The sequence below is a fragment of the Bacillus sp. MC1252 genome (assembly GCF_056838025.1).
Map to the genome: position 1 here is coordinate 2583008 of NZ_CM166369.1, position 461373 is coordinate 3044380.

Sequence of the window (461373 nt, forward strand, 5' to 3'; positions counted from 1 at the left end):
TCTTTTTTCAACAGCGACATACGGATCAAGAACGGTGTAAATATCTTGTTCAAAAAGACCGCTCGCTTCTGTGAATGTTTCAAACGGAAGATCACTTAAGTAGATGCCTTTTTGAATGCATGTATACACGAGCTTGCCAACGATTTCGTGTGCTTCACGGAATGGCATGCCTTTTTTCGCAAGGTAGTCTGCCACTTCGGTCGCATTTGAGAAATCTTCTTTTGTTGCTTTTTTCATGACATCTTCGTTCACTGTCATCGTTTGAATCATGCCTGTGAAGATTTGCAGGCTGCCAGCGATGGTTTTCACTGTATCAAACATGCCTTCCTTATCTTCTTGCAGGTCTTTGTTATACGTAAGCGGCAAGCCTTTCATAATGGTGAGAAGCCCCATCAGGTTGCCATATACACGGCCCGTTTTTCCACGGATCAATTCAGCCATATCCGGGTTTTTCTTTTGCGGCATCATGCTGCTGCCTGTTGCGTAAGTGTCATCAAGCTCAATGAATTTGAATTCTTGAGAGCACCATAAAATGATTTCCTCACAAAGACGTGAGAGGTGCATCATCACAAGGCTGCTGTTAGACAAGAACTCTAAAATGAAGTCACGATCACTCACGCCATCAAGGCTGTTTTCGTAAATATGGTCAAAGCCAAGCAGCTCTGCTGTATATTCACGATCAATTGGGAATGTCGTTCCAGCTAACGCCCCGCATCCAAGTGGAGAGACGTTAATCCGCTTCAAAGAATCTTGAAAGCGCGCTTTGTCACGCTCAAGCATCCAAAAGTAGGCGAGCATATGATGGGCAAAGGAAATAGGCTGTGCACGCTGTAAGTGCGTATATCCTGGAAAGATCGTTTCAACGTGCTGTTCTGCTTTCTCTACAAGCACCTTTTGAAAAGAAGAGATCAGCTCAATGATATGCTCTACTTGGTTATTCAAATATAAATGCATATCTGTTGCGACCTGATCATTCCGGCTTCTCGCTGTGTGCAATTTGCCGCCCAGCGGTCCAATCTCATCAATGAGCATTTTTTCAAGGTTTAAATGAATGTCCTCATAATCTACTGAGAAATCCAGTTCATCCGCCTCTGCCTTTTTCATGAGCGTATTCAGTCCGTCTTTGATGGCAGCGGCCTCCTCATCTTGGAGGATACCGCATTTATTCAGCATACTTGCATGAGCAAGGGAGCCGGTCAGATCTTCTTTGACTAATTGTTTGTCGAAATGAATGGACGCGCCAAACTCATCGACCCATTTTTCTGGTGTTTTTTGAAATCGGCCTCCCCAAAGCTTTTTCATGCCTTAACCTGCTCCTTTTTGTTCACGATGCTGTTTACTTTTGTTGGTAAACCCCAAAGGTTAATAAATCCTACAGCTGCATCATGATCGAATTCATCTGCTTTTGTGTAAGTCGCTAGATTTTCATCATAAAGTGAATATGGTGATTTACGTCCTTCTACAATCGCATGGCCTTTAAATAGTTTCACACGTACAACACCTGTTACGTTCTTTTGTGTTTCTTGTAAGAATGCGTCTAGTGCTTCTTTAAGTGGTGAGAACCATAAGCCGTTGTATATTAATTCAGCCATTTTTTGTTCAACGATTGGCTTAAAGTGAGCGACTTCTTTGACAAGCGTTAAGTCTTCAAGCTCTTTATGCGCTTTTAAAAGTGTGATAGCACCTGGGCACTCGTACACTTCACGAGATTTGATCCCAACAAGACGGTTTTCAACGTGATCGATTCTGCCAACACCATGCTGACCAGCGACCTCATTTAAATGAAGGATCAGATCAGATAATGAATACTGGATACCGTCAATCGCCGTTGGTTTACCTTTTTCAAACGTGATTTCAATGATCTCAGGTGTGTCAGGTGTTTTTTCAAGTGGATTTGTCAGATCGTACGCACCTTCTGGCGGCGCAGCCCAAGGATCTTCTAAAATGCCGCATTCGTTACTTCTGCCCCAAAGGTTTTGGTCGATTGAATACGGGCTGTCTAAGTTAATCGGAATTGGAATGCCATGCTTTTGTGCATAGTCGATCTCTTCATCACGAGACCATTTCCATTCACGCACTGGTGCAAGAACTTCTAGATCTGGATTTAATGCTTTAATGGATACTTCAAAACGAACTTGGTCGTTCCCTTTTCCTGTACATCCGTGTGCAACTGCGACTGCATTTTCTTTCTCTGCTACTTCCACTAATTTTTTGGCAATGAGCGGACGAGATAGTGCAGACACAAGCGGGTATTTTCCTTCATACATGGTGTGTGCTTGCAGTGCAGCAAGTGCGAATTCTTCAGCAAATTCTTCTTTTGCGTCAATCATGTAAGACTGAACTGCTCCGACTTGAAGTGCTTTTTGCTGAACAAATGCTAAATCTTTTCCTTCACCTACGTCCAGGCAGCAAGCAACAACCTCGTATCCTTGCTCTTGTAACCATTTAACTGCAACAGAGGTATCAAGACCTCCGGAATATGCTAATACGACTTTTTTATTTTGTGACATGATTGAAAAGCTCCTCTCACTTGTTTTGATTCTGTGAATGTTTTTTGCATAAAAATAAGTTTTAATTTATAAACATGCATTTAGTATGTATACACTGTAACAAGGAAAAATTGTTTTTTCAACCCCTTTATGAAAAAAACTCTGCCAATTTTTCTTGGCAGAGTCATTTTGGGCTATTTTTGATCCTTTTCAAGCTCTCGCACGACGTGAGGAAGCTCAGGAATAATGAGTTTTGTCATGGCTAAACGAACTGCTCCGGTAGAGCCTGGTGTGGCAAAGACCACTTTTTGGTTAACGACCCCAGCAGTTGCTCTAGACAAGATAGCAGCAGAACCGATGTCTTCTGTATAGCTGAGCATGCGAAAGATTTCACCAAAGCCAGGCAGCTCTTTTGAGAAAAGAGGGGTGATGGATTCAATGGTGACATCCCTTGCCGCTATACCTGTCCCCCCATTTAACAAGACGGCATCAATCTTCGGTTCACTTGTTCCTTCAAGCAGAGCGTCTTGGATCGCTCCAATGTCATCTTTTACAATATCGTATGCAAGAATGAGATGTCCCTGTTCTTTGAGCAAATCAATCATGAGACGGCCGCTTTTATCCGTTTCCTTTGTCCTTGTATCACTGACTGTCATGACTTTTACATGAAGCCTCGCTTTCGCTTCTCGTTTATGTTCCGTAACGCTCATCTAACGCACGCTCCCTTTCGCTTCGTATTGGACAAATTATAGCATGCTGCTTTGAACAAAAAAGCTCTTTTCCCATTAGGAAAAGAGCTGTACCATTTTATTACGCTAAGCGCATAACGTCTCTTGCAATCATCACTTCTTCGTTTGTAGGAATCACGATGACTTTCACAGGAGAGTGAGGGTAGCTGATGAATGCTTCTTCGCCTCTCATGTTGTTAAGAGATGGATCCCAGTAAACGCCCATGAATTCTAGACCACGAAGTACACGTGCTCGCACTTCTGAACTGTTTTCACCAATTCCAGCTGTGAAGATGATCGCATCTACGCCATTCATTCTCGCTGCATAAGAACCGATGTATTTATGAATACGGCTGGCAAAAATATCAAGAGCTACTTCTGCACGGTCGTTTCCTTCTTCTGTTGCTTCTTCGATATCACGAAGGTCACTTGAAAGACCAGACACACCTAAAAGACCACTCTTCTTATTCAAAGTAGAAAGAACTTCTTCAGCAGTATGTCCTGTTTTCTCCATAATAAATGGAATGAGGGCAGGGTCAATGTTACCTGAACGTGTACCCATCGCCACACCAGCAAGCGGCGTGAAGCCCATTGATGTATCGATTGATTTTCCGCCTTCTACTGCTGCGATACTCGCACCATTTCCAAGGTGGCAAGAAATCAAACGAAGCTCTTCTAACGGACGGCCTAATAGTTCTGATGCACGCTCTGTGACGAACTTATGGCTTGTCCCGTGGAATCCGTATTTACGAATACCAAAGTTTTTGTAGTAGTCGTACGGAAGGCTGTATAGGTAAGACTGCTCTGGCATTGTTTGGTGGAACGCTGTATCGAACACAGCAACCGCTGGTACGTCAGGCAGAATTTGTTTGAATGCTTTGATTCCTACAACGTTTGCAGGGTTGTGCAGTGGTGCAAGCTCTGAAAGCTGATCAATCTCATCGATCGCTTCATCTGTTAATAGAACAGAATCGCTGAACTTTTCTCCACCGTGAACGACGCGGTGTCCTACGCCATCAATTTCATTAAAGTCCTTGATGATGTTGAATTCAGTTAGTTTTTCAAGCAGCATTTTTACAGCTACTGCGTGATCTGGAATATCAGTGATTTCTGTTTTCTTTTCTCCATCTACAGAAATCGTAAAGATACTGTTGTCCATTCCGATTCTTTCAACAAGACCTTTCGTTAAAACGGTTTCTTCTGGCATGTCGAACAATTGGAATTTAAGAGATGAGCTTCCTGCGTTGATTGCAATAATTTTGGACATTCTTGTCGCTCCTTTTACTCAGTTGTTATATAAGGTTTCACGTTTTTTCCGGTGCTATATTCAACCTGTTTGAACGGGTCTTTTATAGTTTAACGATAAGTCCGAAAAATATCTGACTTTTTCATTTAAACATTGAAAACTTTGCATTTCAAGTACACCTTCGAACTGTTATCGCTTACATCGATAAGTCGTTATTTTCTGAATAGTAAAATAGCCAGAAATCACTCTGGCTATTCTTTCGTTTCTTTTTCTTCTATAAACCACTGGTCTAACTTTCTCATCACACCAACCATCGCTTCCTTCTGTGAGAAAGATGGCAGATTGGCAAACAGCATCCGTTTGGGTGCTTGCAGCCCCTCTTTTTTCTTTTGCATGACAAATAAGCTTTTGGCGTGCTTTTTGTCTTTGAACATGGAGACTGGCAGCTGAATTAACGCATTCATATAAGCATGATCTTTGATGAAATCCTTTAGTTGCACACTTTCTTTTCCTTCAAACAAATCGTTTGGAATGATGAAGAATAAGAAGCCGCCTTCTTTCGTGTAACGAAGGCTTTGTTCAATGAATAAATGATGCGCAAAGGCATGTCCTTCTTTTGCCTTTAAGTCATAGTCTGCTGCACGCTCATCATTTGGGTAATAGCCGACTGGAAGGCTGCATACGGTGACATCTGCCGGTGAAATGAGAAGCGGCTCAAGGCTGTCCTGATGGAAAAGCTCTACTTCTTTCTCTTCTAAATTCGCCTGTGCCCAAGCAATTTTAATGAGCACATCATCAATTTCAGATGCAAAGCCGCGCTTTGTTTCTGCAGTGAGATTGTTTAACACAGCAAGCAATAAGTTCCCTGTTCCCGCTGCTGGATCAAAGACAACAAGCTCTTTTTGGCCTTCTAAAAATTTATTCACCAAATAGCTGACAAACAGGCCAATCGTATCTGGCGTCATTTGACGGTTTGGATGGGAAATGTCCTTTTGTCCTTTCAGTACGGCGAGCTGAAACGCTTTACGAGTCTGCTCATGATCATAGGAGGCAAAATCTGCTTTCTCTATTAAGTCCTTCAGTAAACCGTTTCGATCATTTGCCTGGAAAAAGGCTTCTCCTGCTTCTGCCAATGCTTCAATATAGGAAATGCTCTGTTCCTTTTTCAATCGAATCGAGGCTGTATCGAGCAGCTCAAAAATAGTACTCACTTGATCTTTCTGCAATGCTTTTCTCTCCTCGCTTTGTTAAAAGCTATATGTTCTCATTGAAAAGAGCCCCAGTATGAAGCCGGAGCTCTTGTCGATGCTGCTTTTATAACAGTGATTTCGCAGCTTCAATGGCTTTTTCATAATTTGGATGATTCGTTGCTTCGCTTACGTATTCAGTGTAAACCACTTTCCCGTTCGGGTCTAATACGAAAACAGCACGCGCCAATAAACGCAATTCTTTCATATATACACCAAACGCTTCACCAAAAGACATATCTCTGTGATCAGATAATGTTTCTACATTTTCAATTCCGTTTGCTCCGCACCAGCGTGCTTGTGCAAATGGAAGATCTGCACTAATCGTATAAATATTGACCGGACCTAAACCGGCTGCCTCTTCATTGAAACGTCTTGTTTGTGCGTCACACACACCTGTATCAATAGAAGGAATCACTGAGATGATCGTCACTTTTCCTGCTAAATCAGAAAGTGAAACTTCCCCTAGTGAGTTCGTTAATACCGTAAAATCAGGAGCCTGCTCGCCTACTTTCACTTCATTTCCTACAAGCGTTACAGAACTCCCTTTAAATGTGATCGATGCCAAAACAATTCCTCCCTTATCAAATGTATGGTTCTATCATAGTAGAGAACGCAAAAAACTGCAAAGCCTAATCGTCCATTTTGAAAAAAAAGTTAACTGCAGCGCAGCTAACTTTTTAAAGGTCTATGTCATCTAGTTTTCGTTCTTTGTGGCGGTGCTCCCGTTCATCCTTCTTAAACATATGCTGAAGACGTTCAATTGCTTGAGGAGCAGAATCCAATATTTTATCAAGCAGATGTGTGTGTTCATCCAAATGAAGCATTCGAACTCCGTTTGTTCCCACAATTAAGAAGGCAATTGGTGTAATGGACACCCCGCCGCCGCTGCCGCCGCCAAATGGGAGTCTCGGTTCTTTTCGTTCTTGTTCATCAGAACGTTTTTCTTTCTTTTGGTTACCGTTAAATTCACTGCCGCCGGCTGCAAATCCAAAACCGACCTTTGACACAGTGAGAATGACGCTGCCGTCAGGGGTTTCGACTGGATCGCCGATGATCGTATTCACATCGATCATTTCTTTTAAATTTTCCATCGCTGTCTTCATCAGACCTTGGATTGGATGATCTGCCATTTTCGGGTTCCTCCTTAAACAGATGATTCATTCTTCGTTGCTTGAAGAGAGGCACTTTTTCTTGCCTTTCTCCCTTTTAACCAATGGACAAGTAATCGAATGGCTGCAAGCATAGCATGTCCAATACGAAAATAAGCTATACATGTAAAATGGGTCTGTGACACATTGTGCTGAAAGGCGGGAATGACTTCATATACCGGTTTATGCTTAAAGGTGAGATGCTCCTGCATAAAGGCAAGCAGTGCTCCTTTGACTGACCACACGCCGCCGGCTGCCACACCTGTTAAAGCGGCGTCATGAAAGCCGATCCATGTCGACCAGTGAAACGATACAATTTTGATGTGAATGAAGAACTTCCGCATGATCCGGTTTAGATCTACTATCTCTTTTGTGATGCGCTCCATTTGATGAAGGATTTGCTTCATATCACGTTTTCCCACTTTTTTATGCATGGATTCTTTTTCTTGACTAGGCGTTTTGGAGCTCGCCATTTTCTTTTCACGAATATCAATCGTTTGATCTTCCGGATTGACCTTCACCATCGGAATCTCTTTTTTGAGTCTGACCATTCCATATAAGGTGATGACCTTCAGCCCAATGTGGTCATTGTCATTTGCATGCGAATAATCCAGTGAAATGGTCACTTTCATGAAAATCAATAAGATCACAAGGAACAAAAAAGCTGCGATCCAAACGTAAAGCACTGTGCTCACTTCCTCCATAACAAATGATGCTTCCCCTACGATTATGGCTCTCATTATGGATTTTATACCCAATCATCAAAAAAGAGTTTGACCGGCTTCGGTCAAACTCCCTTTGGTTACACGTTCGATTCTGTTTTTTCATATAGATGTTCATGGACGACCACTGTATCAGCAAAGTAGTCATGAACCCCTTGTTTTCTCGGTGAGAACCCAACGACAGCATAGAGAACAAAAAGTGAATTAATATATCGTCCAACAATTTCTCTAAAGAAAATGACATCCCATGCCAGCTGCTTCTCAGGCTGAAGTGAGACCACTTTGATCCCAAACACCATCTTGCCGAGGGTTTGATGAAAAATTTTCGTCATGATGGCGAAATAAAGCAGGAAAACAATCGTCGTTGTGACGGAAAATGGAGAAAACCACCCTCCTCCTTTTGACCAGCCAAACAGACTAAAGATTGGAGAAACCGTCAAATGGTTAACACCCCAAACGACGAGCCAATCAAGGATAAACGCCCAAAATCTAATCCAAAAACCTGCAAAGGCCTGCGCTTCAATTGAAGCGCGCTTCGCAAGGGCGGGCTTCAATTCTTCCTGCTGGCTGCGGCTTTCGCTTACTTCATCGAATGTAGAATCCATCTATGATCCCTCCTTTATTTTGAATAGAGATACATCGGTTTAGACCCGTTTGAGCCAGCCAGTGTTTCTTTTAAATTCAGAAAATCAATTTCGCTTTTAAAGAGCTTGCTTGCACTCATATTCAGAAGAGAGTTCCAGCCAAAGCTTTGAGAATAGCTGATGACTTTTGCCCCTTTTAAGCCTTTTTCATTTTTCTTCATCGCTTTTAGTGCATCTTCATAGTATCCAAGCTCATCCACTAATCCGTTGGACTTCGCCTGTGTTCCGTCATATACTCGGCCATCGGCAATTTTCTTGACGTCCTGTTTAGACATGCCGCGTCCTTCAGAAATGACTTTGACAAACCCTTCATAGGAGTTGTCGACCATGCTTTGCATGATGTCGCGCTCATCCTTTGTCATATCACGATTTGGAGACATGATATCTTTGAATTTCCCGCTCTTAATGGTTTCATATTTAATGCCTAAATTATCCGCCAGCTTTGAATAATTCAAGCTTTGCATGATCACGCCTAGAGAACCTGTTAATGTTTCAGGTGAAGCAAAGATTTTCTTCGCTGGTGTCGACACATAATAACCGCCAGAAGCTGCCATTGAGCCCATGGAGACGTAAACTGGCTTCTTCGCTTTCTTCACTTCTTCTAATTTTTTATGTATTTCAGCACTTTCATAGACACCGCCGCCAGGAGAATTCACTCGCAGCAGGACACCTTTTACAGATGCATCCTCTTTTGCTTTATCTAGTTCTTTTAAGAACGCACGATGATCATACGCTTCTCCGCCTAAAAGGCTTGATGCACCGCCATTATCTTGAATCGTTCCATTAATCTCAAGAACAGCAATTTTACCTGCACCGCTGCCATCCTCTAGTACCTTCTCTTCTATTTCATCCCCGAATTGATAGCTCATTTTATTGTCATTGAAACTTTCGAACAAGGCCATCGTGACACTAATGACAATTGAAGATCCGAAAACACCAAGTGCAATGATTAAGGCTACCCATCTTTTCGCATTCATCTCTTTCTCCTCCTTTTTTGTCTCACTTCATTCATACGAATATCCACATGAAATGTTTCACAGGAATTGTGGTTTTTTTACATTTCATTTCAACATATGATAGCACCTATCTTAAATGACGATCAACTTTGCATCGTCTACTATGAGAAGCTCATGACGAAAAATTGGCTTTTTTATCCTCTCCCTACACCTAATAGTCTAGATGTTCACCACAACAAAACACCCAGACCATTCTTTCATTAGAAAACAGCTATTCAATTATGCTCAAAGTCAGTCATTTCGAATCACTTACATCGACTCATTTCTAAAAAGCAAACACTATCATGATAGGCGTCTTTCTAATGTTTTTACTTTCATATGAAAAAAGTGTAAAATGTGAGCAAGGGTTTACATGTAAGCCCTTTAATATTGGAAATCTATTTTTGACAACGAAGGGGAGAACGTCAATGACAGACAATCGTCGCAATGTATTTTTCTTTTACAAAAAAGATCATGAATTGGATGGACACATTTCTTCTCTGGAGAAGCTCGCTACTGATCAAGGCTTTCAAGTCGTAAAGCGTGCAGAGGATGCCCATATTATTGCTTCAATTGGCGGGGATGGCACATTTCTTCAAGCAGTCCGCAAAACGAATTTCCGTGATGACTGCTTGTATGTAGGGGTATCAAAAACTGAGAATTCGCATCTATACTGCGATTTTTCATTAGAACATTTTGATAAAATGATTGATGCCATGAACACCGAACAGATTGAAGTGAGGAAATATCCAGTCATTGATGTAAGCGTTGACAGTACAAATCAGTTCCATTGCTTAAACGAACTGTCGATCCGCTCTAGCATCATTAAAACATTTGTCATCGATGTATATATAGATGATTTTCACTTTGAAACGTTTAGAGGCGACGGAATGATTATTTCGACTCCGACCGGCTCAACGGCCTACAATAAATCCGTAAACGGCGCCGTGGTTGATCCGATGCTCCCTTGTATGCAAGTGACAGAGCTTGCATCTCTTAATAACAACTCGTACCGTACGCTTGGCGCTCCTTTCATCTTAAGCAGTGACCGCAAGCTGACGCTGAAGGTCGTGCAGGACGGAAACGACCATCCGATTATCGGGCTTGATAATGAAGCCCTCGGCACAAAACACGTCAAACAAATTGACATTGGCCTTTCAGGAAAAGTGATTAAAACGGTGAAATTAAAAGACAACTCATACTGGGAAAAAGTCAAACGCAGATTCCTTTAATAAAAAGCTCCTATATGGGGCTTTTTTTCATGTCTTTTCATTCAAGGTCATGGTGTCTTTGAAAAGATATGGTATGATGTCACAAGTATGAATGTACGAAAAGGAGAACACGATGCCATTACAACATTTTGATCAATATCCATTAAGTGATGAATTGAAACAAGCGTTAGAAGCGCTTCACTTCCATACACCTACACCCGTTCAGCACGAGACGTTATCGGTTGCTTTTTCAAAGCAGGATCTAATCGTCAAATCTCAGACAGGCAGCGGCAAGACAGCAGCCTATGGTCTGCCTATATGTGAAATGGTGGATTGGGCTGAAAATAAACCCCAAGCCCTCATCCTCGTTCCAACACGCGAACTTGCAATGCAGGTCAAGCAAGACCTCACCAGCCTTGGACGATTTAAACGAATCAAAGCGGCAGCCATTTATGGAAAAGCCCCTTTTCAAGCCCAAAAAGTAGAGCTTGCACAAAAAAACCATGTTGTGTGCGGAACACCAGGGCGAATATTGGATCACCTAGAAAAGGGTACTCTTTCTTTAGAAAACCTCAAATTTTTCGTGTTAGATGAAGCAGATGAAATGCTGAACATGGGATTTATTGATCAAGTCTCTTCCATTATTCAGCATCTGCCGCCAAAGCGCATGTCGATGCTGTTTTCAGCGACGATGTCTGCTGAAATGAAAGAATTGAGCGAGCAATTTTTACAATCGCCAAAAGTGATTGAGATTGCACGTGAGGCAAAATCTGTGCAGCAAATCACCCACACCGTGATTGAAACAGAGGAAGAAGCCAAATTCTCACTTCTCCAGCGAACGATCGTCATCGAAAATCCTGATAGCTGTATCATTTTCTGCAATACACAGGAACGCGTGAATGAACTGACGATCAAGCTGGACGATTGGGATGTCCCTTGCGACAAAATCCATGGGGGCATGAGACAGGAAGACCGCTTTGACGTCATGGATGAATTCAAAAACGGTGAGTTCCGCTATCTGATCGCAACAGATATAGCAGCCCGGGGAATCGATGTAAGCGATATGACACATGTCATTCATTACGACCTGCCTTATGAAAAAGAACGCTATATTCATCGAACTGGAAGAACCGGTAGAGCGGGTAAAAGCGGGAAAACGATTGCGTTTATGACAAGGCACGCGCAGCCGCTCATTGATGAATTAAAGCAGGATGCTGGCATTGATTTCCACACTCAGCCTTATCCGACGAAGGAAGAAGCAGAGCAGCATGTAGCCAGCTTCGAAGAGAAGATTGAAACACCTATTCAAAAGGAAAATAAGCAAGCCGGCGTAGAAAAAGATATTATGAAGCTTTATTTTAACGGCGGGAAGAAAAAGAAACTGCGGGCCGTTGATTTCGTTGGGACTATTGCGAAAATAGAAGGCGTTGCATTCGATGACATTGGAATTATTACGATTCAGGACACGAAAACGTATGTAGATATTTTAAACGGGAAAGGTCCTCTTGTACTGAATGCTATGCGTCACACAACCATTAAAGGCAAGCAGTTAAAAGTACATGAAGCACGCTCATAAAAAGTGAAGGCCAAGCGCCTTTACTTTTTTATTTGTGATGAAATGAATCCACAAACCCTGATGCTGTCAGGCTTTTTGATGTTCCAACATGACAAATGTCATATCAAATACATGATGGGTGCTACTATGAGCATGACGACTTTCCTTCTATACTTTGAAGTAGAAAGAAACGGAAAGGACTTGAACTTTCATGACGACTTCAACAAACACACAGCAGCAAGCCACTTTAAGAAAACAAGTAGGCCAATTTTCTGGTGCTGATTCAAAAAAAAGTATCATGCAGCTCTTTAATACATTTATTCCATTTTTGGGGCTTTGGTTTCTTGCCTATTATAGCCTGAACATCTCCTACCTTTTAACCCTCTTCTTTGCGGTTATTGCAGCTGGTTTTTTAGTACGTGTCTTTATTATTTTTCACGACTGCTGCCATCAATCCTTTTTTAAACAGAAGCCGCTGAATCACCTGTTTGGTTTCATAACGGGTGTACTCACCCTTTTCCCTTATCTTCAATGGCAAAGAGATCATTCGATTCACCATGCCACAAGCAGTAATTTAGACAAACGAGGTACTGGTGACATTTGGCTCCTGACAGTCAAAGAATATCAAGAAGCATCTGTATGGACGAAATTTCGCTACAGATTTTATCGTAATCCTTTTGTCATGTTTATTTTAGGACCGATCTTTGTTTTCCTGTTTCAAAACCGCTTCAACGTCAAAAATGCTCGTAAAAAAGAGCGCTGGAATACCTATTTTACAAACATATCGATTGTTTTGCTCGCAGGGGCTACCTATCTCCTTTTTGGCTGGCAAGGTTTGTTACTTGTCCAAGGTCCAATCTTTCTGATTTCTGGATCAATTGGTGTATGGCTGTTTTATGTGCAGCATACGTTTGAGGATTCTTACTTTGAAGCTGATGAGCATTGGAATTATGTGCAGGCAGCTGTAGAAGGCAGTTCTTTTTACAAATTGCCAAAGCTCCTTCAATGGTTAACAGGCAATATCGGTTATCACCATGTCCATCATTTAAGTCCGAGGGTACCGAATTATCATTTAGAGCATGCTCATGAGCATAGTGAGCCGCTTCAAAATGTTCCAACCATTACGCTGAAAACAAGTATTGATTCAATGAAATTCAGACTTTGGGATGAGGAAACGAAAGCATTTGTTACCTTTAGAGAGGCGCGCCAGACGAAAAGCACACCTGTCATCAAAGGAGACATTCTCAAGAAGAATGCTTAAACGACGCAAGCTCTTTCTTACAATAGAAGGGGCTTGTTGGTATTTACAGGATGCGGCAACGTGTTCAATTTGATAAAGTAGTGAAAAAGAATGAAAATGGAAAAGGTGATTCACGGATGAAAAAACAACTTAAAATTCAAAAATTGCATGGGATTTCCCCATATATATGGGCCATTTTTTTCATCCTGCCCTTTTATTTTATCCTTAAGACGCCTTCGACTTTAGGTATTGTGATCGGCATCATATTAAACGTCGTCTTTTTTGCCGTGTATCGTTTTGCCTTTGTCGCAAAAGGCTGGGCTTTATATGTATTCGGCCTTCTATTGATTGCAATTTCTACTGGCTACGTGATGCTCTACAGCTACATTTATTTCGCTTTTTGCATCGCCTATTTCAATGGACATATTAAAAGAAAAGTACCTTTTTATATCTTATACTATATTCATGTCGGGAGCGCCGCTGTTGCGGTGAACTTTAGCTTGATTTTAAAAAAGGGATGGTTTCTCACACAAATTCCTTTTGTTGTGATCACACTCATTAGTGCCATTCTCCTCCCTCTCAGCATTCGAAGCAGGAAAGAACGTGAACGGCTTGAAGAGAAATTAGAAGATGCCAATGAACGGATCGCCGATCTTGTGAAGCTTGAAGAAAGGCAGCGCATTGCCCGTGATCTGCATGACACCCTTGGCCAAAAGCTTTCTCTTATCGGTTTAAAGAGTGACCTTGCTCGAAAACTCATCTATAAAGATCCTGAACAAGCTCGTGCCGAACTAAAAAGCGTCCAGCAGACCGCTAGAACGTCTCTTAATGAAGTGCGGAAGATCGTTTCCTCCATGAAAGGCATTCGAATCAAGGATGAAATGTCGAACATAAAGCAAATTCTCGAAGCGGCCGGGATTGAATTGATCTATGATGAAAAGGGAGCACCGAAACACATCTCTCTTCTCAACGAAAACATTGTGAGCATGTGCATAAAAGAGGCCGTTACGAATGTCGTTAAACATAGTGAAGCCACTGTCTGTAAAATCACCATTCACCAAAAGGCAAAAGAAGCCGTCATCACGGTTGAAGATGATGGAACATTTAAAGGAGATCACCCCTCCTCTCAAACGAAGGGACATGGCCTTTTAGGGATTAGAGAAAGATTGGAATTTGCAAATGGACGCCTTCATATTGAGACAAAACATGGGACGAAGCTGATCATGAGCATTCCAAATGATTCAGCAGCCAAAGAATAGGAGGAAATGAAATGATCAACATCTTTATCGCAGAAGATCAGCAAATGCTGCTTGGTGCACTCGGTTCACTACTTGATTTAGAAGACGATATGACGGTTGTTGGAAAAGGCACAAACGGCCAGGACGCCATTGATTTTGCTAAAAAACACCCCGTTGATATATGTTTAATGGATATTGAAATGCCAGGGAAATCTGGACTTGATGCAGCCGAAGAACTCAAGGAATCAGATGTGAGAATCATCATTTTAACGACCTTTGCCCGTTCTGGATATTTCCAAAGGGCGCTGAAAGCTGGCGTTAGCGGCTATATGCTGAAAGACAGCCCAAGTGAAGATCTGGCAAGTGCCATTCGCAGCGTGATGAAAGGAAAAAAGGTGTACGCCCCGGAATTGATGGAGGATTTATATAGTGACGAAAATCCTTTAACCGAACGAGAAAAATCCGTTCTTGAACTCGTCGCAGACGGCAAAAACACAAAAGAAATTGCAAAGGAACTCAGTATTAAAAGCGGCACTGTCCGGAACTACATTTCCATTATTTTAGATAAACTTGAAGTCAAAAACCGCATTGAGGCCATCACACGCTCTAAAGAAAAAGGCTGGTTTAAATAGAAAAAAGATCAGGTCATACGCTGCCTTGATCTTTTTTTCTTTCTAAAAGATTCCCTCTATTTTTTATCAGCAACTGACAAAATGTAATTGACAACAGACCGCAGTCTTATGATATGATATCCAAGTGATAATAATTATCATTATCACTAATACAACCAAATATCCGGCATATATGCCGCTTTCAAAGGAGTCTACATTCATGAAGAAAATATTGTTCCCTCTGATGCTCATCTTTGTACTTGCGTTGAGCGCATGTGGCAATAGCAGCAACTCTTCCTCAAATAAAGGAAAACAATCAACGTCAGACAAGATTACATATCAATCTGAAAATGGCCCTGTTAAGCTGCCAGCGCATCCAAAACGTGTCGTTGTTCTCGGCTCTTACACGGGCAATGTCATGTCACTTGGTGTGAACCTTGTTGGCGTTGACTCTTGGTCAAAAAAGAATCCACGCTTCCAAAAGGAATTAAAAAATGTGGAAGAAGTATCGGATGAAAATGTAGAAAAAATCATGAAGCTAAAGCCTGATGTCATCATTGGCTTAAGCAATACAAAAAATGTAGAGAAACTGAAAAAAATCGCACCAACGGTCTTGTTCACGTATAACAAAGTCGATTACCTTCAGCAGCACATTGAAATTGGAAAAGTATTAAACAAAGAAAAAGAAGCCAAAGCATGGGTGAAAGATTTCAAAGAACGCGCAGCTGAAGCTGGAAAAGAAATCAAAGCAAAGATCGGTGAAGATGCGACGGTTTCTGTATTTGAAAGCGGCACAAAAGATCTTTATGTGTTTGGAGATGCATGGGGTCGCGGTACAGAAATCCTCTATCAAGAAATGAAACTGAAAATGCCTGAGAAGGTTAAGGAAAAAGCGTTAAAAGCCGGGTACTATGCAGTTTCGCAAGAGGTCATCCCTGAATTTGCTGGAGACTATATGATCATTAGCAAAAACAGTGAAATGGACAATTCCTATCAAAACAGTGAAATCTACAAGTCCATTCCTGCCGTGAAAAAACATCGTGTGTTCGAAGCAAATGCGGAAGAATTTTACTTTAACGATCCACTCACACTTGAATATCAACTATCATTCTTTAAAAAGCATTTTTTAGGTAAATAAGCTGAAGCAAGGGACCTCTTCCCTTGCTTTTTTCTTGTCTGCTTCTAGCGGCAGCGCCTTTTTTCCGCTACAATTACATACAAGCTAATTCAAAAAGTGTGGTGCTGGTTTTGTTTAAAATTTTGCTGATTGAGGACGATACAACCCTCTTCCAAGAAATCAAAGAACGCTTAGTTAACTGGTCCTATAATGTCTATGGGATTCACGATTTTCATCAGGTCATGCAGGAGTTTACTTCCATCCAGCCTGATCTAGTCATTATTGATATTCAGCTGCCAAAATACGATGGCTTTCATTGGTGCCGGATGATTCGGCATCATTCAAATGTTCCGATCATCTTTCTCTCATCTCGAGACCACCCTGCTGATATGGTCATGTCGATGCAGCTCGGTGCCGATGATTTTGTGCAGAAGCCCTTTCACTTTGACGTCCTCATCGCCAAAGTAAGTGCTGTTCTTCGCCGCGTGCATGATTATAATGCAGAACCGGCCAACTTAAAGGTTTGGTGCGGCGCTACCATTGACCTAGAAAAAAACACCGTGACAAATGAACACGGTGAGGTTGAATTAACGAAAAATGAATTATTTATTCTCAAGGAATTGGTTCAGCATAAACATCATATCGTCAGCCGGGAATCACTCATACAAGCGTTATGGGAGGATGAACGATTTGTGAGTGACAATACGCTGACTGTCAACGTCAATCGCCTCAGAAAAAAACTTGACGAGATCTCCCTTGGCACCTTCATTGAAACAAAAGTAGGGCAGGGTTATCTTGCAAAGGAAAAGGATGATCAATGATGCTGCAAGCATTTTTAAAAGAACGAAGAAGCTGGATTCTGTTCTTTCTTAGTTTGCAGCTTCTCATTCTTTTTGTTGCTTATTTGGATACGACCATTCCAATGGCTTCTCTTTTTTATATTGTGTTACTGTCTACGTTACTCATGATCGTCTTTCTCTTTTTCCGTTATCGAAAAGAAACGGCTTATTATGAAAGGCTGAAAGAATGGGACGAAAACATTGATCATCAAATGTTGCTCGCTCCCTCTTCCCCATTTGAACAGCTCGTACATGATGCGACGTCAGAGCAAATCGACCGCTACCGGCAGATGGCGGCAGAGCAGAAAATCGCCCTTGAAGAAGAAAAAGATGAACTGCTTTCATGGATACATGAGGTCAAAACACCGCTCACGGCGATGCACTTAATGATCGACCGATTAACAGAACAGCCGCTGAAATCAAATATGACGTACGAGTGGCTTAGAATTCATTTATTACTCGATGCCCAGCTGCACCAAAGCAGAATACGTCATATCGAAAATGATTTATTTATTGAAAAGCTGGATCTGCAAAGCATCATAGCGAAAGAAATCAAAGCCCTCCAATCATGGTGCATGCAAAAAGGAATTGGCTTTGAACTGGCGCTTGAAGAACGCGGCGTATTAAGTGATACAAAATGGTTATCCTTTATGATCAGACAAGTGCTGACAAACGCAGTCAAGTACAGCCATTCGTCTGATATTGTCATCGAAAGCAGACAAATAAATGAACAAGTTGTACTGTCAATCACAGATCAAGGCAGAGGAATTGACCCAAGAGACGTGTCTCGCATTTTTGAAAAGGGCTTCACCTCCACAAGACATCACAATGACACCGCCTCAACGGGAATGGGGCTCTATTTAACCAAAAAAGGAGCAGACGCTCTTCATATCACGATCGAGGTCAACTCCACTATAGATCAAGGTACAACCTTCACCTTGATCTTTCCGAAAAAGAATGATTTTGTTCATATTGCGAGCATGTAAGCACATGACGGATCACATCCAATCTCTTCATAAAAGTCTGAAAGCTGTCGTGAAGAGATTGGGTAATCTACTTATGAAATATTTCCCGCTTCTTGATGAAAAACATCTCCCATCTGCCTCCTTCTATAAATACCCAAGAGCAGGCCAACAGCCATCATTTCTAGAAGAATATGAGAACCCCCATAGCTCATGAAAGGTATGGACACCCCAGGTAAAGCCAATAAGCCAAAGTTTGTGAAGATACTTAAGATAAATTTTGTTGCAAACGTAGCTCCCAAGCCTGTCATGATCATTTTCCCATAAGCCAATTGGACTCGTTTTGCTGTATGAAATACTCTGTAAATAAAAAAGACAAACAACATGAATGCAGTCACCCCTGCGAACCAGCCGAATGAATAAATGATATACGTAAACATCCAATCAGTGTGAACCTCAGACATTGCAGACGGAGTGATATGAAGCCCGTTTGAACTAAATTCATGAACTGTGTAAGAGTAAGGGTACATATCTGCTTGAAAAAGAGAAAATAATTCAACAATAAGATATAAAACACCTGCTGCTGTCAGCGGAATCATTTGCCTCATGCTTGCACTTGATACATACATAATCGTTATGCACATGACGATACAGATGATGGTCGCAGGAAGCGAGCCAATCGTACTTATTAAAAGAATGGGTAAAGCCATAATCCCTACTCCGAGCCAAGATTTGAAACCATTCCCCCAATTCCAAGAGTGAAAAATACCTGCTAAAGAAACGGCCGCAAGAAACGGCACCATCTCAGTCAGATTGATCGATACATCACTTATTCTTAAAAAGAGAATACCGTCCACTCTTACACCAAAAAACATCGTAAGAAGCAGCGTTCCGAGCGTCCCTATGTATAAATGCCAAGAGTATTTCAATAAGCGTCGATAATCGAACGCAAACAAACCAAACATAACCACAAGACCAAATAAATAAAAAACGAGACTTTTATAAAAAATATTCATGTCTTGAAGATTTGTAAAACTAGAATGAAACTGCAAAAAGTACATCACAAGCAGTCCAAATGAACAAGTGGCTAACACAAGAAGTATCGTTTTAAAATCCATTTGGGTTCTATGTGTTTCATGGAGCTGCGTTCCGATAATGGCTGCATCTCCAATTTGATCCAGCGCTTGATCTACCGCTTCTTCTTCAGGCATCCCAGCATTCATCGCTTCCTCTTTTAGCGTATATAGATGATCGCTAAGCTCAAGCTTTATACTCGAATGTACATCTTTATTTTTGATTCGTTTACATACATCCTTTATATACTTTTCGAACTTTTTTTCTAATCCCATACGATTTTCTCTCCGTTCAGAACGCCATCGACTGCATCTTTGAAAACGTTCCATTCTTCTTTCTTTTCCTTTATAAATGCTTTGCCCTGTTCATTTATTTTGTAATACTTTCTTTTCCGATTGCCATTTCCTTCGCCCCAGTAAGAGACAATCAATTCTTTCCCCTCCAAATTGTGCAAAATGGGATAAATCGTTCCCTCTTTAAAGCTAAAAATACCTTCGGACTTCGCCTCCAATTCTTTAATCATTTCATATCCATACATCGGTTTTTCATTTAATAAGCTTAAAATAAGTGTAGCTGTACTTCCCTTTAGAAGCTCTTTACTCACTTTCATCAACACAATCACCTCTAATACATAGATTTACTATGCATATATTTAATGTGTATAGCATACATGAAAAAATATACCATGTAAAGATTCAAAAACATGGACTTTTATTCTACATCCGAAATCATGATGACAAGAAAAATCAAAGAAGATTGATACATAAGAGCGAAAAACAGATAAAATGATTGATAAAGAGCACCGCTTTCTGCAAAAGATAAGTAAAGTTTCTAATAGTAGGCACGGATTCTACATAAAAACATGTGAATTGTTTTATAAAACAAGCATGTGACAATAATGTCACATGCTCGTCTGTTTTGTTCGCCAAATCGAAGGAAGTCGATCCGGCTTCTTTTTATACTAGAGTTATCAATTTAAAAAAAGAAAAAGGGGTTCGACATATGAACATTTTAGAAGCGCGCAAGCTATATAAAAGCTACGGAAATAAATTCAACAAACAAGAGGTGCTTAAAGGCATTGATCTGACCATAGAAGCTGGAGAATTTGTCAGCATTATGGGACCATCAGGCTCGGGGAAAACAACCCTTCTGAACGTATTGTCATCTATCGACCATGTGTCCAGCGGATCGATTCGTATCGCAGATGCTGATATGACTCAAATGAAAGATCAACAGCTCGCTGAATTCAGAAAGAAACAGCTTGGCTTTGTCTTTCAGGATTATAACTTACTTGATACGCTCACGGTCAAAGAGAACATCCTTTTGCCATTATCGATCTCCAAAACACCTAAAAAAGAAGCTTTTGAACGTTTTCAACAGCTCGCTGAGGATATGGGGATTTATGAACTAAAAGACAAATATCCGAATGAACTATCTGGGGGACAAAAGCAGCGGACGTCGGCGGTTCGTGCCTTCATTCATGAGCCTAGTCTCATTTTCGCTGATGAACCAACTGGGGCACTCGATTCCAAATCTGCATCTGATTTACTCAACAAGCTGCAAGATTTTAATCAAAAACGAAAAGCGACCATTGTGATGGTCACACATGATCCTGTCGCCGCCAGCTATTCAAGACGAGTCATTTTTATCAAGGATGGACAGATCTATACACAGTTGAATAAAGGCGCTTTAGAGAGAAAGATGTTTTTCGAAGATATTATGAAAACGCAAGGTGTCTTAGGCGGTGTAAAGCATGAACATTAATCAGCTCGTCTTCCGAAACCTGAAGAAAAATTTGAAGAATTACTACTTATACGTGTTCGCTCTTATATTTAGTGTGGCGCTCTATTTTTCTTTTGTCACCTTGCAGTATTCACCAGCACTTGATGATGTGAAAGGGTCCATTAAAGGCGGTGCTTCGATTAAAGCCGCTTCGATCCTGCTCATTGCCATCGTCGGCATCTTCCTCTTATATGCGAATAGCATTTTCATTAAGCGCAGAGGGAAAGAAATCGGCCTCTTGCAGCTCATTGGGATGACCAAACAAAAAATTGCCAGACTGCTCAACGCAGAAAACTTTATCCTATACATGATCGCCATGGCTCTTGGCATAATCGCTGGATTTATCGGTTCAAAACTCATGCTGATGGTGTTATTTAAAGTGACCGGCGTGAACGCCATCGCCAATCTTCATTTTTCAGGCATGGCTCTTCTGCAAACGCTCATTGTCTTTCTATTGATTTATGTATTGATTCTGCTGAGAAATAGACGTTTTATTAACAAGCAGACGATTTTATCTTTGTTTAGAACAACGTCTTCTACAGAGCAGCGCGTAAAAAAAATCTCTGTGTTTGAAATCATCATTGGGGTTTTCGGTATTGTCTTGATCAGCTCAGGCTATTACATTTCTTCTCAGCTTTTTACTGGCACATACACGTCAATGCTTTCGTTATTTTTAGCCATGATTTATATTCTAGGCTCTGTCATAATCGGTACCTTTCTTTTTTATAAAGGCTCTGTTTCGTTCATTGCCAATATCGTACGTAAAAGAAAGAATGGCTACCTAGCCATTCATGAAGTCTTGTCTCTGTCATCCATTATGTTCCGGCTAAAATCAAATGCACTGCTTTTAACGATTATTACAACCGTATCTGCACTTGCGATCGGTTTGTTATCCCTTAGCTACATTTCCTATTACTCAGCAGAAAAAACCGCTGAACAACAAATTCCAGCTCATTTCGTCATGGGCTCAGAGAAGGAAGCAGCCACCTTCACTCGTGCACTTTCTGACAAACATATTGCTTATGACAAGCAACAGTTCAAGGTCATTCAAGCTGATTTTGATGCAAAAAAGATCATTGATACAGAGTTAAGCAGTTTGAATAAGAACCCAGAAGTATTGACACTACCTGTGATCAGTGAGAAGAACGTACCAAGCATTCATGTGGAGAACAACGAAGTCATCTTAAGCGGCTACAATGATTTATTGAGAAAATTCATGCCGATTAAAAGTTCAGGTGATGTGAAACTTCTAATAAAGAAACCAATTAATTTAAAAGTGATTGATATGAAGAAAGATCACTTAATCTCTTACCGGTTCACTGCTGGCGGCCTGCCTGTTGCCGTTGTTAGTCAAAGCGTCTTTGAACAGCTGGATCAAAACAAGGATCCTAAGCTTCAGCTTGAGAATAACCAATATATTGCGATCAATGTAAATGATGAGAAACATATTGAACAAGCCAATGACGTCTTTACTTCTTTAAAACTGGGCGATGACAGCATGTCTCGATTAGCTTCAACTCAGCAGCAAAAACAAACAATAGGATTGATGATGTTTGTGGTCGGATTCTTAGGTCTAAGCTTCCTTGTCACATCAGGCTGTATTTTATACTTCAAACAAATGAATGAAAGTGAAGAAGAACAAAGCTCGTACACGATCTTACGTAAGCTTGGCTTTACTGAAAAAGATCTATTAAAAGGCATTCGGCTCAAACAGCTATTTAACTTTGGGATTCCGCTCATCATCGGATTGCTGCACAGCTACTTTGCTGTACAGTCAGGCTGGTTTTTATTCGGCGGTGAACTGTGGACACCAATGCTCATCGTCATGTCGATTTATACCGTTTTGTATTCAGTCTTCGGATTCCTGTCAGTTCAGTATTATAAAAAAGTCATTAAAGAATCCTTGTAATCTATTCCCCATAGGCCTCGCCTATGGGGATATTATGCTTGATTTAGGATGGTGTTGATTCAAACTTATGCGATAAAATATGGTCTCTTGCCGCATAAGCTTTTCGTTTCACCTCTTCTAGGTTCACACCGACAAGTTTCCCGTTTTGCTTCACTGCTTTTCCAGCAACATAGACAGAATCAACATTTGAAGGATGTGCCGTTTGGACAACTGCTCCAGCTGGATCTGTCATTGGCAGAAGATTCATGCTTGTCCGATCAATCAGGATGAAATCAGCTTCTTTCCCAGGTGAGAGTGACCCAATTTTATGATCAAGCTGCAAGGCACGTGCTCCGTTTATCGTCGCAGCTTCAAGCATTTGATGAGCAGAGAGCCCAAGTTCAGGTCCTGGCATCGTCCCCTCCATCAATAAAGATTGATTTTGGATCGCCCGCTCTGCCTGAAGCCCGAATTTCATTTGTGCAAACAAATCTCCGCCAGTCGCTGTTACCACATCTACACCAAGCGTTGGAAGAACGCCTTGTTCAATCGCAAGTCCTGTCACGGGATAACCGTGCCCCATCATCATTTCAATTTCAGGTGTAATAGAGATTGAGCTTCCACTGTCTGCCAGCATTTTCATTTGATCCGCATCAATTGCATTGATATGCACCATGTTCAGATCCGGTCCTAGTAACCCTGCTTTATGAAGCCGCTCAATCGAACGATCCCCCGCTCCCCAATTACCAAAACCGATGTGCATACTGCATAGTGCATCTAGAGACCTTGCTGTTTCGATTTCAAATACCGAGGTTTCCCATGAGGAAAACTCAGGTCCACGAATCGCAAGTCCCATCGTCAGCAGCTGATCTGTTGATTGGAAATGTGCTTTTTTCACGCGGGCTGCGTCTTCCATATTGGTGAGTGTGCTCTCCCTATCCCAATATTCAGCATCTCCAGAGGTACCAAAAGCAAAAACAGCCCGAATGCCCGCATCTTTTAATCCTCCAATGAGCTCATCTGTATGATCCATTGAATTAATCATCGTCCAGTCTAAAAATGTGGTCACCCCTGCATCTAAAGCCTCTAATGCCCCTAAATAATTGGCGATTCGATCGTCTGATGGACGTCTCATCGCCCCATAGTTGCCATAATATATTTTGCTCAAATACGTCTGCAAAGACCAATCTGTCCCTATGCCCCGGATGACAGACTGCCACACATGACGATGGGTATCCACAAGCCCTGGCATGATGACCATATCGGATGCATCGACAATGTCTGCATCACTTGCGTCAATCGAAGGTGCGACTTCTAAAATATGCGCCCCTTCAATTAGTAGATCTCCCTTTTCTAGAAAATCTAAAGATGGATCAAGTGTTATGAGAGCTGCATCTTTAAACAATGTTTTCTTCATCTATATCCCCCTTTTCATATGACGAAGATGAGTCACCCCACCCTCTCTGTCATTTTAAAACAGAACAGGATCAAATTAGAAGAAAAGTGACTCAAGCAAATGTTTTACGAGCTCATTTTTCGAAAATAGTTGTATATCCGTTTTATCTTGATGTCATGTTTGCCTTTTGGACTTTCCATCATGCCAAATTCAAAGAACTTCACAGGTTTGATTCCGACATATTGTAACAGGGCTCGTTTCATTAACATCTTGTGAGCATTTTGCAAAAAGAAGAATGGATAATTTGCCGGCCCTTGCATAGTTGATACACAAACAGCGCTTTTTCCTTTTAACAACCCTTCTGGAAGCAGCCCTCCTGTTTGACGATAGGCGAAATTCGCCGCAAACATGCGATCGATAAAGCCAAGCAGCATGGCTGGCGGCCGCCCCCACCAAATCGGATAAACGAACACGATTTTGTCCGCCCATTTGATCTTTTCCTGATACACCTGAATGTCAGGATCCTTATGCATATCACGCCTTTTTTTCTCTTCATTAAAAATAAGAACAGGATCAAATTCTTCTTGATATAAATCAATGATCCTCACTTCATGAACCTTTGAATTTTCTTCACTGCCTTTGACGATTTCTTTCAAAAAAGCACCATTCAAACTATTGTGATGAGGGTGAGTATAAATAATGAGAACATTCATATTTCGTCTCCTTTAGTTATCATTTGATAACAAATAATACATCCAATCTATTTAGTTGTCAAATGATAATTGTTTTTTGATAATAAATTTGGTATGTTACGTAAGAGGTGAAAATCATGAAAAATCCACATTTCTTCAAGGAATTCGTAGCATTTGCTTCTACTTTTTCTGAGCGAAAACATGACCTGATGAGCAAGGTGAAACCATCTGACTTAACAACCTTACAATATTTGATTCTAGAGCAGCTAGCTGTCAGTGAGCCGCTTACACCTAGTCAAATCGCTGATTGCCAGCACATGTCTCTACCAAATGTCAGCAGAGAACTGAAGAAACTTCACGAAAAACAATTCATCGATAGACAAGAAGATCAAGATGACAAACGAAAGCATGTGATTATGCTTTCTGAAAAAGGCCGAGCCTGTATGAACGAAGCATTTCAGCATATTGAATCAATGCTAATTGGCAGCCTATCTTCCTCAGACATAGAACAAATGGATGACATCGTACAAGCTCTCCGCCTATTAAATCAAACGATTTTTAAAAAATGAACATGAAAAAAGCATGCGCGTACCGCTCATGCAAAGGATCTTTTGAATTCTTTCATGAAGAGACGCTAAAAGATTCGTCATCATTGTCACTGAAACTTCCCTTCCAAGATGCACAAAAAAAGCGCTGGATGCTTTTCATCCAAACGCTTCTTTGCTTTACATTTTTGAACATCGTCTTCATGCAATCTTTTTCCTCTATATATCTTTACACAACCAGCTGATACGCGATGTATAACGCGACCAGCCAGATCATGATCGCTGAAGCTTTATTGATACGGTTCATCCACTTGCCGTTTGTATCTAGCTTCCCTAACATTTTCCCTAAAAGAGCAAGCCCGATAAACCATAACCACGAGACAATGATACAGGCCAGTGTAAACGCCACTTTTTCAGCACCGTTATATTGAAGAGAATTCGTTCCAATTACACCAATTGTATCTAGAATCGCATGAGGATTTAAAAGTGAAACTGAACAGGCAAATACGATTTGTTTTTTAGCAGGCATCATTTCCGTCTTTTCTTTATCATCTGATGATGAGCTTGTGTTCCACACCGACCATCCCATATAAAGTAAAAAACAAAATCCAATGATATAAAGACCGATTTGCAGCATAGGAATGGTTAACACCACTACCGAAACACCGATGACCGCTAGAGTAATCAAAAGTGTATCACAAAGAGCCGCTGTGATGACAACAGGCAGCACGCGATACAATCGAGGCTGAAGCGCTCCTTGTTGAAATACAAATACATTTTGAGCTCCCAAAGGTAATATAAGACCAAAAGCAAGCACAATTCCATGAATGATAGCAATGGACATCTTCAAACATTCTCCTTTTTCCAGTAATTCCTACACATTTTAACATAGAACAATATGAAAGCTTTCTACGAATTTGATTTACCCTACAAAAAAAGCGCTGGATGCTTTTCATCCAAACGCTTCTAGTTTCATCAATCATTATGCTTTTCGTGCTAGCTCTCTTTCTCTCAGCTCTACACGACGAATTTTCGCTGACGGTGTTTTTGGCAGTTCATCAATGAATTCGATTTCTCTTGGGTATTTGTAAGGTGCTGTTGTATTTTTCACATGTGTTTGCAGCTCTTTGATGAGCTCATCACTTTGTGCAGATGCATCACGCAGGACGACATATGCCTTCACAATGGATCCTCTGATTTCATCTGGACTAGCCACAACCGCACATTCTTTGACTGCTGGGTGTTTGATCAGTGCATCTTCTACTTCAAACGGCCCAATGGTATAGCCTGAGCTGACGATGATATCATCTCTGCGGCTTTCAAACCAGAAGTACCCATCTTCATCTTTTTTCGCACGGTCACCGGTAATAAAGTAATTTCCGCGGCGCTGCGCTTTTGTACGCTCTTCATCTTTGTAGTATTCCTTAAATAGCGCCGGCGTTTCGAGATGGACCGCAATGTCACCAACTTCTCCAGGAGCGCATACGCTACCGTCCTCATCAATGATCTCGACTTCGTTGCCAGGTGTTGGTTTTCCCATACTGCCTGGCTTGATGTCCATTCCTTTTAGCACCCCTACGAGCAGTGTGCTTTCTGTTTGGCCATAGCCATCTCGTACTTCTATATCGAAATGGTTTTTGAATGTATCAATGACTTCACGGTTCAGCGGCTCTCCCGCAGAAACGGCACTATGAAGCTTTGGCAGCTCGTACTGACTCAAGTCATCTACTTTCGCCATAAAACGATATTCTGTTGGCGTACAGCATAGGACATTGATTTCATTTTTTTGAAGCAGCTCTAAGTACGTATTTGGATTGAATTTCCCTCCGTATACAAAGCCTTCTGCTCCACTTCCTAACACTGATAAGAGCGGGCTCCACACCCATTTTTGCCAGCCTGGTCCTGCTGTCGCCCATACTTTATCTCCCTCATTAATAGAGAGCCATGCGTTGGCAGCTGTGCGTAAATGTGCATACGCCCAGCCGTGTGTATGAACAACCCCTTTTGGATGACCTGTCGTACCAGATGTATAGGATAAGAACGCCATGTCTATACGTGTTGTTGGAGCCATTTGCAGCTCACTTGATTGTTGATCCTTTTGCGCTAGAATATTTGTCCAGCCATGACCGTTTTCACCGATTGAGAATGTTTTAAAATCGTTTGGCTGATTGGTTCCGTCGAACGATTGAATGAATGAAGAGTAAACAATCGCTCCCTTTGCTTCTGCATGTTCAATTCGGTAATCTAAATCCTTCGCACGAAGCATTTCTGAACAAGGAATGACGACCATTCCTGTTTTCAAGATTGCTAAATAAATGCTGTATGCCTCTAGCATGCGCGGCACCATCACAATGATTTTATCGCCTTTTTTAAAGCCTGCATTTAATAATACATGACCAATTTTATTTGCTTCTTCCACTAAAGCTGCATACGTCACATGCGCTTCGTGGCCATTTCCATCCTGCCAGTGCAGGGCCATTTTCTCCTTGTCATGACTGAACGCTTCAATCTCACTGACTAAGTTATATTGTTCTGGTGCAATTAAGTCTTCTCTTTTCATGGTACAGCTCCTTTTAGCCTCTTTCTATGAAACGAAACATGTTTCAATTTACCTATTCTAACACTCATAACTGAAAAATGCTTGAATTAGGACCTACTCCTAGTATTATGCCATAATTTTTTCATTTCGTCTTCTTTTTTAAAAATATTCTAACAATTTATATGTACAAAAAAAAGAGCGGGAATGATCCCGCTCATAAGCCATAGCTTTTCAATTGTGTGTCTTAGAAAGATCCGCCACCCATATGTTGTTGAGCGTAAGATACAAGACGCTTAGTGATTTCTCCACCAACTGATCCGTTAGCGCGAGCTGTTGTTTCTGGTCCAAGGTTTACACCAAATTCTGAAGCGATTTCATACTTCATTTGGTCGATCGCTTGTGCAGCGCCTGGAACGACTAATTGATTAGAACTGCTTTGTCTGTTTTGTTGAGCCATGTGTTCTCACCTCCTTGTGAATATAGAATGTGTAGAAACACATGACTTCATGCGATTGATTTTATGGTAATTATTATGAAATTTTTGTTTTAGAATAAATCAGCGAATTCGTCTGCCGCTTTCTTTTCATTTGTGACAATGATGGTTTCGATTTGCTCAACTGCCTCGTCAAGCATTGGCTCGAAATCAGCAAAGCTTTCGTAGCGTTCTACTTTTTCAAGCTTTGGTTTTGTTTTAGGCGACGGCGGCGTAAAGATTGTACAGCAATCCTCAAAAGGCTGAATGCTTGTATCATATGTGCCAATTCGTCTCGCTTCATCAATAATGTCATTTTTATCAACAGCAATCAGTGGGCGAATGATTGGCGTATTTGTGACATGATTAATGGCATACATGCTTTCAAGTGTCTGGCTTGCGACTTGGCCAAGGCTTTCACCGGTTATAATCGCAAGTGCATCACGCTTCTCTCTTATTTTATCTGCTATTTTCAGCATCATTCTTCTCGTTGATGTCATTGTATAGTTTTCAGGTACTTGTTTGTGAATCAACTCTTGGATTTTGGTGAAAGGAACAATGTGAAGCTTCACTTCGCCTCCATATGCCGCTAAACATTCTGCAAGATCAATGACCTTTTGCTTGGCACGTTCACTTGTATACGGGGGACTAAAAAAATGAACGGCTTCAATTTGAATCCCGCGTTTCATAGCCTGATAGCCGGCAACTGGGCTGTCAAAGCCGCCTGAAAGCATAAGCATCGCTCTTCCGCTTGAACCGACTGGCAAGCCGCCTGCACCCTTTACATCTTTAAATGTAATGTACGTCGCATGTTCTCTGATTTCAATTCGCAAATGAACATCTGGCTGTTTCACATTAACCGTTAAGCTTTCTGTATTCTTAAGAACATGTCCGCCAATTTCGCGGTTCATCTCATTTGAATCAAGCTCAAATTGTTTGTATGAGCGCTTCGTTGAGACTTTAAATGTATTCCCATTTTCGTACACTTCCTGCACTGCCGTTAGCGCTGCTTCTTTGATTGCGTCCAGATTCGTCTCACATTTTACCGCCAGACTAAAGCTCTGAATCCCAAATACACTTTTGAGGTGTTCTGAAATCGGTTCAGGGTCTTCTCCGTTCAGCATGATGGTGATGCGGTCTCTGTCAGATGCGTACTTTAATGCTTCAAAATCTTTCAATACGAACCGAATATGCTGTCTCAGTTTTTCAATAAATTTCTTTCTATTTTTCCCTTTTGTTGAGATCTCACCAAAACGGACTAAAATGTGATCATATTTCATGCTGTTATCTCATTCCTTTTAGTTTTTTTACACTTTGTGCGATAGATGTGATGATACGCTGCGTAAGCTCTGGTCCTTGTCCATACGTCAAACTGATTCTCATACTGCTTTTGGCCACTTCTTCTGCTTTCCCCATAGCTAGCAGCACACGGCTTGGCTCTTTTTTCTTGGCTGAACAGGCAGATGTTGTGGATACGTAAATGCCTTCTTTTTCCAGCATATGGAGCAGGACTTCGATTTGAATACCTGGCACTGAAAAATTCACAATGTGCGGCGCACTTTGCGTCAGCGGTGTGTTGATGACAACACCTTCTATTTCTCTAAGCTGCTTTTGCAGCTGAATTTTCAGCGCCAGCATCTCATCATGATGCTTTTCAACATGTTCAAATGATTGTTTCATGGCTTTTGCTAAGCTGACAGCTCCAGCAGGGTTTTCAGTACCTGAACGGAGACCAAATTCCTGCTCTCCTCCTGTGATGAAAGGGGCAAGCACTGTACCTTTCTTTAAAAAGAGTGCCCCTGTCCCTTTCAAGCCATGAATCTTGTGACCTGACATCGTCAAAAGATCAACATCCACCTGTTTATTGAGGGCTACCTTGCCGATCCCCTGCACCCCGTCGACATGAAAGAGTGCGTCTTTTGCATGCTCACGAATCATACCAGATGCTGCTTCTATCGGCTGAATGGCACCTGTTTCATTGTTCACATGCATCATACTGACAAGCACTGTATCAGGGCGAAGCACTTCTTTTAAATGAGTTAAATCTACATGGCCATGCTCATTTACTTGAATATAGGAGATGTCAAAGCCAAATAAAGCTTTCAGCTGTTCAAACGATTCGATGACAGAGGGATGCTCAATTGTTGTTGTCACAATGTGTTTGCCTCGGTTCATCTTGGCGAGAGCAGCCCCTTTAATGGCGATATTATTCGCTTCTGTTGCGCTAGAAGTAAAAATAATCTCATATTGTTTAAAGCCTGTATAGTGAAGCATTTGTTTTCGCGTTTCACTTAGCAGCCTGCTTGCATCAATCCCAAGCTGATGAAGCGAAGACGGATTGCCAAAGAAACGCTCACTTACTTGCTGATATACTTGTAAAACCTCAGGGTACGGTTTTGTCGTTGCACTATTATCAAGATAAATCATACCTGGACTCCTTACAAAAAACTTTAAAAATAAATGCATTTATATGTTACCATATTGATGTCAGACAGAGAATTTTCTGAAAATGGCAGTTGACATCTTTTCTTTTTCACTATATCATCCATAGTGCAAATGTCACATAACGATCTAAATTGTCAGAATATTTAAATTCGACACAATACACTGATTAAGGAGGGACTATTTTGAAAAATAGTTTAAGTATAAAAGAGACATTAGCCATTGGTTTAATGCTTTTTGCATTATTCTTTGGCGCAGGAAATATGATTTTCCCGCCTGTCCTTGGACAATATGCGGGTGAGAATGTTTGGCTGGCAATCGGTGGATTTTTACTAACAGGGGTCGGTCTCCCGCTTCTAGGAGTCATCGCCGTAGCCCTTACAGGTACAGGCGCAAAAGGGCTTGCAGATAAAGCGCATCCCAAATTTGGCACGATTTTCACCGTCATCTTGTATTTATCCATCGGACCATTTTTCGCCATCCCGCGAACAGGTACGGTTTCTTATGAGATTGGGTTAGCTCCATTTCTGTCAGGTGCACAATCCTCTTCCTGGGTACCGCTATTTTTATTTACAATTGTATTTTTCACCATTACGTATCTGCTCGCTTTAAACCCTTCAAAGCTGGTTGATCGAGTTGGTAAAGTGTTAACACCTATTTTATTAACGGTTATTGCCATTATTGTATTTAAAGCAATTGCTACACCGATGGGCATCATCGGCACGCCTGATGCAACATATGAAGCAAACCCGCTCTTCACTGGATTTTTAGAAGGCTACAAAACAATGGATGCACTCGCTTCTATCGTATTTGGAATTGTTGTTGTGACAGCTGTTAAAGAAAGAGGTATCACAGAGCGTAAATCTCTTGCTGCTGCATGTATAAAAGCTGGTCTTGTTGCGGCAGCTGGACTAGCATTGGTGTATGTCTCACTAGCTTATGTTGGAGCATCAAGTCCAGATGCAACCGGAATGGTTGGAGCAAATGAAGGTGGCAAACTGCTTTCACTATCTGCTAACTTTTTATTCGGTTCTGCTGGTAAGATTGTACTTGGCGCAGCGATTTTATTCGCTTGTCTAACAACAAGTGTTGGTCTTGTGTCATCTTGTGGTGAATATTTTTCAAAGCTCTTCCCAAAACTTTCTTATCGTACAGTCGTTCTTATTGTTTCTTTATTTAGTACATTGGTTGCAAACCTTGGACTGGCACAAATTATTTCTCTATCCGTCCCGGTACTTGTGACGATTTATCCACTAGCAATTGTGATTATTTTATTGTCGTTCCTTGATCGCTGGATTAATGGTAGACGAATGGTTTATATCGTATCCCTGATCTTCACTGGATTTTTTGCCATTATTGACGGTTTATTGGCTGCCAAAATTAATCTCGGAGGTTTACCTGACATCTTGGGCTCATTCATCCCCTTTTACAATCTAGGCATCGGCTGGGTCGTACCAGCCATCATCGGCGCATGTGTTGGTGTGCTCATTTCCATATTTACCAGTCCACCTAAACAGCTCGCTTCATAAACTGCCTAAACATCCCCTTCATCTTTGAAGGGGATGTTTTTTGGTTGTCCTTCATATACTAAAATAGAAAAATTCATGACTTTTGTACGAAAACACATGTTGACATCAGACGTACATCCTTTATAATTAGTGATTGTTAATGATGAACGGTTACTTAGCAACTAATTAACAGAATATTTCAACATAATATTGGAGGCTTTATATTAAATGAAGGCAACTTTGTCGACGAAAGATACGGTTATTATAGGATTTATGCTATTTGCTCTATTCTTCGGCGCCGGTAATATGATTTATCCACCTGAGCTTGGGCAATATGCTGGGCAAAATGTGTGGAAAGCAATGGGCGGATTTTTATTAACAGGTGTCGGTTTACCCCTTCTCGGGATTATTGCGATCGCTTTAACAGGTCGAGATGCGAAAGGACTAGCTGATAAAGCTCACCCAGTTTTTGGAACAGCGTTTACGGTCATTTTATATTTATCCATTGGGCCGCTTTTCGCTATTCCTCGTACAGGAACAGTCTCATATGAGATTGGCGCATTACCCTTTTTATCAGGTGTACCAGCTTGGCTGTCACTTCTATTATTCACACTTGTCTTTTTTGGTATTACGTATTACCTTGCTCTAAATCCAACGAAGATTGTGGATCGTGTAGGGAAAGTGTTAACACCGATTAAATTTACGATTATCTTTATTATTATTGTCAAAGCGATTTTGACGCCGATGGGCGTCATTGGTACGCCTGATGTATCCTATAGCAACGGATCGTTCTTTAAAGGATTTCTAGAGGGCTATAAAACAATGGACGCTCTTGCTTCTATTGTGTTTGGGGTTGTTGTCATCAACGCCATTAAAGGACGCGGGGTGACAAGTAAAAAGGCACTGGCTTCTGCTTGTATCAAAGCTGGTTTGATTGCAGCGTGCGGATTAACTTTTGTTTATCTATCGCTTGCTTATTTAGGCGCTTCAAGTACACACGCAATTGGTTTTGTTGGAGATGGCAGTAAAATCTTGGCTCAGTCTTCTCAATTCCTTTTCGGCAGTCTAGGAAATATTGTATTAGGCGCTGCGATTACAGTGGCGTGTTTAACAACAAGTATTGGTCTTGTCACATCCTGCGGGGAGTATTTCTCAAATTTATTACCTAAACTTTCTTATAAAACAGTTGTGACACTCGTGACATTATTCAGTTTTATTATTTCAAATTTTGGACTTGCTCATATTATCGCTTTCTCTGTACCAGTTTTAACTGCGATTTACCCGCTAGCGATTGTCATCATTGTTTTGTCGCTTGCAGATAAATGGCTTGCTTATAGAAGACCTGTTTATGTCCTCACTTTGATTTTAACTGGCTGCGTCAGTTTGTTTGACGGTTTAGTAGCGGCGAAACTCCCGATTGGTCCAGTGAAGGATATCTTTCACACAATTTTACCTTTATATGACCTTGGCATTGGCTGGGTTATGCCTGCTATACTCGGAGTCGTGATTGGATTTGTTATCTCTCTTTTCACTTCTTCTGCTTCAGAAGAACGTCAGAAACAAGTATCATAGTATGAAAAAAGCTGAAGTCCTGTGAATGGACTTCAGCTTAGATTGTTGACAAAGGGCTAAAATGAACTTTATTTTAGCCCTTTGTCTTCTTTTCAGCGTGATAGAAAACCTTTGCAGTCTAGGAAGGACGAGTACCGGAGCGGAGCGAATTTGACATTCGTGAGCACCGGCACGCAGGACTGACAAAGAATGCGAGGGTTTGTCTACACGCTGAGCTGAAGTCCTGTGAATGGACTTCAGCTTTTTTTATTATTGGTGCTGATATTCTTTTTCTTGCTGCGCTAAAAGCTTCTGCACGGCTCCAGGTGATGCTTTTTCAACAGCCGATGCTGCCACATCAAATGAACCGTTATAATCGTAGGCATAAAATCTTCGTTCTGCCTCTTTTAATTGTTCTGATAAGATATGATTTTGGCTTCTGAAACGATTGCCATATTGAATGATTCGTTCAATTTGGTCCACTTTACTGAGCATCTCTTGTGTCTCATGAGCGACACTACTGACTGTTTCAGAGGCTTCTTTTAATTGTTGATTCACTGCCGGCATGTTTAGAGGCAGATTCTCCAGCTGCTCGTGAACTTGCTGAATCATCTCCTGCGCTTTTTCAGCACGGTCTTTGATGTCAGCAGGTACGCCTGGAATGTTGCTTTTATGCAGCTGGCGCACTGTATCTGTCAGCATTGTTTTGAGTTCAGCCAGTGTTTCTCTCGCTTGTAATTCTTCTTTTCTTAATGATTGAAGATGATCCTTAAACGTTTCATGCAGCGCTTTTGCATCCTCGATAAAGGTCTCCAGCTGATTGATTTCATCCATTAATAATGAATACGCCACATGATCACGATCAAGCTTCTCGCGTATTTGCTTCATGAGCTTTTCGATTTCTTCTAAGCGTTTTTCGAATGCTTTCTGTTGATCAAGCTCTCCTGCTGTCAGCTTGTAGCTTTCTTTCACAAGGGCCGTTTCTTCCTTTGTTTGCGTGTGATCCTGTTCGAGCTTTTCAAATGCTCCCGTGAGCTCAGGCATCTTGCTTTTGATTTCCTGACCTGCTTCTACTTCTGCTTCCAGCTGATCATACAGCGTCTGAATTGCGTCATCGATCATTTGCAGGATGCTTGATGCCTCATCTAAGTTGAGTTCATCAATGAGCAGCTTTTCCGCACGAGTCAGCTGTTTATTTAAGTTCTCCAGCTCTTTTGTCATCTGGATGTGCTCTAGCTTGTAGCCTTTGTCTGTCATTTCTTTATAACCGTCTTTCAGCTTAGTCAGCTGACCTGGTACGGTTTGTTTGCAGTCCGCAATAAGCTTGGGTACATCATTGATATACAATTGAAGCTGATCGAGTCTGCGGTCTTGCTCAAGCAAAATTTTTCTTGCTTTCATGTAGTTTCCGTTTTCTGTCTCTTCTTCATACTGCTTGATCCCTTCCCAGGCCTCATCTAAGTCCTGCTCCATTTTGTCATAAAGGGTGCCGTATAAATGGCTGTACGCAAGCAGATTTTTTCGCACCGTTTGGTATTGCTCTTTGACCTTTTCAATGTCTTTGCGGTTTTGCTCCTCGCTTGTGACAAGGTCTGCAATCTCTTTTAAAATGTCTTCAATATTTGAATCAGCAGCACTTAACAAGTCCTCAATATGCGCAAGAACTTGCTTGGCTTTGGAGAATCGATATTTATCAGAATACTCTTCTGCATCATATAATAGCTCCTCTACCTTTGGAAGATGGGCTGTGACGATATCGTCCCACTCTGCACGCCATCTTTCAAAAAATTGCTCTGTTTCTCCTGTCATTTTTAAATGTTTGATTTTTGAAATTTCTTCTACAATTGATCTGTTTAAAATTTCAATTTTCCATGCTTCCAATCGGTCAATCTCTTTATATATATTTTTTCGCAAAAAATAACCGACTGAAAACAAAGCAAGCAAAATGACAATTAAACCGATGATTAACTCCATAATGAGCCCCCTTGTTGTGATCTAAGTGATGTCAGGGTAAATGTGTCCCGAGTAGACCTGAGAACCCTTTCGTGTCCGCTTTGCATTTGTTTTTTATAGCAGGATTGTATATTTTCCAATACCATCCATTCACGGTTTTATGTATGTTTTTTCAAGAAAGTGTTTGAGCGCTTTCTACATTTGATCACACGTATCAATGTGACCTGCTTTTATGTATGCGGAAGCTGTCGTTTTCATTGTTATTATGATACCATGTAACCAGCATTTTTGGTCATGATTTTTCATTATTTTCGCTGATAAACATCACGTTTTTCAAAATATCGACAAGAGGTGACGACATGCTGAAACAAGATGCACATTTACATACACCGTTTTGCCCGCACGGCTCGCTTGATCCTTTTCATTCTTATATTGAAAAAGCCATCAAAAAGGGATTTGATTCCATCACCTTTACCGAGCATGCCCCGCTGCCTCCTTCGTTTCGAGATCCAACGCCTGAGCAGGATAGTGCCATGAAGCTCCAAGACCTTGAAGCGTATTTGACGAAGCTGGATCAGCTGAAACAAGAGTACAAAGGACAATTAATAGTAAAAACTGGGCTTGAGGTTGACTATATCAAAGAGTATGAAGAGGAAACAAGTGCCTTTTTAGACTGCTACGGCCCAGAACTAGATGACGGCATTTTATCTGTTCACTTTCTTCCTGCTGGCGATGAGTATATTTGTCTTGATTATGATGAACACGCCTTCCAGCAGCTGATGAACATCTATGGCAGCATCGAACAGGTCTATCGCAGCTACTACGACCAAGTCTATTCTTCTATTCTATCATTTTTAGGCGACTATAAGCCAAAGAGAATCGGTCATATCACCCTTGTCCAGAAATTCAAACAGCTTTTCCCATATGAGATGTCGCCTGAACTCTGTCAAAAGGTCACCCTTTGTCTTGAAGAAACGGCAAAAAAAGGCATGTCCTTAGATTTTAATACATCGGGTCTTCGTAAAACATATGCCAGAAGTATCTATTTAGATCAATGGATGATTGATCTTGCAAAACAGAAAAAAATTCCGCTCATATTCGGGTCTGATGCCCATCAAGCGGAAGATCTCGGGTATGCTTATGATCAATTTGAAGACATTATGAGTTTCAGATGAGGATCTAATGTCGGCTCTTTTGGTTCTAGTAAATGATGAAGCGAGCGGCTCAGTTCCTTAAAGTACATCTGATAGAAGTACGGCTCACTTGGATTCAAATAAAGCACCTCTGTTAAATATTGCGGCTGCAAATATGGCATCATCAGAAGTGATTTCAGCTGAATCATAAAGGATGAGAGTGAGAGCTGCTCACAAATGACATGGGTGCTTTTTCCTTTTTCAATGATGAGCTGAAACAAATATTTTTCCTTTGTTAAATATGTTGACATGATTTCTCTGATGAGCGTCGAATCAATCGTCACCTCTCGATAAACGAAACGGGTTAATTGACGGTGCTTGTGCTGATAAGATAAAATATCAAAAACCACATGAAGTAAACACTCTTTTGCGTGACGGGTTTCCATGTGATGGATGTGCGATTCAATCATATGAATGTAGCCTTCATAAAAGTCGGATACGAGCTGCTCTAGCAGCCCTCCTTTTCCTTGAAAGTAATAAGATATGTGGGCAACGTTGACGTTTGCTTCCTTCGCAATCTCACGGACAGAGGTTCCAGAAAATCCTTTTTGGTTAAAAAGTCTGATGGCAGCTTCAATAATACGGTCTTTTGTTTGCACGGTTGTTGATGTTTTCATCCGCTCACCCCTCTTCATGTGTACATACTTCAAGATGAAGGCGGAAGTTCCTTTTACAATTGCTCGACAAATCCCACATGCGAGACGCAAGTTATGTATTTTTGAGATAGAAAGTAGGAGATTTTCATGTTTCATGTCGAAAAACAGTCTGGCGACTCATCGAAAGACTATCAATTGCTTGTCAAACAAGTAGAAGCCATTACAGATGGTGAACCTGATCTTATTGCCAATCTGGCGAATGCTGCGGCGTTGTTGTATCACTCACTCCCTGAAGTGAACTGGGCAGGGTTTTATTTGGCAAAAGACGGCGAGCTTGTGCTTGGGCCGTTTAACGGACTGCCTGCATGCGTACGCATCCCTTCTGGAAAAGGCGTTTGCGGCACAGCATTTGCAACAGGTGACGTGCAGCGTATCGCTGATGTGCATGCATTCCCTGGACATATTGCATGTGATGCAGCATCGCAATCTGAGATTGTCATCCCGCTCAAAGTGAATGGGCAAATCATTGGGGTTCTCGATATCGACAGCCCAGTGAAAGACCGCTTCAGTAAAGTAGATGAGACGTACTTAGTTCAATTTACAGAGGTTCTCCAACAGGCGTTATCCGTCTCTACGGATGCGTAATCATGCAGGAAAAGCAGGCAGATTGTCTGCTTTTTCTCTTTTTCGTCGCCTGAATAGGATTGTCTCCCTCTAAATAGGTTGACTTCTCCTTTTCAGCGTCATATAATAGACTTTGTGTGAAATATGGCAGCCTTTTTGTTCGGCTTTTTTGTATCATTTTGTTCCTTCTATATGGAGGTGCATCTTGTAACTCCCTGCTGCTGGAGCGAGGATGCATGAAAACATAATGACGAAAAAGAGGAAGAACAGACGGTTTTTATTTTTCACAAATAAAAACAATAAGGAGGAGTCACATTATGGCTCGCTATACAGGTCCAAGTTGGAAGATTTCCCGCCGTTTAGGCATTTCATTAAGCGGAACAGGTAAGGAACTTGAAAAACGCCCTTACGCTCCAGGCCCACATGGTCCAGGACAACGCAAAAAACTATCTGAATATGGTTTACAATTACAAGAGAAGCAAAAGCTTCGTCACATGTACGGTGTCAACGAACGTCAATTCCGTACACTATTTGACAGAGCTGCTAAACTTCCTGGTAAACAAGGTGAAAACTTCATGATCCTTCTTGAAACTCGCCTTGACAACCTAGTATACCGTCTTGGCCTTGCTCGTACTCGCCGCCAAGCTCGTCAGCTAGTGAACCATGGTCACATCCTTGTTGATGGAAGCCGTGTAGATATCCCATCTTTCTCTGTAAAACCAGGTCAAACGATTGCTCTTCGTGAGAAATCTCAAAACCTAACAGTTGTGAAAGAATCAGTTGAAGTAAACAACTTCGTTCCTGAATACCTTTCTTTCGATGCTGAAAAGCTTGAAGGAACTTTCACTCGTCTTCCAGAGCGTTCTGAATTAGCGCCTGAAATCAGCGAACAACTAATCGTTGAGTTCTACTCTCGTTAATTTCATTGCTCTCTAAGAGAGAGCAAAAAAACCCTAGATCCCTTGATTGTTCAAGGTGGTCTAGGTTTTTTTGTTTGGGTTACTTCTTTAAGAGCGAACACCTTATCCCGCCAAAAGAAAAAGAGAACTGCGATTATCCTTTACCCTTTTTCATTTTTTCCTTATAATTACATGTGTTAAAAATTTTTAAAACAATGACGAAAGGAAAAGGTAGGGAAAAACAATTTGTCGATCATCTCATTTATATTAGTACTTCTGCTCATTTCAATTGTTATCTACGCGATAATGAGAAAAACAAAGGTTGTCGATGAACCGCCTGGAGCTATCATAGGGGTTCTCCTCATTTTACTCATCTTTTTTTCGCTTAGTTTTGTAATGATCATTCCAAGTACCGTACTTTATATCGTTTCATTAGGAGTGAACTTTCTTTTTGGGGAATATATCACCTATGATTCATTTTTTTCATTGTTGATCTTCTCTTTATTGGTCAGTGGGATTATTCTTTTTTGGTCGATCTTTTTAGCATTCATTGGTAAAGGAATTTCCTCCTTGCTAAGATTCCCCAAATGGGTCGAGTTTATAATAGAATTTCTACTCTCATGGATCGTTGTGCATTTCTCAGTTAAGTTTGTGCTCAATATGAAAATAGTGAACGTCTCCATTTGGGAGTATGGTACATTGATTTTATCCTTCTTTGTCAGTTTTTTATTTATTGGAATTGATTTCGTATACTCAGGTATTGAGCAACGAAAACAATCGCTGGATACACATGCTTAGTATGACGAAAAAGCTCCTAGACATCTTTCTAGGAGCTTTCAATCGTTCATTTATGTTCTGCCCAATTTGTGATGAGCTGCTCGGTTGTCATGACAGTCGCAAATTCGTCATGCAGTGTTGCAAGTGAGAGGCGATGGATCGTTTCTGGGTCATAATATATACCGGTTTGATCTGTTAATCCAAAGGCGGCTGTTGCATCTGAAATGAGGTATGTATCAAAGCCTAGGTTTCCACTCATTCTTGTTGTGGTAGATACGCAGTGCGGTGTTGTTAATCCTGCGATCACAACAGTGTCGATCTCGTTTGATCTTAGTTGTTCCTCTAAGTTTGTACCTATAAAGCTGCTGTTAACTTTCTTTTGTAACACCATTTCTTCATCAAGCGGTTTGGCGATATCCTTGAAGGAGTGCCCTTCATTTGCTGGATGAAATAAGGAGTGCGGCTGATCCGATGTATGCTGAATATGAATGACTGTCCAGCCTTTTTTTCTCCAAAACGTCAATAAACGACTGATATTCTTCTCTGCATCTAGGTTATTTCGTTCTCCCCATTTTTCATGCTCAAATGCCTTTTGTACATCTACCATAATCAAAGCCTTTTGATTCGTTTGCACAAACGCCCACCTCCAAAGATTCTCGTTCACTACATGTAGTGTAAGGAATAGTGGTCGATTTGTACATGCTTTTACTGATGTTTTGTCTGATTTTGCACCAAAAAGACAAACCACCCACTGGCTATGATGTTAGAGATTACCTATAGATGATGAGAAATGAACAGGGAAAATAGAGAAAGTATCCTAAGAAATATTGTTTAAGTTGTTGCGTCAATTTAAACTCCTTATCGAGATTATCTTAATTCATCATCCAAAGGAACAATCACTTCATCTAACAATGTTCTCCACGCTCGTTTCATTTCAGGTCCGTATTTTAATGGTTTAGCATCTGGATGAATTGCTTTATATTGATCAAATTGTTTACTATCAATGATGTTCCCAATATTCGGAATAGGATCAGTTCCTATCATATATTGAATAGATGATAAATGGAGTTCGTTCTCATCCACGAACCACGTTTCAGCAAATTCTTTAATATGGGAATTTTTCTTTTTTGTAAAGAATGTTCGTTTGACCACTAATATATCTTCATCTGGATTCACCTGTTTATTGTCCATTTCATTGAGGATCGCTCGATACACATCTTTTACCACTTCAGCTTTTTTCAATTTTTGAAGTGCCTTTTCGATTTCTTGACGGATATCATGATTATTGGCAGAGTAATTTCCTAACAGTTGATCAATAAAGGCAGAGTCAATGTCGTATAGCTTAACAGAATTCTCACCATAAAATTCAATATCCGAGAAGTTGGGTGTTTCCTCTTCTTTCTCTTTCGTCCCTTCTTCTACTAGTGAGCCTTTGATTGTATTGTATATACCGATATTTTCTTCGATCGTCATCACTTGTTCTCGCAAGGCTTTCGATGCTTCCATATCATCGTTGTAATTGTCATACGTCACGAGAGCTTCATAAGCATTACTCAGCTCTTGGAATGCTTTAACAAATTCAACACGTTCCTCTACTGGCGAATGCTCGTCCAATTCAGAAAGATTGATATCAAGTGACTTTAAGGTTTTATGTGCCTTTTTAAATCGTTTCAATGATTCTTCATAAGTTGGGTACACAAGATTCGTTTCTTCCTGTTCGTTAGAGTATGTCTTGGTCGCTTCCTCTACATTCCACTCCATCGTCCACGGCTTTCTAAACGTCATGATGAGCCCTTTTGTTTTACCAGGATATGTACGATTTGTTCGCGAGAAAGCTTGAATTAAACCCGCATACTCTAAGAGTCGATCCACAAAAAGAGTTTGTATGGTCGGCGCATCAAAGCCAGTTAAAAGGCGATCAACCACAATCACTAAATCTATATGCTTGCCAAATTGTTTAAACTCCGCTTTTTTTCGGGCTAATCTGTTGTTAATGTCCCCATTATACCGCTCAATATCTTGAATCGACCAAGCGGTATCATAGGATTGATTATAGTCTTTGATGATGTTTATCATATCTTCTTGATCTAGTTTTGAAGTTTCTTCATTATCATTTAATGAGTAGGTGATCGCGATTCTAGGAAAATCCTTATCCTCTATCGTTCGCCCTTTACGAATAGGATGACCTTCAAACTCTTTTGCCATCCAATCAGGATCTTTCGTCATCCTTTTTATCGCATCATAATATCGTTTGGCCATCGCAATAGAGTTTGTTGTCAGAATAGCAGACTTTTGCGGTCGTCCGTTTTTGAAATCAAACTTTGTATAAGCATTATCCGGTCGAAATATCTTATGGATGACCTTTTGAATATGCTCATCACTTTCATAGATAGTGGATGGCAAATGGGATTCCTTCTCCATCCCATCCATTTGATCAATATACGTATTTAATTCATCATCATTAAGATGAGCGTATTTGTCATTTTGACGAAGCCGAGAAAAGATATGATTGCTAAGAGAGTTTGGTTCAATCGTATCTTCATGTTCTACTTGGAATCCTAGAACTGCACCATCATCTAAGGCGTTTTTAATCGTATATGTATGAAGCTCTTCACCGTATTGATCACGAGTCGTACGTGCTAACTGCCCTTTTGGTTGTTTTTTATTAACATCGAAAATAGGTGTTCCAGTAAAGCCAAACCAAGTAGAATTAGGGAACGTTTTCTTCACAGACTCCATGCCCTCCGCACTTAATGCTCGATGGCATTCATCAACGACAAAGACAATATGTTGTCCGATCAGTTTTTGAAATCGGTTCTTTCCATCTTGCTCTTCTTGTTTTTTTGCATATTTGATGGCATTCTCTAGCTTTTGACGAGTCGTAATAATAATGGTATTTGAATTGGCATCCGCTAATAGTGTTTCACTAAGTTTTCGTGCGCTTTTTGTTCCAATAATTAAACTATTAGACTTTACCTTATCTGAAGAGATACCTGTATTAAATTCAGACGCAAACCTTGTAAATTCTGTGGTGGTTTGATTATCTAAATCTTTTCGGTCAATGAGCATAATTGTCCGGTCAACGCCAGGTTTCCTTGCTAATAATTTGGTCGCAACGAAACTCGTTAATGTCTTTCCTGACCCTGTTGCATGCCATACATATCCAGATTCATGCTTCATCGCTGCGGTAAACAATGCTTCAATTGCATGTATTTGATATGGATGTAAAACCATTAACGCTTTTTGATCATTTTCTTCGCTCACAACGGTATATTGAGCGATCAATCGATGGGCATCTGGAATGTTCAATACTTGTTTCACAAATTCATAGAGGTTGTTCACTTTTCGGTTATTTTTCGTCCGCCAACTAAAAACAAACTTCTTATGCATATCTTTTGGCAGAGCATTGGCAAAATAACGAGTCGTTTGTTCATTTGAAATGACAAATAACTGAAGAGTGGAAAAAATATTATTACGAAATAGCCCTTCCTCTGCATACTTCTTCACTTGATTGTATGCTTGAAACACACCATCTTTTGCCGTAACTTTTTTCAATTCAATTTGCACAATGGGTAACCCATTGATTAATAACGTCACATCAAAACGCCTGTCACGTTCGTCAATGTTCTCTCTTTTTTTCGCAATTTGATGAACAACTTCATATGTAGAAATGCCCCCACCGATATCATGATTTGAATAAAGAACGAGTGACATCGAACCTAACGACACATCATCTCGTTCAATCGTAATGCGAGCAATTCCATTTTCACCTTTTAGCCATCTTGCGGCGTCGAAAGGTGTTTGTGTTTTATTTAAAATTTCCGTTTTAATCTTATCAAATTCCTTATCAGAAATCGGATGTTCCCCAATTTCTGATAAGTTGTTTTGTGTGATGATCTTTCGTAAATTCTGCCATAAGTCGGCTTCTGATTTTAGATCTGGACGATAGTTCCATTGGTTATGTCCTTCACCCATTACCTCAATTAACTGACGTTCTATTTCTGTTTCATCTCTATGTTCATTCTTGCCCATTTGAATTCCCTCCTCTTGCTTATAAAAACATTTTTTGCAAAAAGGCCTTTTTGGTTTGTTTTAAAATATCTATTTCTTGATCGCATAGAGCGATTGTTTTGTCTAGTTGTTTGAAGAAGCTCGCGATTTGGGTTTGTTCTTCTCTTTTTGGATAATATAGATTCACTTCTTTTAAATCAGAGTTATGTAGATGAACAACTGATTTACCTTGTGCTTTTCTACTTAGTTCTTTTTGTTGTTTACCATTTGAGATAGTGAGTGCTAAAAAAATAGAATTAATGTCGTCACAGGGGTAAATAACATTCAAGTCTCCACCCAAAATAATACCGGGTCTTTTTACTACAGATGCTCTAGCAATATCCTCAGATGTTTCACCAGATGAAGGGACAATTACCTCATAACCCTTACTAATTAAAGATTTTTCTTTTATTTTAGTAAATGTATCGACTTCTTCTATCACAGTTTGATATTTAGTATATAAACTGCCATATAAAATTATAGGATCTCCTTCTTCTACTATATCACTTTTAGAATATCCAATTCCTTTAGCAAAAGTAGCTAAATCTTTTAATCTTTTCTTTTCCCATTCCCCATTAAACCCAGGAAAACGAATTTCCGGTACAGATTCTCCTTCTTTCGGAAACATTTTTTGTAAGAATCCTTGTTTCGTTTGTTTTAAGGTGTCTAGTTCTTGTTGTTGAAATGCAATTGTTTCGTCTAGTTGTTTGAAGAAGTTGCCGATTTTATCCTGTTCCACTTTATCAGGTAACATCATAGTAAAGCTAGCGAACTCTACTGCATTAATACCTGGCTGTCCAGAACGTTGGGATGTTATTTTAACAAAATTATTATATTTCGTTGTTAATGTAGTTTGAAATACAAAGTCAACATTATATTCTTGCTTCAATCTCGCTCTAATTAAAAAGCCTGCATAATAAACTTTTCCATCCCTTTTATCATAGCAGTAGGTTTTCCCAACACTTGCACCTGTCCTTGCAAATAAAATATCACCTTTTTTTAATAGATATTTTTCTGCTTGGCTTAGATCTGTATTAGGTGAAGTTAAATCATTTTGTTTAAACTTGTTACTACTTTCATCTATATCTGTAATTCTGATATACTTGTTTCTACCATCATAGGAGGTAGCACTTGCATTTAGACCGTACTCAAAACTTTCTGATATCTCCCCAAACTTGCAACCTTCCCATTCCCCACTAAACCCATTAAACCTCACTTCCGGCACTTTCTTACTTCCCACGTTTAAACACCTCTAAAGCACCTTTCATCCATTCTGCATTTTTCTCATCAAATTGCATGGAAGAAATCATGTCATATAAATTAGACTCTAGCTCTGCTTTTTCTTTTCGAATTTCTTGAATTTTTGCTCCTATGGCGGCCATGTCGACAGGCTCTTCTTCTTCAAATGTATCGACATATCTTGGGATATTTAAGTTGAAGTCATTTTCTTTGATTTCCTCAAAGCTTGCCACATGTGCATACTTTTCTACATCTTCTCGTTTTTGATATGTCTCTACTACTTTATCAATGTTGTCAGTTGATAATTTGTTTTGATTTTTTCCTTTGGTAAATTCTTTACTCGCATCAATAAATAGTACATCACGCGTTGTACGGTTCTTCTTTAAAATGATGACAGTGGTTGGAATGCTTGTACCAAAAAATAAGTTTGCTGGTAAACCGATCACCGCATCAATGTGTCCATCTTCTAGTAATTTCTTACGGATGACACCTTCTGCTGCGCCTCTAAAAAGAACACCATGTGGCAGGACAATCGCCATGGTTCCAGAATCTTTTAAGTGATATAGGCCATGCAAAAGAAAAGCAAAGTCTGCTTTTGATTTCGGTGCTAGTTTCCCATAGCGATTAAAACGTGAATCATCTAAAAATGTATCATCTGCTGACCATTTGGCTGAATATGGCGGATTCATTAGAACTGAATCAAATGTATACGGCTCATCGGTCGGCCAGTCTTTATTTAGTGTATCCCCGTTACGCAGACGCATGTCCTCATAATCAACACCGTGCAAGATCAAGTTCATTTTTGCTAAATTAAAAGTCGTGGTATTTAGTTCTTGCCCGTGATATTTTACACTTTCTGGATAGTTAATGTAATTGCGCACATTTAACATTAAAGAACCGGAACCCATTGTAGGGTCATAAACACTAAATAATTTTTTCTCCTCTTGTCCAATTGCCACAATACGAGCCATCATGATAGACACCTCATGTGGTGTATAGAATTCACCGGCTTTTTTCCCTGCTTCTGAGGCAAATTGACTAATTAAATATTCATAGGCATCTCCAATGACATCTCCATTATGGCCAATGACATCTACATCATTTAATTTTTTTAGTACCTCTGTAATGGTGATATTTCTCTGTTGATCATCTGACCCCAGTTTTTTCGATTTCAAATCCACATCATCAAACAAGCCACTAAATTGAAGATATTTCGTCGATAAATCAATGAATGCTTTATTTAAATCATTTAATTGAAAGATATTCTGTTTTGCCTGACTCGCTAACTCACTAAATAAATACGCTGGTTCGATATCATATCCTATCGTATCAACTAATGTTTCAAGTAAATCTTTTTGAATATCCTCATCTGATAATAACTCTTTGTATAATTGCGCTTGTTTATCCTGCGTGTCGTATTCTTCCAGCGATTCATCTGCAACTTCGACCACTTTTTCTAATAATCGATCAGATAAATATTTATAGAAGATCAATCCTAATAAATAGTTTTTATACTCTGAAGCATCCATTTTGCTTCTAAGATCATCTGCGGCACTAAATAATGTTGTATGTAAGTCAGCCATCGTTATTTCCTCACTTTTCTTTATTGATCATGTTGTTTTAATATTTCTAAAAATAGTTGTTCTTCTAATTTTGCTTGTTTCTTCATGAGCGCTTGACGCTTCCTAAAATGAAAATAGGCTTTTCCAATCATTTGTTGCTTTTCAATAGAAGGAAGTTGCACCTCTAACCCACGAAAAATCCCCGGTGTTAGTTTTGGAACCGTACTTCCTTGCATAGAGATCGTCATTTGTTTTTTCATAAATTGAGATTCATTTAGGACATAACATAAATACTGTTTATCAAGTTCTTCAGTTTCTATGATAAGCTTAGCAAAGTTTTGGTTCATGACTTTGCCTTGAGTCTCATTACTAACAATTCCTGCAATCGAACTAACAAAGCTGAAGACAACATCACAAACATTTGTTAAGTACGGATCAACTGTTAATAATGTGCTATCTTTTTCATCTCCAATGGAGTCTAAATAAGCGCCATCTAGATCTTTCATTAAATCTTCATAAGAATATGTAGATAAGTTATTGTCCGTTTTTTCATTTCTTCTTGATTGATTTTTCCCCATTTTGATCGTTATGATTTGTTCAAGCTTCATATCCCGCCCTCATTTAGTAATTCGTACGAATTACTTTATAACATATACATTCATCGTACCATAGTCTGATTTCATCGACAATCATTTCAAGTATTCACACGAATAGAACTTCATCAATAGGTACTCCATGTTTCTTCATGATTAAATCTACTTGTAAAATACAGAAAGCCAGCTTCCATGAATGGTAGCTGGCTATTTTAAATTAATTCGTATTCTGTCCCCCGCCGTTCAGCCCTTCTTTAATATAGCCATTGACTTGGCTTGAGGCTAATAGACCGATATGTCCAACTCCGTGGATAAGGACGTTTCTTGCGCCAATTAAGCGGGAGAGGCTGTTGACGACAATGAGGTCGGCTGAGCTATAGACGGATGTGTAAAGAATTTTTTGATTTGGATCGGTGCCTGGTAATGCTCTGAGTGAAACGAGTCCGTTCGCTCCACCTAGTGTGACGACATTTTCAATTTTATCTCCGCCGTCTAGGTTCTTAATATAATATAACGTGTTGGCTCCGCCCATGCTATGCGCCACAATATCTACTTTTTTGGCGCCCGTTTTGGCTAGCACATCTTTGACGTATCTAGATAGACGTGGTCCATTATTGAGGTTATTGCCTGTTTTGTCTATGAAATCAATTGCATATAATTGGTTTCGGTCCCAGCCCTGTGACACCAAGTATCTTTTGATCGCCGCAAAGTTATAAGAGGCACCGCCCATGCCATGTACCATCACAACCGGATTATGCTCAGCCGCTTTGACCTCTTTCGGCTGGATGAAAACCATTGAACCAACCACCAATGCAAATGCAACGAGAATCTGCAAACTCCTTTTCATCAAAAATGACACTTTCATTCCCCCTTATTTATCTTGTTCGACTCTATTTTAAACAACAAAAATATGACAGAAAAGTGAACAAGGCACTGTTTGTCCGATATTTTCACAAGAAATAAATAATGAAAAAGCACCTTTGACTTTCTCATGAGCCAATGCCAAAAGACTAGACATTCGTTTCTCTTACAGTCTGTTGGTCTATGTGACATCCTCCATGACTCAATTAGCATAAAAAAAAGCAGCCGGTTCTCTCAGCCGGCTGCACATCATTCTTACTTGTAATTCACAAGGAAGTATTTCTTTTTCCCTCTTCTTAAAACAGTGAATTGGTTTTCAATTCGGTCTTCAGCTGAAAGAACATAGTCTTTATCGGTTTGTCTCTCTCCGTTGATGTAGACCGCACCATTTGTGATATCTTCACGTGCTTGACGCTTTGATGGAGACAGCTTTGATTCCACAAGGATATCGACTAGTGTTAATTCTTCTGTGCTGCTTTTCTCCATTGATGGAACATCCTTAAAGCCTACTTTGACTTCTTCAGCTGAAAGAGATTTGATCTCGCCTTTAAATAGTGCATTTGAGATGTTCACAGCCTGTTCTAGTGATTCACGGCCATGTACAAGCGCTGTCACTTCTTCTGCTAAACGGCGCTGCGCTTCACGTTTTTCAGGTGCTGTTTGCACTTTTTCTTCGTAAGATGCGATCTCTTCTTTTGATAAGAACGTAAAGTATTTTAAGTATTTCACGACGTCACGGTCATCTGTGTTGATCCAGAATTGGTAGAATTCATAAGGTGACGTTTTTTCTTTATCTAACCAGATTGCGCCGCCTTCTGTTTTACCAAACTTCGTGCCGTCTGCTTTTGTGACAAGCGGCATCGTGAGACCAAATGCTTTTGCGCCTTCTGCCTCAGACTTGCGGATCAACTCAAGTCCAGATGTAATATTTCCCCACTGGTCACTACCACCGATTTGCAGCTTACAGTTTTCATTTTTGTAAAGGTTTAAGAAGTCTAACGATTGCAAAATCACGTAGCTGAACTCTGTGTACGAAATACCTGTCTCGATACGTGAGCTGACGATATCTTTTGCCAGCATGAAGTTCACACCGAAGTTCTTTCCAATATCACGAAGGAACGTGATGACATTCATTTGGCTGATCCAGTCATAGTTATTGACGATGACGGCTGGGTTCTCGCCTGCTTCAAAATCAAGAAATTGAGACAGCTGGCCTTTGATTTTCTCTGACCACTGTTCCACGATTTCTGCCGGGTTTAGTGAACGCTCTGCTTTTTTGAAGCTAGGATCTCCGATCAGTCCAGTTGCGCCGCCAACAAGGGCAATCGGGTGATGCCCTGCTTCTTGGAATCTGCGCAATGTTAAAATGGGCAATAGATGACCAATGTGCAAGCTGTCAGCTGTCGGATCGAAGCCGGAGTACAGCTTGATTTTTTCTTCTGCTAATAATTTTGTTAAACCTTCTTCATCTGTTTGCTGCTGAATTAATCCTCTGAACGATAAATCTTCCATCAATTGACTCATATCCAAATCTCCTTTTTTTACAATTCAACATAAAAAACGCCCCTTCGAATGAACGAAGGGACGATATATATCGCGGTACCACCCTGCTTAAAAGACAAAATATCACGTCTTTTCACTTACACTGATAACGGACAGATCCGTTCTTTCACTAATGAGGCAGCATTCATGCTCCTTTTCGTAAAAGCGGTTCGTGAGGGTAATTCGAATATCTCTTTGTACTGACTCGCACCAGCCGTCAGCTCTCTTGGACAGGGAAAGATGATTCTACTGAATCTCAGTCAAAACCTTTTCGTATTCAACTAAAGTCATTTTTAACATACTTTTGATATCAAGTCAACTGACGAAGGAGATTAATCTTCCATTGTCGAAAGGTCGCCAGCAGGTAAGTTCAGCTCCCACGCCTTTAGCACACGTCTCATAATTTTTCCGCTTCGCGTTTTTGGCAGTTTGTCTTTAAACTCGATTTCTCTTGGTGCCGCATGTGCAGCAAGCCCCTTTTTCACAAACGTACGAATCTCTTCTTTCAGCTCATCTGTCGGCTCGTATCCGCTCCTGAGAGCAATGAATGCTTTGATAATTTCACCACGTACCGGATCTGGCTTTCCAATGACACCAGCCTCTGCAATGGCCGGATGTTCAACCAGTTTACTTTCCACCTCAAATGGACCGACCCGCTCTCCTGACGTCATGATGACATCGTCGACACGTCCCTGGAACCAAAAGTATCCGTCTTCGTCCATATATGCTGAATCTCCTGAAACATACCAATCTCCCGGCATAAAGTAAGATTCATATTTTTCAGGATTGTTCCAGATCGTATGCATCATGGACGGCCAGCCCTTTTTGATCGCAAGGTTGCCCATCCGGTATGGCGGAAGTTCATTTCCGGCATTATCCACAATCGCGGCTTCTACGCCTGGAATTGGTTTCCCCATCGAGCCTGGTTTGATGTCCATGCATGGATAATTACAAATCAGCTGTGCACCAGTTTCCGTCATCCACCAAGTATCGTGAATTCGTTTGCCAAATACAGCGTCTCCCCAGCGGATCACTTCCGGATTGAGAGGCTCTCCTACACTTAAGACATGACGGAGCGAGCTGAGGTCATATTTTTGAATGAGGTCGTCCCCTGCCCCCATCAGCATTCTGAAGGCTGTCGGTGCACTGTACCAAACGGTCACACCAAGTGATTCAATCGTTTCATACCACGTATCAGGATTAAACCGGCCACCTAAGATGACATTCGTTGCCCCATTTAACCATGGTGAAAAAATACCGTACACTGTCCCTGTTACCCAGCCTGGATCAGCTGTACACCAGTAGACGTCATCTTCTTTCAGGTCAAGCACCCATTTACCGGTCTGGTCTTGCTGCACCATCGCGCCATGGACATGCAGCACACCTTTTGGCGTACCAGTTGACCCTGACGTGTAATGAAGCAGGAAACCGTCTTTTTCATCCATCCATTCTACTTCAAGTTCCTTTACTGCCTCCTGAAATGCCTCTTCGTAGTGAATTGTCCGCACACCACCGATGTCTTCCTTTTCACCGCCGACAATGATGACAGATTCAAGCTTCGGAAGCTCTGCAAACGGAATACGCTCAAGCAGATCCGGCGTTGTCACAATGACCTTCGCCTCGCTATTTTCTAAACGGTCTTTGACGGCGCCTTCCATAAATGCCTCAAATAACGGGCCAACGATCGCACCAATTTTGACAGCACCAAGCAGAAGAAAATAGAGCTCAGGTGATCTTGGCATAAAGATAAACACGCGATCCCCTTTTTGCACATGCGCCTTTTCTCTGAATAGATTTCCCGCTTTGTTTGTGTTGATTTTCATATCCCTGAACGTATACTTTTCATCCCGCTGTGAATCTTTGTAATGAAGCGCCACCTTGTTCTTACGAAACGAGTCCGCATGTCTGTCAATTGCTTCATAGGCTGCATTTATTTTTCCTGTTTCATACCAGGAGAAGTTTTTTCTCGCTTCCTCCCATGAAAATTCTTTGTATGCCTGCTCATAATCATTTAAATGATAGTCTCCTTTTACTGATGGTAGCGTTTCCACTTTCATCAAACAGTCCCCCTTTGCATACGTTTACAATGACCATTATAGTATAGATGACTTTTTTTCTCAATTTTTAAAAAACTTATGGTGAAACCGTTTTAATTTCTTCAAGATTTAAGCTAAAATAGAGACGACTCACTAGAATTTGAGGCGGTGGATACGTGGAGCATCCTAAAACTTATTATTCAAAAACAATTGAGCGAGAAACAGGTTCTATCCTGATTGAAGGACCGGTACCTGCATCAGAGCTTGCGAACTATACGTTTCATGAAGGACTAACGGCATTTCGCACGCCTGAGGAGCAGAAACAAGCACTTGTTGAAATAGCAGATCTTCCAGAAGGACGTATTATCATTGCAAGAGTGGATGAGCTTGTCGCAGGCTATGTCACGTATTTGTATCCTGATCCGCTTGAGCGCTGGTCAGAGGGCAAGATGGACAATTTAATCGAGCTTGGCGCGATTGAAGTCGCTCCTCCATTTAGAGGATGCTCGCTCGGCAAGCATTTACTTGATGTGAGCATGATGGATGAGCAAATGGAGAACTACATCATTATTACAACTGAATATTACTGGCATTGGGATTTAAAGGGGACAAAGAAAAACGTTTGGGAGTACCGTAAAATGATGGAGAAAATGATGAACGCAGGTGGTCTTGTCTGGTTTGCAACAGACGAGCCAGAGATCAGCTCACATCCAGCCAATTGTTTAATGGCGAGAATCGGAAAAAACGTGAGTCCTGATTCGATCGAGCGTTTTGATCGTCTTCGCTTCCATCAGCGCTTTATGTATTAACGTTCAATTCGTTTTTTTGGCAAAGGGGATTGGTAAACAATGATGATTGAACAAATTATGGAGCGTGATGTGATCACGCTGCGAAAAACCGATACGATCGAAGAAGCCATTCAAAAAATGAGTGCACATCACATTCGGCATATTCCCATCGTATCTGATCAAGATTCTGTCATTGGGATGGTGACAGATCGGGATATTAAAAATGCCAGTCCAAGTATTTTCGAAACAGAAAAAAGGCAGCTTTTTATTCAGCGGCCGGTAGAAGAGATCATGGTGCTAGAGACAATCACCGCCCATCCGCTTGATTTCGTTGAGGAGATTTCGAGTGTCTTTTTTGAGCATGGAATTGGCTGCCTTCCAGTGGTGAGACGCGGTAAGCTTGTAGGCATTATCACAAAGACAGATTTACTTCGTACGTTTGTCAGACTGACAGGTGCAGATCAGCCTGGGTCACACTTAGAGGTTGAAGTGAAGCAGATGACAGAAGGGCTCGCAGACATTACGGCTATTTTAAAGGAGCAGCATATTCAAATGCTGAGTGTGCTTGTGTACCCGCATGCAAATGAAGCCTCTAAAGTGCTCGTATTCCGCCTTCAAACCATTCATGCAGATCATGTGACGAAGCTGATTCGGGCAAAAGGCTACAAGGTGCTCTGGCCTATGGAGCAGACGGTCAAATGAAGGAAGCGACCTTTGTTTTTTCACCATCTTTTCAAACGTACCAGTTTCATCAAGATCACCCCTTCAATCAGCTTCGTGTCTACTTAACATACGATCTTCTTCAAAAAATGAAGGCGTTAACGGATGATGAGATCATCGCACCGCGTATGGCTACGCTGGAGGAATTAAAGCTCGTCCATACGACAGATTATATTCAAGCTGTGCAGCGGGCAAGTGAAGGAAAGCTGTCTACAGCAGAGGGTGAACGCTACGGCCTTGGCACGGAGGATACACCGATGTTTGCAGGTATGCATGAGGCGGCTTCTCTTCTTGTTGGCGGGACATTAACAGCGGTTGATCAAGTGATGCTGGGTCATTCGCAGCATGCGCTCAACCTTGGCGGCGGGCTTCACCACGGATTTAAAGGACGTGCATCTGGCTTTTGTATTTATAATGACAGCTCTGTGGCCATTCAATATATTCAAAAGACATATGGCGCAAGGATTTTATATATTGATACGGATGCTCATCACGGAGATGGTGTACAGTTTAGCTTCTATGACGATCCAGAGGTATGTACTGTCTCCATTCATGAAACGGGTCGCTACTTGTTCCCTGGAACTGGACAAGTACAGGAAAGAGGCCATGATAAAGGCTATGGCTATGCGTATAATATTCCGCTCGATGCATTTACAGAAGACGAATCGTTCCTCGAAGCATACCGAACAGCAGTGACTGAGATAGCTGCTTTTTTTAAACCAGACGTGATTTTGACGCAAAACGGAGCGGATGCTCACTATTACGATCCTTTAACCCATTTATCTGCCACCATGAAAATATATGAGGAAATTCCCAGACTTGCCCATGAGCTTGCTCATCAATATTGTGAAGGCAAATGGATCGCTGTTGGCGGAGGCGGATATGATATTTGGCGCGTGGTCCCAAGAGCGTGGAGCCGCATTTGGCTTGAGATGAAAGGCGTCACACCGCCAGCTGACCTTCCTAAGGAGTGGATTCGGGCATGGAATAAGCAATCGCCTGTCACCCTTCCATCAACATGGTTCGACCCTGACGATTTATATCCACCGATACCAAGAAAAGCAGAAATCACAGAAAAAAATGCGCAAACAGTAGAAAAAGCACTCATGCCTGTTAGAAGAGAAAGGAAAAATGCATAAGAAAAGCAGGCATTCACTGATAAGGTGAGCCTGCTTTTTGTTTTTATTTTGTTGATTGTCTTTCTTCAATTCTGTGTGGCAGCTCAACAATTTGATCGTCCACTTGTTCTTTGTTCATCAGCTTTGTCAGCAGTCTCATTGCGACAGCGCCAATATCATATGTCGGCTGAACAACCGTTGTCAGCTGAGGACGTACCATGAGGGAAAGTCTTGTGTTATCAAAGCCAATGACCTCTAAGTCTTCAGGAATCGAGACGCCTCTGTCCTGTGCGCCGTGAATGACACCAAGAGCCATTTCGTCTGTTGCTGCAATGACAGCCGTCGGCTTGTCTGATTGCTCAAGCAGATTTGCAAGGGCTTCAATTCCTGAGTCATAGGAGTAATCGCCTTCAGCAACGAGAACATCATCAAAAGCAATGCCCGCTTCTTCTAGCGCACGCTTATACCCAGCAAGCTTTCTCACAGAGTTAATTGGTTCTGACATCGGACCAGATACGAACGCAATTCGTTTATGGCCTTTTTCAATTAATAATTGGACTGAATCATAAATGGCCTGCTCATAGTTAATGTTCACAGATGGTGTTTGTGCCTGCTCTTCAACTGATGCTGCAAGAACAATTGGTACAGGAGAGCGCTTAAATTCTTCGACAAGCACATCTGTGATGTTGCCGCCCATAAAGACAATCCCATCTACTTGTTTGCCTAGCATCGTATTTAACAAATGCAGCTCTTTATCTGTATTTTGATCTGAGTTGCTCAAAATGATGTTGTACTTGTACATCGTGGCGATATCTTCAATCCCGCGTGCAAGCTCAGAATAGAAGATACTAGAAATATCAGGGATGATGACCCCAACCGTCGTTGTTTTTTTACTTGCAAGGCCTCGTGCCACTGCGTTCGGACGGTAGCCAAGACGATCAATCGCTTCAAGCACCTTTTTTCTTGTTGTTGGTTTCACGTTCGGATTTCCATTCACAACACGTGATACCGTTGCCATACTTACATTTGCTTCTCTTGCTACATCATATATTGTAACATTATTCACATAAATCACTCCTTCAAATACACTTCATATCTATAGCATTCACCAATTAGGTAGAGACATATCAGATACGAAAAAAATAATATCCTATTTGTCATTAAAACGATGAAAAGAGACACATAATTTTTCAATCTACATCAAAATGACATTCTTTTATGAAATTATACACGTTTTTTCGTCATATGAAAACGTTCCCTTTCTTTTTATAACTAAATTAAACAAACTTTAATGAGCTTGTTACCTGTAAATTGAATCATATTTCAGCAAAAGTCATCGTGAACATCAGCTATGACAATGATCTTAGCAGATTCTGTCGAATTTTAAAAATGAAAACATTGTGAACAAGCACTTTAAGCTTGCAATGCGATTTATTCCTTTCATTTCCAATTCTATTGTGTTTTCTCCATGAAAAAACCGCCGGGCTGTTATCCGGCGGTAATTCTATCTATGATTACGCGTGAATGTTGACAAGTGGTCTTAACGCATCTAACCATTTTTCGAATTGAGGAATGTCCATTTGCTGCGCTGAATCAGATAGGGCAACAGATGGGTCTGGATGCACTTCTGCCATGACACCGTCCGCTCCAATCGCAAGAGCTGCTTTGGCTGTTGGCAGAAGAAGATCTCTACGTCCAGTTGAGTGCGTCACATCAACGAAGACTGGTAAATGTGTCTCCTGTTTCAAGATTGGCACAGCAGAGATATCTAATGTGTTTCTTGTCGCTGTTTCGTATGTGCGGATACCGCGCTCGCAAAGGATGATTTGGTCATTTCCTTGTGCGATGATGTATTCAGCTGCATTGATGAATTCTGAAATGGTCGCTGCTAGACCGCGTTTTAAAAGAACTGGTTTCTTCACAGATCCGGCTTCTTTTAATAGTTCGAAGTTTTGCATGTTACGTGCACCAATTTGAATCACATCAATATGCTCAATCGCTTCTTCAATATGCGCAGGGTTTACGATTTCACTAATGACAGCAAGACCGTATTCATCAGCTACACGCTTTAGAATCTTTAGACCGTCTACACCAAGCCCTTGGAAGTCGTATGGACTTGTGCGAGGTTTAAATGCGCCACCGCGAAGCAGTTTTAGTCCCTGCTGTTTAGCTGCTGCCGCTACTTCTGCGACTTGTTCGTAGCTTTCAACAGCACATGGTCCAACGATGAAGCGTTGTTTTCCATCACCGATAGCTTCCCCATTGATGTTCACAATTGTATTTTCTGGTTTTTTCTTACGAGAAACAAGAAGTGCTTTGCTGTGGTCATCTTCTTGAAGCTCTAGACCTGCTTTGAAAATTTCCTTGAAAATATGCTGGATCGTTGAATTTTCAAATGGGCCGTCATTTTCTTCAAGAATTTGGTTCAGCATTGTGCGCTCTCTGACAGGATCATAACGGTTGACACCTTGCGCTTCTTTTGCCTTTCCAATTTCTTTTACAATGCTTCCTCTTTCATTGATCAGTTTTAAGATTTGAAGATTTAGTTCATCTGCTTGCTGTCTCAATTGTTCTAGTTCGTTGTTGCTCATTTTTGTCATCCTTTCCTCTGCCTGCTCTCGCTTTTTATTTTTAAATTCTCTCAGGATAGGGTTTATTATAAACAAAGATTTCGGAATTGTCACGAAAAAATTCTTTATTACCCAAACGCTTTTAAGCGATAAAGTATTATGTGTAAGATTATAGCATACTTTTGGTTCAAGTAAACCTTTTTTATAAAAAAAACGTCAGCAGTTGCTGACGTTCTTCTACATATGATGTTCAAGCGCTTCTTTTGTAATGCTTGAGTGAGATGCATGCCATTTTACTTTTCCACCGCTAAAGACGAGTGCCTGGGGACTTTCGTGCTTTACCCCTGACTTTTCAGCCACATAGGCTGAAAGCTCTCTTGTGTTTTGAATTTGCAAGAAATAAGCAGGCACGTCTTCATGTGCAGACGCAAATGCTTCAAACTCATGAAAAGCAGCTTGGCTGATTGGACATGTCAAACTGTGCTTAAAAAAGACAAAGGTTCCGTCTTGATTCGTTAGTTGATCAAACTGTTCTTCTGTTTCGATGAGTTGCTTTGACATGATGTGCTCCTTCCTAACTTAAGCAGCGAGTTAGCCTTTAGTAGATTGTTCTACTTTTTCTTTGACATCTTTGATGCCGTCTTCAATTTCTGATTTTGCTTCTTGTGCTCTTACTTTTGCTTCGTCTGCTACATCTGACGCTTCGCTCGCAAGATCATTTGCAGCATCTTCTGCTTCACTTTTCACTTGATTAGCTTTTCCAGCTGCACGCTCTTTTATGTCTTTCACTTTGTCTAAAATCTGGTTTGACTGCTCTGCCACCAGCTGAGACAATTCAGACGTTTTATCTTTCGCAATCGTCACATATTCAGTGCCTTTTTCCTTCGCATCTGTTGTGAGTCGATCTGTTTTATCTTTTAAAGCATTCGCTTGGGTGTTCAAATCATCGCGAAGCTCTTTCCCTGACTTTGGTGCTAAGAATAATGCTGTTGTTGCACCGACAATGCCACCAATAAGTGTTCCGATCAAAAAGTCTTTGCTATTGATTCCGTCTTTGCTCATGATTATTCCTCCTATGCGAAAATGGTTTATTTTTGGTGTTTACGTTGTTTCCATTTTTTATAAATTTCAAGTGCTGCGTTACTCCAGCTTACAACATCCGTCACTTTTTCTTGGTTCTTTTCAACGGAAGAAGAAACTGCTCCAGCTGCCTGCTTTATGCTTGTATTAAATTGGTTGATCGAGCCGCCAATTCCCTGCACTGCATCCACAACTGTGTTGAGTTTTGCCGATTTGTCTTGAATATCTTCAGCAAGCTGATTCGTCTTATGTAGCAACTGCGCTGTCTCTGTGGTGATGCCTTGCATCTGTCCTTCAAGACCTTCTAAAGTTGATGCGACATTCTTTAATGTCAGCTGTAAGGATTTTAATGTTTTAGACAAATAGATGACAAGAATGAGGAAAGCAATTGCGATCAGTGCAACGCTTAGATAGAGAATAATAATCATCTGATACCTCCTTTGTTGCGGGCATATTCAATTCAATACCCTCTCGTTGTATCATTCAAACATCGCCTAGAATGACCGATTGATTAATAATTCTACACTTATTCGCTAATTCCTGTCCACAGCGAATGAAAAAAAGCAGCACATCTTGACACATTTAGCCCCTTTGTCACATTTTATTCAACATAAAAAAGTGCCGATTGAAACGGCACTTTTACGATCATTTACATTTATACAGCAACTTTCTCATAAGCACGTAAATATTTTTGAATGTCTCCGGCTCCCATAAAGATCAAAATCGCATCCTCGTGCGCTTTCAACACAGATGTCTCGTCTTCATCAATCAACTGAGCTTGCGGAATTTTTCCACGTAAATCTTCGATGCTTAGTTTCCCAATGTTTTCACGAGCTGAACCAAAGATATCGCAAAGATACACATAATCAGCTTTCTTTAGGCTATCAGCGAATTCAGTTAAGAATTGCTGTGTCCGTGTGAAGGTATGCGGCTGGAAAACAGCGACAATATCACGTTCTGGATATTTTTGACGGGCCGCTTCAATGGTAACCTCAATTTCAGTTGGGTGATGTGCATAGTCGTCAATTAAGACTTGCTCACCTACTGTTTTTTCATTAAAGCGTCGTTTCACACCGCCAAATGTTGTTAATGCACCTTTGATCAAATCTACATCAATGGCTTCATAATGACATAAAGCAATCACTGCTAACGAGTTGAGGACATTATGATTTCCATATGCAGGAATATAGAAGGTATCATAAAACGTATTGCGAACAAATACATCAAATGTGGTGCCTTCCGTATTTTTCACAACATTACGTGCTTGGAAATCATTTTCTTCATTGAATCCGTAGTACACAACAGGTACTTTCGCTTGAATCTTGAGCAGATGTTCATCGTCTCCGCAAGCGATAATGGCTTTTTTCACTTGAAGCGCCATGTTTTGAAACGCATCAAACACGTCATCAATGTCCGAGAAATAATCAGGGTGATCAAAATCGATATTGGTCATGATCGCATAGTCTGGATGATAGCTGAGGAAGTGTCTGCGGTATTCGCATGCTTCAAATACAAAATACTCGCTGTTTTCTTTCCCCATTCCAGATCCATCACCGATTAAGTACGAAGTTGGCTTTGCTGATTGCATCACATGGGCAAGCAGTCCTGTTGTGGATGTTTTGCCATGAGCACCAGTAATCGCAATGTTTGTGAATGAATCCATGTATTCTCCAAGGAATTTATGGTAACGAATCACAGGAATCCCTTCAGAAAGGGCACGTTCAATCTCAGGGTGTGTATCAGGAAATGCATTTCCTGCAATGACCGTCATCCCCGGCTGAATATTATCTGGGTCAAATGGAAGAATTTTAATGTTTCTTTCTTCTAATGCTTTTTGTGTAAAGATGTGCTTTTCGATATCCGATCCTTGGACAGTATACCCAGTATCATGAAGAATTTGGGCCAGTGGACTCATACCTGTCCCTTTTATTCCAACAAAATGATAAACAGTCATAATTGTACCTCCAACAAACGTCTATCTGACTTACAGTATATGACGCTCATTTCAATTTGCAACTTGTGATTTTCATCTCTAGCGGATCACAGATCGCAGCTCCAAATAAAGATTTTTTCCGATCTTCCTATTCTAATCAATATTAACTATGATTAGTATCCGACAACTTTCCCATTTCTAACACCTGTTTCAGCTCATTTTACATAAAAAGAGTTCAGACAGGCACGCAAAAAGTGTCCAATTACAAAATTGCACCTATGTGCTATCATACCATGTTTATCAAAAAAATGAAGTGGTTTTTGTTTAGATCAATTGTTCTAGATCACTGAGTGTCATGAGGACTTCTCTTGGTTTACTGCCTTTCGCACCAGAGATCATGCCTTCACGTTCCATCATGTCAATCAATCTGGCTGCACGATTGTAGCCAATTCTAAATCTTCTTTGCAAACTGGATGTACTTGCACTATTTTGCTCGATTGCAAATCGGCAGGCATCCATAAACAATTCGTCTTCGTCTGTAATCGCAGAGCCTTGGAGCATCAATTCCTCCTGTTCGAAAAGAAACACAGGCTTGCGTTGTTTCCTCACATGTGCCACCACTTGATCGATCTCGCGGTCTGATACAAAGTTCCCTTGCAGCCTTGTCGGCTTGCCAGAGCCATTTTCTAAAAAGAGCATGTCTCCTTTTCCGAGAAGCTTTTCTGCACCTGCCATGTCAATAATGGTTCTAGAATCTACCTGGCTTGAGACAGAGAAAGCAATTCTTGTTGGGATATTGGCTTTAATGAGACCTGTGATGACATCAACGGATGGTCTTTGAGTCGCAATCAGTAAGTGAATACCACACGCTCTAGCTTTTTGTGCAATCCGGCAAATGCTTTCTTCGACTTCATTTGGTGCGACCATCATTAAATCAGCCAGCTCATCGATGACAACGACGAGATACGGAAGTTTTTCACCCATTTGCTTTTCTTTCACAAGCTCATTGAATCGTTTAATTTCTCTCACACCAGAGTGAGCAAACAGTTCATAGCGTCTTTCCATTTCATCGACTACCCATTTCAGGGCAGCCGTCGCTGTCTTGGCATCGGTAATGACAGGACTCACGAGATGTGGAATGTGATTATACGGCGCTAATTCAACCATTTTAGGGTCGATTAGGAGCATTTTCACTTCATCTGGTGAGGCTTTAAACATCAAGCTTACTAAAATGGTATTAATGCAGACACTTTTTCCTGAACCTGTTGCTCCAGCAATTAAGCCGTGCGGCATTTTTTGCAGATCAACCACGACGGGCTGACCTGATATATCTAATCCGAGTGCTGCCGTTAAAGGAGATGGATTGTCTCTAAATGCACTGCTTCTGATCATTTCTCTTAAGAACACCATTTTACTGTGCAGGTTCGGCACTTCAATTCCGATCGTGTTCTTTCCTGGGATTGGTGCTTCGATTCGAATATCCTTTGCGGACAAACTGAGTTTAATATCATCTGACAGGTTCGTGATTTTGTTCACTTTCACACCTGGTTCAGGATGTACTTCAAATCTTGTGACAGAAGGTCCCTGCGTGACATGGACCACACTTGCTCTTACATTGAAATTTTTAAGCGTTGCATTGAGCAGCTCTGCCCGCTCTTTCACCCATGTCCCGTCCTCTTCTTTTTGAGCTGGAGGTACGTCTAGAAGGGCTAAGCTCGGAAAAACATATCCTTGTGCATCCGACGTTTTCTTCTGTCCTTGCACGCGCTGGTCACTTTTTAACATCATGACGTTAAAAGGAACCGTTGAGGTTTGACCGTTTGAACCCTTCGGCTGCGGAGATGTCTGTTTTGTTTCTTCTCGCTTCACTTCAAGCGTTTGTTCTTGCTGCTCTGTCTGATCCATGAAGGTTTCTGCTGGCCCAGAGGCAGTCCGTTCATCCGTTACTGTTTCTCGTTCGAATGGCATGACTTGATCATCTATGATTTCAGGTTCTTCCATAGATTGATCATCTTGCAGTTCATGTTTGATCACTTGCTCAGCTTCTTCAAAGCCTGCTGCTGGCACTTCTTCTTGTCTTTCTTCTATCGAAGCGACCTCTATTTTCTCCATATCTTCCGCTGTGATGTCTTCTGTCACCGTCACTTCTTCTGCTGGGCTATCTATTTCCATTTCAATTGCTGGTTGTGAGTCTTCAGCTTTTTCAAATGTCCATCTGTCTATTTCTTCAGCATGATCTTCAACCTGATTCATCGGCTCGTCTTTTCTTTCTTCTTGTTCGCCGGAGACGACCTGTTCCGGCTCAGGCTCTACCGGATCGTCTTGGTATGCTGGGGCTTGCTGCTTATGTAAAACAGCTTCGTTATGATCTTCAGGCTGTGAAAAGGCTTGATCCTTTTCCTCTGCTTGGATAAAAGATTCGTCATTTAAGCGCTCCATCGTCGACTGAACGTGATCCTGATAGGCGAGTTCCTCTTGCAAAGTAAGAGGCGTCGCGGCTGTTTGCATATCCGCTTTCTCTTCTGCAGGAGCTGAAGAAGCTTCTTCCATACGATTTTCTTTCCGTATAGACGGGATGTTCATTTGCTGTCTCACATTCCGTTCACGCTCTGCCTCTTCTGATAACAGTGTAACACGCTGTGCAGTTTCTTCTGTGGCCTTCATTTGAACAGAGGGTGCTTCTTCTTTGCCTTCTTTTCGTTTTGGACGCATATCCTGATGATAGCCATAGATCGGCGAAGGGATTTGCTCTGTTTTGAATGGCTTTTTATTTATATCAGGCTGCAACGTTTGTTTAGGCTGATAGGTCGGCTGCTTTACCTTTGGCTGGCTGGGTCTCGCGCGCCTTCTCTCCTGCTGCTTCACTCCGTCACGAGCGGGTTCATCTGGAACGAGAGGAAAGCGGAAGTTGCCTTTCGGATATTCATAATAGACTTTCGTATCTTCAACTTTTTTATATTCTTTATGCTGTTCAAAAGCTGACTGCTTTGGCGCATCCGGACCTTCTACGGGTCTCTCAGCTTTTTCTTCTTTCTTTTCTTCTCCTAAAAACACACTGAAAAATTTATCTATCCAACTCATCGTTTATCACTCACTTTAACTCCCCTTACGTTTTCTTGGGCGATTTTTAGTATACCACTGCTTTTTCATGCAGAAAAGCGAGAAAAGTGCCGCTTTTGCTGTTCATGCTGTATGTAGATGAAAAAAAGTCACTAAGTACGTACTTAGTGACTTTTCGTATAACACATTCTTCGCTCATATGTGCCCGTTTATGGGAGGTTAGGCTTCAAAGGGTTCGCCAGCTTGGTGGGTTCCTTCTAGAACAAGGATCCCTTTTTCAGCAGGCGCATCTGGAAGATCTAATTCTTTTGCAGAACAAATCATTCCGCTTGATGGTACACCTCTTAGTTCAGCATCTTTGATGATCAAGCCGCTTGGCATCACTGCGCCGACCTTGGCAACAACGACATATTGACCTTGATCGACGTTTGGTGCACCGCACACGATTTGTAATGTTTCTTCGCCAACATCTACTTGGCAAATGTTTAATTTATCTGCATTCGGATGCTTTTCCTTTTCCTTCACATAGCCGACAACAAATTTTGGTGATAGATCGACAGTCAACGTTTCACTGACACCGTTGCGGTTTAAAATTTCATTGATATCTTGAACAAGCGTTTCAGAAAGCGGTACAGATCCGTTTTCTTCAATTTTCATGTAAGTGGATGCGTTGAAGATATTAAAGCCTGTTGTTTCTTTTGTGTCTTGATTGAAGATTCTCACGACATCTCCAAACGTTTCATGACCTACTTCTTCTCTTGTCACATCTTTTAATGAAATAAGAAGTGTGTCGCCTACACCTTCTGCATTATAAAAAGCATTCATTCTTCAAAATTCCCTTCTACTACTGTTTTGGTCTGCTTTTCGCAAGAATAAAGATCGGTTCGAGCTTGCCCTCATCATATAAAAATGACAATGCGGTAATTGGAACCGTGCCGCTGGCGAAGAAGCTCATCGACATTTGCCCTAAAATATCATAGCCTGAATCATTGCGAACATCTGCAATGATGAATACATCTTGATGGGGAACAGAAATGGCCATCTGTCCCTCTATTTTTTGCGCGTATTCTTGTAAAATCGATTCATTTAAAAGTCTGCTGGCATCATATCCGTCATTGGCACGGAAGAAATAAAACCGATTGCCTGCGACTTCATCCATTTTCACCACGGTTTCAAGTGAGCGGACGTTAAAGCTTGCGGTTTCCCTGATTCGCTCTTTTGTCCAGTTTTCCTTTTGAAGCATCTTCTCATCAATTAATCTGTAGGTGCTTCCAAGGTCAAGCGCATAGTAGATTCTTGTTTCAGCTGTATGCTCATCAAAAACGAGCGGAATCTCGTCACTTGATGTCTCTGGAAAGGAAGTCGAACGAATAACCGGATAGATTTGCTTTTCTTTACCTGATATGTGCTGCGCTTCGCCTTTCATTGCGCTTAGTGCCTCTTTCACATAGTAAACAATCTCATCCAGTGTTTCATCAGGCTTTACTTCCCACTTCGCAATAATTGGCGGAAGCTCAAGCGTGATGCCTTTACCTGTTTGTTTATCTTCAATACGAAGCGTATCTTTTTCCCGGTCAAACTGGTGTGACCAGCTGTCACTCGTCAGACGGCTTTTCAATTGATTGGCAAGCTGTCTTGATGTCATTTTTGCCATAGTTAAGACTCTCCTTTCGTTATTTAGAAAGAGAATCTGTTAAAAATGCTTCAATCTCTTCCTTTGTCTTACGATCTTTGCTGACAAAGCGGTTGATCTCTTGTCCGTTTTTAAAGACTAAAAAGCTTGGAATGCCGTAAATTTCCCACTCTGCACAAGTGTCAATGAACTGATCTCTATCGACATAGAAGTATTCAAATTCTGGGTAGTTTGCTTCAAGCTCTGGTAAGAATGGTTCAATAAATGTACAGTCCGGGCACCAGTCAGCTGAGAATAGTAATACCGTTAAGTCTTGTTGAATTACTTTTTGTAATTCTTCGTTTGATTCAATTTTTTTCATGTTTCATTCCTCCAGTTTGTATGGTTAAATCTCCGAATTGTATATAGCCTTTCTTTCTCATCCATTCTGATACTACCAAACTAATCACTGCCGGGCCAACGATATGCAAGAGAGCAATCGCGAGTAGTACGGATGGATGAAACCCCATGACTGTGAGCGTCATCAGTTGTCCAACAAGACCGCTCGTTCCCATTCCTGCTCCTGCCGCATTATTGACCATCCCAAAGCCAATAATACCAATTGGTGCAAGAATAAGGCCCGCAATCGTCGGCGGAATGAGGATGAGGGGGTTTTTCACAATATTCGGTAGCTGCAGTTTTGACGTCCCAATGCCGACAGCGGCAAGACCGCCAAAGCGGTTTTCTCTAAAGCCTGCAGCGGCAAAGCCGACCATTTGAGCGCAGCAGCCGATCGTTGCAGCACCAGCCGCTGTCCCGCTTAAATCAAGCATCAGCGCAAGCGCAGCACTTGAGATCGGTGAGCTGAGCGCAAGTCCAACAATGGTTGCCACAAGCATACCCATGATCAGCGGACTTTGATCTGTTCCCCACATGATGAGCCTGCCTAGCCCTGTCATCATACCTTCAATCCCAGGCCCGATCAAAGCGGCGGTGAAAAAGCCCGTCATAATGGTGACAAGCGGTGTTAAGATAATATCAATTCTTGTCTCTCCACTGACAAGTTTGCCGATTTCCACACCAATTAATGCTGCGACAAAGCTTCCGGCAGGTCCTCCAAGCTCTGCTCCTGCGGCACCTGAGACCACACTCGCAAAAATGATCAGAGGAGATGCATTTAAGCGATACGCAACCGCTACGCCGATCGCCGGTCCCATGAGCCCCATGGCGAGCGTTCCCATTTTGATGATGAGTGGAAGTGATAACAGGCCGCCTGCTGTTTTTAAGATCAGCCCTACCACTAATGTTGCAAATAGACCTAAAGCCATATAAGAGAGTGCATCAATGAAATACACCTTTGGCGAAAGGGAAATGCCCTTTCTTTTCAAATAAGTCATCAACGTCGTCTTCCTGCTTTCTCATAGGAAAGACGAAGAGGCCTGTCCTTCCCATTATATGTAGTCTTCTTACGATGAAAAATAGTCTCTACCATGAATATCATAATCATATTTTTTTTGCTTTATCAAGCACTTCTTGTGTAACATGAAAAGAAACAGGACAAACCTTTACTAAGTTTGTGCACAAGGAGGAGATTGTTATGCAATTAACCGTCTATTTAGCTGGAGAAATTCATAGCCAGTGGCGTGATGAAATCAAGGAGAAAAGCCAATCTTTGAAGTTACCTGTAACATTTGTTGGCCCAATGGAGAATCATGACCGATCAGATCACATTGGTGAAGACATTTTAGGCGAACAGCCGAATGCCATTTTAAAAGACGATGCTGCTTCTGATTTGAACAATTTCCGTACCGAGATTTTATTGACCAAAGCAGATGTTGTCATTGCCCGCTTTGGTGAGAAATATAAACAATGGAACACTGCAATGGATGCATCTTCTGCCATCGCCAAAGGAAAACCTCTTATTTTGATCCGTCCAAAAGAGCTGCACCATCCATTAAAGGAACTATCAAACAAAGCAAATATCACTGTGGAAACAGTGAATCAAGCGATCAAGGCGTTATCTTACGTGTTTGAACAGCAATAAGAAAGAAGGCTGCCCTCATTGAAGAGGCAGCCTCAGCGTGAAGACAAACCCTCGCATTCGGTGTCAGTTCTGCGTGCTGGTGCTCACGAATATCAAATTCGCTCCGCGCCAGTACTCGGCCTTCCTAGACTTCAAGGGTTTTCATATCACGCTGAAAAGAAGCCAAAAGGATAAAATGTTTTTTAGTCTTTTGTCCTCTTTTCTATCATTTACACCTGTTGATAAATAGAATCCACCGTGCTTTGATCACAGCTTTTAACAAGACGAACAATTAACTCTTTTGCCGCAGCGTAATCATCCACATGCAAGACAGAATGACTTGTATGAATATAGCGCGCGCAAACACCAATCACAGCAGACGGCACACCTTGGTTTGAAATATGAACACGTCCAGCATCAGTACCACCCGGTGATACGAAATATTGATATGGAATGTTATTTGTTTCAGCAGTATCGAGTACAAAGTCTCTCATGCCACGGTGCGTAATCATCGTTCGATCAAAAATACGAAGAAGTGCACCTTTTCCAAGCTGGCCGAATTGTGTTTTGTCACCCGTCACATCATTTGCAGGACTCGCATCTAAAGCAAAGAATAGATCCGGCTGAATCATATTAGCTGCTACCTCTGCACCTCTAAGCCCTACTTCTTCCTGAACTGTTGCACCCGAATACAGCTGACATGAAAGGGTTTCGTCTTTTAATTCTTTTAATAATTCAATGGCAAGTCCGCAGCCATAGCGGTTATCCCAAGCCTTTGCTAAGATCTTTTTTGGATTCGCCATTGGGGTAAAGACCGTTGCAGGGACGATTTGCTGTCCTGGGCGAATGCCAAGCTCTTTTGCCTCTTCCTCGCTATCTGCACCAATATCAATGAGCATATCTGACGGCTTCACAGGTTTGCTTTTTTGTTCTGGTGTCAGAAGGTGAGGTGGTGTACTAGACACGACACCAGGAATTGGCCCGTGATCGGTATGAACGTCCACACGCTGCGCGAGCATCACTTGACTCCACCAGCCGCCAAGTGTTTGAAAACGAATCATCCCGTTTTTCGTAATCGATGAGACCATGAAGCCCACTTCATCCATATGGCCAGCCACCATGATGTTTGGTGCCTTTTCCGGCCCCTTGCGTACGCCAAACACTCCGCCAAGACGATCCTGAATCAGTTCATCGGAATATTTCTCAAGTTCCTTTTTCATAAAAGCACGCACATGGTGCTCATTACCCGGAGTCCCCTGTAATTCTGTTAAATTTCGGAAAAGCGACAATGTTTCTTCGTTCATTCTACAGTTTACCTCGTTTCTATGTAATAACCATATATATTCCTATAAAAATAACACTCACTTTATACTATAAGAATTCTTTCGGTTTTCCAAGTATCTCTCCAGAAATTTTGAATATGCTTTTAAGTATTCGGATTTCTTAACATCAATGGACAAGTTTTGTATAATGGAAAAAACAGCAATACGGAGGTGCAGCACGTTGAAGTTAAAACATGTTTTGATTGGTGCGAGTATTGGCGTAGCCGCTGCAATGATTGCAAAGAAAGTATTTTTCCCTACGTATATCTCGTCTGAAAAAGCGTTAAAAATTGTGAAATCTGCTTTTAAACAGCGCGGTCCGATTGATGGCTCTTGGATCTATACTGTACCAGAGCCGTATACCGTAAATGGTGAAACGATTGATGTGTACAAATCTGGCATTACACGCTCTGCCTTTGGTGAGCTTGAACAGTACGAAGTCATGATTGATGCAAAAACAGGCATGATCGTTGATGTCATTGATTCTGTTGCTTGATAAAGAAAGCTTCGCAAAGACGTGTCCTTGCGAAGCTTCTTTTTTTATATGGCTTTGATTTTTTTGTACACAGGGTGCCACATGGCGTCTTGCACAGTCTGTATGAGATCATCCGGCGTTTCTTCGGCAATCCCTTCGTCAATCGCCGCTTGCGCCACACGGACAGCCACTGTGGCTGAAACCGTTCGAAGCTGCTCGACACTTGGCAGCATCGCCGCACCTGGTTTTCCGACATTGACCATGCTGGCAATGGCTTCAGCACTCGCCACAAACATGCTATTTGTCATCAGACGGGCTTTAGACACAATGGTTCCAAGACCAAGTCCTGGAAAAACAAGGGCATTATTTGCCTGCCCAATTTCATATGTGACCCCATTGTATTCCACAGGATCAAATGGGCTTCCCGTTGTCACAAGGGCACGTCCTTCTGTCCACTCAATCAGATCCTCCGGCTTTGCTTCTGAAAGAGGTGTCGGATTAGACATCGGTAAAATCGCTGGGCGCTCGACATGCGACGCCATTTCTTTCACAATTTCCTCTGTAAATGCCCCTCCTACTGTCGAGGTGCCAATCAAAATGGTAGGTTTAGCCTGCTTGACGACCTCTAACAAATCAATGGAATGCTTTGGACCATTACGCGCATAATCCTTTACTTCCTCAGAATGTCTTGCATATGGCTTTTGGAAAGGCTGAATTTCAGGTGAATCATCTGTGAGCAATCCATTTTTATCTATACACCAGAAATGGTCATATGATTCCTCTTCTTTGACCCCATCTCTTACGATAGCATCACGAATTTGCTCTGCTATGCCAATACCTGCTGTACCCGCTCCAAAGATGACGATTCGATGGTCCTTCAGCGGAACCTTCGATGCTTTTACACATGCCAGAACCGCAGCAAGTGAAACCGCTCCAGTTCCTTGAATATCATCATTGAATGTACAAATACGTTCCTTATATTTCTCCAAAATGGCGCGGGCATTCTTTGTACCAAAGTCTTCCCAGTGAAGAAGTGCATTCGGAAAGGTGGCGCGGGCAAGCTCAACATATTGATCAATGAACTCATCATAGCGCTCTCCTCGAACGCGAGAGTGCTGATTTCCGACATAAAGCGGATCATTCAAGAGACTTTCTTGATTCGTCCCGGCATCAAGCACCACTGCCAGCACGCGGCTAGGATCAATACCTGCCGCCGCTGTATAAACAGCCAACTTCCCCACTGAAATGGCTATGCCGCCAACGCCCCAGTCTCCGATGCCTAAAATGCCTTCTGCATCAGTCGCAACGATTAAGTCAATCGATTCATCGACACCGTAAGAGGCAAAAATCTCTTCCATGCCTTCTAGGTCATCAATGGATAAATAAAGTCCTCTAGGTTTTCTATACTCATGGCTATAACGCTGAATCGCCGTTCCTACGGTCGGGGTGTATACGATCGGAAGCATTTCCGCCAAATGATCATTTAATAATTTGTAAAAAAGCACTTCGTTTCTGTCATGAAGCGCTGTTAAATAAACATTTTTCCCAAGCGCATCTGGCTGTGCTTGGAACTGCTCATATGCACGCTTCGCCTGGTCTTCTAACGTTAAAACTTTAGGCGGGATAAATCCCTTTAAACCAAGCTCTTCCCGCTCTTCCTTTGTAAATGCAACCCCTTTGTTTAAATAAGGGACAGACATGACTTCCATCCCTCTTAATGGTGTCTCGATAACATCACCCTGTACACGATAAAATTGATTCACCTGCACTCTTCCTTTCACAAGTTCATTTTGTCGTTATTTTGTGTGAAAGGCCAAAAAAACATACAGATGATCTTTTATCTTCCTGCTTCTCTTTTGACTTCATGTATGATTTGTTCGTCTTCATCCCACTTCACAGCGCGGTAAATGGCATCATGATAAAACAAGTACCATGCATTTTGTTCTTCTGCGAATGCTTGCCACTTTTGTTTGGCGGGAATCGAAGTCATCGGAAAATCGTCATATGCCAGCACCCAAAGTGGATTTTTATGAGCGTGTGTTGGCATGATATCAGCTAAATGAATCGCTGTTTCGCCCTGACTTGTGAGCGTTAAGATGCTGTGCCCATTGCTGTGACCACCTGTATGATGCAGATGAATTCCTTCTGTCACTTCGATGCTTTCTTCAAATGTGACCACTTGATCTGCTACAGGCTCCCAGTTTTCTTTCCAATATGTATTTCTTGAGCGAATATTCGGCGCTCTCATCTCATCCCATTCGATTTTGGATGTGATGATTTTTGCCTGCTGAAAAACAGACACGAGCTGATCACCCTCACGTTTTGTTAACCCGCTGGCATGATCGAAGTGCAGGTGGGTCATTAATACGTAATCAATGTCTGATGGACGTAGACCGAGAGCCGCAAGCGATTCCTCCATTTTGGTCTCTTCTGTTACGCCGTAATTTCGTTTTTGTTTATCCGTCAGCTTCCCTGATCCGATGCCGGAATCCACTAATAGATGAAGACCATTCCACCGAATGAGAATCGGATCACACCGTAATTCAATTTGATTGCGATCATTCACAGGGTATTTTTTTGACCATAACGGCTTTGGCACCACACCGAACATCGCACCGCCGTCCATGTGAGTATCTCCCCCGTTTAACCAGAACAGTTCCATTTCACCTATTTTCATTGTCTCCATTGCTGTCATCCCTCCTTTTTCTATCGTAGCAAATACAGCGGAAATTCGCATGCACCAATCCTCTAAAACATTTCATCAAAAAAAGCTGACGCAATCATTCATTGCAGCCAGCTTTTTTCTTTTATTATTCTGGATATTTCACTTCTGATCGATAGATGGGTTGTCCTATAGAAGAGAATTTCTCTTCATATTCTGTCATCACATTTCCTTCTAGACCATCCTCATGTAAATCAAGACTTACATACGTTAAAAGGAGTCCGTAAGCAGAAAAGCTCTTTAAGGAATATTCAAATAATCCGCGGTTATCTGTTTTGAAATGTAATTCACCGCCTGGATGGAGAATATGTTCATATCGCTCTAAAAAGGCTTTAAAGGTCAATCTGCGCTTTTCGTGTCTTGCTTTTGGCCACGGATCAGAGAAATTCAAATACACCCGGTCAATCTCATTTTCTGCAAACACATCTGTCAGTGTCTCTGCATTAATGTTTAAAAGCTTCACGTTTTCTACATCTGTTTCTTTGATTTTATCTACTGCTGTCACTATGACACTTTTAAATAATTCAATCCCAATATAGTTGATATCAGGATGAAGCTTGCCCATTCCAGCAATAAAGCTCCCTTTCCCTGTCCCAACTTCGATATGGATTGGATGATCATTTCCAAACAGCTCATGCCATTTCCCTTTATACTGTTCAGGGTTTGCTAGAGCAATATGAGCATTTTCAGCTAAGTAATCATCAGCCCATGGTTTATGTCGCATTCTCAATTTGATACACCTCTATTTTCTTTACATTTTATCAAGATACCATGAAACATAAAGACCCGCAAGACAGCATCTCATATGTACATATGAAAAAGACCAGCCCTTATTTGAGCTGGTCTGCCGCATGTATAAATTGGGCGCTAAATGCACAGTTTAACCACATAAACGACACGCAAGAAAGGAGCATACGTATGGGATTAAACCGCCAACATCAGCTTCAATTAATCAAAGATATCTTAACCGATCACCAGCTGGATTGCTGTGGGACTGTTGCAGAATATGAACAGGTGGGACGCGTCATTCAATTAATGCTGGCGAAAGAGACCCTTGATGCCGATGTTCGTCAGCTGTTAACAGATATTTATGATTACAGCCAAAAGGGCACCTCTGTCAGTTCAATTGATGCACATATCGAGGAGCATCAATCTCATCTGGCTGAATGGGTCGAAAACATTCCACTGTCTTAATGGATGTTTAACCGTTTTAGCAGTGCGTTTAGCTCCGCTTGCACTTCTTTTTGCGCCTTTTCATTTCCTTTTCTTTTATGCCAAACGACAAACGATACGGTTTCAGCGAGCACGTACCACGCCATGCGTTTCCGCAAATTGTCTGTCAGCGGGGCGCCGTACATAGAGAGCCAGCTTTCCCAGTTCTTTTCATCAACATAGTGGTATAAAAGCGGTCCAAGATCAATCGCAGGGTCTGCAATCATTGCCCCATCCCAATCGATCAAATAGAGCTGGTTTTCATCTGTCAGCAGCCAATTATTATGATTGAGATCACAATGACATACGACCTTATCCTCGAAATGGACTGCCTCCACATGCTTCTCTAAATACTGGATGGCACGCGTGATATCAGGTGAATCAATCTGCTCTTTTAAAATGGACTGCTTCAGATGCATCAGAATAGATTCTGGGTCTAGAGAGTGCTTCTCTAATCGTTTCAGCATATCGAGCAATTCTTTAGAAGTATGAATTTTTCTTAGCTGCTCCGCCACAGGACGGTCATTCATGTCCTTTGGCTTCAGCTCTCTGCCGCTCAGCCAATGCTGCGCAGTAATGACATCCCCATTTTCCATCCGTTTTGTCCAGACAAGCTTCGGCACAATGCCTTCAGCTGACAAAACCGCAAGAAACGGTGACGTATTGCGTTTTAAAAATAGCTTTTGGTCATTGTGTGTTGCGAAGTACGCATCTCCCGTAGCGCCTCCAGCAGGAGAGATGTGCCATTCGCTACCTAATATTTGTCCCAACCAGTTCATATCAATTTTCAACCCATCATTTCTTAAAATATTTTAAATCGTGCTTTTTTAGTCGACAAAATTCAGCCGATTGAAGGTCAATTGGCTGTTTCTTTTTTTATTTATATGATCATAAAAACAAAAAGGACAGCTATTGAGAATGAGATGCTAAACAATAGCCGTCCTATAGATTTTATCGCTACCTTCTTATACTCGTCAAGCAAAACTAAAAAATCAGGACAAGAACCTTTTGAAAAGGAAGGCTTTTTTCATGGTTCTGTTGCTGGCACATACGCCGGCAGTCATTTAAGCACGTAATTTTAAGGATCGTTCACTAGCCTTCACAAAGACAGGAGTTGCGCCGATCACTTCACCATCTGCGTGAAATAATATTTTTTCATCTGCCTCCAAGTACACTTCCTCATGCTGAAACAAGGAGACTCCCTTCATCGACAGGTGCTTTCGAAACACCATCGCACTTAGAAACAAGAGGACTTTGAATGGATTCAAATCCGTGACGACGATCGTTTGAAAGCCTGGCTGCCTTGCACTTGCTTCTGGCGCTGCTTCCAGCCCTCCGCCATAATACGGATGATTGCATACGATCACAAACCACACTTGGCGAAAGACTTTTCTCTCATCTTCAATAAAAAGAGCAAGATCAAACGGCTTGAATGACCATAAAGAATGAAGAAATGACAGCGGGTAAATGATAAACCCGAGCTTGAGTCGCTTCAACCACTTTTTCCCTCTAAAATGCACCGTTTTCCTCAAGACATGCGCGTCAAACCCAGCACCAATATGATTGAGAAAGAGAACAGATTGCGGGCTTTCTGCATGATCGTGAAAAGAACCGAGAGAAAATGTTTTAGTGAGCATTCTCTTTTGCTTTCTCACTTCTTTTAACACATCGTGACGATGGATACCGAGCCCCTTCGCTGCGTCATTCCAATGGCCAGCGGGGACAAAACTCAGCTGCACATGATCGATTTCTTTTAAGCCATTCAGCACTTCATGAATGGTGCCGTCACCGCCAATGATGATCAGGCGCTTCAGCCTGTCATCTTGCATGGCGCTAATCTGTCTCGCCAATACTTCCGCATGGCCTTCATGCTGGGTGAGAAACGACCGGTATGAGATCTCCACCTTTTGTAACTCTTTCTCTATGCTCCTCCAAATGCGGAGTCCTTTTCCATGTCCTGCTGCTGGATTGACGATAAAGTACCATTCATTCATATATTAGCTCCACTCAGGTCTCATGTTACGCGACCTTCCATCATGCCTTTAATCGAGCCATTCCTGCCTTCTTTTGCTGTCTGATTCACCATAAGCAAGCAATGCCTTTGTCGCCTTAAATTGCTGGTGCTTTGTCGGCGCCGTATTTTTCCGCTGCTTTTCAAACCATTCTTCAGCCTTCTTCTTATCGACAACCTCCATCCCGTATGGCACTTCAGGTAGGTCAATATAAGAGGTTCGGCTGATCAGGATTTTTTTCACAGGAAGGTCTACACCACTTTGCTGTAAAATCTTTGACACTACGGTTCCAGAGCGCAGAAGGCTTGCACAAGGGTTCAAGATGGACTGAACAGCTTTCCCCGTCGCCCGCTTTTCCCAAAAACGTTCCTTGGATCCGATATATACGCTGTCTGGCTCTGCCTCTAAGAAGGATAAACAGATCACTTCCAGCGGCGTAATGATCACGGAGCATAATTCCATCTCAGCTTTTTGAATGAGCAGCACCGGCTTGTACATCACAAAATAAGAATCTGGAAGCTGCCTTGCAAGCATACGCAGCTTTTCATCATACCGAATGTGATGGGATACGGTTGAAATGTGAGATAGCGTCGAGCTGGCCCATTTTAATTGAACATCATATAGATGATCCTTAAAAAAGTGAATGAGCTTCGTTTCATCGGTAGGGACGTTTCTGAAGACACCTTGCTCTATATCTGTTGGCTCGTTAAAAAGACTCAGGTCTCGTTCCTTTTTCATATCGGCTTCTTTTTGCTTTCTCTTTAAGGAGAATTTCTTTCTCTTTTCTTCCTCTTGTTCAGGCGCTTGTTCAAGGGTTTGGTCGACCTGCTGCTGCGCCTCCTCTTTCGAAGCTCTTTTTAACTCGTCCCATCTTTGTTTTTTCAATCGAATAAACTGATTGATGTAATGATGCGGGTCTTGTTCATATCGTGATATATAATCTTGGATTTTGATAATTTGCGCCATCTGCTGCTCACTCCAACTTCTAGAATCATTTATGTAGGGTAAATTGTTTGATTGTGTGATAACGTGGGGTTTCTTTCGGACGTATTTCAAATAAAGCAATACTAGAAACCTCCATCACATATGGCTCTTTACGTAAAGGCGATTGTTCTGCATAAGGCTGATCCGCATTCCATTTGCGCGCAATCGTCATATGCGGATGAAAAGGTCTCTTTTCGACAGGATGACCTGCTGACAATACGGATTCTTTCACCTTTTCTCTTAAATGCATGAGCGGCCTGCTTTCACTCGGCTTTGCAAAAAAGACTCTTGGGCGCTCCTTTGTACCAAACTGTCCTAACTCATTCAGCTCTAGCGGAAATGCAGATGCTTCATTTGAAAGGTTTTCAAGCAGCTGAATGATCTTTTCCAAACGCTCTTTTGGAATGGCTCCTAAAAATACAAGGGTTACATGATAATCACTTGGAGCTGTCCATTTTTGAAATGACAGTCCGCTCCTTTGATCGATGTCTGTTTTGATTTGATGCGCAAGTTGTTCAGGGATGTGAATCCCAATAAAATAATGACGGCTTTCTGACATCATATCACCTGTCCTTTTTCAACAAACTTTACGAATCCCCATTGATGATAGTATAACTAAAGAAATGCGGAATGAGAAGAAAGGGTGTCACATGATGAAGGTTGCACAAAATATTGCTGAACTGATTGGCGATACACCGCTTGTCAAATTACAGCGTCTTCAGCCAGACAATGCGGCGGCTGTTTATTTAAAGCTGGAATTATTTAATCCTAGTGGAAGTGTGAAAGATCGTGCTGCTTACAATATGATCGTTGAGGCAGAAAGACAAGGGAAGCTCACAAAAGGGGCGACCATTATTGAGCCAACTAGCGGAAATACGGGGATTGGTTTGGCGATGAACGCCGCAGCAAGAGGCTACAAAGCGATACTTGTCATGCCTGATACGATGACAAAGGAAAGAATCAATATTTTAAAGGCATACGGTGCACAGGTCGTCTTAACCCCAGGAGAAGAAAAAATGCCAGGCTGCATTCGCAAGGCAGAAGAACTGGCTGCTCAAATTCCTCATAGCTTTATTCCAATGCAATTTGACAATGGAGCGAACCCCGATGCTCACAGAGGGACAACAGCTGTAGAAATCATGGAAGCTGTGAAGCAACTTGGGCAGCCTCTTGCTGCCTTTGTCGCAACAGCTGGAACTGGCGGAACCATTACAGGCACTGGTGAAGAATTAAAAAAGGCATTCCCCGGCCTGACCATACGTGTGGCAGAACCGAAGGAATCTCCAGTCTTATCTGGCGGGAAACCTGGCAAACATAGGCTCGTTGGCACAAGTCCAGGATTTATCCCAACTATTTTAAATGAGCATGTCTATGATGAGATTGTGCAAGTGAGCGATGAAGATGCGTACCACCTCACACGGCAGCTTGCCCGTCTTGAAGGAATTTTAGTTGGCCCATCATCTGGCGCAGCTTGCTATGCTGCCATTGAAACAGCCAAACAAATGCCTAAGGATCATATCGTCATCTGTATGACAGCAGATACGGGAGAACGATATTTATCAAGTGATGTTTTTCAAGATTAAAATAGGAACAGGGGGATGAATCCCTGTTCCTTTCAGATTGTTGACAAAGGGCTAAAATGATCTTAATTTTAGCCCTTTGTCTTCTTTTCAGCGTGATAGAAAGCCCTTGAAGTCTAGGAAGGACGAGTACCGGAGCGGAGCGAATTTGACATTCGTGAGCACCGGAACGCAGGACTGACACCGAATGCGAGGGTTTGTCTACACGCTGAAACAGGGGGATGAATCCCTGTTCCTTTTTCTTCGTTGTTTCACGGTCACGTCTATTTGACCGACTTCACCTCAGCCTGCTCACCTGTAACGAGTAAAACCTGTTCATCAGTGAGTGGGCATATAGCAAGCGTATGCTGATGCTGCTCGATAATTTGCTGCGCGGCTTCACCTAAATAGGCATGTTGCATATGCGGTACCGGATAGCTGCTGATTTCATTGATCCCTTGAAACGATGACAGCTCCGGCGCCTTCTCCGGATCATCCATCAATGAAATATATTCAATGCTTGGCGCCATGATGATACTCCCTGCTGATTCTCCAATGTACAGCTTGCCTTTGCTCATTTCTTCTTTCAAGACGTGATCGAGGCGATGCTTTCGTAATTCCTGTAACAAATAAAAGGTACTGCCTCCTGATACGTAGATGACATCATTTCGTTCGATCATATGTGTGATCTCTTGGGCAGTATGCTCAGCCATTTGAACAGTCTCTAATGGCATATCTAATTGATGAAAGGCCTCTTTTGCTGCCTCCACATAGTGCGTTACTTCTTCCACAGCACTAGCTGTTGGAATAAACGTCACGCTTTTTCCTTTTAATGATTCACCCGCAAAGTCAGACAAGAGAGAATAGCTGTCTTTGAATGAAGAGCATAAGAACATTTTTTTCACTGTGAATCCCCTCTTCTCTTTACCTTTTTCTATTTTGCCAATTCATACATAGCTTGTGCATATAGAGCTGTTGCTCTTAGTAAGTCATCGATTTCGATATATTCATCCTTTTGATGGGCGCAATCTGGTCTGCCAGGGAATAGAGGGCCAAAGGCAACTCCTGCTTCTAAAGATCTCGCATACGTTCCTCCTCCAATGGCAATCAGAGTTGCTGGATCTCCAGTTTGTTCCTCATATACCCGCTGCAATGTTTTCACAAGTGGATGATCTTTTGAGACGTGATGCGGAGGGCTGTCATCGAATTTCTCAATGGATGCCCCTTTGATGCTTTCAATCCCTTTTCTGACGTCCTTGCCGTCTGCTGTCACTGGATAGCGGACATTTAACCCTAGCTTTGCTTCCTCGTTTTGCGTATAGCGGATCGTTCCAACATTTAGGGTTAAGTCGCCGCTAATGTCATCATTACAAGCAATTCCTAGCTTTTGTCCTCGTGTGTCCTGATCAAATAAAGACTTTATTTGTGATGTAAAGGCAAGCCCTTGTTCATCTACATCATGCCCACATAAGAAATTCGCCATATGAATGCCCGCATTCGTGCCATGCGCCGGCTCCATTGCATGGACTGATACACCTTTTAATGTGAAATGCAGCCCATCCGCTGTGTTCTTTGCCTCACCGGATAATTGATTTTCAGCGAGATAGGCTTCAAAAGCTGCTTTTAACGCTTCTGCATCATGTTCCTGTGCAGCTGTCACAGTGGCAGCTGCCTCATCTGGTACCATATTGAGCCTCATCCCTGATGTGAATTGCTTGAGTGTATAGCATTTATTGTCCTCTGTTTGTTGATATGTAAATGACACAATGGCATCAATGATCCCTTTTTCAGCATGAATAATCGGAAAATCAGCATCTGGCGCAAAGCCAATTTGCGGCATCGCTTCATGCTTGAAATAATGGTCCACACAGCGCCAATCGCTTTCTTCATCTGTTCCGATGATCATTCGAATCTTTTTCGACAGCTGCATACCCGCATCTTTTAACATCTTAAGAGCGTAGAAAGCGGCCATGGTTGGCCCTTTATCATCAATGGCCCCTCTTGCAAAGATTCTATTTTCTCTGATATCCGCTGAAAATGGCGGGGTTGTCCAGCCGTCACCTGCGGGCACCACGTCCACATGGCATAGCACACCTACAATGTCTTCGCCTTGTCCATATTCAATATGACCTGCATAGCCATCGACATTCTTTACTGTGAAGCCTTCGTCTTTTCCTTTTTTCAGCATGTACTGAAGGGCCTCATCCACTTTTTCACCGAACGGCTTCCCTTCTGTTCCACCTTCTTCATCAAGGACACTTTCAATTTGCAAAAAAGATTGTGTATCCTTAATCAGATCTTCTTTTTTTCGTATCACTTCAGCTTCCCAATTCATTATTCCATTCCTCCTTGAAAAAAGGTTGCAATCCATCCTTAAAACGAATATTATATTAATTGTTTTGTAATAATGTTCGTAAATGGAGGATTTTATGTTTCAATTAAAAGAAAACCAAACCAACATAAAGAAAGAATTACTCGCTGGTATGACGACATTCTTTACTATGGTATATATTGTAGCCGTCAACCCAGGAATTCTTTCAAAAGCAGGCATTCCTTTTGACCAAGTCTTTACTGCAACTATCATCGCTGCTGTCGTCGGTACGCTCTGGATGGCACTATTTGCAAACTATCCGATTGCCATTGCACCAGGCATGGGACTGAATGTCTATTTCACCTTTACAGTTGTCGGCGGTGGCGGCATCAGCTATCAAACGGCGTTCAGTGCGGTATTTGTTGCTGGTATACTCTTTATTATTTTATCGTTAACATCCCTTAGAAAACAACTGATTCAAGCGATTCCAGATAATTTAAAGTACGGGATCACAGCAGGAATCGGGCTTTTCATTGCGTTCATCGGTCTCCGGCAGTCTGGCATCATTGCAGCTGACCCGGAGAATCTTGTGAAGCTTGGCAACTTAAACTCACCAGTTGTCATTTTAACGCTCGTTGGTTTAATGATTTCAGTTATTTTAATGGTTCTTCAAGTAAATGGAGCCCTGTTTATCGGCATGTTAGCGACCACATTGATTGCGCTCGCGACAGGCCAGCTTCATTTCCCTAAAATGCTGATGGACGTCCCAGCTCTGCCTGAAGGGATGCTGATTACAAATCCATTCGCTGCCTTTGGTGATGTGTTCTCTCATCATTTATATGCCGTTGTCTTCTCATTCTTACTTGTCACGATTTTTGATACAACTGGAACAATGATCGGGGTGGCGGAACAAGCAGGATTAATGAAAAATGGCCAGCTGCCAAAGGTGCGCAGAGCCTTGCTCGCTGACTCTGCTGCGACGACGGTTGGCTCTATGTTTGGAACAAGCCCAACCACCGCTTATATTGAATCATCCTCAGGGGTTGCTGCTGGAGGAAGAACTGGACTGACTTCTTTAACGGCCGCTGCACTGTTTATTGTGGCCTTGTTTTTTGGCCCATTAGTTCAAGCCATTTCTTCCTTACCTTCCATCACATCACCTGTTTTAATCATTGTCGGCTGTTTGATGATGAACTCAGTGTCACGCATTCGCTGGAACGAGCTTGACGAAGCATTTCCTGCTTTTCTTGTTATTCTCTCCATGCCGCTGACATCTAGTATCTCTACAGGGATTTCACTCGGATTTATTTCATATCCACTTGTGAAATTAGCGAAAGGGAAATGGAAAGAAGTCCATATTCTTGTGCTCATTTTTGCCGTCTTATTTTTCATTCAGCTCTTTTTCTTAGAAGGATAACAGAAACAAAAAAGGCACATTTCAAATGAGGAATGTGTCTTTTTGTAAATATCAATTTTTTATTTTGTAAATTTTCTGTGTTTATTTTTGTTTTTCTAAAGAGACATTCTTCGTCTTATTCCTTATGTTTATTGGGTTATAACCGTATTCAATTCATGTTATGTAACATATTTTATTTCATGAAGACAAATTAAAAATCACGTAAAGTTGACTTTTTGGTGGAACTAGATGCATAATAACGTGTATAATAGAATAAAACAATAAGAAACACGAACATTTACCATTGTTGCATGTCCTTATTTCGCAGTTTTAGTGTAGTAAGTTGTGGTTAGTCAAGTCCATCCGATCTTATTGATAGGGAGTGGTTTTTTGAAACCTTCAACAAACCGTATGATGACTCGAATTAAATCAGTCTATATGTTCATTCAAGAGAAAGGTCTTGTGACGACACAAGAGCTGGTTGATGAATTCGGGATCACACCTAGAACCATTCAAAGAGACTTAAACGTGCTTGCCTATAACGATCTTGTTCATAGTCCAAGCAGGGGCAAATGGGAAACAACGAGAAAAAAAGTAAAAATATCATCTTAAGCGTCTAATGACTGTCCATATAACAAAAGAACCGGCGATATGCCGGTTCTTTTTCTATTCTCGATTGATTAAGCTGTCTAATTCTTCTTCCTTCAATTCTCGGTACTCCCCGGGGGCTAGATCTTCATCTAATGAGACAGGTCCCATCGACAACCGTTTTAAAAAGATCACTTCATTGCCCACCGCTTGTGCCATCAGTTTCACTTGATGGTATTTCCCTTCGGTAATCGTTAAACGGATGCGTGTATCTTCGTCTTCATTCGCATCTACCTCAACCTTTGCCGGCTTCGTGTGATAATCGTCTAAAATGACAACCCCCTGCTCGAGACGCTCAATGTCTTGATCTCCTAAAGGGTATTTCAGATGAACTTCATACGTTTTCGGGACATGCTTTTTCGGAGAAAGTAATTGATGAGCGAGCTGCCCATCATTTGTGAGGAGGAGAAGACCGACTGTATCCTTATCAAGTCTCCCCACAGGGAATGGCTCCCTTGCGATATCCTCCGGCTCGAGTAAATCGACAACCGTTTCATCTCGCAGATCCTCCGTTGCCGAAATGACGCCATCTGGCTTGTTCATCATTAAATAAATGAATTCTTTATACTCAACACGCTCTCCGTGTACGAGCACTTCATCATTTGATGGATCGACATGATCTTTCACCTGCTTCGCCACTTCCCCATTCACTGTGACAGCCCGGGCTTTGACCAGCTTCTTCACATCTTTTCTTGAACCAAAGCCGCTATTGGCAAGCAATTTATCAAGCCTCATGAATATCCACCTCTTCTTAACTCTTTTTTCTTAAAAATGACGGCATCCGGCTGCCAAGTACACGCTCTAGTAATCCAACCTTGTAAGATAAGAACATATACACACCGCCGCCAGTCATCATTGAAATCAAAATAACGATACCAGCTTGTACAATTCCGCCTTCATAGGAGATCAATTGACTCACAAGCTGACATGTCACATAAGCCACAACAGCCATGATTGCTGTTAAAATGCTTATGAGTATAAAACGTTTGAAAATCCTGCGGAATGAATAGCCTGCATGGCGCTTAATCATGATGAACATATACAAGATCGACGCACTGTAGCCTAGTGCAGTTGCAAGCACAGAACCATTTCCTTGCAGCCAGCTAATGAGCGGGATATTCAGAACCGTTTTAATGATGATCCCTAACAAAAGACTGACAATGGCAAATTTTTGTTTGTTAATCCCCTGCAAAATCGCTGCGTTAATGGTGAATAAAGAAAACAATAACGCAACAGGCGCATACCAGAACAAAATAGATATCCCAATCTCAGGATGAACAGACGGATAGAAAAACCAATAAACCGGTCCTGCCAAAGCAGAGATTCCAAATGAAGCAGGCAGTACGAAGAATAGAATGACCTGCATCGTTTGATCAATTTGCCGATTGAGTAGCTTGTAATTACGTGCTGTAAATGATTCTGTAATCGTCGGAATCAATGTTAAGCCAAACGCTGTTGCAAGTGACACAGGGATCATGACTAGCTTCGGTAAATATAACGTCACAATGGACAGTACCGCTGTACTAATATCCTGATGTCCTGATGCAATCATGGCTCTGTTAATTGTATTTGTATCGATATAAGAATAAATTGGAATCGCAAGTCCAACAAACACATAAGGTGCTGCATAACTAAACAGCTCTGTAAACATTTGCTTATAAGTCAAACCAGAGTAAGCACCTGTATTCGGCTGCATAGATAGGAGACGGTCTTTCCGCTTCAGCCAATATAAATAAAGCGTAAATAATCCGCCAAATGCGCCGATAAGCGCGGCAAATGTTGCATATCCGACAGCAATAACAAGCCCACCATCAAGCACCTTTAAAATAATAAACGTCGCTGTTAATAGGAAGATGATTCTGACAAGTTGCTCGATGACTTGGGAAACAGCTGTCGGTCCCATCATAGAGTGTCCTTGGAAGAACCCTCGCACAAGACTCATGATTGGTACAACCAAAAGACCTAAACTCACCATCCGAATCACATACACCACTTGATCGACGGTCAAACCGCCTGTTTCATTCGATCCGCCAAGCTGAATCTTGGCAAAAATCGGTGCGGTCAAATATAAAAGAGAAAAGGCGATAATACCGGTGACAAGCATGACCGACATACCCGCCCTGAACATTTTTCTAGTTGTTTCATAATCGCCGATTGCATTATATTTGGAGACAAATTTTGATACCGCTGTTGGAAAACCAAGCGTAGCAATACTTAAAAAGATCGTATACTGATTGTATCCATATTGGAATAGCGCACCACCAGTAGCTCCAACCATTGCGCTAAATGGAATTAAGTAAATCATACCAAGAATACGAGAGAGATACGTCCCAATCGTTAAAACCAACGTACCACGAAGCAGTTTATTAGACATGCGCTTAACCACCATTTTTCTAATGAATATTCAACTTAACTATTTTACCACATCATTTCATCGCACAGGTAACAATTCCAATACAGAAGTCACAAAACCAATCAATTCATATTTCAGCCTTGTCCAATCTTCGTTATAATAGAGAAATGACTGAAAGTAGAAAGAGGAATGTAACATGAAACATTATGATGTCATTGTCATTGGCGGTGGACCTTCTGGACTGATGGCCGCGATTGCATCGGCAGAGCACGGCGCAACTGTTCTGTTAATTGACAAAGGAAACAAACTTGGCAGAAAGCTGGCCATTTCTGGCGGTGGACGCTGCAACGTCACCAATCGCCTTCCAGTAGAAGAAATCATCAAGCATATTCCCGGAAACGGCCGTTTTCTATATAGTGCATTTTCTGAGTTCAATAACGAGGATATTATTTCGTTTTTTGAAAACCTCGGCATTGAACTAAAAGAAGAAGACCATGGACGTATGTTCCCTGTCTCAAACAAAGCACAATCTGTTGTGGATGCCCTTCTAGACAGGCTCCGCGCCCTCAATGTCACCATTCGAACGAACGAAAAGATTAAAACGGTTCTGTATCAAGACGGACAAGCAGCTGGAATTGTTACAAATAATGATGAAAAAATTTCAAGTAAGGCTGTCGTCATTGCTGTCGGCGGAAAAAGTGTGCCGCATACCGGCTCTACTGGTGACGGCTATGCATGGGCAGAAGCAGCCGGACATACCATTACAGAGCTTTACCCAACAGAGGTACCAGTCACATCAGATGAACGATTTATTAAAGAAAAAGTGCTTCAAGGTCTTTCTTTAAGAAGTGTGGCTGTCAGTGTTTTAAATAAAAAAGGGAAACCCGTCGTCACACATGTCATGGATATGATCTTCACTCACTTTGGTTTATCAGGCCCAGCTGTTCTTAGATGCAGCGGGTTTGTTGTGAAGGAACTGAAAAAGCAGCCGACAGTCCGCCTGCAAATTGACCTATATCCGAAGCTTCATGATGAGGAATTGTTTCAAAAGCTTCATCATGCCCTAAAGGACGAACCAAAAAAAGCGATTAAAAATGTATTGAAGTCTTGGATGCAAGAACGCTATTTATTGTTCCTTTTAGAACGGAACGGTATTGATCCGCAGGACACATTTTCTGGCCTTGCCAAGGATAAACTGCGTGCGTTTGCCCATGATTGCAAACATTTCATCGTTCATGCAAATGGTACATTATCCTTGGACAAAGCGTTTGTCACAGGAGGCGGCGTTTCTGTCAAAGAGATTGAACCGAAAAAAATGGCATCTAAAAAAATGGCCGGTCTTTATTTCTGCGGAGAAATTTTAGACATCCATGGTTACACAGGCGGCTACAATATCACGTCAGCACTTGTGACAGGCAGGCTTGCTGGCATGAATGCTGCACTAGAAGTAAAGGAGAGAGATCAATGATCAGACGCGCACTTCCAATTGTACTTGCGGTCGTTATTAGTTTGACAGCCGCTGTTTTCATGAAGCTGTCGATTACCCCGTTAAAAGTCGCCATTGTTTTGGCGTTTACCATTTTCGCAGTTTGTTTAAAAGAATATGTCTACCGTCTTCGCAAACGAATTGAGGAAAAATCATCTTCACATATCGATGGTTGATAAATGGAAGGGAAACATGTTACGGTAAAATGGAGGACGAGTGAGAAACTCGCCTCTTTTTGTTTGAAAATAGTTGAGATAGGGGATATTAAACAAAATCCTCTGCTTAAACGTGTAGAACAACAGGAGAGTGAGATGGTGTGAAAAACGTATCAAGTGTATTTTGGATTGTGATTGCGATCACATTTGTTGCCGTTCTATGGGGGGCTTTTTCTCCAGAAACATTGCAAAATGTGACGGATCAAATTCAAACATACATTACAAATGACTTTGGCTGGTATTACTTATTAGTGGTATCACTGCTAGTCGGCTTTTGTCTATTCTTTATCTTTAGCCCAATCGGCAAAATTACGCTAGGAAAGCCGGGCGAAGAGCCTGAATTTGGTCTGTTTTCTTGGTTTGCTATGCTATTTAGTGCTGGTATGGGAATTGGTCTTGTTTTTTACGGAGCAGCTGAACCGATCAGCCACTATGCCATTCAGTCACCAACAGGTGAGACTGAAACCGCACAGGCATTCCGCGATTCCCTTCGTTATACTTTTTTCCACTGGGGACTTCATGCATGGACCATTTATGCGATTGTCGCACTTTGCATTGCATACTTCAAATTTAGAAAAGATGCGCCTGGATTAATTAGTTCAACCCTATATCCAGTATTCGGAAACAGAATTCACGGATGGATTGGAAAAACCATTGATTGTATCGCGGTATTTGCAACAGTGGTTGGTGTAGCGACTAGTTTAGGACTAGGTGCCGCACAAATTAATGGAGGATTAAGTTATTTATTCGGCCTACCAAATAACTTCATGACTCAGCTCATCATTATTGCAATCGTTACGGTTCTGTTCCTTATCTCTTCTTGGAGCGGAATTGGTAAAGGTATTAAATATTTAAGTAACACAAATATGATTCTTGCTGCTTTACTCATGATCTTTTTACTCATTGTTGGGCCAACTGTTTATATTTTAAATTCATTTACAGATTCAATCGGACAATACTTATCAAATATTGTTCAAATGAGCTTTAGATTATCACCAAATGATTTTGAAAAAAGAGAATGGATTAATGGATGGACAATCTTCTATTGGGCATGGTGGATCTCTTGGTCTCCATTTGTCGGAATTTTTATTGCAAGGGTTTCACGCGGAAGAACCATTCGAGAATTTTTAATAGGTGTCTTAGTGGCTCCTTCAATACTCGTTTTCCTATGGTTCTCTATCTTCGGGGTATCAGCTATGGACTTACAACAAAACAATATCGTCGATGTTGCTAACATGTCCACTGAAACCATGCTGTTTGGAGTATTAAATGAATACCCACTCTCCATGATTACGTCCATTTTGGCACTTATCTTAATTGCTGTATTCTTTATCACATCAGCAGATTCAGCTACATTCGTACTAGGGATGCAGACAACCTATGGATCATTAAATCCAGCTAATAGTGTGAAGATCACCTGGGGCATCATCCAATCAGCTGTTGCTGCAGTGCTTTTATTTTCAGGCGGGCTTGAAGCCTTGCAAAATACAGCAAAACTAGCAGCTTTGCCGTTCTCAGTTGTCATCATTTTGATGATCGTATCGCTGTATAGATCATTAAATGATGAACGAAAGGCAATCAAACAAGCAAACAAAGTCAATAAACCAAGAAGTCCAAGAGTAAAAAAAGCATAATCGCAAGAAGAAAAAGCCGTTATCCGAACGGCTTTTTTTATGACGTTACCTACGTTCAAGTACAACCCAGACCCAATTTCATTAAACGTGATCAAAAAAGAGCATACGACATGTCCTGTTTGTGAGAAAGAAAGAGATTTATGTGTATCATGGTCCATTTTATTCCGTTGAAGATGTAGAAGAACTCATCTTCAGAACGCCAGGTTATTGCGGAGATTTTTGCGCGATTGTCCAATAAGTCGAGTGGAAAGAGATTGAACATTTAGAGGAAGGGCTCTCAGAGGATATCGAAGACATTTGTAGTGGTGGAGGATTAACGAAAGAGAACCTTAAGCAATGGCTCGTCAACGGAGGAGACTTACAAGGCTATCTCTTTCAATGTGTTCACTGCAACAAGCATCGTTTATATATTGACGCAAGTTAATCAAAGAGAAAAAGGACCCTTCACACAGGTCCTTTTTTGATGCCGTCTATTTTTTATATAAAATGAGCGCAGAAAAACAATAGAGCTGTTCTCCTCCTTGCTCACAGATCACTGCTACATTGTACTTGATGTCAATGATTTGGTCGTCATCCATTCCTTTTAAAAATAAATTGATTTCGCTCTGTAAATCCTTTTCGTGTTCTTCATCAAATACAGCTACCTTTAGCACATATGCCACTCTCCCTTCTCTCGCTACTCTATCTTTATGCACATAGAGACGGGCATATGAACAAAAAAGCCTTCCATCTCATCGATGAAAGGACTCCTTTTTACAGCTTCGGTTTTGTTTCTCCTGTCCATGCAAGCATCCCGCCAACCACATTGGTCGCTTGGTAGCCTTGGTCTTCTAGGAAATAGCAGACATTTTCACTACGTTTACCAGAACGACAAATAATATAATATTCCTGCGTTTTATCGAACGCATCCAGCTTTTCAGGGATATCTCCCATTCGAATATGGACTGCTTCTGGGATCATGCCTTCTGCTACCTCTTCATCCTCACGTACGTCAACTAGCTGAATGGCTTCTTCTTGCTCTAGTTTTTGTTTTAATTCTTCTATTGAGATTTCTTTTACGGACACGACTCTCACCTCTCCTTTTGTTCACGGTGACACCATTATAGCAAATCATTCACATCACTGCGTATTCACCCGCTTCGATTGAAGGAAAGATGGCAATCGTTTCTGCACATCTACTGCCTGCTGCTCACTTTCAAACTCTATCTTTTTAAATACTTGATAGGCTAGCCACATGTGGCCATACGCAAGAATGCTCACACTAAAAAACGGCACGATCCCCGGCAAATAAGCAAATAGGACAAATAGGATAGCCGAGAAAACAAGCATAGAGAGCGTATATTGCAAATAGGAGAGACCAAGCAGAAGGGAGAATTTCAGATAGAGACGCTTTTTCCAATCATAATGAGCAAGCAGCGGAAAAATATAAAACAAGCTGACAATAAACAGAAAACCAAAGATATAAATGGCAAAGCGAAGCACATGTAAAAACCAGCTCGTTGGATAAATATAAGCAAGGTCTACATAAATAATCGTTCCAATCATGAGCAGCACCACGCCAATCAGATTAGAGCGTACAAACTCCTCGCGGTATACCTTCCAAAAGGTGCGGAAGACTTTGACTTGCTCGTGCCCTTGTATCCACTTTCTCATTACGGAAAATAACGCAGTTGTCGCAGGCATGAAGCCAAAGACCCCAAGCCCCAGTAATGTGAACAAAAGCCATAGCAAATTGGTATAGGCAAGCCGCATCACCCACTCACACATCAGCAGCATCCTGCTCATTGATCCATCATGATCCATCTCTTTTCCCTCCTCTCTTTCTCTTTACACCGTCTCTTTTTGAAACAATTCTTCTATTTCGATTGGACGTTTTTCTGCGACAGAGCGCCACATGCCTTCTCCAAGTGCAATCGAATAAGCACCAGCCTCTGCCCCTGCCGAAATGTCATAGTGAATCAACGGATCTTTTCCTAAAAATAAATCTGCTAGCAGCAGCGGATCTCCGCCGCCATGTCCGCCTGGCTGTTTCACGACTTCTATCGTTTCTTTTCCGCCAAACATCGGGTAGTAAGAAATCGTTTGTTCCGGGAATTGAAAAGGAATTCTTGCTGGTACATGAAACTCATTTGTTTCAATGCGTCCCTTCGTCCCATTTATCGCAAGCCGGTACCCTTCATATGGAGCTGAAAATTGAATCGAATAGCTGAGCAGAGCACCTTGGTCATAAGCCACTGACGCCACATACGTATCCTCAATATCAATTTCCTTATCAAAAATACAGGCATCTGGGCGGTAATTTGAGTACTGCTGTGACTGTTCCTGACCTGATTCAATATGATCATCCTCCACCTTTGAGCGCTGTACCCGCGGATTCCACCTTGCTTCATAATGACATGTATCTTTCACATGACATGTTCCGCAATATCTGTTTTCCTCATCCTGTAAGGGATTCCAAGGACTTTCGTTTCCATAATAATTCAGCGCCCCATAGGCAAATACTTGTTTCGGCTTTTGATCTATCCACCAGTTGACCAAATCAAAATGATGGGTCGACTTATGAATAGACAGGCCTCCAGAGAATTGACGTGTGCGATTCCACCTTTTGAAATAACTGGCTCCATGATACGTATCAATGAGCCAGCTCAGTTCAACAGAGGTGACCCTTCCTATCTTCCCGTCTAAAATGAGCTCTTTCACCTTCCGATGAAATGGATTGTAGCGATAATTAAAGGTGACCGTCACCTTCCCTTTGCTCTCTGCCTCTTTATCCATCACTTTTTTCGCGTCTTTTGCTGTTGTCACCATTGGCTTTTCAGTGATGACATCAAGATCATGGTCAAGCGCCTGCATGATATACGTGACATGCGTATCATCCCGTCCTGCCACAATGACGATGTCTGGCTTTACTTCCTTCACCATCTGATCAAATGCATCCTCATGAAAAAATGAGACCCCTCTCAGTGATGAAAACCGCTCCTGACAGAGAATATACCGCTGATCATCTATATCTAGGAGCCCTGTGATTCTGTAATGCTCATTGAAATCCTCTATAAGCGGTTTAATAAACATATTGAACGCGCGATGACTGAGCCCGCAAATCACGACCCGTTTCACATTCCCCACCCCTTTTTCTATCAATTTTCACGAAGTTGTTTCATGAGAGACAGCGCCTCTTTGGACTTCTCAGCATACACAGGAATGAAAGCGACCATATCTCGGTGTAATCGAAATGTATAGCCATTTAGCTTTTTCGTTCCTTTATTGATTTGAACTGCATAATCGACCGTTTTCCCTGTCTTTGGGTCCTCTATCGTGTATGGTCCCGCCGCTTCATCATTTACTCCCATCTCTTCAAGCAGCTGAAAGCTTTCAGGATCATCATACGTTCTAAACATTTCTTCAGGGACGAACATCACGTCCCCCTCTTTTGCAGTGATTTCAACGAGAAGCTTCTCAGGAATCGCAGGGAAGATGTGGACGTTGTATGTCTCTTGATCCGGCTGAAAAGCCTTCTCCATTAATTGATCTTTCATTCCCTTTGACATGTCAGAAAAAATAAGGACATCGATACCGTTTGTTTCCCCCTGGCAGGCTGACAAACAAAAGGCAGCGATGAAACTGATAAGCCAGACCGCAGCCCTTTGACACCTCTTCATGCCTTTTGAAAAACAGGCAGCTTCTCTAGCTCAGTTAACGCCATAATAAAAGCGCCTGCCCCGTGCAAATCATTTGTACTCCGCTCTCTACCAACGTAATAATCATAAAATCCCGCAGATGTTCCGATACAAATATCGCTCACTGTAAAATCACCGTTTTCTTTCTCTGCCGTCTTATACTGAATCAAGCCTTGATACGCTTTGACCACATGATCGACATAACGGAGGCTCACATACCCTTCATTCATGGCTTTTGCCATAGCATACATGAATAAACACGATCCGGAGCTTTCAAGCCAATTGTCGCTATGATTTCCTTTATCAATGATTTGATGCCAGAGACCTGTCTCATCATCCTGATACTTTGCCACACTTTCCAGCATGTCTGTCAGTGTTTCCTTCCACACCTTTCGCCCTTCATGCTCCTCTGGCAGATCCTCGATCATATCTGCTAATGCAAGGACATACCAGCCAAACGACCTTGCCCAAAACTCCGGGGAACAGCCAGTCTTTGGGTCTGCCCATGGCATCACTTTTCGTTCGTCCCACGCATGATAGTAAAGACCTGTTCTTTCATCTTTTGTATGCTTTCTCATGAGATGCTCTTGATGAATGACCATCTCCACAAGCGTCTCTTCTCCTTTAAGCTGGGCATACTTTAATGCGAAAGGACCACCCATGTAGAGACCATCCAGCCACATTTGATAAGCATAATTGTCCTTATGCCAAAATCCGCCCTCAGACGTGCGATTGAGCGTACGATAAAGTCCGCGCAGCTTCTCCGCTGCAAGCATATACCGCTTCTCTCCCGTTCTTTCGTAAAGGGGGAATAAAATGAGTCCTGCCTGGATCGCATCAAGCTCATCCCTGCGAAATAACAGATTTCCGTACTCATCAATGAGTGAGTCCGCATAATTTTTCACATAATCGAAATACGCCTCATTCCCCGTTGCCGCGTGCAGCTTCATCACGCCGCAAAGGAAAACCCCTTGATGATAGTGCCATCTTCCAGCTGGCGGCAGCTCAACTGGTGTATGCGCTTTCATTATACTTTGTGCTAATTTCTCTGCATGCTCAAGTGGTGATACCTTCTCAGTAGATAATGTCATTCTTCTCATCTCCCTTTTTAATAAATACCTTCTTCCCCAAATTTCTTCGCTAAACGGTTCGCCAGCATGACCAAAATGAGTCCAACGGCTGCTTTAAATAAACCAACAGCGGTACTATAGCTGAATTGTCCTTGCTTGAGTCCAGCTGTATAGACATACGTATCAAAAATCTCCGCTACTTCCCGGTTCGTTGCGTTGAGTAATAGATAGACGTGCTCAAAGCCAAGCTCTAACGTATCACCAATTTTTAAAATAAGCAGAACAACAATGACACTTTTAATGGCAGGCAGGGTGATATGCCACATCTGTCTCAGTCTGCCGGCTCCGTCCATTTTCGCTGCTTCATATAGCTGCGGGTCCACGGCCGTAATCGCTGCAAGGTAAATGATCGTCGACCACCCTGCTTCTCTCCAGATCACCTGTAAAATGTACATCGGTCTAAACCAATCCTGACTAAGGAGGAAGTTAATTTTTTCTCCACCAAAGAAAGCAATCAATTCATTAATTAACCCACCATCTACTGTTAACAAAACAAAAGATAAGGACACGACAATCACCCATGACATGAAGTGAGGGATATAAATCATCGTCTGAACAAATTTCTTAAACAATGCCAATCGAACCTCGTTTAAAAGGAGTGCTAATAAGATTGGAATTGGAAAGAAAATCACGACATTCATGGCAAATAAAATGAGCGTATTTTTTAATAAGATGAAAAATGTTGGTTCTGTAAACAATCGAATAAAGTGCTTGAACCCAACCCACTCACTGCCAAGAATGCCAAGAAACGGCTGATAATCTTGAAAGGCAATAATGAGTCCCCACATAGGCACATATTTAAAGACAAGAAAATAAATGAGCCCTGGCAAAATCATTAAATACAAAAACTTTTGACTAAGCAATTGATTGAGTAAGCGCTTTCTCTTTTCTTTTTTTAAAGCTGCCGCAGGCACACCCTTGGCAGTGACATCCTCTGTTTTCATTGATAAAGCCTCCCCTCATGCTGATGCATGTGTTCACTGTATCTTAAGGATGAAAAATCCGTCTACAATCATATCAACAGATCATATTTTCTTAGGTGTAGCTACTCAAAACGTTACATAAAACATGAGAAAATGATCCTAATCTCAGAAAATGATTATTGACAAACCTACCAGATTTTTGGATTAATAAATTAAGGGGAAAAGATTGTTTCGTTTGAAATGGGGGGTTTTATGAAAAGAAGGCAGTATAAATTTTATTACAAGCTTGTGACGTTTTTTTTCATGCTTAGTACGATTCCTGTTATCATTGTCGGTATTTTTTCTTATCAGCATTCGCAAAAAACAGCGCTTGAAAATATCTCAAATGAAAAGCTGGACAGCGTCAAACAAACGCAGTCCAATATTGAGCATATTTTAAAGACAGTTGATCATTCTCTCACTCACTATGTCAGTTCGCCGCCTCTCCTTCAAACACTGACAGAACCTTTAAACCCAGACCAATTCCAGCTTTATAATCAAGTACAGCAGGAACTGAACTACCTGCAAACCTTTGACACCGATCTCTCCAATATTACACTCGTCAGTAAAATAGAGGATTGGTACATGAACAATTCCGGGCTTTATCATGTCACAAGCGGAGACCAAGAAAAAGCGTTAGCCTCTTACCTCAATATTCCGAGTCACTCCAGCTGGGCACTTGAAGAGAATAATCCCCTTGTTGCAACAAAAGAAGGAAAAGCGTCCTTTTGCAAGTACAATGTGAACTTAATCAAACAGCTTCCCATGAACAGTGTCCAAAAAAAGGGGGTCGCCGTCGCCAGCATTCCGAGCTGCGTGATTGCTGACAACATGCCTGATTTCTCTCAATCTGATAGTATGTTTGTCATTGACACAAACGGAAAAGTGCTGCTACATAATCGCAAAGAACAAATCGGTGAATCCTTGAAAAATCAAGATTTCGTCAAGCATGTGCTGTCCCTTGAAAATCGATCAGGACAATTTGACATGCAGATTGATGAACTGAACTATCAAATTACGTTTCAAAAATCAGATTATAACGAATGGACGTACCTATCCTTTGTCTCCATTCCAGAACTCAAGCAGCAAACGAAATCGATTGGGTGGATCACCTTTATTATTTGCTTTATTTTGTTAGCGCTTTCATTGATGTTTTCATGGTTTGGTTCCAGACATTTTTATCAACCAATCCGCTTATTATACGAGTCATTTGCACGCAATGAATCATTTTTGCATAAGCAGCCATTCCAAAATGAATTCGAGTTGATTGAGTCGAGTATTAAACAAATGAAAGATCAAAACAATGATTTAGAGGAACGCATTGAGCAGCAAGTGACACACTTACAGCAATACTTTATGGTGCGGCTGCTCCTTGGAAAGCTGACGGAAGAAGAGATTAACAACCGATTCCAAAGTTTAGACTTCCCTCGTGACTGGTCTCATTTATCCATGCTTGTAACCCAAATCGATACGCTGAAAGGAACACCGTATGAAAAAAAGGATGCTGACTTGCTCTTATTTGCTATCAATGGACTGATCGAGCAGATTATTCCGCAAGATGAGCACCTTCAGCCAACCGTTGTCAATCAGCATCAAACAACGATTATCCTAAATCAATCAAAGTCAGAGGAGGAATTTACTGAATATTTAAATCAATTAGCTGAAATCATTCAGCAGCGTATTGAGGAAGAGCTTGGTTTGTCGATCAGCATCGGTATCAGCCGTCCATTTAAAGAGCTCACCATGGCCAAACATGCTTATATTGAAGGGAAAGAAGCCTTAAAATATAGACTCAAAGCAGAGAAAAAGTCCATTATCTTATATGAGCATATCCAGCAAGGAAAGACATTTAAAACCCATTTCCCAAAGCAGCTGCAGCATGATTTATTTGATGCGGTTAAGGCTGGCGATCAAGGCAAGGCGGATCACTATTTACATGTGCTCCTGCAATCCATTTTCTCTAAAAATGCTGGACCGCACGAATACCATATCGCCCTTGCCCGTTTTTTAAACAACTTGATTGAGCTGATGCATTTGTTGGGCATTGAATTATTTGAAGTCGAAGATAACAAAATGCTCTATGATACGATCTTTGAGTTTAAAACCTTTGAAGATACAGAGGCATGGCTGAAACATGAGATCATTCGGCCGATTATTGACCAGCTTGGTGCACGTGAGGACTCACAATACAAAAATATCTCAGAAAAAATCATTCATATCATTCATCAAGAATTTGACTCAGATCTCACATTGGATGAAATCGCCACACGCCTGCATTACAACCCAAATTATTTAAGCAGTATTTTCAGAAAGGAAATGGATATCTCCTTTAGTGAATATCTCTCGTCGTACAGACATCATGTCGCCAAAAACTGGCTTGTGGAAACCGATATGTCCGTCAAAGAAATTTCCGAAAAGCTAAAATATAAAAACCCGCAAAATTTCATCCGTTCCTTTAAAAAGCTAGAAGGTACAACTCCTGGGAAATACCGTGACCAGAAAAAAGGAACATAATGCAAAAAAGGGCCCACTCTCATAAGAGGGACTGACCCCATAAGATGCTAGCGTCTTTCTGATTTAAATGAGAACAAACGGATTGGCCCTAATCCAGACAACTTCGACTTTTAATGAAAACACCCCCGCTTTTTCTGCTAAGCGGGGGTGTTCTGTTTATGATTTTTTAAAGGAAGCTTCATATTCCTCAATGATTTTATTTCCACCATTTGATTTCCACTTCTCTACATCTTTCTTAAATTGTTCTTCGTTTATATCTCCAAGAATGAACTTGTAGGTCGCATCATCGATGATTTTCTTCAATTCGTTTCCTCGCTCTGATGCCGTCTCTGAATACAGGCTTTCAGCAGGGTTAGCGACGATGATGTTTTTGTTGTCTTCTTCCAGCTCTTCGTATTTTGTACGAACCGCATCCCCTTTATTTTTTAAGTAGCGTTTATCCATCCCTACAAGGCTGACAAGCGGCTGTACATCTGTCTGCCAGCTTTTCACTTGGCTTTCTTCTCGGATAAATGTATTTCCTTCTTCTTTCTTATAATGCTGACCATCTATACCGTAAGTCATTAAACCATACACATCTTCTTCTGCAATGCGATCAAAGAAAGCCAAAATCCGCTTTAACTCCGTCTCAGATTTAACGCTTGTTTTAGGGAATGCGAAGATGCCATTATGACCACCTGATGCCCACACACGTTCTTTGCCGTCTGGGCCTTTGATTCGATTGAGAATATCCACTTCCATGTTTTTATCTGTCGCATCATCCCTCAGGTTCACTGCATCTACCATATTTCCAACATAGATGCCTGCTTTTCCTTGTGAGAATAATTCTTGCTGCTGTGTTTTACTTGTGACTGGGAAATCTTTGTTTATATAGCCATTGTCACGCAGCTTTTTCATGTATTTCATTGTATTCATATACTCATTTGTCATAAAGTCTGGCGTGAATTTGCCGTTTTCTTCTTTCCAGTCTGTTGGCATTCCTTCATATGAACCAAGTGTTTTAAATGCCCCATAAATCAAATCATTTCGATCTGTAAAGCCAATCGTATCGGCTTTTCCATTTTGGTTCGGATCTTTTTCAGTAAATGCTTTGGCTACTTCATAAAGATCATCCAATGTTTTTGGTGTATCCAAATTTAAATTTTCAAGCCAATCCTTTCGAATGACAATCCCTTGTCTTGAAAGTGGTCTCTCTCTATAAATTCCATAAAGCTTACCGTCTATAGAGGCGTTTTTATTAATCAGTTCGTTCATCTTACTTAAATTTGGATAATCCTTTAAATACGGACCGATTTCCCAAAACATGCCTGATCTGAACGCATTAATAGCAGACGAATTCTTAATGTCTTGGATCGTGACAATTTGCGGGAGATTCCCTGCGGCAAGTGCTGAATTTAAACGGTCTTCTTTCACAGCATCAGGCACCCACGTCATATCAAGCTCTGTATTTGTAAGCTTCTCAATCTCTTTTAATACTGAATCCTTCGGCGGCTGCTGATGATACAAAATGGCCATCCAAGTCAGCTTCACCTTTTTGTCTAAATCAACCTTCTCATCTGATGAGCTTGCGCCTTTACTTGAGCACGCTGAAAGAATGCCACTTGCTGCAAACAGCAGGACAAACGCTATCAACCATAATTTCTTTCTCCCCATAAGATCCCTCCGTTGTTCCATCTTTTTAACCCTTTACAGAACCTAGTAATGCCCCTTTGTTGAAATGCTTTTGAATAAATGGATAGACAAGCAGAACCGGAATGGTCGCCACGACAATGACAGCCATTTTAATGGTTTGGTCTGGCGGTGGTGTGGATGAGCCCATATCCGACATATCTCCCTGCATTCCGCTCGATACAATGACAATCTGCCTCAGTAGTACTTGAATCGGCCATTTCACCGAATCATTTAAATACAGAATGGCGGTCATGTACGTATTCCAATACGTCACGGCATAAAAAAGTGAAATCGTCGCAATGGCTGGTAAAGAAAGAGGAAGCACAATTTTAAAGAAGATCCCTAAATCGTTACAGCCATCCATCTTAGCTGATTCTTCAAGGCTTGCAGGAATGTTTTGAAAGAAGTTTTTCAAAATGATCAAATTAAACGCATTGATGGCGACCGGTAGTATGAGTGACCAATAGGTATCAAGGAGCCCAAGTGTTTTCACCACAATAAACGTCGGGATCATCCCTCCGCTAAACAGCATCGTGAAGACAACGAGAAACATAAGTGTTCTCCGGCCTTTTAACTCCTGGCGAGACAGCCCGTATGCCATGAGAGAGGACAAAAACATGCTGACAGCTGTTCCAACGAGCGTGACGAGAATGGACACAATGAGGCTGCGATACACAATATCAGTAGAGAAGATATATCGGTATGCCTCAAGAGAAAACGTTGCCGGGAACAAGATAAACTTCTTCGTGATGACCTCTTCTACCGTAGCAAAAGAGGCGGCAATAACATGGATGAACGGGAGCACACATATTAATGCGAACATGAGTAGAAAAGAGTAATTAAATAAATTGAACAATCGGCCTTTAAGAGAACGGTCTATGTTCATCACGCCCTTTCTTTGTAAGCGTTATCATTTCGTCTGAAAATAAGCTGCTGCCTGTGACGATATCGTGATTAAAATGTAACAAACGGGGGGAGAAAGCGTCTATAATCATCTTGACAGACCAAACAGATCATTATGCCAGTCGTGCTTTTATGCTCTTGAAACAAAAGAATAAGATCATAAGCTAATGACATGATTATGCCCTATGCCTGATCATTTTCTTCAAGGATTTCCGTCGTATTGACATCTGGTCTGTAGCCTAACTCCTGCTTCGTTTTCTCAGTGGACCAAGGCTTTTCTTCGTTTTCTGATACGGCATAATATGTCCCAAAGGGAACTTCCGTTTCAATCGCTGCCTTTGTCATCCCAACAAGATCTTCATGTGAAAGCAGCGTTCTTTTCGTTCTTTTTTTCTTGTGTAATTCCTCCATTTCATCTGTCACAACGGTTCCAATCCGCAAATTGATGACAGACATCCCCGTTTGATCGTGGAATAAACGTCCTAGCTGTTCGGAGGCAAATTTTAAAATGCCATACACATTTTTTGTCGCAGGCACATCGTCAGTCGTAATGTTTCGCCTTAGTAAGGATTGACCTTCCTTTTCATAACGATCGGTCACATGGTTACTGCTTGCAAAAATGACTTTTGGTATGCTTAACCGAGCCGCTGAACGAAACATATGATAGGTGCTCCGCCAAAAAACATCATTCATTTTTGTGAATTCCTCTGCATTCATCACGTCATGCGTCATGTCCATGTTCAGAAGATGAATGAGGACATCTGTATCTCGCGGAATCACCTGATATAATTCCTGTTCATTCGTTGCATCCGCTAAAATGACTTTCTCTACACAGCTTGTTTGATCAATGATGTTGATGTTGTACTCAGAAGAGAGCCCTTTTGTTAAAAGACGTCCGATCACACCGCATCCGCCAATGATGGTGATTTTTTTCATATGTCTCCTCCTTCCTTTTGGCGTAGTATGTCCAAGCCTTTTATTGATTACAGCCACTTTTTCAAAAATCGTGTTGCTTCGTGACGCATAGCCGCTGTTTCAAAATGACCTGCATGAAGACCAACAAGCTGATACCGTTCTTTCAATGAAGCAGTTTGATAGGTTTGACTCAATACCTTTTGAATTCGCCCAACGCCTTCAGCAGGCGTGAGCTGATCGAGTTTTCCAACCAAGCTTAAATGAGGTCTTGGAAAAATCATTTCCTGGATATCCGCTGCTGTAAAATGCTTGGCTAAGCTCGGTACATAGTAGTAAAAGCCGTGCCGGTCTAAATTGTTCGTTTCAATCAATGTGTGATGATCTACCTGTGCGCAAAGATCGATACACACACTGACCCGCTCATCAAGCGCAGCCGTCCACCATGAAAGAAGACCACCCATTGACATCCCAAAAACGGCTAACCGCTCTGGCAGCACATCGGACCGAGATAGCAAATAATCGATTGCACACATGCTTTCATACAACATCATGCCCCACATCACTTTTCCAGTTAAAAGCATTTCTTTGAAAATTTCACTTTCCGTTCTACCCCTTCTTTCACCAAAGCCTGCATGGTCAATTGCCAGCACACTATATCCTTTTGACGTGAACTCTTTTGCGTATGAAGGTGCTTGCAAATAATGAGCACCCTTTAACAACTCGTCCTTCCCATCCATGTAATTCCCGCCATGAGAATGTTGGAACAACACAACCGGTCTTTTTTTCACTGTATCCTTCGGCTTCACAAAATAAGCGGGCACTTCCTCTACGCCATGAATAGAGAGAATGAGTGTTTCGACTAAGTAAGATTCACGTTCTTCAATTTTTAACGTATAAGCCTCCACGCGATGGCGTTCTGGCATCTCTCCTAACAGACTGAGCAGTTGTTCACGTTTGCTTTCCTTTTCCATTGACGTCACTCCTCATTTTCTTAATCAACTTTTAAAATACGAGATCAATAGGGGAATCACCTTGTTTTCGACAAAATTATGTCCCGGGAAATAACAAACACCCACCGGTTTATACCGATGGGTGTAGTCATTAGTTCGCAACAATATTGACAAGCTTACCAGGGACCGCAATCACTTTACGAATGGTTTTTCCTTGAAGCTGTTCTTTTACTCGTGCATCATTTTTTGCAAGTTTTTCTAACTGTTCCCTTGTTGCGTCAGCAGGAACGGTTAATTTTGCTTTCACTTTACCATTTAGCTGTACGACAATTTCCACTTCATCGTCGACAAGCTTTGACTCGTCATATTGCGGCCATGCTTCATAAGAAATCGACCCTTCATGACCAAGTTTATTCCAAAGCTCTTCAGCTAAATGCGGTGCAATTGGAGAAAGAAGTTTCACAAAGCCTTCTGCATATTCTTTCGGCAGTGTATCAGCCTTGTAGGCATCATTGATAAACACCATTAATTGTGAAATTCCTGTATTGAAACGTAAGCCTTCATAATGATCTGTCACCTTCATCACTGTTTCATGATAGCTGCGTTCTAATGCGCCGCCGGATTGCTCCGTCACTTTGTCACTGATTGAGCCATCTTCATTTGTGAATAGACGCCATACACGGTCAAGGAAACGGCGAGCGCCATCAAGTCCTGTTTCAGACCAAGCGATTGACGCATCTAAAGGTCCCATGAACATTTCATAAAGTCTTAATGTATCCGCGCCATGAGATTCTACGATGTCATCTGGGTTGACTACGTTCCCTTTTGATTTACTCATTTTTTCATTATTCTCGCCAAGAATCATTCCTTGGTTGAACAATTTCATGAAAGGCTCTTTTGTTGGGACAACACCGATATCATATAAGAATTTATGCCAGAAGCGCGCATATAAAAGATGCAGTACGGCATGTTCTGCGCCGCCAATATACACATCAACCGGAAGCCATTTCTTTAGCTTTTCAGGAGATGCAAGCTCTTCCGTGTTATGTGGATCAATATAACGTAAGAAGTACCAGCAGCTGCCTGCCCATTGCGGCATTGTATTGGTTTCACGACGTCCTTTTTTACCTGTAACAGGATCTATAACCTCAACCCACTCTTTTATATTGGCTAAAGGTGATTCACCTGTTCCACTTGGCTTAATTTCAGTCGTCTTAGGCAAGATCAGTGGAAGCTCTTCCTCTGAAACAGCTGAAGATGTTCCGTCCTCCCAATGAATGATTGGAATTGGCTCACCCCAGTAACGCTGACGGCTGAATAGCCAGTCTCTTAAACGATACGTGACTTTCTTTTCACCTTTTTGATGTTCTTCAAGCCATGCAATGGCTTTTTCAATCGCTTCTTCTTTCCCTAAGCCATTTAAGAAGTCAGAGTTAATGTGTTTTCCATCACCTGTGTAAGCTTCTTTTTCAATGTCTCCGCCTTCTACAACTTCTTTAATTGGAAGATCAAATGTCTTAGCGAATTCATAATCTCGCTCATCATGGGCAGGTACCGCCATAATAGCTCCCGTTCCATAAGTAGCTAACACGTAATCTGCAATCCAGATCGGCATCTTTTCACCATTTAATGGATTGATGGCATACGCACCTGTAAAAATGCCCGTCTTCGTTTTCGCAAGATCTGTCCGCTCTAAATCACTCTTAGATTGGATTTCTTTGATATATGCTTCAACTGCTTCTTTTTGAGCGGCAGATGTAATTTTCTCAACAAGTGCATGTTCTGGAGCAAGCACCGCATACGTTGCACCAAATAGTGTATCAGGACGCGTTGTAAAAACGGTAAACTGTTCGTTATGTCCTTCTACTTCAAAGTGAACATGCGCACCTTCAGAACGTCCGATCCAATTACGCTGCATATCTTTGATGCTTTCAGGCCAATCAATGTCTTCTAAATCTTCTAACAGCCTGTCCGCATATGCCGTAATTCTCAGCATCCATTGCTTCATTGGACGTCTTTCAACAGGATGCCCTCCGCGTTCACTTTTTCCATCAATGACTTCTTCGTTTGCAAGGACCGTGCCGAGCGCTGGGCACCAGTTCACTGGTACTTCATCGATATACGCCAATCCTTTTTCATACAATTTCAAGAAAATCCATTGTGTCCATTTGTAATAATTAGGATCTGTCGTGTTGATTTCTCGATCCCAGTCATACGAAAATCCTAAAGATTGAATTTGGCGGCGGAAGTTATTGATGTTCTCTTCTGTAAAGACCGCCGGATCATTTCCTGTATCCAGTGCATACTGCTCCGCTGGAAGACCAAAGGCATCCCATCCCATTGGATGAAGAACATCATATCCCTGCATACGTTTCATACGTGATAAAATATCCGTTGCTGTGTAGCCCTCAGGATGCCCAACATGAAGCCCTGCTCCTGATGGATATGGAAACATATCAAGCGCATAAAACTTTGGTTTACCTTCCGAGTCAGATGTGGCGAATGTTTTATGTGTCAGCCAATAATCCTGCCACTTCTTTTCAATTTCCCGATGCTGAAAACTCAATATGAAAACCTCCTTTAAATATGTACGGCTTTATCTGCTCAGATGACCACTGCAAGAATTCAGATTTTTCTAAAATCAACAAAAAACCCTCATCCCTGGAAAGGGACGAGAGATTTTTTGGTTCCCGCGGTACCACCCTTGTTAGCGTAACTTGCTGTTCCTACGCTCGCTTAATATCTTTAACGCAGACATGCGACAGAAGCTTTAACACAACTGCAACTCTGAGGCGAGTTCAGAAGCAGATTTGATTGACTTTCACCAGCCGTCAATTCTCTAAAGACAAATACTGCTTTCCTACTACTCCTCTTCACTGTTCTTATCGTAACCGTCATCTAAGTAGTATTTTATAGAATTATGATCATAAGTGCAAGCAGGTTTGTATACAATGGGAATGTACCCTAGACTAGGGTAAAGTAGAGGATATTATTCGTGTGGAGATCGGTTATGACGGTTGGAGTCTGCATCCTGTGAACGCTGTTCTCTCACAAAATCGAAGCTTCGCAGAACTGCTTCTCCTCCGTAACCTGAAATAATTGATAAGATGACCAAGTGCAGACTAGAATCGGGATTTGAGGATAAGACAAGCAGTGTAGCAGCAATCATCCCAACGAGCCAATCTTCAATAAACCCTAGGTAAATAAACTTTTTTGTCATTCTGGGCTTCTCTAGCCTGCCTTTTTTCTTTACGTGACCGAGAATGCCCATGACCCCTCCAATGGCGCAAGCAATAATGACTTGTTGCAGCATTTTCATCACCTTCCTAAAGCCCTTAGAATAGTAAAGCGACTTCAGGCTGTCCAGCCCCCTGTAATGCCATTCTGCTGTTCCGTCATAATCCATGTAAAAGGTCTATTCTCTCTAACGAAGAAAAAAAGCTTGTTTCTTCCATTATATGTGAATAACCCAAAAACAATCTTGATGCATTGGAATCATTTTTGCCTGATCCATATTAACTATTTTTGTCATTTTATGAATGGTGAGCAATTGATTCCTTTTTTTCTAAAGAAAAGTCTCCTTACTTATTCTATTCTAATGGAGGACAAACTATGATGACAAATTTAACAAAGCGTTTGCAATCATTGAAACAGAACATATGTTATGTTACGTTTATAAAGAATTATTTTGGTTGAAAAGAAACCATTTTAAATGTCTGATAGCAGCAGCAAAGGAGGGTAATATGGTCAGCACGAACATCTTCGGCTTGCAAAAACAGCAGGAACTCATAAAAAAAGCGCTAGATCATGCGCGAATTGGTGTTATCATTACAGACCCTTCTTTAGAGGATAACCCTATCGTTTATGTGAATCATGGCTTTACACAAATGACTGGATACAAACCAGATGAGATTCTTGGGCGTAATTGTCGATTCCTCCAAGGAAAAGACACAGATCAAGAACAGCTTGATTTAATACGTCATGGAATACAGAATAAAACACCTATTACCACACAGCTAAAAAATTATAAAAAAGACGGCACTTTTTTTTGGAATGAACTCAATATAGATCCTTTATACATTGAACAAGATGACAAAACATTTTTCATTGGCTTTCAAAAGGATATTACGAAACAGAAAGAATATGAACAGCTCCTAGAAGATTCCTTACAGGAAGTCACCTCTCTTTCGACGCCAATCGTCCCAATCAAAAATGGTGTATCTGCTCTACCACTCATTGGAAAACTATCTGAAGAACGCTTTGATGCCATTGTTGCGAAGTTAACTTGTATATTAGATGATTCAAAGGATGATTATTTAATTGTCGATCTTTCTGGCTTAATCGATCTCGATGATTCCGTTGCAGGACGCATTTTCAAGCTGCATCATCTTCTCAGTTTAACTGGAACCGAACTGATCATCACAGGGATCAAACCACAGCTTGCGATGAAAATGAAAGACTTGGATACAGATTTCCAACATACCATCACATATTTGACGGTAAAAGAAGCTATTAAAGGATTGCAATTAGCTGAAAACCCTGTGTAAACAGGGTTTTTAACATATAGACAAAGGGCTAAAATGATGCTTATTTTAGCCCTTTGTCTTTTTTTAGCGTGATTTGAAAACCTTTGAAGTCTAGGAAGATCGAGCACTGAAGCGGAGCGAATGTGAGGGTTTGTCTTCACGCTGAAAACCCTGTGTAACAGTTTTTTATTTGAATCACTCTACAAAATGGAAAAATGAGGTATGATAGGTGTAAATAGAGATTTAGGGGGGCTGCTAGATGATCTTTTTACTCATCATAGGTCTTTTATGCTTTTGTTTCGCCATAGGATATGCCGCTAATTTCTTCTTATTCAAACACCAGAACCAAAGGATTTTTTCAAAGGGACTCTTTTATCCTTTTTTGATCATTGGTCTCGTTTTCTCCATCATGTCGTTACCGTTTGTGGCCGTAGATGCTCCTAAGGCACAAACAGATTCAACTTCCGAACAGCTGTTAAAGGATCAAAAACAATTAGCATCTGAAAATTCTCGCCTGAAGGAAGACAAAGAGGCGCTTACATCCTCATTAGAAGACGCGACAAAAGAAAAAGAAAAACTGTCAAAAAAGCTAGAAAACATCACCTCAGAAAAAGAAACAGTCAAACAGCAAGAGGAGACCATTCAAGAGCTTGAAGAGAAAATAGACAAGCTGACCTCTAGCAACGAAACACTCAAAAAAGAAAACAAGAAAAAAAATAATGAAACTCAATCCTCAACCGTCCAGCGCTCCGCTCCTAAGGATGAGGGAACGAATACGGGCGGGCATGAGTCACAAAAGGAAACAAAAAAAGAATCGGCCGCCTGTAACATCAAAGGGAGTGTGAATGGCATTTATCATACACCGGGCAGCAGATACTACTCACGAACAAAAAATGTAACCGAACTGTTCTGCTCCGTAGAAGAGGCAGAGCGAGCAGGGTACAGGGCACCTAAGCAATAGCTATGCTTCACGATCAAAAACCTCCTGTCAGCCCGCTAGGGAACAGGAGGTTCTTTTTAAATTTCTCTTCTTAATGCGGTTAATACATTCGTTTTCGTTGCCTTACGTGCTGGGTTGAGTCCAGATATAATCGCTACCCCTGCGCTAATCACTGTCGCTGTGATCACAAGACTTAGCGGAATATAGGAGAAGGTAATTGAGAATTGATCACTTGACCCTCCCTCAGACATGGAAGACAAAATGGATGGAATAATTAAATTGACGGCAAAACTAATGATATACGAGATGATAATACCGATGATCGATCCAATCACCCCAATATAAGCACTCTCCATGAGAAACATTCGCTTGATAATGGATGGATTCGCGCCAATGGCTTTCATAATACCAATCTCTTGTGTTCGCTCTGTTACCGCCATTGTCATCGTATTGAAAATACCAATTGCAGAAATAATGACCGCAATACATCCGACAAAAATGAGTCCAATTTTGAAGACCGTAAAGAACATATCCATTCCTTCGAGCTGGTTCGTCACAGAGATGACTTGGTAGCCCTCATCTGTCAGCTTATTCGTGAGCGCACCGACATTGTCGAATTTGTCTGCATAGACAGAGGTCATTTTGTCGACATTGCCGGCTTCAGGAGACATATCCAGCATTTGACCAAATTCTTTTTCATAAGCATTCGGAATGAGAATTTTATGATCCTGCTGCCACTCCAAATTCGGCTTTTTCATTACGCCTACTACACGGAAATCAAATGTTTTTTCTTTGACGACTTCATTTTCTTCATTTAGTTTTGGCACCTTGATTTGAATGACTTTATTTACAATATCCTTCGTATAGCCCTTTGGCTCTTTCGGTGATTCTTCACCATTTGACGTCTGATTTACTTCTTTTTCGTAGTCTTTGCGTTCTTTTTCCGTCCACAGTTGTTCTGCCATATGATACCCGACCACAATTTCGTTCGCTGATGTTGGGACTTTTCCTCTGTCTAGCTCAAGCCCTGCTTCTTTTTCTTCCTTCATATCCGTCAGAGCAACCTGCGTTTCACTTGAGCGGTCATCGAGCTCAACATTTAACAATGGATTGAGAGACGTTCTTGAGACAACAGATTTCACATGATCATATTTCTTTAAATCATCAACCTTGACGTCTCCTTTTTCTTTACCTAACACTTTAATTTCTGTGATGATTTGCTGCTTCATGATTTCATCTTGAGCCGATTTTTGCAGACCAAAACCGACAGACGCTAGAACGATTAAGAAAGAGCATGCCATTGTGGTCGCAAGAATGGTCATAAACACACGCAATCTATTTTTCTTCATGTTTCTTCTAATGAATTTGACCTGATCTCTAAATTTCAATGGACTGTTCCCCTTTCTTTAATACACCATCATGAAGCTGGAACGTTGTGTCTGCGATTGAAGCGACTTCATCGTCATGTGTAATGATGACAAATGTAATTCCTTTTTCACGATTGAGCTGCTGGATAAAGGCTAGAATTTCTCCTTCGGTTTCTGAATCCAAACTGCCTGTTGGTTCATCGGCTAAAATAATAGATGGATTTAAAATCAAAGCTCTTGCAATACTCACACGCTGCTGCTGTCCACCTGACAGCTCATTTGGATAATGTCCTGCATGATGCTCAAGGCCTACTCGTTTGAGCATTTCTTTTACTTTCACCTTACGTTCAGAAGGCTTCACACCTTTTAAAGTGAGCGGAAGTTCAACATTCTCAAACGTTGTTAAGCTCCCGATCAATTGAAAGCTTTGAAAGATAAAGCCAAAATGATCTAAACGAAAGTCCGCCCATTCTTTTTCATTAAAGCCAGTCACATTGGTTCCATCGATGACAATTTGTCCGCTCGTTGGCGTAATATATCCTGAAATTAAATTTAATAAGGTAGATTTCCCCGAGCCACTTCGTCCGACGATACAAGCAATGTCGCCTCTTTTGATGGATAGGTCAATGCCTTTGAGCACAGGAATTTCGTTTTCTCTGCCCTTCTTACCAATTTTAAACATATGATCTAACGCTTGAATCTGAATCATCTCTACTCCCCTACTCTCTCTGTTTATCTTTTTCGATATATCAAGAAATAACTTGTCAGTGCGCCTACAGCTCCACCGATTAACATGCCAGCGATATAACCAAACATTGAATTATCTGACGAAAATCCAACCCAGCCAAACCCCAGAACACCAAAGACAATCACCATAATTTGAATCGGTCTATCCATTTTTGAGTAAAGAAAGAAGCGGCCATTTCGTTCAATTGGGTGTTTCATAAAACTAAACAGACCAATGAGATAAAATACAATCATCATAACAATTGGCACGATGAATTCTTCACTAGTGAACCAAATTGGATAATCACTTGGATCTCGATATTGAAAACGGTCAGTTATATAAGTAATTGGAGAGATTGGCATAATAAAGTGGTCAAAGCTTTCATCAACCCAATTTCTATTTGTTTTCAAAATAAAGTCTAAATGATACATCGGAAGCGCAATTAATAAATAGGGTAAAATAGTTGTACTGAACGTGACAATTGCTTGACTAATCGCGCTTCCTGTTAAAGTACCTGCTGCGAAACACAAACTATAAATCATCAAGGACGAAACAAGTGCAATGAAATACCCGCTATTAAACCCGAATGTCTCCTTTGGTTGGATGCCTAATATGAGAAAGTAAGTTAAGACATATGAGAATATATGAATGAACGCGATAATCCCGGCACCCAGAAAAAACTTTGTATGATAGATGGTACTTCTGCTAAACGGCAAGGATAAAGTGAAATCCATTTGTCCTTTATTTCTTTCATATCCCAGCTGAATAACCGCAAAAAACAAACCCATCGTCCAGGAAAGGGTTATAAAAATGTCTGAACCAAAATCATAGTAAAAATAATTATCTACTGTTGTACACGTCGGATCATTTAAACAAGTATGAAAGGATGAGTATCCCATTAAAAAGGATAAGGGCGTCGCAAACACTGCAACAAGCATCACTAAAATAAATGTCAGCTCTGATTGCTTCCATTCCTTAAATAATAATTGCCGCTTTACCATCTGCGTTTCCCTCCAAACTTCGCAATGAATACTTCTTCTAAATTCACAGGCAGTTCATGCCATACTTTTGGCTGTAATGATTTCAAATACTCTTTTGCCTCTACATCTGTTTTGAGCACAAGCGCTGTATAGAAAACACCTGCTTGATCTAAAATGGAGACGCCTTTTTTTCTAATACTTAAATTCATATCTTCTTCAAATGCCATTTGGATTTTGACATAGTCATTCTTTAATTCATCTAAATCCATGACACTTGTGAGTTGATTGCCTTCTAAAAATCCAATTCGATTACACATACGCTCAATATCCTCTAAGCGGTGAGAGGTAATTAAAATCGTCGTTTGTCGTTCTGCCACCTCATCAATCATCAGCTGAAGAACGTCGTTTCTAGTGACCGCATCAATCCCATCTGTCGGCTCATCTAACAAAATGACCGCTGGTTTGATGGCAAAGCTTAAAATTAATGACAGCTGTTTCTTTAAACCTGTCGACAATTCACGATATTTCACTTTTTCCGGAATCTCATAACGGTTCACCAGCTCATTGGCATATGTCACGTCAAACTTCGGATAAATTTGCTTTAACAGCTGTACTAGCTGTCCGTAATTGTACCTGTCAAAGTAAGGGTTCACGACCGGCATATATACAATATTTTGCTTGACTAAGGGATGTTCTTTCACCAGTACGTCTTTAAAATAAATCTCTCCTTCATCCGGAAGAAGAATTTGCTGAATCAATCTGAGAAGTGTTGTTTTTCCTGAGCCATTCCGGCCAAGCAGACCGAAGATCTCTCCTTCGCCTATCTTGAAGGAAACGTCACTGAGTACTTCGCGGCCATTTAATTTCTTCGATACATTTCTGACCTCAATCAACTTGTTTTCCTCCTTTTAGACTTGAGCCGATCTCTTCTAGCCATTCTTTGAGTTGATGAATGTCAATACCGGCATAATGAGCTTCTATGATGAGTTGTTTTAATTGCTCCTTCATCTCGAGCACCTTCCCTTCATTCAGCTTTAATTGGGCACCTTCTGTTACATACGTACCGCGGCCTCTTAGTGTTTCAATAATCCCTTCCCGCTCAAGCTCTTTATACGCTTTGCTGACGGTGTTTGGGTTGGCGATGATGATGGTGGCCAGCTCTCTTACAGAAGGCAGTTTGTCGCCAGGTTTCATCACACCTTTTAGGCACAAAATTTTCAACTGCTCAATGATTTGTTCATATATTGGCGCAGCGCTTCTTGGATCTATTTGAATCATGATGGCTCCCTCTTTTCTCATTCATGCTTTTGCAGTCCTATCGCTTGATCATGTCCTTGCATTAAAGGGACCGAATTGGGTATAAAATCTTTTTGAACTTCAAAACCAATGAAAACGAGAACGAAAAAAAATGTACATGCTAACGCAACAGCCAGCACCATCCACTTCAAATTGATTGGTTTTTTTTCTTTTTTCATGGTTGAACACCTTTCTTCACTTTTATGTGTCTGTAGTGTATTAGTTGATATAGTACAATTAACACAATATAGACACCCGACTGAAAAGTCAATAGCTTTTCAAAAAAATAAAAAACAGACCCTTAAAAAAAGGATCTGTTCATCATTCGTTATCGTATGAAATACCTAAAATCATTTGATTTTGCAAACTTTGAATTTGAACACGCGCCCTGTCTAATCGCTCTCTTTGTTGTTCATTGGCTACATCTTTTAATTTTTCTAATTCATTTACCGCTTCCTCAAGCATAAGCTGCGCTTTTGAAAATTCGTCCTCATTATAATGCTCTTGGCGTGAGCTTAAATCAAATTGTTCACTTGCAAACTCAAGGGTTTCAGTACTTTTTTGCATAAATTCATCGATCGACTTTCTTGTTGCCATCTTGCATTCCCTCCATTTCATCATCGCTCCCGCCTATTTTGCCCAGGTAAAGCTTTTTCACTAAAGAAAATGTTGGACAGATTCAATTGTCCTCCTTCGTGATTTTTGTTAAACTTTTAGGATGCCTATTATTATGCAAGGAGGTTACTGACTTGGATCAGCATAACCCTTTTTTATATTCAAACAGCGAAAAACGTTATCACACGTGGAATTATCATTTGCGCGAGCACTTTGGTCATAAAGTGTTTAAAGTCGCCTTAGATGGTGGCTTTGATTGCCCAAACCGTGATGGTACTGTAGCCCACGGAGGCTGTACATTTTGCAGTGCCGCTGGGTCTGGTGATTTTGCAGGAAACCGGGCTGATGATCTCATCACTCAATTTAATGAAATCAAAGACCGGATGCACACAAAATGGAAAGACGGAAAATACATGGCGTATTTCCAGGCGTATACAAATACACATGCGCCGCTTCCTGTCTTAAAAGAAAAATACGAAACCGTCATGAACCTGGATGGTGTGGTTGGTTTATCTATTGCGACAAGACCTGACTGTCTGCCAGATGACGTTGTGGAGTATTTAGCTGAATTAAACGAGCGCACTTATCTGTGGGTAGAGCTTGGCCTTCAAACCGTACACGAACGGACAGCTATGCTTATCAACCGTGCCCATGACTATGAATGCTACGTAGAAGGTGTAGAAAAACTGCGAAAACACGGAATTCGTGTCTGCTCGCATATCATTAACGGATTGCCTCTTGAAAACCGGGACATGATGATGGAAACAGCCAAGGCTGTCGCTGATCTAGATGTACAAGGAATCAAAATTCATTTGCTTCACCTTTTAAAAGGAACCCCAATGGTCAAGCAATACGAAAAAGGCAAGCTTGAGTTTTTAAGCCAGGAGGAATATGTTCAGCTTGTTTGTGATCAACTTGAGATCCTTCCGCCAGAAATGATTATTCATCGTATTACAGGCGATGGTCCAATTGAATTAATGGTTGGTCCGATGTGGAGTGTAAATAAGTGGGAAGTACTGAATGCCATTAATGCTGAGCTTGAAAGACGAAACAGCTATCAAGGCAAACGTTTCGTCAGATTGGAAGAAGCGGCCAAATGATTTTAAAGCGCATGCTCCCTTTTAGTAAAGAGCTGTTAGAACGTGCTTGTAAAAAAGGCGATATCGTCATTGATGCAACGATGGGAAATGGCCACGATACACTCTATTTAGCTGATCTTGTAGGAAAAGAAGGACAAGTTTTTGCATTCGACGTTCAGGAGGAGGCCTTAAAGCAAACAAGCAAAAGGCTTGGTGAGCAATATCCTTACGTTCACCTGATCCACGATGGACATGAAAAACTGGCTAATCACTTACCAACGGATGTTTACGGGCACATATCTGGTGCAGTCTTTAACCTTGGATACCTGCCCGGAGGCGATAAAACCGTCACCACTCATGCTCATACGACCATTGAAGCGATCAAACAGCTTATTGACTGGCTAAAGCCCGGAGGTCTGATCGTTCTTGTCATTTACCACGGTCATCCCGAAGGAAAAAAAGAAAAAGAAGTGCTTCTTGATTATTGCAGGTCTCTTCATCATGAAGAAGTACAAGTCTTGTCTTATCAATACATGAATATTCATAACGACCCACCCTTTGTGGTAGCGATTGAAAAAAAGCTCAAATCCTAATGGATTTGAGCTTTTTTATGAAGATTTCATCCAAGGCATTTTCTGATAGGTCCGATAGGCTCTTCCATTGATATAGAAAAAGAACGACGTTTTCCCGCTTGATTTGATCAGCCTTTTTGCCAGCTTGTTCATCTCTTTTTGGGCTGTCACTTTTTCATCGGACAAATAGACCGCCAGTAACCCTCTGTTAATCAGCTTGTGAAAATTTTCGTGCGGGATGCCTTTCAGCTGCTCATCCGCTTTTTCGATAAAATGCTGAAGTCTTTCCATCATCTCATGATGAGAGTCATAGTATGAGCAAAAATTCAGATCGCCCCCAAGGCGGTCCTCTTCTTGATCAATTAAGTAATCCAGTAAAATGTGCAGACCTTGGATATAAGGGAAATAGCTTTCGTAAATTTGCTTCGCCTGCTTTTCTGTAAAATCAGGCTGAAGTGCATACGCCACAAGACAAAAAATGCCTAACGTTGATCCTGCACATGCTGAAAACTCGTACCATTCCATCTTCGGCAAATCCTTTTCATATTGGCGAAACCATGACTCTAATCGAGGCACACGTTCATGTGGAACCACGTGCTTATGTACTTGCAAATCACTATAATAATCACACAGCGTGTGTAAATACGGCTGAATGACCGGATAATGCTCTAGGCGTGACAGCACGTCTTGACATGTGCGGACAAGCGCATGTAAATACCCATGATCCTCTTGATCATCACGGAATTGATAATATGGCTTGAGCTCAGCTTGAATATTAAGCGCATCTCTCATCGCTTGATGCAGCATATGAAAATCTTTTGGATCAAGCGACGTACTGCGGTCACATAGGTTATCTAAGTAATCACTGATGGTTTGATACGCCACAATGAATTCAATACACGTTTCTTTCGCTTCACCTGCTAAAAGAGATAAAATTCCTCCGCCTTCACAGTGAAAGGTTTTACTGGATATGCTCGCTAGCGCTTGCGTTCTCAGTTCTTCATTTTCAATCATTTCCGCATGAGCCCGCCACTTTTTCAGCTCCTGATGAACAAGCGGAAAAATATCTTTATATACCTTCGTCATCAGTGCAAAAGGACGCTCTGGTACTGACAAATCAATCCACCCCCAACTTAAGCTCACAATCAAATATACTGATCTGTAAAGGCTCTTGCCGCCCTAAACACATCTTCTCTTTCCGGTTCATTAAAAATTTCGTGATACAGCTCTTCCCATTCACGGTATGATTTATTGTATGATTCAATGCCATTGAACCATTTGATCACTCTCGTTTTATCTACGATCTTGTCATCGCCCGCCTGCATTAAGAGGAGCGGAATCGACCGAAAGACATTCGTTGGCTGCATTGCCGCATCGATATTTTTGATCAGCTCTCGATACCAGCGAACAGACACCTTTGTCACATAAAGTGAATCATTTGAATCTGCCTCAATAACGGCCTGATTTCGTGTGGCAAGTTCAATAGACAGCCCGGACTCTACTTTAAAAGACGGAGCAAGCATATTTAGACCTTTTGACGCAAAATCCATCAGCTTCTTCGGTTTAAATTGCAGACCTAAACAAGGTGATGATAAAATAAGGCCATCAATCTTCGTATGGGTGTACTGCTTGACCCACTCAATTGAAATGAGTCCACCCATGCTGTGCCCAAGTAAAAATGTAGGAAGCCTGAATGACTTCGCATGTTCGATCCATTCATCAACTGTATCAATGTATTCTTGAAAAGAGCGGATGTGGCCGCGCGCACGTGTTGATGTCCCTTGCCCAGGCAGGTCACCCATGATGACGTGATAGCCTGAAGTTCGCCACATTTCGATCAGCCATTTATACCGGCCATGATATTCACTAGCACCATGTACAATCACAATTGTACCAACTGGTCTTTCAGCATGCCAAGTCCACAAAGTAAACACCTCACAAATGTTGTATTAAGAAAGGAAGTCGAAAAAGTGATTTATCCATATCATCAGTTTACACCTGAGATTCATGAATCGGTCTTTGTTGCAGATAACGCCACCATTACTGGCGATGTCACGATTGGAGAATATTCGAGCGTTTGGTTCCAAACCGTCATCAGAGGCGATGTCGCTCCAGTGAGAATTGGAAAAAACGTCAACATTCAAGACTTATCCTGCCTGCATCAAAGTCCTGGAAAAACACTTCTTATTGAAGATGGTGCTACCATTGGACACCAAGTCACGTTACATAGCTCAATCATTCGAAAAAATGCCCTCATTGGCATGGGGTCCATCATTCTCGATGGTGCGGAAATTGGCGAAGGTGCCTTTATCGGTGCAGGAAGTCTTGTCCCTCAAGGAAAGGTCATCCCAAAAGGATCACTCGCTTTTGGCCGTCCAGCCAAAGTGGTTCGACTGTTAACAGATGAAGATATCCAAGACATGGACCGGATCCGCAGAGAATATGTAGAAAAAGGACAATACTATCGTTCCCTTTTATCCCGTTAACATCATACGTGTATCTTCACTTTATCATGTTTTTTTCAGGATATTAAGCAATAACTATGAACCGCTTGTTATTTTACCCTTTTCCACTACTTTCTATCATGACAAAAAAGGTTTTCAGCACAAAGCTGAAAACCTTTTTTCATTAACTAAAGATGACTTCTTTTGGTTGGTGATTCAACTGCTCTGGATCAATACTGCGCTCCACATAAATGCTGTGCCAGATCATAAAGATCAGGACTGTCCAAATCTTACGGCTATGATCTGCTTTACCAGCACAATGTTCATTTAATAAATCAAGAACATATTGCTTGTTAATGTATTCGTCTGTTTGACTGTTTTTAATGATATCTTTCGCCCAAGCGTTCATCTCATTTTTCAGCCAATGACGAATTGGCACAGGGAAACCTAGCTTTTTGCGGTTTAACACATGGTCAGGCACAATGCCTTCTGCTGCTTTACGCAATAAGTATTTCGTTGTGCCATCTTTTGTTTTCAGCTCTTCTGGAATTTTAGAAGCCGCTTCAAATACGACCTTGTCAAGGAATGGAACACGAAGCTCAAGAGAGTTCGCCATTGTCATCTTATCTGCTTTAAGCAAGATGTCTCCGCGCATCCACGTATGAATATCAACATATTGCATTTTATTAATATCACTGTAGCCTGCACTTTCCTCGAAGTATGTTTTCGTCACGTCACGATACGTGATGTTCGGATCATACTGCTTTAAGAGGTTTTTCTTCACTGGCTCTTCAAAGATTTTCGCATTGCCGATATAGCGTTCCTCTAACGGCGTACAGCCGCGAACGATAAAGCTTTTCCCTTTCATTCCTTCTGGCATTAAACGTGCCAGACGAAGAAGAAGCTTTTTCAACATAGATGGAACAGATTCAAATGGCTTTAGAGAAAGAGGCTCGCGGTAAATATTATATCCACCGAACAGCTCGTCCGCTCCCTCACCAGAAAGAACAACTGTGACTTGTTTCTTCGCTTCTTTTGCGACGAAATAAAGTGGAATCGCCGCCGGATCAGCTAAAGGATCATCTAAATGCCAAACAATCTTCGGAAGCTCGTTCATATATTCCTCAGGGGAAATGACGGCACTAAAGTTTTGTAAGCCTAGCTTATCAGCTGTTTCCTTTGCCACATCCACTTCACTAAAACCATCCTGCTCGAAGCCAACAGAGAACGTCTTCAGCTCAGGGTGAAATTCCTTTGCAACAGACACGATGAAAGAAGAATCAATACCGCCAGAAAGGAATGAACCAACAGGCACATCACTTCTCATGTGAACTTTCACAGAATCATAGATTGCATCGCGCACTTCTTCTATTAATTTCTGTTCTTGTGTTTGTTCAGGCTTGAATTGAACCTTCCAGTAAGTCTTAAATTCTATCTCCTTGCCCGGGCGAAGTGTAAACTGATGACCCGGCTCCACCTTGTGCACCTTTTGATCAAGTGTATTTGGCTCAGGAACGAATTGGAAAGACATGTATTGCTGCAGAGAGGTCTCATCAAATAAAATGTTCTCATTTACAGCCATTAAGCTTTTGCGTTCAGAAGCAAAGTACACTTGCTCATCCATTTGTGTAAAATAAAGCGGTTTGATGCCAAAAGGATCTCTTGCGCCATATAATAACTGCGCTTCTTTATCCCAAATTAAAAAGGCAAACATGCCGCGAAGCTTTGAAGCTGCTTCTTCTTTATAGTGACGATATGTGGCAAGAAGTACTTCCGTATCAGAATCTGTGCTGAACGTATAGCCCTTTTTCACAAGCTCTTCCTTCAGCTCCACATAGTTATAAATTTCTCCGTTGAAAATAATCCAATATTTCTCATCTTCATAAGAAAGCGGCTGCTTTCCATGTTCAACATCTATAATACTTAAACGTCTAAATCCAAATCCTACATGCTCATCATGGAAGTACCCCTCATCATCCGGACCACGATGAACGATGAGACGATTCATTTGTTTAATTAACTCTTCCTGCTCAGTAGTTTCGGACAATGGACGGTGATTAAATACACCAACAAACCCACACATATTATTGCCTCCACGTTATGTTATTTCTAAAAGTAGACCTATAATTAGACAGTATTTTGTCCGATTTCGTTTCACATTTTTACGCTTTTTATAGAATTTTTTTTAATCAAAAGGAAAACCGCTTAAAATAAGCGGTTTTATATGTTGTTATTGTCCTAATGCTTCCTTGCGAAGCGTGTCGGCTTTATCCGTTTTTTCCCATGGGAGATCTAAATCGTGACGGCCAAAATGTCCGTATGCAGCTGTTTGTTTATAGATCGGACGACGCAGATCGAGCATTTTAATAATGCCAGCCGGACGTAGATCAAAGTTCGCACGAACCACTTCAATTAATTTTTCTTCAGAAGCTTTTCCTGTTCCGAATGTATCAATTGAAATCGATACAGGCTGTGCAACACCAATTGCATAAGCAAGTTGCACTTCACAAGAATCTGCAAGGCCAGCTGCTACGATGTTTTTCGCTACGTAACGAGCAGCATATGCCGCAGAACGGTCAACCTTTGTTGCGTCCTTACCAGAGAAAGCACCGCCGCCATGACGAGCGTAGCCGCCATACGTATCAACGATGATTTTACGTCCAGTTAAACCAGCATCCCCTTGAGGTCCACCGATGACAAAACGGCCTGTTGGGTTAATAAAGTATTTTGTCTCTTCATCAATCAGTTCACTTGGAACCACAGGGTGGATGACATGCTCTTTTAAATCGCTTTGAATTTGTTCAAGCGTCACTTCTGGTGCATGCTGCGTGGAAATAACCACTGTGTCAATACGAACTGGTTTGTTTTGTTCATCATATTCAACTGTTACTTGTGTTTTTCCATCTGGGCGAAGGTATGCAAGTGTTTGATCCTTGCGTACTTCTGTTAAACGACGAGATAATTTATGCGCTAGTGAAATCGGCAGCGGCATCAGCTCTTCTGTTTCGTTGTTTGCAAAACCAAACATAAGCCCTTGGTCACCTGCACCAATCGCATCAATTTCTTCTTCAGTCATTGTTCCTTCACGTGCTTCAAGCGCTTTGTCTACACCTTGCGCAATATCAGCAGACTGTTCATCAATTGATGTTAGCACAGCACATGTTTCCGCATCAAAACCATATTTCGCACGTGTGTAGCCAATTTCCTTAATCGTGTCACGTACCGTCTTTGGAATATCGACATAAGTAGACGTTGTAATCTCACCGCTTACTAATACGAGACCGGTTGTTACAGAGGTCTCACAGGCAACACGTGCATTTGGATCTTTCTTTAAAATTTCATCCAAAATGCTGTCTGAAATTTGATCACAGATTTTATCCGGATGTCCTTCTGTCACTGATTCTGAAGTAAATAAACGACGATTTTGACTCATAATGGCTATTTCCTCCTGTACAAGGCCACATCATCCCAAGATGAGGCCTCCAATATGATACGGAACTCGTTCCCTCTTATATGAAAACGTTTATATTAGAGATGTTATTGGCAATTTGTTCATATGATATCCCAAAAATAAAAAAACCATTTCCTTCATTTCGAGGAAAGGGTCTGAGATCGCATGCCTTTCACTCTTATCGCTCAAGGTGTTCTTGTACCTTGCATCAGGTTAGCACCTTGGTTTCTCAGCATGTTCATGCCTTTTTCATAAGAAACCGGTTGCTGGGCTTCATCGGGCCTGTCCCTCCACCAACTCGGGATAAGAGTATCCGTTCAATAAGATATCTTATCTTAAACCCTTGCGTCATGTCAATGCTTCATAGGAATTATCTCTCCTCTTTTTTTACCTCACAATTAGCATCACCAAAAAGCATATTTTCATAGCAGAAATGAAAAAACACACACAAAAATATTTAAATAGTATAGACTATTATTATCAATGTGTTATACTAATCGAAACAAACAAATTCAACGGTAAAGGAAGGGTTTTTTTATGAACTCAGTGGATTTAAAAGAAGATTTGCAGTCATTGCTCTCATTAGAAAATACGCACCAAAATTTATCTGTTCCGAAACTTGTTGAAAAGATTTTGGCACGTAATGAAGGCGTTTTAACATCAACAGGAGCTGTCCGCGCCACAACTGGTGCTTACACTGGACGTTCGCCTAAAGATAAATTTATCGTCAAAGAAGAAAGCTCTGAGCATAAAATCGATTGGGGTCATGTAAACCAGCCGATCTCTAAAGACGCATTTGATCGTTTATATACAAAGGTTGTCTCATACTTAAAAGAACGTGATGAACTATTTGTCTTTGAAGGGTTTGCCGGCGCTGACGAAAGATACCGTATGCCGATTACAGTTGTAAACGAATTTGCATGGCACAATCTCTTTGCAAAGCAGCTATTCATCAGACCTGACGGGTCAACGCCATCATCTAACGAAAAACCTTTCACCATCTTATCTGCACCTCACTTTAAAGCAGATCCTGAAACAGATGGAACAAACTCTGAAACATTCATTATCGTTTCTTTTGAAAAACGGACGATTCTCATTGGTGGAACAGAGTATGCAGGAGAGATGAAGAAATCGATTTTCTCTGTCATGAACTACCTGCTGCCTGAGCAAGATATTTTATCGATGCACTGCTCAGCAAACGTTGGTCAAGAAGGCGATGTCGCATTATTCTTCGGCCTTTCAGGGACTGGGAAAACGACGCTTTCTGCAAGCGCAAGCCGCAAGCTGATCGGAGACGATGAACACGGATGGTCTGGCACAGGTGTCTTCAATATCGAGGGCGGATGCTATGCGAAATGTGTGAACTTAAGTGAAGAAAAAGAACCACAAATCTACAAAGCCATCAGCTTCGGATCAGTGCTAGAAAATGTTGTGCTTGATGAAGAAACTCGTGAAGCGGATTATGATGATACATTCTTTACTGAAAATACACGGGCTGCTTACCCAATCGAAATGATTGATAACATCGTGAAACCAAGTATCGCAGGTCATCCATCTGCTATTGTCTTCTTAACAGCTGATGCATTTGGCGTTTTACCTCCAATCAGCCGTTTAACAAAAGAACAGGCGATGTACCATTTCTTGAGCGGTTACACAAGTAAATTAGCAGGAACTGAGCGCGGTGTAACGTCACCAGAAACAACATTCTCTACTTGCTTCGGTTCACCATTCTTGCCACTTCCAGCTCACGTCTATGCTGAAATGCTTGGCAAAAAAATTGATGAGCACGGTGCAAAAGTATTCCTTGTGAATACAGGCTGGACTGGCGGCGGCTATGGTACGGGCAAACGAATGAATCTTGCTCATACAAGAGCAATGGTGCAAGCAGCGATCGAAGGTGACCTTGACAATGCCGAAATGATTACTGACGACATCTTTGGATTACACATTCCACTTCATATTCCAGGTGTACCAGATGAAGTACTTCAACCTGCTAAAACGTGGGAAGACCAAAATGCTTATCAAGAAAAAGCACACTTCCTTGCCAATGAATTTAAAAAGAACTTCAGAAAATTCAGCCATGCGGCAAGTGACATTGAAGCAAAAGGCGGACCACTCGTATAAAAAGACGAAAGCTGAGGGAATATACCCTTCAGCTTTTTTTAGTTCGTTGAATGCAATGACACAAGGCGGTAAGTCACCTTCGTAACATTGTCTGTCAGTTCCAGCTTTTCAACATGTGCTGTCCCTGTTTTTTCTCCGTCTTTCGTTTTGCGCACCTCAAGCGGAATATTTAATGGATAAATGCGGTACCCTTCCTTCATGAGCTCAAACACATTTTCTTCAATTCTTGTCTCATTTCCTTTTGTGACAATCATTGTATTAAATTCAACAGGCATTCCCATAATGAAAATCCCCCTACTTTCTATATTCGTTATCCCGTTTATTTTACCACATTTCCGCTTTTTCGGCTGTGCATCCATGTCGTCAGCCTTCTGACAATCTCTCGATTATGCTGAGGCGGGAAATAATGATTGTAGCCGTGAAAATACCATGTTTCCACAGACTTCCCGTGCTTGCGAAGCGCTTCTTCTAATAAATACGCATGCTCAATGGATACATTCTGATCCTGCTCTCCATGGATGATTAAAACAGGCGCTTCCATTTGATCCACAACATTCAAAGGTGTTCTGTCCTCATATGCCTCAGGTACCTTATGCGGCGGACCGCCAATCACGCGCTTCATCATTCTTCTCATATCGACACGCTCTTCATAGGTGAGCTTCATATCACTTACACCTCCCCATGTTACAAAGGAAGCAGCCTCCTGTTTCATTTCAACAGCAGTCCAAATGCCCATAATACCGCCGCGCGAAAAACCAAAGATATGAATACGATCCCGCTTTACCTTTTTGTGATGCTTCAACAGCTGAAATGCAGCGAATGCATCTTTCCGATCCTCTCCGGCAAAATCCTCGTTTCCTTCTCCTCCTTGATTCCCTCGGTAAAAGGGAGCAAAGACAACAAAGCCTTGTGCTGCAAATTGCACGATTCGGCCAGGTCTCACCATCCCCACATTTTTAATGCCGCCTCGTAAATACAAAAAGCCCTCATAGAGACCTTCTCCGGCCGGTTCAGCGAGCAGCCCCTTTATCCGAAGTCCATCTGCCTCGTAGGTCACTGTATATAAATGAATATGCGGATGGGGCGATGGGAATCTTCTTTTTTCCACAATCACTTGATTTCTCTCCTTTTCATCCGGTATTACGTCAATTGCTTGATGATCGCTTCTGCAACAAGCTGGCCTGATTTTGTCACCATCGGGGTGCCGCCGCCCGGATGACTTGTCCCTCCAACAAACCAAAGCCCTTCAATGTCCTTTGACTGATTATTGATACGGAAGAACGCCTGCTTGAACGAGTTTGAAGACATGCCATAAATGGCTCCATGATATGCCCCCGTTTTCTGCTGCAAATCAAGCGGGGTTTGAACCGCTTCATATTCGACAAGCTGATCAATATCAAAGAGACCCTTTTCCTTTAATTTGGTTTTCATATGCTGACGATACGTCTCCTTTAGCATGTCCCAATTTTGCTCTTTTGTCACATAAGGTGCATTGGCCAAGACAAAAAGGTTGCTTCTGCCCGGCCCTCCGCTTAATTCTGGCTCTGAATGGCCCGAATAACATATGTAAAGTGTTGGATCCTGAGGTAATTGCTTTTTCTGAAAAATATCCTTGAATTCTTGTTCATAATTCTCAGGGAAAAATACATTGTGATGGGACAGCTGTTCATAGGCTTTGGGTACTCCTAATAAAAGAACAAAGCCAGATAACGATGGCTCAATGTTTGACAGCTTTTGATTTAAGAAGCTAGGACGGTCTTTTTCATCAATCAAATGACGGTAGACAGTCAGTGCATCCGCCCCTGCAATCACTTGATCAGCCTCATACATCTGCTGAGCAGTCTCCACTCCTTGGATACGCCGATCTTTCACATGAATCTTGCTTACTTGTTCATTGAGGTGAATTTGGACGCCTAGTTCCTTTGCGAGTGTTTCGAATGCCTCGACTAAACGATAAGTGCCGCCCTTTATTCCATAAATCCCTTTTTCCCCTTCTAAATAAGCCATCATATTAAAAATAGCGGGCGCTTCGTAGGGTGAAGAGCCAATGTATGTTGCATACCGCCCAAACATCGCCAATGTATGAGGATGACAAAAATATTGACGCAGCAGGCGCTGAACGGATGTAAATGGTTTGACCGCAAGAAGTGCTTTCATCAGCTTTAGATCCATCTTATCCTTCCAGGTCAATAACAAACGATTTAAAAACTGCTCCTCAGCCATTTGAAAAAGCTTCTTCGATTCCAGTAAAAATGCACGGTATTGCTTTGCATCCTCAGGACTATATGCTGCAATTTGTGATTCCATTTGCTCGATATCCGGCGTAAACTCGACCGTATGACCATCTGAGAAAACGTTTTTGGTGAGTGGAGAGATCGGATAAAATGTCACATAATCCTCCATCTTTCTATTACAGGAAGTAAACACATCTTCAAAATATGTCTTCATTGTCATGGTACTCGGCCCTAGATCAAAAGAGTAGCCAGCCCCTTGACGGCGCTGTAATTTCCCGCCTAAAGCAGCTTCTTTTTCTAAAATGGTGACCTGAACCCCGCATGACTGTAAGCGAATCGCAGCTGATAATCCGCCAAGTCCTCCGCCAATGATGATCACTTTTTTCATTCGTACCTTCTCCCTTTCCATTCGTACCCTTCTTTTTTCAGTCCGATTTTCATAGAAGCAAAGCCAATGGCGATCAGACTCAAAATGCTGACCGGCAATAAAAAGGCCATAGCAGATGTTCTTCCGTTCTCAATATCAATTGCCGCTTTGATGGACACACCCAGCCCGTAGCAAAGAATGGCTAAACATAGATTTAACACATCAAGCTGAATGAGTGCGATCATGAAACAAATGACGGGAACCAAATAAAGCACCGTGTATAAACAAAAGACACCGCTTAACAAAGCAATGCTTCGATTCACCCCAGGGAATAAATTTTTTCGATAGCCTTCCCAAACTTCCTGTCCATTCTCGTACATTCTCATATAAACAAATGGATGAATACTTGCGAGTGTGAACGGAAAGCCCTTTTCTTTCACCAGTCTAGCTAACGCCATATCATCAACTAGCGAATCCTTGATCGCTTCATGACCGCCAATTTCGTGATAACAATTCTTTTCAATTGCAATAAAGCCGCCATGAGCTGCAGCAAAAGCAGGATTTTGGGATTTCCTTACCCATTTCACTGGCAAATGGCAGCCAATTGTAAACATCATCATGGGAATCACAAGATGCTCGAAAAACGTGCCTGTTTTTTGCTCTGGAAAGCCTGAAAGCATTCCCGTTTTTTGCGTGCTTAACTGCTGGTATACCGCTTCAATTGCCCCTCTTTTCAACCTGACATCAGCATCTAAAAATAGCAGCCAATCAGAAGATGCTGCCTCAGCAAGCTGAGAACAAGCATAGGATTTACCAAGCCAGCCGCGCTTCAATGCTTGACCTGATTGCACACGAATCCACGGATAGGTCTCTGCGAAGCGCTCCACGATCGCTCTTGTCTCATCTGTCGAATGATCATCTAGTACAATCAGCTCTTTTGGGTAAAGACGCTGATCAACAATCGACTGGAGACATGCTTCTATCCGTTTTTCCTCATTTCTTGCTGGAATCAGGATTGATAACGATATGGGTTTATCGGGCGAAACAGATGCTTGCTTTAGTACAGGAAACTGCTTCATATTCCATATGGTAAAAACGAACTGACAGAGCAGCAGTACACTGATCACGGTTAAGAAGATCGCCATGTTTTCACCCACTTTTTAAAGGAATCAAACGCATCACTTGTTGACTGACTTGTCCTTGTCATCTGTCTAAATTCTTCGTTTGTTGAAAAATCAGGATCAGCGATGACCTGCGCTTGATGTGCGTTTAACTGCGTTTCAAGCAGGTCTCCGAGCATGCGTGTCACTTCCTTGCTTCGAAATGAGCCTCCAGATACTAAGGCATCTTCGCCGAACACAACAGAAACTGTCGGCTTTTGAAATTGATTAAATGTATATTGCAAGGTCACAGGCTTGATCACGACCTGCTCAAATTGCCTCACTAAAAAAGAAGCCCCGCCTTCCAGTTCAAGCGGCCGCGTATCCTGATGCATGATTTTCCCCTGCGGAAAAAGCCATACAGCTCCGCCGGCCTTCATGTTCTCTTTTGCCGTCATTAATGCCTGTTTTACGCTTTTCAGCTTCTCTTTATGAACTGGAAACGCACCAAGCTTGCGGAAAAAAGCATATTGCTTCAGCTGCTTCTCTTCCATCATCATGTAGTGATCGAGTTCAGACGCTTTTTCTGTTAAAAGAAAGATGATCATTCCATCCCACCATGAGCTGTGATTGGCGAGATAAAGAACAGGCAGCTTCTCCTTCGGGTCCACCGAGCCTTTCATCATCACACAGCGGAAATGTTTATGGAGTAAATACCGTTCAAAATAAAGTGAAAATATTCGTCTAAACGATCGGCTTTTGTCGCTTTCTTTCAAATCGAACCCTTCCTTCACACAAAATGACAATGATCAGTGCTAAATAAAAAATGACATCGAGTCCGCCCTTTAATGCCAAAAGACCGAAAAAGAACACCATGGCCTGATAAATACGACTCGTCCAGCGCAGTGCCTTTTGATCAATCGAGACAAGCGGGAAAAGAAATGAGAGTGCTGCTCCAATCATACCCCAGCTCACAAAATTCTCAAAAGGAATACCAAAAAATCCACCGCCGTCATACCACACCCAAAACTTCCGCTCAGCCGCTACTGGATCTAATATGAGGTCAAGCAGCACAATCCATATCCCCGTTTCGATAGCCCGTTTCCACTTCGACTGTTGACTTGATAAAAAAAGACTGTTTAAAAACACGCCAACCCATGCAAAAGCAATCGTTAAAGGCACTCCTGCCACAAGAAAACCTAACGTCGGATAATAATCATAGGCCCCGAATGGAAAACCGGTTGTAATTCCTACCCATTCAATCGTAAACGTAAGAACGCCCACAACAGCTGCTCTTTTGATCACAAAGCTCCATGAGCCATAAATATTTCGGCCAATCTCTATGACGCAGCAAGCGTACAGCACGAGGAAAATTCCATTTGCAAACTGAAGCCATGCCGGCACTTCAAAAAAGACCATTAATATGAGTCCTACCATATACCATCCAACAAATACCCAACTCACTCTATACACGAAACCGCTCCTTTATTTCTACCAAATTCAAGAAAGCAATCATGCTTCTAGTATAGAAAAAAAAACACGTTCTATAAATAAACAATGCGCTTCTTATTTTCATCTAGGAACTCACCAAAAATCCCTTTTGACATACTTTAATTAGTGATCTAGAACAAAGGAGGCGAATTACTCTTGAATCGTTCCATCAAAGTCAGACTGGCATTCATATTCGTTGTCCTGCTCTTTATTCCATTTGTCGCCTGTAAAAAAGAACAAGAGCAGACCGTACAAGTAGCCGAGGTCACCCATTCGGTTTTTTATGCTCCGCTTTATGTCGCCTTATCAGAGGAATTCTTCAAAGAAGAAGGCTTAGAGGTTGAAGTAAAAACCACTTGGGGCGGCGATAAAACGATGACAGCTCTTTTATCCGGCGGTGCCGATATCGCGCTGACCGGATCTGAATCCTCTATCTATGTTGAGGCACAAGACACAAAAGACTCTGTCATGAACTTTGCACAGCTGACACAAACAGACGGCACATTTCTTGTTTCAAGAGAGAAAGTAAATCATTTCTCTTGGGATCAATTAAAAGGAAAAGACTTCTTAGGACAGCGGAAAGGCGGCATGCCGCAAATGGTCGGGGAATATGTCCTGAAAAAGGAAGGCATTGATTTAAAAAGGGATCTTCGGATGATTCAAAATATTGATTTTGCCAACATTTCAGGTGCTTTCTCCTCTGGAACTGGCGATTTTGTGCAGTTATTCGAACCAACAGCTTCCTTAATTGAAAAAGAAGGCAGAGGGTACATTACCGCCTCCTTTGGAAAGGCTTCTGGCAAGGTGCCTTATACCACCTTCATGGCAAAGAAGAGTTACTTAGAGGAAAACAAAGAGACGGCCGAAGCCTTTACTCGTGCTATTTATAAAGCGCAGAAATGGGTAGAAGCGAAGCACCCAGAGGAGATTGCAAAAACGATCCAATCTCATTTTCCTGATACGGACCTTGATGTCTTATCAACTGCGATCAAACGCTACAAGCAGCAGCACTCATATGCAACAGATCCCCTTCTGAATGAAGAGGAATGGAACAAGTTACAGGAAATCATGGAGGCGAGCGGTGAATTGCCGGAATTTATCCCGTACAAACAGCTTGTCGATTCATCCATTGCAAAGAAGGTCACAGATCACAAATAGAATAGGAGGTAGCACATGTCTTTCCTTCAAATTGACGATGTGACCCACACGTACTTCTCTTTAAAAGAAAAAACAACGGCCATACAGCATATCAATATGGAGATTGACCAAGGTGAATTCATCTCATTTATTGGTCCCAGCGGCTGCGGGAAAACAACCCTGCTGTCCATCATCGCAGGAATTACGCCGCCCTCTGAAGGTCGAATTTTAATCGAAGGAAAAGAACCGAATCAAAAGGAGCATCAAATCGGCTACATGCTCCAGCAAGATTATTTGTTCCCTTGGAAAACCATCAAGGAAAATGTCATTCTCGGGTTGAAAATTGCCAAACAGGATTCACACGAGGCCACCTCAGCTGCTCTTGGCTTACTGCCAAAGCTTGGGCTTGAAGATGTGGAGGAAAAATATCCGAAGGAGCTGTCAGGCGGAATGAGGCAGCGGGCAGCACTCGCCCGAACGCTTGCAGTTGATCCCAGCCTGCTTTTACTAGATGAACCATTTTCAGCTCTAGACTACCAAACCAAACTGACATTAGAAGATCTCGTTTTTCACACATTAAAAAACTATCAAAAAACAGCAGTCCTTGTGACACATGACATCGGCGAAGCCATTGCGATGAGTGATCGTATTTTCTTATTCTCAAAGCATCCCGGCTCGATCCAGCATATCTTTACCGTTCCTGATGAACTGAGGACTCTCTCTCCTTTTGAAGCAAGACAGACATCAAGTTTCCAAGAGCTCTTTCAAACGATTTGGAAGGAGCTGAAAACAGTTGAAACACAGTGACCTTTTACATGAAGCCTATCGAAAAAAAGTTCGAATGGAAAAACGCATCACACGTGTCTATCAGCTCATCATTTTCGCCAGCTTCTTTTCTCTTTGGGAACTTGCCAGTCAATTTAGACTCATAGATCCGCTGATTTTCAGTTCACCATCTGCGGTCTGCCAATTGTTTGTGCAAAAAATATCAGATGGTTCGTTAATGAATCATATGAGTATTACGTTGTTTGAGACGATGCTCGGATTTCTACTTGGTACCTTTTGCGGCATTTTACTCGCTGCCGCCTTATGGTGGTCCACCCGTCTGGCGAACGTTCTTGATCCATATTTAGTCATTTTAAATGCCATGCCGAAAGTCGCTCTCGCCCCGATTTTAATTGTTGCACTTGGACCTGGCATGATCAGCATTGTCGCCATGGGCGCGATCATTAGTGTGATCATTACAACGATTGTCATTTATACAGCCTTTCAAGAGGTCGATGAGAACTATTTGAAAGTAATGAAAACCTTTGGTGCGAAAAAAAGCGTTGTCTTTCGTGAGGTCATGTTGCCAGCGAGTATTCCAACGATGATCTCTGCCATCAAGGTGAATGTTGGTCTTTCTTGGGTTGGGGTCATTGTAGGGGAATTCCTTGTTTCTTCAAAAGGACTCGGCTACATGATCATTTATGGCTTTCAAGTCTTCAACTTTACACTCGTGTTTCTAAGTCTTTTCATTATCGCCGTGTTTGCTACCATCATGTATCAGCTCGTTGAGTGGCTCGAACGCCGTTTTCTTCAAAAATAAAAAAAGCACAGGGGACTATCTCCCTGCGCTTTTTTAACGAATCAAACCGTTCTTTTCTAAATAAGCAAGACTTTTTCTTAAGACATCATCTTTCATAATAAAACTGAAATTTTTATTTTTTGAGATGGATGTTGGTAAGTCTGCGAAAAGAACGGGTCCTTTCGTTTCAAAATACGTGTCTTGCTTGACAAGCCTTTCAATATCAGCGAAATAAATATTCTTCACAATGACCTTTTCTCTGCCAAGCACCTGATATTGACCAATATACGTTAATTCACGAACAACAGCACCCGTCTCTTCCTGAATCTCCCGTATAGCGGCTTGGTCCGCTTCTTCATTTGGCTCTACTTTCCCTCCTGGAAACTCATAGCCCCGATCCTCATGTTCAGTGAGCAGCCATTTCCCCTGGTAGCGGCAGATGGCCCAAACATGCTTAGGATGACTTGAAAAAGGCTTCTTTTCAAAAGAGAGCTTGACCGTATTATGATAATAGTCTTTAAATACATGCATGTGAAATCCCTCATATCCTGTCCTTGCTTCTTGTAAAACATCATACCACAGATCACATTTCTCTGAAGAATTTTTATCAAAAGTGAAACAAACGAGTGGTTCCATCTCGTCTGTATTTAAAATGAGGTATTCTCGCTAAAACCTTTTTATCATCTCCATTTTCGTCCATTTTTAATCATGAAACCTTCTTACCCCTTATGACGTAAATGAAACAGTGTTTGTCCTATAACGACGAGGAGGAAACCAGCATGAGCATAACAAATGGGTCAAAACAAGAAAAGAATCAGCCGCTTCCGCTCAGCAAAAACGAGAAAGAAGACGCACCTCATGAGGCGATCAAGAAACACCTCATAAAAGGGCAAAAGCTAGACTTGACGAAAGACAATCCACATATCGACCAAATTCATATCGGGCTCGGCTGGGATTTGTCTGGTCAGCCGATTGATTTAGATACGCAAGTTTTTCTCTTAAATGAGGAGGACAAGCTGTTGTCCCCAAAGCATCTGATCTATTATCATCAGCAGCAAAGCTTAGACGGAGCTGTTCGTCATCTTGGTGATCATCAGTTTGGCGGAGGATATCGAGACAATGAAATGATCATTATGCAATTAAGCAGAGTCTCACCTGATATTCATAAAATCGTCGTAACAGCGACGATACATGATACACACGAGCGCACGCATCATTTTGGACAAGTCACCAATGCCTATCTGCGCCTTTTTGATCAAATCTCGCAGCAAGAGATTTGTACCTTTCAGTTAACAGAGAATTATTCGTATTGTACATCCATCATTTGTGCTGAACTAACGAGAGATCAGCATGAATGGAAGATCACTGCCACCGGACAAGGTACCACCCTGGATTTAAACGATTTATGCCGCATTTATGGATTCACATCTTGACGCAGGACAGGAGGCCTCACCAATGGGATTTCATTTCAACACGATAGAAGAACTCACCTTACAAGCAGAAGGCAGTGGGATCTTTTTTGCTAAAAAAGGCGCCATGATTGCAGACCAAGGGACATTTCAATACCGAAAGAGATTACTTGGAACGAATAAAGGAAATATGGTCAGCCAAGTATTTAACCATATCAGCAGGAAATTGACAGGTGAAAACCTTGAGATGATGGAAGTGAGTGGTCAAGGTACTTGCTATTTAGCTGATTCAAGCGAGCACGTGACAGTGATTAATTTAGAGCCAAGCGGTCCTTGGCAGCATGTGAGCGTAGAAAGCGAAGATTTACTTGCCTTTACTGAGGAATGCCACTACGGCGTGACACCAGTAGGCGTTGGTATTTTATCACAGAAAGGGCTGTTTACCTCAAAGCTTTCCTATCAGGGGCACGGGGCCCAAGTTGCCATTAAAACGACTGGAAACCCGCTCATCCTAAAAGCACCTTGCCGTGTAGATCCTGACGCCATTGTCGCTTGGACGGGTAAAGCACCGAAAGTCAAATTAGATGTCAACTGGAAAACCTTCATTGGACAAACTTCTGGCGAATCCTACTTATTTGAATTCCAAGAACCAGACCAAATTGTCATTATCCAGCCATTTGAACGCACATCTGGGATGCGGGTCGGTTTAGATGATAACCGCTACAAGCCTCAGAGCCAAAGCGCCTCTCACGAATTAACAAATTCACATCAATCGCAGCAGGAAAATAGAGGCGGAATCAGTGATCTGATCGGAGGCATCTTAAATCCGCGAAAATAAAAGCATGTAGAAAATTCTACATGCCCAGCGTGTAGACAAACCCTCAAATTCGCCCGCAGGTTTGCGTGCCGGTGCTCACGAATGTCAAATTCGCTCCGCTCTGGCACTCGTCCTTCCTAGTCTTCAAAGGTTTTCTATCACGCTGAAAAGAAGACAAAAGGCTAAAATGAAGATCATTTTAGCCCTTTGTCAACAATCTGAGCAGCATGTAGAAAATCTCTACATGCTTTTTCAATTCATGAACCCATTTGTCTCAATAAAGTTCTTTGTCTCTTCATTCCCTAGCTCATAAATCATCGAGTAAATCTCTTTTCTTTTTCTGTCCATTTCGTCATTTGGACTATCATAATGATATTCAAGGAATGGAACATGTGCCCGAAAGAAGCCTTTCCAATCTGTCATATACTGCTCATCAAAATAGTCTCTCAGCTGCAAAATTTGATCATCGTCTGCTTCTATTTGAAATTGCCAAGCAGCCGCATCTCTGTGCTGTGATATTGACCCGTCTTGCACGGATACATAGTATGTGTGTCTCGCCATCTGATTCATCCTTTTTCCTTTAGTATGACCAGATATGGACAAATTACGGCTTTTTTCGCAATTTATTTTTAATCATGTCTAACACATCAATGAATAACTGTGGGATGGGAATTCCGAGGGCTTTAGCTGTCGAGACGATTTGGTAGGATTCATAAATGATATAAAAGATGAGCGCTAAATCCTTGATCGTCCCATTTGTCTTCAGCATGACATCGAAGAAATGTGCCATGGATATTAAGGAGATCGTCACAACCTTTCGAACTAGCCTAGTAAAAAACCGCTTCATTGTGAGCTGTCCAGTCACAGATTCTCTTAGGCTTGAACAAATTAATTCAATTGCCATCAGTGTCACTAATGTCATCAGTAAATATCCTGCTCCACCAAACAGAAAGCCCATTGCCGACAAACTAACTGTAAACAACGAAAAGATGCCTAAATCTTTGCTCACTTGGCATCAACATCCTTTCAGAGTGGAACTCTTTACGTGAATAGTATATGCCAGATCTGATCAATAGCTTGGACGACAAAAAATAAAGGCGGGGTCATTTTGCTCGAAAACACTGATAAAACCGTAAAAAAGCCGCCTGTGAAAGGCGACTTTCTTCGTTAAACCCTGACATCAATAAATGTAGCATCTGAATCTTTAGGCTGAACAGCTTGGGGCTGCTGCTGTACTTGATCCAGCATCACCATGGCTTGTGCTGTGTTGGTGGCAAGCTGTGAATTCAACAAACTAATATTGAGTGTTTTTTGAATACTTGCCACTTGCTGACTCATCATTCCTGCAATTGAGGACATCTTCTCCCCTCCCTTCTCTTTTCTCTTCGGCTTAAAGCCCTATGATTTGAATGGGCTGTCTGTCACAAATCCATCAAAAAAATGCCGATCTTATGATCGACATTTCTTCCACATTCGTATTATCCTAAAAATGCTTTTAGCATCCAGTTGTGTTTTTCAATGGATTGATGAATGGCTAGTAACATATCACCAGTTGTTTCATCGCCAACCTCTGCAGCCAGTTCCATTCCTTGCTTTAATTCCTCTGCAATATTGGAGAAATCATCAAATAGATTTTTCACCATTTGCTCAGCTGATTCTTTGCCTTCAGCTTCGTGAATGCTAGAGATTTCTAAGCACTCTTTCATTGTCGCAACAGGCTTTCCATTTAACGCAAGCATACGCTCAGCCAAATCATCAATATATGTGGCTGTTTCTGTATACAATTCCTCGAATTTTTCATGGAGTGTAAAGAAGTCTTTTCCCTTTACATACCAGTGATAGTTATGTAATTTCACATAAAGTACAGTCCAATCAGCTACTTGTTTATTGACGACGTTTAATAATTTTTCTGACATGTTGATTCCTCCTTATGTAGTTGCGCTTAGTATGAGAATACCCTTTTTTTATTATACTGAAACCTGCCATCAATTTCTTCTATTTTGACTGCATGAAATATATGTTAATATGGAAATAAGGAGGGAGTTAGATGCTGTTACTTGGGATTATCAGCTTTATCATTATCTCAATCGTTGTCTTTTTATCACTATGGACGACATCAAAGGCTTATGAATACAAGCATAAAGTCGATTCACCAAAGGATGCTGAACCAAACCAACGTCCTAACTCAAAATAAAACCGCTTTCAATGATGTGAGGTTTCTTCTTCAGTAGATGAACTTTCTTTTTTCACATTACCTACGTGGATGTTTGTCTTCGGCATATTATGCTGCTGTTTAGCTGTCACATGGACTTGTATGATATAAAGGCCATCTTTTTTGAAGGCTGTATGCAATTCATATACACCTTTATTTTCTTTCTTTGGCTGAATCATCTTGCTGTTATCCTTATCGCCATCTTTCCACACTTCAAATTGAACATCATCTGCATCATCAACAGGCGTATCACCATATGTGACAGCTGCTTTTACTATAACGCTTTCATTTTTCTCCACTTGCTCCGGTCCTGTAAGCTTAACTTCTAATAACTCAGGCACTTCCCCTTTGTCGTTGCTCGCTGCAGAGTTTCCACATGCACTAAGTAACACGAGCATCAGAATGATTCCCATCATTTTTCGCATCCAAGTTTCCCCCTTCTTTTATTGACATGTCCATTTTAACAAATATCCCCTGTTTTTACATCTGATGATCGATTTCATATAAAAAAACCGGACATCTGATATGCCCGGTTCACTATCCGATTAACCAAATACTTTTAAAAGCTCTTCTTGATCCTGTGAAAGCCAAAAACGCATTAAACGTTTTGCCCCTTCAAGATCATGAAGCTTCGCTTGACCGCATTGCTCTTCATTTGCAGCAGGAATTTCTGTTACCTCAACTGCATCCTTGAATGTTGCATCAAGCATTTCAACGATCTCTTTTGGTGTCGGTGCACCACTGACGACTAAATAGTAGCCTGTCTGGCAGCCCATTGGAGAAATATCGATGATATCAAAATGATCATATTTCTCTGAGTGTGTTCTAATATTAAACGCAAGTAAATGCTCTAATGTATGAATCGTATCAGGTTTCATCGCCTGCTTATTTGGCTGACAAAAACGAATATCAAATTTATTTACTTCTCCATCTGATCCCACTTTATGAACGCCGCAATGACGAACATATGGCGCTTTTACAGCATTATGATCAAGTTCAAAGCTTTCAACTGAAGGCATAATCACCACTCCTATAATTGCAATTTCCTATATTATAACATATTTCTCCGACCAGCTTAGTTTATAAAACTTTCCTTCCTTGTCCTTTTTTCTTATACTGTGAAAGACAGACAAGGAGGAACCTCGATGAAACCAATTTTTATCGGCATGATACGCTTTTACCAAAAATATATTTCCCCTCTTACACCGCCTAGCTGCCGGTTTTATCCAACCTGCTCAAACTATGGACTAGAGGCGATCAAAACGCATGGCGCTTTAAAAGGCGGCTGGCTCACAATCAAACGGATTTTAAAATGTCACCCGCTGCACCCCGGCGGCATCGACCCTGTTCCGCCTAAAAAAGAAAAATAAATTACTTTTCTTCATATCCGTTGACAACTAAGTCAAGCTTACCTGTTCCAGGATCAATCACAAGCCCGTGTACAGGCACATCTGATGGAAGAAGCGGATGATTTCTCACAACGGACACACTGTCCTTCACACTCTCTTCAACTGAGCTAAAGCTTTTGAGCCACTGTTTAAAATCGATTCCTGAGTATTCCAGTACTTCAATTCGTTTTTCTGGAATACCACGCTCAATGGCTTTATTTAAAAGGGTTTGGCTATCTATTTTGCTCATGCCGCAATCGTGATGCCCGATGACGTAAACCTCGTCAGCATTTAATTCATAGACAGCCACTAAAATGCTTCGCATAATACTTCCAAATGGATGAGAAACAAGAGCACCAGCACTTTTGACAATCTTAATATCTCCATTTTTCATGTTCATTGCACGTGGAAGTAGTTCAACAAGTCTTGTATCCATACATGATAGAACGACAGCTTTTTTCTGTGGAAACTTCGTTGTTGTAAATTCTTCGTATTTCTTCTCTTCAATAAATTGTTGATTGTATTCGATGATTTCGTCTAAAAGTTTCATATGTTTGTCCATTCCTTTATCTTTTTTTAAAAATAAATATAGCACAATGTTTGAAATTTCGTCACGTTTTGCGTCATATTTTTTTAGAGGAAACATCTGCTTGATGAAAAATTTTTATTTTCCCCTTTTCAAATCGTAATTATTACGATACAATAACTCAGGACATTAAATCGTAATCATTTCTATCTAATAGATTGAGAGGAGACATTTTTTAGATGAAAAAAATCTTTTTTATTTTAACAGCTGCTTTATTCGCGATCGGTCTTACCGCTTGCTCAAGCAGTGCGGGGACAAATGCTTCAAAAGGAAATGCAGACGGGAAATTAACCATTTATACCACGATCTTCCCAATTCAAGATTTCACTGAAAAAATTGGCGGCTCTCACGTTCATGCTCAAAGTGTGTACCCTGCCAATGCAGATGCACATAGCTTTGAACCAAGTTCAAAAACGATGGTTGAAATGGCTGAAGGTGACGCCTTTATTTACAGCGGTACAGGTGCTGAAGCATTCGCTGACAAAACAGCTGCTACATTAAAAGACCAAGGCGTGAAAACTGTCAAAGCTGCTGAAGGCATCAAACTGTTATCGACAAAAGAAGAACATGCACATGAAGAAGGCGACGACCACGATCATGAAGGTGAAGATCATGACCATGATGGACACGATCACGGGGATAAAGATCCGCATGCATGGTTAGACCCTGTCTATGCGCAGCAAATGGCGAAAAACATTAAAGAAACACTCGTTTCGTTAGATCCAGATCATAAAGATGAATACACAAAAAACTATGAAAAATTAAAAAAAGAATTACTATCTTTAGATCAAGAATTCAAAACAACGTTATCTAAAGCAAAACATAAAGAAATTCTTGTTTCTCACGCAGCTTACGGTTATTGGGAAAAGCGCTATGGTATTGAGCAGATCAGTGTATTAGGACTCTCCGCTTCTGAAGAGCCTTCACAAAAGAAGCTCCAAAATATTGTACAACAGGCAGAAAAGCATCACATTCAATATGTGATTTTTGAAAATAACGTCAGCAGTAAAGTCTCAGATACGATCCGCAGTGAAATTGGGGCAAAAAGCCTCACACTCAAAAATCTAGAATCCATTACTGAAGATGATGCCAAAAATGGCGAAAGCTACGTCAGCTTAATGAAACAAAATTTAAACACCTTAAAAACCGCTTTAAATGTTGAATGAAGAAATGAACCCCGTGCGATCAGCCGGGGTTTTTTTACTACACAAAAAAAACACACCATGATCAGGTGTGTTCCTTTGTTTACATTTGATATTTTTTCTTAAATTGCTCCGCTCTGCCGCCTTTTTCTCCGAATTTCTGGCGTCCTGTATAAAATGGGTGCGTATCAGAGCTTGTCTCTACTTTAATGACAGGATAAGTCTTCCCATCTTCCCACTCTACGGTCTCATGTGATGTCTTTGTTGATCTACTTAAGAAGCGGTAACCGCTGTTTACGTCCATAAATACAACTTCATGTGAGGTTGGATGAATATCTCTTTTCAATGTCAAAACTCCTTTCATATCAAAACGTAATGATTACGCTTTACAATTATATTCTACTCCCTCTTTTACAACTTGTCAAAAAACAAGCTTTCTTAGTCAGGAAGAATAATCTAAAAATGGTGGAGAATAATAAGCATCATGAAAAAGAGAAGCGATAAGAAAGGCGGAGAAAAAATTGACTGATCTCGTTTTAGCTAGAAGCCTGTTCGGCACAACAATGGGCTTTCATATTATTTATGCCTCGCTTGGCGTCGGAATCCCGCTAATGATTTTATTAGCTGAACTCATCTTCCAAAAAACGAAAGACCCGCATTATGCAGTCATGGCCAAGCGGTGGACAAAGGCACAGGCTGTCCTATTAGGCGTCGCCATTCCAACTGGTACCATTGCCGGTACGCAGCTTGCCCTTCTATGGCCGGGTTTTATGGAGGTTATCGGAAAGGTCATGTCACTTCCATTTCAGATTGAAATCTATGCTTTTTTTATTGAAGCATTATTTATGTCTATTTATGTGTACGCAGCGGATCGCCTCTCACCTGCTATGCGCATCATTACCGTTATTTTTGTTGTGATCGGCGCAGCCGCTTCAGCAATTCTGATTACAAACGTACATGCTTTTGAAGGAACACCTGCTGGCTTTCAGATGGTCAATGGAGAAATCACAAATATTGAGCCTTGGAAGGCCTTTTTCAATCCAAGTTTTGTTGTGACCGCTACACATGTCGTGCTGTCTGCTTTTACAACAGGTGCCTTTGTGATTGCTTCAGTGGCTGCTTTTAAAATGCTCAAAACAAGAAAGAATGAGAAGCTCTATTCGTTTCATCGAAAAGCCCTTTTTCTTGGACTCATTGTAGGTGGACTTTTCTCTTTTCTTACAGCTTTAAACGGTCACGAATCCGCTCAGCTCCTGTATGAATATCAGCCTGAAAAGTTAGCGGGTGCAGAAGGTTTATTTGAAACCCAATCACACGCGCCTCTTGCAATAGGTGGTTTTACTGATGTCGATTCGCAGGAAATTAAAGGTGCTATAGAAATCCCTTGGGCCCTTAGTTTTCTCGCAGGAAATAGCTTTGATACAGTGGTCAAAGGCTTAAATGATTTTCCTAGAGACGAGTGGCCGCCTTTATTTATTCACACGTTATTTAACGGAATGGTCATTATTGGATCAGTGCTCATTCTATTTGCTGTGTTAGCACTGCTCTACCGTAAAATTTTAAAACGTGAACATTATCCGAAGTGGCTCCTTTTTCTTTACTTATTCGGCGGACCACTTAGTCTTTTGGCCATTGAATTTGGCTGGATCTTTGCATGTACAGGCCGCCAGCCATGGGTCATTTATCGAATGCTCAAAACCTCAGAGGTCGTCACGTCATCAGGCTCTATTGGGACACTCTTCATCCTTTTTGCCATTGTCTATCTCATTTTAGGCATAGCAACCGTTATTGTACTAACGTACTACTTTAGAAAACATTCAATTGAAGAAGACCTACGGTTAACAGAATCTTAAAAAGGGAGCGATCTTGATGCAAATGGATGTTACAACTGATGCGCTTATTGCAATCACCATCTTATGGGGATTCGTTTTTATCTACGCAGTGATGGCATCAATGGATTTCGGCGCAGGATTTTGGTCGATGATTTATATGAATAGAGAGCAAACAAAGGCCGCTAATATTGCAAATAAGTACCTCTCTCCAACATGGGAAGTGACAAACGTATTCATTGTGGCCATCGTCGTCGCATTGTTTAGCCTGTTTCCAGGCGCAACCTTTGTGCTTGGCACCGTTTTATTAATACCGGGCAGCATCATTTTATTGCTTCTTGCACTGCGAAGCGGGTTTCTCGTATTTTCTCATTCACTGCCTAAAAAATACCGGAAAGCCGTCACATACATTTCAGGGATTAGCGGCTTTATCATTCCGTCCATCCTCATCATGGTTCTCCCGATTACCCATGGTGGATTTATCTTTCAGGAGAACAACGTCTACTCGTTAGATCTAGGACTGGTCTTTACAAGTGCAAATGTCTATTCCTTCGTGGGCTTTGCGATTTTCAGCACCCTTTTTCTCTCATCTTTGCTTTTAGCTGATTTCTCTAATGTGGCAGATGAAAACGAAGCCTACAGCATTTATAGAAGGGGAGCACTCATTACGGGTCCACTTTCTCTCATGATGGCCCTCTTTATCATGCTGACACTACGAAGCGAGGCCAATTGGCTGTTCTCAAAAATGATGGAGAACATCCCAATTCTTCTTGTTTCCCTGCTCATGTTTTTGCTTGCGGGATTGGCCCTATTTATACCAAACAGCCGATTTAAGCATCGGAAAGGGAGACCACGTTTAGCCGTCATTGCGATTACCATTCAATATTTCTTAGCAAGCTATGTGTATGGACGTGCTCATTTGCCCTATATGGCTTATCCAGATATTACAATCATGTCTGGATTTACAGACCCTGTCACATTTAGGGCATTATTTATAACGTATATTGTAGGTTTCATCATCTTATTTCCTGGGTTCTATCTCTTCTGGAAATTGTTTATGAAGGATAAGCGCTATATTCGCCAGGAAGATTAACATGAATGGACGACGTTCATTTCGGTTACATTATAAACGAAAGACATACTCAAAAGGAGGTCATCTGTATGAGTCAAAAAATCCTTTGTGAAGTAAATAACTGTTCCTATTGGAATGATGGAAATCGCTGTGGAGCAGATGCAATCTATGTCGTCAGCCACACAGGAAATACGGCTGCGAAAAGTGAAGAAACTGATTGTAAAACGTTTAAACCACAAGATCTTTAAGTCTCATTAAAGGAGGCGCTTCACTTTGAAACACGATCGGCTGCTTCAAACGTTTTTTGACGAAATTCATGACGCGGACGAAGCCGCATTTTATCAGGCAGCTCACTCCTTTTTAAACCTTTGGGATTATGAATATGGTCATGTAACAAACATGCCTAATGAGATGCATCAGTATATTGGACAGCTTGCTTACGACAGCGAGCTGGCAGAAGAGTAAGAAAGAGCGGATCACCGCTCTTTCTTTTTTTCAGACAGGAAGGAAAAACTTTCCCCCACTATACATATTTTCTATTGGATGTGCAAAAGGTGATGATCTCGTTTTCATTTTACAAAATCATGTTTTGTGAACACGTCAATTTTATCTGAGAAAGAACGGAGCGCTTGATAATCAACTTCCACACCCATTCCTGGTGAACGAGGAACCTCAATAAACCCGTTTTCAACTTTGATTTCAGGAAAAATGATATCCTGCTCCCAGTATTTTGACGAAGCTGAAATATCACCTGGGATTGTAAATTGCGGAAGCGAAGCAAGTGCCACGTTCTGCGCACGGGAAATGCCTGTTTCAATCATCCCCCCGCACCATAACGGAATTTGATGCTCCTTACAAAACGCATGAATTTTAAGTGCTTCTGTCAGCCCACCAACTCGTGAAGGCTTCACATTAATAATCTGACAGCTGCCTAGTTCTACAGCTTTTCGGGCATCGTCTAAAGAACAAATGCTTTCATCCAAACAAATAGGTGTTTTTAAATGCTTTTGCAAATGACGATGATCCACAATATCATCTGCAGCTAAAGGCTGTTCAATCATTAATAATCGAATGTCATCAAGCTGCTTCAGTTTACTAATATCCTTTAATTCATAGGCAGAGTTCGCATCCGCCATTAACGGAAGATCAGGGAAAGACTCTCTTATCTTTTGAAGGAGTCCAATATCTTGTCCCGGCTTAATCTTCACCTTCACACGCTGGTAGCCTTGGTCAACATATTGCTGAATTTGCTGAAGCATTTCATCAATGGGTCCTAAACCCGCCACAACACCAGATGGAATTCTCTCTTTCTTGCCGCCTAATACGTCGCGTAAGGACTTATTCTCACGCTTCGCATAAATATCCCAAACAGCCGCTTCAATTCCCGCTTTGGCCATTCTATTGCCTTTAAAGTGGTACAAGCTGTCTGGAATTTCTGAAGGGTGTGTAAAAGAACGCGTCAGCACGTTTGGAATAAAGAAAGCCCTTAGCATGTGATAACAGGTTTCGATTGTTTCTTCTGTATACCACGGGGAAGAGAAGGCAGACACCTCTCCCCACCCAGTCAATCCTGTTTGATCTTTTACCTCGACAATAATAAACTCACGCTCTGAGATTGTTCCTAAACTTGTTGTAAATGGCTGCTTGAGCTTCATCGTGACATGATATAAAATCACTCGTTCAATTTGAATCATCTAAAAAACCCCTTTGATCTTGAGTCTGTGCCTCTGCAATTTATTCGACGCATTTCTTGGCAGCTCGTCCACAAAGTGAAAAGCAGCTGGCCATTTATACTTGGCTAAATGCGACTGACATAAAGCATAGAGCTCATTCTCAGGTATCTTATGGTCTGTCACAAGAAAGGCAGCAGGTACCTCTCCCCATTTATCATCATATATACCCGTCACTCCGGCTTCTTTTACATACGGATGTGTTAAGAGAACCGCTTCAATTTCCGCAGGATAAATATTCTCTCCACCAGAAATAATTAAATCTGAACGTCGGTCGAGCACAAATAAAAACCCTTCCTCATCCACATAGCCAATATCCCCTGTTTTCAGCCAGTCTTGATCAAAAGCAGCAGCGGTTTCTTCTTCACGGTGAAGGTAACCTTTCATTACATTTGCACCTTTGACCATAATTTCACCATGCTCAAAAGGTCGACAAGTGCGTTCTCCACTTTGAATCTTCAGTTCACATCCAAATAGAGGTTTTCCCGCAGATCCAAGCTTTTCTACACTAAATTCAGGCGCAAGTGTCACAATTTGTGAGCAGGTTTCCGTCATACCGTACGATTGAAACACAGGAAAGCCCTTCTCTTTGCTCTCTTGAAGCATTGCATACGGCGCAGGTCCTCCGCCTAATAAAAGACAGCGTAAAGAAGACGGACATTCTTCTAGCCTGCTTAATAAACGGGATAACATCGTTTGAACAACTGATATCATTGTCACACGATGCTGTTCAATTGAATCCTTTATTTCATCAACGTCAAATTTTTGATGAAGCACGACGGTCATGCCATATATAACAGATTTAAATAGAGCTGATAAGCCGCTTATATGAAAAAGGGGCAGCGCAATGAGCCAGCGGTCGTTCTCTCTGATGCCTACATTCAATGCAGAGGAAACAGCACTATGAAAATGATTGCCAAACGTTTGCTCCACCCCTTTTGGACGCCCTGTCGTTCCAGATGTATACATGATGGTCGCTGTTTCATTCAAATCAAAGTCTTTCTCGATTTTCTTTTCATGATCTTGATCAGCTTCAGGTAAAGTTTCCATTGTATAAACAGGTAAATCACCATCATGATCCTTCGCATAAACAGGTTCTGTTAATAAAACCTTGGCTTTTGAATCTACAAGCTGATAGAGTCTTTCAGTTTTTGTTAACTTATTGTTCAATAGCACGATTTTTAATCCTAATAAAAAACAAGCATGAACAAGCATCACCATTTGAGGATGATTGTTCATCAAAAGCGCAACCGTCTCCCCTTTTTTCAGTGATGTACGTGCAAGTCTATTTGCAAGCTCATCTACTTCAAAGGCTAATTCGCGAAATGTCCACTTTTTATCTTGATAAATGAGCGCGACTCGGTCTGGCGTTAAATAGGCACGGTGCAGCAGCCAATTGGGTTGCTTCATCATGACACCTCCTTTTCGTAAAAGAAAACAGCTTAGTCTGATGCACTAAGCTGTTTTCATTCATATCATTGAATCAAGGGAAACGCGGGAACTGACCGAAGTCCGGCTTGCGTTTTTCCTTAAAGGAATCGCGTCCTTCTTTTGCTTCATCTGTTGTGTAATAAAGAAGTGTCGCATCCCCTGCAAATTGCTGAATCCCAGCTAATCCATCCGTATCTGCATTAAATGCAGCCTTCAAAAATCGTAAAGCAGTCGGGCTCTTTTCTAGCATTTCCCCACACCACTTCACTGTTTCTTCTTCAAGCTGCTCTAATGGTACAACTGTGTTGACAAGTCCCATATCAAGCGCTTCTTGTGCATTGTATTGACGGCATAAGTACCAGATTTCTCTCGCTTTCTTATGACCAACAATACGTGCAAGATAGCCTGAGCCATAACCAGCATCAAAGCTGCCTACTTTTGGTCCTGTTTGTCCAAAAATGGCATTGTCTGCTGCAATTGTCAGATCACAAACGATATGAAGAACATGTCCCCCGCCAATCGCATAACCTGCAACCATCGCAATGACTGGTTTTGGAATGACACGAATTAAACGCTGTAAGTCTAATACGTTTAGACGCGGAATTTGATCGTCTCCTACATAGCCGCCATGGCCGCGTACTTTTTGGTCTCCACCAGAACAGAATGCTTTACCTCCAGCACCTGCAAGTACGATCACACCAACATCAGAATTATCACGAGCGCGTGAAAATGCATCAATTAATTCACTGACGGTCTTTGGTGTAAACGCGTTATGTACATGTGGACGGTTAATGGTGATCTTTGCAATCCCATGATACGTTTCATATAAAATTTCGTCATACTGACGCTCAGTTTGCCATTCAATAGCCATCAATATTTCCTCCTTTAATCTTGCGCTAAAATAAACTCACTTACTATTTTACCAAAAAAATGTGGCTGTTCCACATGAACTGTATGCCCTACATGCTCTGCCAATGTTAATTGACTGCCTTCAAGCTCCTGCTGCATACGTTTGGCGATATGACAGAACTTTTCATCAAGCGTTCCGCATATGAACAAAACAGGCAGTTTGATATGCTTTAGTGCCTGCCACATAGACGGCTGTGAACCTGTTCCTATGCCTTCTAGGCTGCGAGCTAGCCCAAGGGGATTGGATTTTAGCCTTCCCTCTCTCAGTTGAGCCAGCCTGCCCGCTGATAAGGATTTCTGCGAAGCAAACAGCGGAATGTTCTCCCAAAAATCCACAAACTGAGTTAAGCCTTCATGTCTAATCTTTTGAGCCAGCTGATGATCCTGCTTTAGCCTTGTCATCCGCTCCTTGAAAGAGTGAATTCCTGGAGAAGTACTCTCAAGAATCAGTTTGTTTACACGTTCTGGATAACGGGAGGCAAATGATAAAGCAATACGCCCTCCCATAGAATATCCGAGAATATTCACTTTGTGAAGCTTTAATTGATTTAAAATCTCTGCAAGATCCGCCAGCTGCTGCGACATCGCATATCTTCTCACGCTTTCTGGCGAGTCCGTGCGGCCATGACCAAGCAAGCTGACCTGAATCAATCTTGTATTCTCCATATAGGCATTCAAGAACTGCCAAGAGGCTGCACTCCCTGTGAAACCGTGTAAGCATAACGTGGCATTCTCAGCCGATGGGTTTTGATCCACCACCTCATACGCCACACCATCACGCATTCGTATTATGAGAGAAGGCATTCTTTTTTCACTTCTCCTAAAATCTCATCCATCATCTGGCGGTGCTTGGCTACACGGGAATGCCGGTCTGTTTCAATTTCGATTAAATGAAGGCCAGGCTCATGTATATGCGTCATGTACACATCGTGTAATTCTTGCTTCGTTGTTGGCTTCGAATAGGTTCCCCCATACAGCTTCGATGCATACTCAAAATTCAGCCCAGTCGGCGTACCGAAGAGTTTCTCATAATACGGTTCATCAGATGCCTGCGGAAGGAAAGAAAAGATTCCTCCACCATCATTGTTTAACAAAACAACCGTCAGTGGAATTTCCATCAGCTTAGCGGCAAGAAGCCCATTCATATCATGGTAAAAAGACAAGTCTCCAATGACCAGGGTGATCGGTTGTTTCAAAGCCGCATACGTTCCAAGTGCTGTGGACACAACGCCATCAATGCCGTTTGCCCCGCGATTCGCCAGCATATGAAAAGATTTCGACTGGGTTTCAAAAAATGTATCCACATCACGAATCGGCATACTATTTCCGATAAAAAGCACACTCTCCTTTGGCAAGAGGTGTTGAAGCTGACGATACACATTTCCCTCGAATGTCAGGTCCTCATCAGAATATTGGGCTGCATGCGTTCTAAAAGAAGAATTGACACGTTGCCAGCAGTTTAAGTAATTTGTATCCTCTCGTTGATCCGCTCTATTTAAGACTTCACCTACAAAAGTAACCACATGACTTTCAATCACGTATGATGCACTTAATCCAGGATCACGAAAACCTCCGCCAGCATCTACCACAATCTGCTTCACTTCTGCATGCTTTTCCAACCACTTGAATAAAGTCTTAGACACAGGCATCGGTCCAAAACGAATCACCATATCAGGCAATAGATGCTGCTGTAATGCTTCATCTTTCAATAAAGAGTCATACGCATCGATAATCAACCCTTCATTTTCATGCCCATTTCGTAAATGAGAAAGCGGGTCAGCTAAAATGGGAAAATGAAAGGCTTTCGAAAGACGTAACACTGCCTCTTGCTCTTCCTTCGTATGAAGTTCACCAGCAACAATCAGCCCTCTTGTGGATTGGTTCAGAATTGACACTAATTCAGACATGACATGATCGTTTGGGAAAGCCTGACCTGCTGCTAATACTTTTTTCGTTTCTTTTGCTTCTCTATGAAAAGGATCAATGGACAGATCAGGTACCAATGGTTCTCTCAGTGGCACATTGACCTGAACAGGTCCTTTAGGCTCCTGCTTTGAGATGTGACTTGCTCTAGCGGCAGCAGTCTGTACATACCGCAGCATCGTTTGACTTTCTTCAGGCAATGCTAAGTCTGTGAACCATTTAACAAACTTACCGAATAAGAATTGCTGATCAATCGCTTGAGGAGCCCCAACTTCCCTCAATTCGTGCGGCCGATCAGCAGTTAAAACAATGAGTGGTACCCGGGAATAATGAGCCTCTACAATGGCTGGGTAAAAGTTAGCAGCTGCCGTACCTGATGTACAAATGAGCAGCACTGGTTTTTGACTCGCTTTCGCAAGACCCAGCGCATAAAAAGCAGCAGACCGTTCGTCCACTAACACATGGACATGGATGTCTTGATGGGCAAGAGCCAGCATCGCAAGCGGGGTTGAACGGGAACCAGGACAGACAACCGCCTCCTTCACACCACCTTGTACAAATTCATCCATCAATCTGCCAATATATGTTGTCATGATGTGATTATTCAATCGGACGACCTCCAAGAGCAGACAGCATTGGTCTTAATTTCACTTGCGTTTCCTCGTACTCCTGCTTTGCAAGGGAATCCTCGACAATTCCGCAGCCAGCGAACAAACGAACATGTTCTTCCTCAATAAGACCTGACCGAATCGCTACAGCAAATTCTCCGTTGTCCTGAGAATCGATCCAGCCAACCGGTGCGGCATACCAACCACGTTTCAGCGGTTCAATTTCACGGATCACCTCAACCGCCTTTTCCTTCGGATATCCTCCTAATGCTGGCGTTGGATGGAGCTGCTCTATTAATGAAAAGAGGGAACAGCTGCTTTTGATTTCTCCTACAATCGGTGTAAATAAATGCTGAATGTTTTTTGTTTTATAAAGACTTGGTTGATGAGGTTTATGCACGTGGTGGCAGTTTGCCTCAAATGCTTGCTCAATCATATTGACGACAATTCGATGTTCAATCAAATTCTTCTCATCGTGAAGCAGTTCCTCACCTAATGCTTGATCTTCGATTTCATCTTTCCCGCGTACAATGGAACCTGCTAAGCATGATGAAAAGACTTCATCACCGCTTTTTTTGACTAAACGTTCCGGTGTGGCCCCAACAAACGCTTGTCTTCCCTGTTCTATAGCAAATACATAACTCGTCGTTTGGTGCTTTAATAATTCTGCTAATAGTGGAGCAAGTTCAATTTGATTTTTATAGTGAAGCAAGACTTCTCTTGCTAAAACAACCTTTTCATATTCGTTCGCACGAATGTGCTCTGTCGCTTCATGGATCGCCTTCATCCATTCCTTCACATCCAGCTCTTCCATATGAACTAGCTCAGCTTGTCCATCAGTTCGTACCGGCAATGTCTCGAAACGAGAAGCTTTCTGTTCTAACTCTTGAATGAGCTGATGAACATTCCCGTCCACCTGCTTCCATTCATTGATCGTAAGAAACGTGCCTTCTGTTGAGACAGTCAGCATCATAGATGGCACAAAAAGATGAGCCTCGCCAAATGCTTCCCAGTGACGCGCCTTCTCTTCATACGGATCAAATGAAAATCCTCCAAATAAAAGCGGACCAACAGCCGCATGCTTTAACTCCTTCTCATCATGAAAATGGAACATGTGTTGTTTTAGCTGTTCCCATTCATGATGAACTGTCTCGAATCGTTCCGTGCCTTGCTCAGATGATTTAATGACGGCCGCTCTGCCAAGTCCAGAAAATATCATTTGGCTTTCTGGATCAGACCAAAAAAACCGCTCGCCTAAAAAATCCGCTTCGCCGCTTTGGAAAAAGGCAAGAGGATCCAGATCGTCAACTCTTCTGGAGTAGCTTATCAAAACAGCATGGTTGACGTTATTCGCTTCTTCTAATGTCGCAAGCGCTTCCTGCCGGAAAGTACTTTGCACTGTTGTCACCATGATACATTCCTCCAAAATCCATGAAATAACATAAAAAAATAAAACCATCATGTGAAAAATACATGAACATTCGAGTATGTCGAATGACCTGTTTTTCTATTATAAACCTTAACAGATGAACTTAGTAAAGAAAACAGCTTTTAAAACCTCGAATCCTTATTATATCACGCTTTCAAGATTTTTTCGCTCCCGCTTATCGAAACGAGAGCATCTAAAGAAAAATGGCAAGATTTGTCCCAAGATTAAGCTTTCTCTCTATATGGCAACGATTAGCAAACATCTTTTTCAGGTTTCATCGCATCAATATATTGACACCTTTTTGAACTTTGCTAAACTGGAATTTGGACGTGTACGTATTTTTTTATTTAAAGGAGTATATTTTATGCAGCATCAATCGATAACAGATCAGCTTTCACCGATTAAGCCTGATAAGAACTGGCGGATTTGGTGGAATTTATTACGACCGCATACATTAACAGCCGCATTTATTCCCGTTACTTTAGGAACTGTTCTAGCACTTCCGAGTGGTCAAATACATGTTGGCCTATTTTTAGCTATGCTATTTGCATCTATGTTTATCCAAATTGCAACGAACATGTTTAATGAGTATTTTGACTATGTTCGCGGGTTGGACAATGAGAAATCTGTCGGCATCGGCGGCGCCATTGTTAGAAATGGTGTGAAGCCAAAAACAGTTCTCAGCCTCGCTTATGCATTATTCGCACTCTCTCTATTCCTTGGGATTTATATTTGCATGATGTCTAGCTGGTGGATTGCACTTATAGGACTTATTTGTATGGCAGCAGGCTATTTCTATACCGGTGGACCTGTACCAATTGCTTATACACCATTTGGAGAACTTGTGTCAGGTGCTTTTATGGGATTAGGAATCATCCTTATTAGTTTCTATATCCAAACAGGAACACTGACGTCAACAGCTGTTCTCGTGTCATTGCCGATTTCTATTTTAGTTGGAGCCATCTTACTGTCGAACAATATCCGGGATTTAGACGGCGATAAGGAAAATGGACGTAAAACACTTGCTATCCTTGCTGGACGAAAAGCTGCAGTGAACATTCTACTTTCCATGTTTTTGGTATCATACGTACTCATTTTTGTTTATATCCTCACAGATATCATTGGCCTTTGGAGCCTTCTTGTTTTACTCAGTGTGCCGAAAGCATATACAGCCATTAAAGAGTTTAAGCAAAAAGAAAAGCCAATTGAATTAATGAATGCCATGAAGTCTACAGCTCAAACCAATACATTTTTCGGTTTCCTGTTAACGATCGCATTGATATTACAATATTATATTGCGTAGCATACAACGCCTGCAGCCGCAGGCGTTTTTTATGAGGAATTGCTTCAAATTGGAACAAGTCTTACATGCAAAATTGCTCATACTAACAATATGTTTGATATGAAAGGATGATCGCATTGTTGTCTAAAGACGAATTACATCATTTGAAGCAGAGACTTCTCGATGAAAAACAAGAAATTGAAGCCAATAGCCATGACGATGAACAAAAAGTATCATTTCCTTATGATGCAGTCGGAGAACTGTCTGCCTATGACAACCATCCTGGAGACCAAGGAACAGAACTGTTCGAGCGCGGAAAAGATATTGCCTTAAACAGTTTGGCACATGAACATTTGTCAGACATCAATGAAGCACTCCAAGCAATCGCAGACGGCTCTTATGGTGTGTGCAAGGTATGTAAAGCCCCTATTCCTAAAGAACGCTTAGAGGCCTTGCCTACCGCCGTCACATGCACAGAGCATTCAAAAGAGCAGACCGTTTCACAAAATCGTCCCATTGAAGAGGATTTGTTAAATCCACCATCAGGACAATTTGAAAATGAAGAAAGTGCTGCCTACGATGGAGAAGATGCATATCAAGACGTAGAACGCTACGGCAACTCTGATACCCCGTCCGATATGGAATTTCCTCCCGAGACATACGATGATGTGTATACACAATCAGAAGATGAAGATTATGTTGAAGACTATGAAGGATTCGCAGCTGCTGATCTCGAAGGAAAAGCAAGCAAGGTGTATCCGAATAAAGCACACGAAGCCTATGAAGATGCATTAGATGAAGAAGGCGTCATGACGGTGTTTGGTGACTTGAAGCCGTACGAAGAAGAACCTTATACAGAAAAAAATCAATAGGCCCCTCATATTGGGGGCTTTATGTTTATATCATGTAATAATTGGGAAATCACTTTAAGAGTGAATTTGATTGGAGGAGATTCTTGATGGCTAGAAAAAGTATCATTTGGGCGATTATCGTCTTCTTTATTACATACGCACTATTCTCTATTGCAGGGTTCTTGTTCCCTATTGACAGAGAATGGTATGATGCATTAAACAAACCGGAATGGACACCTAGTGGGGGTGTGATTGGAGCTGTGTGGGCTGTCTTATTTGCTCTCATCTCGTTGTCCGCAGCGATTATTTATGGGAAGTATGGATTTCAAAAAATCACTTTACCGTTTTGGATTCTTTTTCTTTTAAATTATGTCTTCAATCAAGCCTTTAGCTTTTTTCAATTTACACAAAAAGATTTGTTTGCCGCTACCATTGACTGCCTGCTTGTTGCACTGACAGCACTCGCACTTGTCATCGTCTCACGTAAGCTCAGTAAAGTCGTTTCTATTTTACTAATCCCTTATGTCTTATGGGGATTCTTTGCGACATACTTGTCTTATACGATCTATTCCATGAATATGTAAAAAAAGACCGCGATGATGGCGGTCTTTCGTTTTGATGAAAATAAAAAAGAGATCTTTCATAGATCTCTTTTAAAAATGACCCGTACGGGATTCGAACCCGTGTTACCGCCGTGAAAGGGCGGTGTCTTAACCGCTTGACCAACGGGCCAGATAAATGGCGGAGAAGGAGGGATTTGAACCCTCGCGCCGCTTGCGCGACCTACACCCTTAGCAGGGGCGCCTCTTCAGCCACTTGAGTACTTCTCCATTTTGGCTCCGCAGGTAGGACTCGAACCTACGACCGATCGGTTAACAGCCGATAGCTCTACCACTGAGCTACTGCGGAAGATCATGGTGGGCCTGAGTGGACTCGAACCACCGACCTCACGCTTATCAGGCGTGCGCTCTAACCAGCTGAGCTACAGGCCCATGAACGATATACAAATGGAGCGGGTGATGGGAATCGAACCCACGACATCAGCTTGGAAGGCTGAGGTTTTACCACTAAACTACACCCGCAAAAATATGTATGGGGCGATTGATGGGAATCGAACCCACGAGTGCCAGAGCCACAATCTGGTGCGTTAACCACTTCGCCACAACCGCCATACTGTCAATATTTATTTGTAAAAGTGGCTCGGGACGGAATCGAACCGCCGACACACGGATTTTCAGTCCGTTGCTCTACCAACTGAGCTACCGAGCCATGTATTTCATTTAAAAATGGCGGTCCGGACGGGACTCGAACCCGCGACCTCCTGCGTGACAGGCAGGCATTCTAACCAACTGAACTACCGGACCAATATAGAGATAAGAAAAAAATTTGGTTGCGGGGGCAGGATTTGAACCTGCGACCTTCGGGTTATGAGCCCGACGAGCTACCGAACTGCTCCACCCCGCGATGATATGGTTTTTAAAAAATATGGCGGAGGAAGAGGGATTCGAACCCCCGCGGGCTTTGACACCCCTGTCGGTTTTCAAGACCGATCCCTTCAGCCGGACTTGGGTATTCCTCCGTATAGATGGTGGACCTTGTAGGACTCGAACCTACGACCGGACGGTTATGAGCCGTCTGCTCTAACCAACTGAGCTAAAGGTCCTTTATAGCGGCGGAGGGGATCGAACCCCCGACCTCACGGGTATGAACCGTACGCTCTAGCCAGCTGAGCTACACCGCCATGATAAAAATAATCCTTTAAGAAGTGGAGCCTAGCGGGATCGAACCGCTGACCTCCTGCGTGCAAGGCAGGCGCTCTCCCAGCTGAGCTAAGGCCCCATAAAAGATGGTCGGGAAGACAGGATTCGAACCTGCGACCCCTTGGTCCCAAACCAAGTGCTCTACCAAGCTGAGCTACTTCCCGATCTTAATGGCGCGCCCGAGAGGAGTCGAACCCCTAACCTTTTGATCCGTAGTCAAACGCTCTATCCAATTGAGCTACGGGCGCTTATTGTATAATGCCGAGGGCCGGACTTGAACCGGCACGGTAGTCACCTACCGCAGGATTTTAAGTCCTGTGTGTCTGCCAATTCCACCACCCCGGCGTGGATGGTATAAGCGGAAGACGGGATTCGAACCCGCGACCCCCACCTTGGCAAGGTGGTGTTCTACCACTGAACTACTTCCGCATTACAGGATTTCTTTATTTTGTTTGGCTATGCGGGTGAAGGGACTTGAACCCCCACGTCATAAAGACACTAGATCCTAAGTCTAGCGCGTCTGCCAATTCCGCCACACCCGCATGAAAATGGTGAGCCATGAAGGACTCGAACCTTCGACCCTCTGATTAAAAGTCAGATGCTCTACCAACTGAGCTAATGGCTCGCTTTAAAAGCGACTTGTCTATCTTACCATATGAAAGTGGTGCCGGCAAGAGGACTTGAACCCCCAACCTACTGATTACAAGTCAGTTGCTCTACCAGTTGAGCTACACCGGCTTTATCTATCCTAACATTATGTAAGAATAAATATGGTGGAGGATGACGGGCTCGAACCGCCGACCCTCTGCTTGTAAGGCAGATGCTCTCCCAGCTGAGCTAATCCTCCACTATGTAGGAATCTCTCGATCCGACAAAGATTATTATATACAGGTTTTACTCATTTGTAAAGGCTATATTAAAAAAATTTTATTTCATTTTTCGTTACGCATTTCTTTTCATAAATAATAGTCATTTCCCCTGTCAAAACTGCTGCAATTCAATGTTTATCAGCTAAACCTCTCCACTCTTTATTCTCTTTAAAAACATTCAATTCCTTCTGAAATATCAGCTCCCCATCATTTTTATACTTTAATGATATAGATATTCCTTATAGTTCATTGATAGGCGTAATATATTAATGAAATAGCAATAGGCTTATACATTTCCATTTAAATGAATTTGTATGCAGTGTCTTAGACAACCTACTACTCTGTCTCTCTATTGTTTTTTCCATAGACAAGGTTTCAACACGCTCAATGTGCTTTCTTCTTGTTTTCAAAGCGTTTCGCTTGTAAATGAGGTGACGCTGCCATCGTTCATTAAACAAATGAAATCAGATAGACTTCCTTTCAAGTACCACAAAAAAGATCAGTTCCGTCTGGAACTGATCCTTAGAAAAGCTTGGCGGCGTCCTACTCTCACAGGGGGAACCCCCCAACTACCATCGGCGCTGAAGAGCTTAACTTCCGTGTTCGGTATGGGAACGGGTGTGACCTCTTCGCTATCGCCACCAAACCTGATGGAGAGAATGTTCTCTCAAAACTAGATAACAACGTTCAAACTTCACATTAGAATATAGGTTAAGTCCTCGATCTATTAGTATCTGTCAGCTCCACGTGTCACCACGCTTCCACCTCAGACCTATCAACCTGATCATCTTTCAGGGATCTTACTTCCTTGCGGAATGGGAAATCTCATCTTGAGGGGGGCTTCATGCTTAGATGCTTTCAGCACTTATCCCGTCCGCACATAGCTACCCAGCGATGCCCTTGGCAGAACAACTGGTACACCAGCGGTGCGTCCATCCCGGTCCTCTCGTACTAAGGACAGCTCCTCTCAAATTTCCTGCGCCCGCGACGGATAGGGACCGAACTGTCTCACGACGTTCTGAACCCAGCTCGCGTACCGCTTTAATGGGCGAACAGCCCAACCCTTGGGACCGACTACAGCCCCAGGATGCGATGAGCCGACATCGAGGTGCCAAACCTCCCCGTCGATGTGGACTCTTGGGGGAGATAAGCCTGTTATCCCCGGGGTAGCTTTTATCCGTTGAGCGATGGCCCTTCCATGCGGAACCACCGGATCACTAAGCCCGACTTTCGTCCCTGCTCGACTTGTAGGTCTCGCAGTCAAGCTCCCTTGTGCCTTTACACTCTGCGAATGATTTCCAACCATTCTGAGGGAACCTTTGGGCGCCTCCGTTACATTTTAGGAGGCGACCGCCCCAGTCAAACTGCCCACCTGACACTGTCTCCCTGCCCGATAAGGGCAGCGGGTTAGAAGGTCAATACAGCCAGGGTAGTATCCCACCGATGCCTCCACCGAAGCTAGCGCTCCGGTTTCCAAGGCTCCTACCTATCCTGTACAAGCTGTACCAACATTCAATATCAGGCTGCAGTAAAGCTCCACGGGGTCTTTCCGTCCTGTCGCGGGTAACCTGCATCTTCACAGGTACTATAATTTCACCGAGTCTCTCGTTGAGACAGTGCCCAGATCGTTGCGCCTTTCGTGCGGGTCGGAACTTACCCGACAAGGAATTTCGCTACCTTAGGACCGTTATAGTTACGGCCGCCGTTTACTGGGGCTTCAATTCGCACCTTCGCTTACGCTAAGCGCTCCTCTTAACCTTCCAGCACCGGGCAGGCGTCAGCCCCTATACTTCGCCTTACGGCTTCGCAGAGACCTGTGTTTTTGCTAAACAGTCGCCTGGGCCTATTCACTGCGGCTTCTCGGGGCTTTAACACCCTAAGAAGCACCCCTTCTCCCGAAGTTACGGGGTCATTTTGCCGAGTTCCTTAACGAGAGTTCTCTCGATCACCTTAGGATTCTCTCCTCGCCTACCTGTGTCGGTTTGCGGTACGGGCACCTCTCACCTCGCTAGAGGCTTTTCTTGGCAGTGTGGAATCAGGAACTTCGCTACTAAATTTCGCTCGCCATCACAGCTCAGCCTTTACGGGAAACGGATTTGCCTATTTCCCAGCCTAACTGCTTGGACGCGGATATCCAATACCGCGCTTACCCTATCCTCCTGCGTCCCCCCATTGCTCAAATGGTGAGGAGGTGGTACAGGAATATCAACCTGTTGTCCATCGCCTACGCCTTTCGGCCTCGGCTTAGGTCCCGACTAACCCTGAGCGGACGAGCCTTCCTCAGGAAACCTTAGGCATTCGGTGGACGGGATTCTCACCCGTCTTTCGCTACTCATACCGGCATTCTCACTTCTAAGCGCTCCACCAGTCCTTCCGGTCTGGCTTCACAGCCCTTAGAACGCTCTCCTACCACTGTTCGTAAGAACAGTCCGCAGCTTCGGTGATACGTTTAGCCCCGGTACATTTTCGGCGCAGAGTCACTCGACCAGTGAGCTATTACGCACTCTTTAAATGGTGGCTGCTTCTAAGCCAACATCCTGGTTGTCTAAGCAACTCCACATCCTTTTCCACTTAACGTATACTTTGGGACCTTAGCTGGCGGTCTGGGCTGTTTCCCTTTCGACTACGGATCTTATCACTCGCAGTCTGACTCCCAAGGATAAGTCATCGGCATTCGGAGTTTGACTGAATTCGGTAACCCGGTAGGGGCCCCTAGTCCAATCAGTGCTCTACCTCCGAGACTCTTACCTTGAGGCTAGCCCTAAAGCTATTTCGGAGAGAACCAGCTATCTCCAGGTTCGATTGGCATTTCACCCCTACCCACACCTCATCCCCGCACTTTTCAACGTGCGTGGGTTCGGGCCTCCATTCAGTGTTACCTGAACTTCACCCTGGACATGGGTAGATCACCTGGTTTCGGGTCTACGACCACGTACTCATGCGCCCTATTCAGACTCGCTTTCGCTGCGGCTCCGCATCTTCTGCTTAACCTTGCACGGGATCGTAACTCGCCGGTTCATTCTACAAAAGGCACGCCATCACCCGTTAACGGGCTCTGACTACTTGTAGGCACACGGTTTCAGGATCTATTTCACTCCCCTTCCGGGGTGCTTTTCACCTTTCCCTCACGGTACTGGTTCACTATCGGTCACTAGGGAGTATTTAGCCTTGGGAGATGGTCCTCCCGGATTCCGACGGAATTTCACGTGTTCCGCCGTACTCAGGATCCACTCTGGAGGGAATGACATTTCAGTTACAGGGCTGTTACCTTCTCTGGCGGGCCTTTCCAGACCTCTTCGCTTATATCATTCCTTTGTAACTCCGTATAGAGTGTCCTACAACCCCAAGAGGCAAGCCTCTTGGTTTGGGCTGTTCCCGTTTCGCTCGCCGCTACTTAGGGAATCGCATTTGCTTTCTCTTCCTCCGGGTACTTAGATGTTTCAGTTCCCCGGGTATGCCTTCTCATACTCTATGTATTCAAGTATGGATACTACTCCATTACGAGCAGTGGGTTTCCCCATTCGGAAATCTCCGGATCAAAGCTTGCTTACAGCTCCCCGAAGCATATCGGTGTTCGTCCCGTCCTTCATCGGCTCCTAGTGCCAAGGCATCCACCGTGCGCCCTTTCTAACTTAACCATTTCTTACTTTAGAAAGAATCACTATGTGTGATGAACTTTGCATTGCATTCAATGTGAATGTATTACTTATTGTTATCTAGTTTTCAAAGAACAATCCTGTCTCGCTAGAGACATGTTTTGAAGGTATGATCCTTCAAAACTAAACAAGACCAAAACGCACGCTGCTCCATATATCCTTAGAAAGGAGGTGATCCAGCCGCACCTTCCGATACGGCTACCTTGTTACGACTTCACCCCAATCATCTGCCCCACCTTCGGCGGCTGGCTCCATAAAGGTTACCTCACCGACTTCGGGTGTTGCAAACTCTCGTGGTGTGACGGGCGGTGTGTACAAGGCCCGGGAACGTATTCACCGCGGCATGCTGATCCGCGATTACTAGCGATTCCAGCTTCACGCAGTCGAGTTGCAGACTGCGATCCGAACTGAGAACAGATTTATGGGATTCGCTAAACCTTGCGGTCTCGCAGCCCTTTGTTCTGTCCATTGTAGCACGTGTGTAGCCCAGGTCATAAGGGGCATGATGATTTGACGTCATCCCCACCTTCCTCCGGTTTGTCACCGGCAGTCACCTTAGAGTGCCCAACTAAATGCTGGCAACTAAGATCAAGGGTTGCGCTCGTTGCGGGACTTAACCCAACATCTCACGACACGAGCTGACGACAACCATGCACCACCTGTCACTCTGTCCCCGAAGGGAAAGCCCTATCTCTAGGGTTGTCAGAGGATGTCAAGACCTGGTAAGGTTCTTCGCGTTGCTTCGAATTAAACCACATGCTCCACCGCTTGTGCGGGCCCCCGTCAATTCCTTTGAGTTTCAGTCTTGCGACCGTACTCCCCAGGCGGAGTGCTTAATGCGTTAGCTGCAGCACTAAGGGGCGGAAACCCCCTAACACTTAGCACTCATCGTTTACGGCGTGGACTACCAGGGTATCTAATCCTGTTCGCTCCCCACGCTTTCGCTCCTCAGCGTCAGTTACAGACCAGAGAGTCGCCTTCGCCACTGGTGTTCCTCCACATCTCTACGCATTTCACCGCTACACGTGGAATTCCACTCTCCTCTTCTGCACTCAAGTTTCCCAGTTTCCAATGACCCTCCCCGGTTGAGCCGGGGGCTTTCACATCAGACTTAAGAAACCGCCTGCGAGCCCTTTACGCCCAATAATTCCGGACAACGCTTGCCACCTACGTATTACCGCGGCTGCTGGCACGTAGTTAGCCGTGGCTTTCTGGTTAGGTACCGTCAAGGTGCGAGCAGTTACTCTCGCACTTGTTCTTCCCTAACAACAGAGCTTTACGATCCGAAAACCTTCATCACTCACGCGGCGTTGCTCCGTCAGACTTTCGTCCATTGCGGAAGATTCCCTACTGCTGCCTCCCGTAGGAGTCTGGGCCGTGTCTCAGTCCCAGTGTGGCCGATCACCCTCTCAGGTCGGCTACGCATCGTTGCCTTGGTGAGCCATTACCCCACCAACTAGCTAATGCGCCGCGGGTCCATCTGTAAGTGACAGCCGAAACCGTCTTTCATCCTTGAACCATGCGGTTCAAGGAACTATCCGGTATTAGCTCCGGTTTCCCGGAGTTATCCCAGTCTTACAGGCAGGTTACCCACGTGTTACTCACCCGTCCGCCGCTAACATCCGGGAGCAAGCTCCCTTCTGTCCGCTCGACTTGCATGTATTAGGCACGCCGCCAGCGTTCGTCCTGAGCCAGGATCAAACTCTCCGAGGTATGCAGGATGCATATCACACATGCGTTGCTACACGATGTAGCGAACTTAGTATGTGATCCTTCCTGCCTCGTCAGCTTGACTGACTACCTATGATGTATCATAGGATTTTTTTATAAAAACTCGAATTAACAGGTACGTTTTGTCTTGTTTAGTTTTCAAAGATCATGTTCGTTATCGCTCAGAAGCGACTTTACTAATATAACATTCTATCAAGGTCAAGTCAACAACTTTTTTCTTCATGTTATTTATCAACCGCGCTGTTTTAGCGGCGAATACAAATATAACACCTTTTGAAAGAAGAAACAAGTATTTTTTCTAAATAATTTATTTTTCCTTATCTCTTCCTATATAATGCTACAAAAAGTGCTTATCGCAGTAATTCTCTATTGTTGATCCTGAAGGTCTCTAGTATATTTATAATAGATTGAAACTAAATAACCGCAGGGGGAGCTTTGTGCTGAGAGTGAACGATTCGTTGTTCTGACCCTTTGAACCTGTCAGTTAATACTGAAGTAGGAATGTGGAATCACTTGAATACATGTGTTGTATTCAAACCAATATGTTTTTCTATGAATAACATACTCATCCTTACACGGTCTCTCCTTGCTCAATTCATGAAAAAGGAGATTTTTTTATGCAGCAATCAAATCAACTAGTACGCCTTATGGAAATCGCGATTATGACTTCGCTTGCTCTTGTATTAGATTACTTATCAGGTCTCTTTTTAAGGATGCCGAATGGCGGGTCTATTGCACTGATCATGATTCCTGTCATTCTCATGTCTATTAGATGGGGAATGTCTACCGGGTTTATCATCGGTGTGTTAATTGCCGGCCTGCAGCTGATGAATAGCCCTATTATCGCTACACCTGTACAAGGATTTCTCGATTATTTCGTGGCATCTGTTGTCATTTGTCTAAGCGGGCTATTTTCAGGATTGATCAAAAAAGCAATTCAGGATAAAAAGCGAAAGAAACAATTCTTCTATATTATTCTATCCGTATTTGTCGCCAGCTTCTTTAGACTGCTGACGTTCTTTATTTCTGGCGTCGTATTCTTTTCGCAATATGCACCAAAAGGAACACCAGGATGGGTCTACTCTTTAATTTATAACAGCACGTATATGGTTCCATCTTTTATTATTTGCAGTATCGTTCTTTGTTTATTAATACCAAGTGCATCTCGTTTGGTTTTTCCTCATCAAAAATAACCTGCTGATTTCAGCTGGTTATTTTTTTATGCATAATTTGCTACTCTATGGAATCTATTAATAGTAGAAGATTTCAAGCTGGAGGTACGTCAATGAATCCTTACTCCATTATGCTGTGCTGCTATATTCTCAGTCTTGCTTACTTTTTGGCAGGTTTCTATGAAGCATTAAAAATAGCAGGCGTGAAAGGGAAAGTAGAAGCTACTCCTTTTATTTCTTATATTTTGCTTGCTACACTCTTCACCTTTTTCTCTCATTATTATTGGAAACTGACGATTTAATTCGTTGTACATGTTCATTTAATACAGGCAGCTCCCATCCATACCCTATTTCATCATGCTTCTCGCCAGCCAGCTCGAACTGGCTGGTGACGACAAAACTAGGCTGAAGCTTTTGATAAAATTGCTTCGCCGAATTCTGTTCAAATACCCATAGCATCATATTCTTATAACCCTTCTCTAATAAATAGTCCACTCCTTTTGCAATCAAAGCGATACCCGCTCCTGACTTTTGCTTCTGCTGTAATAAATAGATGGCGTAAAGCTCACCATCATATGTTGAATAGCGCTCATCACGTTGTTTTCCGAAGGAAGCAAAACCAAATACTCCATCAGCGTCTTCTACGATAAACGTACCTTCAAGCGATCTGCTTCTCCAGCTCTCTCTCCGCTCCTCTACATTTAAAGCATCCAAATACTCTTGTGAAATAATACCATGATAAGTCGTTTGCCAGCTCTTCACATGAATCTCGGCAATTTTAGGAATATCTTTATGTACTGCATGTCTAACCTTCATCTATGCCACCCCTTTATGCAAGTTCTCACTCTATCTTTATTATAATTTTTTAAAATTCAATTCGTAAAGGATAGCGGTCTTTAATCCAGGAACTGTATTTGGACCTCTCCCCATTATAGACATACCCCTTCCCTTTAGCTATGGCGAGGCCTCGATAGTGTTCATATGATATCCGCAGCCATTCTTGTGAATCTTTCTTCATATCAACCTCAATCTCAAGTAAAAAAGACACCTTCTGATAGAAAGTGTCTTTTGATGTTATTCTTCTATTTGACGATCAGCTATTTCCTTTTTTCTTGGCTCTTTGATTTCATTCGTTAGTTCTTGAATGCTTTGCTTCACATTGCCTTTGCCTGAAAAGTTCTCAATAATTTCTTTGACATCAATTCCAGAGGATGCTTTCAGGCTTTCTTGAAGGCTGGACATCAGATTTGTGGCATAGCCTGTGACTTTATTGGCACCGCTGCCTTCCCCGTTACCGCCTGTATCAACAACTGTAATTTTATCAATGTTAGAAAGTGGTGCAGATACTTGCTTCGCATATTCAGGAAGCATTTTCACAATCATATCAAGGATCGCTGCCTGACCATACTGTTCGAATGCTTCAGCAATTTTTTCTTTCGCTTCGGCTTCCGCAAGTCCTTTCAGTCTAATGACTTCTGCTTCTGTTTCCCCTTTCGCACGATCAGCTTCCGCTTTTGCCAGCCCGTCAATTCGGACTTTCTCAGCTTCTGCTTTCGCCATTGCTTCAATGCTGTATTTCTTCGCATCTGCTTCAGCGAGACGCTTCGCTTTTTCCGCCGCAGCCGATTGCTCAACAGCATAACGGTCCGCATCCGCTTTCTTTTTCACTTCAGAATCGTATTGACGTTCACGACGCTGAATCTCTTTTTCTTCTAATTCAATTTGCTTCTGGCGTTCGATGATTTTCACTTGCATTTCTTGTTCAGTCACGTGCTGACGGTTGCGAGCTGTTTCTAGATCATACGCTTGGTCAGCGCTTGCTTTCGCTGTATCCTGTTCCCGTCTGAATTCTGCTCTTTTCAGCTCATTGATTTTTTCTGCTTCAGCGATTTCGGTGGCACGCTCAAGCTCAGATTTCTTCGCATCTTTATCTGCCTCGGCACGTTTGATACGTGTTTCTTTATCCGCTTCAGCTGTTGCAATATCTGCATCACGTTTCACTTGAGCAATTCTTGGCTTACCTAGAGATTCTAAATAGCCATTTTTATCACGGACATCTTTAATGGTGAAGGACACAATGACGAGTCCCATTTTCGCTAAATCTTGAGAAGCGACACGTTGTACTTCTTGAGAAAACTTCTCTCTGTTTTTATAAATCTCTTCAACTGTCATTGATCCTAAGATCGAACGAAGGTGACCTTCTAGTACTTCTCTTGCTTCGTTTTCGCGGTCTTCTTTTGTTTTACCTAAAAACTGTTCTGCCGCAGTGGCGATTTCTTCAATCGATCCGCCAATTTTAATGATTGCGGTTCCATCGGCCATTACAGGTACACCTTGCTCGGTATAAACCTCAGGCGTTGAAACATCTAGCTTGCTCGATAGTAAGCTGAGCGGCTCTGCTTGTTGAAAGACAGGGAGTACGAAGGTACCGCCCCCTCTGACAATCTTAATCTTGTTTCCACCTTCATCCACATGGACATTTTTACTTCCTAGATAACTTCCTGTGACGATTAACGCTTCATCTGGACCTGCTGTCCGGTATTTTGAAACAAATACGCCAATAAGTGCAATAAGAAGCACAAGGACAATTCCGATGATAATCAAAATCGTTGTTCCTGGCATTGCATTCCCTCCTAGATTTCTTCATTTGGTATGACAGATAAAACACCTTTGTTCACTTCGACAACAAGCACGCGGGTTCCATACGGAATCTCCTCTTGATCGAAACTGACGGCTGGCTTTGAGATTTTCCCGCTATTACTAATTAACAGCACTTCTCCAAACCCGTCTTTTGGGACTGATACAATGATCTCCCCAGTTCTTCCTTTTAAATCGGCCTCCGTATATGAGAGAGATTCTTCAGCAGAGGAAAGCGGGACTAAGATAAATACATTTAAACAGGTCACTAGAACCACTGCGAGGATGGCAGATAATACCGCTCCAAGCCCACTTCCTACAATTGCTGTTTTTTCAGAGATAAACCCTCCTGCCGAGAAAAAGGTAAGAAATGCGAGGATCAATGTTGGTTGAAGGAATGGAACAGGAATCGCTTCAAACAATCCATCAAATACATCGCCGAAAAAGACGAAAACAAGTGTCAGGATTCCTGATATCATTAATATGTATAAATACAGCGTTTGAAGAGGCAGCCCAAACACATCCATCTTCCTCACCCTTTCATCATGAAATGAACAGCCTTTGTTTCGTTTAGACCATACTCACCTCCAATGTATTTCTTCTAGCAGGTAATACGAACCACTATTGTAAAGGTTTCATATTTCATCACAATTCTTCAAAGGAATTCTCTGATAGCTAAAGAATGATTGTCATATACCAGTATGATAAAATTTGATCTTGAGGTGATGAAAATGAGTTTATTACATGATGCAAGACAAGAATTGTGGCAGGAGCTGCAAGGGTTGAGCGAGGAACAATTAAACCAAAAGTTATCTGAAGATACTTGGAGTATTCAAGAGGTGGCAGATCATTTAAAGAAGATGGACTTAGTTGCAGCAAAGCATCTAGCTGCGGAGGGAAAAAAAGCACCGATTAAAGAATATGAGCCAAAACCGGTAGAAATGGCAGAGGATCGTTCAAGAAAAGCCACTGCGCCTAGTATTGTTGAGCCTGAGCAAAAGCATGTCACACCTACACATTTAAAGGATGAGCTTGATACAGCACGTGAGCAGCTCAATCAAATTTTATCAACGTTTACTGAAGATGATTTTAAACGTGTGATTGCACACCCTGTGTTTGAAGAATTATCTTTGAAGCAATATCTTGATTTTATCGGCGCACATGAAAAACGCCATATCCATCAAATCAAAGAAATTAAAGAACAGCTATAAGGCATAAAAAAGACTCCCTTTTGGGAGCCTTTTTTTATCGTTACACTGTTTTAGGTGTTAAATCAAAGCAGCGTGCATAAATCCAGTTGTATGCTTTTTCGTTTAGATCTCTTGGATTTCCAACTGTTTGCGGATCTTTCATCGCTTCTTTAGATAAACGGTCAATCATATCTTTTGATACACCTTGTTCTTCTAATGAAGGAACTTCTAGATCCTCCACTAAATCATACATCCAGTTCACAGCTGCTTTCGCTGCTTCCTCTGTTGACATTCTGCTTGTATCGATACCGAATGCTTGCGCAATTCGAGCAAATTTTTCCGGGTATCCTTTCCAGTTATACTCCATCACTGGTCCCATCATCGCTGCTACACACTGTCCATGCGCTACAGGAATAATGCCTCCGAGTGTTTGACTCATCGCATGTGCTGCACCAGCTGATTCACTTCCATAAGAAAGTCCTGCAAGCATCGCAGCTTGTGCCATTCCATATCTTGCTTCTAAATCCTCGCCGTCAGCAAAGGCACGGCGAATATAATGAGCAGCATATTCAATTGCCATGAGCGCCACCGCATCCGTAATTGGCTGAGCAAATTTCATTGTATAGCATTCGATGGCGTGCGCAAGTGCATCAATTCCAGTCATTGCCGTCACATGAGGCGGCATGGATACATGAAGCTCTGGATCAATCACTGTTAGGTGAGCTGCAATAAGCGGTCCCCCTGTATTGAATTTGAATTCTCTTTCTTCGTCAGTAATAACCGCCCACTGCGTCACCTCTGAACCTGTACCAGCCGTTGTCGGAATGGTGGTTAACGGAGGGATTCTATTTTCGAGCGGTTTTTTCCCATCTGCTGCTTCGTAATCAAGAACTGAGCCTTCATGAGTCGCCTCTACACCGATAGCCTTCGCTGTATCCATCGAGCTTCCGCCGCCTACTGCGACTAATCCATTACAGCCTTCTTTTTCATATAACGCTGAGCCTTCATTCACTAAACGTACTGGAGGGTTTGGCTCTACTTTATCAAATAGGACAACATCAATTTGAGCTTCTTTTAATGAAGCAATCACTGGATTCACAACACCCGCTTGATAAATACCAGGGTCTGTTACGAGCAATACCTTTGAGACGCCGTATGCTTTCACTTCTTCTCCAACATGTTTCACCGCACCAATGCCATGCTTGATGACAGTCGGAATTTCAAATGTATGGAATTTTTGCATGCTTTCAATTTTCATATTTAATGTCATATAGAATCTCCTCCAAATAAGTGTTGTTTATTTAAACCAATGAACCGCTTCAGGTTTTGTATTTCTATATAAATGTTTCAGTTCGGTATATTCTTCAAGACCCGTTCGGCCTAACTCACGTCCGAGACCTGATTGCTTATATCCGCCCCACGGTGCTTGAGCAAAATAAGGATGGAAGTCATTGATCCAAACAGTGCCTAACCTTAGCTGACGAGCAACTCTTTCCGCTTTTGCGATATCTGAAGACCATACCGCTCCTGCTAAACCATAAATCGTGTCGTTTGCCAGCTCGATGACTTCTTCCTCTGAACGGAAGGATTCGACAGTGAGTACTGGTCCAAAGACTTCTTCCTGTACAATCCGCATATCTGATGTACAGCCTGAGAAAATTGTTGGCAAGTAGAAGAACCCATTTTGAAGCTCCTCTGCTTCAGGACGTTTTCCGCCTGTTTCTAATTTTGCGCCTTCTTCTAGACCGATGCTGACGTATTTTTCTACTTTTTCTCGATGCTCAGCTGAGATAAGCGGCCCGCTCTGCGTTCCTTCATCAAAGCCGTTGCCTAGCTTGATTTTTTTCGTACGCTTCACCAGTTCTTCTAAAAATTCATCATGAATGGATTCTTCCACTAACAAGCGTGAACCTGCTGAACACACTTGCCCCGCATGGAAAAACACAGCATTCATTGCCTGGTCAACCGCTACGTCTAAATCAGCATCTTGAAACACAATATTCGGATTTTTCCCGCCGAGCTCAAGGGCGATTTTCTTCACATTCCCACTGGCTCCCTGCATGATTTTCTTGCCTGTTTCAATACCGCCTGTAAACGAAATTAAATCCACTTGATCGCTTACAGCAAGCTCATCCCCAACCGTTGTCCCAGGTCCAAGCACTAGGTTTGCAACGCCCGATGGTACGCCGGCTTCTTCCATAAGTTTGAATACTTTAATCGTGGTTAATGGTGTAATTTCACTTGGCTTTAAGACGATGGTATTCCCCGCTGCAAGAGCAGGAGCGATTTTCCAGCTTGCTTGAAGCAATGGATAGTTCCAAGGAGTGATTTGTCCACATACGCCAACAGGCTCTCTAACTAGTTCACTTTTTGAGTTCGGAATTGGCGATGCAATAATTTCCCCGCCATCTTTGTCAGCAAGTCCTGCGTAATATTGGAACACGTTTGCAATATCGTCCATATCCGCCTTGCTTTCTTCTAATGTTTTGCCTGTATCAAGCGATTCTAATTTGGCTAGTTCATCAAGGTCACGTCTAATCAATTCAGCAATCTTAAACACAATATTTCCTCTTTCAAGTCCAGGCAGGTTTGCCCAATCACCTTGATCGAAGGCTTTTCTCGCTGCTTTAATGGCTAGCTGCGTGTCATTTCTTGATCCTTCACTGACTGTCGCGATCACTTCTTGATTGAATGGATTGATGATGTCCCGTGTGTCGCCGCTCTTGGCGCCAACCCATTGTCCATCTATAAATAGTGTTTGACTCATAGAAGGAACCTCCTCTGATTCTCTTTGGTAAGTTTGTTAAATAAAAATTTAACGTTTTGAACATAATTAACTTAACATGTTCAAATTTTTCTGTCAAAGGGAGATATGCTTCATTTTCTTTTGACATTTAGCATTCTTTCGTTAACATATAGTCCATAAAGATTTTTTTGAACGTATTGAATTCTCTTAATAGAAAGCAGGGACAAGATGAAAAAGCATGAACAGCCACAAGCAGAAGAACGCATTTTAGCGGCTAAAGATCTAGTCATTGATTCCATAGCTGAAACGATGGATCTCTATGGTATTACAAGAAGTGCCGGTATCCTATATGGGACAATGTATTTAAATGAGGAAATGACGCTAGATGAAATGCGTGAAGAGCTGCAAATGAGTAAGCCAAGTATGAGTACGGGTGTGAAAAAACTTCAAGACATGAATATTGTCAAAAAAACCTTTCACCGCGGCCGAAGAAAACATAGCTTTGTTGCTGAGAAAGACTTTTTTAAGTTTTTCATGAACTTTTTCCCGCAAAAATGGGAGCGAGAGGTCGAAGTCAATTTAGCGGCGATTGAAGAAGCGCAAGAGCGCCTTCAAGATGTGGCTCGTGATGGGCAGATGGAGGAACATGTGAGAGATGAGGCGCAGCAGATCCTTGAACAACTTGAAAGCTCAAAAGCCTATTATGACTGGCTCAGACGATTAGCCCACTCTGTTCATTCCGGAGAAATCTTTGACTATATACCGATTAATCAGAAAGAAAAATAGACGACGTATTTTCGTTTTACAGCTTGAATTTTACAGGAGGATTGATTATAATAAATTATGTCGTAACACTTCGGGGCATTAGCTCAGCTGGGAGAGCGCTACGCTGGCAGCGTAGAGGTCAGCGGTTCGATCCCGCTATGCTCCATACGAAAAACCATTCTTGAAAGATCAAGGATGGTTTTTTTATGTATATATCTCTTACAGTTCTGTTTGTTCTTTGTTTTTTCTTAATCTTAATATCTTTATGATTCGGTACGTGATCACAGAGACATAAGCCGTGATGAGAATGATTGTGTAAGACAGAGGGAAATCGTTCGTCATTCCGTTATAAATGAAATAAATGAGTAGCCCTGAAAACATGATGACTTGGCACAGTTCTTTTTTCATTTTTCTCTCCCCTTATGAAAGCTTCAATGATTTGGTTGATTATATCATAAACGATGTCACTTCTTATTAGCTATCAGCAAGTAAAAACTCTCCACTTGCTGATAGCATGTTATGGATTATCACTTATTCTGCAATTGTTCAATTCTGTTCTTCGTTTTCGGTCCGTAAATTCCGTCTGCAACTAATCCATTCATGAGCTGGAATCGCTTAACCGCATTCGCTGTTTTCGGTCCATAATAGCCATCTATCCCGTTGTTTTTGGCTCCTTTTTCCGGATAAAAATACAGGGAAGATAATGCTTTTTGCACCGCTGTGACTTGAGGTCCTTTTGTTAAGGGTTTGGTTACTTTTAAAATGCTAGATGGCAGCTTTGACGATTTCTGTTTGGAGACGGGTGCTTTGTGGCTCAAGCTTTCTGCCTGAACTGGTTTTCTTGTGCTTTTGCTGCCAGTATGAGCTATGGCTATTCCAGCTTTAAACTGCTCCCACCGTCCGAGCAGTTTCCTTGGACAATCTTTCCCGCTCCAATGCTTATGAGGCACCACATTTGATAAAGGAATCCCGAAATCTCCCATCAGCTTTCGAATGAGCCATTGGGCGTTTTCAACTGCTTGTTCAAAGTTGCCCTCTGCGTTTTCACAAATCTCAATCCCAATTGATTTCATATTGCCGGTTCCTCTGCCATCCCCAGCGTGCCAGCCGTTTTCGTTTAATGGTAAATGCTGATAAATCACCTGATCGTCGACGGTGTAGTGCCAGCTGACGCCGGTACTTGAACGTGCAACAAATGCTGCGTGACTCGCCGCATCTGCACCTCTTGCAGTGTTAGATGTATTATGCACTGTAATATAGAGCGGCTTCATCACGTTTCCTGGCCTGTTGCGATTGTGCTTTGGGATGTATGCTTGAATGATCTTTACCATGTTGTTTCTCCTTCAAATATTATTTTGTTAGCCCTCTTTGTTTCAGGGCATCTTTTTGCAGCTGTCCTTTGTAGGTCACATAATTGTTTTTAAACCAAGCGATCATTGCTGTGATCATGGTGAAAATCGTGGAACCTGCAATATAAAGTGCCTCTCCTGCGGTTTGCACTTGCTCCTCACTAATCGGCAAAACTGTTTGCCCAAACATTACAAGTGTTTGGTTGATGAGTGCAAGAAAAAGAAGCACTGTGCGAATCACAGTGCCTTTGTCGAATGTTTTCATGATTTTTCCTCCTATTTTAAATTCCGTTCAATTTTATCGAGTTTGTCGATGACGACGTCATATTTCTCACTAAACTTCGCTAACACTTCATTTTGCGCCTCGATTTGTGCATTGAGCTTATTTTCTCTTTCTTTTGTTGTATTGAGAACATAAAACAGAATCCAGCAAAAGAGAACGGCAAATGGGCCTTGTGTCATTAAGTTTTGGACGACATCCACTTCCAATTTGCTCACCCACTTTCTTTTTGAAATGTATTATCTTAGTTGTGACAAGGTGATATAAGCTCTGTTTACCGTAATCGTTCTCCCTGTATTTTTGGGTGTAATATAAAATGTTAACTTATCTCCCGCTTTAAACTTTTGTTGAAGGTACAATACACATATACTTGATGAGATGACAGGATTCCAATTTCCTAAACGTTGAAATTCTGTCCCATTCACATAGCATGACAAAATACTATCTGATCCAACAGTGATGTTGTTGCTATTAAGATAAAGTCTAATTAAATACAGACCATTATTTTCCAATGTGATTTCAGACCGTGAACGATTATATTCTTCTAAATCATCTGACCTTGTTTCGCCAAAATTCAGTTTTGTTGGAACATTTTCAGCAGCTGAAACGGAGGAATTATCTAGATCATACGTATCAATAAAAGAAGTATTATCCATATCCTCCTTTGTTAAAACTCGTTTCCAACCTTGCCATCCCAAATTTAAGTCAAGGTAGTTTGTATACATGTAATTGTTATAATCTATTGCCATGACCCACCCAAATGTTCCTTTCCCATTGCTATCTTGAGAAGTAAAATGATACATACCACGACACGACCTTGTTGTTGGAGTGTTTAATGCTTTTCCTGTAACATAAAATGTTCCATGTCTTGGACCTAAAGAAACAATTTTTTCAAGTAAATCCTCACCATCAAAAACAGATACAACCACCCCTCCATTGTCTGAAGTGATCTTGGAAAGTTGCCCTTCATTCCATTTATTTCTTTCAGCGTTTGACGGAAGCTTTGTCCAATTAATAGCGGTATGAGCAGCATTATAGTAAAAACTATAAGAATTACCCGCAATATCTACAGCAAAACCAGTTCCAATATTATCTTGACCTACTGTCTGTAAACCTCGTAATGAAACATTCGCTGGGGTTGGAGAATCTTCGACTCCAGAAGCTGCATAAAATGTACACGTTCCTTTATCTTTGATCGCATCAAAGATTTTTGCATTGGCTGGAATATTGATTAGCTGGTTCCCATTATCTGCTGTAATCTTATAACTTTGTGATTCATTCCACTTTTTCTTTTCCGCTTCGGATGCATGTAGCTTTGGATCTCCTTTATGCAGATTGATTTGCTCCAACAGTCCAACATCATTGTCAAGAATAACCTTAACCGTGTCATTAAACAGATCTGCATGGGCTTTATCAGTGGTTTTAAATGTACGAGGTGTTTTTATCTCCATGGTGTTTCCCCTTTTTATTTATTTCATTCGTCCCGTTCATTAAGCTAAACTCCCTTTTCATTCATCTTGTACTGAACTTAAAACCAAATGTAATAAACTCAGTTGGATTGACGTTATTTGAAGAAGATTGCACACACACATTTCCATCTTTATCAATTAACGTACGGTGGAATTGAGGCACTCCTGAAGTCCCTATACTTGAAGCGACTCCTATAAAAAAATGCGCCTGTCTTGGACAATATTCTTTAGGCAAAATAAAAACTGGCTTATTTCCTAAATCTCCCCCTTTTACAGCACCTACGATCTCAACTTCCCCTGAAAGATTCTTGCGATATTTCACTGGCATCGTACTAGAGTTATATTCCGTCCAATTATTACGAAACTCTTTAGGTGTTTCCCAAGTACCTTCTAATAGATCTGATAGGGTAATCTGCTTCTCCCAAGGAGTCCATGTTTCTGCATCCTGTTTACGAACTCTAAAGTACGTGTTTTTCCCATAAACAGATTCGTACGCTATTTGTATTAATGTATTGCCGTAACTCATGACCAGTAAAAAGACTAGATTAAAGGATGGTGGACCGTTTACTCCAGGATTATATATGAGATACATTCCTGTCTGAGTAAGGGTATTATAGTCTGTCTCACTAGCAAATCCATGATAAAAGGGCTTTCCATTATCTTGTGTAATTTTTATTAGCTGACCGTTGTCCCACCTTTTCTTATCGCTTTCAGTAGGCAGCTTTGTCCATGTCATAGATGTATGCCCGGCATTATAACTGAAAAAATAAGCATTACCTGAACTATCAATCGCAAAGCCAGATCCAATATTCTCCTCACCTACTGTCTGCAGACCCCTTATCGAGACATTAGTTGGTGTAGGAGAATCTTCGACGCCAGCAGCTGCATAAAATGTACATGTTCCTTTATCTTTAATCGCATCAAAGATCCTTGCATTGGCCTGCACATTGATTAGCTGATTCCCATTATCTGCTGTAATCTTATAGCTCTGCGAATCGTTCCATTTTTTCTTTTCTGCCTCAGATATATGTGGTCTCGTATCATTTGTATGATTTGTGAGCTGCTCTAATAGTCCAGTATCATTTTCAAGTAATACTTTGACCATGTCATTGAACAAATCAGCATGCGCTTTATCATTTACCTCAAAAGGTTTTGGTTCTTTTATTTCCATTTAGCTTTCACTCCTTCGCTTTGAAGCTTGGATCGATCTCTTGTAGTTGCTCTAAAGTGAGCATCCTTTGCTGACAGCCTTCATTTAATTCTTCAATTGAACAGTCACCTAGTTCAATCGCTTGCTTGACCATTTTAGGTGTCACCCATTGAAAATATAATGCCATTACCCAATAATTCATGTTTCATTCTCTCCTTTAAATAAAAGGATCTGATTTTTTAGTGCCTGCAGTTCGTTCGTTAAAAGGTCACATTGGTGTTCAAGCTGTTTTCTCGTCAACTTTTCTTTTGCTACTTCCTGCGCTAGAAAATCAAGTGGAAGAGGTGGTTGATATTGTGGATTCATTTGAGCTTTCTCCCACCATTCTATCAATTCTTCAGTCGTTGGCTTAGGCACATCGAGATGCCATTCGTCTATATACGAGCCAGCACCGTCATTTCTTAGTTCAAAATCCCTTTGCGGTTCCGCATCGGGATATTTATACTTAATGGCTTCATATAAAATCATCAGAATCCTCCTACACTCTTGGGAAATTTCGTCCGCCTAATTCCATAATGTCGAAATAGTTGTACCAACCTGGATTATCAGATACATAGCGACTAACATCTCCGTCATATCCTATATATAAATAAATTTCTAAATAGTCACCTTTATTCGCCGGAACATTGGCAGCACCATATAGACCCACGCCTAAGCTCGATGTATCAGATGGGCTTGCGGGACTCTGTCGGTGATGCGCAATATTTTTATATCTTTTTCCATTCAAATAGATAGATAATTCAAAGTTACAGTATCTTCGAAAGCTATCAATATATACGCCTGCATTCACCAAGTACATTCCATTTTCTGGACAAATAAATCGATTATTCATAGTATCAAAATTGTTATGACTATCTTTTATTTTCCTACTAAAGAGGACTTTTTGGTTCTCCCCTTTGGTTAATAACTGCTTACCAGTTGTCCCAATATTGGTATGGAGAAAACCAGAGATTTTATGCCATTCTGTCCAGCCAGATCCGGTCCACCAATGCCTGCACCACGTACCTGTGCTATCAAAATAACTGCCTGCTTCGTTTCCAGTCCCATAGTAGTATTGAACAAATCGAAAGTTACTATATTTTTCATTTTTCACAAAGCCATATCTCGTAGGATATCCCGTATCATTGGCTTGGCCAATATCCATAAACGTAATGCCTATTGGATATTCCTCGCCGCTGACTGATGCATCTTGAATGGCTTGATCTCCTGTTAATTTGAATAAACTTTCATTTGTGATTCCTGCTATTTGTCTACTGAGTGCATTGTCATTCTCCACAAGTGTGTCGACCACCCGATTAAACAAATTAGCATGGGCTTTGTCTGAGGTTTCAAACGGTAAGGGTGATTTTATGTCCACTTTTTTTTCCCCCAATTAATAAATATCATCAATCTCAAAAACGAATTCGATGTCGCCGTCTTTTTGTTTGTCTGTCATGGTACGGATGGCGGTGAATTTGCCGGCTTCGTCGACAAGTGCCATTTCGTTGATGACTTCTCCTGCTAGTTCTCCTTCGGCGATTGTGCAGGTGTAGCGGATTTTTGCTGGTTCCATAAAGGTAAACGAATCAATGTTTTTTTGAACTAGTTCTTTTTTGAGTGTTTGTTCTGTACCGTCAAGAGAGATCGGTTTTCCATCCTTTGTTCCCCCGTTTCCGAATGCCATTTTGACGACTTTTGTGAGATTTGTTCCTTCTGCTCTTGCCTTTGCCATTTGTTGACGTGCGTACAGTGTTGTTACGGTTAATTGATCAGCCATTGTGATCCTCCTTATAGCTCTATTTTTTTAGAAGTTGCTGCTAGCATTTTTGACCCGTCAAGCGGAATAGATCCATCGAGAATCCAGTAGTGATCCTTGATCAGTACGCTGCCGTTCTGTTCATTTTGAACTTGTACTGGCAGGCGGAACGTCATCCTCTTTTTGGTGTGATGCGGAAGCTGGTTCTTTGCGTGCAAAGTCAGTGCTTGTGCTTGCTTCGTTTCATGCGCTGCCCCAGTCATGACATAATTCATGCGATATGTTGTTTCCGGCTCATGTTCAAGCGGTATTCTCATTTTCAACGAATGCCGAAAACGAGCAGGAACATCCGTTGTGCCTCGAATCCCGCTGAGGTAGAACGTACCATTTAATACAAATTCACCATTGAGTAAAATCGGGATATGATCGAAAAAACCCACTCTGCTTCGCAATGTGAGCCTCTGGTGATGTTCATTTTTTTCATGAACATCGGTATGATGGATGCCGGTAAACGTATACGCCAAGTGCGCTGGCTTTACCGTTTCAAGTATTTCTACAATATATCTTGTGTTTTGCAGATCATCTAGGTTCACACGTAAAGCGAAATGATAGCGATTGGTTGTGAGACGGATGATGGCACTTGGATTCTTGAGAAATCGATTCACTGATTTCTCTAATGAAAGATACGTGATCGGCGGAATATTCGACATCATATTGAGTAAGCGTGCCCTGCGCAGTTCAATTGAATCATCTGATTCCCGCTGCACCTTGAGTATTCTTTCCCACCTATTCAATCCCCACGTCGCTGTTAAAGGAAAGAATTGATCCGTTACGTCAAAAATAGATTCGTCCAATTGCTCAAACTCCGGCGCCTCTGTCTTTAGTAAATGATCCACTTCATAAATCTCTGTAAAATACGGCGGCAAGTAGCTTTTCATTTCATCCTGTTTGCTCAATAACCTTCACCTGCCTAAGACGCGGTATCTCAATGTCCTGTAATACTAGGTTTTTCGACTCACCGTTCAGTAAGACGTTTGCATAATCTGACACGCTTTCTGAATGGTACAGAATATCGTTTAATGCGGACATTCGAATGGTACTCTTTTCAAATGCGATTGATTTTAATAGCGATTTAACCTTTTCTTCTATTTCTTTTTGCGCTCCTTCAAGGGTCCAGTCCATTTGAAGTTCGACTGCCACTTCTATGTCGATATCCAGCCACTTGGCGCTTTCAACAGTTGCTTTTGAACCAATAGGAGCTTGCCCTTCTCCTTCTCCTGGCAATGGATCGATATACTCTTGTACCCTTTTGACAAGGAGATCTGATGCTACATCTAAATTGGCGTCTGTGATGACAATTTTGACCGTTCCTTCTCCATTCCAAAGCGGGAACACTTTCGCTCTGCCAACACCGGTCACTTCCTCGGCCCATTTTTTATAATGCGCTCTGTTAGCACTGACAGCCTCTCGCCTTGCGCGTATTAAGTATCGATCATATAAAGAAGCGTCATCTTCTTCCTCTTGTCCTGGTATCACCAGTTCTTTCATGATCATTGATTCAAGTCCTGGAATCGTATCAAGGGATAGCAGCGGCTGACCTGTTAATTGGCCATTTCCGGCTGTACCAGATGTCTCGCATTCTAGCGTGCCATCCTTCGAAACTTGGAAATAAACATCTTCAATAAAAAAACGTGAGCCAGCTGGGATGTTGATGTTCTCTGGCTGAATGGATGCTGACCAAACTGCTCTAGTGGCTGGCTTTCTTTCAATCCCTACTTCAGCAGCCCGTCGATCTAAAAATTCTCCCTGCGCTGTATCAGCAAAGACAAGCTCGAATACTTGATCAAGCCAAATATAGGACTGTGCCAGTTCAGCAGCAGCAGGTGCCAAGGCATTCCAAATCACGCTGTTTTCTCTTTTATCCACGTCATCTGGCAGTCTGTCTAGCATTCTTTCCATCAATGCTTCATACGTTTGTTCCTCAAACATCGCCCTCCATCACCTCCTCTATTTCTAATGTGCCCTCATCTGTGACGATGGCTAGTTTGACGTGAAACGAGTCATTTTGCTTCGTGACCTCTATCTCTCCAATATGATCAATCCGCTCGTCAACGATCAGTGCTTCTTCTAGCAATCTTGGAATCTCCATTTCTTTGTATTCATCCGTGGCTTCTGTATCTGTCAAAAGCTCCTGAATTTCAGTGCCAATGTCGTGGCTGTAGATAGGATGTGCATAACGCTCTGTCCGCAATGTCATGTAAATGAATTGCCGGATCGCCTCTATGCCTGAAATGGTTTCGTTTGTCAGCCTGCCATGTTCAAAATCTAAGCGATACGTCTTTGAGGTTTCCACCTCTTCGTCTTCTTCTGTTTCCTCGATTTCTTCCTCTGGTGAAAGTGCCACGTTCATCACCTCCCTTACAATTTGTCGATGATGTAGAAGGACTGCCCTCCTGCCATTGCGAGCACCATAATACTGTCTCCCGCTTTTAGTTCATCATCCTCACCCTTATTTAAGCGCTTCGGCCAAATAAGCAATTCTTCTGGAATGATCAGCTTATGATTTTCATTTAATCGGATATTAAGTGGTGAAACCGCCGTGACTTCACCAATGACAAGATCAATTGGAGAGGCAGCGTCTACGGCATTAACTGCTAATCGTTTAATCGCTTCACTGAATCTCACGCTTGATCACCCTTTGGCATGGAATTTTTCTCAACAACATCAATGGTCATGGTGTGTTTTACTCCATTGAATTCATGCTTGTCTTGATCGATCCAGTAGGTTTTTTTTACGTTGATTTCAGGGATTTTCAAATAGATTGGGAGACCGCTTTGCAGTTCGGGAATTCCTAGCGCTTGTATGCTTTTCACTTCTTGTTTAACGCCTTTCTTCTCTGATAACCGTACTTTGGCTCTTTTTTGAAGCTGCGGCTGGTTGATTTGACCTGTTACCGTCTCAACATGCTGTAAAATGCCGTATTTACTCTGACCTGCTTTATCCTGTTCGATCACCACAAGATCTGATTTGCTGCCTTTTTTCTTATTCTTCCCCTGTTCATCTACAGACGTGCGCATCTTTACGCGTGTTGCTGTCTCTTCAATGGAGGTGCTGTACTGATAACCGATGAGATTGACGCCTGATTCAATGACCCATACGTCCTCTGGATCGGGCCAAGCTCTCAGCCCCATCTTGCCTTTAGCAGAATAAATTTGATAGTTTCTGCCGGTTTGCCGCTTCGTTTCTTTCAATGCTTTCAGAATGATGTCATACAAGCTCGTGTCATTTTTAAAGACCAGTGATTTCATGACATGTCCTGTATTTGCGATGGAGGTCATTGGAATTTGAAAGTCAGTTCCAATCCGTCTCAAGATTTGATCTGCTCTTTGATTCGAAAAAATATATACATCTTGGTTTTTCACTAAATATTGGAGCATATCGTATGCGGTAAAGGTCAGCTTGCCTTCAACAGGTGTCCGGGAAAACACAATGCCTCTGAACAGTTCTTTTCCTTTCCATTTAAAAAGAACCGTGTCCCCTTCTGAGACACGGTAATATGTTTGACTGCCTTGCTTTGTGATAATATTTGCCTGAATAGAGCGAGGGGCTTGATACCTTTGCCCCTGAAGTGTCACACTCTCTGTGACAAGCTCATACATGGTGCCGCTTCTGATGGCAAAAAGCTCAATCAATGTCAGCCCCCCTATTGTGGTATTTTCAATTTTTGTCCAGGAAAAATCCAATGTCCCGGCTGTTTAATATTGCGTTTACTTCGTTTAATCATCGCTGCTTTATTCGCATTCCAAATACGCCGCCATTTTGTACTGTCGCCATAAAACCGGCCTGAAATGGCCCACAAGGTATCGCCTTTTTTGACGGTATACAATTTTGGTGGTGATTTTGAGGGTCTTTTCTTTTTGGTTTGTTTCGCTTTTTTCTTTCGTTTGATTTTCCTAGGCGAAGCGGTTTTGTATTCCTTTAGCTGAATCGTAAACTCACGATCACCAATATCATATGACCCTTCCTTGTGGGTGAAGCTTTCAATGCTGCACGTCATATTGATTTTTGTCCCTGTAACAATCAATCGCACGGACTTTTTCGAACGCATCATTCGTTCAATTTTCGCTATCGCATTCTCTGGTGATGGAATGCTTTTATATTCAGCAATCGGCGAATATTTCTTAGGAAATAATGATGTGAATGATACTTGTTTAGCTGCTGGTACATCAATAAAGGTCAGTTCTCCAAAAGAGGCGACCTTCACTGTTTCATTTTGTACATGATTTGTGATTTCGAGTTCGGATGGAAGGACAGGGAATCGCAACTTATCCTTTCCTTGGGAAATCCACAATTGATACACTGACTTACCCATCGATCACGACTCCCTTCGTTCCTGTATGAAGCTCTACTTCCAGTTCGTCTACGAGCATTTGTCTAATTTTTTCGACAAGCGATTGCTGGTCTTGTCCATTATGGAAATGCTGATCTCCATTGAATTGAATGGTGATTTGTTTAGTACCTGACGATGTTGTATTGCCAACTGACTGAGCTGAGGTCACTTGCTGCATCTGTGATTCTGGTAAAGGAGCAGATGCATTTGATGGATCATATACTTGCATCCCAAGCGCCTTGGCTGCCTGCGTCAATAAATATCTCCCGCGAATGCCTCTTTCTTCTGGAATAATCCATTCGCGTTTGTTCCCTTCACCGACTCTAGCTACCTGCTCCTTCGTAATCAGCCCGCCATTTGCGTAGCCTTTATAAGGACCGCCTCTTCTCATACTCCGTAATCCCGGCGTATTGAAGACTGTTCCATATCTACCCTTAATGTAGTTAATGGCTGCTACGGCATTATGAATTGGGTTCCAAATATCATTCATGCCTTTGCCTTTATTGGAGTTAAATGTTGGTCCAATGGTCTGCATTAATCCTTTTGACGGCGTTCCTCTCTTGGCGTTAGAATCCCATAGGTTGATCGCTTTCGGGTTGCCACGTGACTCGTTCTGCGCAATGGTCATCAAACCAGGTAGCCAGCTCATCGATGTACCGGTTGCCGTTAAAGCAGCCATGAGCCATTGCTGAACACTGAGACCTGAAGCACCCATACCGCTGAAGGCACCGATTAATGAACCAGCCTGATTTTCAGCGAACTTTTTCACATCAATTGAATCAAGACCTTTGACTACACCAATCGATGCAAATTTCCCAAGATTCATCATGACACGTGAAGGTGAATGAATGTCTAATTCTTCTCTAAACGCCTGCTCTACTTTCTTCGCCATTTCTTTGGCAGCTTGTGTGACTTCACTTGCTTTCGAACGCATGCCGCTGTTGAAGGCATCGATCATTCCTGAACCCCAGCCTGCTGATTCTTGTTTTGCTTGCAGGAATGGTTGTTTGACGTGTTGATCTACGTATTGGCTTGTGCCAATTGATGTGGCATTTTGACCTGTTGCAAAACCAGTAACAGTTCCAGAACCCCAATTTGTTGAGGCTGTCATCACTTGCTGATAGGGTGCTTTTACACGATTTTGCAAAAAGCTATCTGTTCCTGTTGGTGTCATCTGCTGACCATTCGCAAAAGCAGAAACCGTTTGCTCACCATAGTTTCCTGAGTCTGATGTCAATTGACCAAATGGCTGCTGAATATTCTTTTGCTTCCATTGATCAAGAGAGATCACTTTATGATTTAACCCTTGTTCAAACTCGTTATTAAATTGCTTACCTATGCCGGCAGCTTGAATGTTCCCATTCATTGAGACCGAGCCGCCAATTGAACTGACAGAAGATGGCGAAGTTGTAGTAGCTTGGGAGCTTGACACTTGATTTGCTGCACCTCCGCTTGGCACAACAGACATTCCAAGGTGAGAAGCCGCCTGTGCAAGCAGCATCTTCCCGCGTCCTCTGTTATTTTGAGTCGGAATGACAAATTCATTACCAGCTTCACCGACCCATGATAAGGTTGGCTGGGTGATATAGCCTCCTGTGGCATTAGTATCAGGTTTAAAATCTTTGCGTCCGTTGTTCCTCCCTTTTTCAAAAGCTTTTTGATTTTTTTGCTTTGCCACAACAACTTTCCCAACAATTTTTCCACCTGTACTTTTGATTAAATCCCATGTATCTCCTAAAATATTTTTACCCCAAGCCTGTACATCACTCCACTTCCTTGACCACCAGTCTCTATCAAATAGAGTAGAAGAAATAGTTGATTTTGCAGTTGACCAAATTGTTTTTGACTGTTCCCACTTACTTTTAGACCAACTTTTTACGTTATCCCACTTCTCCCCCCACCAATCTTTATTAAAAACAGTTTCACTAATTTTTCCTTTAATTGAATTCCATATCTCAACGGCACCATCCCATTTTTCTTTGGTCCATTCTTTTACGTTATCCCACTTCTCTCCCCACCATTCTCCGTTGAAGACGGTCTCACTAAGTTTTCCTTTAATAGAATCCCATATTCCAACTGCACTGTCCCACTTTTCTTGAGTCCATTCTTTTACGTTATTCCACTTCTCTCCCCACCATTCTCCGTTAAAGACGGTCTCACTAAGTTTTCCTTTAATAGAATCCCATATTCCAACTGCACTGTCCCATTTTTCTTGAGTCCATTCTTTTACGTTATTCCACTTCTCTCCCCACCATTCTCCGTTAAAGACAGTGGATTCCAAAACTCCAGTAATGTACCCAGCTTGTTCCGCCCACCATTCTGAATTAAATAGCGTATTAGATGCTGTAGTTTTTATATCTTCCCATTTTTCACTTAAGTTCCCTAAAGAATTTTCTGCGGAAGTTTTAACACTTCCCCACTTCTCACTCCACCATTCTCCATTAAATAAAGTGTTTGAAATATTCTCTTTTAATGTTGATGTATCAAATAATTCCCCTAGTTTCGATCCACCAAAAGCTCCGGCTATGCCTCCAGCAACACCACCAACAGCAGCTCCTACAAGTGGTATTGGAATTAGGGCTTGGCCAATTGCAGCTCCGCTAACTCCTCCTGCAAGACCTCCAGAGAAGCCACCTACTTTTTCTCCAACGTTTTCTTTCGTTGTTCCTATTAAATCTGTTGCACTTAATAAGTTCCCCAAGATAGGCACTCTCTTTAATAGCTTGCTACTTCCTCGACCTATATTTTTAAGTGCATCTCCTAACCCACTTAATCCTCCACTACCTTTCATCAAACCAGCAAGCCCCGCAACAGAAGCCGCTATACCTGCGCTTTTCTTCAGTCCACTAGGGATTTTACCAAAAAGCTTACCTGCGTTTGTTTTTAGTTTTCCTAATCTATTTGGAGGTCTTCTATTTCTTTCTACTCTAGTTGTACCAGTTGGATTTGTTGGCTGTCTTTGCGAACGACCATTTCTATTTTTAGTTCTAGTAGATCCTCTCCTGCTTAATCCTCTAGCACAACAAGGGCAACAACTATTACGAAACAAACCTTTTCCACTCCGCGGCTGCGGCTGAGTTTTAGGGGCTGGATTTGTTGGTGTTGGCGCTGTTGTTGGCGCTGCAGGGGTACTGTTATTTTCACTTGATTGGTTATTTGTACCGAAGAGGCGATCTAATCCACTACTCACCAATTGATCTAGCTTTTCTTCAAAATTAATTTTAATCTTCTCACGGATTCGTCCAATCACTTCTTGTTTATACTCATCCATTTTCGTTTCGATCCAAGGAAGTGCCTTATTGTCCCAAAAGTTTCTAGGACTCAATTTTTCCTTCAATTTATCTGAAACGTCACCTGCATACTTTTCGATTTCCTTTATCGCCTTGTTTCCCAAATTCCTCAACCAGCTTTGTTTGTTTTCATTCGTTTTCGTAGCGGCTGTTGCATTAGGTTCCTTTTTTATTTTCTTTTCTTTAACAACCGAGTCGGCCCGATCTCGTTTTTTCAACTTACTCTTTGCATTGTCTTGAACAGACACTTTGATTTCGTGTTTAGACATCGTCAAGCTTTTTAGTGTCTTTTTGATTCGTTGAATCGCAGCGGTGGCTTGATCAACCGTGTTTAATCTCATATAGTATGTTCTGTTCATGAGCTGAAGGATTGATTTTTTGATCGATGATATTTTTCCTGACAATTGATCGTTTAGTTTAAATGTCATCAGAAGTGGACTTGTTCCTGCTTTTTTCAAGCGATCCATACTAGACTTAATGAAATCTAATCCCTTTGCTTGAATGGATATGACAAGATGATTTGGTATGTTGTTCAATTGATTTGTTAATGATTTTAAATCACGATAGATTCCTTGATCTAGACTTATCGATAATACTGAAAATTTACGCATCGATACATTGAAGTTTCTTAACTTCTTTTCATCCATTTCTAGGCTTATTTTGATCGGTTTTCTAAAGGGCTTGAGCTGCTGTTCAAACGTTTGAAACCGTTTCTGAATGCGTAAAAGCTTCTTCGACACTTTGTCTTCTAATTCAAATCGTGCAGTGAGTTTCGCCAGTTTATTTCCCTCCTTTCTTTGCTTCTTTTTCTAGCATTTCTAGTTTGTAGCCGATGAGTCCAAATAAGAAGGCTTTGAATTGTCTTGGTGCTTCGTATAAATCAAGGAGTTCAGATGGGGAGTAGTGAAGCTCGTGCATGGCGTAATATAAAAACACCGCTTCCTTATCCCCATCTTTTATTAGTTTTTTGCTGCTTCTTCTAAATCTTCAATCTCGTCTTCAAACCCATTGATTTCGATGGCTTTGTTTAACCAGTTCGCATATTCCCCGCCAACAGACAGTACACGCTTTGCTACTTCAACAGGATCTTGTGTGCTGTAGGCTTCTCTTAATTCCTTTGAGCGGAAATCTGGATAAATGGTGGATTCAATGGCAATACGTGCATAGAAGCGCTGACTGTCTAAATCTTTCACGCGTCCTCTGCCTTTGACATTTTTGAACGTTGTGTTTTCTTTTTCTAATTCATCAATACGTTCAGTTGTAATTGCTTTGAAGACAAAAGGAATGACATTCCCTTTTTTATCAACAAAACGCTTAGAAATCAGCACTTTGACTTCTTCCGCTTCTACTGTTTGTCCTGGCATAAAAAATGAAAGATCAAATGTTTGTTTTTCGCTCATGTTTAAAAACTCCCTTTGTTATGTTTTTTGAATGCAAAAAAGCACATCCATTTTTGAATGTGCTTTCCAATCTTTTCATGTATAATATTAATCGTACAATGGAACGGCTTGCTCAAGGGTGTCTGGCTCATCCCCGATAGGAAGGGGGTGATGCTCATGTCAACATTTCAAGCGCTTATGTTAATGCTTGCATTCGGGTCATTTATCATTGCCCTGTTGACGTATATAGACAAAAAATAGACTCCCCCTTGAGCTTTGGTAGGTAATAGGGAAAGTCTATCCTGAAAATCCTATTCGATTAGCCAGCCCCTTGAAGGGCCCCATTGTACATTGCCGGGATGCGCCAACATCCTGGCTTCTTTTTATTGTATGCAAATTACTTTGCATGTAAACATAATTTTCTGTTCTTGGAATGCTTTAAGAATGCTTCCAGAATGCTTTGAGCATTCTAATTGCATTATAACACATTCCTTTTTAAATTCGCCAATATTACTTAGCGAATTCACTCGTACCAAATAACGAATTAAAAAGAATTCTTCAGCTTCTCAGGCAGGTCAAAATCCTCGAATGTGAAAGGAACTTCTTCTTCAAGTGCCTCTGAATCTACATCCAGTCCAGCAATTTTAGCTGAATCAAAGTTGACATCAAATAATGTCACACGCTCTGTGCCTCGGCCAGATGACTTATCTTCAAGCACAGCTTGAAGAGTGAAATAAGGATCTTCTCCTTTTTTCACATAGTTGAGCATTAATTGCACGAAACGTGATGTGACTTTATAGAACGTCGCAGTTCCTGTTCCGTTTGCACCGGTTGTTTTATGACCAGTCATTCGGCGGCCCATGACATTGACTTCTGATTTGTTTTTCTCCACATTTGCTTCGAAGGTTTTGATAAATGCAAGCTCCTCACCTTCTAAGAAAAGACGACCTTCTTTACCTGAAATAGTATTTTGCGCTTTAAAAGCCATCTTACTTCACCTCCACATTGAAATAGAATTTTTCTGCTGCATCTACTGGTTGAACCGCTAAATCGATGATAAATCCATCACGATCTTCATTGAGACCAATCACGATATCTGTTTCTGAGTTAAAGCCTGTAATGCCGCTGCCATCTTGAAGCTGTGTGAGATACTGCGTAATGAGTGTTTTCACAAGCTGCACACCATCATCTGATGCTGGAATGTCATTGCCATTGGCTTTACGTAATTTAATCAAATTTTTCAATTCAAACGTTAAATCATTGTTAATCGCATCAAGCACACGAATGATTTTGTTTTTCGCCATTTGCTGGTTCTTTTCAGCCGTGAAGCTTGTTAAGGAGTTAATATCTTTTTCAACGCTCACAGTACGGTCCCGGGCATCAAAGGTGAAAAGAAACTCCCCTTGTGATAATCTGTATTCTACTTGATCATTATCAAGGCGTTCTAATGTATCTACTGCTCCTTCGTATTCAACAAAGGTAAGTGACTGATTGAAGTTCGCTCCTGCACTTGCACCTGCGACCCATGCTGTTGTTTGTGCAGGCGTCAGTTCTGTTCCGTCTTCTAGAACAACACCGCTTGTGACATTGATGATCCCCTCTTGGTCAGCTGCATAATTGGCGACAACCCCTTGCACCTTACGTCCTTGCTTATCGCGTAAACGCTCGATAAATGAGGCAAAGGTTGCTTTTAATTGCTCGCTATTATCGACCGGAAGAGCAATGACATCAAAGTATTCTGTTTCGGCTGCTTCTAGGAAAGCTGTGTAATCTGCAACACTTGCCACACCATTTTTCCCGCCGCTTAGTGCCACACCAGCTGTGATAACTGCTTCACCTTCACCAGAAAATTGAACATATTTGTTTTTCACAAGATCTTTGACATCAGTCACAACCTGCTTATCGACAATATCTGTTCCAAGATAGGTGATAACGTCGCGCTTTGTGCTATCAAGTACATTTTCTGCGACTTGTACTGTGATCTCATTTCCTTTTAGGCCGCCATAATTTGCTGTAACCACAAAATTTTCAGCGATTTCGGCTTTGGCTGGCTCCCCTTCATTTAAGCGGTAAAGCAAGACTGTTTGTGCTTTTTTCTTTGCTTCACGGAAAAGAAGGAGTGACTTATCATCAATGTTGAGTCCGACCTTTTTATTTAAGTCTTCCATATTGGAAATGGAAATAAAGGTTTTTGGTTCTCCCCAGCTCATCACAAGAGGAAGTGCCACCGTACCTCGATCGCCTAAAGTAATTCGCTGCTCTGCTGTTGTTTTAAAATTAAAGTAAATGCCAGGACGCTTTTTCTCTGTTCCTGGTGTAAAAGTGCCTCCGTTCATCCTTTAAACCTCCTTGGACAAAAAAGCATCAATGTGCTTCTTTGCTTCTGTTTTTGTAATTGGTTGATGCTTGATATAAAAAAGAGCACCTTCAAGGATTTCTGGTTTTACCCCAAAAAGATCCTTACTGTGCTCTTTTAAGGCTTCAAATGAAAAGCCAAATTCTTTTTCTTCGCCAGCTGTTTGATCGAGCTGTGCTTTTTTAGTCTTGCTCACGTTTGATCACCCCATCTGAAAAATTGATATTTTCAAGGCTTGTCTGTTTGTCTCGGTTGTACCAATAGCTGCTATCCCACGTCAGGACAATCGCTGCTACGCCTTGATCTATGATTCTTGTTTCCACTCTTTTTATGCGGACATAATCATCAAGCACCTCTCCATCTTCACTCATCATCTGAATGATTTGACGATCAGCAAGCAATGCATCGACGACTGTTTCTGCTGCATCATGCGCTTTTTCTGTATCGATATGAAACACTTTCACTTGCAGCGAATAAGATTTCATAAAGGTAGATATCGTATCTGGACCGCTGATGACTGTCACTGGCGGCACATAAACAGACGGAACTTGAAAGCGCTCTGGCAGAAGACGATCATACATTGTTACAGGAAATTGTGTGTAAATAAAATGCATGATTGCCCCGACTTCTTGATTCATTCAATCACCTCCCAAAATGTCGATCGATCCAGCTTTGAAGCTTCCGATCTAGCGAATGTTCAAACATTTGCTCATAGAGCATGACAGCATGGTCCCAGTAGCCATTTCCATTCATCCATTGAGATGCAAGCATCATTCCTGTACTTGCATTCGGATCATATTCAAAGCGGCCACCAGCCCACCTGCCAGGGACCCATCTTCGCTCTCCATTTGAAGAAGTGGCATGTCCGTCATTGACGTATGAGGCATAATCTAGCTGCGTCCCCACTTCAAGCGTGAGACCGTCTCGTGAGATGAGGAAATGATTCTCCTTGTCACCTTGCCTAAAGGAGCTTAGAAGCCGGCCTGTATCGACAGCATTCTCCTTGATTAATTCATCCTGAATGATGTCTAAAAGCTGCAAGCCCTTCTCCTGTAACCATTCTTGATACTCCGCCTTTAAGCCGCCATCACACGCCGTCTTCAGCTGTGAAAGCAGCCGGTCAAGTCCATCAATTTTCATAGATGTTCCTTCCTGACTGCCAACACTTCAATGTGATGATTTTTCACTATTTTGGGCTGCTGTAATTTGAGTGAAACCCCGTTCCATACTATTTTGTCATGCAAGCGAATATCACTTGCTAAAGGAAAATGGACAAGATAGGACTGATAAATCACTGTATTCGGTTCTTCCTGCACGAGTGACTGGTTTTTTTCTATGACATAGCAAGAGAGATTTCTCAAGCTTGGCGCATCAGGATAAGTGAGTGTTATTTGCAAATCTCCAGGTGGAATCCCGAATTTCCCGCGGACAGCCTCCTCGTGTTCAAGGTGAAAAAGATCACAGCGATCCGTTAATAAAGATTGATAACTCATAATGATCTCACCTTTAATTTGGCACTGCCGCCAGTGAGCGATGGTTCAATGTAATCAACAAGCAGGGCATATACATAGGGCCTGCCTTTGACTTGTTCAGCTGCCTTCGCATATGAATAATCGCCCATTTTTTCTGACGTAAAGCCTTTCATCATAGATTCATCATCATTCAGCATGGCAAAGTATTGGGCCATTTTTAATAATGCGATCCTTGCTTTTTCAGGGAGGGGCTGATATTTTTCGTTTGTGAAATCGTGACCTACGATCTGAAATACTGCAGCTTCTGCTTCGATAATATCTGCTGTCAGTCTCTCTACAGATCGATTTTTCACACGATCAAATACAGAATAGGCTTGTACTTCCTCAGCAGAAATAATCATGGCCTGCCGTCACCTACTCTTTCACTTTCATCACTTTTGCTACAGCATCCTCTTCCTCAAATTTGCTGTCTAGCTTCGCTGTCAGGACAATAATAAACTTACGGCTGCGAATATCTTTTTCTACTTCAATACGAATATTGCGAGAAAAACCTACGATAATGTTTTTAGGGTGTGTCAGTAAAATATCTGATACGTCTGTTCCTGCTTCGTCATATGGCTGCATATTGGCAAGACCTTTGACCGGGACACCAAACGCAGAGGAAAGTCCGCCTTGAATTGCCGCATCTCCTAAGCCGGTCTGACGGTTTGCTACTTGATCCTTCCACTCGACCTCTAGACTTGGAGATGTGTAGAAACGGAAATCCTGAGGAACACGTAAATATTTTGATGGCATCGCTTTATAGGCTTGTTTGAACATTTGACGGCTAATTTCTGCTCCATTTGCATCTACAATATGAGATACTGCTTGTTTTCGTACGCCATCCATTTGAGCTAAAAACGGATCTGATGATGTTGTATCACCATTGACGATCAGCTCTTCAATATCTACCGCCGCTCGTTCTGCCAGCATTTGCATAACGGTCTGCTGAATCCCGTCTTTTTCAATATTGTTTTCAATGCTGTCGTAGGTCATGTGAATTTCTGCAATGACCTCTTTCGCATTTAGCTGGACAGTGCTTGTCGCTGGGACAACACGGTCTTTTGCATCAAGCGCTTTTCCTTCTTCTGCTGGGCGCAAAATACGCTGGCCGAAGCCGATTTTTTCGATTTTTTGTGAATCACTTTCCATCGGAATGATGCGTGCATCATTTAAAACGGTTGGTGTGTTTTGCATCATTCTAATGAATGTGTTGGATTGGGTTGCGTTCATGAGACCGCCGGTTTTTAAGCTGGCAAGTGTCATTTCAGCCTTGCGAATCAACTCTTGATTTCTCACACTGTTTCCTCCTTATTTAGGCTTATAGTAAGCCATCCCATATGGGCTTTGTCCTGTCGTTTTGTGTATCGTGGATTGTTTGTTTTGAAATGCCCCGCGCTTTTTCAAGCATGTGAATCCGCTCTGAAATAGGCAAAAGCTGCTGCTGAAGCACTTGGTGAATGGCTGCTTTTTCTCTGCTGGCTGATTTCTCTAATGAAGAGAGCTGATGACGAATCGGCGCAACCACTTGCTCCAGCACCTTTTGGACCGGTTCTTCTTCTTGACCTGTCTCTGGTTTTTCCGCTTGCTGTAAGACGTTTTCGATTGCCATTTTTGCTTTTTCCAGCTCGTTCACCTGATCCGCCGTCAATCCGGCATCTTGCTTTTGAACGGATGCTGGCCTTTCGCCAATCGTTTGAAGCACATCATCTGTCTTCAAAACATCCTGCACCATTGGTATCAATTGTTCAAGCGCAGCTCTTACGCTAGACTCATCACCATCACTCGACTGTAAGGTTTCCAGCAGATGGTCTAAAACGCTCCAAAATTGTTGTGACATGTTTGCACCTTCCTCTTTCAAAAAGAAATTTTTCAGCAAAGAAAAAAGCCCTCTCTCATTCGTGCCTTGAGATAGGAGCTGATCTTGTTCTTCTATTGCCACGATATCCGCCGTCCCAGCCATTGAGTAGCCTGTAATGTGGCCCTGCTGAATTTGATCCCAAATATCTTGTGAAGCCTTTGTCACAAGCACCCAAGATCCTTTTTGAATCAATTCCCCGCCTACTTCAAAATCCGCCGGGGCAATGTATGATTCAACGACTTCGCCAACACCATCTTGAAAATCATGCTGTTTGTCAATATGACGGGCATCCTTCATAAAACCGTGTGCCGCTCTTTCAATTTCCTTGGCTGACATAAAGTCTTGGTGTGCATCCAGTGTATTCGGTTCATACACGACACCATACACGAGGCGATGAGCATCTTCTGCCTTTGTGAGGACACTGATTTCCTTTTGAAAGTCAGGCTGCCTCTTCTTTGCTTTCATTAAAAAGAATTTCTTTTGGTTTGCTGCCCTGTCCACGTAGGAAACATGTGTAATTTTTGCGTTTTTTAATTCTCTTGGCATATGTTCACCCCCTTTCAAAAAGCTCACGTCCTTCTGTTTATTCCTCCAGCTGGTTCGGCTCTGATTGAGGCTGTTCTTCAGCTGATTTGATGCGGCTTTCTAAGGGCCGGTGATAGAACTCCTCTGGCCATTCCTCTAACGTTTTCCCAAGAATGCGTCCCGCCAGATCTCGCAAATCGTTTGGTGACACTGCCCCAGCTTGAATAAATGGCGTAAGAACCTTGGCGATCTCTAATGGATCTCTAAAATCAGGTCCATTTAATAGAAAGCGGACATGCCATATATCAAGGTCCGGCAGGAAAAGGGTATTAAGTTTCCCTGTAATGAGATGCCGCTCAGGCTGAAATACTTGCTCCTCTGTTGTTTTACGCGCAGTATCTGCTGTGGCTTTGTTATAGTCTTGAGACTCGCCTGTGTAAATAGGCGGCAGGCGAAAAGCGGAACGTATTTTGTTCCTAGTTTTTTCGTCGTATTCTAAAAAGAGCGCATCCTCTTGCAGGATCTCTGCTAAGGATTTAAAGTTCACTTTGACATTTGATACATCTTCTTCACCTGTTAACCCTTTTTCCGTCGGAAGACCTTCTACTTCAAGCAATAAAAATTTATGGGCATGATCAGATCCTTCAATATCGTCCATATAATCCTGAAGCTGCTGATAGGACGATTCTGACAGCATTCCATTTTCGACAATAATGGCACCAGGTACATGCCGTCCTTGCTTAAAATAAAGATAGTTCAGTTCTTCTGCTTTGCGCGCTCCGTACATATTCACAATGTTGCCAATCCAGCGGGGAATCCCATACGTTCCACTGCCGATTTTAAAATGGATCACTTCTGTTGCTTGAAGCGGCTCTGGCGTGGTGTCATCGTATTTGCCTGTTTCACAATTTAAAATGCGCGGATCACCATACTCCTTAAAAAAGACTTTCTTTTCATTGATCACCTGCACATATTTTCGGAATCGTTTCTTTCGATTCATCGTCTTCAACTCGCCGTTTTCTGTGTATCGGAATTCGACGTCGACTGGCTCACTCAGCTTGCAAATGCGGATATGGAGTGCATCTAAATACTCGATTCCTGCCGGCTTTCCTTGTCCATTTCGCAGCACCTCTAAAAAACCATTGCCCGTTTTCTCTCGGTCTTCGAGGACATAGCCAAGAATCACATCGGCAGACTCATCATAGTTCATGTATCTTGTAAACTCTTCAAGTCTTGTCCATTCCTTCTCTGCGGTCTTCTTTTTTGCCGGTTTCACACCTTCTGCATTAAAGTCAAAGGCGTATTCCACACCAAAACCAAAGCCTAAAATGTTTGTTTTATAGGCATCAATACATTGCTGAAGAATGGTCGAGTACTCTGCCATGCTTTTTAATTCATTGATATTGTAGGGCGGGGGTACAATGTCATCTTTTTCATAGGAAAATTCATCTTCATACATTTGCTTTGTGTGATCAGACATGTTTGCCTTCATAATCGTTGCTTTCATTTGTTTCATTGTATGGACCTCCTCTCTCTGTTTGGACGGACACGCTCCGAGGCGGTCTGTTTCAAATCCGTCACTTCATAATCATCCAGCGCATACCAGATGGCTGATAATGTGTGCGGATCGATCTGAAATTCATCTTCCTCGAGGCGTCCGTCCTTATCTGCCTTATAGGTCAGTGATTGAAGTTCATAGATTGTGTACGGACAAGCATCAGAGCAAATGATTTTCTTAAACCGTTTGATCTTTTTTGTATACTGCAAACGTGAGCCCTGGAACTTATGCCCTGCCACCATTTGAAATCCACGCTGCCGAAAATAGTGAATGGTTTTAGGCTCTGCTGCGTCTGCTTTGATGAGTTCCTTTGATTCTACAAACTCTTTCAGATCAACGGCTGTTTCATCATCTGTTTTCCCGCGGTCGTAATATTCCCAATAAATATATAAGTACTTTTTTTCATGATCGACGGCTAACCGAATTAACGCATTGTACGATTCAACAAAACCAAAATCCATCCCTGCTCGTTTCAGCGGTCTTTCAATCTGCTGAATCGCTTCTACTACGTCAGAATGGCTTCTTACCTCAAATTGAGGAAAAACCTTTGTGCCATTGATCCCGAAAAATCCCTTCCTCGCAATTCGATAAAGGTCCGGATCGTATTCTTTCAGCTCATCCAGCTGCTTCACATAGCTTTTAGGCAAAAACAGGTTATCTTCTGCCGTCGAGTGGTGATAGTACGTATCCTTGATAACGACAGTGCGCTTTTTGTATAATGTCTCGTCATCAAGAACAAATCGCTTCAGCTGTTCATCTCGAAAGAAATGTCTGTACGTCCAATTATCCTGACCAACGGGATTGGTCGATAACATCATATAAAGAGGTAAAGCCGGGTGCCTCAGCCTTCCAAGCAGCTCTTTAAAGCCTTCATAAGAAACCTCTGAGCACTCCTCAATCCAAATGATCGAGATATTGTTGATCGACTTCAACTTCTCAGGCTTGTCCAGCCCTTTAAATAAGATGCTGCTGCCGTTTCGAAACGTTAGTGCCAGCGGCGAACTGCGGCACTTCACCACATGATCGATGCCAAGATCGCTGACGATTTCTTGTAATAGAGAAAATGTCGACTCTCGGTGCGTATCATACACCTCTCGAATGACAAGTGCTGTCCGCTTTTCTTCAAGGAGTTTTAAGATCAGTTTCAAAGCAATGTGATAGCTTTTGGATGAGCCATAGCCGCCTACTAAAAATTGAAACTTTTGCTTCCAATCGAAAAGAAAGTGTTCAAAGTGAGGATTGACTTCTTTTTCAATCAACGTCATGAATCGTCCTCTTTTCGCTTGATCATGATGTGAAGATCTTCCTCTTTTTCTTCACGCACTGCTTTTTTTGCTTTTTCGATCGTCAGTTCGATTTGCTTCAGCCTTAATCTTCTTTCATCCTTCGCGTGAGCGAGCTCTTCAAACTGTTTAATGAGACGTCTCAGCTCCCCCATTGCACGAGATTGGGCATTTAAAAAAGTGGCATGCCGATCCCATGAAAATTGAAACGAATATTCTTCTGCTGTGATTTTTGGTTCTGGCTGAATGCCTTCTACTGTTTCTTCCTCTAATGAAGAGGGCATGTATGTTGCCTTTTTCAGCTCTTTGATCATGTCCTTTTGATCTGCGACATACATGATTCGCTGCGCGCGAATAATGGCTGAGTATTGAATTTGAATTTGGTCCCAGATGATATCAAGTGATGTGCGTCCACCCATTTTCTCCATGATTTCAATCGTTTCCTCCGAAAGAAATTGATTGAAGATCGAGTGCGCCTGCTTTGCTGATGTTTGTTGTCTTTGCCAGCCGTATCGTCTTTTCCATGATTTGACGGTATGGATGGAGACGTTGTAATGATCAGATATCTGCTGGTACGTCATCCCTTTCATATAATCTTTCTTTGCTTGCATCCGTTTATCTTTCATCTACATTCACCTGCCGCCTCCTTTTAGTTCGAATGATTCCCTAAAAAGGAATCATTTCAGCGTGTAGACAAACCCTCGCATTCGTTGTCAGGTCTGCGCTCCGGTGCCCACGAATGTCAAATTCGCTCCGCTCCGGTGCTCGTCCTTCCTAGACTTCAAAGGTTTTCTATCACGCTGAAAAGAAGACAAAGGGCTAAAATAAAGATCATTTTAGCCCTTTGTCAACAATCTGGAATGATTCCCTAAAAAGGAATCATTTGTGTAGGTCTAGCAAACATCCGTTTGGTCTTTCTAACTATAGGTGGCAACTGTAAGACAAGCTCTGATTGATTGATTTTCTAAAGAAAAAATGCCTATTCAGCAGCTTTGAATAGGCGTTCTTGCACTTTTTTGGACATTTTGGTCCGAGCTCTTTCCATATGTTTTTGTACAGTTCCTTTCTTGACATCTAGCATGATCGCAATCTCGCTAAACGATAGTCCCTGCGTTGTGTGCATAAAGAATACGTCCTTCTCTCGATCTGTTAAAACAGACAAAGCTTCGTCAATTCGTTTTTTGTCCCGCTCACTTACCTCTCTTTCTTTCTCTTGAATGAGGGTATATTCATGTGATAAGGCCTCTAATACTTCTGAATTTGCAAGAATAGTGCGCTGATAAACAGAACGTCTGTCTAATCCCCTGCGCGCACCTGGCTCTCTGCCGATTTGAAGCCAGTCCACAACGTATTCTAGATCGCTTACCATACTGGCGATCATTTTTTGATCATGCTTGTCTTGATCTGACAGCTGCTGGTCTTCTTTTTCTCTAAATCGTTCATATCGTTTTCTGGCATCCTTTAATGCTCTTTTATATTCGATCAGTAAATCTTGCATATGTGCTCTCTCCCTTTTTTAAGAAAATAAAAAACGGACACCAATCAGCCCCTTTAAGTAGGGTCTTGATCAGTGTCCGCAGGCTTTCCGTCTTGGACTTATGATGTTGTGAATTGTTCATCAGGCTAGCTGATTTTAAAACCAATCTCGTGATCCACTCTTGCAAAATGCCCTTTTGCCGTTTGAATAATGGTTTTTCCATGCTCAGGTACATCCATCATATAGGCCGTTCCTACATTTCCATCTAACACAATGACTTGAATCTTTCCTTTCTCCATTTCACCAACAAATGTCTGATTTTCTTGAATCAATAGTTGTTTTGGCTCATTCATATGCTTGTCTCCTTTTTGGTGATGACCTCATGCCGTCATCTACAGTATTTAAAATGATTTCAACTCTTGGGCGCATACTATAAAACTGAGAAACTCTTAAATCCACAATCTGTAGAGGGACTTCGTCAGCGATGGAGCGAAGTGCTTCTTGAATATGCTGTAGACTTGGCTGAAAGATACTGACGTGCACCGGACGTATCAAGCCTTTTTCAGCATATACACGCTTGTTTTGGCAGTCAGCTATGTCGAGCGGCATGTTGTCAAATAAACGTATCTCCAGTGATAGTGCGCCTTTTATTTTTTGCGGGCATTGCGCTTTTGCCGCTGCTTGAATTCTTTTCATGAACGTCTGTTTTGTTAATAAATGCTCTGTCTCAATGATGAAATGGATGACCATGTTACGATCTCCCGTCATCCTTTGCCCACTGCCTGATGTCTTGTTCGTTTTGACTCGCTTTGAGCAAGCATTTCATGAATGTCATGATTTGCTTCAATCGATTCATGTCGCTCTGATCCCCTCCTTATTTGCATCAGCGGCTTTGGCTGCCATAAGGGTCAAGTATGTCTGCTTCTCTTCTGCCGTGGCGAAAACAAACATCGGTTCCTTATGATGAAAGGCGATCCAGCCGCCAGCTTGTACTAAACAAAGCTGTGCTTCTTTTCGAGCATTAAACGTCAACTGATGTCTGATCATCGTCATGTCCCTCCTGACTTTCCTCTGCCTCTGCTTGATAACCACATCGTTTCATCTCATATGACCAGTAACTTTTTGGGTATCCAAAGTCATTCATCTGCGTCACCATCGGATGTTCAATATTCATTCTGTTCGTCTCCCCTTTCCTAAACACAGTCCCCTTCTAAAAGTTACTCTTTTCGTGTAATTTTTGATCAAAAAAAGCTCCTGTACACCGGTATTTAACAGATCTGCAATATGCTTTGCTCTTTCTATGCTGGTCTTCGTTCTGCCCAATTCTATATTCACATAGCCGCACGTCTACTTATAGCCAAGTTTCATCTTCCCACCTCTTACTCAATATGTGTAAGTTATATTCATTATGATAATATACACGAAACGAGTAAGTCAATCACATTTTTATTCTTTTTGTGTATTTATTTATCTTTTCCGTGTAATTCATGATAAAATTTACACATAATATGAAAAAAGGTGTTTCCAATGGATAATTTGACTGGAAAGATTTTAACTGAATTAAGAGAGAAGCATGGATGGAGTAAGTCAACCGTTGCTAAAAAACTCGGATTGAAGGCGATGTCTACCTATGCAAACTGGGAATATGGATTGAGAAAACCCGACGGTGAAATGATTGTGAAAATCGCCGAGCTATACGGAGTCTCAACAGATTATCTCCTCACAGGTAAAGACAAAAGCGGAACTGATTACGATCTTGCAGACGATCCTGATTTGCAAATTGCGTTTAAAGCTGCCTCCGATTTTTCCGAAGAAGCACGAAGACAAACCATCGACTTTATTAACTACATTAGAGAGAAAGAGAAACAAAAAGGCCGTCAGCCAAAACAGCCAGACGACGATTGATGATCTCTTTTCATAAAGCATTGCATTGCTGGGTATGTGCCCAGCTTTTTTTATGCCTCTTTTTCCATAAAAAAGAGAATGACATATGAATAAAAAATCATGTGTTTTTTGATTATCTCGTCTTCAACGCGGGTCTGTAACTGTTTTTCACTATAATTCACAGGGTGAGCTTGTATCAACTATATTACTGTTCGTTAAGATCAATCTTTACATACCAAAAGGCGATGACTTCATATTCATCGCCTTTTGATATTTTTGATTTGGATTCACTTGCGTCATTCATCCAGTACTTGCCATTGTCTATCCATTATGTTAACTTTTAATAAAAATAAGTTAACATATTGAGAGGGGCTATTTATGGGAAAGCAAATGTCTTTATCTTGGGAAGCGATAGCGGAGAAAGCGATGAAAAATGAACCGATCACGATGCAGGAGGGTCTAGACATTCTTGAAGCGGACGATGGAGAATTGTTACCTATTATGCATGCAGCCTATCAAGTGCGTTTTCATTTTTTTCAAAAAAAGGTGAAGTTGAATATGATTTTTAACGCCAAAAGCGGATATTGTCCTGAGAACTGCGGATATTGTTCACAGTCTATGATTTCAAAAGCACCAGTTGAAAGATATACAATGCTTGATCAAAAGACTATTGTGGACGGTGCACGCGAGGCACTAAAAAGAAAAGCAGGTACATATTGTATTGTGGCAAGCGGGAGAGCACCCTCGCACCGGGAATTAGATGAAGTGACTGCGGCAGTTAAGGAGATTACTGAGACGATGCCTTTGAAGGTGTGTGCCTGTCTTGGGTTATTAAATGAAGACAAAGCGAAGCGGCTGAAGGAAGCTGGTGTCCATCGATATAATCATAATATTAATACACATCATGATCATCATACTCAAATTACGACGACTCATACATATGATGACCGCGTGTCGACCATTGAGCGGGTCAAACAGTCTGGTATGTCACCTTGCTCAGGTGTCATTATTGGGATGGGTGAAACGAATCAGCAAATTGTTGAAATGGCTTTTGCGCTAAGAGCACTTGATGCGGATTCAATCCCTGTCAACTTTCTTCACGCAATCGAAGGAACTCCACTTGAACATCAAGAACGGACACACCCGATAAAAGCGTTGAAGGTTTTGGCGCTGATGAGATTCATCAATCCAACAAAGGAAATTCGAGTATCAGGAGGTAGAGAGTTTAATTTACGGACACTCCAGCCGCTAGCACTTTATGCGGCGAATTCCATCTTTGTAGGCGATTATTTAACAACAAAGGGCCAGCAAGTACAAACGGATCATCACATCATTGAGGATTTAGGTTTTGAGATCGAAGAATGTGCATTATAAAAAAAGTCTGCCGATGGCTCGGCAGACTTTTGACGATGAATTAGAATCTTTTATGGAAATCGACAGTACCGCTGCCTTCTTCACGGTCAAAGCTGCCAACAAAGGTCCAGTTAATATATCCGCCGTCACCATTGTTGACAAACGTACCATCTTCAAATACCCAAATACCAAACGTAATACCGTCATATTCAACACTATCATAATAGACAACATTGTTCAGACCGCTAAAGTCATGGTCTTGGCTTAAGTTTTGGACAACCACATTATAGTTTTGACCTGCTTCATAGAATGCACTATAAGCCGCATTTTTTACAAAACCATCCCGATTTTGAGATGTTTTCACTGCTTCTTCAATTTTATCGGCAATGGCTACTGGATCAATGGATACACTTCCATCAACACCTGTTGTTGTAGCAGCTTCAGCCGTTTGACCAAAAGTCGTAAGAGATAGAGGGACAGCAACCATTGAAGTAGCGATCACAGAACCGACAAAAAATTTGCTTGTTTTTCTCATTATTTCTAACTCCTCCTTTAATTGGTATGTTCATGTACTACCCCTTCACTTGTCTCTTAAACACTAATTTTTGAAAAAAGTTCATTTTCTACCAATTAAGAGGGTGATTTTACTGTTTAAAAGGGGCGAAACAACAAAAAACTACTCTTTTTAAAAGAGTAGTTTACATCATTACATAAACAGGATAAATAAAATCAGACCTAGGATAATTCGGTATATCGCAAAAGGCACCAGTTTGATTTTATTGATCAGTTTTAGGAAGAATCGAACAACAAAGAGAGCTACAATAAACGCACTCACAAAGCCGACAATAAAAAATGGAAGCATATCTGTTGTTAAATATTCGGCATTTTTCACGAGTGTTAAGAAACTTGCTCCCGCCATAATCGGCATCGCCATGATAAACGTAAAGTCAGCTGCAGCTCGGTGGTTCAGACCAAGAATAACGCCGCCTGCGATGGTAGAACCTGAACGCGAGAAGCCAGGCCATAATGCCAAACATTGAAACAGCCCGATATAAAGTGCCTGTTTGTACGTCATGTTGTCCACAGAGCTTGTTTCTGTTTTACGTTTATTGATCCAGTCAGCGATAAGCATCAGCACCGCCCCTAAAATCAAACCGACAGCGACCGTTCTGACGTCAAACAAATATTTATCAATATAATCTTCAAATAAGAATCCTAAAATGACGGCTGGGACGAGTCCAACAGCAATTTGAGCAATGGTCAGCTTATGTCCACTGCGCTTTTGTTCTTCTGTGATATTTTTCTTTAAGCCTAACAAGTTCAAAATACGATCTTTGAACACGATCATTACAGCTAGAATAGAGCCTAACTGGATCACGACTTTAAATGTGTTTGCTGCCTCTGGCGTAATAATTTCCTTCGATTTTAACCAAAGATCATCGACAATGATCATGTGCCCTGTAGATGAGACAGGTGCATACTCTGTTAACCCCTCGACAATTCCTAAAACCAGTGCCACGAATAAATCCCATAAATTCATGATTTTCTTTCCTTTCAATTCTGATCTTTTGAACAGGCAAACCATCTATGTCCACATAAAGATAAGCTTTCTGTTTCGAAAGCTCGTCTTTATGATACTATATTTTTTTCAAAAAAAGATTATGACATCAAACCTTTTCTTCTTTATACAAATTGGATCGCATTTTGAACCAATCAAATAAGTGGGTCGTGATGACTTTCAGAACGGCGTACGTCGGAATAGCGACAATGATGCCGATCACGCTGAACAATTTACCAGCTGTTAAAAGAACAAAAATGATGGTAACCGGATGGATATGAAGGTTTTTCCCCATGACCTGCGGAGAAATGAATTTCCCTTCAATCAGCTGGACAACCGTCCAAACAATGATCAATTTTAACAGCATAATTGGTGACGTGACAAGGGCAATCACAATCGCTGGTGTAATGGCAATCGTTGGGCCCAGATAAGGAACGACACTTGTACATGAGGCAATGAGGGCCAGCAGTAAGGCGTAGTCTAAACCGATAATCATGTATCCAATTAAGAGAAGAACACCGATACAGAAGCTGACAATGATCTGTCCGCGAATATATGAGCTAAGGCGATGATTCATTTCATGCAGCACGATATGTGTATGATCTCTTAGCTTATTCGGAATAAATTTCAAGAAATAGTCCGGCAATTTTTTGCCGTCTTTTAATAGGTAAAATAGAATGAATGGGACTGTGACAATCGAGATAATGATTTCAGTCAGCGCACCCAAAAATGTCCCTACACCGGTGAAGGTGCTTTCCAAAATACTTGTCGCTTGGGTTGACGCTTTACTGGCTAATTCAGACACATTAAAGTTCATCGTATTTTGCACTTGATTAATGAAGTTGCTGCCTGTTAATTGTCTAATTTGATCTTCTACCGTATCGACGTATTTCGGAAGGTTATGAAACAAACTCATGGTTTGCGCTTGTAAGAAAGGAATAATGGACACAATGGTCACTGTCATAACGCCAATAATGACAAGATATAAAAGCAAAATCGAATAGATCCGCTTGATTCTAAATCTCTCTAACAAGTTGACAACCGGATTTAATAAATAATACACAACCCCCGTTAGAATAATCGGTAAGGCAATGGTTTTGACGAGTACAATGAGCGGTATGAAAATAAAAGATGTTTTCATGAAAACAAGGATATTCAATCCGATTAATAGCAGGACGAGTAAAAAGAGAACAAACTTGTTATCAAGAAAGAATTTTCTAAATCGACTGCTCCACATTTGCATAGAATTCATATCGTTCCTCCAAACACGGGCTATTTTTTAGTAAATTGTACACTACTTGATCATGATATGGTGATCATTGTTTTAGCTTTTTTTCCAATCTTGCAATGGACATTGCCCATAAAATCAGAATCGGTTGTCCAATGAGCCTCATCCATAGCATGGCTCGTTCTGTGCTCTCTTGACCTGGAAATGGAATCCCCTCTCGCGCCGCAAATAGGTTTGCTGGGAAAATGAGTACAAGATAGACAGCAATCCCTTTTGCTGCCGCAATCCTGACGTTTGGCAGAAGCAGTAGAACTGCCAGCAGCCATTCCAAGCAAGCAGTAGCATAGACCATCACATAGGGAAATGGCCAGCCATTCATCATGCGGGCAAAGCCGCCTGGCTCTATCACATGAAAAACACCGGCTGCTATGAATAAAAGCGCAAAGACGTATGTACTTCCTATATGCAGGATGCGCTTCATGTTCGTTTCCTCCTCTCCCTTCTTTCTGAGTATTACCCGAATGAAGGAAGAAACTACCCACTTTTCGTACATTTATATCCTTTATGTAAGACGCATCAGCCTAGATAAAGGTTTCATCCGCTTTTCAATAAAAAGAATATTCTTTCATACAAACGCTTTCAAAGCATGTATAATCAGAGAAAAGCAGAAGGAGGGAATGACATGATTCGATTTGCTGTCATCGGAACGAACTGGATTACAGATCGCTTCTTACAGGCTGGTGAAGGAATTACGGATTTTACATGCACAGCCGTCTATTCACGTTCCGCTGAAAAAGGACAGGCATTTGCAGAAAAGTACGGAATTGATACGGTCTTTACCAGCTTACAGAAAATGGCGGAAAGTGATGCGTTTGATGCTGTATATATTGCAAGCCCAAACGCCCTTCACAAAGAGCAAGCCATGTTGATGATGGAGCATCAAAAGCATGTTTTATGCGAAAAGCCGTTAGCCTCCCATCGAAAAGAAGCTGAACAGATGATTGCCGCAGCGAAAAAACATCAAGTTTGTTTAATGGAAGCAATGAAAACAACATTTCTACCAAATTTTCTTCAAATCAAACAGCACCTGGATCAACTAGGTCCTATTCGGCAAGTGGTCGCCCATTACTGTAAATATTCCTCAAGATACGACGCCTACCGAGACGGTGAGATTCCAAACGCCTTTAAGCCGGAATTATCTAATGGCTCTTTAATGGATATCGGTGTGTATCTCGTCTTTCCAGCCATTTATTTATTTGGCCTGCCAAATCAAATCACAGCGAGAGGCTATAAGCTTTCTTCTGGGGTGGATGGGAGCGGCTCATTACTTTTACAGTATGACGGGCATCAAGCACTTCTTTTTCATTCAAAAATCTCAACGTCCCATTTATCTGCTGAAATTCAAGGAGAAGATGCCACAATGGTCATTGATCAATTCCACCGTCCTTCTCGTATCACGATCCATGATCGTCATGGACATCAAACCGACATCTCTCTCAAAGATGATCAGCCAGCCATGTATTATGAAATTGATCATTTTATTGAGTGTATTCAGCAAGGAAAGGGACAGTCTCCGGTCAATGCATTTGCCTTATCTGTTCAAACCATATCCGTCATGGACGAAGCGAGAAGGCAAATGGGCATTACGTATCCTGCCGACAGACACACTTAATGGGGCATGAGATGATGAACAAAGGGCGACAATGATGTTTATTTTCGCCCTTTGTTTTTTCGTTCAGTGTGAAGACAATTATTTTGCCGCTAATACATCCGCAATTGCTTTCACATATGGCGGAAGATCCGGTGGACGTCTGCTTGAAACGAGATGTCCATCTGTGACAACTGCTTCATCAAACCAGTCCGCACCAGCATTCGTCATATCATCTTTAATACCAGGTGTACTTGTCACTTTTTTGCCTTGCAGGATTCCGGCTGAAATCAGCACCCAGCCAGCATGGCAAATTTGTCCGATTGGTTTGCCTTTCGCATCAAACGTACGGACAATATCTAATACTTCTGGATATCGGCGCAGTTTATCAGGCGCCCATCCGCCTGGAACGAGCACAGCATCATAATCGTCAGCTTGAATGGAATAAAAATCTGCATCGGATACGGCAGGCACTCCATACTTGCCGATGTACTCATGATCTGCTTTTTCTCCTACGAGATGGACGGTTGCGCCCTCCTCTCTTAAACGTAGAACTGGATACCATAGCTCTAAATCTTCAAAATCATCACTCACAAACGCAATGACCTTCTTATCTGATAAACGCATAACATCTCTCCTTTTCTTCCGATTTCCTCTATTGTACGAGATCATCTCTTAAAAAGAAAAGCGGTTCCCCTTGAGGAGAACCACTTTCATTATTCATTGATCTTGAATTTTTTAATTAAATCTCGCAGCTCTTCCGCCATTTGGGAAAGAGTCGTAGAGGAAGAACTAATCTCTTCCATAGAAGCGAGCTGCTCTTCAGCAGATGCCGCGATATCCTGGATGCTTGCTGAACTCTCTCTCGATACATCTGCAATGTCATTGACTGCTCGAGAAATTTGCTCAGATCCTTTTGAAAGCTCGCGTACCGTTGTATTCATTTCATTAATTCTTGTTGCGATTTCCGCTGTTTGCTGGTTAATTTGTGAGAAGCTTTCTTTCGTTTGGTCTGTAATAGAAAGACCATTTTTCACTTCTTCATTCACCGATTTGAACATATTTTGAGATGTTTCAATTTCAGATACAATTTCTTTCACGAGCTTTTCAATCTCTTTTGCTGAATCTGATGATTGAACCGCTAGTTTACGTACTTCTTCTGCGACAACCGAGAAGCCTCTGCCTGACTCGCCTGCACGTGCTGCTTCGATGGCTGCATTAAGTGCGAGTAAATTCGTTTGATCTGCAATGCCGTTAATCACACCTAGGATGTTTGTGATATCTTTTGATTTATGCTCTAGTCCGTTGATCACACCTTCAGCTTCTTTCACTGAATGGTCGATTGTTTTCATTTGGCCAACTGTTTGCTCCACAAGCTGTCCGCCTGTTTCCGCTACTGTTTTTGATTGAACAGATGACGCCGTGATCACATCAGAGGTTTGTGCGACTTCGTTCAGTCCTTCATTCATTTGTTTCAAATGGGCCGCACTTTGTTCAACCATTTCGCTTTGATTTTCGTTGCCGTTTGAGAATGTTTCAATAGATGATGTAATATGTTCTGTTGCCTTTGTTGTTTGACCTGCGCTTGCCGTCAGTTCTTCAGATGATGAAGCCACGTTTTCAACAGATGTTTGTACGGCTTGAATGACATCTCTTAGTGACTCACTCATTTCATTAAAGCTTGTGCCAAGCTGTCCAATTTCATCTTGTGACCTGACGTCAATTTTTTCTGTCAAATCTCCCTCACTGATCTTCTTCGAAGATGAGACAAGCATGGAAAGTGGTTTTGTAATCGAACGGATGATAAAGAAGATAAGAATACCGCCAATGATGAGGGCGCCGGCTAAAATAATGGTGGCCATGTTAAAGACTGGCTGCGCAGCTTCTTCTACTTCACTTACAAACATTGTACCGACAATCTTCCAGCCAGTTGCCTTATTTGTGGTGAACTCCATTTGCTTTTCTTTTCCTTCAAACATATAACTCATAGATCCTTTATCTTGTGAATAGAGTTTTTCTAACCACTCACCAGATAATTTGGACCCAGCTTTTTTCGTTGGATGGGCAACAAAGGTACGATCAGGGCTTCCGATAAAGGCATAGCCTTGTTTACCAATGTTAATACTATTTGACTCTTTTACTAGATTCGCAATGTCTAGGTTCATCGCGATGACACCTGATCCGTCCTCTAGTTTTTTAGAGATGGTCACAACAAGAGTACCGGTGGATGCGGTTGGATACGGAGCTGAAACAGACAGCTCACCGTTTTTTGCCCAGCCATCTTTATACCAATCTCGCTCAGTTGCGACATAGTCAGCAGGCATTTTTTTATGAGGATATCTTGAAAATACTTTGCCATCACTTGAAGCGACAAAAATGCCTTCTGTGTCATCATTCATACTCATGAACTGCTCAAAGCGTCCTTGAATATCAGTCGTTCCTTTTTGCTTGAGTTTTTTCTTTGTGATCCATTGACTAAAGAAATCGGCCGCGTCTGTTTTCACTTTCACAACCTTCGTAATATTTTTATCTAGCTGCTCTACATTTTCCTTTGCGCTTTGCATGATTTGATCATTTAAGGAGGTGCTCGCAGTATGATATGACGAGTATGCCAATACAATGATTGGGCATAAGAGAATAAATAAGAAAGAGAATACGAGCTTTTTTGAAATAGATGGCTTTCGGAAATACTGTATGAATTTCATAAAAAAGAAAACTCCTTTTAGTAAGATAGTATATATATCGGAAGTACTACTAGGTTGTTTACTTTTTTAACTTATTAAAATCTAAATAAGTCCAAAATACCCAATTTATATGCAGTGAAAGGAAAAACACCTGACGCCAAAACGTCAGGTGTTTCACTACATCTCTTACATTTTAAATTGTTTAATGAGCTCTCTTAATTCTTCTGCCATCTGTGATAAAGTGGCAGAGGATGAGCTGATTTCTTCCATTGATGCCAGCTGTTCTTCTGCAGAAGCCGCAATATCTTGGAAGCCTGCAGAGCTTTCTCGTGAAAGCTCTTTGATCTGATTGACCGCATGTGAAATATCGTTCGAGCCATGTGAAAGCTCTTTGGCTGATCCGTTCATTTGTTTCATTTGTTCAGTCAATTCAGATGTTTTATGGGTGATTTTCTCAAAACTCACTTTTGTTTCATCTGTCATGTTTAATCCAGACTGAACTTCACCCGCTACTTGTTTAAACATTTTTTGTGATTTTTCAATTTCCTCTACAATCTCGTTCGTCAGGCTTTCAATTTCTTTTGAAGAGCTTCCTGATTGCTCTGCCAGCTTGCGAACTTCTTCTGCGACAACAGAGAAGCCTCTGCCTGCCTCACCTGCTCGTGCGGCTTCTATCGCTGCATTTAAGGCAAGAAGGTTCGTTTGGTCTGCGATGCCGTTGATGACACCTAGAATGTTTGTAATGTCCTTTGATTTCTGCTCTAAGCCTGCAATGACAAGCTCTGCTTCTTTCACTGCCTGCTCAATCGTCTGCATTTGACCTGCTGTTTTTTGAACGAGTTCTCCACCAGCCTGAGCGGTTTTGCTAGATTCGATCGACGATTCCCTCATATGAGAGGTGGTGTCGACCATGTGCGATAAGCTGCGATCCATTTCGTTGAGCTGGACTGAGCTTTTTTCAATCATATCATTTTGATGTTCAGTGCTGTTTGAGAACTGTTCAATAGATGATGTAATATGCTCGGTCGCTTGGGCTGTCTGTCCCGCACTTGCCGTTAATTCTTCAGATGAGGCCGCCACATTTTCAATTGAATTCTGGACGGCTTGGATGACTTGTTTCAGCTTTGCAGACATATCATTAAAGCTCTGCGCAAGCTTGCCGATTTCATCGTGAGTACGTACCTCAATATGCTGGGTAAGGTCTCCCTGACTGATTTTCTCAGCCGATTCAGAGAGCTCTATCAGTGGTTTTCGAATGGATTTAATAATAAAATAAATCGCCATTCCGCCTACGACAATTGCAGCTGCAAGTATGATCATTGTTAAGTCGAGCACTGGCTGTGCGGCTTCCTTTACTTCGTTGACATACATCGTCCCGGCAATCTTCCAGCCTGTCGCTTCATTTGTATCAAAAAACATTTGCTTCGGCTGTCCGTTGTATTCATATTCAAAACTGCCTTCTTTTTTGTCATACATTTTTGCGGTGAAATCACCTGTCAATTTTGTCCCGGCCTTGTCCGTTTTATGGGCAACATAACGCTTATCTGACGTGGCGACAAAGGCATAGCCTTCTTGGCCAATTTTGATGCTGTTTGTATCTTTTACGACAGTGTTCAATCGCATATTGACCCCAATCACACCAGAACCATCTGCTAATTGTTCTGATATTGTAATGAGCAGGTCATCAGATGACTTATCTATAAAAGGATCTGAAATGATGGGTTTCTCATCTCCCATCGATTGTTGAAACCATGGCTCATTTTTGATGCTCTTTGCACTGCCTTTATGGATCTTGGAATATTCTGTTAGTTTACCATTTTGATCTGCAACAAATACTTCCACCACATCTTCATCAGTTTCCGATAGTTGCTCTAATTTCACCTTGAGTAAATCTTTGTTTTTAGAGGCCAATTCATTCTTTTTCACCGATTTGGATAAGTATGACACAATGTCAATTTTAGGCTGTACATCTTTATTAATGAGTTCGTTTAATTGCTTAACACTATTTGCAGCACTAGACATAATCTCATCATTGAGAGACTTGGATGCCACCTCATAAGAAAATGCTGCCAATACGAGAATTGGCACTAGGAGAATCGCTAAGAATGCAGTAATTAATTTCTTCGACATCGTCAAGTGCTTAAAAAAGTTGATTTTTTTCATTACCCTACTCCTTTTGATTTATGATTTGTGATCTTCCTCCTCCATTCTTAGGTAATATGAATCAATTTTCAAGGTCTAATGTTCCGAAAAACATCAAAATAAGTATAATAGCCTATTTCTTTTGGTTTATTCAATTTAAAAAAGCCTCCTAGCTGGAGGCTCTTTTCATCATGTCTATTCGACTTTAAATTTGCTAATCAAATCACGCAATTCTTCTGCCATAGAAGAGAGTGTGGCAGAGGACGAGCTGATTTCTTCCATTGACGCCAGTTGCTCTTCTGCTGAGGCGGCAATGTCTTGAATATTTGCGGAGCTTTCTCGTGATACGTCTGCGATCTCACGGACAGCCTCTGAAACATGTGCAGAGCCCTTTGAAAGCTGGACCACTGTTTGATTCATCGTTTGAAGCTGATCTGAAATTTCTTTTGTCATTTCGAAAATATTGTGGAAGCTTCCTCTCGTTTGTTCAGTGAAGCTTAAGCCTGATTGAACTTCTCGATTCACCGCAGTGAATACTTCCTGTGATACATCGATGTCTTGAACAATTTCTTTGATCAAATTCTCTATTTCTTTCGCTGAATTGGCAGATTGAACAGCAAGTTTCCTTACTTCCTCTGCTACAACGGAGAAGCCTCGACCGGATTCCCCAGCTCTTGCTGCCTCAATCGCTGCATTTAGTGCAAGTAAATTCGTTTGATCGGCGATTCCATTGATGACACCGAGAATTTGTGTAATGTCTTTTGATTTACTTTCCAGTGCACTAATGACATTCTCTGCTTTTTTCACTGACTGATCAATGACATTCATTTGAGAAGCAGTTTTTTCAACAAGCTGTCCGCCTTCCCCTGCGATATCTGTTGATTTGATCGATGAAGCGGTAATCGATTCAGCAGATTCATTCATGTGCTGAAGGCCTCGGTTCATTTCCTCTAACTCGTCTGAGCTCAATTCCACTTTATCATTTTGGCTTTCATTTCCGCTGGAGAATTGTTCAATGGCTAATGTGATATGCTCTGTTGCTTTACTTGTTTGTCCTGCGCTGGCGGTCAGTTCTTCTGATGAAGAAGCGACATTTTCGACTGAGGTTTGAACAGCACCAATGAGTGATCTTAATGAGTCAATCATCGTATTAAAGCCTTTACCAACTTGTCCAATTTCGTCATCTGATTGGATCTTAAGCTTATCACGCAAATCACCATTGCTGACTTTTTTCGAGAAGCGGGCAAGGTTGGATAATCTCTTTGATATAGAGCGGACGATAAAGAAGATGAGGGTTCCTGCTACGATAAGTGTCACACTGAACACGATAATGGCTGTATGGAAAACTGGCTTTGCCGCATCTTCTACCTCTGATACGAGCATCGTTCCACCGATTTTCCAGCCGGTTAATTCATTGGTCACATACGCAACCTTTTTATCTGTTCCTTTGAGCGAGTAGCTGCCGCTTCCTTCTTTGTTTTTAAAAATAATATTCGCTAGATTTTCGTTGACTTGACTTCCTGGCTTTTGGGTTGGATCTGCTAGAACGGTTTTATCCTTTTCCATGATGAAGGCATAGCCTTTTTGTCCAATTTTGATTTCTTTTAATTTTTGAAGCAGGCTGTCAATTTCCATATCAAGCCCGATGACACCTGAACCATCTTTCATTTTTTGAGCAATGGTGATGACCATTTTACCTGTGGATGCTGCTACGTATGGTTTTGTGATGACTTGTTTGCCGCTTTCTGCATTGAGCGCCTCTTGATACCATGGCCGCTCTCTTGGATCGTAGCCATCAGGCATCTTTTGAACTGGGTATTGCATGAACAATCCCTTTTCAGAGCCTGCATAGATAGCAGAAACATCTTTTTCATTAATTTTTCCATATTGCTGCAATTCTTTAATGGTCGCATTTCTATTTTTTTCTTGAAGATTAGAAGCTTTGAGAGAGTCTGTAAACAGTGTCACAGCATCTGCTTTGTTTCCAATATTCTCATTGATTAAAGTATCAAATGCATTGACCTGACTCATAGCACTGCCCATAATCTGTTTGTCTAGCTCTGTCTTTGATGTGAAAAACGCACTAATTGTCAGTGCGACGGTTGGTAGGATAAGGACTACCAAAAAGGCAATGATTAATTTTTTTGAAATGGATGGTTTTTTGAACCATTGGATCATTTTTCCCATTTTATCTTTCCCCCTTTACTTCTCTAAAGTTATTATCGGATAAAAGGTATATTTTTAGAGACTGGAAATGACGTTTAAAAATAAAAAAAATACCCAGACAATTCTGGATATTTTTTTATCGTTTTTTAATTGATTTTAAATTGACTTGTTAACTCTTTTAGTTCCTCTGCCATATTTGCAAGTGTCACAGAAGAGGACGTAATTTCTTCCATAGATGCCAGCTGCTGTTCAGCAGAAGCAGCAATGTCTTGAATGTTCGCTCCGCTTTCCCTTGAGACTTGACGAATCTCCTGCATGGCTTGTGACACAAGCTTTGAACCGCTCGATAGGTCAATCGCCGTATCGTTTAATTGGGTCAGTTTTTTCGACATTCCTTCTGCCGCCTCATAAATGTTCTGGAAGCTTTCTTTTGCCTCTTCTGTCATGCCGAGTCCTGCATTTACTTCTCGATTGACCGTTTTGAACATATCTTGAGATTTAGCAATTTCTAACACAATTTCTTGGATCAGCTTTTCAATTTCTTTCGCTGAATCTGCGGATTGGACAGCTAGTTTTCTCACTTCCTCTGCAACGACGGAGAAGCCGCGCCCCGATTCACCTGCTCTTGCTGCTTCGATTGCTGCATTAAGCGCAAGTAAATTCGTTTGATCCGCAATGCCGTTAATCACATTTAAAATACTCGTAATATCTTTAGATTTGTATTCTAATTCTTTCATGACTTGTTCTGCTTCTTGTACAGATGTATCGATATGTTTCATTTGGTTGGCTGTGCTTTCAACAATGCGGCCGCCTTGACCAGCAGCCTCTGTCGATTGAAGTGAGACAGCAGCCACTTCTGATGAGGTATGTGACATGCCTTGTAATCCTTCATTCATCGCCACAAGCTGATTCGTACTAGATTCGAATTTCTCGTTTTGCGCTTCATTTCCATTTGAAAATTGTTCAATCGACATCGTGATATGCTCTGTTGCTTGACTCGTTTGGCTGGCACTTGCGGTCAGCTCCTCTGAAGCAGAAGCCACATTGTCGACAGAATGTTGTACAGCTCGGATGACTTCGCGAAGGGATTCACTCATCTTGCTAAAGCTTCTTGTCAGATCCCCTATTTCATCCTTCGATTTGGTTTCAAGAGTTTCGGTTAAATCGCCTTCACTCACTTTGTTTGAGAAATCAACCAGCTTTCTAAGCCCAATTGTGATGGAGCGAACGATGAAGAAGATTGCGATGCCGCCAAGGATAAATGAAGAAATTAAAAGAATAATGGCAGAATTCCAAACTGGCAGTGCTGCTTCTTCTGTTTCTGATACAAACATCGTTCCAGCAATTTTCCAACCTGTTAAATCATTCGTGACAAAAACGAGACGCTTTTGCTCTCCTTTATTCTCATAAGTTGCATTTCCTTCTTTGCCGCTGTAAAGGATAGATGAAATATTTCCTGTGACCTTAGAGCCTGATTTTTCTTCTGGATGAGCCACAATTTGTTTGTTTTTATTTGCAATAATTGGATAACCTTCTCGTCCAATTTTAATTTCCTTTATTTTATCAACAATGTCCTGAACATCGATATCGATCCCGATGGCTCCCGACCCGTCCTTCAGGCGCTGAGCGATCGTGACAACCATGCCATTTGTTGTAGCAGAGATGTATGGATTGGTGACAACAGGTTCACCTTTTTCATCCTGCATTGCTTGTTGATACCAATCGCGTGTTGTTGGATCATAGCCTTTTGGCATATCTACTTTAGGAAACTGAACGAAATCACGCTTTTTACTTGCTGCATAAAAACCAACTACGTCTTCTTCATTGATTTTGCTGTATATCTCAAAATGCTCATAAAGTTCATGCTGGTTTTTCTTTTTAAAGTCGTTTGCAGTGGACGTTTCGGTAAAGAGTTTCACCGCGTTTTCTTTGTTCAAAAGCTTTTGCTCGATCAAGTCATTCAGCTCATTGACTCTTGCATTCGCTCCGTACATGATTTCATGATCTAATTCTTGTTTGGCAATCTGATATGAAATCGCACTTAGTGTAATGATTGGTAAGACGAGAACAAGTGTGAATGAAATAATCAGTCTCTTTGAAATCGATGGTTTTTTCAACCATTTTATTGCACTTTTCATGGTTTTCCTCCTTTTAAACGTTATGTTTTATATCGGACAACTTCATATTATTTTCATGTTTTTCAAATAAAAAGGATGCCTTTTTGTTTATTTTCACTAATTGATTCCTTGCCCAAGCATCGCGCATACGCTAATACAAAAGGGGGCGATTTTCATATGATTATCCTTTCAGGACAGCCAGTGACAAATGATCAGCTGGCATCGTTTCAGCTAGAGGGACAAAAGCGAATCATTTTGATGCAGTTACAAGCTTCAAATGATACGTTCCGCTATAGGCAAGCATCAGATTTGTTATTTGAGGTGACCTTAAGATCGAACATTATGAATGCCGCAAGAGATTTGCATAAAAGTGGTGCCTCATTTGCCGTCTTTCAAAGGTCTCGTGCAAATGACGCATTTTGGCGTGTATCAGAGGCAGGAGCACTAGAACTGCGCTATCAAGTTGAACCATCTAGAGGGATCAAAGACATTTTTGAAAATGGCTCAAAATATGCGTTTGAATGTGCAACGGCGATAGTCATTGTATTTTATATGGGGGTCCTGCAAACGGTAGGAGACGAGAAGTTCAATCGAAGGCTTCGAAGTTTAACACTGTATGACTGGCATTATGATACATTGTCGATTTATACAGAACGTGGAAATGACTTTATTTACGGAGATTGTTTATATTTCGAGAATCCGGAGTTTAGCTATCAGCAGTCACAATGGCGCGGGGAAAATGTCATTTACTTAGGAGAAGATCAATATTACGGACATGGGCTTGGCATTTTAACAGCAGCAGAAATGATCGACAAATTAAACAACAGAAGGCGGCCAGGTGCTGTTCAATCCGCTTATTTATTGCCGCAGACCACCCGGATGGATGTCATCTATCTCAGGCAAATGTTCGGCAGCTAAAAAAGGCCTCTTGTCTATTGGTTATGACAAGGGGCCTTTGTATGCCTTGCGTTTGCGATAATCTTGGAGCGTGCCAAGCATCGTGTTCGCAAGGATCTCCATTTCTTCTAGATCGTTTCTTGTGACCGGAGGGTCGTGGCGGCTCCATTTCACGTAACGAGCAAAATAGTAATGACGAATGGGGGTAAGGACGGCAGGAGAGTGCGGAAAATCATCAAATACAAATTCGATTTGTCCTTTTTTCCGGTACGAATGTTTTAAGATGTCTATCCTGTCACACCCCCCTCATGAATTTATGTCTGCGTGAGTTCGTGCATGATGTCTTCAACGGTTAAAATTGAATGAATGCGGCCAACGCCCTGTCCTGCCCAAAGAGCCATTTGCTCAGGGTTTCCCGCAGCGGCTGCCGCTTTTCGCATAGGCGTTGTCCATCCATGCTGTACTGGATAGGGAAGAACCTTATCTTCATGCGGCTTTTCTGCCTCCATCCACTGATTCACAATGCCTCTTGCTCTTTTCCCAGAAAAAAGCCTTGTGACCTTTGTTTCACTGCCTTCTGCCTGTAAAATGGCCTTTTTGTACACTTCCGCTGCAGCGCTTTCCTGACTGGCTAAAAATCGTGTACCGATTTGAACGGCATCCGCTCCAAGCTCCAGGGCTGCTTTCACACCTGCTCGATTCGTGATGCCCCCTGCGGCGATCAGAGGCACATGACATATCTGTTTGACGTCAGAAATCAGACTGATCAATCCCTGCAAGGCATCTCCTTTTGATGGTAAAAAGGTGCCGCGGTGTCCCCCTGCTTCACTTCCTTGCAGGACAATGGCATCCATTCCTTTTTCCTCTAAAAGCAGTGCTTCCTCTTTTGTTGTGGCCGTTCCGATTAAAAAGATCCCCTTTTGTTTTAAGCGATGAATCGTTTGTTCATCTGGACAGGCGAATGTAAATGAAAGGATTGGCACATCTTCTTCTTGAAGAATGTTGATTTTCTGTTCAAAATCACCCCATAATTCCTCTTCGCTAGGCATCATATGCGTTTTTGGTAATACAGGCAGCCGCTTTTTCCAAAATGCCACATCCTCTTGTTTTATATCTGGAATTGGTTCTGGCACAAAGACATTGACCTGAAATGGACGGGATGTGAGCTGTTTGATCTGTCTGATATGCTGTCTCATGTTTTCAGGCTGCACATAACCACTTGCTAAGCTGCCAAGCCCCCCATACTGCGAAACAGCTGCTGCGAGCTGCGGCGTCACGGCGCCTCCTGCCATTGGCGCCTGGATGATCCCATGTTTGATTTGAAGTAACGCTGTGAATTCCCCCATCTATTTCCCCACCTCACTTGTTTGATGACACCTGAACATAAAAATGCCGATGCCTTGGCCCGTCAAACTCACAGAAATATATTCCCTGCCATGTTCCAAGCACAAGATCACCGTAATTGATGAGAACATGCTGAGATGCGCCCATATAACTGGCTTTCATGTGTGCTGCTGTATTTCCTTCCATGTGCCGATCCTTTGGATGTTCCCACTGAAAGACTTCGTCAAGCCGGCGCAGCATATCTCGTTTGACATCTGGGTCCGCATTTTCATTAATAGTGATCCCTGCTGTCGTATGTGGACAATAGACAATGACGGTTCCGTTTTGGATGCCGGTTTCCCGGACATATTGATGGACTTCGTGCGTGACGTCTATCATGTCATCGCGTCTGTCTGTTTGTAAATCGATTTTTTTCATATGAGCTGCTCCTTTTTGTCATTTCTATAAAACCATACCCTTTTTATGTGAAACAAATCTCTGACAATAGGCAGACGATCCCCTCACCTAAAGTTTACCAAGCAAAAAAACCTCGTCAAGAGCTCCGAGGTTTTTAGAAAAAGTGAATCTTTTTTATTTCAATGGTACGAATATGATGGTCTTCTGCCTCTAAGATTTTAAATTCACAGCCTTCTGCTTCAATCGTATCTCCAATCTCAATATCGAATTTATGCGTCATCATCCAGCCAGCAATCGTATCGACATCATCATTTTCAATGGCTAAATCCAATAAATCGTTTACTTCATCAATCAAGGCTTTCCCATCCATCACATAGTGGAAGTCCCCTTTTTTGACAATATGCGGAGTCTCATCCTGGTCATATTCGTCCCGAATCTCTCCCACAATTTCCTCTAATATGTCTTCTACTGTGACGAGTCCCGCTGTTCCGCCGTATTCGTCTACAAGCATCGACATATGGATCCGTTCCTTTTGCATCAAAATAAGCAATTCTTGAACAGGGGTACTTTCAATCACCCGAATCACCGGACGCATTAAGTCTTCAATGGAAACCTCTTGATTCAGGAAGCTTGCTTTAAATACATCTTTGCTGTTGATGACACCAATCACGTGATCTTTGTCTTCTTTGATGACAGGATAGCGTGTGTACCTTTCGTTCAGCATATAATGCGTGATATCCTCAAGCGTCTGCTCAATGTCGATGGCTGAGATTTCTGTGCGAGGAATCATGATCTCTCTCGCCACTCGGTTATCAAATTCAAATATTTTATTCACATATTTATATTCAGATTGGTTGATCTCGCCCTTCTCGTAGCTTTCAGATAAAATGAGACGCAATTCTTCCTCACTAATCGCCACTTCATGTTCTTTGACAGAATGAAAACCAAATAATTTCACAATGCCTCGCGCAGCCCCATTTAATGCTTTAATAAACGGGTACATGACTTTATAGAAAAAAATCAGTGGTTTTGCTGTCACAAGACTGACGGCCTCTGCCTTTTGAATGGCAATCGTTTTAGGCGCCAGTTCTCCAACGACGACATGTAAAAACGTAATGATCACAAATGCGATGATAAACGATAAGATGTCTGTCAATGCGGAATGAAGCTCTAATTTTTCAAAAAGCGGATGCAGGAAATGCTCCACCGTCGGCTCTCCTAACCACCCTAAGCCTAATGCAGTGATGGTAATCCCCAGCTGACAAGCGGATAAATATTCGTCGAGATTTGAAATGAGTTTTTGAACATGGATGGCTCTCTTATCACCGCTTTCGATCAGCTGATTGATTTTGGAGCCTCTAATTTTCACAATCGCAAATTCAGTGACAACAAAAAATGCTGTCGCAGCAATGAGTAATATGACTAAAAATACGTTTAAAATGTACAAAAAAACCCTTACCTAACATTGGTAAGGGCTCACCTCCTCTGGCGTCAATTAATCATTACGGCCATTTAGGAAGATCATTACAAAACGAAGCAATTCAAACAGGGAGACAAGAGCTGCTGCTACGTACGTTAGAGCTGCAGCATTTAATACCTTGTTCACACCTCTTTCTTCACTGCTTCTAATGATTCCTTCTGAAACAATGATATCTTTTGCACGAGAACTTGCATTAAACTCGACAGGCAATGTGACAAGCTGAAAGAACACAGCCGCTGAGAACAAAATGATCCCAAGCCCGATTAAGTTAAGGCTGCCTAGCAATAATCCACCCAGAAATAAAAGCGGGGCAACACCAGATGCAAAGTTCACGACAGGGAATATCTTATGTCTCAAGACAAGCGCACCATAGGATTCCTGATGCTGCAAGGCATGTCCGACCTCGTGTGATGCGACTGAAATGGCCGAAATCGAATGGCCGTAGTACACTGGTTCAGATAAACGAACCACACGCTGCGTCGGGTCGTAATGATCAGTCAAAGTTCCTCTTACCGGTTCAACAGGCACGTCGTATAACCCGTTGCGATCTAAAATATATCGAGCGGTTTCAGCGCCTGTTTTCATACTGGCTGCCTCGACCTTTGAATACTTTTCAAAATTATTCTTCACTTTAAATTGTGCCCAAAATGACAATCCCAATGCGGCAAATGTTAAAAAATAAAAAAACAGCATGCTCATCAGCTTCCTTTTTATTTTATATATTTATTTACAATTTTAATGACTTTTATGTAACGTGTACAGCAAAAAGCACTAGGTCTTTTTAAGGGGGAGGACAGCGCCAATGAAAAAGAAGAACACACCTAAGCATGCTGTATAAAAGGTCACCGTTCCGTATAGGTCTTGAAAAAAACGCAGCCACGAGAAATCATTCATGAAATGATTCACAGCATTTAAGTCAAACACAAGCAAGATCACAGCAGATGACAAAAAGTGGGCGCCGATAAAAAGAAGTACGGTCTTTTGAACGAACGACATTCGAATCCCTCCTTCTCCTCTCTTATTTTAAGATATGGGATCTATTTCAATACATGACGAAGATGAAAAAATGTTCCTCAATCGGGCATACTGACATTAGCAGTCTCCTGAAAGGAAGAGTCCGATGAAATCAAACCGTATCTTTATCGCTTGGCTAAGGTGGCCTCTTTATCTTCGCATTGCCATCATCATTTGTTTCATACTTCTCTTTTTTGGTCAATTAATCGTTTTAGTTGAACCAAAGCAGTACCATACGATCTTTGATGGGATCTGGTGGGCGCTCATTACTATCTCTACTGTTGGATACGGTGATTTTGTGCCGCAAACCATGCCTGGACAAGTGGCTGGTATGGCTCTCATTTTTATCGGTGCAAGCTTTGTCACGGCTTACTTCGCCACGCTTGCTGCCGCTGTGTTTAGCAAGCAGCACCATTATGTAGAGGGGAAAGTTACTTTTAAGGGAAAAGGGCACCTGATTATCGTCGGCTGGAATGAGAAAACGAGCAAACTGCTTCAATCGTTTCAAACGATTGATCCAGCCATGCCGATTGTACTGATTGATGACTCCTTGAAGGAAGGGCCTCTTTTAGAAAATGTTCATTTTATTAAAGGACATGGTACGGAAGATGTCACACTTCGCAAAGCCAATATTACAGGCGCAGATACACTCATGATTACCGCAGATCAGCATGAAAATGAATTGACAGCCGATATGCAGAGTGTCTTAACATTGCTCGCAGCAAAAGGATTAAATCCTTCGTTATACTGCCTAATTGAGATTTTAACAGATCGTTACGTGAAAAATGCCGAGCGTGCTGGAGCCAATCAAGTCATCCATACATCTGATGCTGTGAATCATTTAATGGTCGAACATTTTCTTTTAAAGGAACAGCTCATGACGTTAAAGAAAAAACGAAATATGACACTGCATAAACATGTCACCATCATTCCTGTACCAGCTTCATTAGCGGGAGAAACGTTCTTAACAGTGCTCCATCACTTTCTAGAGCATCATGTGATCATCGTAGGCGTACAAAAAAAAGAAGGACCCATGATGAATCCTCCCTTTGGATATGAGCTTCATCCAGAGGATGAGCTGATCAGCCTTTAAAGCAGTGCATCTTCTAATTCCTTGACGAGTGAAAAGCCAACTTCGGTATAAGCTTTAGACACATCTCCATCTTTCTCTTTTGGTTCTTGGAATTGGTTAAAGGATGCTCCCACATTTCCAACCATCGCATGGTCATCTAATTTGTCTTGATATACATGCTTTAAGAGAAATGGATGTCCCACTTTCACCACAACACCTGGCTGATCCAGCTGTCCTTTCTCGGCTGTAAAAGGAACTCTGAGAAAGGTATAGCCATCACGGTTATCAATTTTATAATCAAAATACCCGTGATCATAATCCCAATTGCCATTAATGACGTAGCCGAGCGGCTTCATGGTTTCTTCCAAATGATATAGTGAAAAGCTTTCACCAGTCAGCCTGGATGGTACATGAATCATACGAAACCCTCCTTTTTGCTTAGGGTTCGTTAAAGAGAGGAATTCATGCATCTTCCTTTCGTCATTTGCACATTGTTTGTAAAAGCGGCATCGAATAAGCTTTGATTGAAAGATGGATTGGTCTCATTCGCACTGCCAGCGCCTTCTGTATCCTTCACAGCACTCATCGGACAAATGCGTCCAACATTGCCAAAGTTGACGATCGCCTGACCAGAAATATCGTGAATATAAATATGATTCGTTCTCATCGATTCTTCACTCTCCTCCACTCATTATTCTATGTACAAAGCATGGGGAAGCTTACACATGAACCATAAGAAAACAAAAAAGGCACACCTTTATCAAAAGGTGTCCCTTGTCGTTCTTATGATTGTTTTAGACGACTTTCAAGCTCTGCCTTTTTCTCTTCGAAGCCCGGTTTTCCTAATAAAGCAAACATATTCACTTTATAAGCTTCTACACCAGGCTGATCGAATGGGTTGACGCCTAGTAAATAACCAGACATCGCACATGCTTTCTCGAAGAAGTACACGAGATATCCGAATGTATAAGCATCCATCTCAGGAATGGTGACAATCAGGTTCGGTACTTTCCCATCAGTATGGGCAAGCATTGTCCCTTCAAATGCTTTTTTATTGACGAAATCGACCGTTTTTCCTGCTAGATAGTTTAAGCCATCAAGGTCTTGTTCTTCTGTTTCAATTACAAGCTCATGTCGAGGCTTGTCTACATTCACGATTGTTTCAAACAAGTCTCTTCTTCCCTCTTGCACATATTGACCAAGTGAATGAAGATCGGTTGAGAAGTTGGCAGAAGAAGGATAGATCCCTTTTTCATCTTTCCCTTCACTTTCGCCGAATAATTGCTTCCACCATTCTGCGAAATATTGTAGGCCTGGCTCATAGTTAATCAGCATTTCAATTGTTCTGCCTTTATTGTAAAGGACATTACGGACTACAGCATATTGATAAGCCGCATTTTCTGACAGCTCAGATGAAGCGAAGTCTTCGCTTGCTTTCGCAGCACCTTCCATCATTTGATCAATGTCTGCTCCACTCACAGCGATTGGCAATAGACCAACTGCCGTTAAAACGGAATAACGCCCACCTACATCATCAGGGATGATAAATGATTCATAGCCTTCTTCGTTTGCTAATGTTTTGAGTGCCCCGCGTGCTTTGTCAGTTGTCGCATAAATACGTTTTTTCGCTTCTTCAGCACCATATTTCTCAATGAGGAGCTTTTTAAAGATGCGGAACGCAATGGCTGGCTCTGTTGTTGTTCCAGATTTTGAGATTACGTTAACGGAGAAGTCTGCATCTTCCAGCAGATCCATCACATCTGTTAAATAAGAAGAACTGATGTTGTTACCAATGAAAATGATTTGCGGTGTCTTGCGTTTGCCTTTTGGTAAAGTGTTATAGAAAGAATGGTTCAAAAATTCAATCGCCGCACGTGCGCCAAGATAAGAGCCGCCGATTCCTACAACGAGTAAAACATCAGAATCAGACTTAATCTTTTCTGCACTTTTTTTAATACGGGCAAATTCTTCGCGATCATATTGCTTAGGCAAGTCAACCCAGCCTAAATAATCACTGCCTGCACCCGTTTGCTCATGAATATTATGATGGGCTACCTTCACAAAATCTTTTAAATATGTAAGCTCATGTTCTTGAAAGAAAGGTAACGCTTTCGAGTAGTCAAATTGAATATGTGTCATCGCTTGTAAGCCCTCCATTACGTTAGTTCTGTCCCTTTCACTTTAGCGGAACTAGCTATTGAAATCAAGTGATCGTCACTGGTGCAGCAAAAAGCCGCTGCTCATGAAGAGAAGCGGCAATCCGAATTATAAAGAGGCTTTCAAAATAGATAGAATGTCATCACGGTTTAATTTCATAAAGTTACCAAAACCACCGTATTCCATTTCTTTCGCTGCAATGTCGGCAATTGTGTCTAGTTGCTCTTCACCAATGTCATAATCAGCTAAACGGCTTGGTGCACCTAGGCTTGTCCAGAAGGCTGACAGCTTATCGATTCCTTCTAATGCGATGTCACGATCTGATTTTCCTTCTGTCTCGATGTCAAACATGCTCAGCATGAGATGTTTAAAACGTTCCACATTATGATCGAGTGTATGGCGCATCCAATTTGGGAAGAGGATCGCAAGTCCACCTGCATGCGGAATGTCATAAACAGCCGATACAGCATGCTCAATCGTATGAGACGCCCAGTCGCCAAAGTAGCCCATTTGCAGCGTACCATTTAAAGCAATGGTTCCTGCATAAAGAATGGTTTCGCGATGCTCATAGTTTTGTAAGTCTTCAAGCAGTTTTGGTGCTGTCTCGATCACCGTTTGAAGAACAGCAAAACACATCCGATCCTGTAAAGGCGTGTTTTTTACATTATGGAAGTATTGCTCGAAGACATGGCTCATCATATCGACCATTCCATAAACAGTCTGGTTTTCTGGGACAGAATACGTATGCTCAGGGTCTAGAATAGAAAAGGCAGGGTGAGTTACTGAACTGCCCCACACATATTTTTGATTCGTTTCCCAGTTTGTGATCACAGAGTCTGGGTTCATTTCTGAACCTGTCGCCGCAAGCGTCAGCACTGTGCCAAACGGCAATGCTTTTTGAGCAGTTGTTTTCTTTGAGATAATATCCCAAACATCACCTTCATACTCTGCTCCAGCTGCAATCGCTTTTGTACAGTCGATGACACTTCCGCCTCCAACTGCTAATAAGAAATCAATTTTTTCCTTTTGGCAAATGTCGATTCCCTTTTTCACTGTTGTGAGGCGAGGGTTCGGTTCAACGCCAGACAGCTCAAATACTTCAGCTTCTGCTTCATTTAACGCGCTGATGACATTGTCATAAAGACCATTTTTCTTAATGCTGCCTCCGCCATATACAAGTAACACTCGTTTCCCATAACGAGCAAGTTCGCTTTTGAGTCCTTCTAGTTGTCCTTTTCCAAACATTAATTTCGTTGGATTATAGTAAATAAAGTTCTCCATCTATTACAACATCTCCTTATGACGAATATATCCAAAAACATGAAAGACTACTGTAACATAAGTACACGTCGAACTCAAAAAAAGATAACTGCTCGAAAGCAGCTATCTTTTGTTGTTCAATTATAAAGAAGCGTTCAAAATGGCTAGGACATCTTCTTTGTTTAGCTTTTTAAATTGACCAAATTCACCGCGTGCCATTGCACGGTCTGCAATTAAATCAATTTTCTCATCGTTGATATCATAATCAGCTAAACGGCTTGGTGCACCTAGGCTCGTCCAGAAAGCAGACAGTTTTTCGATACCTTCTAAGCCTACTTCTTCGTCTGTTTTGCCCGCAGGGTCCACATCAAATACGCGCACCGCTAATTGCTTAAAGCGGGCTGGATTTTCTTGAATGACATGCTTCATCCAGTTCGGGAACAAGATTGCAAGTCCGCCTGCATGAGGAATATCATAGACAGCAGATACTGCATGCTCAATATTGTGAGATGCCCAGTCACCACGTGCGCCCATTGAAAGCATTCCATTTAGTGCAATTGTACCAGTGAATAAGATGGTTTCACGCAGCTCATAGTTCTCTAGATCGTTGATCAACTTCGGCGCCGTTTCAATGACGGTACGTAGAAGTCCTTCACACATACGATCTTGATAAGGTGTATTTTCAGTGTGATGGAAATATTGTTCAAACACGTGTGACATCATATCAACCATGCCATAAATCGTATGGTTTTTTGGCACAGTGAATGTGTTCACTGGATCAAGAATAGAGAATTTAGGGAAAACTGCTGGACTGCCCCAGCCATATTTCTCATTTGTTTCCCAGTTTGTGATGACGGATCCAGAGTTCATTTCAGAACCTGTTGCAGCAAGTGTTAAAACCGTACCGAACGGAATTGCTTCCATTGGGACATGCTTACGCGTCACGATATCCCAAGCATCTCCATCGTACTTCGCTCCGGCTGCGATCGCTTTCGTTGCATCAATGACACTACCGCCGCCGACTGCCAAAATAAAGTCAGCGTTGTTCTCTTTGCAAAGCTCAACCCCTTTTCTTACAGTTGTTAAGCGCGGGTTCGGCTCAACCCCAGCAAGTTCAGTGATTGCAGCTCCTGATTCTTTTAAAATGCTGACAACTTGATCATAAAGGCCGTTTCGTTTAATACTGCCTCCACCATATACGAGCAATACGTTTTTTCCGTAGTGTTTGAGTTCATCTGAAAGGGCTGAAACTTCTCCCTTTCCAAACATTAATTTCGTTGGGTTCCAATAAGTAAATCGATCCATGTGATCTCCTCCTCGCGCTACATTATGCGCCTCATTCATTCCAAAAGTAAAGTAATTTGCTTTTAATCCATTTTCTTACGCATAGTTTGGCTGAAAATCTGCAAAATATAAATGTATTGATGCTGTAGCGAAAGGAGGAATCACGATGAGTGCTATTCAGCGTATTGCCCTCGTGCTCACGATTATCGGTGCTATTAACTGGGGACTAATCGGCTTTTTTCAATTTGACTTAGTAGCAGCGATCTTTGGCGGACAAGGTTCTGCATTATCACGTATTATTTATGGTCTTGTTGGAATTGCAGGTCTTGTTAACCTTGGTCTGTTGTTCAAGCCAAGCGAAGAAGCTGTTCGCCGTGACGAGCCGAATCCAGAGGTTCGCTAAACAAAAAGACATAAAAAAGGCTGCCCATGAGGCAGCCTAAGGCACCGTTTGAAGCGGTGCTTTTTTTATTTCTTGATTAAGTCTTTACGGTTAGATTGCTCAATCCACTCTTCAAGTTTATCTTTAAGTGTATTGAAACCTTGTGGCGTAGCAGCTTCTTCTTTCACTTGCTGTGGTCTTTGTTTCTTTGGTTTACTTTCTTTTCTTTCAGGTGCTTCTTGTGTAGCACGGATAGAAAGGCTGATTTTACCAGCTTTTTCATCAACAGAAAGAACTTTCACTTGAACTTCGTCACCAATTGAAAGATGCTCGTTGATGTCTTTTACGAAGCCATGCGTTACTTCAGAAATATGCACAAGTCCTTGAGTTTCTTCATCTAATGCAACAAACGCACCATACGCTTGTAATCCTGTTACTTTACCAGTGTAAACACTGCCTACTTCAAACTTTGTCGCCATGATAACAACTCCTAAATAAATGTTTTAATATTCGTTTATACGCAATTAAAAACTATATCATAGAACGGCCAGTTACGCAAAATATTTTTTAAAAGGGTTTAGATGATATCAAAAGGGGGAATACCTGAAAACAAGAATGCTTTCTAGTATTCCCCCCTAATTTGAGAGGCATGAATCCATATGGACTCATGCCTTTTTTTATTTTAAAATGACCGGTGCTTCTTTTTTCACTTGTCTATCCTGCAAGAAGCGCTGGATTCTTGATAGTGATTCCTGAAGATGGTCGAGTGACGAAGCATATGAACAGCGAATATGACCTTCACCGCTTGGACCGAATACATTTCCAGGGACAACTGCTACTTTTTCGCTTAGCAGCAATTCCTCAGCAAATTGTTCTGAGGTCATGCCCGTGCTTTTAATGGATGGGAAAGCGTAAAACGCTCCGTTTGGCTGATGACATGTCAGTCCTAGTTCATTGAGGGAACCAACAAACAAATTACGGCGTCTTCTGTAGCTTTTCTTCATTTTCTCTACATCTTCAAGTCCATTTTTCAGTGCTTCTTCTGCCGCATATTGTGCCATAGCCGGAGCACACATCATAGAATATTGATGTATTTTCAGCATGGCATCGCGCAGGACAGGTGGTGCTGCCACATATCCTAAGCGCCAGCCTGTCATAGCAAATCCTTTTGAAAAGCCTGAAATCAAGATCGTTCTTTCCTTCATATCTTGAATCGCCGCAACGCTTGTAAAAGCTTCATCGTACGTCAGTTCAGCATAAATTTCATCAGTGATGATTAAAAGGTCATGCTCTTTTGCAAATTGGGCAATATCTTCGAGCTCTTCCTTTGAGTAAACAGATCCTGTTGGATTTGATGGAGAGCACAGTAAAATGGCTTTTGTTTTCGGTGTCAGCTTCGTGCGAAGATCAGCAGAATCTGCTTTGAAATCTTTTTCAGCCGATGTACTTAAATAGACAGGTACTCCGCCTGCAAGTGTCGTAAGTGCCCCGTATGCTACAAAACAAGGCTCTGGAATGATCACTTCATCGCCGCCGTTTAAAATTGCGCGAAAGGCCAAATCAAGAGCCTGGCTTCCGCCTACCGTAATAATGAGTTCTTCTTCAGGACTGTAATCGATGTGAAACCGCTTATATAAATAGTGGCTCAGTTCTTTTCGCAAAGATAACAGACCTGCATTCGCCGTATAAGAGGTAAGCCCTTGTTCTAATGACATAATGCTTGCTTCTCTGACATTCCAAGCTGTCACGAAATCTGGTTCGCCGACACCAAGGGAAATAACCCCTTCCATTGTGGCTGCGAGATCAAAAAATTTCCGAATACCTGACGGCTGAATGCTTTGTACCGTTTCAGATAAATAAGACTTTTTCATTTAAGGAGACACCACGATTCTTTTGTCATCGTCTCCTGTTTCAAACACTTTCCCATCATGTTTATATCTTTTCAAAATGAAGTGGGTAGTTGTTGAAACAACGGAATCAAGTGTCGATAATTTTTCAGATACGAAGCGGGCAATGTCAGACATGGATCTCCCGCGGATCACAACAGATAGATCATATACACCTGACATTAAATACACAGACTCCACTTCCTGAAACCTGTAAATGCGTTCAGCAATTTCATCAAATCCGACACCTCTTTTCGGTGTCACTTTCACATCAATCATGGCTGTGACGCCTTCGTGACCATCCACTTTACGCCAGTCAATCATGGTCGAATAATCAATAATGACTTTTTGATCTTCAAGTTTTTGAATAATGGCTTCGGCTTCTTCTGCTGTCACACCTGCCATTTTCGCAATTGTATTTAAATCGGCGCGGCTGTTTTCATCTAAAATCTCTAATATTTCAGTTTCTTTTTCTGTTAGTTTCATTTGATTTCACACCTCTGATTGTAAAAGCTAGTTTTAAAAAATCTTCTGAACATTATAGCACGTTTTTCCCATTATGCTAAGCAGGGAAAAGATTCTAATCGTAGCTTGAAATCCACTTTTTAGGGTACAATACAGTCACCTAACAGAGAGTGAGTATCAAGTAACGGAGTGATGAGTGTGGACATTGTACAGCCAGCTTATATGAAAAGTAAATTCGGTTTAGATATCTATTACGAACACTATCCAAATGTGGGAAAGAAGACATTGATCTTAATTCACGGTCTCTTCTCTTCTACTTTCAGCTATCGAAAGCTCATCCCGCTTCTGAAACAAGATTTCAATTTAATTGCGATCGATCTGCCTCCATTTGGGCAGTCCGAGAAGTCGAATACCTTTATCTACAGCTATCGCAACATGGGCAAAATCATTATTGAACTAGCCGGTTACTTGCAGATTCAGCATGCGATTCTAGTCGGTCATTCAATGGGCGGACAAATTGCCTTATACGCTGCCTCTGAACGCCCAGACCTATTTGAAAAGGCGGTACTTTTATGCAGCTCAGGGTATTTGAATAAGTCCAAAAGATCGCTTGTTTACAGCACTTATATTCCTTATTTTTATCTATTTCTAAAAAGACAGCTTTTAAAGCAAGGCATTATGAAAAATTTAACCGCTGTTGTGCATGATCATTCGATTATTGATCAAGAGATGGTGGACGGATATTTAAAGCCTTTTTCTGATGATAAAATTTTTAGAGGTCTTTTACGTTTGGTACGGCACCGAGAAGGTGATTTGACGTCAGATGTCCTAAAGAAAATGGAGACACCCGTGCTGCTCATTTGGGGCAAGGAGGATCGGATCGTTCCCATTCAAGTAGGCGAAAGACTGCACAAAGATTTGCCGCACTCGACCTTACATGCATTAAAAAAAACCGGGCACCTCATTCCTGAGGAAAATCCGGTCTTTGTGTCTGATCAAATCGGCAATTTCAGCCTGTCTTAGCGTGAGCAGAAGCTGCTGTCTCTTATGACAAAAAGCTGATTCGCTATATCTTGACAGCTCTCTATCGGAAGAAGCTGCTCAAATGAGTGGTGGTAAATGGCTTGAATCTCTTTTGCTAAAGATAACGGGTTCTCTGCGTCGTATAATGCACTGATGACGTCAGCAGGCTCCGTTTCATAAAAGTCCTCTCCATAATGAAAAGGGTCCCATGCCTTAATGAATTGAATCATCTCTTCTACAGCTTGACTATCTTTCATGGGTATCACCGCTTATAATAAATTTTGTGATGTTTATTTTAGCACAACCAACAATGGTTGAAAAACGGCTAGAGGTGGTTTTCATGAATTTCGACGAACAGATCATACGTAAAGGTTCAAAATCAGTGAAATGGGATCAAGCAGAGTCTTTGTTCCTCACAACAGATGCACTGCCGATGTGGGTGGCAGATATGGATTTTAAAGCGCCCCAGGTCGTCCTTGATGCATTAAAAGAACGATTAGATCACGGCGTATTTGGCTATGCATTTCAGGATCAGGATACGCAGCAGGCAGTAGCTGACTGGCTCAAAAGAAGACATGGATGGACGATTCAGACAGATGCTGTCACCTTCACACCAGGTATCGTGACGGCACTTAGTTTTGCTGTCCAAGCCTTTACAGCACCGAATGATGAAGTGGTCATTCAGTCTCCAGTGTATACGCCTTTTTATCAAATGATTGAAAGAAATGGACGTACTGTCTCAACCAATCCTTTAAAAATAGAAAACAACCGCTACATGATGGATTTTGATGATTTAGAGAAAAAACTAAGTAGACCACAAGCGAAGCTGATGTTCCTTTGTCATCCGCATAATCCTTCTGGGAGAGCGTGGTCAAAAGACGAATTAAAACGAGTGGGAGACTTATGTGTGCAGCATGGTGTCACAGTCGTTTCAGATGAGATTCATTCTGATCTGATGCTTTCCGGGAAGCCGCATGTGCCTTTCGCTAGTCTTTCTGACAACATAGCAAATATCACAGTGACCTGTATTGCGCCGAGTAAAACATTTAATTTAGCTGGGCTTCAGGCATCTGCCATTATCATTTCTGATGAAGAAAAAAGAACCCTTTTCACCAATGAATTACAAAGAAACGGGCTGGCCAAACTGAATGCATTTGCCATTCCTGCGATGGAAGCGGCATATCGTCTTGGAGATGAATGGCTTGATTCACTTGTTCTTTATCTCGAAAACAATATGAAGATTGCGATGGACTATATTGACGAACATCTTCCGAATATGCGTTATATGAAACCAGATGCTTCTTATTTATTGTGGCTGGACATTCGTGATTATCAATTGACTCAAGCGGAATTGAAACGGAATTTGCTAAAAAAGGGGAAAGTCATACTAGAGCTTGGACACGTGTATGGGCATGAAGGAGACGGCTTTATTCGGATGAATCTCGGCTGTCCTGCTCTAACGGTGAAAGAGGGTTTAAAACGCCTTCATCAAGCGTTCACTCTATCAACCACATAAGACCAGTTATCAAAAGAACATCCTAGCGGGTGTTCTTTTTAAAGAAAAAAACCCTCCTTTTATCATATCTACTTTGTACATGAAATGATATAATGAGAGGAATTACAATTATTTACGAGGAGAGCATTTAAATGGAAATGTTCAAGGATTTTCTGCTCCATGTATCTTTTATTCTATTTCCAATCTTTTTATATCATGCGCTATGGCTAAGCCGGACCCCTGCTCATTTCCCAAAAAGGAATAAACTGCTCATCACAATATTTGCATCCATCTCTTCAGCACTATGTATTATGTATCCAGTTGGTTCGATTTTAGATTTGCAGACTGGGCTTCAATCGATTCCCCTTGTACTTGCCATTTTATACGGAGGGTACACTGCTGGAATCGTCGCTATCTTGTTTAGCTCCATTGTCAAATTCGTGATGTATGGCTCTTTCTTATGGGTTGGACTCATCGTTGTACCGATTTACTTTTTCATCCCTTTCCTGTTCTACCGGAAATGGCGTCAATATTCGAAAATGAAAAAGCTGTTATACGGAGTACTCATTGGTCTGTCCAAAGGAATCTTCATTTACATTGGACTGTTTGTGGTCAGCTTAATGGAATACAGCCCAGCTTTTATTATGCAGCAAAAGTTCCTTGAGTTATTTTTCTCAACTCTTTACTACATATTCTTTCTTGTGTTAAGTATCTATTCCATTGAATTCGTCAAAGAAAATGCGCAAATGAGAACACAGCTCGTCCAGTCAGAAAAGCTGACCATTGTAAGTGAACTCGCTGCAAGTGTCGCCCATGAAGTACGCAATCCGCTTACAGTTGTGAGAGGGTTTATTCAATTGCTTTTTTCTAGCGACAATGCAAAAGAACCGTCGACCAATAAAGATTATAAAAACCTCGTTCTGTCCGAGTTAGATCGCGCGCAGGACATTATCACGAGTTATCTTGATATTGCAAAACAAAACTATTATCAAATTGAATCTCTCAATCTGTCTAAATTACTTGAGGAATGTGCATCACTGATGACATCCTATGCGAATTTTAAATCGGTCACGATTCATCAATCCATTGAACCAGACTTATACATTCAAGGTGATGAAACGAAGATCAAGCAAGTCATGATTAATTTAATCAAAAATGCGATTGAAGCAGCCCCCGATCACGAAGGGAAAATTGAACTTTTTGCTTCAAAAGAAAATCATAAAATATGCCTTTATTTCGTTGATAACGGTGTAGGCATGACAGAAAGCCAAATGAAAAAGCTTGGCGAACCATATTACACCTTGAAAAATAAAGGGACTGGACTTGGGCTGACAGTGACTTTTTCTATCATAGAAAATCACCATGGAACCATTCGTTTCAAAAGCTCGCTGCAGTCTGGTACAACAGTCACCGTGAAGTTTCCTGAAGACACAAGGAGAAAATGATCAATCCATTTTTTTTGTCCTTTTTTCGTCTATCTGCTCCTGCTTCTTAGACGCACGAACGATCAGACGAAAGCAAATAAATGCAGCAATAAAGAAAAGCACCGTAGTGATTGCCGCTGGGATGTACTCCCTTTTATCTTCAGGAAAATACAGTAGAAAGAGTGCGATGAACGACATCATTCGCCATTCCTCCTTTTGCTCGTTTACTTCACTATATTGGCTAAAAGAAATGAAATACCTTCCCGCGAGAAGGAAATGGAGGAATTTCACATGACAGACATTCAAATTGGACAAGTTGTGAAAGGTTTTTACAAAACAGGTGTTTACGTTGGGGAAGTGACCGCAGTTAAACCATCGACCTATCTCGTGCAAGTAAAAGCGGTTCTGACACATCCCACTCAAGGCGACCTGCATCATCCTAAAGAAGCAGACGTGCCTTTTTTTCAGGAGAGGCGAGCTTTGGCCCATAGAGAACAGACGAATATCCCTCATCATATGGTGAAGCCTTACGATGGCGACATACCCGATTATCAATCGTCACTGAAAGAAGCCGTAGACAAATTGAAAAAAGCGCTTAGTGCGGATGATTCCAAATGGGCTGAAAAATCAAGAGCGTGCCTATCTTCTCTTGAAAAAGATTATTTTCCAGAAGACGCCCGCTAATCAGTCGAATCAAAAAAGTGAGAGAAATCGATGAGTTCACCAATTTTGGTTGTTTGCGGATTTTCCACATAGGCTCTGTCTTTTTCAAAAAGGGTTAACAGCTGATAAGTGGTCATGGCATCATCGAGTGCTTTATGATGCTTACCAGCTCCTTCACTGCCGTACTCCTTTGCCGCTTTTCGCAGCCCTGTAAGTGTTCTATCACCAAAAAAGGTTTTATATTCAAAAGCGAGGTCCCGCAGCTTTCCTTTAAAAGGAAAGGCAATGTGATTGAGCATACAGTTTTGCTTCAATACCTTCATGTCCATATTTCCCCACGTGATAATTTCACAGTCTTCGCCCCCATCAAGTGACACGAGCTTCTCGATAAACGCCTCAAATGAAATCCCGCTCTCTACATCCTGCTGCGTAATTCCGAGAAAAGTTTTACAACGCTTTGTCAGCTTCGGGAACTTTTTCGGTTTGACGTAGCTTGAGAAGGTGTCTATGATCGTTTCACTTGTTGCTTTCACTACCCCAGCTTCAATAATTTCAGGGAAAAAATTTTGTGGATGATATTTCCCATCAGGCATCGTAAATTCAAAATCGACCACAAGCAGCGTCTTCTGTTCCACCAGTCTCACCCCACTTTCTCGTCTGTTTTTCATCCTGATATCATTATATTAAGACGGATCTTGAAATCACTTCATTTTCTTGAAAATAATGCAGATTCACTATGCCCAACCTATTCATCAGATGAAAGATCGTTTATTTTCCTTTATAATTATTAAGGAACACGAAATAAATAAAGAAGGTGGTCTCTATCACAAACAGGAAAAAAAACTTGTACATCATGTGGTTTGTGAACTTTTTTGTATCTGCCAGCATTACAATGATCGTCCCTTTTTTATCACTTTACATAGAATCTCTTGATAGCAGCTATTCGAATGAATTTGTCCAAAGATGGAGCGGCTATGTCTTTGGGGTCACGTTTTTAACGGCCTTTCTGATTTCTCCAATTTGGGGACGGATTGGTGACAGGCACGGCTATAAAAAGATTTTGCTGATTAACGGCATTGGGATTGCCACAAGTATTCTATTAATGGGGCTTGTTCAAACCGTTTATCAGCTATTCGCACTGCGGCTCTTCATGGGGCTTGTAACAGGCTTTATCTCTACTTCAATGGCGCTGATTTCTGCTCAGACTGAAAAGGCAACTGCCGGTAAAACATTAGGAACCATGCAGATGAGTAATGTCGCCGGAGGATTGTTCGGTCCATTAATGGGCGGACTCATGGCAGACAGCGTTGGCTTCATTTATACGTTTTTCTTAACAGCCGCTGTCATTTATGTGTCTGCTATTGTCATTATCTTCGGTGTGAAGGAACAGCCGATTCGGTCAAAAGAAGCAAAGCGCGTTTCTTACTCACGAAAAGATGTCATCGTTCATATTTTCAAACAGCCTTTGCTTGTGGTCACGATGCTTTTAACGTTTATTACGCAAGTGGGGAACTTTAGTATCCAGCCACTTTTAGCTTTATACATTCATGATTTGCACGGCCCAGTCAATCTCGCCTTTTATGCGGGACTGGCGTTTTCTGCAACAGGACTTGGAAATTTGCTGTTTACGCGAAAATGGGGAGATCTTGGAGATCGAATCGGACACGATAAGGTGCTGCTTGCCCTTCTCATCCTCTCCTCTATTTTATTCATCCCGCAAGCAATGGCGGACTCCTACGTGATGTTAGTCATTTTCCGTTTTCTATACGGGATGGCACTAGGCGGGATTATTCCGTGTACGACGGCGTATATTCGAATCAAAGCACCTGCCTCCATGCAAGGGGAAGTGCTCGGATACAATGTCAGTTTCCGATTTCTCGGGAATGTTGTCGGTCCAGTCATTGGCGGCATTGTAGCGAGCCATTACGGGATTCCAGCTGTCTTTTATGTGACCGCCGTCATTTTTCTTTTTGGCGCGTTATTTTTATGGGGGGTTCGCTCACACTCAAAGGCAAAAGAAAGGAGTGTCTGATCCATCATCAGATACTCTTTTTTCATGTCTAGATGCCTTCTCTACTAGACTTCACGCCCGTTCTTTTCTAAAAATAACCTTCTCGTATTCGCAAAAGAATGGTACGATATGGCTAGAAATCTGAAGAAAGTGAGTGACCTCATGTTTCGTGCAATCATTGGTTGGTTATTACTTGCTGCCCTCATCCCACTATTTGTTCTGACTTTTTATCTATCAAAGGAAGAAGCTGCAAGTGTAAAGCCTGTTAACAAAGTGCTTGATCAAAAAATCAAGCTGGAAAAGATAGATTTTTCCCAAAACAGTTATATGTATGATCGGGATGGTTCTCTTATCTCCGAGATCGTATCGAACGATGAGAACCGCGTTTTCGTGAAATACGATAAAATCCCTGATCCTGTGAAGGAGCTGTTCCTCCGCTCAGAGGACCGCAACTTTTATGACCATAAAGGCATTGACTTTATGGGAGTTGTTCGCGCCCTTGCCGCAAATGTCAAAAACCAAGGCATTAGCCAAGGAGCCAGCACCATCACACAGCAGTTATCCCGCAACTTATATTTAAGCCATGAACGTTCGTTCAGCCGAAAGTTTACAGAGCTGCTCTATTCCTATGAACTAGAGCGTAAATTCACTAAAGATGAAATTCTCGAAAGCTATTTAAATACGATTTATTTCAGTAACGGTGTTTACGGTGTGGGTTCTGCGGCTAATTACTATTTTGATAAGCCGCTTAGTTCTTTGTCGCTGGCACAGATGGCATTTATCTCTGCTATTCCAAACAACCCAACGCTGTATGACCCATTGAAACAATTCAAACACACAAAGAAACGCCAAGAACGGCTGCTCGGTATTTTGAAGAAAGATGGCGTCATCACCAAGAAGCAATACAAAAAAGCCGTCAAAGAAAAAATCAGCTTGTCCTTAAGTGAAAAGAAAAATCTTTACCCTGACTATGTGACATATGCCAATGAGGAATTTACCGATCTTGTGTCTGATCAGGAAGGCTTTACAAAACGATTGAAGAAGGCCAAAACAGCAGGAGCGAAAAAAGCCATTCAAAAAGAATTATCTGAAAAGGTCAGTGCCCTGCTCCAGGATGGCGTGAAGATTTATACAGCACTTGATCCTTCCTTACAGCAAAGAGCAGTCTATCAGCTCAATACTCAATTGCCTTATCAAGGTGTGGAAGGCGGATCAGCAGTCATTAACCATGAAACCCATCAAATTGTTGCACTTGCTGGCGGGAAAAACTACAAAAAGTTTGATTTCAACTACGCCTATCAAGCGCAAAGACAGCCCGGTTCTGCGATTAAGCCGCTTTTAGACTATGGCCCTTATATTGATCAAACCGGGGCAACGGCTTCAAGCACCATCAGTGCCGGCAAGTTTTGCAGCAGCGGATACTGTCCGCAGAACTATAATCATAAAACGTATGGAACGGTCACACTTGAAACAGCCTTTAAGAATTCTTACAATACCCCTGCAATCCGAATGCTGGATACAGTCGGTGTCAAAAAAGGCTTCAGCTATTTAGAGAAATTCTCATTCGAACATATTGTAGCGGATGATTATCGTCTTCCTTCTGCACTTGGAGGATTTACGAAAGGCTTCTCACCGCTAGAAATAACGGATGCGTATACCGTCTTTGGCAATCAAGGTGCCTACACGCAAAGTCATTCAATCACAAAGGTGACAGACTTAAACGGCAAAACCCTTTACAAGTGGAAGGAATCGCCGAAGCAAGTGTATTCTCAGCGTACAAATGAAACGATGCGCAAACTGCTTACCTCCGTTGTGCAAAGTGGAACAGGAAAAAAAGCGAATTTCAATTCCCCATACATCGGTGGTAAAACGGGGACATCCAATGACTACAAAGACATTTGGTTTGTTGGGCTGACCGATCAATACACAATGGGTGTATGGGTCGGAAGAGATAGAGGAACGGTTGAATCCATTTATAGCTCAAGCCCGCACTTACGTATTTGGAAAAATACGATGCAATACGCCAGATAAACAGGAGGTTTGATTGCGATGCATTCAACACATCCACCCCATTTAATTTTATTTGACGGTGTCTGCAACGTGTGCAGCGGCGCTGTTCAGTTTGTGATTAAGCGTGATCCGAATGAGCGGATGATGTTTGCTTCATTACAATCAGATACAGGGCAGCGAATTTTACAAGAACATGGTTTGCCTTTAGATGAGTTCAATTCATTCATTTATATTGAAGAAGGCACTCTTTATATGAAGTCGACAGGCATTTTAAAAGCTGCACGGCATCTAACAGGAATATACCGGTGGAGCTATTTGCTCCTCGCCATTCCGCGTCCAATCCGCGATTGGTTTTATCAACTGATCGCGAAAAACCGCTACAAATGGTTTGGTCAAAAAACATCCTGTATGATGCCTACACCCGATATTCAAAAACGATTTCTTTCATAAAAAAAGCACCCTCCATCATCAGAGGATGCTCAGATTGTTGACAAAGGGCTAAAATGATCTTTATTTTAGCCCTTTGTCTTCTTTTCAGCGTGATAGAAAACCCTTGAAGTCTAGGAAGGACGAGTACCGGAGCGGAGCGAATTTGACATTCGTGGGCACCGGCACGCAGGACTGACACCGAATGCGAGGGGTTGTCTACACGCTGAGCATCCTCCATCATCGGAGGATGCTTTCTTTCGTCTGTTTAAGCAGGCAGACTCGCCATCACACTGTTATAAAGCTTAATAAATAAGTACAAAATGCCGATCAAAAACGTGGCCCAAAATAGCAAAATAAACATCATAAATCCAATTAAATTCAGCATAGAGAGCGATTGATAAATGCGTACAATAACCCAGATAAAATAAACAAGACTTGCTAAAACAAAAAGTCCCACAAGCAGAATCAGCTGCTGCGTCAACAGAAAGGCAAGTAAGCTGGCAAACAAATAAACAACGGATGCAATCCGAATTTTCTTTAAGTTCTCCCCTTCAGGGTCCTTTGCGAAAAAAAGTAGCGCCAGCTCTAAAACCGTATCTGCAATCAGTTTTAAGGCAGATAAGATCATAAAATAAATAAGTGCACATGCGGCAAAAAGAGCAAGACGGATGCCCTGTTCTGAAAAGAACTCCAGCATTCCTTTTAAAATACCTGCCTGAGTCAAGAAATCAGTGATGATGCCTACTGTAAAAATCGAAAAAGCAGAGCTGAATAGTAAAATAGAAATCAGCGGAAAATATCCAGTCAAATATGTATTTTTCATAAATAGTTCCTTTCTCATAAGCTCACATTTATTATGGCTCACTTAAAACGGATTGACAAGATACTTTCAACGTAAAATGGGAACAGCATCAAATTTGTGATTTTGCACGTACATTCCTTCACAAACTTACATTTTCCCGTTAAAGTATTACTATTACGAAAAAATCGTGAGTTAGGGGTATACTCGTGAAAAAAACTTTAAGACTGCAAACACGGCTGACGATCTTTGTCTGTATCGTTGTCCTGATCTCCCTTTGTATCACATTCTTTACGATATGGTCGGAAACAGCCAAGAACATTCATCAGCAGGAACGTGACATTGCCCTCTCCACTGCCAAAATGGTCGCAGAGGCACCGATCACGGCGGAATCATTAGAAAACCATTCATACTCAGCACTGCGTGAATATACAACAAGTGTTCAGCGAATCACCAAAACTGAATTTGTTGTCGTCATGGATATGAACGGCATCCGCAAAACACATCCGAATCCGCAAAAGATCGGGAAGCCGTTTGCTGGCGGTGATGAAAAACCGGCATTACACGGTAAAGAACATATTAGTACGGCTTCTGGAACACTAGGCAGATCCATGCGTGCTTTTGTTCCTGTTTATGATCAAAACGGAAAGCAGCTCGGGGCTGTAGCAGTAGGGATTACGTTAAAGGAAATTGATTTGATTATTCATCAAAGCTTACTTCCGCTCTACTTCGTCACATCACTTAGCCTTCTGTCTGGCATTATCGGTGCACTCATTGTTGCGCGAAAAGTGAAGAAGATTATGTTTGGGCTGGAGCCGGATGAGATCGCCACATTATTAAAAGAACGAAGCGCCATGCTAGAATCAACAAAAGAAGGCATTCTTGCCGTTGATCAGCACGGTAAGATTAAGCTCGCCAATCTAGAAGCCAAACGCCTCTTTCATAATATGGGCATTCAAGTTGATCCTAGAGAACAAGATGTTCAGACTCTCCTCCCTTCAAGCGGCTTAAAGCAAGTGATTGAAACACGCAAGCCTCTGCTTGATCGTGACGTGAGAATGAATGGACTGGAACTTGTCTTTAACGAGGTGCCGATTACGGTAAAAGGTGAGATTGTTGGGGCGATAGCTACCTTCCGTGACAAAACAGAAGTCAAACACCTCGCTGAGCAGCTAAGCGGCGTCAAGATGTATGCCAATGCCCTTCGTGCCCAGTCACACGAATTTATGAACAAGCTTCATGTGATTTTAGGATTGGTCCAGCTCAAAAATTACGAGGACCTTGGCACCTATATCAAAGATATAGCGATTTATCAGCAAACAGAAACAAATGAAATCATCAACCATGTGAAAAACTCTGTCTTAGCAGGATTTTTACTAGGAAAACAAAGCTACATCAGGGAACAAGGCGCTACCTTAGAAGTCATTTGCAGCACACAAGTCCCAAACACAGAGGACCCAGCAGTGACGCATGATCTCATTACCGTTATCGGCAACTTGTTAAATAACGCACTCGATGCTGTTTCTCATACAGAAATCAGAAATATCTCGATCTCATTCCGATACGTCCAGGAGCAGCTTCATATTGAAATCACGGACACAGGTGTCGGTCTGACAAAAGAAGAACAGAACATCATGTTTGATCAAGGCTTTTCAACAAAAGGAGGAGACAGAGGATTCGGTCTCTACTTCGTTGACCAAAGCATCAAAAAATTGAACGGACATATGATTGTCACGAGTGAAAAAGGAGAAGGAACGACCTTTAGTCTCCGCATTCCGTATAAACAAAAGGAGGATTCACATGATTAATGTGTTAATAGTAGAAGATGATCCAATGGTTGGGGAGCTAAACAAACGCTACTTGAGCCAAATAGATGGCTTTGAGTTAAAGGGAATCGCCACCTCCTTTCAGAAGGCACTAGAATGTTTAAAAACAGAAGTCATTCATCTTGTACTGCTCGATATTTATATGCCTGGACAAAATGGGCTGGCGCTATTATCAGAAATTCGTCAGCAAAATCATTCCGTTGATGTCATCGTCATTTCTGCTGCGAATGAAGTCGACGTTGTGCAGCAAACGATGCGAAACGGAGCCGTTGATTATTTAATCAAGCCCTTTGAATTCGAACGATTCCAATCAGCTTTAGCAGAGTATAAAAGAAAACACGCCTTGTACCAATCGATGAACAGCATCTCGCAAAATGATTTAGATGCGAAGCTCTTTCATAAAAAAGCAGAGGCGGAAAAAGTCCTTCTGCCAAAAGGCCTGACCAAAAGCACCCTCAAACTTATCTGGACAAGCATTCAATCATTTGGTCAGCAGGCTTTCACGACCGAAGACCTAGCCAATCATACAGAAATCTCTCAAGTCTCTATTAGAAAATACTTGAAATTCCTTGAGGACATCGAAGTAGTTGATGTGGAAATGGCATATGGGACAATTGGACGTCCTGTTTTCCAATATAAACTCAATACAAGCAATATGAATTTAATCCAGCAATATCTATAATTTGACGCATCTGACCTTTCACAAAGGCCAGATGTTTTTTATGGCATGCGATGTAACAAACCCCTTGATATCAGTAGTTCCACTGTAATAGAGCACATTGCAAAAGCGGCATTATATCATATTTCAGTCTATAAAAAGACATCGAATGAAGCCTTTTAACATTTTTTTTAAAATAAAACAAATTTCTATTTATTTATTCGATCGGAAATGATAAATTATGATTGATTAGTTCAACGAGATATAAGTCTGATGTCTTACATCTTCTCTCCTGCACTCCATAAGTTTCTTGAGAAAGCAGGATAAAATACCCTTTTCACAAGGAAGAGAAGATAGAGGTCGGTCATTTTTCGAGAGACTTTTCTGAAACTTTTAAATTTTATAGGGGGTTATGTTTTGAAGAAGCGCAAAATTGGACTAGCATTGTCCTTAGTCGTAGCAGCAGGAACCATCCTTGGAGCATGCGGCAACTCTGGCTCAAACAGCGGTGAAAGCAAAAAAGATAAAGATCAATTCACTGTTGCAATGGTAACTGACGTCGGTGGTGTCGATGACAAATCATTTAACCAATCAGCTTGGGAAGGTCTACAAGCATTTGGGAAAGACAACAATTTAACAAAAGGTAAAAACGGTTTTGATTACTTACAATCTAAATCAGATGCTGACTATACAACAAACTTAAACACACTTGCTCGTGAGAAATTCGACCTCATTTATGGAATTGGTTTCTTAATGCAAGATTCTATTAGTGAAATCGCAGATCAACGTAAAAAAAATCACTTTGGTATCGTTGATGCAGTAGTGAAAAAAGACAACGTAGCAAGCATTATGTTTAACGAAAACGAAGGATCATTCCTTGTTGGTGTTGCAGCTGCTCTTTCTACAAAGTCGAACAAAATCGGTTTTGTTGGCGGCGTTGACTCTGAATTAATCAGAAAATTCGAAGTTGGATTCCGCGCAGGCGTTGAAGCAGCTAACCCGAAAGCAAAAGTTGAAGTGAAATATGCTGGGGCATTCGATAAAGCAGACATCGGTAAAGCAACAGCTGAAAGTATGTACAAATCTGGCGTCGACATCATTTATCATGCAGCTGGCGGCACTGGAACTGGTGTCTTCACAGAAGCGAAAAACCTGAAAAAAGCTGATCCTAACCGTAAAGTCTGGGTCATCGGTGTAGATAAAGACCAGTATGACGAAGGAAAAGTACCTGGAACAAAGCAAAGTGTCACTCTTACTTCTATGATTAAGAAAGTAGACACAGCAGTACAAGACTTAACGACGAAAGCAAAAGAAGGTAAATTCCCTGGCGGCGAAGTGATCACATACGGTCTGAAAGAAGGCGGCGTTGACATCTCTCCATCTCAGGACAACCTTGACAAAGATGTATTGAAGAAAGTAGAAGAATGGAAACAAAAGATCATCAAGGGCGAAGTCAAAATCCCTGCAACACGTGATGAATTAAAAGATTTTAAAGCTTAATTTGAGCATCGGGATAAGCGCCTTATCCCCTTGCCTCTCCTTTACCTCCTCTTTATTCGTAAAAGGTGGTAAAAGAAAAGCTGCAGCCTTGTTTTGCAGCTTTTCTTTTGCTAGTTTTTATCTTCATCAGCACCCTAAAAAAGGAGCGGTTAAACCTGTGGATTATGTCATTGAAATGTTGAATATACGCAAAGAATTCCCTGGCATTGTAGCAAACGACAACATTACGCTGCAGCTAAAAAAGGGCGAAATTCATGCGCTGCTTGGTGAAAACGGCGCTGGAAAATCAACGCTCATGAACGTACTTTTCGGACTATATCAGCCTGAAAAAGGTGAAATCAAGGTACACGGAAAACCTGTGACCATCTCTAGTCCAAATGATGCTAGTGATTTAGGCATCGGAATGGTGCATCAGCACTTTATGCTTGTCGATACATTCACTGTTGCTGAAAACATCATTTTAGGGAAAGAGCCAAAGAAGTTTGGAAAGATTGATAAAGAACAAGCCATACAGCAAGTGCAAGAGCTTTCTGACCGCTATGGTTTGAAAATAGACCCTGCCGCAAAAGTATCTGACATCTCTGTTGGAATGCAGCAGCGTGCAGAAATCTTAAAGACACTTTACCGCGGCGCTGACATTTTGATCTTCGACGAACCAACAGCCGTCTTAACACCTCAAGAAATAAAAGAACTCATACAAATTATGAAAAATTTAATCAATGAAGGCAAATCCATTATTTTAATTACCCACAAGCTGAAAGAAATTATGGATGCCTGTCATCGCGTCACCATTATTCGAAAAGGCCAGGGCATTCGTACACTTGATGTGGAAAGCACCAATAAAGACGAGCTTGCAAGCTTAATGGTCGGCAGGGAAGTTTCATTTAAAACAGACAAAAAAGCAGCCTCTCCTGCTGAGGAAGTGCTTCAAATTCAAGATCTGACTGTAAAAGACGCACGAGGAATCGAAGCAGTCAAACACCTGAACCTCTCAGTGAAGGCTGGCGAAATTGTAGGAATTGCTGGGGTAGATGGCAATGGTCAATCTGAATTAATTGAAGCCATTACAGGTCTGAAAAAATCAGAATCCGGCACGATCATGCTAAACGGGAAAGCCATTCAAAACCTCCCGCCTCGTAAGGTCACCGAATCTGGTATTGGACATATTCCTCAAGACCGTCATAAGCACGGACTTGTGCTCGATTTTTCAATAGGAGAAAATATTTCCTTACAAACATATTATCAGCGCCCTTACTCGAAATTTGGCTTGATGAATATGAAAAACATTTATCAAAAAGCAAAACGAATCATAACTGAATATGACGTACGGACACCGAGTGAATATACAGAAGCACGCGCCCTGTCAGGCGGTAACCAGCAAAAAGCCATTATCGGCCGTGAAGTTGACCGAAATCCTGATTTATTAATTGCCGCTCAGCCGACACGTGGACTTGATGTTGGTGCGATTGAATTTGTTCATAAACGTCTCATTGAACAAAGAGACACAGGCAAAGCCGTTTTGCTCATCTCTTTTGAGCTTGATGAAATTATCAATGTCAGTGATAAGATTGCTGTGATTTTCGAAGGCAGCATGATTGCCATTGTTGATCCAAAAGAAACAACAGAGCAGGAGCTTGGTCTATTAATGGCTGGAAGTACGCAACAGGAAGTGGGGAAAGAAGCAAATGTCTAATCGCTTAACAAATCTGCTGATTCCGCTTATAGCCATTGTACTTGGTCTTTTCGTTGGGGCCATTATTATGCTTGCAAGCGGCTATAGTGTCATCGAAGGCTATGGCGCCCTTTGGAATGGCGTCTTCGGTGAAACATATTATATGGGAGAAACCATCAGACAAGTGACACCTTATATTTTATCAGGACTTGCTGTTGCCTTTGCATTTCGGACAGGCCTCTTTAATATCGGGGTAGAAGGGCAAATGCTCATTGGCTGGGTAGCTGCTGTATGGATCGGAACAACCGTCCATGCACCTGCCTATATCCACCTGCCTCTTGCACTCATCACGGCTGCTGCTGCTGGTGCATTATGGGGCTTTATTCCTGGATTTTTAAAGGCACGTTTTTATGTCCATGAAGTCATTGTCACCATCATGATGAACTACATTGCCCTTCATGTGACGAACTATTTGATCTCAAATGTCTTAACAAGCAATAAAGATAAAACAGAAAAAATCGATGCCACTGCCTCGCTTCGCTCTGGATTTTTTGAGCAAATAACCGATTTCTCACGAATGCATAACGGCATTTTTGTTGCCATTATTGCGGCGGTCGTGATGTGGGTCATTATTCAAAAAACCTCTAAAGGATTTGAATTGCGGGCTGTTGGAATGAACCAGCAGGCATCACATTATGCCGGCATGAACGTTCGCCGCAATATCATTTATGCAATGCTCATTTCAGGTGCCTTTGCAGGGCTTGCAGGCGCAATGGAAGGGCTTGGCACGTTTGAATATGCCTCCATTAAAGGCTCGTTTACAGGCGTCGGTTTCGACGGAATCGCTGTTGCCTTATTAGGTGGAAATACAGCCATTGGTGTCGTTCTTGCTGCACTATTACTTGGTGGATTGAAGGTCGGTGCTTTAAATATGCCGCTTGAATCTGGCGTACCGACTGAGGTCGTTGATATTGTCATTGCGATCATTATTCTTTTCGTCGCCTCAAGCTATATTATCCGTCTTGTCATTCAACAAATGAAGAAAAAGGGGGGAAAATAAGTGGGATTTCTGCAAATTCTTGAAATCATCGTCCCAGCTACACTTGTTTATGCTGCACCACTTATTTTAACCGCTCTTGGAGGCGTCTTTTCAGAAAGATCAGGTGTTGTCAATATCGGTCTTGAAGGTTTGATGGTCGTCGGAGCATTTTCCAGTATTATCTTTAACCTATTTTTTGCTGATACGTTTGGGGCCTTGACCCCGTGGCTTGGGCTTCTCATCGGAATGGTCATTGGCGGATTGTTCTCACTTATTCACGCTGTTGCGACCATTACGTTTAGAGCAGATCAAACGGTTAGTGGTGTTGCCATTAACATGCTTGCGCTTGGCGCTACACTGTTTGTCGTGAAACTTATTTACGGGAAAGCACAAACTGATAAAATTACAGAGCCTTTTTATAAAGGAGATATTCCCCTTTTAAGTGATATTCCGATTATTGGTGATATCTTCTTTAAAGATGTCTATTATACATCCATACTTGCATTAGTTCTTGCGGTTGTTGCTTGGTTCGTTTTATTTAAAATGCCGTTTGGTCTTCGTCTCCGTGCAGTCGGTGAGCATCCAATGGCTGCTGATACAATGGGGATCAAAGTGTACCGGATGCGCTATATTGGCGTCTTCATTAGTGGTCTGTTTGGCGGTCTTGGCGGAGCTGTTTATGCTTCAACCATCGCGCTTGATTTCTCACACGCGACCATTACTGGTCAAGGATTCATCGCTTTAGCTGCGCTTGTATTCGGTAAATGGCATCCATTTGGCGCAATGGGCGCTGCTTTATTCTTTGGATTTGCACAAAGTTTAAGCATCATTGGCTCTCTCTTACCGCTGTTTCAAGATATACCGAACGTGTACATGCTCATTGCCCCATATGTGCTTACGATCCTAGCACTTACTGGCTTCATCGGACGTGCAGATGCACCGAAAGCACTTGGCACACCTTATTTAAAAGGAAAACGATAAATACGATGTATGATCAATCCCCTGAAGGACAAACTATCTTCAGGGGATTTTTGTATGATAAAAACGATAAAACCCCCTGTTTATTTTACTTTTATTACACTTAATTTAGTTTAATAAATAGAAGAGTGTCATTGAATCTTCTACAATTGAGTCAAATAGCATTTGGGGGTGTTTATGTGGCTAATGCACAACAATTGAAATCGATTACAAATGATTCTGACAATAATAAAAGCGTTTTCCGAAAGATCATGTCTTGGAAAATTGGTGTTATTGATCTTCCTGTGTATTTAGTACTTGCAGCGATTATTTTAACTGCCGCTTATTTTAATAAAATTCCAGCAAATATGCTTGGTGGTTTCGCTGTTATTATGATTTTAGGGATTTTCCTTGGAGATGTAGGACAACGTATTCCAATCTTAAAAGATATTGGTGGACCAGCGATTCTTTCTTTATTCGTACCATCGTTCCTGGTCTTTTTTAATGTTCTGAATCCGAACTCGTTGGAAGCGGTTACGTCTCTTATGAAAACGTCTAACTTCCTTTACTTCTATATTTCTGCTCTTGTAGTAGGTAGTATTCTTGGGATGCAGCGAACGGTTTTAGTACAAGGCCTTATTCGTATGTTTGTTCCTCTTGTTGCAGGTACAATTGCAGCTGTGAGTGCCGGAATTCTTGTTGGTCTTTTAGTTGGTTACACACCGCATCATTCGTTCTTCTTTATCATTGTACCGATTATTGCCGGTGGTGTTGGAGAAGGGATTTTGCCATTATCTATTGCTTATTCACAAATTCTTGGTGTATCAGCAGAGTCATTAATTTCTCAATTAATTCCCGCTGCTGTTATTGGGAATGTCATTGCCATTATCTGTGCTGGCGCAATGAAGAAGCTTGGTGAAAAACGCCCTGAACTTAACGGGAATGGTCGTCTTGTAAAATCGAAAGAAGCAAACGAAATTTTCGAGCAGCCAGATATGGACGCAAAAGTTGATTTCGGTTTAATGGGTGCAGGTGTACTCGTTGCTTGTACAACCTTCATCTTTGGTGGTTTGTTAGAAAGCTTTGTTCATATTCCAGGTCCAATCTTAATGATTGTTCTTGCAGCATTAATCAAATACTTAAATGTGATGCCTCAGCATCTTCAAAATGGCTCACAGCAGTTCTACAAGTTTGTTTCAAGAAGCTTCACATGGCCTCTTATGGTTGGTCTTGGTATTCTGTACATTCCGCTTGATGATGTAGCAACTGTGATCTCTATTCCATTTGTATGCGTATGTATCGCTGTTGTACTTGCAATGGTTGGTTCTGGTTACTTCGTTGGGAAATTAATGAACATGTATCCAGTAGAATCTGCGATTGTGACTGGCTGCCACAGTGGACTAGGCGGTACTGGTGACGTTGCGATCCTTTCAGCTTCTGGAAGAATGGGGCTTATGCCTTTCGCACAAGTATCTACACGTCTTGGCGGAGCAGCAACTGTTATTTGCGCAACGATCTTACTTAGAATGTTTACTTAATCCATCCAACACTAAAAGCATGAGCCCTCATGAAGGGCACATGCTTTTTTATATTTCTTTTCTCCTATACGACTTTATTCCTCAGCAGAGACCACTCGTATATATTCTCTCGGCTGAAATGGATATTGTCTTGCTTCTTGATAGGTCATATAGAGAAGATGCTCTGAAAACATCGGCCATTCACTTTCTGACTGCCACCTTTTTTGATCATTTCGTTCTATTAAGAATGCTCCTCCTAAAATCGTGCAGAATATGCTTAAGCTGATGCCCGCTTTTAGTTTCATGTAATCAGCCCCTTTAAGAAAAGCATGTACGAAATACAAAACAATATACAACGAGTTTCATTTTTGATAAAATATTTTTTGTGGTCAAAAGAACTCAAAACAAATGCAGTTGGCTGTAAATCAGTTCAAACCAATGCACTATCTCTGTATTTACGCTATAATTTTATTTACCAGTTCTTTAGAACGTGAATTTATATTGATCGAAGGAGGTTTATTTTCTTGCAGCTTATTCACTTCGCCATCCTATCACCTTTTTTGCTTGCGTTTGTTGTGCCCTTTCTTTTTAAATACGTAAGGCGAATACATACGGGGTGGTTTGTTCTTATCCTGCCTATTCTTTTATTTATCTATTTTGTCCAAATGATCACAATCACATCAAATGGGCGAACGTTGTTCTCACAGGCCGAATGGATTCCTTCTCTTGGAATGAATTTCACTGTATATGTAGACGGTCTTAGTTTGTTATTTGCGCTATTGATTACAGGTATTGGCGCACTTGTCGTCTTGTACAGTATTTTCTACTTATCAAAGGAAAAAGAGCAGCTTGGCTCTTTCTATACGTATTTGTTAATGTTTATGACCGCTATGCTTGGGGTCGTTCTATCTGACAACATGGTGGTTCTTTATTTATTTTGGGAGCTAACGAGTATCTCTTCCTTCCTTTTGATTGGGTATTGGTATAAGCGGGAACGCTCTCGTTACGGAGCAACCAAATCACTGATTATTACTGTTTTTGGCGGATTAGCTATGCTTGGCGGCTTTATCCTTATCTACCTGATCACTGATTCATTCAGTATTCGTGAAGCAGTCAATCAGCTTCAGCTCATTATGGCATCGCCTTATTTTATCCCTGCCATGATCCTGATCTTACTAGGTGCCTTTACGAAATCAGCGCAGTTCCCATTTTATATTTGGCTGCCTGATGCAATGGAAGCACCAACCCCTGTGAGCAGTTATCTGCACTCTGCTACTATGGTGAAAGCCGGCATTTATCTTGTTGCCCGCTTCAGTCCAATCTTTGCTATTTCAGAAGTGTGGTTCTGGACCATTTCTATCGTCGGACTTGTCACATTATTCTGGGGATCATTCCATGCCGTCCGGCAAAACGATTTGAAAGCCATTCTGGCCTTTTCTACCGTTAGTCAGCTTGGCATGATTATGCTCATGCTTGGAGTAGGTGCAGCTGCGATTCATGAAAACAATCCTGCCCTTTTTGGCGCAGCCGTTCTTGCTGCTATTTTTCATCTCATTAACCATGCTACTTTTAAAGGCAGTCTCTTTATGGCAGCTGGTATTATCGATCACGAAACGGGTACTCGTGACATTCGGAAGTTAGGCGGATTAATGACCATCATGCCTATTACTTTTACGATTACGTTAATCGGTACATTCTCAATGGCTGGACTTCCGCCATTTAATGGTTTCTTAAGTAAAGAGCTATTTTTCACAAGCATGATACGGATCTCTGACATCAGCTTTACCGATGTTTCCACATGGGGTGCGATCTTCCCAGCCATCGCTTGGCTCGCAAGTGTGTTTACGTTCATTTACAGTATGATGCTCCTCTTTAAAACATTTAGAGGTCGTCTTCATTTAGATCAATTGGAGAAAAAGCCGCATGAGGCACCGATTGGTATGCTCATCCCGCCAATTATTCTTGCTGCACTTGTGGTCACCTTTTTCTTTTTCCCAAATATTCTAGCTTATTCTGTCATTGAACCTGCTATTGCTTCGATTATTCCTGAAGCGATTGAACCAGGAAAACGTTTTGTCGTGAAAATTGGAGCGTGGCATGGATTCCAGCCAGAGCTTTATATGACAATAGGTGTTATTGCTCTAGGGATTATCGGATATTTGACGTTGTCAAAATGGCGTCCAATGTACAACATATTTAAAGAAAAATGGTCATTTAACTCTTTATATGATCGTTCGCTGACAGGCTTAGAAAAAGGCTCATATCGCCTGACAAACAGCTACATGACAGGTTTCCTTCGTGACTACCTTGTCTATGTGTTTGGTTTCATGATAATCGTGCTTGGTAGCGTGATGTTCTATCAGCAAGCCTTCTCATTTCAAACGGAGCAAGCAGCCCCGATCGGTACGTACGAGGCCATCCTTTCACTTGTGATGGTGGCGGCAACCCTCACGACTGTGTTTGCCCGGTCTCGCTTAACGGCCATTATTGGGCTAGGTGTCATGGGATACACGCTGTCATTATTCTTCGTGATTTTCAGAGCACCTGACCTTGCGCTCACACAGCTGATTATTGAAACGATTTCTGTCGCGCTGTTTTTACTTTGCTTCTATCATCTGCCACAGCTGAGCTTGAAGCAAAAAACGAGAAGGTTCAAATTGACCAATTTGATCATTTCTTTAGGCGTTGGAGTTGTTGTCACCTGTCTTGCTTTCGCTTCAACAAGTCAGCAGTCACTTGACACCATTTCATCCTACTTTATTGAAAATAGCTACAAGCTTGCTGGCGGCGACAACATTGTCAATGTCATTCTTGTAGATTTCAGGGGCTTTGATACACTCTTTGAAATTACCGTGCTCGCCATTGCGGCACTCGGTATCTATGGGTTATTAAAAGCTCAAGGAAAACGGAAGAGAGGCGTGCGGCGATGAGAAAGATTGATACGAATGATATGCTCTTACAAGTCACAACAAAAATCACAGCATTCATCATCTTGCTTTTCTCACTTCACCTATTTCTTGCGGGGCATAACAATCCTGGCGGGGGGTTCATTGGCGGCCTGATGAGTGCTGGGGCTGTCGTCCTTCTGCTCTTAGCCTATGACCTGAAAACAGTGAGACGCATTCTGCCGTTTAACTTTATTTATGTTGCAGCGACTGGGCTGCTCGTTGCGATCCTGACAGGAATGGGATCATTTCTATTCGGTGCACCTTTTCTATCCCATACTTTTGGTTATTTCCAATTACCGTTTCTTGGGAAAACAGAACTGGCAACGGCCGTACTGTTTGATATCGGTGTGTATTTAGTTGTTGTTGGTGTCACCATGACCATTATTCAAACGATTGGAGAGAAGGAATAATGGAATTTTTAATGTCTATTATCGTCGGAATTATTTTTATGGCGGCGACCTATTTATTGCTTTCAAAAAGCCTTCTGCGGGTCATCGTCGGTACTGCCGTTTTGAGTCACGGCGTCCATTTGCTTCTATTAACAATGGGCGGCTTGAAAAAAGGAGCACCTCCTATTTTAAAAGAGGGGCTCACATCCTATGTAGATCCATTGCCACAAGCATTAATTTTAACAGCCATTGTCATTGCTTTTGGTGTGACATCCTTTTTGCTCGTCATGGCCTTCCGTGCCTTTCAAGAGCTTCGAACAGATGACATGGATCAAATGAGAGGAAATGATCAGCATGAATAATCTCGTGATCCTGCCTATTTTAATTCCATTACTAGCCGCGACACTATTGATTTTTATGAATAAGAACATCATGCTGTCGAGAGGCTTTAGTGTCTTCGCCTCTCTTTCAGCCATTATCTGTAATCTCTATTTGGTCCAAACGATTTTCACAAGCGGCATCCAAACACTTTATTTGGGCGGCTGGAAAGCCCCATTTGGGATTGCCCTTGTTGCCGACCAGTTTGCTGCACTCCTTGTGCTGACCGCTTCCATTGTTGGACTTGTCACAGTTCTCTTCTCCTTTCGAACAATTGGTAAAGAAAGAGAGCGGCTGTTCTATTACTCTGGCGTGCAGTTCTTGTTAGCTGGCGTCAGCGGTGCCTTTTTAACGGGAGATATTTTCAACCTGTTTGTATTCTTTGAATTACTGCTAATGGCATCTTACATGCTCATTGTGTTAGGCGGATCAAAGCCTCAGCTTCGTGAATCATTGAAATATATTGTATTTAATATCATCTCGTCGGCATTATTTATTGTCGGTGTGGCTTGTTTATATGCAGTCACTGGTACACTAAATATGGCTGATTTAAGTGTAAAAATAGCTGAATCGGGGCAAACAGGGTTAATTACCGTCATTTCCATTCTGTTCCTAATTGTATTTGGCTTAAAAGCTGGGGTCTTCCCGCTTTATTTCTGGCTGCCAGGATCGTATCATGCACCGCCGGCAGCGATTTCGGCTTTGTTTGGCGCACTGCTGACAAAGGTCGGCTTATATGCGATTGCCAGAGTCTTTACGTTAATGTTTATACATGATACAGGGTTTACACATACACTCATGGCTTGGCTTGCCGCACTAACGGTCATATTCGGTGTCATTGGGTCTATCGCCTATTCTGATGTGCAAAAGATCGTGATTTATAACATTGTCACAGCTGTTGGGGTCATTTTGTTTGGAATTGCAGCCAATACACCTGCATCACTCCAAGGCGCCATTTATTATCTCATTCACGATATGGTGATCAAAGGCGCATTATTTATGCTGGCAGGTGCACTGTTTGTGTATGCTGGTACCAATAATCTGAAAAAAATGGGCGGGCTGATTCAATCCCAGCCTCTCCTCGGCTGGATGTTCTTCATATCGGCTTTATCCCTTGCAGGTATTCCGCCGCTTAGTGGATTTGTTGGCAAGCTAAAAATTGTTGAAGGTGGATTTTCTGCTGGACACATGACATTTTCTATCCTTGTCTTACTGTCCAGTCTTCTTGTCCTTTATTCGATTATGAGGATTTTCATGCTCGCATTTTGGGGAGAAGAACAGGATCTGCCAAGAAAAAAACCATCGATTAAAGGAATGGTGTACCCTGGAGTACTGCTTGTCCTCTTATCGCTTGCGATTGGATTAGGGACAGAATTCATTGCCCCTTATATCAATCAAGCTGCGGAAATGCTTTCAACACCAGAAAAATATATTCAAGCTGTGCTGAAGGAGTAGATAAACATGGCCTTTCAAATATTATTAAACGCTCTCCTCGCCTTTACCTGGATGTTTATGAATGATACATACACAGCCTCAGGCTTTGTATCAGGCTTTGTACTAGGGATGGTCACCATTTTTATACTGCGGCGATTCTTCCCGCAGCGTTTTTATGGCTATGCCCTTTATGCGATTTTCAAGCTCTTCATCATATTTATCAGGGAGCTGCTTCTTGCCAATTTGAGTGTACTAAAGACAGTGTTATCTCCAAAGCTTAAGATCAAGCCTGGTATCTTCGCCTTTCGTACAGACTTAAAAACGGATTGGGAAATCACCATACTTGCTAATATGATTACATTGACGCCAGGTACACTGGTCATTGATATTTCGGATGATCGTTCGATTCTATACATTCATGCGATGGATATTGAAGATGCTGAAAAAGCCATTCATGACATCCGTGTATCATTTGAAAAAGCCATTCAGGAGGTGAGCAGTAAATAATGGAGCTTATATTGCAAATTTCACTTGGCATTCTCGCGCTATCTACCCTGCTTTTTGTCATCAGGGTCATCAAAGGTCCTTCAATTCCTGACCGTGTGAGTGCACTTGATGCGGTGGGAATCAATTTAATTGGAATGACAGCCATTGTTTCAATATTACTGAAGACGACCACGTTCTTTGAAATTATTTTACTGCTCGGTATCCTTGCTTTTATTGGCACTGTCGCTTTTTCTAAATTCCTTGAGAAAGGGGAAGTGATTGAAAATGATCGTCATCGCTAAAGCCATTGTGATCTTTTTTATCCTGCTTGGCGCGATCCTGTGTCTCATCTCAGCTATTGGTTTACTTCGCTTACCAGATGTTTACACACGTATGCATGCTGCATCAAAAGCATCGACACTTGGCGTTGTCCTCATTTTAGTTGGTGTGTTCTTTCACGAGTGGTTTCTTGCAGGCATTATCTCTGCGAAAATCCTGCTTGGGATTGTTTTTATCTTCCTGACAGCACCAGTCGGCGCTCATTTGATCGGAAGAGCCGCCTACAATACTGGAGTCAAGATGGACAAACGCAGTGTACAAGATGATTATGGCGGTTTTCGTAACTTTGTGATTAAGCGGAAAGAAGATTCTTATTTATAATTGACGCTGTGATTCCTTTTATGGATGACCGAATAAATGAAGGACCTAACATGTTAGGCCCTTCATTTTTTTCTAATGAGACAGCAATATCATTCATATCTCCTTAAAATGTCTAGTGTAACAGCAGTCCAAGATAGTCGTCGTTTTGCATTGATTGACATTCAAGTGATAAAAAAAGTAGGTTGCATCCAGTTCCACGTTTAAATTTCAATCTTATCGAGATTAAAAAAAGCTTCCGCTGCACCGGGAGCTTTTTATATGCGATCAATGACAGCAAGTGTGCATCTTGACGTACAGATGTGCCGGTCTCGATCATCTTTTATATCGATTTGAAATACCATTGTACGACGCCCTACATGTACAGGAACAGCAGTCGCTGTCACCACTCCATCACGTACAGATTTTAAATGATTGGCATTGATTTCAATACCTGAGCAAACCTGCTGAGTTAAGTCTAAATGAGCAGCAGCCCCCAAGCTCGCCACCGTTTCTGCTAGAGCAGCAGATGCCCCTCCGTGCAGTAAGCCAAATGGCTGTTTTGTTCGGTGATCAACCGGCATTGTCGCAATGCATCGTGACTCATTGCACTCGACAATCTCAATCCCCAGTGCCTCAAGTAGTGTATTTGATCCACTCACATCCATCAAGGCCCTCTCCCTTCATTCGTTTACAGCACACTTTCAGATTTTGCAATTAACACCGCTTCTGTTCGAGATCCAACATTCAGCTTATTAAAGATGGAGGTCAAGCTGTATTCAATCGAGCGTTTGCTCAAATGAAGCACATCGGCAATCTCTTGGTTCGTGTACCCTTTTTCCACTTCTCTGAGGATTAGACACTCTCGCTCTGTTAACAGCTCGTGATCGGTCTGCTGCGCTTGTTCTGGCTTTTCTTGCTGCTGTGAAATTAATTTCTTTAAATAGGATAGCTGAATGACAACTTCTCCTTGCAATGTGCGGTGTATGTATTCAATAATTTTGTCTTTTGTCTCTGTTTTACTAATTGCACCATGCAATCCAGCCCGAATGGCCTCTTCAAAATAATCATCTACTTCATACCCGGTATAAATGATAATTTTCACTTGTTGGTTTGTTTCTAGAATTTGTTTCGCAATGTCCATTCCATTGATATCCCCGAGATTTAAATCCATCAAAATCACATCATAGATGGAAAAGTCATGCGTCTTTAAAAAGGCGGCTTCTGCATCAGGACTTAAACAATCGACTGATAGCTGCTGATCTGATTCTAATATGCTTTTTGTCCCTTCCATGACAGCCGGATGATCATCAATGACCAATATCTTCTTCATGTCTTCCTCCCTTTAAATCACTCACTTCCATTTTATATAAAAGACTTGGCAGATGCCAAGTCTTAATCCTTAATAAATCGTTACAATTCCATTTCAATTTTCACTTTGAGCCCTTTTTCGGGGGCTGTGTGAATTTGAAGCTTTCCATTTAACGCCTTGACACGTTCTCTTATTCCCGATAGGCCCATGCTTTTTGTGTGCTGATCAAGCTGGCTTGCATCAAATCCTACTCCATCGTCCTCGTAGTGAAGAACAACCTGATCTTTAATACAAATGAGCATCACTAACACTTGATTGGCTTTGGAGTGCTTCAACGCATTGGATAACAGCTCCTGAACAATCCGGTAAATATTGAGCTGGGAGTCAATATCAATGTCCAGCTCTTTATCAAAGCGTGTCGTATTCAGCCTAATATGAAACGGTGCTTCCTCCTGGATTTGAGAAATCAGCTTCGATATCGCCTTCACTAAACCTAAATCATAAAGCAACTGCGGCCGAAGCTCATGACATGTCTCTCTCGTGGTTTGAATGACCTTAGACATTTGTTCATTCCATGAAATGAGCGAATGTTCAATAGACGTTGGGCATTGGTCGTTTTGGAAATTCGTTAAAAACATTTCTGACTGCCTTTTCAGCGAAATCAAATCCTGCAGCACGGAATCATGTAGATCCCTCGCTAAATCGGAGCGCTGCTTTTCTTCCATCGCAAACATGATCTTTTTCAGCCACGCGGGATTGGCTTCACGCTGTTTCAAATCTTCAAGATGCTCCATCAATTCTTCGATCTTGACGACATTTTCTAAGCTGACACTTGTGTAAAATGCCAATGTTTTCAGCCAAGAAATCTCATCACGAGTCAGCTTCGGTGTCTGTAAATTTGATAAACAGCAAATCACAAACGAGTGACCGCCCCGCTCGCCAATTTTCATCATAAACCCTTTATCAAGCTCAATAATTTTCCCTACTTCACCTAAAACATCTTGAAATTGATCCACATACTCTTTCCATAGGTTGCTGTCATCTGTCGACTCATCAATTTCATCAATTTGTCCATCAGCCTTGACCTCAAGCACAAAGGCTTTATTCACAACAAGCACTTCTAAAATGGTGTATTTCAAATGATACAGCACTTGATTTAGTGACGAGGCCTCACGAATGAGCTGCGTAAATTTAAATATGCTGTCCTGATAATTATGCTTCTCTGAAAAACGCTTCAGACGAAAGCGGAAATCTAGGATTTCTTTGAAATAGAAGACAGCAAGCATGAGTGTATAGGTGATTAGTGCGAGCTTCAGTGTGTACTTCAGATCTTCTGGTTTCTGCAGAATGTAAAATGTGACTACAACAAAAATGGTCGGTGTGATTGCTAGAAAGCCATAGTACCTAAGTCTGCTAATCAAAAAGTCCATATTATAAAGTTTGTTCGTCATGAATTGATACACGAGTGAAAAAGGAATGAGTAGGACAAAAGAAGTCAAGAAAAATGGATCTATCACATAAATACGAAACAAAACATAAGGGATTGCAAATAACAATATAAATGGAAAGAATGCTATTATATTAATCATGACAAAAAACTTTAAAACAGATCCCTGCTCTGTCTCTTTATATTTCCGCATTCCATTGATAATAACTTTGAATGAAATGATTATAGAAGCGAAAAAGAATACAAGATTTAAACTTGGCATATATCTGGCTATCACCGAATCAATAGGAACAAAAGCCTCTATCACCAGATTCATTACTGGAAGACTATATAAAAAGCGTATCGTTTTTTGAGTCGTTATATGCAGATCAAATTCTTTGAAATATTGATAAATGAAATGAATATAAAAGATAAATACACTGGATAAACAAAATACGATCACATAATGGCTAAATCTATCGCCAATTCCTGAAGTACCTGCACTAAGATACCCGATACAAATAGTTAATAAGAATAAAACTAAAAGAAATGCTGATTTTCGTTGGGCTTCTTTGTTAATTCTAATGATAAAGAAGATACAAAACAAACAAATTGAATAAAGTATAAGAGGAGTTAAGTAAACAAATAAACTTTCTTGACCAATCAATGTCTTATTTTTCAGTGTGATGATTTGATTGCCTCTTTGAATATCAATTCTTTGCACATTTCTAAGCTCACCATTGATCATATGATCTTTGTTGAGGGCAGATTCACCATTGATCTTAAGTATAATATCTCCTTCTTCTAATCCTGATGTGTAGGCTAAAGAAAGATATTCAACTTCGACAACCTCTGCTTGACCGTTCTTGTTCTCCGCTACACGTGCTCCATTAAAAATATCAAATACATAAATATATGAAACATAGATCACAAATAAAAAAGACAGAAAAACCAAAAAAACAGATAGTTTCGTATAAGTTAACTTCATGTATAAAACATCCTTAACTGGAGAACTTTTAAATCACTTTAGAATGAATAGTATCATTTATAGTACCATATATATTCTGCAGACATTTGCCCTTTTTTTAATCCTTGAATGATTGCTTTCATTGTTTGCTCATCTGTATGAATTAAACTTGCATTCCCTAAGTCCAATTCATTCACAACACTAGGATTTTTTATTAAATATGCAATGATATTTTGAATGTTCAATCATTGCCCTCCTCCTTTGTCATAAATTCATATAATTGTTCCTTCTTTTTTTTAGGTAAATCAAGTTGTTCGATTCCTTGCCTCATTTTTAACAGCATAATCTCTCTCATGGATACCATGTACTGAGTCAAACCAGCCTCAAGTAATTTCTGCTTCAGTTGAAAAGGTTCTTGCTCTGACTCATCTAGTCGACCAGAAAAGTATTCAAAAAGCTCATGACTGGCATCGTTAAAACGCCTTTTTAAATAACTGAATGCCAATGTTTGTTTTTTTTGCAAATCTCCATTTTTTTTCGAAAATACCGCAAAAAAATCGTTACTGATCTGTTCAGCAACACCATAATATATCGAATAAGACTCGACAATTGAATTGATTTCTCTTGTCGCTAAATAAACACCTAGCACACTCGAAAGAGCTGTTAATGAGCCTGATTTTTTCCTTAAAACCTCTAAACACTCTTCTTCAGTTCCATGCATATGACGCAAATCCTCATGTTGCCCTTCCATTGACATCTTTATGAGGTGAAACAGTTTCTCTATTAGTTGAGAATTATTTTCACATATTGATGTGATGAATTGAATGCTTAATGTGTACAAATACGTAGAAGCATTGATGGCCACCCCTTGGTTAACGTTCATCCAAGGATACGAATCATTGTCCTGATCTTCAATATCATCTAATATATCGGCTGATAATATGAGAAGTTCAATCCCTGCTGCCAGTTTTGTAATCGCTTGCTTGTCTTTTCCGCCAAATGCCTCATAATGCTGATAAGCCAATTGCCCAAAAGGAAATTCATTCTTTATATCTGTAAATTCATGAAGCAGCTTTTGTAAATCATTCTGCCTGACTGCATGTTGAATAAAATCAGACATATTCTGCTTGATTTTTGTATTCTCTAGATAGTTTAGCATACTCGGTCTTGTACCTCACCCTCTCGCCTCTTATTTTACTAAAAAGACATAAGCAAATGTCCACTGACATCACTATTTAACAATTATATAATAATATATCCTTTTTTTGTATGTATTTGGATAAAAAAAAGACTTGATGATTATCAAGTCTTTAAGAAATTTTCACATATTCATATTTGTCGTATTGATCAATGCTTTTGTTAATGTTATGAAGAGAAGCCGTTGTTTCTCTAATTTCGTTTTCAAGTTTCCACAATAATTGTTTAAGTTCTTCGATTTCATACTTTTCCATCGATTCCACTCTCCTTTTTTGGAAGATCAATGTATTTGTGTATGGTGATTGGGTCATAAGTATTTGATCTGTTACTAACAGTGTAAATGCTATTGAGTATTTTTTCACCGAAAAGTATGCACAAAACGTGTGCGTGATACCGCAAAATTCAATAGGTCTTTTTTCATCATTTTCTGACTTTTCAAATCATACTTTTATCTCAATTTCAAAGGAGTTGCGTCATTTTTGCGACAAGAATAGGCATCATTCGTCACACTTCTCTCACAACCGAACGTACGATCCCTTTCATTTCCTCGGTTTTACGTGTCATAGGTCAGACGACAGACTCTACTGTGGACACCGCAATTTTTTTGTGACATTCACCGAAATTGACCGCAAAAGTACCTATTTTTATGATGAATTTCCAAAGATAGAAAGATCATTTTGATTCTTTATTCTGATTTTCTACATACATTTAGAACAGATATCCGTCCAATTTCACTTCAATGTGAGAAGAGGTGACCATGTGTTTTACTATGTTCCTTATCCTACTTTGCAGGTTCCCGCAATGAGTAGCGCATACCCGCGCACGCCTATGACTTTTCCTCCAGTTGATGCACACTCGTTTCAACGAGCAGCAAAGGAATCAGCCCGTCTTGTTGCTGATGCTTCACTCATTACACAGCAGATTTCCAGCTCGCTTTCATTTGCGCAGCGAATGATGGAGGCTGCTGAACGCTCTGATACGACAAGTGTCATCCGAATGCTGAAGCAAATCGGTGTGAAAAGCAATATTGATATCCGCTTTAGTCCAGAAGGCATTCGCATCTACTTGTCTATGACTTCGAGCAGGCTTTTTCTGCTTTTACAGTGGGGATAACTAAGAAAAGCCGCTCTGACGTGAGCGGCTTCTTTTTAGCGTGATTTGAAAACCCTTGAAGTCTAGGAAGGATGAGCACCGGAGCGCAGATCGCAGGCGAATGCGAGGGTTTATCTATACGCTTAAGATTCAAACATTTTATGACACCATTCAATGGCTTCTATATAACAGCCGTAGGCTTCTTGTTTAGGGAGATTCCCATCCAGCATCTCATCATCCCATTCATTTCGTTCAATACGTTTGGCAACGTCTAACACAAAAGAATAATCATTTTCATAGCCAAGTAGTGCCTCGCCAACTTCATCAGAAAGCGGCAGCTCTTTCACAAGTTCTGTAATGTCTGCCCTGACAAGCGTATCAATGAGTGAAAACATGCCTGTCAGCATATAAGAGGCTGGATGCTCTCGTTCAGTATGATTGGCAATGAGTTCACACGTTTTCGCACGAATGAATGACATTTTGATAATTTCTTTTTGGCTTGAGTTCGCTTGGACATTCAGTTCTTTAAAAGAAAGAATAAAGATCCAGCGCCGAATTTCATTAAAACCAAGCAGGATAATCGCCTGCCGGATACTCTTAATTTGATAAAGACGTCTCATGCCGCCAGAATTCAGCATTTTTAATAATTGGTATGATAGCGAAAGGTCACTCTCAATAAAATGTGTCACTGTCTGGATATTCGGTTGTTCCTTGCTTAGCTCATTTAAAAGCTGGTGGTACGCATGGAAGCTAGTCGATAATGCTCGTCCTGATATCACGTGCGGCTCACTAAAAAAATACCCTTGAAACAGATGAAAGCCAGCTTTTAGCGCTTCTTCATATTCTTTTCGCGTTTCCACCTTTTCTGCAAGGAATCGAAGTCGATACTTTTTATATGTATTCAGAATATCTCTTCGCTCTTCCGATGTTGTCTTCACAAAATCTATTTTTAAAATATCAATGCAATAGAGGAGTTCATTAAGCAACTTATCACTAAAATGTGTTCCATTAAGAAAGAAATCATCGAGTGCAATCGTATATCCCCATTTTTTTAATTGCTTACATCTCATAATAAGTGCTTGGGTAATCGGTACATTTTCTAATATCTCGATCACAAGCTGATGCGGATCAAAATAGGTGAGCAGATCAGACGAAAGCAAGCTTTCGGTGAAATTAATGTAGCATCGTTTTCCTTCTGTAAGTGTTTCGATGCCAATGTTTAAAAAACTGTTAATAATGAGGTCCGTTGTCGCTTGATCACCATCTTCAGCGCTATATGTATTGGTTTCACTATCTCTATAAAGCAGCTCATATGATACGACTTGTTCTTTTCTGTTAAAAATAGGCTGTCTCGCAACAAACACCCTCAACTGCTCCAATCCTCCTTTATGAAATGACAAACAAGATGTGCTTTCAGTATACCAAATGATTGCCCGAATGGTTCATTTTGAACAGGTCAAAATAAAAAAAAGAGACCATCTGGCTTGATGATCTCCTTTTCTTCCACACTTAGCTTTCATAAAGCTCTTTTTTGATTTTGTTTTTTACATCATGGATAAATTGCATCTTATTATCCCAGCATTTTTGACTCAAATCGACTGGATATTCTTCTGGTTTGCTGATTCGTTTGTACTCCTCCCAGAAGAGTCCGAGACTGTCCTGCACATAGGCTTGAATCGTTTGAATATCCGGATTATCATACACAAGTTTTCCTTGTTCGAAGATTGGGACGTGAAGATCCTTTGCCACAAAGTTTGTCACAAATTTGCTGATAAATGTATGCACAGGATGGAACATTTTCAGCTTATCTTCACTTTGAACATCTTCCTCTTCAAGAGCAATGTAGTCGCCCTCCGAGTGATGATTCAATTGATTGATAATGCGATACACACGTTTACGGCCTGGTGTTGTCACTTTCTCTGGGTTGGATGAAATTTTGATGGTGTCATTCATCTTGCCATTCTCTTCAATCGACACAAGCTTATACACAGCACCGAGGGCTGGCTGATCAAATGCTGTGATCAGTTTTGTCCCAACACCCCACACATCAATTTTTGCGCCCTGTGCTTTTAAATTCATGATGGTGTGTTCATCAAGATCGCTTGATGCAATGATTTTTGCGTCATGAAATCCTGCTTCATCCAGCATCGTTCTAGCTTTTTTAGACAAGTATGCAAGGTCTCCGCTATCAAGTCTGACACCGATGAAGTTGATTTTGTCTCCGAATTCTTTCGCAACCTTAATCGCATTCGGAATGCCAGATCTGACGGTATCATACGTATCGACTAAAAAGACACAGTCTGTATGTGTTTCAGCGTATTTTTTAAATGCTGTATACTCGTCGCGATAGGCTTGTACAAGCGCGTGGGCATGTGTTCCTGATACTGGGATATTGAAGCGTTTCCCTGCACGAACATTACTTGTAGCCTGGAATCCGCCGATCAATGCCGCTCTTGCTCCCCACATGGCTGCATCCATTTCATGCGCACGTCTTGTTCCGAATTCTAATGCTGTCTCATCTTCAATGATTCCTTTAATCCGAGCCGCCTTTGTTGCGATCAGCGTCTGGAAATTCACAATATTGAGCAGTGCCGTTTCGATGAGCTGCGCTTCAACTAGCGTTGCTTCGATGCGCATAATTGGTTCATTCGCAAAGACAATTTCGCCTTCTCGCATTGAATGAAGTGTACCTGTAAAGGACAACCCGCTTAAGTATTCAATGAAATCGCTTTTATAACCGAGTTCATCTTTTAAATACGCAAGATCGCTTTCGGTGAAGGAGAAGTCCGATAAATATTCAATCGCTTTCTCTAAACCAGCAAATACAGCGAAGCCATTGTCAAATGGAAGCTTTCTAAAGAAGAGTTCAAAGACTGCCTTCTTTTCATGAATGCCGTCTCTCCAATACGTTTCTGCCATGTTAATTTGATAAAGATCTGTATGTAGTGATAAACTGTCGTCAATAAACCGATGCTCCAACTTCCATTCTCCTTCCCTTACTTAACCACTTTCGCACCAAGCGTCTGCTCAAAGTGAGAAAGTGCCCACTCGTGCCCCGCTTCATTAAAACTCGCCACGGCATTCTGATGAATCACAAGCTCAAAGCCTTTATTGTACGCATCCACAGCTGTATGAAGTACACAAATATCTGTACACACTCCGGCTAAATGAAGTTCAGTGATGCCGCGCTCGCGCAGTTTCATTTCTAATTGAGTGCCTGCAAAAGCAGAGTATCTTGTTTTTTCCATATAGTAGACATGTTTTAAATGTTTTGACGTGTGAAATAGTGAACTTAGTTTGCCATAAAGTTCAATTCCCTCTGTCCCGCGGATATTATGGGGCGGAAATAACTTTGTTTCTGGATGATAAGGGTCCTCTTCTTCATGATGATCGACCGCAAAGACGACAAAGTGTCCTTCATCAATAAACGAAGAAGTGATCTCTGTGATCTTAGGTTCAATCGCCTGTCCAGGCTTTCCGCATGTCAGTTTTCCATCGTCTGAAACAAAATCAACTGTATAATCAATACAAATCAATGCTTTGCCCATCCGCATCTCTCCCATATGCTCTTTTGAATCATTATAGCCTATTCATTTCACTAGGGAAACCTATTCAACAGATTCACGAGAAAAAGCGTTTTGAAACAGCTCATCTTCTATATAGATGTGCTCTTGATTGATCGCACTTGGCACCTCTATGACAAGGCCAAAAGGCGAGTGTGCTTCGTGATGATTCACCACTTTAAAAGAGCATCCAGCGGCATTTGCCATTTTGATATATTGAGAATAAGAAGCATAAGACAATTCACCATTTAAAAGAACAGTGGCTTGTCGATTGGCCTTTAATACTTGTTCTACCTCTTGATACGGTTTATTTCTTAATACCTGTCCCTTTGTCAGGGCGAGAAGCGCTCGTTCCCTTAATGAACCGAGAAACATTCTTCGTTCATCGGGTTTTGTTTCAGCATGTCCAAATATCCCTTGCTGCAAATAAAAGTCTACGGATTCTTCTTTCATCGCTGTTTTCACTCCTGTTTACTGAATTTACATTTCTGTGACCCAGTGCACAATCTTTAGTGCGAGCTCACGGGCTTCGTCTGTTTCTACTCTTTCCATTAAGGATTGTTCAAGTGATTGTTCAAGCTGCGCTTTTTCGTCCTCATACGCAATGGAAATACTCCATTCAATATCAGGTACGGCGACAAGTGTTTTATATTCTTTTTTATTTTCATGTAAATATACATTGTAGGTCTTTAATTGCCCGCTTGTGATGTGCGCTTTTCTTATTTTCATTAGACTTTTTTCACACCTCTTTTTCTCCTTACATCCATATCCATTGTACCATAAAAAAAGACAGCTTCTGAAAAGGAATCCCTTCCAAAGCTGGCTACGCATTAAAGCTTTTTTGCTGACTAATCAGGTCTGAATCCCAGACAAATGTGACGTTTGGACTGTTGTAGAATTGAGCAAAGTCCCCCGCATTATAAGTCCCTGAGCCTCCGGCGGAGTGATCGACACTTTTTGGAGAAATGGCAAAAATATCACCGAAATGTGCTGCTCCGTTTCCACTCACACGATCAATATGAATTGGTCCAACAATTGCTGGCATCTTTTCACCACCTTTACTACCCTCATCATATGCCCAGCGCAAAAATACGTGTATATCCAACATAAAAAAGACAGCTGATACGTCTTATCATCAGCTGTCTTCTATGCATTAAATGATTGAGGCTGGCCAAACAGTGTAAAGTCCCACAGCATGGTGGCATTTGGATCACTTGTGAGGGACATATAATCGCCTGAATTAAAGGCTCCCGCCCCGCCAGTAGAGTGGTCTACGGCCAAAGGTGCAATGGCCAGAACATCACCGAAAGTAGCCGCACCGTTTCCTCCTAACGACTCGATATGAATAGGTCCAACGATTGCAGGCAACAGAATCTCCCCCTATCTGCTTATGTAAATCATCTTATGCAAAAGGGGGAATTTGTGCATCTGTCCTAGACGTTTAAATGCTGTTCTTTTCGAGAACGCTGGCGCAGTTGAACCAATCTCACAATATTCAATGTGATGGCTTTGAGCAGCGCATACACAGGCACCGCAAAGATCATACCTAGTATTCCGCCAAAGCTTCCTGCCCCAATTAATAGCAGGATAATGGTCAATGGATGTGTATTAAGACGTTTCCCAATGATCAACGGAGAAATCACGTTTCCATCGATTTGCTGGACGACAAGAATGACAATTACTGTCACAACCGCTTTTCCAGGCGAATCAAGAAAGGCAATGAGCACAGCTGGTGCCGCGCCAAGATATGGTCCAAGATACGGAATCACGTTTGTAATCGCAATGATAATGCCGAGAATGAGCGCATATTTCACACCAATTAATAAGTATCCGATAAAACAAGCAACTCCGACAAATAAACAGACAACAATTTGCCCCTGTATGTAAGCAGCAAGCGTGTCGTTTAATTCTTTGAAGATTTTCAGCCCTTCCTTGCGGTAAGGCATTGGCAAGAATTGAACGAGCTTGTCCGGAAACTTATGCCCGTCTTTCAGCATGTAAAATAAAATAAACGGAACCGTGATCACGGCAAGGGCAATATTTGCAATGACGCCAAACACTGCAGACATGCTTGAAGCAATATTTTCCGGTAAATCTTTTAATGTCGAAACGATCGTCTGTTCAAACTTTGAGACAGACACATAATCTTGGTTCATCATCCAAGTAAATGTTTTAGAATGCGAGAAGTTGTTGATAAATGTCTGCATATCCGTCACATATCCAGGGAAGCTTTTGACAAGTCCGCCCAACTGCATAACAATGACTGGTCCGACAGCATTGACAATGAATGTGATGAGTCCAATGAACAGGAGATAAATGATCAGGATGGCGAGTGTCCTAGGAATCTTCTTGGACAAGAACCGCACAATTGGATTAAAAATGAAAAAGAGAATGCCTGCCAGCAAGATGGGCACAAACAAGGTGGATGCAAATAAAATAATCGGCTGAAATAAAAACGAAACCTTTGTTGATACATATACAATGAGTAAAACAAGTAGTATTTGGAATGTCCAAAAATGAACTTTAGATTTTAACAAAGATGCTCCTCCTGTTACGTATTGATCTTATTAAAAAACTACTATTCAACCCACCTTCTGTCAACTGCTTCTTGTTTTAGAACCACATTTTTTGAAAAAAAAAGAACAATTGGTATATCATGCGCTGTTTGTAGATATACATTCTGTAAGCATGAAAAAAGCAGACACCTAGGCGTCTGCTTGTTACACTCTTTCACTGTGATCAGGCATCACCGACACGATTTGCTGGATCCGCACATAAAAAACTGACTTTGTCCCCGCCTCAATCACAATATGATCCGGCATGACTTCCTTCAATTTTCCACGCACAGTATCTTTCACTGTTTGAACAATCAATCTCATACCGACCACTTTCTGCAATGTTTGATAAACATATGGATCGACTAATGAAACAAGCTGCGGACTTCCCTGTTGTGCCATCCTACCTGCCCCTTTACTTGTGTATTTACCCACAGCGTATGCAATGACCCATGTGAATGTCACTCGGCAAACCTACAACGTTAATACCATATTTTTACAAATTATATTTTTTTGCATTTTTTAGAAGTATAATAGATTGGTGCTGCCAACAATTTAAATCATTTGAAGAGGTGAATTATCTTGAAAAAATTAATCTGTATCGTTGCTGTCATGCTCTTTCTATCCTCTGCAAGTTATGCGTATGCAGGCACAATTGGAGATGAACCTGGTACACCAGGAAAGTGGTTTAAAGGCGAAGAGCCAGTTCAAAAAGAAGAGTCAAAACCCCCTCTTGTCTTTGTTCATGGCATTAATAGCTCTTCCTCCACTTGGTTCGGTCGTAACGATATGGCAAAACAAGCTGTTCTGAATGGATACGAGAGCGCATTCATAGATTTGCATCCAGATCAGGACATGAAAAGAAATGGCAAACTATTAGCGGAAAAGCTAAAAGAAATCTATGATTTTTTCGGTAGAAAACTCATTGTGATCGGTCATAGTAAAGGCGGGGTGGATGCACAGTCCGCACTCGTGTATTACAATGCCCATCCATATGTAGATAAGGTCATCACACTCGGCTCTCCTCATTACGGAACGCCGCTTGCGGATTTAGCCTATAGCAAGGGCGGGAGCTGGCTCGCGCAAATTCTTGGACAAAAAAGCGACGCACTTTATTCTCTGCAAACGGGTCTTATGGCGGCTTTTCGAAGTGAAACCGACCGATTAGAGACGTTTCCCAATAAATATGTCACCTATTCTGGTTCAGAATGGGGAACATTTGGCGGCGTGCTTTATTTAGGCGGATTGTATTTAAAGAGCTTTGGTGCAAACGATGGCGCTGTCACGGTAAGCAGCACAAGGTTATCGTATGCAAATAATATTTTAACGGGAAAATGGGACCACTATTCGATCAAAAACGGCACAAGCATGTTCCCAGTGTTCCAACATCAGCTGCTAGCAAGTATCTCAAATGCTGAAAAAGAAGATAACCCGAAACAAGAGCCAGTCTCTGCTGAGGTGAATACAGATGTTTACGTAAAAGGCGGTGAAAGTGAAAAGGATAAAACAGAAGCGTTCTATGTAGAGGAAGGAACGAATGGCTTATCGATTCAGTGGTTAAATGAAAGACAAGAAGCACAGCCGGAAATCGTCGCCCCAAATGGAGACGTCTTAACAAACCTTAAGACATCGGAAGCATCTTTCCCATATGAAGGCGCATATTCACACCATGTGCAGATCAATAAACCCGTTCCTGGAAAATGGACAATTCGATCGAATTCAGGAAAAAAAGCTCCTTATTTGCTGCTTGTATCCTTTGATTCACCATTAAATGAAGAAATCAAAATTGTTGCAGCGAAATCAGGGGATGCATCAACACATTCGAGCCGTCTGATCAAACGGTTAAGCAAAACAGTAGAGACCGTTTACTTTAAGGATGCTCAAAAGGATCATCCACTTAAAACGAGCTCTTCATCAGCCGTTCAATTGAAAAAAGAAGGTGCTTATTCCGTCACGGTTCATTACACGGGACTCACGACTTCAGGAACATCTGCGTTTAACCGTACCGTTATTCGCACATTGTATGTCGACCAGCATGGAAATATTCATGGAGACATTCCATACTAAACAGAGCGTTTCATGGGCTGAAGTGCCTGCTGCACCTTCTGATCCAAATCTGTAATTTTTTTCAGTGCAAGTGATTCGTCTATTTGTCTGTAATGATGGTGTCCGCCAGGCTCTTCATCCATTTCATCTGCTTTCTTCACAATTTGCTGGAGTGTGTCCTTGTGCAGGTCGCCCTCTGGCAAATAAGAATCCGTATGAAGCAGAATCGCCAGCGCAATATCTTTGGCTGCTTTTGGTTCCTCACCGAGACGTATGAGCAGTTTGTGGGCCCGCTCTGCTCCTTTAATGGCATGAATATCATTCCGTCTATATGTCTCGTAATCCCATTCTCCACCGGCTGTATACCATTCATAGTGACCGATGTCATGCAAGAGCGCTGCTTTCACAGCAAGATCTGGGTTAATTCCTGCCTGCATCGCCAGCTTGAATGCGTGATAAGCACAAGCAATCGCATGGGCTTTTCCTGAACGATTTAAATATTTTTGAGCGACTGGGTGGGTATAAACATCCATTAATGTAACCTTTCTCATGGAAACCCCTCCTTATCTATATTTTTAGCATCCTAACATATTCTGAAAAGAAACTCAAATGTTCTGTCACAATTCCTGTGAGTCTTAAGATTAGCTTATGCGAAACCAGCCGTTCTTGCTTGTACCATAAGAAAAAGCAGTCGTTATGACTGCTTTTAGCCCTTTGTCTTCTTTTCAGCGTGATATGAAAACCCTTGAAGTCCAGAAAGGACGAGCACCAGCGCGCAGGACTGACACCGAATGTGAGGGTTTGTCTTCACGCTGAACAGTCGTTATGACTGCTTTTTCACATACTCACGTGCATCGTATACGCATCCGCCAGCTGGATTCTCCGATAAAAGGTCGAGCAAGATACCTGCGACTTCATCCGGACTCTTCAGCGTGCCTGTTTCATATAATTGCTGAAAACGTTCAATTTGTTCAAAGTCCTTTTTTGATGACTTCCGAATCTCGCCCTGCATATCTGTATCGATCGTCCCGGGTGAAAAGGAAAACGTAATAATAGGATGCGCCTCGTCTTGCTGTTCCTCATGTAAAGTCCTCATAAACATATCAAGTCCCGCCTTTGAGCTGCAATACGCACTCCATCCTTTGTATGGGTTTTTAGCAGCTCCAGAAGAAAGATGAACGATCGTTTTCTTCCCTTTGAATGATTGAATCTGGTCAGCAAATACATGACTCAGCAAAACAGGAATGACAAGGTTCAACGTATAATGCTGATGAAGCGCTTCCCGTCCGCCTTGCCCAACGCGTTTGATAGGGGTCACCATTCCTGCATTATTGACGAATAAGATGTCATCAGCGTCTGCCAGTGTTTGCGGGGACAGAATATCTTGAAGCCATTTGGCAGCTGCTGCCTCATCTGTCAGGTCGACCTGTGTATGTGTAAGTTTTGGATGGGAATTTGGCGACACACTTCTTGCCGCAGTGTACACATGATCCCCACGTGAAAGCAGCCGGTTCACAAGTGCTAGGCCAAATCCTTTTGATCCTCCTGTAACGATTGAAATTCGAATGACAATCTCCTCCCTTGATAACACTATTTTACGTAGTGAATCGGCATGACATCAAGCAATCTGCATAAAGAAAAGCCTGCCCCTTTTAAAAGAGACAGGCTATTTCTTTTCAGCTTTTACATTCACCTTTGGAATCAGGATGATCATCACGATGATACCAGCGGCAATCAAGAACCCAAAGATGATAGGAAGCAGCGCCGATGTCTGCTTCTCATGATCATCGACAGAAGGTGCTGATACAGCCGAATCGCTAAAAGAGATGTTCATCTCTTTCATCATACGAGCTGGTGTTTTAGGCGGATTCTCTTTCAGGTCACTGAATAGCTGTGGCGAAAGATGCCCACCCGACGTTTTAGGCGGTTCAGCAAAATGAATATCTGTTTTGACTTTTTTCGTTGTTTTGCTTTGTTCGTATTTGGTTTGATCCCGCAATATACTCGAGTTAATATTGAGTTCCTTTTCCTGATATTCATTCGGCTTGACATTTGTATCCGTATCTTCACCAGCAGCGAAAGCAGCAGGGATGAGGAGAAAAAGGGATATGACACTAAGTGCCATCCCTTTCACGAACAGATTAAGCCTCATGTGTCACATCACGTTCCTCTGTCTTATCTTTCCATAGCTTTGTCACAAGTGGTATGGCCATTAAGAGGACAGTTACAATCACTAACCCTGCGATGCCCATTCCAAAATTGTCCCCATTCCCGTATTGGATCGACATATACACGTCTGTCACCGGATTTGTAAAGTGGAAATTCGGCATCACCAAATCAATTAACGGTGCGACAAAGAAGAAAATAAGCGCCGTTGCTGCCATCCATCCGGCAATAGATCCGAAAAGGAAAGCCGTGCGAATAAAGGCTGAACAAGTCACCAACAGCAAAATCGTGAAAATCGACCATTGAATCGCTTGATCATCTGCGAGTTTGTAGATATTAAGTCCAAACAAGCTGATCATGAGTCCAACTAAAAGGTTCAAAATGCCAAACAGTGCACCTTTGACCAGCATCGGAGCCGCCGCATAATACGAGCTGAAAAAGCCAATCAATAAACTGCTGATCATCACAATGACCAAAATGACCACTGGCGGTACAGTCTGCGTTTTTTCTTCCGGCACATCCCCGCTAATTTTCAGCGGGTTGGCTAAGTGGTTATATACATAGTTGCTATTGCCTTGATCGCTTAATGTGTTTCCTAAAATACCATTTAAATCATGCTGAACCAGCTTCGTTGAATCTACATTCTTACTCCAGTTTTCATTCAGCGTATCCGCCTTTTCTTGAACCGTTGTCACACTTTCTTCAATGTTGTTCGTATAATCTGCCACCCCTTTTTGGCGGTCGGTTAACGAACTCATATTTTCAGAAAGACGAAGCACTTCCTGACCGATTGAATCCTGCGCACTGACGACAATTGAACTGCCTGCAAGGTCTGCCGTATACACTGCATCTCCTTGATCAGCCATTTGCTCAGCAACATTGTCCGCACTTTCAGAAATTGTGTTTAATTCCTGTTCCATGCTTGCCTGCTGCGTCGAAATATATTCTGCATAGCCATCTGAAAACTTCTGCATCTCATCAATAAAAGTAGACACATCATCGTTTGACGTCAGCATCTGTTTATTTAATGTGTCCCAGTTCTCTGTTTCTTCTTTTTTGATGGAAATGATGGACTGGATTTCATCTGGTTTGGTGTCGACTAAGGATGAGTTATTTGATGGTTGATAGACATTACCGAGCATCATCTCTAGCTGTGAGAGTTGATTGGAATACTCCATTAACTTTTTGGTGCTTGTTGTTTTTGTATTGAATTCTTTATCGAAAATTTCCTCAATAAAGGTGTTTCCAATCGGCGAGTTTCTACGTTTCAGCTCCTTCACCTTATTTAAGATAGAAGATTCCTGATTTTTGATTTCATTCGAGATTTCATTATATCGATCTTCTAACCATTGAATCTTCTTTTCAAGCTTCTCTACTTTTTTAGAGAGGCTCTCAAGCTCCTTACTCAACTGACTCACCTTGTCCTTCAGTTGGTCATTATGAGTAGTGGCTTTTTCTTGAATCTTCTTTTTTACTTCTTCCAAACGTAAGGAGAGTGCTTTTAATTCATCTTTTGATTGATTCGTACTGTCGTCATCTGGCTGAGTGGGATTATCCCCATCTGTTCCGTTATCTGGCTGAGCAGGATCATCACCATCTGTTGCGTTTTCTGCTTCTGTAGAAGGCGGCGTCTCCTGCTCTGCTAATTGATCAGCCAAATCGTTCATCTCTGTTGAAATTTGGGTAAGTTCAGTTATTTCCTCGTCCAAATTAATGCCAATCTCTTCTGGATTCTCATTATCTTGACCTGATGGCTCATCATCACCAGGATCAGCTGGTGGTGCAGGCGCATCCATTAGCTGATCCCTTTTTACCTCTAACTTAGCCAGCAAGGCTGTCATCTTATTTTTATAGTCTTCCAAGTATTGAGCTTCATACTTTTTAATCAGTTCTTCCTGAGACTCCTGAACAAGTTTAGTTAATCCCGTTGATTGCTTAGGAATTGCGTCTTCTCTCGATTTCTGAACAGATTGAATGGCGCTGTCAGTTGTTTTCAGCTGGCTTTGTACCCCATTCATGTCTGTTTTCAGTCCACCCATTTGATCACTAAAGCTGCGGGCATTTTGGTTTTGAATCTCAGCAAGCTGTTTGAGCCCTTGCTGGATTTGTTTTTTGCTTGTGGATTGCGCTTTGATCAAGAGATCCTTTTGTTTATCCTGATACTGCTGATATTGATCTACTACTTTTACGAAATCCTTTAGCTGGCTCTTCGCTTCTTCTGTTGTACTCAAACCGTCTTTATACTGTTTTTGTGAATCGGCCATCGCATTTTTTAATTCTTCTATTTGTTTCTTCTGCTGCTGAACGGCATCAGACAGTTTGTTCGAATTTGGCTTATAGAAGTTATACATCGTGTTTTGGAATTCGACTTCTTTGCCGACAATATGTTCAAACTCTTCTCTGACATTGCCAATTTCCTGTGACACAAAACTCCAGTATAAGGTCGACATCTGTTCATTCATTTTCTTTTGCGCATTTTCCAGCTCTCTCTGCACTTTTTCTTTATTGACTGCATTGAGCTGATCTTGAATCGAAAATTGAATGGATGCCTTTTCAGGATGGTCTTTATCATAGCTCAGCACATTTTTAGAGAAATCAGACGGAATATAGAGGACAGCGTCGTACTTCCTGTTTTTCAGTCCATTTTCCGCCGCACTCCGATTGACTACGGTCCATGTATAATCAGGACGCTCTGATAATGCTGCAACCACATCCTGTCCGAAACGAGCGGTGTTTTCACTTTCGTTCGCTCCCATATCCTCATTGACCACAGCAATATTACGTGTAGCATTCTTCTTCTGTTTTGCCGGATCATCCCCAATGAGATGGAAAAATAAAACCGGTAAAATAAGAATCAATATCATGGTGGATACGATTTTGATGGAGCTTTTTTGCTGCTCTGTCATTGAACACTCTTCCTTCCTACCGCACATAAAGGAACCTGGATTTTCTTCTCTTTTCCGTTTTCAACCAAATACCCGAAGCCTGGCTGAATGTCTGGTTCTTGTCTTGCATACGGAAGCGGTATGATGTTTTGCTCTGATTTTTTCATGAGTAACATGGCATGACGAACTTGTTTGATTTCGTTTGTCAGTGCATCATAGCCCTTACTGAATTCGGTATGATTTCCTGATGCAATAAGGCTAAAGCCTAGGTGTGCATATGACTTCATGAAATCAGCCAATTGATCTTGCAAGCGCGGATCGATCGTCTGCTGAAAACGTGTGATGCCATCGATCACAAGCACAACTTGAGGAAATGACAACTGATCGGTCTCTCCCCGGCGAACAGCTTCAACATATATCTCTTCCCTCACCTTGAATAAACGGTCCATTTCCTCTGCCCATTCGGTGATATCATCCTTTGTTTCAAGGTAATCGATGTTCTCTTCTTTTGCATAATGGGAAAGACCCCGATCAATTGAATCAAAGACGGCCAGCTTTTCAGGCTTTGCCTCTAAAAGCTGATCAAGCATCAGTTTTGTCACATTTGTTTTCCCGCGCTGCGTTTGACCGATAATGAGGCAGTGTTTATTCTTTTTCAAATCAAAGTAAACAGGTGCCACTGATTCTTCATCTAGTCCTACTGGAATGTCGTAAGGCTGTTTTTGCCCATCTAAATGACTCTCAAGCTCCCAAACTGTCAGCTTATCAGGCAGCATTGGAACAGGCTTTGGTTTTTCAGCCTCTTGAAAGCGCTCATGAAGAAGCTGAATCTCTTGTTTCAGATGCTCAAACAATTCGAGATCGTTCTCTCCTTCAACTGGCAGGAACATTTGTGCAAAGTAAAGCTCTTCCTTGTTGATAATGACTCGTCCCGGAATCGGCTCTAAGCTGAATTTCGGTCTGCCAATAATCGAATACGCCTCCCCTTGATCCATCAAGTAATGAACAATCTTTGTTTTCAGGTTGTTCATTAGTGATTGGCGCACTGCGTTTACACGAGTCGCTGTGATCAAGAAGTAAATGCCCAATGACTGTCCATCACGGCTCAGCTGGATAAATTCAGATTCGAGATCATGCATTTCGTCTTTGACAATGTCAAAATTGTCGATCACGATAAAAATGAACGGAAGCTTTTTCTCATTCAAAGCATTGTACATTTTGATATGACTCATTTCTTGCTGTCTGAATAACCGCTTGCGGTATTCAACCTCTTCACGCAGACGCTTCATCGACTTTTGAATTTTTCTCATTTGATCCATTAAGAAATAATCAGCCGTGTGCGGCAGTTTGGCGAGCGGAAGCAAGGTCCCGTTTCCGAAGTCATAAATATACGCATGCCATTCTTCAGGTGAATATCTCTCCGCAAAGCTCATAAGCAGTGTCGTGGCAGCAAGTGATTTGCCGTAGCCAGAGGAACCGAAGATTCCAATATTCCCGTCTTCCATCATTTGATAAGAGAGCGGATGCTGGCTTTGCTGATCTGGCTCATCAACAAGCGCAAAATGGAAGACATGCTCTTCACTCGACGCATAACGCGTTTTTGGAATGCGCTCTTCAAGCGGTGGAAGCCATGGACTCGGAAGCTTCTCAATCCCAAGCTCTTGCTGCATACGTTCAATTTCATCCACAACAGCAGAAATTTCCGTCACTGTCTCTTTTTTCACTGCCGGCTCTGTGCTTACCCCTGATAATGGGATGAGCCCAGTATCTGTCACAATGGCAATGTCATCTTCTGATCCGTAGCCATCTTCCATATATGGTGCACCGCTCCAAGCCGATTGGAACAACTCATAGATCTCATTGTTCCCAACTTGTAAATATCCCCGGCCTGTGACAGTAATCGACGCGGCATCACTATTTTTCAAAATTTCCTTACTGTCCGACGCATCTTGCACTTTTAGTGCGACCTTAAAGCGGGAGTTACTCCAAATTTGATCATCAATGACCCCGCCTGGCTTTTGTGTGGCCAAAATGAGATGGACACCAAGGCTTCGGCCAATACGTGCGGCACTCACAAGCTCCCTGATAAAATCCGGCTCTTCACTTTTTAATTCAGCAAACTCATCAGAGATTAAGAACAAATGAGGCATCGCCTGTTCAGCCTTTTTCTCCTTATAGAGCTTCGTATAATCATTGATGTGGTTCACATGATACTGATCAAACAACCGCTGTCTTTTCTTCAGTTCACTTTTAATCGACGCAAGCGCTCTTTCACTAAAGTTCTTGCTGCCTTCGATGTTTGTGATGGTGCCAAGTAAATGCGGAATATTTCGGAACGGCTGCGCCATGCCGCCCCCTTTGTAATCAATCAGCAGGAAGGCAACTTCATGCGGGTGAAAGTGTACAGCCAAGGATAATATATACGTCTGTAAAAATTCACTTTTCCCTGACCCCGTTGTTCCAGCCAACAGGCCGTGCGGGCCGTGTGCTTTTTCATGCAGGTTCAGGTCAACAATATCGTTTCTCCCTTTATAACCGATTGGCACAGATAATGACTTTGCTGTTTCAGATGTCAGCCATTTTTCACGAATGCCAATGTCGTCTACCTGTTTGGCATGAAACAAATCAAGGAATGAGACCGTTTCTGGGATCGAGTTGGTCATTCCGACTTGATGGTCTAACGTTCTCAGTGTTCTGGCAAACAGCTCATTGTCCGCACGCTGATGTGCATCAAGTCGAAATGGAATCCGTACTGCCTTTTTGTGCTGAATGAGAATATCTCCTTCTTCTTCGTTAATATAACGGACAAGCGTTGAGATATTTTCAGCTAAGCTTTCCTTTGTTTCTGCGGCAAAGATAATTGAGATGCCGAGGTCTGTCCGGCTGCCTTCTAAGTATTCTAAAATGACATGTTCCGCAATGAGTTCATGGTTTGTCACGATGAACACAAAGTGAGGCGTAAAGATTTTTTTCTCTTTTTCTTCTTCTAAATCACGCTCACGTAAAATTTCATAAATAGAGGACAAAAGCTGATCGCGGGTTTGTTCGTTGTAAATAAACCCTTTACCGTATGTATGAGGCAGCTGGAAATGCGGCAGCCATTTCATCCATTCCCAATTCTCATACTCCTGCTCATTAAAGATAAAGACAAATCTCAAATCGTGATAGCTGTGCGAGAAAGCAAGCTGGCCGACAAGCTGGTGAAGCTCATTTTTCACAATCGCAGGCTTTCCAATTAAGCCTGTTGGGCCGTCAGCAAGACCGAATGTAATCGGTACATCCTTCACCTCACGATAGACTTTTTGCATGTGCTGCGTTTGTTCCATTAAGTCATCAATGTCACGATTGGCCATATCGCCGCCGCTCGTCGATAATTCATAGCTTGACGGAACTGCACCTGTCCCAAGACGCAGCTGCAAAAAGTCATCACTGATAAGCGTCTTTTCCCAAATCCGCCCACTGATTTCTGACGTCAAGTATTTCATTTGTTCAAATGATGGATAATGATACGTCAAGATAAATTGCTGACGGTCATACAGCTCTTGCAGCTCTTTCCGTTTATTTTCTAAGTAAAGTGAGTATACCCGCTGCCGTTTCTCTTCTCGTCTTTTGCGCTGTGACTTCTCTTTAAAGTATTGAACGGACGATGTAATTAACGTCATAATAAACATCGCCATCGACACAACAATAAAAATCCCGCGCGGCTGGATGAGTGCGACTATTCCCATGACAATAAGCATCACAAGCGGAGGGAGGACAACAAGCCAAAGCCCTCTGCTGCTATTTTCACTCTCCTGCGAAGGAAAGCTAAATGAAACCCGATCATCAGGCAGATCATAAATTAAACGTGGTGTTCGTCTGTATAAAGGGTATTTTTGTTTTGTTTCTGTGCTTGGTGGTCTTGTTTTCTCTAAACGTGTTTGAAATGGTTCGTATGCTGTCACTTGCAATAAATCATCATCTTTAAGTGTAACCGTCAGAAAGTTCCAGAACAGCTCATCACCGGCATGAATCTTTTCTGGTCCGTGGATTTGCTTTCCGTTCACATAAATCGTCTCATTCTGAGGTATGACATACCAAGTTCCTTCGATTTTTTCTAAAGTGAACTGCTTGGCATCTTGAAACATAGCATGAGCTTGTTCTTTCCACACATCGATCTCATCTTTCTCCTCATTTGAAAAAGACACCTCGACTCTATTTCCTAGGTAATAAATGTGTTGATCATGATGTGCATCCAGTAAAATGAGTGTGAGTGATCCAATTTCACACGGCTCATGTGGAAGTAATTTGCCTTTCTTCTTCTCTCCCTGGTAAATTGAAAAACCATCATTCGATTCATTAGGTGATAAACGAATCGCTCCTTCATCAAATGAAAGTGAAGAGATTGTCACGGTATGCTCTATTTCAGGTCCAATCACAGCTTCTCGATTGAACTGCTCATCTAAACGGACGGTTTGATAATCCTCCTCATAAAAAACCCAAAGAAGACTCAAACGCTCCACCTCCTCATGGGACAGCACCAACTGTCAGTTGTATCGAAAGAATTATTTTTTCTCATCTTTTTTTGTCTGAGAGGGATTCTTTTTTGAATCAGATTCTTTCTCTTTTTTCTCCTGATCGGCTTTTGACTGCTCTTTTTGATCAGCTGTTTCATCTGTTTGGCTCGCGCCTGAGGAGTCATTGGTGCTTGTCTCCGTTGTTTCTTTTTCTTCATATTTCGCCATTTCCTTAATGATTGGATCTAACTGTTTTTGTTTTTCTTCAGCAGAAAGATTATCATCATTTTGGATTTCATTGCGATAGGCGACGAGTGCAGTGAAAATGTATCGATCGTCCCCAAGTACCCGTGCAATATCTAGCGCTTCCTTGCTATTGCCTTGTCCAATGTGAATCCAGAAAAGGAAGTATTGCGGATCTGTCTGCAATGTGTACGTATCCGTGATTTCTTTTTTGTGCTGATCAAGTAACAGGCTGCCTTGGTTCGTTTGCACATACGAAATGGCCAGTTCATATTGAAGAGAGACTGGCATTTGATTAGCTGGATATTTTTCTAACGTATCCACCACTTGGCTGTACTGTTTGTTGAGATAATATTTGTTTGCCTCGACATACGCTTCTTGTTTCGGCATCGCGAAAAAGAAGGTGTAAATGGTATACACCAATGCCGGAATCAAAAGGACAAGGAGACCCAGTCCAATGTATCGTTCGATCTTCCATTTCTTTTTAGGAATGGTTAATAGCGTTTTTTCTTTCGTTTCGAGCGCTTCGATCTTTTGCTGAATAAGGGCGGACAATTCTTCCAGCGACTGCGTTTCACTGATTTCCTTTGCCAGCTCAGATAATTTCAACGTATCATGATAAGCCAAATATTCCTGAAACTGATACTCATGGTCAACCACTCGAAGAATGACAGCTTTGACCTCTTTTAACAGACGATGCTCATCGATTTCATACGGCGGGATGCTTTCTTTGACCCCGTAATGCAAAAATGCAGGAGCTAAGCCTTGATGAAAAACAATGTTTTCAGGAGAAACAATAGGATGCAGCCGCTTCACGTCGTGTTTGCAAACTGCATCGACAAGCTGGTATGAAAAAATCCATTTGCTTTTTTCATCCTTGGCATGGATGAAACGAAATTCCTGATAGGCAGGAGGCGGTTCAATTGAGATCACGACCTCACCTTCAGTTAATTGAATCTCTTTTTTAAATGAAGGATTGATGTCTTTGATCGGTGCCGCTTCTAAACCGTCTAAGAGTTTAATCGTCTCTCTTTGAAAAATGAAGGTGTAGGTGCCTTCCTCTTTTTTCATGACTGCTTCTAATTGTTCTTCTAAATAGGAACTCTTTTTATCTGCCATTTACAAAAGTCCTTTCATAGTATTTCCAGCCTGTCCCCTGTAGTGATCCCACAGTCTGACAGCTTATATTCGCCTGAAAACACAGCTTTCTTATTGACTACACGCACCCATCCGCCTTCTCGCTTAGGAAGTGAGATTTGTTTTGCCTGCCAGGCGATATGGATGACTTGCTTAATATGTAAATAATTTGATAGTCTCAAATCAAACACACTGCCATCATAATTTTTTAAGTCGATGGTAATATCGATATACACAAATTTCCACCTCACAAAATAGAAAGAGCGCCGGCATCAATTGACAGACTCGGCGCTTTTTCTGCTTTTCACACTTAGAAAGGAAATCACTTTGATTAGCCGCGGATTTGGCTTGCGATGTCTTGGTCAGTGCTTTCAAGTGTATTTGCAGTTTGATCAAGCTGATTGCTGACATCTGTTAATAGATCAGACATTTTGATGAATGAAGGCTTTAGCTGTTCATATTGATCAGCAAATGCTTCACTAGAAGCACCTTCCCACATTCCTTTTAGATCAGAGATCATTCTATTGAGACGATCAACTTGGTTTAGCACTTCTTGACTTTCAACACCATATTGCTTAGCGGTCGCTCTTAGTTCTTCTGGGGTTACGCGAATAATTCCTGACATATTCCTCATTACCTCCCGTGCATAGCCGCCATATAATGGGCTAATCCACTTATTTTTTGACGTTATTATTATAAAAACAGAAATGATACACAGTCAAACAAATCTGTTTTTATTTTACAAAATGAGTCTATAGAATTACTGTTTTTTCGCTCTTTATCTAGTATTTAACATTTTTTTGGTCATATATTCTTAATAAGTGTACACGCACTCGGATGAATCTTTTCACCTATTGATTTTTTACTACGTTATTATTGTACTATTTCTTTTTGGTATCCATTTATGACCAAACCACTCAGATCTATCGCTTTCTGTTTTTTTAAGTTTATGGCATTTTTTTATTGATTTACGTACCTCATTCTCTTCATAATGTAAGTACGTGAAATATTCGAAAAAGCAGGGGTTTTTATGACAAAAAAGACAGATCCATTTAAGTATAGTCTTGATCGTTTAGAGGATGTGGCAGACCAAATTAGTGATGTGCTCAATTGCCCTATTACTATAGAAGATACTCATCATCGATTATTGGCATATAGCACACACAATGATTTCACTGATCCCGCCAGAACTTCAACCATTATCTCCCGCCGTGTACCGGAAAAAGTCATTAATCGGCTTTGGAAGGACGGCATCATTCCTACACTACTTAAAACAGATGAACCGCTTCGTGTACCTCAAATTGCAGAAGTAGGTTTATCTAGCAGGGTCGCCATTTCAATATGGAAGGACAAAGAGGTGCTCGGATTTATCTGGGCCATTGAATCCACGCAGCCTTTTTCAGAAGAAGAAATGGACCTTCTCAAAATGGCAGCCCATGCCGTTAAAAACAAATTACTCAATTTACAAATTCGAAAAACGAAAACAGTAGAACGCAATCAGGAGCTTTTTTGGAAGATGCTCACAGGTCATATTCATGAGAAGGATGAGATGCTTGACCTATTTTTGAGACTTGGCATGAGATGTCCAGACACGTATGCCATTATCATCTTTCGCCTCCGTGATGAACTCACAGAGGCGACGGAAAAAAAGCTGTCCTATCTGCTTGAAACAACGCAGCAAGTGCAGGTACTATTAACGACTGTTGATTTTCACGAATTCATTATTCTTGTCTCACCAAAAACAGAGCACCCGCTTCAAGATATTAAACAATTCACAAGCGGCATGCTGCAGCAGCTGTCTGACCGTTATCATATCCATCACGTTCAGGCGGCCATTGGCGGAATTTACGATCATATCTCTCAAATTCAGCCGTCCTATAAAGAAGCACTGGCTGTATTGAAAACAAAAGAACGCTTTCCTGTTGAAACGGAACGTTTAAACAGTTTTTCTGAACTCGGCATTTATCAATATTTAGATGTGCTGGCTGAAAAGCGAAAGGGCTCGTCTTATTCCAGTTACTCTTTATCGAAGCTGGAGGATTACGACCTAAGGCATCATTCCAACCTAGTCGAAACCCTTGAACGGTTTATTGATTGTGACAGCAATGCCAATATCGCCGCAAAGCAATTAAACATTCATATCAACACATTGAATTACAGACTAAAGCGGATTACAGACATTGCAGAAATTGATTTAAAAAACATGAATGAGAAAATGACCATTTATCTTGATATGAAGCTAAAAAACGTCCGTTTGTGAAATTTCACAAAGAGGCGTTTTTTTATTTTTTATTTCAACCGAAGAATTTTCTAAACTTTCAGGATACACTAGACATACAATATCAATAGATAAGCATAGGAGGAATAAACATGATCATCGGCATTCCGAAAGAAATTAAGAACAATGAAAACCGAGTGGCATTAACACCAGGAGCAGCTTCTCAATTGCTTTCAGCTGGACACCAGATTTTAATTGAAACAAACGCTGGTTCTGGAAGCGGATTCACTGATGACGATTATGTATCTGTTGGTGCAGAGATCCTTGATCAGGCGAAAGATGTATGGGCATCTTCTGATATGATCATGAAGGTAAAAGAACCATTATTTGAGGAATATCTATATTTCAGAGAAGGACTCATCTTATTTACGTACCTGCATCTTGCCGCAGAGCCCTCCTTGGCTGAAGCATTGAAACAAAAAGGCGTCACAGCCATTGCTTATGAAACGGTAACGGACGGAAAATCACTTCCCCTGTTAACCCCTATGTCTGAAGTGGCAGGCAGAATGGCCGCTCAAATCGGTGCACAATTTTTAGAAAAACCAAAAGGCGGGAAAGGCATTTTGCTCGCAGGCGTGCCAGGGGTATCTAGAGGGAAGGTCACCATTATAGGCGGCGGTGTTGTTGGAACAAATGCAGCGAAAATGGCCGTCGGACTTGGCGCAGATGTAACACTCATTGATTTAAACGCGGAGCGATTACGTCAGCTGGACGATCAGTTTGGTCATCAAATGAAAACGTTAATGTCTAACCCTGTCAACATTGCAGATTCAGTCAGTGAGGCAGACCTGCTCATTTGTGCCGTTCTAATACCAGGTGCCAAAGCACCGACCCTTGTGACAGAAGAAATGGTGAAACAAATGAAGCCTGGTTCCGTCATTGTCGATGTAGCCATTGACCAAGGCGGGATTGTGGAAACAGTTGATCATATCACAACACATGATCAGCCTACTTATGAAAAACACGGCATTTTACATTATGCTGTCGCCAATATGCCAGGCGCGGTACCGCGGACATCGACTGTTGCTTTAACCAATGTCACCGTTCCATACGCGCTGCAAATTGCAAATAAAGGCGCTGCAAAAGCCATCAAAGAAAACAATGCCATCGCAGAAGGCGTCAATGTGATGAACGGACATATCACATATGAAGCCGTTGCTCGTGATCTTGGCTATGATTATGTGCCTGTCAGTAAAGCCATTGATACATCTTCTATGACCGAAGCTTAATATCCAGCCCGCCCTTTTCAGGAGCGGGTTTTATTGTTAACCTAAAATAAAAACAGGTTGACAAAAAATCCTCTTCCCCTTAATCTATTTGTACAGATAAGACAGGGGGAAACATCATGCAAAAGAAGACAAGAACGGCTGACTTTGTGCTAGTCGGAATGTTTGCTGCACTGATGGCCATAGGAGCCAACATCACATCGATCGTACCATTTTTACAGGTCGGCGGGATTCCACTCACCATGCAGCCGTTTTTTTGTGTGCTTGCTGGTCTTTTGCTAGGCAGACGACTTGGCGCATTAGCCATGATTGTCTATGCCTTAGTTGGGATTGCTGGCGCACCTGTATTCGCACAGTTCTCCGCGGGCCTTGGTGTCATTTTAGGCAAAAGCGGCGGTTTTGTGTTATCGTACATTCCTGCTGCCTGGCTTGCCGGCTTCATTCTTGAAAAGAGACAACACCCTGGCTTTGGCCGCTTTTTGATTGCAGCCATTGCTGGAACGACCGTGATGTATGTGATCGGGACAACTTATACGTACATCGCGTTAAATGTTTGGCTGAATGCACCAATTTCTTATCAAACCACATGGTTCTTCATGATCTGGTTTATGGTCAAAGACTACGCTTTGACTATTGTCCTTGCGATGCTGGCTCCTAAAATTTATCGCTCTGTTTCAAAAGCTACATCCTTTCGAAAAGAACAAACAGCCTCATAAAGATCAAAAAAGGTTCCTCTCCATGGAGGAACCTTCATATTGTTGACAAAGGGCTAAAATGATCTTCATTTTAGCCCTTTGTCTTCTGTTCAGCGTGATAGAAAACCTTTGCAGTCTAGGAAGGACGAGTACCGGAGCGGAGCGAATTTGACATTCGTGAGCACCGGCACGCAGGACTGACACAGAATGCGAGGGTTTGTCTACACGCTGAAAGGTTCCTCTCCATGGAGGAACCTTTTCATGTTATAGGATAATTGCCGCAAACCATCCGAATAGGACAAGCGGAATATTATAAAAGACGAATGTTGGGACACAAGTACCCCAAATATGGTGATGCTGTCCATCCATATTCAGCCCAGATGTCGGTCCAAGCGTACTGTCACTTGCAGGTGAACCTGCATCCCCAACAGCCGCAGCTGAACCAATGATTGCAATGGTTGCCATTGGACTAAATCCTAAGTGTAAACAAAGTGGAACAAAGATGGTCGTAATAATCGGGATCGTTGCAAATGATGACCCGATGCCCATTGTCACAAGCATTCCAACCAGTAGCATTAAAATCGCCGCTACACTTTGACTGTTTCCGATGAACTGAGAAGAAGCTTTAACTAGTTCTTCAATATCTCCTGTTTTCGTTAATACGTTGGCAAATCCTGCCGCTACAAGCATCACAAAACCGATAAATGCCATCATATTCATTCCAGAAGTAATAAGCGCATCTGCTTCATCACGTTTCATCATTCCTGTGACAAACAGAACAAGAAGTCCTGCCAGTGCACCAAAAATCATTCCTTCGACTCCAAGGCTTTGAGATAAATAGAGCTGGACGATGAGTGAGACAAGGATCGCAAGCCCAGCAAAGAACAAGCTTTTTTTCGTGTAAGCTGATTTTTCTACATCCGTAATATCACGATTCTCATATGCTTTTGGCTTACGATACACAAAAAGTGAAACGATCAACCCAAGAACCATGCCCCCTACAGGAATCAGCATCGCATACGGAATGTCTGCTAAGTTCACTGTCAAACCTGCTTCCTTCATGTTGTCACGAAGCATCCCATGGAAAATCTGTCCAAAACCGACTGGAAGTAAAATATATGGTGCAGTGAGTCCGAAGGTCATAACACATGCTAGCAGTCTGCGGTCAATCTGAAGCTCGTTAAACACCTTTAATAATGGCGGGATTAAGACCGGAATAAAGGCAATGTGAACAGGAACGACGTTTTGTGAAAAACAGGATACGATCAAAATGACAAGAATGATGAGCACTTTTGATAATGTTTTTCTTCTTGAGTCGCCTTCTTTTCCTAGAAGTTTCACTGCTCCTTCGACCATGGCATCTGGAAGACCCGTTTTCGTCAGCGCCGCTGCAAAGGCTCCTAAAAGCGCATAACTAATCGCCACTGTCGCATTTCCACCGAGCCCGTCAGTAAAGGCTTCAACCGTTCCTCCAAGACCTAATCCGCCTACAAGGCCACCCGCTAAAGCGCCAAGTGCCAGCGCAATAACCACATTGACTCGCAGCAAGCTTAATATCAACATTAAAATAACCGCTATAACAACTGCATTCATGGTGAAACCTCCGAAATCCTTTAGTTTACTAATGTAGTAGATAATTAAAGTACCAACGTATGTTACCATAGAAAAAAAACTTCGTCAAATGGCGTATGTCCTACATAAAAAAAGCCCCGCCATCTGGCAGAGCCCTATCCTTTATTTCTTTGCTTCGAATCGTTCCACAAATGTCGCCAATGATCTCACCATCACGCCTGTTGCCCCTGTTGGCCCAAAGCATGAAGGTTTTTCTGTTGTCGCTGTACCTGCAATATCTAAGTGAACCCAAGGGGTTTCCTCAGCGAATTCACCAATGAAAGCACCTGCCATGATCGCATGACCATCTCGACCTGGAGAGTTATTGAGATCAGCCATTTTGCTGTTTCGCACTCGTTTTTTATCTTTTTCAGTGATCGGCAGCTGCCAAATCATTTCACCGCATTCTTCTGATGCTTCTTTAAACTGGGCATACAGTTCATCGTTATTGGTCATGACACCTGTTGTCTCATTTCCAAGCGCCACAACGACCCCGCCTGTTAATGTTGCAATGTCTACAAGAACAGAGGCACCATGCTGCTTCGCATACGTTACCCCATCTGCTAAGACGAGGCGGCCTTCTGCATCGGTGTTGAGTACTTCGATTGTTTTACCGCTCAGTGACACAATCACATCATCCGGCTTCATTGCGTCTGCCGAGATCATATTATCTGTTGAGGCAATGACAGCAATCACATTTTGCTCTGGGCGAAGCTCACCGATGATTTCCATCGCGCCTAAAACAGAGGCTGAGCCGCCCATATCCGTTTTCATGCCCACCATACCTGCTCTTGGCTTTAATGAATATCCACCTGTATCATACGTGATGCCTTTACCGACAAGACCGATGACATCTGTCCATTCTTCCTTGCCTTGGTATTTCAACACAATGAGCTTTGGTGGTTCTGTTGAGCCTCTATTGACGGCTAAAATACCGCCCATCCCAAGCTCTTCCATTTGTTCTTTATCTAAAATTTCAATCTCAAATTCGTATTTATACGCAAGCTCTGCCGCATAGGAAGCAAGATCAGAGGATGTCAGCATGTTCGGCGGCATATTCACAAGAGTGCGGGCCGAATTCACTGACTGTCCGTAGACTTCGCCTACTTTCAGACTTGCCTGAATTTCAGCTGTGTCATGATCCGTCGTTGCATAGACAAACTCGATAAAGCGATCAGGTTCATTCGTTTTATGTTTAAAATCTTGTAATTCATATGTAGCTAAGAGGCAGCTTTCAGAAAGGGCATGGGCTGCATCATGCACAGGCAGATCCTTTCCTACGAACGTATCAAGCAAGACCGAAACCGCTTGCTTTTTATCTTGATGAAGCTTTTTAAATAAATGCGCAAAGACTTCTTTTGCCTCTTCAAACGTGTAATCTGATTCCTTCCCAAGCCCGACAAGATAAATGCGTTTGATGCCTGTTTCAGGGGACGGGAAAAACTTCGAAAGCTGATTTCTTTTGGATGAAATATCGCCTTCTTTTAATAATTCAGTGATTCTTCCTTCAAGTAATTCATCTATTTCTTTTGCTTTTCCTGATAATCGGCTCTTTTGAAAAAGTCCGATGGCCAGTGTATCTTTATGTTTCAATTCACTTGTCGAGAAAAACATATTTATCACACGCTCCTTCAATGAACTCCATTTTTCACATTGGAACTTTTATTATATCAAAATTTGCGTGCCTATACGATCATTGCCAGCCTGCCTTCTCTTGAATGAGCAATTATATTTTGACACGCGGAAGGGCATCATGAAAAAGTGACGGTGCTCGATAGCAGTCTGTCCATGTTCTCCTCGTTCCACATCTACTTTCTTTAATGTTATAATGAACATGGACTTGGCAACATTTATTACTGCTATTATTTTTTTCATCTTACTAGGGGTAAACAGACAATCATTTCGCACGATATTTTTTCTTACAGAGAGGATGTTTCTTGTTCATGAGCGTACTGACGAATTTTCCGCTGCTTGCCAGCCTTGCAGCCATCTTTTTTGCACAATTTGTAAAAGTACCCATTCAATTTATCATTTCTAGACGCCTAGATTGGTCGCTCATTACAAGCACAGGCGGAATGCCAAGTTCACACTCCGCAGCAGTAACAGCACTCTCAACAGCAGTTGCTTTAGAGCACGGGCTAGGAACATCTATTTTTGCCATTTCCGCCATCTTTGCTATTATTACGATGTTTGATGCGACGGGTGTTCGCAGACAGGCAGGAGAACAGGCGACTGTTCTCAACAAACTGGTGACAGATTTCAACCATTTTGTTGCCGAAGCAAAGAATTTCCCAAGTGCGGAAGAAAAAGAGAAGCAAAAGAAATTGAAAGAGCTTCTTGGGCATAAGCCGATTGAAGTCTTCTTCGGCGGCTTAACAGGGATCTTGCTGACACTCATCTTAGATTATTACTTCATGTAGAAGCGAAAAAGCTTTGGACCTCAAATGGCCCAAAGCTTTTTTATTCTTTATTGGCTTGAAACTGCTGCCGGAAAACTTGCATCGATTCCGCTTCATTCAGCTGATTTAAGTCTTTTTCTGTTAAAGTCCCTTCGCCCTTTTTGATAATATAGACATCCAGCACTTTTTTACCCCATTCTCTATACACATCATCAACGGTTTCATAGTATAAATCAAGCTTATGACCTTTAATGGCTTTACCTGTATCTGCTACCACACCGTAGCCATAGTTTGGGATAAACAGCACGGTTCCAATTGGAAAGACAGATGGGTCCGCTGCCACTGTTGAATATAAATCACGTTTCACTTTGACGCCTGAATATGTAATGCCATATGCATGATGTTCCTTCGTTTTACCTGTTGATTCCACACCTGCTGTATAGCCTGTGGCAACGACCTTTTGCTTTGGATAGTCATTCCAATTAAACGCTTCTTCGAGAGAAGCAGCTCGCAAGTCATCGCTTTTGACCGCCATCGTTTGCCTTTTTTGATGTTGAAAAAAAGAAGATACTTGCGTGCCTACATCGGTCTCTTTCACCCATGCAGCTAGATCACTTGGTTCTACACCAGATATGCCCGTGAAGCTCGTCATCAATGCAAGCATAAAAAGGACTGTCATGAACAATCGTTTCATCCATGTTTTCATCTCTATTTGTCACTCCTCTACCCATCTATTTGTTTCCAAACAAAATGGAAACTATGCAAAGGAAAAACAAAAAAACCCACTTGCGTGTAAACAAGTGAGTTAAAACATTTGATACCCTCTTTTTCGAAGTGCATTGATGACAAAACCTGATGTAATGGCACCAATTAAGCCGCTTAATAAAATGATGATATCTGCCGCAGCGAGTGAGACGATGCGGTCTCCTATCCCTGAAAAGGCGATGCCAGGCTCTCTTACATATGTCACCATCTTTTGATTATTGATAATGAAAAGGCATACAATTGGATATAAAATTGCCATAATCCATGACATTCTTAGCAGCATATTCAGCAAAAAGCCAATGCCGAAAAATAACACGAAAAATAAAATAACTGAAATGATAACAACTGGTAAACTGATCACTTCATCTCCACCCCCAAATATCCCATCATTAGTTTAACTTGGAAATAGAGATGAAGTCAATCAATGGAAAAGGCAGATAGATTAATGCTTCTTTCCTGTCCCTTTACATTCCTCACATGTTTCAGAGCCGCCGAGCAGTAGCTGAAAATATCCTTTTCCTGAACAATATTGACAGGCTGACGTCTTTTCTTTTGTTTGTGCCTTCATATGGCTCACCCCTTAGTCTAAATTTTCTGATAATTTATCATAACACATTTTTCTGTCCAGTACCAAGTGAGAAAATATTCCGTATTTCATAAAAAAACGTGTATCACGAGGATACACGTTTTCGTCTATTACGATTTAGAAGAACTTGAACTTTCCTTTTTTCAGAACAAGTCCTGGTCCGCCAACCATGAATAAAGAACGGTTGTCGATGATTTTCTTCATTGCAGAAGCTTTTGTCCCTTGAAGTTTTTTACCAAATGCAACACCTACAGCGTCGTGTTCACCAAGAGAAGCAACTGTTCCTTTGATGTCTGGCTTAAAGCTATCAAGTGTTCCACCTTTTACTAGTGCTGCAAGGTTTTTCGCTACTGTCTCACCTTGCTGCATTGCAATTTGTGCTGTTGGTGGGTATGGGCGGTTGATTTCTTCATTGATGATCAATGAGCAGTCACCAATGATGAATACATCTTCATTCTCTGGTACACGAAGATCTGGAGAAACTTTTACGCGGCCGCGCATGTTTTCAAATCCAGCTTCTTCAACGATAGGGTTACCGCGTACACCTGCAGCCCAAACAACGGTTTCAGCTTTGATTTCTTCCGTATCATCGTCTTTTCCAACAATGATGCCTTCAGGCGTACATTCTTTGATCGCTGTACCGATTTTGAACTCAACACCTTTACCTTGAAGGTAGTTCATCGCATAGTCGATCAATTCAGGATCGAATCCTGGCAGAGCTGTTGGCGCAGCTTCTACACAGATAATACGTACGTCTTTTTGATCAATATCATATTCTTTGCACAGCTCTGGCACACGGTTTCCAAGCTCACCAAGGAACTCAATACCTGTGAAGCCCGCACCGCCGACAACGATTGTCAGACGCTCTGGACGCTTTTCAGCTTCAGTGTTATACGTCGCAAATTGAAGCTCAATGTGCTCACGAAGCTGACGAGCAGAGTTGATGTTAGAGATGGAGAATGCATATTCTTTCAGTCCTGCGATGCCAAATGTTTCAGGAACAGCACCAAGCGCGACAACAAGGTAGTCGTAAGAAAGTTCGCCATCTGATGTCACAACTTTCTTTGCTTCCTTATCAATGCTTTCAACTGTTGCTTGTACAAAGTTGACACGGGAACTGTTAATCACATCTTTGATTTGATAACGACAGCGGTCATGATGAAGTGTACCTGCACTTGCTTCATGTAGCCATGTCGTTTCGTAATGATAATTATGCTTGTTCACAAGAGTAATGTCCGCATCATTTGTGCCAAGCTGTTTTGTTAATCTTGTTACAGTCATTAATCCGCCATAACCTGCACCTAATACAACGATTTTCGGTTTATTCACTGGAATCACATCCACCTTTTTTAAATTTGCTGTAAAACGGATAAAGAATTACATATCGTTATTCTCAACCGCTTTCCGGCATTTTATGAAATTTAAACAAAAAAATATGTATGTGAAAATCTGAACTTTCACCTACAAAAAACGAAAGCATTTGACCGTATCCGACAAAAATTCATAAAAAATTAATATTTAGTTCCCTTAACAATAATAGCGAGTTCTGCTCCTTTTTTCAAGGCTTTAAACTGAAAATCCTTATGATAAACGGTCTTTCTCACTTTTTCCTCTTTTTCAAAGCACCGGCATCAAAAAACGACAAGTTTTTCAAAACAAGTCAGACGACGATATGTGGTATGATATGATATAGTGATAACAATTTTCATTTGGGAGGATTAAAGGAATGCAAGAAGATTCTAAGGTATATGACATTACCGTTATCGGGGGCGGCCCAGTTGGGTTGTTTACTGCATTTTACGGAGGCATGAGACAGGCAAGTGTGAAAATCATTGAAAGCCTTCCTCAGCTCGGCGGTCAACTATCCGCTCTTTACCCTGAAAAATACATTTATGATGTGGCAGGTTTTCCAAAAATCCGCGCACAAGAATTAGTTGATAACTTAAAGGAACAAATGGATAAATTTGAACAAACCATTTGCTTAGAACAAGCTGTTGAAACGGTTGAAAAGCAGGCAGATGGTATTTTTAAACTTGTCACAAATCAAGAGGTTCATTATTCTAAAACGATCATCATTACAGCTGGCAACGGTGCATTCCAACCGAGAAAGCTTGAACTTGATGCAGCAGAATCATTTGAAGGCAGCAACCTGCATTACTTCATTAATGACTTGAACCAATTTGCCGGCAGACGTGTCGCTGTTCTTGGCGGTGGAGACTCTGCGGTGGACTGGGCACTGATGCTTGAGCCAATTGCAAAAGAAGTATCCATTATTCACCGCCGCGATAAATTCCGCGCGCATGAGCACAGTGTAGAAAACCTGCACAACTCGAAAGTCAATGTGCTGACACCATTTGTGCCTACTGAGCTCATTGGTGAAGACCGCATTGAACAAATTGTGCTTGAAGAAGTCAAAGGCGACAAAAAACAAGTACTTGATGTGGACGATGTGATCGTCAACTTCGGTTTTGTTTCCTCCCTTGGACCAATCAAACAATGGGGCCTTGAAATCGAAAAGAACTCCATCGTCGTCAAATCCACAATGGAAACAAACATCGAAGGCTTCTATGCAGCAGGAGACATCTGTACGTATGAAGGAAAAGTCAAATTGATTGCCAGCGGATTTGGTGAAGCACCAACTGCTGTAAACAACGCAAAAGCATACATGGACCCAAAAGCCCGTGTACAGCCTCTTCACTCCACAAGCTTATTTGAAAACAAATAAGGACGGATTAAAAAAAGGAGTTCCACCAGCGGAACTCCTTTTACGTTTATTTAAAAACCCCAATATAGGCATTCGCCATCCCAAGTACCATTGCAGCAAGCAGCACCACAACAATCCCTGCCACAACCAAAATCACCCGATCCTTCACACGTTCCTTTTTCGGAAGCGGCTTGTCTATCCCGCAAGATGGACACGTTTTTGAACGATACGGAATCAGTTCATGACAGTTCCTGCAATTGATTTGTTCACTCAATCCTCAGCAACCTCTTTTCTGACTACAGTTTATGTTTGATTCTCATGATACTCTTTTCAAGTGGAAATAGCCAGTTGTGAGAGCAAGCTGTAACAAAATTGAGCGATTTACGAGACAAACATATCTCTTATGAATTCGCTGCCTCAAACATGTTAAACATCATTCCACATTCAGAGAACAACGATCATCAAGTTAAATCATCAATCAACAACCCATTATTTAAAATGTGTGAATTTTAATTGACCCTAACGTAACGTTATATTTTATAGTGGATACTATAAGGAGATGGCTAGATATGAAAGTAAAAGAAGTCGCTGAATTGTTTGGTATTAGTATTCGTACACTTCATCATTACGATCAGATTGGTTTATTGATACCAAAAGAAGTCACTGATTCTCGTTATAGGCTCTATTCAGAAGAAAACCTTGAAACATTACAGCAGATATTATTTTTCAAAGAACTTGGGTTTCCCTTGAAGGAAATCAAAAAGATGATGCACAATCCTTCATTTAACAAGGAAGAAGCTTTTACCTTACAAAGAAAAATGTTAATAGAAAAACGAAATAAATTCAATAAAATGATTGAAAATATTGATAAGACGCTACAGCATTTGATTGGAGAAACTAAATTCACCTATAAAGAAAGGTTCCAGATTATGAACATGAAATTAAATCAATTTGAAGAAGAAGCTCGTCGGCGTTGGGGAAATCAAACTATTGATGAAGTAAGCTCAAAACTAAAGGATTTGTCTAAAGAGGAACAAATTGACTTATCCGATAGCTGGGATAGGATATTTAATAACCTAGCCTCCCTTCGCAATCATTCCCCTCAATCCAAAGCGGTACAAGTCGCAATCAAAGAATGGTATGACTTTTTAAACGAAAACTTTAGTCACTACTCTTTTGATGCATTTTACGGATTAGGTCAACTCTACATTCAAGATGAACGTTTTACAAAGTATATAGATCGATATGGCGAAGGCTTGGCTTCATTTATGAGCGAAGCGATGAAAGTCTTTACTACTCTTCATAAAAGGGGGCATAGCGATGAAGATTATGATTGAGAATACAATCGATCAATACGAAAAGTTATTTTCAATGCAACACAATAAAGAACATTTTTTCCGATACACCATGATGAAACCTTTTGAAAAGATGTGGAATATGATAAACGTTCCGTTAAAAGCTAAACAGCAAAATGGCTATGATGTAATAATGGCAACCACCATGCTTGGCTATCTTGATATATCAGATACACAAACTGGGCGACAGGCATTAAAAAGATTACAAGAAATTCAATCTCTTCAAACAGCAAATATTACCTTGCATCATTGTATGGATTTTATAAAGAAACACAACCTTCTTATTAATGCTGATGAATTGAGGTTTGGCCTATATATAGCTGATTCGAAGAAGCTTGAACTGCAAAAAGGATATTGTGGTTTTGGAGGAATTCCAGGGTTTATTCAAGTATCATTATATCCAAATTCATATAATATCCCACGAATTCCTGCTATCATTGCACATGAATTCCATCATAATATCCGCTTTTCCTATTTTGAATGGGATTACGGAAACGTGACAGTTGGAGATTACTTAATTATAGAGGGTTTAGCTGAATCATTTGCAAAAGAACTTTATGGTGGACACCTTTTAGGACCTTGGGTCACTTCTTTTGATAAACAGGACTTAGAATATTCAAAAGAAGTGATTAAAGACGCTTTACATACGAAAGGGTTTGCTGAGGTTAGTAGTTATATGTTTGGTGATACCATTGCCAAAGAACAAGGCTATCAACCTGTCGGATTATCACCCTTTGCTGGTTATGCAGTAGGTTATCAAGCTGTACAATCTTTCATGAAAACCAATAACGTAGGAATTGAAGAAGCTACATTACTTGGTACAGATGAAATACTAAGAAATTGCGAATTCTTTTTCAAGTAAATAACTTTACTAAGAAGGACATTACTGTGTGAGTTAAGTAATGTCCTCCCATTATGATGATATCTAAAGCAATGGGAAGAAATTTTCATACGCTCTTCCTTTTTCTGCTCAACTGTCGAGATTTCATCAGTTGTTTTTTCATAAACTTGAATTCTTTTTCTTGTTATATTTTTCTACACGCATCCAATCTAATCTCTTCAAGAGAAATTGTTGGAAAACCTAGTTGAAATTTAGTGACTTTAAAAAACCTCCTCGAATAAATGATTTATTTGAGGAGGTTTTAAATATTAAAGATTGATTTACAAAATTAATCAATGCCAAAACCCTTAACACTCTTCCGGCGAACCGGTATTCGTGGCTGTTCTGAAAGAAGAACCACATCCACATGACGCAATGGCGTTCGGATTGTCGATGGTGAAGCCGCCGCCCATTAGTGATTGTTTGAAATCAATGATGGTTCCGTTCATGATATCAAGGCTTTCAGAGTCGACCAGGACTTGGATCCCGTGCTGTTCAAACTGTGTGTCTTTCTCCGAGACTTCATGGTCAAAGCCCATGCCGTACGAAAGACCGCTGCAGCCGCCGCCTTTTACGCCCACTCTTAGGAACGCATTTTCTTCTTCATGCTCTTTCATCATATCTTTAATCTGCAGTGCAGCAGCTTCTGTAATGGTTACTGGTGTACTCATGATCATCCCTCCTTTTGACTGGATGTTTCTTTTCAATTATAAACGTGATGGTGCCTTTTCTCAAATAAATGGTTTAGAGATAAAATGTGCCGTCACAAATGGTTTCAGCAGGTCCTGTCATGAGCACATGCCCATTGTCTTTCCAGCGAATGATGAGATCTCCACCTGCTAAATGAACCGTCATGTCCGTTTCTTTTTTCGCATGTCCATTTATAATGGTTGATACGGCCGCAGCACAAGCCCCTGTGCCACAGGCTTGTGTAATTCCAGATCCTCTTTCCCACACACGAAAATGCAGCTCCGTTTCACTGACGATTTCAACAAATTCCACATTGACGCCCTCTGGGAACGTCTCGTGCTTTTCAATGATCGGTCCAAGTGTATCGAGCGGAGCTTTCTCAATGTCCTCTAAATTAAAAACGATGTGCGGGTTACCCATTGAAACGGCCGTTCCATTTAAAGTCGCGGTGCCAAAATCAAGCGGCTCATTGATCGTTGTGCTGCCTGGCTCGCCCAGCATTGGCATCGCTTCTTTTTCGAAACGTGGTTTTCCCATATCTACTGTGACTAACTGAACGTGATCATCTTTGATATGGACAGTAGCTTCAACGAGTCCTGACAATGTCTCAATCTGGAACGTCGTGTCTGTCACAATCTGATGCTCATACACATATTTTGCGACGCAGCGCAGCCCGTTACCGCAGTTTTTCCCCTCTGATCCATCATTGTTGAAAATGCGCATTTTCACAGGTGCAACATCTGATGGGCAAATGAGAATCATCCCGTCAGAACCGATTCCTGTATAAACAGAAGAAACACGGATCGCCATCTCTGATAGCTGCTCTTCTGGAAGCTGTTCCTTCATCTGATTGACGTAAATATAATTATTTCCTAGTCCGTGCATTTTCGTGAATTGAAATGATGTCATGAGCTTCCTCCATAAATGTTGTTTCTTATAGTATAAAAGGAGTCGATTCAGGAGACAATCTTATCATCCCCCGTTTTTCATACATAGAAGCTCTTTGCTGCCATGGCAAAGGGCTTTTATTATGCATATGCCTCTTTTTCAATCGTGTGATGCTTCATTTTGATGATATTTTATTAGCATAACATATTGGATGCGCTTTCTATTCATTCTCCTTAAAAATGGAAGCTGAAAAGTGTAAAAAAATGCACCTCATGACCCATGTGGTGCACCTAAAACATCTCATTTTCCTCTATAAAAGCATAAATACGCTCGACTAGCTGCTCTGCATTTTCTCCTGAAACAAATTCTCCATTCACAAGTGCGAATGGGGAGTCCATGCATTTGCCGCAGTAGCTTAAACAGCCGTATTCCATTACGTCTAGGTTTGGGTCTTTTTCAAGCTTCTCTTTTGCTTCTTGCGACCCTTGTGCAAGATTGCTTACACAAAATTCGATCAGTGGGAACACTTTGCTTCACCTCACATTGCTTTACCATCCTACCGAAATTCCTTCTATTAGTCAAAACATGAGCTCCACCTGTATCGTTACGCCTATTCCTCGTAAAATGTTTTACTATTTAGGACTAACTAATGAATATGTAGGTTATTTTGAAACAATTATTGTGGTTTCACAGTAAATTCGATATAATTTTATTTGGTATTTTAACTTAAAGTTTTTTAGTATAAGTGTTTTTCAATGTCTAGGGGGAAAAGGAGAATCGTCATGAAAAATTTAGTCTTGATCGGCGGAGGTTACGGGAATATGCGGGTTCTCCACCGCTTATTGCCAAATCAATTACCTGATGATGTTACTATCACATTAATTGATCGAAATCCTTACCACTGTTTAAAAACAGAATATTATGCACTTGCTGCTGGAACGATCTCTGATCATCACATTCGAGTATCTTTTCCAGAGCATCCGAAGCTGGATATTCAATATGGGGAAGTAGAAAAAGTTGATATTGAAAACAAACAGATCTTATTCAGCGACCGTGAACCCATTCCATATGATGACACGGTGATTGGACTCGGCTGTGAGGACAAGTATCATAATGTCCCTGGTGCAAAAGAACATACATACAGCATTCAAACCATTGATCAATCAAGGCATACGTATAACAAATTAAACAATTTGAGTGCGGGCGCAACGGTTGGCATTGTCGGGGCTGGACTTAGCGGGGTAGAGCTAGCCAGTGAACTGCGAGAAAGCCGCACCGATTTAAACATTATTCTTTTTGATCGTGGAGAACTGATTCTATCAAGCTTCCCAAAAAGATTAAGTTTATATGTGCAAAAGTGGTTTGAAGAAAATGATGTACAGATCATTAACTGCGCCAATATTACGAAGGTTGAAGAAGGCGTTGTTTACAACCATGACGACGCAATTGAAGCAGAAGTCATTGTGTGGACAGCAGGCATTCAGCCAAGCAAAGTGATAAGAGACATGGATGTTGAAAAAGACGCACAAGGCCGCGTCGTATTAACTCCTCATCACAATCTCCCTGAAGATGAGCATGTATATGTCGTGGGTGATTGCGCAAGCTTGCCGCATGCCCCAAGTGCACAGCTTGCCGAGGCGCAGGCAGAACAAATTGTCCAATCTCTACAAAAACGCTGGAAAAACGAGCCGCTTCCTGAGGCTTATCCTCAGTTTAAGCTAAAAGGGGTACTAGGCTCTTTAGGGAAAAAAGCCGGCTTTGGCTTAGTTGCGGATCGTCCACTTGTTGGCCGTGTGCCAAGACTCCTAAAATCTGGACTTCTTTGGATGTACAAGCATCACAATGGCTAAGCTCATGTGATTTTTTTCTCAAAGCTCCTTTCTTGAAGAAGGAGCTTTTTTCTATGAAACGGCATGTGCCGATGGATTGGTCAATTTGATCGGAGCAAGGGCAAGTATGCAGTCTTTACGAAAAGTTCTCATTGTCTTCTTCGATAAACAATACGCTTGTATGAGCTGTTCCGTTTGACGGTGTACAATGATTTTTCGCTTTGTGCACTCTCCGTTTTTCTTCATATAAATCATGTCAATCGGTATTTGCTGATGAAGAGATTGTTTCAGTAAATAATTCATGATGCTCACGCTCCTTTCATTCCATTATATACGAACAAACGTTCTTTTTCAACATAAAAAGAACATTTGTTCTATTTATTTTCTCAAAAAAAGAACAGCTTATTCACTGCTCTCTTTGTACCCGTATTTCTCCATTTCTTGATAAATGTCTTTTAATTTCGGATTGCCCTCTCCAACAATTTGATCCTCCACTAGGACAAGTGGATAAAAGAATTCATCATCAAGAATTCGTTCACACAATTCCTTTTGGCGTTCGTTTTCTGGCGGGTGCTCAATATCAATATATGTGATGCGAAACGGCTGATTCGGATATTTTCGTTTTAACGCTGCATCTAACCACTCAAATGTATCTTTTGAAGAAGGCAGATTCACGCAGCTAGCACACAGGACATCTCTTCCATATACATAAAGATCAACGGTTTGGTTCATTTGACAAGCCCCCTATTCTCCTTTATTTTAGCTGAATTTTCTGTATGAAAAAAGTCAAAATCACTTTTTGTTTCAAGGTGAGATTGTGCTATAATGAGAAGGAAACTTTGAAACCAATCAATAGATTTTTATCGTCCAGATGAATATAATGGTGATATGTTGTGAAAGGAGCGATTATATCTAATGACTGAAGTCGAAATGAAAGACCAAGTACAGGAAGTACTGGACAAACTTCGTCCATTTCTATTACGTGATGGTGGAGACTGTGAGCTTGTAGACATTGAAGATGGCATTGTCAAATTACGTCTTCTTGGTGCTTGCGGCAGCTGCCCAAGTTCAACCATTACACTGAAAGCCGGTATTGAGCGCGCATTATTAGAAGAAGTGCCTGGCGTTGTAGAAGTTGAACAGGTTTTCTAATTCATATATGACATGAAAACGACCCAAATCGGGTCGTTTTTTTCATTAGGATAACTTTTCTTTAAACCATTCTTGAATAAAGGTCAGTCTTTGAATGCGCTGTCCCGGGTGGCCGCTTCTGGATAAATCATGAGATGCCTTCGGGAATTTGACCAATCTTGTGTCTTTCCCAAGCTCCTTCAATGCCACAAAAAGCTGCTCTGCTTGATCGACTGGACAGCGATAATCTTCATCGCTGTGCAAGATGAGAAGCGGCGTGTTCACCTGTTTCACATACTTAAGCGGCGAACGATCCCATAGCTTATCAACCGAATCATAAATATCCCCATCAATCTGCCACCTTGTAAAGAAATAACCGATATCACTGATGCCATAAAAACTAATCCAGTTCGAGATGGATCGCTGTGTGACGGCTGCACGAAAGCGGTCTGTCTGTCCGACAATCCAGTTGGTCATAAAACCCCCATAGCTGCCGCCGGTCACTCCGAGTCTCGTTTCATCAAGAAAATCATAGGCTTTTAGCACATGATCAACAGCCAGCATGACATCCTCATAATCAACATCACCATAGCTGCCTCTCACACGGTCGGTAAACATCTGTCCGTACCCATGACTGCCATGAGGATTGACATACACAACGGCAAAGCCTTCAGAGGCGAGCATTTGAAATTCATGAAAATACGTTTGACCATACATCGCATGCGGTCCGCCATGAATCTCTAGAATAAGCGGATATTTCTTCCCGTCTTCCATCTGGGAAGGCTTCATGAACCACCCATGTACATCGTCGCCCTCTTTCGACTGAAGCGAAAATGGCTCCGGTACTGAGAGGACATGCTCCTTGAGAAAGGTAGCATGCTCGAATGTGATTTGCTTTAGTGATGTTTCCCCTAATGTCAGCTCATACAGCTCACTTGGTGTGACGGGGGACAGCCGGCTCAGCAGCAATTTTGATTCATCTGGATGAAGGCTGAAGTTCGTAATATGTTCTGCCTCTAGTCGAACAGGGTAGGCTAAACCTTCAATGGAAAAATAATAAATTCCTGTACTTCCTTGATCAGAGACAAGCGCATAAAACCCTTGACTATCTTTTGTCCATTGGGGAAGCTGATTGGCTTCACCCATGACACTATCCCCTGCCATACAGTTGCCCACATACATATCGAGCATTTCTGATAGCTGGATGGCCCTTTCTTCCTTCAGGTCATACAGCCATAATGATGGGAAAGTTGCATTTTGAAATTCGCGCTCATGTCCAATGACCAAAAGGCTTTCTCCATTTGGAGAAAAAGATACGCTTGAGTAGGCGCCGGTTGATTGTGTGATTTTGCTTGATGTACCATCCTCTAATGAGAGAAGACACACATCACTTATATAAGGTATCTGAGGATTTGTTTGAATATAGGCGAGCCATTTTCCGCACGGAGAGACCACATGATTTATATGATGATGCTGCTGGCTTGTAACAGGCTGTACCTCGCCTGAACGGACATCCACTTGAACGATCTGCGTCAAACGCCCATCTAAAAATCCTCTTCCATCTGCCTTATAAGTCAACTCATCATATACTGCCGGAGCAAAGTCATCTCGCTCCTCCTTTTTTTCATCATGAACAGATTCTGTTTGTTTTAATGACACACCCGCATAAAGGAAAGTTCCATCTGGTGAAAATACAGGATGAGATACCCCGTAAGGAATATTCGTTAAGGTACGCACGCCGCCTCCTTGACTCTGCATGAGTGCCAGCTGAGGAACTTCCTTTGGCTTTTGCAACATAAAGGCAAGCTGCTTACCGTCTTTTGACCAAACAGGATGATGGTGCTTTCCATCCTCAAATGTCCATTGAGACAGCTCATCTGTCTCTTCATCTCGAACCCATAAATGGATATTGTAATCATCCTTTTTCTCATTCACAGTGACTTTTGTAAAGACCGCCCTTTTTCCATCTGGCGAATAGACCGGATGAGAAACAGAAACAATCTTCGTTATATCTTCAGCAGTTATCAATTTCTTCATGAATGTATCTCCCCCTTTTATGTATAAAAAATAGTTCGATCCTCTAAATAATAATCCCTGCTTCTGCCCTTAAAAACAAGTATAAAAAAGAACGTGCGTATTCACCGCACGTTCCAGATTGTTGACAAAGGGCTAAAATGATCTTTATTTTAGCCCTTTGTCTTCTTTTCAGCGTGATAGAAAGCCCTTGAAGTCTAGGAAGGACGAGTACCGGAGCGGAGCGAATTTGAGATTCGTGAGCACCGGCACGCAGGACTGACACAGAATGCGAGGGTTTGTCTACACGCTGGAACGTGCGTATTCACCGCACGTTCTACACTTGATTGACAGGATGATGTTCGACGACGACACCTTCTACTGGAACCGTCAGCAAATCTACTTCGCAATGAGGGAAATTTTGAGCAAGCTGCTCTTTCAGCGCGTCTCCCTTCCCTTTTTCAACTAAGGTAAGGATCGTCGGCCCGGCACCGCTTAAAGCTGTTCCATACGCTCCTTTTAATGAAGCGACATGCTCCACCTTCGACAGCTCTGGGACAAGCATGGTGCGATAAGGCTGATGAAACAAATCTTTATTCATCATCTCCCCTACAAGCGGCCAGTTCTGCGTCATTAAGGCGGCGACAAGGACGTTACTCACCGCACTCGCACTAACGGCATGCTTATAGGAAAGATCCTCTGGCAGGACATCACGGGCATCCTTTGTTAACACTTCATAAAAAGGAATTACGACCACTACATCTATGTCTACATGCTGCACTTTGACGGCATGTGTCTTTTCTTCTTCATGAAGACCGATGAGTAAACCACCAAATAGCGAAGCACCAGCATTATCTGGATGACCCTCTACCTCACTTGCAAAAAAGAGCTTCTGATCATCTGACAAATTTAATTCAAGCAGCTGATTGGCAAGCTCAATGGCGGCCACGATGGCGGCTGCACTGCTGCCTAGCCCCCGAGCCAATGGAATATCACTCCACACTTTGACATGAACAGGCGGGAGTGTTTTTCCAAAGTCATCTGCGACCTTTTTGGCTGTTTGATAAATCAGATTGTCGGTGCCTGATGGAATACCAGACACGACATCTGTTTCTGCTTCAAACAGCCAGCTATCATGGCCATAGACCGATAGCTTTAAGTAGCGGCTGAGCGCCATTCCGACTGAATCAAAGCCTGGTCCTAAGTTGGCAGTGCTTCCCGGTACTGTGATTGAAAAAAGCATGGAGGCTTCACTCATACGCGTGCGGCCTTTTCTAAATGTTCGAGAATTTGATCTTCATCTGCATCGAGTGTGACCGGTTTGATGTGTGAAATATCAATCGCCGTATTCGGATCTTTCAACCCGTTTCCTGTTAATACAGCGACCACTTTACTGCCTGGCTTGATTTCTCCAGATTTCACCTGCTTTAGTACGCCCGCAATGGACGCACATGATCCTGGCTCTGCAAACACCCCTTCTTCACGTGCAATCAATTGATACGCATGAAGAATTTCCTCGTCTGTCACTTCATCAATTTTTCCGTTTGATTCATCGGCGGCTGCCACAGCTTGCTTCCAGCTTGCTGGATTTCCGATACGAATGGCTGTTGCTACTGTTTCTGGCTGCTCAATTACTTCATTTCGAACGATCGCTGCTGCACCTTCTGCTTCAAAACCGCGCATCACAGGCAGCCCAGTACCTTTTTGCTCATGATATTCTTTGAACCCTTTCCAGTAGGCTGTGATATTCCCTGCATTTCCAACAGGAATCGCCAGTACGTCTGGCGCAGAGCCTAGCTGTTCACAGATTTCAAATGCCGCTGTCTTTTGTCCTTCAATTCGGTAAGGATTAACGGAGTTAACGAGTGCAATCGGCGCTTTTTCACAGATGCTGCGGACAATTTTAAGCGCATCATCAAAGTTGCCGTCAATGGCAATGATCTCTGCTCCGTACATCACAGCCTGCGCGAGCTTACCGAAGGCAATTTTCCCATCTGGAATGATGACAATACATTTCATATCAGCGCGAGCCGCATAAGCCGCAGCGGCTGCAGAGGTATTTCCTGTCGAAGCACACATGATCGTATCATTGCCTTCTTCTTTTGCCTTTGCGACTGCCATGACCATTCCTCGATCTTTAAAAGAGCCCGTTGGATTGACGCCCTCTGTTTTCACATGCAGCTCAATCCCTAGCTTTTCAGAAAGCTTGGCGAGGTGGATCAGCGGTGTATTCCCCTCATTTAATGTTAGTTTTGGTGTATGTTCGTTTACTGGTAAGAATTCTTGGAATTCTTCAATGAGTCCATTCCACTTCATCAGCTTAAACCGTTCCCTTCTACTCGGTACGTGCTCTTCACCTGAACCACCACGTCGAGATCGTTTAATTTTTGCAGGATATTTGAGAAATCTTCTTCTGAAGTCTGATGTGTAATAATCACAATTTCAGCCAGCTCATCATGCCCTTTCACAGGAAGCTGAAGGATCTTTTCAAAGCTGATGCCTCTTTCAGAAAAAATAGATGTAATCCGGGAGAATGCCCCGACTTGATCTCTGACATGGATTCTTAAGAATTGCTGAGCAAATACTTCCGATGATGATTTGATTTTCTTCTCAAATTGCGCTGCGATAAATCCGCTTCCGTTCACGCCAAGACGCATATTTTTCATCACTGCGACTAAGTCAGATACAACAGCTGTTGCCGTTGGCAGACTTCCTGCTCCAGGTCCGTAAAACATCGTTTCTCCCACAGCACTTCCGTAGACATACACAGCATTGAATTCATTGTTGACGGATGATAGTGGATGATGATCAGGGAGTAAAGTTGGCTGTACACTGACCTCCACTTTCTCTCCGTCTCTTTGGGCAATACCGATCAGCTTCATTGTATAGCCAAATCGTTTGCTGAAATTAATGTCCTCATCAGAGATTTCAGAGATGCCTTTGACCTTCACATCTTCTAAATCAACATTCATCGAAAAGCCAAGTCTTGCAAGAATGGCCATTTTCCTTGCCGCATCCAGTCCTTCTACATCAGCTGTTGGATCTGCTTCTGCAAAGCCGAGATCTTGCGCTTCTTTTAATACATCTTCATATGCGCTTTTATTGACATTCATTTTCGTTAAAATAAAATTCGTTGTGCCGTTCACGATACCCATCATCTTTGTGATTCGATCAGAGGCTAATCCTTCCTCCAGTGTACGAAGAATCGGAATTCCTCCGGCGACACTTGCTTCATAATAAAGATCACAGCCATTTTCTTTCGCAACATGCAAAAGCTCCGTTCCGTAAAGTGCCATTAAATCTTTATTGGCTGTAATGACATGTTTCTTCTCGTTTAACGCATCTATTAAATATTGTTTTGTATCTTCAATGCCGCCCATCACTTCAATAATGACGTCGACCTCTGGATCTCTAATCACATCGTATACTTCAGTTGTGAAGACCTCTCTTGCTACATCCACATCTCTTTTTTTGTCGGGATTGCTCACAAGCACTTTTTGTATTAATACGGGACAGCCGATCTGGTGCATTAATTTATCCTGATGATCTTGGATAATCTTAACGACACCGCTCCCCACTGTTCCTAATCCTAATAGTCCAACTCGAATTGCCTTCACCTGAAATTCCACCTTTCTCCGTAAATGTCCTCTCTAAAAAGACATTTGTTAACCTAACACAGACATTCAATGTACACACATTATAAAGGGGTATCCTCATTTTGACAAGGTAATAAAATATGAGAATGTAAGAATGAAACCGCTTAACAGCTATTTATATCAAGATTCTATATTTTCAAAATATTTTTGTGAGAAAAGCTCCCGAAAGTCGGGAAGCCTTAACATTATGGATGAACCGGCGTTTTGGCCTGCTGATCTTGTAAGACAAGCGCGATATTTTCAGCACATAAATGCATCATCGTTTTTCTCGTTTCAACACTTGCGCTTCCGATATGAGGAAGAACCGTCACGTTAGGTAATGTCGTTAACGGATGAGCCGGGCTGACAGGCTCCTGACTAAATACATCGAGGCCTGCTCCTGCAATTTTCCCTGTTGTGACAGCCTTATATAAAGCATCCTCATTCACCGTCTGCCCTCTTGATACGTTGATAAAGTAAGCCGTGTTCTTCATCTGATCAAAAGCTTTCTCATTAAACATTTCTTTCGTTTCCGGGGTTAAAGGGGTCAGACAGACGATGAAATCAGACAGTGTGAGCAGTTCATCAAAGGTGGCATAGGTCACACCTAACTGCGCTTCTGCCTCTGGCTTTCTTGAACGGTTATGGTAAAGCACCTTCATATCAAAGCCCGCTGCCCGCTTGGCAAGTGCTGTTCCAATACTGCCCATTCCGACAATTCCAAGGGTTTTGTGATGAACATCGGCGCCGGCAAGAAGAAGCGGTCCCCAGCCTGTCCATTTTCCTTCCTTAATCCAATCACTCGCCTCAACAATCCGTCTAGCTGATGCCATCAGCAGGGCAAAGGCTAAATCAGCTGTGGATTCTGTTAATACGTCTGGTGTATTACACACTGTGATACCATGTTTTTTAGCTGCTCCAAGATCAATATTGTCATAGCCAACAGCAAGGTTCGCCACCACTTTTACATTCGGGGCATTTGATAAAAGTGCCTCGTCCACTTGATCTGACAGCATTGTGAGAAGCCCATCAGCCTTAGCAGATTGTTTTTCTAACTCTTCTCTTGGACATGGCTCCTCCTCGCTCGGCCACATCTCAATATGAGCGACTTCTTTTAATGGTGTAAGTGCTGCTTCATCCAGCTTTCTTGTGATATAGACATAAGGTTTCGTCAAGAAGAACACTCCTTTGGTTGATTTCTTTAAGCATAACGAAAAACGCCTCAAGAGAAAAGAGACGTTTCGTCTGTTCACTGAAACTTCAAATCAGCGGATGGTTGAATCCATCCAACAGCCGGAATGAGGCTCCCGCCGCTTCGCATGGCACTCATCTCTTGAAAGACCTTCAGAAAGTATTCATAGCGGTTGGCATCATTTAAGACGTAATCTAACCGCTCTTCATAATATGATTTTTCATTCTCTCCAGACATGTAGTAGCCTTCCACAATTTCAAAATAATGAAGCGGGAACAAAAGGCGGCTGTATAACAATCGCTTTGAAAAGGATGAAAGGGGTGTCACCTGCTCATATTGCTGCAGAAAGGAAAATCCTTCTTCAATTAAATCTTCCTTATGCTGTACAAAGGTTTCTCTTAAGTATTCGGCAATGTCCCGGGTTGGATGATCAAAGACCCAATCAACAGGTAAACGAAGCGGCTGCTCATGTGGCCATGTCTTACGTGAAAAGCGCTGATGACAAACAGTGCCTGAGTCACATTCTCTCGGTTCATCATCAAGCTCTGTATCAACTAAATATTGAATGGCATTTTCCGTTAACCCAAGATAATACGGAAAAGATTCAATGAATTTTTTTTCAAACCGTTCAAGCGGTTTTTGATGCATTTGCTGCATCCAAAAGCCTTCAAGCTGATCTAACCGTTTTGCCCATAATTCCTTCCAGGCTCCCACCCGTTTTGTTTCAGACACCTCATAAGGAAACCCTCTTCCCCTTACATGAAAGGCCGCCAGCTCTGACGCATGTTGAAACGAGCGGCTTGTAATCGGCGGTGCTGCCTTGAATAAGGCGTACAGCTCCTTTCCATGAGTAAAGGTCGGTTTCTCTTCATTCGTTAATTCAAACACAGCGACGTATGGGTCACCCTCATTCAGTAAATACTGACTAATATGATAAAGCTCTGTGAGTTCTTCTTCTCGCAAATGAGACACAGGAACAATGAGGAAGAGAGCCTTCGCCGTTTGAAAGCTCTGATAGCTGCCATATGGCAGCAATTGACGAACATCAATACCAAATGTGTGATAAATGGTTTCTTTCATGTTTTCACCTGCGTTCATATGATCAGTCCTTTATCATATCGTAGTCGCAGGTTGAGAGATTTATGAATACAATTTACTATCCGAAGCTTTTTCACACGTTGTGGACAAATTACGAGGATTGGGTGAGGAATACATGCCGCATCATCATGAGATGAACGAAGTAGAAAAAACAGCAAGACGCCGTTTACAAGAGCGAGGCGTAACCATTCAAGATATAGCAGACCTTGTCTACTTTTTACAGGAAAAGTATCATCCTGGCTTAGACATGACAGAGTGCATCCACAATGTGGAGCGTGTCATCGCAAAACGTGAAGTCCAAAATGCCATTTTAACAGGCGTTGAACTAGATGTTCTAGCGGAACAAAAGAAGCTGACCGAGCCTCTGCAATCGATTCTTGAAACAGACGAAAGCCTGTATGGCGTCGATGAAATTTTGTCCTTTGCCATCGTCAATATTTATGGATCGATCGGCTTTACGAATTACGGATATATCGATAAAGAAAAACCAGGAATCCTTGGAAAACTGAACGATAAATCCACAGGCAAGTGCCATACTTTTTTAGATGACATTGTTGGCGCCATTGCTGCGGCAGCATCAAGCAGGCTGGCGCATAGTTCGAGAAATGCGGAATAAACCAAAAAAGAGGACGCGCGCGTAACGCTTGTCCTCTTTTTTATGATCATCGCTCGATCCACTCGGATAAAGAATCAATGACATAGGTTGGCTGTTTGTCATACTGCTGAAGCAGCTCTTTTGTTGTCACGCCTGTATGAACGAGCAATGTATCCATTCCTGCATTCATCCCTGCCATAATATCGGTATCATAGTTATCACCGACCATGAGCGTCTCAGACACATCTGTCCCGAGCACCCGCATGGCTTGTTCCATGATGATCGATTCTGGCTTTCCAATAAACGTTGGCTGGACCGTTGTGGTGACTGTCAGCACAGACGTTAAAGAGCCGTTCCCTGGCAACAGCCCTCTTTCTGTTGGAATGGCAATATCGCCATTTGTTGAGACAAATTGTGCTCCTTGACGAATGGCAATTGCACCTACTGCTAATTTTTCATAAGTAATGCCTCGATCAATTCCAACAACAACGAAATCAGCGTCTTCCTGACCAAACGTCAGCCCTTTTTCTTCAATGGCCTGCCTGATTCCTTCTTCGCCGATGACGTAAACAGACGCATCTTTCTTTTGTTCCGCAATATAGTTTGCCGTCGCCATACTTGTTGTAAAGACTTGTTCTTCCGTTGCTGGAATATCGAAAGAAACAAGTTTCTCCGCTACCTGCTTCGGGGTGCGTGAAGAGTTATTTGTGACAAACAAATAAGGGATGTTCAACTCATTTAACTTTTGAACAAATTGACCCGCCTCTTCAATCTTTTCTGTTCCTTTATACATCGTCCCATCTAAATCAATTAAATAGCCTTTGTATTTCATGATGCTCACAACTCCAATGGTTTATTTAAACGCTGATACTGGTCCAAGCTCCTGCTCCAAATAGGTACGGATTCTGTTTGGAAATACTTGAAGCGCCTGTTCTACCTCACTGATCACCTGCAATAAGTCGTGATGATCCACTTCCTGATATTGCTGAACAAGCGTTTTGCGGCACGAGACAAGCTTTTTCAGCTGGCTACCTTCCACTTCTGGTACGACCTTTTCATCGACAAGAATATCCATGATGTCATCATAGCTTCCTGGATCACGCATAATAAAGCCATCAATCATGTCATTCCCCGTATCAAGAATACATTCGACGAGCAGATGAACGATTCGTTCCAGCGCTTTTTTCTCTAGAGGACTTGTCCATGTTTGATGACTGCGCATCAAATCATATTGCTCCTCGAAAAAACGTAATGTCTCTTCAATCTTCTTTCTGTCTACGAAATACATCATGACGCTCCCCTTTGCGTTATTTTCTCATTCGTTTTAAGACAAAATAGGCACAGCCAAAATTACAGTATTCATAAATGTATTCATCGAGTGTGCTGATTTTTGTATCAAATGTGGCCTTTTGGTTTTGGTCATCAAAGAACCCTTTCAGCCTAAGCTGATTGTAGCCCCAATCTCCCACAATATAATCATACTTATTTAAAATATCTGAGTACCTTGCTTTAAACGCTTCCTCATCAAAGCCGTCTTTGATATCTCTCACAAGATCAAAGGTAGCATTCTGAATAACGATCATCTTCTCACCTCTTTTTAAACGATCCATCTTTAATGATAATTCATTGGAAGAACTCCATCAATTGCTAAAGCATGTTTTTTCGGTTTTAGCCGAAGCTAAAGAAAAAAGGAGGTCACATTTATGATGAAACAACTGACAGCCACTATTCTCCTCTGCATGCTTTTAGGCGGATGCGGCTTTCAATCAGGTATGAACAGGCAGGTGGATGAAGATTCTTCAAGTAAAACTATCCGGCTGTCTGATCGTCATGAAGGAAATAATTCCAACATGCCAGAAGCAGACACAAACAGAGCAGGATATGTTCGTTATCAGCGGCAGCAAGTAACGGATCAGAAAGAAAAGACACCTGCTTTAAATCGTGAGCACCTTGCCCACGTCATTACAAGTTTAGCTGTACAGCTGCCAAACATCAAAGATGCAGCGACTCTTGTCACAGATGAGGATGCACTGATTGTGTATCGAACAGGAAACAAAAACCGAGATGAATCAGCCGATCAAGTGAAGAAAACGGCGGTTTCCGTTCTCCCTCGTTATTATCATGTATACGTCTCTGATAACCCAGAGCACTTTCAATCCATTGCCAATTTTTCACGTCTTCAAACCAATTCACGTGATTTTGATCAAATTTTAACAAAAACGATTCAACAAATGAAATATTCCCCTCAAGGTGGGGATATTTCAAATCAAGAAGATGCAAATGGCATGACAAATTCCGACCGCACCATGAGAAGAAACGCCCCTTACGGCCAAAATTAATACGAGAAAAAACGCCAGAAAGCTCTGGCGTTTTCTTTGTTATGCTTGCGCCTGACGCTTTTTAGACGCTTCGTTTACTTGTTCGTCTGCATGGTAGGAAGAGCGGACAAGCGGCCCAGCTTCACAGTGGCTAAAGCCTTTTGACATGGCAATTTCCTTCAGCTCTGCAAACTCATCTGGATGGTAGTATTTTTGAACTTTCAAATGCTTTTTCGAAGGCTGTAAATACTGGCCAATCGCCATGATGTCGACGTGATTGGCAAGAAGATCATCCATGACTTCAATGATTTCTTCCTTCGTTTCACCGAGTCCAATCATAATGCTTGATTTCGTTGGAATGTCAGGCTGCATTTCTTTTGCACGACGCAAGAATTCTAATGAACGATCATATGTCGCACGTGCACGAACCCTCGGTGTTAACCTGCGTACTGTTTCAATATTGTGATTTAAAATGTCAGGTCGTGTATCCATCAACGTTTTCAAGTTATCATCATTGCCACCCATATCTGAAGGGAGAACTTCAATTGTGGTGAATGGGCTTTTCCTTCTAATGGCACGCACTGTTTCAGCAAATACGCCTGCTCCGCCATCTTTTTGGTCATCCCTTGCAACCGCTGTTATAACAGCGTGCTTTAAATTCATCAAAGCCACTGAATCTGCAACGCGTTCCGGTTCTTGCAGGTCAAGCTCAGTTGGAAGTCCAGTTTTCACCGCACAGAAACGGCATGCGCGCGTACAAACAGATCCAAGGATCATAAATGTAGCGGTTCTTCTAACTGCCCAGCATTCATGAATATTCGGACATTTCGCTTCCTCACAAACGGTATTCAGGTTGTTTTCCCGCATCATTTTTTTCAAACCGGTATAGTTTTCATTTGTATTCAGCTTAATTTTAAGCCAGTCCGGTTTTCTTACGTGCTCTTCCTTCTTTGCCAATTCCATCATCTCCATATGAATTCGTTAAAGGTGCATATACAAAAATCTTCCTGCTATATACGATGGATGCAGCCAGAAGCTGCAAAAAATTGAATCTTCGGCCTAAAGCCTTTTCTTTAGACACTTTAACATAGTACAGATTGAACAACAAGGGAATGAGCTGCAAAAATACCCAAAAGGCTCCTAAATAAACAGAAGAAAATTACTAACATTTTCTTCTTATGAAATATAGCGATCTACCCACACTAAACATTAGAAGATGATGCTCGAAGAAAGGAGATGGACGTTTGTGAAAGTGGTTTTAGCCATCATCATCGCTCTTTCAATAATACCTTTACCTATTCATGCAGAAGGGGCGAGCAAGCAGCCAGATGAGTTGAAGCAGCGAATGGCACTATACGAAAAAGTCGCCATCACGACACAGGTTCCATGGTATGTACTTGCTGCGGTAGATCAGTATGAACACAATATTCGAAAAAGCAGAAAAGATTTACCGAAACAAAAAGGCGTCATTGGCATCTACATTCCCCGGGAAATGTGGATCGGACCAGAAAACCCGAATAAGCAGGATACCTCCCCCTTAAGCATTAAAGTGTTTGACGGCATTGGGCTTGATGGAAATGGGGATGGTAAAGCTGAAATCGATAATGATGAAGATGTACTGTTCACGTTTGCTCAATACTTGCTTTACTACGGCAGCACCATTGACCAATTAAAAATTGCCTTATGGGACTATTATGGACGTGATCAAACCGTTGGAATCATTTCATCTTTTATGAAGCTCTATAAGCACTATGGCCATCTTGACCTCGGAAAGCATGCGTTTCCTCTTCCGGTCGGAGCTGACTACAGCTACAGGAGTACATGGGGTGATGCGAGAGGCTTTGGAGGGAGAAGAATCCATGAGGGCACTGATTTATTTGCCCATTATGGTCTTCCTGTTCGTGCGACATCATATGGCATTATTGAAATGAAAGGCTGGAACCGCTTTGGCGGCTGGCGGATAGGCATTCGAGATATTCACAATCATTATCATTATTTCGCTCACTTAAATGGATTTGCAAAAGGACTCAAGACAGGCCAAATTGTTGAACCTGGACAGGTTATTGGGTCTGTCGGAAGCTCCGGTTATGGCCCTCCCGGCACAGCAGGAAAGTTTCCTCCACACCTTCATTATGGGATGTATAAGGACAACGGACGAACCGAATGGTCATTTGATCCATACCCTCACCTGCGAGCGTGGGAAAGAGCCGAGCGGAAAAGCAAATCATAACAAACAGCCCAATTCTTTCATTGGGCTGTTAATCTTCTTTCTCCTTTTTCTCTGGCAAAACAATCGATGGAGCACCGGAATTTGTCCCGCTGCCATTATAATAATCTGGCACGTCCCCTTGAACGGCTTGTATGGAGACAGGAACAGAATTTTTGACGACGATGGTTTCAGATGCAAACGGAATGATGACTCTCACCTTCACCTCGATCAGAACACTAATATCAATCAAGGCATTGTTAATGCCATAAGGCTTAATGTTTTTTTCAACGTCCGTATGCGGATCACCAATGACACTAAATCGTACAGGCACTTTTGGTCCTAGGTTTGCGATCAGTGCATTTCCAGACGCTTGCCCAAGTGGAATATTGTATATAATGCCGTCATGGCCATCCGTTTGATCTTTTAATGCCTCTTTCGCTTCCTTTTGAAAATTCCCCTTTTCGATGTCCTCTAAATTTTTTTGAAGATGACGTGACAGGTCAGCCATTGCTTTCGATGTTGCTTGCGCATTGAAATCGATGGTCGTTACTTTACCGTTCTCACTTGTATTCATGACCACCATATCCTTCATATTCTCCTGATCGTCTGCAAAATCTTGAACAGAATATTGAATGAGATGATTGGCTATTCGCTCTGTTTCTAGTTCAGCAATGTGAATCAGGGTTGGTTTAATAGAACGGTTAATGAAAAATAGACTAATGACAGTTGAGAGCACAAAAAATAATATGGCAAGCAGCATCACGTAACGAAACGGCAAAGGGCCCTTTTTGTAGGGGCGATAACGGCGGTTCATTCTCAATAAAAAATCCCCCCTTCTCCATTACAAGTGTATGCAGACAGGCGGGGGGATAGGAATCATCTCTTCATTTTATTTCACCATTTTTAATAATGCGTCTCTGCCGATTGTTCCAGCTGGAATGCCTAGCGCTTCAGCGGCGTATGTCACAGATTCTAAAGGCGCATCGAGCAATTGCTCGATGGTTCTCACACCGACCGCTCTTCCTGCGATGATTCCTCTATCTGCAAGCTTTTCATTTAAGAGCCCGACATCAAGTGCACCGCACATAATATAACCATGCTCGTTTGTCACTGCCATAAAATTGGTCTTCGGCAGTTTGACGGTGACGGCTGTAAAGGAATGGCCATCAATTGTAATCGGTGTTAAATTCACCAAATCCCTTCACTCCTCTCACCCACAATCTATGTGAAGAGAGGGCGAGTGTTGTTAGGCTGAAGCGGATTTCATCTTGCTTCCTTCAAGCGCCAGCTCAGCACATCACGTAAAAATTCCGGCATGAAATAGTCAATATGTTCATGGTCACGTATATGAGGAAACAGGGAGCCGAGTGTATACATATCTACTGTGCCAATCGTATATGAATCATCCTCTTTGATTAATTGACCATGGACAAAGACTTCTTTCACCCGTTTGTTTTCGCCTTCTTCTAATGTATAGGTGAGTCCGCTGTATAGCATTTTCCCCATCAATTCACCTCTAAAACCGAAGCCTTTGATGCGCAGCTGTTCCATTTTTTCTTCACATGCCCGCTGAACGGTTTCTAGCAGCTGTTTACCGGTAAGCGTCACTCGAATTGGATTAATTGGATGCGGACATATCCGGTGGATCTCTTCTCTTGTCACGGCCCCAGCCTCTAATGAATCAAGCACCATGCCTGCATTCATCATGCCGATATCTGCCCCGCACCAATCTTTAATGGCATCTGTTAACAGCTGAGGAAGCGGAGATTCATCGAACCATTTTGTTTCAAGCTTCGTCTCGACCGTCGCCACTTTTTCCTGCATCAGTGATTTTGCTCTTCTTTCAGCTTGCTGTAAGGTGGTGATGGCTTCATCCGATTCACTTATGAGCTGGTCCACTGATTGCACTGTCGCCTTTTTCTCTATGAGCTCGTTGCGCGTTGTGTCAATGGTCAGCTCTACACAGCCAATGTAATGCCCATACTTTTCAGCACATGCAAGCAGCACACCATTGTCCATCTCACCATGTTCTAAAAGATGATGCGTGTGCGCGCCTAAGATGATGTCAATTTCGGGAAAATCTTGGGCTACCTCCCGATCATGGATGATACCAAGATGGGAAAGGAGCACAATCACATCAGCCTGTCCCTTCACTTCCTGCAGCATGTCCCGTATGCTGTCAAACGGGTCTATAATGTCCCAGCCCAGCTTTTCATATACAGGTGTATAAGCAATCGTTACCCCTAAGAGGCATATCTTCAGTCCATTTTTCATTGTGATCATATGATAAGGCTTTGCCCACGATGGTCTTTTGCCTTTCTCAAATAAATTAGACAAAATCACTGAAAATTGAGCCTCTTTGTATAATTGATCCAGTTGATCATGAGGCAGCGTAATGCCCTCATTATTACCAATCGTGACCCCATCATAGCCGAGCTGATCGAGGAGCTTGACGTTTACCTTTCCATAATCAGCTTCTGACACTAGGTTCACTCGGTCCATATGGTCGCCAATATCAAACAAAAGCATCTGATCGTGAACTTGACGCTTTTCTTCAATATAAGCGGCGATTTTTGGCCAGTTCTCAAAGTGGCTGTGCAAGTCGTTTGTATGATATAACCATAGCTTCTGCAGCATGTTGATCTCTCCCTCAAGTTGTCACTGAACCGTTTCATTCAGCTTGAAAGCCGCAGCTCTCATTTAACTAAAAAAATCTAACTGCTTCGGGGATAAGCTTGAATAGGTAATATCCAGCAAATCAATCATTTGCTGGCCATTCGCCGCTGCATCTCCGCCGGAGTTATTATTAAACACAACATATACATCTTTCGATTGCTGATGCAGGATGTCGAGATTCTTTTTCCATTCCTTTAATTCAGCTTCATTATATAAATATAAGTAACGCACTTCTCGCCAATTCTCATGGTCTGCTGGGTGAAGCCAGCCCTGTTTATTTCTTCCGTGAAAACGGACCAATGTTTTATCACGGTGTGTGGCTTGTATGACTGGCGGAATGGACCCTTCTCCGACTTGTGGTTCATCACAGACGGAATGAATCCACCCTTCTTTCTCCATAAAGGACAAGGTTTGCTCATAAAAATCGTTTGAAAACCATGTCCGGTTTCGGAATTCGAGGGCACACGGAATGTCACCCATCTTTTCCTTAAACCATCTTAAATATTGGACATGCTCTTTTTTACAATCAAACCATGGTGGAAATTGAAACAGGACCATGGCCAGTTTCCCTTCTCGAATGAGCGGAGTCAATGAGAGGATAAAAGCGTCAAACATTTCTTCCTTCGAAGCAAAAGGAATCTCGCCTCTTTGATGTCCGGTCATTCCTTGGTATGCTTTCACGACAAATTGAAAGGTGTCCGGTGTGTCCTTTATCCACTTTTCATGATTGCGCTCAGGCTGAACAGCATAAAAGCTTGCATCCAGTTCCACAATAGGGAACGTTGACGCGTAGTGAAACAGCTTTTGAGAGCTTCCTATTTTCGGCGGGTAAAGACTGTCATGATCCCCCCAGCCAGTTAATCCGATATAAATCATGTATCTCACCTCTTGCCACTTATGGGTATAGGCGGCTTTCCCACATCAAAGCCTTTGTCTCTTGGGATACCCATATTTCTGAAAGAAATTCTTCTGTCTACAACATATCACATTTGCCCGTAATTCTGAATGAAGATGACTGTTGGCACGCGATTGTGTCCTATCCACCCTGTTTGCTTGTGATATTAGTTGACAACTTTCTATGTAAAATGATTTTAGCTGATAACATAATGCATATCAGAGATGTTAACAGCGCTTGTCCATTTTTTTATTCATCTTCACCAACAGCTTTGGCTCTCAATAAAGGAGATTGAGTGGATATGAACATGGCCAATCATCATTTTGAAGCATTACAAAAAATGACCCAAAGGATTCACAGACCTGTCTATTTACTGAACCGGTATGGACAGATTCTCTACACCTCGCACACAATGATGACAAGCCCAGAATTGATTCAAGTCCTCCATTTTTTTCAGAGCACGACAAGCCATTATTTTTCTATGGTACATGGTAAGCAAACCTTTTCCGTCTTTCCCATTTATATCACCGAACATACATGTGATTATTTAGTGGTCCTTTCCTTCATTCCACCACAGGAAAAAGAACTGCATGTGATGATTGAACACGCTGTAAATGAATTGTCAATTGCACGAATGAGGCAACATGCCATCGAACAAACGGCCAAGCGGGCCCGAAATGAAGGGTTTCGCAGATGGATAGAAGGTGCAGTGTCTTCCGAGCAAGACGTTGTCCGACTTGCACAGACGTTTGGATTAAGCACAGGGAGCACCTATTTATGTATGGTCTGTCAGTTTGATCAGAGTAGTGATTCCACATGTTTGATTGAGCAGCAAATCGTTTTAGATCAAGTGGTTGATTTGCTTGAATACGCACTTCCAAGCTGTCCATTTCCCGCCTTTCTTTTTGTCAAAGCGGATATGGGCATTCTATTGATGGAAGAGACAGGCAGCTGGTCTGAGGTAAGCGACATGCTCATCTCTTTTTTAAAACAATTGCAGCTGCTCGTGAAAAAACATATGAATGGCACCATTTCCTTTGGTGTGAGCCTGACGGGACACCTCATCACCCATCTGATTGAAGGTTACAGCGAAGCATTCGATGCTCTTCAAGCAGGCCGGCTCTCATCGCGCACTGAATACATTCAGTTCTATCAGGCAAAGGATGTGCCAGATTTACTGAAGCTGATTCCAAGAAAGGATTTAGTCACGTTCCACCAACTGCACCTTCACCCATTATATGAACCATCACTAGTCGACCAAAGCCTCCTCCACACCTTATCTGTGTATTTAGAGACACATTGCCACATTTCAGAAACAGCCAAGCGTTTGTATGTTCATCGCAACACTGTCATTTATCGACTGGAGAAGTGCGAGGAATTGCTTCGAATCAGCTTAAAAGACCCTGACGCAACACTGCGGCTCCGCTTAGCTTTACGCATTCAAATGCATTTCTCATCCCATTCTTATTGAATCTTTTTTTCTAGAACTTCGTATAGTTTGGAGGAGAAAAAGTGAGACATGAGGAGTGGTGACAAATGGAAGGTATCTGATCCATACGGCAGTATAGAGGTCGAGATTGATATTACCATTGTGAAAAATGCCAATCAACCATTTTTTACACAAAATGTATAATGCAGTATTTCATTAACAACTTTTTAAAGGTTGAAAAGATCTAAATCTATTGTTTTCCTCTCCTCTAATTTTCACCTAGATAACATGTATACTATTTCTAGTTGGAATTTTTCTAAATAGATTTCATTCATTTAAAAAAGACTGTAGATCAACTACAATCTTCTTGGCATAACGTGAGTATGCTCTACTTTTTTCGCCCATATGATAGACGCTATGAAACTGGCGCAAAGCACAAGTGTCCCAAACATAAAAGGAAGCTCAATATTCACATCAAATAAAATTCCCGCAAGGCTTGGTCCGACGATGTTGGCAAGACTCATAAAGGATGTATTGAGACCGCCTGCTAACCCTTGCTGATTCCCGGCCATTTTGGACAACAATGTATTGAGGGCTGGACGAACAAAAGAGGTAGCCGACAAAAATAAAATCGAACCTGTAAAAATCCACCAAAAAGACGGCGCAAAACGGCAGGCGATCAGCATGACAGCTGCACCTAGCAGCGCATAACGCACGACACGCATCTCACCAAATCGTTTCACACAGGTATTCACTAACGCACCTTGGACAAGTACTCCGGCAAGTCCGGCCACCGTAATGACAAATGCAATATCCTTCGGTGTAAATCCGTGTTTTTGGTCTACATATAAACCGAAAATCGATTCAAAATGAATGATTCCAAAATTGAGGACAAAGGCCAATATAAACAAAAAGCCATAGGATGTCTTTAAAGCTTGAGTCATCTGCACAAAAGGATTGAAATGAATGTCTTTGTTCAACCGCGCTTCTTCCTGCTTTTCCTTTGTTAGTGTTTCAGGTAAAAACAGGATGGATAACAGGGTAGATAGTGCTGCAAAAGAACCTGCGATGAGAAAAGGAAAAGCGATCCCGAACTCAACCAAATATCCGCCTACGCCCGGTCCAATGACAAAACCTAGTGTCATCGCTGCACTAAATAGGCCCATCCCTTTCCCCCGGTCCTTTTCACTTGTAATATCAGCGATGTATGCAAACATGGCCGGCATCAGCAAAGCTCCTGCAGCCCCGCCTAAAAACCGAGACACAAACAGCATCCAAAGCTGATCGGCAAACGCAAAAATAAATTGGGCAATGGTAAAGCCAGCAATCCCGGCAATAATCAATTTTCTCCGTCCAAATCGATCAGTCAATACGCCGGCGATCGGTGATAACGCAAATTGTGTCAGACCCGTTGCAGCAACGAGAAAACCAAGTGTTTTTCCTGTTGCCCCAAAGGCTTCAATGTAACTCGGCATGACAGGAACAATGAGGCCAAAGCCAAGCATGGCAATAAATATATTGAGCATCAAAATATATAATCTGCCCATTTTCTTCATATCAAAAAACCTCTTTCTGCAAATAAATGAAAATGATGACAAAAATGATAAGAACTTCTCCAGTATAGCGATACCGCCGCCTATAAGTCTAGTTTTTCAAAAATTAGTGTTCTTTTCCAAATAAAAAATACCCGCAGATTGCGAGTATGAGAAATCACTTTATTCAGCTTGTTCATAGATAGAAAGAGCCGCCTGTAGTCCAGCTCCGCATGTAATGGCCGCGCCGTATTTGATCAACATCGCTTCAAGTCCTGCTAAAACAAACAGGACATTTTCCTTTCGGCAGCTATAGCCCATTGTGCCGATTCTCCATATACGCCCCGCAAGCGGTCCAAATGAACTCGCAATTTCAATCCCAAAATGATGGAGCAGATCGGCACGTACCGCTTCGCCATCAATACCATTTGGAATCAGAACACATGTCACAACCGGCATTTTACAACCCAGATCGCCAAATAATTCAAGCCCCATCGCTTCAAGACCTTTCATCAAGGCTTTCTCATGATATGCGTGACGCTGAAAACGTTCAGCCAGCCCTTCTTCCAGCACAAGGCGAACCCCTTCTCTGAGTGCATAAAGCATAGTTGTCGCTTCCGTATGATGATTTAATCGTCTTGGACTCCAATAATCCTGGAGCTGGCTCAGATCAAAATAATTGCTTTTGATTGGAGAAATATCTATCTGTTCTTGCAGTTCGTCCTGTGTCGCAATGCCTTTTTCTACTTTCTTTCTCGATTCAACGACAGCCGCCACCCGGTCATTATATGTGATAGGTGACATGCCTGATGGAACAGACAAGCATTTCTGTGTGCCGCCAATTGCCGCATCAATCTTCCATTCGTCCACTTTGACCTCGACACCGCCAATTGTTGCCACAGCGTCTACAATGAACAGAGCATCAAGTGCTCGGCACGCTTCACCAATTTGCTGCAATGGCTGCAATCTCCCTGTGGATGTTTCACCGTGGACCATCGCGACGATTTTAGGCTTGACCTGATTCATTTCAGCGATGATGTCGCCAGGATCAAAAACCTTTCCCCATTCACATTCCATTGTATGTACCTCAGCACCGTAGCGCTGTCCTATTTCAATGAGCAAATGACCGAAGCGGCCAAAGACAGGAACAAGCATAATGTCTCCAGGCTCGATCACACTAGCAAGCACAGCTTCAAGCCCTGAACGGGACGTACCATCAATTGGATAAGCCCATTCATTTTCTGTTTGAAAAAGAGACCGCAATAAGGTCATGGTTTCATTCATAATCTGTGTAAATGCAGGGTCAAATTGACCAAGAATCGGTGTACTCATCACGCGGAGCACTCTCGGGTCTACTTCAACAGGTCCTGGTGTCATAATGGTTCTCGAAGGTGTTTGCAGTTCTTTCACGTTATCCATCCTCTCCCTTGCTGTCCATCCTTATAAGCCCACTTATACAGTAATGCTTCTAAAATAGCAATCTCTTTTCCCACGAATTGATTACATAAAATTTACGATAAATCCATTTATTTCTTCATAACAATATGATAGAAATAAAGAGAATACATTCTCTATCAAGGAGGAAATAGAATGAAAAAAACATTATTTGGAACCGTGGCCGCCGGGATCATGATTTTCGGCACACTAGCCACTCCGCTGCCTCCAGCTGCGAATGCTCAAGGCTTCTCTCTAAATGAACCGAGCCAAACGATCACCTTTTCCCCGTTACAGCTTCAAAACGAAACATCTACACAACAAGCGCAAACAAACGCCACAAGCCAAATCAATTCCTATTATCAATCTGCTAATGGCAAATCAGGACCCGCTCTTAAGAAAGCTTTACACGATATTATCGATGATCATACGCAGCTATCCTACAGTGAGGTATGGAATGCATTAAAGAAAACGGATGAAGATCCAAATCAGCCAAACAATGTTCTTTTGCTTTATAGCGGAGTCTCCCGTTCAAAGCAAGCGAGTGGTGGAAATGTCGGCCAGTGGAATCGAGAGCATGTGTGGGCAAAGTCTCATGGCAATTTTGGGACAAGCCAAGGACCTGGGACAGATCTCCATCACCTTCGTGCAACAGATGTGCAAACGAATAGCACACGCGGAAATTTAGATTTCGACATGGGCGGAAATGAATACAAAGGCGCGCCTGGCAACTTCTACGATAGCGACTCTTTCGAACCTCACAGCCGGGTCAAAGGGGATGTGGCGAGAATGCTCTTTTATATGGCGGTTCGATACGAAGGCGATGACCGCTTTCCAGATTTAGAATTGAACAACAAAGTGAATAATAGAAGCGCCCCTCTTCACGGCAAAATGTCCGTGCTTCTGAAATGGCACAAGCAAGATCCAGTCGATCAAATCGAACGGAATCGCAACGAGACCATTTATCAAATATATCAGCACAACCGCAACCCTTTCATCGATCACCCTGAATGGGCAAGCGCGATTTGGGAATAAAACGAAAAGGCACTGCTACGAGCAAGCAGTGCCTTTCTTTTTTTCAAGCGGACAGACGAGACAATAATCGAGACTCTCCGATTTTTTCTCAAGCTGATAATACATACAGCAAGTCTTCCGGTTGGATGTTTCAAGTAAACTGTCATCTAAGTTTAAGCTGTGCTGAAATGGATTTTGCTGAGCTCCAAATACTTCCCCAGCCGCTTGCTTCAGAAAAAGATAATCCTCCTGAACGCGCTGTTTCACCGCAGTCTCTTCTACTTCCCGCATCATGCTGCGGTAAAGAGAGTTGATACGAACCGCTACATTCTCCCACAAAATAGTATATGGAAGTCTTGATGTGCGGTTCAGCACGTCTAAAAGAGGTGTGACACACTGCGTAAACAGCGTGCGTACAACCTGCTCTCTCCACTCATGACGATCTCCATCCAGCTGAACAAATGAACATAGCGTTTCATCAAGCGCGATTTTCCGATCCTCTCTAAATGCACAGGCCGATGGTGGAAATTGATAGATGCCATCATACAACGTCATCAAGTACAAAGAGGAACTGACAGCTAAGTATGCATAGCGCTTTGAAAACATAGAGGCTGCCACCGCTAGATTTGGTGCGTGCATGGCTGTCTTTTCAGCTTCCAATAAACGCATGACGGATTCTTCTGAAAAAAGTGCACCAAGTGTGCGATCAGACGTGATTGGTCCATTTGTGATGTGTACCCCGAAATCAAGTAATTCTCTCTCAACCCACTCTGGCCTCATATCAAAACCCCCTCTTTCGTTTATCGATTTCGCTGTTGATATAACAAATAGATAAAGAACGGTGCACCTATTGCCGCCGTGAATACACCTGCTGGTACATCTAACGGTAGAAAAGCAGTTCTTGCAACAAGATCTGCCAGCATCACGAGAATACTTCCAACAAGCGCAGAGGCTGGGACAAGCGCAATGAAGGAACGGCCGATGATCATCCTTGCGACATGCGGCGCCATGAGTCCGACAAATTCAATGCCGCCTGCAAATGCCACCGCAATACCAGCTAATGTCACACTCATCAGCAAGAAGAATAACCGCTTGGCCTGTACCTTTACCCCAAGACCTGTTGCAAGATCATCCCCAAGCTCCTTCACATTCATCGTTCTTGCTAACACCATGACGATCGGTAAAATGATCATCACCCAAGGAAGCATCGCGGTGACGTCCTTCATCGTAGAACCATATAAACTGCCCGTCAGCCATATGTATGACTTTGTCGTTGTCATCGTATCGCTGAGAACAAGCGTAAACGTCACACACGCCTTCATAATGGCGGAAATACCGATTCCCATCAGGACAAGCGTGATGGGTTTGACCCCTTTTTTCCATGAAAGCAAATAGATCAAACACGATACCGCAAAAGCACCTGCAATGGCCCATAATGACTGATAAGCAATTGGCACGGTGCCCATCCAAAAGACGATGAACATAATCGCACCAAACGAAGCACCACTCGTAATTCCAATGATGTCAGGTGATGCAAGCGGATTACGAATTAACCCTTGTAAAATGAGCCCCGATACCGCTAGTGCCGCCCCCACTAAGACAGCAAGCAGCGTTCTTGGGATTCTCAGCGTATTTAATACAAAGGTATTTCCCTCTCCCTGCCCGATTAAATGAAGCAGCACATCCATCGGCTGAATGAATCGGCTGCCCATACAGAGACTAAGTATAAATAAGCCAAAGGCAATAGCCGTCAATAAAAGTAAAATGAGAAAAGTCCGCTTTGAAAATTGAAATGAAATACGTCCACCCTTTGAACGCACAGTATATGTTTTAGCCACCTGTCTTCAACCCCTTGCGCACGAGATAAACAAATAGAGGCGCTCCTGCTACCGCCGTCATGACACCAATCGGCACTTCCTGCGGCATGATCAGAAAACGAGCCGCAAGATCTGCGACAAGTAAAAGCGACGCCCCCACGACGGCACAATACGGCAGTACCCAGCGGTGGTCAGGTCCGACAAGCTTTTTCACAATATGCGGCACAAGAAAACCAACAAAACCAATCGAGCCTGCAACAGCAACGGAACCTCCTGCTAAAAACACGACCAGCACCCCCATCGTGATTTTCAGCAGCAGCGTACGCTGACCGAGCCCTTTGGCAATATCATCTCCCGACAAAAGAACATTGATCGAGCGACCAAGAAGCAGTGCCACAACAGTAGCACCTACAATATAGGGCAAAACAGGAAGCAGCATATCAATACTTCTTCCTGACACCGAACCAGCCATCCAAAACAGGATACTTTGAATCGACTGTTCATTCACGATTAAAAGACCTTGAGTAAAGGATGCAAACAATGCGGATATGGCAGCACCTGCGAGCACAATTTTAACCGGCGTCAGTCCATCTCTCCCAATGGAGCCCAATAGAAAAACGAGCATCCCTGCAATCGCAGCGCCTAAAAAGGCTGTCCACATATAGCCTGTTAACGACTCTGTTGAAAAGAAAACAATCGAAATCACGATAAAAAATAGTCCACCCGCATTAATTCCTAATAAATCAGGCGCAGCAAGCGGATTTCTCGTCAATGCCTGCATCAGTGCACCTGAAATGGCTAGACTTGATCCAACGACTGCTGCAATTAAAGCTCTTGATAATCTGGATGTCATGACAATCACACTGTTTGGATCCGATTCATCAAAATGAAGAAAAGCATGGATGGTGGCTTTGAAGGAAATCGAGGTTTGCCCAAGGGAAATACTGAGCATAAAAAAGACCAACATCAATACGATGAATCCAGCAAATAGCAGTGCCTTACTCGAATCCTTTTTTAATAAACTTCTCATCTGATTCCCGCTTTCAATCTGTTATGGAAAAAAGGAGAAAATGGTGTTTTCACATTTTCTCCTCTGGTATGTCTTATTTATCAATTCCTAGACGATCGTAAATATCATCAAGCATCATATTTGCAGCAATGATACCGCCAGCCATGTTCCAAGTGATTTCATCGACTTTATGCACTTGTTTCGCTTTCACTGCGTCAAGCTGCTTCCATAAAGGATGACTTGTCCACTCTTTATATGCTTTTTCAACCGCTTTATCCTGATCATCCATGAAGTAATAGATCACATCTGCATCCATTTGCGGAATGCTCTCTTTGTCTGTAAGTGTAATGATGTCTTGCTTTTTATCTTTGACATTCTTAGGTCCCTCAAAGCCTAGCTCTGTTAAAATCGACCCTGCGAATCCAGTTTGATAGATTCTAGCATGATCTGCACGGAAGTTCACTACAGATACACTCATTGGCCAGTTTTTGATGTCTTTTTTCGCTTTTTCTTTGAAGTCAGCGACACGGTCATCCCACTTCGTTAACAATTCTTTTGATTTGTCTTGCTGATTTAACGCTTCGCCCATCAATTTCACTGTATCTTTAAATGTGAACACTGTTTCTGTTGCAACAGTTGGAGCGATTTCTTTCAACTGATCAAAAATTTGCTCGTGGCGAACTTTTGATGCAATGATCAAATCTGGTTTTAGCTTTTCAATTTCCTCTAAGTTTGGCTGTGTTTCCTGCCCAACAATTTTAACATCCTTTAAATCATCTCTTAAATATTTATAAGTAGGTGTTTCAAGCCATGATTCTACAACACCAACTGGTTTAATGCCCATAGCGACTGCTGCATCAGTTGCTCCTTGGTACAGCGTCACCACACGTTTAGGCGACCCTTTTATTTCAGTTGAACCGATAGCGCTTTCAACGGTTCTCGTTTTCTCTTTACTATCTGACTTGCCTTCACCGCTATTATTCCCGCAAGCCGCAAGCAAAACGATGGAGAGCACAACTAACAACGACCAAAAAGATTTTCTGAACATGTACCTCACCTATCCATTCTATATGTAGTCATATCGTTTGATAACGATTCTCATTATCACAATTTGATTTTATCATAGAAAAAGATGGTGTCAATGTCAAATATGAAAATAACAGATGATGATCTCCTAAAAACATCATTACAAATTATGGGAAAATACAATACTTTTGTCTCTTTTTTATCGCATCCTATTTTCCTATAATGAAGTTGCAAGAAAATACAGATTTTGGAAAGGGAATGATCGTAATGAAATGGAAAAAAACAATGACTGGTGTCGCTCTTTCTTTTGGGTTACTTCTTTCTTCGTATGTTCCAACAGCTAGCGCTACTTCAACAACAGACAGTACAACAGATGGCGTTGCACGTACAAGTGCTTACGTCACATCCTGCCCTGATGAAATTTTAAGGAAATTCCGAAAATCAAACAAGCCTTACTTATGTATGTACTCCGACACAGCTATTTTTGCAAACTCTTTCACAGATGCAAGCGGAGTGAAATGGTATTTTAAAGGCAGCTCTGGACTCTATGCTTATTACGAGGGCTAAAGTATCATCCATAAAGTAAAAACACTGATAAGGGAATGTTGTGATCTTTAGCAACGTTTCTTATATCGGTGTTTCTTTTAGGTAAGAATTAGATAGGTCAATCACAATGAATTAAGTAATATCGCAAAGGAAAGGTCTTGCTTTGAATAATAGCGACAATTTGTTTTAACGCTTTTTTTGCTTCGGGAAAACGGGAAAACGTGATTCATCTTCGGATATTCATAATAATGATGCTCACGAATTCTTTCTCCCAGATGCTCGTAAATTCAACAGCACGTAAATATCCTTGCACAGGGAACCAGTGTGAACGAGAAGAGGCATTGTTCGGTAGGATGAATTTCTGTTTTACATATGAATTGAGAACCAGCAAAAAAGACGAACGGTAACCATTCGTCTTCTTTCCTCACTTCACTTCCTCATGGTCTTGAGCAGAATGTCTTTTATTGGCGATAAAGAGTGCACACGTCATGGCTAGAATGGTCAGCGCCCACCAGAACGTCGATACAGCCTCTTCATGATCGATGATGATCAAACGGATGACGGCTGTGATTCCAATATAAATAAAATAGCGAAGCGGAAAATGAAAGTTTGATTTAAAGTACTTAATAATTAAGGCAATAAACTCAAAGTACATAAAGAAGATCAGCAGCTCACCAAGCATTTCATAATAGCTTTCTCCTTTGTTGGCCACATTCTTGTAGACGAATTGGACAATATACCAAGTTTCACTAATTAAGAGGACGCTTAATGCAATGGCCAGAAAGAATAGACAGATATTCAGAAGACCTTGCAAGAGATCGGGTACCTTTTGGAAGTTGTTGAATCGTTTCATTAGATTGTCTCTCCATTCCATGTTATTCATTTGTCGTCTATATTTTGATGTGCCAAAATCGCAGCACGATATAGTAAACAGCGTTCTTTTCTATCCGTTCAAACTGCCCGTGCATGCGGGACATCATTCGTTTCATGCTTCGTTCACCAAGTCCAGTGCTTTCCTGTGTGCCATTTGTCTCTTTTATCGCATTGCTCACATGAATCTCAAAGACTTCTTGATCGGATAAAAACGTGAGATTGATGTCTTTTTTCGGATCGGCGTATTTCAGTATGTTGGACATCAGATTATCAAACACTCGGCCAAGTTCCTCGACATTCACGTTAATATAGCTGTCAGGCAGCTCTCCTAAAAGATGAACCTTGAATGTCTCTTGCTGCAAGATCGCCACCTGATCTGATAAGAGATCATAAATCACCTCTTTGACTGCAACGGTCTCAAGCTCAGGTTCATGTTCTTTATCAAGCAGAAAATAGGCAAACAGATTGTCAGACAGATTTTTCAATTGCAGTGCTTTTCCATAGGCATTGGCTATATAGTCATCTTTGCGGGTGTCCTGTCCATCCTCCTCTTTTTTCGCAAACTCCAGATTCATCATCAGCGACGTCAGCGGTGTCCGCATGTCATGCGACATTTCGGTGACCAAACTGCGGCTCTCTTCCTGCAGCTCGTCGATGGCTTGAAGCTTGTCTAGAAAAGCTTTTCGCAGATCCTCAATGCTCTTTGCAATCATGGCTAATTCATCATGACCCTTTACAGTTATCTCGTAGTCCAACTCGCCGCCTTCAAGAATATGAATTTCTTGATGGATCGTTTGCAGGTAGCGTAGACTTTTGCGAATGCCAAGTAGAACAATGATGAGAAAAATGAGCGTCGCACCGAGCAGCTCTAGTGTAAAGGCAAGATCGTGATATCGAGATGAGTAGAAGCCGTCCACCATGACACGGCCTTCACCGTCGCTGAACTGAACCGGATACGAATGCTGCTGAGCGTACTGCGTCACTTTTTCTTTTCCATATGCCGATTCATCGGCAGCGGAGTAAATGGAATCATATTGCAGCACTTGATCCTTGAAGATGGTGAGATTAATGTAATTTTCTTTTTTCACCCACTCACCAAACGCTTTTCGGTCTGTTGAAGACAGATCATGCTCTGACACGTAGCCGCTGAATTTTTGAATGTACCTGGCTGACTCCTCCTCGTAATACTCATCCGAACTCAAATATCCATCGATCAGATCATTGGTGATTTTTTGCAGTGTCAAAAAGACAATCCCACTCACGACCGCAGCTGTCAAAATCAGCAGTGCCAGCTTTTTGGCTAGCGTATATTTACGATGTGCCAAACCGATATCCTCTCCCCCATTCCGTTTTGATATACACGGGACGAGCCGGGTCGTCTTCAATTTTGGCACGCAGCTTTCGAATATGCACCATTACCGTATTGTTGGAACAATAAAAATAAGGCTGTCCCCACACACTCTCATAAATATTTTGGGCTGAAAATATTTTGTTTCGCCTGCTCATGAGCAGCTTCAAAATACGATATTCTAGATCAGACAACTTAATCTGCTGACTTTCTTTCCATACTTCGTTAAATTCTTCGCTCACCCTCAGCTTGCCCCCAACGAGAAAGGTCTCTTCCTGTTCCTTCTTTTCCTGGTAGATTGTATATCTGCGTAATTGAGCAATCACTCTAGCGTGAAGCTCCTCTTCTGAGAAGGGCTTTGTCATATAATCATCCCCGCCAGCAAGTAATCCTTCGGTTTTATCGAATGTACTTGATTTGGCTGTCAGAAATAGAATGGGGACGTTAGAGGAGGCTCTCATCTGCTGGCACGTTTCGATGCCTGAGATGCCTGGCATCATCACATCCAACATCACCAAATCGAGCGAATCGTTCACAAGCTTTAATGCTTGCTCGCCATTCATCGCTCTTAGCACCTCATATCCTGCACGTGTAAGGGATTCCTGCAAAAGGTCTCCAATATCCTGATCATCCTCTACGACTAATATTCGATGGGTCATGTCTCGTTCACCTCTAGCTTCATGATGTTCATTCTCCTATGCCTTTACTATATATCATCTAGCTACGTGAAAAGATACCGTATAAATCTTAACAGTTTATGAAAATGTGGTTTTGCCATCAATTCGTCACATTTCTTTTCAAAAAATTGGATCTTCATAAATGGTTAAGAATTGGTCTGTATATTGATTCATTGTAAGGATCAATCATTAGATCCAAATCTCATCTATCATAACAGGAAAAGGAGCATTGATATGAATGCAAACAAAGTAGAACATGGACAACCGATGAGTCTGCGGGAACGGGTTCATTTCTTGGACATCGTACGTGGATTCGCCTTAATGGGGATTATTTTGGTCAATTACTTTTTGATCGTGGATTCTGCGAAGGGATTCGACATGGAGTCAAATGATGTCTTTCACAATGTGGTGAATTGGTTTGCCTCAGGGAAATTCATTACGTTGTTTTCCTTCCTATTCGGGGTTGGTTTTATGATTTTTATGGATCGAGCTGCTCAGAAGGTGGACAGTCCGAACAAGCTGTTTGCCCGCAGGTTAACCATTCTCTTAGGGTTTGGCCTTCTGCATTTAACTTTTGTTTGGATTGGTGATATTTTGGCCTATTATGCAGTCACTGGCTTTTTATTGCTTTTCTTTTACAAACGCACAGCCAAAACCATCCGAAACTGGCTGATCACACTCTTTGTGATTCAATTGCTCACACCCTTTTTCACGATGCTGCTCAATACCATCAGTACAGGATCATCAGGCAAGCCCGATTTTGCTGATTTCGAGCTGAACAGCCACAACAGTCTGAATTATTTAGCATCCATCGGAGACAGGTGGGCTGATATGGTGACGATGGCTTCCAGTTCATTTTTCACTGTCTATTCTATGTTCTTCATGTTTTTACTTGGTGTGTATTTTGTGAAAATGGAGTTTTTCAAAAACATGGAGGCGAAAAAAGCAATTTGGAATCGCATTTGGATCATTTGTACAATCGCTTTTCTCATTACACAAGGCAGTACGATCATGACGGCGGTCAATCCTTTTGAAAATGCACTCTGGATGAACACGATTTCTGCCCTTGAACAAAACGGGGGATTAACTGGTAGTATGTTTTATATGAGTACACTCGCGATGCTATTTCTACACGTTCCTCAGCTGCGAGGTGCTTTGATGGTATTTACCAAAGTCGGGCGGATGTCACTAACCTGCTACTTGCTTCACTCGATCATTGGAACCTTGCTATTTCTAAAATATGGAGCGGGGCTTGTCGATCATCTTCAGCCGGCTGGTACGTTTTTCATTAGCATTGGCGTGTATGTCTTCCTTGTGCTTTTCAGTACGTTTTGGTTAAAGCGGTTTAAGTATGGACCGATGGAATTTATTTGGCGTCAGCTGACGTATGGGAAGGTCAATGACAAATCGAAGACAAATACATTTCAGGCGGCGAAATAATAGAAAAAAGGGCGAATTCCTGCAGTTCGCCTTTTTAATATTATGTTAAGTTTTAGTCATTCAGATACTATCAGTTCAACACTTCAATACTGATCAATCATTTCTTGCAATTGATTCAAATAACTTTCTTTTAATTCATCTGGGTATTCAATTTTCACATGTTTCCCAAATGAGATTAAATAGTGCGTCATATACGATAATTCTTCTTGGTTGTATCCACCCACAATATAAGGAGTATCATCAATGATCTCTAATCTCATATTTGGGTAATGATTCTTCAAAAACTTTTCTTTTCCTTGTTCCGTTAATCGACATTTAAATGAGATATCATGATAAGTTTTTTCGTACTCGAGCTGCAGTTCTTTTAATTCTTCCTTCGTAAAGGTGTCTCTGACTTCTTCTTCAATCATCATGTCCTTCATAAAGTCACATCTATAGATGCCCCACTTTTTATTTTGAACATCATATGCTTGAGTGAACCAAATCCCATTTCGATAAAACAACTCCAGAAATTGCAGCCTGATCCTTTTATTTTCATTTTGAGTGTAAGTCATCTTCACGATTTGATCTTTCATCATCGCCTGTAAAATCAATTCCAAATGATTTTGTTCACTAACTGGTGCGACATTATAATAGTGAATAAAATCCAAAGTCTCCGTGATCCTTTGTTTTCTTTCAACAGACATTGTGGCAAACAGTTTTTGACGAATTTGTGAGTATGATTTTTTAAATGGTGTTGCTGACACTAGGTCTAGCGCTTTAAGCGCGAAAAAAATAGATTGAACTTCATCGATATTGAAATAAATAGGAACCAATGGAGATTGTTTCACAAGTCGATATCCCCCATGTCTTCCATTTTCAACATAAAAAGCTAAACCCATGGACTCTAGCTCTTCCATATCTCTCAAAGCCGTACGTTTAGATATGCCAAATTCGGTTTCTAAATCCTTTAACTGAAATGAGTATTTATCACTTAAAAAAATAAGCTCTTGGTTTAATCGTTCTGATTTTTTCATTTGAATTTCCTTTTAAAAAAGGTGACATGTTTTGTCACCTTTATATTTTATACTCAGTTTATCAAAAGAAAAGGAGCATGTATATGCAAACATTAATCATTAATGCGCACCCTGATTTCACTCATCGAGAAAGTTATTCAAACAAACTGCAAACACTATTTTTAGAACAGTTTAAAGAAAGATTCCCTCATGAAGAACCAACAATTTTACCTTTACATGAAACAGAAATTCCTCGTATCGAAAAAGACCAACTGCTACGTATTTGGGATAAACAAGCATCTGAACAAACATTAACAGCTACCGAAGAAAACATCGCTGCTGCTTCCTCTGCTTTATTGTCTCAATTCAAAGCACATCATCGAATCGTGATTGTGTCACCTGTTCATAATTTCAATGTGACTTCACGAATGAAAGATTATATAGATAATATCTTTATTGCTAGAGAAACGTTCAAATATACAGAAGACGGTTCAGTTGGGCTGATGACTGACGATTATCGTGTACTTTTGCTTCAAGCAAGCGGCTCAATTTTCACAAATAACGATCGATACACACCTCTGGAATTTTCACATCATTATTTAAAAGAAATGTTCCAAGAAATCATGGGCTTCAATCAGTTCCATATTGTTCGGGCACAAGGGACAGCCATTTTAGATCAAGATGCTATCTTACAATCTGCATATGACGATATGTCTAAAGCCTTTAATGAGTTTTACTCACCAAGTGGGATTTAACCTCCGTTCTTTTCAAAAAAAGACCAAAAACTTTGGTCTTACCCCTGTCAAGTAGACAAATATAAAAAGCCTAAGCTGCCAGTGTGTGACGGTATTCTACCGGAGCACACTGGTTTAATTTTTTCTGGAATCGATCGTGATTATAGAATTGAATGTATTTTTCTATGCTTTTATGAAGCTCTACTTCCGTTTGACACGAAGAAAAGTAAGCGTTCTCTGTTTTGAGATGAGAGAAAAATGATTCGATACAGGTATTATCCAGGCAGTTTCCCCTTCGTGAATGACTGCCCTTTAAACCAACGTTTTCTAGTCGCTTTTGATATGCTTTTGTTGTGTATTGGAATCCTTGATCTGAATGAAGTACAGCTCCTTTGACATCCCGTTCGGATGTCAAACTCTCCAAGGTCTTCATGACCAGTTCAAGATCATTTCGTTTTGACAGCTTCCATGCGACGATTTCATTGTTATACAGATCTTGTATAGCTGAAAGATAATAGAAGCGATGCTGGCAAGCAATATAGGTAATATCAGTGACATATAACTGATTGTATTGATTCGTTTTAAATTCTCGGTTTAGTCTGTTTGGTTGAACAACTGAAGCCTTTCTTCCAAAATACCGCCGTTTTTTTCGAATGATTGATTGGATGTTCATTTCTTTCATCAGCCTGTAGACACGCTTATGATTGATGTGAAATCCTTCTTTCTTTAAAGCGATTGTCACCCGAGGATAGCCATAGAAGGGACGTGAATGATGAATGGCCATGAGGTGTTCTTTTAAGAGTTGTTCTTTCTGTTGCCGTTCCATTCGCATTCTTTGATTCTTATGCCATTTATAGTACCCAGATCGTGATACTTTGGCGATACAGACGAGCCATGTTAACGGATAAAGGCCCTTTAATTCATGAACAGCTTCAAACCGTGCAGTCTTCAGAATCCGTCCTCCCCGTGAAGATTTGGATAACGCTTTTTTAAGTATTCTACCTGTGCCTTTAAATAATCTCTTTCTTCTTCCACACTTTTAAACGTTAATTTAGGACGTCCACTAAAAGGATTTTCTGACTTTGTATGTTTTTCCTCTTTGGTCTTCAAAAGATTGTCCTTCACGATATTTTCTGACCCAACTTTTTAGCTGAGTGGAACTTCGGAGACCTAATTCTTCAGATAATGAGCGATAGTTTCTATTTCCTTCTTCGTACATTTTGACAGCTTTCATCTTAAATTCTTTCGTATAGTGTTGAAAGTGTTGTCCTTTTCTCGCCATAAAAAATCCCCTCCAAGTATAGTGTAACAGCCAAGATATGTTCTTGGGCTTTTTACACTGTCTACTTAGAGGGGATAATATCAGTTTTCACTTTCATGAGCGCCTGGTTATTTATTTTGATGACTAATCAACAATACCTCTACCTGTGTCTTAAGGGTTTCATTGGCATATATACCCATTAAATAAAACTAATAATTGGTTTGATAACTAAAAATATCTATGTTATCATAATATTTCAATATATTTCTAACTATAGGAGGTTTTTGTTTATGAAAAAATTATTACTCGTTCCCATTATGTCCCTAGGATTATTTAGTGGAATAACTGATGATGTATCTGCTGCTGAAACAAAAAACCACAATCAAAATCAAACTCTTTCTACTATCATGAATACATCTAGCAGTATTCATGATCAAGCTATTGAACTACAAAATAGAAGTAACGTTAGGTACTCTACCTACAGATCTAACCCTATTAAATATTTTAAATTTTATTTTGATGGTTATTCAGATCTCGGTGTAATACTTAAAAGTGAGCATTCACATAAAATGAGCATATTAAACGGGAAATTTATCCAAGTTGGTTCAGACTTTCACAATTTTGTACTTGCTGAGAATCTAACTTATGGTTGGAATTATATTGAAGTAGTAGATACAAAACCTCGTATTGGCGCATCATACTTTACTTTAGAAATAGATTGGATTTAATTTGTTAGTACATATTTAGAAAAAATACTTTTAAATATATATTTAAATTTGTGCATATAAGACCAAGATGGCAATTAAGCTATCTTGGTCTTACTTTATTTATTACGTCTTTGTTGAATGGTAATATACAACCCTACTAAACGGTCATTTGACATTATTCAAATTGTATATACTTTAAGTTTCAATTAGATATTATAGTCTTTTTAATATCCATTGTAATTAAACCTTCACGTATTTACTTCGTTGTAAAATGATAATTTTAAATCCCTCAAAATCACCACTTGTCATAGTGTTATTATCGAATTTTCTCCAACCAAGATTTATCAATCACCTTTTTATCGACTACTTGTTGAAAATAATCACGTACTGTCCATCTGATAGATTAAAGGTTTTAGTGAAAGATAATGTTGTGCTAAATAAAGATGAAGTAAAAAATTTTAGTTTGGATGAATTAAAACAAATACTCGATTACATAAAAACCTATAAATACCAACGATGCATAGATTATCAATTGTATTATATGCTTATGTACTTTTTGAGCGAAACAGGCTTGCGTATAAGCGAGGCGTTAGCTTTGAAGTGGTGGGATATTGAAGATAATAAAGTGAATGTTGAAAGACAGGTTAGGCCGGATAACAGCAATAAAGTGACTTTAACAACCAAAAAAAGCACATCATCTTATCGCACTATAGGAATAATTGATGCAGTATTAAAAGAACTTAAAAAATTCAAGTTGAAACAGAACGAAATGATATTAAGTAATAAATCATTTAATAAAAATAGTGATAATATCATCTTTCAAAATTATCTTGGCATTTATTTAACGCCTTCTACAGTACGTGAAAGTATTGTAAAAAAGCTGGGGTAGATTATAAAGGAAAGCATTGTTTCAGGACATACTCATGCAGTTTTACCTTTGGAATCAGGAGCCAGTTTAAAATTGTTTCCAACAGATTAGGGCATAAAACAATTAAAACAACTTCTGATACTTACTTAGATATTTCTGAGAAAATAGAAGAAGACGAACTATAAAAGTTCGCCTCCTCTACAAAAGATAAAATATAAATCGGCACGTTTTCGGCTCGACCGATTTTCATTATTCTTTCAAAACCTCTAAAACCCCTATATATCAGGCGTTTCAGGTGTATTACCCGATACTACCTTCCATCTCAAACTTAATCAGACGGTTCATTTCAACGGCGTATTCCATTGGCAGTTCTTTTGTGAATGGCTCGATGAAGCCCATGACGATCATTTCTGTTGCTTCTTCTTCAGAAATTCCGCGGCTCATCAAGTAGAATAGTTGCTCTTCTGATACTTTTGATACCTTCGCTTCGTGCTCTAATGAAATGTTGTCGTTTAAGATTTCATTGTAAGGGATCGTATCAGATGTTGATTTGTTATCCATGATGAGTGTGTCACACTCGATGTTTGAGCGTGCGCCCTCTGCTTTGCGTCCGAAGTGAACGATTCCGCGGTATGTGACTTTACCGCCTTGTTTCGAAATCGATTTCGATACGATCGTTGAAGATGTGTTTGGTGCAAGGTGAATCATTTTCGCACCTGCATCTTGGTGCTGACCTTTACCTGCTAGGGCAATACTTAATGTCATACCACGAGCGCCTTCACCTTTTAGGATGACTGCTGGATATTTCATTGTCAGCTTAGAACCGATGTTTCCATCAATCCATTCCATTGTCGCATTTTCTTCACATACTGTACGTTTCGTCACAAGGTTGAAGACGTTGTTTGCCCAGTTTTGAATCGTTGTATAACGGCAGTAGCCGCCTTTTTTCACGATGATTTCAACAACCGCACTATGAAGTGAATTTGTTGTGTAAACTGGTGCTGTACAGCCTTCTACGTAATGCACATGCGCGCCTTCGTCCACGATGATGAGTGTACGCTCGAACTGACCCATGTTTTCAGAGTTGATACGGAAGTATGCTTGAAGTGGTGTATCTACTTTTACGCCCTTTGGTACGTAGATAAATGAACCACCAGACCATACAGCCGAGTTGAGCGCAGCAAATTTATTGTCCGTCGGCGGAATGACTTTTGCCCAGTGCTCACGGAAGATGTCTTCGTTCTCTTTTAATGCGCTGTCTGTATCTTTAAACACAATCCCTAGGTCTTCAAGGTCTTGCTTCATATTGTGGTACACAACTTCAGATTCATACTGAGCAGATACACCTGCTAAGTACTTTTGCTCTGCTTCTGGGATACCAAGCTTATCAAAGGTTTGTTTGATTTCTTCTGGTACTTCATCCCAAGAACGCTCAGAGCGCTCTGATGGCTTTACGTAGTACGTAATTTCATCAAAGTTTAATGCATTTAAATCTCCGCCCCATTGTGGCATCGGCATGTTGTAAAAGTGCTCAAGAGATTTCAAACGGAAGTCGAGCATCCACTGAGGCTCTTCTTTCATACGAGAAATTTCTTCAACGATTTCTTTTGTCAGTCCGCGCTCTGAACGGAAAATGGAAACGTCTTTATCAGAAAAGCCGTATTTATATTCACCAACATCTGGCATTTTTTTAGCCATCCATTTTCACTCCAATCTTATGATTTGCCGTTATCTTCGGCAGATGCGCCTTTTTCAAGCGCCTTCCAGGATAGTGTTGCACATTTGATGCGCGCTGGGAATTTTGCCACTCCCTGCAGCGCCTCAATGTCACCAAGATCAATGGAATCGTCGTATTCTTTTCCTTGCATCATATCGGAGAAAATCTGAGACATTTTCAAAGCTGTTTCAATATCTTTCCCTTTAATCGCCTGCGTCATCATAGAGGCAGATGCCATAGAAATAGAGCATCCTTCTCCTTCAAATTTCGCATCAGTGACTTTTTGGTCTTCGATTTTCATCGTTAGACGAATGCGGTCACCACACGTTGGGTTGTTCATATCGACGACAATGCTGTCGTTTAACACACCTTTGTTTCTCGGATTTTTATAATGATCCATAATCACTTGTCTGTACAGTGTGTCTAAGTTTACATTAAAAGACATTCGTAAAATACTCCTTTGTCTTACGGAGCGCTGCGATGAGCTCGTCAATCTCTTCTTCTGTATTGTACAGATAGAAGCTTGCTCTTGCAGTCGCTGATACACCAAGCCATTTCATAAGCGGCTGTGCACAGTGATGTCCAGCACGAATGGCGACACCTTCCGTATCCAGAACAGTTGACGCATCATGCGGATGGACGTCGTCTAAGTTAAACGTCACAAGTCCAGCCCGGTGCTGCGGTCCATAAACAGTCGCACCTTCAAGCTCCTTAAAGCGCTCAAGCGCATAAGTGGCAAGCTGATGCTCATAGCGGCTGACTTCCTCCATCCCGATGTCATTTAAGAAATCAATCGCTTTTCCTAGTCCAACTGCTCCTGCAATAATCGGTGTTCCCGCTTCAAATTTCCACGGCAGCTCTTTCCAAGTGGAATCATACAGATCCACAAAGTCGATCATTTCACCGCCAAACTCAGCAGGCTCCATATTATTCAAAAGGTCCTTCTTCCCGTAAAGCACACCGATACCAGTCGGTCCACACATTTTATGCCCAGAGAATGCGAAAAAGTCACAATCTAGATCCTGAACATCAATTTGCATGTGCGGGGTGCTTTGCGCACCATCGACGACAATGATTGCACCATGATCGTGCGCAATTTTGGCGATTTCTTTAATCGGGTTGATGGTTCCTAATACGTTTGAGACGTGTGTGACAGCGACGATTTTCGTTTGATGTGTGATCGTTTGCTTCACATCTTCAAGCGATAGCGTGCCGTCTTCCTGTAACGGAATATATTTCAATGTGGCGCCAGTTGCTTTTGCTGCTTGCTGCCAAGGGATGATATTCGCATGGTGCTCCATGTGCGTAATGACAATCTCATCGCCTTCTTTGAGGTTTGCTCTAGCATAGCTGATCGCCACTGTGTTTAACGCCGTTGTTGTACCTCTAGTAAAAATAATTTCTTGGACAGATGAAGCACGGATGAATGCACGAACTTTCTCTCTCGCACCCTCGTATGCGTCCGTTGCTTTTGTGCCAAGGGTATGAACACCCCGGTGGACGTTCGAGTTGTAAGACCGGTAATACTCATTCATTGCATCAATGACCACTCTTGGTTTTTGAGAAGTTGCTGCACTGTCCAAATACACCAAATCATGTCCGTTCACTTGCTGATGAAGGATTGGAAATTGCTCACGAACGTCTTTGATATTCATTATTTTACTTTCCTTTCAATCACAGAAACGAGCTGCTTTTTAACTCCTTCAATCGGCAGTTCTTTGACAACTGGATTTAAGAAGCCATAAATGACAAGTCTTTCTGCATCTTCTTTGGAAATCCCGCGGCTCATGAGGTAATACAATTGAATTGGATCTACACGCCCAACAGAAGCAGCGTGCCCTGCTGTTACATCATCTTCATCAATTAATAGAATTGGGTTTGCGTCACCGCGTGCTTTCTCACTCAGCATGAGGACACGTGATTCCTGCTCTGCATTTGCCTTCGTTGCGCCATGCTCAATTTTACCGATTCCGTTAAAGATAGAGGATGCTTGATCCTTCATGACACCATGCTTCAAGATATACCCTTCAGAGTTTTTACCGAAGTGGATGATGCTTGTTGTAAAGTTTTCCGTTTGATTGCCCCTGCCGACAACAACTGATTTCGTATCACCGAATGTACCGTCGCCCATGAGCTTTGTGATGTTTTCAGACACTACGTCTCCATCATTCATCAGGCCAAGCGCCCATTCGATTTTACTGTCACGGCCATTTGCCATACCGCGTCTGTTCACATACACTGTGACACCTTCTGCAAGGTTATCTACTGCTCCGTATGTGACGCGAGCGTTTGCTCCTGTGAATACTTCAGAAACGATGTTGAAGATCGCTTCTTCCGGCTTTGCAATACTAATGTAGTTTTCTACATATGTGACAGCACTATGATCGTCCGCTACGACGATGACATGATTGAACAAAGTCGTTTCGTCATTTTCATGAAGGTAGACTGCTTGAATTGGTGCTTCAAGCTCCACATTTTTCGGTACATAGAGGAAAGCTCCGCCATTGACTAAAGCAGCATGTAAAGCTGTTAGTTTATGCTCATCTACTTTCACTGCATCAGTCATGAAGTATTTCTGCACTAGATCTCCATGTTCGCGGATCGCTGTATGAATATCAGTGAAGATCACACCTTTGTCTTTTGCTTCAGCTGAAAGAGACAAGTATGCTGGCGTTTGATCACGCTGAATGTAGACCGTCTTGTCTGTGTCATCTAGATCAATCAGCGATTTCACTTCTTCTGGAAGCTCTTCTAGTGATCCAAATGGCGCACTTTCGACTGTATGCTGTTTGAAATTGGTTAAATTCCATTTTGAAATGTTCGTTTTGTCAGGCTTTGGCATTGGGAGATCTTCTGCTTTTTCAAGAGCCTGTAAGCGAAGGGAACTCATCCATGCCGGTTCCTGATGCTTCTCGGAGAAGCTTTTGACATAATCTTGATCTACTGATAATTTCGTTTCTAATGTCATCAATAATCCTCCTAACGCTTACGCTTCTTGACCAACAGTTTCGTCTTCAATTCCTAACTCTTTTTTAATCCAGTCATAGCCTTCTGCTTCTAAACGCTGCGCTAGCTCTGGTCCGCCAGATTTCACGATACGTCCTTGCATCATCACATGGACATGATCTGGTGTGATGTAGTTCAGCAGACGCTGATAGTGAGTAATCATTAAGCAGCCGAAACTTTCGCCGCGCATTTTATTAATTCCTTTAGAAACCACTTTCAGGGCATCGATATCAAGTCCAGAATCGATTTCGTCAAGGATGGCGATCTTTGGTTCAATCATCATCAATTGAAGAATTTCGTTACGTTTTTTCTCCCCGCCTGAGAAACCTTCGTTAAGGTAGCGCTGCGCCATGTCTGGGTCCATTTCAAGGAACTCCATGTTTTCGTCCATTTTGCGGATGAATTTCATAAGTGAGATTTCTTCGCCTTCTTCTCTGCGTGCGTTAATGGCAGAACGAAGGAAGTCCGCATTTGTGACACCACTGATTTCAGATGGGTATTGCATGGCAAGGAAAAGACCCGCTTGTGCGCGCTCATCTACTTCCATTTCAAGTACATCTTCGCCATCAAACAAAATGCTGCCTTTTGTTACTTCATATTTCGGGTGACCCATAATTGCAGCAGATAACGTAGATTTACCTGTACCGTTTGGTCCCATTACTGCGTGGAATTCTCCACCTTTTATCTCGAGGTTTACACCCTTTAAGATTTCTTTCCCTTCAATCTCAACGTGCAAGTCCTTAATTGTTAATGTCGAAGCAGTCATATATCGATACCTCCAAAATAATCATTATTCTCAATTTATTCTCATTCTAATTTTATAACAAATTAAAACTGAATACAACACATTCACGATATGCGTGAGAGGATGCTCTCAAAATTCTAACAAAAAATGCAGGTGGATAAAAGGATTTATGTCAAAAAGACTGTTTCCATAAAGAAAGGACGGGAAACTGTTCTCCCCGCCCCTTAGCTATCAATAGCCTCGTATATTCATTTTTGCAAGCTGCCTTTTCTCATCTCGATAGGACTGCTCTCGTTTATATTCCACTTTCATCCGTAAGTCATGGTCTCTTTCATACTCTGCATAGCTCATGCCATGAGATTTATGCATGGCCTTTTCCATCTCGGCGGTATAATCCAATCCCAGTGTACTCTGGTCCGAACAAATAATAAACCATTCCCTTCTTTTAGTGTAGCTTTATTATATCAAAGGCATGCTGCTTCACTCAAAAGGGGTATAACGCGTTATGCTGGCATATTTTCTCACACACTCGGATGAGAAGCACTCAACTCTCCGAGATGGAAAGATACCATGTTTTTCTTCTATTAATGAGTATGTCCTCCAAATTCATCAATACATTGCTGTACGACAGTGATTCCTTGGCTAAGGGCTGCCCCGCCTCCGAACGCTGCCGCCACACTGACGACCTCTAGCAAATTCTCTTCTGTCGCCCCTTGATCGAGCGCTCCCTTTGTATGATAAATCATGCAGTATTCATCCTGTGCATGAATACTGATGCCAAGGGCAATCATTTGTTTTTCTTTTTGCGTTAATGAATCGCTCTGGAAGCACTGCTCTGTAAATTCATTGAATTTCTTCCCAAACACCGGCATTTTCTTCTGAAATTCACCCATTGCGGTTTTATAATCAGTTAGTGATTGCTGCATGGATCCGCTCATATGCTGTTCGTTCATCTTGTTTCCATCCCTTCAGGTCATTTGTACGTTTTTATTATGAGCGAGATTTGAAAAAATACACAAAAAACCTCGCTTTGATGTAAGCGAGGTTTCAGATTGTTGACAAAGGGCTAAAATGATCTTTATTTTAGCCCTTTGTCTTCTTTTCAGCGCGATAGAAAACCTTTGAAGTCTAGGAAGCACGAGTACTGGAGCGGAGCGAATTTGACATTCGTGAGCACCGGCACGCAGGACTGACACCGAATGCGAGGGTTTGTCTACATGCTGAAAACCTCGCTTTGATGAAAGCGAGGTTTTGTAGCGTATTATTCAGATACAGGCAGAACTGCACCGTCATATTTTTTGTCGATAAATTCTTTGATTTTATCAGAGTGAAGAACTTCCATTAACGTCTTGATCTTATCTGATTTTTCTTCACCTTTGCGAACAGCCACGATGTTTGCATATGGGTTGTTCTTCGTTTGCTCAAGTTCGATTGAATCATTTTTCGGATTCAATTTATTTTGAATCGCATAGTTGACGTTAATAAACACGGCATCGCCTTCACTGTTTTCATAAGCTTTCGCTGTTAGTTCAGGAGCGATTTTTTTGAACTTTAGGTTCTTCGGGTTTTCTTTAATGTTCTTCACTGTTGCGTTGATTGTATCTACTTTTGGATCAAGCTTGATGACACCAGCATTTTGCAGAAGTGCAAGCATACGGCCTTGTTCAGCTACGTTGTTTGTCATGATGATCGTTCCGCCGTTTGGAATATCTTTCACTGATTTGTATTTCTTAGAGTAGATACCGAAAGGCTCTAGGTGAACCGCACCAGCACTTACCAGGTTATAATCTTTGTTAGATTTATTTTCTTCGTTCAAGTAAGGAATATGTTGGAAAAAGTTCGCATCCACTTCTTTTTCAGCTAACGCTTTGTTGTACATTTTATAATCGCTAAGCACTTTCACTTTTAAATCGTAGCCTTTTTCTTTTAGAAGTGGTTTTGCTTCTTCAAGAATCTCGGCATGTGGTGTTTTTGAAGCCGCAACCGTGATGGTTTTGCTTTCGCTTGCGTTATTAGATGAACCGCATGCAGCTAAAATGCCTGCAAATGCTAGAAATAGTGCACTTAAAATCAATTTCTTCATGAATAAATCCTCCCTTAACGTTTATCAATTTTATTTGTAATCAAATCACCGATTATTTGAATAATAAAGACGATGATGAGAATAAACACAGTGGCTACTAGTGTGACATCTGTATTACCAGATTGGTATCCTTCCACATAGGCAAGGTCACCAAGTCCACCTGCTCCAATTGCACCTGCGATCGCAGTAGAGCCAATTAGAGCAATCGCTGTTACGGTAATGCCTGAAATAAGGGCTGGCAGTGATTCTGGCAGCAATACTTTAAAAATAATCGTAGACGTTTTAGCTCCCATAGATCGTGCTGCTTCAATGACTCCTTTGTCTACTTCTCGCAGTGCAATTTCGACAAGACGTGCATAGAAAGGAGCTGACCCAATGACAAGCGCAGGCAGCGCTGCATTTGGACCTAAAATAGTGCCCATTATTAGTTTTGTAAACCCTAATAAAAGAATGATTAAAATGATAAAAGGAATCGATCTGAAAATGTTGACGACTGCCCCAATAACGGTGTTAATCGGTTTATTTTCCCAAAGACCGCCTTTACTAGTCAGAAAGAGCAATAGTCCAAGGATGATACCAATAATAAAAGCAAATGCTAGTGAAATGAGTGTCATGTACACCGTTTCACCCGTTGCATTCCAAATGACATCTAGATCAACGTTCGGAAACCATTTCTCAAACATGTGTCATCACCTCAATTTCAACCTGTTTGCTTTGGATATAGGCGATGGCTTTTTCAACCTCGGTCTCTTCTCCATTAATATGGATAAAGAGTGTTCCAAACGCGCCTTCCTGCGTTTGAGAAATCTTTCCTTGAAGGATGTTCACATCGACCTCAAAAGATCGAACGATTTCAGTGATCAGCGGCTGCTCGGCAGAATCGCCGATAAAGGACAACCGTACCACCTGACCCTCTTTTACTCGCTCTAAGACGTGTTCGATTGTTTCTTTCGCTTCCTCTGGTTCAGCAAGCTGTTTCACAAATCGCTTCGTCATTTCTTCCTTCGGTTGTCTGAAGACACGTAATACTTCGCCTTCTTCGACAATGCGTCCATTCTCCATCACTGCCACACGATGACAGATTTTGCGAATGACGTGCATTTCGTGTGTGATGAGCACAATTGTCAGCCCTAATCGTTTATTGATATCGGCCAAAAGATCAAGGATGGAATCTGTTGTTTGCGGATCAAGTGCAGATGTAGCTTCGTCACATAGAAGAACCTTTGGATCATTGGCTAATGCTCTCGCAATTCCCACACGCTGCTTTTGTCCACCGCTTAGCTGAGAAGGATAAGCATTTTCTTTCCCTTCTAAACCGACCAATTTAATTAGTTCATTTGCACGGGCTCTCCGTTTTGACGTCGGAACACCTGCAATTTCGAGCGGGAACATAATATTTTGTCTTACTGTTCTTGACCAAAGTAGGTTAAAGTGCTGAAAGATCATGCTGATTTCCTGTCTTGCTTTACGAAGTTTCGCATTCGATACTTCATTGATCCGATTGCCTGCCACTTCAACAATTCCTTCTGTTGGCAGCTCCAGACCGTTTAATAGGCGAATAAGAGAGCTTTTGCCCGCGCCGCTATACCCGATAATTCCGAATATTTCACCTTTATCAATATCCAAGTTGACGTCTTTCACTGCGTCAACATTTCCGCTTTTTGAGTAGTACGTTTTTGATACATTCTGTAAATGGATCACAGTCTGCTCACCTGCTTTCTTGCTGAATCTATAGATTGCCATCACATACGTTCATTTATTCTTCGTGCTGTCATGACTCTAGCCTGCTGCCAAGTCAGTAAAAAAGACCTAACTGCAACGCAAGCAGAAAGGCCTTTTATTTCAAATACGCCTTTCTCTCATCTTTCAAAGCGTTGCGGCTTTGAGTGAATTGGCACCAATTTCAGCTATGCTGACGGTTGCCGGGTTTCATAGGGCACGTCCCTCCACCTCTCTTAATAAGAGAAAATATGTTGTTTTATGTGATGTTCATGTTTTTACTAACGTAGAATATCATGCTACCCGAGATATGTCAACGCTGTAAATCGCTAATTTCCAAGTAAACGACTACGTTATCATTTTCCGAAAAAAACCGTTCGTCAGCCAAAGCACAGCCTCTAGTCTGAGAAGCGCGCGGAATGAGCCTTTGACTTTGACTTGTCCCCTGCTGATAAGCTGCTGCAAGGACATGTCTCCATCTAATAATTGTAGAATTTCTTTCCTCTCACCATAGAAGATGAGATCCGATAACTCAATTGCAGGCAGTTTCTTCACTTCACCACGTTCATCCACAATCAATGTACAAGAGTCAGTTTCCGCCTCAAATGTAATCTTCAAGGATGATGAGGAGAGCAGCGGCTTTAACAATAATCGCTGCCCAGCGTTTCCATGGGTTTTCACTTTTTCCACATGTATAACCTCCCTGTCATTTGGTTATACATAACATTTCTCTACAAACATCGGCTTGTCCTTTATAAATAGCTCGACAAATTTTCAAATGAATTGCTTGAAATATGACAAAAAACCGCTTTATTTAGCGGTTTCAATCATTTCATGAAGATATGGAACTGAGTGAAAGGCGTAGCCTTTTTGCACAATCTCACCTTTTTTAAACAGTAGAAAGCAAGGTACACTTTCGATTTCAAATGCTTTCGCAAAGCCTGGTGAGTAGTTTAAATTGTTCTCGTAAAATGGAACATCCGGCTGCATGGCATCTACGACTGTCAGCATTTTCTTTGCCAACTGGCATGTTCCGCAAAACGGTGTATATAAGTACAAAAGAAATAAATCGTCCTCTATCTCCTTCAATTCATGCTCTTCAATCTCTTTCATATACGTCCACCCTCATAAATATTTGGAATGAACATCAATGTTTGCAGCTAATAGGATAGATGCAATGTGGGCTGACGGTGAAGCGGCCACTTCTCGGTACGTTCTGTCGACAAACAGATGAAGTGCTTCAGGGAATTCTTTTCGAAATTGCTTCCGCAGTTTGTCGCCAGCATCGTCACTGTCTGCTAATATGTAAACGTCTTTTCCGAATAAATCGTCCACGAGCTGATCCAGCTTCGATGTACTGATCGTACCATTGGTGCAAATGATGGTAACAGGTTCACTAATAACTTCTTTTAGCTTTTGTTTGTCTGATTTACCTTCTACAATGATGACCTTTTCTATCTCGACGTTCATCACGATCACCCGGCCCTTTTGACGTTGATTCACTTCTTCCTTAGATTACAATCTTTCATTCAGGTTGTAAAGATTAGGCACTTGATCATCAAAAAGACTGCAGCTTATGCTCACTGCAGCCTTAACTGTGATTAGCACCAGCCATTTTCATCGTCACAGTCTACATATTGTTCTGCCCCGTGGGTCAATGTATCAGACAGACGATAAAAACGATTTTGATCATAGGAATAACCCGATTTTAACTCATATTGATTTTCACTAATCATCGTGCCAATCTCTTCATTTTGATGATAAAGCACCATGCCGCTTTCTTTGAATCGCCCAGTGACATGCTCTGTTATATCCACCTGTTCTTTTTGAAAAGACAAATTGGACACCCCCCATAAAGGTAGAGTGTCCAATTTCACATGAATTAGTCTTCTTTTGTCATTTCTTCGTATTGCTCAGCTGTCATTAAGTTCTCGATTTCAGACGCATCAGCTGGCTCTACAACAATCATCCATGCTTTTTCGTATGGAGAGTCGTTGACGAACTCTGGGCTGTCATCCAGCTCATCGTTTACTTCAACGATTGTGCCGTTGATCGGTGCGTAAAGTTCAGAAACAGTTTTGACTGATTCTACACTTCCGAAAGGCTCGTCCGCTGTGATTTTGTCTCCTACTTCAGGAAGCTCAACGAACACGATATCGCCTAGCTCAGATTGAGCAAAATGCGTAATACCGATACGCACCTTATCTCCTTCTACTTTGACCCATTCATGTTCTTCTGAATAACGTAAATCTTTTGGTGTGCTCATTCAATACCCCTCCAGTCTTTTCTTTCCTTCTATATTGAAGATACCACAATCTGAATGAAAGTTACATCATTTCCAGACGCTTTTAAATGTATCTTCATTAAATCCAACTGTCACTCGTTTGCCGTCTGTTGTAATTGGACGCTTAATCAGCATTCCGTTAGACGCAAGTAATTCGAGCTGCTCGTCCTCTGACATTGCAGGAAGTTGATCTTTCAGCTGCAGCTCTCGGTATTTCTGTCCGCTTGTATTAAAGAATTTCTTCAGCTCTAAACCGCTCTTTTCGTAAAGTGCTTTTAGGGTTTCTTTATCAGGCGTCTCTTCGACGATATGTATGCTGTTGATGTCTTTATTGTGTTCTTCCAGCCACTTTTTTGCTTTTCGGCATGTACCGCAAGATGGGTATTCGTAAAAATCTAAAGCCACCATTTTCACCTCCTGCAAATTGTGACAACATTTTATCACAAAATATTTTAAAAACCTAAATGTATGCTTACAAAAAGGTGCGGAGTACACTCCACACCTTTCGAACCGTTTTTACACGATATATTTCTCTGCTTCAAAGATTCGTTTCGCCACCTCACGCTTTTTAGCAATGACATTGATCGGCGTGAATCTTGTCAGTTTACGAAGGGCTGACAGACTCATACGGAGTGAATCTCCTTCTTCCATCGCGATCAATGATTCTTTTGCGTGGGCTTCAATCTTTAAAAAGGCTTCCTGCGTGAAAATTTGTGTGTAGGCGAGCTTTTGAGCGTTCTTTTCTGGGCCTGATGCAGCGATGGCTTTTTCTGTACGCAGGATCGCCGATTCAGCAGCAAACAGTTCATTGACGATATCTGCTATGTTCACAAGGATTTCTTGCTCTTTGTCTAATGCTTTCCCATATTTCATCGCTGCCATGCCTGCCACCATCAAGGCGATCTTTTTCGCATGGACGAGCAAATATTTTTCTTGATCGAGCGGCTGATCACCTGGTTCTTCCGGCATCATCATCATCAGCTCTTCCTGCAAGGTTTGCGCTTTTTGAAGAAGAGGAAGCTCCCCTTTCATCGCTTTCTTCAAGAATGTGCCTGGTACAAGTAAACGGTTAATTTCGTTCGTTCCTTCAAAAATACGGTTAATTCGTGAGTCACGATAGGCTCTTTCGACTTCGTATTCTTGCATGAAACCATATCCGCCATGAATCTGCACACCTTCATCCACAATGTAATCGAGTGTTTCAGAGCCAAGCACTTTACAAAGAGAGCATTCAATTGCATATTCTGCAATGGATTGCGCAATTTGTTTCCCGTCCTTTTGCTCTTCTTCACTTAATAGACCCATCCGCTGTTCAAATAGCCCCACTGTGCGGTAAACAGCACTTTCCATGGCATAGAGCTTTGCTGACATGTTAGCTGCTTTTTCACCAATTAAGCTAAATTGAGAAATCGGTGTTTTGAACTGCTTACGCTGGTTCGCATATTCTGCTGATAATTGAATGACCCGTTTTGACGCACCGATTGTGCCGACTGCCAGCTTATAGCGTCCGATATTCAAAATGTTAAAGGCAATGACATGGCCTCTGCCTGCTTCACCAAGTAAATTCTCTTTTGGCACTTCGGCATCTTCTAGAATTAACGTTCTCGTCGATGATCCTTTAATGCCCATCTTTTTCTCTTCAGGCCCAGTTTTGACACCTGGAAAATCCTTTTCTACGATAAAAGCAGAGAAGTGTTCACCGTCAATCTTCGCATACACAACAAAGACATCTGCAAATGCGGAGTTCGTGATCCACTGCTTTTCCCCATTGAGGACATAATGTGTTCCAGCTTCATTCAGGACCGCGGTTGTTTTTGCCCCAAGTGCGTCAGAGCCTGAACCTGGCTCCGTTAGTGCGTACGCCGCAATGGTTTCTCCAGAGGCGAGTCCTGGCAGGTACGTTTCCTTTTGCGTTTGATTTCCGAACAGCACGATCGGCAGAGAACCAATGCCAACATGAGCACCATAGGAAAGTGAGAAGCTACCTGCTCTGGCGAATTTTTCAGTAATGATGGCTGAACTGATTTTATCTAACCCGAGTCCGCCAAATTCCTCAGGAACGTCCGCTCCAAGCAGTCCAAGCTCTCCAGCCTTTTTTAGAAGCCTGACAGAATGCTCGAATTCATGATTTTCAATTTGATCTATATGCGGGACAACATCTTGTAAAATGTAATCCTCTGTTGTTTTCCCGATCATTTGATGTTCATCAGAGAAATCCTCTGGCGTAAAGATATGCTCATAATTCGTCTCATCAATTAAAAAACTGCCACCCTTTTTCACATCTTCCATTGCTTTCATCCTGTTCTCCCCCTTTAGATCAATTCAAAAATGCCCGCTGCTCCCATGCCCCCACCGATGCACATCGTCACAATGCCAAATTGCTCGTTTCGTCGTTTCATTTCATGAATGAGTGACAGCGTTAGTTTCGTTCCTGTACAGCCGAGCGGATGTCCTAGCGCAATTGCCCCGCCATTGACATTCACCTTCTCTTCATCGATCCCTAAATGACGAATGACTTGAATGGCCTGAGACGCAAACGCTTCGTTTAATTCAAACAGCCCAATGTCCTTCAGCTCAAGCCCAGCGATTTTTAGCGCACGCGGAATCGCTTCAACCGGACCAATTCCCATCACCTCAGGCGGTACACCGCCAACAGCAAACGCTCTAAACTTAGCAAGTGGCTGAAGTGAAAGAGAGGATGCTTTCGCGCGATCCATCATCATCACACACGCCGCGCCATCACTTGTTTGTGAGGAGTTTCCTGCGGTCACCGTTCCTTTTGTTGAGAAAGCAGGTCGTAAGGTTGAGAGAATCTCCTCTGTAGTGCCCGCTCTCACACCTTCATCCTGTGAGAACGTAAATGGATGTTCTTCTAATTGATACTGCTCTCCTACCCGTCTTTCTGTCACATCAACGGGAACAATTTCATCTGAAAATTTCCCCTCCTGCAATGCCTTTGCTGCCTTTTGATGGCTTCTCACCGCAAAAGCATCTTGATCTTGCCGTGTGACCTGATACTTTTGCGCCACTTGCTCCGCTGTATGCCCCATACTCATATAGTATTCAGGCGCTTGCTCTGCCAAAAGAGCGTTTGGACGAATGGAGTGACCCATCATTGGGACCTGCGACATCGATTCGACGCCTCCGGCTAAAATGGTTTCTGCCTGCCCCAGCATAATCCGTTCACCAGCGTAAGCGATAGACTGAAGACCAGACGAACAGTAGCGGTTAATGGTGATGGCAGGTACGGTATAAGGCAGCCCAGCTAATGCCCCAATATTCCGGGCCACATTTAACCCTTGCTCTGCTTCTGGCGTCGCACATCCGATAATCAAATCATCGATCTGTCCGTCGTAATCACCGGCACGCTTTAGCGTTTCTTTTACACACAATGCGCCCATATCATCAGGTCTGACATGTTTTAATGATCCTTTTTTGGCTTTCCCTACTGGTGTTCTTGCGCCAGCTACAATCACTGCTTCTCTCATTTTGACTCCCCCCTAGTTACGTAAAGGTTTTCCTTTAACGAGCATGTGCTGCATGCGTGCCTGTGATTTCGCTTCTCCTACAAGACTTAAAAAGGCTTCCCTTTCAAGCTCTAATAAGTATTGTTCATCCACCTCTGTACCAAATGACAATTTGCCGCCAGAAATGACATGGGCTAGTTTTTTCGCAATGGTCATGTCATGGTCTGAAATGTATCCAGACAATCTCATATTTTCAGCAGCCAGCACCATCGCTGCGTATCCTGTTTCCCCCATAACGGGCACCTTTTGCTTAAGCGGCGCACGATAACCCGCTTCATCAAGAGAAAGAACGAGTTGTTTCGCATCATGGATTAAATGATCACCATTCATGCTGATCCGGTCATTCACGCGGAGCATCTTCATATCACGCGCTTCCTCTGCTGATGTAGATACCTTTGCCATCGCAATGGCTTCAAAGGTTTGCAGCGTAGCATCTTGTATCGCAGTTGCAGAAGGCTTCGCTCCTTGCAGATGGCGAATATAGAGTTCTTTGTTTCCGCCTCCGCCTGGTATCAGTCCGACCCCCGCTTCCACAAGTCCCATATACGTTTCACTGGACGCTTGGATAGCGGCTGCCGGAAGACAAAGCTCAGTCCCTCCGCCAAGCGTCATGCCAAACGGTGCAGCAACAACTGGTCGGTCACTATACTTCACCTTCATCATCGCCTGCTGGAACCTGCGAATAACAAAATCAATTTCAAAGAAGTTGTCGTCCTGTGCTTCCATTAAAATTAGGGCAAGATTGGCACCAACACAGAAGTTCTTTCCTTGGTTACCGATGACAAGCCCTTTATAATTCTTTTCCGTTTCATCTACAGCACGATTGATCATATCAATGACATCAAGCCCAATTGCATTGCTTTTCGAATGGAATTCAAGTAAGGCAACATCATCACCGATATCGATCAAGCTCGCACCCGTATTTTTGAAAATGACATCGTGTTTCTTTTTCAATCTAGCTAACGAAATATTTTTGTCGTTCCCTTCTTCCTGTTCATAAGCGCCTTTTTGATAAAATGCACGCTCTCCTTCGGCATTTTCTTGATAGAACGTGTCATGTCCTTCTGAAAGCATATCTTGCACCCACGACGGGATGCTATGCCCTTCTGCTTCCATTCGGTTGACGGCTTTGTTCACACCAATCGCATCCCACAGCTCGAATGGACCATGCTGCCAACCAAATCCCCATTTCATGGCGTTATCGATGGACTGAATATCATCCGCAATGTCGCCTTTTAGATGAGCTGAATAAAGAAGCACAGGTGCTGTCATATTCCAGAGCAATTGCCCAGCACGCCCGTCTTGATAAATAAGCGCTTTCAATTTCGCTTTTGTTCCCTTTTGCTGCTTGGCAATGTCAATGCCCGGGTCCTTCAGCTTCGTCCGTTCTCCGTATGTGAGTGTCACAGGATCAAGCTCTAAAATGGTCTTCCCGTTTTTTTGGTAGAACCCTTGCCCTGCTTTACTGCCAATCCACCCTTTTTCGAGCATTCTTTCAATAAACTCAGGCAGCTGGAAAATATCCTTCTCCTTTCCTTCTACCTGTTCATACACATTGCGGGCTACATGAGAAAATGTGTCGAGTCCGACCACATCAAGTGTACGGAAGGTTGCACTTTTCGGTCTGCCTATGAGTGGCCCTGTGACAGAATCCACTTCTCCGATTGTATATTTGTTCTCAAGCATTTCTCGCACTGTGACAAGAAGTCCATAAGTCCCAATGCGGTTGGCAATAAAGTTCGGCGTATCTTTCGCTTCGACAACGCCCTTGCCGAGTACATCCTCACCAAATGTTTTCATATATGAAAGTACTTCTGGATCTGTTTCTTGAATAGGAATGATTTCTAAGAGCTTTAAATAACGGGCTGGGTTAAAAAAATGAGTGCCTAAGAAGTGGCGTTTAAAATCATCTGATCGGCCTTCTGTCATTTTTTCAACAGAAATACCGGATGTATTACTTGATACGATGCTGCCTTCTTTGCGGTGTTCGTCGATGAGAGAGAATACGTGTTGTTTAATGCTGAGCTTTTCAGTGACGACTTCGATGATCCAGTCAGCGTCATGTAATAAGGAAAGGTGATCTGTGAGATTTCCTGGTGTGATGTATGATAGGTTTTTCGCTGAAGTAAGAGGTGCTGGCTTTTGCTTTAACAATTTTTTCATCGCTTCTTGACTTAATCTATTTCGAACACTAGGGTGATCAAGCGTTCGCTTTTTTGCCGTTTCTTCCTTTGTCAGTTCATTTGGCACAATATCTAGCAATGTTACTGGTATCCCGATATTGGCTAGATGTGCAGCAATGCCTGAGCCCATGACACCTGAACCAATGACAGCCGCCTTGCGAATATGTTTGCACATAAATATCCCCCTAAACATTTTGAATGAACAGTCATTCATTTTTTGTCCAAAAAAAAGCAATACCTCTTTCTTTATCTTAAAAGATTTTCCGAAACAGTTCAATAGCAGATTTCAAAAATTTACACATTCTCATGTGCCTGACTTTACAGCGTATGAATTAAAGACGAGAGGGAATTGTAAGAATGGAGGTGATGTCCACATGTCTCGTTTGAAGAAAAACCCATCGAAAGCAGGCGTAAGTGCTGCAAGTGTAAAAGGAAACGCAGGTCCATCACAGGAAGCAGACCTAGGCGGAAAAAAGACCAGTCAAAATCAGCAATATAAAAAGAATCAGTAAAGAAACAAAATCGTAAGGAGGAACACATCTTGAACAATCAGCAAATGAATATGCCCCCACAGGTCATTTCAGTAAAGGATTCTTTGTACTTAGAGGATATGCTGAACTGGAATTTGATTGCCATGAAAAAAGCTCATTTTATGGCCGAGCATTGTCAGGACCAAACATTGAAACAAGAATTAAATCAAGTTGGCCAAATGCACCATCAGCATTACACACAAATTCTTCAGCATTTAGGCAGCTCAGGGCAAGGCCAGTCTACTGGCTTTATGCAATAGGAGGAAAATAACATGGAACAGCAAAACCAACAAAAAATCGGGAATCCACAAACCCCGGTTCCCACGACAACAAACATGAATGATCGTGATTTTGTCACGGATCTCTTGTCGACTGAAAAATATATGACAAGCGGATACAACACAGCACTCAATGAATTCAGTCATGAATCTCTTTACCAAGATATTCAGCGAATTGCGCTCGAAACACAGAAAACACAAAGACATTTATATGATGTCATGTTCAGATATGGCTGGTATTCTGTTGAAGCGGCTGACCAGCAAAAGCTACAGCAGGCACACCAGAAATTCCAGCAAACACTGACAGATCAATCTCCATACGGATCATCACAGATGTCATAAAGAGAAAAACTGTCAGTATGATGCTGGCAGTTTTTTAGCGGTCTTTTTTGGCTCGATGAGCTTCATTCAGTTGTTTGATCCGCTGAATGGTTTCTTTGATCTCTTCTTTTGCCTCTGGATACGTTTCGTTAAAATGCTTGGCTAAAGGCGGCATGTTTTTGGCAATATGCGAGTAGATCACCCACTGTTTCACATCTTTTTTCAGTGCTTCGGTCGTTTCACCAAGCAGCAGTTCTGTATATTTATCAAGCAAGCCTTCAAGCTTTTCGTCTAATTCATTTCCCATTCATTTTCCGCTCCCTTTTTCAGAAAAAAGCCTGACTCTGTGAGTGACAGATGTCAGGCTTTTGACATACGATTATCTTGCAGCAAGAAATGTCTCGGCTTGCGCTTGTTGCACAATACAGCGTCCTCTGCCATGCGGAATACATAATGGTGTTCCGAATAAAGGATCTGTTGTCACTTGGCAATTCATATCAAAGACATTTTTCACGAGATCACAATTAATGACGGTTTCCGGTCTACCTTCTGCATAAATCGTCTTGTCTTTAATCGCTACAAGATGATGAGCATATCTGCATGCGAGATTGAGGTCATGAAGAACCATCACAATCGTGCGCTGCTCTTTTTCATTTAAGTCAAAAAGAAGGTCAAGGATTTCAATTTGATGCGTCATGTCTAAATACGTCGTTGGTTCATCTAACAAGATAATATCCGTCTCCTGCGCTAACGTCATCGCAATCCATGCACGCTGCCTTTGTCCACCTGATAATGAATCAACCGTTCGATCAGCGAGGTCTTCCATCTTTGTTGACTTCAGTGCGCGATTCACCGCTTCTTCGTCTTGCTTCGACCACTGCTTCAGCCAATTTTGATAAGGATATCTCCCTTGCTTCACTAGCTGATGCACGGTTAATCCTTCTGGCGCTTCTGGCCCTTGTGGAAGAATGGCGAGCTGTTTCGCTACTTCCTTTGTTGGTAATTTTGCAATGGAATGACCTTCAAGCAGGACAGAACCGCCCATTGGCTTCATGAGACGGGCCAAAGAGCGAAGTAGCGTGGATTTACCGCATCCATTGCTGCCAATAAATACTGTGATTTCACCCTTAGGGATTGATACATTTAGTTCATCTATGATCATTGTTTCTCCGTAGCCTAAGCTTAAACCTTCAGTAGAAATGGCACTCATTCCGCTCAAACGCTCCTTTTCTCATGCAAATTTTTTATATTGAATATCGTCTATGTATAGACGGAAAAGATCACTTATCTCAATTTAGTGTATCAGATTTAAGTGATCTTGAAAATCATTTTCAATTAAAAAATGAGAAAGTCTCGTTTACTTCTTCTTTTGGAATGTACGTTTTGTCCCATCTTCGAGCTTTATATCGACCTGAATCCGCTGATAATCGTCATCTAAATTAAAAGCAGCTAATAGTTCATTTACATACGCTTCATTCATCTTTGCGCTAGGAATAGACATATCATTTAGCTTCATCTTCATCTCTCGCAAAGCTTCTTCTCCTTCATAGCGGACACCATTCATATGGTCTCGAATGAGCGCTTCTTCTTTGCCGCTCGCCTGACGGTAGGTGGCTTCGTATAATTCACTTTTATGTCCATATTGTACATGCAGGTGCAGATGCTGAAATGGCAGTTCCTTCATTTGAACAGCTGACAAACTCTCTGCTTCTGCTTCATTTGTATGCTGTAACGGTTCGATTGATTGACAGCCGGACAGCATAAAGAGCAGCACTCCTATTAGTCCCACCTTCTTCCAACACACCATGTGTTTCCTCCTATTTCACATCATCGTTTTTTATTCTTCTCCAAGCTTCTTTTCGTTATTCAACTAAACAGTGTGTTATGGTAAATGAAAACAAAAAATATACGTCAAAAGGAGAACCGGATGATGAAAAAAACAGCCATTGTGACTGGTGCCAATAGCGGCTTTGGAAAACTTATCACGATGCGCCTCGCTAAGCAAGGCTATACAGTGATTGCTGGTGTCAGGCAGGACGCCAATGCCAAAAAGCTCGCCGAAGAAATGAAGCAAGCCTCTTTATCCGAATCTATACATATTGAAGCATTAGATGTGGCTGACACGCAGTCGATTCAAGCATTTAAGAAAAAACTGGATGCCTATGCACCCATTACCCTGCTCGTGAACAATGCAGGGACCGCCTATGCTGGCTTTGCTGAAGAGGTACCTATTGACACGTACCGCCAGCAGTTCGAGGTGAATGTCTTTGGTGTGATGGAAATGACACAAGCGGTTCTTCCGTTTATGACAAGCGGTGCAAAGATATTCAATATGAGCAGCATCAGCGGATTAATGGGAATGCCCGCACTTTCTCCATATGTATCCTCCAAGTTTGCTTTGGAGGGCTATACAGAGAGCTTGCGCATTGAACTGGCCTCGTTCGGTATACAGGCGGCCTTGATCGAGCCGGGCTCTTTCCAAACAAATATTTGGAACACCTCCATGAACGAACAGATGATTCAGCCAGCGGAAGATTCTAAATACACAAGCATCTATCAAAAGATGATGGGTTATATCGATGCCCAGAAATCAAACTACGGAGATCCTCGTGAAGTCGCGGAGCTCGTTGTCACACTTGCAGAAAAGAAACAGCTGAAACAGCTAAGATATCTTGTTGGGAAAGGCGTTAGACTTTCATTTACAGCAAAGCAGCTCTTGCCTTGGAACTTGTGGGAAAAAATCATCTTACGTACACTCTCATCAAAAAAATAAGCACAAAAAAACAGGTGGGCCTTTCATCCACCTGTTTTCATTTATTCAGTTTCAGACTGCCCAAGGGTAATATCTAGATTTTTATTCTTCCCTTCACGAATGACGGTCATTGTGGTTTTATCGCCAATCTTTGTTTCTTTGTAAAGAATTTCTTTCAGCTGAGAGCTGTTCGCCACGTCTTTTCCTTTAAACTTGATGATCACATCTCCAGATTTCAAGCCTGCCTTTTGTGCAGGAGATCCTTTTGATATATCTTTTACGTAAATGCCTTTGCCGATTTGTTTATCAAATAATCCGAGCGTATTTTCCTGATATGTTTCAGGCACTTGCTCAAGGTCAATCATTTGTACGCCAAGATAAGGACGTTCGACTTTTCCATTTTTCAACAACTCATCTACAATCGGTTTCACATCGTTACTTGGGATTGCGAAGCCGAGTGATTCCACACCGCTTTCGCTAATTTTCAAGCTGTTGATACCAATGACTTGACCATTGGTATTGATCAGTGGACCTCCACTGTTCCCTGGGTTGATCGCTGCATCTGTTTGCAGCACATTCATCTCAACAGTACCAGATGATGTATTCGCTTCAACGGTACGGTCAACACCACTAATAATCCCTTCTGTCACAGTACCTGAGAACTGCGCACCGAGCGGATTTCCAATGGCGATTACTTTGTCTCCAGCACGAAGCTTAGAAGAATCACCAAAGCTTGCCACTTTATCAATACCGTCAGCGTTAATCTCGACAACGGCTAAATCAGTCATGACGTCACTGCCGACTAGCTTCGCTTCTTTTGTTTTCCCATCATAAAGCGTGACCTTTAATTTATTGGCACCCTCGACTACGTGGTTATTTGTAATAATGTACGCCTTCTTGCCATCCTTTTTAAAGATGACACCGGAACCCGTTCCAGCTTCTGCTTCTGTTGAATCACCGCTAAGACCGAACGAATTTTGTGTAGATTGATAGTTTGAAACCCCTACAATGGTCGGCTCTAAATCTTCTACCATATCAGCTACATTCGTGGCATTGGTGATTTGTTTTGTTGAGAAATTATCAGAGGTTGCCGGTTCACTTGACGCTGTTTGGGTTTGAGTGTTTGCGGCTGTATCCTGTGACTGCGGCAAAAGCGGCGTAATGCCAAGCACAAGACCTCCGCCAATAATCCCCCCAAGAATCGGGCTCAGCCATGCAGCCTTCCGTTTTTTCTCTTTTTTAGAAGCACGGTCATCCATCATTTGAGGAGATCTGTTTGTCACATTCTCCTGAGATGCAGATGTTTCGTTTTCATGTTGGTGAAAAACGAGTTCTTTCTCTTTTTGTGGTTCGTCTATTTGTTTTTCATTCTCTTGATGTGTTTCTTCTTGATGTGCGTCTTCTTGATGATTCATCTTTTTCTCTTCATCTTCTTTTCGGAAATCCATCGCTTGCACTCCTTTGCATCATTTTCATGACATGCTTCATTCATATGTGTAGATAGGACTCATGTCCTCTTAATGGCAAGATCATTGAAAATACTTTATGGCAATATGTCAAATTATATAATACTTATTCATAGAAAAAAAGCAAGGTGCGCACATTGGTGAAAAGCACCTATTCTTCAGCCTTTTGTCTATGCCCTTTTTTCCCTTGAGCTTATCATAATCAAACATTATGGGATAATGATGAGAAGAATATGTGAAATTGTGAAAAAAGCGTGTGATTGTTGACATGCCGCCTTTGTATCCCGTTATAATGACGTTGAGAGGATGTGGAAGACTTTGTCGTACACCATTTATTTAGTGGAAGATGAACAAAACTTAAATGAACTTTTAACCAAATATTTAGAAAGTGAAAATTGGAATGTCTCCTCTTTTTTAACCGGAGAAGCGGCACGTGAGGCAATGAACAAGCCGCCGCATCTATGGATCTTAGATATCATGCTGCCTGATACGGACGGCTACACACTCATTAAAGAAATCAAAGCTGCATCACCTGACGTACCGGTCATTTTCATTTCAGCTCGTGATGCAGATATTGATCGTGTCCTCGGCTTAGAGCTAGGGAGCAGTGATTACATTGCGAAACCATTTCTTCCGCGGGAGCTGATTATCCGGGTGCAAAAGCTGCTGGAGCTTGTGTATAAAAACAGTGGTGCCCCGCAGCAGCAAAGTATCACACCCGTTTCCTCCTATGTCATTCATGAGGATGTAAGAGAGGTGTATGAAGGAGATCAGCTCATTAACTTAACTTCTAAGGAATTTGACTTGCTGCTCTTATTTACACATCATCAAGGACATGCTTTTTCCAGAGAAGATATACTCGTCAAGATTTGGGGACACGATTACTTCGGGACAGATCGTGTTGTCGATGACCTTGTCAGACGGCTGCGCAAAAAAATGCCTGATTTAAAAGTCGAGACCATCTATGGATTTGGCTATAGGATGCTAAAGGGATGAAGAACAAACCACTCGCTTTTCAAATTTGGGTCGTGATCTCCGGCATTTTGCTGACGATTTCGATTGTCCTGATCATTTTATTTTCAAACACATTACGCAACTTCTTCACGAATGAAATTTATAAAAATATCGAAAATGAGCAGCAAGTGCTAACAGAATACCCGTTGAACCGAGACGGCTCGCCAAAGTCGACACCAGAAAATCGCTCGGTTCAGCACATTCTGATCCCGTCTGATGAATTAAACCAAATGGCACAGTTTTTCCCGCATGCGTTTATTGAGAAGGTCCAATCCTTTGTGAAAAAACAAAAAAGCGCAACAAAACGCTATTCTGAAGAGGTCAATGGCCAGCATATCTTTTTTGTGATCAAAAAGGTATCAACAGGCAATACACAATATATTCTCCTGTCCTATGCACCAGACTCTTATCGAGACGACTTGTCCTTTACGCTGTTTAAACAGCTGATATTGATCTTAGGCACCGTTATTTTACTGAGCTGGATTCCATCTATTTGGCTTGCCCGCTACTTATCGCGTCCGATCGTTGCGTTTGAAAAGCACGTGAAGCGGATTGCACAAGAGGACTGGGACGACCCTGTGATCGTTGACCGGCAAGATGAGATCGGCAAGCTCGGTCACACCATTGAAGAAATGAGACAAAAACTCATTCAAAAGGATGAAACGGAACGAACACTTTTGCAAAATATATCACATGACTTAAAGACACCTGTCATGGTCATCCGCGGCTATACGCAGTCCATTAAAGATGGTATTTTTCCTAAGGGAGATCTTGAACAAACGGTGGAAGTCATTGAAGGTGAAGCAGAAAAGCTTGAGAAGAAAATCAAGGATTTGCTGTACTTAACAAAGCTTGATTATTTATCAAATCAACACCCCGCACATTCTTCCTTCCTCGTGAGTAATACGATGCTGGAAGTGGTCGACCGAATACGCTGGTCGAAAAATGAATTGCAGTGGAACGTGGACTTAGATGATGAGGCTACACTTGAAGGCGATCCAGAACAATGGAGCAAATTATTTGAAAATGTACTAGAAAACCAACTTCGCTACGCGAAAAGTAAAATTGATATTCATATGAAGCAGGAAGAGGATCAAATCCGCATTGTTATTCGGAATGACGGTCCTCCAATTGAAGAACATATGCTATCCAACCTATACGAACCTTTTAGTAAGGGAAAAAAGGGCGAATTCGGTATTGGGTTAAGCATTGTCAAACGAATCCTTTCAATGCATCAAGCGTCCATATCTATTGAAAATGATGATCTAGGTGTACGTTATACGATCACTGTTCCAAAGAAGAGACTGTAGGTTTTAGACCGCAGTCTTTTTTAGATGAATGAATACCCATTGAAATCACGGTATGTGGCTTTAATCTTCTTACCAGCTTGATACATCCATTTCTTTTCAATTGTGGTTTCTTTCGGCATTTTGACTTTTTCTACTTGAATCCCTTTTGTTCGCAAGCGTCTAATCATATCATCGATTTCTCTCATGGAACATCATCCTTTCACATATTTTGACCAGTTGGTCACCTTACTTTATAATATAAAGAATTACACTGTAAAAAACAAGTTACAATCTGATTAATTTTTGAAAAGTTTCGTCGTTTATGACCGATAAGTCACATCTCTTTGCGCACGTTTCCTCAGACATTTGTCTCTCGGTAAGAAAGGATGACATTCATATTGAAAAAGAAAGAAAAAATGATCATTGAGGCCGGCATGAAATTATTTGCCAGCAAAGGCTACAATACAACGTCTGTTCAGGAAATTGCGGATGAATGCCATATGTCAAAGGGTGCTTTTTATCTTTATTTTAAATCAAAGGAAGCACTGCTCATTTCGATCTTGCATTACTATTACGATAAGGTATTTACCCGGATTCATGAGGTTCAAACAGAGGGCGGCACACCAAAAGAAGCCTATCGCAAACAGCTCACTGTCTATTACGATAATATTTTGCAGCAAAAAGATTTTATTAAAATGCAGCTGAGCGATCGAGCTCTTCCATTGAATGAAGAAACGCAGCAGCTCGCAAAACAAATTAGGCTTGCAACCATCCAGCTTCACATTGATAACATTAAACAGGTGTATGGTGACGCAGCGATTCCTTATATGGCTGATCTTTGTTTGACGATCGAGGGCATGAGTCACGTTTATTTTGAGCTTGCGATTTTATATGATTTTCAGCTAGAGGCTGAAGAGCTTGCCACAATCATGATTCACCGTATCGATGATTTGATGGGCGGCATGATGAAGCGAAACGATAGTCCGCTCATTTCCGTAGATCAAGCGAGTGATTGGTTTGGTCCTATTTATGAACGGTCATTCGACCCGCTGACAGAATCTCTGTTAAAAGAATTAAGAGAGCTTGCAGAAGAACACTATGAAGTGAAAGACGAGCCTGATTTATTTGAAGCTCTCGGCATTTTAGAAAATGAGTTCAATAAACAAAAACCAAGACAAGTCATCGTAAAAGGCATGCTGTATCAACTGAAATTGTACGTGCCGCTCCAATCCATATCTGAGTCACTTTTGCGCATTTTGAAAGAGGATCATTTATAAAACCTAGGCAGCCCCTAGGTTTTAATTTTGTTCACCATATCTTTAAATTTAAAAAACCAGGGGCAGCCGCCCCTGGTTTCTTATTTTGCTTTCGGTGTCACCATTTCTTCTGGTTTGACAAACTGTTCAAACTGCTCTTCTGTTAAGAGCTCTAATTGAAGTGCCGCTTCTTTTAATGTTAATCCTTCTTTGTGAGCAAGCTTGGCAATTTTCGCTGCATTTTCATACCCGATGTGCGGGTTAAGTGCCGTCACAAGCATCAATGAATTATTCAGGTTTTTCTCGATTGTTTCTAGGTTTGGTTCGATTCCAATTGCACATTTGTCATGGAATGAGTTCATGCCGTCAGCCAGTAACTCAACTGATTGCAGGAAGTTATAGATGATGACCGGCTTAAATACGTTGAGCTCAAAGTTTCCTTGGCTTGCTGCAAAGCCGATTGTTGCATCATTTCCCATGATTTGCGCAGCAATCATTGTTAAAGCTTCACTTTGGGTTGGGTTGACTTTTCCTGGCATAATAGAGCTTCCTGGCTCATTTTCAGGAATGATTAATTCGCCAATTCCGCAGCGAGGACCACTTGCAAGCCATCTCACATCATTGGCAATTTTCATTAAATCAGCCGCAAGTGCTTTTAGGGCACCGTGTGCATACGTAATTTCATCATGGCTTGTCAGCGCATGGAATTTGTTTGGTGAAGAATTGAAGGTTTGACCTGTCAGCTGGCTGATTTCTTCAGCGACATATTGTCCAAACTCAGGATGTGCGTTAATCCCTGTACCAACAGCGGTTCCGCCAATCGCGAGCTCTCTCATTTTCTCAGTTGATTCTAGAATCATTTCTTTCGAACGATCCAGCATGTAAACCCAGCCGCTAATTTCTTGACCAACTGTAAGCGGTGTTGCATCTTGCAGGTGCGTACGACCGATTTTGACGATCTCTTGATACGCCTTTGCTTTCTCATCAAGTGTTGCTCTTAACTGGTCAATAGCAGGTACTAATTTTTTGTATACAGCTAAAACAGCTGCCACGTGCATAGCCGTTGGAAATGTATCGTTTGAGCTTTGGCTGCGGTTCACGTCATCATTCGGATGAATGCTGAACTCACTATTTTTATCTTTCAAATAAGCAGTTGCTCTATTTGCAACGACTTCGTTCATGTTCATGTTACTTTGCGTTCCACTACCTGTCTGCCAAACAACAAGCGGGAAATGCTCGTCATACTTTCCGCGGATGATGTCATCACATACAGCAGCAATCGCTTCTGCTTTTTCACTTTCAAGGTTACCAAGACGTTCGTTGGCAATCGCTGTGCTACGTTTCAAAATTGCAAACGCATTCACAACTTCCTTTGGCATTTTCTCAGAACCGATTTTGAAATTTTCTTTGCTTCGTTGTGTTTGTGCCCCCCAGAACTTGTCCTTTGGCACCTTGATTTCGCCCATTGTATCTTTTTCGATTCTAAATTCCGTCATTATGTATCCCTCCATAGCTTCATCACTCAACTCTATTCTATACAAAAAACGAAAATCCTTTAAGCGTTTTCAATTAAAATTTTATCTTTATTTTAATTTTAGTTCAATATAAACGCGAACATCTTTTGAATATTTGTATTTTGGGTTCGTTTTTCCGTAATCTTTTGACGTATATGTCACCTCATAATGCTTGTCAAACGACTGTAGAATACGGTCGATCTCCTCTTTTGTTCCTGCTAAACGAATTTGTGCCATCTTGTTTCCTCCAAAACCCTCATTCTTTCTTTTACCACAAAATAATGTAACACAGAATATTGTTTTTTCAAGCAGGTAATGCTAAGAAAAAGATGTTGAGGCGGGTGATCCTTTTGAATCAGACTCCATTGAAAGAGCACTTATACGATAATCTCTCTGTCATTCTCCCGCAGTTAAAGGAAATGGACGATTTGATCCATGAGAAAAAAACATTACCTCACGGACAGGTTGTTTACTATTTATACATTAAAGAAATGAACGACACCATGCAGATTCAAACCTTCTTAAAGCTGCTGCTGCAAGATCATGAGTCTCTAACAAAAGAGAAGCTGGAATCCAATTTATCAATGATGACAACTCGTTCGGTGAAGACCTCTGAAGAATTGGTCGGTGCCATTTTTCAAGGGCATTGTGTGGTGTTAATCAATGGATTTCAGCACGCTTATATTTTAGAAACGAACGGAACGAAGAAACGTAGTTTAGGCGATTCTACATCTGAAACAGTGGTGAGAGGGCCAAAAATTGGCTTTATTGAAGATTTAGACACGAACTTAGCTCTCGTAAGACAGCGCTTGAAAAACCCTGATCTCAAAACAGTCGACATGAAGATCGGGCAAAAGAAATACACCCAAGTGACCATCATGTACATTGACGGTACTGTTGACACTTCTGTTTTAAAAGAGGTTAAAAAACGGCTCAAACAAGTCACCATTGATGATATACAAGACTCTGGCGTCCTTGAGGAGCTCATTGAAGACAATGTGTATTCTCCTTTTCCGCAAATTCAAAACACAGAACGGCCGGATAAAGTCGCGTCTGCTTTAAATAATGGTCGTGTCGCCATTTTTGTCGATCATTCACCTTTTGTGTTAATTGTGCCTGCTTCCCTCGCTACGATCATGCAATCACCTGATGATTATTATGAAAGATGGATCGCTGCCTCTCTCATTCGTTTGCTGCGTTTTACTTCCATCTTTCTTACGTTATTTTTATCTGCCATTTATATTGCTCTTGTGTCCTTCCATCAAGGTCTTTTGCCTACACCGTTAGCCATTTCCATCTCAAGCACAAGAGAAAATGTCCCCTTTCCACCTATTGTGGAAGCTCTCATCATGGAGATGACCATTGAGCTGTTACGGGAAGCTGGCTTAAGGCTGCCAAATCCGCTTGGTCAAACGATCGGACTTGTTGGGGGGGTTGTGATTGGACAGGCTGCCGTTCAAGCTCATATTGTCAGCTCGATCATGGTGATTATTGTCAGTGTCATCGCACTTGCATCCTTTACCGTTCCTCAATACGGGATGGGCATGTCATTTCGCGTGCTCCGCTTTGTGTCCATGTTTACTGCAGCTACATTTGGTTTATATGGGATTGTACTGTTTATGCTCGTACTACTTACACATTTGACTAGACAAAAAAGCTTTGGCACCCCATACTTCTCACCAGATTTTGTGTTCAGCTATAAAAACGAAGACAATTCCATCATTCGATTGCCTTTGAAAAACCAAAAGAAAGGAGAACGACATGGTCAATCATAAAGAGTCGATCACAAGCTATCAGGCAAGTGCCATTATTACGAATACCACTTTAGGCGCAAGTATGATGATTCTGCCAAGATCAATGGCTCAGGCTGCGCCTACACCTGACGGCTGGATTGCACTCTTATTGATGAGTGCCATTTACATTGTGTTTATTTTTGCGAATGTGCTCATGATGAAAAAGCTTCCCTTCTCCTCTTATTATGACTATACAAACGAAGGGCTTGGGAAATGGATTGGCGCTCTCGCCAACCTTTTGATCATTATTTATTTTCTTGGCGTCGCCAGCTATGAAGTAAGGGCCATGTCGGAGATGGTCAAATTCTTCCTGCTTCAAAACACGCCGACAGCCGTGACAATGATCAGCTTTATTTTGGTCGGCCTTTATCTCGTGATTGGCGGCATTGGTGATTTTGCCAGACTATGTCCTTTTATTCTCATTGTTACACTCATCATCTTATTTATTGCCTACGGACTCAGTGTACAAGAATTTAAGTTAGATAATCTCCGTCCAGTTTTAGGAGAAGGCTTCTCTCCTGTCTTCAATTCCTTTAATGCTTCGGCCATTTCGTTTGTCGGCATTGAAATGATGCTGTTTATGCCTGCCTATATGAATACTCAAAAACACACCTTCGCTTATGGAACAGTCGGCTTTTTGATTCCTGCGATCATTTATATTTTCACCTATATTCTTGTGGTTGGTGCGCTGACTGTAAAAGAAACGGCTACTTTGACTTGGCCGACCATTGCATTGTTTCAATCATTTGATATTCAGGGGATTTTTATCGAACGAATAGAATCCTTTTTGCTGATCGTATGGCTTGTCCAGCTTTATACAAGCTTTGTAGGGTATACATTTTTTGCTGCAATAGGTGTATCCAAGCTGACCAAACTTCCTAAAAAAGTCGTGCTCGCCTTGATGGGAATTGTCATCTTCTCTGCCGCTTTATTTCCAAAGGATGTTGATACAGTGCGTGATTATTTAACCTATGTGAACAACCTATTTTTCCTTTTATTCGGCATATTACCGTTTCTCTTATTCATCCTTGTGTTTTTCAAAAGGAGGCGGAAAGCAGCATGAAAAAGAAAGCCGCTCTTGCTTTCCTGGCGCTTATTCTATTAAGTGGATGCTGGGATAGTACAAATATTGAGGAGCTCAACATGGCAATTGGGTTTGCTGTAGATAAAGGAGATCACGGACATAAGCTAAAGCTGTCTATGCAAGTTCTGGTTCCACAAAAAATTGATCAAGAAACGAGCGTGAAAGACCCGACGAAGATCATTGAAACAAGCGGAGATTCCATACACCAAATTTTCCGCACAACTGCCCTGAAGAGTCATCGTATTTTCGCACAGCAGCTTCGAATTTATTTATTTTCTCAGGAACTCATCAATGAAAATAACTTCGATCTTGTGATCAATCAATTTATTCGAGACAATGAAACACGGAGAGGGAGTCTTGTCTTCATGACCTCAGAGAAGCCTGGAGACATGCTGAGAATCAGTGATGCCGGGCAGCCAGCTTCATCCACCCTATACGACATTTCAGGGAATACAAAAACGACCATTCGTATGTTCAAGCCGGTCTCGTTAGGAGATATTTCTTCTGCCATGCAAAACAACGTATCCTTTGCGCTTCCGAAAGTCAGTGTCGATCAGGGCAAATTAATATTGGACGGTGCCTCTATTATTAAAAATAGACGATTTCTCACCAACATCTCTCCGTTAGCGGTGCAGTCTTGTAACTTGTTGACTGGGGACGCAAAAGGCGGAGTCATTGAATTTGAATATGATCAAAGCATCTATTCTTTTGAGATTTTTAAACTTAAGCACAACATCGAGACCCATAAAACAGCCAATGGCAGATATCAATTTGATGTGTCAGTGGAGATTGATGGAAGATTGTCTGAGGATTGGAATAAGCGAGAGAACGCATTTAATGAAAAGTATCTTCAAGAGATTGAGGATGTCGTGGCACGCCGGTTAGAAAAAAACGTGAACAATTTCGTTGAGGAATTACAGAACGAGATCAAAGCAGATATTTGTGGATTTTATCAAAAAGCGAGTATTGCATACCCGAAGGACTTTCGAAAAGAAGCGAAGCATTGGGATGAGATTTTTAGTGAATCGGATATTCGTTACAAGGCAAACGTGAAAATCCGTGACTTCGGGACTAAGGGCGCAACACAATCCTTATAGAGTATGTTAAAATGGTAAGAAAAAAAGGGTGTCAATCATGAAACGAGCTTTACTTTCGGCCGGCATTCTATTTTTGATTCTAGGAATACTTCTGTTAATCGTTGTATTCATGCAGTCAAAAGAAGATTTCTTCATTGAAGCCGACAGCTTTTCGAGCACATTTTTGATCGTGATTTATTATGGACAAACCCCTGCGCTCCTTCTGATTGGAGGCGGATTATTCGTCGGACTTTCACAGATCATTGATTTGCAGGAGAAAAAAGCAGCAGTGGCAAAGGAGAGCGTAAAGCTATTATCCGAAATGAAGAAAACACTGGAAGACAAATCGGCCGAGGAGCAAGAGGCTTTTCCAGTTCCTGAGCTCCATCAACTATCCGAACGTCCGATCACAGGACAGAAGGACTAATTTACGCATGTTCTAGCAGCTTTCATTTGAAAGCTGTTTTTTTATTGAATCAGCTTATGGCGATGTGCATACACAGCCGCTTGTGTGCGATCTTCTACATCGAGTTTTGAAAGAATGTTGGTAATATGCGTCTTCACCGTTTTAATTGTAATAAATAATTCCTCGGCAATAACCTTATTCGATTTTCCATCCGCAATCAGCTTCAATATTTCCATTTCCCTTGCTGTTAATGTATCGTGCAGGATTGACCCATTTGATGAATGACGGAGTTTATTCATGACCTTTCCAGCCACTTTTGATTCAAGTCTTGGTTCGCCGATACTCGCAGACCTAATGGCATCAGCAATTTCTCCTGCCTTGGATGTCTTTAGTAAGTAGCTCAAAGCACCAGCCTCAATGACTGGATAGACTTTATCATCATCAATAAAGCTCGTCAAAACGATAATTTTGGCATCTTCGATTTCCTGACAAATTCTTTTCGTTGCTTCGATACCATCCATTCCTTCCATCACAAGATCCATTAAAATCACATCTGGCTTTAGTTCAACCGCTAGCTCTACACCTTTTTGTCCATCTGACGCTTCACCGATGACTTCAATATCAGCCTGTGCCTCTAAAAAGGCGGCAAGCCCCATTCTCACCATTTCGTGATCGTCGATTAAAAGCACTCGAATCATCGAACGTTCTCTCCTTTTCCTTCATCAAAAATGGGAACCTTCACATCAATTTGTGTTCCTTTTCCTTCAAATGACATAATCTCTGCGACACCGCCCACTTCACTTGTTCTTTCTCGAATCGATTCAAGCCCGTAGGAGGCCGTCTTCACATGATCCGTTTGAAAACCGATACCGTTGTCGATGATCTTCAGCTGCACTTGCCGATTTCTAATAAGCAGACGCACGGTTACCTTTGTCGCCTTTGCATGACGAAACACATTTGAAAGGGCTTCTTGCACAATTCGGAATAGGTGGTCTTCCACCCCTTTAGATAACGGGACATCATCTTCGATTTCCCAATCAATATCAATCGGCTGCTTTGCCTGGAATTCATTTAGCAGTTCAATCAAGCCTTTTTTCAAGTCTTTTCCTTCAAGCGTGATCGGCCTTAGATGCAGAAGTAGTGCGCGCATCTCATTTTGTGCATCGCCAGCCATTCGTTCGACAAGACGCATTTGCTTTAAAATCTTTTCATCCTGTTCCTTCATACCTTCAAGAATGGCAGAGGTCATCATGGAAATCGCAAATAACTGCTGGCTGACCGCATCATGCAGCTCACGCGCTAAACGCTGACGCTCTCCTGAGACAACCGATTTCTTCATTTGAACCTGCCATTCAGCCCGTTCATTTGAGAGCTTTTGTAAGGAGGCAACTTGCCCCTCAATCCGTTTCGCCATCTCATTTAATTGATCGGCCGCTAAGCCAATTTCATCGTCACCTAGAGACGGCAGCCTATACGCAAAGTTCCCATTTTCAAACTTCAAAATCGACTCCACAAGCTGATCCAGCCGTTTCTTATGCTGATAGCCAAACACATGCCCGGCAGAAACGCCAATGACAAGACTAATGATGAGTAAAATACAAAAAAACGGGATGCCGAACCACCGCGTAGACAGCAGGATCATGGGGTCAAGCTGATAATAAAAAAACATCGGCAGCGTCGTCATGATGACAACACCGAGCGAGATCCCAACTGCGAGACGAACAGATTGCCACTGGATGCCTAAATGCAGTTTCCTCATAAGTACCTCACATCCACATCCCCAATCAGTAGAGAAATGGAGATTTTCACTTTTCGCTTACTCTCATCGTAATCATTGGTCATCACATACACCTTACTGCCGAACCCGCTTCTTTTTTCATCAATGATTTTCATATCACCAATGGCAGCTGAAGCACTCACACACACTTCAATATCCTGCGGTACGTAAATATCCACATCTCCAATAAGTCCACTGATGACGATGGTGCTTTCTTCTTCCGCGATGATGGCCTTTGATAAGTCGATTTTGACATCACCAATAAAGCCCGAAATCGTCAAATCACTTAATTGAAACGGCTTTTTCATCAGTCTGACTTCACCGATAAAAAAGTCATGCTCTTTGTGCGGCTTTGTCTGGCTTTTTGTTTTCTTTTGGTCGCTCTTTTTTTCAAGATTGACTTTCAGTGAATGCTTTTTCTCGTCTGCTGTTTCCTTTTTATCGACATCAAAAACGGGTTTGTTCTTCAATAAGCGATAACCAGCATAGATCAAAAAGGCAGCAAATAAATATCCTGTTAAACTAAAAGTGATATTTAGCAGAAACTTCAAGAAGAGAAAGCCGGCAAAAATATAGGAAACTGAACCGAGCCAACGTTTGGATCGTGAGTGCAGCCAATATCCAGCTAGAGCAAAGAACACAGGCCAAAACAGATCTGCTCCGATCCCAATAATTTTGAGAAATAGATTAATACCAAAAATCACAACAATGATACCTAAAATTTGATTTCTTGAAAAACGCAGTTGACTCGCCTCCTTCCTTTCTTACGTTCATTACCGTAGTTTTAGGCTGCCACTTGTCATCTCAATATCAACTAAGTGTGTCCCTTTTCCCCGCGTACCTGTAAAGTCTCGACCTTCATTATCGGCTTGATCAAAGTTATACGAATGATCGACGCTTCCACTTGTTTTTTTCACTTGGACTTTGAAGTCTCCATCATCTGGCAAATTGAATTTCGCACTGCCTGATGTCATATGAAAGAAGACAGGTGAATCTATTGTATCAAAACTTGCCGTCAATCTACCGCTTGTCATGCTCAATTGCAGCTCCCCTTTGACATCTTTAATATCGGCACGGCCCGAAGTTGCACCAATGTCACTATCCTCTGCATTGATATGAGACACTGAGAGTCTGCCGGATGTAGCTTTGATTTCCACACGTTTTGCTGAGAAATTCTCGGCTGTGAGGTTACCGCTCGTTGATTTGAGCGTCACATCTTGAAGAGACAGCTTCCCTTCGCCATCTACCTCACTCACACCACTTCCACCCGTAATCTTCACATTTTTATGATAATTTGTTGGAATCTTCACTAAGAGTTCTCCTTTTTCAAATGAAGAGAAAAACAAGAACCCTTTATTTTCAGCACGGATTTTGAATGTACCGCCTGTTTGTTCCGCATACATCTTTCCTTTTCCATTGACAACAGACACGGAAATATCAGAACGATTTTCAGGCTCCACCTTTACGCGAAATTGAGAAAGAGAGATATCTAAATGATCAACCTCATCTTTTTTCGCTGAAGCTGATGTCACCGCTTTTTCACGGGAAAAACTCAAATGAAAGAGATCTCCATTTTTGAAAAGCATCCCAATTATTAAAAACACTCCTACAAGTATACAAATTAGACCGATTAACCGCTTCATTCATATCATCCCTTTATCTTTTGACCTTTTTATTATAAGGAAAAGCGAAACAGAAAGAAATCAAATATCGGAAGAAAAAGCCTGCATTTCTTCCGACTTGACACATCTTCCTTATTTTGCTTTCTGCTGTTCAGGCTTCTTCTCCAGCTTGAGCTTCTGCCATTCTTTTTCAACCTCATCGGCATAATCTAGATGAGCATACGCACCTTGCTCTGCAAATTGTGCATAGCTGCCTGCTTTTGTCTCCATTTCTTCTATACGATTCTCCATTCGAAGAAATTCCTTATATGCACTTTCACTGTCTACTTTATTTATAGATTCGTTCATATGCTGCTTTGCCTGTGCGGCATTTGCTCTTGCAATGAGTGCTTGCTTCTTGTCTTTAATATCACGCAGCTTCGTTTCTAAATGCTGCAATTGTTCTTTCAGCTCTTTCAATTGTTTCACAGATTGCTGGTAGGCATCCTGATACTCCTTATGCTTTTCTTCAAAATACTTCATTTCAGTGAGCGCTTTTCGTGCAAGCTCTTCTTCTCCCGCATGAAATGCCAGCTCAGCCTGCTTCTTTCGCTTATCAGCAAATGTTTCTGTCTCATCTGCTTGACGCAGGAAGCCTTGCTGAATCGTTTGCTGTTTGATGATCGCATGTTTCGCTTTGGCAATATCGTCCTCCATATCACGAACGTATTGATTCAGCATCACACGTGGATTCTCCAGTTTATCTAAGCCTTCATTGACGGTTGCAACAAACATATCTCTTACTCTTCTTAATACCATTTAATATTCCTCCCTTTATTTTTTCTTTAAAAAGTCTTCCCATTCTTGATCAAATGACGTATGGATGGGTTCTTCCATGTTCGGTGCCGCACCCGGCTCCCCATATGATCTGCCTGATGATTCTTTAGCTGATTCACCATTTACCATCGTCCAGCCAAAATAGAGAAGTGCTCCAGCAAATGCGATTCCGAGTAAAAATGGCAGAGATTGCATAACGAGCAGCACACCGATGACAGCTAGAATGACACCTGCGGTTTTACTGCCTTTATCATATTTTTTTACACCTACATAGATGAGCCACGCCCCAATAAGAGTTGGGATCAGCCCTCCTAGTGAACCACCAAAGAAGATGGATAAACCAACAAACATAAGAATCGAACCGATGATTGTTTTACTTGTTATTTTCATCTTCATGCCTCCTTTCTTGCTCCTTGCTTTTACTATAGTCAAAAAAGAAAGCTAGCAAAACGTGTCGCAGATTGATCTTTGATTGCGACCAGAGTCGTAACTATGCTCAGACTAAGCGTTAGAATCCAACAAAAAAGCACTCTTCTGATTCGAAGAGTGCTTCCCTTTATTTAGAACGAAACACGTCTGCACTTCGTTCATATTCAACATCCGTTTCACCGAGCCGATGATTGACGACACGTGCGGCTGCAAACAAATAGTCAGAAAGACGGTTCACATATGTGAGCGTAACTGCTGGAATCTCCTCCTGCTTCGCCAGCGTCACAATATGCCGCTCTGCTCTTCTGACGACTGTCCGCGCTACATGCAAGAAAGCAGCGCCTTCCTGGCCACCCGGTAAAATAAACTTGGTAAGCGGTGAGGCTTCCTCTACATACACATCCATTCTTTGCTCAAGGAATGCCACCGATTTTTCTGTTAATTTGCCTTCTTTACGCGGCTTCAATGCTGCCAAATCGCCGCCGCAGTCAAAAAGCTCATGCTGAATGACGATCAGCTCTGACAAGATATCTTGAAACAATTCGCCATGCTGCCGTAAATTTGCATGCGCAAGTCCAATGAAGCTATTCGCCTCATCTAACGTACCGTACGCTTCTACTCTCATGTCATCTTTATCGGCTCTTCCACCAATCAAGCCTGTTTGGCCTTGATCCCCGGTTTTTGTATAAAGTTTCATCGGTTTTCCCCCTGTCTATCGCTTTGTCCTCTTAGTATACCCTGAAGTGAATAGGATGTATTTGTTTTACTGAAACACTGTGATTTTCATGTTCTGTCGATTTGAATACGAAACGAAAAAAAAGTGAACGAGTCCGTTCACTTTTTAATTGCATCCAATGTATGTAGAAGACGGTGCACTTTTTTTCGTAATCTTACGTGTAAAATAACATCAGGTTCCTTCTCTATGGCATTGGCAGAAGCGATACAAAGATGATGGATGGGGATGCTCGTCTCTTGTTGAATGATCTGCATAAGCTGACCCATCAGCTGAATAGACGCTCCATCTGATAAAGACCCTTTCAGCACAAGCCAAACGGTCAGCTTTTCTTGCTGACGCATCCCGTAAAGAACTATATCCTCTTCATTGTCTTCTGCGGCGTATTGCTTTGGTCCATCAGATTGGCGGAGAAACAAGCTGCCTTCACAACCATCTAGCATTTCATGAAGAGTTTCAGTTCCCGTTCCGAGTGATCTTTTCCAAAAAAAGCCTCCGCTTTTCTCATGTGAAGAAAGTATGCGAAGCGGCTGTTTGATGGAAAACGTCATTCCTTTTGAGCCATGTGTTCTCCAGCCATCCGCTAACTTCACACTTGATGCTTTAGAAGTGGCAGCAGGCTCAATCATCAGCTGTGGGTTTGCTCGCAGTGGATGATTGAGCGGTGTAACATTCGTTTCATACACACGGTTGATCCGCTCTGTCGTCAAGACGTGATGCGGCTGACCTAACATTTCAGCCTTTCCTTCATGAATCAGCAGCAGCCGATCGCAATACAGACTGGCGATGTTTACATCATGAAACACACCGACCACAGTTAATCTAGAGGAAGTGGTCTCTTCTTTAATTAAATCAAGCAATTCTTTTTGATAGGCTAAATCAAGAAAACTTGTTGGTTCATCCAGCAATAAATATTCAGGCTGCTGAGCTAATGCCTGAGCCAAATACACGCGCTGCTGTTCTCCCCCGCTTAACTCATGGATAGATTGATCCTTAAATTGAGCAACATCCGTTTGTTCCATCACTCTGCTTACGACCTGCACATCTTCTTTCGTGACAGATTGCAGCCATCCTTTTTGATAAGGATAACGCCCAAATTGAACAGTTTCTTCGACTGTAAATGAGAAGGCCTGCTCGGTTTTCTGCGGTAAAACAGCTAGTTTTTGTGCAAGCGTCTTTGGCCGGTAGGATTGAACCAGATGACCGCTTAGGCGTACTTGACCGCTCTCTGGTGCTAAAATACCTGCTATCATTTTGAGCAAGGTCGTCTTGCCGCTCCCATTTGGTCCAAGTATACCGAGAAATTCTCCTTGCTTCACCTCAAAACTGATGCCACGAATGACCTCTTTCTCACCATACCCACCTTTGACTTCCTTCACTTGAATCATAGATGCGTTCCTCCTCTATATCTGCGAATGAGGATGATGCCAAATACAGGTGCACCAATTAACGCAGTAATGATGCCAATAGGCAATTCAGTCGGCTCAATGATGGTACGGGATAACACATCTGCTAAAACGAGAAAGGAAGCGCCGTTCAGCATAGACAAAGGCAGCAGATGCCGGTGATCCGTGATGGCTAAAAGACGGATAAAATGCGGGATCACAAGTCCCACAAATCCGATCGTTCCTGATACCGCTACCGCACTTCCAGTCAGAATCGAGCCAGCAAGCAGAACCATATATTTGCTCCTTTTCACGTGTACCCCTAATAGTTTTGCCTTTTCTTCGCCATACGTCATGACATTCAAATCTCGTCCCATCAACATGAGCGCAAAGGTACCAACGAGAAAGAAAGGGAGGAAAAGGGCAATATAACGCCAGCCCCTCATAGACACACTGCCAAGAAGCCAATGAATCATCTCTTTTAGATCATCACCCGTTAACGCAATCATTAATGAAATGAGCGCACCCAAAAAAGAGCTAAAAATCACACCTGTCAAGATTAAAGAGGAGATGCTCATCCCCCGATGAACAAGACGCGCAAAAAAGAGGACGAGACATAGTGTCACAAGCGCTGTTGTCATACTGAAAAAAGGCAGTGTGAAACTGCCAAGCAAAGGGAGCTGCAAGCTAAAAAATAGTGTCGCTACGGCCCCAACTGATGCCCCTTGAGATACCCCTAGCGTATAGGGGTCAGCGAGAGGATTTTTTAATAAACCTTGAAAGGCTGCACCAGATAACGCCAGCGCTGCTCCGACTAATGCCGCTAATATCACTCTCGGCAGCCGGATGTTCATCATAATATTGCGATCGATCGAATCAATGGTTCCGACCTGCACTCCGGATAGTTCATGAACAAATATATGAAGAATAGAAGGAATGGGAATCCTTAAACTGCCAAAGGAGATTCCCATTCCAATGCTCACCACAAGAAGTAAAGCACTTAATGTATATGCGATGATGAATTTATTTGAACGTGTCAGGATAAATGCTTTTCGCAAGAGCCTCGACTCCTTCAACCAATCGCGGTCCCGGTCTTGATGCGAGATCCGTATTCAATTGAAAGACTTGTTTTTCTTTGACTGCTTGAATCGCATTCCAACCATCTCTTTTCTTCAGATCAGCTAAGCTGGAACCATCAATTGTGACAATGACATCAGGATTTCGTTTGATAATCGATTCTTCCGTCATCTGTACCCAGCCTGTTTGGTCGCTCGCGGCATTTTTTGCATGAATGACAGAAAGCATTTCGTCCATAAATGTATGTTTACCTGTTGTATAGATTTCAGGAGCACCTGACACTTCAACAAAGACGTTTTTTTGTTTGTCTTTGGAAATGGCCTCTGCTTGTTTCTTAAGGTCATTCAATTTTGATTCCATCTCGTCTACAAGCTTCTTTGATGCTTCTTTCACGCCGGCTGCTTCGCCGATCATCTGAATCGACTTGTACACATCCTTGAAGGACGTTGCATCATTTACAGTCAGCACTTGAATACCTGCATCTTCAAGCTGTTTAAATCCATCTTTTGATCCCATCTGTGATGCATGTGCTAATACAAGGTCAGGCTTTAAGGAAATGACCTTCTCTACATTGAATTCAAGACCGCCAATCTTCTCTACCTTTTCGACTTCCTTTGGATAATTGTCAAAATCTGATCGTCCGACCATTTTATCGCCAAGGCCAAGTGCATAGGCAACCTCTGTATTACTTGGAATTAAAGAAACAATCCGTTTGGGCTGTTCTTTGATTTCGACTGTTTTGCCAGCTGCATCTTTAATCGATACAGGAAATGCCGCAGCCGCTGTTTCTTTATTTTGTGAACCCGTTGCTTTGTGATCTGTTTCAGCACCTGCACATCCTGCTAAAACACCTATCACAAGCAATAAAGATAGCCAAATGGCTGTTAACTTTTTCATGAATGAACCCCCTGATTTATGTACTGCTTGACGCAATCTCTTTCGTCAATTCTTTTCTAATTTCGGGAATATTATACTACAGTGCAGATAGGTTGTATATGTGATTTCCAAAAGCGTATTTTCTGTTCTTATAACAGAAAAACAGCCGTAAAAAAGGCTGTTTTAGATTGTTGACAAAGGGCTAAAATGATCTTTATTTTAGCCCTTTGTCTTCTTTTCAGCGTGATAGAAAACCTTTGCAGTCTAGGAAGGACGAGTACTGGAGCGGAGCGAATTTGACATTCGTGAGCACCGGCACGCAGGACTGACACCGAATGCGAGGGTTTGTCTACACGCTGAAAACAGCCGTAAAAAGGCTGTTTTCCCTTCTGCTATTGGTTGATTTGTTCCCCATTGATGACGACTTTCTGAAAAGAAGGGGCGACTGCATGCTCCAAAGAAAGTGGATACGTCACATCTTCTATCACACAATCTTTCATTTTGAAGTGTGTGACTGGGGAATGTGAGTACGCAGCTATTTTCACACCATATCGTCCGCCAATGCTTTTTAGCCCTTCTACTTCAATATGACGTACAACAGGACGGTGAGGACCAGCATCTCCTTCCTCATACATCATGTCGATACAGACAACTTCATGCTTTAAGCTTTTGACAGTATTGTTTTTAAAATAAATGTGCTCAATGGTACCGCCTCTAACAGAGTTGGTTTTGATGCGCAGTGCCCGATCGAGGTTTGGACTGTCCATGATATTATCCTCTGCGTATACATACCTGACTCCCCCAGAGATTTCACTCCCGATCGTCACTCCGCCATGTCCATCACGCATTTCATTTCTACGAATGACAATGTTTTCAGATGGGACCCCGATTCTCCGGCCGTCCTCGTTTCTGCCAGATTTAATGGCAATACAATCATCTCCATTATCAAAATAACAATCTTCAATGAGCACATTCCGGCAAGACTCTGGATTCACACCGTCTGTGTTTGGTCCATGCCCGATGATATTGACTCCGCGGACGATGACGTTTTCACTTAACACCGGATGAATTTGCCACATTGGTGAATCCTTTACTGTTACTCCTTCAATGAGAACATGTTGACATTGGTAGGGCTGTATAAAGCTCGATCTTAAATAATGGCCTTCTCCAAAAACTCTTTCCTCCACCGGTATTCTCTTTTCAGCCATTTCAAACAGAAGCTGACGGTCTCTATCCTGAGAGGGCTGACCATTCGTTCCATACTTCCAAGGCCACCAATGATGCTCATCACCTCTGCCATCCAGCGTTCCAGCTCCTGTGATGGCGATGTTTTCTGCGTGGTGAGCATAAATGAGCGGAGAATAATTATAAAGCTCAATCCCTTCATATCTTGTCAGTGCGAGCGGAAGGTAATCGCGTGGGTCTTGGCTGAATGTCACATAGGCGTTCTCATGCAGATGAAGCTCTACATTGCTTTTCAATTCAAGAGCACCTGTCACAAACGTTCCTTCAGGAATCAGCACACGCCCCCCTTTCAAACGATGCGCATCATCGATTGCAGACTGAATAGCATTTGTAGAAAGCTCTATCCCTTTTTCGTCTCCACCATAATGAATCACATTGAATTCACGATCGGGGAACATTGGCGCTTTTATCTGCTTTAACACATGATCCATACCATTTGCTTCTTTGTCTTTCTTCCCTTGCTTTGCTAAACGTGCGAGTCCGATTCCTGTTAGTACCGTACCTGCTGTGATATACATCAAATCCCGTTTTTTAGACACTTTCTCATCCCCCAGTCGCCTTAAAGTGTGACACCTGTTTTAAAAATGGCCAGCTCTCTAAAATTGTTTTTTTCATGATTTAATAGCTTTCCACTCGCCACATCAATAACCGTTGAAATGAATTTTTCTAGCACCACATCTTCTGGTACATCCTCAAGCAATTCCCCAGCATTAAAGTCAATCCAGTGTTTTTTTGTTTCATATAATGAGGTATTGGTCGATACCTTCATCGTTGGAACAAATGTGCCAAACGGTGTCCCTCTGCCTGTTGTAAAGAGCACCAGCTGACAGCCAGACGCTGCAAGGGCGGATGAAGCAACCAGATCATTACCAGGCGCACTTAATAAATTCAGTCCCTTTCGTTTCAGCAGCTCTCCGTATTTCAATACATCTTTGATGTCAGAAGTACCTGCTTTTTGTGTACAGCCGAGAGATTTATCTTCTAATGTCGAAATTCCTCCTGCTTTATTTCCCGGGGAAGGATTTTCATATACTGGCTGTCGATGATCCAGAAAGTATTGTTTAAAACCATTGATCATTTGCACAATATTGTCGAATGTCTCTTCTGATTCCGCTCTCTCCATTAAGATCGTTTCAGCACCAAACATTTCGGGCACTTCTGTTAACACCGTCGTTCCGCCTTGGGCCACAATAAAATCGGACAGCCTGCCCAAAAGCGGATTTGCAGTAATACCGGAGAACCCATCTGATCCTCCGCACTTCAAGCCGATTTTCAGCTCAGATAAAGGAATCTCTTCACGCTGATCATCTTTCGCCGCGTCATAAATGTCCTTGAGTAAAGCAACTCCCGTCTCAATTTCATCCCCTACTTCTTGGCTTCTTAAAAATTTCACCCTCGCACGGTCATACTCACCCAATGTCGATTGAAAATCCTCAATATCATTGTTTTCACAACCAAGACCTAGAACGAGTATCCCTCCAGCATTTGGATGCTTCACGGCATTTTGTAAAATGGTTTTTGTATTTTCATGATCATCTCCAAGCTGTGAGCATCCATAATTGTGCTTTAATACGAGAGCCGTTTCAAAAGGATGAATGTTTCCGCCCATTTCAGCAGTGAATATTTGAATAATTTGATCCGCGATGCCATTGACGCAGCCGACGGTTGGGACGATCCAAAGCTCATTGCGTATACCACTTTCGCCATTTTTTCGTTTATAGCCTTTAAAAGTAAGGTTTGTTTTTTTATAGGGGTTTTCTGTTAAAGAAGGCCGATATTCGTAATCGAGCTTGCCTGATAGATTGGTTTTAATGTTATGCGTATGCACCCATTCTCCGGCAGAAATTACATTCGTTGCATGACCAATCGGATAGCCATATTTGATGATATTCTCTCGTTGTTTGATATCAGCCAAAGCAAATTTATGACCTTTTGCGACGGTTTCTTTTAAGACAACTGTATGCCCTTGCTGCTTCAGCTTCTCACCTTGCTCAAGCACTTTTAAAGCGATACCTACATTATCTGAAGGGTGAATCACAATAAAGTCTTTCATGCCTTTTCCCCCTGAGTTTCATATTGATGATGCAGCATTCGGTGAACAGCTGCTCTCATCCCATGCTCCTGTATGAAGGTAAGCTGATCGGCTACTGCGCGGCTCAATCCTTCTATATCAGTTAAATCCCTTCCCCATAATTGCTCGTTAGAAAGAATGTGGACTGCAATCGTTTCATTGGAATGGTTCTCCCCTTCCCAGGCTTCCTTCATCAATGTCATCACAGTCTCATCATCCTTTACCTTATCTGCGCTTGCTCCGTAAAAATAAATGAGACTGCTAAGTGAAAAGACGAGCTTCATTGGCAGCTGTTTCTTAAGCACGACATAATCAAGCAAGGACGGGAGAATACGTGTTTGAAATTTAGATACACCATTCAAAGCAATATCCAGTAATTGATGCTTCACAAATGGATTGCAAAAGCGGTCCCAAACAGATTGTGTATAAAGAAACAGCTCATCTTCAGGAAGCTCCAGCCCTGGCAGCACTTCCTCCTCCAGCATACGTCGGATGAACGGACCCACATGCTCATCTTCCACAGCCTCTTTTACGGTCTCTAAACCACAAGAATACGCAATCGGCACCATCGCTGTATGTGCTCCATTTAGAATGCGGACCTTGCTCATTCTGTAAGGCGCAATACCCTCTACAAAAAGCACATTTAGTCCTGCTTCTTGAAAGGGAAGCTCTTTTTGAACAAAGGCAGGAGCTTCAATAACAAACAGGTGATAATATTCTGCCGTGACAACCAATTCGTCTATATATCCTTCTTCCTTTTGTACGGCTTCAGCCGCTTCCTTAGAAAATCCAGGGACAATCCGATCCACAAGCGTATTACAGAACGTGTTGGCTTCCTTCAGCCAAGTAACAAAGGCAGGCGGAAGATCCCACTCAGCTGCCATGCCGATCACATATTCTTTTAATCGATCACCGTTGTGCTCGACCAATTCACAAGGCAGGATGATCAGCCCCTTGTGCTCATCTCCAGAAAACGCTTTAAATCGGTGATATAAGAAAGCCGTCAGCTTTCCTGGAAAACTTGCCTGCGGTCGATCCTCCAAGCGATCCTCTTTTCTGAGCACAAGCCCTGCCTCTGTCGTATTTGAGAAAACGAAGCGTAAATCCGGGTTTTCAGCTACATGTAAAAAGCCTTCGTAATCGGTATACGTACTGATTCCTCTGCTAATCGATTGGATGACCATGCGTTCATTCATTTCTTTCTGGTCATGATAGCCCTGAATACATAAGGTGTACAAGCCATCTTGTTCATTTAAAGCTGCAACTGACCCTTTTCGAGGAGGAACAACAACGGCTCTTCCTTTAAAATTTGTGCAGTCGTTCAGCTTCTGGATGTGCCAATTGATAAATCCACGCATAAAATTCCCTTCACCGATTTGCAAAATCGTTTCTGGATACTCAGCCGCCGGGTATATGGCTTTCGATAATCGTTTCAAATGCTTTCCCCTTCCTGTATGTTTATGCACACGTGAACATTTCTCCCTAAAAAGATGCCGATTACTGCACCTTTTTGACTGAATCTCTGATCATCAGCTCTGTGTGTACATACACTTTTTCCATATGATCTTCTTCTTGCTCTTCACCGTTTATGACTGAAAGGATAGCCTCTGCTCCAAGTGCACACATTTTTTCAATCGGCTTTTTCACCGTTGTCAGTGCAGGCGTGGTATAGGATGAAAATGCAATATCATCAAAACCGATAATAGAGATATCTCCTGGACACGTTTTGCCTTTTGCATATAAAGCATTCATTGCACCAATGGCCATGTCATCGTTTGAGCAAAAAAGTGCTGTTGGCGGCTCATCAAGAGTCAGCAAGGCTTCCATTGATTCGTAGCCGCTTTTCATATGATAGTCGCCTGTGATCATGTATTCTTTCTTCATTGGCACATGATGATCAATTAACGCTTGCAGAAAGCCAGCTTTTCTTTCCTGAGTCGATTTAAAGCCTTCTTTCCCTTCAATGATGGCGATTTGTTTATGCCCCTGGTGTATAAAATAGTGCGCTGCTTGGTATGCCCCTTGACTATCATCAGCTAATATATTCATCACTTCATTACTTTCCACACGGCGATTCAGCACAATGATGGGAATGCCCTGTTTCTTTACATGATGGATAAACGCTTCATCGTGCTCGCTTTGACTCATAAGCAAAATGCCATCATAGCGTTGTTTATGAATGGTTGTGTAATCGTGAAAATCGTCAATTCCTCGTACAAACAGATTATAGTGTTCTGTCATGACACTATTAACGCCTTTTAACGCATCCACAAAAAAACTTGAGGATGTGCCTTCTGTTAAACTCGTAAAAAATAGACCGATTGTAAATGATTTTTGTGATACAAGGCCTCTGGCATGGACATTCGGTGAATAATTCAGCTGTTTTGCAATCGACAAAATCTTTTGTTTTGTCTTCTCTTTAATAAAAGGACTGTTATTCAAAGCCCTTGATACAGTGGTATGAGAGACATTTGCCAATTTTGCTATGTCTTTAATTGTGACTGTCATGCTATTCCGCCTTTTATGATTTTTTACCATCTTATCATAAAACCGCTTTCATTTTCCTGCCTTTTTCTTCACGTGATCTTGCTTTGATGCTGGAGCTGCTTTGCTCGGTCAAATTGAAAATACTGCTTGGCATTTTCATAGCTGATTCCTTTCACAATTCCCCCTAACAGCTCGAGATCATATGGGGCTTCTCCTTTTTCTACCCAATCTCCGATGATATCACAAAGCAGTCTTCGGAAATATTCATGTCTTGTATATGACAGAAAGCTTCGTGAATCTGTCAGCATACCAATGAAACGGCTGATCAGTCCAATACTGGAAAGAGCCATCATCTGCTCTGTCATTCCTTGCTTCGTATCATTAAACCACCAGGCTGTGCCGTGCTGCATCTTCCCAGGTGTCTTCCCATCTTGAAAGCTTCCAGCCAATGTTGAAATCACCACATTATCCCTAGGATTCAAGGAATAGAGGATGGTTTTCGGCAGTGCATGTTCTTGTTCTAAACGATCTAATATGCGGCAAAGCGGCTTTGCAATGTCCTCATCATTCATCGCATCATATCCCGTATCAGGTCCAAGCCGCTCAAACATTTTCGTATTGTTGTTTCTAAGCGCATTGATATGAAGCTGCATCGCCCAGTCCCGCTCACAGTATGCCTGACCTAGCTTAATGAATGTCTGTGTTTTAAATTTGATCTTCTCTTCTTCCGTCAATCGATGCCCAGACAGTCTTTTGTGAAAGATGATTTCGACTTCTTCCTCTGTCGTTTCTTCATACGTCATTTCATTGATGGCATGATCTGAGATCAAACAGCCCTGTTCATGGAAGAAATCAATTCTCACACGAAGCGCTTTTAAAAAGTCTTGATAGGATTGTATGGTGATAGCTGAAACCTCTGCCAGCTGATGAACATACTCGACAAACAGATCATTCGTTATATCGAGTGCCTTATCAGGCCGAAACCCTGGCAGCACTTGCACAGAGAATCCTTCTTCCCGCAGTTTTTGATGATAGTGAAGCGAATCGACCGGATCATCTGTTGTCACAACCGTTTCAACATTCGATTTCACAATGAAGTCTCTCGCACCAAAACCCTCTCCCTGCAGCTTTTCATTTACTGTCTGCCAGATGATGCCTGCGTTCTCCTCATTCAAAAGTTCCTCTACATCAAAATATCGCCTCAGTTCTAGGTGAGTCCAGTGATAGAGCGGATTTCCAATGGTCATTGGAACGGTCTTTGCCCACGCTAAAAATTTCTCATGATCAGATGCATCTCCTGTTACGTGTGTTTCAGGAATGCCGTTTGCTCTCATGGCACGCCACTTATAATGATCTCCATAAAGCCATGCTTCGGTTATATTTTGGAATGTTTTATTTTCATAGATTTCTTTTGGACTTAAATGACAATGGTAATCTATAATCGGAAGGTCTTTTGCAAACTCATGGTACAGCTTTACCGCCGTTCGACTGTTCAGTAAAAACTGCTCATCTAAAAAGGCTTTCATGAAACTCCCCCATCTCTCTTATCGAATGAAAAATAATTTGTTCACGTTAACAATTTTATTGTAATCGTTTACAAAGTTGATTTCAATCCTAAAATAGGAAAAAACGATCTCCTTTAAAAAAGAAAATCGTTTTTTGGCTATTTTACAGGTGATGATTTTTTTAGGATAATCGCAATAGTTGTTCCTGCATCTAGTTCACTTTCAACTTGAATATCACCGTCATGCAGCAAGACGAGCTCTTTTGCAATCGCCAGCCCGAGTCCTGTTCCATTCGTTGGATCGTTCGTATTTGTCCCTCTGTAGTAGCGGTTAAATAAATGATCAACCGTTTCTTGTGCCATTCCGCATCCGTTGTCTTTCATTTCGATCCGAACTTCCCCATTTGTTTCAGATAAGGTAGCTGTAATATGAGTTCCTTTTTGGTTATGCTTGACTGCATTCGCTAGCAGGTTCTCAATCACTCGTCTGAACCAGGCTTTGTCGATCTCAAACATGACACCACCAGTTTGATCTTCAAAGGAGGATGGGTAATCTTCTGAAAATGAGCTTCTTGAAAACTCGTCCATAATGGATGCTAAGAATTCACCGAGCTCGACAGGTTTTCGATTAATAGGCAATGCGCCATTTTTCAGTCGATACGTGAGGTTTAAATCCTCAATCAAGGTCGACATATACTCTGATTTCTCACGGATGACCTGTCCCATTTCCATGACTTCTTCCTTGGACCATTGATATTGATTGGATTCAAGCATCAGTCCATAGCCGTAAATCGTACTAAGGGGCGTTTTCAAATCATGAGACAATCCTGCAATCCATTCTTCCCTTGTGGTTTGAATTTTTCTGCGGTTTGCTTCATTCTCTTTTAAGGTATTCGTGAGCTGATCCATTGTTTTGAGGATATCCTCAAACAACCGGTATTCCCGCTTAATACGGCCCTTTTTATTTTTACTAACTGGAATCCCTTTTCTGTTTGTTGGTTCCTGCAATTTATTTCTTGATAAAAAAATCAGCCAGCGAATAATGTGATAGATCGGCAGCCCATAGCGATACGAGTACCATAATGTCATGACAATAATAATAGTGAGTGCAAGACCTGCAATCAGGATGGTTGTATATTGATTTAAAGCATCTGTCTCTTTATCATACAGTTCGTCTGGGCTATATACTTTGTTTGGCACCGAAACGATCAAATATAGATTTTTATTCACTTTGATATAAGACAGGTCACTTCTAAACTCCCAAGGCTTCGATTGGTACTTGAGCAATTCAACATCCGTTACGTTATGTTTCAAATCGTTTTTGGCTCGAATGCCTTTTAAATATTTTCCTTCTTCATTGAACAGGTGCACCGATCCATTCATTCTTTTCAAGAATTCTTTCGTTTCAACCGAATATCGAGAAAGTGCAGCCAGATTTTTCTCATGCTGCTTCAGATAATTGGCTACCTTTATGCTGTTCGTTTTGAACCCATATAACACGATAAAGCTTTCTTGATCAATCTCAATTGGCCAGAAGTACATCTTGTAATCTTTAAATTGTCTTTTTTCAAAGATCTTGATCATTTCATCCTTTTGATAGGATGTTGGAATATTTTTAGGAAGGTGATAGCTATACACGCTATATTTTTTTGAATCAATCACTTGCAGCCAGCCGTCACGTTTTTTCACTGCTTGTTTGAGTTGGTCTTCAGCTTCCATTTTGCCATCCTCGTTAAAATAAAGCCAGCTCATGAGTGTATCCCCATCAGCCTTTGTTAAACCAGTTTCGGCCATATTCTCATAGTGTTTTTTATAATATAGGTTCTCAGAGAACGTATTCCCGATCAGCAGAATCGCAATGACGATAAACATTTGCCCGACAAAGTGAAAGAAAAGTTTTGTTCGTAAATTCATGAATTAATTAAGAACCTTCACAGGATGCGGAATAAATTTATATCCCATACCACGGATGGTCACAATATATTCGGGCTGACTCGGATCTAATTCAATCTTTTCTCTCAGCTTTCGAATATGAACCATGACGGTGTTGTTATCACCATATGATGGAACGCCCCATACTTTCTCATAAATTTGATCTTTTGAAAGAACCACATTCGGATGATCACAAAAGTACTTCAGCAAGGACAGAAGCTGAGCAGAGCATGCCGTCACCTCTCCTCTCACTTTCAGTTCGGCTGCATGAGGATGATAGGAGAAATGGGCATATTCATACTGGCTTTGAGCCTCTTCTTGCTCCTCCTGTAAGGAGATATATGTTCGGTTTAAGTGGGCCTTAATTCTAGCCACTAGCTCTAACGGATTAAATGGCTTTGTGATGTAATCGTCTGCACCTTGCGCAAAGCCTGTCAGCTTATCTACATCAGACGTTCTTGCAGTTAAATAGAAAATGGGCGCTTTCGTATATTTTCTCATTTCAGGAAGAACGTCAAAGCCAGATTTACCGGGCATCATCACATCTAGAAGTAAGAGGTGGATGTCCTCGTTTTTGACAACATCTAATGCTTCATCTGCATGGTAGGCTTTATAGATATGTTGAAATCCTTCTTTTTTTAATACGCGTTCAACCATTTTCACAATTGCTTCTTCGTCATCTGCAATCAATATTTTTGCTGTTTCCACGCATCTCTTTCCTTTCCAGCTATGATCTCTAACCGTATATTACCATTGTCTAAAGTAAAAAAGTACCTCTTTTCTGCATAAAAGCGAAAAAATATCAACTGGAGAAAATGGAAGCATTAGGTATTTTCAGGGGACGCAAAAAAACCCGGTAGCCACACCGAGTTCCTTGTCCATCTATTATCCATTCACAGCTTCTAGCTTTCTTTCATGATTCATTAAGTCATATGTTAAACAGATCGGCTTATTTGTTCTAGGATCAAGAACAATTTCTGCATCAATGTGGAACACCTGACCGAGTACCTCTTTGGTCATGACCTCATGAGGCGTACCGTCTTTTATGACTTTTCCTTGATTGAGGGCAATCATGTAATGTGAAAAGCGCGCTGCATGATTCAAATCATGAATGACCATCAGCACAGTTCGGCCCTGCTCTCTGTTTAAGCGTTCTAATAGCTGAAGAATCTCAAGCTGATGCGCAAGATCTAAATACGTCGTAGGTTCATCTAATAGGAGCAGCTCTGTTTCCTGAGCAAGTGCCATCGCAATCCACACTCGCTGACGCTGTCCACCGGAGAGTGCTTCAATTGGCCGGTCATGAAAAGCGATCATCCCAGTTTCCTCAAGCGCCCATCTGATGATTCGTTTATCTTCATTTGATAAGCGTCCAAATCCATTTTGATGTGGGAAACGTCCATATGACACAAGCTCATAGACTGTCAGCCCGCTTGGAGCTTCTGGAGACTGCGGTAAGATCGCCATTTGTTTTGAAATTTCTTTTGTTGGCGTTTGATGGATGGCCTGGCCATTTAAGTAAACAGCTCCTTGATTGGATTTCATGATACGGGACATTGTTTTTAAAATTGTTGATTTCCCGCACCCATTCGGTCCAATCAATGTGGTCACCTTGCCTTTTGGGATACTGATATTTAAATCGTCTACAATCAAACGGTCATTATAGCCAATACAAAGCTTTTCTGTTTCGAGCGATTTCATATGTTGTACTCTCCTTCCTCATTAGTTCGTTTTCATCAATAAATAAATGAAGTAAGGTGCGCCTAAAGCAGAAACGACAAGACCAACTGGCACCTCTGATGGTGCCAGTATGACGCGGCCAAGTGTGTCTGCCAGTAATAATAGCAGCGCACCAATCATAGCGGAGGCTGGTATCATTCCTTGATGCTTCGGTCCAACAAGCTTTCTCGCCAAGTGCGGGGCAGCTAACCCCAAGAAAGAAATACTTCCTGCAACAGCGACACTAGCACCTGCTAATGCAACGGCAATCAGCATGAGAAAGCTTCTTTCTTTATGAACCGAAATCCCTAAGCCGTAGGAAAGCTGGTCACCCAAATTCATGATATTTAAGTAGCGTGCTCTTACAACTGCTAATACAAGGAAAATCAGCATCCACGGCAGGACAGACAGGACATACGTCCAGCTTGAGCCCCAAATGCTTCCGGATAACCACACAATCGCTTGGTTAAAATCATTTGGGCTCATTTTTAATTGAATCACCACAATTGCTGCTGAAAATGCAGCATTGACGCCAATACCAGTTAAGATCAAACGAACAGGTGTGATGCCCTTTTTCCACGCTAACACATAGATGAGAAATGCAGCAAAGCCTGCACCTACAAAAGCGAAGAGCGGCAGTACAAAAATCGTAAAATCACCTAAGTTCGACATAGAGCCTTGAAATGCAAAAATAAACAAAACAACTGCAAAGCCTGCGCCCGCATTGACACCAAGAATACCGGGATCGGCTAAACCGTTTTGAGAAACACCTTGCCAAATCGCTCCTGATACAGCAATAGAAGCGCCAACAAGTAAAGCGATGACCATTCTTGGAAGTCTGAACTCGAATAATACAAGCTCATCCATTTCACTTCCGAATCCAAAAAATGTTTTCAATGTCTCCATCGGAGAAATACGAATTTCTCCAGTATTTAAACTAATAAGGAACACAGCGACGATCGCCAAAAAGATCATGAGCATCGTTCGTTTGTATTTCTTTTTCTTTGCCTGCTGCACCATTTCCATCTAAATCCCGCTCCTTTCACGTCTAGCTAAATATAAGAAGAAAGGAACGCCTATAATCGCAGTAATGGCTCCGACTGGCGTTTCAAATGGGGCATTGACCAGCCTTGCAGCAATGTCTGCATAAATTAACAGAACAGCCCCTAAAATAGCTGAGCATGGGATAATCCATCGATAGTCAACTCCGACCAAGAAACGAGTGACATGAGGAATGACAAGCCCGATAAAACCAATAGAACCTGCCACCGACACGGCAGCACCTGTTAAAAGAATGACGACCAATATTCCAAGTACCTTGACAGTTTTCGTGTACTGCCCAAGTCCTTTTGCCAATTCATCGCCTAAGCTGAGAACAGTGATCGAGCGGGCAAGAACCATCGCGATCATGAGTCCTGCAATCGCAACCGGAATAATGATGTGAATATTGCTCCAATTCACACCTGCCACGCCGCCAGCATACCAAAAGCTCATGTCTTGAGCGACATCAAACCGGATGGCGATTGCTGAGGAGATGGAGCTTAAAAGTGCCCCAACAGCCGTACCAGCTAATGCGAGCTTTACTGGGGTCAATCCACCTTTTGAAAGAGTACCGACACCAAACACAATAGAGGCACCGAGTGCTGCACCAACAAATGACCAAAGAATTAATGTAAAAGAAGATTGCCCTGGGAAAAAAGCAAACGCAATGGCAATCGCAAATGCAGAGCCATTTGTCACGCCCATAATTTCAGGAGACGCAAGCGCATTTCTTGTCATGCCTTGCATAATGGCCCCCGATACGGCTAAAAAGGAACCGACGAGTGCAGCTCCAACTGTACGAGGCAACCTTAATTCCCGGATGATTTGATGTGAAGTTTGTTGTGGATCAAAATGAAAGACGGCTTCCCATACAGTGTGCAAATGAATGTTCGCCGCTCCTAGTGATACCGATAAAAAAAGACCAAATACTAAAGCGATGATTCCTATGGTGATAACAGCTGCTGTTCCAAAGGGCTTCGTGACAATATCAATCGCATCGTCTTTGGCTGGCAGCTGTTTATTCGATTGTGAGCCCAAAACCAGTCTCTTCCTTTCCGTTCATATCTATTCCTTATTAGTGATAATGATTATCAATCTCGAAGTCTAGTATATCACTTTCTTTTCTTTTTGAAATCATTGTTCTGATCATTTTCTTTATTTCCACCAAAAAAACCAGGAGAATTTCACTATTTTCATTTAGGTTCTAAAATAGCCGATGCATTTTTGTTCCCATCATGTTACGATATAATTGATATTGATAATCATTATCAAAAATGTTCGAATGGGAGAGAACCTTTGTGAAAAAACGAACTGGATTTCTTTTGATTTCCTTAACCATCCTCATGCTTTTTACAGCTGCTTGCGGCAGCACTTCAAATAAAAAATCTGGTGCCAAAAAGAATGACACGATCACCTATCAAGATGCAAAAGGTGAGGTCAAACTCCCTCAAGATCCGAAACGAATTGTGCTCCTTGCAGAAAGCTACTACGGAGACCTCGTTACACTTGGCAAGACCCCGATGGCTGCAACTGCGCCCATCTTCAAAAACCCTTTCTATCAAGGAAAAACGGAAGGGGTTAAAAATCTTGGAACGACTCCCTCTGTCGAAAAAGTAGCAGCTTTGAAGCCAGATATGATTATTGCTTGGGGAGAAGATGAGAAATTTGATCAATACAAAAAAATCGCTCCAACCGTTGCGATTAAATACAATCAATATTCTTTTAAAGATCAGCTAAAAGAATTCGGTAAAATGACAGGCACATCGAAAAAAGCAGCAGATTGGATCACAAAATGGGATGCCAAAATCGCTGAAGTGAAACCAAAAGTAACAAAAGCTGTCGGAAACAAAACGGTTTCTATCGTATCGCCATTTGATAAAGGCATTTATATTTTCGGAAACACATTTGCACGCGGCGGTGAAATCATTTATGACGAGTTGAAATTAAAAGCACCGAAGGCAGTCAAAAAAGAAGCCATCGATAGCGGCGTAGGCTATGCAAATATTTCTCTTGAGAAACTTCCAGAATTCGCAGGCGACTATATTTTCACCAGTCCGTGGAGCGGCTCTAAAAGTAATGGAGAGCAAGTGTATAAAAGCAGCATCTGGACATCACTTCCTGCTGTTCAAAACAAACATGTATTTGAAATAGACCCCGTCGGTTACTTCTTTAATGACCCAGTGTCACTAGAAGGACAGCTCGAGTTTATTGTAGACCGATTAACCTCTGCATCATAAAAAAACGTTTCTCCATTTTTGGAGAAACGTCTTCCTTATTCCGTTCCTTTGGCAAATCCTTTTGACATGAATGGATAAAGCAGAATACCAACTAAGAACAGACCTATTCCGAGACCAAATGTTTTCAAATCAGCTGTTCCTGAAATAATGACCCAAGCGGAATATCCCATAGCAACAAGTGCGATGATTCCGTCTCTTGTTCGATTACCTTTTTGAAGCTCATATGTGTCTCCTTGCATGATGACCTTAAAGCTGTAGATCGAAGACACGATATACGGAATGAGATACGCAAGTGTCGCTGATGTTGTTAAAAAGGTAAAGGCTTCATTAATCGTGCGTGACATGACTGAGAAAATAAACAGCTGTGACATGATATTTGTGACAGTCAAAGCGAAGGCAGGACTGCCCTTTTTGTTTGTTTTTGCAAATACTGCTGGGAAGTCGCCTGCCTTTGCTGCTTGATAAGGTACTTCTGAACCGAGTAAGATCCAGCCAAGCATTGAGCCAAATAAACAAATGATCGCAAGCAGTGCCATGACAATCCCGCCAGCCGGCCCAATAATGAGCTGAAGCACGTCCACGAATGGTTTGTCTGAGCCTTGCAATTGATCATGCGGCAGAACGCCCATTGTAATCAGCGTGATAATCATGTAGATCGAAAGTGCGATTAGAAGACCCGTAATCGTCGCACGTTTCACATCGCGCTGCGAAGACGCTCTCCCTGATAAAATAACCGCAGATTCGATTCCGATAAATGCCCATAGGGTGGAAATGGCCGCATGATGAATTTGGCCTCCAAGTCCGAGCACTCCTTCGCCTCCTGATGCAACCGGGAAGTAATAATGCTCAAATAATGCCGTTTGGAATGCAAATAAGCCCGCTACAATAAAAAGGACGAATCCGAGCACCTTTGAAAAGGTCGTAATAAAGTTTAATTTACTTGCAGCACTTAAGCTTGTGATTAAAATGGTATGTGTTCCCCATAGAAGGATGGTACATACGATAAAGGTCATGAGCTGACCAAGTGTGATCGTTTCTTTTCCAAAGGTAAAGATCACCGTCTTTACGGTTAAAATAGGGAAAAAAGTCGTTAAATAACCGGCAAGGCTCGTAATAATGGCGACATTACTAATCCAGCTCGCCACCCAATATCCCCAAACCATTGTAAAACCGGCTGCTTTTCCCTTTTTCGGATCTTTAAAAAGCGCCCTTGCATAACTTTGTGGTCCTGCCGTCAGCTGCGGCTTATGAATGGATAAATGCCCAAATACAAGTGCAATCATCAGCACACCGCCACCTGTGACAAGCCATGCCATCGTCACACCTAAAGGACTTGCGTGCTGGGCAAGCGTACTTGGCAGCATAAAGATGCCTGAACCTACCATATTTCCGACGACAAATGCCGTCAATAACCAAAAACCCCATTTTTTTGTCTGTTCCATTTCCGTACCTCCGTTATATTCACTTTGGACCAGACCCGGCAGTATCTTCATTGATATATTTGTGAAGCAATGACTTGCATTCTTTATGTTCATAATGGGTCACTTTCTTAACAGCATACCCTTATCTTTGTCACTGAGAACATAAAAAAAAGCCTGAACAAAAGTCCATGCTTTTCAAAACATACACCTTGATCTCCGGATAGCCCTCCACGCTTTTAGACGTGGCAGTCCTGCATTTATTCAATGCAGACCCAGCATAAAGAAAGTTGGAGCTCTCTCTACACTTCGGCGCTGATGCCTTTTTCCCATGATCAACGATTCCATCTCTCCCATGAGTGACTCATCATCCGCGCAACCTCTACCTCACTGAGACATAGCGTGAGGATTTCTATTCATTTTTACTACACGAAGGTTATCAAACATTTTCACATCTGTCAAAGGGAAAAACATAGAAAAAAGACAGAGGAATGATTCTCTGCCTTTTACCTGCTTATTGATGATTGTTTTTCTTCTTTTGTACAGCTTCCTGAAGCGGATCGCCTGCTAGTTCTTTACTTGCTTCTTCTAACAGCTGATCTACCTGCTTGTGGTCTTTCTCACTTTTCGCCTTTTTATCCTTTTGGAAAAATGACATCGCTGTTTCCTCCCTTTTCATAAAATGCGGTTGCCTGTTTAATTTGTGCTACAGTGCGCCGCATTATACAAAATGGAAAGGCTCATTCATCATGAAAGGTCTGTCTCATTTTTTGCAAATAAGTCAAAAAGGTTTTTAAATCTTCCTCTGTGAAGTCTGACATCATATGCTGAATCACCTTACCAAAAATGCGTGTATGCTTTTCGTAAATGGCCAGCCCTTTTTCCGTGGCTTCTAACCTGACAAGTGAATGGTCTTCCTTGTCTCGTTCTCTTTGAATATAGCCCTGTTCGCTTAATTTATTGAGTGCAATAGAGGCTGCACCTGGGTTTAAAGAGAGTCTTTGCTTCAGCTCTTCCGCATCTGATACTTTTCCTTGTATCAAAATAGAGAGAGCATAAATCTGCGGAGGGGTGATGTCTTTTTCTAACTCAAGTAACTTGCGGTTTAATTTACGGCTGACTTCATAATGTACAAGAACAATTTCTTTTAAAATGTCTGCATTACTCATCCGAATCGCATCCTTATCGTTAGTATCAACATGACTTCTCTCTTATTATAGAATGTTTTTCCAATCAGCCAACCATTTTGTCCTTTTTTCTTTAGAAATAAGCCTTGCTGAATGAATTCACCCTTGATATAGTGAGTACTTGAACTAAAGATAGAACAGGAGTACGCATCATGACAGGAAAAACACATATCATGGGCGGAATTGCCGCCTCCACAGCCGCCGCCTACTACTACGGACTCGACCCAGTCACTATGGCTGCTGCTGGATCAGCAGGTGCCCTTATCCCTGATCTTTGTCATACGAAAAGTAAAATCGGCAGGAAATTCCCGCTGCTCTCGACACTGATTAGTAGTGTGTTCGGTCATCGCACCTTTACACACAGTTTATTATTTCTGCTGATCATTTATTTTATTGCGACCACATACATTCCAAATGACAGCCTAAGTATCGGTTTACTAGTTGGGATGGCGAGCCACCTCATCCTTGATGCAGGAACAGTGAACGGCATTAAATTTTTGTTCCCAGCTACCATCAAAGTACGTCTTCCAGTCTATGTCAAAACAGGCAGCACAGGAGAACAAGTCGTACTAGCTGCTCTCACAATCGTCACCTGCTATTACATCGCTGTCATCTGCGGAATATCCATCCCATTGCAGTTCTAAGAGAATGAAAAAAGAGTTTTGCAAAAAAGACAGGATATGAATTGATCATTCCTCATTTTTTTAGTAGTTTTAAGATAAGTGTTTTTGCCGTGCAGCTGAATACAGAATGGTGAGGAGCTACATAAATGAAAGCGTTTTTCAAAGATCACTGGTTTTTAGTGTACTCCATCCTCTTCATGTGGATGAAAACATACATCATTTATCAATTCGGATTTCATATACGAACGGCCAATCTGTTTCACGAATGGCTGCTTTTGATCAATCCACTCAGCTTTTTGCTCCCTTTGTTTGGGATTGCTCTTTTTTTAAATGAAACCAAACAAAAGGTTTTTTTATTGACCGCAAATTTTATTCTGACAGCCATCTTGATATCAAATACGATCTTTTACGGTTTTTATATTGATTTCATTACCATTCCCGTGTTATTTCAAGCCAAGAACATGGGGGATATGGGCAGCAGCATGACTGAGTTGTTCCACCCGCTGTTTGTGCTGATGCTCATTGATTTCGTGGTGCTGGCATGGCTGTTAAAGCGTAAACCATTAGCACCAAAAGCGTCATTCAAAACGATCAAAACGTATTATGCGGTCTGTTGCAGCTTTCTATTGTTTCATGTCAGCTCAGCCATGATGGATCATCCTCGATTTCTGACAAGCTCTTATGATCGAGAAGTCATCGTACGAAACCTTGGGCTGTTCCAATTCCACCTGTATGACGGCGCTGCCCAAACGGCGCGTATTGGACAAAAAGCCTTTGCAGATGAAGATACCCTTTCAACAGTAGCCAACTATACAAAGGCTGATTACAGTGCACCAAACGAAGACTACTTTGGACTTGCTAAAGGCAAGAACGTCGTGTTCATTTCACTTGAATCAACGCAGCAATTTGTCGTTGACCAAAAGGTGAATGGACAATACATCACACCCTTTTTAAATCAACTGGCCAAAAAGAGCTTTTATTTTGATGAATTTTATCAGCAGACAGAGCAAGGGAAGACATCGGATTCAGAGTTTATTGTCGCAAATTCCCTCTATCCATCTAGCAGTGGCGCTGTCTTTTTCACAGCGAGTGACAACGAATATGACACGTTATACAAGGAATTGAAAAAACAGAATTATCAATCCGTCCAATTTCATGCGAATAATAAAACGTTTTGGAATCGTGATGTGATGTATGAATCGCTTGGGATTGATCGCTTTTATGATGTCGATTCGTTTGATGTCAATGAACATAATTCGACTGGCTGGGGCTTAAAGGATATCGACTTTTTTGATCAATCCATTGATTATTTAAAGAAGTTGAAGACTCCTTATTACAGCACGTTCATTACATTGACTAATCACTTTCCATTTGAAATCGATCCAAAGGATCAATTTATTGATGAATATGATTCGTCTAGCACCATTTTAAACCGCTATGTGACGACCGTCCGCTATCAAGATGAAGCCATTAAGACATTTTTTGACCGCATGAAAGAAGAAGGACTGTATGAAAATACGATGTTCGTCCTTATGGGTGATCACTATGGCATCTCAGAGGCACATCATGAGGCGATGGCCGAGCTGCTCGAGCAGGATGAAATCACACCGTTGGATGCTGTCAAACTACAGCGGGTGCCATTTTTAATCTACATTCCTGGTATCACGGATCAAGCACCGCAGACAATATCAGAAACAGCCGGCCAAATGGACGTGAAACCGACACTCCTCCATTTGCTTGGGATTGAATCCAAGGATGCCATTCAATTTGGAAATGACTTATTTTCTAACGAACGTACGCCTTTCGCTGTTTTGCGAAATGGGAACTTTATTACAGATGATTATCTCTATACAAAGAACACCTGCTATGACCAAAAAACAAAAGAGCCTGTTGAACAAGATGAGGTTTGTCAGCCTTATATAGAAAAAGCCAATAAAGAGCTTTCCTTATCAGACAAAGTGATCAATGGGAATTTACTGCGTTTTTATCAGCATTAAAAGCTGCCATTTGGCGGCTTTCAGATTGTTGACAAAGGGCTAAAATGATCTTCATTTTAGCCCTTTGTCTTCTTCTCAGCGTGATAGAAAACCTTTGCAGTCTAGGAAGGACGAGTACCGGAGCGGAGCGAATTTGACATTCGTGAGCACCGGCACGCAGGACTGACAACGAATGCGAGGGTTTGTCTACACGCTGAAAGCCTATGAATGGTCAAATAAGTTTGCTTATAATAAAGGATACATATGATATTGAATGATGAGAGGTGTGAACATGAAGTATACATTCTTAGCCTTCATCACCCTATGTTTGCTCCTAACCGGATGTCAAACAGAGATGAAGTCATCACATACGAGCAAAAAGACGGAGCTTGTGATTTCAGCAGCTGCAAGCCTTCAAGATGCATTAAAGGAAATTGAATCCGCCTTTAACGATCAGCATCCGAACGTCACATTAACAAATAATTTTGGGTCATCAGGCGCACTGAAGCAGCAAATCGCTCAAGGAGCAACAGCTGATCTCTTTTTCTCTGCGGCTGAGGAGCCCTTCGATGAACTTGTCCAATCTGGAGACATCGATCAGGATCATACAAAGGATGCCATACAAAATGAGCTTGTCCTCATAGTGCCAAAAGAAAGCTCTTCCTCTATCAAAAGCTTTCAAGACGTCCAGCACGTAAAAGGAAAGATTGCTCTCGGTACACCTGAATCTGTTCCTGCTGGTACATACGGAAAAGAGATTTTCACAAAGCTGAACATATGGGATCAAGTGAAAAAGAACGCTGTCTACGGTAAAGATGTGCGTCAAGTTCTAAGCTACGTAGAAACAGGGAATGTGGAAGCAGGTGTTGTGTATAAGACAGACGCCCTCGTTTCCAAAAAAGGAAAGATTGTAGCTGAGGCAAATCCGGACATGCATTCCCCCATCATTTATCCAGTAGGAATTGTAAAAGGGACAGAACATTTAGAGGAAGCCAAGGTATTTTTTCAATATCTCCAATCAGATACAGCTGCATCAATTTTTAAAAAGTACGGCTTTCAAGTGAAATAATGCCTATGCTGACTGAAGAATTTTTATCTCCTATTTGGCTGTCGATTCAAGTTGCCGTCGTCAGCGGACTATTGGCTACTGTTTTTGGAACAACGATCGGCTTTTGGATGGCGCGAACATCTTTTAAGGGGAAAATGATCGTTGAAACGCTCCTCATGATGCCGCTTGTCCTCCCACCAACGGTCGTAGGGTTTTTATTGCTTGTCATGTTCGGAAAGCATAGTGTGATTGGACGCGCCATTGAATGGATCTTCCATCAGCCTGTCATCTTCACATGGTGGGCGGCAGTCATTGCATCAACGGTTGTGGCTTTCCCGCTCATGTATCAATCAGCAAAAGCGGGGTTTTCTACGATTGAGTCAGACATTGAAGGTGCTGCAAAAGTAGACGGTGCTCATTCATTCCAAGTCTTTGCCTATATCACCGTACCACTCGCCCTGCCTTCCCTGCTGTCAGGCAGCGTCCTCAGCTTTGCCAGGGCCCTTGGAGAATTTGGGGCGACCTTAATGTTTGCCGGCAACATCCCAGGGAAAACCCAAACACTCCCAACTGCTATTTATGTGGCCATTGATTCTGGACGAATGGAGCTTGCTTGGGCTTGGACGATTTGTATTGTGATATTGTCTTTTATCATGCTGCTGGCTGTGCGCCGAAGCAGCACGTAAAAAATCCCCTTTCTCAAAAGAGAAAGAGGATTTTTTATTTATTCAAACCCAACCGTCATCGTCTCTGGGTTCGAGCCGACGCGTTCGTTATTATTTAATGCATCGATTTTTTCCATGTCTTCTTGAGAAAGCTCGAAGTCAAAAATGTCTGCGTTTTGTTTAATGCGTTCTTCATTGATTGATTTTGGAATTGTCACGACGCCGCTTTGCAGATCCCAGCGCAAGATGACTTGAGCAACAGATTTGTTGCAGCGTGCCGCAATGTCCTTCAATATGTCATGATCTAGCAGCTTTCCTTGCATAAGCGGAGACCACGCTTCAATTTGAATGCCTTTTTCTTTTGCATATTGACGTAATTCGACAAGTGTCAGTTTCGGATGAAACTCAACTTGGTTCACCGCTGGGACAACCTCAGCATCTTTTAACAGCTCTTCTAAATGCTGAACATAGAAGTTGCTGACGCCAATGGCTCTGACTTTTCCATCTTTATAAAGCTTCTCAAGCGCACGCCATGTTTCTTTAAATGTATCTGCGTTTGGTCCAGGCCAATGGATCAAATATAGGTCTAAGTAATCAAGACCTAAACGATTTAAGCTTGCATCAAAAGCAGCTAGCGCCTTGTCATAGCCTTGATCTGTGTTCCATACTTTAGACGTAATGAATAATTCTTCTCGTTTCACACCAGATTCTTTAATGGCTTTCCCTACGCCTGTCTCATTTTTATAAACGGCAGCCGTATCAATGCTGCGATATCCGTTTCGTATGGCTGCTTTTACGGCATCTACCACTTGATTGCCGTCCTCCACTTTGAATACACCTAAACCAAACCAAGGCATTTCCACTCCGTTATTCAGTGTTACGGTATCATTCAAGCTTTTAACCATGTTAACAACCACCTTTTTCATAGATTCCATCTTTTTCATTATCTCATGTTGCGCTTCAAAACTCTATTATCAGGCGTTTCTCTTCGCTTCGATGGCTAAAAGCAAAGCGCCTGTCATGCCAGCCTTGTCCTCAAGTCCAGGAGAGACAATGTATGTATCAAGCGGCGGCAAGTCTACATAATCATTTACATATGCAGCAAGCTTCTCTCGAATGAGCGGAAATAGCTGGCTTTGCTTCATCACGCCTCCGCCCATAATGATCCGTTCTGGGCTTAAAATGAGCGTGTATTGCATCAATGCCTGTGCCAAATAATCCGCTTCAAGTGCCCAAACCGATTCTTCCTGAGTGAGCTCTTTGGCCGGCTTTCCCCACCTTTTCTCAATCGCTGGTCCAGCTGCCAGTCCTTCTAAGCAAGTACCGTGCGCTGGGCAGACACCTGCAAACTGGTCTGATTCATGCTGCCTGACAAGGATATGTCCCATTTCTGGATGTGAATGACCATGAAGAAGCTCATTTTTCACAACAGCTCCGGCACCAATACCCGTGCCAACTGTGATATACATACAGCTGTTCAGCCCTTTGGCTGCCCCTTTTGTCAATTCACCTAATGCTGCCGCATTTACATCTGTTGTAAAGGACACAGGTACTCCTAATTGTTTCTGTAGCTCCGGGATGAACGGGTAATGCTTCCATTCGACCTTCGGCGTGTTCATGATATAACCGTAAGAAGGATCGTCCTTTTGAACACAGATCGGTCCAAAAGAGCCGACCCCTAATGCTTCAATTTCATATTTTCGAAAAAATGGAATGAGCTTTTGCAATGTTTTTTCCGGTTGCTCTGTAGGAATCGTCCATTCCTCTACAATTTCCCCATACTCATTGCCAATTGCACAACAAAACTTTGTACCTCCAGCTTCAATTGCTCCATAATACGCCATCATTGATCTCCCCCTGCTCGTTCTCTTTCTTCATCATAAAACATAGGGGAGGAGATGACAACATCACGTATTGGTTAGCAAGACTGCTTCCATGTCATTGATATACTCCCTTAAATGATGGGCAATATCACGATTGATTTCGCCATCTTCATATAAGGTTTGAATTTCATTTCGAATCGTCTGTACAGCTTGGAAGTTGAGCTCCTTTTTCTTTCTGTCAAAGGCACGATCTTTTTGCTGAAAGAAAGATGGACCGTGTTCACAGCGGAAAATCACTTGATTGTAAAAACCAATGACTTGGTGACATGTTTGTTTATTTTCATCTGTCATATGCTGTTTGATCGAATCTACTGCAGCTTCAGCGGTTTTCTTACGGATTTGTTTGTACGATTCCTCGTTTTCTAAAATGCCGCTTGAAACACGCTCATCCGGCCGCCATAATTGGAGCCATTGAAGCAAGCGCAGAAACTTCACTTTTGAAAAACGAATTTTAAAGGAGTTTGAATACAGCATTTCCAGCTCATGAAATCTCTCTTGCAGTTCATAGGCTTCTTCTTTATCTAATTTCTCTTCATCAATTAATTGCTGAAGCTTCATTTGCTCTGCTTTAATTCCATGCAATCTGATTTTTCGTTCCTGTTTTCTCATCCCAAATTGGTATGGTTCACGCTGAATATTTCTCAGCTTCATTCGGTAATCATTGATGAGTGCAAGTGACACTTCCCTATTGTCCTCATTCATTCCCTCTCTTAAGGTTTTAATGGCACTTCTCAGCAGCTTCCGTTTCGCATGCTGAATCTTTGTATTTAAGTCCACAGCAACTTGCTTATCTTTATTCTCAGATAAAATAGGCAAGAGCACACTAGCTAAAATGAGTGTACATAAGATCACGCCTGCTGCGAGGAAAATAATCAAATGCCGCTCGGGGAATGGTGATCCGTCCGCAAGCGTAAATGGTATTGAGAAGGCACCTGCTAAAGTGACAGCACCACGAACACCAGAGAATGTCATCAGCATCGAAGCGCGCAGCTTCGGTTTTTTCACATTCTGCTTTTTCGTTACACTCCAGTTACCTGCCCAGAACAGCCATACCCATAAGAATCTTAGAACCATGAGACAGAGTGTAATGATTAAAATGTAACTGATGACCTGCATATTATTAAATGCTTCATCTTGGAAAATGACTGTGGATACATCCGGAATCTGCAATCCAAGTAAAACGAAAACAAGGCCGTTTAAAATAAATAAAATAATATTCCATGTGTTTGAAGAAGCAATTTGCAGTTTTGCTAAATTCCCTTCCATTCGATCTTGCTCAATTGCATGCGTCACACCACCAGCAACAACCGCTAAAATGCCGGATACGCCGATTTCTTCAGCTGCTAGATATATCACAAATGGCGTAAGGATTTGCAGGATGATGTGCATTGTGACATCGTCCATTCCTAAACGGCGGAGGAAATAGCGGAAACGAATGATAAAAAAGGATAGAATAAATCCAGTCAATAATCCGCCAGCGGCAATAAGGACAAAGCTAAAGGATGCCTCAGCAATTGAAAAAGCCCCAGTAACAGTTGCAGCAATGGCAAATTTAAAGGCGACAAGTCCTGATGCATCGTTCATCAGCCCTTCCCCTTCAAGCAGCCTCATGATGCCTTTTGGCATATTTACACGGCTGGATAAGGCACTCACTGCGACCACATCTGTTGGTGAAAGAATCGCTGCAAGCGCAAATGCGGCTGGAAGCGGAATGCTTGGAATCATCCAATGAATGGTATATCCCGCTACAATAACTGTTGCAAACACTAAACCAAGTGCTAAGAGAAGAATAGGCGCTCTTAATTTCCATAGCTCATCCCTTGGGGTCCGCTTCCCGTCATTAAATAAAAGCGGCGCAATGAATAACACGAAAAACAGCTCAGGATTTAAAGAAATATGTAAACCTGAAGGAAAAGCTGCGACCAATATCCCTAAGCCCACTTGGATTAACGGAACTGGAATAAAGGGCAGAAAACGATTGATAATATTAGATGATGCAATGAGTGCTAATAGTACGAGCACTGCCAGAAAAATCTCCACTAGTACATGTCCCTCCTATTTTATTATGTTCGTCATGTTTTGCTTACATGCAAAGATGCGTTTCATTCTTTTTGATCCATCCGTCCGATCATAAGTGCTTTTTTAGTATCCCGCAAAAAGTGAAACCAACAACATGACAATCCATCTAGGCAAAAAAAGGCTGAATCCAGATATTCAGCCAAATGACAAAATTTTTATTACATGTAATGTTCCAATAATGAATAAAAAACCTACTTTTATTTTACACGAAAATGGCATGACCTGCTGACATCCAGCTCGAATAAAACAAAAAAAGAGCGAAATTGCCGCCCTCTTTTTTTACCCTTTATTTAAAAAATAAGACCTAGCGGGAAGCCGCCATTTGAATAAGTAGGAACAAACCCGGCATGTGACGAGGATGAGAAACAGCAGATACAGTGCGAGCTCTCCTTGGGCTAAACCAAGTCCTACAAATAAGCCGCCAAGTGCTGCCCATACTGCGTAAATCTCCGCTTTTAAAACAAGCGGCTTGCGCCCTGCCAGGAGATCACGTACAATCCCGCCGCCGCTCCCAGTCAAAATGGCTGCCACAATGACCGCACTGAGCGGGAGCTCTCTTTGCACAGCAAATAATGCGCCTTGAATCGCAAAGGCTGCTAAGCCGATGGCATCCGAAAAATTCCCCCATGTGCTCCAATGCTTGAGCAAGAGCTTTGGAAATAGAAACACAATCGTAATCGACACAAGGGCAATGGTAAACATCTTGCCCTGTGACCATAAAGCCGATACCGGGAGTCCGATTAATAAATTACGAATCGCTCCACCGCCAAATGCTGTCACAATCCCTAAAATGTACACACCAAGAATATCGTACTCTTCCTCCATTGCCACAATCGCGCCACTAATGGCGAATGCGATAATGCCAATGATACTTAAGACTTCCCATGCCATTTTCCGCTTATCTCCTTACCATTGTCTGATCATCTAACACTACACCCTTAATGTATATCTGACACAGGCGAAAAGCAATACAAATTTTCCTTAAATTTTATCTTTTTGCAAAACTAAAAAAACCTGCTTCAAAAGCAGGCTTTTTCACTCAATCTTCTTTTGCATTTAACAGCAGCATACTGATGATGATAAGAATAAATGCAATAAGAGCCAATAGTGGAATGGTGATAAAACCAAACCAATTCAGATAATCAAAGGAACAAGGAATGCCGCTGAGGCAAGGGCGAATCGATGCAAATCCTGGGATCTTTTGTTCCATATAATGATAGATGGAAAAGCCAGCACCAATCACTGCCAAAGGCAGAACGTAGTACTTCACTTTGACATCGCCCCGGAATGTAGCAATTCCAAGTAAAAGCACGAGCGGGTACATGAAAATGCGCTGAAACCAGCACAGATCGCATGGGATAAACTTCTTTACTTCACTTAAATACAGGCTGCTCATCGTCGCAACGATAGAGACGATCCAAGCGCTGTATAAGTAAATCAGCTTATTCTTCATGATTTTTTCCCTTTGAGTTCTTGATCGATTAATTCCTTGATTTCATCATAGTCATAAAAGTTTTGGACTTGTTTATTATTAATATAAATCGTTGGTGTTGAATTGACTTTATATTTGTTCACAAGCTGATCGTCCGTGTTCAGCTCCGGCTGATACGTTTTCTTCGATAAGTTGTCTTTGAGCTTGTCCGTATCAATTTTTGTTGTCTTTTTCGCTAGTTCAGTCAGCTTAGCAGGTGTTACCCACTCTGCTTCACTATCTGGCTGTGCGTCATAGACAGCTTCATGAAATGCCCAGAAGTTTTTTGGGTCTTCCTTCCACACTTCTTCAGAAGCGAGTGCTGCTAACACTGCGCCATCTCCATGAACAGGCAGTGGTAAGTTAATAAACGAGAAAGATACATCGCCTTTATCTATGTAGTCTGCTTTCAGTTTCGGGAAAATGTCTGTTTCAAATGATTTACATGACGGACATTTGTAGTCCCCAAACTCGACGATTTGCACCGCTGCGTTTTTGTCCCCCATGACAGGCTGTCCTTTAATAGAAGGCTTACTGTCAACTGTTTGTGCTTCTTGGCTGTTATTGTTCCCAATCACAACAAATAGACCGATGAGAAGAGCTGCGACGATGGTTAAAATGACAGCAAATTTAATGGATGAAGATTGATTATTTTTTTTACTCACAAAAGCACCTACCTTATCTTTTTCATTCCTTAAAAAAAGAAAAAGGATAATAGCTTAGAAAAATGCCATTATCCAACTTCTTCTATTTTAACAAGAGGGGGGCCATTATGAAAGGTGGTATTCATGAATTTTTCCTTACAGTTTTATTTCATGACCCTCATCGCATTTAAAACAGCCAGTACGGTAACACCCACATCTGAAAAGACTGCTTCCCACATGGTCGCAATACCAAATGCACCAAGTAAGAGGAAAACTGCTTTGACGCCAAGAGCAAATGCGATATTCTGCCATACAATCGCTCTTGTTCTTTTAGCGACTGCAATGGCTTCTGCTACCTTTGATGGCTGATCTGTCATGATCACGATATCAGCCGCCTCTACAGCTGCATCTGAACCAAGCCCGCCCATTGCAATTCCTATGTCTGCTCTTGCTAATACCGGTGTATCATTAATGCCATCCCCTACAAATAATAATTTTTCTTGAGGGGCTTTTTTCTGATCGATTTCTTCTAATTTCGTTACTTTATCCTGTGGCAATAATTCAGTATGCACTTCGTCAATACCAATTTGCTGGGCGACCGCAGTCCCTACTTGTTTGGCATCACCAGTGAGCATGACTGTTTTAATCCCAGACGCTTTTAATGCAGAGACTGCTTCGGTCGCATCATCCTTTAATTCATCTGCAATCAAAATAGATCCGGCAAACTCACCGTTTATTGCCATGTACACAACGGTTCCGCTTCGTTTTTCTTTTTCAAACGCAATGCCTTCTCTTTCCATTAAGCGGTGATTTCCAGCTAATACATGGACACCGCTTATCGTGGCTTTAATTCCATGTCCAGCAATATCCTCATATGCTTCAATCTGGCTCTCATCAAGTGGTGAACCGTAAGCAGCTTTAATTGATTCTGCAATCGGGTGCGAGGAATGGGCTTCTGCCAGAGCCGCAAAAGAAAGCAGTTCCTCTTTTGAGCACTTGTCACTCGTTGTCACGATATTGGTCACCGTAAAGTTCCCTTTTGTGAGTGTGCCAGTTTTATCAAATACAGCATAGCGCACAGAGTTCAGTGCTTCTAAATAGTTACTGCCTTTCACAAGAATGCCTCGTTTAGATGCCGCACCGATTCCACCGAAGAATCCTAATGGGATGGAGACAACCAGTGCACAAGGACAAGAGATCACGAGAAAGACGAGCGCCCGGTAAACCCAGTCAGACAATTGTGCTGATGGAATGAGGAGCGGCGGCATAAAGGCAAGCAATAATGCTAGCACGACGACCGCAGGTGTATAATATTTTGCGAACTTTGTGATAAAGTTTTCTGTCTGTGCTTTTCGGCTGCTCGCATTCTCCACCAAATCTAAAATCTTCGTAACAGCCGATTCGCTTAGCTCTTTTTGTACTTCAATTTCAAGAATCCCGTTTTGATTCACAAATCCTGCAAGAACTTCTTTTCCTGCTTCTACATCTCGAGGAACGGATTCCCCTGTTAATGCAGAGGTATCCACGAGTGAATAACCTTCAATGACAAGTCCGTCCAGCGGAATTTTCTCACCCGGTTTGACGACGATGCGGTCACCCGCTTTTACTTCTTCCGGCTTTACTCTTTTCGTTTCATGTCCCACTTTGAGATTCGCATATTCAGGGCGAATATTCATTAATTCACTAATCGATCGTCTTGAACGATTCACTGCCGCTCCTTGGAAGAGCTCTCCAATTTGGTAAAACAGCATGACAGCTAGTGCCTCTGGATATTGCTGAATGACAAAAGCACCAACGGTTGCAATGGTCATTAAAAAGTTCTCATCAAATACTTGGCCGCGCACGATATTTTTCAGCGCTTTAAAGACGACATCACCGCCGACTAGTAAATACGCTGCGAAAAACATGACGAACTTCAGCAAACCATCTTCAGGTATAAAATAGGCAGCTGTTCCAATCACAGCACCGCCAATTAATTTCAGCACAATCGTTTTTAAGTTCTTTGTCCCATGATCATGATCGTGATGATGTCCTTCTTCTTTTGGTGATACACTCACATGAGGTTCAATGGACTGAACGGTTTTCACAATACGCTTTGACATTGTTTCTTGTTTATCTGCATGTGTGACAGTCAATGTGCCTGTCGCAAAATTAACAGAGCATGCTTCAACTCCATCCATTTTGCTGACACCTGTTTCGATTTTACGTGCACAGTTGCCGCAATCAAGACCGCTTAATACGTATTCATCTTTCATCTTTTTCATGTTCTCACCTTTTTCTATATAAGTAGCCTTCCCTGATTCAATCAAACCTATATCAGATACTATGGATGTTATATATGAGCACATATTCATATATTGAATTACCCTTATTATATGTGGAGATCTGATCAACTGTCAATCATTTATGAGCAAATAATTGTTTTTTTGTGTTCAATGCTGTTTCGTGGATTTTCAATAAACCAAGCTCATGTCCCCCGCTCGTCGCATAACATAGAAACGATCGTTTGACCTCTAACGAAATAAGTACAGCATTTCTCTTTACAAAAGAAGGACATACGCTTAGAATGAAATAAAAGTTTCCTTAAGGAAACAAATTAGCGTTAGTCAATCATTTCATCCTTTAGTCAAAATTATTTAATGTATGCATATATCTTTAGGAAACGCAATGATGATTGAAAGGGGCCGCAAGAGATGTCAAATGCTTTAACAATCGACCGTCTATATGTCTCATATCACGGACAAGATGCATTAGAAAACATCTCTCTTTCCATACAGGAAGGGACGATGACAGGAATCATTGGTCCAAATGGTGCCGGTAAATCGACTTTATTGAAAGCATGTTTGGATTTAATTGAAAAAGATCAAGGGAATATTCACTTTTTTGAACAGCCCTTTAAACAAGTCAGAAAACAGATCGCATATGTACCGCAGAGAAATGATCTAGACTGGACATTTCCTATTCATGTACTGGATACCGTTCTACTTGGAACATATCCGAAGCTTGGACTAATGAAACGACCCAAAAAAGAAGACCGAGCCTATGCATACCATTGCTTAGAAAAAGTCGGGATGCAGGACTTTGCCAAAAGGCAGATCGGTGAATTATCCGGCGGTCAGCAGCAGCGTGTCTTCCTTGCAAGAGCACTTGCTCAAAACGCACAGCTCTTTTGTTTGGATGAACCTTTTGTCGGGATTGATATGACAAGTGAAGAAACGATGATTCGCATTTTGAAGGAATTACGAGATGAAGGGAAAACCATTCTGGTCGTCCACCATGATTTAAGTAAGGCCGATGATTACTTCAGCCACCTCGTTCTTTTAAATAAAAAACTGATCAAGGCAGGACCTGTACACGACATCCTTCTTCCAGAGGTGATGCTAAAGGCGTATGAAACGCAGCTACCATTCTTAAAATCAGCAGGAGGAGACGTGTAATGGAATTCTTAACCGGACTCTTTGAGTATGCGTTTTTACAAAAAGCGTTATTTACATCCGTCATGGTAGGCATTATTTGCGGTGTCATTGGCTGCTTTATCATTTTACGAGGCATGGCACTGATGGGAGATGCCATTTCACACGCCGTGCTGCCAGGTGTCGCCATCTCTTATATGCTAGGGATTAACTTTTTTTTCGGAGCCGTCTTAACTGGTGTGCTAACAGCGATTGGCATCGGATATGTCAGTCAAAACAGCCGCATTAAAAATGATTCTGCGATCGGCATTGTATTCACCGCCTTTTTTTCAATTGGGATCATTCTCATTACATTTTTGAAAAGTTCCAGTGATTTATATCATATCTTGTTTGGAAACGTACTAGCTGTTCGTTCCTCTGATATGTGGATTACGCTCGGAATCGGCATTTTTATTTTACTGGCCGTCATCGTGTTCTACAAAGAACTGCTCATTAGTTCATTTGATCCGGTCATTTCTTCTGTTTACGGTTTACCAAATCGAATGATTCATTATTTTCTCATGACATTATTGACCCTTGTAACCGTCGCGTCGCTGCAAACCGTTGGTATTATTCTTGTCGTTGCGATGCTTATTACGCCGGCCGCCACCGCTTATCTCTTGACAGACCGGCTATGGATCATGATTTATTTATCTGCTTTTTTCGGTGCCGTTTCTGCCATCGTGGGACTTGGGCTGAGTTTTACGTATAACTTGTCGTCTGGTGCTTCCATCGTGCTAGTCGCGACCATTTTATTCGGCAGTGCCTTTATCTTTTCACCAAAGCAAGGTATTTTATGGAGATCATTAAAATCTAAACGAAAACGAACGCAGTTAAAAAAGGAAGCGTCTATGTAAAAGGAGGAACTATATGAAGAAGGTATTTGCAATCCGTTTGACCGCAGTATTCATTGCCCTTATGGTGATCGCAGGTTGTTCTACTCAACAAAATCATTCCGGCAAAGATGATGGCAAAATAAAAGTTGTCACGACCTATTCCATTCTTTATGACATCGTGAAGGAAGTAGGCGGACAGCATGTCTCTATTCACAGCATTGTTCCCATTGGTACAGACCCACATGAATTCGACCCACTGCCAAAGGATGTTCAGCATACGACGGATGCAGACCTTGTTCTATACAATGGCTTAAACCTCGAAACAGGGAATGGCTGGTTTCAAAAGCTGCTTGAATCGAGCGGCAAGAACGGGGATAATGCCCCTGTAGCCGAATTGAGGAAGGGCGTCAAAGTAAAGCATTTATCTTCAAAAGGGCTGGAAAGTCAGCAGGACCCCCATGCCTGGCTGAATGTTGCAAATGGCATTATTTATGCACAAAATGCCCGGGATGCGCTCATTCAAGCGGACCCCGAGCATAAAGAGGATTACGAAAAAAATGCAGACGCCTACATCAAGAAGCTTCAAGCTCTTCATCATGAAGCAAAAGACAAGTTTGATCAGCTGCCAAAAGACAAAAAACTCCTTGTCACAAGTGAGGGAGCATTCAAGTATTTTGCAGATGCGTATGGACTGAAAGCGGGCTACATTTGGGAGATCAATACAGAAAGCGAAGGAACACCTGGACAAATGAAACGCATCATTCATTTTGTCAAAGATCATCAAGTTCCTGCTCTCTTTCTTGAAACAAGTGTAGATAAACGCAGCCTTGAAAGCCTTTCTGAAGAAACTGGGGTTCCGATTAAGGGAAAAGTATTCACTGACTCCATTGGAAAGAAAGGTGAAGATGGAGACAGCTACTATAAGATGATGAAATGGAATATTGACACCATTTACAAAGGGTTGTCATCATGAGAAAAGACAGGTGGAGTGAGTCCGCCTGTCTTTTCTGTTAGCCTGCCATATTTTGTGGATGTTTTTTCGGCCAAATCACATAACTGATGCTAATGAGGAAATCAACGATTAAGACCATTCCCCACACATAGGCAAGCTGCATCAATGATTCGGTTCGTTCTGGTGCTTGAATGAGAAAGGTGAGCCCAAAAAGTAAACCGGCTCCGATGACCCAAGCAGCTAAATGCCTCACCCAGCTGACCATTTCATACATAGACCGCTCCTTGCCGTACTTTGGTTTTCCCTTTGGCTTTGGGCCTCCTGCAAATCGATAAGCGAAGCGAGCATCTGCCCATTTCACCATTTGGTGCCCAAAGGCGAGACTCACACCAATATAAACAGCCGCAAGTCCGCGGATGACACTCGCCACCGCCCCTTGCCTTAAATCCATATAAGTAGCCGCAAGAAGGACCAGATCCAAAATCGGCGTACAGATCAGGAAGAAAGCTCCCCACTTTTTCTGTCTAAACACATAACGCAGCGTTAAACCCATTAGAATAAACAGCCAAAAACCAATCTCACATGCCACAATCAATAACCCGATCAATATTCCCACACCCTTTTTAATACGATTGTATTAAATAAAATCTAACACAGTCGTATTAAAAAAACAATAGCTGTGCTAAAATCAATATATGCCAAAAATCGTCGATCACCAAAAACAAAAACAAAAGGTCGCTCAAGCTGCGATGAGAGTGATTAAACAGGAGGGATTAGAGAACGCTTCTGTGCGAAAAATAGCAGTAGAAGCTGGGATTTCTGCCGGCTCTATGCGGCATTATTTTTCCACACAGCAGGAGTTATTTCTTTTCTCTATGAATCTGATTCAGGAAAGAGTCAAGGAACGAATTGCAGGGCTTCCATTAAACGGTTCAACTAAAGAAAATATCCTCTCTTTATTGGAGCAAGTCCTTCCACTTGATGAAGAACGAAGATTTGAAATGGAGGTGTGGCAGGCTTTTACGATTAAATCCCTGACTGAATCAGATTTACAGGCGCTCAATGCAGAAATGTATGATGATCTTTTCCAAACCGTTCATGCTTGTTTAACGAAATTAAAAGAGGCTGAGCTGCTGCTAGAGCATACCGATCTTTTACTGGAGACAGAACGGCTTTATGCGGTCGTCAATGGGCTTGCTTTGAATGGAATCTTACAGCCTCACCGTCTACCGCCTCAGCTCATGCGCTCCGTGCTGGAGATGCATCTGCAATCCATCACAAAAAAAGACATGCCTCCGCAATAGGAGAACATGTCTTTTTTTAATCTTCCATAAAAATACGCTTTGCTTCGTAGTAGAGCACCTGCACAAATTTCTTCACATTGATGCGGGTATGTTCTTCTCTTCCTCTTGTCTCTTTTGTCAATTCACTCATTTTCTTTCGTACAATGGTGAAATCGAAAAATTTAGATGCATAGTTTTCAAAGCTTGGATGGGAATAATCCGTTAACCCGAGCGATGCAATGTGTTTCAATGATTGGTTGATCGCTCGCCTTACCCTCTGTTCCGCTGCCTTCGCTTCTCTTGCGATGTCTGCTGATGTGTAAGGCTCATTTAATTTATCCTCCGTGATCCCGGTGAAAATGACCTTCAAAGAAGGAAAGGAATCGTGATGATCGGCATGCAGCGCTAGGTACTGATCAGTAAAGAGAATCATATCTAATAAATCTTTCGACCCCTTCTCGCCGACAATCCCTAGCTCCGCCAATAAGAACTGACCTGCCTCTGCTAAGCTTTTCCCCCGCTGCTTCGTTTTCGTCTGGCCTCGCTGCTGGAACTGCATCGCCGATTTGAGCGAGTTCTGAATATTTTCAATCGAGTGCTCTAAATGAAGGCGTTCAATCATGAGATGGAGCACACTTAAGACTTCTACCCGATTGATCGGCTTCGTCACATAATACTCGACGCCAAGCGCATAGGCCTGTCCGATTAATTCCTTTGTTTCTACCTGTGACAGCATTAAGTATTTCCCATGAAACTCATCCTTGATTGCTCGAATCGTTTCAAGCCCGTCCCTTTCCGGCATCAGAAGATCAATACATAAGATATCAATGTGCAGATCATTTAAGTAGCTGGCAGTTAATTCTGCGCCATCCTCTGCTTCTCCAGCCACAATGCCAAGCTCTTCATCTTCAATGAGCTGAGCCAGTGAAGAACGAACGGCTTCATCATCATCGACAATAAAAAATCTCATCTCCCAATCCCCTCTTTTCTACTGACTTGATCCACTGGTAGCTTTAAAGTGAAAATCGTTTGTTTATTTGGGATACTCTTCATCTCAACACTTCCGCCAAGCTTCTCTGCTGTATCCTTCACATAGGAAAGACCTATGCCGCTTGATGGATTCCCAGCCTGGTCGTATTTTAAAGTGAAGCCTGGTTTAAAAATAACATGATGATTACGCTCTTTAATGCCAGGCCCGTTGTCGCTGATTTGAAAGAGGACATCTTTCTCTTCCCGCGAAATGGATAGTGACACCTCTCCATCGACTGGAATAGCTTCAACGGCATTAGATACTATGTTATTTAACAAAGATAGAATGGTATACACATGATAGACGGGATGCTGCCCTTCTTCATCATAATGAAAGACAATGTTTTTTTTAAGTGATTCTGCGTAATTTTCATGGATACGAATCACAAGCCCAGCAATATGGGCAGGGCTTTCATACTCCTGAAATTTCTCCTCATGAATCAGCTTTGATAAAGCAGAAAAAATCCGCTGATTATCCTTTTTAATTTCATGCACCTCTCCTGCAATTTGCAGGGCTGTTTTTCCAAGCTTTTTCAAATCCAATGATTCAGCATCCTTTGCGTGATGAAGAGATTGATACAATTGATAGGATGTAGCTGTAATGTGCTCAGCATGTGCAAGTGTCTTATGAAAGTATGTAGATTCCGTGTAAAGGTTCGAAAGCAGCATGAGCAGGTGTTCCTTTTCCTTTTTCATCTGACGCTCTCTCGCCTGCTCTTCATATAATCGAATCATCGTATAACAAGCCAATACGAAAAAGCTTCTGAAAATCGCCAAAACAAATAGTTGAAATAGCGTTCGCACCGTTAAAATTTCATCAATGGTGCCTCGAAGCGCAACCATCTCAACAACACTCGCGCACAGTTCCATGATGATGCCTGTCGCCCCAATCAGCCAAGGCTTATCACGGAAACGTCTGACCTGCAATAAATAAAAAAGCGTGCCATAGACGACATAATAAAGCAGGGAAGGTAATCTTAATGAAACCGCCTCTTCCAGCGGCAGGTGGCCTGTCACGGCTGTATCAAGCAGCACCCGAAACGCAAAAACAGATACCCCTGCAATGATTCCGCTTGCCCATGCCGGGAATCTTTTCATTTGAAGCAGAATAAAGAAAAAGACAACGGTCCCAAAGCTGACCCGAAAGCTGTCCTCAAACGGATAAAATTTTAGCTCTCCGCCAATCGGTGTCAGTACAATGAGCATCACAATTAAATAAGGCTCTGTATTCAGCCATTTTTTCAGTAGATTCAAACGCAGTCACATCCCTAATAATTGACGATAGTATACTATGTGATCTTGAGAAAAACAAACAGTCCATGAAAAAGCGCACACCGGAACTTTGTCGGTGTGCGCTTATCATGATGCAGCTTAATCTTCTAAACGATCCTTTTCTAAAAGTGATGCGCCAGCAATACCTGGTTTTGTCATTTCAAAAGGATTTAAGATGACATCAAGCTCTTCCTCTGATAAAACATCATTTTGCAGACAAAGCTCACGTACAGATACGCCTGTAAGAATCGCTTCTCTGGCAATTCGTGCAGCAGCTTCATAACCAATATGCGGATTGACCGCCGTCATGACACCAGCACTCTTTTCTACATATTCTTTTAATCTAGATTCATCTGCTTTTAGGTCACGCAAGCAGTTATCTACGAAGGACTCAAATACATTTTTCATGATGCTGAGAGATTGAAGCAAGTTGAACACAAGGACTGGTTCCATCACGTTCAGTTCAAGCTGACCAGCCTCTGATGCAAGACAGATCGTATGATCATTCCCGATGACTTGGAACGCCACTTGGTTCATGACCTCTGGCATCACCGGGTTGACTTTCCCTGGCATGATCGATGAACCTGGCTGTCTAGGCGGCAAATGAAGCTCACCAAAGCCTGCTCTTGGACCTGATGCCATCAAACGAATATCGTTCGCCATTTTGGACATATTCATCATACATACTTTTAACGCAGCAGATACTTCTGTATAAGCATCCGTATTTTGCGTTGCATCGACTAAGTCTTCAGCTCCAACTAATGGTAATCCACTGATATCAGATAGATAGCCGACTACTTGACGAATGTATTTAGGATCAGCATTCAGTCCAGTTCCAACTGCTGTTGCACCCATATTGACTTCATATAAATGCTGTCTAGACTGCTTGATGCGTTTAATATCACGAGCGAGAACCTTTGCATAGGCACTAAACTCTTGACCAAGTCGGATTGGAACAGCGTCCTGAAGATGCGTACGTCCCATTTTGATCACATGATCAAATTCCTGCGCTTTTTCAGTCATGACTTGATGCATGTTTTCCATCGTATAAAGTAGTTTTTCAATCATATTCAATGTCGAAATATGAATCGCTGTTGGGAAAACGTCGTTTGTTGACTGCGACATGTTCACATGCGTATTTGGACTGAGCTCATGATAAGCGCCTTTTTCCTTTCCTAGTAGTTCAAGCGCTCTGTTTGCAATGACTTCATTGGCATTCATATTCATTGAAGTGCCAGCCCCGCCTTGAATTGGATCGACAATAAATTGGTTGTTCCATTTTCCTTCGATGACCTCATCTGCGGCTTGAACAATTTTTTCTCCAAGACCAGCATAAAGTCGCTGTGTATCCATATTTGCAAGTGCGGCTGCCTTTTTGACAATCCCTAATGCTTTGATGAGTTCCTCATGAACATGGTAGCCAGTAATTGGAAAGTTCTCCACTGCACGTAATGTTTGAATTCCATAATACGCTTGAGTGTCTACTTCCTTTTCACCTAGAAAGTCTCGTTCGATTCGAACTTGCTTATCCTGTAGCTTCGTCATTTGAAAGGTCTCCTTTTTTACGCTGCTTTTGTTTGTTGCTTTAATTCCTCAATATACTTTTTCGATTTCTCTTGATCAAATACTTTTTCCCACTTAGACATGACAATCGCTGCAAGTGAGTTACCAAATACGTTCACTGTTGTACGAACCATGTCAAGAATACGGTCGATCCCAACGATGAAGGCAAGTCCTTCAAGCGGAAGTCCCATTGCACCAAGTGTTGTGATGACAACAACGATAGATGCACCTGGTACACCAGCCATACCTTTTGATGTCAGCATTAAGATTAATAGTAACGTAATTTGCTCATAAATGGAAAGCGGCATGCCGTACATTTGGGCAACAAATATGGCAGCAATGGATTGATAGATCGCACTTCCATCCAGGTTAAAGGTGTACCCTGTTGGGATAACGAACGACGTGATCGCTTTCGGGCAGCCGAACTTCTCCATTTTGTCCATTAATCTAGGCAGTACAGCTTCAGAACTTGCTGTTGAGAATGCAAGAATAATTTCTTCTTTTAACACTCTAAATAGTGTAAAGACGCTTGTTCCAGCTAATTTTGCGATAATGCCAAGTACGACAATCACGAAGAATGCCATCGTGCCGTAAACGACAAGTACCAGCTTACCTAGCGGGAGAAGCGCTCCGACCCCGAATTTGATCACCGTCACACTGATGAGCGCGAATACACCAAATGGTGCAAACTTCATCACTTTATTGGTCACCCAGAACATGGCTTCGAGTATACCCTCAAAGAATCCTAATACTGGTTTCCCTTTGTCTCCTACTGCGGCAATTCCTAATCCGAATAAGACTGTAAAGAAGATGGTTGGTAATAGATCACCTTCTGCAATTGATTGGAAAACGTTTGTTGGCACAAGATGCACAATTGTTTCAGAGAAACTAGCTTTTTCGGAAGAAGCCTTAGACGTCTCTTCATATTTCGAGATATCTCCCTTTTCCATGTTGCTCATATCAATTCCTGTACCAGGATGGAAGAAGTTCGCTGCAAGCAGTCCAACTGCTAATGCAATCGTTGTGACAATCTCGAAGTAAAGGATCGTTTTTCCGCCGAGTCTTCCTATGGTTTTCATATCCCCTACACCAGCTACTGCTACAATCAATGCAGCAATAACAATTGGAAGAACGATCATTTTAATTAAATGAATGAATATATCGCCAATTGGCGTTAACACATTAATAACGGTTTCATTTTGATAAAACAGCGCTCCTACGATAACACCCAGAACAAGTGCAATGAGTATTTGAGAAGCTAACCCTAACTTTTTCATACGTGAACCCCCTTTTTTTGATAACGCTTTCTTTGTTGCTTAATCGCATCTTAACGATGAACCTACAAAAAACGACAAAAAGGAACAAAAACAAATGAATTTTTTATGAAAAATCTTTAAAAAGGTGGGTTTTTCCACAAAATTGTTAAAAAAAGACTTCGCTTTTGGCGAAGTCTTAATGATTTTGCATCTGTTCACTTGGCGTATCTTGATTTGCATAAAATTCATCATATATGGCATATCCAATGAATACGAAAGCAACATAGATCAATGCACTCAATGTCCAAATCCATTTGACATTCAGCTTCATTCTGCCACTCCCTCTCTTACAGGTTTCAACCGCTGCAATCTGAGCGCATTCAGAACAACCGACACGGAACTAAAGGCCATTGCCGCTCCTGCAAGCCATGGGGCAAGGAATCCGAATGCAGCTACCGGTATCCCAATACAGTTATAGGCAAGCGCCCAAAATAGATTTTGCTTAATATTTCTCATCGTTTTTTTGCTAAACTCAAGCGCATCTGCAATGGCATGGAGGTCTCCTGTCATGAGCGTAATATCTGCCGCTTCCATAGCAACGTCTGTACCTGTTCCAACCGCCATCCCAATATTCGCTGTCGCAAGGGCTGGTGCATCATTGATGCCGTCTCCGACCATGGCGACTTTCTTTCCTTGTTCCTGAAGCGCTGCAATGTGAGCAGCCTTCTCCTCAGGCAGAACTTCAGCGATGACATGCTCAATACCCGCCTGTCTTGCGATCGCCTCTGCTGTGCGCTTGTTATCCCCTGTCATCATGACAACGTGAATCCCTTGCTCTTTCAACCGGGCGATGGCTTGAGGAGAGGATGATTTGATCGTATCTGCCACCGCGACAATACCGGCGACTTCGCCGTCAATCGCGACGAGCATTGCCGTTTTCCCTTGCTGCTCCAGTAGCGTGACGGATCCTTCGACTTGATCATATGGGATATGATGTTTCTGTAATAGCTTCCGCGTTCCAATCAAAAGCTTGCGCCCGGCGGCCTTTGCTTCAATGCCATGACCAGGGTCTGCTTGAAAGTCTTCTACCTCGGCCGCTTCAAGACCTCGTTTCTTCATTCCGTCAGTGATCGCTCGAGCAAGTGGATGTTCCGACTGCTGTTCTGCCGATCCCACTAGCTGAAGCAGCGCATCTTCTGTCCAATTTGCATATGCCATCACATCTGTAAGACTCGGCTCACCTTTTGTCACAGTCCCTGTTTTATCTAAAACCACCGTGTCCAGTGATTGGGTCACTTCTAAATGTTCTCCGCCTTTAAACAGAATGCCTGATTCAGCCGCACGGCCGCTGCCAGCCATAATAGAGGTTGGTGTAGCAAGACCGAGCGCACACGGACATGCAATGACTATGACCGCTATAAAGGTTTCAAGTGCTGCAGTCACATTCCCTGGATCAACAAAGAAAAACCATATAAGGAAGGTGAGCACAGCAATTCCGACAACAATAGGGACAAATACACCTGATATTTGATCAGCCATTCTTTGAATCGGTGCTTTTGAGCCTTGTGCTTGTTCTACCACTCGGATAATTTGTGAAAGGGCCGTCTCTTTCCCCACTTTTGTCGCTTTCACTTTGATAAACCCATTTTTATTGATGGTTGCCCCAATGACCGCATCTCCTGCGGTTTTATCAACAGGCAGACTTTCTCCTGTAATCATGGATTCGTCTATCGCGGTTGTTCCCTCCATGATCTCTCCATCTACCGGTACTTTTTCACCTGGTTTTACAAACACAAGATCATCCACTTTCACATCAGAAATAGGAACGGTCATCTCTTCCCCATCTCGCTCAATAACAGCTTCTTTTGCTTGTAAGCCCATTAGCTTTTGAATCGCTTCTGATGATCTCCCTTTTGCTCTTGCTTCCATTAATTTTCCGAGCACGATCAACGTAATGAGCACAGCACTTGTTTCATAATAGAGTGCTGCCTCATGTGTGCCTTGAACCGCTTGCTGAATGCTTTCATATAAGCTATAGAAAAACGCCGCAGATGTCCCAAGTGCCACAAGGACATCCATATTGGCACTTTTATTTCTTAAAGCTTTATACGCGCCTACATAAAAGGGCCAGCCGACAATAAACTGAACAGGTGCTGCTAATGCAAGCTGAACCCATGGATTCATGAACGCTTCTGGCAGCCAAATAAAAGACGTGAAGGAAAAATGGCTGACCATTGCCCAAAGGAGGGGCAGTGACAAGATCATCGAGAATAAAAAGCGTGCCGTTTGCTTCTCTATCGCTGCTTGTCGATGATCCTTTTTCCCTTCCTCTGCTAATTCTTCAGCTGGTTCAATTAATGAATACCCAATGGACTGAACGGCATCTTTTATGTCACTTGTAGACGTTTGGCCCGGATGATATGTGACCTGAAGTGTCTCAAGCGCAAAGTTTACAGATCCTTGAGCAACACCGTCCAACCGGTTGATTTTTTTCTCAATTCGGTTGGCACAAGCCGCACAGGTCATTCCCTCTATATCAAACTCTGCTTGCTCCATCGCCACATCGTAGCCAAGAGATTGGATTTTTTTCTTCAGATCATCTGGTGATAGCTGTTCCGTTTCATATACGATATGAGATGTTTCAAGTGCCAAATTCACATTGGCTTCATCCACACCTTCCAGCTTGTTCAAACCCTTTTCAATGCGTCCTGCACAGGCAGCACAGGTCATTCCCGTAATATGAAAATCAATTTCCTTTTTCATTCATCTCACCTCTTCACATACTCCATGGGGGTATCTTTTTTTGAAAAAAATACGCGCTGTCACATGCAGCACGTATATCATTTAGACGACATCATATCCCTGTTCTTCAATCACATCAGAGATTCGGTGTAACGTGACTTGATCAGGATGAAAAGAAACCTCCACCTGTCCCTTGTCTAAATGGACTTTCACAGATTCAACACCTGCTAATTCTCCTACATTTCCTTCGACTGCTTTCACGCAATGTCCGCAAGACATGCCCTGTACTTGAAGTGTTGCTTGTTCCACTTCTCATCGCCTCCATCAATCATTTTCTACACCTTACTATACCCTAGTAGGGTATCATTGTAAACATAAAGGCTACGATTTTGTCAGTTTCGTAAAGACGTTCATTAACTCTTCAATGGCTTCATCTCCGTTGCCGCTCTTAATGGCATCCGCTACGCAGTGATGTGTATGCTTTTCCATCAATTGAAGACTGACCTTTTTTAAAGCGGCATTGACAGCAGAAATTTGATTGACGACATCTATACAGTAACGATCATTTTCAATCATTTGCTGAATCCCTCGAACTTGTCCTTCCACTCGTTTCAAGCGATTGATTAATTGGTCTTTTTCCTTCTCGGCTCTAGGCGAAGCAATATGTCTTTCTTCATGTTTTGTCATGTGATCACCTTTTTTCTATTATGACTTATCTTTAACTAAATTAAAGCATATCTCCACCGGAAAAGGCAAAGATATGCTGAATGCCCGTCTAAGAGCTGAGTTTGTCCTAGTTTGTTAATTGTTCAATATCCTGTAAAAGACTGACGGACTGCTGAAGCTGCTTGATCAGCCCTTGCTGGTCCACTAAAATGGCTGCAGCATCGCTATTGTCAGCTTTCAATTGCTGTAAATAGGTTTGAATTTCCTCCGACAGCACCTTATTTTTTTCCATGATTTGCGCATGCAGATCTTCCGCTATTTTTGGTGCTGTCAGTTCATTAAATTCTTGAATGTCTGCCTTCAATGATTCAAGCTGCTGCGTCAATTCTGCTTTTTTGGCGGCATTTTGTACAGCTTCTTCAGCGAGCTTTGGAAAGTTCTCCGTAAATTGCTGAATGTCAGTCACATACTTATTTGCCTCTGTGACATATGTCGTCGTATCGTTGACCTGGTCAAGCAAGCCGGAACATCCACTTAATACAAGCGTGCCGGAAAATAGGAAAGCCATCACATATTTTTTCAAGATCGATCATCCTTCCATCTGTTGTGTTGAAAGCATTCATTTGTTCTGCTCCCCTATCACACTGATGCAAAAGGACTTCAAAAAAAGCCAGACCTTTGCCTCATGTGTGATAGGCAAAGGTCTGGCTAACATGTTCATGCCGGAATGGCCGAGAAGCAATCGCTGCTTCTGTAGTGACGACCAAAGCGTAAAAGCTACTCCCCTTTAGGAAACCGTTCAAATGTTATGTTTATCATATCGAATGTCAGGACAACAGTCAATGAGAAGCCGGCGGCTGATCATGCTCTTCATACAGCATGTAGTCCGCTCCAGTGGACGCATAAATCCGGTTGCGTCCTTGGCGTTTTGACATATACAAGGCTTGGTCCGCTTCAAATAGAAGAGTTTCTAATACATTTGGATCATAAGCTGTATGAGCGATTCCAAAGCTCGCTGTCACTCGCACTTTTTCCTCATCAGTCTCAAAGAAACTCGTCTCAAACGAATGTCTCATTCGTTCCGCGATATGACATGCCTCTTCAAATGAATGATGCGGCAGACAAATGGCAAACTCTTCTCCCCCATATCGGCCAAATAAATCATCCATTTTTAAATGCTGCTGACAAATGGAGACGACATGACGCAGTGCCTCGTCCCCGATATGATGTCCGTGCGTATCATTAATTTGTTTAAAGAAATCAATATCAAACAGCAAAATGGCGGTATCCTGCGCATCCTCTTCCAATATCATCTGCGTTCGTTCGATGAAAGAAGAACGGTTGAAGATATTCGTCAAACCATCCATATATGCACGGCGCTCCAGCTCTTCCTGCAGCAGGCGCTGCTCTGTTACATCACTGATCACAATCTGCCTGCCCTCAATCTCGCCTCTTCTATTAAATAACGAAGAAGCCGTCAGTTGATAATAGAAGGGCTCTTCTTTTTCCCACATCAAATCATACTGCGAATGATCCTGCGGAGAACGCAGCCACTGAATGAACGCGGTATCTTTGATGATTCCTGAGAAAATATCGTCAATTTTATAGCCAATCCCCTTTTTATTAGAGAGTGCTGGAATGATCGATGCAGCAGCGGGGTTGTAATCTATAAGTGTCCGGTATCGATCTATAATGAGAACCCCCTCAGACATATGCTCAAACACACGCTCCATTGCAATGGGAGAGAGCTGAAAGAGCTGGAACGACATAATCGCCCATAAGTAGAGCGCATTGGTTAAAAACATCACCACAGGGACTGGGTCAATATGAAGGGGTGTAACGCCTAATAAATAAATAAAAGAAGTCATAATTGGTAATGACATTCCCACTAACAGTATCAGAATCTGCTTTAAATATTCTTTTTTTGTAACACGTAAAAACCAAAGCAGCATAAAAATAGCAAGCATCGAACAACCAAACGTATAAACGCCATGAATGATATACCAATAGCCAATCGTAAAATCAGCCAATAAAAATCCGTCTACTGAATTCATCGTGATGCTTCGATAAAAGAGTGAATGAAAAGAGTTGGTGAACACCATAATGGTGGTGAGAGTTGGAATCAGTAAGATGAGAAGCACGCGGCGCTTTGTGAAATATTGATGGAATCCCGTAAATTGCAGCACAATCATGAGGCTGAACGGTGCGATAAACGGTAGACCTATGTATTGAAAACAAACCCAGAACATGATTTCTTCAGGAGTACGCGCCAATAATTCAAACGTATGCCCAAAAATATAAATCGCGGTTGCCCCAGACATGTACATAAACAATTGACAGCCAATATACCGATGGCGATTTGCATGAGCAATGATTGATAATATCACGGACAGAATGCCAGAAACACTCATGATCACAATAAAATGTAAAACAATCGAATCCATGTAAACGCCCCAATTTCAGTTATTTAGAACTAGTCTAATATTACTATATATGAGGACGTCTCAAATGGGAAGGTGTGATTTTGAATTGGTTGGAGTTTTTGTAAAGTAACGGGCGTTTTCCTTATGATGACGCCTCTTATTTTCACTACTTTTTGCTTTCTCGAGGAAACGTTCATGAGAATTAAAAAAAGATGTATGAAGATGGTGGGAGTCTAGCAGAAGGTCAAGTTTACACAAAAGAATTATTAATGCAACTTGATGACTCTGGCGGCACTTTTAACCTGCAAGCATGGCATGATTTAGATAAAAACTTCTTTCGCCTGAACATACTTACAACCGGATCAGAAAATTTATCATCTGAACAGGGAATGAGGAATACATTAGCTGTGCTCCACATACTGGGGATTGACTTTAAACACTTAAATGATTTTTCAAATAATGATAAAGAGTCACTTAGTATAATTGACGGTGATTACTCTGTTCAATTAACTAAAATTCCTAGCACGTCATTAATATTAAATATTGAACCTAAATAAATTCTTAGGTGTAGCAATATGCTTAAAATTATTAAATCCCCTCCAAATCAACTTGAAGGGGATTTAATGTGCATTTATAACCGAACATATATTCTCTATTTACAGGAGGATAACCTCGTGACTGACCTTGAAAGGAAATTAGATCTGTAGAAAAAATATCATATGACATAAATTCCTAAAAATATTAATACTTTACATAACAGAGGTGATCAACTAAAGTTAAATCAAAGATAATGTTATGGATTTTTTATTCATAACTTCTTTTCTAAAAAAGAAATGGAGATGAATAACGAATGAAAACAAAAAAAATATTTAAATGTGCATTCTTCTCAGTATTTTTTTTACTTCTAATGTCTTCTTTTAAACCACAAGATGTATACGCCGATAGTGATGCATACACTCAGTTAAAACACCGATGGTCTGATATGTCGTATGATTTGCGCAATGGAAATAATCTAACCATTGAATATCCGAATTTCTCAAAGCCTCGTTATTTTAATAGCTCAGATGAATACTACAAAGAGTATGTACAAGGTTATTTTGCTTCTCAACCAATAGATTGGCATGTAGCAGCATGGATGGATAATCAATTTGTAAAAAGCATCGGAGATCCAATACAGACTAGTACTAAAAATGTTATAGCTACAGAGGAGGTTCTCACTAATAACACAAATAAACCACGAGAATTATTAACTCCAGAACGATCTTTTACAAGAACATATTCTACAGTTTTAACTCATACGAACAATGCCGATTTCGGATTGAAGTCTACCTCAGAGTTTAAAATCCCTTTAGTTGGTGGTACAAAAACAGAAATATCTGCAGTATATAAGTACGGAGAATCTAAATCACAAACAACAACTGAAAGTAATACTATTAAAATACCATCTCAAAAAATAACCGTTGATTCTGGACAGAGTATTAAAGTTACTTATCTAATTACTGAAGGTGAGGCAGTAGGTAAATTAGGGTTTTACGGCACACTTAAAGGCTGGACTCCTAATGGTATGGCCTATTTCTCACCAAATAAAGGTGAGGTTCCATTTAATTTTATGAAAATCGGTGACTGGTTCCTAACAAAAGGAAAGAGTGAATATAATGGATGGTCTTATAATGCACCTGATGAAATGAACTATAAGATTGATGATGGTACTTATAATGCGAGTTATTATTCTTCAAGTCAGTTAGATATTACTGATATAGATACTAATCAAACAACTAGAATTAATGTGCCAGCGATCATAAAAACTAATTAGTAGCGGCCACCGCACATGCGCAAGGATAAATTGCATGTGAAAAAGAAGTCTATAAAATTATAGACTTCTTTTTCTGTGTGTTTATTTATTTTCACTAATTAGTCTTAGCGTGGGTTTTATGTCATTCGGTTGGCTAGACCCTTATATATATGGAGGTGAAGCAGTAGCTGAATTCTCGTATGAACGTTCAGGAGAACAAATGAAAGCCGATAAAGTATCTTCTTTAAAGTGACCCTTCAAGTTGTAGGGTTTTTTATTAACATTTATAATCGAACATACATTTTTTTTATAGGAGGGTAGCCCCGTGACCGATCTTGAAAGGAAGCTTTACCGAATCATCTATAATATGAGCCGGTTCCGCAAGAACCCAACAATGGATCACCTTAAAACGAAAACAGGTAAAAATGAACCAGCAATCCGTAAGGCTGTTAAAAACCTGATGTCTAGAAATGAATTAGAATGGGATAAAGAGAAGAAGGAATGGCGGTTTAAATAAAAAAGACCTCCATCGCATAGTTGCGGAGAGGTTATGTTAACTATTTAGTCTTAATACTTCTCAGAAAAACACTTCTGTTCTCTGTTGCATTTGTCAGCATAGTCGCATTTTCATTGAGCCTTTGTACCAATGCATCCTTAGCTTTTCCTTCAAATGAAGAGAGTAAAGCAACATACACTTCAGCTACAACCTGTTGTGCTGAAGAAAAATCTGATGCGTTTTTTGTGTCTTCTTTTAGATTCTGACAATGAGTTTTTAAACTTGAACCCACAATGTTTTTTAATTCCTCATTCTGTTGTAATCGTCTGTAAAACTCATCTGCATCCATATTAACTCCATATGGCAATTTAAATCCTCCTTACAACCGTAACCATCTTGCTAATTCATTATCCTTATCTTTTAAATCCTCCGCCATTTTCACAATAAACTCACTAATATCCTCTAAATCTCTAATCAAATAATGAAGAGAAGCCTCAGTTTGATACTGTTCTTCTGAGTCATAAAATGCTGCTCCATCTTTCACAAAAGGGGCGTGAAACAATATAGCTTTATCAACGTCACTTGGATCTAGATCCTTGAATTCTCCTAACCTCTTTCCGCAAATAGATTTTACGTCATAAACCATTTTGCTGTGATCATGAGGGAATTGTTCAATTGCTTGTTTTTTTGTTTTTAAGTCTTCGATAGCTGCCTGTAATCGATGAGCTAATTCTTTTGCATATTTGGCATCCACTTTGATGGTTTGTCCATTCATACCAGAATAAGATGAGAACGATTCGATATTCTGGTTATAAACACCTTTGCTTCCTTCCACACTTTTGATATTACCATTCTTATCAAATGTAAAGTTCGAATCGTTTAAACTATGAGTATCCGGATCTTTGGCGAATGCTTGGCCATAGAAGGAAGTAATCAAATTTCCTAAAACCCCAGGAACACCAAGCGGTGACACAAACCGATCTATACGCTCTCTTCGTGATTGACTGGGATCTTTCGTATAAATTGTCGTTCCGTTGTGTCGATCATATTCTAATAACCAACCTGAACCCACCATATCATCGGGATTAATGATGGCTTTATGATACAAATCAAATTCGCCGTTTCTGATTTTCTTCTGTGTTTCTTCATCATGCAGCTTAACAATGGAAGGGTTGTTAAAGGCTACACTGTAAACATTATTGTTTACACCAGCGTATTCCGCATCTGCCCCTCCAAGTGAGTGACCCGTTGTCGAAATAACTGTATTAGTGCCAGCATACTTTTTTACTTCATTGGCGACGAGCTTATCACCTTGGTCAAATTGAGATGTCTTAGTGACAATTTTGTAATCTCCACTTTTCATCAACATGGCCTGTTCCATACTACCGTTATACTTGGTAATCGCTTTAGAGTTTTCAGGTGCCTCTTTTTTCATTATGTATTTGACTTTCTTTTTCGGGTCTTTACCCATTACCACGTTGCCGCCATCTCCACTTATCACATCAGCTTTGATTTGTTCCTGATTTGTTCCTTGAAAACCTACGACAACATTCTCAGGCTCTTTGGGTTTAACCCATTTACCTTCTTTTTTCTTGGCTTGGACAAATACGTAAACATCTAGCCCTGTGTCCGGGTCTTTTTTGATTTTATCTATGATGTATCGTTTTCCTGAATTAATCTTCACGGGTATGTTTTTCGAGAAATGTTTTTTCAAATACTCATCTCGATATGTTAGTTGACTAATACTATAATAATCCTGGTCAGATATATTAGGGGTCTTGGTCTTCTTGCTCATGTACATTGACACACTCCTCATGTAAAATAAGCACTGAAAGGATGGTCTTATGAAAAAATACATTATTATCCTGTTGTCAGCAATCATCATTATAACACTTGGAGGAATATACATGAAACACCAATATGATGAAAAGCAAGAAAAAGTTAAGACTGCAGAACTAGAATTATTTGATAAAGCTAAAATACGAATGACTAATTTCATAAATGCTAACTATGAAGGAATAGATAAAATTGAGTTCTCCGAAAAATATGAAATAGACCCAATGGGTGGTATTAATGCAGAGGGGTATTTGAATGGTAACAAAGAAAAAGAGTTTTGGGGGATTTATGACAAATCAAATGATACTATAACATCGTCTTATGTTGATGCTAAAGAAAAGCCTGAATGCGAAGATAAAGTATGCGAATATTAAAAAGAGGATAAATCATAAAATAAATCAAGCCCCTATCCGTTAAGGACAGGGGTTTAATTGTTATCATTTCTATAGTCGTATGTCTATAGATTTTTATTTTAATAGCTTTTCGAGGGCTGCTTGAGTCTTTGGACCATAGATGCCATCAGCCACAAGACCATGCATCAATTGGAATCGTTTGACCGCATTTGCTGTTTTTGGACCATAGTATCCGTCAATCCCGTTGTTTTTTGCACCTTTGTCTGGATGCCGCTAGAGCTTGCTGTACGGCTTTTACTCCTGCTCCCTTTGTCAAAGGCTTTGTTAATAACCTTCACGCGCTTTACGCCATCGGCTATTATATCCGCGACGTGCTGATGATTCACGGTGCAGATCGTATGAAGGCTTCGATGACTTATGCTGCTGGCAATATCCTTCGCGTGTTAGTTGAGGAAATCCAGGTTCATTGCATGGTTTTAATGGTTTTTTCATGATTTCACCCCAAAATAAAAAGCACCCCGAAGGATGCTAGGGTGTATTTTTGTATTCTCTATAGCGTTGTTCAATTCTTTTCTCTTCTTCAATCAACTTTTCAAATATGTATCTGCACTCTTTCAACTCTTTGTATATGTCCATTTCAAAGTTATAATTTTCAAGTTGTTGTGGGTCAGGAAATAATCTCTGGAAATTTCTAATTAATAATACTAAATTGTAATCTAGATATTTGTATACAATGTCTTCTTGTTCCCTAAGAACTCTTATAAATCCAAAAACATGACTTTCAATAACCTTCTCCTTATCAGCTTGATTAGTTTGAGGGTTTTTTAAATAATTCAATGTACTGTCTATAGGTTTTAAGAGATTTATTAAATTATTAATTTTGACCAAGGTTTCTGTCACAGTGCTCATAAAAACTTCTTTTTCTCATTGCTGAATTTGACGTCTAACACCTAAATATGTAATTCCCCCACCTATGATCGCTCCCACGAAAGCAATTAATCCAGCCCAGATAGTCTCTTTATCTTTAAAAAATAAATTTAAAATTCCGCAGTAGATAAGTACATCTGCGATGAATATAGATAAAATGATGAATATTAGTATGGTGTCTTTAGAATTTAGTTTCATCTCTTCCCTCCTGCCGTTTATATCGGCAAGAAATAAGTATATTTTGCTAAATAAAAAGCGACCTTCACAATGGAAGCCGCTCTCATTTATCACCTAATACCATCATAACCGCTTTGAAACAAAATGCTTTGCCAAGATCGTGCCAAAAGTGTGCCATTTTTATATAAGTATTATTTTTCACACTCAATTTATTCCTAAACTTTCAAGTGTAAATTTTAGAGCCAATTTTTTAATAACTTCTAGCGATACTGAATTGAATTTTTCACCAAAGTGATTCTTAACTCTTTTGAAAACAGTATCATCTCTCATACTATCTAATAATTCATGGCCTTGATATTAAGACTTCTAGCTTTCCAACAGAAATATTGATCAATTCCTAAATCTTTACCTTCAAGCATTCCAGCTTCTGATAGTAATTTAACATGATAACTAACTTCTACTGGATCTTTATTTTCAATTTCTATGGATATCCAATCATTAGGATTTTCATCCTCTTCTAATTTTATTAATATCTCTCGAATTAAATCCATATCTCTTTTCATCGTAACCTCCCCGTTACAATTAAATATCGGTATAGATTGACTAATTCAAAGTGTTTGCAAACTTTGTCGAACGAAAAAGCGCCCTCCAAAAGGGAAGCCGCTCTCAATTTATCACCTAATACCATCATAACCGCTCTCAGACATAATGCTTTGCCAAGATCATGCCAAAAGTGTGCCATTTTTATTTTTCTATCACGATAAATTTGCCATTAATATTGAAGTAATCAGCATTATTGGGTATATAATTATAATTGTCACCTATATAAATCTCAGGTCTTAAAGAAAACTTTTGAGTGATGCTCTCACCTTTTCTATTAGGATCATCAAATTTCAACTTAATAATTAAACTGAATAGGCTTATATCTTCGTAAATTGCTTTCATATTAATCATATATATATAAAATAACGGAAGATGTATATTAAGAGAACTATCTGAATAATCAAAAGGCATCACACACCCATAAAATTCTTTTTGTGAAGAAAACTCAAAACTATCACCCCTATTGATGTCTGGATAAAATTCCATGTGAGTTTTTCCATCCTGTTTATAAGTATGGAACAATTTACATCCATTATTTACATATGCATTCTCAGGTGAGTATGATTTTACAAAGTCTTCTATCCCCTCATACTCAAAACTCAGTTCAACATTTTCCGCTGGTAAATTCCCTATATTTCTTGCTTTTAAATAGAATTTCGATTTTTCCTTTTTAATAGGGATCGAATCTTCATCTACTATAAAATCTTTTCCACAATCCATAGAGAATGTACTTTTAAAATCTTTGTGGGAGATATTCAATTTGACCCTTCTGTTTTGTTTAATTTCATTAATAGCTATTTGATTACTTTTCTTAGCTTGAATTGCAGCACGAGCTGTATATATTGCAGCTATTAATCCACCAGCAGTAGAAACTATCTGAATAACCGACTCTAAACTCATTTATTTTCCTCCGTTAATATTTTTAATTAAAGTCCGAATTGATCCATCTCCTCGTTCATTTTCTTTAATTTTTCCAAACTTCTTCTCTTAGCTTCTTCGCTTTGAAAAGCTTCATTGAACCTCGAAGTTTGATAAGTATATGTCTTTTCAATGTTGAATTTAGGTTTCAATATATTGATTATGTAAGTTTCATAGATGTCTCTTTCTGTTTCGTCATCGCAGAAGAAACCACTCACTTCGTAGAAGTTATGAGTCACATCTTTTAGCGATGTTGTCCCTGCGAAATGGCCCTTCACTCTGCCTCTCAATTCCTTTGCCTTACCAACATACAAAACGTCATCGTTACATCCAAAGATGATATATATCCCGCTCTGATTCGGGATGTTGTGCAGTTCATCCTTTTTGAAACTGAATATCATTTGAGGAATTTCGATCTTGATAGACATCAATATTTCTCTCCTTCTCACTACACCATAACATATAGTGTGTTGTACTCGTAGAATCGCTGAATTCCTTGTCTCTAAATCCCTTTAATGACTGCACTCTTTGATATTTTTTGGTGCAGATATATCTAAAAAATTATATCTTAAACTTCATCATTGCGGAATCCATGTTGTCTTGGTTGTTGATTCCAATGTATCTCAATGTAATATCTGGGCTGGCATGATTGAATATTTCTTGCAGCATAGCCACATCCTTTGTCTGTTTATAAAAGTGGTAGCCGAAGGTCTTCCTTAATGTGTGCGTGCCTATTTCAGTAATGTTCACTTGTTCAGCCGCTTCTCTAAGAATGCGATATGCCACCGATCTATCTATAGCTTTGTTTTCCCCTTGCCTGCTTTTGATCACGTATGATGCGCCTTTTAGATCCTTAGCATAGGCAATCAATTCATTTCTAACTGATGGCGGTATACGAATTCTCTTTTGCTTCTTTGTTTTTGTTTCTCTGAGGATCAAATGTGTTTTCAGCAAATCTTCTTTTTTGATCTTGAGGATATCAGATATCTTCAAGCCGGTACTGATCCCCAATATGAACAATATATAATTTCTTCTATTTTTCCTTTTTAGATAAGCCTTCATTTGCTCCACTTTGTCAAAGTCTCTTATCGGCTGAACAAAATTCATGACTTGCCCCCCTTGTACACTTCTTCTCTAAGTGCGAAGGCTAAACGGTAAAAGGCTTTATTCTTGAATCGGTAATAGTTCCGCTGGCTTAGACCCATTTCTGCATAAATTTCATAATCAAACATTTTTTCATCCTGCATATAGAGCATTACCAAGATGCGGCGCTCTTTTTGCGTAAGGCGATTAATTGCACGCTGAATCCGTTTCATGAATTGATCACGCTTGATTTCCCAATCCATTTTTTTAAGGGCTGCTTCTTCGGTGGATGAGTGGAATTGGTTCGAAAAATTCGATGGTGTAATTGTATAAGTTGTTGTGATCTTTGGAAGAAAATCTTCTGGCGTTTGAAGCATTAATATTTTGTATTTTTCAAGCAACGTTTCAATTTTTTCTTTCGTTCTTTCTTCATCAATCTGCGGGATTTCCAAACTTATCTGATTCATGTTTGCTCCTTTCCGACAAATAAAAACGGACACCAACCAGCACCCGTAAAAGGTGTTGATCAGTGTCCGCAGGCTCTCCGTCTCGGACTTATTTAGTTTTTGTGATTCTTTTCTTTGAAATTCCAGTAAGTAATACCTGTCACTTTATCTGCATCTTCGTAAGAATAAGATTGTTTAATAACTTTCGATAAAACTATACGTTCATCTCCCTCAAATACATAGAAAGTTTCGTCGACGTACTTTTTTAACGAATTCTTTTTGTGTTCGTAAACCTTTAAAGCTTCTTCTATTTCATCAAATAAGCCAACAAGTCCTTCTTCATGATCATAAACCATCCATAGATCATCATTTTTGTTTATCACTTCATTTAACCTCCGTCCTCGACTAATTAGAGTCATCTTTAGTAGGAGAAGATTTATTGGCTGAAAAATTTGAAATATTTAATGTACCAGCATCAATACCCATTAATTGAAAAGCTAATTGGGCTTGCACTAATGAACGTAATTTTTCATCTTGAATATTATCTGCTAATGCTATTGCTCCTTTTCTTTTATAATCCTCTGTAACACTATCATGGTATTCTTTTACACGAATTCGAAGTTTTTGTGATTCTTTTAAAAACATAAGTGAAATCCCTTCAAAAATTAAACTTCCAACAATGCTAATAGTACTACAAACTGTTTTCTCTGAGCCAGAAGCAAAAATAATTAGACCTATTAAAAGAATAAATCCAACAATAGACATGATTAAACCAACATAGAACTGCATATTCGAATGAACATGAGCTTGTTGTTGGAATTTTATCATTCTTTCTTCTAATTCCTCATGTGGTTTTTTATTCGTTACTACTTTGTGTCAGATTCACAAAATCTTGCTGATTTTGCTGCTCTTGTTGCTCTTGTTGCTCTTGTTGCTCTTGTTGCTCTTGTTGCTCTTTACCATATTTTGTTTTCTGCTCTTTTAGAAGTTCATATTCCATCATTGTCCGGATGTATCTTGATTCATGTTTATGCCTTGCATTAGTAGTACTTATGAAAAAAATAATGATCCCGAGAAGAGTTATAGACATTACTAGCGCCGATAAAATGGAAATTTGTTAGAGGTGAAATGATGCCTGTATACAAGGATAAGAAAACCAATACATATTACTTTGCAAAAAGAATCACTTTAAGTGATGGAACAAAAAAACAAGTAAAGCGCAGAGGCTTTAAAAAAAAGAAAGATGCTCAAGAGGCAGAAGCAGAGTTACTACTCGGTTACAATGATGAAAAAGTAGCCCAGATTACTTTTCAAGAAGCTGCTCAATCTTATTTTGACTGGTATCAAGCTCGACGAAAAAAGTCATCAATTCAGGTGATTAAAAACATCATCTTCAACCACCTAGTACATGAATTTGGACAAATGGAAATAAAGAAAATTTCTCCAAGGCATGTAATGCTTTATCAAAATAAAATCATTAATAAATATGCTCCTGATTTTCTTAAAAAAATCCATTCTACCTTATCAGCTGTATTCAACTTTTCAGCGAAGTATCATGGTACTGAGAATAATCCAGCGAAAGTCGTTGGTAATTTTGAAGTGACTGTTAATAAAAGGTTGAATTACTGGGAGTTTGAAGAGTTTAAAACATTTATAAGTGTGGTGGAGGATCCATTGTATAAGCATTATTTTCCACGCTTTATTTTAGTGGAGCGAGAAAAGGAGAGTTACTCGCCTTAACATGGGCTGATGTCAATTTTGAAGAAAATTATATAGACATTAATAAGACGGAGTATAATAGAGAAATTACCCCTCCAAAAACAGCTGCATCTATTAGAATTATTTTGATGCCAAATCAAGTAATGGATCTATTAAAAGGCATAAAAAAAGACGCTGAAAAAATAGCGCCAGTTAAAAATAATTATAGAGTTTTTGGAACGTTTTACGATAGTATAGCTACCAGCACTATCGACAGACGTTATGCAAAATATTTAAAAGAATCGAATGTCAGAAAGATTATTATTCACGAATTCAGACATTCCCATGCCTCATATTTAATAAATAAGACCTGCGTGCTGGCAAATCGTTTAGGTCACTCAGATGTTGCAGAAACACTAAACACTTATAGCCACCTATACCCTTCCAAACAAAAGGAAGTTGTAGCTTTCATGGAAGAAGAAATTTTCTAAAATGATGCCAAAATGATGCCAGACCAGTATCAAGGGCTTTCAAACCCTTGATACGACTGCATTCTAAAAGTTTTGATGGAGACGGTGGGAGTCGAACCCACGTCCAGAGACATCGATTACTTAAGCGTCTACGAGCGTAGTCAACATATTTACGTGTTCACTCATCCGCATGCCTGCTGACGGGCGCTTGGAGAGCTAGTCTGATGAATCTCTTCTTACGTCCTCAGACGGAAACGTAAGCGTAGCCTACTTCATTGGGCTCCTCACAGACACATAGGCAATGTCAGGAAGAGCTCGCTGCGCTTATTAGGCAGCTAGTGCTAAGTTTTGGTTAAAACTTTTAGTTTTGCCAGTTACATTTAGTGCGTGTTAACGAGATCGCCTCTCGGCTCGCAGCTCAAGCTCGAACCGCCCCTGTCGAATCCGTAACGTCCCCTTGTAAAAGGGATATACGGGATGGAAACGTTCAGCTTAACTGCTTCCGTATATAACTATTATAACAATCTCATCGCCTGAAACAACTGGTGGTTTCTGTAAGAACTGCGATGATTGTTTATTGTATATCATATTGTAGCATAGTGTTCATGCGATCAGCAAGCCATCTGCACAAACACTAAAATTGCTTTTGTCGATCACGGAAGGCACGGTCGATTTCACGTTTTGCATCTTTTTTCTTCAGATCTTCACGTTTATCGTATTTCTTTTTCCCTTTACCGATTCCGATCAGCACTTTGGCAAAGCCATTCTTCAAATATAATTTAATAGGAACTAGTGAGTAGCCCTCTTCCTTTGTGGCACCAATCAATTTGCTAATTTGCTTGCGATGAAGCAGCAGCTTTCTCGTTCTTAGCGGATCATGGTTATAGCGGTTCCCCTGCTCGTATGGGCTGACATGCATGTTGTGAAGAAACACTTCTCCTCGTTCGATTTTGGCAAAGGAATCTTTTAAATTCACTTTTCCTGCACGAATCGACTTGATTTCAGTTCCTTGTAACACAAGGCCTGCTTCGTATGTTTCTTCTATAAAATAGTCATGATTTGCTTTTTTGTTTTGGGAAACAACCTTTCCCTCTCCCTTTGGCATTGGCGTACACCCTCCTTTTGACACAAACACAGTCCAAATCGTACGGATTATTTTATCAAACAATCCAGCTTTCGACAATGCTGACGCCATGTGGTCAAAAAGCAAATAGAGCGTGATGCCCTATTTGCTTTTTTGGCACGTTACTTTTTCTTTTTTCGCTTTTGTTTCGGTGCGTTATCAAATACGCGTTTTTTCTTTTTCTTCTTTTTTCGACCTGTGAACCAGTCGCCGCCTTTATCGTCTTTTGCCTTATCCCCAGACGCCTTCTGACCAACGCTCCCTTTTTTTGCTGGTGAATCTGTCCGTTTTTTGAACTTGAAATCTTTAGGTGATTTACGACGAGTGCCTTTCATCCCGACGATTTCAAAATCAATGGAGTGCTCATCTTTATTGACATTCACCACTTTGACAGTGATTTCGTCACCGATGCGATATACATTTCCTGTACGCTCACCGATCATAGCAAAATGCTGTTCATCAAAGCGATAGTAGTCGTCTGTCATGTAGCTGACATGGACGAGACCTTCTATCGTATTCGGCAGTTCAACGAATAGTCCGAAATTCGTCACGGAACTAATCATCCCATCAAATTCTTCACCGATTTTATCAAGCATGAACTCTGCCTTTTTCAGGTCATCTGTTTCACGCTCTGCATCGACGGACCGGCGTTCCATTGTAGACGCATGGTCTGCTATTTCTGGCAGCAGCTGTCCCCACTTTTCAAGGGTCGCTTCGTCTGTCTTTTTCTGAATCAAATAGGTTCTGATCAGTCTATGAACAATTAAATCAGGATATCGGCGGATCGGTGATGTGAAGTGCGTATAGAATTCCGTTGATAACCCAAAGTGCCCGATGCTTTCTGGATCATACTTCGCCTGTTTCATAGAGCGAAGCATGACGGTTTGAATGACTACTTCTTCTGGCTGATCTCGGACGGCATCCAGTACACTTTGAAGTGCACGCGGGTGAATGTTCGTCGACGTTCCTTTAACAATGTACCCAAATGTTGTCACGAATTCTAAAAAGCGCTGAAGCTTCTCAGGATTTGGTTCTTCGTGAATTCGGTAAATGAACGGTACATTCATCCAGTGGAAGTGCTCTGCAACCGTCTCGTTTGCGACAAGCATGAATTCTTCAATTAATTTCTCCGCGACTGAACGCTCTCGAATGATGACATCCTTTGCCGCTCCTTCATCATCAACAAGCACTTTCGCTTCCTTGAAGTCAAAGTCTACAGCTCCACGCTCCATCCGCTTGTCACGAAGGATTTCTGCAAGCTTCTCCATCTCTTGGAACATAGGAACAAGCGGCTCGTATTTCTCTAGAAGCTCTTCGTCTTGGTCCACTAAAATCTTATTCACATCTGAATACGTCATTCTCTCAGTTGTTTTGATCACACTTTGGAAAATCTCGTGTTTGACGACTTTCCCATTGCGATCAATGACCATTTCACAGGAAAGTGTGAGACGATCGACCTTCGGATTTAATGAACAAATGCCGTTTGATAGACGATGCGGAATCATCGGAATGACGCGGTCTACAAGATACACACTCGTCCCGCGCTCATAGGCTTCCTGATCAATCGGAGAATTTTCAGTGACATAATGAGAGACGTCTGCAATATGCACCCCTAGCTTATATTTACCATCATCCAGCTTTTGCACAGTGACCGCGTCATCTAAATCCTTCGCATCTGCACCGTCGATTGTCACAATCGTTTCGTTGCGCAGATCACGTCTGCCTTCCAGATCTTTTTCATCGATTGTTTCAGGTGTGTCTACCGCCTGCTGCAGCGCCTCTTCTGGGAACTCACCTGGCAGGCCGTGTTTATGAATGATCGACAAAATATCAATGCCTGGGTCATTTTTATGACCTAAAATTTCAGTCACTTCGCCCTCTGCACTCATTCTTCCTTCCGGATAGCTTGTCAGCGTCACAACGACTTTATGACCTTCTACCGCTCCGTTTTTGGCGGATTTCGGGATAAAGATATCGTGTGTGATCTTTTTATCATCAGGAATGACAAAACCAAAGCTTTTTGTTTCTGTATAGGTACCGACAACCGACTGAATATTCCGCTCCAGAATTCGGATGACTGTCCCTTCTTTTTTGGTGCCATTGGATTTATGGCTGACACGAACCATGACCGTATCGCCATTCATCGCTGTTCCAAGTTCTGTTGGCGGAATGAAAATATCATCCTGTCCAAACTCTTCAGGTGTCACAAAGGCAAATCCTTTCGCATGAGCGGACAGCTTTCCTTTCACCAAATTCATTTTTTCCGGTACACCGTAGCGATCACTGCGGGTACGGACGATAAGTCCCTGATCCTCTAATATCACAAGTGCTTTGATGAGCTCTTTATAATCATCAGCATTTGTAATTTCCATCATGACTTCTAATTCTTGTACTGTTAACGGTTTGTACGCCTCTTCTTGCATAAAAGCGAGTAATTCATTCATAAATTCTTCTTTTTGCACACTCTAACCCCCTATATATTTAAATTGACCAATCAAGTGATTCTAAGAATGCATACACATCCTGATGAACCTTCTCCCGCTCTTTATCAAGCGTGATGACATGGCCCGATTCTTCATACCATTTCAAATGTTTTTGATCTGTCTCTACTTCGTTATAAATGATATTTGCACTGTCTGTATTAATCATATGATCATGACGTGCCTGAACAACAAAAGTAGGTGAATAAATCATGTCAACATTGTTTCTTACATCTGCAATCAGCTCTTGCAGGCCCTTGAGTGTACCCATTGGTGTTTTCTTGAACTCTTCCATTTCCTGTTCAATTTGGTCCTCTGACTTACCCTCGAATTTTTTATAATTACGGGCATAATCTAGTACACCCTGGTACATGACGTCTTCACTTTTTATGTACATAGGTGCACACATAGGTACAATTCCCTTTACAGGTACAGTGTAACCTAATTTCAATGAAAAAACTCCTCCGAGGGACAGTCCGCAAACAGCAACCTCCTCATAGCCCTCATCTTTTAAAAATTGATACCCTTCTTCTACATCTTTCCACCAATCTATCGGGCCTGTATGAACAAGCTCTTCTGGCGGCACGCCGTGTCCTTTGTATTGAGGTGCATGACATGTATAACCTCTTTCATTCAGGTAACGGCCAAGCATTCGAACATCTGCTGTATTCCCAGTAAAACCGTGAAGAAGAAGCACCGCCTTTTCTCCACCTTTAAACGTAAATGGTTTTGGTGTAACAACTTTCATGATGTGACTTCCTTTCCTTCTGTTATGGTTTATATTTTCCACTTGTATGTATGAAACAAACACAAAAGAGTGCTGATACTAAAAAAAGGTCTGAAAAAAGATCAGACCTTCTGTTACTCGCTCTTTACACGCCTAAATATGCCAATGCAAGTGTTAATATGAAGAAAAGCACTGACAAAATGACCGTTAATCGGTGAAGAATCAAGTCAAGGCCTCTCGCTTTTTGCTTACCGAAAAGCTGCTCGGCTCCACCTGAAATAGCGCCTGACAGTCCAGCACTTTTACTTGATTGTAATAATACAACGATGATAAGTGCGATACTGACAATTACGAGTAATGTGATAACAAATGCGTGCATGAAAACACCTCCAGACAAACTGGTACACATAACTTTATTTTACATGAAAACAAGGTGCATGTCACGAAACATCAAAATAAAGATTTCCTATATATTGTCGACTTTATTTGTTATTTTGATTCAATTTCGTTCAAAAGGGTTGCGTGCAGCATTTTTTATATTCGATTTTGAGTTAAAAAAACATTTTAACGAGTTGCTTCTTCTTTTAATAGCTGTTTTAATTCTACTAACAAACGTTCAGCTCCTTCAGGGCTTAGCATCACTTTGCCATTTCCATAGCTTTTGTTGTATTTCGTTACTTGTCCAGTTAACAGGCAGCTCTTATCTGCATCATATTTTTTCAGCATGATGGTTTGATCTTCTATGAAAATTTCTAAAAGCTGCTCTTCTTTGATATTGAGTACCTTTCGCATTTCTGAAGGCAGCACAATTCTGCCAAGAGAATCAATGTGTCTGACCATCCCAGTTCTTTTCAATGACATTGCCTCCTTAAAGATGATATGATGATTCCAATCATTGACTTTTGTCAACGTTTTCATAGTAAAATAGATCTTCAAATTTTTTATCAAAGTAATGAATCATTTTGCCAATGACAAGCTGTCCTGGTTTCCGGTGACCATTTAATACCCTGCTGAGTGTGGCAGGAGAGATGCCAATTTCATCTGCGAGCTGATTTAAAGACATATCGTTTTCGATCATATACTGCATCACAAAAGCTCGCCTGATCTGAATCTTTTCGACCATCATTACAACCTCCTATAGGATCAATATGTACAGAATGTAGGACTCTCACAACACACAAATCCATTAACTTATGTCAACACTTTTGCACCTCTGCTATTTCCTTTGGTCAATGATCATACTAAAATAAGTCATATACTGAAATGTGAGGTTCGATGTCATGAATCACTTTGGTGAACAATTACGCATTTTAAGAGAAAATAGAAAAATGTCTGTCAATCAACTCGCCATGTATTCGGGTGTAAGCGCTGCTGGTATTTCTCGTATTGAAAATGGAAAGCGTGGTGTGCCCAAGCCTTTAACCATAAAAAAATTAGCACACGCCTTGAAGGTGCCTTATGAGGATTTAATGCTGCTTGCCGGTCATATAGAACAGGAAAAGGTTCATGAAATGAAACCTAAATATGAGTCCATGTTGAAAATCTATCAAACGGCGCTTCAAAAGGATGTAGAACATCTCCCCATTTTTGATGGAGACCAATGGGAAACGCTCTCTGCACAAGACATCAGCCAGCTGAATGAATACTTTCTCACGCTCATCAACCAAAAAAAGGCGAACAAATAGCGGGGTATAAACTTAAGATACATCTACCATTAACTAATGTCAATATTTTCATGGTATACTTATTGCCAATAGTCAACAAATCAAGTAAAATAGAATTACCTAATCTTTGACCATGTGAGGTTTTGAGTTGATGAACTTTGGTGCATATTTAAGAGCATTGCGTGAGGAAAAGAAGCTATCAGTGAACCAATTAGCCATGTATTCAGAGGTCAGCGCTGCCGGTATTTCTCGAATTGAAAACGGGAAACGCGGCATTCCGAAACCTCCTACGATTAAGAAACTAGCAGGTGCATTAAAGGTACCTTATGAGGAAATGATGCAGGCAGCTGGTTATATTGAAGAAGCATCTCCTGTCCCTCTGATAAAGGAAGAGGAAATGGCTTTATCCAAAATAAAAGAAGCCGCAGAGCAATATGAACTTGGTGATCTCGAAATATTTGATGGAAGCATATGGTCTACCCTTTCTAAAAAAGAAATAGAGGATCTAAACCGCTATCTGCTGTTTATGTTAAACAGCCGCTCGTCATCATAAAATGTTTTGATCATTGACAAGCTTTTTGCACTGATTGATGACAGAATTACGGTATAATGGGTTCAGATTGGAGTGAAGAAAGATGAATCAATCTGACATGTGCCCGCGGTTTGAAAAAGCAGTTGAGTTATTAAGTAAACGCTGGGTTGCACTGATTGTTTTTCAGCTTCTCTCAGGTCAGCAGCGCTTTAGTGAAATTGAGGCGGCTCTGACAAATTTAAGCGGAAGAGTATTATCTGAGAGATTAAAAGAGCTGGAAGCAGCAGGCATTGTAAAACGGGAGGTTTTTGCTGAAACACCCGTACGCATTGAGTATTCTTTAACTGATATGGGGCGTTCACTTGCACCCGTTTTTGAGGAAATTTCGAAGTGGTCCACTGAATGGATCACACTTGAATCATAAAATTTCTCCATGTGAGCCGCCTGATGATCATAAAACAACCTCCCTTACAGATGTAAGGGAGGTTTTGTCTATTCAGCCGCTTAAGCAGATGTGATGTTTTTTTCAGCTAACGCTTTTCTCTCTTTTTTCTTGTTTGTTGGGCTTAAATAGCGTTCAAGCCAGCCCATGACAAGGTCGGCAATGATGGCCATGAGCGCAGTTGGAATAGCGCCTGCTAAAATGATGGCTGTTCCGTTTGTCGCATTTGATCCTCTGATGATGATATCACCAAGTCCTCCCGCACCAACGAATGTCCCAATCGCTGTAATGCCGATTGCGATGACCAGTGCGGTTCTTAAACCAGCCATAATCACCGATAAAGCAAGCGGTAATTCAACCATTCTCAGCACTTGCCATTTCGTCATGCCCATTGCTTTACCCGATTCTAAATAGGCGTGTTCAATGCTGACAATTCCAGTGTATGTGTTTCGGATGATAGGCAGAAGCGAATATAGAAAGAGTGATAGGATCACTGTATTTGCGCCAAGTCCTAATACAAGCATCAACACTGAAAGCATCGCTAACGCTGGTATGGTTTGAATGACATTTGTAATGGCGAACACCCAATTGCTCAGCTTGCGATAATGTGCCACAAAGATGCCTACTGGAATTCCGACAATTGCCGCAAACAACACCCCATACGCTGACATGAGAAAATGCCGATAAAATTCTTCTAACACATATGAACCGTTCTGCTGATAATACGTCCATAATTGCTGCAGTGTGTCCATCAGCCCTGACACCTCCCAATCTTACTCAAAGTAATTGTGTTTTTTCAGGAAATTCTTCGCAACGGTCGCTGGTTCTTGAAGCTCACCGTCGACTTGATAGTTAAGCTCTTGCATTTGTTCTGTACCGATTTTTCCAATCAGCCTGTTGATCACCTTGTCCAGGCCTGGATTTTCTTTTAATACCTTCTCTGGAACAACTGGCGATGCATCATATGGCGGAAAGAATTGTTTATCATCTTTTAAGATTTTGAGATTATAGGCTTTGATCCGGCCATCTGTTGAATAGGCAAGTACAATATCCATTTTTTCATTTTTCAATGCATCATAGACTAAACCAATCTGCATCGGAAAGGTGTTTCCAAATTCGATCCCGTATGTTTTCACAAACCCTTCATAACCGTCGCCTTTCTTTTTGAGCCAAATATTATCGACACCGAAACGGTAATTCTTCGCATTCTTTTTCAAATCAGAGACCGTTTCTACGTTGTTTTCCTTTGCCATCTTTTGCGTCACAGCAAAGGCATACGTATTATCAAATCCATAGGAATCAAACCATTTGTAATCGTAGCGTTTTTTAAATTCTTTTTGAACAATTTCCATCGCACGCTTCGGATCTTTTTCCGCGTCCATTCCGAGCGTACTGGTCAAATCCGTGCCTGTATATCTTGTCGCAGAAATATCAACATCTCCGTTTTCCATCGCTTTCTGCTGCACAGTGTTGGAGCCTAGATTTTTCACAATGGTCGTTTTTTTATCTGTGTAATGTTCAATGATATCCCCAACCATATAGGCCATAATTTCTGATTCGGTAAAGTTTTGTGCGCCAATTCGCAGTGTATTGCCTGAGGAGCCGGCTAGTCCAGGAAGTGAACAGCCACTAATCAATAGCAAGCATCCGGCAAGCAGTGCACTGATCCATTTTGTTTTTCGATTCTTCACATGTGCCAACTCCTTATGAAACTTCCTTCAATCCTTTTAAGCCTTCTGGTGTTACTTTTTTCTCAAGCCTCATCAATGTAAAATCGATGATGACCGCTAAAATGGTGACTGGGATGGCACCAGCAATAATGTATTCCGGCTGGTATAATTGGAGTCCAATTAAAATATAGTCACCAAGACCGCCTCCACCGATAAACGCAGCAAGTGTTGTCCAGCCAATTAAATAAATCGTTGACGTCCTGACACCCGCCATAATAATCGGCACGGCTAGCGGGAGTTCAACAAGACGAATTTGTTCCCATGTCGTCATGCCGATCCCTTTACCAGATTCAAGCAAATTTTTGTTCACACCTTGAACTCCGGCATACGTATTTCTTAAAATAGGCAAAACGGAATAGAAAAATAGAGCAACGATCGCAGGTATTTTCCCAACCCCCAAAATAGGAATAAAAAATGCAAGAATCGCTAAACTAGGGAGTGTTTGAAAGATATTCACGACACCGATGACAAAACCTGCGCCTTTTTTCATTCGTGTGAGTATCACGCCTAAAGGAACGGCGACAATAATGCCTAGCACGACGGCAATTAAAGAAATATATAAATGCTCCCACATTTTTGTGAGGAGTTCCCCACCATTTTTCTCTAGAAAATCGATGATTTGATCCATGTGTACACCTCCTTAGTTCATTTCAGTGACAGCCGGTGTATCTTCTCCCCAGATGGAGTCGTACACAACATCAACAAGACTTGCACGTGTCACAATGCCTTTTAAATGCCCCTCTGCATCCACAACCGGTACATATTTAATACCGCGTATTAAAATTTTCCGGACGGTGTCTCTTAGAAGTGCGCCTTCTTGTACTGTATAGAACTCTGTATTTAAGATCTCACCAACGAAGGCTGCTTTTCTACGGTTCGCATCGATCGTTTCGATATCGATATAACCTTTTAACACATGATTTTCATCCACAACAAGCAAAGAATCGACCCGCTTTTCTCTCATGATGTAAATGGCATCAGTCAACGTTTTTTCGACTGTAATTGTCACTGGCGACGTGTTCATCATCTGTTCTACACGTTCCATGTTTGGATTTGATTGAAGCAGACGTTCTTTCCCGATGAACTCTTCTACGAACTCATTAGCAGGGTTACGCAGAATATCATCTGGCGTGCCTACTTGGACAATCTCTCCATCCTTTAAAATCACAATTCGGTCAGCGAGTTTGATCGCTTCATCCATGTCATGTGTAACGAATACGATTGTTTTATTTAATGTTTTTTGTAGTTTTTTAAACTCTTCTTGCAGTGAATCTCGTGTAATTGGATCAAGTGCACCAAATGGTTCATCCATGAGGATAAGAGGAGGTTCTGCTGCTAGTGCGCGAAGAACGCCAATTCGCTGCTGCTGTCCTCCACTTAGTTCATGCGGGTAACGTTCTAGATACTCCGGCCCCATGTCGACTAGCTTGAGCAGTTCTCGCGCCCGTTCTTTTCGCTTTTCTTCCGGCCATTTTAATAGCTTCGGAACAAGTGAAATGTTTTGCGCAATGGTCATATGGGGGAAAAGTCCAATTTGCTGAATCACATAACCAATTTCTCTTCTTAATTGGACAGCGTCCTTCTTCATAATGTTTTCTCCCTCGATCAAAATGTTTCCTGAGGAAGGTTCAATGAGTCGATTGATCATCTTCATCGTTGTCGTTTTGCCACAGCCGCTCGGTCCAATAAAACAAACAAATTCTCCTTTTGCTATTTCTAAATCAATATGTTTGACAGCTTTTTTTCCGCCTCTATACGTCTTAGATACATTCTCTAGTTTCAGCAAATGAGACACCTCCAATTAGTTGGGTATGTATTTTCAGAAAATTTACACCTTATTAATTATAGTGCAAACTTTGTAAAATAAAAAGTTTACGATATGTTTGTATTGCATAACATTTATTAAAAATTTTCAGTTAACGGGCTGATATGTATAAATCCCTCCTTTTTCCTTCAAATTACTAGCAAATGCTCAATATTTATTGTTTTCATTAACAAACAAGTATATGATATATTGTGTTACAAATTGTCAGTCATGAAGGGATGAAGCGGGGAGTGGACAAGCTAGCGTTAGGCGCCATTCAAAAAGCACAGGATCATTATATTGAAAAAGCTGCCGAGAACATGAATGCCTTTGGTCTTTCTTCTACAGTGGGTAGAGTGCTTGGTATCATTCACATGAACCGTAAACCAATGACGCTGGGAGAGCTCTCAGAGGAGACCGGCATGAGCAAAACGAGAATGAGTCAAGTTGTTCGAGAAATGCTCGATTTGAATATTGCGGAAAAGGTTTATGAAAAAGGAATACGTAAAGATCTGTATGACGTTGAGCAAGATCATTACCAGACATTTATTTCATTGTTTGCAGCCAATTGGTCACGAGTGGTCAGCAAAAATCGCAAGGCACATAAGAAAACGTGCAAGGAATTGCTGGAGCTGCTTGAACAGGAAGACTTGCCAGAAGAGATAGAGGATAAAATCAATCTGCTTCTTTCAGAAATTAAAGAAAGTCTTGATTACTATGACTGGATTAGCCGCTTAATTGAATTCTTCGAAAGTGAAGAAGTGTTTAAGCATGTACCAAAACCTTAAAAAAAGCTGTTTTATTTTACATCATTGTAGAAAAAAACAGCTTTTTTATATACACTTATGACATAAACATTGGGAACATCCCTTTTAAGCCTGCGCCAATCATCTCTACTGCCACGACAGCAAGAATCAATCCCATCAATCGAGTCACAACATTCATCTCTGTTTTCCCCATTTTTCGCATAATGAAACTTGAATAATGAAATGCATAATACGTCATGGCAAGAACGATCACAATACCAAAAAGGATCGCAAGTATATGAAACCCTGCCTCACTTCCTGGGGTTAAACTCATCACTGTGGCGATTGTACCGGGGCCTGCAATGATTGGGATCGCCAGCGGGGTAACGGAGACATCTGCCTTCTCTATGCTTTCTGCCTTTTCGTCCGAATGAGGGTTTTGGACATGTGACTCTTTTGCATTCAGTAAATTGTAAGCGATACCAAAAATAAAAATACCTCCAGCGATGCGGAGTGCATGAATATCGATCCCAAACAACTTGAAAATGAGCCTGCCTGCCAGTAGAAAGGCAACCAAAATAATAAATGATACAACAATGGCTTTTTTGGCCGTCTGAGAGCGTTCTTTCTCTGTATAGCCTTCTGTTAAGGTGATAAAAAGAGGCACGTTTCCAATTGGGTTCGACACAGCAAATAGTGACACAACGACATGAATCATAAAGGAAATCAACAGACACCCTCCTTTTTTCATAGTGTCTGCCAAACTGATGTGAATATTCTCTCGATATGTTAAAACCTGTTTGGATCTAACCGATGTTAATAGAGGTTTAGAGAAAGGGGAATACCACATGAAGAAAACAATCACCATCCTCCTTCTGTCTGTCGCTATTTTAGGCGCAGCCGGCTGGATTGTTTGGCAGGAGCATACAATCACCGCAGCAGCGGAAACACATCAGCAAGAAACCAAAACGAACGATCAGCAGCTGGTGAAGTTAAAGTCAGAAGGAACGGATATGAAGCATGAAATCGATGATCAAAAAAAGAAATTGTCCACAGTCACAAAAAAGCTGAAGGAAAAACAGAAGGCCTATCAAAAAGAAGTCAAACAGCGTAAAGCTCTTGAGGTGGAAATCAATCAGCTTCAAAAAGAGCTGGCAGCATCGAAAGCAACTGCTCAAACGAATAAGCAGTCAGCACAAGCTGCAAGGAAACCTGACGTCAAAAAAGACCCAAATGTCACACATCATCCTCCCTCTCAGTGGGTGCAGGATCAATACGATTGGGGGGTCAAACAAGGGTATATTAAAGAATAGAGAGGATGAAATGAAGTGATACAGATTCAGCCATTGCCTCGTCATCAATCTGTACCTATGGATCTTTTGCTATTAGCTGACCCTTCAAAGGAAAAGATTCTTGCCTATGTACAATCCGGCTCTTGTTATGTCGCCTTTCATGAACAGGACATGATCGGTATCTATGTACTTTCATCACGATCTCAGCACACGGTTGAAATGATGAATGTCGCTGTGAAGGAGTCATGGCAAGGAAAAGGAATTGGGAAGCAGCTGATTCATCATGCCATTGCTGAAGCCAAAGCAGCCGGTTTTCACACGATTGAAATCGGCACAGGAAACTCTAGTATTCACCAGCTGGCACTTTATCAAAAATGCGGCTTTCGCCTAACATCCATTGATCATGATTTTTTCCTTAAGCATTATGATGAACCGATCTATGAAAACGGTATTCAGTGCATGGATATGGTACGGCTGTCGCTCGCTTTTCAAGCAGACTGACTTTTTGTTCAGCCTGCTTTTTTATGATCTGCGCTTTTTTACGACATGAATCACATATTGAATCAAGAAGTAGAGCACGGCGCCAGCTAGAAAGCAGACCGCGCATCCAAAGAGGGTCGCCTCTGAGCTGAATTGATACTTTTCGATTTTCATGATATAAAATGGCATGCCAAACACAGTCGGACTTGATTCAACATGATTGACCTCTAGCAGCAATAAAAATACTGGGGTCATAAACACAGCGAATACATAAAGCATCGCGAGTGTTAAGCCACTAGAAAAAGAATGAAATACTTTGATCATCTATTTCTCTCCTTTCATCTCTTTTAAGCTGGCTGTGATATTTTTCCCGTCTGGGCAGGCTGGATGCAGCATCACAGTGTTCAGTAAAGAAAAAAGCAGCAATTGATGACTCAATGGATGCTTCCACATGAAAAAAAGCACACCAGAGCAGATCACCGGAAAAAGTGGACCTGCAAGTGCCACCATCACATTGAAGCTCGGCCGGGCAAATTTTTCATGCACGATCGACACGTGCTTCCAATCGATCATCACCACATAATCAAAGAGCGGTCTTTGTTCGATTTTGTTACACACCATGACCATCAGCATATGACCGAGTTCATGAATGAGCACAACCGCTATCAAACTAATCAAAAGCTCTATCATCGCAAGATTGGCCTTTTTAACATGGCAGCATATATACAGCTGAAAAATGTAAGGGAACCAATCATATAGGCAGTTGCAAGAAGCTGTGGATCGGATGAAAGCCACTCTAATAAAAGCATATCTAAGAAACTGAACACAGCAATCATCATCAGGATCACAAACATTTTATTAAAATCATTAATTTTCACTACAAACCCTGCACATGCCGCCATGACGGTGATCAATAAAATGGACAGACTCGCCAAAACGTGACCTTCACTTTCAATACCCGTCACCAAATAAGCAAGCCCAATATACACAAAATATATGAGCAAATTGATCGCGTAATAAAATAAAATTCTCGACAATAAATAAGCGCCCTTTGATGTATTCAACATAAAGATGGCTCGATGATTCATATGATATTCCCTGCCAATCATCAGCGGAAGCATGATCAAGATCTCTTTTAACGCAAACTGCACAATAAAGGCATACAGCCAGCCAGTTTCTGCCGGAGAAAAAACAAATGGCAGCCCCACCGTCAAGCAAACAAGAAACAGAAACAAAATGCCCTGTTCTTTAAAAACAGCTGATCGGCTGAAATAAACAAATTCCTGCCGCAGATGAGTCAGAAATGAAGAATGTGTTCTGATTTTTTGGTAAGAAAACGACTTCACTTCTACTTTCAGCTGCAAAAACATCCGATTGACATAACAAGCCGATAAACCCTTCAGCCAAAGCCATCCCGCGCATAGTAAGATCAGCTCAAACACCAGATAGACAGACCGCCATACATGGATCATCTCAACCGCTTTTTGAAAAAGAAGAAACATCAAAGCACTTAGTATCACAAATCCGATCGTTTGCAGTAGCAAATGCTCTTTTGTTTTGGATATGAAGTGGCTCACACCAATTCGCATCAGCATCCAAGAAACGAGCACATACAGCGCCATTACACAGCAAGTGACACATACAACAATGATCCAATACATAGAGAGTGTAACACCGCTAATGAAAAGCCCTAACACGATTGGTAAAAAAAGAAGGCCAAGGATAATGAAGCAAAACAGCACCGGAAAGAAATATACACACAGGACAAATGACACACTTTGAATTGCACTATTTAGAAAGAAAAATTGGTATTCCTGACGCTTCATTTTATTACGGGAAAAGACAATTCCTGCACACAAAAGCAAGAGTGACATTTTGATAAACTGGAGGTATAAAGCAGTTGGCTCGCTATCCTCTGTCTGCATGAAAAAGCGCAGGCTCATGACGACGTACATAGCATACATCAGCAAGAAAAAAGCAGCTGCTGCGAGAAGCTGCAAAGGATATTTTTTGCCGAGCTGCTTTACTTTCGTAGTCAGCATACCCCATTCTATTTTATGAAGAACGCGTTGAGTCCAAATCATTGAGCAACCTCTCCACCTGCATATAGTAATCACGATTCACTTCTTTGTATATCTCCTCAAGTGCCTGATGAGGAAATGTCTGTCTTGCTTCTTGACGAGACATATCCAGTTTTATGTCACCGTTTCTTAAGATCATGAGGTGATCATACAATGTCTCACCAAAGCTCAAATGATGGGTTGAAATGAGGATACCGGCACCTTGATCTCTCAGCTTCATGAGCACCTTTCTTAAGATGATCATCATATCTGGATCAAGTCCATTCGTTGGCTCGTCGAACACATAATAATCACAAGGCCTGAGGAGCTGTGAAATGATCTGAGTTTTCTTTTGATTGCCATGAGACAGCTGAGCAATTGGCTGATCCATATACGGACTCAGCTCAAAAAGATCGATGAATGTCTCGTCTCGCGCGACATCTTGCTTATTTGGCAGCTGAAGTAAATGAAAATATTCTCTCGGCGTTAAATAATCGAACAAAGCATGGTCGTCTGGAATATAGGAAACATGTTCTTTCAAAAGGGATATGTGAGCTGAGGATTGGAAGTTGAGCTGTTCACCATTTAAGGATACGTGCCCTGTAAATGGCGTCAGCCCAAACATGGATTGGATCATCGTTGTCTTTCCTGCACCATTATGCCCTAAAAGAAGCATCATGCGTCCTTTCTCCACATTCATCTGAATATTGCGGAGAGAGAAGGTGCGGCTATACGTTTTTTCTTTTAATTGTAATGTCAGCATCATGTCCCTCCGTTTGTTTCAAATAGAACAGATGACTTTGCATCTGTTCTCATCACCTATTTAGAAACCGCATTGGATTTTAATGTACATGCCTAAAAACTTAAACTCTCCTAAAAATTTAGAGCCTTTCCCAAATGTTTTGCATGCCCAAATCAATGCTGCAACTGTCACAATGCCTAAAATAGCGGCAAGGACATAAATCCAAAATGCATTTTTCTGTACGTTCTTAGAAGTCAGAATTCGTTGCTTCCTTTCATCATAGGCCGCCAATAGATGAAGTACATACATATACAGCCCTACTGGAAAACGAAGGCTAAAAGGATTCAGCATCTCATCACCCCCTAATATATGTAAAATGATACCACCACCCTACAGAAAGCATAAGTTCATTTCAGCTCATATTTTTAGTCGATTTTTCATGATTTAGTGCTTATAAAATGGTGTGCTGGTGGCTTATCCTCTGACTGAAGGATGAGTTTTTACAGAAATAGGATGTGACAAATGAAACAGCTGACACATCTCAGTCAACACAAAAAAACGCTGCGCCCGCTCTCATAAAAGAGCGGTACGCAGCGCATTGCTGACATTACTTATTCAAGTTATAGAAAGTTGCAATGCCGTGGTATTGTGCTGTTTCAGCCAATTGATCTTCGATGCGAAGTAATTGGTTGTATTTCGCCACACGGTCCGTACGAGACGGAGCACCTGTTTTGATTTGTCCAGCGTTTGTTGCAACTGCGATGTCCGCAATTGTGCTGTCTTCTGTTTCACCAGAACGGTGAGAGATGACAGCTGTGTATCCTGCACGTTTTGCCATTTCGATTGCATCAAATGTTTCAGTCAATGTACCGATTTGGTTTACTTTGATCAGGATTGAGTTACCGACACCATTTTTGATACCTTCAGAAAGTTTCTTCGTATTTGTTACGAATAAGTCGTCTCCTACTAGCTGAACCTTGCTGCCAAGGCGCTCAGTTAATAGTTTATGACCTTCCCAGTCGTTTTCATCAAGGCCGTCTTCGATTGAGATGATTGGGTATTTCGATACCATATCTTCATACCAGTCAACCATTTCAGCAGATGTTTTTACAACACCTTCGCCTGATAAATGATATTTACCGTCTTCTTTGTTATAGAACTCAGAAGATGCAGCATCCATTGCAAGTTTCACTTCTTCACCTGGTTTGAAGCCAGCTTTTTCAATCGCTTCTACGATTGTTTGAAGTGCTTCTTCGTTAGAACCAAGGTTTGGAGCGAATCCACCTTCGTCACCTACAGCTGTGTTTAAGCCTTTTGCGCTTAATACAGATTTCAGGCTATGGAAGATTTGTGCGCCCATACGAAGTGCTTCACGGAAGTTCGGCGCACCTACAGGCATAATCATGAATTCTTGAATGTCTACGTTGTTATCCGCATGCTCTCCGCCATTGACGATGTTCATCATTGGCACTGGAAGCGTTTTGGAGTTGAATCCACCAAGGTATTGGTAAAGTGGAATTTGTAAGAAATCAGCAGCCGCACGTGCTACAGCGATAGATACGCCAAGAATTGCGTTTGCGCCTAATTTCCCTTTGTTTTCTGTTCCATCAAGTTCGATTAACATTTTGTCAATCGCTACTTGTTCTGTTACATCAAAGCCTAAAAGCTCTGGTGCAATGATTTCGTTTACGTTGTTTACAGCTGTCAGAACACCTTTTCCAAGGTAACGGTCTTTATCTCCGTCACGTAGTTCTACTGCTTCATATTCACCAGTAGAAGCACCACTTGGAACTAATGCACGGCCAAAGCCGCCAGATTCTGTGTAAACTTCTACTTCAACTGTTGGATTACCGCGAGAGTCTAATACTTCGCGTGCATATACGTCAACAATGTATGGCATGATTATTTCGCTCCTTTTGAATCAATTTTGTTATTTTTGAATCAATGATGTTCCTGTCATCTCTTTTGGTTTTTCAAGACCAAGTAAGTCTAAAAGCGTTGGAGATAGATCAGCTAAAATGCCGCCTTCTCTAAGCGTCGCACCTTTTTTCGTTACGATGACTGGAACAGGGTTTGTCGTATGTGCAGTATGCGGTTTTCCTTCTTCGGTAATCAGCACGTCTGCGTTACCGTGGTCTGCCGTGATGATGGCATGTCCGCCTTTAGCTAGGATTGCGTCGACTACAGCTCCTAAGCACTCATCTACTGCTTCAATTGCTTTAATTGTTGGCTCGAGCATTCCTGAATGACCAACCATATCCGGGTTAGCAAAGTTCAGAATGATCGCATCATGCTTGTCGGCATTGATGTCTTCAACAAGTGCATCCTTCACTTCGTAAGCGCTCATTTCCGGCTTTAGGTCATAGGTTGCCACATTTGGTGAATTGATCAAGATGCGGTCTTCACCAGGAAATTCTTCTTCACGTCCACCACTCATAAAGAACGTGACATGAGGATATTTCTCTGTTTCAGCAATCCGCAGCTGTTTCAATCCATTTTGAGAAATCACTTCTCCTACTGTGTTATCCAAATTCACTGGTTTGAAGGCCACATAGCCATCAACTGTTTCACTGAAGTGTGTGAAGCAGACGAAGTGTAAATGCTTCGGATGTGCTTCTCCGCGGTCAAACGAGCGGAAATCTTCATTTGTGAAAGTGTTCGAAATTTGGATCGCACGGTCTGGACGGAAGTTATAGAAAATCACAGAGTCGCCGTCGTTTACTTTTGCAACAGGTTCACCATTTTCTCTTGTTATGACAGATGGAATAACGAATTCATCGTAGATTCCATTTTCATATGAGTCATCAACGACATCATAAATGTTTTGATAACTTGGGCCTTCACCATACGCCATCGCGCGATACGCTTTTTCCACACGATCCCAGCGTTTGTCACGGTCCATTGAGTAGTAGCGTCCAGAAAGTGTTGCAATTTCACCGACACCAATTTCTTTAATTTGTTCTTCAAGCTGTTTTAAGTACACTTTGGCTGTCTTCTGACCAACATCACGTCCGTCCAAGAAGCCATGAATGTATACTTTTGTTAAGCCTTCTTTTTTCGCTAGTTTCAGCAGGGCAAATAGATGCTGGATGTGACTGTGCACTCCGCCATCTGACAATAGACCAAATAAATGAAGGGCCTTGTCATTCTCTTTTGCATATGTCATTGCCTCTATGAACGTTTCGTTTTTCTCAAATTCCCCATCACGAATGGCAACATTCACTCTTGTTAAGCTTTGATACACAATGCGTCCTGCACCGATGTTCAAATGCCCAACTTCAGAGTTTCCCATTTGACCTTGCGGGAGACCCACTGCCTCACCTGATGCCGTTAAGGTTTGATGCGGGAATTCGTTCCAGTAGCGGTCAAAGTTCGGTTTCTTTGCTTGTGCAACAGCGTTTCCCACTGTTTCGCCTCTTAAACCGAACCCGTCTAAGATGATTAATGCAGCTGGTTTCTTACTCATATTGACCTTCCTCCAATAATTGAACGAAAGACTGAGGTTCTAGGCTTGCGCCACCAACCAAAGCACCGTCAATATCGGATTCTGCCATATATTCTTTAATGTTCGCCGGCTTCACGCTTCCGCCATATTGAATGCGAAGGCTGTCTGCCGCTTCTTGACCAAATTCGCTTGCAACGGTTTGGCGGATGTGTGCACAAACATCGTTTGCATCTTTCGCTGTAGAAGATTTCCCTGTACCGATGGCCCAAATTGGCTCATACGCAATCACAGATTCAGCCACTTGCTGCTTCGTTAAACCAGCTAGTGCTTTCTTCACTTGATCAGCGACAAGTTCATTTGTTTTGCCTGCTTCACGCTCTTCAAGCGTTTCACCTACACAGATAATTGGAACAATGCCATGCTTAAATGCTGCATGTGCTTTTTTGTTCACTGTTTCATCTGTTTCAGCGAAGAATTCGCGGCGCTCTGAATGTCCAATCACTGAGTAGCCGATGCCAAGATCTTTTAGAGCAGCAGGGCTGATTTCACCAGTGAATGCACCATTTTCTTCAAAGTGCATATTTTGCGCACCAATTTTAAGGTCTGTTCCGTTTGAAAGGCTGTTTAGCTTTTCTAGGAAAAGTGCTGGCGCACAGACAATGGATTCCACTTTGTCAGGAGATGGAATAGATGACTTGACTTCTTCAACGAAGCTAACCGCTTCGCCAAGTGTTTTGTTCATTTTCCAGTTCCCAGCTATAATTGGTTTTCTCATGATTGACACTTCCTTATAGCAGTTTTGTCTTATTTATCGTTTAATGCAGTAACACCTGGAAGCTCTTTGCCTTCCATGAACTCAAGTGAAGCGCCGCCGCCTGTCGAAATATGGCTCATCTGATCGGCAAGACCAAATTTCTCAACAGCTGCTGCTGAGTCTCCACCGCCAATGACAGAATATGTATCTTTTGCTTCTGCCAGTGCTTCTGCGATTGCTTTTGTTCCTTTGGCGAATGCATCGATTTCAAATACACCCATTGGTCCGTTCCAAACAACAAGTTTGCTGTTTTTAATAACATCAGCGTACTTCTCTCTTGTCTCTGTTCCAATATCAAGTGCTTCTAGATCACTTGGAATTTCAGAGATTGGCACAATGCTTGTATTCGCATCATTTGAAAAGTCGTCGGCTACCAGAACATCTGTTGGAATCAGGAAGTTCACGCCTTTTTCTTTTGCACGGTCCATAAAGGATTTCGCTAAATCGACTTTGTCTTCTTCTAATAAAGATTTTCCTACTTCGTGGCCTAGTGCTTTCACAAATGTGTAAGCAAGTCCGCCGCCGATGATGAGGTTGTCCACTTTATCAAGAAGACTTTCAATGACACCGATTTTATCCTTTACTTTTGCGCCACCAATAATCGCTGTAAATGGGCGATCAGGGTTTGAAATGGCTTTTCCTAGAACCTCAAGCTCTTTTTGCATGAGGAAGCCCGAAACAGCCGGAAGATATGCTGCAATACCAGCAGTGGATGCATGTGCACGGTGTGCAGCACCGAACGCATCATTGACATACACATCGGCTAAATCAGCAAATGCTTTTGATAGTTCAGGATCGTTCTTTTCTTCACCAGGATAGAAACGAACGTTTTCAAGCACTAGCACGTCTCCTTCTTTTAAGTCAGAGATTTGCTTTTTCACGTTGTCGCCGTAAGCTTCATCCGCTTTTTTCACTTCTTGTCCAAGAAGCTCTTGCAGACGCTTAGCCACAGGTGTCAGACGCAGTTCTTCAGTAACTTGACCCTTCGGACGACCCAAATGACTAGCTAGCAGTACCTTTGCGCCTTGTCCTGTTAAATACTCAATCGTTGGTAATGCTGCGCGAATACGAGTATCATCCGTCACTTTTCCGTCTTTCATTGGAACGTTAAAATCTACGCGGCAGAACACAACTTTACCTTTTACGTCAATGTCTTTTACTGATTTTTTATTCATGCTCGTCAGGAGATCCTCCTTTATTCTGGTTTCCTTACGCATTGGACAAGTCTCTCTTTATCCTTTTCCCATTTTGCCCTCATCAAAACGAGAAATCGTGCAGAACGGATAAAAGAAGAGAAAAAGGGAAAGGGATGCTTCCCCTTCCCTTGTCCGTCTTCATTATATCGTGTCTCTAGGAAAGAACCAAGTGAGTTCCTTCAGCGTCAGAAATTAAAGACCTTGTTTTGCAATGTAAGCTGCAAGGTCAACTACGCGGTGAGAATATCCACTCTCGTTATCGTACCAAGAGATGACTTTCACCATGCTGCCTTCCATGACCATTGTAGAAAGAGCATCAATTGTAGAAGAGTTTGCATTACCATTGTAGTCACCAGATACTAATGGCTCTTCGCTGTAGCCAAGGATTCCGTTAAGTTCTCCTTCAGCTGCTTCTTTAAGTGCTGCATTTACGTCTTCAGCTGTTACATCTTGGTTTAATTCAGCCACAAGGTCAACTAAAGAAACGTTAGGTGTTGGAACACGCATTGCGCCACCGTTTAATTTGCCTTTTAGTTCAGGCAATACAAGTGAAACGGCTTTCGCAGCACCTGTAGAAGTTGGGATGATGTTTTCCGCAGCTGCACGAGCACGACGGTAGTCTTTGTGCGGAAGATCAAGAATTTGCTGGTCATTTGTGTATGAGTGAACAGTTGTCATCATACCGCGTTTAATACCAAATTTATCGTTAAGTACTTTTGCAAATGGAGCTAAGCAGTTAGTCGTACAAGATGCATTAGAGATGACATCGTGGCTAGCTGCATCGTATTTGTCTTCGTTTACACCCATAACGATTGTGATATCTTCTTCGTTAGCAGGAGCAGAGATGATGACTTTTTTAGCGCCAGCTTCTAAGTGTTTTGCAGCGTCTGCACGCTTAGTGAAGAACCCAGTAGATTCAACAACGATTTCTACGCCTTGTTTACCCCAGCTTAATTTTGCAGGGTCACGCTCAGCTGATACTTCGATTGTTTTACCGTTCACTACTAAGTTTGTACCGTCTACAGAAACTTCTGCATCTAGTTTTCCGTGAACAGAGTCATATTGTAAAAGGTGTGCAAGCATGTTAGCATCTGTTAGATCGTTAACCGCTACTACCTCAACTTCAGGATTGTTTAATGCTGCACGAAATACGTTACGTCCAATACGTCCAAATCCGTTAATACCGACTTTTACTGCCATGATGTTTCCTCCTTTTATAGGTCACAATGTTTTATATTGAGGGATCAATTGACTCCCTTAATAACTCTTTTGCGGCTCCTTCGTCTGTGACGAGAACCGTTCGGCGGGGTTTTTTGAAATAAGCTTCAATGGCCCCTGCCTTTGATGATCCACCTGCAACAGCAATGATGTGTGGAATGCTTTCTAAATCATCTAGCTGCATGCCGACGGAGTGCACTTTGTGGACGACCTCACCATCACGATTAAAGTAATAGCCAAAGGCCTCGGTCACTGCGTCATGCTCATCAATCTTTTTTAAATCTTCAGCTGGTGTGTTTCGTCTCATCGCCATTGTTTTTGCTTCACCGATTCCATGAATGAGCATCGTAGATGATTTAATCGTTTGAAGCACTTCTTTGACTGATGGCTCTTCGATAATCGAAGAGTAAGCACCTTCTGACAGCTGTCCTGGAACAAACAGCAGTTTGTAAGTACCGGAAGCTTTTTCAGCCATGTGGGCACAAATGGTGTTTGCCTGATTTTTCACATTTTCCCCAAGACCGCCTCTCGCAGGGACAAACATCATGTCGCGATTTTTGGCATCTGGGGTCATCATTTCGGCAACGGCTTCCATCGTCGTTCCGCCAGTGACGGCGACGATATTATTTCCTGTAAACCTTTTTTTCATACATTGGACAGCAGCTCTTCCCATTTCTTGCTTCACCCACGGGGAATCGTCACTGTCACCAGAAACGATGATCACTTCTTCTAGGCCTAACTTTCTCTTTAATGTATTTTCCAAAAAGGTTAAACCTAAAACGTCCTTCATCATTCCTTCAAGCATGTCTAGCAAAGCATGACCCTCACTCGTCAGCATCATACCGCTCGTTTTGACATCCAGCAGGTTTTGTTCTTTTAAGAACTGAACTTCAGCCCTTAAGATGCGCTCACTGAGCCCAAGACTCGTCGCAAGGCTTCTGCGGCCAATTGGTTCAGCTAACCTGATGTACTGCAAAATGTCGTAGCGTTTTTGCATAACTGTGAGAAGATCTGGCAATAATTTTTTTTGAGCTTCCAATAAACGATTCATGGCTAACGACCCTTTCTTTTCACGTTGGACTCAAAACGTCCCACTGTGACAAAAAACGTCCCGCCACAGCCAAAAAAAATCAATCCCTGCTTTCTTTAATTATTTTAACAGGGTCATCTTGCATTTTCAACTCTTACAAACACATTTAGACAAAAAATAGACACATTTTCACCGATAACCTGCTTGTCATCAAGGTTCTTGCTATGCAAATATTTATTTTTCTTTTATATATAATGAATTTGTCATTAAAAAGGTGCAGGCTGATGCGTCAGCCTGCTTATGTTTTAGATATCGGCCTTTCCTCTTCGGCAAACCGTTTTGCATCTTCCTTCGGTTTGATTTTGAGATAATAAATGATGTAGCAAACGGCCATGAATGGAACACCGCAATAAAGACCAATTCGCTGATCCTCAATAAAGAATAAACTGATGAGGACGATGCCAAATGCGATAAAGCCTGCCAATGGCACAAATGGATATAACGGTGTACGAAAGACGAGATCCTTTACATCTCCGCCCGTTTTTACGAAGTGTCTTCTAAAGAAATACTGAGATAAACAAATGGACATCCAGACAACAACAAGGACCATACCAGAAATCGAAATGAGCCAGACATACACCGTTTTTGGTGCCACAACACTTGTGAGCAGAGATAGAGCGGATACGCTCATTGTCACCAATAGTGCATTGATCGGAATTTTACGCCTGGACAACTTTTTCGTAAAGGTAGGGCCTTTTCCATCTTTAGAAAGTGCCCAAAGCATACGTGATGATGCATATAATCCAGAGTTCGCTACAGATAAGACAGCTGTGATGATAATAAAATTCATGATATCTGCGGCGTATGGTATGCCGACCTTGTCCAGCACTACAACAAACGGACTGTCCACAGCACCGGCTGTCTGCCAAGGAAGAAGTGCGGCAAGAACCGCAATGGATAAGACGAAAAAGACCATCGTTCTCCAAATAATATTCCGTATAGATCGAGGCAATGTTTTTTCAGGGCTTTCACTCTCTCCTGCTGCGATCCCTACAAGCTCTGTTCCTTGAAAGGAAAAATTGACCGTGACCATGGTTAATAAAATAGCAAAAATACCATTAGGAAAAAGTCCGCCATGATCCGTCAAATGACGAAATAGAGGGGCTGATTCCCCGTCCTTCAGATGAATCATTCCGAAAATTGCGCCAATTCCAATGATAATGAACAGTAAGATGGCAGCGACCTTGATGGCCGAAAACCAAAACTCCGTTTCAGCGAAGCTGCGTGCTGAGATGGCATTAATGGCAAATAAAATCACACTAAATGCAAGACACCAAAGCCAAACAGGGATATCTGGGAACCACCTTTGGAGTAAAATACCTGCCGACGTAAACTCAAGTCCAATCGTACACGCCCAGCTAAACCAATAAAGCCAGCCGATCATAAAGCCTGTGGACGGACCAATATATTTGGTCGCATACTCTTGAAAGGACCCGGCTGTCGGCATTGCCACTGCTAATTCACCAAGACACAGCATCACTAAATACATTAACAGTCCGCCAATGATAAACGAAAGAATGGCTCCCCCGGGCCCTGCCTGGTGGATAATGAGTCCTGACCCAAGGAAAAGACCTGTACCGATGACGCCGCCTAAGGCAATCATAAAGAGATGTCTGCTTTTCATGGAACGCTCTAGTTCATTATGCTGATCTTGCTTCAAATCCGCTTCCCCACTTTCACTCTTCTATTCATCATCCTTTGACAAAATTCGCCGCTCGTTGAAAGAGAAAGGGAGAATGTGTAGGCTTCTCCCTTTTACATTTATGCTTGAAACAATGCTTCAATATGACCGATCGCCCAGTCTAAATCTTCTTTTGAAATGGTAAGCGGCGGTGCAAAACGGATCACTGTCTCATGGGTTTCTTTGCATAACAGTCCTGCTTGTTTGAGTTTCTCACAATAGGGTCTAGCTGCCTCTGTCAGCTCCATGCCAATAAATAGTCCGCGTCCGCGTACTTCCCTAATGACAGGGCTTTGAATACGTGACAGTTTGTCTTTTAAGTATTGGCCAAGCTCCATGGAACGCTCTGCAAGCTTCTCGTCGATTAAGACATCCAGTGCAGCAAGCGACACCGCACACGCAAGAGGATTTCCGCCAAAGGTAGACCCATGAGACCCGGGATTAAACACGCCTAAAATATCGCGGTTTGCCACAACACATGAGATCGGAAATACTCCGCCGCCTAATGCCTTGCCGAGGATCAGCATATCAGGCTCAATTTCTTCCCAGTCGCAGGCAAACATCTTGCCTGTCCGCGCTAATCCCACTTGAATTTCATCTGCAATGAATAACACATTTTCCTTTTCACATAGCGCCTTCGCTTCTTTCAAGAAGCCCTCTGGCGGCATGACAATGCCCGCTTCTCCTTGAATCGGCTCAATGAGAAAAGCCGCTGTTTGTGGCGTAATGGCTTCACGTAACGCCTCAATATCTCCGTAAGAAATGAGCTTGATTCCCGGAAGCATCGGTCCGAAACCTCTTTGATATTCTGCTTCAGAAGAAAGAGACACAGCCGTCATCGTTCGGCCATGAAAATTTCCGACACAAGCAATGATTTCCGCACGATTTTCTTCGATTCCTTTGATGTCATATCCCCAGCGTCTCGCTGCTTTTACAGCCGTCTCCACAGCCTCCGCTCCTGTATTCATCGGCAATGCCATGTCTTTATTTGTCAGTTTACAAATTTTCTCATACCAAGGACCAAGCTGATCATTATGAAAAGCCCTCGAGGTGAGCGTCACGCGGTCTGCCTGTTTTTTGAGCGCATCAATAATGCGGGGATGGCGATGTCCCTGGTTCACTGCGGAATACGCACTCAGCATATCCATGTATCGATTGCCTTCAGGGTCAGTCACCCATACTCCCTCAGCCTCTGAAATCACAATTGGCAGTGGATGATAATTCGCAGCACCGTATTGCTCTGTTTGTTGAATCAATTCATTTGTCTGTGTCATTGTATAATCCTCCTTCTATAAGCTTGCTTCTTTTCACTCGGTCCATCTTCACTCATATGTTATGCAAGGATCGTGCCAACTTTCTGATCGCTTCATCACTAGGTTTGAGCAGATTTTTCACGCAAAATATTTTTGCATATGCCAATTTTTTAGAGGAAACCGCAAAATTTTTCATGTAATATGGTGTTAAGGTCTGGAGGTGGCGCAAGTGAAAAAAGATCATCATGCCGCAAAGCTGGAAAATGAGATTGATTTGTATAAACAAATGCTCGATCTAATTGATGTCGGGGTCCACGCCATTGACGAGAATGGCAATACTGTTGTTTATAATAAAAAAATGATGGAAATTGAATCTTTGAAACGCTCTGATGTTCTCCATAAAAATGTACTCGACTTCTTCGCCTTTCAAGACGAAATGCACAGTACGCTTGTCCAAGCGCTCCGTAACGGAAAACAAACCGTTCATGCTAAACAGACGTATCATAATTACAACGGAAAAGAAATCACAACGATTAACCATACCTATCCGCTCGTTCGAGACGGTCTCATTCAAGGCGCGGTTGAAATTTCGAATGATGTGACCAAGCTGGAACGGCTGATTCACCACAATATGAAGCAAAAAGGTAACACACGCTTTACATTTGATTCAATCATTGGAAAAAGCCCGGCATTTCTAGAAGTGATTGAGCATGCCAAACGAGCTACACGTACCTCTTCCTATGTGCTCATTGTTGGCGAAACAGGGACAGGAAAAGAACTATTTGCTCAAAGCATCCATAACGGCAGCAGCCGTTCATCTGGACCATTTATTACCCAGAATTGCGCGGCACTGCCTGATAACCTCATTGAAAGCCTGCTTTTTGGTACGCAAAAAGGTGCTTTTACAGGTGCAACAGATCAGCCTGGTTTATTCGAACAAGCACAGGGAGGGACACTGCTTTTAGATGAGATCAACTCCTTAAACCCTCCTCTTCAGGCGAAACTACTGCGCGTATTGCAGGAAAAAAGCGTGAGAAGGTTAGGCAGCACAAAAGAAATCGCTGTTGATGTGAGAGTTATTGCTAATATGAATGAGGACCCGGTGGATGCGATCGCGGGTGGACGCATGCGAAAAGATTTATTTTATCGATTAGGCATTGTCACCTTATTTATCCCCCCACTTTCTGAGCGAAAAGAAGACATTCCTACGTTTGTCAGTCATTTTATTCAAAAATATAATGAGCTGTTTCAAATGAATGTGAAGGCGGCTGACGAAGAGGTGCTTGCCCTTTTTCAAGCCTATGATTGGCCAGGGAATGTAAGAGAGCTGGAGCATGTGATTGAGGCTGGGATGAATATGATGATGGATGAAGTATACTTAAGCTTGCATCACCTTCCCTATCATTTCAGGTTCAAGCATGGGGAAGGTCGTCCTGCTGCACAATTGCAGGCAAATCCATTGCAGAAAACAGCGGCAGCTGACACATTTGTCTACACAAGTCCAGAGCATACGACTGATTTTCAAACCCAAATGGAGCGATTTGAAAAACAATACATCGTCCATTACTTAGAAAAAATGGACGACAATATTTCACAGACTGCAAAGATTTTGGGCATGAGCAGGCAAAGTCTGCAATATCGAATGAAAAAGCTGCATATTTCTCGTCAATAGTAGAGCTGTGCCCTCATTGGGCACAGCTTCAGCGTGTAGACAAACCCTCGCATTCTGTGTCAGTCCTGCGTGCCGGTGCTCACGAATGTCACATTCGCTCCACTCCAGTACTCGTCCTCTTTAGACTTCAAGGGCTTTCTATCATGCTGAAATGTTGAGACCTGATTCATTCATGCCTTTAGTAAATCATTTTTCGAGGCTTTGGCTAAGGCTAGATGGAATGTGAGGTCTGCCTCTTCACCAATTTCTTCATGCGCTTCTGCCAGCTTCATTTGTTCGAGAGCATCACGCAGGTAATGGAGGTCATCGTCAGTTCGAAGCAGCACCGCCTTTTTGACAACACACGTTTCAATGATTGACCTCACTTCAAGGAGCTGCGCTATATCATGCTGCTTCATCAAAAATGCGGAAGATAAACAAAATGTGAGCTGGTCAGGATCGAACGGCTTCACATACGTGCCTTTCTCTCAACAAAAAAGAAGCACATGCCAGAAAATGCATGTGCTCCTTTTTAATCATAGCGTTTCCGCAGCGTGGATGACGGAAGATTCATTTGTTCACGATATTTGGCAATGGTTCTGCGCGAGACGCGTATGCCGAAGGTTTGCTGAAGCTGAGTCATGATTTGCTGATCCGAATACGGTTTTTTCTTATTTTCCGTTTGGATCAGCTCGGCGATGTGCGTCTTGACTGTGTAGCTGGACGCCTCTTCTAGCGAATGTCCTTCTAGTTTCGCTTGGAAAAATTGCTTCATTTCCATTAAACCATAAGGGGTTTGCACCATTTTCCCTTTGACAGTCCGGCTGACTGTCGACTCATGTACTTGCAATATATCTGCTATCCGCTTCATCGTAAGCGGTTTCATTTTATGTTTCCCTGTGAGGAAAAAATCAGTCTGATGTAAGATAATCTCACGAACGACATGGGTCATCGTTTGTTTTCTCTGCTTCAGCGCTTGGACAAGCCAATTGTACTGCTGCTCTTTTTCCTTTAAATACGCATATGCTTCATGCCGCTTTTGATCTTGAATCATAGCCAAATATCCTTCATTCATCTCAACGTCAGGAAAAGCACGCTGATTCAGCTCAAATGTGATGTGATCCTGCATCACCGTGATATACACATCGGGCTCTATATACACATGCTGTTCTTCATATGAGAAATGAAGGCCAGGTCTTGGTTCAAGCAGTGAGACCTCATCTTGTATCGCTTGAAGTGTTTTCATTGAAATTCCTGTTTTTTCCGCAATCTCCTTCCAGGCCTTTCTTGCAAAAAGAAAGAAATGCTCTTCGATGATCAGCTCAGCTTCATACCAGCGCTCCTTTTTTCTTCTAAGCTGAAGCAGGATGCACTCTTGCAATGATCTTGCGCCAATACCGGCAGGCTCTAATGATTGAAGCTGATGAAGAACGGCTTCTACTTCTTCCGCCGAAACCTCTAAAACAGCGGCCATTGCATCAACCGGTTCATTTAGATAGCCATTTGAATCAATGGACTCAATCATAAAGTGAAAGATCCTTTCATTTCTTTCACTTAAGGTCAAATCAATTGCCTGTCTTTTCAAAACCATTTGCAGGCTTTCTTTTTGATGCGTACGATACGGCTCTGTCATTCGATCTCGTGATCTTTTATGATAAACTGGTTGATAGCTGTCCGTGTCTTTCCGCTCAATCAGAGGGTTCTCAAGCGCTAACTGGTCAAGATACTCACCCAGTTCTGTGCAATTCAATTGCAGCAGTGTAATGGCCTGCCTGAGTTCTTGTGTGAGCACCTGCTTTAGTACCTGTTCTTGTTGCAGTTTAAGGCTCATTGTCTCCCCTCCCTCTCATCATTTTACATGAAGATTGACGGACCGTATATACGAAATAGGAGTGATTTCCATGTCTGAACTTTTTTCCGTTCCATACTTTGTTGACAACTTGAAACAGCATATCGCCATGAATCAAAATGAAGACAAGGTTCATGCAATGAATGCCTACTACCGCTCAGTGGTTTCTACACTTGTTCAGGACCAGCTGACCAAAAATGCTGTCGTATTGAAGCGAATTCAGCATCTTGATGAAGCCTATCAAAAGGTGAAAAAAGAAAGCGAATGAATGGACAAAAAGGAGCACCCTTTGTCACGATTGCAAAGGGTGTTTGTCATGTATGAACAGTTTCTGATCCAGCTTTGATTTGTACATTATCAAAAAGCCAGACCGTCCTACAGTATAGATGATAAAGGCAAACCAGAGTCCATGATTGTGCCAAATTGGCGTGACCGCTGCTTGGACAACCACAAACAAGATCATCGCAAACAGCATCGAATTTCTGACAGGGGTAATTTCTGTCGCACCTGTAAATACACCGTAAATCACCAATCCAAAACAAGCAGCAAACGGATAAAGAACAAGCCAATCTGCATAGCGCAATGTGACGTCAAACAGCTGAGGAAGATTCGTAAACAAGCTCAAAATCGGCTCTTTTAATAGAAAATAACTCGCCGCAATGACACACGCCATGACAAGTGCCCACTGCCTCGAAAGGGTCAATGTTTTTTCATAGAGAGTCCGGTCATTTGCACCAACTGACCTGCCAACAAGAATGCTGGACGCATTGGCAAAACCATCGAACAAATAAGCCATGATGTAGTGTATTTGAAATAAGATCGCATTAGCCGCAAGCAGCTCTGTTCCAAAAGAAGCACCTTTTGCAGTGAACATGTTAATCACCACAAGCAGACAGATCGTCCGAATAAACAAATCTTTATTGACATGAAACATTTTCTGCACTGCCTGTGTGTCCATGATCTTCTTAACAGAAGGCATCCGGAACCCGTTTGACGTATGCTTCATAATGATCCATGCTCCTAGCACAAAAGCGGTTAATTCAGACATCAAGGTTGCAGCCGCCACACCTTTCACTGCAAAGGAAAACACATGAACAAGCAGAAATGCGAGAGCCATATTCATGACATTGATCAAAATCTGTAAAGAGAGGGCTTCTCTCATTTTTGCCATCCCCATCAGCCAGCCTAATATCACATAATTCATCAAGGTAAATGGGGCACCCCAAATGCGAATATGAAAGTAATCTACTGCAAATTGCCGGACATCAGCAGCGGGAGAGATCACTAGAAAAGCAGATTGAATAATTGGCCACTGGAGGGCAATAAAACAAAGACCGACCATGATGGCGACCAAAAAAGGCCTTAAAAAAGCAAGAACGCCCTGCTCCTCGCTCTGTGCTCCATTTGCCTGGGCGGCAAAGGCAGATGTACTCACCCGCAAAAAACCAAACAGCCAATATAATGTACTGAAAATGAGACTGCCGACTGCGACGCCTCCAATATAAGCGGGATTAGCGAGCTGGCCGACAACTGCTGTATCGACAGCTCCGAGTAATGGAGTGGTCATCGTTGAAATTGTTAAAGGAATGGCCAAAGCTAAATACGCTCGATGGTTCACGATACCACCTGCCTTTCATGAAAAATAGCCTCTCCTAAAAGAGGCGTTGATCGTTGACAAAGGGCTAAAATGATCTTTATTTTAACCCTTTGTCTTCTTTTCAGCGTGATAGAAAACCTTTGAAGTCTAGGAAGGACGAGCACCGGAGCGGAGCGAATTCGACATTCGTGAGCACCGGCGCGCAGGACTGACACCGAATGCGAGGGTTTGTCTACACGCTGAGCCTCTCCTAAAAGAGGCGTTGATTGAATGAATCAAATGGAACGAACCGGTCTGCCAATCGTTCGTGACAAAGGATGGTCTGCGAGCATCGCATCTCTCATTTTCAGAACAGCTTCCTTTTCTGATAAAAAGAAATCATCCTTTGATTGAAATTGGGCGACAAGCTCTCCTTGATCAAGAATCGCCAATTGATCACTTAAGTGATAGGCTGCTGTCATATCATGTGTAATAAATAAGTAAGCCAGCCCCAGCTCTTTCTTTAATTCTACTAATAAATCTAAAATGACAGCCTGTGTGACCATATCTAAGCTGCTGACGGATTCATCGAGCACAATCAGCTTTGGCTGGAGCAATAATGCTCTTGCGATGTTGATCCTTTGCAGCTGTCCGCCACTGAATTGATGCGGATACTTAGACAAATCCTTTTCACTGAGCCCCACTCTTTCCAGCCAGTGGATCAGTACTTTCTTGCGTTCTTTACGGGTCAGTGTTTCATAGTTTTCAAGCGGCTCAGATAAAATTTGTTCGACTGTCCACCTTGGATTCATGGCCGAATATGAATCTTGAAACACCGCTTGCACATGCCGGCGAAAGTGTTTACGTGTTCGCTGATCTGCGCGGTATACATCCTGACCTTCAAAAAGAACCTGACCGGCACTCGGCTTCTCTAGTCCAAGTATGATGTTGCCAAGTGTACTTTTCCCTGCGCCGCTTTGCCCTAGTAACCCAAGGCAAGTACCTTCTTCAATGGTCAAATGGACGCTTTTCAGGACAGGAGCTGCGTCTTTTTTTCTCATAAGAAACGATCGGCTGTTGTATGCATGACTGACTGCTTTCACTTCTAATAAATGCAAGGGCCTTCTCACCTCAAATCGGGCAAACAGCTGGAATGGATGGCCGAGCTGCTAATAGTTTCTTTGTATAATCATGCTTTGGATTTTCAAAAAGCTCAAGAACTTCTGCCTTTTCAACCATTTCTCCTTGTCTCATGACCACAACCTGATCTGCCATTTCTGCAATGACACCAAGATCATGGGTAATCAGTAAAATGGCCGTTCCATAGTCATGACGAATTTGGTTCAGATGCTGGAGCACCAGCTTCTGATTGTGTACATCTAACGCGGTTGTTGGTTCATCTGCGATGATGAGAGGCGGATGCATACAGGCAGCCATGGCAATCATGACACGCTGCAGCATGCCGCCGCTTAATTCAAAGGGATACTTGTTTAACAGTTGGTCTGGTTGAGGCAGATTCATTTGCTTTAAGGCATCGACCGCCTGCGCCCGTGCCTGCCTTTTACTGACAGCTGTATGCCGGCGAATGGTTTCAATCAGCTGATGACCGATCGTCCATACCGGCGTAAAACTGTTCATTGGATTTTGCATAATATACGAAATGTCTTTGCCCCGAATGGACCGCATATTCTTTTCACTTACACCGATCAATTCCCGTCCCTGTAATGTGATACTGCCAGTGACTTCAGTTGTTTTCCGGTCGAGCATGTTTAAAATCGACATACTTGTCACCGTTTTCCCGCAGCCGCTCTCACCAATTAATCCAACGATTTGACCGCGCCCTACTTCAAACGCTACGTCCTGAATAAGAGGGATTGTCCCTTGAGACGTTTTCGTCTGCACATGCAGGTTGTCTATTTGTAATATGGACTCTTCCAAATTGCTCATTCCTTTAAACACGACGTTTGATGCCATATTTCTCTGAAAGGGCTTCTCCCAGTAAATTAAACAGAACCACCACAGCCATGATTACAAGACCTGGGTAAAGCATCAGTTGAGGATTTGTTTGAATGTACGACTTCCCTTCATGGATCATCGCTCCCCATTCAGGCAGAGGAGGCTGAACCCCCAAGCCGAGAAAAGACATCGCAGAAATGTCCATAATCGCCCACCCCATTTCGAGTGTGCCAATCACTGCTAAAGGCGGTAGAACATTGGGAATCATATGCTTTCTCATGATGTTCCAGTGTGAAGTTCCACTGATCTTCGCAGCTGCAATAAAATTCTGTTCTTTTAAACTGAGCACCATCCCTCGAAAGACGCGGGCGTAATACACCCATTGCACAAGCATCAAGGCAAGCACTACTTGAGAAAGCCCCGGACCAAAGATGCCCACTAGCCCAAGGATCAGCACCAAGTTCGGGAAAGCCATGACCCCGTCGCAAATTCTCATTAAGACGTGATCGATCCAGCCGCCTTGATACCCAGAAAACAAACCAACGATTAATCCAATCAATAAAGAAGAGAGAAAGATTAATAATGCACAGCCTAACGAAATACGCGCACCATATAAAATACGAGATAAATTGCATCGTCCTAATTGATCTGTCCCAAGAGGATACTCCCACGAAGAGCCCTTTAGCTTCATGGCAAGATTGACAGCCGACGGATCATGTGGAGCGATCCATGGTGCACATACTGTCACAATCAGCAGGAGACCGAGCAGCAAAACGCAGATCGAGATCATCTTTTGATGATAGAAGAAATGTTGTACTTTTGTCATCATTGCTGGCGGCCTTCCTTTCTAGAAATACGGGGGTCAATGATCAGCTGAAGCAGGTCAACAATCAAACTGCTCAAAATAAAGATACATGCTGCCATCAACACATAGAATTGAATGACTGGCAGATCCCGGTTAAAGATCGCTTCAATAAAAAAGCGTCCAAACCCCGGCCATGAAAAAACCGCCTCGACAATAATGGTTCCTGTCAGCAGCTTGCCAAGATTCACACCAAGTCCTGTCAGCATCGGCGAAATCGCGATTCTGAATACATGCTTGAACATGATCGACTGTTCCTTTAATCCTCTGATTCTCGCATATTGAACGAATGGCTCTTGAAGCGCCTCACTCACACTTGACCGTAATAACCTCGTATACATCGCAATTAAAGGCACTGCCAGTGTGATTGATGGCAGGATGAGATGCTCCCACGTCCCAACACCTTCAACCGGTAAGAGATCGAGCTTCACGGAAAAAAAGAAGATGAGCAAATACCCCAAGACAAATGTCGGGATAGATGCTCCTAAGAAAGAAATGAGCCGGCTCACATGATCAACGACGCCATTTTTTCTCATGCCGCTGAAAAAGCCTAACGGAATGCTGACACAAATAGCGAGCAGCAGACTGGTGAACGCCAATTGAATGGTCGCCGGTATTCTATAGATGACCTCATCGAGCACAGGCTGATTCGACATATACGACCGGCCAAAATCAAGGCGAATGACTTTTTCAATGGTATGAAGATACTGCATATAAAACGGTTCATCTAAGCCAAATTCACTTCTTTTTTGCGCTAATATTTCATCATTGGGCTGGATATGAGCCGCTGCTAAATATGCCTCAGCCGGATCAACTGGCGAAAGGTGAATCATACCAGTTGTGAAAAGTGTGGCTAATAGAAATACAGGGATGATTGAAAGCATTCGTTTGATGATATAGCGGCCCATTTCCTTACCTTCCTTCTATTACTTGAGCTTGATGCCTGTGAAAGGATGTTCATCTCGATTCGCAGGGAACTCAAAGTTCTTCACATCTTTTTGATAAACGGCTGTCTTTTTAAAATAAGAGATTGGCACAATCGCCCCTTGATCCTGCAAAGAAGATAAGACCGACGAATATAGTGCTTTTCGTTTGTTTTCATTTGTTGTTGACGGAATTTCGTTCATTTCTTTGATCAGCTTTTCCTTATTTGGATACGCTGAGATGGCTTCTTTGAAGCCAAAACCATCTGATGAAACGACGTTCATAAATGTATGCGGATCATATGGCGCTCCGTAGTTGCTAAAGAAGTTCATATCAAATTTGTTGGCTTTGAAACGTTGAACCTGCGTGGCAAGCTCTACGCCTTCAAGTTTGACGCCAACGCCAATGGCTGCCCATTCTGCCTGCAGCGTCTCAGCCATCGCTTTTTGAATCGATTCTGCTGAGTCATACATCATACTAAATTCAAGCGTTTTTCCATCCTTTTCACGAACGGATTTCCCTTTTGGAAGTGTCCAGCCCGCTTCATCTAGCAATGCTTTTGCTTTGTCCACATCATATTGGAAAGACTTCACTTTAATATTGGACGTATAGGGCATGTTTGTCGGCAAAATGTGATCTGCTTCGTCCTCTAAGCCAGACGTTACACCTTCTACCATTGACTTCTTATTGATGGCATACTGAAGGGCATGACGCACTTTTTCATCTGACAGCTGATCCACTTTTGTATTCATCACAAGCTGTCTCGTTGCAACAGGCTCTGACATGTTTGTTTCATACTTGCCGCTTGCCTCTAGTTGTTTGTAGGCATCAAGGCTGATCGTTCCTTCTCCATAAAGTAAATCCACATCGCCTTTTTCAAATGCCATCACTCTCGTTTCAGCATCTGGAATGACCTTCACCTTGATTTCCTTGACCTTTGGTTTCTCTCCCCAATAATGATCGTTTCGTTCAAAAATCGCATAGTCATCTTTTTTATACGTTTTTAATACCCAAGGGCCTGTGCCCACTGGTTTTTCGATTCCTTTTGACGTATCTCCGTTTTTAGGGAAGCCTGCTTCGCCTAAGAAACGAACCGGACGGACGACTGCTAATTCTTGAACAGTTGGATAATAAGGCGCTGTTAATGTGAGTTTAAACGTCTTTTTGTCCACAGCTTCTGTCTTTTTGATTTTCTTAATGACACCTAACCAGCTATGTAAATCTTTGTTTTTTAAAATCGTATCAAAGTTCTTTTTGACAATGCCCGCGTTAAAATCAGAGCCATCTGAGAATGTCACGCCGTCTCTTAAATGGAATGTATACACCTTGCCATCCTTTGAAACATCCCATGACTTCGCTAATTCAGGTTTCAGCTGTCCATTTTTTTGATAGCTGACTAATGGCTCATAAATCATCGATTGTGCAAACAATTGTGATGGGTTGTAGATGTGCGGATTCATTTCGCCAATATCTCTCGGCCATGCCATTGTGATCATGTCAGGATGATCCTTCTTTCCACCTGCTCCATTGTTTGCTTGAGAGCAGCCTACTAGTAAGAAGATCAGTAGGAATGTAAATACTGTATTTATTTTAATTTTCGGAAAATTATTCCAAATAGACATAAATCGCTCCTCCTAATTGATGCTGATAATCATTTTCATTTTAAGGAGGAAGTACACTGTTGTCAATATCATATTTGAAATGAAATAACAATACATATTCCGTTATATTCCATAAATTGAGGAATTTGATAAAAAGAGGCAGGCCGCTTATGAACGAGCAGCCTGTGAAGAGGTGAATGTTTTTTCTCGCAGGACATCATGCAGTGTGTCAATGATACGATCCTGTTCTGCATCTGTCATGCTTGTTCCAGATGGAAGACAAAGACCTGTCTCAAATAATAACTCGGATTCAGGGGTGCCTTTGGCGGCTGTATAAAATGGACAATCACGAAAGAGTGGCTGCTGATGCAGCGGCTTCCATACACGCCGAGCTTCGATCTGTTCTTTTTCTAATACAGCAATGATGTCTACTGGAGAAATCGGTGCATCACGATCAATGGTCAATGTCGTTAGCCAGCGGTTGGACCTGGTTTCTTGATATTCTGGCATAAAATGAAGACCATCTACCTCAGATAACGCGTCCTGATAACGCTGGAAAATGCGGCGCTTTTGTTCAACTCGCTCGTCTAATACATCCATTTGGGCTATCCCCACACCTGCTAGCAGGTTGCTCATGCGATAGTTGTAGCCTATCTCTTGATGCTCATAGTGCATGGCACGCTCTCTTGCCTGTGAAGCGAGGAAACGGCAGCGTTCGATCGCAGCTTCATCATCACTCACAAGCATTCCGCCCCCAGATGTTGTAATGATTTTATTTCCATTAAAAGAATAGACGCCAAACCTGCCCATTGAGCCGCTTTTTCTTCCTTTATACAGAGCGCCTAACGATTCAGCCGCATCTTCAATGATCGGCACATCATACGCTTCACACAACGCCACGATGTCGTCCATTTTCGCGCTTTGGCCGTATAAATGAACGACAATGACCGCGCGGGGGGTTTTTCCAAGACGTTTTGCTTCGACAAAGGCTTTCTCTAAAGCAAGCGGGCACATATTCCATGTCTCGCTTTCAGAATCAATAAAAACGGGCGTCGCTTGTTCATATAAAATAGGGTTTGCACTTGCAACAAATGTGAGGGTGGAGCAAAAGACAATGTCCCCCTTTTGAACGCCAATAAGCTTTAAGGCGAGGTGAATCGCTGCTGTCCCTGAAGATAAAGCCGCTCCCCCCTTCACCCCTGCATAGTCCGCGACCACTTGCTCAAATTCATTCACAAGAGGTCCTAGCGGCGCAATCCAATTGCTCTTGAACGCTTCCTCTATTTTCATATACTCCTTTCCGCTCATATGAGGAGGAGATAAGTAGATTCGCTTTCTTTCTTTCATGATTTCCCACCTTCTCTCCGATCTTTGATCTCAATTGCAGGAACTCCTACAGCGACCTTCTGATCCTGTATATCTCTGGTCACGGCCGCTCCTGCGCCAATGACTGTCCAGCTTCCAATTGATGTACCGGGTGTCACAACGGCACCTGCCCCAATGTGGGCACCCTCGCGCGCGGAAACACAGCCTGTAAGGACTGCTCCTGGTGAGAGGTGCACAAACGATTCGAGTAAGCTATCGTGCTCTACGATAGACCCTGTGTTAATAATCGCATGTTCACCGACGACCGCATCTGCTTGAACAACAGCCCTTGCCATCACCACAGTTCCCCTTCCGATCACAGCTGATGGGCTAATGACCGCCTCTGGATGAATGAGTGTGGCAAACGCCATATTTTCAAACGTCAAACGTTCCTTTACCATCTGTCTGGTCTCATTTTGTCCAATGGCAATCAGCCATTTGGTATGAGGCATTTTTTCTCTCAGCTGCTGACTCATGGAGGTCGGTCCATACAGAATGCCGCTCTGAGTGACTGTCTCTTCAAATTGATCATCTAATACGGCACACAATGAGTAATCAGGATGCGCAAAAATCAAGTCCTGAATGACTTTGCTATGCCCGCCAGCCCCAATGACACCAATGGGTTGCTCTTTACATATCGGTTCCTTTGAATTTTTCAGCTGTGGCATGATGCGGCTGCTGCACCCCCTCTGTTTTGATGACTTTCAGCAAGGTCATCCATAAAATTTTCATATCAAGCCAAAGCGATTGATGCTCCACATACCAGAGGTCATAAGTGAATTTCTCCTCCCAGGAGAGCGTGTTTCTTCCGTTCACCTGTGCCCACCCAGTGATGCCAGGCTTCACAAGATGACGCCTTGCTTGCTGCTCTGTATACATTGGTAAATACTCCATCAAAAGGGGTCTTGGCCCAACGAGACTGAGCTCTCCTTTTAGCACATTGACTAGCTGCGGCAATTCGTCGAGACTGAGCTTGCGAATCAAGGCGCCGGTTTTTGTTAATCGAAGATGATCTGGTAGCAGCACGCCATGTTCGT

Annotated in this window: 476 protein-coding genes, 22 tRNA genes, 3 rRNA genes, 1 other RNA gene, 8 pseudogenes, 4 riboswitches and 2 other annotated features (2 of these 516 only partly in view); of the genes and pseudogenes, 140 read left to right on the forward strand and 370 right to left on the reverse strand. The window is 41.8% G+C overall.

Features of this window, described 5'->3' with window-relative positions:
- The 10 genes from argH to sppA form a co-directional block, all read right to left on the reverse strand.
- On the reverse strand, positions 1–1302 hold the 5' portion of the coding sequence (gene argH, locus ACYH0L_RS13260; RefSeq protein ID WP_230031034.1) for an argininosuccinate lyase. 72 nt of this gene lie to the left of the window's left edge; 1302 of the gene's 1374 nt are visible here — the first part of the coding sequence; it begins with the start codon at positions 1300–1302; its stop codon lies off the left edge, out of view.
- Positions 1299–2510 carry an argininosuccinate synthase gene (locus tag ACYH0L_RS13265; protein WP_099726884.1) on the reverse strand — a complete coding sequence of 404 codons (1212 nt, stop codon included), beginning with the start codon at positions 2508–2510 and terminating at the stop codon, positions 1299–1301. Before ACYH0L_RS13265 ends, argH begins: the two co-directional genes overlap by 4 nt.
- A gap of 173 nt (positions 2511–2683) precedes the next feature.
- On the reverse strand, positions 2684–3199 hold the full coding sequence (locus ACYH0L_RS13270; protein WP_256498902.1) for a MogA/MoaB family molybdenum cofactor biosynthesis protein: 516 nt from the start codon (positions 3197–3199) through the stop codon (positions 2684–2686).
- 100 nt (positions 3200–3299) lie between these two features.
- Positions 3300–4484, reverse strand: a complete 1185-nt coding sequence (locus tag ACYH0L_RS13275; protein ID WP_256498903.1) for an acetate kinase — start codon at positions 4482–4484, stop codon at positions 3300–3302.
- Positions 4485–4714: 230 nt separating this feature from the next.
- Complete coding sequence (locus ACYH0L_RS13280) at positions 4715–5689, reverse strand: class I SAM-dependent methyltransferase (protein ID WP_099726881.1); 975 nt, start codon at positions 5687–5689, stop codon at positions 4715–4717.
- A gap of 88 nt (positions 5690–5777) precedes the next feature.
- Complete coding sequence (gene tpx, locus ACYH0L_RS13285) at positions 5778–6278, reverse strand: thiol peroxidase (RefSeq protein WP_048239080.1); 501 nt, start codon at positions 6276–6278, stop codon at positions 5778–5780.
- Positions 6279–6390: 112 nt separating this feature from the next.
- Positions 6391–6843, reverse strand: coding sequence for a GerW family sporulation protein (gene ytfJ / locus ACYH0L_RS13290; protein WP_007501733.1), 453 nt, complete (start codon positions 6841–6843; stop codon positions 6391–6393).
- Positions 6844–6857: 14 nt separating this feature from the next.
- Complete coding sequence (locus ACYH0L_RS13295; RefSeq protein ID WP_099726879.1) at positions 6858–7565, reverse strand: DUF2953 domain-containing protein; 708 nt, start codon at positions 7563–7565, stop codon at positions 6858–6860.
- 98 nt (positions 7566–7663) lie between these two features.
- Complete coding sequence (locus ACYH0L_RS13300; RefSeq protein WP_367307767.1) at positions 7664–8188, reverse strand: RDD family protein; 525 nt, start codon at positions 8186–8188, stop codon at positions 7664–7666.
- 14 nt (positions 8189–8202) lie between these two features.
- Positions 8203–9204 (reverse strand): signal peptide peptidase SppA, encoded by a 1002-nt coding sequence (gene sppA, locus ACYH0L_RS13305; protein ID WP_099726877.1) that lies wholly within the window; start codon positions 9202–9204, stop codon positions 8203–8205.
- Positions 9205–9650: 446 nt separating this feature from the next.
- On the opposite strand from sppA, the gene ACYH0L_RS13310 reads away from it, so the two are divergent.
- The 8 genes from ACYH0L_RS13310 (at position 9651) to ACYH0L_RS13345 (ending at position 18019) form a co-directional block, all read left to right on the forward strand.
- Positions 9651–10454, forward strand: a complete 804-nt coding sequence (locus tag ACYH0L_RS13310; RefSeq protein ID WP_230031038.1) for an NAD kinase — start codon at positions 9651–9653, stop codon at positions 10452–10454.
- Between the two features lie 112 nt (positions 10455–10566).
- Positions 10567–12009: a DEAD/DEAH box helicase gene (locus ACYH0L_RS13315; protein ID WP_256498906.1), complete on the forward strand. Its 1443-nt coding sequence runs from the start codon at positions 10567–10569 to the stop codon at positions 12007–12009.
- 190 nt (positions 12010–12199) lie between these two features.
- Complete coding sequence (gene desA, locus ACYH0L_RS13320; RefSeq protein WP_099726874.1) at positions 12200–13249, forward strand: Delta(5) desaturase DesA; 1050 nt, start codon at positions 12200–12202, stop codon at positions 13247–13249.
- A 116-nt stretch (positions 13250–13365) separates the two neighbouring features.
- On the forward strand, positions 13366–14487 hold the full coding sequence (locus tag ACYH0L_RS13325; RefSeq protein WP_099726974.1) for a sensor histidine kinase: 1122 nt from the start codon (positions 13366–13368) through the stop codon (positions 14485–14487).
- 11 nt (positions 14488–14498) lie between these two features.
- A complete protein-coding gene (locus ACYH0L_RS13330) occupies positions 14499–15098 on the forward strand; it encodes a response regulator transcription factor (RefSeq protein WP_099726873.1) in 600 nt (199 codons plus the stop codon).
- A gap of 199 nt (positions 15099–15297) precedes the next feature.
- The gene (locus ACYH0L_RS13335; RefSeq protein WP_099726872.1) at positions 15298–16215 is read left to right on the forward strand and encodes an iron-hydroxamate ABC transporter substrate-binding protein; all 918 of its coding nucleotides are present in this window, start codon (positions 15298–15300) and stop codon (positions 16213–16215) included.
- A gap of 110 nt (positions 16216–16325) precedes the next feature.
- Positions 16326–17015 (forward strand): response regulator transcription factor, encoded by a 690-nt coding sequence (locus ACYH0L_RS13340; RefSeq protein ID WP_180275497.1) that lies wholly within the window; start codon positions 16326–16328, stop codon positions 17013–17015.
- Complete coding sequence (locus ACYH0L_RS13345; RefSeq protein ID WP_230031040.1) at positions 17015–18019, forward strand: sensor histidine kinase; 1005 nt, start codon at positions 17015–17017, stop codon at positions 18017–18019. Before ACYH0L_RS13340 ends, ACYH0L_RS13345 begins: the two co-directional genes overlap by 1 nt.
- A gap of 71 nt (positions 18020–18090) precedes the next feature.
- Here ACYH0L_RS13345 and ACYH0L_RS13350 read toward each other — a convergent pair whose 3' ends face one another.
- Together ACYH0L_RS13350 and ACYH0L_RS13355 are read right to left on the reverse strand one after the other, a co-directional pair.
- Positions 18091–19344 (reverse strand): FtsW/RodA/SpoVE family cell cycle protein, encoded by a 1254-nt coding sequence (locus ACYH0L_RS13350; RefSeq protein ID WP_230031041.1) that lies wholly within the window; start codon positions 19342–19344, stop codon positions 18091–18093.
- Complete coding sequence (locus ACYH0L_RS13355) at positions 19335–19679, reverse strand: PadR family transcriptional regulator (RefSeq protein WP_099726868.1); 345 nt, start codon at positions 19677–19679, stop codon at positions 19335–19337. The genes ACYH0L_RS13350 and ACYH0L_RS13355 overlap by 10 nt, the downstream gene beginning before the upstream one ends.
- Before the next feature lie 392 nt (positions 19680–20071).
- On the opposite strand from ACYH0L_RS13355, the gene ACYH0L_RS13360 reads away from it, so the two are divergent.
- Positions 20072–20833, forward strand: a complete 762-nt coding sequence (locus tag ACYH0L_RS13360) for an ABC transporter ATP-binding protein (protein ID WP_230031042.1) — start codon at positions 20072–20074, stop codon at positions 20831–20833.
- Positions 20823–22760, forward strand: a complete 1938-nt coding sequence (locus tag ACYH0L_RS13365; RefSeq protein WP_230031043.1) for an ABC transporter permease — start codon at positions 20823–20825, stop codon at positions 22758–22760. The genes ACYH0L_RS13360 and ACYH0L_RS13365 overlap by 11 nt, the downstream gene beginning before the upstream one ends.
- A gap of 43 nt (positions 22761–22803) precedes the next feature.
- Here ACYH0L_RS13365 and ACYH0L_RS13370 read toward each other — a convergent pair whose 3' ends face one another.
- Both ACYH0L_RS13370 and ACYH0L_RS13375 read right to left on the reverse strand, forming a co-directional pair.
- Entirely contained in the window at positions 22804–24156 is a 1353-nt protein-coding gene (locus ACYH0L_RS13370; RefSeq protein WP_230031044.1) for an amidohydrolase family protein, read from the reverse strand.
- 104 nt (positions 24157–24260) lie between these two features.
- A complete protein-coding gene (locus ACYH0L_RS13375; RefSeq protein WP_099726864.1) occupies positions 24261–24848 on the reverse strand; it encodes an NAD(P)H-dependent oxidoreductase in 588 nt (195 codons plus the stop codon).
- Positions 24849–24964: 116 nt separating this feature from the next.
- Between ACYH0L_RS13375 and ACYH0L_RS13380 the strand changes: the two genes are divergently transcribed.
- Positions 24965–25396, forward strand: coding sequence for a MarR family winged helix-turn-helix transcriptional regulator (locus ACYH0L_RS13380; protein ID WP_230031045.1), 432 nt, complete (start codon positions 24965–24967; stop codon positions 25394–25396).
- Positions 25397–25601: 205 nt separating this feature from the next.
- Here ACYH0L_RS13380 and ACYH0L_RS13385 read toward each other — a convergent pair whose 3' ends face one another.
- The 5 genes from ACYH0L_RS13385 to ACYH0L_RS13405 all read right to left on the reverse strand — a co-directional run bounded on the left by ACYH0L_RS13385 (position 25602) and on the right by ACYH0L_RS13405 (position 30810).
- On the reverse strand, positions 25602–26216 hold the full coding sequence (locus tag ACYH0L_RS13385; RefSeq protein ID WP_230031046.1) for a LysE/ArgO family amino acid transporter: 615 nt from the start codon (positions 26214–26216) through the stop codon (positions 25602–25604).
- Positions 26217–26354: 138 nt separating this feature from the next.
- Positions 26355–27932, reverse strand: coding sequence for an acyl-CoA synthetase MbcS (gene mbcS / locus ACYH0L_RS13390; protein ID WP_230031047.1), 1578 nt, complete (start codon positions 27930–27932; stop codon positions 26355–26357).
- 223 nt (positions 27933–28155) lie between these two features.
- Positions 28156–28368 carry an alpha/beta-type small acid-soluble spore protein gene (locus ACYH0L_RS13395; protein ID WP_003216385.1) on the reverse strand — a complete coding sequence of 71 codons (213 nt, stop codon included), beginning with the start codon at positions 28366–28368 and terminating at the stop codon, positions 28156–28158.
- A gap of 89 nt (positions 28369–28457) precedes the next feature.
- Positions 28458–29663 carry a tRNA uracil 4-sulfurtransferase ThiI gene (gene thiI, locus ACYH0L_RS13400; RefSeq protein ID WP_367307762.1) on the reverse strand — a complete coding sequence of 402 codons (1206 nt, stop codon included), beginning with the start codon at positions 29661–29663 and terminating at the stop codon, positions 28458–28460.
- Positions 29664–29667: 4 nt separating this feature from the next.
- Positions 29668–30810: a cysteine desulfurase family protein gene (locus tag ACYH0L_RS13405; RefSeq protein WP_099726859.1), complete on the reverse strand. Its 1143-nt coding sequence runs from the start codon at positions 30808–30810 to the stop codon at positions 29668–29670.
- 200 nt (positions 30811–31010) lie between these two features.
- On the opposite strand from ACYH0L_RS13405, the gene brnQ (ACYH0L_RS13410) reads away from it, so the two are divergent.
- Complete coding sequence (brnQ, locus tag ACYH0L_RS13410; protein WP_099726858.1) at positions 31011–32354, forward strand: branched-chain amino acid transport system II carrier protein; 1344 nt, start codon at positions 31011–31013, stop codon at positions 32352–32354.
- Positions 32355–32561: 207 nt separating this feature from the next.
- Positions 32562–33905 carry a branched-chain amino acid transport system II carrier protein gene (gene brnQ / locus ACYH0L_RS13415; RefSeq protein WP_230031050.1) on the forward strand — a complete coding sequence of 448 codons (1344 nt, stop codon included), beginning with the start codon at positions 32562–32564 and terminating at the stop codon, positions 33903–33905.
- A gap of 249 nt (positions 33906–34154) precedes the next feature.
- On the opposite strand, the gene ezrA is transcribed toward brnQ (ACYH0L_RS13415), so the two are convergent.
- On the reverse strand, positions 34155–35858 hold the full coding sequence (gene ezrA / locus ACYH0L_RS13420; protein ID WP_230031051.1) for a septation ring formation regulator EzrA: 1704 nt from the start codon (positions 35856–35858) through the stop codon (positions 34155–34157).
- A 338-nt stretch (positions 35859–36196) separates the two neighbouring features.
- On the opposite strand from ezrA, the gene hisJ reads away from it, so the two are divergent.
- Positions 36197–37012, forward strand: a complete 816-nt coding sequence (hisJ, locus tag ACYH0L_RS13425; RefSeq protein WP_230031052.1) for a histidinol-phosphatase HisJ — start codon at positions 36197–36199, stop codon at positions 37010–37012.
- Here the strand turns inward: hisJ and refZ are convergent.
- The gene (gene refZ, locus ACYH0L_RS13430; protein WP_230031053.1) at positions 36982–37647 is read right to left on the reverse strand and encodes a forespore capture DNA-binding protein RefZ; all 666 of its coding nucleotides are present in this window, start codon (positions 37645–37647) and stop codon (positions 36982–36984) included. The genes hisJ and refZ overlap by 31 nt on opposite strands.
- Before the next feature lie 126 nt (positions 37648–37773).
- Between refZ and ACYH0L_RS13435 the strand changes: the two genes are divergently transcribed.
- From ACYH0L_RS13435 to ACYH0L_RS13445, 3 genes are all read left to right on the forward strand, one after another.
- Entirely contained in the window at positions 37774–38271 is a 498-nt protein-coding gene (locus ACYH0L_RS13435; RefSeq protein WP_256498912.1) for a GAF domain-containing protein, read from the forward strand.
- A 296-nt stretch (positions 38272–38567) separates the two neighbouring features.
- Positions 38568–39170, forward strand: coding sequence for a 30S ribosomal protein S4 (gene rpsD, locus ACYH0L_RS13440; protein ID WP_099726852.1), 603 nt, complete (start codon positions 38568–38570; stop codon positions 39168–39170).
- Between the two features lie 225 nt (positions 39171–39395).
- On the forward strand, positions 39396–39947 hold the full coding sequence (locus ACYH0L_RS13445) for a hypothetical protein (RefSeq protein WP_256498913.1): 552 nt from the start codon (positions 39396–39398) through the stop codon (positions 39945–39947).
- A gap of 46 nt (positions 39948–39993) precedes the next feature.
- Here the strand turns inward: ACYH0L_RS13445 and ACYH0L_RS13450 are convergent, their stop codons facing one another.
- From ACYH0L_RS13450 to acsA, 8 genes are all read right to left on the reverse strand, one after another.
- On the reverse strand, positions 39994–40560 hold the full coding sequence (locus tag ACYH0L_RS13450; RefSeq protein ID WP_256498914.1) for a cysteine hydrolase family protein: 567 nt from the start codon (positions 40558–40560) through the stop codon (positions 39994–39996).
- Positions 40561–40793: 233 nt separating this feature from the next.
- Positions 40794–43958 carry a type I restriction endonuclease subunit R gene (locus tag ACYH0L_RS13455; protein WP_256498915.1) on the reverse strand — a complete coding sequence of 1055 codons (3165 nt, stop codon included), beginning with the start codon at positions 43956–43958 and terminating at the stop codon, positions 40794–40796.
- 19 nt (positions 43959–43977) lie between these two features.
- On the reverse strand, positions 43978–45216 hold the full coding sequence (locus ACYH0L_RS13460; RefSeq protein ID WP_482354095.1) for a restriction endonuclease subunit S: 1239 nt from the start codon (positions 45214–45216) through the stop codon (positions 43978–43980).
- Positions 45206–46798 carry a type I restriction-modification system subunit M gene (locus tag ACYH0L_RS13465; protein ID WP_482354096.1) on the reverse strand — a complete coding sequence of 531 codons (1593 nt, stop codon included), beginning with the start codon at positions 46796–46798 and terminating at the stop codon, positions 45206–45208. The genes ACYH0L_RS13460 and ACYH0L_RS13465 overlap by 11 nt, the downstream gene beginning before the upstream one ends.
- Positions 46799–46818: 20 nt before the next feature.
- The gene (locus ACYH0L_RS13470) at positions 46819–47385 is read right to left on the reverse strand and encodes a restriction endonuclease subunit S (RefSeq protein ID WP_447558006.1); all 567 of its coding nucleotides are present in this window, start codon (positions 47383–47385) and stop codon (positions 46819–46821) included.
- A gap of 202 nt (positions 47386–47587) precedes the next feature.
- Positions 47588–48166 (reverse strand): esterase/lipase family protein, encoded by a 579-nt coding sequence (locus tag ACYH0L_RS13475; protein WP_257213675.1) that lies wholly within the window; start codon positions 48164–48166, stop codon positions 47588–47590.
- Positions 48167–48486: 320 nt separating this feature from the next.
- Positions 48487–49755 carry a tyrosine--tRNA ligase gene (gene tyrS / locus ACYH0L_RS13480; RefSeq protein WP_256498920.1) on the reverse strand — a complete coding sequence of 423 codons (1269 nt, stop codon included), beginning with the start codon at positions 49753–49755 and terminating at the stop codon, positions 48487–48489.
- Between the two features lie 53 nt (positions 49756–49808).
- Positions 49809–50046 (reverse strand) — a binding site (T-box leader).
- Positions 50047–50105: 59 nt separating this feature from the next.
- A complete protein-coding gene (acsA, locus tag ACYH0L_RS13485) occupies positions 50106–51830 on the reverse strand; it encodes an acetate--CoA ligase (protein WP_256498921.1) in 1725 nt (574 codons plus the stop codon).
- A gap of 155 nt (positions 51831–51985) precedes the next feature.
- On the opposite strand from acsA, the gene ACYH0L_RS13490 reads away from it, so the two are divergent.
- From ACYH0L_RS13490 to ACYH0L_RS13500, 3 genes are read left to right on the forward strand one after another with little or no spacing between them, the layout of a single operon-like run.
- Positions 51986–52618 (forward strand): GNAT family N-acetyltransferase, encoded by a 633-nt coding sequence (locus ACYH0L_RS13490; RefSeq protein ID WP_230031058.1) that lies wholly within the window; start codon positions 51986–51988, stop codon positions 52616–52618.
- A gap of 39 nt (positions 52619–52657) precedes the next feature.
- On the forward strand, positions 52658–53299 hold the full coding sequence (locus tag ACYH0L_RS13495; RefSeq protein ID WP_256498923.1) for a CBS and ACT domain-containing protein: 642 nt from the start codon (positions 52658–52660) through the stop codon (positions 53297–53299).
- Positions 53296–54456: an acetoin utilization protein AcuC gene (locus tag ACYH0L_RS13500; protein ID WP_327924854.1), complete on the forward strand. Its 1161-nt coding sequence runs from the start codon at positions 53296–53298 to the stop codon at positions 54454–54456. The genes ACYH0L_RS13495 and ACYH0L_RS13500 overlap by 4 nt, the downstream gene beginning before the upstream one ends.
- A gap of 43 nt (positions 54457–54499) precedes the next feature.
- Here ACYH0L_RS13500 and ccpA read toward each other — a convergent pair whose 3' ends face one another.
- The 11 genes from ccpA to ACYH0L_RS13555 form a co-directional block, all read right to left on the reverse strand.
- Positions 54500–55501, reverse strand: coding sequence for a catabolite control protein A (gene ccpA / locus ACYH0L_RS13505; protein WP_099726842.1), 1002 nt, complete (start codon positions 55499–55501; stop codon positions 54500–54502).
- 448 nt (positions 55502–55949) lie between these two features.
- Complete coding sequence (locus ACYH0L_RS13510) at positions 55950–57026, reverse strand: bifunctional 3-deoxy-7-phosphoheptulonate synthase/chorismate mutase (RefSeq protein ID WP_099726841.1); 1077 nt, start codon at positions 57024–57026, stop codon at positions 55950–55952.
- 216 nt (positions 57027–57242) lie between these two features.
- Positions 57243–57566 carry a bacillithiol system redox-active protein YtxJ gene (gene ytxJ / locus ACYH0L_RS13515; protein WP_256498925.1) on the reverse strand — a complete coding sequence of 108 codons (324 nt, stop codon included), beginning with the start codon at positions 57564–57566 and terminating at the stop codon, positions 57243–57245.
- A gap of 30 nt (positions 57567–57596) precedes the next feature.
- Positions 57597–58067 carry a YtxH domain-containing protein gene (locus ACYH0L_RS13520; protein WP_099726839.1) on the reverse strand — a complete coding sequence of 157 codons (471 nt, stop codon included), beginning with the start codon at positions 58065–58067 and terminating at the stop codon, positions 57597–57599.
- A 26-nt stretch (positions 58068–58093) separates the two neighbouring features.
- Positions 58094–58513, reverse strand: coding sequence for a DUF948 domain-containing protein (locus tag ACYH0L_RS13525; protein ID WP_482354097.1), 420 nt, complete (start codon positions 58511–58513; stop codon positions 58094–58096).
- A gap of 227 nt (positions 58514–58740) precedes the next feature.
- The gene (gene murC / locus ACYH0L_RS13530; RefSeq protein WP_482354098.1) at positions 58741–60039 is read right to left on the reverse strand and encodes a UDP-N-acetylmuramate--L-alanine ligase; all 1299 of its coding nucleotides are present in this window, start codon (positions 60037–60039) and stop codon (positions 58741–58743) included.
- A 303-nt stretch (positions 60040–60342) separates the two neighbouring features.
- Entirely contained in the window at positions 60343–63099 is a 2757-nt protein-coding gene (locus tag ACYH0L_RS13535; RefSeq protein ID WP_482354099.1) for a DNA translocase FtsK, read from the reverse strand.
- 198 nt (positions 63100–63297) lie between these two features.
- Positions 63298–63903 carry a YtpR family tRNA-binding protein gene (gene ytpR, locus ACYH0L_RS13540; RefSeq protein WP_099726836.1) on the reverse strand — a complete coding sequence of 202 codons (606 nt, stop codon included), beginning with the start codon at positions 63901–63903 and terminating at the stop codon, positions 63298–63300.
- Positions 63904–63922: 19 nt separating this feature from the next.
- A complete protein-coding gene (locus tag ACYH0L_RS13545; RefSeq protein ID WP_099726835.1) occupies positions 63923–64732 on the reverse strand; it encodes a DUF1444 domain-containing protein in 810 nt (269 codons plus the stop codon).
- A gap of 19 nt (positions 64733–64751) precedes the next feature.
- Entirely contained in the window at positions 64752–65072 is a 321-nt protein-coding gene (locus ACYH0L_RS13550; protein ID WP_034322446.1) for a thioredoxin family protein, read from the reverse strand.
- Positions 65059–66087 (reverse strand): PTS sugar transporter subunit IIC, encoded by a 1029-nt coding sequence (locus tag ACYH0L_RS13555; protein WP_099726834.1) that lies wholly within the window; start codon positions 66085–66087, stop codon positions 65059–65061. Before ACYH0L_RS13555 ends, ACYH0L_RS13550 begins: the two co-directional genes overlap by 14 nt.
- Positions 66088–66287: 200 nt before the next feature.
- On the opposite strand from ACYH0L_RS13555, the gene ACYH0L_RS13560 reads away from it, so the two are divergent.
- Positions 66288–66734 (forward strand): YtoQ family protein, encoded by a 447-nt coding sequence (locus tag ACYH0L_RS13560; protein WP_230031063.1) that lies wholly within the window; start codon positions 66288–66290, stop codon positions 66732–66734.
- Positions 66735–66943: 209 nt separating this feature from the next.
- On the opposite strand, the gene ACYH0L_RS13565 is transcribed toward ACYH0L_RS13560, so the two are convergent.
- Positions 66944–68017, reverse strand: coding sequence for a M42 family metallopeptidase (locus tag ACYH0L_RS13565; RefSeq protein WP_230031064.1), 1074 nt, complete (start codon positions 68015–68017; stop codon positions 66944–66946).
- Positions 68018–68216: 199 nt separating this feature from the next.
- Between ACYH0L_RS13565 and ACYH0L_RS13570 the strand changes: the two genes are divergently transcribed.
- A complete protein-coding gene (locus tag ACYH0L_RS13570; RefSeq protein WP_099726831.1) occupies positions 68217–68531 on the forward strand; it encodes a PepSY domain-containing protein in 315 nt (104 codons plus the stop codon).
- A gap of 44 nt (positions 68532–68575) precedes the next feature.
- Here ACYH0L_RS13570 and ACYH0L_RS13575 read toward each other — a convergent pair whose 3' ends face one another.
- The 3 genes from ACYH0L_RS13575 to trmB all read right to left on the reverse strand — a co-directional run bounded on the left by ACYH0L_RS13575 (position 68576) and on the right by trmB (position 71962).
- Positions 68576–70273: an NAD-dependent malic enzyme gene (locus ACYH0L_RS13575; RefSeq protein ID WP_482354100.1), complete on the reverse strand. Its 1698-nt coding sequence runs from the start codon at positions 70271–70273 to the stop codon at positions 68576–68578.
- A 74-nt stretch (positions 70274–70347) separates the two neighbouring features.
- Positions 70348–71196 carry a YtnP family quorum-quenching lactonase gene (locus ACYH0L_RS13580; RefSeq protein WP_256498930.1) on the reverse strand — a complete coding sequence of 283 codons (849 nt, stop codon included), beginning with the start codon at positions 71194–71196 and terminating at the stop codon, positions 70348–70350.
- Between the two features lie 124 nt (positions 71197–71320).
- Positions 71321–71962 (reverse strand): tRNA (guanosine(46)-N7)-methyltransferase TrmB, encoded by a 642-nt coding sequence (trmB, locus tag ACYH0L_RS13585; RefSeq protein WP_230031067.1) that lies wholly within the window; start codon positions 71960–71962, stop codon positions 71321–71323.
- A gap of 188 nt (positions 71963–72150) precedes the next feature.
- Between trmB and ACYH0L_RS13590 the strand changes: the two genes are divergently transcribed.
- The gene (locus ACYH0L_RS13590) at positions 72151–72426 is read left to right on the forward strand and encodes a YtzH-like family protein (protein ID WP_099726828.1); all 276 of its coding nucleotides are present in this window, start codon (positions 72151–72153) and stop codon (positions 72424–72426) included.
- On the opposite strand, the gene ACYH0L_RS13595 is transcribed toward ACYH0L_RS13590, so the two are convergent.
- The 4 genes from ACYH0L_RS13595 to thpR all read right to left on the reverse strand — a co-directional run bounded on the left by ACYH0L_RS13595 (position 72423) and on the right by thpR (position 76002).
- The gene (locus tag ACYH0L_RS13595; RefSeq protein WP_180275495.1) at positions 72423–73223 is read right to left on the reverse strand and encodes a phosphotransferase family protein; all 801 of its coding nucleotides are present in this window, start codon (positions 73221–73223) and stop codon (positions 72423–72425) included. The two genes, ACYH0L_RS13590 and ACYH0L_RS13595, sit on opposite strands and share 4 nt — an antisense overlap.
- A 285-nt stretch (positions 73224–73508) precedes the next feature.
- A complete protein-coding gene (locus ACYH0L_RS13600) occupies positions 73509–74438 on the reverse strand; it encodes a YegS/Rv2252/BmrU family lipid kinase (protein WP_230031069.1) in 930 nt (309 codons plus the stop codon).
- 48 nt (positions 74439–74486) lie between these two features.
- Positions 74487–75422 (reverse strand): hypothetical protein, encoded by a 936-nt coding sequence (locus ACYH0L_RS13605; protein ID WP_099726824.1) that lies wholly within the window; start codon positions 75420–75422, stop codon positions 74487–74489.
- A gap of 25 nt (positions 75423–75447) precedes the next feature.
- A complete protein-coding gene (gene thpR / locus ACYH0L_RS13610) occupies positions 75448–76002 on the reverse strand; it encodes an RNA 2',3'-cyclic phosphodiesterase (protein ID WP_256498931.1) in 555 nt (184 codons plus the stop codon).
- 91 nt (positions 76003–76093) lie between these two features.
- On the opposite strand from thpR, the gene cysK reads away from it, so the two are divergent.
- Entirely contained in the window at positions 76094–77023 is a 930-nt protein-coding gene (gene cysK / locus ACYH0L_RS13615; RefSeq protein WP_482354489.1) for a cysteine synthase A, read from the forward strand.
- Positions 77024–77283: 260 nt separating this feature from the next.
- On the opposite strand, the gene ACYH0L_RS13620 is transcribed toward cysK, so the two are convergent.
- Positions 77284–77904, reverse strand: a complete 621-nt coding sequence (locus tag ACYH0L_RS13620) for a Type 1 glutamine amidotransferase-like domain-containing protein (RefSeq protein WP_482354101.1) — start codon at positions 77902–77904, stop codon at positions 77284–77286.
- A gap of 29 nt (positions 77905–77933) precedes the next feature.
- Positions 77934–79334 (reverse strand): dipeptidase PepV, encoded by a 1401-nt coding sequence (gene pepV, locus ACYH0L_RS13625; protein ID WP_482354102.1) that lies wholly within the window; start codon positions 79332–79334, stop codon positions 77934–77936.
- Positions 79335–79428: 94 nt separating this feature from the next.
- Between pepV and ACYH0L_RS13630 the strand changes: the two genes are divergently transcribed.
- The gene (locus ACYH0L_RS13630; protein ID WP_482354103.1) at positions 79429–80727 is read left to right on the forward strand and encodes an NCS2 family permease; all 1299 of its coding nucleotides are present in this window, start codon (positions 79429–79431) and stop codon (positions 80725–80727) included.
- Positions 80728–81096: 369 nt separating this feature from the next.
- Positions 81097–81318: a DeoR family transcriptional regulator gene (locus ACYH0L_RS13635; protein WP_008356419.1), complete on the forward strand. Its 222-nt coding sequence runs from the start codon at positions 81097–81099 to the stop codon at positions 81316–81318.
- Positions 81319–81372: 54 nt separating this feature from the next.
- On the opposite strand, the gene ACYH0L_RS13640 is transcribed toward ACYH0L_RS13635, so the two are convergent.
- Together ACYH0L_RS13640 and ACYH0L_RS13645 are read right to left on the reverse strand one after the other, a co-directional pair.
- Positions 81373–82089, reverse strand: coding sequence for a pseudouridine synthase (locus ACYH0L_RS13640; protein WP_099726819.1), 717 nt, complete (start codon positions 82087–82089; stop codon positions 81373–81375).
- Between the two features lie 16 nt (positions 82090–82105).
- Positions 82106–83728: a putative polysaccharide biosynthesis protein gene (locus ACYH0L_RS13645; protein WP_099726818.1), complete on the reverse strand. Its 1623-nt coding sequence runs from the start codon at positions 83726–83728 to the stop codon at positions 82106–82108.
- A gap of 175 nt (positions 83729–83903) precedes the next feature.
- On the opposite strand from ACYH0L_RS13645, the gene ACYH0L_RS13650 reads away from it, so the two are divergent.
- From ACYH0L_RS13650 to ACYH0L_RS13670, 5 genes are all read left to right on the forward strand, one after another.
- Positions 83904–85175 carry a BaiN/RdsA family NAD(P)/FAD-dependent oxidoreductase gene (locus ACYH0L_RS13650; protein WP_482354104.1) on the forward strand — a complete coding sequence of 424 codons (1272 nt, stop codon included), beginning with the start codon at positions 83904–83906 and terminating at the stop codon, positions 85173–85175.
- Positions 85172–85369 (forward strand): hypothetical protein, encoded by a 198-nt coding sequence (locus ACYH0L_RS13655; protein WP_034322495.1) that lies wholly within the window; start codon positions 85172–85174, stop codon positions 85367–85369. Before ACYH0L_RS13650 ends, ACYH0L_RS13655 begins: the two co-directional genes overlap by 4 nt.
- A gap of 140 nt (positions 85370–85509) precedes the next feature.
- Complete coding sequence (gene opuD / locus ACYH0L_RS13660) at positions 85510–87042, forward strand: glycine betaine transporter OpuD (protein ID WP_099726816.1); 1533 nt, start codon at positions 85510–85512, stop codon at positions 87040–87042.
- Positions 87043–87081: 39 nt separating this feature from the next.
- Positions 87082–87213, forward strand: a complete 132-nt coding sequence (locus ACYH0L_RS13665; protein WP_230031073.1) for a CbrC family protein — start codon at positions 87082–87084, stop codon at positions 87211–87213.
- Between the two features lie 124 nt (positions 87214–87337).
- Positions 87338–87466, forward strand: coding sequence for a CbrC family protein (locus tag ACYH0L_RS13670; protein ID WP_230031106.1), 129 nt, complete (start codon positions 87338–87340; stop codon positions 87464–87466).
- Positions 87467–87512: 46 nt separating this feature from the next.
- On the opposite strand, the gene ACYH0L_RS13675 is transcribed toward ACYH0L_RS13670, so the two are convergent.
- The 7 genes from ACYH0L_RS13675 to ACYH0L_RS13705 form a co-directional block, all read right to left on the reverse strand.
- Complete coding sequence (locus tag ACYH0L_RS13675) at positions 87513–87695, reverse strand: sporulation protein Cse60 (protein WP_003217582.1); 183 nt, start codon at positions 87693–87695, stop codon at positions 87513–87515.
- A 100-nt stretch (positions 87696–87795) separates the two neighbouring features.
- Positions 87796–88107 (reverse strand): rhodanese-like domain-containing protein, encoded by a 312-nt coding sequence (locus ACYH0L_RS13680; protein ID WP_017358336.1) that lies wholly within the window; start codon positions 88105–88107, stop codon positions 87796–87798.
- Positions 88108–88161: 54 nt separating this feature from the next.
- Complete coding sequence (locus tag ACYH0L_RS13685; RefSeq protein WP_249704943.1) at positions 88162–88845, reverse strand: YesL family protein; 684 nt, start codon at positions 88843–88845, stop codon at positions 88162–88164.
- A 24-nt stretch (positions 88846–88869) separates the two neighbouring features.
- Entirely contained in the window at positions 88870–90159 is a 1290-nt protein-coding gene (locus tag ACYH0L_RS13690) for a Gfo/Idh/MocA family protein (RefSeq protein WP_482354105.1), read from the reverse strand.
- 20 nt (positions 90160–90179) lie between these two features.
- Positions 90180–90701: a lipoprotein YteS gene (locus ACYH0L_RS13695; protein WP_482354106.1), complete on the reverse strand. Its 522-nt coding sequence runs from the start codon at positions 90699–90701 to the stop codon at positions 90180–90182.
- On the reverse strand, positions 90698–91810 hold the full coding sequence (locus ACYH0L_RS13700; RefSeq protein ID WP_230031077.1) for a glycoside hydrolase family 88/105 protein: 1113 nt from the start codon (positions 91808–91810) through the stop codon (positions 90698–90700). Before ACYH0L_RS13700 ends, ACYH0L_RS13695 begins: the two co-directional genes overlap by 4 nt.
- A 17-nt stretch (positions 91811–91827) precedes the next feature.
- Positions 91828–92793 (reverse strand): ABC transporter permease, encoded by a 966-nt coding sequence (locus tag ACYH0L_RS13705; protein WP_099726811.1) that lies wholly within the window; start codon positions 92791–92793, stop codon positions 91828–91830.
- Positions 92794–93024: 231 nt separating this feature from the next.
- Here ACYH0L_RS13705 and ACYH0L_RS13710 point away from each other — a divergent pair, with 231 nt between their 5' ends.
- Positions 93025–95325 carry a helix-turn-helix domain-containing protein gene (locus tag ACYH0L_RS13710; RefSeq protein WP_482354107.1) on the forward strand — a complete coding sequence of 767 codons (2301 nt, stop codon included), beginning with the start codon at positions 93025–93027 and terminating at the stop codon, positions 95323–95325.
- Positions 95326–95481: 156 nt separating this feature from the next.
- Here ACYH0L_RS13710 and ACYH0L_RS13715 read toward each other — a convergent pair whose 3' ends face one another.
- The 6 genes from ACYH0L_RS13715 to ACYH0L_RS13740 all read right to left on the reverse strand — a co-directional run bounded on the left by ACYH0L_RS13715 (position 95482) and on the right by ACYH0L_RS13740 (position 103083).
- Complete coding sequence (locus ACYH0L_RS13715) at positions 95482–96978, reverse strand: extracellular solute-binding protein (protein ID WP_099726809.1); 1497 nt, start codon at positions 96976–96978, stop codon at positions 95482–95484.
- 25 nt (positions 96979–97003) lie between these two features.
- Positions 97004–97882, reverse strand: coding sequence for a carbohydrate ABC transporter permease (locus ACYH0L_RS13720; protein ID WP_099726808.1), 879 nt, complete (start codon positions 97880–97882; stop codon positions 97004–97006).
- Positions 97883–98082: 200 nt separating this feature from the next.
- Positions 98083–98835, reverse strand: coding sequence for an NAD-dependent epimerase/dehydratase family protein (locus tag ACYH0L_RS13725; protein ID WP_099726807.1), 753 nt, complete (start codon positions 98833–98835; stop codon positions 98083–98085).
- A gap of 47 nt (positions 98836–98882) precedes the next feature.
- On the reverse strand, positions 98883–99785 hold the full coding sequence (locus tag ACYH0L_RS13730; RefSeq protein WP_099726806.1) for a dienelactone hydrolase family protein: 903 nt from the start codon (positions 99783–99785) through the stop codon (positions 98883–98885).
- 130 nt (positions 99786–99915) lie between these two features.
- Complete coding sequence (leuS, locus tag ACYH0L_RS13735) at positions 99916–102330, reverse strand: leucine--tRNA ligase (RefSeq protein WP_482354108.1); 2415 nt, start codon at positions 102328–102330, stop codon at positions 99916–99918.
- A 98-nt stretch (positions 102331–102428) separates the two neighbouring features.
- Positions 102429–102650, reverse strand: a binding site (T-box leader).
- 103 nt (positions 102651–102753) lie between these two features.
- Positions 102754–103083, reverse strand: coding sequence for a DUF4257 domain-containing protein (locus tag ACYH0L_RS13740; RefSeq protein ID WP_223249904.1), 330 nt, complete (start codon positions 103081–103083; stop codon positions 102754–102756).
- A gap of 424 nt (positions 103084–103507) precedes the next feature.
- Here ACYH0L_RS13740 and ytvA point away from each other — a divergent pair, with 424 nt between their 5' ends.
- Entirely contained in the window at positions 103508–104311 is an 804-nt protein-coding gene (gene ytvA / locus ACYH0L_RS13745) for a YtvA family blue-light photoreceptor (RefSeq protein ID WP_230031083.1), read from the forward strand.
- A gap of 238 nt (positions 104312–104549) precedes the next feature.
- Positions 104550–105251, forward strand: a complete 702-nt coding sequence (locus ACYH0L_RS13750) for a sunset domain-containing protein (RefSeq protein ID WP_482354109.1) — start codon at positions 104550–104552, stop codon at positions 105249–105251.
- A gap of 56 nt (positions 105252–105307) precedes the next feature.
- Here the strand turns inward: ACYH0L_RS13750 and ACYH0L_RS13755 are convergent, their stop codons facing one another.
- The 7 genes from ACYH0L_RS13755 to ACYH0L_RS13785 all read right to left on the reverse strand — a co-directional run bounded on the left by ACYH0L_RS13755 (position 105308) and on the right by ACYH0L_RS13785 (position 110197).
- Positions 105308–106618, reverse strand: coding sequence for an ABC transporter permease (locus ACYH0L_RS13755; RefSeq protein ID WP_099726801.1), 1311 nt, complete (start codon positions 106616–106618; stop codon positions 105308–105310).
- Positions 106608–107306 carry an ABC transporter ATP-binding protein gene (locus tag ACYH0L_RS13760; RefSeq protein ID WP_099726800.1) on the reverse strand — a complete coding sequence of 233 codons (699 nt, stop codon included), beginning with the start codon at positions 107304–107306 and terminating at the stop codon, positions 106608–106610. The genes ACYH0L_RS13755 and ACYH0L_RS13760 overlap by 11 nt, the downstream gene beginning before the upstream one ends.
- A gap of 23 nt (positions 107307–107329) precedes the next feature.
- Positions 107330–108325 (reverse strand): ABC transporter permease subunit, encoded by a 996-nt coding sequence (locus ACYH0L_RS13765; RefSeq protein ID WP_482354110.1) that lies wholly within the window; start codon positions 108323–108325, stop codon positions 107330–107332.
- Positions 108319–109197, reverse strand: a complete 879-nt coding sequence (locus tag ACYH0L_RS13770; protein ID WP_099726798.1) for an ATP-binding cassette domain-containing protein — start codon at positions 109195–109197, stop codon at positions 108319–108321. The genes ACYH0L_RS13765 and ACYH0L_RS13770 overlap by 7 nt, the downstream gene beginning before the upstream one ends.
- Entirely contained in the window at positions 109190–109582 is a 393-nt protein-coding gene (locus tag ACYH0L_RS13775; protein ID WP_230031088.1) for a GntR family transcriptional regulator, read from the reverse strand. Before ACYH0L_RS13775 ends, ACYH0L_RS13770 begins: the two co-directional genes overlap by 8 nt.
- Positions 109583–109599: 17 nt before the next feature.
- The gene (locus ACYH0L_RS13780) at positions 109600–109779 is read right to left on the reverse strand and encodes a hypothetical protein (protein ID WP_008342991.1); all 180 of its coding nucleotides are present in this window, start codon (positions 109777–109779) and stop codon (positions 109600–109602) included.
- 142 nt (positions 109780–109921) lie between these two features.
- Positions 109922–110197 carry a YtzC family protein gene (locus ACYH0L_RS13785; RefSeq protein ID WP_099726795.1) on the reverse strand — a complete coding sequence of 92 codons (276 nt, stop codon included), beginning with the start codon at positions 110195–110197 and terminating at the stop codon, positions 109922–109924.
- Positions 110198–110349: 152 nt separating this feature from the next.
- Here ACYH0L_RS13785 and mnmL point away from each other — a divergent pair, with 152 nt between their 5' ends.
- Both mnmL and mnmM read left to right on the forward strand, forming a co-directional pair.
- Positions 110350–111315: a tRNA modification radical SAM protein MnmL/YtqA gene (mnmL, locus tag ACYH0L_RS13790; RefSeq protein WP_017358356.1), complete on the forward strand. Its 966-nt coding sequence runs from the start codon at positions 110350–110352 to the stop codon at positions 111313–111315.
- Positions 111312–111887, forward strand: a complete 576-nt coding sequence (gene mnmM / locus ACYH0L_RS13795) for a tRNA 5-(aminomethyl)-2-thiouridylate-methyltransferase MnmM (protein WP_099726794.1) — start codon at positions 111312–111314, stop codon at positions 111885–111887. Before mnmL ends, mnmM begins: the two co-directional genes overlap by 4 nt.
- A gap of 15 nt (positions 111888–111902) precedes the next feature.
- Here the strand turns inward: mnmM and ACYH0L_RS13800 are convergent, their stop codons facing one another.
- Complete coding sequence (locus ACYH0L_RS13800; RefSeq protein ID WP_099726793.1) at positions 111903–112982, reverse strand: tetraprenyl-beta-curcumene synthase family protein; 1080 nt, start codon at positions 112980–112982, stop codon at positions 111903–111905.
- A 29-nt stretch (positions 112983–113011) separates the two neighbouring features.
- Positions 113012–113791: an alpha/beta hydrolase gene (locus ACYH0L_RS13805; protein ID WP_099726792.1), complete on the reverse strand. Its 780-nt coding sequence runs from the start codon at positions 113789–113791 to the stop codon at positions 113012–113014.
- Between the two features lie 45 nt (positions 113792–113836).
- On the opposite strand from ACYH0L_RS13805, the gene ACYH0L_RS13810 reads away from it, so the two are divergent.
- Complete coding sequence (locus tag ACYH0L_RS13810) at positions 113837–114352, forward strand: gamma carbonic anhydrase (RefSeq protein WP_024426216.1); 516 nt, start codon at positions 113837–113839, stop codon at positions 114350–114352.
- A gap of 142 nt (positions 114353–114494) precedes the next feature.
- Here ACYH0L_RS13810 and asnB read toward each other — a convergent pair whose 3' ends face one another.
- A complete protein-coding gene (gene asnB / locus ACYH0L_RS13815) occupies positions 114495–116393 on the reverse strand; it encodes an asparagine synthase (glutamine-hydrolyzing) (RefSeq protein ID WP_099726791.1) in 1899 nt (632 codons plus the stop codon).
- A 147-nt stretch (positions 116394–116540) separates the two neighbouring features.
- The gene (gene metK / locus ACYH0L_RS13820; protein WP_099726790.1) at positions 116541–117743 is read right to left on the reverse strand and encodes a methionine adenosyltransferase; all 1203 of its coding nucleotides are present in this window, start codon (positions 117741–117743) and stop codon (positions 116541–116543) included.
- A 193-nt stretch (positions 117744–117936) separates the two neighbouring features.
- A riboswitch (SAM riboswitch) is annotated at positions 117937–118071 on the reverse strand.
- 227 nt (positions 118072–118298) lie between these two features.
- Here metK and pckA point away from each other — a divergent pair.
- Entirely contained in the window at positions 118299–119885 is a 1587-nt protein-coding gene (pckA, locus tag ACYH0L_RS13825) for a phosphoenolpyruvate carboxykinase (ATP) (protein WP_482354111.1), read from the forward strand.
- A 38-nt stretch (positions 119886–119923) separates the two neighbouring features.
- Here the strand turns inward: pckA and ACYH0L_RS13830 are convergent, their stop codons facing one another.
- The 6 genes from ACYH0L_RS13830 to ACYH0L_RS13855 are packed head-to-tail and all read right to left on the reverse strand — an operon-like array spanning position 119924 to position 125059.
- Positions 119924–120166, reverse strand: a complete 243-nt coding sequence (locus tag ACYH0L_RS13830; protein WP_034322580.1) for a DUF2584 domain-containing protein — start codon at positions 120164–120166, stop codon at positions 119924–119926.
- Positions 120167–120204: 38 nt separating this feature from the next.
- Positions 120205–120999, reverse strand: a complete 795-nt coding sequence (locus tag ACYH0L_RS13835; RefSeq protein ID WP_482354112.1) for an alpha/beta hydrolase family protein — start codon at positions 120997–120999, stop codon at positions 120205–120207.
- A gap of 26 nt (positions 121000–121025) precedes the next feature.
- Positions 121026–122507, reverse strand: a complete 1482-nt coding sequence (locus ACYH0L_RS13840; RefSeq protein WP_482354113.1) for a phytoene desaturase family protein — start codon at positions 122505–122507, stop codon at positions 121026–121028.
- Entirely contained in the window at positions 122504–123631 is a 1128-nt protein-coding gene (locus ACYH0L_RS13845; RefSeq protein WP_367308359.1) for a glycosyltransferase family 2 protein, read from the reverse strand. Before ACYH0L_RS13845 ends, ACYH0L_RS13840 begins: the two co-directional genes overlap by 4 nt.
- Positions 123616–124362: a lysophospholipid acyltransferase family protein gene (locus tag ACYH0L_RS13850; RefSeq protein WP_099728609.1), complete on the reverse strand. Its 747-nt coding sequence runs from the start codon at positions 124360–124362 to the stop codon at positions 123616–123618. Before ACYH0L_RS13850 ends, ACYH0L_RS13845 begins: the two co-directional genes overlap by 16 nt.
- Positions 124331–125059 carry a carotenoid biosynthesis protein gene (locus ACYH0L_RS13855; RefSeq protein WP_249704932.1) on the reverse strand — a complete coding sequence of 243 codons (729 nt, stop codon included), beginning with the start codon at positions 125057–125059 and terminating at the stop codon, positions 124331–124333. The genes ACYH0L_RS13850 and ACYH0L_RS13855 overlap by 32 nt, the downstream gene beginning before the upstream one ends.
- Positions 125060–125233: 174 nt before the next feature.
- On the opposite strand from ACYH0L_RS13855, the gene ACYH0L_RS13860 reads away from it, so the two are divergent.
- From ACYH0L_RS13860 to ACYH0L_RS13870, 3 genes are read left to right on the forward strand one after another with little or no spacing between them, the layout of a single operon-like run.
- Positions 125234–126235: an ABC transporter substrate-binding protein gene (locus tag ACYH0L_RS13860; protein WP_099728607.1), complete on the forward strand. Its 1002-nt coding sequence runs from the start codon at positions 125234–125236 to the stop codon at positions 126233–126235.
- A 15-nt stretch (positions 126236–126250) separates the two neighbouring features.
- Positions 126251–127021 carry an ABC transporter ATP-binding protein gene (locus tag ACYH0L_RS13865; protein ID WP_099728606.1) on the forward strand — a complete coding sequence of 257 codons (771 nt, stop codon included), beginning with the start codon at positions 126251–126253 and terminating at the stop codon, positions 127019–127021.
- Between the two features lie 34 nt (positions 127022–127055).
- Positions 127056–127802, forward strand: coding sequence for an ABC transporter permease (locus tag ACYH0L_RS13870; protein ID WP_370461125.1), 747 nt, complete (start codon positions 127056–127058; stop codon positions 127800–127802).
- 33 nt (positions 127803–127835) lie between these two features.
- Here the strand turns inward: ACYH0L_RS13870 and ytkD are convergent, their stop codons facing one another.
- Entirely contained in the window at positions 127836–128312 is a 477-nt protein-coding gene (gene ytkD / locus ACYH0L_RS13875) for an RNA deprotection pyrophosphohydrolase (RefSeq protein WP_230031096.1), read from the reverse strand.
- A gap of 248 nt (positions 128313–128560) precedes the next feature.
- Between ytkD and ACYH0L_RS13880 the strand changes: the two genes are divergently transcribed.
- Together ACYH0L_RS13880 and ACYH0L_RS13885 are read left to right on the forward strand one after the other, a co-directional pair.
- Entirely contained in the window at positions 128561–129214 is a 654-nt protein-coding gene (locus ACYH0L_RS13880; RefSeq protein ID WP_230031097.1) for a TerD family protein, read from the forward strand.
- Positions 129215–129236: 22 nt separating this feature from the next.
- The gene (locus tag ACYH0L_RS13885) at positions 129237–130028 is read left to right on the forward strand and encodes an AIM24 family protein (protein WP_099728602.1); all 792 of its coding nucleotides are present in this window, start codon (positions 129237–129239) and stop codon (positions 130026–130028) included.
- Positions 130029–130259: 231 nt separating this feature from the next.
- Here the strand turns inward: ACYH0L_RS13885 and ACYH0L_RS13890 are convergent, their stop codons facing one another.
- From ACYH0L_RS13890 to ACYH0L_RS13905, 4 genes are all read right to left on the reverse strand, one after another.
- Complete coding sequence (locus ACYH0L_RS13890) at positions 130260–130568, reverse strand: hydrolase (protein ID WP_099728601.1); 309 nt, start codon at positions 130566–130568, stop codon at positions 130260–130262.
- Between the two features lie 43 nt (positions 130569–130611).
- Positions 130612–131016 (reverse strand): phage holin family protein, encoded by a 405-nt coding sequence (locus tag ACYH0L_RS13895; protein ID WP_230031098.1) that lies wholly within the window; start codon positions 131014–131016, stop codon positions 130612–130614.
- Between the two features lie 158 nt (positions 131017–131174).
- Positions 131175–131366, reverse strand: coding sequence for a hypothetical protein (locus ACYH0L_RS13900; protein WP_008342942.1), 192 nt, complete (start codon positions 131364–131366; stop codon positions 131175–131177).
- A 119-nt stretch (positions 131367–131485) separates the two neighbouring features.
- Entirely contained in the window at positions 131486–131923 is a 438-nt protein-coding gene (locus ACYH0L_RS13905; protein ID WP_099728599.1) for a Dps family protein, read from the reverse strand.
- A gap of 131 nt (positions 131924–132054) precedes the next feature.
- Here ACYH0L_RS13905 and ytzI point away from each other — a divergent pair, with 131 nt between their 5' ends.
- A complete protein-coding gene (gene ytzI, locus ACYH0L_RS13910; protein WP_099728598.1) occupies positions 132055–132201 on the forward strand; it encodes a YtzI protein in 147 nt (48 codons plus the stop codon).
- Between the two features lie 8 nt (positions 132202–132209).
- On the opposite strand, the gene ACYH0L_RS13915 is transcribed toward ytzI, so the two are convergent.
- Both ACYH0L_RS13915 and ACYH0L_RS13920 read right to left on the reverse strand, forming a co-directional pair.
- The gene (locus ACYH0L_RS13915) at positions 132210–132644 is read right to left on the reverse strand and encodes a FixH family protein (protein WP_099728597.1); all 435 of its coding nucleotides are present in this window, start codon (positions 132642–132644) and stop codon (positions 132210–132212) included.
- Positions 132645–132764: 120 nt separating this feature from the next.
- Positions 132765–133238: an S-ribosylhomocysteine lyase gene (locus ACYH0L_RS13920; protein ID WP_099728596.1), complete on the reverse strand. Its 474-nt coding sequence runs from the start codon at positions 133236–133238 to the stop codon at positions 132765–132767.
- Positions 133239–133364: 126 nt separating this feature from the next.
- On the opposite strand from ACYH0L_RS13920, the gene yidD reads away from it, so the two are divergent.
- Positions 133365–133589, forward strand: coding sequence for a membrane protein insertion efficiency factor YidD (gene yidD / locus ACYH0L_RS13925; protein ID WP_099728595.1), 225 nt, complete (start codon positions 133365–133367; stop codon positions 133587–133589).
- Position 133590: 1 nt separating this feature from the next.
- On the opposite strand, the gene ACYH0L_RS13930 is transcribed toward yidD, so the two are convergent.
- Entirely contained in the window at positions 133591–134157 is a 567-nt protein-coding gene (locus ACYH0L_RS13930; protein ID WP_099728614.1) for a beta-class carbonic anhydrase, read from the reverse strand.
- Between the two features lie 215 nt (positions 134158–134372).
- Between ACYH0L_RS13930 and ACYH0L_RS13935 the strand changes: the two genes are divergently transcribed.
- Entirely contained in the window at positions 134373–135359 is a 987-nt protein-coding gene (locus ACYH0L_RS13935; RefSeq protein ID WP_482354114.1) for a metal ABC transporter solute-binding protein, Zn/Mn family, read from the forward strand.
- A 79-nt stretch (positions 135360–135438) separates the two neighbouring features.
- Here ACYH0L_RS13935 and ACYH0L_RS13940 read toward each other — a convergent pair whose 3' ends face one another.
- A complete protein-coding gene (locus tag ACYH0L_RS13940; RefSeq protein WP_017358374.1) occupies positions 135439–135681 on the reverse strand; it encodes a type B 50S ribosomal protein L31 in 243 nt (80 codons plus the stop codon).
- A 175-nt stretch (positions 135682–135856) separates the two neighbouring features.
- Between ACYH0L_RS13940 and ACYH0L_RS13945 the strand changes: the two genes are divergently transcribed.
- From ACYH0L_RS13945 to ACYH0L_RS13960, 4 genes are all read left to right on the forward strand, one after another.
- Positions 135857–137188, forward strand: a complete 1332-nt coding sequence (locus ACYH0L_RS13945; RefSeq protein WP_230031100.1) for a cytochrome ubiquinol oxidase subunit I — start codon at positions 135857–135859, stop codon at positions 137186–137188.
- Between the two features lie 22 nt (positions 137189–137210).
- Positions 137211–138257 (forward strand): cytochrome d ubiquinol oxidase subunit II, encoded by a 1047-nt coding sequence (locus ACYH0L_RS13950; RefSeq protein WP_180275559.1) that lies wholly within the window; start codon positions 137211–137213, stop codon positions 138255–138257.
- 68 nt (positions 138258–138325) lie between these two features.
- The gene (locus tag ACYH0L_RS13955) at positions 138326–138484 is read left to right on the forward strand and encodes a DUF1540 domain-containing protein (protein WP_099728591.1); all 159 of its coding nucleotides are present in this window, start codon (positions 138326–138328) and stop codon (positions 138482–138484) included.
- A 25-nt stretch (positions 138485–138509) separates the two neighbouring features.
- The gene (locus tag ACYH0L_RS13960; protein WP_099728590.1) at positions 138510–138701 is read left to right on the forward strand and encodes a hypothetical protein; all 192 of its coding nucleotides are present in this window, start codon (positions 138510–138512) and stop codon (positions 138699–138701) included.
- 104 nt (positions 138702–138805) lie between these two features.
- Here ACYH0L_RS13960 and menC read toward each other — a convergent pair whose 3' ends face one another.
- The 6 genes from menC to ACYH0L_RS13990 form a co-directional block, all read right to left on the reverse strand.
- Entirely contained in the window at positions 138806–139930 is a 1125-nt protein-coding gene (gene menC / locus ACYH0L_RS13965; RefSeq protein WP_099728589.1) for an o-succinylbenzoate synthase, read from the reverse strand.
- Positions 139931–141379: an o-succinylbenzoate--CoA ligase gene (locus ACYH0L_RS13970; RefSeq protein WP_327924843.1), complete on the reverse strand. Its 1449-nt coding sequence runs from the start codon at positions 141377–141379 to the stop codon at positions 139931–139933.
- 70 nt (positions 141380–141449) lie between these two features.
- Positions 141450–142268 (reverse strand): 1,4-dihydroxy-2-naphthoyl-CoA synthase, encoded by an 819-nt coding sequence (menB, locus tag ACYH0L_RS13975; protein ID WP_034325142.1) that lies wholly within the window; start codon positions 142266–142268, stop codon positions 141450–141452.
- 14 nt (positions 142269–142282) lie between these two features.
- On the reverse strand, positions 142283–143110 hold the full coding sequence (gene menH, locus ACYH0L_RS13980) for a 2-succinyl-6-hydroxy-2,4-cyclohexadiene-1-carboxylate synthase (protein WP_249705358.1): 828 nt from the start codon (positions 143108–143110) through the stop codon (positions 142283–142285).
- Positions 143095–144837: a 2-succinyl-5-enolpyruvyl-6-hydroxy-3-cyclohexene-1-carboxylic-acid synthase gene (gene menD / locus ACYH0L_RS13985; RefSeq protein WP_482354115.1), complete on the reverse strand. Its 1743-nt coding sequence runs from the start codon at positions 144835–144837 to the stop codon at positions 143095–143097. The genes menH and menD overlap by 16 nt, the downstream gene beginning before the upstream one ends.
- Positions 144830–146248, reverse strand: coding sequence for an isochorismate synthase (locus ACYH0L_RS13990; RefSeq protein WP_327924841.1), 1419 nt, complete (start codon positions 146246–146248; stop codon positions 144830–144832). The genes menD and ACYH0L_RS13990 overlap by 8 nt, the downstream gene beginning before the upstream one ends.
- A gap of 382 nt (positions 146249–146630) precedes the next feature.
- Here ACYH0L_RS13990 and ACYH0L_RS13995 point away from each other — a divergent pair, with 382 nt between their 5' ends.
- The 3 genes from ACYH0L_RS13995 to ACYH0L_RS14005 all read left to right on the forward strand — a co-directional run bounded on the left by ACYH0L_RS13995 (position 146631) and on the right by ACYH0L_RS14005 (position 148983).
- Complete coding sequence (locus ACYH0L_RS13995) at positions 146631–147569, forward strand: 1,4-dihydroxy-2-naphthoate polyprenyltransferase (protein ID WP_099728584.1); 939 nt, start codon at positions 146631–146633, stop codon at positions 147567–147569.
- A 116-nt stretch (positions 147570–147685) separates the two neighbouring features.
- Positions 147686–148420 (forward strand): TraR/DksA C4-type zinc finger protein, encoded by a 735-nt coding sequence (locus ACYH0L_RS14000; RefSeq protein WP_099728583.1) that lies wholly within the window; start codon positions 147686–147688, stop codon positions 148418–148420.
- Between the two features lie 86 nt (positions 148421–148506).
- Positions 148507–148983: a TspO/MBR family protein gene (locus ACYH0L_RS14005; protein WP_099728582.1), complete on the forward strand. Its 477-nt coding sequence runs from the start codon at positions 148507–148509 to the stop codon at positions 148981–148983.
- Positions 148984–149059: 76 nt separating this feature from the next.
- On the opposite strand, the gene ACYH0L_RS14010 is transcribed toward ACYH0L_RS14005, so the two are convergent.
- The 24 genes from ACYH0L_RS14010 to ACYH0L_RS14125 all read right to left on the reverse strand — a co-directional run bounded on the left by ACYH0L_RS14010 (position 149060) and on the right by ACYH0L_RS14125 (position 156397).
- Positions 149060–149131, reverse strand: a tRNA-Glu gene (locus ACYH0L_RS14010).
- 7 nt (positions 149132–149138) lie between these two features.
- Positions 149139–149229 (reverse strand) — tRNA-Ser (locus ACYH0L_RS14015).
- Between the two features lie 4 nt (positions 149230–149233).
- Positions 149234–149308, reverse strand: a tRNA-Asn gene (locus ACYH0L_RS14020).
- A 6-nt stretch (positions 149309–149314) separates the two neighbouring features.
- Positions 149315–149391 (reverse strand) — tRNA-Ile (locus ACYH0L_RS14025).
- Positions 149392–149407: 16 nt separating this feature from the next.
- Positions 149408–149481, reverse strand: a tRNA-Gly gene (locus tag ACYH0L_RS14030).
- Between the two features lie 11 nt (positions 149482–149492).
- Positions 149493–149568: transfer RNA gene (locus ACYH0L_RS14035), tRNA-His, on the reverse strand.
- Between the two features lie 27 nt (positions 149569–149595).
- Positions 149596–149668: transfer RNA gene (locus tag ACYH0L_RS14040), tRNA-Phe, on the reverse strand.
- A gap of 18 nt (positions 149669–149686) precedes the next feature.
- A tRNA-Asp gene (locus ACYH0L_RS14045) sits at positions 149687–149763 on the reverse strand.
- Between the two features lie 23 nt (positions 149764–149786).
- Positions 149787–149863, reverse strand: a tRNA-Met gene (locus tag ACYH0L_RS14050).
- Positions 149864–149885: 22 nt separating this feature from the next.
- Positions 149886–149978: transfer RNA gene (locus ACYH0L_RS14055), tRNA-Ser, on the reverse strand.
- A gap of 7 nt (positions 149979–149985) precedes the next feature.
- Positions 149986–150062: transfer RNA gene (locus tag ACYH0L_RS14060), tRNA-Ile, on the reverse strand.
- Positions 150063–150066: 4 nt separating this feature from the next.
- Positions 150067–150140, reverse strand: a tRNA-Met gene (locus ACYH0L_RS14065).
- Positions 150141–150165: 25 nt separating this feature from the next.
- A tRNA-Ala gene (locus tag ACYH0L_RS14070) sits at positions 150166–150238 on the reverse strand.
- An 8-nt stretch (positions 150239–150246) separates the two neighbouring features.
- Positions 150247–150323: transfer RNA gene (locus ACYH0L_RS14075), tRNA-Pro, on the reverse strand.
- A gap of 7 nt (positions 150324–150330) precedes the next feature.
- A tRNA-Arg gene (locus ACYH0L_RS14080) sits at positions 150331–150407 on the reverse strand.
- An 11-nt stretch (positions 150408–150418) separates the two neighbouring features.
- Positions 150419–150504: transfer RNA gene (locus ACYH0L_RS14085), tRNA-Leu, on the reverse strand.
- Positions 150505–150516: 12 nt separating this feature from the next.
- Positions 150517–150588, reverse strand: a tRNA-Gly gene (locus ACYH0L_RS14090).
- 30 nt (positions 150589–150618) lie between these two features.
- Positions 150619–150701 (reverse strand) — tRNA-Leu (locus ACYH0L_RS14095).
- A 7-nt stretch (positions 150702–150708) separates the two neighbouring features.
- A tRNA-Lys gene (locus tag ACYH0L_RS14100) sits at positions 150709–150784 on the reverse strand.
- A 37-nt stretch (positions 150785–150821) separates the two neighbouring features.
- Positions 150822–150897 (reverse strand) — tRNA-Thr (locus ACYH0L_RS14105).
- Between the two features lie 33 nt (positions 150898–150930).
- Positions 150931–151006: transfer RNA gene (locus ACYH0L_RS14110), tRNA-Val, on the reverse strand.
- Between the two features lie 552 nt (positions 151007–151558).
- A 5S ribosomal RNA gene (gene rrf, locus ACYH0L_RS14115) occupies positions 151559–151674 on the reverse strand.
- 61 nt (positions 151675–151735) lie between these two features.
- A 23S ribosomal RNA gene (locus tag ACYH0L_RS14120) occupies positions 151736–154666 on the reverse strand.
- A 182-nt stretch (positions 154667–154848) separates the two neighbouring features.
- Positions 154849–156397: ribosomal RNA gene (locus ACYH0L_RS14125) — 16S ribosomal RNA — on the reverse strand.
- Together the 16S, 23S and 5S rRNA genes form the textbook arrangement of a ribosomal RNA operon.
- 434 nt (positions 156398–156831) lie before the next feature.
- A riboswitch (TPP riboswitch) is annotated at positions 156832–156934 on the forward strand.
- Positions 156935–157032: 98 nt separating this feature from the next.
- Between ACYH0L_RS14125 and thiT the strand changes: the two genes are divergently transcribed.
- Together thiT and ACYH0L_RS14135 are read left to right on the forward strand one after the other, a co-directional pair.
- Positions 157033–157608 carry an energy-coupled thiamine transporter ThiT gene (thiT, locus tag ACYH0L_RS14130; protein ID WP_099728759.1) on the forward strand — a complete coding sequence of 192 codons (576 nt, stop codon included), beginning with the start codon at positions 157033–157035 and terminating at the stop codon, positions 157606–157608.
- A 92-nt stretch (positions 157609–157700) separates the two neighbouring features.
- Positions 157701–157889: a hypothetical protein gene (locus tag ACYH0L_RS14135; protein ID WP_099728760.1), complete on the forward strand. Its 189-nt coding sequence runs from the start codon at positions 157701–157703 to the stop codon at positions 157887–157889.
- On the opposite strand, the gene ACYH0L_RS14140 is transcribed toward ACYH0L_RS14135, so the two are convergent.
- The 3 genes from ACYH0L_RS14140 to ACYH0L_RS14150 form a co-directional block, all read right to left on the reverse strand.
- The gene (locus tag ACYH0L_RS14140) at positions 157849–158403 is read right to left on the reverse strand and encodes a GNAT family N-acetyltransferase (protein WP_249705088.1); all 555 of its coding nucleotides are present in this window, start codon (positions 158401–158403) and stop codon (positions 157849–157851) included. The two genes, ACYH0L_RS14135 and ACYH0L_RS14140, sit on opposite strands and share 41 nt — an antisense overlap.
- Before the next feature lie 258 nt (positions 158404–158661).
- Positions 158662–160209: a flotillin family protein gene (locus ACYH0L_RS14145; protein ID WP_327925384.1), complete on the reverse strand. Its 1548-nt coding sequence runs from the start codon at positions 160207–160209 to the stop codon at positions 158662–158664.
- 11 nt (positions 160210–160220) lie between these two features.
- Positions 160221–160751: an NfeD family membrane protein gene (locus ACYH0L_RS14150; RefSeq protein ID WP_099728763.1), complete on the reverse strand. Its 531-nt coding sequence runs from the start codon at positions 160749–160751 to the stop codon at positions 160221–160223.
- Between the two features lie 204 nt (positions 160752–160955).
- Here ACYH0L_RS14150 and ACYH0L_RS14155 point away from each other — a divergent pair, with 204 nt between their 5' ends.
- Positions 160956–161435: a DinB family protein gene (locus tag ACYH0L_RS14155; RefSeq protein ID WP_482354116.1), complete on the forward strand. Its 480-nt coding sequence runs from the start codon at positions 160956–160958 to the stop codon at positions 161433–161435.
- 40 nt (positions 161436–161475) lie between these two features.
- On the opposite strand, the gene ACYH0L_RS14160 is transcribed toward ACYH0L_RS14155, so the two are convergent.
- Together ACYH0L_RS14160 and betB are read right to left on the reverse strand one after the other, a co-directional pair.
- Positions 161476–162684, reverse strand: a complete 1209-nt coding sequence (locus ACYH0L_RS14160; RefSeq protein ID WP_099728765.1) for an iron-containing alcohol dehydrogenase — start codon at positions 162682–162684, stop codon at positions 161476–161478.
- 27 nt (positions 162685–162711) lie between these two features.
- The gene (betB, locus tag ACYH0L_RS14165; protein ID WP_482354117.1) at positions 162712–164181 is read right to left on the reverse strand and encodes a betaine-aldehyde dehydrogenase; all 1470 of its coding nucleotides are present in this window, start codon (positions 164179–164181) and stop codon (positions 162712–162714) included.
- 207 nt (positions 164182–164388) lie between these two features.
- Here betB and cudC point away from each other — a divergent pair, with 207 nt between their 5' ends.
- Both cudC and ACYH0L_RS14175 read left to right on the forward strand, forming a co-directional pair.
- A complete protein-coding gene (gene cudC, locus ACYH0L_RS14170; RefSeq protein WP_099728767.1) occupies positions 164389–164946 on the forward strand; it encodes a choline uptake/conversion transcriptional regulator CudC in 558 nt (185 codons plus the stop codon).
- A gap of 72 nt (positions 164947–165018) precedes the next feature.
- A tRNA-Ala gene (locus ACYH0L_RS14175) sits at positions 165019–165091 on the forward strand.
- Between the two features lie 53 nt (positions 165092–165144).
- Here the strand turns inward: ACYH0L_RS14175 and ACYH0L_RS14180 are convergent.
- From ACYH0L_RS14180 to ACYH0L_RS14270, 19 genes are all read right to left on the reverse strand, one after another.
- Positions 165145–165333: a hypothetical protein gene (locus tag ACYH0L_RS14180; RefSeq protein ID WP_410611871.1), complete on the reverse strand. Its 189-nt coding sequence runs from the start codon at positions 165331–165333 to the stop codon at positions 165145–165147.
- Positions 165334–165452: 119 nt separating this feature from the next.
- On the reverse strand, positions 165453–166256 hold the full coding sequence (locus tag ACYH0L_RS14185) for a peptidoglycan recognition protein family protein (RefSeq protein ID WP_256498957.1): 804 nt from the start codon (positions 166254–166256) through the stop codon (positions 165453–165455).
- A gap of 19 nt (positions 166257–166275) precedes the next feature.
- Complete coding sequence (locus ACYH0L_RS14190; RefSeq protein WP_099728770.1) at positions 166276–166539, reverse strand: phage holin; 264 nt, start codon at positions 166537–166539, stop codon at positions 166276–166278.
- An 11-nt stretch (positions 166540–166550) separates the two neighbouring features.
- Positions 166551–166763 (reverse strand): BhlA/UviB family holin-like peptide, encoded by a 213-nt coding sequence (locus ACYH0L_RS14195; RefSeq protein WP_012011023.1) that lies wholly within the window; start codon positions 166761–166763, stop codon positions 166551–166553.
- 30 nt (positions 166764–166793) lie between these two features.
- Positions 166794–168005: a hypothetical protein gene (locus ACYH0L_RS14200; RefSeq protein WP_256498958.1), complete on the reverse strand. Its 1212-nt coding sequence runs from the start codon at positions 168003–168005 to the stop codon at positions 166794–166796.
- A 61-nt stretch (positions 168006–168066) separates the two neighbouring features.
- A complete protein-coding gene (locus ACYH0L_RS14205; RefSeq protein WP_256498959.1) occupies positions 168067–169194 on the reverse strand; it encodes a pyocin knob domain-containing protein in 1128 nt (375 codons plus the stop codon).
- Between the two features lie 7 nt (positions 169195–169201).
- Positions 169202–169375 carry an XkdX family protein gene (locus ACYH0L_RS14210; RefSeq protein WP_099728773.1) on the reverse strand — a complete coding sequence of 58 codons (174 nt, stop codon included), beginning with the start codon at positions 169373–169375 and terminating at the stop codon, positions 169202–169204.
- The gene (locus tag ACYH0L_RS14215; RefSeq protein ID WP_099728774.1) at positions 169372–169701 is read right to left on the reverse strand and encodes an XkdW family protein; all 330 of its coding nucleotides are present in this window, start codon (positions 169699–169701) and stop codon (positions 169372–169374) included. Before ACYH0L_RS14215 ends, ACYH0L_RS14210 begins: the two co-directional genes overlap by 4 nt.
- A 10-nt stretch (positions 169702–169711) precedes the next feature.
- Entirely contained in the window at positions 169712–170590 is an 879-nt protein-coding gene (locus ACYH0L_RS14220; RefSeq protein ID WP_327925383.1) for a hypothetical protein, read from the reverse strand.
- 15 nt (positions 170591–170605) lie between these two features.
- Complete coding sequence (locus ACYH0L_RS14225) at positions 170606–170989, reverse strand: phage tail-collar fiber domain-containing protein (RefSeq protein WP_099728776.1); 384 nt, start codon at positions 170987–170989, stop codon at positions 170606–170608.
- Positions 170990–171000: 11 nt separating this feature from the next.
- The gene (locus ACYH0L_RS14230) at positions 171001–171924 is read right to left on the reverse strand and encodes a YmfQ family protein (RefSeq protein ID WP_256498960.1); all 924 of its coding nucleotides are present in this window, start codon (positions 171922–171924) and stop codon (positions 171001–171003) included.
- Positions 171908–172957 carry a baseplate J/gp47 family protein gene (locus ACYH0L_RS14235; RefSeq protein ID WP_256498961.1) on the reverse strand — a complete coding sequence of 350 codons (1050 nt, stop codon included), beginning with the start codon at positions 172955–172957 and terminating at the stop codon, positions 171908–171910. The genes ACYH0L_RS14230 and ACYH0L_RS14235 overlap by 17 nt, the downstream gene beginning before the upstream one ends.
- Positions 172950–173372: a DUF2634 domain-containing protein gene (locus tag ACYH0L_RS14240; RefSeq protein WP_099728779.1), complete on the reverse strand. Its 423-nt coding sequence runs from the start codon at positions 173370–173372 to the stop codon at positions 172950–172952. Before ACYH0L_RS14240 ends, ACYH0L_RS14235 begins: the two co-directional genes overlap by 8 nt.
- Positions 173373–173386: 14 nt before the next feature.
- On the reverse strand, positions 173387–173653 hold the full coding sequence (locus tag ACYH0L_RS14245) for a DUF2577 family protein (protein ID WP_099728780.1): 267 nt from the start codon (positions 173651–173653) through the stop codon (positions 173387–173389).
- Positions 173650–174660: an XkdQ/YqbQ family protein gene (locus ACYH0L_RS14250; RefSeq protein ID WP_099728781.1), complete on the reverse strand. Its 1011-nt coding sequence runs from the start codon at positions 174658–174660 to the stop codon at positions 173650–173652. The genes ACYH0L_RS14245 and ACYH0L_RS14250 overlap by 4 nt, the downstream gene beginning before the upstream one ends.
- Before the next feature lie 11 nt (positions 174661–174671).
- Positions 174672–175340 carry a LysM peptidoglycan-binding domain-containing protein gene (locus ACYH0L_RS14255; protein WP_099728782.1) on the reverse strand — a complete coding sequence of 223 codons (669 nt, stop codon included), beginning with the start codon at positions 175338–175340 and terminating at the stop codon, positions 174672–174674.
- A complete protein-coding gene (locus ACYH0L_RS14260) occupies positions 175333–179427 on the reverse strand; it encodes a transglycosylase SLT domain-containing protein (RefSeq protein WP_482354490.1) in 4095 nt (1364 codons plus the stop codon). Before ACYH0L_RS14260 ends, ACYH0L_RS14255 begins: the two co-directional genes overlap by 8 nt.
- A gap of 1 nt (position 179428) precedes the next feature.
- Positions 179429–179566 carry a hypothetical protein gene (locus tag ACYH0L_RS14265; RefSeq protein WP_099727155.1) on the reverse strand — a complete coding sequence of 46 codons (138 nt, stop codon included), beginning with the start codon at positions 179564–179566 and terminating at the stop codon, positions 179429–179431.
- Positions 179567–179607: 41 nt separating this feature from the next.
- A complete protein-coding gene (locus ACYH0L_RS14270; RefSeq protein ID WP_099727150.1) occupies positions 179608–180048 on the reverse strand; it encodes a phage tail assembly chaperone in 441 nt (146 codons plus the stop codon).
- Positions 180049–180198: 150 nt separating this feature from the next.
- On the opposite strand from ACYH0L_RS14270, the gene ACYH0L_RS14275 reads away from it, so the two are divergent.
- Positions 180199–180288: a putative holin-like toxin gene (locus ACYH0L_RS14275; protein WP_072368332.1), complete on the forward strand. Its 90-nt coding sequence runs from the start codon at positions 180199–180201 to the stop codon at positions 180286–180288.
- A gap of 283 nt (positions 180289–180571) precedes the next feature.
- On the opposite strand, the gene ACYH0L_RS14280 is transcribed toward ACYH0L_RS14275, so the two are convergent.
- From ACYH0L_RS14280 to ACYH0L_RS14360, 17 genes are all read right to left on the reverse strand, one after another.
- The gene (locus ACYH0L_RS14280) at positions 180572–181015 is read right to left on the reverse strand and encodes a phage tail tube protein (protein ID WP_034317337.1); all 444 of its coding nucleotides are present in this window, start codon (positions 181013–181015) and stop codon (positions 180572–180574) included.
- A gap of 1 nt (position 181016) precedes the next feature.
- Complete coding sequence (locus tag ACYH0L_RS14285) at positions 181017–182363, reverse strand: phage tail sheath family protein (RefSeq protein WP_099727149.1); 1347 nt, start codon at positions 182361–182363, stop codon at positions 181017–181019.
- 3 nt (positions 182364–182366) lie between these two features.
- Positions 182367–182579, reverse strand: a complete 213-nt coding sequence (locus ACYH0L_RS14290; RefSeq protein WP_034317333.1) for a YqzN/YkzM domain-containing protein — start codon at positions 182577–182579, stop codon at positions 182367–182369.
- Entirely contained in the window at positions 182566–183021 is a 456-nt protein-coding gene (locus tag ACYH0L_RS14295; protein WP_256498963.1) for a phage tail terminator family protein, read from the reverse strand. Before ACYH0L_RS14295 ends, ACYH0L_RS14290 begins: the two co-directional genes overlap by 14 nt.
- A gap of 4 nt (positions 183022–183025) precedes the next feature.
- Entirely contained in the window at positions 183026–183523 is a 498-nt protein-coding gene (locus ACYH0L_RS14300; protein WP_256498964.1) for an HK97 gp10 family phage protein, read from the reverse strand.
- Positions 183520–183876: a YqbH/XkdH family protein gene (locus tag ACYH0L_RS14305; protein WP_256498965.1), complete on the reverse strand. Its 357-nt coding sequence runs from the start codon at positions 183874–183876 to the stop codon at positions 183520–183522. Before ACYH0L_RS14305 ends, ACYH0L_RS14300 begins: the two co-directional genes overlap by 4 nt.
- A complete protein-coding gene (gene yqbG, locus ACYH0L_RS14310) occupies positions 183873–184256 on the reverse strand; it encodes a protein YqbG (RefSeq protein ID WP_099727145.1) in 384 nt (127 codons plus the stop codon). Before yqbG ends, ACYH0L_RS14305 begins: the two co-directional genes overlap by 4 nt.
- Positions 184257–184269: 13 nt before the next feature.
- Complete coding sequence (locus tag ACYH0L_RS14315; RefSeq protein WP_099727144.1) at positions 184270–185193, reverse strand: phage major capsid protein; 924 nt, start codon at positions 185191–185193, stop codon at positions 184270–184272.
- A gap of 22 nt (positions 185194–185215) precedes the next feature.
- Positions 185216–186301, reverse strand: a complete 1086-nt coding sequence (locus tag ACYH0L_RS14320) for an XkdF-like putative serine protease domain-containing protein (RefSeq protein WP_256498966.1) — start codon at positions 186299–186301, stop codon at positions 185216–185218.
- Between the two features lie 37 nt (positions 186302–186338).
- On the reverse strand, positions 186339–187796 hold the full coding sequence (locus tag ACYH0L_RS14325) for a phage portal protein (RefSeq protein ID WP_482354118.1): 1458 nt from the start codon (positions 187794–187796) through the stop codon (positions 186339–186341).
- Positions 187793–189103: a PBSX family phage terminase large subunit gene (locus ACYH0L_RS14330; RefSeq protein ID WP_482354119.1), complete on the reverse strand. Its 1311-nt coding sequence runs from the start codon at positions 189101–189103 to the stop codon at positions 187793–187795. Before ACYH0L_RS14330 ends, ACYH0L_RS14325 begins: the two co-directional genes overlap by 4 nt.
- On the reverse strand, positions 189100–189747 hold the full coding sequence (gene terS / locus ACYH0L_RS14335) for a phage terminase small subunit (RefSeq protein ID WP_327925382.1): 648 nt from the start codon (positions 189745–189747) through the stop codon (positions 189100–189102). The genes ACYH0L_RS14330 and terS overlap by 4 nt, the downstream gene beginning before the upstream one ends.
- A 353-nt stretch (positions 189748–190100) precedes the next feature.
- Entirely contained in the window at positions 190101–190619 is a 519-nt protein-coding gene (locus tag ACYH0L_RS14340; protein WP_230030834.1) for a sigma-70 family RNA polymerase sigma factor, read from the reverse strand.
- A 125-nt stretch (positions 190620–190744) separates the two neighbouring features.
- Positions 190745–190951 (reverse strand): XtrA/YqaO family protein, encoded by a 207-nt coding sequence (locus ACYH0L_RS14345; protein WP_034317304.1) that lies wholly within the window; start codon positions 190949–190951, stop codon positions 190745–190747.
- The gene (locus ACYH0L_RS14350) at positions 190944–191348 is read right to left on the reverse strand and encodes a holliday junction resolvase (RefSeq protein WP_249705104.1); all 405 of its coding nucleotides are present in this window, start codon (positions 191346–191348) and stop codon (positions 190944–190946) included. Before ACYH0L_RS14350 ends, ACYH0L_RS14345 begins: the two co-directional genes overlap by 8 nt.
- Before the next feature lie 102 nt (positions 191349–191450).
- Entirely contained in the window at positions 191451–191645 is a 195-nt protein-coding gene (locus ACYH0L_RS14355; protein ID WP_230030832.1) for a hypothetical protein, read from the reverse strand.
- The gene (locus ACYH0L_RS14360) at positions 191620–191772 is read right to left on the reverse strand and encodes a hypothetical protein (protein WP_180275504.1); all 153 of its coding nucleotides are present in this window, start codon (positions 191770–191772) and stop codon (positions 191620–191622) included. The genes ACYH0L_RS14355 and ACYH0L_RS14360 overlap by 26 nt, the downstream gene beginning before the upstream one ends.
- 353 nt (positions 191773–192125) lie before the next feature.
- On the opposite strand from ACYH0L_RS14360, the gene ACYH0L_RS14365 reads away from it, so the two are divergent.
- Both ACYH0L_RS14365 and bioB read left to right on the forward strand, forming a co-directional pair.
- Positions 192126–192503, forward strand: coding sequence for a helix-turn-helix domain-containing protein (locus tag ACYH0L_RS14365; RefSeq protein WP_099727137.1), 378 nt, complete (start codon positions 192126–192128; stop codon positions 192501–192503).
- 357 nt (positions 192504–192860) lie between these two features.
- Positions 192861–193856: a biotin synthase BioB gene (bioB, locus tag ACYH0L_RS14370; protein WP_099727136.1), complete on the forward strand. Its 996-nt coding sequence runs from the start codon at positions 192861–192863 to the stop codon at positions 193854–193856.
- A 40-nt stretch (positions 193857–193896) separates the two neighbouring features.
- Here the strand turns inward: bioB and ACYH0L_RS14375 are convergent, their stop codons facing one another.
- The 4 genes from ACYH0L_RS14375 to ACYH0L_RS14390 form a co-directional block, all read right to left on the reverse strand.
- Positions 193897–194370: a stress protein gene (locus tag ACYH0L_RS14375; protein WP_099727135.1), complete on the reverse strand. Its 474-nt coding sequence runs from the start codon at positions 194368–194370 to the stop codon at positions 193897–193899.
- 171 nt (positions 194371–194541) lie between these two features.
- Complete coding sequence (locus ACYH0L_RS14380) at positions 194542–195375, reverse strand: undecaprenyl-diphosphate phosphatase (RefSeq protein WP_099727153.1); 834 nt, start codon at positions 195373–195375, stop codon at positions 194542–194544.
- Positions 195376–195502: 127 nt separating this feature from the next.
- The gene (locus ACYH0L_RS14385) at positions 195503–196645 is read right to left on the reverse strand and encodes an AI-2E family transporter (RefSeq protein WP_099727134.1); all 1143 of its coding nucleotides are present in this window, start codon (positions 196643–196645) and stop codon (positions 195503–195505) included.
- Between the two features lie 64 nt (positions 196646–196709).
- Positions 196710–197102 (reverse strand): DoxX family protein, encoded by a 393-nt coding sequence (locus tag ACYH0L_RS14390; RefSeq protein WP_256498970.1) that lies wholly within the window; start codon positions 197100–197102, stop codon positions 196710–196712.
- 201 nt (positions 197103–197303) lie between these two features.
- Between ACYH0L_RS14390 and ACYH0L_RS14395 the strand changes: the two genes are divergently transcribed.
- Positions 197304–198293: a Gfo/Idh/MocA family protein gene (locus ACYH0L_RS14395; RefSeq protein ID WP_099727131.1), complete on the forward strand. Its 990-nt coding sequence runs from the start codon at positions 197304–197306 to the stop codon at positions 198291–198293.
- A gap of 78 nt (positions 198294–198371) precedes the next feature.
- On the opposite strand, the gene ACYH0L_RS14400 is transcribed toward ACYH0L_RS14395, so the two are convergent.
- The 9 genes and pseudogenes from ACYH0L_RS14400 to ACYH0L_RS14440 form a co-directional block, all read right to left on the reverse strand.
- Positions 198372–198896 carry a type 1 glutamine amidotransferase domain-containing protein gene (locus ACYH0L_RS14400; RefSeq protein WP_482354120.1) on the reverse strand — a complete coding sequence of 175 codons (525 nt, stop codon included), beginning with the start codon at positions 198894–198896 and terminating at the stop codon, positions 198372–198374.
- 89 nt (positions 198897–198985) lie between these two features.
- Positions 198986–199939: a methyl-accepting chemotaxis protein gene (locus tag ACYH0L_RS14405; protein WP_370461117.1), complete on the reverse strand. Its 954-nt coding sequence runs from the start codon at positions 199937–199939 to the stop codon at positions 198986–198988.
- Positions 199931–200974: pseudogene (locus tag ACYH0L_RS14410) on the reverse strand (HAMP domain-containing protein); the annotation flags it as partial. The pseudogene ACYH0L_RS14410 and the gene ACYH0L_RS14405, both read right to left, overlap by 9 nt.
- A gap of 165 nt (positions 200975–201139) precedes the next feature.
- The gene (locus tag ACYH0L_RS14415; RefSeq protein WP_370461116.1) at positions 201140–202087 is read right to left on the reverse strand and encodes a methyl-accepting chemotaxis protein; all 948 of its coding nucleotides are present in this window, start codon (positions 202085–202087) and stop codon (positions 201140–201142) included.
- Positions 202079–203116 (reverse strand): annotated as a pseudogene (locus ACYH0L_RS14420) (HAMP domain-containing protein); the annotation flags it as partial. The gene ACYH0L_RS14415 and the pseudogene ACYH0L_RS14420, both read right to left, overlap by 9 nt.
- A 174-nt stretch (positions 203117–203290) precedes the next feature.
- The gene (locus tag ACYH0L_RS14425; RefSeq protein WP_370461115.1) at positions 203291–204241 is read right to left on the reverse strand and encodes a methyl-accepting chemotaxis protein; all 951 of its coding nucleotides are present in this window, start codon (positions 204239–204241) and stop codon (positions 203291–203293) included.
- Positions 204236–205282, reverse strand: a pseudogene (locus tag ACYH0L_RS14430) (HAMP domain-containing protein); the annotation flags it as partial. The gene ACYH0L_RS14425 and the pseudogene ACYH0L_RS14430, both read right to left, overlap by 6 nt.
- Positions 205283–205407: 125 nt before the next feature.
- Positions 205408–206358, reverse strand: a complete 951-nt coding sequence (locus ACYH0L_RS14435) for a methyl-accepting chemotaxis protein (protein WP_371930242.1) — start codon at positions 206356–206358, stop codon at positions 205408–205410.
- A pseudogene (locus tag ACYH0L_RS14440) lies at positions 206350–207399 on the reverse strand (cache domain-containing protein); the annotation flags it as partial. The gene ACYH0L_RS14435 and the pseudogene ACYH0L_RS14440, both read right to left, overlap by 9 nt.
- Before the next feature lie 156 nt (positions 207400–207555).
- Between ACYH0L_RS14440 and ACYH0L_RS14445 the strand changes: the two are divergent.
- A complete protein-coding gene (locus ACYH0L_RS14445; protein WP_099727125.1) occupies positions 207556–208296 on the forward strand; it encodes a protein-glutamine gamma-glutamyltransferase in 741 nt (246 codons plus the stop codon).
- Between the two features lie 21 nt (positions 208297–208317).
- Here the strand turns inward: ACYH0L_RS14445 and ACYH0L_RS14450 are convergent, their stop codons facing one another.
- The 6 genes from ACYH0L_RS14450 to ACYH0L_RS14475 all read right to left on the reverse strand — a co-directional run bounded on the left by ACYH0L_RS14450 (position 208318) and on the right by ACYH0L_RS14475 (position 212491).
- Positions 208318–208566 carry a hypothetical protein gene (locus ACYH0L_RS14450; RefSeq protein WP_099727124.1) on the reverse strand — a complete coding sequence of 83 codons (249 nt, stop codon included), beginning with the start codon at positions 208564–208566 and terminating at the stop codon, positions 208318–208320.
- Between the two features lie 23 nt (positions 208567–208589).
- Positions 208590–209621, reverse strand: a complete 1032-nt coding sequence (locus ACYH0L_RS14455) for an NAD(P)H-dependent flavin oxidoreductase (RefSeq protein WP_482354121.1) — start codon at positions 209619–209621, stop codon at positions 208590–208592.
- A 13-nt stretch (positions 209622–209634) separates the two neighbouring features.
- The gene (locus ACYH0L_RS14460) at positions 209635–210036 is read right to left on the reverse strand and encodes a secondary thiamine-phosphate synthase enzyme YjbQ (protein WP_482354122.1); all 402 of its coding nucleotides are present in this window, start codon (positions 210034–210036) and stop codon (positions 209635–209637) included.
- Between the two features lie 133 nt (positions 210037–210169).
- Positions 210170–211462, reverse strand: a complete 1293-nt coding sequence (locus ACYH0L_RS14465; protein ID WP_099727121.1) for a hemolysin family protein — start codon at positions 211460–211462, stop codon at positions 210170–210172.
- A gap of 48 nt (positions 211463–211510) precedes the next feature.
- Positions 211511–212185, reverse strand: coding sequence for a zinc metallopeptidase (locus tag ACYH0L_RS14470; RefSeq protein ID WP_034317468.1), 675 nt, complete (start codon positions 212183–212185; stop codon positions 211511–211513).
- An 81-nt stretch (positions 212186–212266) separates the two neighbouring features.
- Complete coding sequence (locus ACYH0L_RS14475; RefSeq protein ID WP_099727120.1) at positions 212267–212491, reverse strand: YuzI family membrane protein; 225 nt, start codon at positions 212489–212491, stop codon at positions 212267–212269.
- A gap of 124 nt (positions 212492–212615) precedes the next feature.
- On the opposite strand from ACYH0L_RS14475, the gene ACYH0L_RS14480 reads away from it, so the two are divergent.
- Positions 212616–213602: a potassium channel family protein gene (locus tag ACYH0L_RS14480; RefSeq protein WP_099727119.1), complete on the forward strand. Its 987-nt coding sequence runs from the start codon at positions 212616–212618 to the stop codon at positions 213600–213602.
- On the opposite strand, the gene ACYH0L_RS14485 is transcribed toward ACYH0L_RS14480, so the two are convergent.
- The 5 genes from ACYH0L_RS14485 to ACYH0L_RS14505 all read right to left on the reverse strand — a co-directional run bounded on the left by ACYH0L_RS14485 (position 213599) and on the right by ACYH0L_RS14505 (position 218303).
- Positions 213599–214000 (reverse strand): YugN-like family protein, encoded by a 402-nt coding sequence (locus ACYH0L_RS14485; protein WP_099727118.1) that lies wholly within the window; start codon positions 213998–214000, stop codon positions 213599–213601. The two genes, ACYH0L_RS14480 and ACYH0L_RS14485, sit on opposite strands and share 4 nt — an antisense overlap.
- Positions 214001–214029: 29 nt before the next feature.
- Positions 214030–214248: a spore germination protein gene (locus ACYH0L_RS14490; RefSeq protein ID WP_099727117.1), complete on the reverse strand. Its 219-nt coding sequence runs from the start codon at positions 214246–214248 to the stop codon at positions 214030–214032.
- 116 nt (positions 214249–214364) lie between these two features.
- Complete coding sequence (locus ACYH0L_RS14495) at positions 214365–215720, reverse strand: glucose-6-phosphate isomerase (protein ID WP_230030821.1); 1356 nt, start codon at positions 215718–215720, stop codon at positions 214365–214367.
- Between the two features lie 126 nt (positions 215721–215846).
- Entirely contained in the window at positions 215847–217019 is a 1173-nt protein-coding gene (locus ACYH0L_RS14500; protein WP_482354124.1) for an iron-containing alcohol dehydrogenase, read from the reverse strand.
- A gap of 120 nt (positions 217020–217139) precedes the next feature.
- A complete protein-coding gene (locus ACYH0L_RS14505) occupies positions 217140–218303 on the reverse strand; it encodes an iron-containing alcohol dehydrogenase (protein ID WP_482354125.1) in 1164 nt (387 codons plus the stop codon).
- Positions 218304–218448: 145 nt separating this feature from the next.
- Here ACYH0L_RS14505 and ACYH0L_RS14510 point away from each other — a divergent pair, with 145 nt between their 5' ends.
- Positions 218449–218685, forward strand: a complete 237-nt coding sequence (locus tag ACYH0L_RS14510; protein WP_003212952.1) for a DUF378 domain-containing protein — start codon at positions 218449–218451, stop codon at positions 218683–218685.
- Between the two features lie 65 nt (positions 218686–218750).
- On the opposite strand, the gene yugI is transcribed toward ACYH0L_RS14510, so the two are convergent.
- From yugI to ACYH0L_RS14525, 3 genes are all read right to left on the reverse strand, one after another.
- On the reverse strand, positions 218751–219143 hold the full coding sequence (gene yugI / locus ACYH0L_RS14515; RefSeq protein WP_003213420.1) for a S1 domain-containing post-transcriptional regulator GSP13: 393 nt from the start codon (positions 219141–219143) through the stop codon (positions 218751–218753).
- 198 nt (positions 219144–219341) lie between these two features.
- Positions 219342–220535, reverse strand: a complete 1194-nt coding sequence (locus ACYH0L_RS14520) for an aminotransferase (RefSeq protein WP_099727113.1) — start codon at positions 220533–220535, stop codon at positions 219342–219344.
- Positions 220536–221036 (reverse strand): Lrp/AsnC family transcriptional regulator, encoded by a 501-nt coding sequence (locus ACYH0L_RS14525; RefSeq protein WP_099727112.1) that lies wholly within the window; start codon positions 221034–221036, stop codon positions 220536–220538.
- 177 nt (positions 221037–221213) lie between these two features.
- Between ACYH0L_RS14525 and ACYH0L_RS14530 the strand changes: the two genes are divergently transcribed.
- Positions 221214–222038 (forward strand): alpha/beta fold hydrolase, encoded by an 825-nt coding sequence (locus tag ACYH0L_RS14530; RefSeq protein ID WP_099727111.1) that lies wholly within the window; start codon positions 221214–221216, stop codon positions 222036–222038.
- Here ACYH0L_RS14530 and ACYH0L_RS14535 read toward each other — a convergent pair.
- Positions 222035–222295, reverse strand: a complete 261-nt coding sequence (locus ACYH0L_RS14535) for a DUF1871 family protein (protein ID WP_099727110.1) — start codon at positions 222293–222295, stop codon at positions 222035–222037. The two genes, ACYH0L_RS14530 and ACYH0L_RS14535, sit on opposite strands and share 4 nt — an antisense overlap.
- 83 nt (positions 222296–222378) lie before the next feature.
- On the opposite strand from ACYH0L_RS14535, the gene ACYH0L_RS14540 reads away from it, so the two are divergent.
- Entirely contained in the window at positions 222379–223554 is a 1176-nt protein-coding gene (locus tag ACYH0L_RS14540; RefSeq protein WP_256498978.1) for a MalY/PatB family protein, read from the forward strand.
- 131 nt (positions 223555–223685) lie between these two features.
- On the forward strand, positions 223686–224978 hold the full coding sequence (locus ACYH0L_RS14545) for an ATP-binding protein (protein ID WP_482354126.1): 1293 nt from the start codon (positions 223686–223688) through the stop codon (positions 224976–224978).
- On the opposite strand, the gene ACYH0L_RS14550 is transcribed toward ACYH0L_RS14545, so the two are convergent.
- Positions 224979–225158 carry a hypothetical protein gene (locus tag ACYH0L_RS14550; protein WP_034317217.1) on the reverse strand — a complete coding sequence of 60 codons (180 nt, stop codon included), beginning with the start codon at positions 225156–225158 and terminating at the stop codon, positions 224979–224981. It lies immediately after the preceding gene.
- A 90-nt stretch (positions 225159–225248) separates the two neighbouring features.
- Here ACYH0L_RS14550 and kapB point away from each other — a divergent pair, with 90 nt between their 5' ends.
- Positions 225249–225641 carry a kinase-associated lipoprotein KapB gene (gene kapB / locus ACYH0L_RS14555; protein ID WP_230030816.1) on the forward strand — a complete coding sequence of 131 codons (393 nt, stop codon included), beginning with the start codon at positions 225249–225251 and terminating at the stop codon, positions 225639–225641.
- Here the strand turns inward: kapB and kapD are convergent.
- Entirely contained in the window at positions 225638–226255 is a 618-nt protein-coding gene (kapD, locus tag ACYH0L_RS14560; protein ID WP_099727106.1) for a 3'-5' exonuclease KapD, read from the reverse strand. The genes kapB and kapD overlap by 4 nt on opposite strands.
- A 218-nt stretch (positions 226256–226473) precedes the next feature.
- Between kapD and ACYH0L_RS14565 the strand changes: the two genes are divergently transcribed.
- From ACYH0L_RS14565 to ACYH0L_RS14575, 3 genes are all read left to right on the forward strand, one after another.
- Entirely contained in the window at positions 226474–227652 is a 1179-nt protein-coding gene (locus ACYH0L_RS14565) for an MFS transporter (RefSeq protein ID WP_305881450.1), read from the forward strand.
- Positions 227653–227760: 108 nt separating this feature from the next.
- Positions 227761–229662, forward strand: a complete 1902-nt coding sequence (locus ACYH0L_RS14570) for a transglycosylase domain-containing protein (RefSeq protein WP_482354127.1) — start codon at positions 227761–227763, stop codon at positions 229660–229662.
- 18 nt (positions 229663–229680) lie between these two features.
- On the forward strand, positions 229681–230091 hold the full coding sequence (locus ACYH0L_RS14575) for a thiol-disulfide oxidoreductase DCC family protein (RefSeq protein ID WP_099727103.1): 411 nt from the start codon (positions 229681–229683) through the stop codon (positions 230089–230091).
- 244 nt (positions 230092–230335) lie between these two features.
- Here the strand turns inward: ACYH0L_RS14575 and ACYH0L_RS14580 are convergent, their stop codons facing one another.
- Positions 230336–230893: a YufK family protein gene (locus ACYH0L_RS14580; RefSeq protein WP_099727102.1), complete on the reverse strand. Its 558-nt coding sequence runs from the start codon at positions 230891–230893 to the stop codon at positions 230336–230338.
- 185 nt (positions 230894–231078) lie between these two features.
- Between ACYH0L_RS14580 and malK the strand changes: the two genes are divergently transcribed.
- The 7 genes from malK (at position 231079) to ACYH0L_RS14615 (ending at position 240059) form a co-directional block, all read left to right on the forward strand.
- Positions 231079–232677: a malate sensor histidine kinase MalK gene (malK, locus tag ACYH0L_RS14585; RefSeq protein ID WP_482354128.1), complete on the forward strand. Its 1599-nt coding sequence runs from the start codon at positions 231079–231081 to the stop codon at positions 232675–232677.
- Positions 232670–233377, forward strand: a complete 708-nt coding sequence (locus ACYH0L_RS14590; protein ID WP_099727100.1) for a response regulator — start codon at positions 232670–232672, stop codon at positions 233375–233377. The genes malK and ACYH0L_RS14590 overlap by 8 nt, the downstream gene beginning before the upstream one ends.
- Positions 233378–233770: 393 nt before the next feature.
- Entirely contained in the window at positions 233771–234853 is a 1083-nt protein-coding gene (locus ACYH0L_RS14595) for a BMP family lipoprotein (RefSeq protein WP_099727099.1), read from the forward strand.
- Between the two features lie 157 nt (positions 234854–235010).
- Positions 235011–236546, forward strand: a complete 1536-nt coding sequence (locus tag ACYH0L_RS14600; protein WP_249704927.1) for an ABC transporter ATP-binding protein — start codon at positions 235011–235013, stop codon at positions 236544–236546.
- Positions 236539–237585 carry an ABC transporter permease gene (locus tag ACYH0L_RS14605; protein WP_099727097.1) on the forward strand — a complete coding sequence of 349 codons (1047 nt, stop codon included), beginning with the start codon at positions 236539–236541 and terminating at the stop codon, positions 237583–237585. Before ACYH0L_RS14600 ends, ACYH0L_RS14605 begins: the two co-directional genes overlap by 8 nt.
- On the forward strand, positions 237586–238545 hold the full coding sequence (locus ACYH0L_RS14610) for an ABC transporter permease (RefSeq protein ID WP_256498981.1): 960 nt from the start codon (positions 237586–237588) through the stop codon (positions 238543–238545).
- A gap of 176 nt (positions 238546–238721) precedes the next feature.
- Positions 238722–240059 carry a 2-hydroxycarboxylate transporter family protein gene (locus ACYH0L_RS14615; protein WP_099727095.1) on the forward strand — a complete coding sequence of 446 codons (1338 nt, stop codon included), beginning with the start codon at positions 238722–238724 and terminating at the stop codon, positions 240057–240059.
- Positions 240060–240133: 74 nt separating this feature from the next.
- Here the strand turns inward: ACYH0L_RS14615 and ACYH0L_RS14620 are convergent, their stop codons facing one another.
- Complete coding sequence (locus tag ACYH0L_RS14620) at positions 240134–240343, reverse strand: hypothetical protein (RefSeq protein ID WP_099727094.1); 210 nt, start codon at positions 240341–240343, stop codon at positions 240134–240136.
- A 219-nt stretch (positions 240344–240562) separates the two neighbouring features.
- On the opposite strand from ACYH0L_RS14620, the gene ACYH0L_RS14625 reads away from it, so the two are divergent.
- The 7 genes from ACYH0L_RS14625 to mnhG are packed head-to-tail and all read left to right on the forward strand — an operon-like array spanning position 240563 to position 246333.
- Entirely contained in the window at positions 240563–242968 is a 2406-nt protein-coding gene (locus ACYH0L_RS14625; protein WP_256498982.1) for a Na+/H+ antiporter subunit A, read from the forward strand.
- Positions 242965–243396: a Na(+)/H(+) antiporter subunit B gene (locus ACYH0L_RS14630; RefSeq protein ID WP_099727092.1), complete on the forward strand. Its 432-nt coding sequence runs from the start codon at positions 242965–242967 to the stop codon at positions 243394–243396. Before ACYH0L_RS14625 ends, ACYH0L_RS14630 begins: the two co-directional genes overlap by 4 nt.
- Positions 243396–243737: a Na(+)/H(+) antiporter subunit C gene (locus tag ACYH0L_RS14635; protein WP_099727091.1), complete on the forward strand. Its 342-nt coding sequence runs from the start codon at positions 243396–243398 to the stop codon at positions 243735–243737. Before ACYH0L_RS14630 ends, ACYH0L_RS14635 begins: the two co-directional genes overlap by 1 nt.
- Entirely contained in the window at positions 243730–245208 is a 1479-nt protein-coding gene (locus ACYH0L_RS14640; protein WP_099727090.1) for a Na+/H+ antiporter subunit D, read from the forward strand. The genes ACYH0L_RS14635 and ACYH0L_RS14640 overlap by 8 nt, the downstream gene beginning before the upstream one ends.
- Positions 245209–245214: 6 nt before the next feature.
- Positions 245215–245694: a Na+/H+ antiporter subunit E gene (locus ACYH0L_RS14645; RefSeq protein ID WP_099727089.1), complete on the forward strand. Its 480-nt coding sequence runs from the start codon at positions 245215–245217 to the stop codon at positions 245692–245694.
- Complete coding sequence (locus ACYH0L_RS14650; RefSeq protein WP_099727088.1) at positions 245691–245975, forward strand: Na(+)/H(+) antiporter subunit F1; 285 nt, start codon at positions 245691–245693, stop codon at positions 245973–245975. Before ACYH0L_RS14645 ends, ACYH0L_RS14650 begins: the two co-directional genes overlap by 4 nt.
- Positions 245959–246333 (forward strand): monovalent cation/H(+) antiporter subunit G, encoded by a 375-nt coding sequence (gene mnhG / locus ACYH0L_RS14655; RefSeq protein ID WP_099727087.1) that lies wholly within the window; start codon positions 245959–245961, stop codon positions 246331–246333. Before ACYH0L_RS14650 ends, mnhG begins: the two co-directional genes overlap by 17 nt.
- 254 nt (positions 246334–246587) lie before the next feature.
- Here the strand turns inward: mnhG and ACYH0L_RS14660 are convergent, their stop codons facing one another.
- The 6 genes from ACYH0L_RS14660 to degQ form a co-directional block, all read right to left on the reverse strand.
- Positions 246588–246977: a hotdog fold thioesterase gene (locus ACYH0L_RS14660; RefSeq protein ID WP_034317162.1), complete on the reverse strand. Its 390-nt coding sequence runs from the start codon at positions 246975–246977 to the stop codon at positions 246588–246590.
- A gap of 23 nt (positions 246978–247000) precedes the next feature.
- Positions 247001–247642: a two-component system response regulator ComA gene (gene comA / locus ACYH0L_RS14665; protein WP_058013793.1), complete on the reverse strand. Its 642-nt coding sequence runs from the start codon at positions 247640–247642 to the stop codon at positions 247001–247003.
- Positions 247643–247722: 80 nt separating this feature from the next.
- Entirely contained in the window at positions 247723–250035 is a 2313-nt protein-coding gene (locus ACYH0L_RS14670) for an ATP-binding protein (protein ID WP_410611818.1), read from the reverse strand.
- Between the two features lie 53 nt (positions 250036–250088).
- Positions 250089–250259 carry a competence pheromone ComX gene (gene comX / locus ACYH0L_RS14675; protein WP_099727085.1) on the reverse strand — a complete coding sequence of 57 codons (171 nt, stop codon included), beginning with the start codon at positions 250257–250259 and terminating at the stop codon, positions 250089–250091.
- Positions 250256–251173, reverse strand: a complete 918-nt coding sequence (locus ACYH0L_RS14680) for a polyprenyl synthetase family protein (protein WP_099727084.1) — start codon at positions 251171–251173, stop codon at positions 250256–250258. The genes comX and ACYH0L_RS14680 overlap by 4 nt, the downstream gene beginning before the upstream one ends.
- 151 nt (positions 251174–251324) lie before the next feature.
- Positions 251325–251465 carry a degradation enzyme regulation protein DegQ gene (gene degQ, locus ACYH0L_RS14685; RefSeq protein ID WP_003213123.1) on the reverse strand — a complete coding sequence of 47 codons (141 nt, stop codon included), beginning with the start codon at positions 251463–251465 and terminating at the stop codon, positions 251325–251327.
- A gap of 547 nt (positions 251466–252012) precedes the next feature.
- Between degQ and ACYH0L_RS14690 the strand changes: the two genes are divergently transcribed.
- The gene (locus ACYH0L_RS14690) at positions 252013–252324 is read left to right on the forward strand and encodes a YuzC family spore coat inner layer protein (RefSeq protein ID WP_230030804.1); all 312 of its coding nucleotides are present in this window, start codon (positions 252013–252015) and stop codon (positions 252322–252324) included.
- Between the two features lie 122 nt (positions 252325–252446).
- On the opposite strand, the gene ACYH0L_RS14695 is transcribed toward ACYH0L_RS14690, so the two are convergent.
- The 9 genes from ACYH0L_RS14695 to ACYH0L_RS14735 form a co-directional block, all read right to left on the reverse strand.
- Positions 252447–253673, reverse strand: a complete 1227-nt coding sequence (locus tag ACYH0L_RS14695; protein ID WP_230030881.1) for an EAL and HDOD domain-containing protein — start codon at positions 253671–253673, stop codon at positions 252447–252449.
- A 139-nt stretch (positions 253674–253812) separates the two neighbouring features.
- The gene (locus ACYH0L_RS14700; RefSeq protein ID WP_099727081.1) at positions 253813–255282 is read right to left on the reverse strand and encodes a nicotinate phosphoribosyltransferase; all 1470 of its coding nucleotides are present in this window, start codon (positions 255280–255282) and stop codon (positions 253813–253815) included.
- A gap of 17 nt (positions 255283–255299) precedes the next feature.
- Positions 255300–255851, reverse strand: coding sequence for a cysteine hydrolase family protein (locus tag ACYH0L_RS14705; protein ID WP_099727080.1), 552 nt, complete (start codon positions 255849–255851; stop codon positions 255300–255302).
- Positions 255852–255911: 60 nt separating this feature from the next.
- A complete protein-coding gene (locus ACYH0L_RS14710) occupies positions 255912–256319 on the reverse strand; it encodes a YueI family protein (RefSeq protein WP_099727079.1) in 408 nt (135 codons plus the stop codon).
- 27 nt (positions 256320–256346) lie between these two features.
- On the reverse strand, positions 256347–256595 hold the full coding sequence (locus ACYH0L_RS14715) for a YueH family protein (protein WP_099727078.1): 249 nt from the start codon (positions 256593–256595) through the stop codon (positions 256347–256349).
- A gap of 94 nt (positions 256596–256689) precedes the next feature.
- Positions 256690–256911 (reverse strand): spore germination protein, encoded by a 222-nt coding sequence (locus ACYH0L_RS14720; RefSeq protein WP_099727077.1) that lies wholly within the window; start codon positions 256909–256911, stop codon positions 256690–256692.
- Between the two features lie 101 nt (positions 256912–257012).
- Positions 257013–257234: a spore germination protein gene (locus ACYH0L_RS14725; RefSeq protein ID WP_003213446.1), complete on the reverse strand. Its 222-nt coding sequence runs from the start codon at positions 257232–257234 to the stop codon at positions 257013–257015.
- Positions 257235–257299: 65 nt separating this feature from the next.
- A complete protein-coding gene (locus ACYH0L_RS14730) occupies positions 257300–258403 on the reverse strand; it encodes an AI-2E family transporter (RefSeq protein WP_230030801.1) in 1104 nt (367 codons plus the stop codon).
- A gap of 183 nt (positions 258404–258586) precedes the next feature.
- The gene (locus ACYH0L_RS14735) at positions 258587–258823 is read right to left on the reverse strand and encodes a YuzF family protein (protein WP_099681761.1); all 237 of its coding nucleotides are present in this window, start codon (positions 258821–258823) and stop codon (positions 258587–258589) included.
- 180 nt (positions 258824–259003) lie between these two features.
- Here ACYH0L_RS14735 and ACYH0L_RS14740 point away from each other — a divergent pair, with 180 nt between their 5' ends.
- Positions 259004–260488, forward strand: a complete 1485-nt coding sequence (locus ACYH0L_RS14740) for an esterase/lipase family protein (RefSeq protein ID WP_099727074.1) — start codon at positions 259004–259006, stop codon at positions 260486–260488.
- On the opposite strand, the gene ACYH0L_RS14745 is transcribed toward ACYH0L_RS14740, so the two are convergent.
- The 8 genes from ACYH0L_RS14745 to ACYH0L_RS14780 all read right to left on the reverse strand — a co-directional run bounded on the left by ACYH0L_RS14745 (position 260485) and on the right by ACYH0L_RS14780 (position 272019).
- Positions 260485–261018, reverse strand: a complete 534-nt coding sequence (locus ACYH0L_RS14745; RefSeq protein ID WP_099727073.1) for an HD domain-containing protein — start codon at positions 261016–261018, stop codon at positions 260485–260487. The two genes, ACYH0L_RS14740 and ACYH0L_RS14745, sit on opposite strands and share 4 nt — an antisense overlap.
- A 272-nt stretch (positions 261019–261290) precedes the next feature.
- Positions 261291–262034 (reverse strand): (S)-benzoin forming benzil reductase, encoded by a 744-nt coding sequence (locus ACYH0L_RS14750; protein ID WP_230030879.1) that lies wholly within the window; start codon positions 262032–262034, stop codon positions 261291–261293.
- Positions 262035–262133: 99 nt separating this feature from the next.
- Positions 262134–262619, reverse strand: a complete 486-nt coding sequence (essA, locus tag ACYH0L_RS14755; RefSeq protein ID WP_099727071.1) for a type VII secretion protein EssA — start codon at positions 262617–262619, stop codon at positions 262134–262136.
- The gene (gene esaA, locus ACYH0L_RS14760) at positions 262609–265539 is read right to left on the reverse strand and encodes a type VII secretion protein EsaA (protein WP_482354132.1); all 2931 of its coding nucleotides are present in this window, start codon (positions 265537–265539) and stop codon (positions 262609–262611) included. Before esaA ends, essA begins: the two co-directional genes overlap by 11 nt.
- Complete coding sequence (essC, locus tag ACYH0L_RS14765; RefSeq protein WP_256498990.1) at positions 265536–270011, reverse strand: type VII secretion protein EssC; 4476 nt, start codon at positions 270009–270011, stop codon at positions 265536–265538. Before essC ends, esaA begins: the two co-directional genes overlap by 4 nt.
- Before the next feature lie 51 nt (positions 270012–270062).
- The gene (gene essB / locus ACYH0L_RS14770; RefSeq protein ID WP_256498991.1) at positions 270063–271376 is read right to left on the reverse strand and encodes a type VII secretion protein EssB; all 1314 of its coding nucleotides are present in this window, start codon (positions 271374–271376) and stop codon (positions 270063–270065) included.
- Between the two features lie 14 nt (positions 271377–271390).
- Positions 271391–271630: an ESX secretion system protein YukD gene (gene yukD, locus ACYH0L_RS14775; RefSeq protein WP_003213579.1), complete on the reverse strand. Its 240-nt coding sequence runs from the start codon at positions 271628–271630 to the stop codon at positions 271391–271393.
- Between the two features lie 95 nt (positions 271631–271725).
- A complete protein-coding gene (locus tag ACYH0L_RS14780) occupies positions 271726–272019 on the reverse strand; it encodes a WXG100 family type VII secretion target (RefSeq protein ID WP_003213769.1) in 294 nt (97 codons plus the stop codon).
- Between the two features lie 405 nt (positions 272020–272424).
- Here ACYH0L_RS14780 and ACYH0L_RS14785 point away from each other — a divergent pair, with 405 nt between their 5' ends.
- The 3 genes from ACYH0L_RS14785 to ACYH0L_RS14795 all read left to right on the forward strand — a co-directional run bounded on the left by ACYH0L_RS14785 (position 272425) and on the right by ACYH0L_RS14795 (position 275614).
- On the forward strand, positions 272425–273654 hold the full coding sequence (locus ACYH0L_RS14785; RefSeq protein WP_230030797.1) for a PucR family transcriptional regulator: 1230 nt from the start codon (positions 272425–272427) through the stop codon (positions 273652–273654).
- 110 nt (positions 273655–273764) lie between these two features.
- On the forward strand, positions 273765–274901 hold the full coding sequence (ald, locus tag ACYH0L_RS14790) for an alanine dehydrogenase (protein WP_256498992.1): 1137 nt from the start codon (positions 273765–273767) through the stop codon (positions 274899–274901).
- Between the two features lie 116 nt (positions 274902–275017).
- Complete coding sequence (locus ACYH0L_RS14795) at positions 275018–275614, forward strand: biotin transporter BioY (protein ID WP_099727065.1); 597 nt, start codon at positions 275018–275020, stop codon at positions 275612–275614.
- A gap of 243 nt (positions 275615–275857) precedes the next feature.
- Here the strand turns inward: ACYH0L_RS14795 and ACYH0L_RS14800 are convergent, their stop codons facing one another.
- Together ACYH0L_RS14800 and ACYH0L_RS14805 are read right to left on the reverse strand one after the other, a co-directional pair.
- The gene (locus ACYH0L_RS14800; RefSeq protein ID WP_099727064.1) at positions 275858–277186 is read right to left on the reverse strand and encodes a Na+/H+ antiporter family protein; all 1329 of its coding nucleotides are present in this window, start codon (positions 277184–277186) and stop codon (positions 275858–275860) included.
- Positions 277187–277327: 141 nt separating this feature from the next.
- Positions 277328–278818 (reverse strand): leucyl aminopeptidase, encoded by a 1491-nt coding sequence (locus ACYH0L_RS14805; protein WP_256499685.1) that lies wholly within the window; start codon positions 278816–278818, stop codon positions 277328–277330.
- A gap of 329 nt (positions 278819–279147) precedes the next feature.
- On the opposite strand from ACYH0L_RS14805, the gene ACYH0L_RS14810 reads away from it, so the two are divergent.
- Positions 279148–279624 carry a divergent PAP2 family protein gene (locus ACYH0L_RS14810; protein WP_099681780.1) on the forward strand — a complete coding sequence of 159 codons (477 nt, stop codon included), beginning with the start codon at positions 279148–279150 and terminating at the stop codon, positions 279622–279624.
- Between the two features lie 40 nt (positions 279625–279664).
- On the opposite strand, the gene ACYH0L_RS14815 is transcribed toward ACYH0L_RS14810, so the two are convergent.
- The 4 genes from ACYH0L_RS14815 to ACYH0L_RS14830 all read right to left on the reverse strand — a co-directional run bounded on the left by ACYH0L_RS14815 (position 279665) and on the right by ACYH0L_RS14830 (position 282289).
- Positions 279665–280309 (reverse strand): 3D domain-containing protein, encoded by a 645-nt coding sequence (locus tag ACYH0L_RS14815; RefSeq protein WP_099727062.1) that lies wholly within the window; start codon positions 280307–280309, stop codon positions 279665–279667.
- 99 nt (positions 280310–280408) lie between these two features.
- Positions 280409–280729, reverse strand: coding sequence for a YuiB family protein (locus ACYH0L_RS14820; protein WP_099727061.1), 321 nt, complete (start codon positions 280727–280729; stop codon positions 280409–280411).
- An 81-nt stretch (positions 280730–280810) separates the two neighbouring features.
- Complete coding sequence (locus ACYH0L_RS14825) at positions 280811–280936, reverse strand: YuiA family protein (RefSeq protein ID WP_180275503.1); 126 nt, start codon at positions 280934–280936, stop codon at positions 280811–280813.
- A gap of 135 nt (positions 280937–281071) precedes the next feature.
- The gene (locus ACYH0L_RS14830; protein ID WP_180275505.1) at positions 281072–282289 is read right to left on the reverse strand and encodes an NAD(P)/FAD-dependent oxidoreductase; all 1218 of its coding nucleotides are present in this window, start codon (positions 282287–282289) and stop codon (positions 281072–281074) included.
- A 391-nt stretch (positions 282290–282680) separates the two neighbouring features.
- On the opposite strand from ACYH0L_RS14830, the gene yumC reads away from it, so the two are divergent.
- A complete protein-coding gene (yumC, locus tag ACYH0L_RS14835) occupies positions 282681–283679 on the forward strand; it encodes a ferredoxin--NADP reductase 2 (protein ID WP_099727059.1) in 999 nt (332 codons plus the stop codon).
- A gap of 46 nt (positions 283680–283725) precedes the next feature.
- Here the strand turns inward: yumC and ACYH0L_RS14840 are convergent, their stop codons facing one another.
- Positions 283726–283932: a hypothetical protein gene (locus ACYH0L_RS14840; protein WP_099727058.1), complete on the reverse strand. Its 207-nt coding sequence runs from the start codon at positions 283930–283932 to the stop codon at positions 283726–283728.
- A 295-nt stretch (positions 283933–284227) separates the two neighbouring features.
- Here ACYH0L_RS14840 and ACYH0L_RS14845 point away from each other — a divergent pair, with 295 nt between their 5' ends.
- Positions 284228–284995: a MerR family transcriptional regulator gene (locus ACYH0L_RS14845; RefSeq protein ID WP_230030793.1), complete on the forward strand. Its 768-nt coding sequence runs from the start codon at positions 284228–284230 to the stop codon at positions 284993–284995.
- Complete coding sequence (locus tag ACYH0L_RS14850; protein WP_230030792.1) at positions 284979–285875, forward strand: DUF2268 domain-containing putative Zn-dependent protease; 897 nt, start codon at positions 284979–284981, stop codon at positions 285873–285875. Before ACYH0L_RS14845 ends, ACYH0L_RS14850 begins: the two co-directional genes overlap by 17 nt.
- Before the next feature lie 326 nt (positions 285876–286201).
- Here the strand turns inward: ACYH0L_RS14850 and erpA are convergent, their stop codons facing one another.
- The 3 genes from erpA to ACYH0L_RS14865 form a co-directional block, all read right to left on the reverse strand.
- The gene (erpA, locus tag ACYH0L_RS14855; protein ID WP_099727057.1) at positions 286202–286564 is read right to left on the reverse strand and encodes an iron-sulfur cluster insertion protein ErpA; all 363 of its coding nucleotides are present in this window, start codon (positions 286562–286564) and stop codon (positions 286202–286204) included.
- 73 nt (positions 286565–286637) lie between these two features.
- Positions 286638–287492 (reverse strand): diaminopimelate epimerase, encoded by an 855-nt coding sequence (dapF, locus tag ACYH0L_RS14860; protein WP_256498993.1) that lies wholly within the window; start codon positions 287490–287492, stop codon positions 286638–286640.
- 269 nt (positions 287493–287761) lie between these two features.
- Positions 287762–287998 (reverse strand): YuzB family protein, encoded by a 237-nt coding sequence (locus tag ACYH0L_RS14865; RefSeq protein WP_230030790.1) that lies wholly within the window; start codon positions 287996–287998, stop codon positions 287762–287764.
- A 255-nt stretch (positions 287999–288253) separates the two neighbouring features.
- Here ACYH0L_RS14865 and ACYH0L_RS14870 point away from each other — a divergent pair, with 255 nt between their 5' ends.
- Entirely contained in the window at positions 288254–289321 is a 1068-nt protein-coding gene (locus ACYH0L_RS14870) for an NAD(P)/FAD-dependent oxidoreductase (protein WP_230030789.1), read from the forward strand.
- Positions 289322–289372: 51 nt separating this feature from the next.
- On the opposite strand, the gene ACYH0L_RS14875 is transcribed toward ACYH0L_RS14870, so the two are convergent.
- Together ACYH0L_RS14875 and ACYH0L_RS14880 are read right to left on the reverse strand one after the other, a co-directional pair.
- Complete coding sequence (locus tag ACYH0L_RS14875) at positions 289373–289603, reverse strand: WYL domain-containing protein (RefSeq protein WP_099727053.1); 231 nt, start codon at positions 289601–289603, stop codon at positions 289373–289375.
- Positions 289604–289702: 99 nt separating this feature from the next.
- Complete coding sequence (locus tag ACYH0L_RS14880) at positions 289703–290032, reverse strand: YuzD family protein (protein WP_099727052.1); 330 nt, start codon at positions 290030–290032, stop codon at positions 289703–289705.
- A gap of 120 nt (positions 290033–290152) precedes the next feature.
- Between ACYH0L_RS14880 and ACYH0L_RS14885 the strand changes: the two are divergent.
- Positions 290153–290452: pseudogene (locus tag ACYH0L_RS14885) on the forward strand (NifU family protein).
- A gap of 45 nt (positions 290453–290497) precedes the next feature.
- Here the strand turns inward: ACYH0L_RS14885 and ACYH0L_RS14890 are convergent.
- The 6 genes from ACYH0L_RS14890 to yutH form a co-directional block, all read right to left on the reverse strand.
- Entirely contained in the window at positions 290498–292468 is a 1971-nt protein-coding gene (locus tag ACYH0L_RS14890) for a S9 family peptidase (RefSeq protein ID WP_256498994.1), read from the reverse strand.
- Between the two features lie 313 nt (positions 292469–292781).
- Complete coding sequence (gene thrB / locus ACYH0L_RS14895) at positions 292782–293702, reverse strand: homoserine kinase (protein ID WP_099727050.1); 921 nt, start codon at positions 293700–293702, stop codon at positions 292782–292784.
- Positions 293699–294760 carry a threonine synthase gene (thrC, locus tag ACYH0L_RS14900; protein ID WP_230030786.1) on the reverse strand — a complete coding sequence of 354 codons (1062 nt, stop codon included), beginning with the start codon at positions 294758–294760 and terminating at the stop codon, positions 293699–293701. The genes thrB and thrC overlap by 4 nt, the downstream gene beginning before the upstream one ends.
- Positions 294760–296061, reverse strand: coding sequence for a homoserine dehydrogenase (locus ACYH0L_RS14905; RefSeq protein WP_099727048.1), 1302 nt, complete (start codon positions 296059–296061; stop codon positions 294760–294762). Before ACYH0L_RS14905 ends, thrC begins: the two co-directional genes overlap by 1 nt.
- A gap of 224 nt (positions 296062–296285) precedes the next feature.
- Positions 296286–297254 carry a 2-hydroxyacid dehydrogenase gene (locus tag ACYH0L_RS14910; RefSeq protein ID WP_099727047.1) on the reverse strand — a complete coding sequence of 323 codons (969 nt, stop codon included), beginning with the start codon at positions 297252–297254 and terminating at the stop codon, positions 296286–296288.
- Positions 297255–297328: 74 nt separating this feature from the next.
- Complete coding sequence (gene yutH, locus ACYH0L_RS14915) at positions 297329–298369, reverse strand: spore coat putative kinase YutH (RefSeq protein WP_327925423.1); 1041 nt, start codon at positions 298367–298369, stop codon at positions 297329–297331.
- A gap of 115 nt (positions 298370–298484) precedes the next feature.
- On the opposite strand from yutH, the gene ACYH0L_RS14920 reads away from it, so the two are divergent.
- Positions 298485–298985: a phosphatidylglycerophosphatase A family protein gene (locus tag ACYH0L_RS14920; RefSeq protein ID WP_099727045.1), complete on the forward strand. Its 501-nt coding sequence runs from the start codon at positions 298485–298487 to the stop codon at positions 298983–298985.
- Positions 298986–299031: 46 nt separating this feature from the next.
- On the opposite strand, the gene ACYH0L_RS14925 is transcribed toward ACYH0L_RS14920, so the two are convergent.
- Genes ACYH0L_RS14925 through ACYH0L_RS14935 form a run of 3 tightly spaced genes read right to left on the reverse strand, consistent with a single transcriptional unit; the run spans position 299032 to position 300547 of the window.
- Positions 299032–299799, reverse strand: coding sequence for a TIGR01457 family HAD-type hydrolase (locus ACYH0L_RS14925; RefSeq protein ID WP_230030878.1), 768 nt, complete (start codon positions 299797–299799; stop codon positions 299032–299034).
- Positions 299800–299817: 18 nt separating this feature from the next.
- On the reverse strand, positions 299818–300252 hold the full coding sequence (locus ACYH0L_RS14930; protein ID WP_099727044.1) for a DUF86 domain-containing protein: 435 nt from the start codon (positions 300250–300252) through the stop codon (positions 299818–299820).
- 19 nt (positions 300253–300271) lie between these two features.
- Positions 300272–300547 carry a YutD family protein gene (locus ACYH0L_RS14935; RefSeq protein ID WP_099727043.1) on the reverse strand — a complete coding sequence of 92 codons (276 nt, stop codon included), beginning with the start codon at positions 300545–300547 and terminating at the stop codon, positions 300272–300274.
- Positions 300548–300667: 120 nt separating this feature from the next.
- On the opposite strand from ACYH0L_RS14935, the gene ACYH0L_RS14940 reads away from it, so the two are divergent.
- Entirely contained in the window at positions 300668–301303 is a 636-nt protein-coding gene (locus ACYH0L_RS14940) for a YhcN/YlaJ family sporulation lipoprotein (RefSeq protein WP_099727042.1), read from the forward strand.
- Between the two features lie 39 nt (positions 301304–301342).
- On the opposite strand, the gene lipA is transcribed toward ACYH0L_RS14940, so the two are convergent.
- Positions 301343–302239, reverse strand: coding sequence for a lipoyl synthase (gene lipA / locus ACYH0L_RS14945; RefSeq protein ID WP_099727041.1), 897 nt, complete (start codon positions 302237–302239; stop codon positions 301343–301345).
- Positions 302240–302528: 289 nt separating this feature from the next.
- Here lipA and ACYH0L_RS14950 point away from each other — a divergent pair, with 289 nt between their 5' ends.
- Positions 302529–303512 (forward strand): M23 family metallopeptidase, encoded by a 984-nt coding sequence (locus ACYH0L_RS14950; RefSeq protein WP_099727039.1) that lies wholly within the window; start codon positions 302529–302531, stop codon positions 303510–303512.
- Between the two features lie 28 nt (positions 303513–303540).
- On the opposite strand, the gene yunB is transcribed toward ACYH0L_RS14950, so the two are convergent.
- The 4 genes from yunB to ACYH0L_RS14970 all read right to left on the reverse strand — a co-directional run bounded on the left by yunB (position 303541) and on the right by ACYH0L_RS14970 (position 307043).
- Entirely contained in the window at positions 303541–304305 is a 765-nt protein-coding gene (gene yunB / locus ACYH0L_RS14955) for a sporulation protein YunB (protein WP_230030877.1), read from the reverse strand.
- A gap of 75 nt (positions 304306–304380) precedes the next feature.
- Positions 304381–304686: a YunC family protein gene (locus ACYH0L_RS14960; protein ID WP_034317038.1), complete on the reverse strand. Its 306-nt coding sequence runs from the start codon at positions 304684–304686 to the stop codon at positions 304381–304383.
- 68 nt (positions 304687–304754) lie between these two features.
- On the reverse strand, positions 304755–306128 hold the full coding sequence (locus tag ACYH0L_RS14965; protein ID WP_230030785.1) for a bifunctional metallophosphatase/5'-nucleotidase: 1374 nt from the start codon (positions 306126–306128) through the stop codon (positions 304755–304757).
- 63 nt (positions 306129–306191) lie between these two features.
- Positions 306192–307043: a DUF72 domain-containing protein gene (locus ACYH0L_RS14970; RefSeq protein WP_482354137.1), complete on the reverse strand. Its 852-nt coding sequence runs from the start codon at positions 307041–307043 to the stop codon at positions 306192–306194.
- A gap of 320 nt (positions 307044–307363) precedes the next feature.
- Here ACYH0L_RS14970 and ACYH0L_RS14975 point away from each other — a divergent pair, with 320 nt between their 5' ends.
- Positions 307364–308533, forward strand: coding sequence for a PucR family transcriptional regulator (locus ACYH0L_RS14975; protein ID WP_256498996.1), 1170 nt, complete (start codon positions 307364–307366; stop codon positions 308531–308533).
- A gap of 314 nt (positions 308534–308847) precedes the next feature.
- On the opposite strand, the gene ACYH0L_RS14980 is transcribed toward ACYH0L_RS14975, so the two are convergent.
- Complete coding sequence (locus ACYH0L_RS14980) at positions 308848–310047, reverse strand: MFS transporter (RefSeq protein WP_482354138.1); 1200 nt, start codon at positions 310045–310047, stop codon at positions 308848–308850.
- A 159-nt stretch (positions 310048–310206) separates the two neighbouring features.
- Positions 310207–311442 carry a pyridoxal-phosphate-dependent aminotransferase family protein gene (locus ACYH0L_RS14985; protein WP_256498997.1) on the reverse strand — a complete coding sequence of 412 codons (1236 nt, stop codon included), beginning with the start codon at positions 311440–311442 and terminating at the stop codon, positions 310207–310209.
- Between the two features lie 171 nt (positions 311443–311613).
- Here ACYH0L_RS14985 and ACYH0L_RS14990 point away from each other — a divergent pair, with 171 nt between their 5' ends.
- Positions 311614–312492 (forward strand): endonuclease I family protein, encoded by an 879-nt coding sequence (locus ACYH0L_RS14990; RefSeq protein WP_099727032.1) that lies wholly within the window; start codon positions 311614–311616, stop codon positions 312490–312492.
- Between the two features lie 15 nt (positions 312493–312507).
- Here ACYH0L_RS14990 and ACYH0L_RS14995 read toward each other — a convergent pair whose 3' ends face one another.
- From ACYH0L_RS14995 to ACYH0L_RS15010, 4 genes are all read right to left on the reverse strand, one after another.
- On the reverse strand, positions 312508–313251 hold the full coding sequence (locus ACYH0L_RS14995; protein WP_256498998.1) for an IucA/IucC family C-terminal-domain containing protein: 744 nt from the start codon (positions 313249–313251) through the stop codon (positions 312508–312510).
- A 20-nt stretch (positions 313252–313271) separates the two neighbouring features.
- Complete coding sequence (locus ACYH0L_RS15000; protein ID WP_099727030.1) at positions 313272–314309, reverse strand: FecCD family ABC transporter permease; 1038 nt, start codon at positions 314307–314309, stop codon at positions 313272–313274.
- Positions 314302–315318, reverse strand: coding sequence for a FecCD family ABC transporter permease (locus ACYH0L_RS15005; protein ID WP_099727029.1), 1017 nt, complete (start codon positions 315316–315318; stop codon positions 314302–314304). The genes ACYH0L_RS15000 and ACYH0L_RS15005 overlap by 8 nt, the downstream gene beginning before the upstream one ends.
- A gap of 73 nt (positions 315319–315391) precedes the next feature.
- Positions 315392–316345: an ABC transporter substrate-binding protein gene (locus tag ACYH0L_RS15010; RefSeq protein WP_230030778.1), complete on the reverse strand. Its 954-nt coding sequence runs from the start codon at positions 316343–316345 to the stop codon at positions 315392–315394.
- Positions 316346–316590: 245 nt separating this feature from the next.
- Between ACYH0L_RS15010 and ACYH0L_RS15015 the strand changes: the two genes are divergently transcribed.
- Positions 316591–316890, forward strand: coding sequence for an LCI fold-containing protein (locus ACYH0L_RS15015; RefSeq protein ID WP_099727027.1), 300 nt, complete (start codon positions 316591–316593; stop codon positions 316888–316890).
- 403 nt (positions 316891–317293) lie between these two features.
- Here the strand turns inward: ACYH0L_RS15015 and psiE are convergent, their stop codons facing one another.
- The 3 genes from psiE to ACYH0L_RS15030 are packed head-to-tail and all read right to left on the reverse strand — an operon-like array spanning position 317294 to position 319749.
- Entirely contained in the window at positions 317294–317722 is a 429-nt protein-coding gene (psiE, locus tag ACYH0L_RS15020) for a phosphate-starvation-inducible protein PsiE (protein WP_099727026.1), read from the reverse strand.
- 37 nt (positions 317723–317759) lie between these two features.
- On the reverse strand, positions 317760–319067 hold the full coding sequence (locus ACYH0L_RS15025) for a HAMP domain-containing sensor histidine kinase (protein WP_099727025.1): 1308 nt from the start codon (positions 319065–319067) through the stop codon (positions 317760–317762).
- On the reverse strand, positions 319054–319749 hold the full coding sequence (locus ACYH0L_RS15030; RefSeq protein ID WP_099727024.1) for a response regulator transcription factor: 696 nt from the start codon (positions 319747–319749) through the stop codon (positions 319054–319056). The genes ACYH0L_RS15025 and ACYH0L_RS15030 overlap by 14 nt, the downstream gene beginning before the upstream one ends.
- Positions 319750–320001: 252 nt before the next feature.
- Here ACYH0L_RS15030 and ACYH0L_RS15035 point away from each other — a divergent pair, with 252 nt between their 5' ends.
- Positions 320002–321207: a DUF418 domain-containing protein gene (locus tag ACYH0L_RS15035; protein WP_230030777.1), complete on the forward strand. Its 1206-nt coding sequence runs from the start codon at positions 320002–320004 to the stop codon at positions 321205–321207.
- An 83-nt stretch (positions 321208–321290) separates the two neighbouring features.
- Here the strand turns inward: ACYH0L_RS15035 and ACYH0L_RS15040 are convergent, their stop codons facing one another.
- A complete protein-coding gene (locus tag ACYH0L_RS15040) occupies positions 321291–322223 on the reverse strand; it encodes a helix-turn-helix transcriptional regulator (protein WP_327925419.1) in 933 nt (310 codons plus the stop codon).
- 83 nt (positions 322224–322306) lie between these two features.
- Here ACYH0L_RS15040 and ACYH0L_RS15045 point away from each other — a divergent pair, with 83 nt between their 5' ends.
- Positions 322307–322957: an FMN-dependent NADH-azoreductase gene (locus tag ACYH0L_RS15045; protein WP_327925418.1), complete on the forward strand. Its 651-nt coding sequence runs from the start codon at positions 322307–322309 to the stop codon at positions 322955–322957.
- A gap of 70 nt (positions 322958–323027) precedes the next feature.
- Here the strand turns inward: ACYH0L_RS15045 and ACYH0L_RS15050 are convergent.
- Positions 323028–324218, reverse strand: a pseudogene (locus ACYH0L_RS15050) (IS3 family transposase).
- A gap of 269 nt (positions 324219–324487) precedes the next feature.
- Here ACYH0L_RS15050 and ACYH0L_RS15055 point away from each other — a divergent pair.
- On the forward strand, positions 324488–324925 hold the full coding sequence (locus ACYH0L_RS15055) for a hypothetical protein (protein ID WP_249704887.1): 438 nt from the start codon (positions 324488–324490) through the stop codon (positions 324923–324925).
- Positions 324926–325319: 394 nt separating this feature from the next.
- A complete protein-coding gene (locus tag ACYH0L_RS15060; RefSeq protein WP_249704888.1) occupies positions 325320–325793 on the forward strand; it encodes a tyrosine-type recombinase/integrase in 474 nt (157 codons plus the stop codon).
- 279 nt (positions 325794–326072) lie between these two features.
- Here ACYH0L_RS15060 and sufB read toward each other — a convergent pair whose 3' ends face one another.
- From sufB to ACYH0L_RS15155, 19 genes are all read right to left on the reverse strand, one after another.
- Positions 326073–327470, reverse strand: a complete 1398-nt coding sequence (sufB, locus tag ACYH0L_RS15065) for a Fe-S cluster assembly protein SufB (RefSeq protein ID WP_007500362.1) — start codon at positions 327468–327470, stop codon at positions 326073–326075.
- Between the two features lie 17 nt (positions 327471–327487).
- Positions 327488–327934 carry a Fe-S cluster assembly sulfur transfer protein SufU gene (sufU, locus tag ACYH0L_RS15070; RefSeq protein ID WP_099727015.1) on the reverse strand — a complete coding sequence of 149 codons (447 nt, stop codon included), beginning with the start codon at positions 327932–327934 and terminating at the stop codon, positions 327488–327490.
- Positions 327924–329144: a cysteine desulfurase gene (locus ACYH0L_RS15075; protein WP_003213010.1), complete on the reverse strand. Its 1221-nt coding sequence runs from the start codon at positions 329142–329144 to the stop codon at positions 327924–327926. Before ACYH0L_RS15075 ends, sufU begins: the two co-directional genes overlap by 11 nt.
- On the reverse strand, positions 329144–330457 hold the full coding sequence (sufD, locus tag ACYH0L_RS15080) for a Fe-S cluster assembly protein SufD (protein WP_249704891.1): 1314 nt from the start codon (positions 330455–330457) through the stop codon (positions 329144–329146). The genes ACYH0L_RS15075 and sufD overlap by 1 nt, the downstream gene beginning before the upstream one ends.
- Positions 330458–330475: 18 nt before the next feature.
- Positions 330476–331261, reverse strand: a complete 786-nt coding sequence (gene sufC / locus ACYH0L_RS15085) for a Fe-S cluster assembly ATPase SufC (RefSeq protein WP_099727012.1) — start codon at positions 331259–331261, stop codon at positions 330476–330478.
- A 210-nt stretch (positions 331262–331471) separates the two neighbouring features.
- Positions 331472–331609 carry a YuzK family famiily protein gene (locus ACYH0L_RS15090; protein WP_167331417.1) on the reverse strand — a complete coding sequence of 46 codons (138 nt, stop codon included), beginning with the start codon at positions 331607–331609 and terminating at the stop codon, positions 331472–331474.
- A gap of 215 nt (positions 331610–331824) precedes the next feature.
- Positions 331825–332193, reverse strand: coding sequence for a carboxymuconolactone decarboxylase family protein (locus ACYH0L_RS15095; protein ID WP_099727011.1), 369 nt, complete (start codon positions 332191–332193; stop codon positions 331825–331827).
- 308 nt (positions 332194–332501) lie between these two features.
- Positions 332502–333323, reverse strand: coding sequence for a methionine ABC transporter substrate-binding lipoprotein MetQ (metQ, locus tag ACYH0L_RS15100; RefSeq protein WP_099727009.1), 822 nt, complete (start codon positions 333321–333323; stop codon positions 332502–332504).
- A gap of 14 nt (positions 333324–333337) precedes the next feature.
- The gene (locus ACYH0L_RS15105) at positions 333338–334006 is read right to left on the reverse strand and encodes a methionine ABC transporter permease (RefSeq protein WP_099727008.1); all 669 of its coding nucleotides are present in this window, start codon (positions 334004–334006) and stop codon (positions 333338–333340) included.
- A complete protein-coding gene (locus ACYH0L_RS15110; protein ID WP_099727007.1) occupies positions 333999–335024 on the reverse strand; it encodes a methionine ABC transporter ATP-binding protein in 1026 nt (341 codons plus the stop codon). Before ACYH0L_RS15110 ends, ACYH0L_RS15105 begins: the two co-directional genes overlap by 8 nt.
- Positions 335025–335179: 155 nt before the next feature.
- A riboswitch (SAM riboswitch) is annotated at positions 335180–335288 on the reverse strand.
- 102 nt (positions 335289–335390) lie between these two features.
- The gene (locus ACYH0L_RS15115) at positions 335391–335732 is read right to left on the reverse strand and encodes an SCP2 sterol-binding domain-containing protein (protein WP_099727006.1); all 342 of its coding nucleotides are present in this window, start codon (positions 335730–335732) and stop codon (positions 335391–335393) included.
- 120 nt (positions 335733–335852) lie between these two features.
- The gene (locus ACYH0L_RS15120; RefSeq protein ID WP_099727005.1) at positions 335853–336155 is read right to left on the reverse strand and encodes a thioredoxin family protein; all 303 of its coding nucleotides are present in this window, start codon (positions 336153–336155) and stop codon (positions 335853–335855) included.
- A 12-nt stretch (positions 336156–336167) separates the two neighbouring features.
- Positions 336168–336512, reverse strand: coding sequence for a toprim domain-containing protein (locus tag ACYH0L_RS15125; protein ID WP_008347035.1), 345 nt, complete (start codon positions 336510–336512; stop codon positions 336168–336170).
- A gap of 131 nt (positions 336513–336643) precedes the next feature.
- Positions 336644–336880, reverse strand: a complete 237-nt coding sequence (locus ACYH0L_RS15130) for a YusG family protein (protein WP_327925416.1) — start codon at positions 336878–336880, stop codon at positions 336644–336646.
- Positions 336881–336924: 44 nt separating this feature from the next.
- The gene (gcvH, locus tag ACYH0L_RS15135; RefSeq protein WP_008347039.1) at positions 336925–337308 is read right to left on the reverse strand and encodes a glycine cleavage system protein GcvH; all 384 of its coding nucleotides are present in this window, start codon (positions 337306–337308) and stop codon (positions 336925–336927) included.
- 66 nt (positions 337309–337374) lie between these two features.
- On the reverse strand, positions 337375–337731 hold the full coding sequence (locus tag ACYH0L_RS15140; protein ID WP_034317446.1) for an arsenate reductase family protein: 357 nt from the start codon (positions 337729–337731) through the stop codon (positions 337375–337377).
- 111 nt (positions 337732–337842) lie between these two features.
- Positions 337843–339624 (reverse strand): acyl-CoA dehydrogenase family protein, encoded by a 1782-nt coding sequence (locus tag ACYH0L_RS15145; protein ID WP_099727004.1) that lies wholly within the window; start codon positions 339622–339624, stop codon positions 337843–337845.
- Between the two features lie 14 nt (positions 339625–339638).
- Positions 339639–340814 carry an acetyl-CoA C-acetyltransferase gene (locus ACYH0L_RS15150; protein ID WP_099727003.1) on the reverse strand — a complete coding sequence of 392 codons (1176 nt, stop codon included), beginning with the start codon at positions 340812–340814 and terminating at the stop codon, positions 339639–339641.
- Between the two features lie 12 nt (positions 340815–340826).
- Positions 340827–343211: a 3-hydroxyacyl-CoA dehydrogenase/enoyl-CoA hydratase family protein gene (locus ACYH0L_RS15155; RefSeq protein WP_482354140.1), complete on the reverse strand. Its 2385-nt coding sequence runs from the start codon at positions 343209–343211 to the stop codon at positions 340827–340829.
- A 199-nt stretch (positions 343212–343410) separates the two neighbouring features.
- Between ACYH0L_RS15155 and ACYH0L_RS15160 the strand changes: the two genes are divergently transcribed.
- Genes ACYH0L_RS15160 through ACYH0L_RS15170 form a run of 3 tightly spaced genes read left to right on the forward strand, consistent with a single transcriptional unit; the run spans position 343411 to position 344186 of the window.
- On the forward strand, positions 343411–343548 hold the full coding sequence (locus tag ACYH0L_RS15160) for a YuzL family protein (RefSeq protein ID WP_003212904.1): 138 nt from the start codon (positions 343411–343413) through the stop codon (positions 343546–343548).
- Between the two features lie 26 nt (positions 343549–343574).
- Positions 343575–343826: a hypothetical protein gene (locus ACYH0L_RS15165; protein ID WP_223249598.1), complete on the forward strand. Its 252-nt coding sequence runs from the start codon at positions 343575–343577 to the stop codon at positions 343824–343826.
- 12 nt (positions 343827–343838) lie between these two features.
- Positions 343839–344186 carry a spore coat protein gene (locus ACYH0L_RS15170; RefSeq protein WP_024423410.1) on the forward strand — a complete coding sequence of 116 codons (348 nt, stop codon included), beginning with the start codon at positions 343839–343841 and terminating at the stop codon, positions 344184–344186.
- 34 nt (positions 344187–344220) lie between these two features.
- On the opposite strand, the gene ACYH0L_RS15175 is transcribed toward ACYH0L_RS15170, so the two are convergent.
- The 3 genes from ACYH0L_RS15175 to ACYH0L_RS15185 form a co-directional block, all read right to left on the reverse strand.
- Positions 344221–344472, reverse strand: a complete 252-nt coding sequence (locus tag ACYH0L_RS15175; protein WP_099727001.1) for a YusU family protein — start codon at positions 344470–344472, stop codon at positions 344221–344223.
- A gap of 72 nt (positions 344473–344544) precedes the next feature.
- The gene (locus ACYH0L_RS15180) at positions 344545–345375 is read right to left on the reverse strand and encodes an ABC transporter ATP-binding protein (protein WP_003213584.1); all 831 of its coding nucleotides are present in this window, start codon (positions 345373–345375) and stop codon (positions 344545–344547) included.
- Positions 345376–345522: 147 nt separating this feature from the next.
- On the reverse strand, positions 345523–345972 hold the full coding sequence (locus tag ACYH0L_RS15185; protein WP_482354142.1) for a YusW family protein: 450 nt from the start codon (positions 345970–345972) through the stop codon (positions 345523–345525).
- 120 nt (positions 345973–346092) lie between these two features.
- Here ACYH0L_RS15185 and ACYH0L_RS15190 point away from each other — a divergent pair, with 120 nt between their 5' ends.
- Positions 346093–346938, forward strand: coding sequence for an SDR family oxidoreductase (locus tag ACYH0L_RS15190; protein WP_482354143.1), 846 nt, complete (start codon positions 346093–346095; stop codon positions 346936–346938).
- A 41-nt stretch (positions 346939–346979) separates the two neighbouring features.
- Here ACYH0L_RS15190 and ACYH0L_RS15195 read toward each other — a convergent pair whose 3' ends face one another.
- The gene (locus ACYH0L_RS15195; protein WP_249704897.1) at positions 346980–348365 is read right to left on the reverse strand and encodes a S1C family serine protease; all 1386 of its coding nucleotides are present in this window, start codon (positions 348363–348365) and stop codon (positions 346980–346982) included.
- 336 nt (positions 348366–348701) lie between these two features.
- Here ACYH0L_RS15195 and ACYH0L_RS15200 point away from each other — a divergent pair, with 336 nt between their 5' ends.
- Both ACYH0L_RS15200 and ACYH0L_RS15205 read left to right on the forward strand, forming a co-directional pair.
- Positions 348702–349379 carry a response regulator transcription factor gene (locus ACYH0L_RS15200; RefSeq protein ID WP_230030760.1) on the forward strand — a complete coding sequence of 226 codons (678 nt, stop codon included), beginning with the start codon at positions 348702–348704 and terminating at the stop codon, positions 349377–349379.
- Positions 349376–350707 carry a HAMP domain-containing sensor histidine kinase gene (locus tag ACYH0L_RS15205; RefSeq protein WP_099726995.1) on the forward strand — a complete coding sequence of 444 codons (1332 nt, stop codon included), beginning with the start codon at positions 349376–349378 and terminating at the stop codon, positions 350705–350707. Before ACYH0L_RS15200 ends, ACYH0L_RS15205 begins: the two co-directional genes overlap by 4 nt.
- A gap of 20 nt (positions 350708–350727) precedes the next feature.
- Here the strand turns inward: ACYH0L_RS15205 and spxO are convergent, their stop codons facing one another.
- A complete protein-coding gene (gene spxO / locus ACYH0L_RS15210; RefSeq protein WP_003212782.1) occupies positions 350728–350892 on the reverse strand; it encodes an anti-adapter protein SpxO in 165 nt (54 codons plus the stop codon).
- 192 nt (positions 350893–351084) lie between these two features.
- Here spxO and ACYH0L_RS15215 point away from each other — a divergent pair, with 192 nt between their 5' ends.
- Positions 351085–351963, forward strand: coding sequence for a TetR/AcrR family transcriptional regulator (locus tag ACYH0L_RS15215; RefSeq protein WP_099726994.1), 879 nt, complete (start codon positions 351085–351087; stop codon positions 351961–351963).
- Between the two features lie 80 nt (positions 351964–352043).
- Here ACYH0L_RS15215 and fumC read toward each other — a convergent pair whose 3' ends face one another.
- Both fumC and ACYH0L_RS15225 read right to left on the reverse strand, forming a co-directional pair.
- On the reverse strand, positions 352044–353438 hold the full coding sequence (gene fumC, locus ACYH0L_RS15220; protein WP_099726993.1) for a class II fumarate hydratase: 1395 nt from the start codon (positions 353436–353438) through the stop codon (positions 352044–352046).
- 87 nt (positions 353439–353525) lie between these two features.
- Positions 353526–353693: a YvzF family protein gene (locus ACYH0L_RS15225; RefSeq protein ID WP_003213147.1), complete on the reverse strand. Its 168-nt coding sequence runs from the start codon at positions 353691–353693 to the stop codon at positions 353526–353528.
- A 113-nt stretch (positions 353694–353806) separates the two neighbouring features.
- Between ACYH0L_RS15225 and ACYH0L_RS15230 the strand changes: the two genes are divergently transcribed.
- From ACYH0L_RS15230 to ACYH0L_RS15245, 4 genes are read left to right on the forward strand one after another with little or no spacing between them, the layout of a single operon-like run.
- Entirely contained in the window at positions 353807–355231 is a 1425-nt protein-coding gene (locus ACYH0L_RS15230; RefSeq protein WP_099726991.1) for a spore germination protein, read from the forward strand.
- Entirely contained in the window at positions 355218–356312 is a 1095-nt protein-coding gene (locus ACYH0L_RS15235; protein WP_099726990.1) for a GerAB/ArcD/ProY family transporter, read from the forward strand. The genes ACYH0L_RS15230 and ACYH0L_RS15235 overlap by 14 nt, the downstream gene beginning before the upstream one ends.
- The gene (locus ACYH0L_RS15240) at positions 356309–357430 is read left to right on the forward strand and encodes a Ger(x)C family spore germination protein (RefSeq protein WP_099726989.1); all 1122 of its coding nucleotides are present in this window, start codon (positions 356309–356311) and stop codon (positions 357428–357430) included. Before ACYH0L_RS15235 ends, ACYH0L_RS15240 begins: the two co-directional genes overlap by 4 nt.
- A gap of 37 nt (positions 357431–357467) precedes the next feature.
- Entirely contained in the window at positions 357468–357836 is a 369-nt protein-coding gene (locus tag ACYH0L_RS15245) for a hypothetical protein (protein WP_099726988.1), read from the forward strand.
- A 41-nt stretch (positions 357837–357877) separates the two neighbouring features.
- Here the strand turns inward: ACYH0L_RS15245 and liaR are convergent, their stop codons facing one another.
- From liaR to ACYH0L_RS15345, 20 genes are all read right to left on the reverse strand, one after another.
- Entirely contained in the window at positions 357878–358513 is a 636-nt protein-coding gene (gene liaR, locus ACYH0L_RS15250; protein ID WP_099726987.1) for a two-component system response regulator LiaR, read from the reverse strand.
- Positions 358510–359574, reverse strand: a complete 1065-nt coding sequence (gene liaS, locus ACYH0L_RS15255) for a two-component system sensor histidine kinase LiaS (protein ID WP_099726986.1) — start codon at positions 359572–359574, stop codon at positions 358510–358512. Before liaS ends, liaR begins: the two co-directional genes overlap by 4 nt.
- Positions 359571–360335, reverse strand: coding sequence for a cell wall-active antibiotics response protein LiaF (liaF, locus tag ACYH0L_RS15260; protein WP_230030875.1), 765 nt, complete (start codon positions 360333–360335; stop codon positions 359571–359573). Before liaF ends, liaS begins: the two co-directional genes overlap by 4 nt.
- Positions 360336–360365: 30 nt before the next feature.
- Positions 360366–361235: a LiaG family protein gene (gene liaG, locus ACYH0L_RS15265; RefSeq protein ID WP_099726984.1), complete on the reverse strand. Its 870-nt coding sequence runs from the start codon at positions 361233–361235 to the stop codon at positions 360366–360368.
- Positions 361236–361346: 111 nt separating this feature from the next.
- On the reverse strand, positions 361347–362012 hold the full coding sequence (gene liaH / locus ACYH0L_RS15270) for a stress responsive protein LiaH (RefSeq protein WP_099726983.1): 666 nt from the start codon (positions 362010–362012) through the stop codon (positions 361347–361349).
- Between the two features lie 15 nt (positions 362013–362027).
- Positions 362028–362420, reverse strand: coding sequence for a hypothetical protein (locus ACYH0L_RS15275; protein ID WP_099726982.1), 393 nt, complete (start codon positions 362418–362420; stop codon positions 362028–362030).
- 166 nt (positions 362421–362586) lie between these two features.
- Entirely contained in the window at positions 362587–363156 is a 570-nt protein-coding gene (locus ACYH0L_RS15280; RefSeq protein ID WP_099726981.1) for a cob(I)yrinic acid a,c-diamide adenosyltransferase, read from the reverse strand.
- Between the two features lie 137 nt (positions 363157–363293).
- Positions 363294–364580, reverse strand: coding sequence for a heme ABC transporter ATP-binding protein (locus ACYH0L_RS15285; protein WP_482354146.1), 1287 nt, complete (start codon positions 364578–364580; stop codon positions 363294–363296).
- Positions 364577–365635, reverse strand: coding sequence for a FecCD family ABC transporter permease (locus ACYH0L_RS15290; RefSeq protein ID WP_099726979.1), 1059 nt, complete (start codon positions 365633–365635; stop codon positions 364577–364579). The genes ACYH0L_RS15285 and ACYH0L_RS15290 overlap by 4 nt, the downstream gene beginning before the upstream one ends.
- Positions 365601–366551: an ABC transporter substrate-binding protein gene (locus ACYH0L_RS15295; protein WP_099726978.1), complete on the reverse strand. Its 951-nt coding sequence runs from the start codon at positions 366549–366551 to the stop codon at positions 365601–365603. Before ACYH0L_RS15295 ends, ACYH0L_RS15290 begins: the two co-directional genes overlap by 35 nt.
- A 371-nt stretch (positions 366552–366922) precedes the next feature.
- Positions 366923–368314 (reverse strand): glycoside hydrolase family 28 protein, encoded by a 1392-nt coding sequence (locus ACYH0L_RS15300; protein ID WP_099728486.1) that lies wholly within the window; start codon positions 368312–368314, stop codon positions 366923–366925.
- Between the two features lie 20 nt (positions 368315–368334).
- A complete protein-coding gene (locus ACYH0L_RS15305) occupies positions 368335–369828 on the reverse strand; it encodes a UxaA family hydrolase (protein WP_230030750.1) in 1494 nt (497 codons plus the stop codon).
- The gene (locus ACYH0L_RS15310) at positions 369825–371282 is read right to left on the reverse strand and encodes a tagaturonate reductase (protein WP_327925406.1); all 1458 of its coding nucleotides are present in this window, start codon (positions 371280–371282) and stop codon (positions 369825–369827) included. Before ACYH0L_RS15310 ends, ACYH0L_RS15305 begins: the two co-directional genes overlap by 4 nt.
- A gap of 61 nt (positions 371283–371343) precedes the next feature.
- Positions 371344–372354, reverse strand: a complete 1011-nt coding sequence (locus ACYH0L_RS15315) for a LacI family DNA-binding transcriptional regulator (RefSeq protein ID WP_099728489.1) — start codon at positions 372352–372354, stop codon at positions 371344–371346.
- 68 nt (positions 372355–372422) lie between these two features.
- Positions 372423–373859, reverse strand: a complete 1437-nt coding sequence (uxaC, locus tag ACYH0L_RS15320) for a glucuronate isomerase (RefSeq protein WP_249704561.1) — start codon at positions 373857–373859, stop codon at positions 372423–372425.
- A 137-nt stretch (positions 373860–373996) separates the two neighbouring features.
- On the reverse strand, positions 373997–375751 hold the full coding sequence (locus ACYH0L_RS15325; protein ID WP_327925405.1) for a HAMP domain-containing sensor histidine kinase: 1755 nt from the start codon (positions 375749–375751) through the stop codon (positions 373997–373999).
- A 3-nt stretch (positions 375752–375754) separates the two neighbouring features.
- Positions 375755–376477 (reverse strand): response regulator transcription factor, encoded by a 723-nt coding sequence (locus ACYH0L_RS15330; protein WP_099728492.1) that lies wholly within the window; start codon positions 376475–376477, stop codon positions 375755–375757.
- Between the two features lie 177 nt (positions 376478–376654).
- Positions 376655–377470 carry an ABC transporter ATP-binding protein gene (locus ACYH0L_RS15335; protein WP_099728493.1) on the reverse strand — a complete coding sequence of 272 codons (816 nt, stop codon included), beginning with the start codon at positions 377468–377470 and terminating at the stop codon, positions 376655–376657.
- 21 nt (positions 377471–377491) lie between these two features.
- A complete protein-coding gene (locus ACYH0L_RS15340; protein WP_099728494.1) occupies positions 377492–378514 on the reverse strand; it encodes a FecCD family ABC transporter permease in 1023 nt (340 codons plus the stop codon).
- Positions 378515–379567 (reverse strand): FecCD family ABC transporter permease, encoded by a 1053-nt coding sequence (locus ACYH0L_RS15345; RefSeq protein ID WP_099728495.1) that lies wholly within the window; start codon positions 379565–379567, stop codon positions 378515–378517. It lies immediately after the preceding gene.
- Between the two features lie 260 nt (positions 379568–379827).
- On the opposite strand from ACYH0L_RS15345, the gene ACYH0L_RS15350 reads away from it, so the two are divergent.
- Positions 379828–380766, forward strand: a complete 939-nt coding sequence (locus ACYH0L_RS15350; RefSeq protein ID WP_230030747.1) for an iron-hydroxamate ABC transporter substrate-binding protein — start codon at positions 379828–379830, stop codon at positions 380764–380766.
- A gap of 35 nt (positions 380767–380801) precedes the next feature.
- Here the strand turns inward: ACYH0L_RS15350 and ACYH0L_RS15355 are convergent, their stop codons facing one another.
- From ACYH0L_RS15355 to ACYH0L_RS15365, 3 genes are all read right to left on the reverse strand, one after another.
- Positions 380802–382208: an amino acid permease gene (locus ACYH0L_RS15355; RefSeq protein WP_099728497.1), complete on the reverse strand. Its 1407-nt coding sequence runs from the start codon at positions 382206–382208 to the stop codon at positions 380802–380804.
- Positions 382209–382400: 192 nt separating this feature from the next.
- A riboswitch (Lysine riboswitch) is annotated at positions 382401–382577 on the reverse strand.
- A 121-nt stretch (positions 382578–382698) separates the two neighbouring features.
- Entirely contained in the window at positions 382699–382842 is a 144-nt protein-coding gene (gene sspJ / locus ACYH0L_RS15360) for a small acid-soluble spore protein SspJ (RefSeq protein ID WP_099728499.1), read from the reverse strand.
- 82 nt (positions 382843–382924) lie between these two features.
- Positions 382925–383353, reverse strand: coding sequence for a MarR family winged helix-turn-helix transcriptional regulator (locus ACYH0L_RS15365; protein WP_099728500.1), 429 nt, complete (start codon positions 383351–383353; stop codon positions 382925–382927).
- A gap of 170 nt (positions 383354–383523) precedes the next feature.
- Here ACYH0L_RS15365 and ACYH0L_RS15370 point away from each other — a divergent pair, with 170 nt between their 5' ends.
- From ACYH0L_RS15370 to modB, 4 genes are all read left to right on the forward strand, one after another.
- On the forward strand, positions 383524–384015 hold the full coding sequence (locus ACYH0L_RS15370; protein ID WP_099728501.1) for a metal-dependent hydrolase: 492 nt from the start codon (positions 383524–383526) through the stop codon (positions 384013–384015).
- A gap of 125 nt (positions 384016–384140) precedes the next feature.
- A complete protein-coding gene (locus ACYH0L_RS15375) occupies positions 384141–385991 on the forward strand; it encodes an LTA synthase family protein (RefSeq protein ID WP_327924468.1) in 1851 nt (616 codons plus the stop codon).
- 271 nt (positions 385992–386262) lie between these two features.
- Positions 386263–387039: a molybdate ABC transporter substrate-binding protein gene (modA, locus tag ACYH0L_RS15380; RefSeq protein ID WP_099728503.1), complete on the forward strand. Its 777-nt coding sequence runs from the start codon at positions 386263–386265 to the stop codon at positions 387037–387039.
- A complete protein-coding gene (gene modB / locus ACYH0L_RS15385; protein ID WP_099728504.1) occupies positions 387039–387704 on the forward strand; it encodes a molybdate ABC transporter permease subunit in 666 nt (221 codons plus the stop codon). Before modA ends, modB begins: the two co-directional genes overlap by 1 nt.
- 38 nt (positions 387705–387742) lie before the next feature.
- On the opposite strand, the gene ACYH0L_RS15390 is transcribed toward modB, so the two are convergent.
- The 7 genes from ACYH0L_RS15390 to ACYH0L_RS15420 form a co-directional block, all read right to left on the reverse strand.
- Positions 387743–388588, reverse strand: coding sequence for an aldo/keto reductase (locus ACYH0L_RS15390; RefSeq protein ID WP_230030745.1), 846 nt, complete (start codon positions 388586–388588; stop codon positions 387743–387745).
- Positions 388589–388657: 69 nt separating this feature from the next.
- On the reverse strand, positions 388658–389527 hold the full coding sequence (locus tag ACYH0L_RS15395) for an ROK family protein (RefSeq protein WP_230030744.1): 870 nt from the start codon (positions 389525–389527) through the stop codon (positions 388658–388660).
- Positions 389528–389590: 63 nt separating this feature from the next.
- The gene (locus tag ACYH0L_RS15400; RefSeq protein WP_099728507.1) at positions 389591–391606 is read right to left on the reverse strand and encodes a Na+/H+ antiporter; all 2016 of its coding nucleotides are present in this window, start codon (positions 391604–391606) and stop codon (positions 389591–389593) included.
- A gap of 318 nt (positions 391607–391924) precedes the next feature.
- Positions 391925–392536, reverse strand: a complete 612-nt coding sequence (locus ACYH0L_RS15405) for a trimeric intracellular cation channel family protein (RefSeq protein ID WP_099728508.1) — start codon at positions 392534–392536, stop codon at positions 391925–391927.
- 148 nt (positions 392537–392684) lie between these two features.
- Positions 392685–393098 carry a disulfide oxidoreductase gene (locus ACYH0L_RS15410; protein ID WP_099728509.1) on the reverse strand — a complete coding sequence of 138 codons (414 nt, stop codon included), beginning with the start codon at positions 393096–393098 and terminating at the stop codon, positions 392685–392687.
- Positions 393095–393781 carry a DsbA family protein gene (locus ACYH0L_RS15415; RefSeq protein WP_099728510.1) on the reverse strand — a complete coding sequence of 229 codons (687 nt, stop codon included), beginning with the start codon at positions 393779–393781 and terminating at the stop codon, positions 393095–393097. The genes ACYH0L_RS15410 and ACYH0L_RS15415 overlap by 4 nt, the downstream gene beginning before the upstream one ends.
- A gap of 143 nt (positions 393782–393924) precedes the next feature.
- Positions 393925–396024: a heavy metal translocating P-type ATPase gene (locus ACYH0L_RS15420; RefSeq protein WP_283775059.1), complete on the reverse strand. Its 2100-nt coding sequence runs from the start codon at positions 396022–396024 to the stop codon at positions 393925–393927.
- 429 nt (positions 396025–396453) lie between these two features.
- Here ACYH0L_RS15420 and ACYH0L_RS15425 point away from each other — a divergent pair, with 429 nt between their 5' ends.
- From ACYH0L_RS15425 to ACYH0L_RS15435, 3 genes are read left to right on the forward strand one after another with little or no spacing between them, the layout of a single operon-like run.
- Positions 396454–397197 carry a metal ABC transporter ATP-binding protein gene (locus ACYH0L_RS15425; RefSeq protein ID WP_230030742.1) on the forward strand — a complete coding sequence of 248 codons (744 nt, stop codon included), beginning with the start codon at positions 396454–396456 and terminating at the stop codon, positions 397195–397197.
- Entirely contained in the window at positions 397197–398069 is an 873-nt protein-coding gene (locus tag ACYH0L_RS15430) for a metal ABC transporter permease (RefSeq protein WP_099728513.1), read from the forward strand. Before ACYH0L_RS15425 ends, ACYH0L_RS15430 begins: the two co-directional genes overlap by 1 nt.
- 13 nt (positions 398070–398082) lie before the next feature.
- Complete coding sequence (locus ACYH0L_RS15435; RefSeq protein WP_327924460.1) at positions 398083–399021, forward strand: metal ABC transporter substrate-binding protein; 939 nt, start codon at positions 398083–398085, stop codon at positions 399019–399021.
- 37 nt (positions 399022–399058) lie between these two features.
- On the opposite strand, the gene ACYH0L_RS15440 is transcribed toward ACYH0L_RS15435, so the two are convergent.
- The gene (locus tag ACYH0L_RS15440) at positions 399059–399607 is read right to left on the reverse strand and encodes a hypothetical protein (protein ID WP_482354148.1); all 549 of its coding nucleotides are present in this window, start codon (positions 399605–399607) and stop codon (positions 399059–399061) included.
- Positions 399608–399695: 88 nt separating this feature from the next.
- Here ACYH0L_RS15440 and ACYH0L_RS15445 point away from each other — a divergent pair, with 88 nt between their 5' ends.
- Positions 399696–400304, forward strand: a complete 609-nt coding sequence (locus ACYH0L_RS15445; protein WP_099728517.1) for a TetR/AcrR family transcriptional regulator — start codon at positions 399696–399698, stop codon at positions 400302–400304.
- Between the two features lie 16 nt (positions 400305–400320).
- Here the strand turns inward: ACYH0L_RS15445 and ACYH0L_RS15450 are convergent, their stop codons facing one another.
- The 10 genes from ACYH0L_RS15450 to ACYH0L_RS15495 form a co-directional block, all read right to left on the reverse strand.
- Complete coding sequence (locus ACYH0L_RS15450) at positions 400321–401253, reverse strand: response regulator (protein WP_099728518.1); 933 nt, start codon at positions 401251–401253, stop codon at positions 400321–400323.
- A complete protein-coding gene (locus ACYH0L_RS15455) occupies positions 401250–402566 on the reverse strand; it encodes an ATP-binding protein (protein WP_099728519.1) in 1317 nt (438 codons plus the stop codon). Before ACYH0L_RS15455 ends, ACYH0L_RS15450 begins: the two co-directional genes overlap by 4 nt.
- A gap of 117 nt (positions 402567–402683) precedes the next feature.
- The gene (gene aspA / locus ACYH0L_RS15460; protein ID WP_099728520.1) at positions 402684–404129 is read right to left on the reverse strand and encodes an aspartate ammonia-lyase; all 1446 of its coding nucleotides are present in this window, start codon (positions 404127–404129) and stop codon (positions 402684–402686) included.
- Positions 404130–404146: 17 nt separating this feature from the next.
- Positions 404147–405424 (reverse strand): cation:dicarboxylate symporter family transporter, encoded by a 1278-nt coding sequence (locus ACYH0L_RS15465; RefSeq protein ID WP_099728521.1) that lies wholly within the window; start codon positions 405422–405424, stop codon positions 404147–404149.
- 175 nt (positions 405425–405599) lie between these two features.
- Positions 405600–405734 (reverse strand): hypothetical protein, encoded by a 135-nt coding sequence (locus ACYH0L_RS15470; protein WP_257213868.1) that lies wholly within the window; start codon positions 405732–405734, stop codon positions 405600–405602.
- Positions 405731–408166, reverse strand: a complete 2436-nt coding sequence (locus ACYH0L_RS15475) for a heavy metal translocating P-type ATPase (protein WP_099727911.1) — start codon at positions 408164–408166, stop codon at positions 405731–405733. The genes ACYH0L_RS15470 and ACYH0L_RS15475 overlap by 4 nt, the downstream gene beginning before the upstream one ends.
- Before the next feature lie 81 nt (positions 408167–408247).
- On the reverse strand, positions 408248–408454 hold the full coding sequence (gene copZ / locus ACYH0L_RS15480) for a copper chaperone CopZ (protein WP_024423475.1): 207 nt from the start codon (positions 408452–408454) through the stop codon (positions 408248–408250).
- 72 nt (positions 408455–408526) lie between these two features.
- Positions 408527–408832, reverse strand: a complete 306-nt coding sequence (locus ACYH0L_RS15485) for a metal-sensing transcriptional repressor (protein ID WP_099727912.1) — start codon at positions 408830–408832, stop codon at positions 408527–408529.
- A gap of 106 nt (positions 408833–408938) precedes the next feature.
- Positions 408939–409394 carry a DUF6376 family protein gene (locus ACYH0L_RS15490; protein WP_099727913.1) on the reverse strand — a complete coding sequence of 152 codons (456 nt, stop codon included), beginning with the start codon at positions 409392–409394 and terminating at the stop codon, positions 408939–408941.
- A 256-nt stretch (positions 409395–409650) separates the two neighbouring features.
- Positions 409651–411255 carry a histidine kinase N-terminal 7TM domain-containing diguanylate cyclase gene (locus tag ACYH0L_RS15495; RefSeq protein WP_099727914.1) on the reverse strand — a complete coding sequence of 535 codons (1605 nt, stop codon included), beginning with the start codon at positions 411253–411255 and terminating at the stop codon, positions 409651–409653.
- Between the two features lie 191 nt (positions 411256–411446).
- On the opposite strand from ACYH0L_RS15495, the gene ACYH0L_RS15500 reads away from it, so the two are divergent.
- The 3 genes from ACYH0L_RS15500 to ACYH0L_RS15510 all read left to right on the forward strand — a co-directional run bounded on the left by ACYH0L_RS15500 (position 411447) and on the right by ACYH0L_RS15510 (position 413543).
- On the forward strand, positions 411447–411791 hold the full coding sequence (locus ACYH0L_RS15500; protein WP_327924447.1) for a hypothetical protein: 345 nt from the start codon (positions 411447–411449) through the stop codon (positions 411789–411791).
- A 293-nt stretch (positions 411792–412084) separates the two neighbouring features.
- Entirely contained in the window at positions 412085–413047 is a 963-nt protein-coding gene (locus tag ACYH0L_RS15505; RefSeq protein WP_327924445.1) for an ETX/MTX2 family pore-forming toxin, read from the forward strand.
- A gap of 304 nt (positions 413048–413351) precedes the next feature.
- A complete protein-coding gene (locus ACYH0L_RS15510; protein WP_327924443.1) occupies positions 413352–413543 on the forward strand; it encodes a hypothetical protein in 192 nt (63 codons plus the stop codon).
- Between the two features lie 40 nt (positions 413544–413583).
- On the opposite strand, the gene ACYH0L_RS15515 is transcribed toward ACYH0L_RS15510, so the two are convergent.
- The gene (locus ACYH0L_RS15515; RefSeq protein WP_282062883.1) at positions 413584–413889 is read right to left on the reverse strand and encodes a hypothetical protein; all 306 of its coding nucleotides are present in this window, start codon (positions 413887–413889) and stop codon (positions 413584–413586) included.
- A 12-nt stretch (positions 413890–413901) separates the two neighbouring features.
- On the reverse strand, positions 413902–415317 hold the full coding sequence (locus tag ACYH0L_RS15520; protein ID WP_482354149.1) for a lipase: 1416 nt from the start codon (positions 415315–415317) through the stop codon (positions 413902–413904).
- 49 nt (positions 415318–415366) lie between these two features.
- Between ACYH0L_RS15520 and ACYH0L_RS15525 the strand changes: the two genes are divergently transcribed.
- Complete coding sequence (locus tag ACYH0L_RS15525) at positions 415367–415732, forward strand: DUF1433 domain-containing protein (protein WP_327924438.1); 366 nt, start codon at positions 415367–415369, stop codon at positions 415730–415732.
- A 93-nt stretch (positions 415733–415825) separates the two neighbouring features.
- On the opposite strand, the pseudogene ACYH0L_RS15530 reads toward ACYH0L_RS15525, so the two are convergent.
- From ACYH0L_RS15530 to ACYH0L_RS15580, 11 genes and pseudogenes are all read right to left on the reverse strand, one after another.
- Positions 415826–416000, reverse strand: a pseudogene (locus ACYH0L_RS15530) (peptidoglycan-binding domain-containing protein); the annotation flags it as partial.
- A gap of 239 nt (positions 416001–416239) precedes the next feature.
- On the reverse strand, positions 416240–416620 hold the full coding sequence (locus ACYH0L_RS15535; protein WP_327924436.1) for a hypothetical protein: 381 nt from the start codon (positions 416618–416620) through the stop codon (positions 416240–416242).
- A 15-nt stretch (positions 416621–416635) separates the two neighbouring features.
- Positions 416636–416836, reverse strand: a complete 201-nt coding sequence (locus tag ACYH0L_RS15540) for a hypothetical protein (RefSeq protein ID WP_327924434.1) — start codon at positions 416834–416836, stop codon at positions 416636–416638.
- Positions 416837–417150: 314 nt separating this feature from the next.
- The gene (locus ACYH0L_RS15545) at positions 417151–417378 is read right to left on the reverse strand and encodes a DUF2513 domain-containing protein (protein WP_327924432.1); all 228 of its coding nucleotides are present in this window, start codon (positions 417376–417378) and stop codon (positions 417151–417153) included.
- 181 nt (positions 417379–417559) lie between these two features.
- Entirely contained in the window at positions 417560–418318 is a 759-nt protein-coding gene (locus ACYH0L_RS15550; protein ID WP_327924431.1) for a hypothetical protein, read from the reverse strand.
- Positions 418319–418344: 26 nt separating this feature from the next.
- The gene (locus tag ACYH0L_RS15555; protein ID WP_327924429.1) at positions 418345–418764 is read right to left on the reverse strand and encodes a nucleotide excision repair endonuclease; all 420 of its coding nucleotides are present in this window, start codon (positions 418762–418764) and stop codon (positions 418345–418347) included.
- A gap of 133 nt (positions 418765–418897) precedes the next feature.
- Entirely contained in the window at positions 418898–419443 is a 546-nt protein-coding gene (locus tag ACYH0L_RS15560) for a tyrosine-type recombinase/integrase (protein ID WP_327924427.1), read from the reverse strand.
- Positions 419440–419886 (reverse strand): ArpU family phage packaging/lysis transcriptional regulator, encoded by a 447-nt coding sequence (locus ACYH0L_RS15565; RefSeq protein ID WP_327924426.1) that lies wholly within the window; start codon positions 419884–419886, stop codon positions 419440–419442. Before ACYH0L_RS15565 ends, ACYH0L_RS15560 begins: the two co-directional genes overlap by 4 nt.
- Before the next feature lie 92 nt (positions 419887–419978).
- Positions 419979–420248 (reverse strand): hypothetical protein, encoded by a 270-nt coding sequence (locus ACYH0L_RS15570; protein ID WP_327924425.1) that lies wholly within the window; start codon positions 420246–420248, stop codon positions 419979–419981.
- 22 nt (positions 420249–420270) lie between these two features.
- Entirely contained in the window at positions 420271–420693 is a 423-nt protein-coding gene (locus ACYH0L_RS15575; RefSeq protein WP_327924424.1) for a TRADD-N-associated membrane domain-containing protein, read from the reverse strand.
- A gap of 28 nt (positions 420694–420721) precedes the next feature.
- On the reverse strand, positions 420722–420868 hold the full coding sequence (locus ACYH0L_RS15580) for a hypothetical protein (protein WP_482354150.1): 147 nt from the start codon (positions 420866–420868) through the stop codon (positions 420722–420724).
- Between the two features lie 128 nt (positions 420869–420996).
- Between ACYH0L_RS15580 and ACYH0L_RS15585 the strand changes: the two are divergent.
- Positions 420997–422054, forward strand: a pseudogene (locus ACYH0L_RS15585) (tyrosine-type recombinase/integrase).
- A gap of 73 nt (positions 422055–422127) precedes the next feature.
- Here ACYH0L_RS15585 and ssrA read toward each other — a convergent pair.
- The 7 genes from ssrA to ACYH0L_RS15620 all read right to left on the reverse strand — a co-directional run bounded on the left by ssrA (position 422128) and on the right by ACYH0L_RS15620 (position 427489).
- Positions 422128–422490: a transfer-messenger RNA gene (gene ssrA / locus ACYH0L_RS15590) on the reverse strand.
- A gap of 177 nt (positions 422491–422667) precedes the next feature.
- Positions 422668–423138 carry an SsrA-binding protein SmpB gene (smpB, locus tag ACYH0L_RS15595; protein WP_099727916.1) on the reverse strand — a complete coding sequence of 157 codons (471 nt, stop codon included), beginning with the start codon at positions 423136–423138 and terminating at the stop codon, positions 422668–422670.
- Between the two features lie 140 nt (positions 423139–423278).
- Positions 423279–425618, reverse strand: coding sequence for a ribonuclease R (gene rnr / locus ACYH0L_RS15600; RefSeq protein WP_327924420.1), 2340 nt, complete (start codon positions 425616–425618; stop codon positions 423279–423281).
- A gap of 19 nt (positions 425619–425637) precedes the next feature.
- Complete coding sequence (locus tag ACYH0L_RS15605; RefSeq protein WP_099727918.1) at positions 425638–426384, reverse strand: alpha/beta hydrolase; 747 nt, start codon at positions 426382–426384, stop codon at positions 425638–425640.
- Between the two features lie 124 nt (positions 426385–426508).
- Complete coding sequence (secG, locus tag ACYH0L_RS15610) at positions 426509–426742, reverse strand: preprotein translocase subunit SecG (RefSeq protein WP_003212746.1); 234 nt, start codon at positions 426740–426742, stop codon at positions 426509–426511.
- A gap of 185 nt (positions 426743–426927) precedes the next feature.
- Positions 426928–427218, reverse strand: a complete 291-nt coding sequence (locus tag ACYH0L_RS15615; RefSeq protein WP_003213714.1) for an AbrB/MazE/SpoVT family DNA-binding domain-containing protein — start codon at positions 427216–427218, stop codon at positions 426928–426930.
- Between the two features lie 37 nt (positions 427219–427255).
- A complete protein-coding gene (locus ACYH0L_RS15620) occupies positions 427256–427489 on the reverse strand; it encodes a helix-turn-helix domain-containing protein (RefSeq protein ID WP_024719830.1) in 234 nt (77 codons plus the stop codon).
- 154 nt (positions 427490–427643) lie between these two features.
- Between ACYH0L_RS15620 and ACYH0L_RS15625 the strand changes: the two genes are divergently transcribed.
- The 3 genes from ACYH0L_RS15625 to ACYH0L_RS15635 all read left to right on the forward strand — a co-directional run bounded on the left by ACYH0L_RS15625 (position 427644) and on the right by ACYH0L_RS15635 (position 428983).
- Positions 427644–428048: a helix-turn-helix domain-containing protein gene (locus tag ACYH0L_RS15625; protein WP_099727919.1), complete on the forward strand. Its 405-nt coding sequence runs from the start codon at positions 427644–427646 to the stop codon at positions 428046–428048.
- A gap of 130 nt (positions 428049–428178) precedes the next feature.
- Entirely contained in the window at positions 428179–428580 is a 402-nt protein-coding gene (locus ACYH0L_RS15630; protein ID WP_283775060.1) for a helix-turn-helix domain-containing protein, read from the forward strand.
- Between the two features lie 82 nt (positions 428581–428662).
- Positions 428663–428983, forward strand: a complete 321-nt coding sequence (locus tag ACYH0L_RS15635) for a winged helix-turn-helix transcriptional regulator (RefSeq protein ID WP_034316754.1) — start codon at positions 428663–428665, stop codon at positions 428981–428983.
- An 80-nt stretch (positions 428984–429063) separates the two neighbouring features.
- Here ACYH0L_RS15635 and ACYH0L_RS15640 read toward each other — a convergent pair whose 3' ends face one another.
- Genes ACYH0L_RS15640 through ACYH0L_RS15655 form a run of 4 tightly spaced genes read right to left on the reverse strand, consistent with a single transcriptional unit; the run spans position 429064 to position 432517 of the window.
- Entirely contained in the window at positions 429064–429753 is a 690-nt protein-coding gene (locus ACYH0L_RS15640; RefSeq protein ID WP_034280931.1) for an ABC transporter permease, read from the reverse strand.
- A 21-nt stretch (positions 429754–429774) separates the two neighbouring features.
- Positions 429775–430692: an osmoprotectant ABC transporter substrate-binding protein gene (locus ACYH0L_RS15645; protein ID WP_230030732.1), complete on the reverse strand. Its 918-nt coding sequence runs from the start codon at positions 430690–430692 to the stop codon at positions 429775–429777.
- 13 nt (positions 430693–430705) lie between these two features.
- Positions 430706–431359: an ABC transporter permease gene (locus ACYH0L_RS15650; RefSeq protein WP_099727922.1), complete on the reverse strand. Its 654-nt coding sequence runs from the start codon at positions 431357–431359 to the stop codon at positions 430706–430708.
- A gap of 12 nt (positions 431360–431371) precedes the next feature.
- On the reverse strand, positions 431372–432517 hold the full coding sequence (locus ACYH0L_RS15655; RefSeq protein ID WP_099727923.1) for a betaine/proline/choline family ABC transporter ATP-binding protein: 1146 nt from the start codon (positions 432515–432517) through the stop codon (positions 431372–431374).
- A gap of 269 nt (positions 432518–432786) precedes the next feature.
- On the opposite strand from ACYH0L_RS15655, the gene ACYH0L_RS15660 reads away from it, so the two are divergent.
- Positions 432787–433323 (forward strand): GbsR/MarR family transcriptional regulator, encoded by a 537-nt coding sequence (locus tag ACYH0L_RS15660; RefSeq protein WP_099727924.1) that lies wholly within the window; start codon positions 432787–432789, stop codon positions 433321–433323.
- Between the two features lie 55 nt (positions 433324–433378).
- On the opposite strand, the gene ACYH0L_RS15665 is transcribed toward ACYH0L_RS15660, so the two are convergent.
- On the reverse strand, positions 433379–434011 hold the full coding sequence (locus ACYH0L_RS15665) for a MarC family protein (RefSeq protein WP_099727925.1): 633 nt from the start codon (positions 434009–434011) through the stop codon (positions 433379–433381).
- A gap of 118 nt (positions 434012–434129) precedes the next feature.
- On the opposite strand from ACYH0L_RS15665, the gene ACYH0L_RS15670 reads away from it, so the two are divergent.
- Positions 434130–434594: a hypothetical protein gene (locus ACYH0L_RS15670; protein ID WP_099727926.1), complete on the forward strand. Its 465-nt coding sequence runs from the start codon at positions 434130–434132 to the stop codon at positions 434592–434594.
- A 15-nt stretch (positions 434595–434609) separates the two neighbouring features.
- A complete protein-coding gene (locus ACYH0L_RS15675; protein WP_099727927.1) occupies positions 434610–435074 on the forward strand; it encodes a GNAT family N-acetyltransferase in 465 nt (154 codons plus the stop codon).
- Positions 435075–435095: 21 nt separating this feature from the next.
- On the opposite strand, the gene ACYH0L_RS15680 is transcribed toward ACYH0L_RS15675, so the two are convergent.
- The 13 genes from ACYH0L_RS15680 to ACYH0L_RS15740 all read right to left on the reverse strand — a co-directional run bounded on the left by ACYH0L_RS15680 (position 435096) and on the right by ACYH0L_RS15740 (position 448573).
- On the reverse strand, positions 435096–435377 hold the full coding sequence (locus ACYH0L_RS15680) for a hypothetical protein (RefSeq protein ID WP_099727928.1): 282 nt from the start codon (positions 435375–435377) through the stop codon (positions 435096–435098).
- The gene (locus ACYH0L_RS15685; protein WP_099727929.1) at positions 435378–435743 is read right to left on the reverse strand and encodes a hypothetical protein; all 366 of its coding nucleotides are present in this window, start codon (positions 435741–435743) and stop codon (positions 435378–435380) included. It abuts the gene before it with no gap.
- Positions 435740–437137 (reverse strand): hypothetical protein, encoded by a 1398-nt coding sequence (locus ACYH0L_RS15690; RefSeq protein ID WP_099727930.1) that lies wholly within the window; start codon positions 437135–437137, stop codon positions 435740–435742. The genes ACYH0L_RS15685 and ACYH0L_RS15690 overlap by 4 nt, the downstream gene beginning before the upstream one ends.
- The gene (locus ACYH0L_RS15695; RefSeq protein ID WP_099727931.1) at positions 437109–437876 is read right to left on the reverse strand and encodes an ATP-binding cassette domain-containing protein; all 768 of its coding nucleotides are present in this window, start codon (positions 437874–437876) and stop codon (positions 437109–437111) included. Before ACYH0L_RS15695 ends, ACYH0L_RS15690 begins: the two co-directional genes overlap by 29 nt.
- A gap of 60 nt (positions 437877–437936) precedes the next feature.
- A complete protein-coding gene (locus ACYH0L_RS15700; RefSeq protein WP_099727932.1) occupies positions 437937–438206 on the reverse strand; it encodes a hypothetical protein in 270 nt (89 codons plus the stop codon).
- 256 nt (positions 438207–438462) lie between these two features.
- A complete protein-coding gene (gene eno, locus ACYH0L_RS15705; protein WP_003212752.1) occupies positions 438463–439755 on the reverse strand; it encodes a phosphopyruvate hydratase in 1293 nt (430 codons plus the stop codon).
- A gap of 30 nt (positions 439756–439785) precedes the next feature.
- Entirely contained in the window at positions 439786–441321 is a 1536-nt protein-coding gene (gene gpmI / locus ACYH0L_RS15710) for a 2,3-bisphosphoglycerate-independent phosphoglycerate mutase (protein WP_099727933.1), read from the reverse strand.
- Positions 441314–442075, reverse strand: a complete 762-nt coding sequence (tpiA, locus tag ACYH0L_RS15715) for a triose-phosphate isomerase (protein ID WP_017359213.1) — start codon at positions 442073–442075, stop codon at positions 441314–441316. Before tpiA ends, gpmI begins: the two co-directional genes overlap by 8 nt.
- 29 nt (positions 442076–442104) lie before the next feature.
- Positions 442105–443289, reverse strand: coding sequence for a phosphoglycerate kinase (locus tag ACYH0L_RS15720; RefSeq protein ID WP_017359212.1), 1185 nt, complete (start codon positions 443287–443289; stop codon positions 442105–442107).
- Between the two features lie 213 nt (positions 443290–443502).
- Positions 443503–444510 (reverse strand): type I glyceraldehyde-3-phosphate dehydrogenase, encoded by a 1008-nt coding sequence (gap, locus tag ACYH0L_RS15725; protein ID WP_012011304.1) that lies wholly within the window; start codon positions 444508–444510, stop codon positions 443503–443505.
- A gap of 31 nt (positions 444511–444541) precedes the next feature.
- Entirely contained in the window at positions 444542–445579 is a 1038-nt protein-coding gene (locus tag ACYH0L_RS15730) for a sugar-binding transcriptional regulator (protein WP_249704584.1), read from the reverse strand.
- 277 nt (positions 445580–445856) lie between these two features.
- Positions 445857–447278, reverse strand: coding sequence for an amino acid permease (locus ACYH0L_RS15735; RefSeq protein ID WP_256499024.1), 1422 nt, complete (start codon positions 447276–447278; stop codon positions 445857–445859).
- A gap of 101 nt (positions 447279–447379) precedes the next feature.
- Entirely contained in the window at positions 447380–448573 is a 1194-nt protein-coding gene (locus ACYH0L_RS15740) for an ornithine--oxo-acid transaminase (protein WP_099727936.1), read from the reverse strand.
- A 208-nt stretch (positions 448574–448781) separates the two neighbouring features.
- Here ACYH0L_RS15740 and ACYH0L_RS15745 point away from each other — a divergent pair, with 208 nt between their 5' ends.
- A complete protein-coding gene (locus tag ACYH0L_RS15745) occupies positions 448782–450224 on the forward strand; it encodes a sigma-54 interaction domain-containing protein (RefSeq protein ID WP_099727937.1) in 1443 nt (480 codons plus the stop codon).
- 170 nt (positions 450225–450394) lie between these two features.
- On the opposite strand, the gene ACYH0L_RS15750 is transcribed toward ACYH0L_RS15745, so the two are convergent.
- Positions 450395–450676 (reverse strand): FadR/GntR family transcriptional regulator, encoded by a 282-nt coding sequence (locus ACYH0L_RS15750; RefSeq protein ID WP_249704586.1) that lies wholly within the window; start codon positions 450674–450676, stop codon positions 450395–450397.
- Positions 450677–450735: 59 nt separating this feature from the next.
- Positions 450736–452034 carry an RNA polymerase factor sigma-54 gene (rpoN, locus tag ACYH0L_RS15755; RefSeq protein WP_099727938.1) on the reverse strand — a complete coding sequence of 433 codons (1299 nt, stop codon included), beginning with the start codon at positions 452032–452034 and terminating at the stop codon, positions 450736–450738.
- Positions 452035–452104: 70 nt separating this feature from the next.
- Here rpoN and yvfG point away from each other — a divergent pair, with 70 nt between their 5' ends.
- Positions 452105–452320 carry a protein YvfG gene (gene yvfG / locus ACYH0L_RS15760; RefSeq protein WP_024423509.1) on the forward strand — a complete coding sequence of 72 codons (216 nt, stop codon included), beginning with the start codon at positions 452105–452107 and terminating at the stop codon, positions 452318–452320.
- A 24-nt stretch (positions 452321–452344) separates the two neighbouring features.
- On the opposite strand, the gene ACYH0L_RS15765 is transcribed toward yvfG, so the two are convergent.
- From ACYH0L_RS15765 to ACYH0L_RS15805, 9 genes are all read right to left on the reverse strand, one after another.
- Complete coding sequence (locus ACYH0L_RS15765) at positions 452345–453670, reverse strand: MATE family efflux transporter (RefSeq protein WP_099727939.1); 1326 nt, start codon at positions 453668–453670, stop codon at positions 452345–452347.
- Between the two features lie 254 nt (positions 453671–453924).
- Positions 453925–454746, reverse strand: coding sequence for an ABC transporter ATP-binding protein (locus tag ACYH0L_RS15770; RefSeq protein ID WP_099727941.1), 822 nt, complete (start codon positions 454744–454746; stop codon positions 453925–453927).
- Between the two features lie 13 nt (positions 454747–454759).
- Positions 454760–455575, reverse strand: a complete 816-nt coding sequence (gene nikD / locus ACYH0L_RS15775) for a nickel import ATP-binding protein NikD (protein ID WP_180275535.1) — start codon at positions 455573–455575, stop codon at positions 454760–454762.
- Positions 455576–455579: 4 nt separating this feature from the next.
- Positions 455580–456413 (reverse strand): nickel ABC transporter permease subunit NikC, encoded by an 834-nt coding sequence (gene nikC, locus ACYH0L_RS15780; protein ID WP_099727942.1) that lies wholly within the window; start codon positions 456411–456413, stop codon positions 455580–455582.
- Positions 456410–457354, reverse strand: a complete 945-nt coding sequence (gene nikB, locus ACYH0L_RS15785) for a nickel ABC transporter permease subunit NikB (RefSeq protein WP_099727943.1) — start codon at positions 457352–457354, stop codon at positions 456410–456412. Before nikB ends, nikC begins: the two co-directional genes overlap by 4 nt.
- 18 nt (positions 457355–457372) lie before the next feature.
- On the reverse strand, positions 457373–458992 hold the full coding sequence (nikA, locus tag ACYH0L_RS15790; protein ID WP_099727944.1) for a nickel ABC transporter substrate-binding protein: 1620 nt from the start codon (positions 458990–458992) through the stop codon (positions 457373–457375).
- Between the two features lie 147 nt (positions 458993–459139).
- The gene (locus ACYH0L_RS15795) at positions 459140–460318 is read right to left on the reverse strand and encodes a DegT/DnrJ/EryC1/StrS family aminotransferase (protein ID WP_099727945.1); all 1179 of its coding nucleotides are present in this window, start codon (positions 460316–460318) and stop codon (positions 459140–459142) included.
- Positions 460315–461004, reverse strand: coding sequence for an acetyltransferase (locus ACYH0L_RS15800; RefSeq protein WP_099727946.1), 690 nt, complete (start codon positions 461002–461004; stop codon positions 460315–460317). The genes ACYH0L_RS15795 and ACYH0L_RS15800 overlap by 4 nt, the downstream gene beginning before the upstream one ends.
- Positions 460967–461373, reverse strand: partial view of a sugar transferase gene (locus tag ACYH0L_RS15805; RefSeq protein WP_099727947.1) — the 3' portion only. The gene runs 187 nt beyond the window's last position; 407 of the gene's 594 nt are visible here — the last part of the coding sequence; its start codon lies beyond the right edge, outside the window — the gene reads right to left on this strand; the stop codon is at positions 460967–460969. Before ACYH0L_RS15805 ends, ACYH0L_RS15800 begins: the two co-directional genes overlap by 38 nt.

Coding starts and splice junctions, on each gene's coding strand:
- ACYH0L_RS13495 (WP_256498923.1), top strand. CDS start 52,658: ATGATGATTGAACAAATTATGGAGCGTGATGTGATCACGCTGCGAAAA.
- ACYH0L_RS14570 (WP_482354127.1), top strand. CDS start 227,761: ATGGCTAGAAATCTGAAGAAAGTGAGTGACCTCATGTTTCGTGCAATC.
- ACYH0L_RS15150 (WP_099727003.1), bottom strand. CDS start 340,814: ATGAGAGAAGCAGTGATTGTAGCTGGCGCAAGAACACCAGTAGGGAAA.
- ACYH0L_RS15125 (WP_008347035.1), bottom strand. CDS start 336,512: ATGAACGTCGAGATAGAAAAGGTCATCATTGTAGAAGGTAAATCAGAC.
- ACYH0L_RS14385 (WP_099727134.1), bottom strand. CDS start 196,645: ATGAATTCTATGCAAATGTGGAGCAGTCGATTTAGAAAATTCTTTCTT.
- ACYH0L_RS15720 (WP_017359212.1), bottom strand. CDS start 443,289: ATGAATAAAAAATCAGTAAAAGACATTGACGTAAAAGGTAAAGTTGTG.
- ACYH0L_RS14280 (WP_034317337.1), bottom strand. CDS start 181,015: ATGGCTTTTAAAGCGCAAAATACTATTTCAGGTAAAGAAGGTCGTCTT.
- ACYH0L_RS15035 (WP_230030777.1), top strand. CDS start 320,002: ATGAATGCAAACAAAGTAGAACATGGACAACCGATGAGTCTGCGGGAA.
- ACYH0L_RS13545 (WP_099726835.1), bottom strand. CDS start 64,732: ATGGCAAAAATGACATCAAGACAGCTTGCCAATCAATTGAAAAGCCGT.
- ytzI (WP_099728598.1), top strand. CDS start 132,055: ATGCTGTTACTTGGGATTATCAGCTTTATCATTATCTCAATCGTTGTC.
- ACYH0L_RS14460 (WP_482354122.1), bottom strand. CDS start 210,036: ATGAAAAAAATCGATTTACAAACAGACAGACGCGATGACATGATAGAC.
- ACYH0L_RS13475 (WP_257213675.1), bottom strand. CDS start 48,166: ATGGTTTTCATCCAGCCGAAAGAGGTCAAAGCGGCTGAGCATAATCCG.
- ACYH0L_RS14150 (WP_099728763.1), bottom strand. CDS start 160,751: ATGGATGTGTTTGGGCTGCCTCTTCAAACGCTGTATTTATACATATTA.
- ACYH0L_RS15445 (WP_099728517.1), top strand. CDS start 399,696: ATGCCAAAAATCGTCGATCACCAAAAACAAAAACAAAAGGTCGCTCAA.
- degQ (WP_003213123.1), bottom strand. CDS start 251,465: ATGGAAAAGTATGAAATCGAAGAACTTAAACAATTATTGTGGAAACTT.
- ACYH0L_RS14185 (WP_256498957.1), bottom strand. CDS start 166,256: ATGGTAAAGATCATTCAAGCATACATCCCAAAGCACAATCGCAACAGG.
- tpiA (WP_017359213.1), bottom strand. CDS start 442,075: ATGAGAAAACCAATTATAGCTGGGAACTGGAAAATGAACAAAACACTT.
- ACYH0L_RS15010 (WP_230030778.1), bottom strand. CDS start 316,345: ATGTTCAGAAAATCTTTTTGGTCGTTGTTAGTTGTGCTCTCCATCGTT.
- ACYH0L_RS13350 (WP_230031041.1), bottom strand. CDS start 19,344: ATGGGATTAGAAAAAAAGTTCGAAAAGTATATAAAGGATGTATGTAAA.
- ACYH0L_RS15175 (WP_099727001.1), bottom strand. CDS start 344,472: ATGGGAAATGAATTAGACGAAAAGCTTGAAGGCTTGCTTGATAAATAT.
- ACYH0L_RS14605 (WP_099727097.1), top strand. CDS start 236,539: ATGTCTAATCGCTTAACAAATCTGCTGATTCCGCTTATAGCCATTGTA.
- ACYH0L_RS14990 (WP_099727032.1), top strand. CDS start 311,614: ATGAAAAAAACATTATTTGGAACCGTGGCCGCCGGGATCATGATTTTC.
- ACYH0L_RS15640 (WP_034280931.1), bottom strand. CDS start 429,753: ATGGACACACTGCAGCAATTATGGACGTATTATCAGCAGAACGGTTCA.
- ACYH0L_RS13365 (WP_230031043.1), top strand. CDS start 20,823: ATGAACATTAATCAGCTCGTCTTCCGAAACCTGAAGAAAAATTTGAAG.
- ACYH0L_RS14200 (WP_256498958.1), bottom strand. CDS start 168,005: ATGGAGATAAAAACACCTCGTACATTTAAAACCACTGATAAAGCCCAT.
- ACYH0L_RS13880 (WP_230031097.1), top strand. CDS start 128,561: ATGAGCATAACAAATGGGTCAAAACAAGAAAAGAATCAGCCGCTTCCG.
- ACYH0L_RS14645 (WP_099727089.1), top strand. CDS start 245,215: ATGGCCTTTCAAATATTATTAAACGCTCTCCTCGCCTTTACCTGGATG.
- ACYH0L_RS14190 (WP_099728770.1), bottom strand. CDS start 166,539: ATGAAAACATTCGACAAAGGCACTGTGATTCGCACAGTGCTTCTTTTT.
- ACYH0L_RS13645 (WP_099726818.1), bottom strand. CDS start 83,728: ATGTCTAATAAACTGCTTCGTGGTACGTTGGTTTTAACGATTGGGACG.
- ACYH0L_RS14255 (WP_099728782.1), bottom strand. CDS start 175,340: ATGGGTAAGTCAGTGTATCAATTGTGGATTTCCCAAGGAAAGGATAAG.
- ACYH0L_RS14355 (WP_230030832.1), bottom strand. CDS start 191,645: ATGATCAGACATCAGTTGACGTTTAATGCTCGAAAAGAAGCACAGCTT.
- ACYH0L_RS14490 (WP_099727117.1), bottom strand. CDS start 214,248: ATGAGAACGAATCATATTTATATTCACGATATTTCTGGTCAGGCGATC.
- liaS (WP_099726986.1), bottom strand. CDS start 359,574: ATGAGGAAACTGCATTTAGGCATCCAGTGGCAATCTGTTCGTCTCGCA.
- yugI (WP_003213420.1), bottom strand. CDS start 219,143: ATGGCGACAAAGTTTGAAGTAGGCAGTGTTTACACTGGTAAAGTAACA.
- ACYH0L_RS14985 (WP_256498997.1), bottom strand. CDS start 311,442: ATGGATAACGTGAAAGAACTGCAAACACCTTCGAGAACCATTATGACA.
- ACYH0L_RS14525 (WP_099727112.1), bottom strand. CDS start 221,036: ATGAAACTAACAGAAAAAGAAACTGAAATATTAGAGATTTTAGATGAA.
- ACYH0L_RS13740 (WP_223249904.1), bottom strand. CDS start 103,083: ATGAAAATGCTGCAACAAGTCATTATTGCTTGCGCCATTGGAGGGGTC.
- ACYH0L_RS14390 (WP_256498970.1), bottom strand. CDS start 197,102: ATGAAGCGCATCCTGCATATAGGAAGTACATACGTCTTTGCGCTTTTA.
- ACYH0L_RS15740 (WP_099727936.1), bottom strand. CDS start 448,573: ATGACACAGACAAATGAATTGATTCAACAAACAGAGCAATACGGTGCT.
- betB (WP_482354117.1), bottom strand. CDS start 164,181: ATGAGTCAAACACTATTTATAGATGGACAATGGGTTGGCGCCAAGAGC.
- ACYH0L_RS14795 (WP_099727065.1), top strand. CDS start 275,018: ATGCAAAAGAAGACAAGAACGGCTGACTTTGTGCTAGTCGGAATGTTT.
- ACYH0L_RS14520 (WP_099727113.1), bottom strand. CDS start 220,535: ATGAAAAAGTCTTATTTATCTGAAACGGTACAAAGCATTCAGCCGTCA.
- ACYH0L_RS13520 (WP_099726839.1), bottom strand. CDS start 58,067: ATGAGCAAAGACGGAATCAATAGCAAAGACTTTTTGATCGGAACACTT.
- ACYH0L_RS13315 (WP_256498906.1), top strand. CDS start 10,567: ATGCCATTACAACATTTTGATCAATATCCATTAAGTGATGAATTGAAA.
- ACYH0L_RS15170 (WP_024423410.1), top strand. CDS start 343,839: ATGGAACAGCAAAACCAACAAAAAATCGGGAATCCACAAACCCCGGTT.
- ACYH0L_RS14265 (WP_099727155.1), bottom strand. CDS start 179,566: ATGCACGAGCTTCACTACTCCCCATCTGAACTCCTTGATTTATACGAA.
- ACYH0L_RS13650 (WP_482354104.1), top strand. CDS start 83,904: ATGAAACATTATGATGTCATTGTCATTGGCGGTGGACCTTCTGGACTG.
- ACYH0L_RS14395 (WP_099727131.1), top strand. CDS start 197,304: ATGATTCGATTTGCTGTCATCGGAACGAACTGGATTACAGATCGCTTC.
- menH (WP_249705358.1), bottom strand. CDS start 143,110: ATGCCTTCTCTCATAATACGAATGCGTGATGGTGTGGCGTATGAGGTG.
- ACYH0L_RS14425 (WP_370461115.1), bottom strand. CDS start 204,241: ATGATTGACTCATTAAGATCACTCATTGGTGCTGTTCAAACCTCAGTC.
- ACYH0L_RS15410 (WP_099728509.1), bottom strand. CDS start 393,098: ATGAAGAATAAGCTGATTTACTTATACAGCGCTTGGATCGTCTCTATC.
- essA (WP_099727071.1), bottom strand. CDS start 262,619: ATGAGGCTTAATCTGTTCGTGAAAGGGATGGCACTTAGTGTCATATCC.
- ACYH0L_RS13780 (WP_008342991.1), bottom strand. CDS start 109,779: ATGAAAAAAGAAAAAAAACCAATCAATTTGAAGTGGATGGTGCTGGCT.
- ACYH0L_RS14495 (WP_230030821.1), bottom strand. CDS start 215,720: ATGACACATATTCAATTTGACTACTCGAAAGCGTTACCTTTCTTTCAA.
- ACYH0L_RS15325 (WP_327925405.1), bottom strand. CDS start 375,751: ATGAATTTACGAACAAAACTTTTCTTTCACTTTGTCGGGCAAATGTTT.
- ACYH0L_RS14330 (WP_482354119.1), bottom strand. CDS start 189,103: ATGACGTTGATTGAAAAAGAAGTCAATCCTCACTTTGAACACTTTCTT.
- liaH (WP_099726983.1), bottom strand. CDS start 362,012: ATGGTATTAAGAAGAGTAAGAGATATGTTTGTTGCAACCGTCAATGAA.
- ACYH0L_RS13765 (WP_482354110.1), bottom strand. CDS start 108,325: ATGGTAAAGCGGCAATTATTATTTAAGGAATGGAAGCAATCAGAGCTG.
- nikC (WP_099727942.1), bottom strand. CDS start 456,413: ATGATGACAAAAGTACAACATTTCTTCTATCATCAAAAGATGATCTCG.
- ACYH0L_RS13785 (WP_099726795.1), bottom strand. CDS start 110,197: ATGGCAACAAGAAAGTCGATCGATGAATTTATGCAAAAAAGTACTGAA.
- ACYH0L_RS14875 (WP_099727053.1), bottom strand. CDS start 289,603: ATGAATTATTTACTGAAACAATCTCTTCATCAGCAAATACCGATTGAC.
- ACYH0L_RS13300 (WP_367307767.1), bottom strand. CDS start 8,188: ATGGATTCTACATTCGATGAAGTAAGCGAAAGCCGCAGCCAGCAGGAA.
- ACYH0L_RS14780 (WP_003213769.1), bottom strand. CDS start 272,019: ATGTCAGGAATTATTCGCGTAACCCCAGAAGAACTAAGAGCGACCGCT.
- ACYH0L_RS15395 (WP_230030744.1), bottom strand. CDS start 389,527: ATGGCGTATTATGGAGCAATTGAAGCTGGAGGTACAAAGTTTTGTTGT.
- ACYH0L_RS15335 (WP_099728493.1), bottom strand. CDS start 377,470: ATGAAATCGCTCGAAACAGAAAAGCTTTGTATTGGCTATAATGACCGT.
- ACYH0L_RS13730 (WP_099726806.1), bottom strand. CDS start 99,785: ATGGAAAAGGAAAGCAAACGTGAACAACTGCTCAGTCTGTTAGGAGAG.
- ACYH0L_RS14140 (WP_249705088.1), bottom strand. CDS start 158,403: ATGAAGGTTAGACATGCAGTACATAAAGATATTCCTAAAATTGCCGAG.
- ytpR (WP_099726836.1), bottom strand. CDS start 63,903: ATGAATGCTTTTTATAATGCAGAAGGTGTAGGCGACACACTTCTTATT.
- ACYH0L_RS14930 (WP_099727044.1), bottom strand. CDS start 300,252: ATGTATTTCGTAGACAGAAAGAAGATTGAAGAGACATTACGTTTTTTC.
- ACYH0L_RS14745 (WP_099727073.1), bottom strand. CDS start 261,018: ATGAGAAAGGTTACATTAATGGATGTTTATACCCACCCAGTCGCTCAA.
- ACYH0L_RS14455 (WP_482354121.1), bottom strand. CDS start 209,621: ATGGGGGAATTCACAGCGTTACTTCAAATCAAACATGGGATCATCCAG.
- sspJ (WP_099728499.1), bottom strand. CDS start 382,842: ATGTCATTTTTCCAAAAGGATAAAAAGGCGAAAAGTGAGAAAGACCAC.
- ACYH0L_RS13270 (WP_256498902.1), bottom strand. CDS start 3,199: ATGAGCGTTACGGAACATAAACGAGAAGCGAAAGCGAGGCTTCATGTA.
- ACYH0L_RS15430 (WP_099728513.1), top strand. CDS start 397,197: ATGGAATTCTTAACCGGACTCTTTGAGTATGCGTTTTTACAAAAAGCG.
- ACYH0L_RS15650 (WP_099727922.1), bottom strand. CDS start 431,359: ATGGATCAAATCATCGATTTTCTAGAGAAAAATGGTGGGGAACTCCTC.
- ACYH0L_RS15690 (WP_099727930.1), bottom strand. CDS start 437,137: ATGATTTGGACTCAACGCGTTCTTCATAAAATAGAATGGGGTATGCTG.
- ACYH0L_RS14415 (WP_370461116.1), bottom strand. CDS start 202,087: ATGTCTGCAAAGCTGAAACAAGTCATCCAAGCCGTCCAGAATTCAATT.
- ACYH0L_RS14810 (WP_099681780.1), top strand. CDS start 279,148: ATGAGCGTACTGACGAATTTTCCGCTGCTTGCCAGCCTTGCAGCCATC.
- liaR (WP_099726987.1), bottom strand. CDS start 358,513: ATGATTCGAGTGCTTTTAATCGACGATCACGAAATGGTGAGAATGGGG.
- ACYH0L_RS14305 (WP_256498965.1), bottom strand. CDS start 183,876: ATGAGTTATCAATCTTTATTAACGGATCGCTGTGATCTTTTTCACCTT.
- ACYH0L_RS15365 (WP_099728500.1), bottom strand. CDS start 383,353: ATGAGTAATGCAGACATTTTAAAAGAAATTGTTCTTGTACATTATGAA.
- nikD (WP_180275535.1), bottom strand. CDS start 455,575: ATGAGCAATTTGGAAGAGTCCATATTACAAATAGACAACCTGCATGTG.
- ACYH0L_RS13995 (WP_099728584.1), top strand. CDS start 146,631: ATGCAGCATCAATCGATAACAGATCAGCTTTCACCGATTAAGCCTGAT.
- ACYH0L_RS14325 (WP_482354118.1), bottom strand. CDS start 187,796: ATGAAACAAATGAAAGCAACGATTATGAAGGCAAACATGTCTGATCAC.
- ACYH0L_RS14935 (WP_099727043.1), bottom strand. CDS start 300,547: ATGATCGTTATTCAGAATGCTACCTTTGATCTTGTGAGAGATATCAAA.
- ACYH0L_RS13295 (WP_099726879.1), bottom strand. CDS start 7,565: ATGGAGGAAGTGAGCACAGTGCTTTACGTTTGGATCGCAGCTTTTTTG.
- ACYH0L_RS13890 (WP_099728601.1), bottom strand. CDS start 130,568: ATGGCGAGACACACATACTATGTATCCGTGCAAGACGGGTCAATATCA.
- ACYH0L_RS14660 (WP_034317162.1), bottom strand. CDS start 246,977: ATGGATGTGAGTGGATCAAATACACTACTTGAGGCACTGGGGATTGAG.
- ACYH0L_RS14300 (WP_256498964.1), bottom strand. CDS start 183,523: ATGAAAATTGATGGACTTGACCGGCTGCTTTCACAGCTGAAGACGGCG.
- metK (WP_099726790.1), bottom strand. CDS start 117,743: ATGAGTCAAAATCGTCGTTTATTTACTTCAGAATCAGTGACAGAAGGA.
- ACYH0L_RS15040 (WP_327925419.1), bottom strand. CDS start 322,223: ATGAAAAAATCAGAACGATTAAACCAAGAGCTTATTTTTTTAAGTGAT.
- ACYH0L_RS15695 (WP_099727931.1), bottom strand. CDS start 437,876: ATGCTGACATTACAATTAAAAGAAAAAACGTATAGCCGCACCTTCTCT.
- ACYH0L_RS13955 (WP_099728591.1), top strand. CDS start 138,326: ATGAGTCAAAAAATCCTTTGTGAAGTAAATAACTGTTCCTATTGGAAT.
- ald (WP_256498992.1), top strand. CDS start 273,765: ATGATCATCGGCATTCCGAAAGAAATTAAGAACAATGAAAACCGAGTG.
- ACYH0L_RS15030 (WP_099727024.1), bottom strand. CDS start 319,749: ATGACCCATCGAATATTAGTCGTAGAGGATGATCAGGATATTGGAGAC.
- ACYH0L_RS15180 (WP_003213584.1), bottom strand. CDS start 345,375: ATGAGTGCCATTTCTACTGAAGGTTTAAGCTTAGGCTACGGAGAAACA.
- ACYH0L_RS15145 (WP_099727004.1), bottom strand. CDS start 339,624: ATGAAAGCAATGGAAGATGTGAAAAAGGGTGGCAGTTTTTTAATTGAT.
- ACYH0L_RS14295 (WP_256498963.1), bottom strand. CDS start 183,021: ATGAATCAAGAAGTCGGGGCAATCATGCATTTTATTTACACACAATTT.
- ACYH0L_RS13750 (WP_482354109.1), top strand. CDS start 104,550: ATGATCTTTTTACTCATCATAGGTCTTTTATGCTTTTGTTTCGCCATA.
- comA (WP_058013793.1), bottom strand. CDS start 247,642: ATGAAGAAGATATTGGTCATTGATGATCATCCGGCTGTCATGGAAGGG.
- ACYH0L_RS15580 (WP_482354150.1), bottom strand. CDS start 420,868: ATGATGGAATATGAACTTCTAAAAGAGCAGAAAACAAAATATGGTAAA.
- ACYH0L_RS15685 (WP_099727929.1), bottom strand. CDS start 435,743: ATGATAGAGCTTTTGATTAGTTTGATAGCGGTTGTGCTCATTCATGAA.
- rpoN (WP_099727938.1), bottom strand. CDS start 452,034: ATGAGCCTTAAACTGCAACAAGAACAGGTACTAAAGCAGGTGCTCACA.
- ytkD (WP_230031096.1), bottom strand. CDS start 128,312: ATGCATGTATTTAAAGACTATTATCATAATACGGTCAAGCTCTCTTTT.
- tyrS (WP_256498920.1), bottom strand. CDS start 49,755: ATGAGTCAATTGATGGAAGATTTATCGTTCAGAGGATTAATTCAGCAG.
- metQ (WP_099727009.1), bottom strand. CDS start 333,323: ATGAAGAAATTGATTTTAAGTGCACTATTTCTAGCATTTGCAGGCATT.
- dapF (WP_256498993.1), bottom strand. CDS start 287,492: ATGACATCATTTCAATTCACGAAAATGCACGGACTAGGAAATAATTAT.
- ACYH0L_RS15450 (WP_099728518.1), bottom strand. CDS start 401,253: ATGAGATTTTTTATTGTCGATGATGATGAAGCCGTTCGTTCTTCACTG.
- ACYH0L_RS15315 (WP_099728489.1), bottom strand. CDS start 372,354: ATGACAGTCACAATTAAAGACATAGCAAAATTGGCAAATGTCTCTCAT.
- yumC (WP_099727059.1), top strand. CDS start 282,681: ATGCAAGAAGATTCTAAGGTATATGACATTACCGTTATCGGGGGCGGC.
- ACYH0L_RS14005 (WP_099728582.1), top strand. CDS start 148,507: ATGGCTAGAAAAAGTATCATTTGGGCGATTATCGTCTTCTTTATTACA.
- ACYH0L_RS13325 (WP_099726974.1), top strand. CDS start 13,366: ATGAAAAAACAACTTAAAATTCAAAAATTGCATGGGATTTCCCCATAT.
- ACYH0L_RS13435 (WP_256498912.1), top strand. CDS start 37,774: ATGTTTCATGTCGAAAAACAGTCTGGCGACTCATCGAAAGACTATCAA.
- ACYH0L_RS14940 (WP_099727042.1), top strand. CDS start 300,668: ATGATGAAACAACTGACAGCCACTATTCTCCTCTGCATGCTTTTAGGC.
- ACYH0L_RS14365 (WP_099727137.1), top strand. CDS start 192,126: ATGGATAATTTGACTGGAAAGATTTTAACTGAATTAAGAGAGAAGCAT.
- ACYH0L_RS15275 (WP_099726982.1), bottom strand. CDS start 362,420: ATGAAAATAACAAGTAAAACAATCATCGGTTCGATTCTTATGTTTGTT.
- yutH (WP_327925423.1), bottom strand. CDS start 298,369: ATGAACGCAGGTGAAAACATGAAAGAAACCATTTATCACACATTTGGT.
- yvfG (WP_024423509.1), top strand. CDS start 452,105: ATGTCTGAACTTTTTTCCGTTCCATACTTTGTTGACAACTTGAAACAG.
- ACYH0L_RS15295 (WP_099726978.1), bottom strand. CDS start 366,551: ATGAAAAAGTTAACAGCCATTTGGCTATCTTTATTGCTTGTGATAGGT.
- ACYH0L_RS15160 (WP_003212904.1), top strand. CDS start 343,411: ATGTCTCGTTTGAAGAAAAACCCATCGAAAGCAGGCGTAAGTGCTGCA.
- ACYH0L_RS15555 (WP_327924429.1), bottom strand. CDS start 418,764: ATGTCTATCAAGATCGAAATTCCTCAAATGATATTCAGTTTCAAAAAG.
- ACYH0L_RS13465 (WP_482354096.1), bottom strand. CDS start 46,798: ATGGCTGACTTACATACAACATTATTTAGTGCCGCAGATGATCTTAGA.
- ACYH0L_RS13830 (WP_034322580.1), bottom strand. CDS start 120,166: ATGGGAATGCCTGTTGAATTTAATACAATGATTGTCACAAAAGGAAAT.
- ACYH0L_RS13380 (WP_230031045.1), top strand. CDS start 24,965: ATGAAAAATCCACATTTCTTCAAGGAATTCGTAGCATTTGCTTCTACT.
- ACYH0L_RS14920 (WP_099727045.1), top strand. CDS start 298,485: ATGCCGCATCATCATGAGATGAACGAAGTAGAAAAAACAGCAAGACGC.
- ACYH0L_RS13905 (WP_099728599.1), bottom strand. CDS start 131,923: ATGTCAGAAAAATTATTAAACGTCGTCAATAAACAAGTAGCTGATTGG.
- ACYH0L_RS15565 (WP_327924426.1), bottom strand. CDS start 419,886: ATGAATCAGATAAGTTTGGAAATCCCGCAGATTGATGAAGAAAGAACG.
- ACYH0L_RS14880 (WP_099727052.1), bottom strand. CDS start 290,032: ATGAACCAAACCGTTGATCTTTATGTATATGGAAGAGATGTCCTGTGT.
- ACYH0L_RS15120 (WP_099727005.1), bottom strand. CDS start 336,155: ATGAAAGAGATTGAAGAGCATGAATTGAAGGAGATAGAGGACGATTTA.
- psiE (WP_099727026.1), bottom strand. CDS start 317,722: ATGAAACGATTCAACAACTTCCAAAAGGTACCCGATCTCTTGCAAGGT.
- gpmI (WP_099727933.1), bottom strand. CDS start 441,321: ATGAGTAAGAAACCAGCTGCATTAATCATCTTAGACGGGTTCGGTTTA.
- sppA (WP_099726877.1), bottom strand. CDS start 9,204: ATGAATGCGAAAAGATGGGTAGCCTTAATCATTGCACTTGGTGTTTTC.
- ACYH0L_RS13600 (WP_230031069.1), bottom strand. CDS start 74,438: ATGAATGAATGGTACTTTATCGTCAATCCAGCAGCAGGACATGGAAAA.
- ACYH0L_RS15625 (WP_099727919.1), top strand. CDS start 427,644: ATGAATCACTTTGGTGAACAATTACGCATTTTAAGAGAAAATAGAAAA.
- ACYH0L_RS15235 (WP_099726990.1), top strand. CDS start 355,218: ATGGTCAATCATAAAGAGTCGATCACAAGCTATCAGGCAAGTGCCATT.
- spxO (WP_003212782.1), bottom strand. CDS start 350,892: ATGAGAGAAATCGATGATATGATTAGACGCTTGCGAACAAAAGGGATT.
- ACYH0L_RS14825 (WP_180275503.1), bottom strand. CDS start 280,936: ATGAAGGCACAAACAAAAGAAAAGACGTCAGCCTGTCAATATTGTTCA.
- ACYH0L_RS14670 (WP_410611818.1), bottom strand. CDS start 250,035: ATGAAGTTAACTTATACGAAACTATCTGTTTTTTTGGTTTTTCTGTCT.
- ACYH0L_RS14680 (WP_099727084.1), bottom strand. CDS start 251,173: ATGCTAAACTATCTAGAGAATACAAAAATCAAGCAGAATATGTCTGAT.
- ACYH0L_RS15520 (WP_482354149.1), bottom strand. CDS start 415,317: ATGAGCAAGAAGACCAAGACCCCTAATATATCTGACCAGGATTATTAT.
- ACYH0L_RS15795 (WP_099727945.1), bottom strand. CDS start 460,318: ATGAAAGAAAGAAAGCGAATCTACTTATCTCCTCCTCATATGAGCGGA.
- ACYH0L_RS14980 (WP_482354138.1), bottom strand. CDS start 310,047: ATGAAGAAAATGGGCAGATTATATATTTTGATGCTCAATATATTTATT.
- ACYH0L_RS13990 (WP_327924841.1), bottom strand. CDS start 146,248: ATGGTGACAACAGTGCAAAGTACTTTCCGGCAGGAAGCGCTTGCGACA.
- ACYH0L_RS15340 (WP_099728494.1), bottom strand. CDS start 378,514: ATGGAAATGGTGCAGCAGGCAAAGAAAAAGAAATACAAACGAACGATG.
- ACYH0L_RS15800 (WP_099727946.1), bottom strand. CDS start 461,004: ATGCCACAGCTGAAAAATTCAAAGGAACCGATATGTAAAGAGCAACCC.
- ACYH0L_RS14850 (WP_230030792.1), top strand. CDS start 284,979: ATGAAGATTATGATTGAGAATACAATCGATCAATACGAAAAGTTATTT.
- ACYH0L_RS15355 (WP_099728497.1), bottom strand. CDS start 382,208: ATGGAACAGACAAAAAAATGGGGTTTTTGGTTATTGACGGCATTTGTC.
- ACYH0L_RS13760 (WP_099726800.1), bottom strand. CDS start 107,306: ATGATTCAGATTCAAGCGTTAGATCATATGTTTAAAATTGGTAAGAAG.
- mbcS (WP_230031047.1), bottom strand. CDS start 27,932: ATGAAAAGAGAAGACTTAATTGCACCAGAACAATATAACTTAGTCAGT.
- ACYH0L_RS15545 (WP_327924432.1), bottom strand. CDS start 417,378: ATGAAAAGAGATATGGATTTAATTCGAGAGATATTAATAAAATTAGAA.
- ACYH0L_RS13630 (WP_482354103.1), top strand. CDS start 79,429: ATGTTTCAATTAAAAGAAAACCAAACCAACATAAAGAAAGAATTACTC.
- ACYH0L_RS14180 (WP_410611871.1), bottom strand. CDS start 165,333: ATGAAAAAAGAACTGTGCCAAGTCATCATGTTTTCAGGGCTACTCATT.
- ACYH0L_RS14270 (WP_099727150.1), bottom strand. CDS start 180,048: ATGAGCGAAAAACAAACATTTGATCTTTCATTTTTTATGCCAGGACAA.
- ACYH0L_RS15285 (WP_482354146.1), bottom strand. CDS start 364,580: ATGATTCAAGTGAAGGAAGTCAAAGGTGGGTATGGTGAGAAAGAGGTC.
- ACYH0L_RS13935 (WP_482354114.1), top strand. CDS start 134,373: ATGAAAAAAATCTTTTTTATTTTAACAGCTGCTTTATTCGCGATCGGT.
- thiT (WP_099728759.1), top strand. CDS start 157,033: ATGCAGCAATCAAATCAACTAGTACGCCTTATGGAAATCGCGATTATG.
- brnQ (WP_230031050.1), top strand. CDS start 32,562: ATGAAGGCAACTTTGTCGACGAAAGATACGGTTATTATAGGATTTATG.
- ACYH0L_RS13395 (WP_003216385.1), bottom strand. CDS start 28,368: ATGGCTCAACAAAACAGACAAAGCAGTTCTAATCAATTAGTCGTTCCA.
- ACYH0L_RS14155 (WP_482354116.1), top strand. CDS start 160,956: ATGAGTTTATTACATGATGCAAGACAAGAATTGTGGCAGGAGCTGCAA.
- ACYH0L_RS14720 (WP_099727077.1), bottom strand. CDS start 256,911: ATGCCAGCAATTGTTGGACCAATTCATATTGATCGTGTGAGTGGAAAC.
- ACYH0L_RS14435 (WP_371930242.1), bottom strand. CDS start 206,358: ATGAGTGAATCCCTTCGCGAAGTCATCCGAGCTGTACAACATTCTGTC.
- ACYH0L_RS14540 (WP_256498978.1), top strand. CDS start 222,379: ATGAATTTCGACGAACAGATCATACGTAAAGGTTCAAAATCAGTGAAA.
- ACYH0L_RS14630 (WP_099727092.1), top strand. CDS start 242,965: ATGAGAAAGATTGATACGAATGATATGCTCTTACAAGTCACAACAAAA.
- terS (WP_327925382.1), bottom strand. CDS start 189,747: ATGAAAGATAAACGGATGCAAGCAAAGAAAGATTATATGAAAGGGATG.
- ACYH0L_RS14715 (WP_099727078.1), bottom strand. CDS start 256,595: ATGAAAATAAGAAAAGCGCACATCACAAGCGGGCAATTAAAGACCTAC.
- ACYH0L_RS15205 (WP_099726995.1), top strand. CDS start 349,376: ATGAAGAACAAACCACTCGCTTTTCAAATTTGGGTCGTGATCTCCGGC.
- ACYH0L_RS13840 (WP_482354113.1), bottom strand. CDS start 122,507: ATGAAAAAAGTGATCATCATTGGCGGAGGACTTGGCGGATTATCAGCT.
- ACYH0L_RS14550 (WP_034317217.1), bottom strand. CDS start 225,158: ATGATGTCGTTCATCGCACTCTTTCTACTGTATTTTCCTGAAGATAAA.
- ytxJ (WP_256498925.1), bottom strand. CDS start 57,566: ATGTCAAAGCAACTCATCGAAACAGAAGAACAGTTTGATCAACTAACG.
- ACYH0L_RS13370 (WP_230031044.1), bottom strand. CDS start 24,156: ATGAAGAAAACATTGTTTAAAGATGCAGCTCTCATAACACTTGATCCA.
- sufC (WP_099727012.1), bottom strand. CDS start 331,261: ATGACTGCTTCGACATTAACAATTAAGGACTTGCACGTTGAGATTGAA.
- ACYH0L_RS15075 (WP_003213010.1), bottom strand. CDS start 329,144: ATGAATATCAAAGACGTTCGTGAGCAATTTCCAATCCTTCATCAGCAA.
- ACYH0L_RS15305 (WP_230030750.1), bottom strand. CDS start 369,828: ATGAAAGACTTTATTGTGATTCACCCTTCAGATAATGTAGGTATCGCT.
- ACYH0L_RS15225 (WP_003213147.1), bottom strand. CDS start 353,693: ATGGCACAAATTCGTTTAGCAGGAACAAAAGAGGAGATCGACCGTATT.
- ACYH0L_RS13265 (WP_099726884.1), bottom strand. CDS start 2,510: ATGTCACAAAATAAAAAAGTCGTATTAGCATATTCCGGAGGTCTTGAT.
- ACYH0L_RS14535 (WP_099727110.1), bottom strand. CDS start 222,295: ATGAAAGATAGTCAAGCTGTAGAAGAGATGATTCAATTCATTAAGGCA.
- ACYH0L_RS13900 (WP_008342942.1), bottom strand. CDS start 131,366: ATGTCCTCAATTGCAGGAATGATGAGTCAGCAAGTGGCAAGTATTCAA.
- ACYH0L_RS14690 (WP_230030804.1), top strand. CDS start 252,013: ATGAGTAGCGCATACCCGCGCACGCCTATGACTTTTCCTCCAGTTGAT.
- ACYH0L_RS13360 (WP_230031042.1), top strand. CDS start 20,072: ATGAACATTTTAGAAGCGCGCAAGCTATATAAAAGCTACGGAAATAAA.
- gcvH (WP_008347039.1), bottom strand. CDS start 337,308: ATGAGCACACCAAAAGATTTACGTTATTCAGAAGAACATGAATGGGTC.
- ACYH0L_RS13275 (WP_256498903.1), bottom strand. CDS start 4,484: ATGTCCAAAATTATTGCAATCAACGCAGGAAGCTCATCTCTTAAATTC.
- ACYH0L_RS13665 (WP_230031073.1), top strand. CDS start 87,082: ATGACGTTACCTACGTTCAAGTACAACCCAGACCCAATTTCATTAAAC.
- sufB (WP_007500362.1), bottom strand. CDS start 327,470: ATGGCTAAAAAAATGCCAGATGTTGGTGAATATAAATACGGCTTTTCT.
- ACYH0L_RS15635 (WP_034316754.1), top strand. CDS start 428,663: ATGAATCAATCTGACATGTGCCCGCGGTTTGAAAAAGCAGTTGAGTTA.
- modA (WP_099728503.1), top strand. CDS start 386,263: ATGAAGTATACATTCTTAGCCTTCATCACCCTATGTTTGCTCCTAACC.
- thrC (WP_230030786.1), bottom strand. CDS start 294,760: ATGAAGTGGAATGGACTCATTGAAGAATTCCAAGAATTCTTACCAGTA.
- ACYH0L_RS15605 (WP_099727918.1), bottom strand. CDS start 426,384: ATGAAAGTTGTTACACCAAAACCATTTACGTTTAAAGGTGGAGAAAAG.
- ACYH0L_RS14225 (WP_099728776.1), bottom strand. CDS start 170,989: ATGGCTGATCAATTAACCGTAACAACACTGTACGCACGTCAACAAATG.
- ACYH0L_RS13885 (WP_099728602.1), top strand. CDS start 129,237: ATGGGATTTCATTTCAACACGATAGAAGAACTCACCTTACAAGCAGAA.
- ACYH0L_RS15620 (WP_024719830.1), bottom strand. CDS start 427,489: ATGATGGTCGAAAAGATTCAGATCAGGCGAGCTTTTGTGATGCAGTAT.
- mnhG (WP_099727087.1), top strand. CDS start 245,959: ATGATCGTCATCGCTAAAGCCATTGTGATCTTTTTTATCCTGCTTGGC.
- ACYH0L_RS15420 (WP_283775059.1), bottom strand. CDS start 396,024: ATGAAAAAGATGAAAGATGAATACGTATTAAGCGGTCTTGATTGCGGC.
- ACYH0L_RS15730 (WP_249704584.1), bottom strand. CDS start 445,579: ATGAATCGTTTATTGGAAGCTCAAAAAAAATTATTGCCAGATCTTCTC.
- ACYH0L_RS15575 (WP_327924424.1), bottom strand. CDS start 420,693: ATGATAAAATTCCAACAACAAGCTCATGTTCATTCGAATATGCAGTTC.
- ACYH0L_RS14340 (WP_230030834.1), bottom strand. CDS start 190,619: ATGCAAGATTTACTGATCGAATATAAAAGAGCATTAAAGGATGCCAGA.
- ACYH0L_RS14210 (WP_099728773.1), bottom strand. CDS start 169,375: ATGAATTATTGGGTAATGGCATTATATTTTCAATGGGTGACACCTAAA.
- ACYH0L_RS13930 (WP_099728614.1), bottom strand. CDS start 134,157: ATGAAACTTTTAGACGAAATCATCGAATACAATCAACAATTTATTGAA.
- ACYH0L_RS15015 (WP_099727027.1), top strand. CDS start 316,591: ATGAAATGGAAAAAAACAATGACTGGTGTCGCTCTTTCTTTTGGGTTA.
- ACYH0L_RS13845 (WP_367308359.1), bottom strand. CDS start 123,631: ATGGCGATCTTCTTAACCGTGATCAGTGTACTGCTGCTCTGTCAGTTC.
- smpB (WP_099727916.1), bottom strand. CDS start 423,138: ATGCCAAAGGGAGAGGGAAAGGTTGTTTCCCAAAACAAAAAAGCAAAT.
- ACYH0L_RS13580 (WP_256498930.1), bottom strand. CDS start 71,196: ATGGAGACAATGAAAATAGGTGAAATGGAACTGTTCTGGTTAAACGGG.
- ACYH0L_RS14205 (WP_256498959.1), bottom strand. CDS start 169,194: ATGGAAATAAAAGAACCAAAACCTTTTGAGGTAAATGATAAAGCGCAT.
- ACYH0L_RS14620 (WP_099727094.1), bottom strand. CDS start 240,343: ATGAAACTAAAAGCGGGCATCAGCTTAAGCATATTCTGCACGATTTTA.
- ACYH0L_RS13565 (WP_230031064.1), bottom strand. CDS start 68,017: ATGAACGAAGAAACATTGTCGCTTTTCCGAAATTTAACAGAATTACAG.
- ACYH0L_RS13605 (WP_099726824.1), bottom strand. CDS start 75,422: ATGGCGCAAATTATCAAAATCCAAGATTATATATCACGATATGAACAA.
- thpR (WP_256498931.1), bottom strand. CDS start 76,002: ATGATGTCAGAAAGCCGTCATTATTTTATTGGGATTCACATCCCTGAA.
- ACYH0L_RS14405 (WP_370461117.1), bottom strand. CDS start 199,939: ATGAGTGAGTCACTAAGAGATGTCATTCAAGCCGTACAAACATCTGTT.
- ACYH0L_RS15005 (WP_099727029.1), bottom strand. CDS start 315,318: ATGAGAAGTTTATTAAAAAAGGATTCGAGTAAGGCACTGCTATTTGCT.
- ACYH0L_RS15155 (WP_482354140.1), bottom strand. CDS start 343,211: ATGTGCAAACATATTCGCAAGGCGGCTGTCATTGGTTCAGGTGTCATG.
- ACYH0L_RS15465 (WP_099728521.1), bottom strand. CDS start 405,424: ATGAAAAAGTTAGGGTTAGCTTCTCAAATACTCATTGCACTTGTTCTG.
- ACYH0L_RS13775 (WP_230031088.1), bottom strand. CDS start 109,582: ATGATTCAAATAGATCCAAGAAGCGCTGCGCCAATATATGAACAAATC.
- fumC (WP_099726993.1), bottom strand. CDS start 353,438: ATGACGGAATTTAGAATCGAAAAAGATACAATGGGCGAAATCAAGGTG.
- ACYH0L_RS15470 (WP_257213868.1), bottom strand. CDS start 405,734: ATGAAGCTGAATGTCAAATGGATTTGGACATTGAGTGCATTGATCTAT.
- sufD (WP_249704891.1), bottom strand. CDS start 330,457: ATGACATTAGAAACGAAATTATCAGTAGATCAAGATTATGTCAAAAGC.
- ACYH0L_RS14445 (WP_099727125.1), top strand. CDS start 207,556: ATGATTATCCTTTCAGGACAGCCAGTGACAAATGATCAGCTGGCATCG.
- ACYH0L_RS15245 (WP_099726988.1), top strand. CDS start 357,468: ATGAAACGAGCTTTACTTTCGGCCGGCATTCTATTTTTGATTCTAGGA.
- ACYH0L_RS14275 (WP_072368332.1), top strand. CDS start 180,199: ATGCTCATGTCAACATTTCAAGCGCTTATGTTAATGCTTGCATTCGGG.
- erpA (WP_099727057.1), bottom strand. CDS start 286,564: ATGAGTACACCAGTAACCATTACAGAAGCTGCTGCACTGCAGATTAAA.
- ACYH0L_RS14640 (WP_099727090.1), top strand. CDS start 243,730: ATGAATAATCTCGTGATCCTGCCTATTTTAATTCCATTACTAGCCGCG.
- essB (WP_256498991.1), bottom strand. CDS start 271,376: ATGGCAGATAAAAAGAGTTCCTATTTAGAAGAACAATTAGAAGCAGTC.
- yidD (WP_099728595.1), top strand. CDS start 133,365: ATGAAACCAATTTTTATCGGCATGATACGCTTTTACCAAAAATATATT.
- ACYH0L_RS14505 (WP_482354125.1), bottom strand. CDS start 218,303: ATGGATCGATTTACTTATTGGAACCCAACGAAATTAATGTTTGGAAAG.
- ACYH0L_RS13725 (WP_099726807.1), bottom strand. CDS start 98,835: ATGAAAAAAATCACCATCATTGGCGGATGCGGTGTGATCGGACGTCTT.
- ACYH0L_RS13510 (WP_099726841.1), bottom strand. CDS start 57,026: ATGAGCAACAACGAACTAGAACAATTGAGACAGCAAGCAGATGAACTA.
- bioB (WP_099727136.1), top strand. CDS start 192,861: ATGGGAAAGCAAATGTCTTTATCTTGGGAAGCGATAGCGGAGAAAGCG.
- ACYH0L_RS14995 (WP_256498998.1), bottom strand. CDS start 313,251: ATGAGGCCAGAGTGGGTTGAGAGAGAATTACTTGATTTCGGGGTACAC.
- ACYH0L_RS13705 (WP_099726811.1), bottom strand. CDS start 92,793: ATGAAAACAGAGGATGTCACTGCCAAGGGTGTGCCTGCGGCAGCTTTA.
- ACYH0L_RS14965 (WP_230030785.1), bottom strand. CDS start 306,128: ATGCTGCAGAAGCTATGGTTATATCATACAAACGACTTGCACAGCCAC.
- thrB (WP_099727050.1), bottom strand. CDS start 293,702: ATGAGTGAAGCCTCCATGCTTTTTTCAATCACAGTACCGGGAAGCACT.
- ACYH0L_RS13335 (WP_099726872.1), top strand. CDS start 15,298: ATGAAGAAAATATTGTTCCCTCTGATGCTCATCTTTGTACTTGCGTTG.
- ACYH0L_RS14145 (WP_327925384.1), bottom strand. CDS start 160,209: ATGCCAGGAACAACGATTTTGATTATCATCGGAATTGTCCTTGTGCTT.
- ACYH0L_RS15525 (WP_327924438.1), top strand. CDS start 415,367: ATGAAAAAATACATTATTATCCTGTTGTCAGCAATCATCATTATAACA.
- ACYH0L_RS14590 (WP_099727100.1), top strand. CDS start 232,670: ATGATTAATGTGTTAATAGTAGAAGATGATCCAATGGTTGGGGAGCTA.
- thiI (WP_367307762.1), bottom strand. CDS start 29,663: ATGAAATATGATCACATTTTAGTCCGTTTTGGTGAGATCTCAACAAAA.
- ACYH0L_RS15185 (WP_482354142.1), bottom strand. CDS start 345,972: ATGGTGTGTTGGAAGAAGGTGGGACTAATAGGAGTGCTGCTCTTTATG.
- ACYH0L_RS14350 (WP_249705104.1), bottom strand. CDS start 191,348: ATGGTCATCCATTTCATCATTGAGACAGAGCATTTATTAACAAAACAG.
- asnB (WP_099726791.1), bottom strand. CDS start 116,393: ATGTGTGGGTTTGTTGGTGTATTTAATCACCGTCCATTGTCCGAAACT.
- ACYH0L_RS15055 (WP_249704887.1), top strand. CDS start 324,488: ATGAAAAAATTATTACTCGTTCCCATTATGTCCCTAGGATTATTTAGT.
- ACYH0L_RS14380 (WP_099727153.1), bottom strand. CDS start 195,375: ATGAATTTATGGGATTTATTCGTGGCACTGGTTTTAGGAATTGTCGAG.
- ytfJ (WP_007501733.1), bottom strand. CDS start 6,843: ATGGCAGATCATCCAATCCAAGGTCTGATGAAGACAGCGATGGAAAAT.
- ACYH0L_RS13640 (WP_099726819.1), bottom strand. CDS start 82,089: ATGAGGCTTGATAAATTGCTTGCCAATAGCGGCTTTGGTTCAAGAAAA.
- yqbG (WP_099727145.1), bottom strand. CDS start 184,256: ATGATTATTTCTGCTGAGGAAGTACAAGCCTATTCTGTATTTGATCGT.
- yunB (WP_230030877.1), bottom strand. CDS start 304,305: ATGAACCGCCGTTATCGCCCCTACAAAAAGGGCCCTTTGCCGTTTCGT.
- ACYH0L_RS14475 (WP_099727120.1), bottom strand. CDS start 212,491: ATGTCGTTCGTTCAAAAGACCGTACTTCTTTTTATCGGCGCCCACTTT.
- ACYH0L_RS14285 (WP_099727149.1), bottom strand. CDS start 182,363: ATGAACGGAGGCACTTTTACACCAGGAACAGAGAAAAAGCGTCCTGGC.
- murC (WP_482354098.1), bottom strand. CDS start 60,039: ATGACTGTTTATCATTTTGTTGGAATAAAAGGGACAGGTATGAGTCCA.
- ACYH0L_RS15405 (WP_099728508.1), bottom strand. CDS start 392,536: ATGGCATGGGAAGTCTTAAGTATCATTGGCATTATCGCATTCGCCATT.
- ACYH0L_RS13710 (WP_482354107.1), top strand. CDS start 93,025: ATGAAAAGAAGGCAGTATAAATTTTATTACAAGCTTGTGACGTTTTTT.
- acsA (WP_256498921.1), bottom strand. CDS start 51,830: ATGAAAGTGGAAACGCTACCATCAGTAAAAGGAGACTATCATTTAAAT.
- ACYH0L_RS14320 (WP_256498966.1), bottom strand. CDS start 186,301: ATGCCAAGAGAATTAAAAAACGCAAAAATTACACATGTTTCCTACGTG.
- ACYH0L_RS14635 (WP_099727091.1), top strand. CDS start 243,396: ATGGAATTTTTAATGTCTATTATCGTCGGAATTATTTTTATGGCGGCG.
- ACYH0L_RS14800 (WP_099727064.1), bottom strand. CDS start 277,186: ATGAATGCAGTTGTTATAGCGGTTATTTTAATGTTGATATTAAGCTTG.
- ACYH0L_RS14135 (WP_099728760.1), top strand. CDS start 157,701: ATGAATCCTTACTCCATTATGCTGTGCTGCTATATTCTCAGTCTTGCT.
- ACYH0L_RS14400 (WP_482354120.1), bottom strand. CDS start 198,896: ATGCGTTTATCAGATAAGAAGGTCATTGCGTTTGTGAGTGATGATTTT.
- ACYH0L_RS15280 (WP_099726981.1), bottom strand. CDS start 363,156: ATGAAACTTTATACAAAAACCGGGGATCAAGGCCAAACAGGCTTGATT.
- menB (WP_034325142.1), bottom strand. CDS start 142,268: ATGGCTATTGAATGGCAAACTGAGCGTCAGTATGACGAAATTTTATAT.
- ACYH0L_RS13470 (WP_447558006.1), bottom strand. CDS start 47,385: ATGAAGCTTGAACAAATCATAACGATCAAAATGGGGAAAAATCAATCA.
- ACYH0L_RS13560 (WP_230031063.1), top strand. CDS start 66,288: ATGCAATTAACCGTCTATTTAGCTGGAGAAATTCATAGCCAGTGGCGT.
- ACYH0L_RS14375 (WP_099727135.1), bottom strand. CDS start 194,370: ATGAGAAAAACAAGCAAATTTTTTGTCGGTTCTGTGATCGCTACTTCA.
- ACYH0L_RS14815 (WP_099727062.1), bottom strand. CDS start 280,309: ATGAAAACATGGATGAAACGATTGTTCATGACAGTCCTTTTTATGCTT.
- ACYH0L_RS15560 (WP_327924427.1), bottom strand. CDS start 419,443: ATGAATTTTGTTCAGCCGATAAGAGACTTTGACAAAGTGGAGCAAATG.
- ACYH0L_RS15680 (WP_099727928.1), bottom strand. CDS start 435,377: ATGATCAAAGTATTTCATTCTTTTTCTAGTGGCTTAACACTCGCGATG.
- ACYH0L_RS14735 (WP_099681761.1), bottom strand. CDS start 258,823: ATGGCACAACAGGGAAGTCCGCAGCTTGTTTCATTAGTCGATCCATAT.
- hisJ (WP_230031052.1), top strand. CDS start 36,197: ATGCTGAAACAAGATGCACATTTACATACACCGTTTTGCCCGCACGGC.
- ACYH0L_RS15105 (WP_099727008.1), bottom strand. CDS start 334,006: ATGTTTGAGAAATGGTTTCCGAACGTTGATCTAGATGTCATTTGGAAT.
- ACYH0L_RS13865 (WP_099728606.1), top strand. CDS start 126,251: ATGTCTTTCCTTCAAATTGACGATGTGACCCACACGTACTTCTCTTTA.
- nikB (WP_099727943.1), bottom strand. CDS start 457,354: ATGGGCCGCTATATCATCAAACGAATGCTTTCAATCATCCCTGTATTT.
- ACYH0L_RS15190 (WP_482354143.1), top strand. CDS start 346,093: ATGATGAAAAAAACAGCCATTGTGACTGGTGCCAATAGCGGCTTTGGA.
- ACYH0L_RS14580 (WP_099727102.1), bottom strand. CDS start 230,893: ATGAAAAATACATATTTGACTGGATATTTTCCGCTGATTTCTATTTTA.
- ACYH0L_RS14575 (WP_099727103.1), top strand. CDS start 229,681: ATGCATTCAACACATCCACCCCATTTAATTTTATTTGACGGTGTCTGC.
- ACYH0L_RS15195 (WP_249704897.1), bottom strand. CDS start 348,365: ATGGATTTCCGAAAAGAAGATGAAGAGAAAAAGATGAATCATCAAGAA.
- ACYH0L_RS15240 (WP_099726989.1), top strand. CDS start 356,309: ATGAAAAAGAAAGCCGCTCTTGCTTTCCTGGCGCTTATTCTATTAAGT.
- ACYH0L_RS14565 (WP_305881450.1), top strand. CDS start 226,474: ATGTGGTTTGTGAACTTTTTTGTATCTGCCAGCATTACAATGATCGTC.
- desA (WP_099726874.1), top strand. CDS start 12,200: ATGACGACTTCAACAAACACACAGCAGCAAGCCACTTTAAGAAAACAA.
- ACYH0L_RS15475 (WP_099727911.1), bottom strand. CDS start 408,166: ATGAAAAAGGAAATTGATTTTCATATTACGGGAATGACCTGTGCTGCC.
- uxaC (WP_249704561.1), bottom strand. CDS start 373,859: ATGAAAGCCTTTTTAGATGAGCAGTTTTTACTGAACAGTCGAACGGCG.
- ACYH0L_RS14890 (WP_256498994.1), bottom strand. CDS start 292,468: ATGAAGAAATTGATAACTGCTGAAGATATAACGAAGATTGTTTCTGTT.
- ACYH0L_RS15550 (WP_327924431.1), bottom strand. CDS start 418,318: ATGAGTTTAGAGTCGGTTATTCAGATAGTTTCTACTGCTGGTGGATTA.
- ACYH0L_RS13870 (WP_370461125.1), top strand. CDS start 127,056: ATGGAAAAACGCATCACACGTGTCTATCAGCTCATCATTTTCGCCAGC.
- ACYH0L_RS13345 (WP_230031040.1), top strand. CDS start 17,015: ATGCTGCAAGCATTTTTAAAAGAACGAAGAAGCTGGATTCTGTTCTTT.
- aspA (WP_099728520.1), bottom strand. CDS start 404,129: ATGACGAAGCTACAGGATAAGCAAGTTCGAATCGAACGAGACTTTCTA.
- esaA (WP_482354132.1), bottom strand. CDS start 265,539: ATGACAGAGCAGCAAAAAAGCTCCATCAAAATCGTATCCACCATGATA.
- ACYH0L_RS13915 (WP_099728597.1), bottom strand. CDS start 132,644: ATGCGAAAAATGATGGGAATCATTCTGATGCTCGTGTTACTTAGTGCA.
- ACYH0L_RS15485 (WP_099727912.1), bottom strand. CDS start 408,832: ATGACAAAACATGAAGAAAGACATATTGCTTCGCCTAGAGCCGAGAAG.
- ACYH0L_RS14485 (WP_099727118.1), bottom strand. CDS start 214,000: ATGATTCATGTACCATCCAGGCTGACTGGTGAAAGCTTTTCACTATAT.
- ACYH0L_RS13355 (WP_099726868.1), bottom strand. CDS start 19,679: ATGAAAGTGAGTAAAGAGCTTCTAAAGGGAAGTACAGCTACACTTATT.
- ACYH0L_RS13920 (WP_099728596.1), bottom strand. CDS start 133,238: ATGCCTTCAGTTGAAAGCTTTGAACTTGATCATAATGCTGTAAAAGCG.
- menC (WP_099728589.1), bottom strand. CDS start 139,930: ATGATTCAAATTGAACGAGTGATTTTATATCATGTCACGATGAAGCTC.
- sufU (WP_099727015.1), bottom strand. CDS start 327,934: ATGTCTTTTAATGTAAACTTAGACACACTGTACAGACAAGTGATTATG.
- ACYH0L_RS14500 (WP_482354124.1), bottom strand. CDS start 217,019: ATGGAGAACTTTATTTACTATAATCCAACGAAATTAATGTTTGGAAAA.
- ACYH0L_RS13525 (WP_482354097.1), bottom strand. CDS start 58,513: ATGATTATTATTCTCTATCTAAGCGTTGCACTGATCGCAATTGCTTTC.
- cudC (WP_099728767.1), top strand. CDS start 164,389: ATGAAAAAGCATGAACAGCCACAAGCAGAAGAACGCATTTTAGCGGCT.
- ACYH0L_RS13720 (WP_099726808.1), bottom strand. CDS start 97,882: ATGAACATAGACCGTTCTCTTAAAGGCCGATTGTTCAATTTATTTAAT.
- ACYH0L_RS14705 (WP_099727080.1), bottom strand. CDS start 255,851: ATGGGCAAAGCATTGATTTGTATTGATTATACAGTTGATTTTGTTTCA.
- ACYH0L_RS14510 (WP_003212952.1), top strand. CDS start 218,449: ATGAGTGCTATTCAGCGTATTGCCCTCGTGCTCACGATTATCGGTGCT.
- liaG (WP_099726984.1), bottom strand. CDS start 361,235: ATGAAGCGGTTAATCGGTCTAATTTGTATACTTGTAGGAGTGTTTTTA.
- kapB (WP_230030816.1), top strand. CDS start 225,249: ATGACAGACATTCAAATTGGACAAGTTGTGAAAGGTTTTTACAAAACA.
- ACYH0L_RS15630 (WP_283775060.1), top strand. CDS start 428,179: ATGAACTTTGGTGCATATTTAAGAGCATTGCGTGAGGAAAAGAAGCTA.
- ACYH0L_RS13950 (WP_180275559.1), top strand. CDS start 137,211: ATGGATGTTACAACTGATGCGCTTATTGCAATCACCATCTTATGGGGA.
- ACYH0L_RS14215 (WP_099728774.1), bottom strand. CDS start 169,701: ATGATTTTATATGAAGCCATTAAGTATAAATATCCCGATGCGGAACCG.
- ACYH0L_RS13500 (WP_327924854.1), top strand. CDS start 53,296: ATGAAGGAAGCGACCTTTGTTTTTTCACCATCTTTTCAAACGTACCAG.
- ACYH0L_RS15670 (WP_099727926.1), top strand. CDS start 434,130: ATGAAGAAAACAATCACCATCCTCCTTCTGTCTGTCGCTATTTTAGGC.
- ACYH0L_RS14845 (WP_230030793.1), top strand. CDS start 284,228: ATGAAAGTAAAAGAAGTCGCTGAATTGTTTGGTATTAGTATTCGTACA.
- ytvA (WP_230031083.1), top strand. CDS start 103,508: ATGGTCAGCACGAACATCTTCGGCTTGCAAAAACAGCAGGAACTCATA.
- ACYH0L_RS13555 (WP_099726834.1), bottom strand. CDS start 66,087: ATGACTTATTTGAAAAGAAAGGGCATTTCCCTTTCGCCAAAGGTGTAT.
- ACYH0L_RS14480 (WP_099727119.1), top strand. CDS start 212,616: ATGAAATCAAACCGTATCTTTATCGCTTGGCTAAGGTGGCCTCTTTAT.
- modB (WP_099728504.1), top strand. CDS start 387,039: ATGCCTATGCTGACTGAAGAATTTTTATCTCCTATTTGGCTGTCGATT.
- ACYH0L_RS15495 (WP_099727914.1), bottom strand. CDS start 411,255: ATGGATTCGATTGTTTTACATTTTATTGTGATCATGAGTGTTTCTGGC.
- ACYH0L_RS15370 (WP_099728501.1), top strand. CDS start 383,524: ATGACAGGAAAAACACATATCATGGGCGGAATTGCCGCCTCCACAGCC.
- ACYH0L_RS15500 (WP_327924447.1), top strand. CDS start 411,447: ATGTATGAAGATGGTGGGAGTCTAGCAGAAGGTCAAGTTTACACAAAA.
- nikA (WP_099727944.1), bottom strand. CDS start 458,992: ATGTCTATTTGGAATAATTTTCCGAAAATTAAAATAAATACAGTATTT.
- ACYH0L_RS13685 (WP_249704943.1), bottom strand. CDS start 88,845: ATGGATCATGATGGATCAATGAGCAGGATGCTGCTGATGTGTGAGTGG.
- ACYH0L_RS15390 (WP_230030745.1), bottom strand. CDS start 388,588: ATGGTTAAAAGCTTGAATGATACCGTAACACTGAATAACGGAGTGGAA.
- eno (WP_003212752.1), bottom strand. CDS start 439,755: ATGCCATACATTGTTGACGTATATGCACGCGAAGTATTAGACTCTCGC.
- ACYH0L_RS13310 (WP_230031038.1), top strand. CDS start 9,651: ATGACAGACAATCGTCGCAATGTATTTTTCTTTTACAAAAAAGATCAT.
- ACYH0L_RS15700 (WP_099727932.1), bottom strand. CDS start 438,206: ATGCTGAATCCTTTTAGCCTTCGTTTTCCAGTAGGGCTGTATATGTAT.
- ACYH0L_RS13455 (WP_256498915.1), bottom strand. CDS start 43,958: ATGGGCAAGAATGAACATAGAGATGAAACAGAAATAGAACGTCAGTTA.
- cysK (WP_482354489.1), top strand. CDS start 76,094: ATGAAGGTTGCACAAAATATTGCTGAACTGATTGGCGATACACCGCTT.
- rpsD (WP_099726852.1), top strand. CDS start 38,568: ATGGCTCGCTATACAGGTCCAAGTTGGAAGATTTCCCGCCGTTTAGGC.
- gap (WP_012011304.1), bottom strand. CDS start 444,510: ATGGCAGTAAAAGTCGGTATTAACGGATTTGGACGTATTGGACGTAAC.
- ACYH0L_RS13590 (WP_099726828.1), top strand. CDS start 72,151: ATGGGATTAAACCGCCAACATCAGCTTCAATTAATCAAAGATATCTTA.
- ACYH0L_RS13375 (WP_099726864.1), bottom strand. CDS start 24,848: ATGAATGTTCTCATTATTTATACTCACCCTCATCACAATAGTTTGAAT.
- ACYH0L_RS14975 (WP_256498996.1), top strand. CDS start 307,364: ATGAACATGGCCAATCATCATTTTGAAGCATTACAAAAAATGACCCAA.
- ACYH0L_RS13655 (WP_034322495.1), top strand. CDS start 85,172: ATGATCAGACGCGCACTTCCAATTGTACTTGCGGTCGTTATTAGTTTG.
- ACYH0L_RS15505 (WP_327924445.1), top strand. CDS start 412,085: ATGAAAACAAAAAAAATATTTAAATGTGCATTCTTCTCAGTATTTTTT.
- pepV (WP_482354102.1), bottom strand. CDS start 79,334: ATGAATTGGGAAGCTGAAGTGATACGAAAAAAAGAAGATCTGATTAAG.
- ACYH0L_RS14160 (WP_099728765.1), bottom strand. CDS start 162,684: ATGACATTAAATATGAAAATTGAAAGCATGCAAAAATTCCATACATTT.
- ACYH0L_RS14785 (WP_230030797.1), top strand. CDS start 272,425: ATGACAAAAAAGACAGATCCATTTAAGTATAGTCTTGATCGTTTAGAG.
- refZ (WP_230031053.1), bottom strand. CDS start 37,647: ATGAAAACATCAACAACCGTGCAAACAAAAGACCGTATTATTGAAGCT.
- ACYH0L_RS15535 (WP_327924436.1), bottom strand. CDS start 416,620: ATGAGCACTGTGACAGAAACCTTGGTCAAAATTAATAATTTAATAAAT.
- ACYH0L_RS15045 (WP_327925418.1), top strand. CDS start 322,307: ATGCAAACATTAATCATTAATGCGCACCCTGATTTCACTCATCGAGAA.
- ACYH0L_RS14345 (WP_034317304.1), bottom strand. CDS start 190,951: ATGAATGAGCCAAAACAACTATTGATTCAAGAAAATCAGACATTTGTT.
- ACYH0L_RS13700 (WP_230031077.1), bottom strand. CDS start 91,810: ATGACATTATCTACTGAGAAGGTATCACCACTTGAGCATGCAGAGAAA.
- ACYH0L_RS15095 (WP_099727011.1), bottom strand. CDS start 332,193: ATGAACGAACAGCATATGAGCGGATCCATGCAGCAATCACTAACTGAT.
- ACYH0L_RS14235 (WP_256498961.1), bottom strand. CDS start 172,957: ATGTTTGAGGAACAAACGTATGAAGCATTGATGGAAAGAATGCTAGAC.
- ACYH0L_RS13695 (WP_482354106.1), bottom strand. CDS start 90,701: ATGAAGAGGTGTCAAAGGGCTGCGGTCTGGCTTATCAGTTTCATCGCT.
- ACYH0L_RS13535 (WP_482354099.1), bottom strand. CDS start 63,099: ATGAGTTGGATAGATAAATTTTTCAGTGTGTTTTTAGGAGAAGAAAAG.
- ACYH0L_RS14360 (WP_180275504.1), bottom strand. CDS start 191,772: ATGAATATTGAACATCCGATGGTGACGCAGATGAATGACTTTGGATAC.
- ACYH0L_RS15435 (WP_327924460.1), top strand. CDS start 398,083: ATGAAGAAGGTATTTGCAATCCGTTTGACCGCAGTATTCATTGCCCTT.
- ACYH0L_RS15375 (WP_327924468.1), top strand. CDS start 384,141: ATGAAAGCGTTTTTCAAAGATCACTGGTTTTTAGTGTACTCCATCCTC.
- pckA (WP_482354111.1), top strand. CDS start 118,299: ATGAACTCAGTGGATTTAAAAGAAGATTTGCAGTCATTGCTCTCATTA.
- ACYH0L_RS13715 (WP_099726809.1), bottom strand. CDS start 96,978: ATGGGGAGAAAGAAATTATGGTTGATAGCGTTTGTCCTGCTGTTTGCA.
- ezrA (WP_230031051.1), bottom strand. CDS start 35,858: ATGGAGTTAATCATCGGTTTAATTGTCATTTTGCTTGCTTTGTTTTCA.
- ACYH0L_RS15425 (WP_230030742.1), top strand. CDS start 396,454: ATGTCAAATGCTTTAACAATCGACCGTCTATATGTCTCATATCACGGA.
- ACYH0L_RS14545 (WP_482354126.1), top strand. CDS start 223,686: ATGGAAATGTTCAAGGATTTTCTGCTCCATGTATCTTTTATTCTATTT.
- ACYH0L_RS13385 (WP_230031046.1), bottom strand. CDS start 26,216: ATGTCCATTGCTATCATTCATGGAATTGTGCTTGCTTTTGGTCTTATA.
- ACYH0L_RS13970 (WP_327924843.1), bottom strand. CDS start 141,379: ATGATGAAGCAACCCAATTGGCTGCTGCACCGTGCCTATTTAACGCCA.
- ACYH0L_RS13330 (WP_099726873.1), top strand. CDS start 14,499: ATGATCAACATCTTTATCGCAGAAGATCAGCAAATGCTGCTTGGTGCA.
- ACYH0L_RS15090 (WP_167331417.1), bottom strand. CDS start 331,609: ATGCATAAATCTCATGGCATGAGCTATGCAGAGTATGAAAGAGACCAT.
- ACYH0L_RS13550 (WP_034322446.1), bottom strand. CDS start 65,072: ATGAAAAAAATTGAATCAAACGAAGAATTACAAAAAGTAATTCAACAA.
- secG (WP_003212746.1), bottom strand. CDS start 426,742: ATGCACGCATTTGTTATCACATTACTCGTAATTGTCAGTATCGCACTT.
- ACYH0L_RS14805 (WP_256499685.1), bottom strand. CDS start 278,818: ATGTTTTTCTCGACAAGTGAATTGAAACATAAAGATACACTGGCCATC.
- ACYH0L_RS14970 (WP_482354137.1), bottom strand. CDS start 307,043: ATGATTTATATCGGATTAACTGGCTGGGGGGATCATGACAGTCTTTAC.
- ACYH0L_RS15540 (WP_327924434.1), bottom strand. CDS start 416,836: ATGAAACTAAATTCTAAAGACACCATACTAATATTCATCATTTTATCT.
- ACYH0L_RS14710 (WP_099727079.1), bottom strand. CDS start 256,319: ATGAAAGAAGAATCCGTAGACTTTTATTTGCAGCAAGGGATATTTGGA.
- ACYH0L_RS14870 (WP_230030789.1), top strand. CDS start 288,254: ATGAAAAATTTAGTCTTGATCGGCGGAGGTTACGGGAATATGCGGGTT.
- ACYH0L_RS13595 (WP_180275495.1), bottom strand. CDS start 73,223: ATGAACTGGTTGGGACAAATATTAGGTAGCGAATGGCACATCTCTCCT.
- ACYH0L_RS13405 (WP_099726859.1), bottom strand. CDS start 30,810: ATGATTTATCTTGATAATAGTGCAACGACAAAACCGTACCCTGAGGTT.
- mnmM (WP_099726794.1), top strand. CDS start 111,312: ATGATTTTAAAGCGCATGCTCCCTTTTAGTAAAGAGCTGTTAGAACGT.